The sequence below is a fragment of the Streptomyces sp. NPDC034103 genome (assembly GCF_055575395.1).
In genome coordinates, this window is record NZ_JBVISS010000005.1 from 171,361 (window position 1) to 522,836 (window position 351,476).

The following is a 351,476-nucleotide window of genomic DNA, read 5'->3' on the forward strand; positions in this document are numbered from 1 at the left end:
CCCGGGGGCCTACATCGCGCACCAGGGGAACCTGCGGCAGTCCTTCCAGTCCGGTGTCACGTTCCGCACCTTCATGGGCGAGGGCGGCGGCGAGGCCTTCCAGATCCGCTTCGAGGGGGACGGCCTGGTGTACGTCCAGCCCAGCGAGCGGAACACGATCGCGGGGGATGTGTGACATGGCCTTCCGTGAGCTGAACTCGAAGATGGTCGAGGCGACCGTCGCGCCCGGGCAGCGGCTGTTCAGCCAGCGCGGGGCGATGCTCGCCTACCGGGGCGAGGTGTCCTTCACGCCCAACGTGTCCGGCGGCCAGGGCGGACTGATGTCGATGATCGGACGCCGGGTGGCGAACGAGTCGACCCCGCTGATGACCGTCGAGGGCAACGGCACCGTGCTGTTCGGGCACGGCGGCCACCACGTCCAGGTGATCGCGCTCACCGGTGACACCCTCTACGTCGAGGCGGACCGCCTCCTCGCCTTCGAGGGCACCCTGGAGCAGGGCACCATGTTCCTGGGCTCCCAGGGCGGCGTCATGGGCATGGTCCGTGGCCAGGTCAGCGGTCAGGGGCTGTTCACCACCACCCTCAAGGGACACGGCTCGGTCGCCGTGATGGCGCACGGCGGGGTCATCGAGCTCCCCATCACCCCGCAGCGCCCGGTCCATGTCGACCCCCAGGCCTATGTCGCCCACCACGGCGACGTCCGCAACAAACTGTCCACCGCGCTCGGCTGGCGGGACATGGTGGGCCGCGGTTCCGGCGAGGCCTTCCAGCTGGAGCTGAGCGGTCACGGATCGGTGTTCGTCCAGGCGTCGGAGGAGAAGCTGTGAGCACCTACCCGGGCGCGGGCCCCACCGTCCACGACCCCGCGACCCTGCCGTCCGACGACAACGTGAACAACTACACCTTCTGCGTGGAGCTCAAAGGGAGCCAGTGGTTCCTCCAGAAGGGGAAGATGATCGCCTACTACGGCTCGATCGACTTCAACGGCGTCGGGCATGGGCGACTCGACCGACTTGTCCGTACGTCCTTCCATTCGCCTCTGCACGCGAGCGACTGGGTCGTGGCCGAGGGCTCGGGCAAGATGCTCCTCGCCGACCGGGCCTTCGACGTGAATTCGTATGACTTGGAAGACGGCAACCTGACCATTCGCTCAGGCAACCTGCTCGCTTTTCAGCCAAGTCTCGCCCTCAAACAATCGATCGTGCCGGGTTTTCTGACCCTGATCGGAACCGGAAAGTTCGTGGCGGCATCCAACGGTCCGGTGGTGTTCATGGAACCCCCGATCCGGGTGGACCCGCAGGCGCTGGTCGGCTGGGCCGACTGCCCGTCGCCGTGCCATCACTACGACCACGGTTACCTGGCCGGCCTGATGGGCGGTCTACGTGCGATGACAGGCCTCGGCGGGGCCTCTGGGGAGGAGCACCAGTTCGAGTTCATAGGAGCCGGCACCGTGCTGCTTCAGTCCTCCGAGGCACTCATGGCGGAGCAGGCCACGGGGGCGGTTCCGCAGCAGGCCGGAGTGCCTGGTTCCGGGGTGCCCTCCACAGGCCCTTCACAGCCCGCGGGCACACCGCGCCTTCCCGGACAGCTGGGCGACCTCCAGCGTCGCTTCGGGCTGTGAGCGGTAGTCTGCGGAGTGTGACGTCGAACGTGTGCACGCCGTCACCGGACAACCCTCACTAGTTCGCCTTTCAACTTCTTAGGTAGACTTCATTCATGGAGACCGAGACGGCCACGCGCTGGCTGACCGATGCGGAGCAGTGCGCCTGGCGCACCCACCTGGAGGTCAACAGGCTGTTGACGTACCAGCTGGAGAAGGACCTCCAGCCGTTCGGCCTGACAATGAACGACTACGAGATTCTGGTGAATCTCTCCGAGTCGGAGGACGTGCGGATGCGGATGAGCGACCTCGCGTCCGCCACCCTCCAGTCCAAGAGCCGCCTCTCCCACCAGATCACGCGCATGGAGAACGCGAACCTGGTGCGCCGGGAGAACTGCGAGTCGGACCGCCGCGGCCTGTTCGCGGTCCTCACCGAGCACGGCATGGAGACGATGAAGAAGGTCGCGCCCCACCACGTGGCGTCCGTGCGACGGCACTTCATCGACCTGCTGGACCCCGAGTCCATGGTGGAGCTCGACAAGTCCCTCAAGCCGATCGCGGAGCACCTGCGCGGGCAGCGCGGACGCCCCTGATCACGACGGCCGGGCGAGCGGCAGGCGGAGCGCGAACAGGGCTCCGCCCGCCGGTGCGTCGCCGACGGTGAGCGTGCCGCCGTGGCGGGCGGCGACGTCACGGGCGATGGCGAGCCCGAGACCGGCGCCGCCGTCGTCCCGGCTGCGGGCCTCGTCGAGCCGTACGAACCGCTCGAAGATCCGCTCCCGGTCGGCCTCGGCCACCCCGTCACCGTCGTCGGCGACCTCCACGACCGCCCACGCCCCGTCCGCGCGCACGCTCAGCGCGATCGCCGACCGGGCGTGCCGCTGCGCGTTGTCCAGCAGATTGCCGATCACCCGCTCCAACTGGCTCCGCGAGCCCGCCACCTCCACGGCCGCCGCCTCGACGGTGACCCCGTCGCGTCCCCGCGCCTCCCGCCGCGCCACCTCACCGAGGTCGAGCCGCTTGACCCCGGGCGCCTCCCCCGCGTCCAGGCGGGCGAGCAGCAGCAGATCGGCGGCGAGCCGCTGGAGCCGTACGGTGTCCTCGACCGCACCCGGCACGTCCAGCAACTCCGGGTGGGCGGCGCCCACTTCGAGCTGGGTGCGCAGCGAGGCGATGGGACTGCGCAGTTCGTGCGAGGCGTCGGCGACGAACCGGCGCTGGCGCTCCACGGAGGTCTCCAGCGCGGCCAGCGTCTCGTTGGTGGTGCGGGCGAGCCGGGCCACCTCGTCGTGGGTGTCCGGCTCCGGCACGCGGCGGGCGAGGTCCTCGGAGGCGGTGATCGCGGCCATCTCGCGCCGGATGCCCTCGACGGGGCGCAGCGCGCGCCGGGTGACGAGCCAGGTGACGGCGGCCACGACGGCGAGGAGCAGCGGGAAGCCGATCAGCATGGCGGTGGTCGCGGTGTCCACGGCATCCTGCTCGGCGTCCAGGGAGCCGCCGGCGTAGACGGTCAGGTCACCCCGGTCCTTGGTCTCCACGGGGACGGCGGCGAACCGGTAGTCCTCGCTCTGGCCGTCCAGGGTCGCGGTGCCGTCGGTGAACTCCGCCTCGCCGATCTCGGGGGCTTCCGGGGCCTCGGTGCCGTCGCCCGCCTCGTCCGCGTCGTCGTCGGAGTCGCCGCCGGTGCCGCTCGTGTCGCCCGTACCGGCCGTGTCGCCGCTGCCGCGTCGCGCCGTCACCTCGTCGGTGTCGGTGCCGCTGATCCGCTCCAGGCCGTCGCTCGCCGCGACCAGCGCCCCCTTGGCGTCGACGACCTGGATCGGGAGGTCGTCGCTCAGCTCCAGCCGGGCGTACGGCGTCCCGGCGGCGAGCTCCGAGGCCACGTTCTGCGCCTCGCGCTCGGCCTTGTTGCCGGCCTGGTCGACCAGGTTGGACCGCAGCGACAGCAGCACCGCCGCCCCCGCCGCCACCAGGGCGACCGCGACGACGAGCGTGGCACCGAGGGTCGCCCGGGCGCGGACGGAGCCGAAGAGCCTTCTCATCGGTCCGCCTCCAGCCGGTACCCGGCGCCACGGACGGTCGTGATGAGCCCGGAGCGCAGTTTGCGCCGGAGGGTGCTGATGTAGACCTCGACGATGTTGGGGTCGCCGTCGTAGGCGAAGTCCCAGACGTGGTCCAGGATCTGCGCCTTGGACACGACCTCGCCGGCGCGGGTGACGAGCTGCTCCAGGACCGCGAACTCCTTCGCGGTGAGCGTCGCCTCGGTATCGGCGAGGAAGACCCGGCGGGCCGCGGTGTCGACCCTGAGATCGCCGTACGTCAGCACGGGCGAGGCGCCGCCGCCCTGGCCCCGGCGGCGCAGCAGCGCCTTCACGCGGGCGACGAGGACGACGTAGGAGAAGGGCTTGGTGAGGTAGTCGTCGGCGCCCGTGTCCAGGCCCTCGGCCTCGTCGTACTCGCCGTCCTTGGCGGTGAGCATCAGGATCGGCACGTCGTGGCCGGCGGCGCGCAGGGCGGCGCAGACCCGGTAGCCGTTCAGGCCGGGCAGCATGATGTCGAGGATCACGAGGTCGTACGTCCCCTCGGTGGCCTGGTGCAGGCCCTCCCGGCCGTCGTGGACCACGTCCACGGCGTACCCCTCGGCGGTCAGACCCTTCGCGAGCGACAGGGCCAGCCGCTTCTCGTCCTCCACGATCAACAGGCGCATGCCCCAAGGTTCCCAAAACCAAGCTGAAGATCCCTTCAGGTGACTTCAGGTTCCCCTCAGCGTCGGTCGGCGAGGGTGGTTGACGTCGAAAGCGAGCGAATCGCTGACAATCCAGCGAAAACGATCGAATGGGAAGGAACCCCTCATGAAGCGCAACATCGTCATCGCCACCCTGACCGCCGCGGCCCTGGCCACCGGCGGCACCGTCGCGGCCTTCGCCGCGGGCGACGACGAGACGACGGCGCACCGCCCGACCGGCGCCGCCGCGCAGCCGGCCGCCGACCGCGACGACGCGGACGACGCGGACGACGCGGACGACCGTGCCGACGACGCGAACGACGCCGCCGAGGACCGCCGGGACGACGACCGTGTGGCGGTCGCGAGCGGCGATGTCAGCGCCGCCGACGCGATCGCGGCCGCGCTGAGGAGCGCCCCGGGCACCGCCGTCTCCGCCGAGCTGGACGACCAGGACGACAACGGCAAGGTCGTGTGGGACGTCGACGTGCTGGGCAAGGGCGACACCTGGCACAGCGTCCTGATCGACCCCGCCACCGGCAAGGTCCTCGGCTCCCACACCGAGAGCGAGGACGACACCGCCGAGGTGCGGGCCGCCCTGAAGGGCAGCTCGGTGACGGCCGCCGAGGCCGCGCGGGCCGCCGCCGCCAAGGGCACCGTGACCTCCGTGGACCTCGACGACGACGGCGCCTCGCGGGCCTGGGACGTGGAGACCCGCGCCGCCTCCGGCAAGGCCGACCAGGACTGGCGGGTCGACCTCACCAGCGGCAAGGTCACCGCGGACCGCGCGGACGACGACGAGGCCTGACCCGCCTCACGACAGGCTCGTGTCAGCCGAGGCCGAGGCGGCCGTACGCACCGGCGTACGGCCGCCTCGCCGCGCCTCGGCCAGGGCCGCGACCAGCGCCACCGTCACCGGGGCCGCCCCGGCCGCCGCGAAGCACGCCCCCGGCGGCAGCCGCTCGACGAGCAGTCCCGCCGTCGCCGCGCCCGTCGCGCTCCCGGCGTTCACGGCCGTGTTGACCCAGGCACCGGCCTGGGTGCGGAAGCCCGGCGGGGCGGCCTCGTCGGCGATCAGGTACGCCGTCGTCAGGGCCGGCGCGACGAACATCCCTGCGAGGGCCGCCGCCAGGGCGAGGGTGCCGGTGCCGGGGGCCAGGCCCGCGGCGGCCAGGGTGAGGCCCAGGCCCGCCGAGAGCAGCGTCAGGCGGACCCGGGCGGGCAGCCGCCAGTCGACGGCGCCGTTGAGGAGGCCGCCCACCGCGCTGCCGGCGGACAGGGCCGCGAGGATCCAGGCGACGGTGGTGTCGCCCTGGTGCCGGTCCGCGGCGAAGGCGACGACCAGCAGGTCGACCGCGGCCAGCGACAGCCCCAGGCCGGCCACGACGACCACGGGCTGGACCAGCGCGCCGCTCGGCGGCGAACCGCCCCCGGACGTCCGTGACGCGGGGTGCCCGGCGGGCCGTACCGCCGTGACCGCGGGCGAGCCGACGAAGGCGAGGGTGCCCGCCGCGACGAGGAGGGCGCCGAGCAGGATTCCGACGGCCGGTGAGGCGAGACCGATCACGGCGCCGACCAGCAACGGGCCCATGACGTAGAGGAGTTCCTCCGCGACGCCGTCGAGGCTGTAGGCGCGTTGCACCAGCCGCCGGTCGGCGAGGAGTTCGCCCCACACCGCGCGCATCGCGGGACCGAGCGGGGGCGCACAGGCGCCCGTGACGGCGGCGGCCGCCCCGAGCGCCACCGCGGAGGCGCCCGGCTGCCGGGTCAGCACCGCGAGGGCTCCCAGCAGAGCGGCGTACAGCAGGGCCATGGGGGTCAGGGCCCGCCGGGGGCCGTACCGGTCGACCAGCGCCGCCCGGTAGGGCGACAGCAGCACGACGAAGGCGCCGAACAGCGCCATCACCACACCGGCCACGGCGTACGACCCGGTCGCCCGGGTCACGGCGAGCATCAGGGCGAGGGGGATCATCCCGTACGACAGCCGGCCGGCGAGAGCGGACAGGAACGTCCGGCGGGCATGGGGAACACGGAGCACGGCGGCGTACGAGGGCCGCCGCGAGGGCGCGGGCATGGAGAGGTTCCTCTACGGGAGGCAGGGGCGAGGGACACCGAAGTGCCGCGCCGACGGCCGTCGGGCGGTCGCGGGCACGGGTGCGCTCTATGCCATGAGGAGGAACATGGGGATCAACGTACCAAGGCGGCGCCGGAGTTGACCACGACGGGGGCGAACCGCCGGTCCCGCGGCGACCTCGCCCGGCCTCAGCCCTGCGTCAGACCCGTCACCAGTTCGTCCGCCGCCCGGTAGGGGTCCAGCTCACCGGCGACGATCCGCTCCGCCAGGGCGTCCAGTCGCCGGTCGCCGTGCAGGTCGCCGATGCGTTCGCGCAGGGCGGTGACCGCGATGGTCTCCACCTCGCGGGCGGCGCGGGCCCGGCGGCGTTCGGCGAGGACGCCGCGCTCCTCCATCCAGGCGCGGTGCTTCTCCAGGGCCTCGACGACCTCGTCGATGCCCTCGGAGCGGGCGGCGACCGTCTTCACGATCGGGGGGCGCCAGTCGCCGGGGCCGCGGGACTCGCCGAGGCCGAGCATGTGGTTGAGCTCCCGGGCGGTGGCGTCGGCGCCGTCGCGGTCGGCCTTGTTGACGACGTAGACGTCGCCGATCTCCAGGATGCCGGCCTTGGCGGCCTGGATGCCGTCGCCCATTCCCGGGGCGAGCAGGACCACGCTGGTGTCGGCCTGGGAGGCGATCTCGACCTCGGACTGGCCGACGCCGACGGTCTCCACCAGGATCACGTCGCAGCCCGCCGCGTCCAGGACGCGGATCGCCTGCGGGGCGGACCAGGCGAGGCCGCCGAGGTGGCCGCGGGTGGCCATGGAGCGGATGTAGACGCCGGGGTCGGAGGCGTGGTCCGACATGCGCACCCGGTCGCCCAGCAGGGCGCCGCCGGAGAACGGCGAGGACGGGTCGACGGCCAGGACACCGACCCGCCTGCCCTGCTTGCGGTACGCGGTGACCAGCGCGGAGGTCGAGGTGGACTTGCCGACGCCCGGCGAGCCCGTGAGACCCACGACGTAGGCGTTGCCCGTGAGCGGGGCCAGCGCCGCCATGACCTCCCTCAGCTGCGGGGACGCCCCCTCCACCAGGGAGATCAGCCGGGCCACGGCACGCGGCCTGCCCTCCCTCGCCTGGGCCACCAGAGAGGAGACGTCCTGCATCACAGCTCCGTTCACTTGGAAGAACGTACGGGAACTCAGGCCTTCGGTACCCGCACGATGAGCGCGTCACCCTGACCGCCGCCGCCGCACAGCGCGGCCGCGCCGATCCCGCCGCCGCGGCGCTTCAGCTCCAGCGCCAGGTGCAGCACCAGCCGGGCGCCGGACATGCCGATCGGGTGGCCCAGGGCGATGGCACCACCGTTGACGTTCACCGTTTCGGTGGACACGCCGAGGTCCTTCATTGACTGCACGGCGACCGCGGCGAAGGCCTCGTTGATCTCGATGAGGTCGAGGTCGGAGACGTCCAGGCCCTCCTTCTTCAGGGCGTGCAGGATCGCGTTGGACGGCTGGGACTGCAGCGAGGTGTCCGGTCCCGCCACGTTGCCGTGGGCGCCGATCTCGGCGATCCACTCCAGGCCCAGTTCCAGCGCCTTGGCCTTGCTCATCACGACCACGGCGGCGGCACCGTCGGAGATCTGCGAGGACGTGCCGGCCGTGATGGTGCCGTCGCGGGTGAACGCCGGGCGCAGCTTGCCCAGGGACTCCGCGGTGGTCTCCGCGCGGATGCCCTCGTCCTTGCTGAGGACTACCGGCTCGCCCTTGCGCTGCGGGATCTCGATCGGGGTGATCTCGGCCTCGAAGAGGCCGTTCTTCTGGGCGGCGGCGGCGCGCTGGTGGGACAGGGCGGCGATCTCGTCCTGCTCGGCGCGCTGGATGCCGAGGCGGGTGTTGTGCTTCTCGGTCGACTCGCCCATGGGGATGTTCTCCCACGGGTCGGTCAGACCGTCGTAGGCCATGGCGTCGAGCATCTCGATGGCGCCGTACTTGAAGCCCTCGCGGGACTTCGGGAGCAGGTGGGGCGCGTTGGTCATGGACTCCTGGCCGCCGGCGACGATCACGTCGAACTCGCCCGCGCGGATCAGCTGGTCGGCCAGCGCGATCGCGCCGAGGCCGGACAGACAGACCTTGTTGATGGTGAGCGCGGGCACGCCCATCGGGATGCCGGCCTTGACCGCGGCCTGGCGGGCCGGGATCTGTCCCGCCCCGGCCTGGAGGACCTGGCCCATGATGACGTACTGCACCTGGTCGCCGCCGATCCCCGCACGGTCGAGGGCGGCCTTGATCGCGAAGCCGCCGAGGTCGGCTCCGGAGAAGGACTTCAGGGAGCCGAGCAACCGTCCCATCGGGGTGCGGGCACCCGCGACGATCACGGACGTCGTGCTGTTCGAACCAGACATGAGGTGCGATCCCCTTTCAGCTGCACAGCTGAGGAGTGAACGAGGGTTTACTTCGAATGTACTGAGTGGCACTCCGTGCCGTCACCGGGCCGTCGGTGTGATCGCGCGCACGTTGCGTAACCACCTCCGGAGCGCTGCACTGAATTCCATGCTGACGCGAATCGACCACATCGGGATCGCCTGTTTCGACCTGGACAGGACCGTCGAGTTCTACCGGGCCACCTACGGCTTCGAGGTGTACCACTCCGAGATCAACGAGGAGCAGGGCGTGCGCGAGGCCATGCTCAAGATCAACGAGACGTCCGACGGCGGCGCCACCTACCTCCAGCTCCTGGAGCCCACCCGCGAGGACTCCACCGTCGCGAAGTGGCTGGCCAAGAACGGCGAGGGCGTGCACCACATCGCCTTCGGCACGGCGAACGTCGACGAGGAGGCCGCGGACATCCGCGACAAGGGCGTACGCGTTCTGTACGACGAGCCCCGGCGCGGCTCCATGGGGTCACGGATCACCTTCCTGCACCCCAAGGATTGCCATGGCGTACTGACAGAACTGGTCACTTCGGCCCCTGTTGAGTCACCTGAGCACTGACCCTCGTACATATGGGCCGGTAGGGTTGGGGGCGGTCGCCGCTCCACCCAGGGCGACCGGGTCCTGCCTCTATCGGCAGGACCGCGCCGGGGTCCGGGTTTGCGGGGGACGAGCGTCGGGGCTGAAGCCCATGCTCCGCCGTTGATCTGACACCATTCCCCGGGGGCCCCGTTCGGCGGACGGACGGAGCTCGTTTGGCCAGACATGCGACCAGGGGACGGATGGGACCGCGCAGTGCGGGGCTACGAACGCCAGGAGCGAGAGCCGGCGGCTGACGTCGACCACCTCTCTCGGTTCGAGGCCGAGATGGATCGGCTGAAGACCGAGCGGGAGAAGGCGATCCAGCACGCCGAGGACCTCGGCTACCAGGTCGAGGTGCTGCGCGCCAAGTTGCACGAGGCGCGGCGCACCCTCATGTCCCGACCGTCCTACGACGGCGGCGACATCGGCTATCAGGCCGAACAGTTGCTCCGTAACGCCCAGATCCAGGCCGACCAGCTGCGCCAGGACGCCGAGCGCGAGCTGAGCCAGGCGCGGGCGCAGACCCAGCGCATCCTCCAGGAACACGCCGAGAACGCGGCCCGCCTCCAGGCGGAACTGCACCAGGAGGCGGTCACCCGCCGCCAGCAGCTGGACCAGGAACTCGCCGAGCGCCGCCAGACCGTCGAGTCGCACGTCAACGAGAACGTGGCGTGGGCCGAGCAGCTGCGCGCCCGCACCGAGCAGCAGGCCCGCCGGCTCCTGGAGGAGTCCCGCGCGGAGGCCGAGCAGGCCATGGCCGCCGCCCGTGCCGAGGCCGAGCGGGTCGCCGCCGAGGCCCGGCAGCGGCTCCAGAGCGAGGCCGAGGCGGCCCGCGCGGAGGCCGACCAGCTGCTGCGCCGCGCCCGCGCGGACGCCGAGCGGCTGCTGAACGCCGCGTCCACCCAGGCGCAGGAGGCCACCGAGCACGCCGAGCAGCTGCGCAGCTCCACGGCGACCGAGTCGGACAGCGCCCGCCGCCAGGCGACCGAGCTGAGCCGGGCCGCCGAGCAGCGGATGGCGGAGGCCGAGGAGGCGCTGCGCAAGGCGCAGGCCGAGGCCGAGAAGCTCGTCACCGAGGCCAAGTCCGCCGCCGAGAAGGCCCTGGCCGGCGCCGAGTCGGCGAACGAACAGCGCACGCGGACCGCCAAGGAGCAGGTCGCCCGGCTGGTCAGCGAGGCCACCAAGGAGGCCGAGACCACCAAGGCGGACGCCGAACAGGCCGTCGCGGACGCCCGCGCGGAGGCCGAGCGGATCCTCGAGGAGGCCGCCGAGAAGGCTCGCACGCTCACCGCCGAGGAGAGCGCGACCCAGCTGTCGAAGGCGGCCAAGACCGCCGAGGACGTCCTCAACAAGGCGCAGGAGGACGCGCAGCGGACCACCAAGGCGGCCGCCGAGGAGGCCGAGCGGATCCGCCGCGAGGCGGAGGCCGAGGCCGACCGGCTGCGCGCCGAGGCCCACGACATCGCCGAGGAGCTCAAGGGGTCGGCGAAGGACGACACCAAGGAGTACCGCGCCAAAACGGTCGAGCTGCAGGAGGAGGCGCGCCGGCTGCGTGGCGAGGCCGAGCAGCTGCGGGCCGACGCGGTCGCCGAGGGCGAGAAGATCCGCGCGGAGGCCCGCAAGGAGGCCGTCCAGCAGATCGAGGAGGCGGCCAAGACCGCCGAGGAGCTGCTGGCGAAGGCCAAGGCGGACGCCGACGAGCTGCGCCAGACCGCGACCACCGACAGCGAGAAGGTCCGCACCGAGGCCATCGAGCGCGCCACCTCGCTGCGCCGGCAGGCCGAGGAGACCCTCCAGCGCACCCGTCAGGAGGCCGAGCGGCACCGCGAGGAGGTCGCCGAGCAGGCCGAGGGCATCCGGGCCGACGCCGAGCGGGCCGCCCTGGAGCTGCGCGAGGAGACCGAGCGCGCCATGGAGGCGCGCCGCGCCGAGGCCGCCGAGGAGCTGAACCGGCTGCATCACGAGGCCGAGGAGCGCCTCGCGGCCGCCGAGCAGGCGCTGACGGAGGCCCGTGAGGAGGCCGCGCGGATCCGCCGCGAGGCCGCCGAGGAGACCGACCGGCTGCGCACCGAGGCCGCCGAGCGGATCCGCACCCTCCAGCAGCAGGCCGAGGCCGAGGCCGACCGGCTGCGCACCGAGGCCGCCGCGGACGCCTCCACGTCCCGGGCCGAGGGCGAGGCCGTCGCCGTACGCCTGAGGTCGGACGCCGCGGCCGAGGCGGAGCGGCTGAAGTCGGAGGCGCAGGACACCGCCGACCGGGTCCGGGCGGAGGCGCAGGCCGCCGCCGAGCGGCTGGCGACCGAGGCGTCAGAGACGCTGGCCGCCGCCCAGGAGGAGGCCGCCCGGCGCCGCCGGGAGGCCGAGGAGACCCTCGGTTCGGCCCGCCAGGAGGCCGACCAGGAGCGTGAGCGGGCCCGCGAGCAGAGCGAGGAGCTGCTCGCCTCGGCGCGCAACCGGGTCGAGGAGGCGCAGGCCGAGGCGGTGCGCCTGGTCGAGGAGGCGGACCGGCGCGCCACCGAGATGGTGTTCGCGGCCGAGCAGCACGCCCAGCAGGTCCGCGAGTCCGTCGCCGGGCTGCACGAGCAGGCCCAGGAGGAGATCGCCGGGCTGCGCAGCGCCGCCGAGCACGTCGCGGAGCGCACCCGCCGGGAGGCCGAGGAGGAGGCGGACCGCGTCCGCTCCGACGCCTACGCCGAGCGGGAGCGGGCCGGCGAGGACGCGATCCGGGTGCGCCGGGAGGCCACCGAGGAGTCGGAGGCCGCCAAGGCGCTCGCCGAGCGCACCGTCGGCGATGCCATCGCGGAGGCGGAGCGGCTCAGGTCGGACGCCTCCGAGCACGCCCAGCGGGTGCGCACCGAAGTCGCGGACGCCCTCGCCGAGGCCGACCAGGCCGCGGCCCGGACCCGGGCGGACGCCCGCGAGGACGCCAACCGCATCCGCTCGGACGCCGCCGCGCAGGCCGACACCCTCATCACCGAGGCGCGCAACGAGGCCGAGCGGCTCACCACCGAGACCCTCACCGACACCGACCGGCTGCGCCAGGACACGGTCGCCGAGGCGGAGCGGGTCCGCTCCGAGGCGGTCGCCAAGGCCGAGAAGCTGATCGCGGACGCCGCCGGCGACGCCGAGCGGCTGCGTGCCGAGGCCGCCGACACGGTCGGCTCCGCCCAGCAGCACGCCGATCGGGTCCGTTCCGACTCCGAGCGGGTCAAGGCCGACGCCCTGGCCGAGGCGGAGCGGGTCACCGCGGCCGCGCGCGAGGAGGCCGAGCGCACCCTCGACGAGGCCCGCCAGGAGGCGAACAAGCGCCGCCAGGACGTGGCCGAGCAGGTCGACACGCTCATCACGGAGACCACCGCCGAGGCGGACAAGCTGCTCAGCGAGGCACAGGCGCAGGCGCTCAAGGCCACCGCGGACGCCGAGGCGCAGGCCGACAGCATGGTGGGCGCGGCCCGCAAGGAGGCCGACCGCCTGGTCGCGGAGGCGACGGTCGAGGGCAACACACGCGTGGAGAAGGCCCGTACGGACGCGGACGAGCTGCTCGTCGGTGCCCGCCGGGACGCCACCGCCATAAGGGAGCGCGCCGAGGAGCTGCGCGACCGGATCACGACCGAGATCGAGGAGCTGCACGAGCGGGCCCGCCGCGAGGCCGCCGAGACGATGAAGTCGACCGGTGACCGCTGCGACGCGCTCATCAAGGCCTCCGAGGAGCAGCTGGCGAAGGCGCAGGCGAAGGCCAAGGAGCTGGTGTCGGAGGCCAACTCCGAGGCGGGCAAGGTCCGTATCGCCGCCGTGAAGAAGGCCGAGGGGCTCCTGAAGGAGGCCGAGCAGAAGAAGGCGGCGCTCATCAGGGAGGCCGAGGAGCTCAAGGCGGAGGCGATCCGCGAGGCCCGGCGCACCGTCGAGGAGGGCAAGCGGGAGCTGGAGGTGCTGGTGCGCCGGCGGGAGGACATCAACGTCGAGATCTCCCGTGTCCAGGACGTCCTGGAGGCGTTGGAGTCCTTCGAGGCGCCTGTGGCGGGCAAGGACGGCGGCGTCAAGGCGGGGGTCTCGGTCGGTGCCCCTCGTTCGGGTGGCAAGTCGCCGGACAGTTAGGCGACGGACAGCTGACCGACAGGTCGAATTCCGGTGCCGTCTGCGGCCTTTGACCAACTTTTTGGCAAGCTGTCCGGGGGTTAGCCACTCAAAAGGGGTGTCATTCTCCAGATCAAACCCGTATCCGCTCGATGACACACCGCTTCGGCCCCTAGGATTCCCCCTATCACCTCACCGGTCTCATTTGACAGGAACCCCATGAGCGACACTTCCCCCTACGGCTTCGAGCTTGTGCGGCGTGGGTACGACCGCGCTCAGGTGGACGAACGGATCTCCAAGCTCGTCTCCGACCGTGACAGCGCTCTCTCCCGCATCACCGCTCTGGAAAAGCGCATCGAGGAGCTCCACCTCGAGACGCAGAACGCCCAGGCCCAGGTAAGCGACGCCGAGCCGTCGTACGCCGGTCTCGGCGCGCGTGTCGAGAAGATCCTCCGCCTCGCCGAGGAGGAGGCCAAGGACCTGCGCGAGGAGGCCCGTCGCGCGGCCGAGCAGCACCGCGAGCTCGCCGAGTCGGCGGCCCAGCAGGTGCGCAACGACGCGGAGTCGTTCGCCGCGGAGCGCAAGTCCAAGGCCGAGGACGAAGGCGTCCGGATCGTCGAGAAGGCCAAGAGCGACGCGTCGCAGCTGCGCCAGGAGGCGCAGAAGGACGCGCAGTCCAAGCGTGAGGAGGCGGACGCCCTCTTCGAGGAGACCCGCGCCAAGGCCGCCCAGGCCGCCGCGGACTTCGAGACGAACCTCGCCAAGCGTCGCGAGCAGTCCGAGCGCGACCTCGCGTCCCGTCAGCAGAAGGCCGAGAAGCGTCTCGCGGAGATCGAGCACCGCGCGGAGCAGCTGCGCCTGGAGGCCGAGAAGCTGCGCACCGACGCCGAGCGCCGGGCCCGCCAGACGGTGGAGACCGCTCAGCGCCAGGCCGAGGACATCGTGGCGGACGCCAACGCCAAGGCCGACCGCATCCGTTCGGAATCCGAGCGCGAGCTCGCGGCGCTGACCAACCGCCGCGACTCGATCAACGCCCAGCTGACGAACGTCCGCGAGATGCTGGCGACGCTCACGGGCGCCGCGGTGGCCGCGGCCGGTTCGCCGGCCACGGACGACGAGCCGATCTCCCGTGGAGTGCCGGCCCAGCAGTCCCGGTAAGCGGTAACGCACGTTCCAGAGGCCCGTACCGTCTCCCCCGGGGGTGCGGGCCTCCGGCGTGCCACCACGTCGTCGCCGCGAGCCGGGACCCTGCGGCGGGAGCCCCCGGCGGGACGCGCCTTCCTTCGGCCGACGGCGTTCACCTTCTCCTGCCCGGCTGGCCGGGCACCGTCCGCCCGCACGAGTGGCAGCCGCCAGGAGCCCGTCCTAGCGTGGCCCCATGATCGAGCTCGAGGGCCTGACCAAGCGCTACGGCGAGAAGGTCGCGGTCAACAACCTCACCTTCACCGTCAGGCCCGGCATCGTCACGGGCTTCCTCGGACCCAACGGCGCCGGCAAGTCGACGACGATGCGGATGATGCTCGGCCTCGACCGCCCCACCGCCGGCGACGTCCGCATCGACGGACAGCACTACGACCGGCTGAAGGACCCGCTGAAGTACATCGGCGCCCTGCTCGACGCCAAGGCCATGCACGGCGGCCGCAGCGCCTTCAACCACCTCCTGTGCCTCGCCCAGAGCAATGGGATCCCCCGGAAGAGGGTCGACGAGGTCCTCGACACCGTCGGCCTGACCGCGGTGGCGAGGAAGAAGGCCAAGGGGTTCTCGCTCGGCATGGGACAGCGGCTCGGCATCGCGGGCGCGCTCCTCGGGGACCCGCGGATCCTGATGTTCGACGAGCCGGTCAACGGGCTCGACCCCGAGGGCATCCACTGGATCCGCAACCTCATGAAATCGCTGGCCGCGCAGGGGCGGACCGTGTTCGTGTCGAGCCACCTCATGAGCGAGATGGCGCTGACCGCCGACCACCTCGTCGTCATCGGTCAGGGACGGCTGCTCGCCGACACCTCCATGGCCGACTTCATCGAGCAGAACTCACGGTCGTACGTCCGGATCCGCTCGCCCCAGCGCGAGCGGCTGCTCGACGTGCTGCACGAGGCCGGGATCACGGTCGTGGAGAACGGCGGCGGGACGCTGGAGGTCGACGGCGGCAAACCCGAGCAGATCGGGGAGCTGGCCGCGCAGGCCCAGATCGTGCTGCACGAGCTGAGCCCCCAGCAGGCCTCCCTGGAGGAGGCGTTCATGCAGCTGACCGCCGAGTCGGTCGAGTACCACGCGCACACCGACACGCCCGCCGCACCGCAGCCGCCGCAGGCTCCGTGGGGCGAGGGCTGGAAGGGGAACTGACCATGGCGGCGATCCAGGTCGTCCGATCCGAGTGGACCAAGATCCGGTCGGTGGCGTCCACGGTGTGGACGCTCTCCCTCGCCGTGGTCGTCACGCTCGCGCTCGGCATGCTCATCTCGGCCCTGTCGAAGAACGAGTTCGACGACATGAGCACCAAGGACAAGCTCTCCTTCGACCCCACCTACATCAGCTTCGCCGGGATGAGCCTCGGTCAGCTCGCGATGATCGTGTTCGGGGTGCTCGTCGTCTCCAACGAGTACAGCACCGGCATGATCCGCACCTCGCTGGCCGCCGTACCGCAGCGCGGCACCTTCCTGTTCAGCAAGATCGCGGTGGCGACCGGTCTCGCGCTGGTCGTCGGCATGGCCACCAGCTTCGTCGCCTTCTTCCTCGGCCAGGCCATGCTCGGCTCGCACCGCGCCGGGATCGGTGACCCGGGCGTGCTGCGCGCGGTCATCGGCGGTGGGCTCTACATGACCCTCATCGCGATGTTCTCCATGGGCGTCGCCGCGATGCTGCGCTCGCCGATGCTGTCGCTGGGCATCCTGATGCCGTTCTTCTTCCTGATCTCCAACATCCTCGGTGCCGTCTCCGCGACCAAGAACGTCGGCCGGTACCTGCCGGACCAGGCCGGCAGCAAGATCATGCAGGTGGTCACGCCCGTCGACGACGACACCCCCTACGGCCCCTGGGGCGGGCTCGCGATCATGGTGCTGTGGGTGGTCGCGGCGCTCGCCGGCGGGTACCTCCTGCTGAAGAAGCGGGACGCCTGACCCCGACGAGCGGGGCGGTCGCGGCCCCGGGATCTTTACTCGCTCTTGATGGGAACCGTCAGCGTCCCGATAAGCTCCTAACCCTTACGGGGGCGTGTGCCCTGCTGTCCTGAACCTTTGATGGGTGCGGAGCATGATCGAGGCAGTCGGCCTGACCAAGCGCTACGGCGACAAGACCGCTGTGTACAACCTTTCCTTCCAGGTGCGGCCCGGATCCGTCACCGGCTTCCTGGGCCCCAACGGCTCCGGCAAGTCGACGACGATGCGGATGATCCTCGGCCTGGACAACCCCACCTCGGGGCAGGTGACGATCGGCGGCTACCCGTACCGCAAGCTGCCCAACGCCCCCCGCCAGGTCGGCGCCCTGCTCGACGCCAAGGCCGTGCACGGCGGCCGGCACGCCCGCAACCACCTGCTCTGCCTCGCCCAGCTCTCCGGCATCCCGGCCCGCCGGGTGGACGAGGTGCTCGGCGTGGTCGGCCTCCAGGACGTGGCGCGCAAGCGCTCCAAGGGCTTCTCCCTCGGCATGGGCCAGCGCCTCGGCATCGCCGCCGCGCTGCTCGGCGACCCCCAGGTGCTGCTCTTCGACGAGCCGGTCAACGGCCTCGACCCCGAGGGCATCCTCTGGGTGCGGAACCTGATGAAGTCGCTCGCGGCGGAGGGCCGTACGGTCTTCGTCTCCTCCCACCTCATGAGCGAGATGGCGCTGACCGCCGACCACCTGATCGTGATCGGGCGCGGACAACTGCTGGCCGACATGAGCGTGCAGGACTTCATCGCCGCGAACTCCGCCGGCTTCGCGCGCGTGCGCACGCCCGACACCGAGCCGCAGTTGCGCGAGAAGCTGACCTCCGCGCTGGCCGAGGCGGGCGGTCACGTCATGACCGAGCAGGACGGCGCGCTGCGCATCACCGGCCTGCCGCTCCCCCGGATCAGCGACATCGCCCACGACACGGACGTACGGCTGTGGGAGCTCTCCCCGCACCAGGCGTCCCTGGAGGAGGCGTACATGCGGATGACCCAGGGCGCCGTCGACTACCGCTCGACGACCGACCAGAAGGCCGGTCTCCAGCAGCCGCTGCCGCCCGGCGCCCAGCCGCCGATGCCGGTGCCCGGGCAGGGCCAGCCCGGCTGGTACGCGCCTCCGCCGCCGCAGCAGGGCGGCCAGCCCTTCGCGGCCCCGCAGGGCGCCCCGAGCCCCTACGGCGCGGGACACCCCCCGGCGGGCCCGTACGGCGCCCCCGGCGCGGGCCAGCCCAACCCGTACGCCCAGACGCCTCCCCAGGCCCCCCAGAGCCCGGCCCAGCCCGCCGGTCCCGCGGCCACCCCTGCGGCCTCGCAGCCCGCCCAGGGCACCCAGGCCGCCGCCGCGCAGCCCCCGGCGGCCACCGGACCGGAGCAGTCCGCGCCCGCCGCCACGGCGAGCGCCGCCGCGCCGCCGCCCCCGGCCGCCGCGCCCGCCGCAGGTGCCCCGCAGCCCGCCGACCTGACCAAGCCCGAGGACGCCCGATGAGCACGCCGCAGCCCCCGATGCCGCAGACCGCCGCACCCGAGTGGCACGCGGCGCCCGCCCCTTCGTACGCCACGTACACGTCGCCGATCCCGGTGGTGCGCACGCACCTCGGGCACGCGCTCGCCTCGGAGTGGACCAAGATCCGGTCGGTGCGCTCGACGATGTGGACGCTGGGCGTGTTCGTCCTGCTCGTCATCGGGATCGGGCTGCTCGCCGCCTCGGTGGTGTCCAGCAGCGCCGGCGAGTCCGACCTGGCCGGTGAGAACCCGCTGTCGTTCGGCTTCTTCGGGCTGCTGCTCGGCTCGATGTGCATCATCACGCTCGGCGTGCTGACCACCGCGTCCGAGTACGGCACCGGCATGATCCGCACCACCATGACGGCGTGCCCGAGCCGTGGCCGGGTGCTGGCCGCGAAGGCCATCGTGTTCTTCCTGGTCGCCTTCGTCGTCACGTTCGCGTCGGCGCTGCTGGTCGCCCTCGCCGACGTGGCCCTGCTGGACGGCACCGGCGCCCGGGACCCCTCCGGCGAGGAATGGCTGAAGGGCACCTTCGGCATCTCGTTCTACATCGCGATGCTGGGGCTGCTGTCGCTGATCGTCGGCTCGATCATCCGGCACTCGGCGGGCGCCATCACCATCATGATCGGCCTGGTGCTGGCCCCGCTGGTGATCGCGCTGTTCATGTTCACGGAGACGCTGTCGGGTCTGCGCGAGGCCCTGTTCGAGTACTCGATCCCGAACCAGCTGAGCGTCTTCTACGCCAACTCGCTCACCGAGTCCGGCCCGTCCGGCTGGGACCCGCTGTGGATCATCATCGGCGTGACGGCCGCCGCGTTCGCCGGCGCGCTCGCGCTGCTGAACCAGCGGGACGTCTAGAACCGGGGCGCGTTACGGGACCGCTGCACCCTCGAGGTGCGGCGGTCCTTCGCGTTCCAGCACGCCTTGTGCCAGTGCCGGCGCTCGTCGACACCCGAGTGGTCCGGCCAGGCCACGACGTGCGGGACACCGTCCGGGATCAACTGGTCGCAGCCGGGGCAGCGGTAGGCCTTGCCCTGGGCGCTGGCCCCCGCCACATGCCGGACGTTCCACTCCTCGCCCTGCCAGCTCTCGGTGGACTGGAACCCGCCGTATCGGCCCGAGCGGTCGTCCCCGCCCCACGAAGCGGCTCCTCTGGGTCGGTTGCGACGCGGGGACACAGGACACCTCACGGGGCTATACAGGACACGGGCCGTGTCCAGCCTACGCGGCGGGAGCAGGGGTACGCGTAGGGCGCCAACCCCCACAAGTCCCCCTCGGGGGCGCCCCATTCTGAAGACAATCCGCAAATCTCTTCGCCAGGCCGTGTCCTCGGCACGTGTCAGACGGTTATGCCGAGTGGGGGAGCTCCACGCCGGAGCCAAGGAAGCAGGAAAACCACTATGCGCGTTGGAAGTTTCGTGTTGGCGGCCCAGTTCCCGGGGCAGGGCCAGGGGGAGGCGCTGCACCGCGCGGTCCGCTCGGCCGAGGTGGCCGAGGAGGCGGGTCTGGACTCGGTCTGGCTGGCCGAGCACCACTTCGTCCCGTACGGCACCTGCCCGTCGGCCGTCACCCTGGCCGCGTTGCTGCTCGGCCGTACCCGCCGGCTGCGGGTCGGCACCGCGGTCAGTGTGCTGCCCACCGTCCACCCGGTCGCCCTCGGCGAGCAGGCCGCGCTGCTGCACATCACGTCCGGCGGCCGGTTCTCGCTGGGCGTGGGCCGCGGCGGGCCCTGGGTCGACCTGGAGGTCTTCGGCTCGGGTCTGGAGGCGTACGAGACCGGGTTCCCGGAATCACTCGATCTGCTGGTCCGGTGGCTGCGCGAACCCTCGGTCGGGGCCTCCGGCGGGCGTTTCGACTTCCGGGAGGTGCCCGTCGTACCGCGGCCCTCGGAGTCCCTGTCGGAGGAGCCCGGCCCCGAGGTGATCGTCGCGTGCACGTCCCCGGCGAGTGTGCGGCTGGCGGCCGAGCGCGGGCTGCCGATGCTGCTCGGGATGCATGTCGGGGACGAGGAGAAGGCGGAGATGGTCGCCCTGTGGCGCAGTCACGCGCGCGCCGCGGGGCACTCACCGCCGGCGGTCCTGGAAGCACCCCATGTCTCCGCCGGCGTCTGCCAGATCGCCGACCGGCGTACGGACGCGGTGGAGACCCTGACGAAGGCGATGCCGGGCTGGCTGAAGCTGGGCCTGGAGGCCCATGTGACGGTCGACGGCCGGCAGCGGTCGATGCGCGACCCCGTGGCGTACACCGAACTGCTCTGCGGGCTGCACCCGGTGGGCACCCCCCGGTTGTGCGCCGACCGGCTCGCCGCGACCAGTGAGCGGACCGGCATCTCCCGCTTCGCCCTGCTCGTGGAGGGCTCGGGAGACCTCGCGGCGACCGAGGAGAACGTACGGCGGCTGGGCGCCGAGGTGCTCCCCCACCTCGGCTGAGCGTGTCCGTCCGACGTGCTTGCCGCCCCGGTACTTGATGCACCTCCCGCGTACGGAGCGGCAAGCAGCACAACCACCGGCTCAGCAGTCCCGGAACTCCGGTGACTGGTTGAGCAGCTGACTGCGGACCGAGGTGAAGCGGGCCAGCGTCTCGTCCACCGAGCCGTCCAGCGGGAACACCGCCACACGGTGGCAGTTCTGGAAGGCCAGTCGCACCCCGAAGTGCCTTTGCAGCGCGCCGCGTATCGCGTCACTCGCAAGCGCACGCAGCAGCTGACCGCGTGCCTGCTCGTCCGGCGGAGGCGTCTGGTTGTCGGCGAACGATCCACCGTCGACCTTCAGCTGGGCCACCAGGGAGCTGATCATCTCCCATGCGTAGGGCAGGGAGGTCCGGACGCAGTCGACGAATTCCGCTTCGTCGACCTCGCCTCGCTCGGCCTTCTCGAGTAGGGCCGGTGAGACGTCGAGCGACATGGGTTCTCCTCTCGCACCCCCGAACGGTCGTTCAGGAGTTGCCGGACAGGTAAGGGAGTTCGCGAATCGAACACGCTGCGTGCACACATCGCGACCTCCCGTTTACTACGGTAGGCAACGGGCGGTGACGGCACCAGGAAAACGCGTACATAGAGAGGCCTGGTTAGGGACACAATCGGCCACAAACGAACATCGCGTTTCTGGGGCGAATCGCGTGGACCCTGGCCCGTCGAGTAGCGTTGCCGACCATGCGTCTCGTCATCGCCCGGTGCTCCGTCGACTACGCGGGCCGGCTCACCGCCCACCTCCCGTCCGCCCCCCGTCTCATCCTGGTGAAGGCGGACGGCAGCGTGTCGATCCACGCGGACGACCGGGCCTACAAGCCCCTGAACTGGATGTCGCCGCCCTGCACGCTGAAGGAGGGCTCGGGCGACGAAGAGGGCGTCTGGACCGTCGTCAACAAAGGCGGCGAGAAGCTGATCATCACGATGGAGGAGATCCTCCACGACTCCTCGCACGAACTGGGCGTGGATCCCGGCCTGATCAAGGACGGCGTGGAAGCACACCTTCAGGAGCTGCTCGCCGACCGCATCGAAACCCTCGGCGACGGCTACACGTTGATCCGCCGCGAGTACATGACCGCCATCGGCCCGGTCGACATCCTCTGCCGGGACGCCGAGGGACAGACCGTCGCGGTCGAGATCAAGCGGCGCGGCGAGATCGACGGCGTGGAGCAACTCACCCGCTATCTGGAGCTGTTGAACCGCGACCCCCATCTCGCCCCGGTCCGCGGCATCTTCGCCGCCCAGGAGATCAAGCCGCAGGCCCGCGTCCTGGCCACCGACCGCGGCATCGGCTGCACGGTCCTCGACTACAACGCGCTGCGCGGCATCGAGGACGACAAGCTGCGGCTGTTCTGACAGCCACCGCTTCCTCCGCCACGACGACGAGGGCCGGGTCCGTTCCAGGACCCGGCCCTCTCGCGTGCCGTGGGGCGCCTCAGATCACGGCGCCCGAACCGCTCGGCGAACCCGCGCCGCCGCTCTCCGGGGCACTGGCGGGCGTGCTCGCCGGTGCGCTGGAGGAGGCCGGCCCGCTGGCCGAGTCGGAGGTGGACGGCTCGCCCGTGGGCTCCGGGGTCGGGCTGGTCGAGGGCGACGACGACGGCGAGGTCCCGCTCGGCGTCGGGGTCGGCGTCGTGGGCGTCGACGAGGTCGACGGCTTGGACGTCGGCGTCGGCGGCTTGCTCGTGGGCGTCCTGGTCGGCGAACTCGACGGCCCCTTCGTCCCGCTCGGGTCGTCCGAGGGCTCCGCCGTGTCCGTCGGCGTCGGGTCGTCGGACGTGCCGTAGGTGCCGTCGGGGCCCGGATCGGTCGGCCTGCTGGTGGCGGTGCCGGTGTCGCCGGAGCCGTCGTCGTTCTTCGGCACGTCGGCGCCGAGGCTGCCCTCCTCCAGGCCCTGGGTGGCCGACGGGTTGGGTCCGACCTGGCGGGACGGGGAGTTGGGGTCCTTGTCGGAGGTGGCGCCGAGTGTCACGACCGTACCCAGCACCGCGGCGAGCAGCGCGCCCGCGCCGGCCGCGACGAGGTTGCGGCGGGCCAGACCCCGCAGACCGCCACGGGCCTTGCGGTTGGGGACGGGGGCCGCGGCCGGTACCCGGTTGGTGACCAGCGTCGAGTTGTCGAGCGGTGACACCAGCGGCGGGAAGGCCGCGGGCACTCCCCCGGGCGGCGACTGCGACTCCTCGTGCCGGGCGTCGGGCACCTCCTCGCCCGCGGTCGCCGTCACTGTGCCGAGCGGTATGCCCAGGCGGTCGGAGACCAGGGCGAGGGCCCGCCGGCCCGCGACGGCACCGCGCTTGTCGGCGAGGGCGCCACGCAGCCCGATGGACGTCTCCAGCTCGGAGCGGGCCCGGTCGAGCTCGCCGGAGCAGAGGGCGAGGATGCCCAACTCGTGGTGGAAGTAGGCCTGTTCGCCGACCTCACCGGCGAGCCGGGCGGCCTCGGTGCCGAACCGCAGGGTCCGCTCCCAGGCGCTCCAGTGCAGCCCCGCGGCGAACGCGGGCGCCGCCGTGCGGGCCAGCTGGACGGTGACCGTCTCCTCGTCCTCCGCGGGCGGCAGGGCGGCCGGAACGAGGACGCCGAGGGCGGCGAGGACGGCGTCCGCCTCCGCGCAGACCCGCTCGGGGGTGACCGAGGGGTGGCCGGCCCACCAGGCGTAGTGCCGGGCCGCGGCGAGGGCCTTGGCCTCGATGTCCGCGCCGTATCCGGCGGCCTCCAGCTGGGCCTGGACACCGGCGGCGAGCCGGTAGCGGGAGCCGACCGGGGTGACCAGCGCGCAGCCGAGCAGTTCCCCGAGGGCGGCGTCGGCGTGGGTGTCGCCGACGAGGGCGGGCAGGTGTGCCTGGTGCGGCACCTCGCCGCCGAGCGCCACGGCGAACCGCAGGGCGTCACGCGCCGAGTCGCTGAGCCGGCCCGCGAGCAGGGCCGCGGGGGCGGCGCCCTCGGCGAGCGAGGGCAGGGGCACGTCGTGGCCGTCGCCGGCCTCGAAGGGGGCGTCGACCGGGGCGTCCTGGAAGACCCCGAACTCGTCGAAGGCGTCCGCGCCGGCCCGCAGTTCGTCGCGCTGCCGGAGCAGGGCACCGGCCTGGACGAAGCGCAGCGGCAGGCCCTCGGACTCGAACCAGAGGTCGCCCGCCCAGTTGGCCTCCTCCTCGGTGAGGGTCCGGCCGACGCCGCGCTCCAGGAGCTCGACACCGCCGGCCCGGTCCAGGCCGCTGAGGAGGACCTCCTCCAGGTCCGACCCGGTGGACGGCGCGGGCACCTCGGGTGTCGCGGCGACCAGGAAGGCGCACTCGGGGGTGGCGTCGAGGAGCTCCTCCAGCGCGGCGCCGCCGAACGCGATGTCGTCGACGACGACGACCGCGCCGATCTCCCGGACGTACCCGAGCAGGTCCTCGCGGTCGGGTCGGTGCAGGGGCGCGTCGAAGACGGCGTAGAAGAGGTCGTGGAGCAGGTCGTCGGCGGTGCGGTGGAAGCCGCTGAGCCGGACCACGCCGTCGGGGGCGAGGTCGGAGCAGTCCTCGGCGACGAGGCCGAGCAGGCTGGTGCGGCCGGAGCCGGCGGGGCCGGTGAGGCGTACCGAACGGCCGCGGGCGAGCAGGCGCACCAGGCGTTCGCGTTCGTCCTGGCGGGCCAGCAGGTGCAGGGCGGGCCGGGTGAGTCCGGCGGGGACGGGCGGTCTGGCCGCGCGCTCCGCCTCGGCGCGTTCGGTCGCGCTGAGCTTGCGGGGCCGCGAGGGCCGCTCGCCCGGCGGGCAGGCCTCTATCTCGCTGCCGTCGACGGGGTTGACGGTGAGCAGGTAGTCGCCGGACACCAGCTGCACCGTGCGGGCCAGGACGGGTCCGCTCTGACCGAGGTCGGGTGTGAGGGGGTCCCTGGGCGGGCGCTGGCGCGGCGTTCTGCCGTCACCGTTGTGGCCGTACTCCTCGGGTCCCCGGCTGTTCGGGTCCATAGGTTCAAGCCCCCCAAAAGCGTCTCGTGTGCCGTTTGCGGCCCCCTCCGGCCTGCTGCACACCGCGCTGTCGCTTCTGGTCCGGGCCCGCTCATTCAGGGATGTTCACTCAGCGGGCGACCGAACCCTAAACCTTCGCACAGTATCTACGACAGCCCGGGGTCCCGCGCCGTCCGAGACGTCACAGTCTCGTGAGGATTGCGCGCGACCTGCGTTTCACCACGGGAACACCCGGCGCTCACACCGCGTCCACACATGGGGTCACACCCGGGGCAGTGACTCCACCCCGATACCGCCCTCGATCGCCAGGATCCGGTGCAGGCGGGTGGCCACCAGCAGGCGCTGCATCTGCGGCGGTACGTCGCGCAGCACCAGGCGTCGGCCGCAGCGGCCGGCCCTGCGGTGGGCCCCCATGATCACCCCGAGTCCGGTGGCGTCCCAGGAGTCGAGCTCGGACAGGTCCAGCACCAGGTCGCCGACTCCGTCGTCGAGGGCCGTGTGCAGGACCGTACGGGCGTCCGCCGCGCTGCGGACGTCGAGGCGGCCCCCGACGACCAGCTCGGCGTGGTCGCCCCTGATGAACATATGCGCTCCCGTGGTGCGTCTCGTGCTCCGCGAATGTGATGTCCGGTGATGCACCCTCTGACTGCGTGAGGCGGTCAGAGGTTGCCGTCTGTAAGCGAACCGATACCGAATTCACCCCTGAGGGTGAGACTCCAGGGGCCTGTGCGGTTTCGGTGCCGGTGGTGACGCCTGATGGCGCTGATGCTCAGTGCTTGTAGAAGCCCTGCCCGCTCTTGCGTCCGATGTCACCGGCGTCAACCATCCGGCGCATCAGCTCCGGCGGAGCGAACTTCTCGTCCTGGGTCTCGGTGTAGATGTTGCCGGTGGCGTGCAGCAGGATGTCGACGCCGGTCAGGTCCGCCGTGGCCAGCGGGCCCATGGCGTGGCCGAAGCCGAGCTTGCAGGCGAGGTCGATGTCCTCGGCGCTCGCGACACCGGACTCGTAGAGCTTGGTCGCCTCCACCACGAGGGCGGAGATGAGTCGCGTGGTCACGAAGCCCGCCACGTCCCGGTTGACGACGATGCAGGTCTTGCCGACGGACTCGGCGAACTCCCGCGCGGTGGCGAGGGTTTCGTCACTCGTCTTGTAGCCGCGGACCAGCTCGACGAGCTGCATCATCGGCACCGGTGAGAAGAAGTGCACGCCGACGACCCGCTCGGGGCGCTCGGTGGCCGCCGCGATCTTGGTGATCGGGATGGCGGAGGTGTTGGAGGCGAGCACGGTGTCCTCGCGCACGATCGTGTCGAGCGTGCGGAAGATCTCGTGCTTGACCTCGAGCTTCTCGAAGACGGCCTCGACGACGATGTCGGCGTCCGCGGTGGCGTCCAGGTCGGTGGTCGCGGTGATCCGGCCGAGGGCGGTGTCGGCGTCGTGCGCCTCCATCTTGCCCTTGCTCACGAACTTGTCGTACGAGGCCTTGATGCCGTCGGTGCCACGCTTCAGCGCCTCGTCGGTGACGTCCCGCAGGACGACGTCCCAGCCCGCAGACGCGGAGACCTGGGCGATCCCGGAACCCATCAAGCCGGCGCCGATGACGGCAAGCTTCCTGGCCACTGTGCGACTCCCCTTTGAAACGCCTTGCAACGCTGTCGATATTGCCTCTCCGGCGGACCCTAGCGTTCGTGAGGAGCTGTGTGACCGGTAAGTAATGCGCGTCACGTCTCATCTGACGGACATCACACCGGCAGTCGTCACGCGGCGCCCCGGACGGCGTAGTTGAGCACGTTCTCGCTCAACAGCTCCTCGATGTCGTCGAGAAGCACCAGTACCTCTCGTGACACTTCGTCCGGATTGCGCCCCTTGACCATCTCGCGGCCGATGACGGCCATGACGGTGCTGTGGACCCAGCCGATCTGACCGGCGATCAGGTGCGGCATCGGATCGTCGTCGGCCACGCCGGTCTCCTCGCGCAGGGCCCGCTCCAGGCATGCCTCGACCTCCTGGCCGAGCGCCCACAGCCGGGAGCGCAGGACCGGCGCGTCCTCGATGACCCGCATGAAGGCGGCGTAGCCGGACATCAGCCCGACGCGGGGTGAGACCGCCTCGACCTCGTCGCGCAGCTCACGCAGGACCGCGACGGCGGCCGACTCCCCCTCGCTCCGGCCGCGCACCCACCGGGCGAGCCGGTCGACGACGCCGGCGGAGCGGTCGAAGAAGAGGTCCTCCTTGGCCGGGAAGTAGTTGTAGACGGTGTTGACGGAGACGTTCGCGGCGTCGGCGATCTCGGCGACGGTGACCGCGTCGAAGCCGCGTTCGACGAACAGGGCCGTCGCGATGTCCGAGATGTACTGCCGGGTCTGCCGTTTCTTCCGCTCCCTGAGCCCCTCTGCCATGCCCGGATCCTAACCCCGGTCCTGGGCCCCCTTGATTTTTGGAGTCATTGCAAAATTTCAGGGACTCTGTTTTTCTTGCGCCATGGCAGCAATCATCAGCGCGGCCGGACTGGCCCGTACCTTCCAGACCAAGCACGGCCCCGTGGACGCCGTGCGCGGTATCGACCTGACCGTCCGCGAGGGCGAGATCCTCGGTTTCCTCGGGCCGAACGGCGCGGGGAAGACCACCACCCTGCGGATGCTGACGACCCTGCTGGAACCCACCGGCGGCGTGGCCACCGTCGCCGGCCACGACCTCGCGACCGACGCCGCCGGGGTGCGGAGGGCCTGCGGCTATGTGGCCCAGTCGGGCGGGGTCGACCCGCAGCTCTCCGTGCGGGAGGAGCTGGTCACCCAGGGCCGCCTCTACCGGCTGACGAAGGACCAGGCGGCCGAGCGGGCCGGGGAACTGGCCCGGGACCTGGACCTGACCGAGCTGCTCGACCGCAGGTGCGGGGCGCTGTCGGGCGGTCAGCGCCGGCGCCTGGACATCGCGATGGCCCTCACCCATCGCCCGAAGGTGCTCTTCCTCGACGAGCCCACCACCGGACTCGACCCCGGCAGTCGGGCCGACCTGTGGGACCTGGTCCGGCGGCTGCGCGACGAGCACGGCACGACGGTGTTCCTGACCACCCACTACCTCGACGAGGCCGACGCCCTCGCCGACCGTCTGGTCGTCGTCGACCGGGGCGTGGTCGCCGCCGAGGGCACACCGACCGCGCTGAAGCTGAGGTACGGCGGCTCGATCGACGCCTCGCTCCAGGACACCTTCCTCGCCATCACCGGCCGCAGCGCCCCGCGGGCCGACGCCGCCCCCGTCTCCGTATAGGACGCCCCGACCATGCTTCTCCACGACACCGCGCTGATCTACGGCCGGTACCTCCGTCAGTCGCTGCGCTCCCGTTTCGCGCTGCTGTTCGGTGTGCTGATGCCGCTGCTGTATCTGCTGTTCTTCGGACCGCTGCTCACCGATCTCCCGCTGGGCGGGGAGGGCAGCTCGTGGCAGCTGCTCGTGCCCGGGCTGCTGCTCCAACTCGGCCTGTTCGGCGCCTCGTTCGCGGGGTTCGCGATCATCGTCGAGAAGAGCCAGGGGGTGGTGGAGCGCATGCGGGTGACGCCGGTCAGCCGGCTGGCGCTGCTGCTCGGACGGGTGCTGCGGGACGCCACCGTCTTCGTCTTCCAGGCGGTGCTGCTCGTGCTGGCCGCGCTGGCGATGGGGCTGCGGGCCCCGCCGGCCGGCATCCTGATCGGCTTCGCGTTCGTCGCGCTGCTGACGGTGTCGCTGGCCTCGCTGTCGTACGCGCTGGCCATGAAGCTGCACACCCCGGGAGAGTTCGGCCCGGCGGTCAACGCCCTGACGATGCCGATGATGCTCCTGTCCGGCCTGATGCTCCCGATGACCCTGGGCCCGGCCTGGCTGGACGTCCTCTCGCACTTCGTGCCGTTCCGCTATCTGGTGGACGCGGTCCGGGACGCGTACGTCGGCACCTACGCCTCGGCGCACATGGCGTACGGCGTGCTGGTCGCCCTCGGCCTCGCGGCACTCGCCGTGACAGTGGGCACACGCGTGTTCCGGAGCGCCGGGGCGTAATTACGCTGGCCCCATGGTCAATCTGACGCGCATCTACACCAAGACCGGCGACAAGGGCACCACCAACCTCGGCGACATGAGCCGGGTCGCCAAGACCGACCTGCGGATCGCCGCGTACGCCGACGCCAACGAGGCGAACGCGGTGATCGGCACGGCGATCGCGCTGGGCGGACTGACGGAGGAGGTCGTCAAGGTCCTCACCCGCGTACAGAACGACCTGTTCGACGTCGGCGCCGACCTGTCCACACCGGTCGTCGAGAACCCGCAGTTCCCGCCGCTGCGGGTCGAGCAGTTCTACGTCGACAAGCTGGAGGCGGACTGCGACCGCTTCAACGAGGAGTTGGAGAAGCTCCGCTCCTTCATCCTGCCCGGCGGCACTCCCGGTGCGGCCCTGCTGCACCAGGCGTGCACGGTCGTACGCCGCGCCGAACGCTCCACCTGGGCGGCCCTCGAGGTCCACGGCGACACCATGAACCCCCTCACCGCGACCTACCTCAACCGGCTGTCCGACCTGCTGTTCATCCTCGCGAGGACGGCCAACAAGGAGGTCGGGGACGTGCTGTGGGTACCGGGCGGCGAGCGCTAGGGCCGCCGGTCACCGGGGCGCCGGCGCCCGCTCGTCGGTCGGTGCCGCCGGTGCCTTCTTCGGCCACAGCAGGTAGGACAGCGCGATCAGGCCGTGGATGCCCGCGGCGCGCAGCGCCACCGCCTGGAAGGACCGCAGGGACGAGGTGTCGCCGTCCCCGACGTACCAGATCGCACCCTGGAGGAGTCCGCAGGCCACCGCCGCCGCCAGCAGGGTCCTGAGCCACAGCCGCCCCTCGTGCCGGGCCCTCGCCATGCCGTGGCGCGGGGGCTTCGGCGGGCGGGGGGCTCCGCCGAGGCGGTGGGCGGCATGGCCGTCGAGCCAGCGGATCGTGTAGTGGCCGTACGCCACCGTGTAGCCGAGGTAGAGCGCGGCCAGTCCGTGCTCCCAGCCCGGTTCGGCGCCGTTCCTCAGGTCGACCGCCGTCGCGACGAACAGGACCAGCTCCAGCACCGGCTCGCACAGCAGCAGCACCACACTGGTCCGGCGCCACTTCAGCAGGTACCGGACCGCCAGGCCCAGGGCCAGCAGCACCCAGAAGCCCACTTCACAGGCGATGATCAGCGCGACGATCACGACTCTCTCCTCCCACGGGACGGCGTCACCTCTCCAGGCTCCCGTCGGCCCCGGCCGCTTTCGTCGTCGGCGGTGACGAGGTCCCGGTACATCGAACGATGCAGTGCGCAACCGTTCGTGGGGATCAGGCGGAGGGCGGGACCGCCGTGTTGGATGGAGTCATGGCCGTACGACTCCCCCGCCCGCACCGGTTCGACGTGTACGCCGCGACCGGCGGGCTGCTCGGCGGTCTGCTGCTGGCGCTCCTCGGGCTCGCCACCCGGCGCTCCGACGATCCGATCACCCTCTTCGACGGCCCCTGGCCGGTCCTGGTGCCGCTCACCGTGCTGGCGGGCTGCGAGCTGCTGCGCCGCACGGCACCCCGTGCCGCCCTGCTGACCGGCACGGTCGCGATCTGCGCGGACCTGGTGACCCAGGGCAACCTGGCGTCGGTGCTGATGTTCACCGACCTCGTCTACGCGGCCGTCCTGTACGGCCCCCTCGCCTCGGCCCGCCGCATCCAGTGGATCACGGGTCTGCTCACGGTGGCCGGGACGCTGGTGCCGTTCGCGGTGTGGCGGGTGCCCGAGGCGCTGCTGATCGGTGTGGTCGTCGGTGTCGTGGCGTACGCGCCCGCGGCCACCGGGTGGATCGTCCGCAACCACCGGGACGCGGCCGAGGCGGCCCGGCTGCGGGCCGAACAGACCGCCCTGCTCGCCGAGATGGACCGCGCCCAGGCCGTCGTCGCCGAACGCGCCCGGATGGCACGGGAGTTGCACGACATGGTCGCCAACCACCTCTCGGCGATCGCCATCCACTCCACCGCCGCGCTCTCCCTGGACGACCCGGACACCTCACGCCAGGCCCTCGGTGTGATCCGCGAGAACAGCGTCAAGGGGCTGGAGGAGATGCGCCGGCTGATCGGCATCCTGCGGGACGGCGACGGCGAGCCCAGCGCGGTCCCCACCCTCGACGGCCTCACCGTCCTCGTCGAGGACGCCGGTACCAACGGCCTGGACGTCACCTTGGAGGCCGCGCACGCCGACAGCCTGCCCGCGCCCGTCGAGCTCGCCGCCTACCGCATCGTCCAGGAGTCCCTGACCAACGCCCTCAAGCACGCGAGCCCCGGCCGGGTCACCGTGACCCTGCGGCAGGCGGACGGCACCCTCGCCGTCGCCGTGACCAGCCCGTACGGTGACCGGAACCGACCGGGCGCGCCCGGTTCCGGCGCCGGTCTGGTCGGCATGCGGGAGCGGGCCGCGCTGCTCGGCGGCACCTTCGAGTCCGGTCCCGAGGACTCGGCGAACGGCAAGATCTGGGCCGTACGCGCCACCCTGCCCGTCGCCGACGTCACCGAAGGAGACCTCTCATGATCCGCGTGCTCGTCGCCGAGGACCAGTCCGCCGTACGCGCCGGGCTGGTCCTGATCCTGCGCAGCGCGCCCGACATCGAGGTGGTCGGCGAGGCCGCGGACGGCGAACAGGCGGTGGCGCTGGCCCGCGGGCTGCGGCCCGACGTGGTGCTGATGGACGTCCAGATGCCGCGCCTGGACGGGGTGTCGGCCACCCGGAAGGTCACCGAGGAGGGGCTCGCGGACGTCCTGGTGCTGACCACCTTCGATCTCGACGAGTACGTGTTCGGAGCGTTGCGGGCGGGTGCCGCCGGGTTCTTGCTGAAGAACACGGAGGCCAAGGACCTCGTGGCGGCGATCCGTACGGTGGCGCGCGGCGAGGGCATCGTCGCGCCGGCCGTCACCCGGCGTCTGATCGCGGAGTTCGCCGCGCGGCCCGTACGGCGGCCGGGCACCGATCCGGCGGTCCTCGACGCGCTCACCCGCCGCGAACGCGAGGTGCTGTCCTGTCTGGGCGAGGGGCTGTCCAACGCGGACATCGCGACCCGGCTGGACATGGCGGAGGCGACGGTGAAGACGCACGTCAGCCGACTGCTGGGGAAGCTGGAACTGCGCAGCCGGGTCCAGGCGGCGGTGCTGGCTCAGGAGTTGGGGATCTGAGGGCCGCTGCACGAGAGTGGTCCAGACCTATTGACCCGTGGTCCAGACCTTTCTATTCTCGCCGCACCGTGGCGTGAAGGCTCAGTCACGCCCCCAACACCCCCAAGGAGGCGCGGCATGCGCTTCAGACACAGAGTCGCGGCAGGCATCGCGACGCTGGTGCTCCCGTTCGCCGGCCTCGTCGGCCTCGCGAGCCCCGCCCAGGCCGCGACGTCCGCGACCGCCACCTACGCCAAGACCCAGGACTGGGGCTCCGGCTTCGAGGGCAAGTGGACCGTCAAGAACACCGGTACCACCAACCTCAGTTCCTGGACCGTCGAGTGGGACTTCCCCTCCGGCACCTCGGTCACCTCCGCCTGGGACGCCGACGTCACCTCCTCCGGCACCCACTGGACCGCCAAGAACAAGGCCTGGAACGGCACCCTCGCCCCCGGCGCCTCCGTCTCCTTCGGCTTCAACGGCAGCGGCTCCGGCTCGCCCGCCAACTGCAGGCTCAACGGCGGCAGTTGTGACGGCGGCACCACCACCCCCGGCGACAGCGCGCCGAGCGCCCCCGGCACCCCCACGGCCTCCGACATCACCAACACCTCGGTGCAACTGTCCTGGAGCGCCGCCACCGACGACAAGGGCGTCAAGAACTACGACGTCCTGCGCGACGGCACCAAGGTCGCGACGGTGACGACCACCTCGTACAGCGACTCCGGCCTCACCGCCGGGACCGACTACTCCTACAGCGTCCAGGCCCGCGACACCGCCGACCAGACCGGCCCCGTCAGCGGCGCCCGCGCGGTGCGCACCACCGGCGGCACCACCGAGCCCCCGCCCACCGGCGACAAGGTCAAGCTCGGCTACTTCACCGAGTGGGGCGTCTACGGCCGCAACTACCACGTCAAGAACCTGGTGAGCTCGGGCTCCGCCTCGAAGATCACCCACATCAACTACGCGTTCGGCAACGTCAAGAACGGTCAGTGCACCGTCGACGACACCTACGCCGCCTACGACAAGGCCTACACCGCCGACCAGTCCGTCAGCGGCACCGCCGACACCTGGGACCAGCCGCTGCGCGGCAACTTCAACCAGCTGCGCCAGCTGAAGGCCAAGTACCCGCACATCAAGGTGCTGTACTCCTTCGGCGGCTGGACCTACTCCGGCGGCTTCGCCCAGGCCGCGGCCAACCCGGCCGCGTTCGCCAAGTCCTGCAAGGCGGTCGTGGAGGACCCGCGCTGGGCCGACGTCTTCGACGGCATCGACATCGACTGGGAGTACCCCAACGCCTGCGGTCTGACCTGTGACACCTCGGGCGCCGCGGCCTTCAAGAACCTGATGCAGGCCCTGCGCACCGAGTTCGGCTCCAGCTACCTGGTCACCGCGGCCATCACGGCCGACGGCTCCTCCGGCGGCAAGATCGACGCGGCCGACTACGGCGGCGCCTCGGCCTACGTCGACTGGTACAACGTGATGACCTACGACTACTTCGGTGCCTTCAACGCCAAGGGCCCGACCGCCCCGCACTCGCCGCTGACCTCGTACTCCGGCATCCCGCAGGCGGGCTTCAACTCCGCCGACGCGATCGCCAAGCTGAAGTCGAAGGGCGTGGCGTCCAAGAAGCTGCTGCTCGGCATCGGCTTCTACGGCCGCGGCTGGACCGGCGTCACCCAGGCCGCTCCCGGCGGCACGGCGACCGGAGCGGCCCCCGGCACCTACGAGGCGGGCATCGAGGACTACAAGGTCCTCAAGACGTCCTGCCCGGCCACCGGCACCATCGCGGGCACGGCGTACGCCTACTGCGGCACCAACTGGTGGTCCTACGACACCCCCGCCACCATCGGCACCAAGATGACCTGGGCCAAGAACCAGGGCCTCGGCGGCGCCTTCTTCTGGGAGTTCAGCGGTGACACCGGCAACGGTGAGCTGGTGAGCGCGATCAACAGCGGGCTCAGCTGACGATCCGCGGTATGTGACACGGAGGGCGTGCGGTACCGACCGCACGCCCTCTGGCGTACGGCGCCCGGGGCCGTGCGGATCAGGCCACGTTGACGCGTTGCCCGGGCGGGGCCGCCTCCAGCCAGGCCAGGAAACCGGTCAGCGCGTCCTCGCTCATGGCGAGCTCCAGACGCGTGCCCCGGTGCACGCAGGTGAGGATGACCGCGTCGGAGAGCAGCGCCAGCTCCTCCTCGCCCTGCGGCAGACGGCGGCCGGCCACCTCGATCGCGACGCGCTCCAGGACGCGGCGGGGGCGGTAGGCGTAGGAGAAGACGCGGTACCACTCGATGCGGTCGCCGTTGTAGCGGGCGACGCCGTAGCTCCAGCCCTTGCCGTTGGTGTCCGGTTTCTCGGGTACGTCCCAGCGCAGCGAACAGTCGAAGGTGCCGCCGGAGCGCTGGATGAGCCGGCGCCGGAGGCCGAAGACGAACAGCCCCAGCACCACGAGCGCCACGACGATTCCGCACACAGTCAGAGCGAGGACCATCGACACCGACCTCCTCGTCTACTCGGTAACGGAATGGAAAAAACATCCACATTTGCCTCAGCCGCGACCAGGGCCGGATTTCTCCGGTCCCAGCCGCGGCTGAGTGACGTCATACGGTCTCGCGCAGGCTAGCGCGTCGCCGCCGCACGGATCCGTACGTCCGCTCGACGCTCGGCGGCGGCGTCACCCTCCGCCTTCGCCCGCTCCAGCTCGCGCTCGGCGCGCTGGACGTCGATCTCGTCCGACAGCTCGGCGATCTCGGCCAGCAGCGACAGCTTGTTGTCCGCGAACGAGATGAAACCGCCGTGCACCGCGGCGACGACCGTTCCACCATCACTCGTACGGATGGTCACCGGGCCCGACTCCAGCACACCGAGCAGCGGCTGGTGACCGGGCATGACGCCGATGTCGCCGGACGTGGTGCGCGCGACGACCAGGGTGGCCTCGCCGGACCAGACCTCTCGGTCGGCCGCGACCAGCGCGACGTGCAGCTCAGCAGCCAAGGTGGCTCCTCGGGTCACCACCCGGCGGTTCTGCCGGGTGTTGGTTATAAGTCTAGTGGGCGTGGCAGAGGGGGCGGGACGTACCCCGCCCCCTCAGACATGAGCCGCAGGGCTCACTCGTGAACCACAGGGCTCACGTCGAACTCAGCGAGTTCAGGAGACGCCCAGCTCCTTGGCGTTGGCCTTGAGGTCCTCGATGCCACCGCACATGAAGAACGCCTGCTCCGGGAAGTGGTCGTACTCGCCGTCGCAGATCGCGTTGAAGGCCGCGATCGACTCGTCCAGCGGGACGTCCGACCCGTCGACGCCGGTGAACTGCTTGGCGACGTGGGTGTTCTGGGACAGGAAGCGCTCCACGCGACGGGCACGGTGGACGACGAGCTTGTCCTCCTCGCCGAGCTCGTCGATACCGAGGATCGCGATGATGTCCTGGAGGTCCTTGTACTTCTGCAGGATCGTCTTGACGCGCATGGCGGCGTCGTAGTGCTCCTGCGCGATGTAGCGCGGGTCCAGGATGCGGGACGTGGAGTCCAGCGGGTCCACGGCCGGGTAGATGCCCTTCTCGGAGATCGGACGGGACAGAACCGTCGTCGCGTCGAGGTGGGCGAAGGTGGTGGCCGGGGCCGGGTCGGTCAGGTCGTCCGCGGGGACGTAGATCGCCTGCATCGAGGTGATCGAGTGACCACGGGTCGAGGTGATGCGCTCCTGGAGGAGACCCATCTCGTCGGCCAGGTTCGGCTGGTAACCCACCGCGGAGGGCATACGGCCGAGCAGGGTCGAGACCTCGGAACCGGCCTGCGTGAAGCGGAAGATGTTGTCGATGAAGAACAGCACGTCCTGCTTCTGCACATCGCGGAAGTACTCCGCCATGGTCAGACCCGCGAGGGCCACCCGCAGACGGGTGCCCGGGGGCTCGTCCATCTGGCCGAAGACCAGCGCGGTCTTGTCGATGACGCCCGACTCGGACATCTCCTCGATGAGGTCGTTGCCCTCACGGGTGCGCTCGCCGACACCGGCGAACACGGAGACACCGTCGTGGTTGTTGGCGACGCGGTAGATCATCTCCTGGATGAGCACCGTCTTGCCGACACCGGCACCACCGAACAGACCGATCTTTCCACCCTTGACGTACGGGGTGAGAAGGTCGATGACCTTGACGCCGGTCTCGAACATCTCGGTCTTCGACTCGAGCTCGTCGAAGCGCGGCGCCTTGCGGTGGATGCCCCAGCGCTCGCCCGTGTACTGCTCGTCGACGTTCAGCACCTCACCGAGGGTGTTGAACACCTTGCCCTTGGTGAAGTCGCCGACCGGAACCGAGATGGAGGCGCCGGTGTCGGTGACCGCGGCCTGGCGGACCAGACCGTCGGTGGGCTGCATGGAGATGGTGCGGACCAGGCCGTCACCCAGGTGCTGGGCGACCTCCAGGGTCAGCGTCTTCTTCTCGCCGGCGAGGGCCGGGTCGGCCACCTCGACGTGAAGGGCGTTGTAGATCTCGGGCATAGCGTCGACGGGGAACTCCACGTCGACGACCGGGCCGATGACCCGGGCGACGCGGCCCGTGGCAACGGCCGTCTCAACTGTCGTCGTCATTACCTGTCACTCCCCGCGGTCGCGTCGGCCAGGGCTGCGGAGCCACCGACGATCTCGCTGATTTCCTGGGTGATTTCGGCCTGGCGGGCCGCGTTGGCAAGTCGGGAGAGCGTGGTGATGAGCTCGCCCGCGTTGTCGGTGGCCGACTTCATCGCGCGCCGCGTGGCGGCGTGCTTGGAGGCGGCCGACTGGAGCAGCGCGTTGTAGATACGGCTCTCCACGTAGCGCGGCAGGAGGGCGTCGAGGACGTCCTCCGCCGAGGGCTCGAAGTCGTAGAGCGGGAGGATCTCGCCCTTGGGGGCGGCCTCCTTCGCGACCTCTTCGAGGCTGAGCGGCAGCAGGCGGTCGTCGAGCGCCGTCTGCGTCATCATCGAGACGAACTCGGTGAAGACGATGTGGAGTTCGTCCACACCACCCTCGGCCGTGTCCTTCTCGATGGCCTCGATCAGCGGACCCGCGACCTTCTTCGCGTCCGCGTAGGTGGGCTCGTCGGTGAAGCCCGACCACGACTCCGCGACCTTGCGCTCACGGAAGTTGTAGTGGGCCAGACCGCGCCGGCCGACGATGTACGTGTCGACCTGCTTGCCCTCCGCCTCGAGGCGCTCGGTCAGCTGCTCCGCGGCCTTGATGGCGTTGGAGTTGAAGGCACCGGCGAGACCACGGTCGCTCGTCAGGAGCAGCACCGCGGACCGCGTGACCTTCTCGGCCTGCGTGGTCAGCGGGTGCTTCGTGTTCGAGCCGGTACCGACCGCCGTGACCGCGCGGGTGAGCTCGGTCGCGTACGGCGTTGACGCCGCCACCTTGCGCTGCGCCTTGACGACGCGCGAGGCGGCGATCATCTCCATCGCCTTGGTGATCTTCTTGGTCGCGGTGACGGATCGGATGCGACGCTTGTAGACCCGGAGCTGGGCTCCCATGAGTCAGGTCCCTTCCTTACGTCACTTGGCCGAGGCCGGGGCGTCCTCGCCGAGAAGCTTGCCGTCCGAGGTCTCGAACTGCTTCTTGAAGTCGGCGATCGCGTCGGCAACAGCGGTGAGGGTGTCGTCCGACAGCTTGCCGCCCTCGCGGATGGAGGTCATGAGGCCCTGCTCCTTGCGGTGCAGGTACTCAAGCAGCTCCCTCTCGAAGCGGCGGATGTCGGCCACGGGCACGTCGTCCATCTTGCCGGTGGTGCCGGCCCAGACGGAGACGACCTGGTCCTCGGTGGACATCGGCTGGTACTGAGCCTGCTTGAGCAGCTCGACCATGCGCTGGCCGCGCTCCAGCTGCGCCTTCGACGCGGCGTCCAGGTCGGAACCGAAGGCGGCGAACGCCTCCAGCTCACGGAACTGGGCGAGGTCCACGCGCAGACGACCGGAGACCTGCTTCATCGCCTTGTGCTGCGCGGAACCACCGACTCGGGAGACGGAGATACCGACGTTCAGCGCGGGGCGCTGACCGGCGTTGAAGAGGTCCGACTCCAGGAAGCACTGGCCGTCGGTGATGGAGATGACGTTGGTCGGGATGAACGCCGAGACGTCGTTGGCCTTGGTCTCGACGATCGGCAGACCGGTCATCGAGCCGGCGCCCATCTCGTCGGAGAGCTTCGCGCAGCGCTCCAGCAGACGGGAGTGCAGGTAGAAGACGTCACCCGGGTAGGCCTCACGCCCCGGCGGACGGCGCAGCAGCAGCGACACGGCACGGTAGGCATCCGCCTGCTTCGACAGGTCGTCGAAGATGATGAGGACGTGCTTGCCCTCGTACATCCACTGCTGACCGATGGCCGAACCGGTGTACGGCGCCAGGTACTTGAAGCCGGCCGGGTCGGACGCCGGGGCGGCGACGATGGTCGTGTACTCCAGCGCGCCGTTCTCCTCCAGCGCGCGGCGGACCGACGCGATGGTCGAGCCCTTCTGGCCGATGGCGACGTAGATGCAGCGGACCTGCTTCTTCGGGTCGCCCGAGCGCCAGTTGTCGCGCTGGTTGATGATCGTGTCGACGGCCAGGGCGGTCTTGCCGGTCTGGCGGTCACCGATGATCAGCTGACGCTGACCGCGGCCGATCGGGGTCATCGCGTCGACGGCCTTGTAGCCGGTCTCCATCGGCTCGTGCACCGACTTACGGGCCATGACGCCCGGAGCCTGCAGCTCGAGGGCGCGTCGGCCGCTGGTCTCGATCTCGCCGAGGCCGTCGATCGGGTTGCCGAGCGGGTCGACGACACGGCCGAGGTAGCCCTCGCCCACGGCGACCGACAGGACCTCACCGGTGCGGGTGACCGGCTGGCCCTCCTCGATGCCGCTGAACTCACCGAGGACGACGCAACCGATCTCGCGCTCCTCGAGGTTGAGGGCGAGACCGAGGGTGCCGTCCTCGAACTTCAGCAGTTCGTTGGCCATGGCCGAGGGAAGACCCTCGACCTTCGCGATGCCGTCGCCGGCAAGGGTGACCGTACCGACCTCCTCGCGCGAGGCCGCGTCCGGCTTGTACGACTGGACGAAGTTCTCCAGCGCGTCCCGGATCTCCTCCGGCCGGATCGTGAGCTCCGCCATCTGGGTTCCCTGCTCTCCTTGTTGGGCCCGAAGTTTCAACTTGGGGGTCTGGGGGCGACCCCCAGGAATCCTCTGCACGGCCCAACTGGGCCGTAAGTACGTACTGCTATGAAGTTGCTGCTCAGCCCGCCAGGCGGCGGCCGGCGTCCTCGATACGGTCCGCGAGGGAGCCGTTGATGACCTCGTCGCCGACCTGCACCCGGATACCGCCGAGGACCGCGGGGTCCACGTCGATGTTGAGGTGCATCGTGTGGCCGTAGAGCTTCGCGAGGGCGGCGCCCAGGCGCTGCTTCTGCGTGTCGCTCAGCGGCACCGCCGAGGTGACGATGGCGACCAGCCGGTTGCGGCGCTCGGCGGCGAGCTTGGACAGGGACTCCAGTCCCGACTCCAGGCTACGTCCCCGCGGCGCGGTCACAAGCCGCGTCACCAGACGCTCGGTGGTCGCGTTGGCACGGCCGCCGAGCAGGCTGCGCAGCAGCTCGCCCTTGGCCGACGCCGTCGCGGCGCGGTCGGTCAGCGCGGCCCGCAGCTCGGTGCTCGAGGAGACGATCCGGCCGAAGCGGAACAGTTCGTCCTCGACGTCGTCGAGCGCGCCGGCCTGCTGGGCGGCGGTGAGGTCGGCCAGGTTCGCCAGGTCCTCCAGGGCGTCCGTCAGGTCGCGCGACTGCGACCAGCGCGAGCGCACCATGCCGGACACCAGGTCGGTGGTCTGGCCGCCGACCTGACCACCGAGGAGGCGCTGGGCGAGCTCGGCCTTGGCCTCGCCGGCCTGCGCCGGGTCGGTGAGGACCCGACGCAGCGACACCTCGCGGTCGAGCAGCGCGGTGACGGCGGCCAGCTCGTCGGCGAGCGTGCCGGCGTTCACGGACGTGGAGTCCGTCAGCGCGTCGAGACGCTCACGTGCGGCTGCCAGGGCCTCGCGGCTCGCTCCGTTCATCGAGCCGCCTCAGCCTTCTCCTCGAGCTCGTCGAGGAAGCGGTCGATCACGCGGCTCTGCCGGGCGTGGTCCTCGAGGGACTCACCGACGAGCTTGCCGGCCAGGTCGGTGGCGAGCTTGCCGACGTCCTGACGCAGCGCGGAGGACGCGGCCTTGCGGTCGGCCTCGATCTGCGCGTGACCCGCGGCGACGATCTCCTCGCGCTGCCGCTGGCCTTCCGCGCGCATCTCCGCGATGAGCACGGCACCCTGCTCCTGCGCCTCCTGGCGCAGACGCGCGGCCTCGTGCCGGGCCTCGGCGAGCTGAGCCTTGTACTGCTCAAGGACGCTCTGGGCCTCGACCTGCGCGGCCTCGGCCTTCTCGATTCCGCCTTCGATCGCCTCGCGGCGCTCTTCCAGAACCTTGTTGATGGTCGGAAGCAGCTTCTTCCAGAAGAAGAAGAACACGATGGCGAAGGCGATGGTGCCGACGAGCAGCTCGGGGCCCGGAGGAATGAGCGGGTTCTGCTCTTCCTCGGCCGCCAGCTGTACCAGGTTGGCGATCACATCAGTGCCTTTCGTCGAAACGTGTCAGGTAAGGGGTAATTACTTACCGAACACGAACGGCATGACGATGCCGATGAGGGCGAGCGCCTCACAGAAGGCGAAGCCCAGGATCTGGTTGGCGCGGATCAGGCCGGCGGCCTCGGGCTGACGGGCGAGGGCCTGGGTGCCGTTACCGAAGATGATGCCGACGCCGACGCCGGGGCCGATGGCGGCGAGGCCGTAGCCGATGGAGCCGAGCGAACCGGAGACAGCGGCGAGGGTCTCAGTGGCAGCCATGCTGATTCTTCCTTCTCTTTCTAGGACCGGCGGGGGTTGGCCACCGGACGTTCTGGGGCTTGGGGGTAGGGGCTCAGTGGTGCTCGGCGAGAGCGCCCTGAATGTAGGAGCAGGCCAGCAGTACGAAGACGTACGCCTGGACGGCCTGCACGAAGAGCTCGAAGAGGATCATGACCATGGTCATGACGAAGGAGACACCGGCCGCCGGGATCATCGCGCCGTTCAGCAGGTACCAGGAGGCGACGGTGAACATCACCAGCATCAGGTGGCCGGCGAACATGTTGGCGAAGAGCCGGACCGCGTGCGTGAAGGGTCGGACGAACAGGTTCGAGAGGAACTCGATGATCATCACGAGCGGCAGCACGGCGCCGAGCGACTTGTCGTAGCCCGTCACGTTCTTGAAGAAGCCGACGAAGCCGTGACGCTTGAACGTCAGGCCGACCCAGAGGAACCAGACGAGGGCGGCGAGCACCACCGGGAAGGCGAAGACCGAGGCCACCGGGAACTGGGCCAGCGGGATCACGGACCAGATGTTCATGATCCAGATGAAGAAGAAGAGGGACACCATGAGCGGCACCCACTTCTCACCCTCCTTCTTGCCGAGGGTCTCGTAGACGATGCCGCGGCGCACGAAGTCGTAGCCGGCCTCGCCGATCATCTGGAGCTTGCCCGGTACCACCTTGGCCCTGCCGAAAGCGGCATAGAAGAAGGTGACGACGAGCAGCGTGGTGATGATCGCCAGCAGCATCACCTTGTTGAACTCGAACCCGCCGACCGTGGCGATCGGTTGGAACAGGAACGAATGCAGGCCCGGAGCCGGGAAGCCACACCCGTTGTCGGACATGATCCGACAACTCCAGTCAAAGGCGAGCTGGGTCTGGTCAGCACTCACCACGGGCTCCTTCGGCGTGACGCATGGGTACGGCTACCTCGTTGTGTCGGCGCGGCGCGCAGCCGCGGATCGGCACCGGACTGGTGTTACGGATGTGAGGGCGGCTGGGGGGCATCGAGCCTCGCGATTGAGCAGGCGTCAGCTCAGATGCCCGCGCCCGCGATGCCGCAGTTGGCACCGGACGATAGCAGGAGTTCTCCCCGCCCTTTATCCCGGCCCTACCCCTCACGACGACGACCCTGTCTTCTGCGACTTCCCGCTCTTTTCGGAGTCCGGGTCGACGTAGAAGATCTTGGCCTTCATGTGCGCACGGGCCTGTGCGCCCATCCATACGACGGTCGCGACGACAAGGGAGGCCGCGAACGCCTTCGGGTTGAAGAGGGAGGTGTCCTGGAACAGGGCTACGAAGATCAGGAGCAGCAGGAGTTGGGCGACATAGAGCATCAGCCCCATGGCCTGAAACAATTGCGGGAGCGTTTTTGCCGTCCACTGCAGAACGTAGAGGCCGATTCCCATGAACAGGATGGCCAGTACCGTGCCGACAGCGGCTCCGATAGCCCCCTTGCCGCCCGCGACCACTCCGCTGACGGCAACGGCGACGACGCCGACCACGGCTGTCGGCACAGCGGTCTGCATCAGGTTCCGGGCGTCATTGGACGGCATGGCGGCAACTCCGCTTTCACAGGGGGCAGGGTGTCGTCATGGACGAGCGTAGTCCCGAATGGAGAGCTTGAGCCTCACGCCAATGGACCGTCGCACTACGGTCCTTCGACTCTGTCCGGGGTTCTCGTGAACCGTATCACAAACTATTTGATGAGGTCTTTACCTGCTGGGTGTGCTCGGTGTCACACATGAGAGTGACAGTGCGCGTCTGTGCAAAAACACGGCCGACTTGTCTGGTATTGGGGCGCTTCGCACCCCCAACTCACTCCCACGACTTGGCAATGCTCTAGTCAGATTCTTACCTTGCCGCGTCAGCGCGACGTTCCCGCCTTACGCCGGTCCAGGAACCGCGAACGGCCCCCCAGGGCGGTAGCGCCGTTGACGCCGGAGACACCGACGGCGACCGGAGTGCGTTCGTCCGCGGCCTCCGACTCCTCGTCCTCGGCGGTCTGTTGAGCGGCCGAGGCGGATTCCGCAACGGCCCTGCGGCGGCGGTAGCGCGGCGGCACGAAGGCCTGCGCCCACATCGGGGCACGCGGCGTGAAGCGCGGCAGCAGCAACAGGAGCAGGCCGATCGCGGAGAGGAACACCACACCGAGGACGATCCACATGGACGCCGAGTTAACGGAGTAGGCGAGGGCGCCGAACGCGATCAGGGCGGACCAGAAGTACATGATCAGCACCGCGCGGCTGTGGGAGTGCCCGATCTCCAGGAGCCGGTGGTGCAGATGCCCCCGGTCGGCGGCGAACGGCGACTGACCGCGCCAGGTGCGGCGCACGATCGCGAGGATCAGGTCGGCCGCCGGGATCGCGATGATGGTCAGCGGCAGCAGCAGCGGGATGTAGACCGGCACCGTCTGGTGCACGGCCGCCTTCTCCGAGCCGGCGAACAGCTTCAGGGCGTCCGGGTCGACCTGTCCGGTGATGGAGATCGCGCCGGCGGCCAGCACCAAGCCGATGAGCATCGAGCCGGAGTCGCCCATGAAGATCCGGGCGGGGTGCATGTTGTGCGGCAGGAAGCCCAGGCACATGCCCATCAGGATCGCCGCGAACAGCGTGGCCGGGGCGGCGGCCTCGATCCCGTAGGAGACCCAGACGCGGTAGGCGTAGAGGAAGAACGCCGCCGAGGCGATGCACACCATGCCCGCCGCGAGGCCGTCGAGCCCGTCGACGAAGTTCACCGCGTTGATGGTGATGACGACGAGCGCCACCGTCAGCAGGGTGCCCTGCCACTGGGTCAGCGCGACCGAGCCGAAGCCGGGGATGGGCAGCCACAGGATCGTCAGACCCTGCATGACCATGACGCCCGCGGCGATCATCTGGCCGCCCAGCTTGATCAGGGCGTCGATCTCGAACTTGTCGTCCAGGACCCCGATCAGCCAGATGAGGGCGGCGCCGGACAGCAGCGCGCGCGGCTCGTTGGACTTGTCGAAGACCTCACTGAGGTTGGTCAGGTGGTCGGCGACCAGCAGGCCCGCGCACAGGCCGAAGAACATGGCGATACCACCGAGCCGCGGAGTCGGCTCCCGGTGCACGTCACGTGCCCTGATCTGCGGCATCGCTCCGGCCACGATCGCGAACTTCCGTACCGGCCCTGTGAGCAGGTACGTCACCGCGGCCGTGATGCAGAGCGTCAGCAGGTATTCACGCACGGGCTTCCCCACAGGTCTCGCTGGCCATCACAGCCCCACACCCTAGCGAGGGACGCATATGGATGGAGACTTCCGGGTAGCGACGATGGTTGCACGTGTGGCTGTGCACTCGTGTGTACGCAGGGGCGTCTGCCCCCGCTCACCGCGGATACGGCGGAAATCCCCCGACCAGCTCCCGCACTTCTTCACGAACTTTCTGAGGCTCGCTCTCACCGCGGAGCACCCCCGCGAGCAGCACGGCGATCCGCGCCATCTCCGCCTCGCCCATCCCCTGCGTGGTCACGGCGGCGGTGCCCAGCCGCAGGCCGCGGGCGTCGGCGTGCGGCAGCGCACAGCAGTCGAGCACGATGCCGGCCGCCGCGAGCCGTCCCCGCGCCGTGCGGCCGTCGACGCCGAGCGGGGCCGGGTCGGCGGTGACCAGGTGGGTGTCGGTGCCGCCGGTGGTGACGACGAGCCCCTCGGCGGCCAGGCCCGCGGCGAGAACCCTCGCATTGGCGACCACCTGATGGGCGTACGCCGCGAAGGCCGGTGTTGCCGCCTCGCCGAACGCGACGGCCTTGGCGGCGATGGTGTGCATCTGCGCCCCGCCCTGGGTGAACGGGAAGACGGCCCGGTCGACGCGCTCGGCCAGCTCGGCCCCGCACAGGATCATGCCGCCGCGGGGTCCGCGCAGCACCTTGTGCGTGGTGGCGCAGACGATGTCGGCGTACGGCACCGGACTGGGCGCCGCTCCCCCGGCGACGAGACCGATGGGGTGGGCGGCGTCGGCGATGAGATACGCCCCGACCTCGTCGGCGACCTCACGGAAGAAGGGGTAGTCGAGGTGCCGGGGGTAGGCGATGGAACCGCACACGATCGCCTTGGGCCGGTGGTTGCGGGCGAGGGTGCGTACCTGGTCGTGGTCGATGAGCCCGGTCTCCGCGTCCACCCCGTACGGCACGAAGTCGAACCAGCGGCCGGAGAAGTTGGCGGGCGAGCCGTGCGTGAGGTGACCGCCGTAGGGCAGGCCGAGGGCGAGGACGGTGTCGCCGGGGCGCAGCAGGGCGGCGTACGCGGCGAGCACGGCGGACGACCCGGAGTGGGCCTGGACGTTGGCGTGCTCGGCGCCGAAGAGGGTCGTGGCGCGGTCCACGGCGATGCGCTCGGCGACGTCGACGATCTCGCAGCCGCCGTGGTGCCGGGCGCCGGGGTAGCCCTCGGCGTACTTGTTCGCCAGCGGCGACCCCATCGCGGCCAGCACGGCGGGCGAGCTGAAGTTCTCGGCGGCGATCAGCTGGAGCGACGTCGACTGCCGGTCGAGTTCGCCGAGCAGGATCTCGGCCAGCTCGGGATCCTGCCGCCGCAGGACGTCAGCGGTCTCGGGGGCATGGGTGACCGACATGGTGGGCTCCGGGGCGTCGACGGGGACGTACGTCCAATGTAGGCCCGACACCCCCGCGGTGCTCGGCTGTCACGTCCTCTCGGGCGCCCCTGGGTCACGTCCGCGCGGGCACGCCCGTCAACGCCGTCACCACCGGGTCCAGCGCCTGGTGTATCTCGTCGCCGATCGACCGGAAGAACGGCAGGGGGGCGCCGTACGGGTCATAGACCTCGTCCGCCTCCGCCGTCGGCGCCAGGAGCCACCCGCGCAGCGCCGCCGCCGCACGGACCAGGGCGCGGGCGCGGGCGACCACACCGTCCTCCAGGGGAGGCAGCGTGGTCGGGTCTATGGCGCGGACCAGGCGGGTGAACTCCTTCAGGGTGAAGGTGCGCAGGCCCGCCGAGTGGCCCATGGAGATGACCTGCTGGCGGTGGTCGCGGGTGGCCGTCAGGACCAGGTCGGCCATGATGACGTGCTCGTCGAGGAGTTCGCGGCCGGTGAAGCCGCTGGCGTCCGCGCCGAAGTCGGCCAGGACCGCCTCCGCGTTGGCCTCCATCGGCGCGCCCTCGTGGCCCCAGGTCCCCGCGCTCTCCACGATCAGCCCGCCCCACAGCGGGTCGCCGAGCCGGTCCGCCAGGGCATGCCGGGTCAGCCGCTCGGTGATCGGGGAGCGGCACACGTTGCCGGTGCTGACGTGGAGGATGCGGAAGGTGTCACGCGGAAGCCCTGTGAACGTCCGCGTCTCTTCCGGGTCCCATATGCCACGCCCCGCGTCAGGGGCCGTCAATTCGCCACCTCGAGGTCGGGTACGACCTTCCTGAGCTCGTCCGCGGAGATCGCGCCCGCGCGCAGCAGCAGGGGCACCTCGCGGGTGACGTCGACGATCGAGGAGGGGACGTTGCCGGGGGTCGGGCCGCCGTCGAGGTAGACGGAGACCGAGTCGCCGAGCATCTCCTGAGCGGCGTCGCAGGTCTCCGGCGACGGGTGACCGGTCAGGTTGGCGGAGGAGACGGCCATGGGGCCGACCTCGGTCAGCAGCTCGATGGCGACGGGGTGCAGGGGCATCCGGATGGCCACCGTGCCCCGCGTGTCCCCCAGGTCCCACTGGAGGGACGGCTGGTGCTTGGCGACCAGAGTCAGCGCGCCCGGCCAGAACGCGTCGACGAGCTCCCAGGCCAGCTCGGAGAAGTCGGTGACGAGGCCGTGCAGGGTGTTCGGGGAGCCGATGAGGACGGGGGTGGGCATGTTGCGGCCCCGGCCCTTGGCCTCCAGCAGGTCGTGGACGGCCTCCGAGGAGAACGCGTCGGCGCCGATGCCGTACACCGTGTCGGTCGGCAGGACCACGAGCTCGCCACGGCGGACGGCGGACGCGGCCTCGCGCAGACCGGTCGAGCGGTCGGTCACGTCATTGGTGTCGTATCGCCGTGCCATTTAGCGGGCCTCCTCGTACACGTACTGCTTCGAAGACTGGGGGGTGCGGCTCACGGCATCGCCTTGCGGGCCGTCGCGAACCGCGGGCGGTTGTTGAGGTCGGGGTGGTCGGCCGCGTCGGCCCAGCCCCGTTCCTCGGTGAAGATCCACGGCACCTGGCCGCCCTGGGTGTCGGCGTGCTCGATGACGACGACGCCGCCGGGCCGCAGGAGCCGGTGTGCGGTGCGTTCCAGACCGCGGATGAGGTCGAGGCCGTCCTCGCCGGAGAACAGGGCGAGTTCGGGATCGTAGTCCCGCGCCTCGGGAGCGACGTACTCCCACTCGGTCAGCGGGATGTAGGGCGGGTTGGAGATGACCAGGTCGACCTGGCCGTCGAGGTCGGGGAAGGCGTCGAGGGCGTTGCCCTGGCGCAGGTCGACCCGGGAGCCCTGGGTGTTCTTGCGGGTCCACCGCAGGGCGTCCTCGGAGAGCTCCACGGCGTGCACCCGGGAGCGCGGGACCTCCTGGGCGAGGGCGAGCGCGATGGCGCCGGAGCCGGTGCACAGATCGACGATGCAGGGCTCCACGACGTCCATGGCCCGTACGGCGTCTATCGCCCACCCCACCACGGACTCGGTCTCCGGCCGCGGCACGAACACCCCGGGGCCGACCTGGAGCTCCAGGTACCGGAAGAAGGCCCGCCCGGTGATGTGCTGGAGCGGCTCACGCTGCTCGCGGCGGGCGATGACCTCCCAGTACCGGGCGTCGAAGTCCGCGTCCTTCACGGAGTGCAGCTCGCCCCGCTTCACACCGTGCACGAACGCGGCGAGCTCCTCCGCGTCGTTGCGCGGCGAGGGCACGCCGGCGTCGGCCAGCCGCTGGGTGGCCTGGGCCACCTCTGCGAGCAGCAGGTTCACGCAAGTCCTCCGTGTCGTACTCGGTACTCGGTCGTGCGTAGGTACCTCTTCACGCGGCTTTCCGCGGCGCTGCGGGGCGTTACGCCGCCGCCAGCTTCGCCGCCGAGTCCGCGTCGACGCAGGCCTGGATCACCGCGTCGAGGTCGCCGTCCAGGACCTGGTCCAGGTTGTACGACTTGAAGCCCACGCGGTGGTCCGAGATGCGGTTCTCCGGGAAGTTGTACGTGCGGATCTTCTCGGAGCGGTCGACGGTGCGGACCTGGCTGCGCCGGGCGTCGGCGGCGTTGCGCTCCGCCTCCTCCTGCGCCGCCGCGAGCAGCCTGGAGCGCAGGATACGCAAGGCCTGCTCCTTGTTCTGCAGCTGACTCTTCTCGTTCTGGCAGGAGGCGACCACTCCGGTGGGGATGTGCGTGATGCGTACGGCGGAGTCGGTCGTGTTGACGGACTGGCCACCGGGCCCGGAGGAGCGGTAGACGTCGATGCGGAGGTCGTTGGGGTTGATCTCGACGTCGACCTCCTCCGCCTCGGGCGTGACCAGCACACCGGCCGCGGAGGTGTGGATACGGCCCTGGGACTCGGTCGCCGGGACGCGCTGCACGCGGTGCACGCCGCCCTCGTACTTCAGGCGGGCCCACACGCCCTGGCCGGGCTCGGTGGCACCGTTGCCGCCCTTGGTCTTCACGGCGACCTGGACGTCCTTGTAGCCGCCCAGCTCGGACTCGGTGGCGTCGATGATCTCGGTCTTCCAGCCGACCCGCTCGGCGTAGCGCAGGTACATGCGCAGCAGGTCACCCGCGAACAGCGCGGACTCGTCGCCGCCCGCGCCCGCCTTGATCTCCAGGATGACGTCCTTGTCGTCGCTGGGGTCGCGCGGAACGAGGAGCAGCCGCAGCTTCTCCGTCAGCTCCTCGCGGGCCTTCTCCAGCTCCTTGACCTCGGCGGCGAACTCCGGGTCGTCGGCGCCCAGTTCGCGCGCGGTCTCGATGTCGTCGCCGGTCTGCTTCCAGGAGCGGTACGTGGCGACGATCGGGGTGAGCTCGGCGTAGCGCTTGTTGAGCTTGCGCGCGTTGGCCTGGTCGGCGTGGACCGACGGGTCGGCGATCTGCTTCTCCAGGTCGGCGTGCTCACCGACGAGTTCCTCGACGGCCTCGAACATCTCTGGGCTCCTGTACTGCGGACGAAAGGGGAAGGCGGGCGACCAAAAACGCCGGTCCCGGCGCACTCCGAGGAGTGCGGCGTGGACCGGCGCTGGTGGCTCGCTACTTCTTGGCAGCAGCCTTGCCGAAGCGGGCCTCGAAGCGGGCCACACGGCCACCGGTGTCGAGGATCTTCTGCTTGCCCGTGTAGAACGGGTGGCACTCGGAGCAGACCTCGGCGCGGATGGTGCCGCTGGAGATCGTGCTACGGGTGGTGAACGACGCGCCACAGGTGCAGCTGACCTGCGTCTCGACGTACTCGGGGTGGATGTCGCGCTTCAAGGTGTCTCCTAGTTTCGGGAGGGCTCCGGGTCGCCGTCCGCGGGCTGCGGGGGCGTGAACCGGGGCCGACGTACCAGTCTGCCAGGACTGGCCGCATCCCCCAAAACCGGGGGGCGCGCCGATCTATTCCCAGGGGCCGGGTTCGCGACCGGACCTAGGGGGTCACGACACCCTTGGCCTGGCCGGTGGCGGTGTCCTTGGTGGCGCTCTTCGGGATCGCCCGGTCGTTCCGCAGGGCCTTCCACACCAGCGCGGACTTGTCCTCGTCGATGAGGACCCGGTTGCCGTTCAGCGGGTCGTACTGGACCGGCATGGTCACCATCGTCATGTTCTTCGAGCTGATGCCCTTCAGGCCGTTCGCGAAGGACATCAGCTTGTCGACCGAGTCGAGGTCGGAGTCGGTGGTGACGGCGTTGGTGGCGGTGTTGGCGAGGTTGTAGAGCTTCTTCGGGCTGTCGAAGAGGTCGACCGTCTTGATCTGGTTGATCAGCGCCTTGATGAACGCCTGCTGGAGCTGGATGCGTCCGAGGTCGGAGCCGTCGCCGACGCCGTGCCGGGTGCGGACCAGGCCGAGGGCCTGCTTGCCGGTGAGCGTGTGGGTGCCGGCGTCGAGGTCCAGGTGGCTCTCGGGGTCGCGGATGGCCTTGGTGGTGGTGACCTGGACGCCGCCGAGCTCGTCGATGAGCTTCTGGAACCCGGAGAAGTCGACCTCCAGGTAGTGGTCCATGCGGATGTCGGTGAGCGACTCGACGGTCTTCACGGCGCAGGCGGCGCCGCCGGTGGAGTACGCGGAGTTGAACATCACGCCGTGCGCGGCGTCGTGCTCGGTGCCCTCGGAGTCGGTGCACTCCGGGCGGTCGACGAGGGTGTCGCGCGGGATGGAGACCACGCTGGCCTTCTTGTGGCCCTCGTAGACGTGCACGATCATCGCGGTGTCGGACCGGGCGCTGCCGTCGTCGGCGCCGCCGCCGAGCTTCTTGTTGGAGCCGGAGCGGGTGTCCGAGCCGAGGACGAGGATGTTCTCCGAGCCGTTGTCGACCTTCGTGGGCCGGTCGGTGCCGAGGGCCTGGTCGATGTCGACGCTCTTGATGTTGCCGTTGAGCGTGAAGTACAGATAGCCGGCCCCGGTGCCGCCCACCACGACGATGCCCGCGGCGGTCCAGGCCGCGATCAGCAGGCCCTTGCGCCTGCCGCGGGTCCTGCGGCGACGGCCCTTGGCGCCGCGGCGCGGGCCCGTGGTGCCGGACTCCTCGGTTATGCCGGGTTCCGGCGTGCTCTCGGCAGACATGTGCTCCTCGTTCTCGTCCGCTCGGTTACCCCCTGCTTTCAGGGTCAGACGTGGTCGTTACGACCCGAACCTCACCATGGTCGCTCCGTCCGGTCAGACGGGTAAACCGGAGAAAGGGTTGCACAACGCACTGTGCCCACCCGGTGCACGGGTGGGCACAGTGCGTAGTCGTCGAGCGCGGGCACACCGCGCTCACCTGCTGTTTCAGCCGAAGATGTCGTACTGCTTGAAATCGGTACCGACCGAGATCCGTGTGGCGAAGATCTCGCTGGTGGCCTTGCCGGTGCCCTTGTACAGGTACAGGGTGCCGCCGGGCGTACGGGCCAGGAAGTCGGCCTTGCCGTCGCCGGTGATGTCACCGATGGCGTCGAAGGCGTTGTACGTGGTGTTGCTCCAGGTGCGGACCTTCACGCGGGCGGAGAAGGGGCTGGAGGTTTTGCCCGTGCCCTTGTAGAGGTAGAGGGCGCCGTCGCTCTTGTTGCGCGCGAGCAGGTCGGCCTTGCCGTCACCGGTGAAGTCGCCCTTGCCGCGGACCATGTTGTAGGCGTTCCAGCCGGTGCCCGTGCCGATCTGCACGCGGGCCGAGAAGGTGCCGTTGCCCTTGCCCGGGTAGAGCCACGCCTTGCCGGCGGAGTCCACGGAGACCACGTCGGGCTTGTAGTCGCCGGTCAGGTCGCCGGGGGTGATGATGCGGGTGCGGGTCTTCCAGTTGTCGAAGATCTGCTTGGTCGCCCAGTCCTCGTTGGCCCAGTCGTAGTGCGTCCAGTAGACGTCGCCGTTGTCGCTGCGGCGGTACACCAGGTCCTGGACGCTGTCCCGGTCGAAGTCCGTCTGGGTGACGAGGTTGACGCCGCCCCAGTTGTTCAGGCTCTGCCGGGCGCCGAAGGACGTGCCCTTGGAGTCCTTCTCGTAGCCGGTCTTCGTGGACGCGTTGCGCACGAACAGGTCGGCCTTGGCGTCCGTGTAGCTCATGTTGGCGTCGTCGACCTGCGCGTAGGCGGCACCGAGGTACGTCTTGACCTTGGCGAAGACGCTGTACGCGCCCTTCTTGACGCAGTCCACGACACCCCAGGAGACGACACCGACGATGCGTCCGTTGACCACCAGCGGGCCGCCGGAGTCACCGTTGCACGCGGAGGTCGTGCCGCTGTCGCTGCCGCTGGCGGGATTGCCCGCGCAGACCATGTGGCCCTTGACGAAGTCGGCGCCGTAGTAGGTCGCGCAGGTGCTGTCCGACTGGATCGGCAGCGTCGCCGTCTTCAGGGTGCTGGAGATGTTCTGGCTGGTGGAGCTGGTACGGCCCCAGCCGTAGACCTTCGCGCTGGTGCCGGCGGCGTAGGACGTGGTGTCCGTGGACGTCGTCATGCGGATCGGCGTCGCCTTGACCGGGCTCGTCAGGGTGAGGACGGCGATGTCGTTGTCGAGGGTCCGCGAGCTGTACGAGGGGTGGGTCCACTGGCGCACCGCGCCCGTGATCTCGCCGTTGGTGTTGCCGTTCGCGTCGGGCATCGCGGCGGTGCCGGTCACGATCGTGCCGTACTTGGCCCAGTTGTAGCCCTTGGCGCAGTGCGCGGCGGTGAGGATCTTCGTGGGTGCGACGACGGCGCCACCGCAGAAGAAGTTCGTGTCGGTGGCCGTGTCGTTGTAGAAGAGCTGGGCCATCCAGGGCGCGGAGGAGATCGTCGTGGTGGTGCCACCGATGATCTTCGCGTCGACGGTGCCGCCGCTCGTGCCGGAGCTCAGGGACGACTTGTCGGTCGTCTCCCCCGCGACGTCGTCACCGGCGAGCGCGCCCGCGATGCGCTGCGTCAGCTCGGCCTGCGAGACCGTGCTGAGGGCGGGCTTGGCCGTCGGCTCGGGAAGCGCGGTCGCGGCACCGGCGGAGCTGCTCATCAGCGCGGCGGCGACGGCGGCGGCGACACCGGCGGCACCGACGGGCAGGGCGATCCGCATCCTGCGTCTGTGCCGACCGCTCCCGGACATGGCTGTACCCACTCAAGTCCCCCCTCGGGATCAGAAGTTCACGGGTCGAAAAAGTGACCGAAGAGCGCGATCGTACCCCGGGCACAACAAGCGAAAAGGGCCACCCCCGTCACAGGGGTGGCCCTTCGCTGAAGACGTGACGTCAGTCGCCGTTACCGGGGGTCGGCGTCGTCTTCTGGATCTGCATCAGGAACTCGGCGTTCGACTTCGTCTGCTTCATCTTGTCGAGGAGCAGCTCGACCGCCTGCTGCTGGTCGAGGGCGTGCAGCACCCGGCGCAGCTTCCAGACGATCCCGAGCTCGTCGGGGGCGAGCAGGATCTCTTCCTTACGGGTACCGGACGCGTCCACGTCCACCGCCGGGAAGATCCGCTTGTCGGCGAGCTTGCGGTCGAGCTTGAGCTCGGCGTTGCCGGTGCCCTTGAACTCCTCGAAGATGACCTCGTCCATGCGGGACCCGGTGTCCACCAGCGCGGTGGCGAGGATGGTCAGCGAGCCGCCGTCCTCGATGTTGCGGGCCGCACCGAAGAAGCGCTTCGGCGGGTACAGGGCGGTCGAGTCGACACCACCGGACAGGATGCGGCCGGAGGCGGGCGCGGCGAGGTTGTACGCACGGCCCAGACGCGTGATCGAGTCGAGCAGCACGACGACGTCGTGGCCCAGCTCCACCAGACGCTTGGCGCGCTCGATGGCGAGCTCGGCGACCGTGGTGTGGTCCTCGGCCGGGCGGTCGAAGGTCGAGGAGATGACCTCGCCCTTGACCGACCGCTGCATGTCGGTGACCTCTTCCGGACGCTCGTCGACCAGGACGACCATCAGGTGGCACTCGGGGTTGTTGTGCGTGATCGCGTTGGCGATCGCCTGCATGATCATGGTCTTGCCGGTCTTCGGCGGGGCCACGATCAGACCGCGCTGGCCCTTGCCGATCGGCGCGACGAGGTCGATGATCCGGGTCGTCAGCACACCCGGGTCCGTCTCCAGGCGGAGGCGGTCCTGCGGGTACAGCGGGGTGAGCTTGTTGAACTCCGGGCGGCCACGGCCGTGTTCGGGCGCCATGCCGTTGACGGAGTCCAGCCGCACCAGCGCGTTGAACTTCTCGCGCCGCTCGCCTTCCTTGGGCTGCCGCACGGCACCGGTGATGTGGTCACCCTTGCGCAGGCCGTTCTTGCGGACCTGGGCGAGGGAGACGTACACGTCGTTGGGACCGGGGAGGTAACCCGAGGTACGGATGAAGGCGTAGTTGTCGAGGATGTCCAGGATGCCCGCGACGGGAATCAGGACGTCGTCGTCGGCGAGCTGCGGCTCGGGCGCGCCGATCTCGTCACGGCCACGACGGCCGCGGCGGTCACGGTAGCGACCGCGACGGCCACGGCGGCCGCCCTCGAAGTCGTCGTCGTCCTGCGGGCCGGCGTTGCGGTCCTGACGGCCGCCGCCCTGCTGCTGGTTCTGCTGGCCGCGCTGGCCGCCCTGCTGGTCGTCGCCCTTGCCGCGGCGGTCGCGGTCGCGGCCACCACGCTCACGGTCGCCGCGCTCTCCGCGCTCACCACGGTCGGCACGGTCACCACGGTCGGCACGGTCCCGGCGGTCGCGACGGCCCTGACGGCCCTCGGCGTCACCGGCGTCGCCCTTGGCCTCGCCCTGCGCCTGCGCCGGCGTCTCGGCCTTCGGCTCGTTCTTCGCCTCGGCGGCCACCGTCTCGGGGCTGCCGGCGTCGGCGGTGGCACGGCGGCGACGGCGCTCGACCGGAGCGTCGTCGGAGGCCGGCTGGCCGGGAATCTCGATCTGCTGCTGGGCCACGGCCTTCTCGGCGGGGGCCTCGGCCGGGGCGGCGTCCGCCTTCTTCTCGGCGGCGTCGCCCGTACGAGCCTTGGAGGTGGCGCGGCGCTTGGGCTTGGTCTCGGCGGCGGCCTCGGCCTTCGCCGGGGCGCCCCCACCTGCCTGCGCCTCCTTGATGACCTCGATCAGCTGGCTCTTGCGCATCCGCGCGGTGCCCCTGATACCGAGGCTGGAGGCGACCTGCTGCAGCTCGGCCAGCACCATGCCATCGAGGCCGGTACCGCGGCGCCGCCGGGAGCCGGCACCGCTGGCAGGCGCGGAGGCGTCCGTGGCGGGCGCGGCAGCGGTCTCCTCGACACGTGCGCCCATCAGATCGGTGGTGTCGCTCACGAAGGGTCCTTCCCTGGAGCGGACGTCGGCCTGTCTGGCTCGGCGACCGGTTGTGCTGTCCGACGTCGGTCCCATCTTTGTGGACCGTGCCGGGGCGGTGGTCCGCCTGGGCGGCGGAGGAAATTTCTGGTGATGGCGCTTCCCAGAGCAGCGACACCGACTGTCTGTGTCACGTGGCTCGGTCGCACCGGTTCCGGAGCGTGCCCGGCAAGTCGCTCAGTGCTCGCGTACGAGGTACTGCCCGCGTACGTCGTACGAAACACAGTGCGGCTTGGGAGGCTCCCGGAAGAATGTCTGTCCCGGACGGGGACGTGAAGCACCTCGCCATGGTGGGGTCGGGTGCAGACTTGAGATTAACACTACCGGATCCAACAAACATTCCCCCTCTCCAAATCCGGCAACCGCCGGATTCAGATGTCCGTCGTGGAGCTGAGCGGCAGCACGCTCGCGCCCTGTGTATCGAGGTCGAGCCTGTTCGCGGCCCATCCCTCGCCCGCCAGATGGGCCACCTTGTCCGCGCTGTCCGCGTCGACCAGCGCCAGAACGGTGGGCCCGGCTCCGGAGATCACGGCCGGAACCCCGTCCGCCCTCAAGCGCTCCACGAGCGCGGCGCTCTCCGGCATGGCCGGAGCCCGGTAGTCCTGGTGCAGCCGGTCCTCGGTCGCGGGCAGCAGCAGCTCGGGGCGCCGGGTGAGGGCCTCGACGAGCAGTGCGGCGCGGCCCGCGTTGGCGGCGGCGTCGACGTGCGGCACGGTACGCGGCAGGAGGCCGCGCGCGGTCTCCGTCAGCACCGGCTTCCCCGGTACGAAAACCACCGGAACGATGGAATCGCCGGGCTCCAGCCTGGTCGCCCGCGCGGCGCCGGCCTCCATCCAGGCGATGGTGAAGCCGCCGAGCAGACACGGGGCGACGTTGTCGGGGTGGCCCTCGATCTCGGTCGCGAGCTCCAGCAGCGCCGCGTCGTCGAGCCTGGACTCGCCGCCTATGGTCACGGCGCGCGCGGCGACGATGCCGGCGCAGATGGCGGCGGAGGAGGAACCGAGCCCGCGGCCGTGCGGGATGCGGTTGGCGCACACGATCTCCAGGCCGCGCGGCTGTCCGCCGAGCAGGTCGAAGGCGGTGCGCAGGGACCGTACGAGCAGGTGCTTCTCGTCGCGCGGAAGGGTCTCGCTGCCCTCACCCGCGATGTCGATGTGCAGCCCGGAGTCGGCCACCCGGACGACGACGTCGTCGTAGAGCCCCAGCGACAGGCCGAGGGCGTCGAAGCCCGGGCCGAGGTTGGCGCTGGTGGCGGGGACGCGCACCCGGACGGCGGCGGCGCGGAACGCTGGACCGGCCATCGCTCGATGACTCTCCTTGAGCTGCGTGATTGTCGAATGACATTCGATACGTACGGGGAGACCCTCGGGTCGCGGAGATGACGCGACTCCCGGCCATGCGCGGGGGCATATGCGGCGGGCGGGTTCGGTACAGCCTATCGAAGGAAGGTTCTGTGGCGACATAGGGCGCACAGGAGGCGCACGATGCGTGTCGTAAGCCCCCTGTGCACCCCCTGTAGAGATGCCGCTCCAGGGATGCCGTCCCAGAGATGTCGCTCCAGGTCCGTTGCCCCAGGGATGTCCTTATACGAGGCCGAGGCGCTCGGCGGCCGTGGCCGCGTCGACCGGGACGGTGACCGGCTGCGGGGCACCGGCGACGGCCCAGTCGGGGTCCTTCAGGCCGTTGCCCGTGACGGTGCAGACGATGCGCTGCCCCGGGTCGACCTTGCCCTGCTCAGCGGCCTTCAGCAGACCGGCCACCGACGCGGCGGAGGCGGGCTCCACGAAGACGCCCTCCTGCGCGGCCAACAGCCGGTAGGCGCGCAGGATCTCACGGTCCGTCACCTCGTCGATGAACCCGCCGGACTCGTCCCGCGCCGCGAGGGCGTGGTTCCAGGAGGCCGGGTTGCCGATACGGATGGCGGTGGCGATCGTCGAGGGGTCCTTGACGACCTCGCCGCGCACGATCGGGGCGCTGCCGGACGCCTGGAAGCCCCACATACGGGGGGTCCTCGTGGCGACGCCGTCGGCGGCGTACTCCTTGTAGCCCTTCCAGTACGCGGTGATGTTGCCCGCGTTGCCGACCGGGAGGACATGGATGTCGGGCGCGTCGCCGAGCATGTCGACGATCTCGAACGAGGCCGTCTTCTGGCCCTCGATACGCACCGGGTTGACCGAATTGACCAGTGCCACCGGGTAGTTGTCGCTGAGCGCGCGGGCGAGGGTGAGGCAGTCGTCGAAGTTGCCGTCGACCTGGAGGATCTTCGCGCCGTGCACGAGGGCCTGGCCCATCTTGCCGAGCGCGATCTTGCCCTGGGGCACGAGCACGGCACAGACCATGCCGGCGCGCACCGCGTACGCGGCGGCCGAGGCGGAGGTGTTGCCGGTGGAGGCGCAGATGACCGCCTTGGCACCCTCCTCCTTGGCCCGGGTGATGGCCATGGTCATACCGCGGTCCTTGAAGGACCCGGTCGGGTTCGCGCCCTCCACCTTGAGGTGGACCTCGCAGCCCGTGCGCTCGGAGAGCACCTGCGCGGGCACGAGGGGCGTGCCGCCCTCGCGGAGCGACACGACCGGCGTGGTGTCGGAAACCGGCAGCCGGTCCCGGTACTCCTCGATGATTCCGCGCCACTGGTGGGTCATTGCTGGTTACTCTCCTTCAACCCGCATGATGCTGGCGACACCGCGCACGGTGTCGAGCTTGCGCAGCGCCTCGACGGTCCCGTTCAGGGCGGCGTCGGACGCGCGATGGGTCACGACGACGAGAGAGGCCTCGCCGTCCTTGCCCGTCTGGCGAACCGTATCGATGGACACCCCGTGCTCGGCGAACACGGTGGCCACCTGGGCGAGAACACCCGGTTTGTCCGCCACGTCGAGGCTGATGTGGTACCGCGTATAGACCTCGCCCATGCCCGAGACGGGCAGGGCGGCGTACGCGGACTCGCCGGGACCGGTCGCGCCGTTGAGCCGGTTGCGGCACACGGCGACGAGGTCGCCGAGGACTGCGGAGGCGGTCGGGGCGCCGCCGGCACCGGGACCGTAGAACATCAGCTGGCCGGCCGCGTCGGACTCCACGAACACGGCGTTGTACGCGCCGCGGACGGAGGCCAGCGGGTGGCTCAGCGGGATCATCGCGGGGTGCACGCGCGCGGTGACGGAGCCGCCGTCCTCGGCGCGCTCGCAGATGGCGAGCAGCTTGATGGTGCAGCCCATGTTCTTCGCGGAGGCGAAGTCGGCGGCGGTGACCTCGGTCATGCCCTCGCGGTAGACGTCGTCGAGGCGCACGCGCGTGTGGAAGGCGATACCGGCCAGGATGGCGGCCTTGGCGGCGGCGTCGAAGCCCTCGACGTCGGCGGTCGGGTCGGCCTCGGCGTACCCGAGGGCGGTGGCCTCGTCGAGGGCCTCCTGATAGCCGGCCCCGGTGCTGTCCATCTTGTCGAGGATGAAGTTGGTGGTGCCGTTGACGATCCCGAGCACTCGGTTGACCTTGTCGCCGGCAAGGGACTCGCGCAGCGGGCGGATCAACGGGATGGCACCGGCGACGGCGGCCTCGTAGTAGAGGTCCGCGTCATGGTCCTCCGCGGCCGCGTGCAGGGCGGCGCCGTCCTGGGCGAGGAGCGCCTTGTTGGCGGAGACGACGGAGGCGCCGTGCTCGAAGGCGGTGGTGATGAGGGAGCGGGCGGGCTCGATACCGCCGATGACCTCGACGACGACGTCGATGTCCCCGCGTTTGACGAGGGCGGTCGCGTCGGTGGTGACCAGCTCGGCCGGGATGCCCTCACGCACCTTGGAGGGCCGCCGTACGGCGACACCGGCGAGCTCGACGGGGGCGCCGATCCGGGCGGCGAGGTCGTCGGCGTGCGTCGTCATGATGCGCGCCACCTCTGAGCCGACAACCCCACAGCCCAGCAGCGCCACCTTCAGCGGACGCGTACGCATCATCCGACCTCGTTTCCTCATACCGTCTACGGTGGGACCAGTCTCACTCACCGGACGGGAGTTTCTACCCTTCGTCCGGATCGTGAGACATCTATTTCATTTGTACCGGGGTGGAAGACAGGAGATCTTCCACCCCTCGGTCATGGGGCTCACCCGACGTCGAGGCGCAGGAGGTCCTCCTCCGTCTCCCGCCGGACGATGACACGCGACTCCCCGTCGTGCACGGCGACGACCGGCGGCCGCAGCACGTGGTTGTAGTTGCTGGCCATGGACCGGCAGTACGCACCGGTGGCCGGTACGGCGACGAGGTCGCCCGGCGCGATGTCGGCCGGCAGGAACGCGTCCTTGACCACGATGTCCCCGCTCTCGCAGTGCTTGCCGACGACCCGGGCCAGCATCGGCTCCGCGTCCGAGGTCCGCGACACCAGCGCGACGCTGTACTCGGCGTCGTACAGCGCGGTGCGGATGTTGTCGGACATGCCGCCGTCGACGGAGACGTAGGTGCGCAGACCGTCGAGGCGCTTGGTGGTGCCGACCTCGTAGAGCGTGAAGGCGGTCGGCCCGACGATGGCGCGCCCGGGCTCGACGGAGATACGGGGCGTGCGGAGCTTGGCGGCGTCGCACTCACGGCTGACGATCTCCGTCAGCGCCTTGGCGATCTCGTGCGGCTCGCGGGGGTCGTCGTCGGAGGTGTACGCGATCCCGAGCCCGCCGCCGAGGTCGATCTCGGGCAGCTCGACCCCGTGCTCGTCGCGGATGTCCTTCAGCAGCCCGACCACCCGGTGCGCGGCGACCTCGAACCCGGACATGTCGAAGATCTGCGACCCGATGTGGGAGTGGATCCCGATGAGTTCGAGCGAGTCGAGCTGCAACGCGCGCCGCACGGCCTCCGCCGCCTGCCCGCCGGCCAGCGGGATGCCGAACTTCTGGTCCTCGTGGGCGGTGGCGATGAACTCGTGCGTATGCGCTTCCACGCCGACGGTGACCCGGATCTGGACGCGCTGCCGCGTGCCGAGTTCCTGAGCGATGTGGGCGACGCGCACGATCTCCTGGAAGGAGTCGAGCACGATGCGCCCGACGCCCTCGCCGATGGCCCGCCGGATCTCTTCCTTGGACTTGTTGTTGCCGTGGAAGGCGATGCGGTCGGCGGGCATGCCGGCGGACAGGGCGGTGGCGAGCTCGCCACCGGAGCAGACGTCGAGGTTGAGCCCCTCCTCGTGCAGCCAGCGGACGACGGCACGGGAGAGGAAGGCCTTGCCGGCGTAGAAGACGTCGGCGTCCGCGCCGAAGGCCGACCGCCAGGCCCGCGCCCGGGCCCGGAAGTCGGCCTCGTCGATGACGTAGGCGGGCGTGCCGTACTGCTCGGCGAGGGTCTTCACGTCGATACCGCCGACGGTGACGACACCGTCGTCGTCACGGCCGACCGTCTGGGCCCAGACCTTGGGGTCCAGGGTGTTGAGGTCGGCCGGCGGGGCGGAGTAGTGCCCCTCGGGAAGGACGTCGGCGTGACGGGGCCCGGCGGGGTGTGCGGAACGGCTCATCTTCTTGGCTGACTCTCTGTTCGCTGTCTCAGAGGTGTTCGGGGGCGTCGATGCCGAGCAGGGTCAGGCCACCGGCCAGCACCGTCCCGGCGGCTTCGGCGAGAGCGAGCCGGGCACGGTGGGCGGCCGAGGGTTTCTCGTCACCGCGCGGGAGGACCGTGGGCACGAACGCGAGGGTGGCGTCGGCGACACCGACGAGATGCCGGGCGAGCCGGTCCGGGGCACGGTGCGCGGCGGCCTGCGCGAGGACGCGGGGGTGGTCGGCGAGGACGGTGGTGAGGACGGTGGTGAGGGCGGTGGTGAGGGCGGCGGTGGTGCCCTCGGGGTCGCCTGCGGCTTGTCCCTCATCCGTCAGTACGTCGTCGGCGTGGCTCTGGGGGTCGAATCCCAGGTCGGCGGCGTTGCGGGTGAGCGCCCGGGTGCGGGCGTGGGCGTAGCGGACGCGGAAGAGAGGGTTGCTCTCGCGCTGAACGAGGTGCTCGCCGCTGATGCGGGGCCGGTCGTGGGCGGCGGGGTGCAGAAGCGCCCAGCGAGCGGCGTCGCGACCGAGGGCGGTCGGGTCGGTTGGGGCGGGGGCCGGACGAAGGGTGACGTCGAGGGGGGCGGGGGCGTCGGGGGCCCCGGGGGTGTCGTAGGCGTCGTGGGCGTCGACCTGCGCGCCCAGGACGTCGGTCCACTCCGGTGCGGGGCGGGCCGCGCAGGAGGTGCGGACGAGGGCGCCCTGGGAGCGGAGGATGCGGGCGGTGGCGTCCATCACGACGACGGCGCGGACCTCGTGGGGCGCGTGCAGCCGCACGAGCTGCCCGGTGGGGAGGTCGACCCAGCCGTACCGAGACCCTCGCCGCCGGATCTCCTGGACGAGGGCGGCGGAGGCGTGGCCCGCACCGCGGAGGCTGATGTTGAGGAAGCCGGGGCCGGTGATGGTGACGTCGGCGATACCGGCGGGATGGGGGTCGCGGGTGGGGTCGACAGGGTCCGTGTCGTCCGGGGCGCGGGTGAGGTCGGCGGGGCCGGTCCTGTCGTGGGCGCCGGGGGGGTCGGCCGGGCCGGCGAGTTCGAGCAGGTGGGACCGGAGGATCTCGGCGACCTCTGTAGGGGGCCGTCCGGCGGGCCGGGCGAGCTGGAGGGCGATGTTGGTGGCATAGTCACCGCACCCACCGGGCCCCGGGCGCGTGACGACTGCCCGTCCGGGCACGGTCACCCGCAGCTCCCCACCATCGACAGCGCGACGGACCGCGCGCAGCACGGTACGGGAGAGCTCGACGGGGGTCACGGGACAAGCGTATGGGAGGAGGGGGGTGGGTAGGCGAGTCGGTTACGCGGAAGGTCCGGGATGTGGACTGTGGGGGGCTGAGGATGGGGGTAGGGGGGAGCCGGGGTCGGCCTGCGGCAGCGGGAGGGCGGCCGGGATCGGCCTGCGGCAGCGGGAGGGCGGCCGGGATCGGCTTGCGGCAGCGGGAGGGGCGGCCGGGGTCGGCGGGGTCAGCCGCTGGTGCGACCGGCCGTGCGGCCGGAGGCGGTCTCGCCCTCGCCGACGCCGAGGACGGCCTCGAGGATGTCGCCCCCACCGCCGTCCCCGTCGCAGTCGGGGTCGCCGCTGTCGTCCCGCGCGGACGTCCCGCCATGCTTGCGCTCGAGCAACTGCCGTACCAGCCGGACCAGTTCGGCAGGTTCGAAGGGCTTGGCGAGAAAGGCGTCGACGCCGACGTCGAGTCCGCTCTCCACCTCGTGCTGGGTGCAGGCGCTGACGATGGCAAGAGGAAGGTCACGGGTCCGAGGATCGGAACGCAACCGCGCGGCAGTCCGAAGCCCATCAAGTCGGGGCATAACGACATCGAGGGTGACCACGTCGGGGCGTACCTGATGCACCACATCCAGACACTCGGCACCATCAGCCGCGGTCACGACCTCGATGCCCTCCAGCTCGAGATTGACCCTGATCAGCTGCCGGATGACCTTGTTGTCGTCCACAACAAGCACCCGGCCCGAAGTGCCTGGCACAACTCGAGAGTAGGTCCGGACCGGCCACCGCGTCCGGGTTTTACCGACTTCCGCCCCGCGCGAGCGAACAGCACCGAGATCACCGCCCACCGCGGACACCCCCGCGCCCCGGTAAACCCGTTCATGAACACCCCGGCAGAGCTGGTAGTGTTCTACCCGTCGCGGCGAGCAACCCGCCCGACACGCCCCCGTAGCTCAGGGGATAGAGCAACGGCCTCCGGAGCCGTGTGCGCAGGTTCGAATCCTGCCGGGGGCACCTTGCATGAGGTGCCCAAAGACCCCGTCATCAGCGGAGACGCTGAGCGCGGGGTCTTCGCGTATGTGCAGCCATATGCGAGGCGAAGCGGCTCTAGGTCGAGGTCTGTGGACGAGGCGTGGACGGGCCCTGGGACGTCGTCGCAGGTGGTGACCCTTGGCGGAGCCGAGCAGACCTGCCCCGTTATCGTCCTACTGGCCGAAGCTGAGCTGGCGTTGCCACCAGCCGCCGGCCGGGCAGACGAATGGACGAGTTGGGGGATCTCGTGGATGTGACCACGCTTGCCGTTGCGCTCATCAGCGTGGGAGGAACGCTGGGCGGCACTCTGGGTGGGGCAGTGCTCAGCCAGCGCGCGAGCCGGGAGCAGAACGAGCGTGCCGATCGTCAACGGACGGAAGACCGCGAGGACCAAGCGCAGCAAGCCAGACGGGACCTCTATGCCCGCCTGAACACCACGGCTCGCGCTTACCGGGTCACCGCCCGAGACGCAGTCCGAGCAGCCGAACGCGGCGAGGAGGTGGAGCCGGCAATCCTCGACGCCGCTAAAGAGGCCTGGTCAGAGGAGTATTCTCAGGCACAGATGGCCCTGCCCAAGGATGTGCTCGAAACCGCCTCGACCCTCAACAGGGCGCTTGGAGTCGGGTACTCCGTGGTCAAGCAGTTGCCGGGCAGCCCCGACCTGGACGAGGCATGCAGTCGTGCCGAGGCCTGGTTCAGCGGACCGCTGTCCGACGGCGTGTACTTGCTGCGGGTCACCTTGCGACATGACCTCGGCGTCGAGGTTGGGCCCGACTTCGAACGAACCCGCATCCAGATGCTCGCTGCGCTCGACAGCGAGCGGAGAATCCTTGAACGCCTGCTCTCCTCCGAACAGGCCCAGGCCGCCAGGCCCGCTTGACGTATCACGCAAACCACCTGAAGCGCACAGACAGCGCGACCCCGTTACGGCTGTCCGCTTGCAGAAGCCGAAGGTGTCCAACCAGGTGGAGCCACGCGTCGTTGCCAACCGGGGCAGGCTCGCCACCTCCTGGCTCCCATCTCCTATGCTCCCGCCCGAGGCACCTGGGAATCAGGTGTCCACAGCCCCGTAGGGCTTGGGGGTGGGCGCCTGTGTTCTGGCGTATGCCTCGTGGCGTTCCCTCGCTGCCTTGAGCAGGGCGGCGCGTAGGGATTCGCGGGTGGTGCCTCTGGTCTTGATCGCGTGACAGTTAGGGCAGAGGGCCACCATCTGGCTGGGGTGGTCGCGGCCGCCCAGGGCGAGGTCGAGGATGTGGTCGACTTCGAGGAGGGGAAGGTTGCGGTCGGTGACGTCGGCGGGTTGGCCCGTGCAGCGAGGGTTCTCGCAATTGCCCTCGCTGCGGCGCAGGACGAGGTAGCGGGCCGCCCGGGAGCGGCGGGGGGTGCGGATGGTGCGGTGGGCGCGTTCGTCGGTCGCCGTCTTCGCCTCCCGTTGCTCTATGAGCCGGCAGCCGCGTTCGTATTCTGCGACCGTCGTCAGCCATGGCTCCGGCGACGTCGTGGCCGGGCGGTCCGTCGTCTCCGTTTCCTCTAGGCCTACGTCGGCCAGGAGCGGGGCGGGGTCCAAGCCCTCGAAGTACGTGCTCAGCAAATCGTCCAGCACTGCCAGGCAGGTTGCCGTCGAGCGGCGGAACAGGTCGTACATGGGCTCGACCGGGCCTCCGAGCGGCTGGTTCCTGGTGAACCAGCGGAGCAGTTCCGTGTCACCGTGCGCCGTCGGTGCGGGGTCCTCGTGGTCGTGCAGGGTCCAGAGGCCGGCGCGGTGCAGTGCGGCGACGGGGTAGTCGGGGCGTGGCCGCTCGCCTCTCATGCCGTGTCGTTCCAGGAGGGTTCTGAGGGCCGCCTCGGTCTCGGTCCAGGGGAGCAGGCGCGGCTCACCCCGCAGGGCACGGCTCATGGACCACATCAGGGTGATGGGTTGGTACAGGGCAGGGTGGCCGGAGGAACGGTTTACCTTCAGGTGCGTGACTCGATGGAGCAGATGGTCATGGGCCGTGTCCTCGAGCGGGGCGGGCGCCCTGCGCTCCTCCACCAGGTCGAAACCGAGGCTCCGCAGAAGCCCGGCCGCATGCGCCGCGCCGCCCGAGAAGTCGCTCGCCGCCAGCGGGAGGTGTCCGGGCACATAGCCGTGTGCTGCGCCCACGATCGCTTTCGAGTCGTAGGGCCTCTCGTTGCGCAGCAGCAAGTAACGGCGGGCGGGACGGAAGCCGTACTTCCTGAGGAAGGCGTCGCGGCCCAGTCGGTCGCACTCTTCGATCGCCTTTTCCACCTCGCGGCGGGTGATGTCCGTCAGCGCCATGCCCGAAGCCTAAGGGCGGTTGTCTGGGTGCGTGTGCCGTCGTGGCCTTGCCCACAGGTCGGATTCAGGGGGTGCGGTAACTGGGCTGGGCTGGGCGGTTGCTGATGGGAAGTTAGTGGCGCTTGCCGTTTGCGGAGGGCAAGAGGCTGGGCAGGTTTTGGTTTCAACCATGGCCATTTCGGCTTTCGTCCAGTTCACTCGGGACGGTCTGCCGCAAGGTAGTTCGGGCCACAGGAAGCATGTGCGGGTATGTCCATATCGTCCGAGAATTCTCAAGTGCCGATAAATCCTCACCCTGTTAGCGCCGCCGAGGTCATCCCGGGGGACCTCGTCGCGCTGTCGGCGGTGGATGCCGAACGGGCTCGGTGGTACGTCGTCACGCATACGCTGCCCGAGTCGCCGGAGACGATCCGGGTGACGTTGCGGCCGCCGTTGGGTGGGGTGGACCGTGCCGAGGTGCTCGGGCGGGAGCGGTGGGTGACCGTTGCCTGTCGGCGGGTGGACCTCGCCGGTGTGCCTCTGCTGACCTCGGACCCGCTCGACGACGTCGAGTTCCGGGACGGGGACCGGGTGGTGTCCCTGCGGGCCGTCGACCCGAATGCCGTGGAGGTGACCTTCGTTCGGCGCTGGGGGGTCTGGCATCGCGACCTCGACGTCTGCGACGAGCCGCCCGTGGCCGACTCCGACGTGCGGCGATGGGCCTCCGACGCCGATCGGGACGGGTATGTCGTACGGCATCACCCCCGGCCCGCGCGGGAGACCACTGCCGGCGGGCCGCGGCGGGTCGTCGTCACCGGGCTCGGGGCCGTCACCCCGCTCGGCGTCGGCGTGGCCGAGCTGTGGCGGGGACTGCTCGAAGGGCGGCACGGGATATGGGAGTTGGCGGGCGAGGAGTTCGACGAGCTGCCGGTGCGGGTGGCCGGGACCGTGCCCGTGGACCCCGCCGAGCTGTTGCCCCGGGCCGCCGCCCGACGGATGAACCGGGCCGCCCAGTTCGCCGTCCTCGCCTCCCGGGAGGCCTGGAGCGATGCCGGGTTCGCGGCGAGCGGGACCCTGGCGAGCGGGCTCGATCCGGCTCGGGTCGGGGTGAGCCTCGGGGCGATCCTCGGGGACGCCTCCGTGCTGGTCGGCGGGGACCGCAAGCTGCGGGAGAAGGGGCCCCGCGCGGTCTCGCCGCTCACCACACCGATGACCGTGCCCTCCCAGGCCGCCTCCCAGGTCTCCCTCGACCTGCACATCACCGGCGAGGCACGGACCGTCACCAGCGCCTGTGCCTCCGGGACCGAGGCGATCGGGCAGGCCATCGACCGCATACGGTACGGCCGGGTCGACATCGCCCTCGCCGGTGGCGCGGAGGCTGTCGTCACGCCGGCGATCATGGCCTCGTTCGCCTCCATGCGGGCCCTGTCCCAGGCGGGGGTGGCCCAGGGGTCGCCCTCACGACCGTTCGCCAAGGACCGGGACGGGTTCGTGAACGGGGAGGGAGCGGGGGTGCTCGTACTGGAGGCCGAGGAGCACGCGCTGGCCCGCGGGGCGCGGATCTACTGCGAGGCCGCCGGGTGGGGGCTCTCCGCCGACGCGCATCACATGGCCGCGCCGGACCCCTCCGGCAGCGGGGTCGCGCTCGCGCTGCGGCGGGCGGTGCGGGACGCGGGTGGGCACGTGGTGGACGTCGTACACGTGAACGCCCATGCGACGGCGACCGTGGAGGGCGATCTCGCCGAGGCCGTGGCGCTGCGGGCCGTGCTGGGACGGCGGTCTGTGCCGGTCACCGCGTTGAAGGGGCACCTCGGGCATCTCCAGGGGGCCGCGGGTGGGGTGGAGGCCATCGCGGCCGTGCTGACCCTGCATCACGGAGTGGTGCCGCCGACCGTGGGGTGCGGGGAGGTCGACGACGCGATCGGGCTGGACGTGGTGGTCGACGGGCCTCGGGACCTGCCGGGGGACGGGGACCTGGCCCTGAGCAACTCGTTCGGGTTCGGGGGGCACAACGCGGTGCTGGCGTTGCGTCGGCTGGGGTAGCCGGGCATACGCCGGACGGGCAGGGGCGCGGCTGGGGCAGCAGGGTCGGCAGGGCCGGCAGGGCCGGCAGGGCCGCGGTGAACACACGCGGGGCCGCGACGGCTCGGGCAGCCGGGCAACGGCAGGCCAGCAGGTCACGGCGAATCCACGCCGGACGCGACCGCGACGGCTCGGGCAGCCGGGCAACGGCTGGCCGCCAGGTCACGGTGAACACGCGCAGGACCGCGACCGCGACGGCGCGGGCAGCCGGACATCGCCAGGCCGGGCGCGGGTCGCCGTGGACACACGCGGGACAGCTGCTGGGGCAGCCGAGCATCACCGGGCCGACAGGCTCACGGTGGGCACACGCCGGGCCGCGGCGGCTGGGGCAGCTGGGCCCGCACGTTGCCGTAGACGCGCGCGGGGCCTCGTCGTGTCACGCCGAGCGTTTGCGGGCCGCTGTCTTCTTCGCTGTCGTCTTCTTGGCCGCCGATTTCGCCGCCGCTGACTTGGTCGCCGTCGATTTCGTGGCGGTCGATTTCGTGGCGGTCGACTTCGTCTTCGCCGTCGACTTCGTCGGTGTCTTCTTCGCCGTGGAGCCGGCCGTCGACTTCTTCGTCGAGGCTGTTGTCTTCTTCGCGGGGCTCCGTCCGCTCGCCGTCGTCTTCTTGCCGGCGGACTGCTTGGGTGCCGTCCGGGCGGACTTGCGTTGGGGGAGGTGGGTGACCTGCGCCGGCTCCTCGCCGCGGGACTCCTTCGCGTCGCGCACGCTCTTCTCCAGGGCGGCCATGAGGTCGAGGACCTTGCCGCCCTTGGACGCTTCCGGGGCCTCGGGGGGTGTCTCGCCGGCGGCCTTCGCGGCGACCACCTCCTCCAGGGCCTCGCGGTACTCGTCGTGGAGGTCCTCCAGGTCGATCTCGCCCAGGGTGTCCATCAGGGCGTCCGCGAGGTCGAGCTCCTTGTCGTTCACCGTCACGTTGGTGTCCGGAGCCACGCCCTGGGGCGCTCGGACCTCGTCCGGCCACAGCAGGCCGTGCATGGCGATGGCGTCCTCCACCACCCGCAGCATGCCGAGCCGCTCCTTGCCGCGGAGGGCGAACTTCGCGATCGCGACCTTGTGGCTGCGCTTGAGCGCCTCCCGCAGCAGGGTGTACGGCTTCGCCGCGGGCGCGCCGCCGGCCGCCAGGTAGTACGCCGCGTCCATCTGGAGCGGGTCGATGCGGTCGGCGGGTACGAAGGCGACGATCTCGATGGTCCTGGCGGTGGGGAGGGGGAGGTGGGCCAGGTCCTCGTCGGTGATCGGGATGATCGTGCCGTCGGCGTCCTCGTAGCCCTTGCCGATCTCCGCGCTGCCGACCTCCTTCTCCTCCAGCTCGCAGACCTTGCGGTACCGGATGCGGCCGCCGTCCTCCAGATGGATCTGGCGGAAGGAGATCGAGTGGCTCTCGGTGGCGTTGACCAGCTTGATCGGGATGCTGACCAGGCCGAACGAGATGGCGCCGTTCCATATGGATCGCACGAGCAGCACCCTTCCGCGCATTAAGGACGATATCCACCCATTTCCATGGGATTCTCATCGTATGACGCCGATCACCGAGGTGGACGGGCGCCGGCTCGCGCTCAGCAATCTGGACAAGGTGCTGTATCCGGCGACCGGCTTCACCAAGGGCGAGGTGCTGCACTACTACGCGACCGCCGCCGACGCCCTCCTGCCCCATCTGCGGGACCGTCCCGTGTCCTTCCTGCGTTATCCGGACGGTCCCGACGGTCAGGTGTTCTTCGCCAAGAATGTGCCGCCCGGTACGCCCGACTGGGTCACCACCGCCGAGGTGCCCCGCTCGGAGGGGCCGGCGCGGATGGTGCTGGTGCAGGACCTGGCGAGTCTGATGTGGGCGGCGAACCTGGTGACCGAGTTCCACACGCACCAGTGGGTCGTCCAGGACCCGACCAAGGCGGACCGGCTGGTCCTCGACCTCGACCCCGGTCCGCCCGCCACCGTCGTGCACTGCTGCGAGGTCGCGCTGTGGCTGCGGGACCGGCTCGCCGAGGACGGGATCGCGGCGTACGCGAAGACCTCCGGGTCCAAGGGGCTGCATCTGGTCGCAGCCCTCCGGCCGACCGCTTCCTCCGAACAGGTGAGTGAGTACGCGAAGGAGCTCGCCGTCGCCGCCGAACGGGCCATGCCGGGGCTCGTCGTGCACCGGATGACCAAGAGCCTGCGGCCCGGGAAGGTCTTCGTCGACTGGAGCCAGAACGCCGCCCGGAAGACCACGGCCACCCCCTACACCCTGCGGGCCCAGCGGGAACCCACCGTCTCCGCGCCCGTGACCTGGGAGGAGGTCGAGCAGTGCACCTCACCCCGGCACCTCACCTTCCTCGCACCGGACCTCGTGCCCCGGCTCCAGGACCACGGTGACCTGCTCGCCCCCCTGCTCGACACCGCGGACGCCGCCCAGCTGCCGTAGCTTCGCCCCCTGACCGGCAAGACGGTCGGCGCCGCCCGGCCGCCGCCCCACCGGACCCGGCCGCGGCCCGACGGCTCACCCGCCGTCGAGCCAGGTATGGCGGTCCCGCGCCATCGCGTGCAGCGCCTCCACGTCCGCCGGTTTGAGCACCCCGCCGAGCCGGGCCAGGCTCTCCACATCCGTGTCCTGCAGGACGCGGACCTCACGGGGCGGGGCGGTGATCCGCACCTCCGTCGGGCCGACGAGGGCGAGGACCGGGTGGACCTCCGCGGTCAGGGCGTACGAGGCGCGGCCGGCGTCGGCGCGGACGCGGCGCAGCAGCGGCTCGGGGTCCCGGCGGCCCAGGGTGACCATGGGGTCGGTGACCGTCACCCGCTGCTTGCGGGCGTGGAGCGTGTGGATCGAGAAGAGGCCGCCGGGTCCGATCGCCAGGTGGTGGACGCGGTCGCCGCCGGGGAGCGGGACCGAGTGCAGGGCGTGCCAGCCGGCGCCCTCCAGCCGGTCCAGGGCCTCCCCCACCGTCTGCTCGGCCAGCAGGGCCCTGCGGCGCGGGTCCGGGCGGAGGCGGTGCGGCGGGCCGGGGTCGCGGTCGAGGGCGACCTGGAGGGCCTCGCCGGGGCGGTTGGGCGCCAGGTCGTCGTCGGGGTGGAGGGTGAGCCGGGCGAGTTCCGCCGGGGTCGGCACCGGGGGCGGGCCGACCGCCACGGGGCCCGTCAGGAACGGTCCGAGCGCCCGCAGTACGTCGTCCCTGCGGTCCTCGCTGAGCAGGTTGATCCGGGCCGCCTCACGGTCGTACCAGGCGACGTTCCTCCCGTCCGTCCGGCACACGTAGAGCCGCTCCTGGCCGTGCCGCCAGGTCGGTATGACGCGCAGTCCGTTCATGCACCATCACCCCTTGACCATGGGAACAGGCGCATGCTCCAGGGGCAAGAAGGCGGTTGCCTTTGGGGAGAGTCGGGCGGGGAGGTGGGGAGGCGTTGTTGCGTACCCGCGGCAAGCAGCCCGACGTACTGGCCCCGGGGTCGAGCACCATGTCTGGCCGATACCCGACGGGCCGCTGGACGGGACCCAGCTCACGGGCGTGATACGCCTCGCGCAGGCCGCGGGCGCCGCACGGGACGAGGGCCGCAGGGTCCTCGTCCGCTGCTGCCACGGCTACAACCGCTCGGGGTTGGTGATCGCGCACACGCTGGTCCGCGGCGGGCGTTCCGCGGAGGAGGCGATCCGCACAATCCGGGCCCGCCGCTCGCCGTGGGCGCTGCACAATCCGCTGTTCGTCGACTATCCGCGGGCGGGCCTGCCGACCGCGCGGCTGCTGGAGGAGCTGGCAGAGTAGCGGGGGCCCGGACCCACCGGGAGCGTGCCCCACCCACCCCGCCGCACCCACCGCGCCGAGCCCACCCCCCGATGCGCGGACCCACCGCCCCCACCCCACCGGCGGTGCGCAAAAAGGATTTCCGTACGAATAAGGTGTACGGGCCGGTCGGCATCACCCCACTCGACCCCGCTCGACCCCGCTCGACCCCGAACGGCCCCACCCGGCCCCACCCGGCCCCGTCCGCCTCTGGAGCACAGTGCCACGCCCCGCCCGTACCGCCGCCGCAGCAGCTCTCGTGCTGGCGACCGCCGCGGGCTGCGGTGACGCGGGCGGGTTGCAGGGGGCGGGACCGACCTCGACGGCGACGAGTCCGGCCCGGCTGTGGCCGGATCTGACCCCCGCGTCCAGTCCCGCCTGGAACTACGACGACGGCGAGTCCGAGGTCATGAAGGGCGTCACGGCGGCGGGCGACGACGTCCGCGCGGTGGATCCGGTGGCCGTCGTGAAGGCGGAGATCGCCCAGCACCCGGACGAGTACACGGGCTCCAAGGCGCCGTACTACGAGACCGCCCGCCGGATGGCCGACTGCGGGCAGGAGCCGGCGGGCGGCGGGTGCCCCGTGCTCAAGGCGTACTTCCGTGACCTCACCGGCGACGGCCACGAGGACCTGACGCTGGGCTTCCGGCTGCTGCCGGGCAACCAGACGGCGGTGCGCGTCTACACCTTCGAGCGTGGCCGGCTGGTCCAGGTGATGGCCAACGACGACGCGGTGAGCGGGGTCGAGCTGGCCGGGCGCTCCGTGATCATCCACGCGCCGTCCGACCTGGCCGACTACGAGTACCGGTTCCAGTGGACCTGGGACCCGGACCAGCGGGTCATGCTGCTCACGCGTGACGAGATGCTGCGCGTAGGCAGCGGGCCGTCGGCGCACCCGACCCGCGGCGCGCACCCGACACGCGGCACAGGCACGGACACGGACACGGGCACAGGCACAGGCACAGGCACGGGCACAGGCACAGGCACAGGCACGGGCACGGTCCCGCCGCACACCGAGTCCCCCTCCCGTTCCGCGAGCCCCGCCGCCGCCATGACCCCCTCCCCCGCCGCGAGCCCCCGATGAGACTCGCGCTCCCTCGCTGGGCCGGCACCCTCGCCGTGAAGGCCGCCCTCTTCATCACGGTGATGTGCTGCGCGCTCGCCGCCCTGCTCGGCGTGCTGGTGCATGTCTCGGTGACCAACCAGACCGTCGGCCAGGCCCGCGACCTCGCCCTCCAGCGCCTGGACGACGCGGCCTCGGCGTACGAGGCCGGGGACTCCCTGGGCCCGTATGCGGGGGTCGATCCACCGGGGCTGCCGGCCTCCCTGCGGGCGCTGGCCGTCGCGGGCGAGCGGGGCACGATGGTCGCCGGCCGGGACGACTATCCCACGATGTGGGCGGCCGGCCCCGCCGACGGCGACCGCGCCCTCGCGGTCCGGGTCGACTACCGGCAGCAGGCCCGCACCATCGCCGCCCTCGACCGGTCGATCCTGTGGTCCTCGGCGCTGGCGATCGGGGCGACGCTGCTGGTGGGCTCGTTAGCGGTGACCCGAGTGACACGACGGCTGCACACCACCGCGCGGGTGGCCCGCCGGATCAGCGGGGGCGACCTCGACGCGCGCGTCGACGATCCCCGCACGAAGGATCCGTCGCGGCCGCAGGACGAGGTGGCCGCCGTGGCCGCGGCGCTGGACTCCATGGCGGCCTCGCTCCAGGGCAAGCTGCTGAGCGAGCAGCGGTTCACCGCGGACGTGGCGCACGAGCTGCGGACGCCGTTGACGGGGCTGCACGCGGCGGCGGAACTGCTGCCGCCCGGACGGCCGACGGAGCTGGTGCGGGACCGGGTGGGGGCGCTGCGGACGCTGACCGAGGATCTGCTGGAGATCTCCCGGCTGGACACCGGGCGGGAGCGGCTCGACTTGGACACCGTGCCGCTCGGGGCGCTGGCCGAGAGGGTGGTGCGGGCCTCGGGGACCGACACCGAGGTGGCCCTCGTACGGGATGTGTCGGTGGAGACGGACCGGCGGCGGCTGGAGCGGGTGCTGGGGAACCTGGTGGCGAACGCGCACCGGCACGGACGGGGACCCGTGACGCTGACGGTCGACGGGCGGACCGTGACGGTGCGGGACCACGGGGAGGGGTTTCCGGAGTACCTGGTCGCGCACGGGCCGCAGCGGTTCCGGACGGAGGGGGGTGCGAAGGGGCACGGACTGGGGCTGACCATCGCGCTCGGGCAGGCGGAGGTGCTGGGGGCGCGGCTGGCCTTCGAGAACGCCGCGGAGGGCGGGGCGGTCGCGACGCTGGTGCTGCCCTAGGGCCACTTTCGTGGCAGGCCCCAGGTCCGTTCTTCCGTTCTCCTATGGCCCAGTTGGAAAGGCGGCGCACGGACAGCGCTCCTAATGTGGCGATTAGTCAAGTTCGCCCCCTACGTGGAGGTGCTCCCCATGTCCCTGCGCTCCCGTCTCCCCATAACCCTGGCCACCGGCGCTCTGCTCGCCGCGGCCGCCGCCACTCCCGCCGTCGCGACCGACGACTGGAGCGAGCAGCGCGGCAGCCAGGTTCAGTACCAGCAGCAGACGCCGCGCCTGTACAAGGGTGTGGTCACGGCCAGCAGGCTGAATCTGCGCAGTGCGCCGAACCGCGGGTCGCAGATCATCCGGACCGCCCACAAGGGCGAGATCGTGCGGATCTACTGCAAGACCGGCGGCCAGACCGTCGGGGGCAACCCGCTCTGGTACCTCCTCACGGACGGCACCTGGGCCTGGGGTGCGGCCCGGTACATCGACAACATCGGGGCCGCGCCACGCTGGTGCTGACATCACGGGCAAAAAAGGTAAGACAACCTGCACCATTTGGGTAAGTTCCGGACATGACCAAGGCCGGAACCACCGTGGCTCGAGCGGACACCCCCGCTCCCGCTGTGCGCCTCCCCCGGCGCCGTGGCATCGAACTCGCCCTCATCGTCCTCGCCGTACTGCTCAGCGTGTACGGCTACTGCGACGTCGGCCTCGCCACCCACGGCACCGTCCCGCCCGGCGCCGCCGGTTACGGCGCCGGGCTCGGCGTGCTCGCGCTCGTCGCGCATCTCGCGGTCCGCTACCGGGCGCCGTACGCCGATCCGCTGCTGCTGCCCATCGGCGTCCTGCTCAACGGACTCGGTCTGGTCCTGATCTACCGGCTCGACCTGGAGACGCCCGGCGACCGGGCGGCCCCCACCCAACTGGTGTGGTCCACGGTCGGGGTGGCCCTGTTCATCGTGACCGTGCTGCTGCTGCGCGACTACCGGGTGCTGCACCGCTACGCCTATGTCTGCGTGGCCGCCGCCCTCGTCCTGCTCATCCTCCCGGTTTTCTTCCCTGCCGTGAACGGCGCCCGGATCTGGATCCGGATCGCCGGATTCTCCATCCAGCCGGGCGAGTTCGCGAAGGTGCTCCTCGCGGTGTTCTTCGCGGCCTACCTCGCGGCCAACCGCAACGCGCTCGCCTACGCGGGCCGGCGCGTGTGGCGTCTGCAACTGCCCACCGGACGCGTCCTCGGCCCGATCGTCGCGATCTGGCTGCTGAGCGTCTGCGTCCTGGTGCTGGAACGCGACCTGGGCACCTCGCTGCTGTTCTTCGGCCTCTTCGTGGTCCTGCTCTACGTCGCCACCGGGCGCACCGGCTGGATCGCCGTGGGCCTGCTGCTGGCCTCCCTCGGCGCGGTCGCCGTCGGCTGGCTGGAGCCGCATGTGCACAGCAGGGTGGAGGACTGGCTGCACCCGTTCGCGTCGATCGAGGCCGGACAGGGCCCGAACCAGCTCGCCCAGTCCCTCTTCTCCTTCGCCGCCGGCGGCACGCTCGGCACCGGGCTCGGACTCGGGCACTCCATCCTCATCGGCTTCGCCGCGAAGTCGGACTTCATCCTGGCGACGGCGGGCGAGGAGCTGGGGCTCGCCGGACTGTCGGCGATCTTCCTCCTGTACGCCCTGCTGGTGGAGCGCGGCATCCGGGCGGGACTGTCCCTGCGCGACCCCTTCGGGCGGCTGCTCGCGGTCGGGCTCGCCTCGATCGTGGCGCTCCAGGTGTTCGTCATCGCGGGCGGGGTGACCGGGCTGATCCCGCTGACCGGGATGGCGATGCCGTTCCTGGCGCAGGGCGGCTCGTCGGTCGTCACCAACTGGGCGATCGTGGCACTGCTGATCCGGGTGAGCGACTCGGCCCGCAGCCAGTACGACGGGGAGGTGGCCCCGTGACCCGGTACATCCGGCGCGCCGCCTGCTTCTGCGCCCTGCTGCTCGTGGCCCTGCTCGTCAACGCCACCCGCGTCCAGGTCTTCGAGGCCCGGTCCTACGACGACAACCCGGCCAACCGCCGTTCCTCCATCGCCCGTTACAGCCAGCCGCGCGGGAACATCCTGGTCGGGGACAGGCCGGTCACCGGTTCCCAGGACTCCGACGGGCGGCTGCGCTACGAACGGACGTACCGCAAGGGCCCGTTGTACGCGCCGGTGACCGGCTTCGCCTCGCAGCTGTACGGCACCTCGTTCCTCGAGCACACCGAGGACGGCATCCTCTCGGGGGCCGACCCGATGCTGTCGGCGTTCCCGCTGTGGAACGACTTCACCCGGAGCCGGAGCCCCGGCGGGAACGTGGTGACCACCCTCGACGCGGACGCCCAGGAGGCCGCCTACGCCGGGCTGGCCGGCCGCAAGGGCGCGGTGGCGGCCGTCGAGCCGTCGAGCGGCCGGATCCTGGCCCTGGTGTCGAGTCCGTCGTACGACCCCGGCGTGCTGTCCGGGAACGGCGCGGTCGCGAAGCGGTCCTGGGTGGGGTTGAACGAGGACCCGGACCGGCCGATGCTCAACCGGGCGATCCGGCAGACCTATCCGCCGGGGTCGACCTTCAAGGTGGTCACCGCGGCGGCCGCGCTGGACGCGGGGGTGGTGACGGACGTGGACGAGCCGACCGACTCGCCCGACCCGTACACCCTGCCGGGGACCAGGACCTCGCTGGTGAACGAGGCGACGGGGTGCGAGGACGCCTCGGTGCGGGCGGCCTTCGAGTGGTCCTGCAACACGGTGTTCGCCCGGCTGGGCGTCCGGGTGGGGGTGGCGGACATGGCGGCCACCGCGGCCGGGTTCGGCTTCAACGACCAGGGGCTGGGCATCCCGTTCTCGGTCGCCGAGAGCACCTTCGACGTCTCCGTCGACAAGGCACAGCTCGCGCTGTCGTCGATCGGTCAGTACAACACCCGGGCCACACCGCTTCAGATGGCGATGGTCTCGGCGGCCGTGGCCAACGGCGGGCAGCTGCGGGCGCCGTACCTGGTGGAGCGCACGACCCGGTCGAGCGGGACGACGGTCGCGACGTCCGGCACCCGGCCGGTGCGGCAGGCGATGCACCCCTCGACCGCGGTACGGCTGAAGGAGCTGATGGAGGGCGTGGTACGGGAGGGCACCGGCACCAACGCCGCGATCCCCGGCGCGACCGTCGGCGGCAAGACCGGCACCGCCCAGCACGGGGTCGGCAACTCCGGGACGCCGTACGCCTGGTTCATCTCCTGGGCGCAGGGGGAGCGCGACCTGGAACCGAAGGTGGCCGTCGCCGTGGTGGTGGAGGACGCGGAGGCGGACCGGGGGGAGATCAGCGGCGGCGGGGACGCCGCGCCGATCGCGCGGGCGGTCATGGAGGCGGTTCTCAAGCCCTGAGACGGGCCCTTCGGGCCGCCCTCCGGGGGGCGGCACCGCGAGATGCTGGGTCTGACCGAGCGCCTCAGCCCTCCAGACGCCGGCCCTCCTCGATCGCCTCCGCCACCTCCCCCACCCGTTCCTGCTCCTCCGCCGCGAACCGCTCCGCGTCCAGCTTCTCGGCGATCTCCTCGTCCTGGGCCATCAGCAGGTCCAGGTTGGAGTCGCCCATCTCGAAGACGCCCATGTCGACGTAGGCCTGCTGGAGGCGCTTGCCCCACAGGCCGATGTCCTTGACGCAGGGCACGATCCGGGAGAACAGCAACTGCCGGAACAGGGCGAGGAATTCGGACCGCTCGCTGAACTCCTCGGCCTCCGCGGTGGGGATGCCGAAGTTCTCCAGCACCTCCACCCCCCGCAGCCGGTCCCGCATGAGGTAGCAGCCCTCGATGACGAACTCCTCGCGCTCGCGCAGTTCGGCGTCGCTGAGCTGCTTGTAGTAGTCCCTGAGCGCCATCCGCCCGAAGGCCACGTGCCGGGCCTCGTCCTGCATGACGTAGGCGAGGATCTGCTTCGGCAGGGGCTTGTCGGTGGTGTCGCGGATCATCCCGAAGGCGGCGAGGGCGAGCCCCTCGATGAGGACCTGCATCCCGAGGTACGGCATGTCCCAGCGGCTGTCGCGCAGGGTGTCGCCCAGCAGGGACTGGAGGTTGTCGTTGATCGGGTAGAGCATCCCGATCTTCTCGTGCAGGAACCGGCCGTAGATCTCCGCGTGCCGCGCCTCGTCCATCACCTGCGTCGCGGAGTACAACTTGGCGTCGAGGTCGGGCACGGACTCCACGATCCGCGCCGCGCACACCATCGCGCCCTGCTCGCCGTGCAGGAACTGGCTGAACTGCCAGGAGGCGTAGTGCTTGCGCAGCTCGCCCCGGTCCCGGTCGGTCATCTTGTCCCAGTACCTGGTGCCGTACAGGGACATGGCCTCGTCGGGCGTGCCGAGCGGGTCGTGCGGGTCGACCTCCAGCTCCCAGTCGATGCGCTTCTGCCCGTCCCACTGCTTGTCCTTGCCCTTCTGGTAGAGGGCGAGCAGGCGGTCCCGGCCATCGTCGTACTCCCAGCTGAACCGCGCCGCGCCGGTCGCCGGCACCTGCCAGTGGGGACCGTGCGGATCTGTTGCGTACAGGTCGAAAGTCGGCATGTCCCGCAGGCTCACACGGGGTAGACGCCGGGTCAACAAGTTGCGCGCGAGGGATTGACGGGCTTGCTGACAGGCAGTCTCATAACTCCATGACGACGTTGACGGACGCCGACGCGCTCGCGGGGCTGCGCGATGCGCTCGGCCTGCTCAAGGACCGGGAGCAGGTGGCCGAACGGCTCCTCGACTCCTCCGCGAAGCACTCCTTCGACCCCGACAAGGAACTCGACTGGGACACGCCCTTCGAGGAGGGCAAGTGGTTCTGGCCGCCCGAGCTGGTGTCGCTGTACGGCACCCCGATGTGGAAGCGGATGAGCGAGGAGCAGCGGATCCTCCTCTCGCAGCACGAGGCGGCCGCGCTGGCCTCGCTCGGCATCTGGTTCGAACTCATCCTCATGCAGCTGCTCGTCCGGCACATCTACGACAAGGCGGCGACGAGCGCGCATGTGCGGTACGCCCTGACCGAGATCGAGGACGAGTGCCGGCACTCGAAGATGTTCGCCCGGCTGATCTCCCACGGGGACACCCCCTGGTACCCGGTGAGCCGCGCCCATCAGAATCTCGGACGCCTTTTCAAGACGATCTCGACCACTCCCGGATCGTTCACGGCCACGCTGCTGGGCGAAGAGGTCCTCGACTGGATGCAACGGCTGACGTTCCCGGACGAGCGGGTCCAGCCACTGGTCCGGGGCGTGACACGCATCCACGTGGTCGAGGAGGCCCGGCACGTGCGCTACGCCCGTGAGGAGCTGCGCCGCCAGATGGTGACCGCGCCGCGCTGGTCGCAGGAGTTCACGCGGGTGACGTCCGGGGAGTTCGCCCGGGTGTTCTCGGTGGCCTTCGTGAACCCCGAGGTCTACACGAACGTGGGCCTCGACCGGCGGGAGGCCATGGCCCAGGTGAAGGCGAGCGGGCACCGGCGGGAGGTCATGCAGACGGGCGCGAAGAAGCTCACGGACTTCCTGGACGACATCGGCGTGCTGCGGGGTGTCGGGCGGCGGCTGTGGCGGTCCTCGGGGCTGCTGGCCTGATCGCCGGGCGCCCGCACCCGCCCCGGGGACGCGGCGCGATGCCGGTGTGCGGGCGCGACCAGCCACAACGAACCCGCGCACGGCCGACTACCCTGCGAGGCATGACCCCGCCGGCCGCCTCCCCCGCCTACCGTCGCCTCAGTGTCGAGGAACGCCGCAGCCAGCTCCTCCAGGCCGCGCTGAACCTCTTCGCGCACCGCGTCCCCGAGGACGTGTCCCTCGACGACGTGGCCGAGGAGGCCGGGGTCTCCCGCCCCCTGGTGTACCGGTACTTCCCCGGCGGCAAGCAGCAGCTCTACGAGGCCGCCCTCAGGTCCGCCGCCGACGAGCTGGAGCAGTGCTTCGACGAACCCCGCGAAGGACCGCTGCTCACCCGTCTGTCCCGCGCCCTCGACCGCTACCTCTCCTTCGTCGACCAGCACGACGCCGGCTTCAGCGCGCTGCTCCAGGGCGGCAGCGTGGTGGAGACCTCCCGTACGACGGCGATCGTGGACGGTGTCCGCAGGGCGGCGGCCGAGCACATCCTCAGCCATCTCGGAGCCACCGCGCCCGGCCCACGGCTGCGGATGACCGTACGGATGTGGATCGCGGCGGTGGAGGCGGCCTCCCTCATCTGGCTCGACGAGGACAAGCAGCCCCCGCTGGAGGAGTTGCGGGAGTGGCTCCTGGAGCAGTTCGTCGCCGTGCTGTCGGTGACCGCCCGGCGCGACGCCGAGACGGCCGCGCTGGCGCAGGCCCTCGTGGCGGATGTCTGACACTGGTCCCGTGAAGAGCGAAGACACCCCCTTCGAGGGCGGCCCGATGGACGGCCGCGTCCTCCCGGTCCTCCTGGGCCCCACCGGGCACCCGCCCAAGCAGTACCGCATCCCGGTCCCGGCCCCGGACGGCGGCCCGCCCACCGTGCTGGTCTACAAGCGCGTCCCGCGCGGCCAGAGCAAGCGCCTCGGCCTCCAGCAGGGCTGGAAGTACGCCTACGACCCCGAGGGCCGGCCCAGCCGCCTGCGCTGGCCCTGGTCCAAGCCGGACGCGGGGCCCGACGCCACGCCGGGCGGCAAGCGGGAGGACACCGACGGGTGACGTGATTGCGCCGGACCGCCCACACCCGGCGCGCGCGTCCCGCCGACCCGTCCCATGCTCGCGGTGCGGACAGAGGGGCTGTGCCGCACCGGAGGTGATGACGTGTCAGGAAGGCTGTTGCGTCTGGTGTGTACGGCGGCGGTGGCGGCCGGCGCGGTCCTCGCACCCGCGCCCGCGACCGCGGTGCCCGAACCGGGCGACCGCGAGCGCACCGTCGCCGAGCTGCTGACGGACCTTCAGCGGCTGTACCGGGAGGCCGAGCGGGCCACCGAGACGTACAACGCGACCGAGGAGAAGCTGCGCGAGCAGCAGGCCGAGGTACGACGGCTCGACACCGCGCTCGCCCGCGCCCGGCTCTCCCTCCACGACAGCAGGGGCGCGGCCGGCCGGCTGGCCCGCCAGCAGTACCAGAACAGCACCGACATCTCCCCCTACGTCCGACTGCTGCTCGCCCGCGATCCGCAGCACGCGCTCGACCAGGGCCATGTCATCGGCCAGTTGGCGCGGGAGCGGGCCGAGACGGTGGGCCGGCTGACCGGCAGCGAGAAGAAGGCCGACGCACTGGCACGCCAGGCGCGCAAGGCCCTGGACAAGCGACTCGGCCTCGCGGCCCGGCAGCGGAAGGACCGGGACGGCGTACGCAAGAAACTGCACGCGGTCGAGGAGCTGCTCGCCTCCCTCACGCCGGAACAGCTGGACGCGGTCGAGGAGTTGGAGCGAGCCGGCGTCGCGAAGGCACAGCGGGAGCTGGTCACCTCGGGCGCCCTGAGCAGCCGTGAGGACGAGCCGACCCGGGAGGGCGACCGGGCGGTGCGCTACGCCGTGCAGCAGCTCGGGAAGCCGTACGAGTGGGGCGCCGAGGGGCCCGAGTCGTACGACTGCTCGGGGCTGACGTCACAGGCCTGGGAGCACGCGGGCCTGTCGATCCCCCGCACCAGCCAGGAACAGTGGGACCGGCTGCCGCGCGTCCCGCTGGACGAGCTGCGCCCCGGCGATCTGGTGATCTACTTCCCGGACGCGACCCATGTGGCGATGTACCTGGGCGGCGGAAAGATCGTCCAGGCCCCGAGGACGGGCGAGGAGATCAAGGTGTCCCCTCTCGCCACCCACCCGATCCTCGGAGCCGTACGGCCCGATCTGCGACCTGGTCCAGGGACTGACCCAGGGCCTGATCTACGGCCTGATCTACGGCCTGATCAGGACAGGGACGCCAGGTAGGCCGCCGTCTTGTCCGGCTCGTAGAAGAAGTTCTCGAAGTCGGACGGGTCGTTGAAGGCGTTGGCGAACCGGTCCGCCGCGGGCTGGAGTTGGCCGGCGGCGCCGATGAGGTTCAGAACGTGCTCCGGCGGCGGCGCCAGCATGGCGTTGGTCCACTTGGTGACATGGCGGGCCGTGTCCCAGTAGCGGTCGAAGGTGCCCTGCATCCACTCCTCGTCGAACTCCTTCTCGCCGCGCTCCAGGATCGAGGCGAGGTAGGAAGCGGCGCACTTGGAGGCGGAGTTGGAGCCCTGGCCGGTGATGGGGTCGTTGGCGACGACGACGTCCGCCACACCGAGGACCAGTCCGCCACCGGGGAGACGGCCGATGGGGTTGCGGACGGTGGGCGCGTAGCGGCCGGCCAGCGTGCCGCCCGCGTCCGTGAGTTCGACCCGGGTGGCCCGCGCGTACTCCCAGGGCGTGTACGTCTCCATGAGTTCCAGGGTCAGGGAGAGGTGCTCGCCCGGGTCCTTGACGCCGTTGAAGACGTCGAGCGGGCCGCCGGGTATGCCCTCCCAGAACAGGATGTCGGCGCGCCCGGAGGTGGTGAGCGTCGGCATGACGAACAACTCGCCGACGCCCGGCACCAGGTTGCAGCGCACGGCGTCGTACTCGGGGTGCTCCGGCCGCGGGCCGAGGCCGTGGACGTAGGACACCGCCAGCGCCCGCTGCGGCTCGCTGTACGGCGAACGCGCCGCGTCCCGGCCGAACAGGGAGACCAGCTCGCCCTTGCCGGCCGAGACCAGCACCAGGTCGTACGTCCGGGCGAAGTAGTCGAGGTCGGAGACGGCCGCGCCGTGGATGACGAGCTGGCCGCCGCGCTGAGCGAAGGTCTCCATCCAGCCCGCCATCTTCACGCGCTGGTCCACCGACTGCGCGTACCCGTCGAGCCTGCCCACCCAGTCGATGGCACGGGCCGCGTGGCCCTCGGCCCACGAGCCGGGGGCGGCGACCGAGACGCCGAGTCCTTCGATCTTCGGGGCCTGGGACTCCCAGAAGTTCAGCTGGAGATCACGCTCGTGCTGAAGTGCCGTGTGGAACATGCACTGCGTCGACATGACCCGGCCGGAGCGGATCTCGTCCGCCGTCCGGTTCGACATCAGGGTGACCTCGTACCCGTGCGACTGGAGTCCGAGGGCGAGTTGGAGACCGGACTGGCCGGCTCCGACGACGAGTATCTTCCGCATACGGGGGTGTTCTCCTACTCGGGCTACTCGGGTGTTTCGTCCAGCGCGTGGCCGACCAGCGACAGGAGCGTCTCGATCACCGAGATCCGGCGCCGCGCGTCCATGATCATGACAGGTATGTGCGGGGGGACGGTCAGCGCCTCCCGCACGTCCTCCGGTTCGAACAGCTCGCTGCCGTCGAAGTGGTTGACCGCGACGACGTACGGCAGTCCGCAGCTCTCGAAGTAGTCGAGCGCGGGGAAGCAGTCCTTCAGGCGGCGGGTGTCGGCCAGCACGACCGCGCCGATCGCGCCGCGCACCAGGTCGTCCCACATGAACCAGAACCGCTGCTGCCCCGGCGTGCCGAACAGGTAGAGGACGAGGTCGTCGTCGAGCGTGAGACGGCCGAAGTCCATGGCCACGGTCGTGGTGAGCTTGCCGGGCGTGGCGGTGAGGTCGTCGGTCTCCTCGCTCGCCTCGGTCATCAGCGCCTCGGTCTGCAGGGGCGTGATCTCCGAGACGGCGGAGACGAGCGTGGTCTTGCCGACGCCGAAGCCGCCGGCCACGACTATCTTCGTGGCGATCGGGGCCCGGGTACGGTCCGTCTGCCAGGACTTCAGGTCCTCGTCGGTGTCCTGCACCACGGTGTCCTCAAAGACGACGGAGTCCACTCAGCACCCTTTCGAGCAGAGCGCGGTCCGGGCGGCCGGTGCCATGACCGGTTCCGGTGCCGTACACACGGATCTTTCCCTGGTCCGCGAGGTCGCTCAGGAGGACGCGGACCACGCCGAGCGGCATCTTCAGCAGCGCGGCGATCTCGGCCACCGTGCGCATACGGCGGCAGAGTTCGACGATGGCCCGCAGCTCGGGCATCACCCGGGTGTTGAGGGAACCATTCGCCAGTTCCTTGCGCTCCTCGGGCGCCTCCAGAGCCGCGACGAACGTCTCCACGAGGAGGACGTGCCCGAAGCGGGTCCGGCCGCCGGTGAGCGAATAGGGGCGCACGCGGGCGGGTTTGCGGTCGCCGCCGCGGACGGGGAGGGTCGGCCGGTCGGTCATCGGGTGCTCCCCGTGCTCTCGGACTCCAGTGACTGCCGTAGCTCACTGCGGAGTTCGGGGGTCAGGACATGACCGGCGCGGCCCACGAACAGGGCCATGTGGTACGCCACCACGCTCATGTCGCAGTCCGCGGAGCCGTGCACACCGAGCAGCGAGCCGTCGCTGATCGACATCACGAACAGACTGCCCTCGTCCATCGCGACCATCGTGTGCCTCACCCCGCCGAACTCCATGAGCTTGGCGGCCCCGATGGTGAGGCTGCCGATGCCGGAGACGATGGTGGCGAGGTCGGCGGAGGAGCCGCGGGGCCCCTTGGGGGTGGCGCGGGTCCGGCGGGCCTCGTCGTTCTGGCCGGGGTCGGAGGAGAGCAGGAGCAGGCCGTCGGAGGAGACGACCGCGACCGACTGGATGCCCGGCACCTCCTCGACCAGGTTCGTCAACAACCAGTGCAGGTTGCGGGCTTCACTGCTCAGTCCGAAGGTACTGGGCGCGGTCAACTGCTTGCCTCCTCGGGAGTGCCCCCCGTGGCTTCTGCGGCTGGTGCGGACGTCGGCGTCTGCCCCGTCTGTTCGGCGATCTCTGCTTCCACGTCGCGGTAACCCGCCTCCGCCCCCCGGCGGAAGCCGCCGAGCCGACGGCGCAGGGCCTCGGCATCGACGGATGCGGTGCGCTGACGCGGGGTCTCGGGCTGTGCGGTGATCTTCGGGGTGCGCTTGGGGAGGCCCTTGGCGGTGAGCTGGTCCTCGTCCGGGGTGCGCTCGTGTTCCGTCTCCGCTTCGCCTTCGACGGGTTCGTCCCCGCCTTCGACGGGGTCGGCTGCGCCCGTACCGCTGTCGTCGGGTGCCGGGGGCCCGTGTGGGGGGTCCTCGTCGTCGGCGACCGCGGGGGCGGTGGCGGGGATCGGGGCCAGGAGTTCCATCGTCGTCTCGGCCGGCGACTCCTCCCGCTCCCGCACCGCCTTCTCCGCCAGCGCCACCAGCGCGTCCCCGGCCGTCGTACGGCCTGGCAGGACGTTGGAGTTGGCCTCCGCGTCGGCGCCCGGGAGGGAGAAGGCGGGGGTGGTGGAGGAGTGCGGGGCGGCGGACGGGACCGCCGCGGACGGGGCCGGTGCCGGCAGACCCTTCGGCAGCACGACCACCGCGGCGATGCCGCCCTGCTTCTGCTCGCGCAGCTGGACGCGGACCCCGTGCCGGTGGGCGAGGCGGGCGACGACGTACAGGCCGAGGCCGAGCCCCTCCTCGCCCTCCTGGTCGTAGGGGGACTCGGGGTCGAAGTCGGCGAGGCGGGAGTTGAGGCGGGCCAGCCGCTCCTCGGTCATGCCGATGCCCTCGTCCTGGACGGAGAGCATCACCTCGCCGCTCTCCAGCAGCCAGCCGGAGACCTCGACGGGCAGGTCGGGCGGGGAGAACGAGGTGGCGTTCTCCATCAGCTCGGCCAGCAGGTGGGACAGGTCGTCGGCCGCGAAGCCCGCCACGTGCGCGTGCGGCGGCAGGGCGGCGATGCGGACGCGCTCGTACCGCTCGATCTCGCTGACCGCGGCCCGTACGACGTCCACCAGCGGGACCGGGCCCGCGTGCTGCTGGACGTGCTCGGTGCCGGCGAGGACCAGGAGGTTCTCGCTGTGGCGGCGCATGACGGTGGCGAAGTGGTCCAGCTTGAAGAGGGTGGCCAGGCGCTCGGGGTCCTGCTCGCGCTCCTCCAGGCCCTCGATGACGGCGAGTTGCCGCTCGACCAGGCCGAGGGTGCGCAGCGCGAGGTTGACGAAGGTGCCGCCGATGGCCTCCCGCAGTCGGGTCAACTGAGCGGCGGACTCGGTCAGTTCGGCGCGCAGTTCCTCCCGGGCGTCGGCCATCTTCTGGCGCTGGCCGACCAGGTGCTTGCGGTCGGACTCGAGGGTGGCGACGCGCTCCGAGACGGCGACGGCGTGCGCGTGCAGGGCGTTGACGGAGCGGACGACCTGGGCGAACTCGTCGTTGCGCCCGGTGAACGTGACCGCTTCCTCGGTGCCCGGCTCCGCGGCCTCGGCGAGCCGGGCGGACCCGCGGCGCAGGACGGACAGCGGCCGGGTCAGACTGCGGGCCATGGCGGTGGCGACGCCGACGGCGAGCAGCATGAGGGCGCCGAGGATCGCGACCCGCAGCTCCAGCGCGGTGACGTCGTCGTCGCGGAGCTGGGCGAGGTCCTCGGTGCGCTGGTGGTAGAGCGCGGACTCCACGCCGCGCATCAGGTCCACGCGGGCGGAGAGGGCGGCGTCGGCCTTCTTGGCGCTGGTGCCGAGTTCGTCGTCGGAGAGCGTGGCCTGGTCGGTAAGCCTGGCGAGGTACTTCTCGGCGGAGTTGACCTCGGCGCCGGTGACCGTGGAGTCGTAGCTGTCCTTCGCGGCGTCGGGGGCGGTGTCGCGGAAGTCGGCGAGGGCGGCGTCGGAGCGCAGCCGGGCCTGCTGGGCGGCGGCCGTGAGCACGTCGCGCTGCTTGGCGTCGGCGTCCGAGGAGGCGACGACGGTGGAGGCGATCCCGGTGAGGGGGTCGGTGACCGTCTGGGTGGTCCGCGGCACGTTGAGCGCCGCGAGGAGCAGTCCGCGGGCGGCTGCGGCCTGCTGTACGGCGGAGTCGAGTTCGGCGAGGGCGTGGGCGCCGGAGCCGGCCCGGGGCGGCATCTGTGCGGCGAGGCGCTCGGCGAGGCCGTGCAGCTCGTTGATGGCCGCGGAGTAGGACTGGTGGACCTGGAGGGCGCTGCTCTTGCCGGTGAGCGCCTCGCGCCGCAGGGCGGCGATGCCGTCGAGGTCGGTGCGCAGGTCGGCGGGGGTGTCGGTGTCGGCGCGCAGCTCCTCGACCTGGCGGTCGACGCGGGCACCGCGCTGCTCGGAGGGCGCCTTGGACTTGGCGCGGCCGGCGGCGACGTAGGAGGTGACCTCGTCGCGCTCGTCGGCGAGCGAGTGGGCGAGGGCGAGCGCGTCCTGGGTCTGTTCGGCGAGCGTCACCAGGTCCTGGGAGTCGCTCAGTTGCCCGGAGGCGGTGAGGACCGAGGGGGCGCCTGCCGCGGCGATGGCGGCGGCGACCACGGCGACGGCGACGATGAGCCGGTTGCGTACGTGGGTGGGGCGGCCCTTGCCGACGACAACGCCGTCGGTGGCGGTGGGTTCGGCGGTGGCCGTCTGCTTGCTCGTACGACGAGGCCGCGTCTTCTGCACCGGTGCTCGCATTCCTGACTCGTGTACCCATGGGCCCGGGTGACGCTCCGTCAACTGGAGTCACACACCGGGTACGTTTCCCGACCCTCCCAGTGCCGCTGGGCAGCGGGCGCGCATCACCCGACCCGCCACCCGAAGGAGTGAACCCCGGAGGGGAGTGGCCGGGCAAGTTCCGGTGGCATGGTCAGCAACCGTGCGCCGCGGGCCGGTTGGACGTTGCCGCCGACCGATGGCATTATCCGCCACCACGTCTTCCCCGAGTGCACCATTCACTCCCAAACCAGGCGCCTGACCTGCGCGGGTGCGCCGGTCCGGCAGCCGTTGCCAGCCTTTGGCGAACCTTGTGAAGGGGTCGTGCAGACTGGCTGGATGCGTACGGAACTCATCTCGGAACCCGGTGGCCGCGGCCGCCCCAACGAGGACTTCGCGAGTGTCGCCGTCGCGGCCTCGGGACAGGGCGGGACGCTCGTGGTCCTGGACGGGGTCACGCCACCGGCCGGTGAGACGGGGTGTCTGCATTCCGTTCCCTGGTTCACGGCGCGACTGGGTGGCGCACTGACCGAACTGACTGTTTCGCGCCCCGACGTTCCGCTGGCGGAGGCGTTGTCGCGCGCCCTCACACGTACCTCCGCGTCCCACGCGCACACCTGTGACCTTTCTCACCCGCGAACACCGCAGGCGACGGTGGTCGTCGCCCGGTGGTCGGCGCGGACGGTGGAGTACCTGGTCCTGTCGGACTCCGCCCTGCTGCTGGAGTCGCCGGCCGGCGTGGTGACGGCCGTCCTGGACGACCGCCTGTCCCGCCTCCCGCGCGCGGCCCTGGCGACCGACGCCCTGATCGACTCGACCCTGCGCAACAAGGAGGGCGGCTTCTTCACGGCCGCGGCGGACGCCTCGGTGGCGGCGCGCGCGGTGACCGGGGCACTGCCGCGCTCCTCGGTACGGTCCCTGGCCGCGCTGACGGACGGGGCGAGCCGGTGGGTGGAGACGTTCCGGGAGGGCGACTGGACGGACTGCTTCACGCTCGTGCGCAAGGCGGGGGCGCGGGCCCTGGTGGAGCAGGTGCGGGCCCGGGAGATCGCGGACGCGGAGGAACGGGCGTTCCTGGGCCGGAGCAAGACCCATGACGACGCGACCGTGGTGTTCGCGGAACTGTGAGTCCGGGCGCCGGGCGCGGTGCGGTTACTTCTCCATGCCCAGGTTCAACTGGTGCAGCAGCCGGGCGAGTTCGGAGACCTCCCGGGGGTTCCAGTCCGCGAGGCGGCCCGCGTACCGGGCCCGCCGGGCGTCCCGCACCCGGCCCACTCGCGAGCGTCCCTCCGCCGTCAGTTCGACGAGCCACGCCCGGCCGTCCGCCGGGTCGGGTGCGCGGGTGACGAGCCCGAGGTCCTCCAGGGCCCGCAACTGCCGGGACATGGTGGCCTTGCCGACGCCGATGTACGCGGCGAGTTCCGTGGCGCGCTGGCGGCCGTACTCGTCGAGCCGCACCAACAGGCCGTAGGCCGAGGACTCCAGGTCCGGGTGGACCTCGCGGGCCATCTCGCCCTGGCTGGCCCGGGCGCGCCGCAGCAGCACGGTCAACTCGCGTTCCAACGCCAGGAATTCGGGCTGGTTCACCACACTCCCGGGCAGCGCGGACCCGCTCGCGTGTCCGCCGTCGTTCCCGTCTTCGCGCACGTCAGTCCCTGCCTCGGTTTTCCGGGTCATGAAAGTTTCCGCCACATGCCGTCATCGCCGCAGCTCGGTCAGTATTTCGCAGGTCAAGACCAACGGCAGCCTCCGGACCCCCTTCCCTGCCCTTCGTCTCCGCGCGTAGCTTCCCTACCAGGCACTCGCTGGCATGGCCACGCCAGAAATGCGCGTCGGCACCCCCCACACTCCCCCGCTCCCCCCACCACCGAGCCTTCGGAGGCACGCATGCCCGTGCACAGACCCGGATCGGTACGCCTCTTCCTCGCGGCCCTCGTCGCCCTCGCGGGAACCCTCCTCGCGGCCGCCCCCGCCGCCCCCTCCCCCGCCGCCGACACCCCCGCCCGCGGCTCCGCCCACATGGGCGTCGGCGTCCTCGCCCACGACGGGAAGGACGGCGTCCCGCGCGAGACCCGCGCCGCCCAGACGGAGGGCGTCGACGTCTCCAGCCACCAGGGCAACGTCGCCTGGTCCACCCTGTGGAACAGCGGGGTGAGGTGGGCCTATACGAAGGCGACCGAGGGGACGTACTACACCAACCCCTACTTCGCCCAGCAGTACACCGGCTCGTACAACGTCGGCATGGTCCGCGGCGCCTACCACTTCGCCACCCCCGACACCACCAGCGGCGCGACCCAGGCCAACTACTTCGTCGACCACGGCGGCGGCTGGTCCCGGGACGGCCGGACCCTGCCGGGCGTGCTCGACATCGAGTGGAACCCCTACGGCGCCTCCTGCTACGGCAAGACGCAGAGCGCGATGGTGACGTGGATCCGGGACTTCCTCACCCAGTACCGGGCCCGCACCGGGCGCGACGCCGTCATCTACACCGCCACCAGCTGGTGGACCGAGTGCACGGGGAACTACGGGGGGTTCGCCGCCGCCAACCCGCTGTGGATCGCGCGGTACGCGTCGACCGTCGGGACGCTGCCGGCCGGCTGGGCGTACCACACCATGTGGCAGTACACCTCCTCCGGCCCGACCGTCGGTGACCACGACAAGTTCAACGGGGCCCTCGACCGGGTCGTCGCCCTCGCCAACGGCTGACCCCGGCACGCACGGCGAAGGCCCGGGCCTCCCTCACGAGAACCCGGGCCTTCCTCTCATCCGATGACGTCCGTCACGCCGCCACCGGACGTCACGCGGCGCGCGGACGTCACGCCGCCACCGGCACCTCCGGCGCCGCCTCGCTCGTCGCCGGGGACAGCGCCAGCTCCAGGACCTGGCGGACGTCGGTCACGGCGTGCACGTCGAGCTTGTCCAGCACCTCCGCCGGGACGTCGTCCAGGTCGGGCTCGTTGCGCTTGGGGATGACGACGGTGGTGACGCCCGCCCGGTGCGCGGCCAGCAGCTTCTGCTTGACGCCGCCGATCGGCAGGACCCGGCCGGTCAGCGAGACCTCGCCGGTCATCGCCACGTCGGTCCGCACGAGGCGTCCGCTGAGCAGCGAGGCCAGGGCCGTCGTCATCGTGATGCCCGCGCTCGGGCCGTCCTTGGGTACCGCGCCCGCCGGGAAGTGGATGTGCACGCCCCGGTCCTTCAGGTCGCCCACCGGCAGCTCCAGCTCCGCGCCGTGCGAGCGCAGGAAGCTGAGCGCGATCTGCGCGCTCTCCTTCATCACGTCGCCGAGCTGACCGGTCAGGGTCAGGCCCGCCGCGCCCGTCTCCGGGTCCGCGAGGGACGCCTCGACGAAGAGCACGTCACCGCCGGCCCCCGTGACCGCGAGGCCCGTCGCCACGCCCGGCACCGCCGTACGGCGCTCCGCCGGGTCCTGCGCCGACTCCGGGACGTGGTGCGGCCGCCCGATCAGGCCGCGCAGCTCCTCGTCCGTGACCGTGAACGGCAGCTTGCGCTCGCCCAGTTCGTGCTGGGCCGCGACCTTGCGCAGCAGCCGGGCGATGGACCGCTCCAGGGTGCGCACGCCCGCCTCGCGGGTGTACTCGCCGGCGAGCTTGCGCAGGGCGCTCTCGTCGAGGGTCACCTCGTCCTTGTCCAGGCCCGCCCGCTCCAGCTGGCGCGGGAGCAGGTGGTCGCGGGCGATGACGACCTTCTCGTCCTCGGTGTAGCCGTCGAGGCGGACCAGCTCCATACGGTCGAGCAGGGCCTCCGGGATGGCCTCCAGGACGTTGGCGGTGGCGAGGAAGACCACGTCCGACAGGTCGAGTTCGACCTCCAGGTAGTGGTCGCGGAAGGTGTGGTTCTGCGCCGGGTCCAGGACCTCCAGGAGGGCCGCCGCAGGGTCGCCGCGGAAGTCGGAGCCCACCTTGTCGATCTCGTCCAGCAGCACCACCGGGTTCATGGATCCGGCTTCCTTGATCGCCCGCACGATCCGGCCGGGCAGCGCGCCGACGTACGTGCGCCGGTGGCCGCGGATCTCGGCCTCGTCGCGCACACCGCCGAGGGCGACGCGGACGAACTTGCGCCCCATGGCGTGCGCGACCGACTCGCCCAGCGAGGTCTTGCCGACGCCGGGCGGGCCGACGAGGGCGAGCACGGCACCGCCGCGCCGGCCGCCGACGACCCCGAGCCCCCGGTCGTTGCGCCGCTTGCGCACCGCCAGGTACTCGGTGATCCGCTCCTTCACGTCCTCCAGGCCCGCGTGCTCGGCGTCCAGGACCGCCTTGGCACCCTGGATGTCGTACGCGTCCTCGGTCCGCTCGTTCCACGGCAGTTCGAGCACGGTGTCCAGCCAGGTCCGGATCCACGAGCCCTCGGGCGACTGGTCGCTGGACCGCTCCAGCTTGTCGACCTCCTTGAGCGCGGCCTCGCGGACCTTCTCCGGCAGGTCGGCGGCCTCCACCCGCGCGCGGTAGTCGTCGGACTCCTCCGCCGCGTCCTTGGAGTCGCCGTTGAGCTCCCGCAGTTCCTTGCGCACGGCCTCCAGCTGACGGCGCAGCAGGAACTCGCGCTGCTGCTTGTCGACGCCCTCCTGGACGTCCTTGGCGATGGTCTCGGCGACGTCCTGCTCGGCGAGGTGGTCGCGCAGGTGCTGGGTGGCGAGCTTGAGCCGGGCGACCGGGTCGGCGGTCTCCAGGAGCTCGACCTTCTGGTCGGTGCTCAGGAACGGCGAGTAGCCGGAGTTGTCGGCCAGCGCGGAGACGTCGTCGATGGCCTGGACGCGGTCCACGACCTGCCAGGCGCCGCGCTTGCGCAGCCAGGCGGTGGCGAGGGCCTTGTACTCCTTGACCAGTTCGGTGACATGGCCCGGCAGCGGCTCGGGCACGGTCTCGTCGACACGGACACCCTCGACCCAGAGGGCGGCGCCCGGTCCGGTCGTCCCCGCACCGATCTTCACCCGCCCCCGGCCGCGGATCAGGGCGCCCGGGTCGCCGTCGGCCAGCCGTCCGACCTGTTCGACGGTGCCGAGGACACCGGTGCCCGGGTAGTTGCCGTCGATGCGTGGCACCAGCAGCACCTTGGGCTTCCCCGGTTCCGACCGGGCGGCGGCCTGGGCGGCCTCCACCGCGGCGCGCACGTCGGCGTCGCTCAGGTCGAGCGGGACCACCATGCCGGGCAGCACGACCTCGTCGTCGAGCGGCAGCACAGGCAGAGTGAGCGGTGTGGACGTCGAAGCCATGATCTCCCCTTCGGCATTCAAGTTGAGCTATGCCGACTCAATGCACGTGAGTCGCTGAATGTTCCCCGGGGGGCGTTCGCTGTGAGCGATCACCTCTGCCGAAGGGGTTGGCGGCGCTGCTGTAATAACCACCGACTGCATTCACTTATTACCAGCGAGGGGACCGCGGCATGGACCGGATCGTGCGGGCATGGGTGGACGGGTGGGTCGTCTCGCGCGGGGCGGCCCCGCCGGTCCTCGAACCCTGGGGATGCACGATCGACATGGGCATGGACGGCCATGTCACCCGGCATGTGTTCGGCGCGACCGGCGAGGACGTCGAGGAGGCGACCGTGCGCAAGGTGGCCGAGGCGGTCACGGGCGCCGGGGTGTGGCTGAAGGTGTTCCGGGACCCGGCCGTGGTCCGCGGCTGGCTGGGTGAGGGCTGGTGGATCGACCCCGACCCGGGCTGTCTGATGACGCTCCCCCTCACCGCACCGGCCGCCGAGGCGGCACCCCCGGACGGCTACCGGCAGCGCACCTGGTCCCGGGGTGGTGTCATCCGCACCCTGCTCGCCGCCCCCGACGGCTCCTGGGCGGCCCGCGGCCAGATCACCCCGACCGGCGCGACGGCGGTCGCCGACCAGATCGCCACCTCCCCGGCCCACCGGCGCAAGGGACTCGGCAGTCACGTCATGCGCACACTCCAGCGGGCGGCGGCCGAACAGGGCGCCGAGACATGCGTCCTGGCGGGCACACCGGCCGGCCGCGGCCTGTACGAGTCGCTGGGGTGGACCATGGTGGCCCCACTGACCAGCGCGAAGTTCACCGGCCCCGGGGTGCCGTAGAGAACCCGTACCGCTGGACGGAGCGACGGTAGGGCGGGTCACGACCGGCGCCGCCATGCGCTCACCGCCATGGCGTGCAGGGAACCGCCCGCACCCCGCAGGCTCGTTCACAGCCAGGCGGGGTGAACAACGGCTCGGCGTCCCGGCGTTGACCCGGGCCCGGTGTACGGGGCCTACGCGGCGGCGCGCGTCCTGGCCCAGCGGCGGACCGTCGGCCAGGTGGCGACCCCGACGGACAGCGCGATCAGGTGCCCCCACTCGGTCATCGGGTCGGTGAAGGCGAGGAGGCTCTGGAGGAGCATGCCCCCGAAGAGGGTCAGCAGGGGCAGGCCGAGCCACCGCGGCAGAAGGCCCGCCAGGGCGCCCGTGGCGGCGGCGACACCGAAGCTGATGCCGTAGTCGAGGCGGTGCAGGGAGCTGCCGGGAAGGTGGCCGACCAGCACGGCCAGTCCGACCGGGAGCTCGGTGGCGAGGGTGGCCAGGACATGGCCGAGCAGGAAGACCCCGGCCGCCCGCGGACCGCCGATCCGCCGCTCCAGCGCGGTCATGACCAGCAGGAAGCCCAGCGCGTACGGCGACGTGACACCGCCCGCCATCCACAGCGCGCTGGCGACCAGGACGAGCACGGGCGTGCGCACGAGGTGGGCCACGTCGGTGCTGGAGCCCTGGAGCAGGGAGTGGACGAGGGCGGGGTCGGCGTACGCGGTGACGAGCGAGGTGACGGCCAGGACCGCGGCGTAACCGAAGGTGAACGGCGTCCCGGCGGGAGTGGGGAGCAGCCGCCAGGGTCGGAGCCGGCGACGAGCCTCGGGGACGGACACCGGCTGGACGGGCGCGGACTCGGCGGGCGCGGGGGCCGACTCGGCAGGCCCCGACCCGGCGGGCGCAGGAGCCGGTGCGCGCTGGCTCGGTACCGCGTCCAGGAGTCCCGCGGCGTCGGGGTGACAGGCGTCCGAGGGAGCGTGCGGGGCGTCCGCCGACTGCGCAGGCCGTTCCACCGTGGGCGCTCCTTCCGTCGTTCCCCACCCTTCGCGCTCTCCCGCCCCGCTGTCTGTGACCGGCGCCACGCGCACGCCGATTCACAGCGACTTCTCAACCACCCTTCTCAACCACCTTCGCGGGACCGGAAGGACGGTCCGCCGGAAATCCCGGTGCACCCCGCACCGAAACTGCCAGGATGGGCGGATGCCCGTCTCGTACGACATTCCCGAGGTCCTGGACCGTCGCGAGGGCCCGCACGGCGAGGTCGTGCTGCGCCGGCACGGCGAGTTGCTGCAGATCATCGCCAACGGGTGCTTCCTGATGGACACTTCGGACGGCCGCTCGGAGCGGCTGCTGGTGGACCTGGCGCGCGACGCGCTGGACGGCCGGCCGGAGCCGAGCGTGCTGATCGGCGGCCTCGGGGTCGGGTTCTCGCTCGCACACGCCGCCGGCGATCCGCGCTGGGGCCGGATCGCCGTCGTGGAGCGGGAACCGGCCATCATCGACTGGCATCGCCGCGGCCCGCTGGCCGCTCTCTCCGCCGCCGCGCTCGCCGACCCGCGCACTGCGATTCTGGAAACCGACCTTGTCACTTATGTGAATGAGACATCGGACACGTACGACGCGCTGTGCCTGGACATCGACAACGGACCCGACTGGACCGTCACCGAGGGCAACGACGGGCTGTACTCGCCGGCCGGACTGGCCGGTTGCGCAAGGATGTTGAGACCCGGCGGGGTGCTCGCGGTGTGGTCCGCGCGACCTTCTCCGGAATTTGAAGGAACCCTCCGGAATGCCGGGTTCCAGCAGGTGCGTACCGAAGAGGTGCCGGTTGCCCGGGGCGTTCCGGACGTCGTGCATCTCGGTGTCCGACCTGGATAGCCGTGGCGTGGTGACTCCCCGTACCCTGCTTTCCGGCGCAGATCATTCAAGCGTCAATCGCAAGCATGCGCAGGCACAACCCAGTAAGCGGGATCACCCCACTGATTCCGGAAAGCAACCCTTGGGGCGGGCGATGGAGCAGACACACACCTCCCACAACGGCACGGCCACGGCCACCCCCGGTGCGCAGCGCCGGGTGCTGGTGGTCGAGGACGACCCGACGATCGTGGAGGCCATCGCGACCCGTCTGCGTGCCGAGGGATTCCTCGTGCAGACCGCGGGCGACGGTCCGGCGGCGGTCGACACGGCCGAGGCCTGGCAGCCCGACCTGCTGATCCTCGACATCATGCTGCCCGGCTTCGACGGCCTGGAGGTCTGCCGCCGCGTGCAGGCCGCCCGCCCGGTGCCGGTGCTGATGCTGACCGCGCGCGACGACGAGACCGACATGCTGGTCGGTCTCGGGGTCGGCGCGGACGACTACATGACCAAGCCGTTCTCGATGCGGGAGCTGGCCGCGCGCGTGCACGTGCTGCTGCGCCGGGTGGAGCGGGCCGCGCTGGCCGCCGCGACGCCCAGAAGCGGCATCCTGCGCCTGGGCGAGCTGGAGATCGACCACGCGCAGCGCCGGGTGCGGGTGCACAGTGAGGATGTTCACCTCACCCCCACCGAGTTCGACCTCCTGGTGTGCCTGGCGAACACCCCGCGCGCGGTGCTCTCCCGTGAGCAGCTCCTCGCCGAGGTGTGGGACTGGGCGGACGCCTCCGGCACCCGCACGGTCGACAGCCACATCAAGGCCCTGCGCCGGAAGATCGGCGCCGAGCGGATCCGCACGGTGCACGGCGTGGGCTACGCCCTGGAGACGCCGACGCCATGAGCGGCGGCCCGCCCGGACGGAGAGGCCCCTGGGAGCCCTGGGGCGGCGTGCGCCCGTTCTCGATCAAGACCAAGCTGGGGGCGCTCGTCGTCACCTCGGTCCTGATCACCACGGGTCTGTCGATGATCGCGGTGCGCACCAAGACGGAGCTGCGGTTCATCACGGTCTTCTCGATGATCGCCACGCTGTTGATCACCCAGTTCGTGGCGCACTCGCTCACGGCCCCGCTCGACGAGATGAACGCGGTCGCCCGCTCCATCTCGCACGGCGACTACACCCGCCGGGTGCGGGAGAACCGCCGGGACGAGCTGGGCGACCTCGCCGAGACCATCAACCGGATGGCCGACGACCTGGAGGCCCAGGAACAGCAGCGCAAGGAACTCGTGGCGAATGTCTCCCACGAGCTCAGAACCCCCATCGCGGGGCTCAGGGCGGTGCTGGAGAACATCGTGGACGGGTTCTCGCCCGCGGATCCCGAGACGATGCGTACGGCCCTGAAGCAGACGGAACGGCTGGGGCGGCTGGTCGAGACGCTCCTGGACCTCTCCCGCCTCGACAACGGCGTCGTCCCGCTGAAGGCGCGCCGTTTCGAGGTGTGGCCGTACCTCTCGGGCGTGCTGAAGGAGGCCAACATGGTCGCGTCGGCGCGCGCGGGCATCGCCTCCGGTTCCGGCAGCCACACGCGGACGGACGTGCATCTGCACCTGGACGTGTCCCCGCCGGAGCTGACCGCGCACGCGGACCCGGAGCGGATCCACCAGGTGGTGGCCAACCTGATCGACAACGCGGTCAAGCACAGCCCGCCGCACGGGCGCGTGACGGTCAAGGCCCGGCGCGGGTCCGTGCCGGACTCCCTGGAGCTGGAGGTCCTCGACGAGGGCCCCGGCATCCCGCGCTCCGAGTGGCACCGCGTCTTCGAGCGGTTCAACCGGGGGGCCGTGAACCGGCCGCACGGTCCGGGCAGCGACGGCGGCACCGGGCTCGGCCTGGCGATCGCCCGCTGGGCGGTGGATCTGCACGGCGGCCGGATCGGAGTGGCCGAATCCGAGCGGGGTTGCCGGATCCTTGTCACCCTTCCGGGACTTACATCTCTGCCAAGTTGACGTAAAGTTCGAAGCGGAGCCACAAGATCCACCGCGGTCCGCGCTGACGGACACGTGTGATCACCTGTGATCTGCCACCGGCCCGCGCCATCGGCGTCCGAGGCCTGGCTCCGCCCTTCCCTCCTGAACCGGAACCACGCTTGTTTCCCGCCATTTCTGGCCCCGAAACGCGCTTTCCGATGTGACTTACACGACGATGACCATGCCCGGCCTGACCTTCCCGGCCGGGGAGGCGTAGCCTTTATTCCCGCTGTCCATCACCTTGTGAGAAGCGGAAGAGGGCGGTTACCGCCGTGTCGCCACAGTCCCCCAGTAACTCGAGCATCTCGACCGACGCAGACCAAGCGGGGAAGAACCCCGCTGCGGCGTTCGGTCCCAATGAGTGGCTCGTCGACGAGATCTATCAGCAGTACCTCCAGGACCCGAATTCGGTAGACCGAGCCTGGTGGGACTTCTTCGCCGACTACAAGCCAGGTGCGGCCGCCGCCCCGGCCGCGGCCGCTCCGGCCCCCGCGGCTCCGGCCCAGGCGGCGCCCGCCGCCCCGGCCGCTCCCGCGGCACCCTCGGTGCCCGCGCCGGCCCCCGCGGTCGCTCAGCCCGCTGCCGCCGCGCCCGCCGCGCCGGCGAAGGCCGCCGCCCCGGCCCCGGCCGCCGCTCCGGCCAAGCCCGCCGCGGCCAAGCCGAAGGCCGAGCCCGCCGCCGCCTCCGCGGACGGTCCGGAGCTGGTCACGCTGCGCGGTCCCGCCGCCGCGGTCGCGAAGAACATGAACGCCTCGCTGGAGGTGCCCACGGCCACGTCCGTGCGCGCCGTCCCGGTGAAGCTGCTCTTCGACAACCGCATCGTCATCAACAACCACCTCAAGCGCGCCCGGGGCGGGAAGATCTCCTTCACGCACCTCATCGGGTACGCGATGGTGCAGGCCATCAAGGCCATGCCGTCGATGAACCACTCCTTCGCGGAGAAGGACGGCAAGCCGACCCTGGTCAAGCCGGAGCACATCAACTTCGGCCTCGCCATCGACCTGGTGAAGCCCAACGGCGACCGCCAGCTGGTCGTCGCGGGCATCAAGAAGGCCGAGACGCTGAACTTCTTCGAGTTCTGGCAGGCCTACGAGGACATCGTCCGCCGCGCCCGTGACGGCAAGCTGGGCATGGACGACTTCACCGGTGTGACGGTCTCCCTGACCAACCCCGGCGGCCTCGGCACCGTCCACTCGGTCCCGCGCCTGATGCCCGGTCAGTCGGTCATCATGGGCGTCGGCTCGATGGACTACCCGGCGGAGTTCCAGGGCACCTCCCAGGACACCCTGAACAAGCTCGGCATCTCGAAGGTCATGACGCTCACGTCGACCTACGACCACCGGGTCATCCAGGGCGCGGCCTCCGGCGAGTTCCTGCGGATCGTCGCGAACCTGCTGCTGGGCGAGAACGGCTTCTACGACGACGTCTTCGAGGCGCTGCGCATCCCCTACGAGCCGGTCCGCTGGCTCAAGGACATCGACGCCAGCCACGACGACGACGTCACCAAGGCCGCCCGGGTCTTCGAGCTGATCCACTCCTACCGGGTCCGCGGCCACGTCATGGCCGACACCGACCCGCTGGAGTACCGCCAGCGCAAGCACCCCGACCTCGACATCACCGAGCACGGCCTCACCCTGTGGGACCTGGAGCGCGAGTTCGCGGTCGGCGGCTTCGCCGGCAAGTCCCTGATGAAGCTGCGCGACATCCTCGGCGTGCTGCGCGACTCGTACTGCCGCACCACCGGCGTCGAGTTCATGCACATCCAGGACCCCAAGCAGCGCAAGTGGATCCAGGACCGCATCGAGCGCGCGCACACCAAGCCGGAGCGCGAGGAGCAGCTGCGCATCCTGCGCCGGCTGAACGCCGCCGAGGCGTTCGAGACGTTCCTGCAGACCAAGTACGTCGGCCAGAAGCGCTTCTCCCTGGAGGGCGGCGAGTCCGTCATCCCGCTGCTGGACGCGGTCATCGACTCCGCCGCCGAGTCCCGCCTGGACGAGGTCGTCATCGGCATGGCCCACCGCGGCCGCCTGAACGTCCTGGCGAACATCGTCGGCAAGTCGTACGCCCAGATCTTCCGCGAGTTCGAGGGCAACCTCGACCCGAAGTCGATGCACGGCTCCGGCGACGTGAAGTACCACCTGGGCGCCGAGGGCACCTTCACCGGCCTGGACGGCGAGCAGATCAAGGTCTCCCTGGTCGCGAACCCCTCGCACCTGGAGGCGGTCGACCCGGTCCTGGAGGGCGTCGCGCGCGCCAAGCAGGACATCATCAACAAGGGCGGCACCGACTTCACGGTCCTGCCGGTGGCCCTGCACGGTGACGCGGCCTTCGCGGGCCAGGGCGTGGTGGCCGAGACCCTCAACATGTCGCAGCTGCGGGGTTACCGCACCGGCGGCACGGTCCACATCGTCATCAACAACCAGGTCGGCTTCACGGCGGCGCCGGAGTCCTCCCGCTCGTCGATGTACGCCACCGACGTGGCGCGCATGATCGAGGCGCCGATCTTCCACGTGAACGGCGACGACCCCGAGGCGGTCGTCCGCGTGGCCCGGCTGGCCTTCGAGTTCCGCCAGGCGTTCAACAAGGACGTCGTGATCGACCTCATCTGCTACCGCCGCCGCGGTCACAACGAGTCGGACAACCCGGCCTTCACCCAGCCGCTGATGTACGACCTGATCGACAAGAAGCGCTCGGTGCGCAAGCTCTACACCGAGTCCCTGATCGGTCGCGGCGACATCACCCTGGAAGAGGCCGAGCAGGCGCTCCAGGACTACCAGGGCCAGCTGGAGAAGGTCTTCACGGAGGTCCGCGAGGCCACCTCCCAGCCGGGCCCCGCGGAGTCCTCGGACCCGCAGGCCGAGTTCCCGGTCGCGGTGAACACCGCGATCACCTCGGAGGTCGTCAAGCGGATCGCCGAGTCCCAGGTCAACGTCCCGGACAACATCACCGTCCACCCGCGTCTGCTGCCGCAGCTCCAGCGCCGGGCGGCGATGGTCGAGGACGGCACCATCGACTGGGGCATGGGCGAGACCCTCGCGGTCGGCTCGCTGCTCCTGGAGGGCGTCCCGGTCCGGCTCGCCGGCCAGGACTCCCAGCGCGGTACGTTCGGCCAGCGGCACGCGGTGATCATCGACCGTGAGACGGGCGACGAGTTCACGCCGCTGATGTACCTCTCCGAGGACCAGGCGCGGCTGAACGTCTACAACTCCCTACTCTCCGAGTACGCGGCGATGGGCTTCGAGTACGGCTACTCGCTGGCCCGTCCCGAGTCCCTCGTGATGTGGGAGGCGCAGTTCGGCGACTTCGTCAACGGCGCGCAGACGGTCGTGGACGAGTTCATCTCGTCGGCGGAGCAGAAGTGGGCCCAGACGTCGGGCGTCACCCTGCTCCTCCCGCACGGCTACGAGGGCCAGGGCCCGGACCACTCGTCCGCCCGCCCGGAGCGCTTCCTCCAGATGTGCGCGCAGAACAACATGACGGTCGCGATGCCGACCCTCCCGTCGAACTACTTCCACCTCCTGCGGTGGCAGGTGCACAACCCGCACCACAAGCCGCTGGTGGTCTTCACCCCGAAGTCGATGCTGCGCCTGAAGGCGGCGGCCTCGAAGGCGGAGGAGTTCACGACGGGCCAGTTCCGCCCGGTCATCGGTGACTCCACGGTCGACCCGGCCGCGGTGAAGAAGGTCGTCTTCTGCGCCGGCAAGGTCTACTACGACCTGGAGGGCGAGCGCGTCAAGCGCGGTGTCACGGACACGGCGATCATCCGCATCGAGCGCCTGTACCCGCTCCCGGGTGCCGAGCTCCAGGCGGAGATCGCCAAGTACCCGAACGCCGAGAAGTACCTGTGGGCGCAGGAGGAGCCGGCGAACCAGGGCGCGTGGCCCTTCATCGCCCTCAACCTGATCGACCACCTGGACCTGGCGGTCGGCGCGGACGTGCCGCACGGCGAGCGTCTGCGGCGCATCTCGCGCCCGCACGGCTCGTCGCCGGCGGTGGGTTCGGCCAAGCGCCACCAGGCCGAGCAGGAGCAGCTGGTGCGTGAGGTGTTCGAGGCGTAGGTCTCGGACCGTGCAACTGAAGGGCCCGGTCCCCACACGGTGGGGGCCGGGCCCTTCGGGTTCGGACGGGGAGAAACTCCGTGCGCGGGCGACACCTACGGAACGTGCCGATCGCCGAGCGGAGGGACCGGCTACTCGTCGTCCTCGTCGTCCAGCCGCGCCAGCCAGGTCGCCAGCCGCTCCACCGGCACCTCGAAGTCCGGGTTGAGATCGACGAACGTCCGCAGCTGCTCGGCGAGCCACTCGAAGGTGACCTCCTCCTCGCCGCGCCGCTTCTCCAGTTCTTCGATGCCACGGTCGGTGAAGTACAACTCTCGCTCCTGATACGGACGGGACGAACCCTCGGACCTACTCCCTCAGGGTATGCCGTACGTCAGTCACGCGGTCGTGCGAGGTCGTAGGCCAGTCCCAGCGCCCCGTGGGCCAGCAGCAGGCCGCCCGCGGTGAGCCAGCCGCCGCTGCGGCACCGCAGGCCCCAGGCCGCAAGTGGGAGGCCGGCGGCGATCTGGGCCAGGGCGAGGGCGCGCGCCCTGGGGTCGCCGGACCAGGGGAGCCAGGGGCTCAGCCGGCGGCCCGCGACCGTCTCGAGTTCACCGCGGACCGCCTCGCGCCAGCCCTCCCCCTCGACGACGCGGGCGTCCGGCTGGACCCGGGCGACCTCGCGGAGGCGGTCGGCGGGTTCACCAGGGGCGAGACCGGCGGGGAGGGTCAGGCCCGCGTGGGTGAGGACGGCGAGGAGACCGCGCAGGCGGGCGCGGGCGTCGGCCGCGGTGTCCGGTTCGGTGAGGGCGTTCAGGGACTGCACGTCGAGGACCGGGTCGAGGCCGAGGCGGGCGGCGAAGGTGCGCATCGCCTCGCCCTCGCCGGCCGGGGTGCCGTTGGCGAGCCAGACGTAGCCGACCGGACGGCGGAAGCCGGAGGCGAGGGTGTAACCGCTGCGGTCGGCGTCCCACCACAGGGCGAGGACGGGCCAGGGGGCGCCGACGGCGAGTGCCGTGGCCCAGCCGGTGAGGACGCGGTCGACCGGTTCGTCGCCGTCCCGCCAGGGCTTGCCCTCGGGGACGAGGGCGCTCCACTCGTCGCCCGCGCGCGTGAGCAGCATGCGCTCACGCAGCAGCTGGGCGGCGGGGGCGGCGGACTCGGGTGCCGCACGGCAGAGCAGGAGGGCGCCCGGGGCGGGGCCGGGACGAGGGATTTCCGTCGGCGACATGCTCACACGCTAGGCAGATTCATACGATTTGGTCATTTTGGCAGCCGGTAAACGTCCCCAGAACGGGCGTCTTGACTTTCCGGGTCCGCGATATATCGTGAATACCGGAAGACGCGATATGGCGTGTGTGGTGTCACGGGGAGGTCTGCACCATGTCCGAGTGGTCCGTCACAGAGCCGCGAAAGCTGACGTTCGAGGAGCCGGTGAGCCGTCTCCATGTGCGCGTCGTCAATGGAACGGTGAACGTCGTGGGCACCGACGAAGGTTCCGCCCGCCTGGAGATCTCCGAGCTGGAGGGCCCACCCCTGACGGTGACCCAGGAGGGCGGCACCCTCACGGTGGCCTACGATGACCTGCCCTGGAAGGGCTTCCTGAAGTGGCTGGACCGCAAGGGCTGGCGCCGCAGCGCCGTCGTCTCGCTGGCCGTGCCGGCCGACACCCGGGTCGAGGTGGGTGTGGTGGGCGCCGCCGCCGTGGTCTCGGGCATCGACGGACAGGCGGAGGTGAAGGGCGTCACCGGCGACACGACACTGGTGCGGCTCACCGGCCCGGTCCGCGCGGACACCGTCTCGGGCAACCTGGAGGCCCAGGCCCTGCGCGGTGACCTCCGCTTCAACTCCGTCTCCGGGGACCTGACCGTGGTCGAGGCGGGCTCCTCGGTCAAGGCGGACTCGGTGAGCGGTTCGATGATCGTCGACCTCGATCCGACCAGCCGCCCGACCGACATCAGTCTGACCAGCGTCTCCGGCGAGATCGCCATCCGGCTCCCGCACCCGGCGGACGCGCAGGTGGAGGCGAACACCGCCAGCGGGAGGGTCTCCAACGCCTTCGAGGACCTGCGCGTCGGCGGCCAGTGGGGCGCCAAGCGGATCACCGGCCGGCTCGGCGCGGGCCGCGGCAGCCTCAAGGCGACCACCGTCTCGGGCTCGATCGCCCTGCTGCGCCGCCCACCGACGCATGAGGAGCCATGGGACGTGGACCCGCAGGACGTGGGCCCGCTGCCTGAGGAGGCCGCCGGCACGGCGACCCCCGCGGCCGGTGCGCACGGCGACTCGGGGGACAATTCCGTCTCCGGCCCGGGTGACGGCGCAACCGGTACCCCGGCCGACGGCACGACCGACAAGAAGGTGCTCTGACATGCCTCCCGTCTTCGCCCACGGCCGCCTCCGCCTCTACCTGCTGAAGCTGCTCGACGAGGCGCCCCGCCACGGCTACGAGGTGATCCGACTGCTGGAGGAGCGCTTCCAGGGGCTGTACGCACCGTCGGCCGGCACCGTCTACCCCCGCCTCGCCAAGCTCCAGGCCGAGGGACTGGTCACCCACACCACCGAGGGCGGCCGCAAGGTCTACGCCATCACGGACGCGGGCCGCGCCGAACTGGCCGACCGCAGCGGCGAGCTGGCCGACCTGGAACTGGAGATCCGGGATTCGGTCGCCGAACTCGCCGCCGAGATCCGGGCCGATGTGCGCGGCGCCGCGGGCGACCTGCGGCGCGAGATGCGGGCGGCCGCCTCCGAGGCCCGCCGCGGCGAGACCGGGAACGGCGGTGAACAGGACGGCTTCGCCGGGGACTTCGGGGAGTACGGCGACAAGGAGGCGTGGCGCGCGGCCAAGGAGGAGATGCGGCGCGTCAAGCAGGAGTGGAAGGAACAGGCCAGGCGCGCCAAGGACGAGAGCAGGCGGGCCCGCGAGGAGGCCCAGCGGGCCCGGCGCCAGGCCAAGGAGGCCCAGGAGCGGGCGCGGACCCAGGCGCAGGAGGAGGTCCAGCGCATCGCCCGCCGGGTCCAGGAGCAGGTCCAGGACCACTTCGCGCGGGGCGACTGGCCGACGGGGGTGCGCGAGGGGCTGACCGAACTGGCCAAGGAGTTCGGCGAGTTCGGTCGGGAGCACGGCCGCGAGTTCGGCATGGACTTCGGGTTCGGGCACGGGGGTGCCGAGAAGAACACGGAGAAGTCGTCGCGGGCGCCCGAGTACACGCAGACCCCGCAGGACTTCCCCGCCGACTACGAACCGGCCTGGGCCCACGAGGACGGCACCGGCGACCCGGCCCGCGACCTGGACCGACTCCTCGACCGCTTCCGCGACGACATCCGCGACACGGCCCGGGACCACGGCGTCAGCCCGGACCAGCTCCGCGACACCCGCCGCCACCTGTCGACGGCGGCGGCACACATCGGGGCGCTGCTGCGGGCGCCGAAGGGCTGAGAACCGGCGGCCACCGGTGGCACCGGCGGCCGCCGCTCGGCTCAGCCCGCCTTGGCCTCTCCCCCGCCGTACAGCACGCGGGTCAGGGACTCGTACGTCACGTCGTGGTCGGCGAGTGTCTCGGCCGAGGTGCCGGGGCGCACGGTGAGGGCGAGGAGGAGGTGTTCGTCGCCGATGTGCCGGTCGCGGTGGGCCAGGGCGATGCGCAGGGAGCGTTCCAGGACGCCCTTGGCCTCCCGCCCGAAGGAGGGGCGGCCGGACCACCAGCCTTTGCCCTTGCGGTCGCCGGACATCGCGCCGACGCCGTGCACCTCCTCGACGCGGGCCACGATCTGCGCGACGTCGATGCCGAGCCCGGCGAGGGCCTCGGACTCGGCCTGGGAGATGCCGGCCCGACGGCGTGCCTCGGCGAGGGCCCGCCGTACGGACTCCTTGCGTTCCGCCGTGAGCCCGAGCGCGGCCAGGGCGAAGGAGGCGCGGCTCGCCTCCCGGTCGAGCAGCATGAGCAACAGGTGCTCGGCGTCGACGGTGGCCGCCCCCGTCCGTTCGGCCTCCTGCACCGCCGACTGCACCACCGCGCGGGCGTCCTTCGTGAACCGCTCGAACATCAATGCCTCCCGTACTTCTTGTGCACGGCCTGCCTGCTCACACCGAGTTCCGCGGCGATCTCCTGCCACGACCAGCCCTGGTTGCGCGCACTGCGCACCTGTACCGACTCCAGTTGCTCCAGGAGCCGGCGCAGTGCGGCGACGGCGCGCAGGCCGACCCGTGGGTCACGGTCGCCCGCGCGTTCGGCGAGATCCGTTGCTTCGGTCATGACGTCAACTTACGTTGACATCGCCCGCATGTCAACCAATGTTGACACCTCGGGTGGCCTCAGGCTCCCGCGGGCGATCACGGACGGCCTCGGGGCGGGCCCGGGCACACGAAAGGCGGGCCCGGCATCCGGACCCGCCTGACCCCCCGGCGTCAGGAGTTGGTCAGCACGATCTTGCCGAACTGCTCACCCGACTCCAGCCGTTCGAAGCCCTCCCGGGCCCGGTCCAGCGGCAGCACCTCGTCGATCACCGGGCGGACCCCCGTGGCGGCACAGAAGGAGAGCAGGTCCTCCAGCTCGTCCTTGGTGCCCATGGTCGAGCCGACGACCTTGAGCTCCAGGAAGAAGATCCGGGTGAGTTCGGCGTGCGCGGGCCGGTCACCGCTCGTCGCGCCGGAGATGACGAGCGTGCCGCCGGGCTTCAGCGACTTCACCGAGTGCGACCAGGTCGCGGCACCGACGGTCTCGATGACGGCGTCCACCCGCTGCGGCAACCGCGCTCCCGACTCCAGCGCCTCCACGGCACCCAGTTCGATCGCCCGCTTCCGCTTGGCCTCGTCCCGGCTGGTGGCGAAGACCCGCAGACCCGCGGCCTTGCCGAGCACGATCGCGGCCGTGGCGACCCCGCCGCCGGCGCCCTGCACGAGGACCGAGTCACCGGGACGCACACCGGCGTTGGTGAAGAGCATGCGGTAGGCCGTCAGCCAGGCGGTGGGCAGACAGGCGGCCTCCGCGAAGGAGAGCTCCTTGGGCTTGGGCAGGACGTTCCAGGTCGGCACGGCGACCTGCTCGGCGAAGGTGCCCTGGTAGCGCTCGGTGAGGATCGAGCGGGGCTCCTTGGGCCCGACCCCGTGACCCGACTGACCGATCACGGAGTGCAGGACGACCTCGTTGCCGTCCTCGTCGACACCGGCGGCGTCGCAGCCGAGGATCATCGGCAGCTTGTCCTCGGGCAGGCCGACGCCCTTCAGGGACCAGAGGTCGTGGTGGTTGAGGGAGGCGGCCTTGACGTTGATCACACTCCAGCCGGCCCGGGCCTCGGGAGCCGGACGCTCCCCCAACTCGAGGCCACTGAGCGGCTGGTCACGGTCGATGCGGGCGGCGTAGGCAGCGAACATGAGCCCGACGATAGGGTCCGGCACGGCCCGGGGGGAACCGGGGCCCGCTGTGAGACATGCCCTCTTGCGCGTCCGGCGTGTTCCGGTCCAAGGACGAGGCCCCTGCTTTTCAGCCCGTCCGGCGTTTAAAGACGAGGCCCGTGCTTTTCAGCCCGTCCGGCGTTTGAGGACGAGGCCCCTTCAGGGCCGACGGGGGTCTGGGGGCGGAGCCCCCAGGGCCTGGGCGGGGCCGAGGGGGCGGCAGCCCTGGAGGATGGGACGGGTAGGGGCGGCGGGGGCGAGAAACCACTCGAACAGCCGTCCCGCAGAGTAAAAAGTGGCCCCGCCCGGACACCCACCCGAACGAGGCCACCCCTACACCCACTCACCTCAACGGCGAGCCACACCCTCCGCACGAGCCGCCGCAGCGACCGCGGCCGTGACCGCCGGCGCCACCCGCTCGTCGAACGGCGACGGAATCACGTAGTCCGCAGCGAGGTCCTCACCGACGACCGCCGCCAGCGCCTCCGCCGCCGCGATCTTCATGCTCTCGGTGATCCGGGAGGCCCGGACCTGGAGCGCGCCGGCGAAGATGCCCGGGAACGCGAGGACGTTGTTGATCTGGTTCGGGAAGTCCGACCGGCCGGTCGCCACGACCGCCGCGTACTTGTGCGCGACCTCCGGGTGGACCTCGGGGTTCGGGTTGGCCATGGCGAAGACGAAGGCGCCCTTCGCCATCGAGGCCACCGCCGCCTCCGCCACGGTGCCGCCGGAGACGCCGATGAAGACGTCGGCGCCCGCGAGGGCGTCCTCCAGCGAACCGCTCAGCCCGGCCTTGTTGGTGAAGCCCGCGAGGTCCCGCTTGACCGGGGTCAGGTCGTCCCGGTCGGCCGACACCACGCCCTTGCGGTCGGCGACGGCGACGTCCCCGATCCCGGCGTCGACGAGGATCTTCGCGATGGCGACACCGGCCGCACCGGCGCCCGAGATGACCGCCCGCAGCTCCCCGAGTCCACGCCCGGTCAGCCGCGCGGCGTTGCGCAGGGCCGCCAGCGTCACCACGGCCGTGCCGTGCTGGTCGTCGTGGAAGATCGGGATGTCGAGCGCGTCCTGGAGGCGCTTCTCGATCTCGAAGCACCGCGGGGCCGAGATGTCCTCCAGGTTCACGCCGCCGAAGGACGGGGCGAGCCGGACCACGGTCTCGACGATCTCGTCGACGTCCGTGCAGGCCAGCGCGATGGGCACCGCGTCGACGCCACCGAACTGCTTGAAGAGGATGGCCTTGCCTTCCATCACCGGAAGGGAGGCCTCGGGCCCGATGTCACCGAGTCCGAGCACCGCCGTGCCGTCGGTGACGACGGCGACGACCGAGGACTTCCACGTGTAGTCGTGGACGAGGTCGGGCTGCTCGGCGATGGCGCTGCACACCTTCGCCACGCCGGGCGTGTACGCGAGGGACAGGTCGTCCTTGTCACGGATCGGCACGGTGGCTTGCACTGCCATCTTGCCGCCGCGGTGCAGCGCGAACGCGGGGTCGAAGGAATCGAGGGGCTCCGCCCCGTCCTGACCCGTATCGCTGTCGCTGCGAGGATTGACGATCTCCGCTGCCACTGTGTTCTACCCCTTAGATATTCATGGTTTGAGGGTGGCCACTCCTGGTTGAGAAGTGGGCGGGCACCGCGCACGGCCCAGATTCGGTGATGCGTACGAGCCATGCGCGACGGGCGCGCCGCACACGCGCCCTGAGCCCCGGATGAGGGGTGTAAAGAACCTTCTTACCGGACGGACGGCACCTGCGACGAGTCCAATACGTGCAAGGTCACATGGCGGACCTCGAAGGCCACGGATCGGTGACATGAATCATGGCCAAATATGAGGACCCGTTCTCGATCGCCTCTTGACACAGACTCGAACGACCGACCGAGACGTCAAGGCGTGGCTCGCATCGTGAGATGCGCCGAAGATCCTCCGGCCGGAAGGTCACATTCCCGCAGAAGGTGCGGCCGTGATGTCCGTCCTGATGCGGTTCGGGGGTCACCCGTTATCCGATTTTGACATGACGGGTCCCCTGAATGGCTTAGTCCGAATGGCAAGATGCCGTAATCACACGAGGTCGCGACACTCGAAGACGTGTGTTCTCGTCGACCCACGACACTGTCGATCCCGTCGGCAGCGTCCCGCCCCATCGGCAACTCCACCCATCCGCCGGAGGAACCCACCATGACCGCAAGCTCCACCCGTCGTACGACCGCCGCGCGTTCCAGGACTGCCGCGGTAGGTGCGATCGCGGTCGCTGGCGCCCTGATTCTCACCGGTTGCGGTGACCAGACGGAGGGCGGCAACGACAGCGGCTCCAAGGAGACCGCGTCGTCCAGCAGCGCTCCGCTGTTCGACAAGCTGCCCGCCAAGATCCAGAAGGCGGGTGTCATCAAGGTCGGCACCAACGCCGAGTACGCGCCCATGGAGTACCAGGAGGGCGGCAAGATCGTCGGTGTCGACCCCGACATCGCCGCCGCGCTGGGCAAGCAGCTGGGCGTGGAGTTCACCTTCACCTCGGGCTCCTTCGACGGTCTGATCACCTCGCTGAACTCGGGCCGCTACGACGTCGCCATGTCCTCCATCACGGACACCAAGGCGCGCCAGGAGGGTCTGGACGACAAGGGCAAGAAGCTCGGCCGGGGTGTCGACTTCGTCGACTACTTCACGGCCGGTACCGCCGTGTACGTCCAGAAGGGCAACCCGAAGAAGATCAACTCGATCGCCGACCTCTGCGGCAAGACGGCGGCCGTGCAGCGCGGCACGACGTACGAGCAGGCTCTGAAGGACCAGTCGAAGAAGTGCACGGACGACGGTGACAAGAAGATCACCATCGAGCCGTTCGAGAACGACACCGAGGCCCAGACCCGGGTGAAGTCGGGCGGCGCGGTCGCCGGCGTCAACGACTACCCGGTCGCCGTGGACCTGGCCCGCAAGGCGGACGGCGGCAACGCCTTCGAGGTCGTCGGCGAGCAGGTCGACGCCGGCCCCTTCGGCATCGCGGTGGACAAGAAGAACAAGGAGCTCACCGAGGCTCTCGAGGCCGCCGTCAACGCGATCATCGAGGACGGCACGTACAAGAAGATCCTGGAGAAGTGGGGCGCCGAGAGCGGTGCCATCGACAAGGCCGCCATCAACGGCGGCAAGTGACCGTCCACGCAGCACTGAAGGGCAGTCACGGTGACTGACAAGTTCGACAAGGAGCCGGCCGACGCGAAGCCGTCGGCCGCCGTCTCCAAGGAGGGCGGGGCCATCCCGCCCGAGGCGATCAAGGCCATTCCGGTACGGCACTACGGCCGCTGGGTCAGCGGTGTCATCGTGGTGGCCCTGCTGGCCCTGCTGGTCAACGCGTTCGCCAACGGCAACATCCAGTGGCAGGCGGTCGGCGACAAGCTGTTCGACTCCACGATCGTCGCCGGCGCCGGCCGCACCCTGCTGATCAGCGTCCTGGCGATGCTGCTCGGCGTGGTCCTGGGCGTCGTGCTGGCCGTCATGCGGCTCTCGAAGAACCCGGTGACGAGCTGGGTGGCCTGGCTGTACATCTGGTTCTTCCGCGGCACGCCGGTCTACGTCCAGCTCCTGCTCTGGTTCAACCTGGCGCTGATCTTCCCGACCCTGAACCTCGGTCCGATCTACAAGGACGAGATGACGGACGTCATGACCCCGTTCATGTGCGCCCTGCTCGGACTGGGTCTGAACGAGGCGGCGTACATGGCGGAGATCTGCCGCGCCGGTCTGATGGCGGTGGACGAGGGTCAGACCGAGGCCTCGCAGGCCCTCGGCATGAGCCACGGCAAGACGCTGCGCCGGATCGTCATCCCGCAGGCGATGCGGGTGATCGTGCCGCCGACCGGCAACGAGTTCATCAACATGCTGAAGACCTCGTCGCTGGTGTACGTGGTGACGTATCCGGAGCTGACCCGGTCGGCCACGTCGATCGGTTCGACCTCGTACGCCGTGATGGAGATGCTGTTCGTGGCGTCCCTCTGGTACCTGGTCATGACCAGTGTGTTCAGCGTCTTCCAGTTCTACCTGGAGCGCCGTTACGCCCGCGGCTCGACCCGTAACCTGCCGCCCACACCGTGGCAGAAGGTCAAGGCGAACCTGACGTCGCTCGGCCGCGAAAGGGGTGCGGCATGACCGCGATGGTGAAGTCCGAGGGCGTGCACAAGTCCTTCGGTCCGGTGGAGGTCCTCAAGGGCATCGACCTGGAGGTGAAGCAGGGTGAGGTGTTCTGCCTCATCGGCCCCTCCGGCTCCGGCAAGTCGACCTTCCTGCGGTGCATCAACCACCTGGAGAAGATCAACGCCGGTCGGCTGTACGTCGACGGTGAGCTGGTCGGCTACCGCCAGAAGGGCGACAAGCTGTACGAGCTCAAGGACAGCGAGGTCGCGCTCCAGCGCCGGGACATCGGCATGGTGTTCCAGCGGTTCAACCTGTTCCCGCACATGACGGCCCTCGAGAACGTCATGGAGGCCCCGGTCCAGGTCAAGGGCGTCAGCAAGGCCCAGGCCAGGGAGCGGGCGGGCGAGCTGCTGGAGCGCGTGGGGCTCGCCGACAAGGCGAAGAACTACCCCTCGCAGCTCTCCGGCGGCCAGCAGCAGCGCGTCGCCATCGCCCGGGCCCTGGCGATGGACCCGAAGCTGATGCTGTTCGACGAGCCCACCTCGGCGCTCGACCCGGAGCTGGTCGGTGACGTCCTCGACGTCATGCGCGACCTGGCCGAGTCCGGCATGACCATGGTCGTCGTCACCCACGAGATGGGCTTCGCCCGCGAGGTCGGCGACAGCCTGGTCTTCATGGACGGCGGCGTGGTGGTCGAGTCCGGCAACCCGCGTGACGTCCTGACGAACCCGCAGCACGAGCGGACGCAGGCCTTCCTGTCGAAGGTGCTGTAAGGCGAAGGTGCTGTGACCGGACAGGAAAAAGGGGCGGTACGGGATTCCCGTACCGCCCCTTTCCCATGCCGTCACCTCACCGCGAGCAGCAGCGTGTCCGAGGGCGAGCACCACACCGGCCGCGCCTCCCCGAAGCCCTTCTCGCGCAGTACGCGCGCGTGCCAGGCCGCCGAGGGCATGTCGCCGTCCGCGTGCTCGCCGTAGATCTCGAAGCGGCGGGCGGTGGGTCCCGCGAGGACCGGGTCCTGGGCGGCGACCTCCCACCACTGGGCCCAGTCGAGGGCGCCGTCCGCCTTGGCCTGATCCATGCGGGCGTGGCGCTGGGCGCGCTCGGCCGCGTTGATCCGGGGCGTGGTCTCGTCGATCATGTGGTCCGCGTTCATGAAGACACCGCCGTCGCGGACCAGCCCCGCGACCTGACCGTAGAGGGCCGCGAGGGGTTCGCTGTGCAGCCAGTGCAGGGCCGTGGCGGTCAGGACGGCGTCGTAGGACGTGTACGGCAGCCGCGCCGGCCAGTCGGGGTCCTTGAGGTCGGCCGTCACGAAGGTGACCCGGTCGTCGTCCGCGAAGGTGCCCTCGGCGATGGCGAGGAGCGCCGGGTCGAGGTCTACGCCGGTGCTGACGGCCTCCGGGAACCGGGCGAGCAGCCGGGCCGTGATAGTTCCCGTGCCGCACGCGAGGTCCAGCACACGCGGGCGGGGTCCGACGAGGGCCTCGACCATGTCCAGCATGATCCGGAAGCGTTCCTCGCGGTCGGGCATGTACCACTCCTGCTGCCGGTCCCAGCTCTTCTGCCAGGCCTGCCAGTCGGTTCCGGTACCGGTGGTCATGGAGCCCCCTCATCAGACGCGTACGTAATACCCTGGAAGCACGATCAGCTGTTACCCGACCGCACGACGACCATAGAATGCCTCCGTAAGGACTACAAGTGGAACTGGCCTATTACTCGGATTACGCCGTGCGTCTCGTCAACAGCGAGGACCCGGCCCGGGGCAAGGACTCACTGACCTCGGTCGAGGCCGTTCGCGATCTCTTCGGTGCCGGCCAGGACGCGGGCCGGCGCGCCACGGAGGCCGACGTCAGTCGCTTCCGCTCGGTCCGCGGCCGGCTGCGCGCGGTCTTCGAGGCCGCGGACGGCGGCGACGAGACCCTGTCGGTGAACCTGCTGAACTCCCTGCTGCTGGAGTTCCCGGTCAGCCCCCAGATCTCCGGGCACGACCACCGCGACGACGACGGCCGCCCGCTGTGGCACCTGCACCTGGCGGACCACCCGTCCAACGCCACCGCCGGCTACGCGGCCATCGCCGCGATGGGCCTGGCCTTCCACATGACGGAGTACGGCGTGGACCGCCTCGGCCTGTGCGAGGCCTCGCCCTGCCGCAACGCCTATCTGGACACGTCCACGAACCGCTCCCGGCGCTACTGCTCCGACCGCTGCGCCACCCGCGCCAACGTGGCCGCCTACCGCGCCCGCAAGCGCCTGGAGGCCGACCGGTCGGAGAGGACGGGCCGCGCCGAGGACAGCGCCCAGCGCGCGACGGCGAACGGCGAGCGCTGATCCGGCTTGCGCGGCCGGTAGCGCAGGCGCACCCGGCCCAGCACCAGGTCCTCCGGGACGACGCCGTAGTCGGTGCTGTCGCCGCCCGCGTACGCGTTGTCCCCGAGCACCCACCAGCCGCCCTCACGGCGCTCCGCGGCCCGCTTGACGACCAGCAGGTCCTGTTGGAACGGATGGCGCAGGACCACCACGTCGCCCGGCCGGACCCGGGCCCCGTACTGCACGACGAGGCGGTCGCCGTGGCGCAGCGTGGGCACCATCGACGGCCCGGTCACCTCGGCCAGCCCGAAGGGCAGGAGCGCCCCCCTGTGCTCGGTCTCCTGCGACAGCTCCGGCATCCCCGGCACCTCCCCTGTCCGTTCATCCACCAGTCTGAGTCCGACCCCGGACTTTTGTCCTAAGCCCAAGGGGGCACTCGCGAAAACGCCTCTCCCAGGGAGTAATGTCGCACCTGAGAAGACGATCACGAGGAAGGAATGCTCCATGCTTTCCCGCCTGTTTGCCCCCAAGGTCAAGGTCAGCGCACACTGCGACCTGCCCTGCGGTGTGTACGACCCGGCCCAGGCCCGCATCGAGGCGGAGTCGGTGAAGGCCGTCCAGGAAAAGATGGCCGCCAACGACGACCCTCACTTCCAGGCTCGCGCCACGGTCATCAAGGAGCAGCGCGCCGAGCTCGCCAAGCACCACGTCTCGGTGCTCTGGAGCGACTACTTCAAGCCCCCGCACTTCGAGAAGTACCCGGAGCTGCACCAGCTGGTCAACGACGCCCTGAAGGCCCTCTCGGCCGCCAAGGCGTCGACCGACCCGGCCACCGGCCAGAAGGCGCTGGACTACATCGCCCAGATCGACAAGATCTTCTGGGAGACCAAGAAGGCCTGAGCCTCGCCACGTCTCGTCGTACGGCGGCGCGGTGACACCGGTCACCGCGCCGCCGGCGCGTATGCCGACGGGTCGGTGCTTCAGCCCCAGCCTCAGCGGAACGCCGTACCAGGAACGCCGGCCTCCGTGCGATGCTGGCGAGGTGAACCGTGAGGATCTGGTGAGGCTGCGCAAGGCACGCGACCGCATGGACCGCGAGTACGCCGAGCCCCTGGACGTGACCGCCCTCGCGCGCACCGCCCTGATGTCCCCGGGCCACTTCCAGCGCAGCTTCAAGGAGGCGTACGGCGAGACACCGTACGGCTATCTGATGACCCGCCGCGTCGAGCGGGCGAAGATGCTGCTGCGCCGCGGCGACCTCTCGGTGACCGAGGTCTGCATGGAGGTCGGGTGTACGTCCCTCGGCTCCTTCAGCTCCCGCTTCACCGAACTGGTGGGCGAGACGCCGAGCTCCTACCGGGCCCGCATGCACGAGGAGAGCGCGGAGATCCCGCCCTGCGTGGTGCGGGCGTACACGCGCCCGAGACGGGCATAGGGCCGGTTTTCGCCTTAGGTTGGCCCCATGGACCTGAAACTCCACACCTGCTTCATCGCCGTCGACGACCACGACAAGGCGATCGCCTTCTACTGCGACGTCCTGGGCCTGGAGATCCGCAACGACGTCAAGTACGAGGGCATGCGGTGGACGACCGTCGGCTCGCCGCTCCAGCCGGACGTGTCGATCGTCCTGGAGCCGCCCGCGGCCAATCCCGACCTCTCCCCCGCCGACCGGGAGGCGATGGACCAGCTGCTGGCCAAGGGCGTGCTGCGCGGGGTCAACTTCACCACCGAGGACTGCGACGCCCTCTTCGCCCGGGTCCGGGAGTCCGGGGCCGAGGTGCTCCAGGAGCCCACCGACATGCCGTACGGCGTGCGGGACTGCGCCTTTCGGGACCCGGCCGGGAACATGCTGCGGTTCATGCAGGCCGGCTGACCTACGATCGCCGCCATGAGTATCCGCTGGACGTACGCCTTCGTCGACCGCCCCGCCGAACTCCTCGGCCGGGCCCAGGAGTTCTGGACGGTGGTCACGGACACCCGGTTGTCCGCGCCGCGCGGTCCGAGGGACGAGTTCGTGACCCTGGTGCCGGCCGTCGCCGACCCCTGCGTCAAGATGCAGGGCGTCGAAGCGGGCGTCGGCGGCGCCCATCTCGACCTGTGCGTGGACGACGTGCCGGGATTCGTGAAGGGCGCCCTGGACGCGGGCGCGACCATGGCCGCCGAGCACGAGGGCTGGGCCGTCCTGCGCTCCCCCGCCGGGCAGTTGTTCTGCGCGGTGCCCTGGCTCGGGGAGTCGGTCCGCCCGCCCGTGGTGCACGGCAGCCGTCTCGACCAGGTCTGCCTCGACCTCGCCCCTTCGGTCTACGACGCCGAAGTCGCCTTCTGGAGCGCCCTGTTGGCCGACTGGGACGCCCAACCCAGCGCCCTGCCCGAGTTCCACCGGATCGTGCCCCCACCCGGCTTCCCGGTCCGTGTCCTGCTCCAGCGGCTCGACGAGGAACGCGCCGCCTCCGCCCATCTGGACCTGGCCTGCTCGGACATCGAGACGACCCGGATCCGGCACGAGAAGCTGGGCGCCGAGACGGTCAGCCGCGGCACCCAGTGGACGGTGCTGCGCGACCCGGCGGGCGGCACGTACTGCCTGACGGGCCGGGACCCGGAGACCGGCAGCGTGCCGGCGTCTAACGCGTTCTGACGAAGCAGAGGGCGTCCGCCCCCGGCGTGACGGGCCCGCACTGCTCCTCCCAGCCGTCCGGCAGCGAGGGAGTCGGGTCGGCGTTCTCCCAGCCGTACGGACCGCCGGGCTCCGCCGACTCCTGGAGCCACCAGGTGAGCCCACCGCCGACGACCACCACGACCGCCCAGGCGATCACGGCCCACCGCCGTAACCGCGGCCGGCGCGTCACCGCCACGGCTCCACGGCGACCACGGCGTCCACCGGGAGCGGTCCGTAGATGTGCGGGAACTCCTCGGCGCCCGGCGCCGAGGCCTCGTACCTCAGGGGTACGTCGAGCCGGTCGGGGTCGATGACGAGCACCACGAGATCCTCCACCCCCGCGAAGAAGCGCGCGGCCGTGCCCGGCACCTGGGAGCGCGTCGAGCAGTGGATGAAACCCTCCTCCTGGAGCGTCCTGCCGAGGGTGGAGATCTCGTACGTCCCCTGGGCGCGGGCGGCGTCCCACAGGGGCCGCCGGGTCAGATGCAGGATGTGGTGGTCGGTCATGCGAGCCACGCTACGACCTGAGCCTCAACCGTGCCGCCCGCCCCCGCAGATAGCGTTGCTCGGGCAGGCTCAGGGTCTGCGCCGCCGCCGACTCGTAGGCGGCGCGGGCCGCGTCGTACGCCCCGGCACGCTCCAGCAGATGCCCCCGTACGGCATCCCGCCGGTGCCCCAACTCGCCCTCCAGGCACTCCACTTCGGCGAGACCCGCCTCGGGACCGTGGACCATGGCGAGGGCCACCGCGCGGTTGAGGCGCTCGACGGGGCCGGGGGCGAGGCGGACCAGGACGTCGTAGAGGCCGAGGATCTCCCGCCAGTCGGTGGCCTCGGCGGAGGGCGCCTCGTCGTGGACGGCGGCGACGGCGGCGCGCAGTTGGTACGGGCCCGCCGGGCCACTGCTCAGCGCGTGGGTGATCAGGGCCACGCCCTCCTGGATCGCGGCCTTGTCCCAGCGGTCGCGGTCCTGTTCGTCGAGCGGGACGAGGTCGCCGTGCGCGTCGGTGCGGGCCTCGCGGCGGGCGTCGGTGAGCAGCATCAGGGCCAGCAGACCGGTCACCTCGCCGGTGTCCGGCAGGAGCCGGTGGGCGGCGCGGGTGAGCCGGATCGCCTCGCCGGCGAGGTCGCGGCGCTGGAGCGCCGGGCCGGAGGTCGCCGTGTAGCCCTCGTTGAAGATCAGGTACAGCGTGTGCAGGACGACCGGAAGCCGTTCCACCCAGTTGTCGGGCCGCCCGAAGCGCACGCCCCGCAGCTTTTGTTTGGCGCGGCTGATCCGCTGGGCCACGGTCGCCTCGGGCACCAGATGGGCACGGGCGATCTCGGCCGTCGTCAGGCCGCCGACCGCGCGCAGGGTGAGGGCGATCTGCGCGGGCGGCGGCAGGTCGGGGTGGCAGCACAGGAAGAGCAGGGAGAGGGTGTCGTCCTCCCGCGGCAGCCGCCCGGGGCCCGGCGGCGGACGTTCCGGTACGAGCGGCAGGGCGAGGGCCATCGCCCGCTCCTCACGTGCCCGGCGCGCGTCCTCCGCCCGCAGCGCGTCCGTCAGGCGCCGCGAGGCCACCCTGATCAGCCAGCCGCGCGGGTTCTCGGGCACCCCGGTCCGCGGCCACTGCCGGGCCGCCGCGAGAAGCGCCTCCTGTACGGCGTCCTCGGCGGTGTCGAAGTGGCCGTACCGTCTGACCAGCGCGCCGAGGACCTGCGGCGCGTGCAGGCGCAGCAGGCCCTCGACGTCGGTCGTGCGTCCCACGGCTCTCAGATGTCCCCGGCACCGTCCAGGACGGGGCGGATCACCACGGGGTACTCGGGGGCACCCGCGGGCTGCGGGCAGCGCGCGACCCGCTCGGCGATCTCCGTGACCCGCTCCAGGCTCGCGCAGTCCAGCACCCAGTAACCGGCCAGCAGTTCCTTGGTCTCGCTGTACGGTCCGTCGGTGATCACGGCCTTGCCGTCGGCGTCCAGGCTCACGTGACGGGTCTTCGCGGGCTCGGCGAGGCCCTGCCCGTCGACCAGCTCGCCGGTCTCGGCCAGGTCGTCGTTGATCGCGCTCATGTAGGCGTACATCGCCTGGATCTCCTGCTCGCTCCAGGCCGGGGAGCCCGGTCCGGCCTTCCCGCGCATGGCCTCATAGTCGGTCTGGCTTCCCTCCACCATGACCAGGTACTTCATGGGTTCGCTCCTTCGGCTCCGGCCACCCCTCATGGGCGGCCCTCACCGGGGACGTCGGAGCCGGGCCGGGGTTCTCGACAGGGTCAGGGACTTTTCGCGGCGGGTTTTCCGCCGGTCTTCTCCGCGCGCTCGTCCCCGGCCTCGGCGCCCTCCTCGACGAGGGCCGCGCAGGTGGGGTTCCGGCAGGGTCCGGCCACCCAGAGCGGGACCCACGCGCCCAGCGTCTTGTGACGCTTGACGACCGTCTCGACGGACTGTCCACAGGCGGGACAGGCGTGTTTTTCGCTGTCCATGCCTTCAGGGTAGGGCGGCAGGGGCGTCAGCGCTCCCTGCCGGGAAGGTCGTCGCCTACGGCCTCGGGGCCGGGCTGGGCGGGTTGGGCCGAGCCGGGCGGAGCGGGGTGGGCCGAGCCGGGCGGGGGGGTGGGCTGAGCCGGGCGGGGGGTTGGGCCGGACCGAGCCGGACCGGCTTGGGCCGGGCAGAGCCGAGCCGGCCGGGCAGAGCCGACCGAGCCGGGCCGGGCCGGGCCGAGCCGGACCGGCTTGGGCCGGGCAGAGCCGAGCCGACCGAGCCGGACCGTGCCGGGCCCAGCCGGACCGGGCCGTGCCGCGGCATCCGGCGACCTCGCGCCCCGGGCCGGTCGCGGTGCGGCGGCCGGTTCAGTCGCGCGGGTCGCGCCACATCGGCCACATCTGCGGGCCGTCGGGGAGGGTGAGGGCGGGGCCGGCGGCGTGGAAGCCCAGGCGTTCGTAGAGGGCGCGGCTGCGGGCGCTGCTCGCTTCGAGGTAGGCGGCGCGGCCCTCGCGGTCGCAGCGGTCGAGGACGGCGGCGATGAGGGCGGTGCCCAGGCCCTGGCCCTGGTGTTCCGGTGCCACGCCGATCATCCAGAGGTATTCGTGGGCACGGCCGGCGGGGTGGATGTCCGCCGTCAGCCGGCCTATCAGCTCCACGCGCTCGTTCTCGGGGTCGACGTCGGCGCGCAGTGCGGCGGGGCCGTCGTCGTCCGCCCCGCCCTCGCCCGCGTGCTCCTCCTCCGGCACCGGCAGCCACAGCGCGCAGGCCGTGCCCTCCTCGGTGACGTCGACGCGCCCCTCGGCCAGCACGATGTCGGTGAAGGCGGCCATGAGCCGGGGGTGGGTCGTACGGCGGTGCTCGTCCCCCGGGAACACCCAGCGGCTGACCGGGTCGTCCTGGAACGCCGCGTCCAACAGCCCGACGACCAGCTCCCGGTCCCCCTCGCCCGCCGTCCGGATCGCCACACCCATGTCCCGCCGCCCCTCGCGTCAACCGACCTTGATCGTACGGGCGTTGAGACTATCCGTGCGTAGGGGCCGGTGGGGCGGGTCGGCGCAAGAAGGCGGGGCCCGCACGCCGTGGGGATGTGCGGGACCCGCCTGACCGGAGCCTCTCGGGACCGCGCGGGGTCAGGAACCGCACGCTCCCGGGGGTCCGGGGTCATGGACGCGTACTCGCCCGGCCGTCGGCCGTGGAGCCATACGTCCTCTGTTGTCCGTCACAGCGCTCAACCGCTGCGCCGCGTCACGTACTCCGCCAGTGCCAGCAACCCCTCCGCCTCCTCCGGCTCGGGCAGCGCGTGGGACAGTTCCCGCAGTGCTCGGGCCATCCGGTCGGCCGCCTGGGTCTGCGCCCAGTCGCGTCCGCCGGCCCGTTCGACGGCGCGTGCCGTCCGGTCCAGGTCCTCCTTGGCGTACGGGGCCGCGTAGAGCTCCGCCAGCTCCGCGGCCGCCGGGGTGCCGGAGACCAGCGCGGCGACCACGGGCAGGGACTTCTTGCGGACGGCGAGGTCGGCGCCGACCGCCTTGCCGGTGCGGGACGGGTCGCCCCATATGCCGATCACGTCGTCGATGAGCTGGAAAGCGAGCCCGGCCTCCCGCCCGAACGCGTCCAGCGCCTCGACGTCGTCCTTCGACACCCCCGCGTACAGGGCGCCCAGCGCACAGGCGCACCCGAGCAGCGCGCCCGTCTTGGCCTCGGCCATGGCCAGCACCTCGTCGAGGGTGACCTCGCCGGGGCCCTGCTTCTCCATGGCCGCGTCCGCCTGCTGCCCCTCGCACAGCTCGATGACGCAGGACGCCAGCCGGGCCGCGGCAACCCCGGCCATCGGGTGCGGGTCCTCGGCGAGCAGCCCCAGGGCGAGTGCCTGAAGGGCGTCCCCGGCGAGGATCGCGTCGGCGTCCCCGAACACCGTCCACGCGGTGGGCCGGTGCCGGCGAGTGGTGTCGCGGTCCATCACGTCGTCGTGCAACAGCGTGAAGTTGTGGATCAGTTCCACCGCCGCGGCCGCCCGCACCGCCGCGTCCCGAGCCCGCGCTCCCCCGAGGGCCGCGGCCGCGGTGAGAACGAGCGCGGGCCGTATCGCCTTGCCGGCGTGGCCCGCCGCCGGGGTGCCGTCCGCGTGCTCCCAGCCGAAGTGGTAGAGCGCGATCCGGCGCATGGCCCCGGGCAGCGAGTCGATCGCCGCGCGCAGCACCGGGTCGACCGACGCGCGGGTCCGCTCCAGGATGGCCGTCGCCTCGTGCCCGTCGAGCGGGCCGGTCCCGGTGGCTTGCTGTGCCGCCTCCGTCATGGGCTCGGCCATGGGGTTCTCCTCGGAGCGTCCGCGGACGGTGGCGGTTCCGCTGCGACTGGGCGCGTACGACTGGGGTGTACCCGCCCCTGAGGGCGGGGACACGATCCCCGGCGCGGGGGACGTCACCTCCAGCGACCGATCTCGACGTTCTCCAGGACGCCGAGCGCGTCCGGCACGAGGACGGCGGCCGAGTAGTAGGCCGTCACCAGGTAGTTGATGATCGCCTGTTCGTTGATGCCCATGAACCGCACGGACAGGCTCGGCTCGATCTCGTCCGGGATGCCTGCCTGTTGCAGACCGATCACGCCCTGCTCGGCCTCGCCGGTGCGCATCGCGATGATGGAGGTCGTACGGGCCTCGGTCACCGGGATCTTGTTGCACGGGTAGATGGGCACACCGCGCCAGGTCGGGATGCGGTTGCCCCCGACGTCGATGGTCTCGGGGACCAGTCCGCGCCTGTTGAGCTCACGGCCGATCGCGGAGATCGCGCGCGGGTGGGCGAGCAGCAGCTTGGTGCCGCGCCGCCTGCTGAGGAGTTCGTCCAGGTCGTCGGGGCTGGGCACGCCGTCGTGCGGCTGGAGGCGCTGGTCGTACTCGCAGTTGCTGAGCAGCCCGAACTCGCGGTTGTTCACCAGCTCGTGCTCCTGGCGCTCCTTCAACGCCTCCACGGTGAGCCGGAGTTGCTGCTCGGTCTGGTTCATCGGCTGGTTGTAGAGGTCCGCCACGCGCGAGTGGATGCGCAGCACGGTCTGGGCGACGCTCAGTTCGTACTCGCGGGGCCGGGCCTCGTAGTCGACGAAGGTGTGCGGGATGTCCGGCTCGCCGCTGTGGCCGGCGGCGACGTCGATCGCCTTCTCACCGTATTTGTTGGTGCTCTGCTCCGGGATCGCACGCTGCTGCTGGAGGTGCTCGCGCAGGGACTCGGCGCGCTCCGCGACCTGCTCGACGTCGTTGCGCGGCAGGACGAGGACCGTGCAGGCGGTGACCGCGCGTGCGGTGTACTCCCAGATGGCGTCCGGGTCCAGCAGCGTCTGGTCGCCGAAGTAGGCGCCGTCGGCGAGGACTCCGAGGACCGCGTCGTCGCCGTACGGGCCCGTGCCGATCTGCTCCACCCTGCCGTGCGCCAGCAGGAAGACCTCCTCGGCCTGGCTGCCGAACGAGGCGATCACCTGGCCCGCGGCGAACTCGCGCTGCTGGCAGCGCCGGGAGAGTTCGGTCAGCACCTCCTCGTCCTCGTACGACCGCAGCGCCGGCAGTTCGCACAGCTCCTCCGGGATGACCTCGACCCGGTCCCCCGTCTTGACGAAGGTGACCCGGCCGTCCCCCACGGCGTAGGTCAGCCGCCGGTTCACGCGGTACGTACCACCTTGGACATTCACCCAGGGCAGCATGCGCAGCAACCAGCGGGAGCTGATTCCCTGCATCTGGGGTGCGGACTTGGTGGTGGTGGCCAGGTTCCGCGCGGCGGCCGTGCCGAGACTCTGCTGCGGCCGACCCTGCTCGGTGCGGACCTCTTCGCCTACCGACATATGAGAATTGCCCTCCCGGTCATGCTCCGGCGCCGGTCTGCACCGAGGCATCGATCTGCGGACCACCCTTCCATCACAGAACGTGCTGGTGCTATTACACGAAAGAGTTGGAATGGATCTTCGATAACCGGGGAATACCGAGATCTCGCCCGCCGCCTCGGCCAGGTCCCTTGTCCGAAACGGCTCGCACGCCGTACGAACCAGGTAGTCCCGGCCGCCCCGCTCCGGTACAAGCAGCGTTACCAGGCGATCGCGAGACGCGGTCGTCGCGCACGCGAAGGAGGCGGCATGGCCCCACCCATGTCCGCGAGCAGTTTCCTGGACGCCCTTCAGGACGAGGGCGTCACCGTCGTCCAGGTCGGCGACTGGAGACATCACAACCGCAACCACAAGGGCCCCTGGGGCCCGGTGCACGGCGTGATGATCCACCACACCGTGACCAAGGGCAGTGCCCGCACGGTCGAGCTGTGCCGAGAGGGCTACGCGGACCTCCCCGGCCCGCTCTGCCACGGTGTCATCACCAAGGACGGCCGGGTCCACCTCGTCGGCTACGGCCGCGCCAACCACGCCGGTCTCGGTGACGACGACGTCCTGCGCGCGGTGATCGCCGAGAAGGCCCTCCCCCACGACAACGAGGCGAACACCGACGGCAACCGCCATTTCTACGGCTTCGAGTGCGAGAACCTCGGCGACGGCCAGGACCCGTGGCCGGCGGTCCAGCTGGAGGCGATCGAGAGGGTCGCGGCCGCGATCTGCCGCCGCCACGGCTGGACGGAACGGTCGGTCATCGGCCACCTGGAGTGGCAGCCGGGGAAGGTGGACCCGCGCGGGTTCACGATGGCGTCGATGCGGGAGCGGATCAGGAACCGTCTGAAGTGACGGCGCGGCGGTCCCGGGGGCGACAATGAGGGCGTGACCAGCACCGACCTCGCCGCCCTGCGCCCCCGGCTCCCGTCGCCGCTCCAGGACGTCGAGGACGACCGTTTCACTCGCCGGGGCGTCCGCCTCTCGCTGAAGCGTGACGACCTGATCCACCCGGACCTGGTCGGCAACAAGTGGCGCAAACTCGCGCCGAACCTCACGGCGGCGGCCGGCCGCCCGGTCCTCACCTTCGGCGGCGCGTACTCCAACCATCTGCGCGCGACCGCCGCGGCGGGGCGGTTGCTCGGGTTGCCGACGGTCGGCGTGGTCCGTGGCGACGAACTGTCCGACCGTCCGCTGAATCCTTCCCTCACCCGCTGCGCCTCCGACGGCATGCGCCTGCACTTCGTGGACAGATCGACGTACCGCCGCAAGACCGAGCCGTCGGTCCTCGCGCGGATCCTCGGCGCCGCGAACGCGCGGGACGCGTACGTGGTGCCCGAGGGCGGCAGCAACGCCCTCGCGGTACGCGGATGCCGGGCGCTCGGCGAGGAGTTGCGCGGGCGGGCCGACGTGGTCGCGACGGCGTGCGGGACGGGCGGGACCTTCGCGGGGCTGGCCGCGGGGCTGGGGCCGGGTCAGCGGGCGTTGGGGATACCGGTGCTCAAGGGCGGGTTCCTGGCGGCCGGCATAGAGGGTCTTCAGCGGGAGGCGTTCGGGGGCCGGCGCGGTGCGTGGTCGCTGGACGAGCGGTTCCACTTCGGGGGGTACGCGCGGACGACACCTGGCCTCGACGCCTTCGCGGAGGACTTCGAGCAGCGGCACGGGTTCGGGGTGGAGCGGCTCTATGTCGCCAAGTTGCTGTATGGACTTGTCGCCCTGGTGGAGGAAGGGGCGTTCGCGACGGGGACCACGGTGGTCGCCGTGATCACCGGGGCCCCGTTCAGCGGCTGACCACGGCTTTCGACCGCCGACCACGGCTCAGGTGTCGGCCGCACCACCCCCCGGGTCACCCCGCGCCGATCGCCTCCCGCCCATGACCCCCGCCAGAGGGACGCGGGAGCGGGGAAGCCGTCAGGCCGCCTCCCGGTACGCCGCCGCCTCCTCCAGGTCCAGCCTGCGCAGCAGGGTCCGCAGCATCTCGTCGTCGATGTAGCGCCCGTCCCGCAGCTTCACGAAGACCGCGCGTTCGGCGCTGATCATCTCGCGGGACAGGCGGCGGTAGGTGTCGTCGACCGTCTCGCCGGTGACCGGGTTGACCGAGCCGAGGCGTTCCCAGACGGCGTTGCGGCGGCGTTCCAGGACCGTACGGAGGCGGTCCGCGAGGGGCTGCGGGAGGGTGTTGCGTTCGTCGGACAAGAGGTCGTCCAGACGGCGCTCGGCGGCCCGGGACGCCTGCGCCTGGGCGTTGGCCTCGGCGAGGGTCTCGGCCTGGGTGTCGCGGCCGGGGAGCCTGAGCATGCGGATCAGCGGCGGGAGGGTGACGCCCTGGACCACGAGGGTGCCGATGACGGTGGTGAAGGTCAAGAAGAGGATGAGGTTGCGGCCGGGGAAGGGCTCGCCGCCGTGCAGGGTCTCGGGGATCGAGAAGGCGATGGCCAGCGACACCACGCCCCGCATCCCGGCCCAGGCGATGACGAACGGCCCCTTCCAGGTGGGGTCGTCCTCGCGCTCCCGGATCCGGGCGGAGAGCAGCCGGGGCAGGTACGTCGCCGGATAGACCCAGACGAACCGGGACACCACCACCACGAGGAAGACGGCGACGGCGTACCAGACCGCGCGGCCGCCCTCGTACTGCTCCCCGAGGCCCTTCAGCACGACGCGCAGTTGCAGGCCGATGAGGGCGAAGACCGACGACTCCAGGACGAAGGCGACCATCTTCCACACGGCCTCCTCCTGAAGGCGCGTGGCGAAGTCGACCTCCCACGCGCGGTGTCCCAGGAAGAGCGCGACCACGACCACCGCGAGGACTCCGGAGGCGTGGAACTGCTCGGCGGAGGCGTAGGCGACGAACGGGATCAGCAGCGCGAGGGTGTTCTGGAGCAGCGGCTCCTTGAGGTGGGTGCGCAGCCAGTGGATCGGGACCATCAGCACCAGGCCGACCAGGACTCCGCCCACCGCCGCGAGCAGGAACTCGCCGATGCCGCCCGCCCAGGACGCGCCCTCGCCGACCGCGGCCGCGAGGGCGACCCGGTAGGCGGTGATCGCGGTGGCGTCGTTCACCAGGGACTCGCCCTGGAGGATCGTGGTGATCCGGGACGGCAGCCCCACCCGGCGGGCGACCGCCGTCGCCGCGACCGCGTCCGGCGGCGCGACCACCGCGCCCAGCACCAGCGCCCCGGTCAGCGACAGGCCCGGCACGATCTGGTAGGCGGCCCAGCCGACGACGATCGTCGCGAAGAGCACGTATCCGACGGACAGCAACGCCACGGGCCGCAGTTGCGCCCGCAGGTCGAGGTAGGAGCTGTCCGTGGCCGCCGTGTGCAGCAGCGGGGGCAGGACGAGGGGCAGCACGATGTCCGGGTCGAGGGTGTACTCCGGGACGCCCGGGACGTACGAGAACACCAGCCCCACGGCGACCAGCAGCAGCGGTGCCGGCACCGGGGTGCGCCGGGCCGCAGCCGCGACCGCGGCGCTCCCCGCCACCAGCAGCAGCAGTGGCATCACGTCCATGACCTTCGCCCACCCTCGTTTTTCCGCGCGACCATCCGCACAGCCGTCGTAATCTGGCAATCATGAAACAGTGCACGCACTCCGACGCGCTGCCGCACCCGGAACCCGCGCCGTTGAACGACACCTGCCCGGAGTGTCTGCGCGACGGCCAGCACCCCGTGCAGCTACGGCTCTGCCTCACCTGCGGTCACGTCGGCTGCTGCGACTCCTCGCCGGGGAGGCATGCCACCGAGCACCACAAGGATTCCGGTCACCCGATCATGCGCACGTTCGAGCCCGGTGAGAGCTGGCGCTGGTGTTTCGTCGACCATGTCCTCGTGTGACGGCCGACTCCGCTTCCCGACGGTTCGACGGTCTGACGTCTGGGTACGTCAACCCGGCGCGCCTTCTTCCCAATTGGAGCCGCAGACCCCTAGACACGGAGCGTATCCACAGTTTTACTGTGAGTGACGCCCAGGGGCTGGGGTCCTGGGGACAGGAAAGTTGAGAGCGCGATAGCGTCACCGCTGAACACACGTCGCGTTACCCCGGGGGGCGACCCTCGGCCCCCGAAAAGCTTGTACCACCTTGGAGGTGAGGGTGTCCCAGATCGCAGGCGAGCCCGCGACCCAGGACTTCGTCGAAGTCCGGCTGCCGGCCGCGGGTGCCTACCTGTCGGTGCTGCGTACGGCGACTGCCGGTCTCGCGGCCCGTTTGGACTTCACCCTCGACGAGATCGAGGACCTGCGCATCGCCGTGGACGAGGCCTGCGCGATCCTGCTCCAGCAGGCCGTGCCCGGCTCGGTGCTCAGCTGTGTCTTCCGACTCGTCGACGACTCACTCGAGGTCACCGTCTCGGCGCCGACCACGGACGGTCACGCCCCCTCGCGGGACACCTTCGCCTGGACCGTCCTGTCCGCTCTCGCGGGCAAGGTCTCCTCCGCGGTGGACGAGGACAAAACCGTTTCGATCAGCCTCTACAAACAGCGCGGCGCGGGACCCGGGCCGGCGTGAGGACAGGGGACGGGCCGGTGCGTGACGAAGAGCGCGGCACACGGGAGCTGCCGGCCGAGGGCACAGGCGCATCCCGACGCATGGGGGAGACGGTCAACGGCATCCCCGAACAGGCCCGGCCGCACCCGGAGGACGCCTCGCCGGAGGCCGGCTTCCTGGACGACGGGCAGCGGGATCAGGAAGGTGCCGTGCGGAGCGCGCCTCCGGACGGACGGATCGGGGTCTCCCCTGTCCGAGCGGAGACGAAAGCTCGGGGAAGGGCGACGGGCGGGACGATGAGCGAGCACGAGCGAGACGATCAGCAGGGCGCGCAGAGTGGGCAGGCCACGCAGCACGACCCTCAGGACCGCAGCGGAGCGCGCGCGATGTTCGTCGAGCTGCGCAGGCTGGCGGACGGCAGCCCGGAGTACGCGGACCTGCGCAACAAGCTGGTCCGTATGCACCTGCCGCTCGTCGAGCACCTCGCGCGCCGCTTCCGCAACCGCGGCGAGCCGCTGGACGACCTGACGCAGGTCGCCACCATCGGTCTGATCAAGTCGGTGGACCGCTTCGACCCGGAGCGCGGCGTCGAGTTCTCGACGTACGCGACCCCGACGGTGGTCGGCGAGATCAAGCGGCACTTCCGGGACAAGGGCTGGGCGGTGCGGGTGCCGCGGCGCCTGCAGGAACTGCGCCTCTCGCTCACCACGGCGACGGCGGAGCTGTCCCAGCAGCACGGCCGCTCCCCCACGGTCCACGAGCTCGCCGAGAAGCTGGCGATCTCGGAGGAGGAGGTCCTGGAGGGCCTGGAGTCGGCGAACGCGTACTCCACCCTCTCCCTGGACGTCCCCGACACCGACGACGAGTCGCCGGCGGTGGCGGACACGCTGGGCGCGGAGGACGAGGCGCTGGAAGGCGTCGAGTACCGCGAGTCCCTCAAGCCGCTGCTGGAGGACCTGCCGCCGCGCGAGAAGCGGATCCTGCTGCTGCGGTTCTTCGGGAACATGACGCAGTCGCAGATCGCGCAGGAGGTCGGCATCTCACAGATGCACGTCTCGCGCCTGCTGGCGCGGACACTGGCCCAGCTGCGGGAGAAGCTCCTGGTGGAGGAGTAGGCGCCGACCGGGGCAGAGCGGGGGCGGGGCCTACTTCTCGGCGCCGCCGGCGTTGCCGGGCCCGCGGATCCCGAGGGCCCGGGTCGTCTCGGGGTTGATCAGCAGGACGAGCGCGGTGATCGCGACGACCGCGAGCGCGATGCCCACCGGGATGGCCACACTGTCGGCCTGGAGCAGGTTGTAGGCCACGGGCAGCGCCAGGATCTGCGTGATGACGGCGGGCCCGCGGCTCCAGCTGCGGCGGGCGAGCAGCCCGCGCGCGGCGAGCAGCGGCAGCAGGGCGAGGACGATCACGGTGATACCGCCGGTGACGGCGGTCTGCCGGTGGTCCGCATCGCCCGTGAACCCCTCCACGAGCATCCAGACACCCCCGACCACCAGCGCGAGCCCCTCCAGCCCGGCCAGCGCGGCGGCATACGTCAACCGCCGCGGCCGCGGACCGACGGTCTCCTCGGATACGGGCATCTGCTCACTGGTCACCCTTGAAGGGTATCCGCCGGCCCACCGCCCCAGGTGCCGGGTTCGAGCGCTTCTACGACGGCCCCGGCCCGCCTCTCGACGACCGACCGCACGCCCCCGTACCGCCCCGGCGGAGCCCGGGCGCGCTCTGCGGGATCGAGGGGGGCGCCCGGCGGATTCAGGGGGGCGGTCGTGGTGAGGTTCACGTGGGATCTCTTACTTGATCCCTACCTCGACCTGTGCCGGGTACCACCCAGTAGGTACGCTGCAACTCATGCGTGCACTTCTCGTGGTCAATCCGGCAGCTACCACCACAAGCGCACGTACGCGCGATGTGCTGATCCACGCGCTCGCGAGCGAGATGAAGCTCGATGCGGTCACCACCGAGTACCGTGGCCACGCGCGCGACCTGGGACGGCTGGCGGCGGAGAGCCGGGACGTCGACCTGATCGTCGCCCTCGGCGGCGACGGCACGGTGAACGAGGTCGTCAACGGACTGCTGCACGCCGGCCCCGATCCGGAGCGGCTCCCCCGTCTCGCCGTGGTCCCCGGTGGTTCCACCAACGTCTTCGCCCGTGCCCTGGGCCTGCCCAACGACGCCGTCGAGGCGACCGGCGCCCTGCTGGACGCCCTGCGCGAGGGCAGCGAGCGGACCGTCGGCCTCGGCCTGACGTCCGGGACACCGGGCACCGAGGACGAAGCGGTCCCCTCCCGCTGGTTCACCTTCAACGCCGGACTCGGTTTCGACGCCGGTGTCGTCGGCCGGGTGGAGCAGCATCGCGAGCGGGGCAGGAAATCCACCCACGCGCTCTACGTCCGCCAGGCCCTGCGCCAGTTCTTCGGCGAGACGCACCGCCGCCACGGCACCATCACATTGGAACGCTCGGGTGCGGATCCGGTGACGGATCTGGTGCTCTCCATAGTCTCGAACACTTCGCCGTGGACGTTCCTGGGCAATCACCCGATGTACGCGTCACCTAAGGCCTCGTTCGATAAAGGCCTCGACGTACTCGGTCTCAGCCGTATGACGACGACCGCGGTTGCCCGGTATGGCACCCAGTTGCTCACTTCGTCCCCCGAGCGGGGCCCGCACGGCAAGCACGCCGTCTCCCTGCATGACCTGGACCGGTTCACCTTGCATTCGAAGGTGCCCCTCCCCCTTCAGATGGACGGCGACCACCTCGGGCTGCGTACGAGCGTGACGTTCACAGGCGTACGCCGTGCACTGCGTGTGATTGTGTGAGCAGAAGGGGCTAAAGTCCTTTCACTCGAACGTTTAGGCCAGCATCCACCCCATGGAAGTACGGCTGTGACCTAGTCGACACCGAGGAATCAAAAAAAACTTTCCGGAAGGGGTTGTATCCGCCGCTGAGGTTTGCGAGTCTCTACGTGGCGATCGGGACAGCCCGCAACACCGGCTCCACAGATCACCGGAACCCCTCTACAAAACCAGGACCACGCCAGGGAAACCTGACGTTCGGCCCTTCACTTGTTGAGGGATTCGTGAAAGCGTTCACATTCACAAGCAACTTGCACGTAATACCAAGGAGAGGTAGCAGCCATGGACTGGCGTCACAACGCCGTTTGCCGCGAGGAAGACCCCGAGCTCTTCTTCCCCATCGGCAACACCGGTCCTGCGCTGCTGCAGATCGAGGAAGCCAAGGCCGTCTGCCGCCGCTGCCCCGTCATGGAGCAGTGCTTGCAGTGGGCGCTCGAGTCCGGCCAGGACTCCGGCGTCTGGGGTGGTCTCAGCGAGGACGAGCGTCGCGCGATGAAGCGCCGTGCCGCCCGCAACCGGGCCCGTCAGGCCTCTGCCTGACACACCCACCCCGCCTGAGCTTGGCGGCGCGTACAGCGAGTACGCATCTCCCGCCCCCGAGCCGCAGCGCGCAGTACCCCCGATGCGCAGCACAAGCTGGCAACGAGCATTCGAGCCCCGGACCCCATCAGGTCCGGGGCTTCTTGCTGTGCCCCGGTACTGAACACCGGCCGTTTCAGACCTACTTGTTCGCACTCACCGGGACGTCCAGGATGACCCGGGTCCCCCGCTCGGGCGCCGGGACCATGTCGAACGTCCCGCCCAACTCGCCCTCCACCAGTGTCCGCACGATCTGCAGTCCGAGGTTGCCCCCGGTGTGCGGGTCGAAGCCCTCGGGCAGGCCGACGCCGTCGTCCTGGACGGTGACGAGCAGGCGGGCCTCCTTCGTCGTGCCGCCGCGGACGGCCGAGACCTCGACCGTGCCGGTCTCACCCTCGCGAAAGCCGTGTTCCAGGGCGTTCTGGAGGATCTCGGTCAGCACCATCGACAGCGGTGTGGCGACCTCGGCGTCGAGGATGCCGAAGCGTCCGGTGCGCCGGCCGGTGACCTTGCCCGGCGAGATCTCGGCGACCATCGCGAGCACCCGGTCGGCGATCTCGTCGAACTCCACGCGCTCGTCCAGGTTCTGAGACAGCGTCTCGTGCACGATCGCGATCGATCCGACCCGGCGCACCGCCTCCTCCAGGGCCTCGCGACCGCGGTCGGACTCGATACGGCGGGCCTGGAGGCGCAACAGGGCGGCGACCGTCTGGAGGTTGTTCTTCACCCGGTGGTGGATCTCCCGGATGGTGGCGTCCTTGGTGATCAACTCGCGCTCGCGACGCCGCAGTTCGGTGACGTCCCGGAGCAGCACCAGCGAACCGATGCGGATGCCCTTGGGCTTGAGCGGAATGGCCCTGAACTGGATGACTCCGTCGCCGGACTCGATCTCGAACTCGCGGGGGGCCCAGCCGCTGGCGACCTTGGCGAGCGCCTCGTCCACCGGACCGCGGGTCGGGGCGAGTTCGGCGGTGGTCCGGCCGAGGTGGTGGCCGACCAGGTCGGAGGCGAGGCCGAGGCGGTGGTAGGCGGAGAGCGCGTTCGGGGAGGCGTACTGGACCACGCCGTCGGCGTCGAGGCGGATGAGGCCGTCGCCGACGCGCGGGGCGGCGTCCATGTCCATCTGCTGGTTCGCGAACGGGAAGGATCCTGCCGCGATCATCTGCGCCAGGTCCGACGCGCTCTGGAGATAGGTGAGTTCGAGGCGGCTCGGGGTGCGCACGGTGAGCAGGTTGGTGTTGCGCGCGATGACACCGAGGACCCGGCCCTCTCGTCGTACGGGGATCGACTCGACCCGTACGGGGACCTCCTCGCGCCACTCCGGGTCACCCTCGCGCACGATCCGGCCCTCGTCGAGAGCGGCGTCCAGCAGGGGGCGGCGGCCGCGCGGGACCAGGTGGCCGACCATGTCGTCCTGGTAGGAGGTGGGTCCGGTGTTGGGCCGCATCTGGGCCACGGAGACATAGCGCGCGCCGTCCCGGGTGGGGACCCACAGGACGAGGTCGGCGAAGGAGAGGTCGGAGAGCAGCTGCCACTCCGAGACCAGCAGATGGAGCCACTCGAGGTCGGAGTCGTCGAGCGCGGTGTGCTGGCGGACCAGTTCGTTCATGGAGGGCACGGGTGCGAGCGTACCTGGCGGTACGGACAGGGCCGGAAATCGGCCGCCTGGGGCCAGGCAGGGACTTCGGGGGCCGCACGGGGTTTTCCGGGGCCGCCCGGGGACTTCGGGCCGCAGTGGGACTTCGAGGCCGCACAGGGTCTTCGGGCCGCAGCGGGACTTCGAGGCCGCACAGGGACTTCGGGCCACCCAGGCGCTTCCGGGCCTCCAGGGACATCCAGCCCCTCTGGGTCGCTCGGGCCAGAGGGTCTGAAAACACCCGCGGGCCGCGGCGCCTGAGAGGGACCCTCAACCCTCTCGGCACCGCAGCCCGGAGCAATATCGGCCGCGGGGTGTGCGGTCCCGGTCGGCCGAGGATGAGGAGCCGGGGCAGTCAGGGCAGAGAGCACCGGTTCCTCGGTCCGCCTTCCTGTGCGGGGAAGACGGAGGTCCGTGTTTTTCAGTTCTCTGTACGCATTGTGGACTAGACCACTCGATGTGTCCACGCGTTCGAGGCTGTTTGTTGTTGTCAGTTCTCCGAGGGTCCGCAAACCGCCTCGAGCCCCGCTGGAGAACCGATCGGACGCCCTGGCATCCACCACGCAGCCTAACCCGTGTGGGTTCATGTGCGCGGCCAGATGGCCATGGCAATTTCCGCGAGGGCTTCCAGTTCCCGCCTGCTCGCCCCGTCCCGCGCCTGTTGGGACATGCCCTGGATCATCGCCCCGGTATGCCGGGCGAGCGCCGCGGCATCGGTGTCCGCGGGCAGCTCTCCCGCCGCGATCCCGGCCCTGATACGGGTCTCGACGGCGGCGATGTTGGCGTTGCGCCGGTCCCGCAGGGACGCCTCCACCTCCGGGCTGGTGCAGTTGGTGGCCGCGTGGACGACGAGACAGCCGTGCGGCCGGCCCGGGGCGGTGTACTCGACGGCCGCCTCCCGCAGCATCCGCTCGACGGCGGCCCGGGCGGTGGGTTCCTCGGCGAGCGCGCGGTCACCGAAGGAGCCGTACCGGGTGCCGTACTCCTGGACGACCTCCGCGAACAGTGCCTGCTTGTCACCGAACGCCGCGTACAGGCTCGGGGCGCCGATGCCCATCACGCGGGTGAGGTCGGAGACGGAGGTGGCCTCGTAGCCGTGCTCCCAGAAGGCGAGGATCGCCTTCTCCAATGCGGTGGCGCGATCGAAGGAGCGGGGACGGCCCCGGGGTCTGGGCGGCAGCCCGGTCCGCGCCCCGGAGGGGGTCGCGACCTCGCCGGCCTGCGTTTTCGTCTTCTCGCCGCTCACCATGGAGTGAATTGTAGAGCGGGCGCTAGAGAAAGGACGGGAACGTGTTGTACGTTCTTTCTGTAGCGACCGCTAGGAAATTACGGAGGGGCGCCGACATGGGCGTGGACACGGGCATGCTTGCGGGCAGGACGGCTCTCGTCACGGGGGCGAGCAGGGGCATCGGACGCGGGATCGCCGAGCGGCTGGCGCGCGAGGGGGCGCGGGTCGCGGTGCACTACGGCCGGAACGAGACGGCGGCGAAGGAGACGGTCGCCGCGATCGAGGAGGCGGGCGGCTCGGCGTTCGCGATCGGGGTGGAGCTGGGACTGCCGGGGGACGCCGAGGCCCTGTGGAAGGAGTTCGACCGGCACGCGGACGGACTGGACGTCCTGGTGAACAACGCCGGCATCGGCACGACGTCCCCGCTCCAGGAGATCTCCGAGGAGGAGTACGACAAGGTCTTCTCGGTGAACGTGAAGGCACCGCACTTCATCGTTCAGCACGGCCTCGACCGGCTGCGGGACGGCGGCCGGATCATCAACATATCCTCCGGCCTCGCCCGGACCGCGGCGATGCCGCATCTCATGGCGTACGCGATGACGAAGGGCGCCCTCGACATCTTCAGCCGGGACCTGTCCAAGGTGCTGGGCCGTCGCGGGATCACCGTGAACTCGGTGGCGCCCGGCATCATCGACACCGACAACACCGCGGAGCTCCTCCACGGCACGGAGGACGGCTGGACCCAGGCCGCCTCGCTGTCGGCACTGGGCCGGGTCGGTGAGACCGCGGACGTCGCCGACGTGGTGGCGTTCCTGGCGTCCGACGGGGGACGGTGGGTGACGGGGAGCTGGGTGGACGTGACGGGGGGTTCGCTCACCTGAGGGAACGGGCCGACGGGTGGGCCCCTCGACACCTTGTCCACACCTGGTCCTGGCCCTCCGGTGCGGTCCGCTTCACCTGGGCAGGGAAAGCTGATTCTGTTAAATTGGTCTAAACCACACAGACGCAGCCCGTACCTCATCGCCTCTCAGATCGGCAGGCCCAGCGTGGAAGTTGTCATCGTTCCGGACGCCAAGTCGGGCGGCGAGCTCATCGCCGAGGCCATGGCGCGGCTCCTGCGGCGCAAGCCCGACGCACTGCTGGGGGTGGCCACCGGCTCGACGCCGTTGCCCATCTACCAGGCGCTGACGGCGAAGGTGCGGGCCGGTGCGGTGGACGCCTCACGGGCGCGGATCGCTCAGCTCGACGAGTACGTGGGGCTGCCCGCCGAGCACCCGGAGTCCTACCGGTCGGTGCTGCGCCGGGAGGTGCTGGAGCCGCTGGGCATCGGGATGGACGCCTTCATGGGCCCGGACGGCACGGCCGAGGACGTGCAGGCGGCGTGCGAGGCGTACGACGCGGCGCTGGCGAGTGCCGGGGGCGTGGATCTGCAGTTGCTCGGGATCGGGACCGACGGGCACATCGGGTTCAACGAGCCGTGTTCCTCGCTGGCCTCGCGGACGCGGATCAAGACGCTGACCGAGCAGACCCGGGTGGACAACGCGCGCTTCTTCGACGGGGACATCGCGCAGGTACCGCACCACGTCATCACGCAGGGGATCGGGACGATCCTGGAGGCCCGGCACCTGGTCCTGCTGGCCACGGGTGAGGGCAAGGCGGACGCGGTGGCGGCGACGGTGGAGGGGCCGGTCGCCGCGGTGTGCCCGGCGTCGGCGCTCCAGCTGCATCCGCACGCGACGGTCGTCGTGGACGAGGGGGCCGCGTCCAAGTTGAAGCTGGCCGACTATTTCCGGCACACCTTCGCCAACAAGCCGGAGTGGCAGGGGATCTGAGAGGGAGCGGCGGACCACGCGCCGGCCGCGTCCGGCGCGCGCGGTTCCCCGCGCGCCCTTGAAGAGCAGAACCGGGCGCCGGTCCCCCGCCCGCGGCAGGCACGGTCTGGCACCGAAGCTCCCTGGCGGGGACAGGCGGAGTGGGGCGCCGGTCCCCCAGCCCCTGAAAGCCCAGCCAGGCGCCGGTCCCCTTCGCGGGACCGACGCCCGGCTCGTCGTAGTCGCTCGGCGCTACTCCCCCGCGATGGCCTCCGCCGCGGCTCTTCCGCAGACCCTCGCCGCGCCGTAGGTCGCGATGTGCAGGGCGCCGCGTGGTGGGGACTGGGGGACGCCCATCTCCACCACGATGGTGTCGGGGCGGGAGCGCAGGAGGCTGGTCAGGGCCGCCGCCATCCACGGGTGGCGGTGTTCGTCGCGGACCACGGCGACGATGCGACGGGGTCCGGCCGCCGCCAGGGCCGCCATGCCGGCGCCGTCGCCGACGAAGCTGCCGGTCTCCGTGCCCGGCAGGAGGCGGGAGAGTTCCGCGGCCACGCCCCAGGGGGTCTCGTCGCCCACCGCGAAGTTGACGACCGGGGTGAAGGAGGCGACGAAGGGCGGGGCGGTGAGGGGGGTGAAGCCCTCGGCGCCGGTCAGGGTGAGGGCGCGGCGCGCGGCACGCAGGCCCACCTCCGGGTCGGCCCCGGACTCGGGGCCCGCCGCCGAGGCCGCCGAGGCCGTGGCCGTCCAGCGGGCCAGGGACCGTACCCGTTCCGCCGCGTCCGCGAGGCGGTCCTCGGGGAGCTCGCCCGAGCGGACCGCCGAGATCAACGCGTCGCGCAGACGGCGTACCGTCTCGTCGTCCGCCAGGCCGCCGCCCACGCAGATCGCGTCCGCGCCGGCGGCGATCGCGAGGACGCTGCCGCGCTCGATGCCGTAGGTGCCGGCGATGGCCTGCATCTCCATGCCGTCGGTGACGATCAGGCCGTCGTAGCCGAGTTCGCCGCGCAGGAGGTCGGTGAGCACCTTGCGGGACAGGGTCGCCGGGTGGTCGGGGTCCAGGGCCGGGACGAGGATGTGGGCGCTCATCATCGCGCGGGAGCCGGCGGCGATGGCGGCGCGGAACGGGGCGAGTTCGCGTTCCCGCAGGACCGCGGGGTCGGCGTCGATGCGGGGCAGGGCCTGGTGGGAGTCGACGGCCGTGTCGCCGTGGCCCGGGAAGTGCTTGGTGCAGGCGGCGACTCCGGCCGACTGGAGGCCGGTGACGTAGGCGGCCGTGTGCCGGGCGACGAGGTCGGCGGAGGCGCCGAAGGAGCGGACGCCGATCACGGGGTTCGACGGGTTGGAGTTCACGTCGGCCGACGGGGCCCAGTTGAGGTTGACGCCGCAGGCGGCGAGGCGGCGCCCGAGTTCGGTGGCGACCTCGCGGGTCAGTTCCACGTCGTCCACCGCGCCCAGCGCGTGGTTGCCCGGGAAGGAGGAGCCGTTGCGCACCTCCAGGCGGGTCACGTCACCGCCCTCCTCGTCGATGGCGACCAGGACGTCGTCGCGCTCGGCGCGCAACTGGGCGGTGAGGTTGGCCAGTTGGTCGGGGGTGGCGATGTTGCGGCCGAACAGGCCCACTGAGGCCAGGCCCTCCCCGAGGCGGCGCAGCAGCCAGTCGGGGGCGGTGGTGCCGGTGAAGCCGGGTTGGAGGACGGTCAGGGCGTCGCGGGTGAGCGTGTCCGTACCGCTGGCGAAAGTCGTCATCGGGTGGCGTTATCCCTTCACGGCGCCGGCGGTCAGCCCCGCGGCCATCTTGCGCTGGACGAGCAGGAACAGGACGACGATCGGCACGGCCATCAGGGTGGAGCCGGCCATCATCGGGGCGTACTCGGTGCCGTGCTTGGTGGTGAAGTTGCCCAGCCACACGGTCGCGGTCTGGTTCTCCTGGCTGAGCAGCATGAGGGCGTAGAGGTACTCGTTCCAGGCCTGGATGAAGCCGTAGACCGAGGTGGCGACCATGCCGGGGGCCAGCAGCGGGAAGACCACGCGGATGAAGGCGGTGGTGCGGCTGCAGCCATCGACCATCGCCGCCTCCTCCAGCTCCTTGGGGATGTTGACGATGAAGCCGCGCAGCGTCCACACCGTGAAGGGGAGGATGAAGGTCAGGTAGGTGAGGACCAAGCCGGACAGCCGGTCGTACTGGCCCAGGTCGTTGAGGAGCAGGAAGACCGGGATGATCATCGCGACCAGCGGGACCATCTGGACCGCCAGGATGCCGACGATCACGATCTTGCGGCCGCGGAAGGCGAACCGGGAGATGGCGAGCGCGGCCAGCAGACCGATGACGACGCCGATCGCGACCACCGAGACGGAGACGATCAGGCTGCGCCCGACCGGGCCCCAGAAGTCGGCGATGTGCAGCGCCCGGTCGAAGTTGGAGAAGGTGATGCCGGTCGGCAGCAGGCTCGGGTCCGGGTCGATGGCGTCCTTGGCCGGCTTGAAGGCCGTGTTGAGCATCCAGTAGACGGGGAAGCCCGCGGTGACGAAGACGAGGAGCCCGAGGAGGTTCCAGCCGGCCTTGGACTTCCGGTGCTTGGAGCGGCGCTCGGAGCCGCGCCCCGAACCCTCCGCGACCTTCTCCGAGCCGCGCCCCGCCGTGGCGATCGTGCTCACGCTGGTCATTCGACGTCTCCGATCTTCAGCATCTGGCGCATGTAGACCGCGACCACGCCGAGCAGGAGCAGCACGGTGAGCAGGGCGATCGCCGAGCCCTGGGCGTAGTCGTTGACCACGAAGGCACGGTCGTAGGAGTAGGTGGTGAGGAGCTGGAACTCGGCCTCCGGGTGCCCGTTGCGCATCACGAAGACCTGCGGGAAGACGCCCATGTCCCAGATGACCGAGAGCGTCGTCAGCATCACGATGATCGGCTTGAGGATGGGGAGGGTGACGAAACGGAAGACGCCCCAGGCGCCCGCGCCGTCGAGGCGGGCCGCCTCCTCCAGTTCGGCCGGGACCTGGGTGAGTCCGGCGCTGAGGGTGATGACGACGAAGGGGACCGCTCCCCAGACCACCAGCAGCATGATCACGGCCAGACCCTGCGGTCCGCTCGCGAACCAGTTGTGGCCGACCATCTCGACACCGGGCAACTTGCTGAGCAGCGCGTTGAGGATGCCGTAGTCCGCGTCGAAGAGCCACTTGAAGACCGTGGTGGCGACGATGATCGGCATGCCCCAGCTGGCCACCAGGGCGATGTTGACGAGGGTCTTCACCCAGCCGGAGACCCGCTGGAGCAGCAGCGCGATCAGCATGCCGGCGACCATGGTGAAGATGACGCAGCCGGCCGCGAAGACGATGGTGCGGACGACGACCGCCCAGAACTCGCTGTCGCCCAGCACCTTGGTGAAGTTGTCGAGCCCGACCGACTCGGCCGGCTTGAAGCCCCACAGCTGGGACTGCCCGAACTCCTGGAAGGACAGGGTGACCAGGCGGACCAGCGGATAGCCGAGGACGAGCGCCAGGATCAGCAGGCAGGGGGCGAGCAGCAGCCAGGGGGTGCCGGAGCCGGAGCCCCGGCCTCCGGGTGGCTTCCTCACCGCGGCCGGTGCCGGCGGTGGTGACTGCCGCGTCGGCGGCACTTTGGCAGTGGTCGTGTCTGCGGCACTCATCCGCGCGCTCCTCAGCGGTCCCTCAGGTCGTACGAGAAGCAGGGCCCTGTCGGTCTCGACAGGGCCCCGCCGGTGGTCACTTGGTGTTGATGACCTTGTCGATCGCGGCGTCCGCTTCCTTCGCGGCGTCCTCGACGGACTTCTTGCCGGTGCCGATGGACTGCAGCATCTTCTGCAGGACCTGGGCCTTCTCGACCTGGCCCCAGCCCGGCGCCATGGGCACGAACCAGTTGGACTCGGCCGCGGTGGCCGGGACCGCCGTCGCCGGGTCGTTCTTCAGGGTGGCGAGGTCGGTCTTGTTGTTGGGCAGGTTGCCCTTGGCGATCAGGCCCTTCTGGCCGGTGGAGCCCGTGAGGGCGTTGATCCACTCGGCGGCGACGGCCTGCGCGTCGGACTTCACCGGGACGGCGAGGTCGGAGCCGCCCAGGAAGACGGGGAGGTTCTTGCCGGACGGGCCGGGCATCACGAAGTTCTCGACGTTGCCCTCGAGCTTGCCGGTCTTGTCGTTCTCCTTGGCCGCGGCGGTGGCGCCCTCCCACGCGGGGGCGAAGATCATGCCGGACTTGCCCTGGCCGTAGACGATGTAGCGGTCGGACTCGTCCTTGGTCTTGTCGCCGTGCATGTAGGTGTCGACGACGTTCTGGAACGCCTTCAGGCCCTTGATGGACTCGGGCGAGGACAGGTTGGCCTTCCACTTGCCGCCGGACTCGACGGCGATGGAGCCGCCGGCGTCGTGGACGAAGGACATGGCCGCGTACCAGTCACGGGTGGGCTGGTACCAGGCGCTGAACTTGTCGCCCTGCTTCTTCTGGACCTTGTCCAGGGCGGCGGTGAGCTCGTCGTAGGTCTTCGGCGTGGACTTGACGCCGACCGAGGCGAAGAGGTCCTTGCGCCAGTTGGCGACGCGGCCACCGGCGTAGTAGGGGACGCCGTAGGTCTTGCCCTCGTAGGTCACCGAGGTCTTCAGGCCGTCCAGCCAGGCCCCGGAGTTGTCGAAGTCGGCCGCGTCGACGGGGGCGAAGGCACCCTTGACCATGTAGCCGAGCATCTCGGAGTTGCCCATCTCGACGACGTCGGGGGCCTTGTCGGTGGCGAGGACCGCGTCGAGCTTGGCGTTCTTGTCCGGCCAGCCGTAGTACTCGTGCTTGATCTTGATGCCGGGGTGCTTCTTCGTCACCGCGGCGTCGGCGGCCTTCACCAGTTCGGGCCAGTTGTTCTGCGCGTCCACGGTGAGCCAGACGGTCAGTTCCTTGGCGTCGGCGCCGCTGTTGTCCGAGCTGCCGCCGTCGTCGCCACCGCACGCCGCGATGGAGACCATCATGCCCGCGATACCGATCGCGGCTACGAGCTTGCGCTTCACGCCACCCTCCTCAGGGATGCCCACACCCCCCACCCATGGAGCTGGGTTCTGGACCAATGGTGTAGACCAGTACCGGGAGCTTGGCCCAGACCATGGGGCCTGTCAAGGGTGGTCGAATACGCCCTGACCAGCCGTTATGCGACCTACATATGCAGGAACCTTTAAGTAAGAAGCCAGCGAAAAGGGCGCCGCCGGAGTACTCTCTTCCGCTAGACCACTTACCTCTGTGGACTAGACCAAAAGAGGCGGCGACGGTATACAGAAGGGATCACGAGGTGACCCGCATCCGGAGCCGGGAAGGCAGACCATGAGCACCGACGTCAGCAGTGCTGAGAGCGAGGGCGGGGCGGGCGTCCGCACCGCGCGCGTGCCCAAGTACTACCGTCTGAAGAAGCACCTGCTGGACATGACGGAGACCCAGTCACCCGGCACCCCGGTACCCCCCGAGCGCACGCTCGCCGCCGAGTTCGACACCTCGCGCACCACCGTCCGCCAGGCCCTCCAGGAGCTCGTCGTCGAGGGCCGCCTCGAACGCATCCAGGGCAAGGGCACCTTCGTCGCCAAGCCGAAGGTCTCCCAGGCGCTCCAACTCACCTCGTACACCGAGGACATGCGCGCCCAGGGCCTCGAACCCACCTCGCAGCTGCTGGACATCGGCTACATCACCGCCGACGACCGGCTCGCCGAGCTGCTCGACATCACCGCGGGCGTCCGGGTGCTGCGCATCGAGCGGCTGCGCATGGCCAACGGCGAGCCGATGGCCATCGAGACGACCCACCTCAGCGCCAAGCGCTTCCCGGCCCTGCGCAGGTCCCTGGCCAAGTACACGTCCCTCTACACGGCACTGGCCGAGGTCTACGACGTCCATCTCGCCGAGGCCGAGGAGACCATCGAGACCTCGCTGGCCACCCCGCGCGAGGCCGGCCTGCTCGGCACCGACGTCGGCCTGCCGATGCTGATGCTGTCCCGGCACTCCTTCGACAAGGACGGTGAGCCGGTGGAGTGGGTGCGGTCGGTGTACCGCGGGGACCGGTACAAGTTCGTGGCACGACTCAAGCGACCCACGGACTGAGCCCCTCACGGGGACAGCGGCCCACGGACCGAGACTTCACACCTACAGCGGCCCACGGACCGGCGCCCTCGCGAACGCTGCTCGTGGTGTAGCGCGACCGCGCCTCCCGCTCTACGGTCCTCCCGTCTCCGTATGGACGGGAGGACCGCGCTGTGCGTACCGCGAACGTCCGAACCATCGCCGTCCGGACCTTCACCGAATCGACATACCGATATGCGGACGAGGTCTTCCACTGCTGTCACACCGTGACCTAGATTGCCTGCGCGTTCACGGTGATCAGTGAGGGATCGGAGCCGCCGCATGTCATCAGAATCGCCCGAGGCCAGACCACCGGTGGTGACACCGGTCCGGGTGGTCATAGCCCTCTGCCTGCTCGCGCCCTTCGTGGCGATGCTCTGGGTGGGGTCGTACGCGAAGGTCGACCCGACCTTCGCCGGCATCCCGTTCTTCTACTGGTACCAGATGGCGTGGGTGCTCATCTCCACGGCGCTGACGATGATCGCGTACAAGCTGTGGCAGCGTGACCAGCGCGCCCGCAAGGGGGGTGGCGCGCAGTGAAGAACGACGTCAACGGCGTGGCACTCACCGTCTTCATCCTCTTCTTCCTGGCCGTCACGGTCATGGGCTTCCTCGCCTCGCGCTGGCGCAAGGCCGAGAACGAGCACACCCTGGACGAATGGGGCCTGGGCGGCCGCTCGTTCGGCACCTGGATCACCTGGTTCCTGCTCGGCGGCGACCTCTACACCGCGTACACCTTCGTCGCCGTTCCCGCGGCGATCTACGCGGCGGGCGCGGCCGGGTTCTTCGCGGTGCCGTACACGATCCTCGTCTACCCGCTGATCTTCACCTTCCTGCCCCGCCTGTGGTCGGTCTCGCACAAGCACGGCTATGTGACGACCTCGGACTTCGTGCGCGGCCGGTGGGGTTCGAAGGGTCTGTCGCTCGCGGTCGCCGTCACCGGCATCCTGGCGACGATGCCGTACATCGCCCTCCAACTCGTCGGCATCCAGGCGGTGCTGGACGTGATGGGTGTCGGCGGTGGCGAGGACACCAACTGGTTCGTCAAGGACCTGCCGCTGCTGATCGCCTTCGGTGTGCTGGCGGCGTACACCTACTCCTCGGGGCTGCGCGCCCCGGCGATGATCGCGTTCGTGAAGGACACGCTGATCTACATCGTCATCGCGGTGGCGATCATCTACATCCCGATCAAGCTGGGCGGGTTCGACGAGATCTTCGGCGCGGCGAACGAGAAGTACACGGCCGCCAAGGCGGGCGGGCTGGTGCCGCCCGAGGCGGGCCAGTGGACGTACGCCACGCTGGCGTTGGGTTCCGCGCTCGCGCTCTTCATGTACCCGCACTCGATCACCGCGACGCTCTCCTCCAAGAGCCGTGAGGTGATCCGTCGCAACACCACGATCCTGCCGCTGTACTCCCTGATGCTGGGTCTGCTCGCGCTGCTCGGCTTCATGGCGATCGCGGCGAACGTCGACGTCACCAACCCCCAGTTGGCGATCCCGCAGCTCTTCGAGGACATGTTCCCGGACTGGTTCGCGGGCGTGGCGTTCGCGGCGATCGGCATCGGCGCGCTGGTCCCGGCGGCGATCATGTCGATCGCGGCGGCGAACCTCTTCACCCGCAACATCTACAAGGACTTCATCAAGCCGGACGCGACGCCCCAGCAGGAGACCAAGATCTCCAAGCTGGTCTCGCTGCTGGTGAAGGTGGGCGCCCTGGTCTTCGTCCTCACCATGGACAAGACCGTCGCGATCAACTTCCAGCTGCTGGGCGGCATCTGGATCCTGCAGACCTTCCCGGCCCTGGTCGGCGGCCTGTTCACCCGTTGGTTCCACCGCTGGGCGCTGCTCGCGGGCTGGGCGGTCGGCATGGTCTACGGCACGCTCGCCGCGTACGGGGTCGCCTCCCCGACCCAGAAGCACTTCGGCGGCTCGTCGAAGGAGATCCCGGGCATCGGCGAGATCGGCTACATCGGTCTGACGGCGTTCGTCCTCAACGTGGTGGTTACGGTGGTGCTGACGTTCGTCCTGAGGGCCGCGAAGGCTCCCGAGGGCGTCGACGAGACGAGCCCGGCGGACTACACGGCGGACGCGGGCGACCCGGGCGTCGAGGTGGAGCTGCCGCCGGCGACGGCGGGCACCTCGCACTGAGGCCCAACTCGCCCTGAGGTCTGCGCTGTTCAACGGGTCGTCGGTACATCCGGCGGCCCGTTGTCGTGCCCGTCGTGCACACTCGCTCTCATGGACATCGAGATCCGGGCAGCGGACCCCGGCGAATACGCCACCATCGGCGAGATCACAGCCCAGGCCTATCTTCTGGACGGTCTCCTCATCTTCGGCGGGAGCGACTGGTACCTCGGCGAACTCAGGGATGTCGCCAAGCGTGCCGCCGCGGCGGACGTACTGGTGGCCACCCTGGGCGGCGATCCGGTCGGCACCATCACCTATGTCTCCCCGGCCGGCGGGCCCATGGCCGAACGCGCCCGCCCCGGAGAGGCCGAGATCCGGATGCTCGCCGTAGCCCGCGCGGCCCGCGGCAGAGGCGCCGGAGAGGCCCTCGTACGCGCCTGTGTCGACCGCGCGCGGGCCACCGAGGACTGCACCGGCATGGTCCTGTCGACCCAGCCGGTCATGCACGCCGCCCGCCGCATCTACGAGCGCCTCGGCTTCGTCCGCGCCCCTGAGCGCGACTGGCGCCCGATCGAGGGCGACGACTTCACGCTCGTCACCTATGAGTTGACGTTCTGACACGCTCCGAAGTCGCCGCGACACAACATCTGGGGGTGCCACTCGAACCCGGCACAAGATGTATGCTCATGCTCGCTGTCGCCGCAGGGGAATCCGGTGCGAATCCGGAACTGTCCCGCAACGGTGTACTCATGCGTGCAAACACCCCCATGTTCGCGCACATGAGAGTCAGTCCGAGGACCTGTCGACAGTGCGCCCAGGCCGCCGTGGCCCGGGTGCCATGACGTCCGGGCCTCGTGGAGTGGGCCGGTGGACGCGACGCCGCGTGCGCTCGTGTGCTGCCCCCTGCCCTCCGCAAGGCCCCGTGCCGAGCGAGGGAGTGCCCCCACGTGACCATCGCGCCAGCCGACCCGGCTTCAGCGACCAGCATCGCCGCCGTGGACGAGGACGGTCCCGGTACCGCGCTGCTGCGGACCCTGACCGAGCTGACCGCCGACCTTCCCGACGCCGACCCCGGACGCGTCGCCGCCGCCGCGCTGCGCGGCCGGTCGGCCCGGGCCGACGAGGCGGAGTTGCGCGAGCTGGCCACCGAGGCGGCCGCCGGTCTGATCTCCGAGGACCCCGCCTACTCCCGGCTGGCCGCCAGGCTGCTGACGATCGGCATCGCCGCCGAGGCCGCCTCGCAGGGCGTCACGTCCTTCACCGAGTCGGTCGCGGTCGGCCACCGCGAGGGCCTGATCGCCGACCGCACGGCGGAGTTCGTACGGGTGCACGCGGAGCGTCTGGACGCGCTGATCGACCCGGACGGCGACGACCGCTTCGGCTACTTCGGCCTGCGCACCCTGCACAGCCGCTACCTCCTGCGGCACCCGATCACCCGCCAGGTCATCGAGACGCCCCAGCACTTCATGCTCCGGGTGGCGTCCGGCCTCGCCGAGGACGACACGGCACGGGCCGTGGACGAGGTCGCCGCGCTCTACCGGCTCATGAGCCGCCTCGACTACCTCCCCTCCTCCCCCACCCTGTTCAACTCCGGCACCCGGCACCCCCAGATGTCGTCCTGCTACCTCCTCGACTCCCCGAAGGACGAGCTGGACTCCATCTACGACCGCTACCACCAGGTCGCCCGCCTCTCCAAGCACGCCGGCGGCATCGGACTGTCGTACTCCCGCATCCGCAGCCGCGGTTCGCTGATCCGCGGCACCAACGGGCACTCCAACGGCATCGTCCCGTTCCTGAAGACCCTCGACGCCTCGGTCGCCGCCGTGAACCAGGGCGGCCGGCGCAAGGGTGCCGCCGCGGTCTACCTGGAGACGTGGCACTCCGACATCGAGGAGTTCCTGGAACTCAGGGACAACACCGGCGAGGACGCCCGGCGTACGCACAACCTGAACCTCGCGCACTGGGTCCCGGACGAGTTCATGCGCCGCGTGAACGCCGACGCCGAGTGGTCGCTGTTCTCCCCGGCCGACGTGCCCGAGCTGGTCGACCTGTGGGGCGAGGAGTTCGACGCGGCGTACCGCAAGGCGGAGGCGGACGGACTCGCCAGGAAGACCATCCCGGCGCGTGACCTGTACGGCCGCATGATGCGCACCCTCGCGCAGACCGGCAACGGCTGGATGACCTTCAAGGACGCCGCCAACCGCACCGCCAACCAGACCGCCGAGGCGGGCCATGTCGTCCACTCGTCCAACCTGTGCACGGAGATCCTGGAGGTCACCGACGACGGCGAGACGGCGGTCTGCAACCTGGGGTCCGTCAACCTCGGCGCCTTCGTCGTGGACGACGACATCGACTGGGAGCGGCTGGACGAGACCGTCCGCACCGCCGTGACCTTCCTGGACCGGGTCGTCGACATCAACTTCTACCCGACCGAGCAGGCGGGCCGCTCCAACGCCCGCTGGCGCCCGGTGGGCCTGGGCGCGATGGGCCTCCAGGACGTCTTCTTCAAGCTGCGCCTGCCCTTCGACTCCCCGCAGGCCCGCGCCCTGTCCACCCGTATCGCCGAGCGCGTCATGCTCGCCGCGTACGAGGCCTCCGCCGACCTCGCCGAGCGCAACGGCCCGCTCCCGGCCTGGGAGAAGACCCGCACGGCCCGCGGTGTCCTGCACCCCGACCACTACGGCGTCGAACTGACCTGGCCGGAGCGCTGGGCGGCCCTGCGGGACCGTATCGCCGCGGTCGGCATGCGCAACAGCCTGCTCCTGGCGATCGCCCCGACGGCCACCATCGCCTCCATCGCGGGCGTCTACGAGTGCATCGAGCCGCAGGTGTCCAACCTGTTCAAGCGCGAGACGCTGTCCGGCGAGTTCCTCCAGGTCAACTCCTACCTGGTGACCGAGCTGAAGAGGCTCGGCGTCTGGGACGCGCAGACCCGTGAGGCGCTGCGCGAGTCCAACGGCTCGGTGCAGGGCTTCACCTGGGTCCCGCAGGACGTCCGCGACCTGTACCGCACGGCGTGGGAGATCCCGCAGCGCGGCCTGATCGACATGGCGGCGGCCCGCACGCCGTTCCTGGACCAGTCCCAGTCCCTGAACCTCTTCCTGGAGACGCCGACCATCGGCAAGCTCTCCTCGATGTACGCGTACGCCTGGAAGTCCGGGCTGAAGACGACGTACTACCTGCGCTCGCGCCCGGCGACCAGGATCGCCCGCGCCGCACAGGCGACGGTCCCCGTCCCCCAGGCCACCCCTGAGGACGCGGTCGCCTGCTCCCTGGAAAACCCCGAGTCCTGCGAGGCCTGCCAGTAATGACCACCGAAGCCAAGAACCTGCTCGACCCGGGCTTCGAGCTGACCCTCCGCCCGATGCGCTACCCGGACTTCTACGAGCGCTACCGGGACGCGATCAAGAACACCTGGACCGTCGAGGAGGTCGACCTCCACTCGGACGTCACCGACCTGGCGAAGCTCACCCCGGCCGAGCAGCACCTGATCGGCCGTCTCGTGGCCTTCTTCGCGACCGGCGACTCGATCGTCGCCAACAACCTGGTGCTGACGCTGTACAAGCACATCAACTCCCCGGAGGCGCGGCTGTACCTGAGCCGCCAGCTCTTCGAGGAAGCGGTCCACGTCCAGTTCTATCTGACGCTGCTCGACACCTACCTCCCCGACCCGGAGGACCGCACGGCCGCGTTCGCGGCGGTGGAGAACATCCCCTCCATCCGCGAGAAGGCCGAGTTCTGCTTCAAGTGGATGGACTCGGTCGAGAAGCTGGACCGCCTGGAGTCGAAGGCGGACCGCCGCCGTTTCCTGCTGAACCTGATCTGCTTCGCGGCCTGCATCGAGGGCCTGTTCTTCTACGGTGCCTTCGCGTACGTCTACTGGTTCCGCAGCCGGGGTCTGCTGCACGGCCTCGCCACCGGCACCAACTGGGTGTTCCGTGACGAGACCATGCACATGTCCTTCGCCTTCGAGGTCGTCGACACCGTCCGCAAGGAGGAGCCGGAGCTCTTCGACGACCAGCTCCAGCAGCAGGTCACGGACATGCTGAGGGAGGCCGTCGAGGCGGAGCTGCAGTTCGGGCGCGACCTGTGCGGTGACGGCCTGCCGGGCATGAACACCGAGTCGATGCGCCAGTACCTCGAGTGCGTCGCCGACCAGCGCCTCACCCGCCTCGGCTTCGCCCCGGTCTACGGCTCCGAGAACCCGTTCTCCTTCATGGAGCTCCAGGGCGTCCAGGAGCTGACCAACTTCTTCGAGCGGCGGCCGTCCGCCTACCAGGTCGCCGTGGAGGGCACGGTCGACCTGGACGAGGACTTCTAGGGTCGCGGCACCCGGGGCGCGGCAGAGCCCGCCCCGGGTGCCTGTCGACACGATCCGCCGTACGGCATGGATCCCTCCTCGCCGCTGACACGTCAGAGCGGTGAGGAGGGATACTCATGCGCCGTATCGGGATTCTCGCCGCCGCGGCCCTGCTGCTGGCGGGGTGCGGAACCGGGGCCGGTGGCGACAGCGGTGAAGCGGTGTCGCCGTCGCCGTCCGGCTGTCCGTCCGTGCCGGAGCTGCACGCCGCCGACAGCGGCCGTACGGTCTGCCTGCGGGTGGGCGGCACGGTCCGGGTCGGCCTGGACGGGGAGAAGGACCGTCCCTGGAAGCCGGTCACCGTCGAGGGCGCCGGGCTGGAGGCCGCCAACAGCGGCATCGTCCTGCTGCCCGGCGACGCGAACGCCGCGTTCGAGGCGGTCTCCCGGGGCACGGTCCGGCTCGCTTCGTCCCGGCCCCTGTGCGCCACCGGAACGGGCCGGATCGCGTGCCAGGGACTTCAGGAGTGGTGGGTCACCGTGGCGGTGAGGTAGCCGCGGCGCTCCCGGCGGGCGCGAGGTTCGACGGCCCCCGCGCGGTCCAGCTCCGCCTGCCTGATCTGGCGGTCGATGCGCCGGTCGCGGATGACGCCGGTCACCGCGGGCGCGACGAGCAGGACGAGGATTCCGAGGACGAACAGCATTCCGATCAGCCCCTCTGTCTGTGCGGTAGTCATGACACCACTCTCGCGCCGGATGCTCCTTACAAACAGTGGCAGTACTGCCGTACACCCTCGATTTACTGCCACTGCCGAGGCACACTGGACAGCATGCTGAAGAACGTGGCGGCCGTCCTGCTCAACGGCGTGCACCCCTTCGAACTCGGGGTGATCTGTGAGGTGTTCGGCATCGACCGCAGCGACGAGGGGCTGCCGACGTACGACTTCGCGGTCGCCTCGGCGGAGGGGCCCTCGCTCTCCACCCATGTCGGCGGCCTCACCGTCGGCACGCCCTACGGGCTGGAGCGGCTGGAGGAGGCCGACCTGATCGCCGTGCCGGCGGGGGCGGACTACGTCGTGCGGGACTATCCGCCCGAGCTGCTCGACGCGCTCCGCAGGGCCGTGGACCGCGGCGCCCGGGTGCTCAGCGTCTGCTCCGGCGTCTTCGTGCTCGGCGCCGCCGGGCTGCTCGACGGGCGGCGGTGCAGTGTGCACTGGCGGCAGGCGGACGAACTCGCCGTCCGCAATCCCCGGGCGCTCATCGAACCCGACGTCCTGTACGTCGACGAGGACCCGGTGATCACCTCCGCCGGCACCGCGGCCGGCATCGACGCCTGTCTGCACATCGTGCGCAAGGAACAGGGCCCCGAGATCGCCAACAAGATCGCCCGGCGGATGGTGGTGCCGCCGCACCGGGACGGCGGGCAGGCGCAGTACATCGAGCGGCCGCTGCCCAGCTCCACCTGCGACACCGTCGGCGAGGTGCTGGTGTGGATGGAACAGCACCTCGACGAGGAGGTCACCGTCGAGCAGCTCGCCGCCCGCGCCCACATGTCGCCGCGCACCTTCGCCCGCCGCTTCCAGCAGGAGACCGGCACCACGCCGTACCGCTGGATCCTGCGCCAGCGCGTGCTGCTGGCCCAGCACCTGCTGGAGGCCACGGACGAGACGGTGGACGCGGTCGCGGGCCGAACGGGGTTCGGCACCGCGGCCGCACTGCGCCACCAGTTCGTCCGGGCCCTGGGCACCACCCCGAACTCCTACCGACGGGCGTTCCGGGGCCCCGAGGCGGGAGGGGAGGCGGCCTGAGCCTCACCTCGCGACGGGCCGCAGCAGCAGTTTGTGCGGACGCAGCGTGATGCCCACCCGGGTGCCGTCGTCGGAGCCCTCCACCTGCTCGAAGCGGTACCTGGCCGAGATCGCCGCCGTGATCAGCGTCAGCTGCGCCATGGAGAAGTGGTCGCTCGGGCACTTGCGGTTGCCCACGCTGAACGGGCTCATGGCGTATTTCGGCACCTCCTTGACCCGGTCCGGGAGCCAGCGGTCGGGGTCGAACTCCAGGTTGCCCGGGTAGGACTTCGCGTCGCGCTGGATCGCGTACGGGCTGTACACGATGTCGGCACCGGCCGGAATGCGGTACCCGCCGAGTTCCGTGTCGGCGACCGCCCGGCGCGTCAATATCCATACGGCGGGCCGCAAACGCATGGCCTCGACGACGACATTGTTCGTGTGGGTGAGCGCCCGGACATCCTCGAATGCGACAGGACGCCCGCCTGTTACGGATTGCACCTCCTCGCACACCCTGTCCGCGTGTTCCGGGTGTTCCGCCAGGACTTGGAGCAACCACATGATCGTGGAGGCCACCGTTTCGCTGCCGGGGGTGAGGATGGCGACCACCTGGTCGTGGATCTCCTGTTCCCCGATGGGGTCGCCATTGTCGTCCTTCGCCTCCAGCAATGCCGTCAGCAAATCGTCCGGCTTTTGACCAGACGCACGGCGTTCGGCGACGATCTCGTCGACGAGGAGATGCAAATCGGCCAATGCCGCGTTGAATTTGCGGTTGGGCGGCAGGGGCAGGTTGTAGAGCGGCCCGAGAGGGACCACCATCCGCCGGTACATACCGCGGAAGACGGTGGCGAGGGCGACGCACAGCCGCTCGGCGCGCTCGTCCATGAAGTCCCCGCGCAGCAGACAGCGGGCCGCGATGCGCACGGCCACCCGGAAGGACTCCGAGGTGCAGTCGATGGTCTCGCCGGGCCGCCAGCGCGTGGTGAGCGCGTGCGCCTCCTCCTCCATGATCGGCCCGTACCCCGGGATCGCGTCGAGCCGGAACGCGGGCTGGATGGTGCGCCGCTGGCGGCGGTGCCGCGGGCCGTTGGCGGTGGCCACGCCCTCCTTGCCCAGCAGGGCCTCCAGGGACTGCCACAGCGGCCCGTCGATGACGTAGTCGGGGTTGAGGGCCAGGGCCCCGGTGAGGGCGGGCGTGGTGACGGCGTAGACCGTCTTGGGGCCGAGCTTGAGGCGTACGACGTCACCGTGGTCACGCAGTGCCGACATGAAGGCCAGCGGGTCGCGCAGCAGCCTCAGGCCGTGCCCGAGGAGGGGGACTCCCCCGCCCGCGAACACCGGCTCACGCAGCCCGGACGCCGGGGACAGCGGGGCCTCGGGTTTCACAGACTCGACGGTCATTTCTCACCTGCCGCTTCGTTGTTGACGTACGGGGGCGTGGACCGGTCGTCCCAGCTGTCGACCATGTAGCGGCCGGACTCGTGGTGGAACCAGTAGACGGTGCTGAACCAGTTGCGCATATTGCCGACACAGGCCCGCACGGCGGCGCCGAGCTCTTTTCCGCGCACGGTTCCGTCATCGAGCGAGGCGGCCAGCCGCAGGGCGGACTTCTCGGCCACGAGGAATTCCGTGACGCATTCCTCGACGCGCCGCCGCACTTCCACGACCGCCTGCTCCAGAGTCAGTCCCTCGTGTTTGATGAGACTGATCCCGAGATTGTGCACCTCATCGCCCGCTATTTCCTTCGGCAGCGAGCAGAGGTCGTTGTACCAGGCGGCGAATTCCTGACTCAGCAATGCCGCCCGCCGATATGCCGGGTGTTTCCGTACGCGGTCCGGGAGTTCCTGGCCCGCGCTCGGCTCCAGCAGATCGGTCCAGATCCAGTGCGCGAAGGTGAGGCGGCGCAGGGCGAGGTATTCCTCGACGGTCGGCACCGTGCCCTCGGTGCGATTGTGGAATTCCTGGTCGTACGCCTCGATCACCGCGTGGAAGTGCCGGGCGAACCGCGCGTTCCAGGTGCCGGGCAGGAACGCGTACAGCCGCACCATGCTGTCGGCGAACGCGGCGATCAGCGGGTCCTGGTGGTGCAGGTGCTCCTCGGGGGAGTCGAGTGCCGCGTGCAGCCGGTATCTGAGCCGGCGCCAGGCCGCGGGGCGGCGGTGGACGATGTCGCGGTCGTGCCGGTCGTCCCAGACGAAGAACCACGCGCTGTAGTCCGCTATCGCCTGGAGGACCTCGTCGGGGGCGCCCAGGTAGTAGCCCGCCATCAAGTCCGTGTAGCAAAGACCGTCGGCATATTCCGCCACCTTGTCCGCCGGCATGAGCCGCTTTTCGAGCAGCCAGGTGCGTGTCTTCTCCTGGAGCTGGGGCCAATACGGGTGCAGCTGCCGGGGAAACGCCGCCTCGATCACCGGCAGAGAGAGCGACGGTGGGACCGCGATCACTGCCGGTGTCGATGTGGTGCCGTGTGAGAAAGCATGCACGAACTAACCCCTCTCAGCCGCCAGTTGCGCACACCCCTCCCGCCGTGCCGGGCGTGCGCCGTTGCGTATCCCCGCACTTCCCATTCAGCACCACAACTGACCGTTCTGGGAATGGATTTGCACCATTCACTACCCCACGGTGCCGAGAATCTCCCCTTGCGTGACTGGTTCTGGATCATTAAGGGAGCGCATGCGATCGAACGTGCGACGGACAGGCGAACGGCGCCTGGTCAGGAAGGTGAACCTGAACAGACGCCGTGCGCAAGGGACTTGTGGGGCTCCCGGTCGGTCTCAGTCGTTGGCGACCACGGGGTAGCGGGGCTCGTTCTCGGCCATCTGCCGCAGCGCGTCCTTGCGTTCACGCTTGGAGAGCCGGTCGATGTAGAGGTACCCGTAGAGGTGATCGGTCTCGTGCTGCAAACACCGGGCGAAGTAGCCGGTGCCGCGGACCCGGATCGGGTTGCCCTTCTCGTCCTGCCCGGTCACCTCGGCGTAGTCGGGCCGGGCGAGCGGCGCGTACGCGGTTGGCACGGACAGGCAGCCCTCGTTGCTGTCGTCCAGCCGGCGCTTCTCGGCGGGCAGGTCCACGAGCTTGGGGTTGCAGATCACCCCGACGTGCCGTACGCCCTCGTCGTCAGGGCAGTCGTAGACGAAGACCTTCAGGTCGACGCCGATCTGGTTGGCGGCCAGGCCCACGCCCTCGGCGGTGCGCTGCGAGGCGAACATGTCCGCGATCAGCTGGTCCAGCTCCGCGCCGAACTCGGTGACGTCCTTGCACTCCTTGTGCAGCACCGGGTTGCCGACGACGGTGATGGGCCGCGAGGTGCCCCGCTCCCGCCAGCCGTTCTCCCGCTCCTCGGTCTCCTCGGTGTCGATGACGAAGCCCTCGTCGTCCACGGGGAGCACGCCCGCGTGCTGCTGATCGGTGTCCTGCTGCGCCATGACCGACGATGCCTTCCTAAACAATCAGGGGTGAAGTTGCTGATACAGGGTACGTGGACGCGCCCCTTCAGGGGCGCGGGGAACTGCGCACCCAGCCCCCACCGGCCCGCAGGTGAAAGACGACCTAACAGACCTCTTCCAAATCCCGCCAGTCCCGGGAATCCGGGCTGTCCGCGACCCACCCGTCCAGCAACCCCCGGACCAGCCCAGCCGGCGCGGCCACCCCGCACTCCCGCTCCGGCACCCACAGCTGCCCGTCGGTCCGATGCCCGAGCGGCCCCGGGTGTCCCGGCTCGCTGTGGTCATGCGGATCCAGATGCTCCCCGTCCCCCTCGTCCGAGGGCATCCGGGACTCCGAGCACATCCGGCACAGCAGCCGCACCGACGACGACCAGTCCTCCGCCGCGAACCCGGCGTCGGCCGCGAGCTGCTCCAGCGCGTCCCGGTCCGCCTCGGTGGCCGCCTCCAGGAGGACCACCCACGTCGGCACCGGCGAGGGCGCCCACAGCTCGATCTCGTCGAACACGGGGTAGGAGTGCCCGGCAGCGGTGGTCCGCTCTCCGTGCGGCACCCCGTCGTGGAGCACGACCTCGCCCCAGCGCCGCCCGGAGGACGGCAGGGGAATCGACAGCACCTCCATGCGCGCGGGGTCGAGACGGCGGCCCCAGACCACCTCCGCCTCACCCTCCGGCGACAGCCGTACCGCGGCGCTGCCGAGGTCCATGCCGACCGGCTCGCCGGAGTCCGCGGCGCCGCCCGGCACCCGCAGCCCGTAGGCCTGCCAGGCCCGCCGGGCCAGCGGCCAGTCCTGGAGCGCGGTGGCCGCGATGCCGACGTTCCACCAGTCGGGTGCGCCCGCCTCCCGGTCGAGCAGGGCGACGGCACGCAGGCCGGCCGCGCGGGCCTGCTCCCAGTCGTGCCGGAACTTGTGCAGCAGGGCGAGGTTGAACCAGGACTCCGACAGCCAGGGCTCCAGGTCGGCGGCGCGCGTCAGGAGCGCGCCCGCGTCCTCGTACCGACCGTCGCCGATCAGCGTGAACGCGCGGTCTGTGGCCTGCCGCCAGGAGGCGGAGGGCCGGTGCCGTCCCTTGCCGAAGATCCTCACGATTCCCGCCTGCCAGTTCCGTTCAGTGGGCTGGCCACTGCCCCCGGACACCCTCTTCTTCGCATCCAACCATGCGCGGCTGGAAGGGCGCTCATTACCCATGGGTTACCCAGCCGAGGGGAGGGTCAGACAGTCTCGTGCCAGGACCCGTGCCAGGGCCTCGACGACCTCGGGCGCGTGCTCCCCCGCGGTGGCGAGCCGCAGCTCCTCCAGGGCGGTCAGGGGGCCGCCGGGCCCCGCGTCCCGCGCCTTCTCCTCGTAGGCGTTCACCGTCCGCACGATCCGCGCGGCGACCGGCTGCCCCCGGTAGGGGTCGGCCTGCCGCTCCACGACCACGGCGACCGCCCCGGCCACCCCCGTCTGCCGGACGACCGCCCCGCCGAGCAGCGCGATCCGCCGCTGTTCCTCGGCGGGCAGGTCCGCGGTGGCCCCGTGGGGCACCGGGTCGACCAGGCTGAGCTGCCCGATGTCGTGCATCAGGGCGGCGTACTCCAGGACGGTGAGGTCGGGTCCGGACAGCCCCAGGTCCCGTCCCACGGCCTTGCTGAGCTCGGCGACCCGGTGGGCGTGCCCGGCGGGGGTGTACCCGGCGATCTCGGTGGCCCGGGCGAGCGAGGCGATGGTCTGCCGGTAGGTGGTCCGCACGGCGGCGTACCGCCGGAAGGCCAGCTGGGTGAGGAGCAGCGGCAGCGAGAAGACGGGCAGCGCCCACAGCCCGACGACGGCGACCGCGAGGGCTATCACCGCTCCGGTCGCGCAGACGGCGGACCCGATGCCGAGCAGGGCCCGCAGCTCGTGGCGGAGCAGTGGGGCGAACGGCCAGCGGGTGCGGGAGTGGGCGAGCGCGGCGGCGAGCACGGCGTCGCAGAGGGCGGTCAGCGCGAGGAGCGCCAGCAGCGTCAGCGCGTACGCCGGTCCGCCCCACGTGTCGAAGACGCCCCGGTTGTACAGGGGCTGGAAGCAGACGGCGGCGAAGGCGGTGCTGAGCACGCGCCGCGCGAGGTGGTCGACCATGGGCCCCTGTCCGCGCGCGATGTGCGGCACGCTGCCGAGGAGCGAGGCGGCGAGGACCACGGTGACGACCTGGAGGGCGCCGTGGGACGTGGGCCGTCCGGCGTCGGCCCCGAGCAGCGCGTAGGCCAGTGCCCCGGCGGCGCCGATCGGAGCGGCCTCCCGCACCCGGGCTCCGGTCCAGCGGGCCAGCTCACCGACCGTGATCAGCAGCCCGAAGGCGAGGGCGACCCCGCGCTCCTCCAGGCCGGTCCAGAGGATGACGGCGAGCGAGACCAGGGCGAGGAGACCGGCCGAGCCGTGCACCACGAGACGGGGCCATCTCATCGACGGACCCCGGGCCGGCTGGGGGCCCCGGGCCGGGGACGGGGCAGGTTCTCCTCGTCCGCGGTCACGACGGGATGCCAGCCGTGCCTGCCGAGCGCCCGGACCAGGGCGGTCACCATCCGCGGGTCGAACTGCGTGCCCGCGCACCGCTGAAGCTCCTCCAGCGCGGTGGGGACGGGCCTGGCCCGCCGGTAGGAGCGGGTCGAGGTCATGGCGTCGAAGGCGTCGGCGACCGCCACCACCCGCGCGGACTCCGGGATCTGACCGCCCACCAGCCCGTACGGGTACCCGCTGCCGTCCAGCCGCTCGTGGTGGTGCAGTACGGCGGCCCGCGCCTCGCCGAGGAAGGAGATGCCCCGCACCATCTCGTGCCCGTACTCGGGGTGCAGCTCGATGACGCGCCGCTCCTCGGGTGTCAGGGGGCCGTCCTTGCGCAGCAGCCGGGTCGGTACGCCGAGCTTGCCGACGTCGTGCAGGATCCCGGCGAACCGGAGCACCTCGATGCGGCCCTCGTCCATGCCGAGTTCGCGCGCGATCATCATGGAGGCCTGTCCGACGCGCTCGCTGTGCCCGCGGGTGTACTCGTCCTTGATGTCGACGGCCTGCACGAGCGCGCGGATGGTGGCCTGATGGGCGGCCTGTTCCCGGTGGTACTGCGCGAAGGCCCACCAGGACACGCACATCGGCAGCAGCACGAGCAGCGCGGCGACGGGCCCGTACGGGCTGCGCCACAGCACGGCCATCATCAGCCCGGCGAGTCCGTGCACGGCGATCGGTGCCAGGGAGCGTACGAACAGGCCCCGCCACGCCAGCCGTGCCGGCACCCGTTCGGCGAGCGCCAGGATGCCGCCGTCCAGCGCGGTCAGCACCAGGCAGAAGACGAGCACGGCCGCCCCGGCGGGCACCAGCGCGTACGGGAAGTCGGAGGCGACGACGGCGTCCCGGCCGCCCAGCCCCCAGTGGACGCGGGACGCCGCCCAGACGGTGACGGCGAGCTGCGCGGCCCGCCAGATCCGCCGGAGCGCGCGCGGCCGCCGCTCCACCGGGGACAGCAGCGCCCCCGGCACCGCGACGAGCGCGGCGGCGGGGGGCGGCAGCAGGAAGGCCCCGGCGAGCAGCACGGGATGGAAGGTGCCGGAGAACCGCTCGCCCCCGGCGTACAGGGCGGCGAGCAGGCCCACCACCCACCAGGGGCTGGTCACGGACGGCACCGCGTGCACGCAGTACAGGGCAACGAGGACGACACAGACCACGTACACACGTGCCCGTGCCGTCAACCCGTCCATGACGCCCCTTTGGATCTCCTGAGCCGACTCAGCTCGGAGCCTAGGGGGGCGTCGGCGGGTCCTGCGGGGCGATTACCCGCGGATTAGCACGTTCGAGTGACGACCTTGCGTTCAGGAGTCCTGTGGGGCGGTCGTGATGTCGTGCTCGGGCACGGCCTGCCCGGAGCGGATCAGGTCGAGCCGCCCGAGGACCTTGGCGCGCAGGTCGGTCGGTACGTCGTCCTGTCCGCAGCACCGCTTGACCAGCTTCTTCACGGCCTCTTCCAGGCCGTACTTCTCCAGGCACGGCGAGCACTCCGTGAAGTGCTGCTTGAACTTGTCGCGGTCGACGTCCGGCATCTCGCTGTCGAGGAACTCGTAGAGATGGTCGAGTACCTCACCGCAGTCCGTCTCGTGCGGGTCTCCGCAGCTCATGAGCCCGAACCTTTCACTTCGTCCGACTCTCCGGCGCCGGCCGGGACGAGCCCGCGCTCACGGGCGTAGTCCTCGAGCATGCCGCGCAGTTGGCGACGGCCCCGGTGCAGCCGGGACATCACCGTACCGATGGGTGTCCCCATGATGTCGGCGATCTCCTTGTACGCAAAGCCTTCTACGTCGGCGAGGTAGACCGCGATGCGGAACTCCTCGGGGATCGCCTGGAGGGCTTCCTTCACGTCCGAGTCGGGCAGGTGGTCCAGCGCCTGCGACTCGGCGGAGCGCAGACCGGTCGACATGTGCGACTCGGCACGCGCCAGCTGCCAGTCCTCGATCTCCTCGGCCGCGGAGCGCTGGGGTTCACGCTGCTTCTTGCGGTACGAGTTGATGAACGTGTTGGTGAGGATCCGGTACAGCCAGGCCTTCAGGTTGGTGCCCTCGCGGAACTGGTGGAAGGACGCGTACGCCTTGGCGTAGGTCTCCTGTACCAGGTCCTCGGCGTCGGCCGGGTTGCGTGTCATGCGCAGCGCGGCCGAGTACATCTGGTCGAGGAATTCGAGCGCGTCCCGCTCGAAGCGCGCGCTGCGCTCCGCGGTGCTCTCCGTGCTCGTGCCCTGGCCCTCGGGCTGCTCCGCCTGGCCGTGTTCGGTCCCTGCGTCGGTACCGGGAACCGGACCCACCTCCTCAAGATTGCGGGCAGGACCGAAACCGATCCCACCAGAATCGGAGGATAGAACACGATCCGGTCCGCCCGCCGCCCGAATAGGGGCGGTCTTGGCCGCGTGCAGCACCGTCCAGTCCAGGTCAGCGCGGCTGCTGCGGCTCGAATCAGACTCTGCCGGGCGCAGCCCGGCCACGGGATGGTGGCGGGTGACGGACGGGCAGAAGGTCGAACCCATGCGGCGGACTTCCTCTCTACGACGGTCGGTGCTTGGTCTTCAGCACTTCTGTCCGGCACAACAGAGCTTCGGAGCGCGGCATTCCCGGGGCTTCACCCGAGTGACCCGGTCCACTTCACGACCGCGTCCGTGATGACCGTCACGATCTGTTCCGGTGAGATCCCCGCCTTCTTCGGCACGGCGAACCCATGGTCGCCGTACGGCACCTCGACCAGTTCATGACCACCGGCCGGGAACTCCTCCGGCTTCCCGAAGGGGTCGTTGCCGCCCTGGACGACGAGCGTGGGCACCCCGGCGCCGAGCAGTTCCCCGGCGCGGGACTTCTCGGGCCGGCCCGGCGGGTGCAGCGGGAAGCTGAGCGCGAGGACGGCGGCGGCCCCCAGCTCGACGGCGGTACGGCAGGCCACGCGCGCGCCGGCGCTGCGCCCGCCGGAGATCACGGGCAGCCCCGGCGCGGCCACGGCGGGCCAGATCCCCCGCCATCCCACGTCCAGCGTCTTCGGCGCGGGTGCCACCTTCTTGCCCGCCACCCGCCAGGGCTGCTCGACGAGCGCCACGCTCACGCCGTGGTCCGGGAGAGTCCCCGCGAGGGCCTGCAGATCCCTCGCCTCGATGCCGCCGCCGGCGCCATGGCTGACGGCGAGCACGAGGCGTGCCTTCTTCGCGGGGTGCCAGGTGATGCGGGCGTCGCCGGCATCCGTACCGATGATCTCGGTGGTCACGTTGGTCACATCAGAAGAGTGTGCCCTCCTCGGGCCCCTCCAGCTCGGTCAGCAGCTCCGGTCCGTTGTTGCGGACGTTGCTGACGGCCGTGGAGACCGGGTAGGCGCGCATGAGCCCCTCGGGCGGGGGCGCGAGCAGCGAGCGCAGGTCCTCGACGTCCGTGCGGGAGGGGTCGAGCCAGCTGTCCCAGCGGTCCGGGGTGAGCATGAGGGGCATCCGGGGGTGGATCTCGGAGAGGGAGTGCGGGCCTTCCTCCGGTGCCACGCCGAGGGGGCCGGTCTCGGCCTCGGTGGTGATGACCGAGCAGGTCACCCACCAGGCCTGCGGGTGGTCGTCGGGGAGGGTCTTGTCCCGCCAGAACTCGTACAGCCCGGCCATCGCGAACACCGACCCGTCGGCGGGCAGCACGAAGTAGGGCTGCTTGCGCGGCCGCTTCTTCTTCCCCTCGACCTCCAGCTCCCGCTCGGCCTTGGCGGTGACCCACTCGTAGTAGCCGTCGGCGGGGATGATGCAGCGGCGCGAGGAGAAGGCCCGCTTGTACGAGGGCTTCTCGTGGACGGTCTCGGCGCGGGCGTTGATCATCCGGGCGGCGCCCTCGGGGGTCTTCGACCAGCTCGGCACCAGCCCCCACCGGAGCCTGCGCAGCTGCCGAACCGGCCGGGGGTCGTCGGCGTCCTTCACAGGGCGGTCGAGGACGGCGTAGACCTCCTTGGTCGGGGCCACGTTGTAGTCGGGGGCCAGGGTCTCCTCGGGCTCCCCCTCCCACTTCTCGATCTCAAAGATTCCTGCGAGATCCTCGGGTCCACGACTCGCTGCATACCGTCCGCACATACGTGCCACACTGCCAGACTCCGTACGACGAGAGGGAGCCCCCGCCGAACATGGACACCAGCACAGCGACCTCTCTCTGGGACGAGCTGATCGGCACCCAGCCCGACCCGGACCTGTGGGTGGTCCTGGCCACCCTGGGCGCGGCGCTCGCCATAGTCGTACCGCCCACCCTGTGGCGCGTCTCGCGCAACGCCATCACCATCGCCCACGAGGGCGGCCACGGTCTGGTCGCGCTGCTCACCGGCCGTCAGCTCACCGGCATCCGGCTGCACTCCGACACCAGCGGGCTCACGGTCAGCCGGGGCAAGCCGCACGGCCTCGGCATGATCCTCACGGCCGCGGCCGGGTACATCGCTCCCCCGCTGCTGGGCCTGGGTGGCGCGGCCCTGCTGGCCACCGGCCGCATCACCCTGCTGCTGTGGGTGGCGACGGCCCTGCTGCTGGCGATGCTGGTGATGATCCGCAACGCGTACGGCGCCCTGACGGTGATCGTCACCGGCGGCACGTTCGTGGTGGTGTCGTGGCTCGCGGGCCCCCAGGTGCAGGCGGCGTTCGCGTACGCGGCGGTGTGGTTCCTGCTCGCGGGTGGCGTGCGTCCCGCTTTCGAGTTGCAGGCGAAGCGGGTGCGGGGCGGGGCGGGTGACTCGGACGCGGACCAGTTGTCGCGGCTGACGCATGTGCCGGCGGGCCTGTGGCTGTTCCTGTTCCACGCGGTGTCGCTGTGCTCGCTGATAGGCGGCGGCCGGTGGTTGCTGGAGGTGTGAGGAGGTCCGGGGAGCCGTGCCACAGGGGTGCGGGGCCGCGGCGATCAGCCGCTCCGCGGGGCGCGACCAGCCACAACGGCGGCGCACCCGGAACACGGCCCCCCACTAGAGTGGACGCATGGCTTTGAACCCCTCAGAAACCGCCCTCTGGCCCGCACCCCACGCGAGCGGAGCCGTCGACGCGACGGTCCACGTCCCGGGGTCGAAGTCCGTCACCAACCGCGCCCTGGTCCTCGCGGCCCTCGCCTCGGAACCGGGCTGGCTGCGCCGCCCCCTGCGCTCCCGCGACACCCTCCTCATGGCGGCCGCGCTCCGTGAGATGGGCGTGGGCATCGAGGAGGGCGTGGGCCCCGACGGCACCGGCGAGTCCTGGCGGGTGCTCCCGGCCGGTCTGCGCGGCCCGGCCACGGTCCACGTGGGCAACGCGGGCACGGTCATGCGCTTCCTGCCCCCCGTGGCCGCCCTGGCCGACGGCCCCATCCGCTTCGACGGCGACCCCCGGTCCTACGAGCGCCCCCTGAACGGTGTGATCGACGCCCTGCGCGTCCTCGGCGCCCGGATCGACGACGACGGCCGGGGTGCCCTGCCGCTGACGGTGCACGGCGGGGGCGCGCTGGACGGCGGTCCGGTGGAGATCGACGCGTCCTCGTCGTCGCAGTTCGTGAGCGCGCTGCTGCTGAGCGGCCCGCGGTTCAACCAGGGGGTCGAGGTCCGCCACACCGGCTCCTCGCTGCCCTCCCTGCCGCACATCCGCATGACGGTCGACATGCTGCGCGCGGTCGGCGCCCAGGTCGACACCCCGGAGGCGGGCGGCGAGCCCGATGTCTGGCGGGTCACTCCGGGCGCGCTGCTCGGCCGGGACCTGACGATCGAGCCCGACCTCTCCAACGCCCAGCCCTTCCTCGCGGCGGCCCTGGTCACCGGCGGCAAGGTCGTGATCCCGGACTGGCCGAGCCGCACCACCCAGCCCGGCGACCGGCTGCGGGAGATCTTCACCGAGATGGGCGGTTCCTGCGAACTCACCGACTACGGACTGGTGTTCACCGGCTCGGGTTCGATCCACGGCATCGACGCCGACCTGAGCGAGGTCGGCGAGCTGACCCCGGGCATCGCGGCGGTGGCGGCTCTCGCGGACTCCCCCTCGACCCTGCGCGGCGTGTCCCATCTGCGGTTGCACGAGACGGACCGGCTGGCCGCGCTCACCAAGGAGATCAACGAACTCGGGGGTGACGTGACCGAGACGGCAGACGGTCTGCACATCCGCCCGCGCACCCTGCACGGCGGGACCTTCCACACCTACGAGGACCACCGCATGGCGACCGCCGGCGCGATCATCGGCCTGGCGGTTCAGGGCGTGCGGATCGAGAACGTGGCGACGACGGCGAAGACACTGCCGGACTTCCCCGAGCTGTGGACCGGGATGCTCGGGGCGTAGGAGCCGAGAGATCATGCGCCGCTACAGCAAGCACACCGACGAGGACGACATCCGCTCCCGTCCCAACCGCAAGGGCAACCGGCCGCGGACCAACATCCGCCCCAAGCACGAGGACGCGGCCTGGGGCATGGTCCTCACCGTCGACCGGGGACGGCTGACCGTGCTCGTCGACGACCGGATCGTGATGGCCATGAAGGCCCGCGAACTGGGCCGCAAGGCCGCGATCGTCGGCGACCGGGTGGCCCTGGTCGGCGACCTGACCGGCACGAAGGACACCCTCGCGCGGATCGTCCGCATCGAGGAGCGCACCTCCGTGCTGCGTCGCACGGCGGACGACGACGACCCGTTCGAGCGCGTGGTGGTCGCCAACGCCGACCAGCTCGCCATCGTCACGGCCCTCGCCGACCCCGAGCCCCGCCCCCGCCTGATCGACCGCTGCCTGGTCGCGGCGTACGACGGTGGCCTGGAGCCCCTGCTGGTGATGACCAAGTCGGACCTGGCCCCGCCGGACAAGCTCTTGGAGCTCTACGGCGACCTCGACATCCCCTTTGTCGTCACCAGCCGTGAGGAGTTGGAGAACGGCGACGCGACGGACCGGGTCCGCGAGCAACTCGACGGCAAGATCACGGCGTTCGTCGGCCACTCCGGCGTGGGCAAGACGACCCTGGTCAACGCGCTCGTGCCCGAGGACCGGCGCCGGCTGACGGGCCATGTGAACGCGGTCACCGGACGCGGCCGGCACACCACGACCTCGGCGCTCGCCCTGCCCCTGGCGGGGGAGGGCGGCTGGGTGATCGACACCCCGGGTCTACGGTCGTTCGGACTGCACCACGTCGACGCGTCCCGTGTGATCCACGCGTTCCCGGACCTGGAGCCGGGAACCGAGGGCTGTCCCCGTGCGTGCAGTCATGACGAGCCGGACTGCGCGCTGGACCAATGGGTGGCCGACGGACACGCGGACCCGGCCCGGCTCTACTCGCTGCGCAGGCTGTTGTCGACGAGGGAACGCAGGGAAGGCGACTGACCTCCGCGTTGTTTGTCTGCGTACAGGTCAGGTAAAGGCATACTCGCACCGAGCCGGACACAGGGGAGGACAGCACATGGCGTGGCTGCTGGTGGTGGTGGCCGGGTTGTTGGAGACCGGATTCGCCGTGTGTCTGAAGCTCTCGCACGGGTTCACCCGGCTCTGGCCGACGGTCGCCTTCTGCGTCTTCGCCCTCGGCAGCTTCGGTCTGCTGACCCTGTCGCTCAAGAAGCTCGACGTCGGCCCGGCGTACGCGGTGTGGACCGGCATCGGCGCGGCGGGCACCGCGATCTACGGCATGATCTTCCTCGGCGACCTGGTCTCGACCCTGAAAATCGTCTCGATCAGCCTGGTCATCGTGGGCGTGATCGGCCTCCAGCTGTCGGGCTCGGCGCATTAGGCCCGGTCCCGGCGTCTACACCGGCTGTCGGTGCAGCGCGCTGCGGACCAGCTCGGACACCCCGCCCTCGCCGGGTGGGGCCGCCACGCAGGACAGCGCGATCCGGATGGTCAGCTCGCAGGAGCGGGCGAGGTCCGTGAGGTCCGTCTTGTGCGCGCCGGGTCCGGCGAGCACGGCCACGGCGCGGTCGCGCACCAGCGCCACGAAGTCGCTGGGCGAGGGCAGCGGGCCGTCCGCCCGGCGCTGGGCCGGCACCGCGGAGGCGGACGGGACCGCGGACAGGGTCGGGGCGGGCAGGCGCTCGCTCCAGCAGCCGGTGAGCATGGCCCGCACCAGCGCGTTGTCCCGGGCGGTGGCGGCGGTCCACTCGGCGGTCGCGGTCAGCCGCTCCCGTGCGTCGCTGTGGGTGGTGAGCGCGCGCTCCACGCCGGCGAGGTAGCCGTCGGCCTCCCTTCTGACAAGGGCCCGGGCCAGACCTTCCTTGCTCCCGAACTCGTTGTACAGGGTCTGCCGTGAGACCCCGGCCGCCGCGGCGACATCCACCATCCGCACCGCGGACCACGGCCGACGCGCCAGCGCCGTGTACGCGGCGTCCAGCAGGGATTCCCTCGCTGCGGGCATCATCGCCTCCTAGGGGCGAGCGGCTCTGCCCCAGATTTGACGCGCGTGAGGGCACTGTCAAGGGTTCGCGAGGGCATGGAGGGGCGCCCCCGATCCACCGCACGCCGCCCGCGGCGGCGCCGTCCACACCGTGGTCCCGTGTGGCCCCGCGGTGGCGACGGCGGATAGCGTTCGTCCCATGCCGGACTACCTCGACGACCTCCGCTTCGCCCACGTCCTCGCGGACGCGGCGGACGCGGCGACCATGGACCGCTTCAAGGCGCTGGACCTCAAGGTCGAGACGAAACCGGACATGACCCCGGTGAGCGAGGCGGACAAGGCCGCCGAGGACTTGATCCGCACCCACCTCCAGCGCGCCCGCCCGCGGGACGCGATCCTCGGCGAGGAGTTCGGCGTCCAGGGCACCGGCCCGCGCCGCTGGGTGATCGACCCGATCGACGGCACCAAGAACTACGTCCGCGGGGTGCCCGTCTGGGCCACCCTGATCGCCCTGATGGAGGCGACCGAGGGCGGCTACCAGCCCGTCGTCGGCGTCGTCTCCGCGCCCGCCCTGGGCCGCCGCTGGTGGGCCGCGAAGGGCCACGGCGCCTACACCGGCCGCAGCCTCTCCTCGGCCTCGCGCCTGCGCGTCTCCCAGGTCTCGAAGTTGTCGGACGCCTCCTTCGCGTACTCCTCGCTGAGCGGCTGGGAGGAACAGGGCCGGCTGAACGGCTTCCTGGACCTGACCCGCGAGGTGTGGCGCACGCGCGCGTACGGCGACTTCTGGCCCTACATGATGGTCGCGGAGGGTTGCGTCGACATGTGCGCCGAACCCGAGCTCTCCCTCTGGGACATGGCCGCCAACGCGATCATCGTCACGGAGGCCGGCGGCACCTTCACCGGCCTGGACGGCCGCCCCGGTCCGCACAGCGGCAACGCGGCCGCCTCCAACGGCCCGCTCCATGACGAGCTGCTGGGTTATCTCAACCAGCGTTACTGATCGGCACGGATGAGCGCGTGCGCCCTCAATCGGCCGCACGCGCCCTCTTGTTGACCCACGCTTTACCTGCGACTCTGTGAGCACCCTCATTTGTGAACTTGTGAACCGCTGAACCAATGCGGCGGTTTCCTCTGGAGGTGACTCCGCACCCATGCTCGTCCGTGACGCCATGAGCACAGTGGTCCTCACCATCGGCCCGACCCACACCCTCCGCCAGGCCGCGGCCCTGATGTCCGCCCGCCGCGTCGGCGCCGCCGTGATCCTCGACCCCGATGCCGGCGGGGTCGGCATCCTGACCGAACGGGACGTCCTCAACGCCGTGGGCCTGGGCCAGAGCCCGGACACGGAACGCGTCCACGACCACACCACCACCGACGTCGTCTTCGCGACGCCGTCCTGGACCCTGGAGGAGGCGGCCCGGGCCATGACCCACGGCGGCTTCCGGCACCTCATCGTCCTGGACCACGACGAGCCGGTCGGCATCGTCTCGGTCCGCGACATCATCCGCTGCTGGGCACCGACCCGGCAGCACGCCCCCGCCCCGGCCTGACCACACGGACGGCCGGGCCCCTCTCGCCGGGAGGGGCCCGGCCGTCCGCGCACGCCACCCGGGACACTCCGCCCACTTGGCGCCGAGCGCGGGCGATCCTACAATGGAATATGTCTAACTTCGACAAAGATCTAAAATCACATCTCTTCGGGACCTTCGTCCCCTGCTGTTAAGGTGACCCCTATGAGCGACCTTCTGGATCGACTGCGCGGCCGCGGATGGCGGATGACCGCGCAGCGGCGTGTCGTGGCCGAGGTCCTCGACGGCGATCACGTCCACCTGACGGCCGACGAGGTCCACGCGCGGGCCGTCGCCAAGCTGCCCGAGATCTCCCGGGCGACCGTCTACAACACGCTGGGCGAGCTGGTGTCCCTGGGCGAGGTCCTCGAGGTCGCCACCGACAAGCGCGCCAAGCGGTACGACCCGAACGCACACCGGCCGCACCACCACCTGGTGTGCGCCCAGTGCGGCGCGATCCGCGACGTCCACCCGAGCGGCGACCCGCTGACGGACCTGCCCGACTCGGAGCGCTTCGGCTTCACGGTCTCCGGCGTCGAGGTGACGTACCGCGGCGTCTGCCCGAACTGCGCGGCCGCGTAACCCCGCTTCCGAAGCCCCGGCACCCCCAGGTGCCGGGGCTTCGCGCTGTCCGCGGACTTCCCGGATCGAGCGGGAGGGCCGGGAGAGCCTGGATGTCACCCGCAAGGTGCCGCCGACACCGGACGCGCTCCCCAAGCAGGGGTCCGGAAACGCACCGAGGGCCGGAACCCTTTCGGATTCCGGCCCTCGGCCTTCAGTAGCGGGGACAGGATTTGAACCTGCGACCTCTGGGTTATGAGCCCAGCGAGCTACCGAGCTGCTCCACCCCGCGTCGATGAAATGAACACTACGTCAACGGTGCGGACGGAAGCAAATCGCTTTGTTCGCGCTGGTCGGCGCGGTCACGCCGACAGCTCCTGCCGCAGCGCGTCCCGCAGCCGACCCGCGCGCTCGGACACCTCTCGCGGCCCCAGCGTCACCGCCCGGTCGGCCCAGCGCTGGCCCTCCATCAGCTCGCCACGACGCGCGTAGACCAGGGCCAACCGCAGTGCCGCCCGCCCGTGCCCCGCGTCGGCGGCACGGGTCCACCACACGGCCGCCTCGGGCTCGCTGCCCTCCCGCGCGAGCAGCAGGCCCAGGTTGAAGGCCCCGTTGCGGGATCCGGCCTCCGCGGCCTCCCGGTACCAGCGGGCCGCCTCCACGACGTCACCCCGCGCCGCGGCGAGCATGCCCACCCGGACCTGCGCGCGGCGGTGCCCCTGGGAGGCCGCCCGCTCGTACCACTCCTCGCACTCGGACTTGGCGGAGTACACCGGCTCCCCGAGCTCGTGCGCGGACGCCGGCGGGCGTCGCGCGTCCAGCACGGTGGCCAGCCGGTACGCGGCCTCCGCGTTGCCGCCCCCCGCCGCGCACCGCAGATGCCGCTCGGCCGTCGCCTCGTCCCCGTCCCGCAGCAGCGCGATGCCCACCTGGAGCGCCGCCTCGGTGTGCCCGGCGGCGGCGGCCCGCTCGTACCAGCGCAGCGCCACGGTGTCCTCGCCCCGTCCCGCGAAGAGGATCCCGAGGTTGAAGGCCGCGTCCACGCTTCCGGCCTCGGCGGCCTTGGAGAACCACGGCTCGGCGCCGGTGGCGTCCCCGACCTGGAGCAGCAGGATCGCCAGCGCGTTCGCGGCCTCGCGGTGCCCGGCGTACGCGGCCCGGCGGTACCACTGCTCGGCCTGCGCGGTCCGGCCCTGCTCGGCGCAGAGCAGCCCGAGGTTGTACGCGCCGTTGACGTCACCGGCGTCCATGGCGGCCCGGTACCAGCGCTCGGCGGTCTGGGTCTCGCCGCGCTCGGCGTGCAGCGCTCCGAGGGCGTTCGCCGCGTTGCCGTCCCCGTCCTGCGCGGCCCGCAGCCACCAGACCGCGGCACTGTCGACGTCCCCGGCGTCCCGCAGCAGGAACCCGAGCGCGCAGGCGGCCCGTGCCTCGCCGTCCTTGGCGGAGGTCAGGTACCAGCGTCCGGCCTCCTTCAGCTCGCCGCGCTTCTCCAGGATCGTGCCGAGATGGAGGGCGGCGCGCCGGTGTCCGCGCGCGGCCGCCTGGCGGTACCACTGCTCGGCCTCCGCACAGACACCGTTGTCAGACCCGGCGTCCCCCTCGGCGTCACCCTCGGTGGGCGCCTCGGTGGGCGCCTCGCGATCAAGGGCGCGCGCGAGCCGGTACGCCGCCTCGCGGTGCCCGCGCTCGGCCGCGGCCCGCATCCACTGGCGGGCCGCGGCGTCGCCGCGGTGCTCCAGCAGATCGGCGAGCGCGTACGCGCCGAGGGCGTGGCCCTGCTCGGCGGACTGGCGCAACCAGTACTCGGCGGCGGGCTCGTCGCCCTTCTCCCGGTGGTGGCGCCCGAGCGCGTGCGCGGCCGCGGCGGACCCGGCGACGGCGGCGATCCGCCACCATCCGGCGGCCTCGTCGGCGTAACCGCGCTGGTGCAGCAGGACTCCGAGATTGTTGGCGGCGGCCCGGTCGCCGGCGGCGGTGGCGGCACGCAACTGGGGCTCGGCTCCGTCGAGATCACCGCGGCGCAGCAGCATGGCGCCGAGGACGCTCATGGCCTCGACGTCGCCGGCCTCCGCGGCGAGCCGTCGGCGCAACTCCTCGACGGCGTCGTCGGCGACCTCCGTGGCCTCGGTCTCTCCCGGCCCGGAGGGCTGCACAAATCGCCCTGTCTCGAACAGAGTTGCCTTGTCCCCCATAACGTCCATCGTCGCACCACCTGCAACCTGGGTACACCTGGTATACCGCAGCCAGTGAGGTCACTTCAGCGTTTTGTCGACATGCCCACAGAGAGACAAGTCAAACACAGTTCCCCCCAACTCCCCATGGCGGCGCGGCACTCACCCCTTCCGGCACATGCGTTCGCACATCACGAAGGCCCGGATCCTTGATCAGGATCCGGGCCTTCGTTTTCAGTAGCGGGGACAGGATTTGAACCTGCGACCTCTGGGTTATGAGCCCAGCGAGCTACCGAGCTGCTCCACCCCGCGCCGTTGTGTTGCAACCGTACCACGGCGCGGGACGGAGTATTTGATCAGCCGCTGGGACTGCCGCTCGGGCTCGGACTTCCGCTGGGTTTCGGACTGCCGCTGGGTTTCGGGCTTCCGCTGGGCTTGGGAGTGCTGCCCGGCTTGGGACTGCTGCCGGTCTTGTCCCCGGCCTGCGCGTCCTCGGCCCGCCGCAGGGCGTCCTCCAGGTCCTTCTGCGCCTTGCCGTACGCCTCCCAGTCGCCCTTCTTCAGAGCTTCCTGGCCGGCGTCGAAGGCCTTCTGGGCGTCGTCCAACGCCTCCTGGACCGTGGGGTTGTCGGACGTCGGTGGCGGAGTGGTGGTGTCCCCGCCGTCGTCCTCCGGTGGCGTCGGGGTCTCGCCCTTGGCACCGAACACCTTGTTGAGGGCCTCGTCGAGGGTGTCCTCGAAGGCGGTGTTGCCTCCGTAGGTCACCAACACCTTCCGCAGCAGCGGGTACTTCAGTCCACCACCGCGTACGTAGACCGGCTCCACGTACAGCAGTCCTCCGTCGAGCGGCACCGTCAGCAGGTTGCCGTACTCCACCTTGGAGTCGCCTCTGTTGAGGAGGCTGATGGTCTCGGCGATGTCCTGTTCGGAGTTGAACTGGCTCTGCACCTGTTTGGGCCCGTTGACGGTGGTGTTCGTCGGCAGTTTCAGGACTCTGATCTTGCCGTAGTCACTGGTGCCCGCCTCGGCGTCGACCGACATGAACGCACTGAGGTTGTCCCGGCCGTTGGGCGTGAACGTCGTCGTGAGCGAGAACGCCTGTGCCTTCTGGTCGGGCATCTTCATGCTCAGGTAGTACGGCGGCACCGGTTCGCCCGAGGTGTTGGTCGGGTCGTCCGGCACCTGCCAGACCTCGGAGCCGCTGAGGAACGTCGTCGCGTCCTTCACGTGGTAGCGGCTGAGCAGCTCGCGCTGGACCTTGAACAGGTCCTGCGGGTACCGCAGATGGGCCATGAGGGCGCTGGAGATCTCGGTCTTCGCCTTCACCGTGCCCGGGAACGCCTTCATCCAGGTCTTCAGGACCGGGTCCTGGGTGTCCCACTGGTAGAGCTTGACCTGACCGGTGTACGCGTCGACGGTCGCCTTCACCGAGTTGCGGATGTAGTTGACCTGGTTCTGCTGGGCCACCACCGCGCGCGAGTTGTTCGTCGCGGTCAGCGAGTCCGCCGTGGTGTCACCGAGGGTCGTACGGGACGAGTACGGGTAGCCGTTCGTCGTCGTGTACGCGTCGACGATCCACTGGATCTTGCCGTCCACGACCGCCGGGTAGGCGTCGCCGTCGATGGTCAGCCACGGGGCGACCGCCTCGACGCGCTCCTTGGGCGTGCGGTTGTACAGGATCCGCGAACCCTCCCCGATCGCGCCGGAGTAGAGGATCTGCGGCTCGCTGAACGCCACCGCGTACGCGGCCCGGTTGATCGGGTTGGAGAGGTTGACCCCGCTCCTGCCGGTGTAGCTGAAGGTTTTCTCGCCGTTGTCGTCGGAGTAGTCGATCTCCTTCTGGGGACCGCCGACGATCGAGTACTCGGTGGTCTTCTCGCCGTAGTACACGCGCTGTTGGTACGTCCCGAGGTCGCCCTGCGAGGGCAGGTCGGACTCGGTGAAGACCGGGCGCCCCTCGGAGTCGGCGGTGGTGCCCTTGGCGGCGACCACACCGTAGCCGTGGGTGTAGCGGAAGTGGTCGTTGATCCAGTTGTTCTTCGGAATGCCCGCGAGGTTCAGCTCGCGCAGACCGATGACCGTGTCCTGGTCCTTGCCGTCCTTGCTGTACCGGTCGACGTCCAGGTTGGTCGGGAACGCGTAGTAGTTACGCATCTGCTGGAGCTGCTGGAACGTCGGCGAGACGACGTTGGGGTCCAGCACACGGATGCTGGCCGTGCTGTCGACGTCGTCGCGCAGCTTGGTCTTGTCCGTGGTGGCCGACGCGCCCCCGTACTCGGTGACCTGGGCGTCGTCGATGCCGTACGCCTCACGCGTGGCCTTGAGGTTCTTGGAGACGTAGGGCGCCTCCTTGGCCTGCTCGTTCGGCTGGACCTGGAACTTCTGGACGATCGCCGGGTACAGACCGCCGATGAGGATCGCCGAGAGCACCATCAGGCCGAAGCCGATGACGGGCAGCTGCCAGGTGCGCCGCCACAGGGTGGCGAAGAACAGCAGGGCGCAGATGACGGCGATGCAGAACAGGATCGTCTTGGCGGGCAGATAGGCGTTCGCGTCGACGTACCTGAGGCCGGTCCAGTTGTCGGTGGCCTTGAAGTCGCTGGACTTGACCGCGAGGCCGTACCGGTCGAGCCAGTAGGCCACCGCCTTCAGGGCGACGAAGACGCCCATCAGCACCGACAGATGGCCGGTGGCGGCGGCCGTGGCGCGCGCGCCCGGGCTGGTGATCCTGAGGCCGCCGTACAGGTAGTGGGTCATCGCGGCGGCGATCAGGGAGAGGATCGCGGCGGCGAAGCCGAAGCCGAGCAGGAACCGGTACCAGGGCAGGTCGAAGGTGAAGAAGGAGATGTCGAGCTTGAACTGCGGGTCCTTCTCTCCGAAGGACACGCCGTTGACCCACATCAGCCAGGTCCGCCACTGGCTGGAGGCCGAGGCGCCGGCGATCAGCCCGACCAGGGAGGTGATCCCCAGCAGCAGCCACTTCTTGTAGGGCGCGATGCCCATGCGGTAGCGGTCGAGGTTCTGCTGCTCCATCGACATGGCGCTCAGCGGCGGGCGCAGCCGGTGGGCCAGCCAGATGTTGACGCCGACCGCGAGGGCCATCAGCAGACCGAAGACGAAGAACAGCCCGATCTTCGTCCACAGGGTCGTCGTGAACACGGACGAGTAGTTGACGGACCGGTACCAGAGCCAGTCCGTCCAGAACCCGGCGAACATGGTGAACGCCATGCCGAGCACGGCAAGGACGCCCAGTGTCATGAGCAGGGTCCGGACACGCCGGGACGGGCGGCCCACTCTGATCCGTGGCCCCGTCGGGCCTCCGCCGCGGTCCGGCATCTGGAAAGCCAAGGTGCGCACCTCGAAAGTCGCTGTTGGTCCGTCAGACCCGCGTCCCCGCGGGCCGTCCGTGGGCCACGTGATCGTAGGCCCTCACCTATGCAACTTACTCACGCTTTACTCGGTTCCCGATTCCGGCCATGAACGAGGCAGGATTGTGACCATGTCCAACACACCCATGGCAGCGAGCCCCCTGACCCGGGCCGTACTCGAGATCGACGAGTACGTCTCCGGCCTCGGCTGGGACCAGCCCGCCCGCCTCTTCGCCCTCGTAGACACCGCCCGGCTGCGCGCTCAGGAACCCGGGCTCGCGGCCCAGCTCGGCCTGGAGGACGAGCAGGCGACCACCGCTCTCACCCCGATCGAGCAGGAGGAGATCCCGGCGGGCAGGCCGCTGGACGAGTTCCTCGGCACGATCGCCTGGCCCGACGCCGTGGTCGGCTGCGCGCTGACGGTGGAGCGCCTGATGCTGCCGCCGTCCGCCGAGGCCTCGGTCCCGGAGGGCCTGAACGAGAAGAAGCTCGCCCAGTGGGTCGCCGAGCACCCCGACCGCCAGGAGGTGCGCATGACGGTCGCCGTCCTGCGCGACGGCACCCGCGACTCGGCGTTGCGCCTGCGTGAGAAGGACTCCCCGACGGAGGTCCTCACGGGCGGCGACCTGGTGCCGGGTCTGGCCGAGGCGCTGTCGGCCACGTTCGCGGACTGACGTCGTCCGTCACGCCGACGAGGGCGCCCCCGGCCTGCGGGGGCGCCCTCGTTCACGTACGCGCGCGTGGGCGCCGTATCAGCCCTTGGTCGTGCAGCTGGGCAGGTCGGCGGTGTCGCCGGAGCGGATGTCCTTGAGGGCGCCGAGGGCGTCGTCGATGGTCTTCACCTTGACCAGGGTGAGCCCGCTCGGGGTGTCCTTGGCGGCGGCGGCGCAGTTCTCGGCAGGCGTCAGGAAGTACTGCGCCCCCTTGCCGCGCGCACCGACGGTCTTCATCTCGATGCCGCCGATCGGGCCGACCTTGCCGTCGTCGTCGATGGTGCCGGTGCCGGCCACGAACGCGCCGCCGGTCAGGGCGCCCGGGGTGAGCTTGTCGTAGATGCCGAGCGCGAACATCAGGCCGGCGCTGGGGCCGCCGACGTCGGCGAGCTTGATGTCGATGGTGAACGGGAAGGTGTGGTCGACCCCGGCGGAGATGCCGACGATGGCCCGCTTCTCGCCGTCGTCGTCGGACTCCTTGGTGGTGATCGTGACGTTCTCGGTCCTGGTCGCCGTCCGCTGTTCCTTCTCGGCGGCGGCCTGCTCCTTGGCGGGCACGATGGTGAAGACGACCTTCTCGCCGGCCTTGTGCTCGGTGACCCGCTCGGCGACGTCGGCGGGTTCCTTCACCGCCCTGCCGTCGACGGCCTTGATGACGTCACCGGCGTGCAGCGCGCCCTCGGCCGGGGAGTCCTTCACGACCGTGGAGACGATCACGAAGGACTTCACCGGGACGTCCAGCGCCTCCAGGGCGGCGACCTTGGCGCTCTCCTGGGACTGGCTGAACTCCTCGGCGTTCTCCTGGGTGGACTGCTCCTCGGTCTTGCCGTCGGGGTACAGCGTGTCGTGCGGCACGACCTTGTTGTCGTGCGCGAGCCAGCCGTAGACGGCCTCGACGAGGTTCATCCGGTAGTCGGCGCTGGTGACCCGGACGGTGGTCATGTTCAGGTGCCCACTGGTCGCGTAGGTCTTGCGCCCGGAGATCTGGAGCACCGGCTCGCCGTCGTGCTCGCCCAGGGTGTTCACCGTCGGCCCCGGGGACATCTCCGCGTACGGCACGGGGATGAAGACTCCCGCGCACAGGAGCGCGATCAGCATCAGGGTGGAGGCGAGCATCGTCGCGGTGCGGCGTGGCATGGCACGACAGTACGGGACGCTTCTGTCAGCGACCCGTCAGGGCGACCCTAGGGTTGCTTCCTCATGTCCTCAGGGCTGCTTCCCCTGGCCTCAGGGCTGCTTCTCCATGGCCTCGCGGAACCGGGCGTAGCCGTCGAGCTCGGGACCGTCGCCGCGGATCTTGCGGGTCCGGGTGGCCCAACTCCCCCACAGACCGGCACCGATCGCAGCCAACAGCGGAATCAGCAACCAGGCGAGCGCCGCCATGCAGACCTCCCAACCCCGATGAGCGACCGCAACTGACTGATCAGCAGATTAACCATCCGCACTGACAACGCTCACGCCAGGGGTGCGGTTACGCAACCGGAGAACAGTGAAGGAAGCATTCAGCAGCGATCGGGGCGGGGCGCCGGGCTCAGCAGGCGCCGACCCACTCCTCGGTGCCGTCGGAGAACTTCTGGTGCTTCCAGATGGGCACTTCGTGCTTGAGGTCGTCGATCAGCTTCCGGCAGGCCTCGAAGGCCTCACCGCGGTGCGGGCACGACACGGCGACGACGACGGCGAGATCCCCGACGCCCAGATCCCCGATCCGGTGCACGGCGGCCAGCGCCCGCACCGGGTACGCGGCGACGACCTTCTCGGCGATCCGCCGCATCTCCGCCTCGGCGCTCGGATGGCACGAGTAGCCGAGCGTGTCGACGTCGGCGCCGCCGTCGTGGTTGCGCACGGTTCCCACGAACAGCGCAGTCCCCCCGGCCGCGTCGTCCCCGACGGCTTGGAAGACCTCGTCCAGGGAGAGCGGGGTCTCACGGATGGCGAGGAGCTTGATCGGCTCGTCGGCGGCCTGCTCACCCGGGTGGTCGTTCGTGGTTGCCATGGGCCCATCGTGCCCCACGCCGCGGACCACGCGGAATAGCGTCATCGACCGGCACACGCGCGTGCGCGTTTGGAGCCTCCTACAGGACCGCGGCCCCCGCCTCAGATCCGGCGCCGCGCCTTGCGAGCCCTGCGCACCACCGCCGCCGCGCCCAGCAGCGCCACCGTCGCGCCCGCCGCGCCCGCGGCCGTCGCGTCCTTGCGGCCGAGCCGGCGCCCGGCCACGGTGCGCCGCCCGGAGACCTCCTCCAGCAGCTGCCCGAGCACCTCCTCGTTGGTCCACTGCGGCCGCCACCCCGCGTCGTGCAGCCGGCTCCCGCTCACCACCCAGGGGTACATCGTGTACGCCAGGTCCCCGGCCGGGGACGGCGTGAGCCCGATCCGGTGCAGCCGGGCCGCCGCTCCCAGCGCGACGGCCGACGGCAGCTCCATCCGGCGGATCCCGCTGAGCTCCTCGACCTCCTCCTGCTCCAGCCAGCCGTCGCAGCCGACGGCGAGCTCGCCCTCGACCTTCTCCAGGACGGCGTACTCCAGGGCGCTGCACAGGTCCTCGACGTGGCAGAACTGCCAGGCGGGCCGGGAACCGGCCACGACGAGCAGCCGCGGCGACTCGAAGTACCGGGTCAGCGCGGTGTCGGTGCCTCCGACCAGGATCGCGGGCCGCACCACGGTGACGTTCAGCCCGGGGTGCGCCCGGGGCGCGCGCCGCGCGAGCCGCTCGATCTCCAGCAGGTCCCCGACGCCGGTCGCCTCCGCGGTCGCGCGCAGCTCCGCGTCCTCGGACAGCGGCAGCTCGTTGTCGTCCAGGGCCCCGTAGACCATGGCGGACGTGCACAGCACGACGCGGTGCACACCGGCGGCGGCCGCGGCGGTCAGGACCGTCTGGGTGCCGCGCACGTTGTACGCCGTACGGGCGGCACCGTCCGTCTCCAGATCGAGGTCCAGCGCCAGGTGCACGACGACGTCGGCGCCCCGCAGCTTCTCCGCGATGGCCGGATCCCGCACGTCCAGGATGTGCCACTGCGCCGCCGCGCACTCGCCGCGCCGCTCGTCGATGGCGATGACCTGCTTGATCTCCGCCGAGGCGGCGAGCCGCTCGGTGAGCAGCGCGCCGACACCTTCGGCGGCACCGGTCACGGCGACGACGGGCCCGCGCACACCCGTCGACGCGCCGGCGCGAAGCGGCGTCGTCGAGGGGCGGTGGTCGGGTGACGGGTGGGCGGACTGGTTTCGCGCTGCGCGAACCTGTGGATCGGGGGAACTCACCGGGCGTCTCCAGCGGTTGTCTTCAGTACGGGCGCGAGTGACGCGTACGTACCAGGTGGCATCCATCCTGCCGCAGGCCGCGAGTCGGCGGAGCACCGAGGCCCGATCCGCCCACGGTGTCTACGCTGGGTGGTGTTATCGGGCAGTCGCGCCGTCGGAGAGATACCGGCGGCCTTACCAGCCGAGGAATCCCGTGAGTGACACCCCATTCGGATTCGGCCTTCCGCCGGAGGAGCCGGAAGACGGCGACGAGGGCAAGAAGAAGGACCAGCAGAGCGGTGGTGGTCAGGGCCCGGCCAACCCGTTCGGTTTCGGCGGGCTGCCCGGAGCCGGCGGCTTCGGCGCCCCTGGCGCCGACAACCCGTTCGCCGCAATGTTCGGCTCCCTGAACCCCAACGACCTGGGCGCCGCCTTCCAGCAGCTGGGCCAGATGCTCTCGTACGAGGGCGGACCGGTGAACTGGGACATGGCCAAGCAGATCGCCCGCCAGACGGTCTCCCAGGGCACCGCCGACGGCACCAAGGACGCGAGCGTCGGCCCCGGCGAGCGCACCGCCGTCCAGGAGGCCGTCCGCCTGGCCGACCTGTGGCTCGACGACGCGACGTCCCTGCCGTCCGGCGCGGGCTCCGCCGTGGCCTGGTCCCGCGCGGAGTGGGTCGAGGCGACCCTGCCCGCGTGGAAGGAGCTCGTCGACCCGGTCGCCGAGCGCGTCGGCACCGCCATGGGCGACGTGCTGCCGGAGGAGATGCAGGCCATGGCCGGCCCGCTGATCGGCATGATGCGCTCGATGGGCGGCGCCATGTTCGGCACCCAGATCGGGCAGGCCGTCGGCGTGCTGGCGGGCGAGGTCGTCGGCTCGACCGACATCGGCCTGCCGCTCGGTCCGGCCGGCAAGGCCGCGCTGCTGCCGGTGAACATCGAGGCGTTCGGCAAGGACCTGGGCGTGCCCAAGGACGAGGTGCGGCTGTATCTCGCCCTGCGCGAGGCCGCCCACCAGCGCCTCTTCGCGCATGTGCCCTGGCTGCGCTCGCACCTGTTCGGCGCGGTCGACGGCTACGCGCGCGGGATCAAGGTCGACACCGCCAAGCTGGAGGACGTGGTCGGCCAGTTCGACCCGCAGAATCCCGAGCAGCTCCAGGACGCGCTCCAGCAGGGCATGTTCCAGCCGGAGGACACCCCGGAGCAGAAGGCGGCCCTGGCCCGTCTGGAGACGGCTCTGGCGCTGGTGGAGGGCTGGGTGGACGCGGTGGTCCACGCGGCCGCGAAGCCCCGCCTGTCGTCGGCGGACGCGCTGCGCGAGACCCTGCGCCGCCGGCGCGCCTCGGGCGGCCCGGCCGAGCAGACCTTCGCCACGCTGATCGGCCTGGAGCTGCGTCCGCGCCGGCTGCGGGACGCCTCCCGGCTGTGGGCCTCGCTCACGGACGCGCGCGGTGTCGACGGCCGGGACGGTCTGTGGGCCCACCCGGACATGCTGCCGACCGCCTCCGACCTGGACGACCCGGACGGCTTCGTCCACCGCGAGCAGCTGGACTTCTCCGAGCTGGACAAGATGCTCGGCGAGGCGGCGCAGAAGCCCGACCTGAAGAAGAAGGACACCGACACGGACGACAAGGGCGACGACACCGAGTGAGCCTGTTCGACGACGCGGTCCTCGTACTGAAGGATTACGAGGACCAGGAAGAGCTGCGCCAGGTCTACCTGGACCATCTCGCGGAGCACCCGGACGGCATGTGGAAGGCCTGCCACGCGGGCCACATCACGGCGAGCGCGCTGGTCGTCGACCCGTCGCGCGGGCAGGTGCTGCTCACGCTCCACCGGAAGCTGCGGATGTGGCTCCAGATGGGCGGGCACTGCGAGCCGGGTGACGTCTCGCTGGAGGCGGCGGCCCTGCGTGAGGCCACGGAGGAGTCGGGCATCACCGGGCTGACGCTGCTCCCGGGCGGCCCGGTGCGGCTGGACCGCCATCCGATCCCGGCCCCCTGCCACTGGCACCTCGACGTCCAGTACGCGGTCGTCGCTCCGCCGGGCGCGGTCCACGAGATCAGCGACGAGTCCCTGGACGTGCGCTGGTTCCCCTACGACGAGGTGGCGGACGTCGCCGACGAGTCGGTCGTACGACTGCTGGAAGCGACGCGCGCCCGGCTGTGACCGCCGGACGTGTGTAAGGGGCGACCGCCCATGGTGGTCGCCCCTTACACCTGCCTCTGGGTGCGGCTAACTCCAGGCGTTGCCCTGGTTCTGTCCCCGGGCCCCCTGCTGGCCCATGCCGTACTGCGCGGCGAGGCCGGAGCCGATCTGGGCGTTCTGCGGAGGCATCAGCTCGCTGGGCTGGACGATGGCGTAACCGGTTCCCATGAAGCTGAGCTCCCAGCCCTCACCGGTGTTGCCCCGGCGCCGGAACACTCCGGAGGAGTGCGTCTGGGCCTGCATCTGGACACGCAGCGAGGTCGACCAGGCGACGATCGCGTCGGCATCGCAGTTGACGTACTTGTCGGGCGTCACCTGCATCATCAGCGGCGCGCCGGAGGTCATGAGGGCGACCTTGCCGCGACCGGTGATGTTGAGCTGGTACTTCCCCGAGCCGGAGATGCCGTAGAGGCTGTCGACGGCGATGACCTCGTGGTGCAGCGAGGAGTCCATGGCAAGGACGTAGGAGCTGTCGACGGTCAGGCCGTCCTGCTCCACATCGACCAGGTGGACGTGCTGCTTGAGGTTGGCGAGGTAGACCGTGCCCTGCCCGTGGCAGCGCATGAGGTCCAGGCCCTCGCCGGTCCGCGCACGCGCGCGTCCCTGCTGGTTGCTCTGGTACTCGGCGTCGAACTCCATCAGACCCTGGTAGGCGACCATCGTGCCCTTGCGGGCGAGGATGTCGTCGTGACCCTCCAGGGTGACGCGGAGCATCTGCTTGTTCTGCAGTGCCCAGCGCTCCTGGGTCTGCTGGTCGTTGTAGGCGAAAAGCGGACTCTGCATGACGTTCTGGCTCCCCCTCAGCCCCGGACCCGGAGGCGGTCGGTGCTGTCCTCGCTGGGCTGGACGACGACGATGCCCTGGCCGGAGAAGGCCATCTGGTAGGCCTCACCGCTGCCCCGGCCGATGAGCGACTGCGCCTTGAAGCTGCGCTTGCCCTTGACCTTGAGGTTGGGCGACCAGGCGACGAGCGCGTCGGGGTCGACGTACGTCTCGTCCTCGCCGCCGCCGCAGTCGACGACGATCGGCTTGCCCCGGGAGGTCAGCGCGACCCAGCCCTGCCCGGAGATCTTGGTGTTCCACAGCCCCTGTCCGGCGAACTTGGCCAGGCCCTTGACCCGCTCGACGCCCCAGGTGAGGTGCGCGTCGAAGGCGAGCAGGTTGGTGGCGTTGACGGAGATGCCGTCGCCGTTGAGGTTGATGACGACCACGTTGGCGCCGTAGTCGGCGAGGTAGAGCAGTCCGTCGCCGGAGCACTTCATCAGGGGCGCGCCCTCGCCGGTCATCCAGTCCTTGGCGATCTGGCGCACGGCCGGCGGGTTGGGCTCGTACTGGACGAAGCCCTCGTAGGCGACCATCGAGCCCACGCGCGCGAAGAGGTCGTTCCCGGTCTGCATGGCGATCTTCGCCATGTGGTTGCCGTGGTTCTCCATGCGGGCGGTGACGGGTGCGGGAGCGAAGCCCGCGAGTGGCTGGTTCATGACGGACTCCCTCAGATCTCGTACGGCTGGACGACGATGAAGTTGCCGGGCGCCGCGCGGAACTGGAGGTTCACGCTCTCACCGGTGTCGCCGGGGTAGGCGTTGCGGCGCATCCGCACCTGGCTGGATACGACCACCTGGGCGGCGGAGGACCAGGCGACCACGGCGTTGGCGTCGGCGAACGTCGTGGGCGTGACCGGCAGCACCACGGGCGTGCCGTGCGTCTTGAGGACGATCGTGCCGGTGCCCTGGAACATCATCGTGAACAGCGCGCCGCCGGGGATGCCGTGGCCCTCGATACGGCGGACCTCGTACTGGAGGCCCTCGTCGAAGGCGAGGACGTTCTCGGCGGAGACGCAGATGCCGTCGCCCTGGAGTTCGATCGGGTGCAGCATCGTGGAGTTCTCGGCGAGGAAGACCTGGCCCTGGCCGGTGCAGCGCATCAGCTGCATCTCCTGGCCGGTCGCGTTGCCGACGACCCGGCCGGCGAACCCGGCGCCCTTGTAGCTGAAGTCGACCTTGCCCTGGTAGAGCACCATGCTGCCCTGCCGGGCCAGCACGGCCTGCCCGCCGATGCCGAGGTCGACGCGGACGAGCTTCTTGTTCTGCTGCGTCCAGCGCTGGCCGGTGGGGGTCTCCTTGAACTGGGCGAGGGCGCCCGCGACACCGGCGGCCTGGGGCGCGCCGTGCGGCATGCCCTGGGGCGCGCCGTGCGGCATGCCTTGGGGCGCGCCGTACGGAGCCGGCTGACCCGGTGCCTGGCCGTACGGGGGCTGCTGGCCGTAGCCCGGGGGCGGGGTCGGCTGACCGTAGCCGGGCGGCGGGGCCGGGGCGTGGGGTGCGTGCGGGGCCTGGGGCTGGGCGCCGTAGCCGGGGGGCAGCGGGGCGGTCTGGCCGGGGGCCTGGCCGTACGGGGGCTGCTGCGGCTGACCGTAGGGCGCGGCCGGGGGCGGGACCGGGGCACCGCCGGGCGGGGTCATGGGCGCGACGATGGTGGGCTGGGAGTGCACGTTCGGCGCGGGGGCCGGTGCCGGGGGCGGGGTCGCTCCGGGCGGGGGCGCGAAGCCCTGCGGGGCCGGGGCGGGCGCGGGGGCCGGCGGGGCGCCGAACGAGGGGGGCGCGGTGCCCTGGGCGGGCGGGGCGAAGCCCAGGTTGGCGCCGGCCTGCGGCTGCGGCGGTGCCGCGGGGGCCTCCTCCTCGGCGACCTCGCCGCCGAAGTTCTTCAGCAGCGCCTCGAGGCCGCCGTCGAAGCCCTGGCCGACCGCGGCGAACCGCCAGACGTCCTTCAGGTAGAAGTCGCCCAGCATCACGGCACGTTCGGTGGTGAACTCCGAGCCGGTGAAGGAGTAGCGGGCCACCTCCTCGCCGCCGGCCACGATCCGGAGGTATCCCGGGGCGACCTGGGACATCTGCCCGGCGCCGTCGATCGTCGCGGTGAAGGACAGCTTCTGGATCTGCGCCGGGATCCGGTCGAGGGTGACGCGGAAGGACTCCGTGTCACCCGCCTGGGCGCCCAGGAGCTGGATGGACTCCTCGGGGGACTTCGGCTGGTTGAAGAAGATGAAGTACCGGTCGTCCGAGAGCCGTTCGTCGGCGTCGAGACCGAAGCAGCTGATGTCGAAGCTCAGTCCGGGGCCGGTGATCTGCACGCCTACGTACAGATCGGTGCCCGCGGTGAGGTCACTGACCTTGGCCTTGTGGCCGCGTTGGAATTCCCTGGCCATGCGTAACGACCGTCCCCCATCCAAATGCGAGTGCGTCGCGCCAGGCTAACGGCAAACTCGGACAACGGAGGAAGTCGGTACAGACCCGGTACACAACTCCGCTGACGGGGGGTGCGGGGGGACCGAGCCGATCGGTCTCCGCGCGGGGCGCGGGGCCGCGGGGGCGCGGGCGCGGGGCGCGGGCGCGGGCGCGGGGCGCGGGGTGGATCCTCGGGGGACTCTCCGCGCGGCGCGCTCGTGACCGTGCCGGTCGCGCTCCGCGCGGGGCGTACGTCACACCGCGCGGGTCAGTCTCCGCGCGCGCCCGGCAGATGGGGCAGGCGGTCGGCGGCGACGACGCCCTCGAGGTAACCCCGGGCCCGCTCGGTGCGCGGATACGCCTCCAGCAGCCGCCAGAAACGCGGCCCGTGTCCGGGGACGAGCAGATGGGCGAGCTCGTGGACGAGGACGTAGTCGACGACGTACTCGGGCATGCCCTGGAGCCGGTGCGAGAGCCGGATGCTGCCCTCGGCCGGGGTGCACGACCCCCACCGGGTGTTCTGGTTGGTGACCCAGCGCACCGAACTGGGCCGGGCGCGTCCGTCGAAGTACTGGGCCGACAGCCGCTCGGCGCGCTCGGACAGCTCCGCGTCCCCGAGCACCCTCTTGCTCTCCTGGGCGGCCAGCTTGTCGAGCATGACGCTCACCCAGCGTTGCTCCTCCGCCTCGGACATCCGGGCAGGGATCAGCACGACGGTGCGGTCGCCCTCGCGGTACGCGGAGACCGTCCTGCGTCGGCGGGCGCTCCTGCGCACCTCGATCGCGCTCGCACCCGAGCCGTTCGGCGGCTGGCTCGACGTGCGTCGCTGTGGTGTTCCGGCGCGGTGAAGTGGGTCGGCGGACACGCCCCGACGTTACCCGCTGTACACGGTGGAAGTCCCGACTCCGGGACGGTTCGGTCCGGATCCCCCACCATGCGTTTGATTTGTACGACGAATACCCACCGCCTGTGGACAACTTTCGGCACCGGCCGGCGGGGCCAGGCATGCTGGCATCGCCGTCGGAAACCACGGCCGACCGCCCAACGGTCTTCGGCGGCGGACGGGGCGTTCCATCGCGGCCGTTCCCATCACAGCCGTTCCTTCACGGTGTGTTTCAGCACGGCTGTTCCACACGGTTGTTCCATCACGGTTGTTCCATCACGGCTACGGGGGCCTGTCATGCAGTCTTCACAAGATCCGCCGGTCACGGCGATCCCGCTGGTTCCGCTGGTCAAGCCCGCTCTGCGGCGCGGCTGGCGCGACCTCAACACCGTGCAGTTCGGGATGACCCCGGCGCACGCGATGACGCTGGGTCCGATGGACACGGCGACGGGCAGCTTTCTCGACCTGCTCAACGGCACCCGCGGTCCGGGGCTGCTGCGTGAGGAGGGGCGGCGCATGGATCTGCCCGACGGTCATGTCGACCGGCTCCTGGAGGGGCTGGCGCGCTCCGGGCTGCTCGACGACGCGCGCGGGGGCGGCCCGGCCGGTGACGCCCTGCGCAGGAAGAAGCGGGTTCTCGACCGGCTCCGCCCGGACCTGGCCTCGCTGTCGCTGACGACGTCCGAACCGGGCGAGGCGATGGGACTGCTGGCCACCCGGCGCGCGCTGCGCGTGCAGGTCAGGGGTGCCGGCCGGGTGGGCGCGATGCTGGCCGCGCTGCTGTCCGGCGCCGGGGTCGGCGAGGTCGACGTGCGGGACGTCGGCGAGGTGCAGCCGTGGGACGTGGCGCCGGGCGGGCTGCCCGCCGAGGCAATCGGCGAGCGCCGGGACGAGGCGGCGCGGCGCGCGGTACGCCGATCCGCGCCGGACCGCGCCCCGCGCCGGTCACCCTCCGTGGACGGTGAGCCCGGCTACTCGCTGGTGATCCTCGCCCCGAGGGACGACGTGGCGGTGCACGCCCCGCCGACCGCCGACCTCCTGGTCGACTCCGGTACGCCCCATCTGTACGCCGGCGTCGTGGAGGCGACCGGTGTCGTCGGGCCGCTGGTCCTGCCCGGAGTGACGAGCTGCGCGGGCTGTCTGCACGAGGGGCGCGCCGACCGGGATCCGGTCTGGCCCCGGCTGGTCGCGCAGTGGCGCTCGGGTTCGGGGCGGTCGCGGCACGTGCGCCCGTGCGACCTGGCACTGGCCACCACGGTGGCGGGTCTGGCGGCGGCGCACGCCCTCTCCTTCCTCGACGGCCGGACACCGTCGAGCGCCGGTGCCCGCTGGGAGGTGTCCCTGCCCGCCCTGAACTGGCACGCGCGGCCGGTCTGGGCCCATCCCGCATGCCCGTGCGGGGCCGCTGCGAAAGGTAACGAGGAACACACCGCCACCGAAGGGGAGTCACACGAGACAATGGCGGGGCAAGGGCCGTCGAAGGAGTTGCGCCGCACTGCGGATACGGCACGGCCGGCAGGGACCTGGAGGGCGCATGTCTGATCTTCCCCGAAAGGCGGTCACCCGGACCGCCAAGCTCGCCGCGCTCCCGCTCGGCTTCGCCGGCCGGGCCACGTGGGGGCTCGGCAAGAGAATCGTCGGGGAGTCCGCGGAGATCGTCGGCCGTGAGCTGCAACAGCGCACGGCGGAGCAGTTGTTCAAGGTGCTCGGCGAGCTCAAGGGCGGGGCGATGAAGTTCGGCCAGGCCCTGTCCGTCTTCGAGTCGGCCCTGCCCGAGGAGGTCGCCGGCCCCTACCGCGCCGCGCTGACGAAGCTCCAGGAGGCGGCGCCGCCGATGCCGACGCGCACCGTGCACAAGGTGCTGGCGGAGCGGCTCGGGGAGGACTGGCAGGAGCTGTTCCTGGAGTTCGAGGAAAAGCCCTCGGCCGCGGCGTCGATCGGCCAGGTGCACCACGCCGTGTGGGCCGACGGCCGCGAGGTGGCGGTCAAGGTGCAGTACCCCGGGGCCGGCGAGGCCCTGCTGTCCGACCTGAACCAATTGAGCCGCTTCGCCCGACTGTTGGGCCCGCTCATCCCCGGTATGGACATCAAACCGCTCATCGCGGAACTGAAGGACCGGGTCTCCGAGGAGCTGGACTACGGCCTGGAGGCACAGGCCCAGCAGGTCCACGCCGAGGAGTTCGAGGGCGACCCGGACGTCGTGGTGCCCGCGGTGGTCCACCAGTGCGACCAGATCCTGATCACCGAGTGGATGGACGGCGTCCCCCTGTCGGAGATCATCGCGGACGGCACCCCCGAGCAGCGCGACCGCGCCGGCCAGCTGCTGGCCCGCTTCCTCTTCTCCGGCCCGGCCCGCACCGGCCTGCTCCACGCCGACCCGCACCCCGGCAACTTCCGCCTGCTGCCCGGCGGCCCGGCCGGCGAGGACGACTGGCGCCTGGGCGTCCTGGACTTCGGCACGGTCGACCGGCTCCCGGGCGGCCTGCCGACCCCCATCGGCGAGTCCCTGCGGATGACTCTGGACGGCGAGGCCGAGGCCGTCTACGAACTGCTGTGTCTGGAGGGCTTCGTCAAGGAGTCCATAGAGCTGGACCCCGAGGCCGTCCTCGACTACCTGCTGCCGATCATAGAACCGGCCCTGCTCGACGAGTTCACCTTCACCCGCGGCTGGATGCGCAGCCAGGCGGCCCGCATAGGCGACATCCGCTCCCCCGCCTACCAACTGGGCAAGCAGCTCAACCTGCCCCCGGCCTACCTCCTGATCCACCGGGTCACGCTCAGCACCATCGGCGTCCTGTGCCAGCTGGGCGCGACGGTCCGGCTGCGTGAGGAACTGGAGGAGTGGCTGCCGGGGTTCGTGGCGCGGGAGACGGAGGAGGAGGCAGCGGCCGAGGCGTGAGTTCTCGACGGACCGGGGCCGCGACCAGGTCGAGCCCCGGTGCGCCGTGCGCCTCGGCGGACCGGGCTACCACCAGGCCGGGTCCAGGCGTCCCTCGATCGCCCTGAGGTTCTCCCTGGAGCAGGTGTCGCAGAGGTACTGACGGACGCCGTTGTCCATGGAGCAGGTCCAGGTGGGCCGGGGCCCGTCGGCCGTGGTGCCGCAACGGGCACATTCGAGGGTCCGGGGCTCGGGGGTGAAGCAGCCGTCGTCACTGCCTCCGGAAGGACTCGTCACGCGGCGACGATATCGCCGCAGCCGCCGGATCGCCGGGCACAACGCACCGCGGGGCCGGTCCGTTCGGACGGACCGGCCCCGCGGGGAGCTTTCGCCCTTCCGGCTTCCGGGAGGGCATCGCTTCAGATGATGTCGGCTACTGCATGACCGCGAGGGCCAGCGCACGGCGGGCGCGCATCGAGGCGCGCTCGGCCCGGCGCTGCATCCGGCGCGCGGCGGCCAGGCTGATGGCCCGGCGCTCCCGCTGCGCCTCATGCAGTCGCTCGTGCATATGCGCACGAGCCAGGGCTTCTGGTTGGAGTTGCATCTCTCGGGTCCTGTTCTGGCGCAAGTCGCTCGCGCCGGTGATCGTGAAGTCTGGAATCGCGGAGCCTGCGGGCTCGGTGGTGGACGGCTTCATCGGGGCCTGCTTCTTGGGGTCGTGCGTGAAGGGGTGGTCGATCGTTCCTGCTGTGTTCATGCTGTGACCGGGTTCTTGCGCGGGCGGCCACGCGGCCGCTTCCGGGCGACGACGACACCCTGGACGAACAGCTCCCCACCCCAGACGCCCCAGGGCTCACGCCGCTCCTTCGCGCCAGCGAGGCAGGCCTCCATCAGCGGGCAGGTGCGGCAGAGGGACTTGGCGTACTCGACGTCGGCCGGCGACTCGGCGAAGAAGACCTCCGGGTCGTAGGAACGGCAGGGGACGGGCACGCCGAGGTTCTCGATGGCGTCGTCGAGCGCGGTGAGCGCGGTGAGGGGGCTGAGCGGGGTCAAGGCGGAGTCCTCCGTGAGGCCGGGCGGGGGGATCGTTTCGGAAGGCGGTACGGACGGGGCGTGCGCTTCGAGTTGCACGGTTGGTCTTCCTCGTCTGGTCGGCCCGGCCCTGTTGGACCGGTGGTCGGCTTGGTACCGGGTCTTTTCTTGTCCCGAGGCCCCTTCGGCTCCGTCATCCCCGTTCGGGGACAAACAGAAGGGCCGCGGATCCCGGATGGGGTTCCGCGGCCCTGAAGGCGCCGGCCTGATCGACGATCAGGCTGGATCACTCCAGGGTTCTGGCCCACGGAAGGCCCACATCAGGTGGTGCTGCGTCGTCTGCTTCCGGCTTGCGGCACCGGCCGCCGTAAAGGCATAGGCGTGCGCCTGTCCCTCTACTGCTTCCAGTGCCTTGGTCGGTCGCTCATTGCGCTCACGAACGGGAAGACCCGCGAGAGACACGGAGGACGCGGACTGGGCGGCACGAATGCCGGACAGACCGGTGCCCTGGTTCGAGACGGCGAGCATGCACAGGGAAGCGACGACCGAGCGATCGGTCATTTTCACGGTGAAGCTGGTGTTGATCCTGGTCACTGGTCTCGCCTCCTCTCGGCGTCTCGGGGGACTGGTCGGACCAGTCCTACGGGTATGTAAGTAGAGCATGGGAATAGGGCCTTCGAGAAGGCTTCCGTTCCCGTGGCTAAGAACCTATGGGGATCGCTGGGGCATGCGCAAACTATTTTCTCGACGAGTTCGGATCAGTTCCCAACTTCTTCCGCCCCGGGGTCCTGGCCTGCGCAGATCGCCAGCACATCGGCCCCGTACCGGTTGAACTTGCGGACCCCGACCCCGGAGATCCGCGCCAGCTCCCCCTCGTCGTCGGGGACGGCCTCCGCGATCGCCATCAGCGTCTTGTCGGTGAAGACGCAGAACGCGGGCTGTCCACTGCGCCGAGCCTGCTCCGCCCGCCACTCGCGCAACCGCTCGTAGAGGCCCTCGTCCATGTTCGACGGACAGTCCTCGCACCGCATCAGCTTCATCTCACCGGCGTCGGTCAGAGTGCGGCCGCAGACCCGGCAGCGGGCCGGGGTGCGCTGGGTGCGGCGCGGCCGGGCCTCCGCCCCGCCGTTTCTGAAGCCGCGCTCCACGCCCGGGGACCCGACCGCGGCGCCGCGCCCGGCGGTGCCGGTCGAACCGGGTCGCAGGCCGTCGAGGAAGCGGCTGGGGCGCCGGGTGGGACGCCCGCCGGGCGCGCGGGAGAGCGCCCAGGAGACATGCAGGTGCTCGCGGGCACGGGTGACACCGACATAGAGGAGGCGGCGTTCCTCCTCGATCTGCTCGTCGGTCTTTGCGTAGGTGATCGGCATCATGCCCTCGGCGACCCCGACCAGGAACACGACGTCCCACTCCAGGCCCTTCGCCGAGTGCAGGGAGGCGAGGGTGACGCCCTGGACGGTCGGAGCGTGCTGGGCACCGGCCCGCTCGTCCAGTTCCGCGACGAGGTCGGCGAGCGTGGCGCCGGTTCTGGCGGCGGCGAAGTCCTGCGCCAGGTTCACCAGGGCGGCCAGCGACTCCCAGCGTTCCCGGACCGCGCCGGAGCCCGCCGGGGGCTCGGAGGTCCAGCCCTCGCCGGAGAGCACGGCGCGCACCTGGGAGGGCAGGTCGGGGGCGTCGTCCAGCCGCGAGTCGTTGCCGCCGAAGCGGGCCGCGCCGCGCAGGTTGACGATGGCCCTGCGCACCTCAGGGCGGTCGAAGAACCTCTCCGCGCCACGCAGCTGGTAGGGGACGCCCGCGTCGGCGAGGGCCTGCTCGTAGGTCTCGGACTGGGCGTTCGTACGGAACAGGACGGCGATCTCGGCGGCGGGGACGCCGGCGACCATCAGCTCACGGATGCGCCGGGCGGCGCCCTCGGCCTCGGCGGGCTCGTCGGTGTACTCGGTGTAGACCGGCTCGGGCCCGGGGGCGCGCTGGGAGACCAGTTCCAGGCGGTGATCGGCCGCGCGGCCGCTGGCCTGGGCGAGCAGGCCGTTGGCGAGACGGACGACCTGCGGGGTGGAGCGGTAGTCGCGGACCAGCTTGACGACCGTGGCCCCGGGGTGGCGGGTACGGAAGTCGAGCAGATGGTCGGGGGTTGCGCCCGTGAACGAGTAGATCGTCTGGCTGGCGTCGCCGACCACGCAGAGGCTGTCCCGGTCGCCGAGCCACAGCTCCAGCAGGCGCTGCTGGAGGGGGCTGACGTCCTGGTACTCGTCGACGACGAAGTGCTGGTACTGGGTGCGGACCTGGTCGGCGATGTCGTGCCGGTCCTGGAGGACCGCCACCGTCAGCAGCAGGACGTCCTCGAAGTCGATCACTCCGCGCTCGCGCTTGAGGTCCTCGTAGGCGGCGTAGAGCTGGGCGATCTCACCGGGATTGCGGGGTGCCACGCGGCCCACCTTGGCGGCGGCGGGGGCGTAGTCGGCGGGGACGGTCTGGGTGACCTTGGACCACTCGATCTCGGCGGTGACGTCCCGCAGCTCCCCCCGGTCGAGTCGGATGCGGCAGGCGGCGGCCGCGTCGGCGACCAGCTGGATCTTGCGGTCGACGAGCCGGGGCATGGAGCCGCCGACCGCCTTGGGCCAGAAGTACTGGAGCTGGCGCAGGGCGGCCGAGTGGAAGGTGCGGGCCTGAACCCCAGCGGCGCCGAGCTGGCGGAGCCGGCCGCGCATCTCCCCGGCGGCACGGTTGGTGAAGGTGACGGCCAGCACGCTGGAGGGCTGGAGGATGCCGGCGCGCACTCCGTAGGCGATGCGGTGGGTGATCGCCCGCGTCTTGCCCGTCCCGGCGCCGGCCAGCACACACACCGGGCCGTGCAGGGCGGTGGCCACCTCGCGCTGCTCGGGGTCGAGCCCTTCGAGCACCGCGTCGGCCGAGTCGGGGACCTGCGGGAAGAGCGAGGAGTGCGTTGCTGCTGTCACACCGCCATGCTGCCAGGTCGGCGGAGACGGCTGTGCCGGTTGTCCACAGGTGGGGGCTCGCAGTCGTACTAATGCGGCAGGCATCACCTGCCAGGGCGGAGCGGGCCGGGAATGGCACCCGGGCGGCATGCGTTCTCCCCCTGGACGACCTTCTCCCCCGAGCCAACAGAGGAGCGCGCGAGACATGCAGGGCACTGTGACGATGTACAGCACCACGTGGTGCGGTTACTGCCAGCGGCTGAAGAAGCAGCTGGACCGCGAGGGCATCGCGTACACCGAGATCAACATCGAGCAGGACCCGGCGTCCGCGGCGTTCGTCGAGAAGGCGAACGGCGGCAACCAGACGGTCCCGACCGTCCAGGTGGTTCCCTCCACCGGTGGCGCTGAGGTCGTGATGACGAACCCGAGCCTTGCCCAGGTGAAGCAGGCGCTCGGCGTCTGAGTCACCTGAGGCCCACGACCCCCGACCGGCCTGGCGCCGATCGGGGGTTTTGTGTACCCGGCCTGTGCGGGGCGGCTCGGCGACAGCGCGATCGACCTGGCGAACGACGTGTGCCCGGAGAACGTCGTCACCGCCGCGCTGCTGGACTGACGTGCCGTACGACGCGACAGGGGGCCGCTCCCGGTGGGCAGCGGCCCCGCTCGCGTGTCGTCACACGCTGCGCGTCGGCAGCGGCTTGCCGTACCAGAGCTACACGCTGCGCGTCGGCAGCGGCTTGCCGTACCAGAGCTCGATCAAGCGGGCCGCGATCGAGATGCCGTAGGGCGGCAGGACCTCGCCGGAGTCGAAGGCGGCACCCAGTTCGTCGCGGGAGAACCAGCGGGCCTCGCTGATCTCGTCGCCGTCGACGTTGATCTCGGTGGTGGTGGCGCGGGCCAGGAAGCCGAGCATGAGGCTGGACGGGAACGGCCAGGGCTGGCTGGCGACGTACTCGACAGGGCCTACGGTGACGCCGGCCTCCTCGAAGACCTCGCGGCGCACCGCCTGCTCGATGGACTCCCCGGGCTCGACGAACCCGGCGAGCGTCGAGAAGCGGCCCTCGGGCCAGTGGACCTGGCGGCCGAGCAGGATGCGGTCGTCCTCGTCGGTGACGGCCATGATCACGGCCGGGTCGGTGCGCGGGTAGTGCTCGGCGCCGCAGGCCTGGCAGCGGCGGATGTGGCCGGCGGCGGCGATGACGGTGCGGTCGCCGCAGCGGGAGCAGAAGCGGTGGGTGCGCTGCCAGTTCTCCAGGCCGACCGCGTGCACCATCAGGCCCGCGTCGCGCGGCGACAGCAGCAGTCCGGCCTCGCGCAGGCCCGCCGGGCGCGCCGACTGGTCGATGCGGCCGGGCAGTGTGTCCTTCTGGAGGGCGAAGTAGCGCACGCCGTCCTCGTCGATGCCGAGGAAGTAGCGGTGTGCCTCGGTGAGCGGGGCCTCGAAGGACGGTGTCATGACGAGTTCGGTCCGGCCGTCGGCCGTCTCGTCGATGAGGACCTGACCGCCGGAGACCACGAAGCAGCGCGTCGTGGGGTGGCTCCACGCCGCCGCGAGCCAGGCCTCGTCGAGCCGGTGGTGGGCGGCCCGGTCGATGCCGCTGGCGGCGGTGAGCGAGATGGGTCGGTCGGCGGTGTGGTCGGTCCAGGTGGTCACGGGTGCTTCCAACTCCCCCGGTGGAACGGATTGTTTCGGCGGGACGTGCGACGGGACTCGGGGCGGTCAGGGCGCATGGGACCAGTGCTCCGCCAGGTCTTCCCACAGGTAGGCGGTGGCCTCGACGCCCTTGAGGAGAAGGTCGAGCTCGACCTTCTCGTTCGGCGCGTGCCAGCCGTCGGAGGGGACCGAGATGCCGAGGAAGAGCACCGGGGCGTCCAGCACTTCCTGGAGGTCGGCCGCCGGCCCCGAGCCGCCCTCGCGGGTGAAGCGGACGGGCTTGTCGAAGGCGCGGCCCATGGCGCGGACGACGGACTGGAGGGCCGGGTGGTCCAGCGGGGTCAGACACGGGCGCGTGGCCGCACCGAACGTGATCTCGCAGCGGATGCCGGCGGGCACCTGATCGGCCACCCAGGCGCGGACGGCCTTCTCCACGTGGTCGGGGTCCTGTCCGGCGACCAGCCGGAAGGACAGCTTCACCATCGCGGAGGCCGGGATGATCGTCTTGCTGCCGGGGCCCTGGTAGCCGCCGCCGATGCCGTTGACCTCGGCGGTGGGGCGGGCCCAGACGCGCTCCAGGGTGGTGTGCCCGGCCTCGCCCTGGGTGGCGTACGACGTGGCGGTGCGCAGCCACCGCTGCTCGTCGAAGGGCAGCTCGGCGAAGAGTTCGCGCTCGTGGTCGGTGAGCTCGACGATGCCGTCGTAGAAGCCGGGGACGGCCACGCGTGCGTGCTCGTCGTGCAGGGCAGCGACCAGGCGGGCCACCGCGGTCGCCGGGTTGGGGACGGCGCCGCCGAAGGAGCCGGAGTGGATGTCCTGGTCGGGGCCGTGGAGCCGGATCTCGCACTCGGCGAGGCCGCGCATGCCGGTGCAGACGGTCGGGGTGTCCTCGGCCCACATGCCGGTGTCGGAGACGATCACCGCGTCGGCGGCGAGCCGCTGCGCGCGCTCCTCGACAAGGGCACGGAAGTGCGGGGAGCCGGACTCCTCCTCGCCCTCGATCAGCAGCTTGAGGTGGACTGCGGGGGCGGTACGGCCGGTGGCGGCGAGGTGGGCGCGGACACCCAGTGTGTGGAAGAACACCTGGCCCTTGTCGTCGGCGGCCCCGCGCGCGTAGAGGCGGTTGCCCCGCACGACCGGCTCGAAGGGCTCGCTGTCCCAGCCGTCCTCCAGGGCGGCGGGCTGCACGTCGTGGTGGCCGTAGACGAGGACGGTCGGGGCGCCGGGGTCCTGGGCGGGCCATTCGGCGAAGACAGCGGGGGCGCCCGGGGTCTCCCAGACCTCGACGGTCGGGAAGCCGGTCTCCCGGAGTGTGGCGGCGAGCCAGTCGGCGCTGCGGCGTACATCGGGCGCGTGGTCGGGCTGGGCCGACACGGAGGGAATGCGCAGCCATTCCGCGAGGTCGTCGAGGAAGGCGATGCGGTGCTGCTCGATGTACGTACGGACAGCGCTGACGACACTGTCAACGGGATGGCTCATGGTCACGAGCCTATCGGCCCGCACCGACATCCTCGCTGGGCGGTTCCTCACACTGTGCTTGCGCGGAAGGACCCTCCAGCAGCAGCCGCTCCAGCGCGCGCCGGTCCGCGAGATCGCCCGGTCGCACCACCTCACCGCTGCGGACGTACAGGAACGCGGCCGTCACCGACTCCAGGGGCACCCCCTGCTGCTCGGCCCAGGCGACCCGGTACAGGGCGAGCTGGAGCGGGTCGGCGGAGCGGTCCCGGCTGGTCTTCCAGTCCACGATCTCGTACGTCGCCCGCTCCCCGTCGCCCTCCTTGTAGACGGCGTCGATACGGCCCCGCACCACGCGGCCGGCGATGGCGAGCTGGAAGGGCGCCTCGACGCGGTGGGGCGTGCGGTGGGCGAACTCGGTGCGTTCGAAGGCGTCCTTGAGGGCCTCCAAGTCGCGTTCGTCCGCGATCTCGGCGTCACTGCCGGGCAGCTCCTCGGGCTCCAGCATGGGCAGCGTCAGCGCTTCGAAACGGGCTTCCACCCATGCGTGGAACCGGGTGCCTCGGCGCGCGGCCGGTTGTGGAGGGCGTGGCATGGGGCGCGCGAGTTCCTGCGCGAACCCGTCCGGGTCCGCGGCCAGCCGCAGCAGCTGGGAGGCGGTGAGCGCGGCGGGCAGGGGTACGTCGGTGACGGCCTCCCGCGCGCGCAGGAGCTCGCCGGTGAGGGCGTCCAGGTCGCGGTCCCAGGAGGCGAGGGTGCGGGCCTCCTCCGGGGTCAGGCGGGGGCGGGCGGGCTCAGCGCGCTCCCAGGTGTCGGCGTCCGTGGGATGCGCACGCGCGTGCTCGGTTCCGGCCGGGTCGGGTGCCGTCGCCTGGTGCGGGACGGTCGGGCGGTCGGTCGGCCAGGCGTCCCAGTCGGCGGATTCGTCGGGGAAGGCATCGGAGAAGGGGTCGTCCTCTTCGAAGAGAGGCTCGTCGTCCTCGGGCGGCGGTGGCCAGTCGGGGTCGTCGTAGGTGTCGGGGTCGTGGGCGGCCGCGGGATGGCCGTCCGCGAGACGGTCCAGGTGGGCGAGGACGGTCTCGGCAGCGGCGCGACGGCGGGCCAGGGCCGCGTCGTCCAGGGGCAGGGGCCAGACCTGGTCGGCGTCGGCCCGGTGCAGGGCCGGGTTCTCCGCGCCCTCGGCGGGCTCGTCCGCCCAGGCCTCGATCTCGCCGTGACCCGCTTCGCAGTGCTCGTACAGGGCCCGCAGGAAGTCGGAGGGGCCGCGGGGCTTCTTCTGGGCCGGGCCCCACCAGTGACCGGAGCCGAGGAGGAGGGAGCGGGGGCGGGTGAAGGTGACATAGCCGAGGCGGAGCTCCTCGGTGTGCTGGTGGTCCTTCATGGCCTCCTGGAAGGCCTTCAGGCCGCGTGCGTCCCAGCCCTCGACATCCGGCAGGGTGGGCGCGTCCCCGCGCAGCTCGTGCGGCAGCACCTTGCCCTGCGCGGTCCACTTCTCGCGCCCCTGGGTGCTGGGGAAGGTGCCGGTGACCAGGCCCGGCACGGCGACGACGTCCCACTCCAGGCCCTTGGACTTGTGCGCGGTGAGCACCTTGACGGTGTTCTCGCCGCCGGGCAGCGCGTTGTCGAGGCCCTTCTCGTACTGCGCGGCGGTGCGCAGGAAACCCAGGAAGGCCAGCAAGGTCGCCTCGCCGTCGCCCGCGGCGAAGGAGGCGGCGATGTCCAGGAAGTTGGACAGGGTCTCGCGGCGGCGGGCGGCCAGGGCGTGCGGTGACGCCGACAGCTCCACCTCCAGACCGGTGACGGCGAGGACACGGTGCAGGACGTCCATCAGCGGGTCCGAGAGCGAGCGGCGCAGGTCGCGCAGCTCGGTGGCCAGGCGGGCGAACCGCACGCGCGCGTCCGGCGAGAAGGGGAGTCCGTCGTCCTCGTGCTCGATGTCGAGCGGCAGCTCCAGGAACGTGTCCAGGGCGTCCGCCAGCGATATCACCTCGGACGGGTCGATCCCCTCGACGGCCTCGGCGAGCCGCCGGTCCCGGTCGTCGCCCGCGTCCACGCGCGCGTGGGCCACGAGCAGCCGGGCCCGGCGCCCGAGCAGGGCGAGGTCGCGCGGGCCGATGCGCCAGCGGGGCCCGGTCAGCAACCGGACCAGGGAGGCGTTGGCACCGGGGTCCTGGAGGACCTCGCAGACGGCGACCAGGTCGGCGACCTCGGGCAGGTGCAGCAGTCCGGACAGGCCGACCACCTCGACCGGGATGTCCCGGGCCACCAGCGCGCCCTGGATCTCGGCGAAGTCGGTCGCCGTGCGGCACAGGACGGCGATCTCGCCGGGTGCCTTGCCGGTCCGTACGAGATGGGCGATCGAGTCCGCGATCCACTCCATCTCCTCGGCGTGGGTGGTCAGCAGGGCGCAGCGCACCACACCGTCGCGCTCGGCGCCGGGGGCCGGGCGGAGGGCCTCCACGCCCGCGTGCATGGCGCGCAGCGGCTCGGCGAGGCTGTTGGCGAGGTCGAGGAGGCGACCGCCGCTGCGGCGGTTCTCGCTGAGCGCCTGGCGGGTCGCGGGCCGGCCGTCGGCGTGCGCGAAGTGCTGGGGGAAGTCGTCGAGGTTGGCGACCGAGGCGCCGCGCCAGCCGTAGATCGCCTGGCAGGGGTCGCCGACCGCGGTCACCGGATGTCCGGTGCCGCCGCCGAACAGGCCCGCCAACAGGATGCGCTGGGCGACCGAGGTGTCCTGGTACTCGTCGAGGAGGACCACGCGGAACTCGTCGCGCAGGATGCGGCCCACCTCGGGGTTCTGGGCGAGTTCGGCGGACAGGGCGATCTGGTCGCCGAAGTCGAGCAGGTCGCGCTCGCGCTTGGCCGCGCGGTAGCGGCCCACCAGTTCGGCGAGTTCACGGCGGGCGGCGGCCGCCTCGGGGACCTTGCGCAGGTCGGCGTTGGTGAGTTTCGCGCCTTGGAGGCCGAGCAGCAGCTCCGCGTCGTACGCGCGCAGGGCCTCCGGCCGTACGAGGTGTTCGGAGAGTTCGGCGTCGAGGGCGAGGAGGTCGCCGACGAGGTCGGGGAAGGAGCGGGTCAGCGACGGGTAGGGCCCGGGGGCCTCGCGCAGCACCCGCGCGGCGAGCTGGTAGCGGGTGGCGTCGGCGAGGAGGCGGGAGGTCGGCTCCAGGCCGATGCGCAGGCCGTGGTCGGTCAGCAGGCGGCCGGCGAAGGCGTGGTAGGTGGAGATCACCGGCTCCCCGGGCGGGTTGTCCGGGTCGATGACGTCGGGGTCGGTGATGCCCGCCCTGACGAGCGCCTTGCGGACGCGCTCGGCGAGTTCGCCGGCGGCCTTGTTGGTGAAGGTGAGGCCGAGAACCTGCTCGGGGGCGACCTGGCCGGTGCCGACCAGCCACAGCACACGCGCCGCCATCACCGTCGTCTTGCCCGAGCCGGCACCGGCGACGATCACCTGCGGGGCGGGCGGCGCGACGATGCAGGCCATCTGCTCCGGGGTGAACGGGATGCCGAGGAGCTCCTTGAGCTGATCGGGATCGGTGAGACGGGCGGGCATGTGGCAGAGGCTAGCGGCGCCCACTGACAGTCGAGGACGAATCACCCTCCGGACCGCCTCAGGGTCGCAAGAGGCGCAGGTCAGCACGCGTGGTGCAACCGGTCACACCGGTGCGCTCACTCGACCACGTGACGTCCTTCGGACCGCGCGCTGCACGACGCACGGAACGCGCAGTGCGTGCAGTGCTGCCCGGCGCTCGGGGTGAACCGCTCGTCGAGGACCTTGCCGGCCGCCGTGGCGAGCAGGTCACCGACCCACTCCCCCGCCGCGCCTTCGAGGCTTTCCTGGGCCTGCACCTTGGGCAGCGTCTCGCCGCCGTCCCGCTTGGCCGCGCCCTGGCGCAGCTGGACGAGTTCGGCGCCGCCCGGCCGCGGTCGTTCGCCGTCGAAGGCCTCGTCGACCGCGCCCTCGCGGACGGCCAGCTGGTAGACCGCGAGCTGCGGGTGGTGCTCGACCTCGCGCGCGGTGGGGGCCTGTTTGCCGGTCTTGAAGTCGACGACGTAGGCGCGGCCCTCGGCATCCGTCTCGACCCGGTCCATCTGGCCACGGATGCGCACCTCGTAGTCGCCCGCCTCCAGGGTCACGTCGAAGTCGTGCTCGCTGGCGACCGGGGTGCGGCCGGCGCGGTCCATCACGTGCCACTTCAGGAAGCGTTCGAGCGCCACGCGCGCGTTCTCCTTCTCCTGCGCCGACTTCCAGGGCGCGTCGAAGGCGAGCGCGTTCCACACGGAGTCGAGGCGCTCCATGAGAACGGCGAGGTCGGCCGGGGTGTGGCCGGAGGCGACCTCGTCGGCGAGGACGTGGACGACGTTGCCGAAGCCCTGGGCGACGGTGGCGGGCGCGTCGGCCTTCACCTCGCGACCCAGGAACCACTGGAGGGCGCAGGTGTTGGCGAGCTGGTCGAGGGCGCTGCCGGACAGCACGACGGGCTGGTCGCGGTTGCGCAGCGGCACCTTGCTCTCGGTCGGCTCGTACATGCCCCACCAGCGGTAGGGGTGGGCGGACGGGACGAGTGGACGGCCGTCCTCGTCGGCGAGCGCGGCGAGCCGGGCCAGCCGGCGGGCCGCGGCCTCCCTGAGGGTGTCGGAGACGCGCGGGTCGACGGTCGTGGCCCGCAGTTCGGCGACGAGCGCGGCGACGGACAGCGGGCGGCGGGGGCGGCCCGTGACGTCCTTGGGCTCGACGCCGAGTTCGGTGAGGAAGCGGGAGGGCTGGTCGCCGTCGTCGGCGGGCGCCTTGACCGCCGTGACGACGAGTCGCTCACGCGCGCGTGTGGCGGCCACGTAGAACAGGCGACGCTCCTCGACGAGGAGGGCTCCCGGGGTCAGCGGTTCGGCGAGTCCGTCGCGGCCGATGCGGTCGGCCTCCAGAAGGGAGCCGCGGCGGCGCAGGTCCGGCCAGAGGCCCTCCTGGACGCCCGCGACGACGACCAGGCGCCACTCCAGCCCCTTGGAGCGGTGCGCCGTCATCAGGCGGACGGCGTCGGGGCGTACGGCACGCCGGGTGAGGGTGTCGGCGGCGATGTCCTCGGCGTCGATCTCCGCCAGGAAGTTCAGGGCACCCCGGCCGCCGGTGCGTTCCTCCGCGCGCGCGGCGGTCGCGAACAGCGCGCACACGGCGTCCAGGTCACGGTCGGCGTTACGGCCCGCCGCGCCGCCCCGCCGCGCGGACCGCTCCAGACGGGTGGGCCACGGTGTGCCCTCCCACAGGTCCCAGAGCGCCTCCTCGGCGCTGCCGCCGCCCGCGAGACGCTCCCGGGCCTTGCGCAGCAGCGCGCCGAGACGTTGGGCGCCGCGCGCGTACACGGGGTCGTGCACGGCCAGCCGCTCCGGCTCGGCCAGCGCCCGCGCGAGCAGTTCGTCCGAGGGCGGCGGCAGCGGGTTGCCGGCGGCCCGTTCCTCGTCACGCAGGGCACGGCCCAACCGGCGCAGGTCGGCGGCGTCCATGCTGGCGAGGGGGGATGCGAGAAGGGTGAGGGCGGTCTCGGCGTCGAGCCAGCAGGGGTCGGGGGCCGGGGCGCCCCTCTCGGAGCCGTGCTCCGGCTCCTGGGCGGCGGGCTCCACGGAGCCGTGCACCTCGGCGGCGGGCTCCCCGCGACCGTGCTCCAGCCCCTCGGCGGCAGACTCCACGGAGCTGGGCACCGGATCCTCGGCGCCGGACTCCCCGCGGCTGTGTTCCAGACCACCGGCGGCAGACTCCCCGCGACCGTGCTCCAGCCCCTCGGCGGCAGACTCCACGGAGCTGTGCTCCAGATCCTCGGCGAGGGCCTCCTCCGGACGCGTCGAGGTCTCCGCGGTCGCCACCGCGCGCAGCGCTGTCAGCAGGGGCGCCACCGCCGGTTCATGGCGCAGCGGCAGGTCGTCGCCGTCGATGTCGAGGGGCACCCCGGCCGCGGTGAGGGCTCTGCGGACCGTCGGGATCGTGCGCGAGCCGGCGCGCACCAGGACGGCCATCTCGCCCCAGGGGACGCCGTCCTCCAGATGCGCCCGGCGCAGGATGTCGGCGATGTTGTCCAGTTCCGTCCCGGGCGTCGGGTACGTGAAGACCTCGACTCGGCCGCCCTCAAGGACCGGGGCGAGTTCGCGGTGGGCGCGGACCTTCTCGGCCGGGAGCCGGGTCAGCGGCATGCGCTGGGTCAACAGGCGGGTCGCGGCGAGAAGGGTGGCGCCGGAGCGGCGGGAGGTGCGCAGGACCTCGACGGGCGCCGGGCGGCCGTCCGCGCGCGGGAAGGCGTGCGGGAAGTCGAGGATGCCGTTCACGTCGGCGCCCCGGAAGGCGTAGATGGACTGGTCGGGGTCGCCGAAGGCGACGAGGGTGCGGCCGCCGCCGGCCAGCGCGTGCAGCAGCCGTACCTGGGCCGCGTCGGTGTCCTGGTACTCGTCCACGAAGACGGCGTCGTACTGCGCGGCGAGCCGCTCGGCGACCTCGTCGCGCTGGGCGAGCAGCACCGCGCGGTGGACCAGTTCGGCGTAGTCCAGGACGCCCTGCAGGTCGAGGACGTCCAGGTATTCGGCGAGGAAGGCGGCCGCGGCCCGCCAGTCGGGGCGGCCGATACGGCGGGCGAAGGCGTCCAGCGCGCCGGGACCGAGGCCCAGTTCGCGGCTGCGGGCGAGGACAGCGCGGACCTCGTCGGCGAACCCGCGCGTGGTCAGGCAGGCGCGCAGTTCGTCCGGCCAGCGCACATGCGCGAGGCCGAGCCGTTCCAGGTCGGGCTGGCCGGCGAGCAGCTCGCGGACGGCGACGTCCTGCTCGGGGCCTGACAGCAGCCTGAGCGGCTCCACGAACAGGTCGCTGTCCTGGTGGGCGCGGACCAGGGCGTAGCAGAACGAGTGGAACGTGGTCGCCTGGGGAGCGCGCGCGGCTCCTATGCGCAGGGCCATGCGGTCGCGCAGCTCGACGGCCGCCTTGCGGCTGAACGTCAGCACCAGCACGCGCGCGGGGTCGCCGCCGCGGGCGATCCTGGCGGCCACCGACTCCACGAGGGTGGTGGTCTTCCCGGTGCCCGGGCCCGCGAGGACGAGCAGCGGACCGGCCCGGTGCTCAACCACGGAGCGCTGTGCGGCGTCCAGTCGAGGGGGGTCCACGCGGGCCGGCGGGGTACGCACCAGTCGGTAAGCGCCACGGCTCCCCTGTCGCACCTGGGGGTGCGACAGGCGCCTGGTGGAGGAAGAGGAGCTCACGTGGTTCGCCGGTCCTGGTGGGTGTGCTGGTCGAATGGCCACCGCGTGTGGGGGGCGGTGGGCGCGGGGTGAGGGGGACGTGTGCAGCCGACGCTACGCCGACGGACAGATCGGAAGCAGGGCTTCCGCTTCTTCCCTCGCGACCCTCGCGGCGCTCACGACTCCTGTGTCCCTCGCCCCACGAACGTACGCCATGCCACCGACGTGCCCGCTTTCGCCCGTTTCCCTCGGACGGATCACTTCTCGCCCCTGGACCCGTCCGATGGCGGAAGCTGTCAGATGTGACCCTCCGCGCGTTCGCCGCCGTCCCATCGCGCCCGTCTCATGTCGAGACGCGGCAGATGGCCCTCGGCGGTCCTGCTCGCCGTCCTCAGCGGCGTGCCCTCGGCCCGGTAGTGGTCGAGGGCCCGCAGTTCGTGGCCGGGGAGCAGCACGCCGTCCGAGCGGACCACCCGCCACCACGGCGCCGCTCCCCCGTACAGGGCCATCACCCGGCCGACCTGGCGCGGGCCGCCCTCCTCCAGCCACTCGGCCACGTCGCCGTACGTCATGACGCGCCCGGGTGGGATGAGTTCGGCCACGTCCAGGACCCGCTCGGCGTACTCCGGCAGGGCGTCGCGCGGGAGGCTCTCGTCGCTCATCCGCCCCATCCTGCCCCACCCCACCGACAATGTGACGCGCTGGCGGCCGCGGGGGTCCCTCGCCTCGGAGCGGCGCTTCCGGCAGACTGTGCGCCCCGCGTTTGCACCCTGATGCCCCCGTGTGTCGGTGGAGCATGCCACCATCGTGCGGGCGGTGACCGGTGATACGAGATCAAGAAGAGTCGATGAAGCAGCAGGGCGTGCACCCGGAGGACGCGGAAAGCACCTCTGACGCTTCGTCGCGCCCGGGCACCGGCGACAAGGACGAGGCATCGGTGTCGGACACCGGCGGCAGGGACGAGACGCCGACCACGGCGGCGGACTTCGACGACGAGACTCACAGCGACGCGGTCGAGGGCGACGAACCCCTCCTCCCCGCGCGCGTGCACCGCCCGTCGGACCTGATGCGGCTGCTGGTCGGGGTGCTGGCGGTGGTGATCCTGCTGGCGATCGCCGCGTTCGCGCACGGCACCACCTCGGGCCTGGAACAGGACATCAACAAGGGCACCGGACAGGCGCCCGACCTGCTCATCAAGATCGCCGGGCTGGCCTCCAGCATCGCCATCCTGCTGGTGCCGGTCGCCTTCGCGATCGAGCGGCTGATCAAGCGGGACGGACTACGCATCGCCGACGGCGTGCTCGCGGCGGTCCTCGCGCACGGCGTGACCCTCGCCACCGACCTCTGGGTCGCCAAGGGCGCCCCCGACTCCATCCAGGAAGCGCTCACCCAGCCCTCCCCCGGCGACATCCATGCCCTGACGGACCCGGTGCACGGCTATCTCGCGCCGGTCATCGCGTACATGACCGCGGTCGGCATGTCCCGGCGACCACGCTGGCGCGCGGTGCTGTGGATCGTGCTGATGCTCGACGCCTTCTCGATGCTCGTCACCGGATACACGACACCGTTCTCGATCATCCTGACCGTGCTGATCGGCTGGACCGTCGCCTACGGCACGCTCTACGCGGTCGGCTCGCCCAACGTCCAGCCCACCGGGCGGACGCTGATGGCGGGCCTTCGGCACGTCGGGTTCCACCCGGTGAGCGCGGCCCGTGAGGAGGTCCCGGAGACGCCGGAGACCGGCGACCGCGGCCGACGCTACTTCGTCACCCTGGAGGACGGCCCGCCGCTGGACGTGACCGTGGTCGACCGGGAGCAGCAGGCGCAGGGGTTCTTCTACCGCGCGTGGCGCAATCTGACCCTGCGCGGCTTCGCCACCCGCAGCAGCCTTCCCTCGCTGCGCCAGGCACTGGAGCAGGAGGCCCTGCTCGCCTACGCGGCCATCGCGGCCGGCGCCAACGCCCCCAAGCTCATCGCGACCTCCGAGCTCGGCCCCGACGCGGTGATACTCGTCTACGAGCACACTGGCGGCCGCACCCTCGACTCGCTGCCCGACGAGGACATCACCGACGACCTCCTGCGCGACACCTGGCACCAGGTGCGGGCACTTCAGTCCCGGCGGATCGCACACCGCAGGCTGGTCGGGGACGCCATCCTGGTGGATCGTTCCGGCACGGTGATCCTCACCGACCTGCGGGTCGGCGAGATCGCGGCCGGCGACCTGCTGCTGCGCATGGACATCTCCCAGCTGCTGGTGACCCTCGGGCTGCGCGTGGGCGCCGAACGCGCGGTGGCCGCGGCGGTGAGCGTGCTCGGTCCCGACGCCGTGGCCGACTGTCTGCCGATGCTCCAGCCCATCGCGCTCAGCCGCTCCACGCGCGCGACGCTGCGCGCACTGGCCCGGGAACGCGCCCAGCGCGAGCGCGACGCGATCCTCGAAGCCTCCCGTCAGGCCAAGCAGGCCAGGCTCGAAGAGGCCCACGACAACGCTCGACCCGTACTCGAGAAACCCGACAAAAAAGCCGTACGCGCGGAGGCGCGGGCCGAGAAGCGGGCCATCGACGAGGCACTGGAGGAGGCACGCGAGGAGGACCTGCTCACCCAGATCCGCCACGAGGTGCTGCTGATCAGGCCGCAGGCCCCCGTCGAGCCGGCCCGTCTGGAACGGGTGCGGCCGCGGACGCTGATCAGTTTCATCGCCGGGGCCATCGGCGCGTACTTCCTGCTGACCCAGCTCACCCACATCGAGTTCGGCCCGCTCATCAAGAACGCCGAGTGGGGCTGGGTCGCCGCGGCCGTGCTGTTCTCGGCGGCCAGTTACTTCGCGGCGGCGATGTCGCTGCTGGGGTTCGTGCCCGAGCGGGTGCCGTTCGTACGGACCGTGGGGGCGCAGGTCGCCGGGTCGTTCGTGAAGATCGTCGCGCCGGCCGCGGTGGGCGGTGTCGCGCTCAACACGCGCTTCCTCCAGCGCCAGGGGGTGCGGCCCGGGCTCGCGGTGGCCAGTGTCGGCGCCTCGCAACTGTTCGGGCTCGGCTGCCACATCCTGATGCTGCTGTCCTTCGGCTATCTGACCGGTACCGAGAAGACGCCGTCGCTGTCACCGTCCCGGACGGTCATCGCGGGCCTGCTGACGGTCGCGGTGCTCGTGCTCGTCGTCACCTCGGTGCCGTTCCTGCGCAAGTTCGTCGTCACGCGCGTGCGCTCGCTCTTCGCGGGTGTCGTGCCGCGCATGCTCGACGTGCTCCAGCGGCCGCAGAAACTCCTCACCGGCATCGGCGGCATGCTCCTGCTGACCGCCTGCTTCGTGATGTGCCTGGACGCCTCGATCCGCGCGTTCGGCACCGAGGGCTCCTCGATCAGCATCGCCAGCGTCGCCGTCGTCTTCCTCGCCGGCAACGCGCTCGGCTCGGCGGCCCCGACCCCGGGAGGCGTGGGCGCGGTCGAGGCGACCCTGACGGTCGGTCTGATCGCCGTAGGACTGCCCAGCGAGGTCGCCGCACCGGCCGTACTGCTGTTCCGGCTGCTGACCCTGTGGATCCCGGTGCTGCCGGGCTGGCTCGCCTTCAACCACCTCACCCGCAAGGGCGCGCTGTAGGAGACCACGCGCGCGTGGCGCTCACGCGTACCTCATACGGCACGTGCACGCGCACCTCGCACCGCCCGTGCACGCGTACCTCGTACGGCCCGTGCCCCGAGCGGCCCGGCATGCCCGACCGCAGGATGGGAGCATGCCGAACCCTTTCCGCCTGCGCGCCGCTGCCCTGAGCGTCTCCGCCGTCCTGCTGGCCGCCCTCCTCGCGGGCTGCGGCGACGACTCCGAGCACCAGGACGTGACAGCCCAGAAGCTGAGCTGGAAGGACTGTCCGGCACCGTCCGCGGCGGAGGGCGGCGGTGACGCCCCGTCACCCCTGCCGAACGGCGACACATGGCAGTGCGCCACCCTGAAGGCGCCCCTCGACTGGGCCAGACCCAAGGGCGACACGATCGAGCTCGCGCTGATCCGCGCCAAGGCCAGCGGCGACGAGAGCAGGCGTATCGGCTCGCTCGTCTTCAACTTCGGCGGCCCCGGAGGCTCGGGCGTCACCACGCTGCCCGCGTTCGGCGAGGACTACGCGAAACTGCGCACCCGCTACGACCTGGTGAGCTTCGACCCGCGCGGAGTGGGCCGCAGCGCGCCCGTGGAGTGCCTCAACGAGCTCCAGCTGGACGCGTACTTCCAGCAGGACGCCACCCCCGACGACGCGGCCGAGCGTGCCAAGCTGCTGGCCGACACCAAGGAGTTCAACGCCGCCTGCGAGGACAACTCCAAGAAGGTGCTCCCCCATGTGGGCACCACCGACGCGGCCCGCGACATGGACCTGATGCGCCAGGTCCTGGGCGACGAACGACTGCACTACTTCGGCGTCTCCTACGGCACCGAGCTCGGCGGCGTCTACGCCCACCTGTTCCCCAAGAAGGTGGGCCGTGCCGTCTTCGACGCGGTCGTCGACCCGACCGAGGACGCCGAGCAGGGCTCGCTCGGGCAGGCCAAGGGCTTCCAGCTCGCACTCGACAACTTCGCCGAGGACTGTGTCTCGCAGACCGAGGAATGCCCGATCGGCGACAGCGCGCAGAGCGTCAAGGACCGCATCGCCAAGCTGCTGAAGGATCTCGACAGCGCGCCGCTCCCCGGCATCGGCCTGCGCAAGCTGACCCAGACCGCCGCGACCAGCGGCATCGCCCAGTCGCTGTACTCGAAGGACTTCTGGGAGTACCTCACCGAGGGCCTGGAGCAGGCGTACGACGGGGACGGGCGGGGGCTGATGGTGCTCGCCGACTCCATGAACGGCCGCAACGAGGACGGTCAGTACAGCAACCTCGCCGCGGCCAACATCGCCATCAACTGCGCCGACGACAAGCCCCGTTACACCGAGGACCACGTGACGCGGAAACTGCCCGCGTTCCGGTCCGCCTCGCCGGTCTTCGGGGACTACCTGGCCTGGTCCATGGTCAGCTGCACCGACTGGCCGGTCGCGGGCGCCGCCGAGCACCCCGACGTCAGCGCACCCGGCGCCGCCCCGATCCTCGTCATCGGCAACACCGGCGACCCGGCCACGCCGTACGCGGGGGCACGCAAGATGGTGGACGCCCTCGGCAAGGGCGTCGGCGTGGAACTGACGTACAAGGGGCAGGGGCATGGCGCCTACGACAGCAAGAACAGGTGCGTACAGAGCGCGGTGAACGGCTATCTGCTGAACGGGAAGGTGCCGGCGGCGGGGACGGTCTGCTCCTGAACCCCGGGCCGGCCTGCTCCCGAGAGCCGAGCGCCGACCTCCGACCGACCGCCGGACGCCTGGCCCCCTCCACACGACCCGCCATGGGCCACGCACCACCCGCCATGGACCACCCACATCACAGAAACCAGCAGGTCAGAGCGTTATCCACAGCCCTGCGCAGCGGTGTTGCGAGCCGCCTACCATGGCAGAACCGCCATCCGCTGCACGGTGCGGGCGGCCTGCGAGGGGGGAATGCGATGACGCGTTTCGTACGGTGGACGGCTCTGGCCGCCGCCGCGGCACTGCTGGTGGGGGGCTGTAGCGGCGGCTCGTCCGACGACGGCAAGGGTGATGAGGGGACGCAGGCGGCCGACCCGTCGTCGGGTTCCTCCGGGACGGAGAAGGCCGACGCGCTGCCGTCCTCGCTGACCTCGCAGAAGCTTGACTGGGCGGGCTGCAAAAGCACGGCGGACTCCCCCGCGCCGAGCAGCGACTGGCGGTGCGCGACGCTCAAGGTGCCGCTGGACTGGTCGAAGCCGAAGGGCAGGACGATCGGACTGGCGCTGATCCGTTCCAAGGCGCGCGGCGACAAGAGCGAGCGCATCGGCTCCCTGCTGTTCAACTTCGGCGGCCCGGGCGGCTCGGGGGTCTCCATGATGCCGATGTACGGCTCGACGGTCTCCTCGTTGCGCGAGCGGTACGACCTGGTGAGCTGGGACCCGCGCGGTGTCGCCGCCAGTGAGGGCATCCGCTGCCGCAACGACAGGGAGATCCAGTCCGCCGAGAGCCTGGACGCCACGCCGGACACCACGGCCGAGGAGGCCGCGTACTTCAAGGACGCCGCCGACTTCGGCAAGGGCTGCGAGAAGTCCGCCGGCGCCCTCATGGCGCATGTGTCGACCACCGACACCGCCCGCGACATGGACCTCATGCGCCAGGTGCTCGGCGACGCGAAGATGCACTACTTCGGCATCTCCTACGGCACCGAGCTCGGCGGTGTCTACGCCCACCTGTTCCCGAAGAACGTGGGGCGGCTGATCCTCGACGCGGTCGTCGACCCGAGCGCCGACACCGTGGGGCACGCCGAGAACCAGACCCGCGGCTTCCAGCGGGCCCTCGACGACTACCTGAAGTCGACCGGCCAGGACCCCGAGCAGGGCACGCGGAAGATCGCCGACCTGCTGAAGGACCTCGACGCCAACCCCCTGCCGACAGGCTCCGACCGCAAGCTCACCCAGACCCTCGCCGTCACCGGCATCGTGCTGCCGCTGTACAGCAAGGCCAGCTGGCCGACGCTGACGAGCGCGCTGGAGGCGGCGGAACAGGGCGACGGCTCGGAGCTGCTGACGCTCGCCGACGGCTACAACGAGCGGGACACCTCGGGGCACTACGGCACGACGACCCACTCGCAGCGGGTCATATCGTGCCTGGACGACAAGCAGCGGCCGACCGCGGCGGAGACGAAGAAGCTGCTGCCGACGTTCGAGAAGCTCTCGCCGGTCTTCGGGGCCTTCCTCGGCTGGGACACGGCCGGCTGGTGCCACGACTGGCCGGTGACCGGGCAGTGGGACACCCCGGAGGTGAGCGCACCCGGCGCCCCGCCGATCCTCGTGGTCGGCAACACCGGCGACCCGGCGACCCCGTACGAGGGTGCCCGGAAGATGGCGGACGAGCTGGGCAAGGACGTCGGTGTGATGCTCACCTGGAAGGGCGAGGGCCACGGCGCCTACGGCAGCGGGAGCGACTGCGTGGACTCCACGGTGAACGCGTATCTGCTCAAGGGCACGGTGCCGAAGGACGGCAAGGTCTGCTCATGACGACGGCGGGGGCCGCTCCGCAGTGGAGCAGCCCCCGCCGTTCGCAGCGGGTGCGGTCAGTAGACCGGCTTGTCCGGCTCGATCTGGTTGACCCAGCCGATCACGCCGCCGCCCACATGCACGGCGTCGGAGAAGCCCGCGGACTTCAGGACGGCGAGGACTTCCGCACTGCGGACACCCGTCTTGCAGTGCAAGACGATCTTCTTGTCCTGCGGGAGGCTCTCCAGGGCGGTGCCCATGAGGAACTCGTTCTTCGGGATCAGCTTGGCGCCCGGGATGGAGACGATCTCGTACTCGTTGATCTCCCGGACGTCGATGATCTCGATGTTCTCGCCGTCGTCGATCCACTCCTTGAGCTGCTTGGGAGTGATCGTCGAGCCGGCGGCCGCCTCCTGGGCCTCCTCGGACACGACACCGCAGAAGGCCTCGTAGTCGATGAGCTCGGTGACGGTCGGGTTCTCGCCGCAGACCGCGCAGTTCGGGTCCTTGCGGACCTTGACCTGGCGGTACTGCATCTCCAGGGCGTCGTAGATCATCAGGCGGCCGACCAGGGGCTCACCGATGCCGGTGAGGACCTTGATGGCCTCGGTGACCTGGATGGAGCCGATGGACGCGCACAGCACGCCGAGGACGCCGCCCTCGGCGCAGGAGGGGACCATGCCCGGCGGCGGGGGCTCCGGGTAGAGGCAGCGGTAGCAGGGGCCGTGCTCGGACCAGAAGACGGAGGCCTGGCCGTCGAAGCGGTAGATCGAGCCCCACACGTACGGCTTGTTGAGCAGCACGCACGCGTCGTTGACCAGGTAGCGGGTCGCGAAGTTGTCGGTGCCGTCGACGATCAGGTCGTACTGGCTGAAGATGTCCATCACGTTGTCGGCCTCGAGCCGCTCCTCGTGAAGGATCACGTTCACGTACGGGTTGATACCGAGGACGGAATCGCGCGCGGACGCGGCCTTGGAGCGGCCGATGTCGGCCTGGCTGTGGATGATCTGGCGCTGGAGGTTCGACTCGTCGACCTCGTCGAACTCCACGATGCCGAGCGTGCCGACGCCCGCCGCGGCCAGGTACATCAGCGCCGGCGAGCCCAGGCCGCCGGCGCCCACACACAGCACCTTGGCGTTCTTCAGCCGCTTCTGCCCGTCCATCCCGACGTCGGGGATGATCAGGTGGCGGGAGTACCTGCGGACCTCGTCTACGGTGAGCTCAGATGCGGGCTCGACCAGGGGTGGCAGCGACACGGGGACTCCGTTGGTCGGTCAATCACTACAGTTGTTCTCCCCGTAACACTGCCACGGCCTTCTTCATTCCGAGACACCTGTTCCGATCCGCGAGACGATGTCGTCCCAGTAGCCGGGCATGGTCTCCCAGGGGTCAGTGCGGCCCCCGTGATCCGTGCGGTCGGTGAACCAGATCGTGGCGGCGCCCTGCCAGCGGGCGATGCGCAGCGCCTCGTCGAGGTGACCGCGGGGCACGCCGTGGACGAAGTGGCAGAACCGCTCGGGCGGATAGTCGGCGGTCCACTCCGCCACCTGCGACCAGCGGTAGTCGCTCCAGGGGCCGGAGAAGGTGACCAGCTGGTCGGCGTTCTCGGCGTAGCCGGGGTACGGATGGGTGCCGTGGCCGAGGACGACGTGGGCGTCGTCGTGGATCGCGCGCAGCGTGGTGACCGTGCGGCGGATCTCGGGGAGCGCGGTGCGCTCGGTGGGACAGCGGTCCAGATAGAAACCGTCGGTCTTGTACCAGTCGATGTAGCGGTGTGCCTCGGAGATCATCTCGCCGAAGGCACGGGCCCCGTATGTGGCGTCGATGTGGCCGAGGACCCGGACGCCCGCGTTGCGCAGCCGGCCGGCCGCCTCCAGGCAGTGCGGGTCGGGGCGGCTGCCGGGGCCGTCGGCGACATTGAGGACGACCCAGTGCACGGGGGCGCCGGGGCGGGTGAGTTCGGCCCATTCGGCGGGGGCGACGAGGGGGTGCGCGAGGCCGGGGATGCCGAATCCGGGGTGGATGCCGGTGTCGGGTGCAACGGTTTTGGTGCTGGTCAGATGCGGCATGCCGCCTCCATCCAGATGTCTGCCAGGGACTCTTCGAGGTTGATCCGGGGCCGCCAGCCGAGCCGGTCGCGCGCGGTGCGCACATCGGCCTGCTGCCAGCTGCCGCACCCGTCGGGGTACGGATACGCGACCGGGGCCGCGTGGTCCGGTTCGGAGCGCGGGTGCCCGATGGCGGGGCGCAGGGGGCCGGGAGGCCCGTCGAGTTCGTGGAGGGCGCCGCCGTATCCGGCCACGCGCGCGAGGACGGCGGCGGCGTCCCGCAGGCGGACGGCACGGCCCGAGCCGATGTTGATCACGCCCTGTGCGGCGGAAAGGCTGGCCGCGTGGACGGCACGGGCGACGTCACGGACGTCGACGAAGTCGCGCTGGGCGCCGAGCCCGCCGAGCTTGAGCTCGCCGTCACCGGACTGCATGGCGCGCCGCATGGCCTCGGCGAGCCGGCCGAGGGGGGAACCGGCGGGGGTGCCGGGGCCCGCGGGCGAGAAGACGCGCAGGACGACGGCGTCGAGGCCTGAGCCGAGGACGAGTTCGGTGGCCGCCAGTTTGCTGACGCCGTACGGGCCGCCGGGGCGTGGCACGGCGTCCTCCGCCGTCGAGGAGCCGGGCTGGCTCGGGCCGTACTCGGCGCCGCAGCCGATCTGGACGAGTCGTGCCCCGCAGCCGCTGCGGCGCAGCGCCTCGCAGACGGTGGCCACGGCGACCGTGTTGTGGCGGGTGAGTTCGCGGGCGCCGCCGCGGGTTGCTCCGGCGCAGTTGACGACCACGCCGGGGTGGACCGCGTCGAGGAAGCGGGTGAGTGCGCCGGGGCTGCCGGACGCGAGGTCGAAGCGGACGTCGGCGTCGTCGCCGCGGCCGAGGGCGGTGAGCTGCACGGCCGGGTCGGCGAGCAGGCGGTCGGCCACGAAGCGGCCCAGGTAACCGTTGGCTCCGATCAACAGGACCCTCATCGTGCGGCTCCCGTCGCCAGGTCGTCGGGTCGGGAGGTGATCATTGATGCTCTCCTTCAGAGGGGGTTGCCTCCGGCCGCCGACGGTGGGGTGGGATGCGTGCGGCGACCTGTCTGGTGTGGGTGGGGGTGCGCGGAGTGCCTACTCGGGGGTGGTGGGGCGGGGCCGCGCCGGGGGACGGCCCGCCTCGACCGGATGGGGCCGGCTCACGGGCGGTGCCGCGGGGCGTCACCACTGCCGGTCCATGGGCGCGTGGGCCGAGGCCCGTGTCAGCCTGCGCGTCGCGTGGAACAGCAGGGCCGCGGCTCCCGCCGCGCAGGCCAGGGCCGGGACGCTGCCGGGACCCCATGCCCCGACCAGAGTCTCGACCGGGGCGCCCAGGAAGCCGCAGCCGGGGAGACGGGCCGCGAAGACCGCGGCGACGGCCGCCGGCTCGGTCGCGGCCGTGGCCGTGAGGACGAGCGCCGGGGCGTGGGTGAAGCCGTGGGTGGTGAGGAGGCGGGACAGGAAGAGAAGGGCGCCGAGGGCGAGGGTCCCGGCGTACGGGACCGGCTCGGAGAGAACCGTGCCGCTCACCGCCAGCAGGGCCGTCAGGGCGCACAGGTACAAGGCGAACACGGCGAACAGCAGCGGCAGTACGGAGGCGGTGAAGTCCTCCAAGCCCCGGCTGAGGGCCAGCTTGCGGCGGGCCCGGGTGGCGAAGAGGTGCGCGGTCCAGGCCGCGGGGGCGCAGGACAGGGCGAGGGCCAGGACAGGGGCCGCCACCAGCGGCCAGGGACCGTCGGGGGCGCCGGTGGGCAGGGCGTCGGGGCCCCCGGTCACCGCTGCTCGCAGGAGACCGTCGCCCAGAAGGGCGTAGAGGACCAGCCAGCACGTCAGGGCGCGGGTGCGGGTCTCGGTGGGGTGCGGGGTGCCCAGGGGGCCGCGTGCCAGTGCCGCGCGCAGGCCGAGCGCTACGGCGAGTGCGCCCACGGCCGCCGCGATCAGGCGCGGCCGGCCGTCGGTCAGGTGGAGGGCTGCCACGGTCGCCGCACACAGGGCGCCCGGGAGAAGGGTGCGGAGCAGCCAGGCGGCGCTCGCGCGGGGGGCCTCGGAGGGCGGTGGGGCGGCTGACGGGGATTCGGCGCCTCTCGGTACGCGCGCGTACATCTCCTCCGCCAGGGAGAAGACGTCCCGGTGGCGGAAGCGGCTCGCGGTGCGGTCGGTGACGCCGTGCGCCTCCAGGCCGGCGGCGATCTCCAGCGGGTCGACCGCCCGTTCGCACAGGTCGCGGTGACGGTGCATCAAGGCCTTCACGGGGTCCACGGCGGAGGCGCGACGCGGGGCGGGGGGCTGTCTGCGGGCCGGGGGTGCGTCGGACGTTCGGCGCACAGATCCGGCGGTGCCACCGTCGCCCTCGACGGCCACCACGGGCTCGGCGCCACCGTTCACCACCGCGGCACCGTCACCTTCGGCGGCCCCGGCACCACCGACCACGACCGCATCACCGTCACGCTCGACGGCCACAACGGGCTCGGCGCCACCGTTCACCGCCGCCCCACCGTCACCTTCGGCGGCCCCGGCACCACCGACCACGACCGCGCCACCGTCGCCCTCGACGGCCACTCCGGCCCGGGCCCCGCCGGTCACGCTCGCAGCGTCGTCATCGCCCGCGCTCCCCTGGCCGCCCTCACCCCCCTCGCCCGCGTCTCCGTTCCCCGCGAGCCACTCCCCCGACCGTGTGTCCCAGGGGCCGGGGCTCGCCGGTGTTCCGGGGCGGTCCAGTTCGCCGAGGTCGCTCATCGGGCTCCCTCCGTGGCGGGCAGCGGGGTGTTGGCGCGTACCGGAGGCCCTGCCGCCCAGCCGGGGCCGCCGCGGGCCACGACCCGGGCGCCGAGGTCCGTCCAGCAGCCGGGCACATGGGCCTCGGCCGGGACGGCGAACGGGAGCGGTTCCCCGGTGCTGTCGTCGACGACGACCCGGCGGAGCGGATGGCGCGAGACGATCTCCAGGTAAATGCCGTGAAATGCCGTGATGTTCTGTTCGACGGTGAACAGCTCGAGCGCACGCGCGCGTGCCGCGGCGCCCAGCCGGGCACGGCGCTCGGGGTCGCGCAACAGCGCCACGCACGCCTCCGCGAGCGCCCGCGGATTGCGCGGCGGTACGACGAGCCCGGTGCCGCCGACGACCTCCACCACGGCGCCGACGTCGGTGGACACGGTCGCGCGGCCGCAGAACATGGCCTCCACCAGGCTGATGGGGAAGCCCTCGACGACGCTGGACAGGACGGTCACGGCGCCCGAGGCGTACGCGTCGGCGGGGGTCGGGACCTCCGGGCCGCCGATCTCCTCGAAGGAGACGGGATTGTCGCCGACGGCGTGCAGCCCGTCCGCCTCGTCGGGGAAGAGCTGCGCGGCCAGCGCCTTGCAGTGACCGAGGTAGGCCGCGCCCTCGGAGCCCACCGGCACGCCGATGATCCGGAGCCGGGTCTTGGGTTCCTCCTTGCGGATCTCCGCGAAGGCGTGCAGGAGGGAGATGAGGTCCTTGACCGGTTCGACGCGGCCGACCCAGAGGAGCGTGTCGGGGTCCGCGCGCTCCGGGGACTCACCGACCTCCGCGAAGTGCGTGGCGTCCATGCCCGGGTAGACGGTGCGGATCTTGTCGCGGTCGGCGCCGCAGCGCTCCTGCCAGCGGCGGGCGTGGGTGTTGCCGGGCGTGACGAGCGCGGCCCGGCCGTAGATCTCGGCGGCGAGCCTGCCGTGGAAGGCGGCGACCAGGGACCGCACCGAGGGCGAGGCGTCCGGCGCGGACAGGTAGTGCGTCCGCAGTTGCACGCCGTACTCGGTCACCAGCAGGGGTACGTCGGAGAAATGCCCGGCGAGCAGTCCGGGGAGGGCCGCCGGGCCGCCGGAGGCCGCGTGGCACAGGTCGACCGAGCCGAGCCCGTCGTCCCCGTACCAGTCGAGGGACAGGGGGCGCAGCGCGCGCTCCAGGTGTGCGGCGACGGCGAGCAGATCGGGGACGCGGGCCTCGCGGGCCGTGCGGGCGGCGCCCGGCGCACGACAGGCGCGTTCGAGGGCGCGTACGGCGGTCTCGGAGCGGAGCGCCCCGACCAGTCCGCCCTCGTCGCGGGCGAGTTCGGCGAGTCCGTACAGCGCGTTGCGGAAACGGTCCGCCTCAGCGGCCGACGGGTCCTCCGCCGGGCCCGCGCAGAGGACGGCCGCCAACTCGCCGTAGCTCTCGGCGAACCGCCGGCGCGCGCGGCGCCCGTACACCGCCCCGTCGTCCTCGGCCGACCACAGCGGCGCCGTGTGCACCCGGCTGACCTGCGGCGGAAGCGGGACCCAGCCCTCGTCCTCCTGGCGTTCGCTGCGGCTGAGCGCGTAGATGTCGAACTCGTGCTGCCCGAGCCCGCGCACGAGCCGGTCGCACCAGAGCCTGGCGTCACCGCTCACATACGGATAGCCACCCTCCGTAAGCAGTCCGATGCGCACGAGCGCACCCCCGATCTCCCGTATGGGGAGCCGCCGTTGGTCCGGCGGCTCGCAGCGGGACGAACGTATGCGGACAAGGCGGTGGCGCGACGGACGGTTGTCCGTCGCGCCACCAGAAGGGGTGAACGGTCGTAACTTTCCCGTGCGGGTCGCGTTCGATCGCGCTAAGAGATCAAACAGTTACGTTACGTCAGGCAACGGCCAGTTCCCGACGTGCGGCCCTGCGCCTCGCGGCCACCTCGGGATCGAGCGCCGGTACCGCCGCCAGGAGTTGCTTGGTGTACGGGTCCCGGGGGTTGTCGTACACCTCGTCGGCGGGTCCCGACTCGACGATCCGGCCGCGGCGCATCACCGCGACCCGGTCGCTGACCTGCCGTACCACGGCGAGGTCGTGGGCGACGAAGACGAGCGCGAGTCCGAGTTCGCGCTGGAGCTCGCCGAGCAGGGCGACCACCTGGGCCTGGGTCGTCACGTCGAGCGCGGAGACCGGCTCGTCGCAGACGATGACGCGCGGGTCGGCCGCGAGCGCCCGCGCGATGCCCACGCGCTGGCGCTGACCGCCGCTGAACTCGTGCGGGTAGCGGTCGTAGTGCGCCCCCTCGAGCCCCACGCGCTCCAGCAGTTCGGTCACGCGCCCCCGGACGCGTCCCTCGTCCTTCTCGCCGCGCGCGCGGAGCGGGTCGGCGATGGACTCGCCCACGCTGCGCCGGGGGTTGAGGGAGGACACGGGATCCTGGAACACCATCTGGACGGCGGCGTTCACGCCCACGCGCGCGTGCCCCTCGTCCCGCACCTCTCCCGCCGTCGGCTCCAGGAGCCCGACGAGCATGCGTCCGAGCGTCGTCTTGCCGCTGCCGCTCTCGCCGACGACGCCGAGGGTCTCCCCTCGCCGGATGGTCAGCGACACGTCGTCCACGGCCGTGAAGGCTCGCTTGCCACGCCCGAACTCCCGGCGCAGACCACGCGCTTCGAGAACGACCCCGGCCGCCTCGGAGGACCCCGCGTCCGGGGGCGCCACCACGCCCTTTTCCGCGCCCGGCGTGACGACCACGCCCTGCCTCGCGTCCGGGGTCGTCCCCACGGCCCGCCGCCCCGCGTCCGGGCTGACGGCCACGCCGTGCCCCGCGTCCGCAGTGGTCGCCCCACCCCGCCCCGCGTCCCGCGTCGCCGCCACGGCCCGCCGCGTGTCCACCCGCGGCACCGCCCCCAGCAACTCCCGCGTGTACGTCTGCGAGGGCGCCCCCAGTACGTCCCCGACCGGTCCGTGCTCGACCACGCGCCCGTGCCGCATGACCAGCACGTCGTCGACGCTCTCGGCCGCCACGCCCACGTCGTGGGTGACGAGCAGCAGGCCCATGCCGGTCTCCTCGCGGAGCGTGTGCAGCAGGTCGAGGATCTGGGCCTGGACGGTGACGTCGAGGGCGGTGGTCGGCTCGTCGGCGATCAGCAGGTCCGGCTCGCAGGCCAGCGCCATCGCGATGAGGGCACGCTGGCGCATGCCCCCGCTGAACTCGTGCGGCCGGGACCGGGAGCGGCGCCGTGCGTCCGGAATTCCCACCCTCTCCAGCACCTCCACCGCACGCGCGCGTGCCGCTCGTCGCGACGCACGCGCGTGCACGCGGTACACCTCGGCGATCTGGTCGCCGATCGCGTAGTACGGGTCGAGGGACGACAGCGGGTCCTGGAAGACCATGGCCGCCTTGCCGCCCCGCAGCCGCCGCAGTTCGGCGTCCGAGGCCGCGCCCACGTCGACGCCGGCGACCTGGATCGAGCCGCCCACCTTCGCGCCCGTGCCGCGGTGCAGCCCCAGCAGGGCGGAGGCGACCGTGGACTTGCCGGAACCGGACTCGCCGACCAGGGCGAGGGCGGCGCCCTGCCCCAGCCGGAAGGAGAGCCCGTCGACGGCGCGCAGCTCGCCGAACTCGACCGTCAGGCCGCTGACTTCCACCAGGCTCATGCGAGCACCACCCGTCGGTCGGCCACCGCGTACAGCACGTCCGCGACGGCGTTGGCGACGACCACGAAGAATCCGATGACCAGGACCATGCCCACCACGACCGGCAGGTCGATCACATTGACGGCATGGACGAGTTCCTGTCCGATGCCGGGCAGCCCGAAGAGCGTCTCGGTGAGCACCGCGCCGCCGACCGCACCGCCGAAGTTGTTGGCGTTGAGCGCGATGACCGGTGCGAGCGCCCCGCGCAACGCGTGCCGCCCGATGACCGACCGCTCCGCCACGCCGTACGCGCGGAAGGTGCGGATGTGGTCCTCGGCGAGCGTCTCCAGCATCGCCGCGCGCGTGAGGCGGGCGAAGGCGGCCGCCTCGATGAGCGCGAGCGACAGCCAGGGCAGCAGGAGGTTCCACGCCCACTGTTCGGGGTCGTCGGTGAACTTCACGTACTGCGGGAACGGCAGCAGTCGCAGCTGTCCGCAGACGACGATCATCAGAACGAGCCCGATGACGAAGACCGGGGTGGCCACACCGGCGAGCGTGATGCCGGTCAGGACGCGCTCAGTGAGCCGGCCGCGCCGCCAGGCCGACAGGACGCCCGTGCCGACGCCGAGGACCAGCCACAGCACCATCGCACCGAACACCAGCGACAGGCTCACCGGCAGCTTGGCCAGGATCAGCTGGGTGACCTGCTGGTCGCTCTGGTACGACAGCCCGAGGCAGGGCGCGGAGCAGTGCTCCACGGAGGTGCCCGTCGAGTAGTCCTGGCCCGCAACGAGCCCTTGGAGGAAGTGCCAGTACCGCGTGTACAGCGGGTCGTCGAGGTGCAGTTGTTCGGCGACCTGGTGCACCTGGGCCGGTGAGCAGCGCGGGCCGCAGGTGATCTGGGCGACGTTGCCCGGGGTGACGTAGAAGACGACGTAGACGATCACCGAGACGGCGAACAGGGTGACGACGGCGCCGAGGAGACGGCGCAGGACGAAGCCGGTGAAGCCGTTCATGCCTTGGCCTCCCTCTTGCGGCTCATGCCTTGGCCTCTCTCTTACGGCTCATCCCTTGGCCTCTCTCTTGCGGCCCGTGCCGACGCGCAGCCGGGACGCCGCGCGCGGGTCCAGCGCCGTGCGGATGCCGTCGCCGAGGACGGTGAGGGCCAGCACGGTCACGAAGAGCGCGCCGGCGGGCAGCAGCAGGTACTGCGGGGCCGCCTGGTACCAGACGTCGGCGGCAGTGAGCATCTGTCCCCAGGAGGGCGTCGGGGGCTTCACGCCGACGCCGAGGAAGGACAGGGCGGCCTCGACGGTGATGTTGATCGGGACGAGGAGCGCGGCGTACGTGATGACCGGCGCGGCGAGTCCGGGCAGCAGCTCCCGGCGGGCGATCCGCCAGGTGCTCCAGCCACTGAGCCGGGCGGCGGCGACGTAGTCGAGCCGCTTGAGGGTGAGGGTCTGCGCGCGGGTGATCTTCGCGATGTTGCCCCAGGCGATGAGCCCGATGACGAGGGCGACCAGGACGGGCCGGGGGAAGTCCGACGGCACGATCGCGAGCAGCGCCAACGCCATGATCATGAGCGGCAGGGCGACGATGATGTCGGTGAGCCGGCTCAACAGTTGATCAACCCATTGACTGCCGAGTGCGGACGTCACGCCCACCACGACACCGATCAACACCTGGACGACGGTGGCGGCCAGTGCCACGCCCAGCGACACGCGCGCCCCGTAGACGAGCCGCGCGAACAGATCGCGCCCGGTCTGCGGTTCGACACCGAGCCAGTGGTCGCCGCCGGCACCCCCGAAGGAGCCGATGGGCACGCCACCGCGCGCGGAGTCCACGAGCGAGGGGTGGTAGGTGGTCGGGTCCTGGCCCTCCAGCGCGGTCAGCAGCGGTGCCGCGAGCGCGACCAGGACGAGCAGGGCGACGACGGCCGCCGCGACGAGGGCGGCGCGCTGCGTCCGCAGCCGCCGCCAGAACTGACGGGCCCCCGAGGCCCCCGGGACGACGGACGCCCCGGGAGCCTGGGTGGCGACAAGTGCCTCGCTCACGGCCTACTTCACCGCGGCCTGCGAGATGTCCAGCACGCCGGTCCAGTCGCTGATCACGACGTTCTTGATGTCCTTGCCCACCAGGCGCTTGTAGACGGGGTGGAACAGCGGCACGGTCAGCGCCTGCTCGCCGATCTTCTTGTCCAGCGCGCCCCACCTCTTGGCGGCAGCGTCAAGATCGGTCAACTTGTTGATCGCGTCAATCTCGGCATTGACCGACTTGTCGTTCAACAGGCCCGTGTTGAAGTTCGCGCCGTCCTTCACGATCTGCCGGCCATCGAAGATCGGGGCGAGGAAGGGCCCGCCGGACGGCCAGTCAGCGCCCCAGTGGGCGAGGAAGAAGCCGGGCTCGGTCTTCACGTCGTGGACCTTGTCGGAGTAGTCGTTCTCCTCGAGACCCTGGAGTTTGACCGTGACGCCGGCCTTCTTCAGCGCGTCCTGGATCGCGGTCGCGATCTCGGGGCTGGTCTCGAAGTCCTTGGCGTTGGAGTGGGTCAGCGTGACGGTCAGCCCGTTCGCGTACCCGGCCTCCTTCAGCAGTTCCTTCGCCTTGGCCGCGTTGCCGGAGTCACCCGCCGGGAACAGGTCGTAGGGCTCGTGGCCGAAGGACTTCTGGTTCGGCAGGAAGGTGGTCGCGGCCTCGGCGAGCGACGACCCGCCGGCGGCGTTCACGACCGACGACCGGTCGATGGCGTACGAGATCGCCTGCCGCACCTTGACGTTGTCGAACGGCTTGACCTTCGGGTTGAACGCGATGTAGTTCGTGTAGCCGAAGTGCCCGGTGCCGACACGCGCGGCGAGTTCCTTGTCACCCGTCACCTTGGCGAGCTCGGCCGGTCCGAGGTTGGTGTCCGTGGTGACCGCGGTCGCGTCCGCCCCTTGGGACGCGGACAACCGCTGGTTGATCACGGAGGAGTCGAGCCCGGACCGTACGTCGATCCTGTCCGGATAGGCCTTGCGCTCGGCGTCCGTCGCGGCGGACCAGTGCGTGTTGCGCTCCAGGACGAGGTGCTCACCGTCGTTCTCGTTGGTGACGACCTTGTACGGGCCGGACGAGACCGGGTGCTCCTCGTACTTCGTCCCGGTGTCCTTGGCCTTCGGCACCGGCGTGAACTGCGTCTGCGTGGCGAGGTACGGGAACTCGCCCTCGGGCTTGTTCAGATGGAAGACGATGGTCCGGTCGTCCGGCGTCTCGATCGCGTCCAGCCCGCCCTTGTCCTGGTACGGCCCCTGGTAGTCCGCGGCACCGACCAGCCAGTCCCGCAGGTAGGGCGCACCGCCCGACAGCTCGGGCGCGAAGGACCGCTCGATGCCGTACTTGATGTCGGCGGACGTGATGGCGGTGCCGTCCTCGTACGCGAGCCCCTTCTTCAAGGTGTACGTCCACACCGTCGCGTCCTTGTTGGGCCGCCCGGTGTCGGTCGCGAGGTCCGGGACGACCTCGGCGCCGGCCTCGCCGTTCTCGCGGTTGCGCGTGGTGAGCGTACGGAAGACCAGGGAGGGGACGTTGCCGCCGCCGGAGGTGTAGAGGCGGGCCGGGTCGAAGTCCTGCTGCGGGTTGGAGTTCAGGACTGTCAGGGTGCCGCCCTTGTGGGGCGTGGAGTCACCACCGGAGCCCTTGGCATCGTTGTCCTCAGGGCCGCAGGCGGCGGCGCCCGCGGCCAGAACCAGGCTTACGGATGCCGCGGCCACGCGGCGCGCTATGACGGACGGGTGACGCATCGGAGACGACCTCTCGAATGGTGAGACAAGTAGACAAGGGGTGAGACGAACGTGAACAGACGTCTGCCCGGGCGTCAGGTCGCCGGAAAACCGCGACCGAGGGTCACGGGAGAAAAAGAGAGATCGCGACGCGAGCGCCTGAGGGCGAACGTCAGCGACAGTGGATGTCGGCCACGCACAGAGCGGTCACACCGATGAGCGTCAGCTCTATGGCTGCGCGTGCGGAGGCGTGACGGGTCGACATGCGCAGAAATATGTACGACTTTTCTGCGCATGTCAACGTGACGTCCGAGGCGTCCGTCAACTCCCGGGATAGGCCCAGGGGTTGGGCTTGCAGGTGACCCCGCCGTAGGACAGGAACTTTGTCTGCTGCTGCATGACCGGGGCGAGTTCGCCGCTCTTGTCGCAGGTCACGTGGTGGTAGCCGAGCCGGTGGCCGACCTCGTGGTTGATCAGCATCTGCCGGTAGGCGTGAATTCGATCACCGTAGGTCCGGGACCCCTGGGCCCATCGGTACGCATTGATCATCACGCGCTCGGTGGCGGCCGAATCGCAGGACACGTTGTCCACGGTCGTGTCCAGACCGGACTTCGCGCACCACTTCGCGGTCGTCCCCGGACTGGCGAGCGTGATCACGAAGTCGGGCTTGCCGGAGTGGATCCGCTCGAAGGTGCGGGCACCGTTGTGCGCCCAGCTGCGGTCGTCGTTGAGCGTCTTCTGCACGGCCTCGGCGAACAGTTCGCCGTCGAGCCCGAGCCCCTGCTCCACGTCCACCCGGTAGGTGAACTTCTGCCCGGTCCCGGGCGCCTTGGCGATGCCCTCGACCGCGTCGAACGTCCCCGACCCGGCCAGCTTCGCGCTGAGCGCGTACTTCTGCCCCATCTTCTGCTCGTACGTCAGCGTCACTCTCGGCGACGTGGACGGCGTCGGCCGCCCGTCCGACCGCGAGGCCGAGTCCCGGGCGTCCCGCGCCTGATCGGTGGCGGCCTGCGACCGTACGTCGCCGCCGTCCCGCGCGTCCGTGACCTGCCCGGCGACGACGACGGCCAGCACGGTGGTGACGGCGGCGGCCGCGATACCGGTGAAGGTCCGGCCCTTGCCGCCCTTCCGCCGCACGGGCTCACCGCTGGGCGGCGCGTCGTCGTCCACGTCGGTACGCGTCGGCGGGGCCGCCGGCCAGTCGGTGACGGCGGCGTACGGATCGGCCGGGCGCCGAGGACCGCGAGGACCCCGGGCCGCGAAGAGGTCTACGCCCTCCCCGAAGGCGTCGAGGTAGTCCTGCCGAGGACCGCCCCGCCGGGCCCCGTCCGGGGGCGCCTGCCGCTGCCTCGGAAATGCGACACCGGGCGCGGCAACCGTCCTGTGCGCCCCCGTGTCACCCCAACCGCCCCTGGCTTCCCGCTGCTCGGGATGCCCACCACGAACCCCGGGCACGCCGCGCGCGGGAGTGCCGTCAGGTACCCGCGGCGTCCCGTGGGCGGGCGTCCCCTCCGGGAACCGGGGCACCCCGCGCGCGGGAGTGCCGTCAGGAACCCGCGGCACGCCGCGCGCGGACGTTCCCTCCGGGGCCCGTCGACCCCCGGGTGCGACCCGGTAGACCGGGTCCCCGTAGGCCGCGGGGCCGGCCGCGGGCATCCCCTGCTGCGGCGGTGCGCCCTGCTGCCGTGCGGGAGCGGGGCCCTGCCGGGGGAAGGTTCCTGTGGGCGGCTGAGGGCTCTCGGTCCCCCGGCCGCCGGGTCTTGCGGTGATGTCTGCGGAGTCACCCTTGGGAGCGGGCCCGCGACGGCTGTGCCGTCCCACGTCGCTTTTCAGCTCCCCGCGCTCGAAGACTCGACGGCGCCGGACGCCCCGGCCGTCCCGGACGCCCCAGCCGCGCCGGACGCCCTCGGCGCGCCCGAGAAGCCTGCCGCATCCGAGGACCGGGCCTCGCCCGACGCTCCACCCGGGCCGGACGACCCCGGCTCACCCGAAGAACCTGGCGGTTCCGCGGACCCGGCCGCTTCCGAAGATCCGGCCCCGTTCAAGGACCCGGCCCCGTCCCCACCCCCGGAGCCCCCCTTGTCCGCCACGAACTCCCGGAACGCCCGGGACACCGTCTGCGGGTACTCCATCATCGCCACGTGCCCCGCCTCCGGCAGGCTCAGCAGCCGGGAGTCCCGGAAGGTGCGGGCCGCCTTCTGGGCCATGCGATGGCCGATGAGCTGGTCGCGGGCGCCGTAGACGAGCAGGGTGGGTGCGAGGACCCGCTCGGCCTGGCGCCACAGCGCGTGCTGGCCGCCGAGCGTGTAGGCGTTGACCAGCCCGCGCGCGGACCGGGTCATCGCGTCCCAGAAGTACGGCAGTTGCTGTCGGCGCTCCATCTCCTCGACGGCGTGCCGGAACCCCTCCGCCGTCACCCGCGCGGGATCGCCGTAGCAGAGCGCCGTGACCCCGCGGACCCGCTGCTCGGCCGTCCAGTCGCGGCTGAGGCGCGTGAACAGCGCGGCCACGCCCGGCACCGCCAGCAGCGCGGTCGGTACGGCGCTGCGTTGGATGCGGATCTCGGGGAGCGCCGGCGACACGAGCGTGAGCGTCCGGACGAGGTCGGGGCGGACCGCGGCCACGCGCGTGGCGACCGTGCCGCCGAGGGAGTTGCCGAAGAGGTGCACGGGCCCGCGGCCGGAGGCGTCCAGTAAACGAATCACCGCACGCGCGTGTGCGGTGATGGAGTAGTCGCCGTCGTCCGGCGGCGGAGAGTCCCCGAAGCCCGGCAGGTCGACGGCCTCGCCGTCGAGGTCGCCGTCGAGCTCCTGCATCAGCGCCGACCAGTTCTGCGAGGAACCGCCGAGGCCGTGCACGAAGAGCGCGGGCGGCAGGCCCTCGCGCGCGGGCGGTCTCGACCGCACCGTCAGAGTGACCCCCCGCAGCCCCACCGACCTGAGCCGCTCGCCCTCCGCCACCCTGACGGGTGCCACCCTCGGGAGCACATTGGCGGCCGGTACGGGCGGCGACTCGGTCGAAGACATGCGGCAATGTTACGAGACGATCACGCACTGGTTCATGTGTTCGCCGTCACAAAGACCGCGCACATCGCATGGCGTCCAGATCGCGTGTCTCCTAGGCTCGTACGCAGGGCACCCGTACGTGGCCCCCTGTGTGAGTCAGGGACGTTCTAGGAAGGGAGCCCGTGATGACGTATGACCCCAGTGACCCCGACACCTTCGAGGACAGCGGCGGTGACGTCGAGCTCGACGTGGAGGCCCCCGAGGGGGACGCCGCCGAACAGCAGAAGGACGTCGCCCCGGACCGCGACGACCCGCTGACCGGCGTCGATCCCGGCGTGGCGAACGAGGCCGACCTCGTCGAACAGGCCCGGGTCGTCCAGATCGACGAGGACGACTATCGGTGACGCCCCCGAGCAGCTGTTCCGGCGGTTGCGCGGGAGTCGCTGCCCGCTACATACCCCTTTGAAACCTTCGTGCGGCTATCGCCACCGTCCGGTACGTGAAATTCTGCGCTCTCACCGCGCACAGTACGGTTACCGAAAAGTACGATGGCGGCGCGGCGCTCACCGCACGTGGACGACTTTTGGGAGGCGGCGTGACAGCCATCGAGCAGACAGAGGCGGCACGCCCGCGAGGTACGCGCCTGCCGCGCCGTGCCCGCCGGAACCAGCTGCTGGGCGCCGCACAGGAAGTGTTCGTGGCACAGGGTTACCACGCGGCCGCGATGGACGACATCGCCGAACGCGCGGGGGTCAGCAAGCCGGTGCTCTACCAGCACTTCCCGGGCAAGCTCGACCTCTACCTCGCCCTGCTGGACCAGCACTGCGAGTCGCTGATCCAGTCCGTACGGCACGCGCTGGCGTCGACGACCGACAACAAGCAGCGGGTCCGGGCGACCATGGACGCCTACTTCGCGTACGTGGAGGACGACGGCGGCGCCTTCCGCCTGGTGTTCGAGTCGGACCTGACGAACGAGCCCGCGGTGCGCGAGCGCGTCGACAAGGTCACGAACGAGTGCGCCGAGGCGATCTGCGACGTCATCGCCGAGGACACCGGCCTCTCACGCGCGGAGTCCATGCTGCTGGCCTCCGGCCTGGGCGGACTCGCGCAGGTCGTGGCACGGTCCTGGCTGCACAGCGACCGCAGTGTCCCGCGGGACCAGGCGGTCCAGCTGCTGGCGTCCCTGGCGTGGCGCGGCATCGCCGGGTTCCCGCTGCACGGCATCGACCACCACTGATTCATTCCCGGCCGTTGTTCGCTCATGGCGTTCTTGCGCGGAGCGTGCACGTCCCCTCACCGGGCTAATGTGTGCGGGGTACGGCGCGGAAGGTCGCGCACTTCACTGACCGTCGGAGGGACATAGCCGTGGAGGTCAAGATCGGCGTGCAGCACGCGCCCCGCGAGATCGTTCTGGAGAGCGGTCAGAGCGCCGAGGAGGTCGAGCGCGTGGTGGCCGACGCACTTGCCGGAAAGTCGCAGCTGCTGAGCCTCACGGACGATCACGGCCGCAAGGTCCTGGTCCCGGCGGACCGCCTGGCCTACGTGGAGCTCGGTGAGCCGGCCCCGCGCAAGGTGGGCTTCGGCGCGCTGTAGGCGGACGTATGACGAGAGGGGCCCGGCGACTTCAGGTCGCCGGGCCCCTCTCGTCATGCCCGCTCGCAGGCACCCTGCGTAGGCACCCTGCGGCGTACGTGGAGAGCCCCGCGCGGTTGTTTTATCCCCTGCTTTATCCCCGTATGGAGCACACTGCGAGCACGGAGGAGGATTGCATTCCGCAGGTCACGGGTATGACGGGCTACGACCGTGATACGCAGCGTGGCCATGTGGGAGGGACCCTCGATGATGTTGCTGGAAGCGCTCGGCTCCGCTCTGCTCGGTCTCGCGCTGGCCGCCCTGGCGGCCCACAGACTGGGGCACCGCCTGCCCGCCCGCTCCCTGGTGCTGGCGACGGGCGTCGCCGGAGCCCTGTTCGGCGCCTTCGTGACCCACACTTCCCTGGGCCCGGGCAGCATCCCGCTGAACCTGATCGGCGCGATCGTCTTCTCGGCGGCGTCCCTGTCGCTCCTGCTCCGCCCGGCGCGCAGATTCCGCCGCAGGTCGGCACCGGCGTAAAGGCCTAGGAACCCAGAGGCAAGCGGGAACCGCGCGACCCGCCACGACGAACCCAGGGGCGAGCGGGGACCCGCGCGACCAGCCACGACGATCCCGCGGCCGGCCGCGGACCTCGCTCCCCCGCGAAGCCCGCTCCCCCGCCGACCTCGCCCCCGCTCCTACACGCTGCGTTACGCCGCCAGCCCCAGCGCGGCCATCCGCTTCGTGTGCGCCTCCGTGATCCGCGAGAACATCCGCCCGACCTCGGCGAGATCGAACCCGTCGGCGACGCCGCCGACCAGCATGGTCGACAGCGCGTCCCGGTCGGCGACCACCCGCTGCGACTGCGACAGCGCCTCGCCCATGAGGCGCCGGGCCCACAGCGCGAGTCGCCCGCCCACGCGCGGTTCGGCGTCGATGGCCGCCCGCACCTTCTCCACGGCGAACTCGGCGTGCCCGGTGTCGTCGAGGACGGCGAGCACCAGTTCACGCGTGTCCGAGTCCAGCCGCGCCGCGACCTCCCGGTAGAAGTCACTGGCGATGGAGTCGCCGACGTACGCCTTGACGAGCCCCTCCAGCCAGTCCGAGGGGGCCGTCTGCCGGTGGAAGCCGTCCAGGGCGGCGACGAACGGCTCCATCGCCTCGGTCGGCTCGGCACCGATCTCGGTCAGCCGGTCCCGCAGCTTCTCGTAGTGGTGGAACTCCGCCGACGCCATCTTGGCCAGCTCCGCCTTGTCCGCCAGGGTCGGCGCCAGCTTGGCGTCCTCGGCGAGGCGCTCGAACGCCGCCAGCTCCCCGTACGCGAGCGCGCCGAGCAGGTCGACGACCGCGGCCCGGTACTGCGGTTCGGCGGAGGCCGTCGCCCAGTCCTGGGCGGCGACTCCGGTGGGTGCGGGAGCAGCGTCAGAGGTGTTGTCAGGCGTCGTCATGAAGCGCACAATAGCCCGCTCCCAGCGCCGGGGAAGTCCCTGGTGAACCAGTGTGACAACGGCTACGTGACCGAATCGGCCATCGCATGTGCGCGTTTCCGGGGTATGGTGGTAATGCGCCTGCTGAATACGTGCGTCTCCAGAAGACACCGTAGACCGCGTATCTCGACGGGCCGCACGTATGAGGATGCCCGGTCGGTGGCCCGATCGGCTCCGACCTGACAGCTCTCCTTGGCCGTACGGCACTGTGCGTACGGCATCCGGAGGGACCCTCAGCGGTTCGAGCGCTAGAGCGTCGGCAGAGGTCCCGTGCCATTACGGCCCGCCCGTAAGGCAGTCGACGTCCCCAGCACGGTCTTTCAGAGACCCCCGCGCTCGCCTCGCACCGCGCACACAGAAGAGGCAGCACCCTGACTACGACCTTCCGCGATCTCGGAATTCTGAACGAGACGGCCGAGGCTCTCGAAGCCGTCGGCATCATCACCCCCTTCCCCATCCAGGAGATGACGCTCCCGGTCGCCCTCTCGGGCTCCGACGTCATCGGCCAGGCCAAGACCGGCACCGGCAAGACGCTGGGCTTCGGCCTCCCGCTCCTCGAGCGCGTGACCGTCCCCGCCGACGTCGAGGCCGGCCGCGCCAAGCCCGAGGCCCTGACCGACGCCCCGCAGGCGCTCGTCGTCGTCCCCACGCGCGAGCTGTGCACGCAGGTCACCAACGACCTGCAGACCGCGGGCAAGGTACGCAACGTCCGCGTTCTCGCCATCTACGGCGGCCGCGCCTACGAGCCCCAGGTGGAGGCGCTCAAGAAGGGCGTCGACGTCGTCGTCGGCACCCCGGGCCGGCTCCTGGACCTCGCGGGCCAGAAGAAGCTCAACCTCGGCCACATCAAGGCGCTCGTCCTCGACGAGGCCGACGAGATGCTCGACCTGGGCTTCCTGCCCGACGTCGAGAAGATCATCAACATGCTGCCGGCCCGCCGCCAGACCATGCTGTTCTCGGCGACCATGCCGGGCGCGGTCATCAGTCTCGCCCGCCGCTACATGTCGCAGCCCACGCACATCAACGCCACCTCGCCCGACGACGCGGGCCGGACGGTCGCGAACACCAAGCAGCACGTGTACCGCGCGCACAACATGGACAAGCCCGAGATGGTCGCGCGCATCCTCCAGGCCGAGGGCCGCGGACTCGTCATGGTCTTCTGCCGTACGAAGCGCACCGCCGCCGACCTGGCCGACCAGCTCCAGCAGCGCGGCTTCGCCGCCGGCGCGGTCCACGGCGACCTCGGCCAGGGCGCCCGCGAGCAGGCGCTGCGCGCCTTCCGCAACGGCAAGGTGGACGTGCTCGTCTGCACCGACGTCGCCGCCCGCGGCATCGACGTCGAGGGCGTCACGCACGTCATCAACTACCAGTGCCCCGAAGAGGAGAAGACGTACCTGCACCGCATCGGCCGTACCGGCCGCGCGGGCGCCAAGGGCATCGCGATCACCCTCGTCGACTGGGACGACATCCCGCGCTGGAACCTGATCAACAAGGCGCTGGAGCTCAAGTTCAACGACCCGCCGGAGACGTACTCCACCTCCCCGCACTTCTACGAGGAGCTGAACATCCCCGCGGGCACCAAGGGTGTCCTGCCGCGGGGCGAGCGCACCCGCGCGGGGCTCGCCGCGGAGGAGCTCGAGGACCTCGGCGAGACCGGTGGCCGCGGTGGCCGCGGTCGCGGTGACCGCAACGGCGGTGACCGGGGAGGCCGTGGCGGCCGGGACGAGTCCCGTTCCGCCGACCGCGAGCGCCCGGCCCGTACGCCGCGCCGTCGCCGCCGTACGCGCGGCGGGACGGAGCTGGACGGAACCGCCGCTCCGGCGGGCACCGTCGCGCCCGAAGAGACCGCGGCCGCGGTGACCGAGGACGCCCCGGCGTCCCGCACCCCGCGTCGCCGTCGCCGCACCCGCAACGGCGCCGCCCCGGCGGAGTCGGTGCCGGCCACGGTCACGACGTCCTCGGACGTCGTGGAGGCCGCCGAGAGCGCGGTCGACACGGCCGAGGCCGTGGAGACCAAGCCGCGCCGCCGCCGCACCCGCAGGTCCGCGGAGACGGCCGCCGTCGAGGTCGCGGAGCGCGCCCAGGAGGTCGTCGCGGAGGTCAAGGAGCCCGAGGCCCCTGCCGCCGAGGTCACCGCCGCCGAGGTCACCGAGACGAAGCCGCGCCGCCGGACGCGCAAGGCCGCGGAGCCGGTCGTCGCCGAGGCGCCGGCCGCCGTCGAGGTCGCGGAGGCCGAGGCCCCCGCCGCGCCGCGCCGCCGTACGCGCAAGACGGCCGCCGCCGCGGAGACCGCGGTGGACACCGCCGAGGGCACGGAGACCAAGCCGCGCCGGACCCGCAAGGCAACCGTCACCGCCGAAGCCCCCGCCGAGGCCCCTGAGGTCACGGAGGCCAAGCCGCGCCGCACGCGCAAGACGGCCGCCGCCGCCGAGACCGCGGTCGACACGGCCGAGGCCGTCGAGGCCAAGCCCCGCACCCGCCGCACCCGCAAGGTCGCCGAGGCACCCGAGGCCGCCGCCCCGGTCGCCGAGATCCCGGCCCAGGCCGCGGAGGAGCCGGTGGCCGCCAAGCCGCGCCGCACCCGCAAGACGGCCGCCGCCGCCGCCGCGGAGACCGCGGTGGACACTGCCGAGGGCACGGAGGCCAAGCCGCGCCGCACGCGCAAGGCAACCGTCACCGCCGAAGCCCCCGCCGAGGTCGTGGAAGCCGCGCCGCGTCGCCGTACCCGCAAGGCGGCCGACGCCGAGCCGGCGCCGGAGACCGCCGAGGCCAAGCCCCGTCGTACGCGCAAGACGGCCGCAGCCGCCGAGGCCGCGGTCGACACGGCCGAGGCCGCCGAGGCCAAGCCGCGCACCCGCCGCACCCGCAAGGTCGCCGAGGCACCCGAGGCCGTGACGGCGTCGGAGACCACCGAGGCCAAGCCGCGCCGTGCGCGCAAGACGGCCGCCGCCACGGAGACCGGTGCGGAGACCGCCGCCGCCAAGCCGGCGCGTGCGCGGAAGACCGCCGCGGCCGCCGCCATCCCGGCCCAGGCCGCCGAGGAGCCGGAGGCCAAGCCGCGTCGCCGTGCCCGCAAGGCCACGGCCGCCGCGGAGTCCGCGGAGAGCTGACCGCTCACCCGACGGCCCGGTCCTCACGTCATGTGAGGGCCGGGCCGTCGGCGTTCCCCGGCCGACTGAGCCACATGGCCCACCTCACATGGCCGCCCCGGCCCCCGGACCGCCCCGCCGGATAGCCTCGTGCCATGAGCAGGCCCCCCACCTTCACCCCGCCCCCCGGCGCCCGCGCCCACTCCCTGCGCACCGCGCGGGGTGAGTTCGCGGTCGTCGACGCGCCCGTGGCGGACGGCGTCGCGGCGCGGGGGACCGTGCTGCTGCTGCCCGGGTTCACCGGCAGCAAGGAGGACTTCAACCCGCTGCACGTGCCGCTCGCGGCGCGCGGGTACCGGACGGTCGCCGTGGACGGGCGGGGGCAGTTCGAGACGGACGGCCCGGCGGACGACGAATCGGCGTACGCGCAGGACGAGTTGGCGAAGGACGTGCTCGCGCAGGCCGCGGCTCTCGGCGGACCCGTGCATCTCGTCGGGCACTCCCTGGGCGGGCTGATCGCGCGGGCCGCCGTCCTCCTGGACCCCGGGCCCTTCCTCTCCCTCACCCTCATGTCCTCGGGCCCCGCCCAGATCTCCGGCTCCCAGCAGCAGCGCGTGAAGCTGCTCCGGGACGCGCTGGCCGTGATGAGCATGGCGGAGGTGTGGGACGCGATCCAGGCCATGGAGCCGCCCGAGGAGACCGACACCGGGGGCGAGTTGGACTCGGGGCTCGACGACCGCGAGGATCTGCGCCGCCGCTGGCTGTGCACCCAGCCCGCGCAACTCATCGCCACCGGGCGGCAGTTGTGCGCCGAACCGGACCGGGTGGCCGAACTGGCCGCCGTACCGCTGCCGTTCCACGTGCTGTCCGGCTCGCACGACGACACCTGGCCGATCCCGCTGCTCGACCGGATGTCCGTCCGGCTGCACGCCCACCGGACCGTCGTCCCGGGCGCCGACCACTCCCCCAACACCGACCGCCCCCTGGAAACGGCCCACGCCCTCGCCGACTTCTGGGACGGCACCGGTCAGCCCTGACGGCCCAAAGGACGGCGGCGCCGGGCAACCCTGCCGCCCCAGGGGACGGCACCGGGCAACCCGACAGCGCCGGAAGCCCTGACGCCCCAAGGGCCGGCAACACCGGGCAGCCCTGGCACCCCAGGGGCACCCGGCACACCCCAACCCGCCCCTAGAACTGCCCCCGCACGTGCTCCCAGAACCCGTCCCGGAGGGCCCGCCGCAGATCCGCCTGGCCCCGCAGGGAGTACTGGAGCAGCCCCTCCGCCTCGACCAGCAGATCCTGGTCCACGGACCCGGGCAGATACGGATGGCCCGGCAGCAGCTCCCCCACGGACTCCCGCCCCCGCGCGGCCAGCCACTTCGCCGCGACCTGGGCGCCGACGAAACGGACGTCCTCGCGGGTGGGCCGGTTCACCGAGGCGTCATAGCCGGCGGCCGTGCGCCGTGACACGTACGGCTTGAAGAAGTCGAGGTCGAGGACGCGCTGGCTGTCGACCTCCCAGAGCAGCGGCTCGGCCTGGTTGCGGCCCTCCGGCGCCTCGATGCCCCACAGATGGACGCGGGCGCCGTACCCCTGGGCCGCCTCGACCGCCGACACCAGGTCCTCGTCGCCGCCGCGCAGGGCCGCGTCGCTGATCGCGCGGTGCCGGGCGAGGGATTCCAGGTCGCTCCTGATCAGCGAGTCGACGCCCTTCTGCTGGTTGTTGGCGTTGAGGTTGCCGAGCCGCACCTTTACGTCCGGAAGCTCGGCGATGGTCTGCTGCTCGGCGGTGTGGATGCGGCGCCGGGCGCCGTCGTACCAGTAGACCCTCAGCAGCCTGCTGTCCGCGAAGATGGTGCGGGCCCGGTCGATGAGCGCCTCGATCAGCCCCTCGGCGTCCAGGTCGAAGGCCCGGCGGTCCTCGGTCCCGGCGACGAGACGGCCCGCGGCCGCGTAGAGGTATCCCGCGTCGACGAAGATCGCGTGGGTCGAGGGCGTCTTCGCCACCTCGGCGAGCATGCGCGTCAGCAGCCCGTTGGTGTGGTCGATGCGGGCGGCGAGGGCCGCCAGGTCGTCGTTCATCAGCACCATTGTCCCGGCGGTCACGCTGCGAACACAACCGGTCCCGATCAGTCCCGGAGGGGTCGCTTACCCGTCAGTAGTTAGTTGTTCGAAAAATTTCTTTAGCGTAGGGAATGTTTGTAACACGCACCCCGTTGACTACCTGTGTACGCAGTAATTCTCCGCAGGAGGATGACCAGACGAAGGGAGAAGCCCATGCGCTTCGAAATCATGCGACTCGACGACGTCGACGGCACGCCCGTGGACAGCACCGTTGTGGACGCCGCCTCCGTCAATCGGATCGTTCAGCAGGCCGCCGCAATCGGCCAGCGACTCTGGATCCGCCCGACCGAGGCCGCGGCCTCGTAACACACACGCTTCGGAGCCCCGTACGACATTCGATGTCGTACGGGGCTCCGTGCATGTCGGCCGAGCGTCTCGGCTGCTCTGGATCAGCCGCTCCGGAGCAGCCGCTCCGGATCAGCTGCTCTGGATCACCTGGGTGACGCCGTTGATGATCTGCTGCACGGCGATCGCGGAGAGCATCATGCCCGCGAGCCGGGTCACCAGGACCACTCCGCCGTCCTTGATGACCCGGATGATCAGCAGCGAGTACCGCATCACCAGCCACAGCACGACATGGATGGCGAGGATCGCCGTCCACACCGAGGCCTGCGTCGCGACGCTGTCCGCCTTCTGCACGGCGAGGATGACCGACACGATCGCACCCGGCCCGGCCAGCAGCGGCATGCCCAGTGGCACGAGCGCCACGTTGACGTCCTTGGTCTGCTTGGGCTCGTCCGTCTTGCCGGTGAGCAGGTCCAGGGCGATCAGCAGAAGCAGCAGCCCGCCCGCGATCATCAGCGCGGGGACGGAGACGTGCAGATAGTCGAGGATCTGGTGCCCCAGCAGTCCGAAGACGGCGATGACACCGCCGGCGACACAGACGGCCTGGAAGGCCATCCGCTTCTGCACCTTGGCGGGCCGGCCGGAGGTCAGCGCCAGGAAGATCGGGGTGATCCCGGGGGGATCCATGATGACGAACAGGGTCAGGAACAGGGAGCCGAAAACGGCGGCGTCGAACACAGCGGAGCCTTGCGAGGAGAAGGACGTACGGGTGGGCGCGGGGAACGGCCCTCAAGCCGAGGAGGCGTGCGGACCGGTCTCAGGCTCCGCCGGTCCCCGGCACCGGGAAGGCGCCGGTGGCGCGCCGGGTGATCTCGCCGTAGACCTCGGGATCGGTGCGGTACTCGCCGAGCGTGACGGTCTTGCGGCTGCCGTGGTAGTCCGAGGAGCCCGTGACGAGCAGTCCCAGATCGGCGGCGAGCCCGCGCAGCGCGGTGCGGGTGGCGTCGTCGTGGTCCATGTGGTCGACCTCGATGCCGTCGAGCCCGGCCGCTGCCATCTCGGCGATCGTGGACTCCGGCACGGTGTGCCCGCGCTTGCTCGCCCCCGGGTGCGCGAAGACGGTGACCCCGCCCGCGGCCTTGACCAGCCGGATCGCCTCGAAGGGGTCGGTCTCGTGCTTCTCCACGTGGGCCCGGCCGCCGTCGGCGAGCCAGTCCTCGGTGAAGGCGTCGCTCACGGTCGGTACGACCCCGAGTTCCACGAGCGCGGTCGCCACGTGCGGCCGTCCCACGGACCCGTCCCCGGCGATCCGCATGACCTGCTCCCAGGTGACGGGCACGCCCAGCTCGTTGAGCTTGCCGACCATGCCCCGCGCCCGAGGCACCCGGTCGTCCCGCACGAGTTCCCGCTCGGCGAGCAGTTCCGGCTCCTCGGGGTCGAAGAGGTAGGCCAGCAGGTGCAGGGACACCCCGTCGACACGGCAGGACAGCTCGGCCCCGGTCACCAGCGTGAGCCCGGCCGGCAGCGCGGCGATCGCCTCGGCGTACCCACGGGTGGTGTCGTGATCGGTGAGGGCTACGACGTCCAGCCCGGCAGCGGCGGCGTTGCGCACCAGCTCAGCGGGCGTGTCCGTCCCGTCGGAAGCCGTGGAGTGGGTGTGCAGATCGATACGCACGACACGAACTCCAGACACTGACGGGACGCAAGGGGACGCTCAAGGATAGCCGCACTTCCAGCCCTTCCTGTCACACCCCAAACCCGTGAGCACCCTTTACACACACCGCCCCAGGGGCGCGGGGAACCGCGCGATCAGCCACGACGAAGCCGCAGCCGCCCGACAACGCAGGGCACCCCACCCCTCAGCCGCCACGGCTCGGCAAGCGCAGCGCTACGGCTCCAGCAAGCGCGGCGACAGCGCCCCGCAGGGGACCAGCTCCACCTCGGCCCCCGCGTCCCGCAGATCCGTCAGCACCAGCTCGTCGTACATCAGCAACCCGGACTGCTCGGGCCATACGACCGCCCACAGCCACAGTCCGAGCGCCTCGCCCGCGAACACCGCGCGGTCGTCCGGGACCCCGGCGACATGCCACAGCGGAGTGGGTCGGCCGGCGGCCAGCACCTTGGCCTGAGGAGGCTTCTCGACGTTCATGTACGGCCCCGGGTCCGGTGCGTCGATGCCCGCGTACCGCGCACCGAGCCCGACCCCGAGTTCCTCGGCGACCAGGATCAGCTCCCCTATGCCGCCGAGCGGCCCGGGTCCCGAGCAGGCCACGGCCGTGGCGCGCCCTCCGCTGCGGTCGTCGCCCGCGCAGGTCACGCCCGTGAACAGCCAGCCGACCGGCAGGGGCCACGGCATCCAGACCGGTACCTGCGTGCGGTGCACCACGACGCCGAGAGCCTCGACGCTGGGCGGGATCACCGGCTGGAGCGGATGCACCGTCCCGTGCACATCGCACTGCCAGGTGTCGGCGAAGAGTCCGGGAGCCCTGACCCGGCCACCACACTTCGGGCAACTGGGTTCGCCCCTCATAGAGCCCCACGGTCCTACCCCTGCCGCCTCCCGTCAAGGACGATCACCCGTCCGGGCGGAAACGTCCGCACGGGAAACTAGATGTAGTTTGCATTATTTAGCTGCCCTAACTTACTATGTGTATATAGCAACCATCCTCTCGCCGGAATTGGAGAAACCATGGACGCCTTCGACGCGGGGGCAGGCAGCCTCCTGCGACAGCCCAAGGCGGTCTGGGCCACGGCCGGCGCCTCCGTCGTCGCCTTCATGGGCATCGGCCTGGTCGACCCGATCCTGCCGTCCATCGCTCAGGGCCTCGACGCCACGGCCAGCCAGGTCTCCCTGCTCTTCACCTCGTACTTCCTGATCACCGCGATCGCGATGCTGGTCACCGGCTTCGTCTCCAGCCGCATCGGCGGCCGCAAGACCCTGCTGCTCGGCCTCGCGCTCGTGGTCGTCTTCGCGGGCCTCGCCGGCACCTCGGGCTCGGTCGCCGAACTGGTGGGCTTCCGCGCGGGCTGGGGCCTGGGCAACGCCCTCTTCGTCTCGACGGCCCTCGCCGTCATCGTCGGCTCGGCGGCCGGCGGCAGCGCCGCGGCGATCCTGCTCTACGAGTCCGCGCTCGGCCTCGGCATGGCGTGCGGGCCGCTGCTGGGTGCCCTGCTCGGCGACGCCAGCTGGCGCTACCCGTTCTTCGGCACGGCCTTCCTGATGGCGGTCGGCTTCCTGTGCATCACGGCGTTCCTCAAGGAACAGCCGACGCCCGCCAGGAAGACCTCGCTCCTCGACCCGCTCAAGGCCCTCGGCCACGGCGGTCTGGCCTCCGCCGCCGTCTCGTCGTTCTTCTACAACTACACGTTCTTCACCGTGCTGGCCTTCACCCCGTTCGTCCTGGACATGACCCCCTACAAGTCGGGGGCCGTGTTCTTCGCCTGGGGTGTGCTGCTCGCCGTGTTCTCGGTGCTCGTGGCGCCGCGCCTCCAGGAGCGGTTCGGCTCGCTGAAGGTGCTCGGCGGCTCGCTGGTCCTGCTCGCCGTCGACGTCCTCGTGCTCGGCTACGGCGACCACACCACGGCGATCGTCTGCACGATCCTGTCCGGCGCGTTCATCGGCGTGAACAACACGGTCTACACGGAACTGGCGCTCGGCGTGTCGGACGCGCCACGCCCGGTGGCGAGCGCGGGCTACAACTTCGTGCGCTGGTTCGCGGCCGCCGCCGCGCCCTTCTTCGCGCCGAAGATCGAGGAGTGGACCGACATCCACATCCCGTTCGTGGTGGCCGCGGTCACCGCGCTCCTCGGCGCGCTCGTGGTGGTCGTGCGACGCAAGGCACTCACTCACGAGGCGGCGGAGCTGGAGTCGAGGCACGCCACCGAGGACAGCGTGGCCGTCTTCGCCAACTGACGGCCTTCAGGCACTACTTGGTGACCTTGCTCACCCCAGCGGGACGGACGTGCGGGACGGATCCCGCAGGTCCGTCCCATGCGTCAACCAGCGCTCCTGGAGGGCCTGGGCGCCATGGACGCGCTTCCAGGCGGCCTCGTTCGGGGTCATGGGCAGCAGCGGCAGGAAGTGCACCGGATCCATGGGGTCGTCGAGCTCCAGGTCCTCGACCAGGCCGCCGGGCTCGGCCACCAGCACCGAGGTGAACGGGGCGCCGGGCCACAGGGGTTCGCCCACGTCGAGGGAGGCGCCGGGGGCCACGACCACCCCCTCGACCTGCGGGGACGCGGCCAGCACGGCGAGCGGGCGGAGCACCTTGTCGGTATCCGCCAGACCGCCCCTGACGGAGAGGACCAGCTCGGCACGGGGACCCTTGACCGGGTCGGCGAGCATCGCGGTGGGGTCGCCCATCGGCTGCGCGGACATGCCGAGGGTGGCGTAGCGGACGACGTCCCCGTCGCTGAAGCGGAGCACCTCGATACGGTCCGTGCCCAGGAAGGTCACCGCCGCGCGCGCGTCCGGTTCGCCCAGCGCGTTGCGCAACCGGGCCTCGACCAGAGGAAGAACATCTGCCATGCCGCGAGCATAGAACTCGTCAGTACCGGGCAAAGCAGCGCCTTGACACTTCAGCCGGCTGGTACTCTGGCCCGGTCGTTCGGGGCAGCACGCAGAAGCGTCGCGATCGAGTCCCGACGCCAGTGAGACTCCCTTGCGGGAATGGATCGTCCCTTACGAGGGACCGGCCGGAGGAGGTGGGGCTGTCATGGATCGAAGTCACCCGTGCAGTACCACTCGCTCTTCCGCCCAGTGAAGTGAAGTAGCTGATCCAGCTCCGGCTGACCGCCGCCTCTCACCTTCGCGCCTTCGTCATCGGAAGAGCACTTCGTCTCGTTTTGCCTGATCTGTTTGATCTGTATCAGCAGCGAAACCCGCCACCGCAATGGTGCGGTGCTCCCCGCTTTGTGGACGTGCCAAACATCCTTCCCCTGTTTTCGAGGGCGGGAGATCCTCCTCGTCAGGACGTCCCCATTCCGGGCAGTTCCACCCGTTGAAGCGGCTTTTCGTTGCCTGTCGCGAAGGAGCCCGCCATGTCGATGATCCGCGACCTGCGTGCCGTGGTCCGTCCCTCCCGTGTCTCGCTGCGCAAGAGCAGCAGCGCCGACTACGACACCACCCGCGACCCCGGCACCCCCTCGGCCGTCGTCGACTGCGCCGTCTACCGCGACGGGGCCCGCGTCCAGACCCCCACGCCGCTGGCGCCGCACGAGGCGATGCGCCAGGTCCGCCGGGACGGCGGTTTCGTGTGGATCGGGCTGCACGAGCCGACCGAGGCCGAGTTCTCCGGTATCGCAAGCGAGTTCGGGCTGCACCCGCTGGCGGTGGAGGACGCGGTCCAGGCCCACCAGCGGCCCAAGCTGGAGCGCTACGACGACTCCCTGTTCACCGTCTTCAAGACCATCCACTACGTCGAGCACGACGAACTCACCGCCAACAGCGAGATCGTCGAGACCGGCGAGGTCATGTGCTTCACCGGACGGGACTTCTTCATCACCGTCCGGCACGGCGGGCAGGGCTCGCTGCGGGCCCTGCGCCATCGGCTCCAGGACGACCCCGAGCTGCTCGCCAAGGGCCCTTCGGCGGTGCTGCACGCCATCGCCGACCACGTCGTCGACGGGTACATCGCGGTCGCCGACGCGGTGCAGGACGACATCGACGAGGTGGAGACCGAGGTCTTCTCCCCGGGCCGCAAGGGCACGCCGCGCGGCACCGACGCCGGCCGGATCTACCAACTCAAGCGTGAGGTACTGGAGTTCAAGCGGGCCGTCTCACCGCTGCTGCGTCCCATGCAGCTGCTGAGCGAGCGGCCGATGCGACTGATCGACCCCGACATCCAGAAGTACTTCCGCGATGTCGCCGACCACCTCGCCCGGGTCCAGGAGCAGGTCATCGGCTTCGACGAACTCCTCAACTCCATCCTCCAGGCCAACCTCGCGCAGGCGTCCGTCGCACAGAACGAGGACATGCGGAAGATCACCTCGTGGGCGGCCATCATCGCCGTACCGACGATGGTGTGCGGGGTGTACGGCATGAACTTCGAGCACATGCCCGAACTGCACTGGCGGTACGGCTACCCGGCGATCATGAGCGTCACGGTCTGCATCTGCCTCGGCATCCACCGCACCCTCAAGCGCAACGGCTGGCTGTGAGGCCGCCTCGCTAGGCTGGGCGCATGACAAGCGAGCTGCTCGAGAAGGCCCTCGTCGAGGAGGCCACCAAGAAGTCCGGCCTCATCTGGGTCCGGGGCCCCGAGGGTCCGGCCCGGGCGCTGTGGCACGTGTGGCACGAGGGCGCCGCGTGTCTGGTGGGCGACGGGCCGGGCGAGCAGCCGCTGCCGGGACTGGCCGACGGCGCCGGGGCCGAGGTGACGGTCCGCAGCAAGGACAAGGGCGGTCGGCTCGTCACCTGGGCGGCGAGGGTCGTTCAGCTGACCGCCGGTTCGCCGGCCTGGGAGGCGGCGGTCGCCGAGCTCAAGGGGAAGCGGCTCAACGCGCCCGACGGCGAGGCGATGACGGAGCGTTGGGCGCGGGAGTGCCGGGTGCTGCGGCTGGAGCCGACGGGGTCCACGTCACCGTTGCCCGACGACTCGCTGGCCGAGGCGCCCCTCCCCACGGCGGCCACGACCCGGCAGCCGATCCCCGCCGGGCTTCCCCGGCTGCTGCTGAGGAAGCGCCGGCGCGGGTAGTCAGGACGTCGGCAGCTGCTTGCCGTAGTCGACCGTCTCGTCCTTGTCCGGCTCCTTCAGCGTGAAGGGCCTGCCCCAGGCCGAGAAGGTCAGCGTGCCCGCGCCGCCCGCCCGTTGCAGGCGCAGCGGGTACGGCTCGCCCTCCAGGGAGACGTCGAGCCGGCCGCCGGAGCCGTCGTCGCCGGTGATGCGGATGGTGCGGGTGCCGGACTGCTCGTGGTGGCCGTCGGTGGACAGCTCGCCGTGCAGGGTGAGCAGACCCGCCAGCAGGACGTCCTTGTCGGTGAAGCCGCTGAACTTCTTGTACGAGGGGTCCGCCTGCGGCACCTTCACGAACTTGCCGTCGAGCTTCTCCGCGGCGGCCGTGTCCGTGGTGCCGTCGTCGTCCTCGCCGTCCTCGTGGCTCCAGAACTCCGCGTCGGCCTTCAGGTAGAGCTGCTCGCCGATGCGCAGGAGGCCGAAGGTGGCCCCTTCGGAGGTGACCGATCCGCTGGCGCCGTCGGACTTCAGACGCATGTCGAGTTTGTAAGTGCGCCCGCTGGTGACCACGTTCCCGGAGAGACGCACCGCGTCGGCGGACCGGGCGGCCGCCTTGGTCTTCGTCTGGATCTGGTCGGCCGGCAGCTTGCCGACGCCGTTGGTACCCGCGTCGGGGTCGTCACCGCACCCCGTCAGGCCCGTTCCCGTCACGACCAGGGCGCACATCGCACCCACGAGTCCGATCCGGCGGTTGCGGCCCTGGGGAATCGCAGTCACAGGTGGGCTGCCTTTCTGGCGAGGGTCCATCGGCGGCGTACCGCAGAGTACCGGTGCCCCGGTGGCCGGACGGAGCCAGTCCGTCCGGACCCCCCACCAGGGCGTGCCGCATCGGGACGGGCTAGCCTGAAGCCCACCCGAGCGGGCAATTCAGCGCGAACAGGAGGCGCAGGGATGGCAGGGGGTGTCCCCAGGATCTTCGTCTCGCACCTCTCCGGTGTCGCCGTCTTCGACCCCAACGGCGACCAGGTGGGCCGGGTGCGGGACCTGGTCGTGATGCTGCGCGTGGGCCGCAGGCCGCCGCGCGTGCTCGGGCTGGTCGTCGAACTCTCCACCCGGCGCCGTATCTTCCTGCCCATGACCCGGGTGACCAGCATCGAGTCCGGCCAGGTCATCACCACCGGTGTGCTCAACGTCCGCCGCTTCGAGCAGCGGCCCACCGAGCGCCTGGTCTTCGGCGAGCTCCTGGACCGGCGGGTGACACTCGCCGAGGCCGGTACGGAGGTGACCGTCCTGGACCTGTCCGTGCAGCAGCTGCCGGCCCGCCGGGACTGGGAGATCGACCGGGTCTTCGTCCGCAAGGGCGGCAAGGGCGGCGCGTTCCGGCGCAAGGGCGAGGCGCTGACCGTGGAGTGGTCCGCGGTGACCGGCTTCTCCCTGGAGGAGCACGGCCAGGGCGCCGAGAACCTCCTCGCCACCTTCGAGCAGCTGCGCCCCGCCGACCTGGCCAACGTCCTGCACCACCTCTCCCCCAAGCGGCGCGCGGAGGTGGCCGCCGCCCTCGACGACGACCGCCTCGCCGACGTACTCGAGGAGCTCCCGGAGGACGACCAGATCGAGATCCTCGGCAAGCTCAAGGAGGAGCGGGCCGCGGACGTCCTGGAGGCCATGGACCCGGACGACGCGGCCGACCTGCTCTCCGAGCTCCCCGAGGATGACCAGGAGCGGCTGCTGAGCCTCATGGAGCCCGCCGACGCGGCCGACATGCGGCGCCTGATGTCGTACGAGGAGCACACGGCCGGCGGTCTGATGACGACCGAGCCGATCGTGCTGCGGCCCGACGCCACCGTCGCCGACGCCCTCGCCCGGGTCCGCAACGCCGACCTCTCCCCCGCCCTCGCCGCCCAGGTCTACGTCTGCCGTCCGCCCGACGAGACGCCGACCGGCAAGTACCTCGGCACGGTCCACTTCCAGCGCCTCCTGCGGGACCCGCCGTACACCCTGGTCAGCGCGATCATCGACGACGACCTCCAGCCGCTGGACCCGGACGCCGAGCTGCCGGTCGTCGCCGGGTTCTTCGCCACGTACGACATGGTCGCGGCGCCCGTCGTGGACGACTCCGGGTCGCTGCTGGGCGCGGTGACGGTCGACGACGTGCTGGACCACATGCTCCCGGAGGACTGGCGGGAGACGGAGTTCCACCTCGACGGGAGCGAGGTGAGCCCGCATGACGCCTGAGCGGCGTACCACGTCCAAGCGGCGCGCGACCCCCGCGCGACGTACCCCTGCCGAACGCCGGCACGCCGCCGAGCGGCGCGCGGCCGCCGAGCGGGAGGCGGCCCGTGAGCGCACCCCCGCGGGCGCCACGGCCACCACCCGCCCGCGCGCCCGCCTGGACCAGCCCCGGTCGCCCCGGCGGCGGCTGCTGCCCGAGTGGGACCCGGAGGCGTTCGGCAGGCTGTCGGAGCGCATCGCGCGGTTCCTCGGCACGGGACGGTTCATCGTCTGGATGACGGTCGTCATCATCGTCTGGGTGCTGTGGAACATCTTCGCGCCGGGCGATCTGCGCTTCGACCACTACCCGTTCATCTTCCTGACCCTGATGCTGTCCCTCCAGGCCTCCTACGCGGCCCCGCTCATCCTGCTCGCGCAGAACCGGCAGGACGACCGGGACCGGGTCAACCTCGAACAGGACCGCAAGCAGAACGAGCGGTCGATCGCCGACACCGAGTACCTGACCCGGGAGATCGCCGCCCTGCGAATCGGACTCGGCGAGGTCGCGACCCGGGACTGGATCCGCTCCGAACTTCAGGACCTGATGAAGGAACTCGAGGAGCGACAGAACGGGCACGGGCCCGGGCACGGCGTATTCCCGGCAGAACGGTCGCCGGGACGTGACGTAGAAGACCGCTGACCGGCATCCCGGGGGTGCCTCGGGGCGCCGTACCATCGTGCCTATGGCTACGGAAGACGCGGTGCGCGAGGCACTGGCGACGGTGAACGACCCCGAGATCAACCGCCCCATCACGGAGCTCGGAATGGTCAAGTCGGTCGACATCGGCGCGGACGGGGCCGTCGCGGTCACCGTGTACCTGACGGTCTCCGGCTGTCCGATGCGCGAGACGATCACGCAGCGCGTGACCGACGCGGTCTCGGCGGTCGAGGGCGTCAGCCGCGTCGACGTCACGCTCGACGTCATGAGCGACGAGCAGCGCAAGGAGCTGGCGACGGCCCTGCGCGGCGGCCAGACCGAGCGCGAGGTCCCCTTCGCCAAGCCCGGCTCGCTCACGCGCGTGTACGCGGTCGCCTCCGGCAAGGGCGGCGTCGGCAAGTCCTCGGTGACGGTGAACCTGGCGGCGGCGCTCGCCGCGGACGGTCTGAAGGTGGGCGTCGTCGACGCCGACATCTACGGCCACTCCGTGCCGCGCATGCTGGGTGTCGACGGACGGCCCACCCAGGTCGAGAACATGATCATGCCGCCGTCCGCCCACGGCGTGAAGGTCATCTCCATCGGCATGTTCACCCCGGGCAACGCACCCGTGGTGTGGCGCGGCCCGATGCTCCACCGCGCGCTCCAGCAGTTCCTGGCGGACGTGTACTGGGGCGACCTCGACGTCCTCCTCCTGGACCTGCCGCCGGGCACGGGCGACATCGCCATCTCCGTCGCCCAGCTGGTCCCGAACGCCGAGATCCTGGTCGTCACGACCCCGCAGCAGGCGGCCGCCGAGGTCGCCGAGCGGGCCGGCGCCATCGCCGTGCAGACCCACCAGAAGATCGTCGGCGTGGTCGAGAACATGTCGGGCCTGCCCTGCCCGCACTGCGACGAGATGGTCGACGTCTTCGGCACGGGCGGCGGCCAGACGGTCGCCGACGGGCTGACGAGGACCACGGGCGCCACCGTCCCGGTCCTCGGCTCCATCCCCATCGACGTCCGCCTGCGCGAGGGCGGCGACGACGGCAAGCCGGTCGTCCTGAGCGACCCGGACTCCCCGGCGGGCGCGGCCCTGCGGGCCATCGCGGGCAAGCTGGGCGGCCGTCAGCGCGGCCTCGCGGGCCTGTCCCTGGGAATCACCCCGAGGAACAAGTTCTAGCTCTTCCCGTACGACGAGGGGGCGCCGTCCGGCTCGGACGGCGCCCCCCTCGTCGTACCCGCGCGCTACGCGTAGGCGCTGATGTCCTTGATCATGGCGAAGCCGAGCCCGTACGCACTCATGCCTCTCCCGTACGCCCCCACGTGCACGCCCTCCGGCGTGGACCCGGCGAGGACCCACCCGAACTCGGACTCGCGGTAGTGGAAGGGCGTCGGTACCCCGTCCACGGGCAGGGACAGCGTCGACCAGTCCGAGCCGTCGAGGTCGTCGGCCAGGGCCCACGCGGTCTCGGTCTGCTGGTCCAGCCAGTCATCGCGCAGCGAGTGGTCCATCTGGCCGGGCCAGGTGAAGGACAGCAGCCCCACACCCGCGAGCCACGCCGCCGAGGAGACCGAGGTGGCCTCCAGCAGGCCCGTGCCGTCGGCGCTCCGCCGGGACGGGTTCGCCGCGACGGTCACCACCACCGCGAACTTCTCCTTGTCCTCCGACGCCTCGTTCCGTACGGAGGGCTCGTCGCCGTGCCCGATCGAACCGTGCTCGACGGCACCGTCGGCCGCCGTACCGACCTGCATCAGCCAGCGCGGCCCCGTGAAGGCCTCGTCGAGGCCGTACCACGGGAAGGGCGCCCGCAGGTAGCCGTCGACCGTGCGCCGGGCGGAGGGAACCTGCTGTCCGCCCTCCGCGGCCGACGCCTGCGCGACCGCCTGACTCGTCGTCTCCATGTGCCCGGACGCCTCCTTGTTCCTCGTCGGTCCGGAACGGCCCGCCCCCCATTCGGGCGACTCGTCCGGTCCGCACAACAACTCGGCAGCATAGCCACCCCACTGGGACCAGCAGGGAAAGCGCCCGGCGCGCGGGGCGTCCGGGGCATCGGGTTCAGGCCCCGCGAGGGGGGTCCGGCGTATGAGACGCGTCACGTACGACGGAGCCGCACGTCACTGACGTGCGGCTCCGGTGCGGCTGTGCGGCTGCGGGGGTACGGCGCTCAGGTGGCGTCCGCGTCGAAGACCGGGCGGTCGTCCTTGCCGTCGCCGTCGGGCTTCTTGGTCATGTCGATCCGGCCGTCGGAGGACGCGGCCGAGGACGACGAGTCCGTGTCGCGGCTGTGGACGGCATCGGTGACCTCGGCCATCTCCTTCTTCAGGTCGAAGCCGTTGCGGATCTCCTTGAGCCCCAGCTCGTCGTTGTCCAGCTGCTTGCGGATGAACGTCTTGGGGTTCAGGTCCTCGAACTCGAAGTCCTTGAACTCGGGGCCGAGTTCCGAGCGGATGTCCTGCTTGGCGCTCTCCGAGAACTCGCGGATCTTGCGCACGGTCCGCATGACGTCCTGGATGACCTTCGGGAGCTTGTCCGGACCGAAGACGAGCACGGCGAGGACAACGAGCGTGATCAGCTCGAGCGGTCCTATGTCATTGAACACCTGAAGCTCCTTGCCATGTCCGGGCCGGGTCCACGGTACCCGGCGATCCGGTACGACCGGTACTGTCCCGGGCCCCCCGAGTGGGCGCACCTGAGCGGTTTTGAGGGTTTTTTGCCTTGTGGGACGGGGTGAGCGGGCGCGCCTGTGAGCTTTGTGTCAATCGCCGGGCCCTCAGTCGCCGCCTGAGGAGCCGAGCACCAGGGAGATCGTCAGCTCCTTGCCGCCGCGCTCCACGGTGAGCTCCAGGCGGTCGCCGGGGCGGTGGGCGCGGGTCTTGACGATCAGCTCCTCGCCGGAGTGGACGCGCTGTCCGTCGACCTCGGTGATGACGTCGCCCGCCTTGATCCCGGCCGTGTCACCGGGGCCGCCCGTGTTGACCGCGGGGCCGCCGTCGTTGCCCTGGGTGCCGACCCGGGCGCCGTCGCCGGAGTACTCCATGTCGAGGGTGACGCCGATGACCGGGTGGGTCGCCTTGCCGGTGTTGATCAGCTCCTCGGCGACGCGCTTGGCCTGGTTGACGGGGATGGCGAACCCGAGCCCTATGGACCCGGCTTGGCCACCGCCCTCCTCGGAGCCGCTGTCGGCGGAGCGGATCGCGGAGTTGATGCCGATGACGCGGGCCTCGGAGTCGAGCAGCGGCCCGCCGGAGTTGCCGGGGTTGATGGGCGCGTCGGTCTGGAGGGCGTCCACGTACGACACGTCACTGCCGTCACCGCTCTCGCCGCCGGCGGTGATGGGCCGCTCCTTGGCGCTGATGATCCCGGAGGTGACGGTGCCCTCCAGGTCGTAGGGGGCGCCGATGGCGACGACCGGGTCGCCGACCTGGACGCTGTCGGAGTTGCCGAGGGCCATGGGCTCGAGCCCGCTGACACCGGTGACCTTCACGACGGCGAGGTCGTAGCCGCTGTCCCGGCCGACGACGGTGGCCTCGGCGGTGTCCCCGCTGTGGAAGGTGACGGATATGTCGCCGTCGGCCCCGGCGGGCTCGACGACGTGGTTGTTGGTGAGGATGTGACCCCGGTCGTCGAGCACGAAGCCGGTGCCGGTGCCCTGCTCCTCGGCGCCGCTCACATGCAGGGTGACGACACTGGGCAGCGCCCGCGCGGCGATCCCCGCCACGCTGTCCGGTGCCCGTCCCGCGGGCTCGGCGTCGGCCTGCGGCAGCTCCACGTCCGCCATCGCGCCGTTGCGCTCCAGATACGCGCCCACGGCCCCGCCGACGGCCCCCGAGACCAGCGCGAGCACCACGGCACCCACGACGAGCAGCTTCCGACCACGCCCACGCCGCCCGCCCGGGACGGGGGCACCGGTGCCGGTCTGCTGGAGGGGGACGGGAGTGGGGATGGGGACGGGGGCCCAGGGGTCGTAGTTCCGCCAGGGGTTGAGGGGAGGCGGGGGGTCGCCGTGCGGGGCGGGGGCGGCCGCGGCTGGGGTGGGGGCGGTGTGCGCCGGGGTCGGGATCGGCGTCGTCGGCAGGGCGGCGCCGTGCGGGGGCGCCGTCACAGGGTGCAGGACCGGCGGCGCCGGGGCCCAGGGACCGGGTTCGCCGTACGGCGGGGTGCTGTAGGGGTCGGGGTCGTGCAGGGGCTTGGGGCGCTCGCCGGGGGTGGGGGTGGCGGTGGCGGTGGCGGTGGCGGTGGCGGTGGCGGTGGCGGTGGCGGGAGCCTTGTCGGGGACCTCGGGTGCCTCGTGGGTGCCGGTCGCGGGGGCCTCGTCCGGGACTCCGGCGGCATCGGCGTCGGGACGGGACGGCGAGGGCCCGTCTGGGACCCCGGCGGCATTGGCATCGGGACGGGACGACGAGGGCCCGTCTGGGACCCCGGACGCATCGGCGTCGGCAGCCTTGTCGGGGATCTCGGGCGCCTCGTGGGTGCCGGTCGCGGGGGCCTCGTCCGGGACCCCGCCCGCGTCAGCGTCGGCACGGGACAGCGAGGGCCCGTCCGGCGCCGGGGAGGGCGGGGACGTGGGCAGGTCCAGCTCGAAGTCGCCGGATCGCGGACCGGCGGCATCCTCCGGTGCCCGCAGCTCGAAGTCGCCTCCGGAACGCGTCGCGGCGGAGCGCCCGACGGCGATGTCGGTATCGGGATCGACGGCGGTGTCGGTCACCGCCTGGGGCGGCCTCGTGTCGTAGGCGGCGTCGCTATCGGTGGCCGCGTCGGTCACCGCCTGGCGCGGCGTCGTGTCGGCCGGCTCGCCGCCGACCGTGTCCTCGGGCCGCCGCAGCTCGTAGTCCCCGTCGGCGGTCACGCCCCGCGCCGGTCCCTCCGGGCGCGGTCGGCTCCACCACTTCGCCCTCGTGGGCTTCCCCTCGTTCATGCTCTCCCCACAGCCAGGGCCTGGCCGGCACGTCGGCCCCGTTCACCTGTGCCGGTCAGGCACGTCGCCACGGCCACGGCACCTGGTCTGCCGGACAGGCACGGGCACGGCTCTCCCTGGATTCAACCAGGTTCGGGGAACGATGCGCAGAGACCGGGTCAGCGGGTGGTGCCGGAGGGGGAGGAGGTCGCGAGGGGGACGGGTGCGGCGAGCAGGTTCGGCGGGGCGAGGCCCGGGGCCGTGGACAAGGAGGTCAGCGTGACCGGCGGAGTCGCGCTGAGCGGACGTATCAGGGGGGACATGGCGGCCGCTCCGGCCACCACCGGGGTGGTCACCGCGGCCTCGTGTGCCCGCGTGCCCGGCACCAGTGGCGCGGACACCTCGGTCGAGGCGACCGAGGCGTCGAACCGGGACTGGTCCTGGGCGAACAGGGGGCCCAGCGCACGGCGCCGCTGGGTGTCGGACGTCGCCGTGCCGGTGCCGCCCTGGGTCCGCGCCGGGGTCACATTGCTGCCGCCCGGGCCTCGGGCGTCGGCGTCGGTGGGCGTTCCGGTGGTGACGCCGCCCAGCGCGATCGCGGCCAGCGACACCGCCCCGCCGACGACGAACGCGAACCGCATGCCGCGTGACGCCGAGCGCTCGGCCTCGTGCCGGCCGACGTCGTGGAGGTGGAAGGCGTCGCGAGGCGAGGAGCCGAGGGCGGGGGCGTGCGCCGCCGGGACGTAGTCGAACGTGAAGCGCTCGGGGCGCTTCACACCGAAGACCCCACTGGTGCCGGGCCGTCCGGAGAAGCCGTCGCGGAATCCTCCCCCGAACGGCGAGCCCCCGTCCGTGTCACCTCCCCCGGGCAGCCCTTGGAGGCGGGCCAGGAAGCTTTCGGAGGGAGGCGGGGGTGCGGCCTCCGCGAAGACGTTCTTCAGTCGACGCTGGGCGTCGGCCTCGGCCTTGCACTTGGCGCAGGTGGCCAGGTGGGCGAGGACCCGCTCGCGCGTCTCATGACCGAGCTCGCCGTCGACCAGCGCGGCAAGTCGGTCTCCCAGGTGCTGTTCCGCAAATCGCCCTTCGGCGGGATTGGGCCGTGATCCACTCACGCGGTCGCGCCCCCTCCCCCCAGTGCGGGAACGCGCGGCACGAAGGAGCGGCGCTCCTTGCGGGCCTCGGGCGAACGGTGGGCGAGGGCCTTGCGCAGCTGGGAGCGGCCGCGGTGGATCCGGGACCGGACCGTGCCGAGCTTGACGCCCAGGGTCGCGGCGATCTCCTCGTACGACAGCCCTTCGATGTCGCACAGGACGACCGCGGCGCGGAACTCGGGTGCGAGGGTGTCGAGGGCCTGCTGGACGTCGGCGTCGAAGTGCGCGTCGTTGAAGACCTGCTGGGGGGAGGGCTCGCGGCTGGGCAGGCGCTCGGCCGCGTCCTCGCCGAGGGCGTCGAAGCGGATGCGCTGCTTTCGCCGGACCATGTCCAGGAACAGGTTGGTGGTGATGCGGTGCAGCCAGCCCTCGAAGGTGCCGGGCGTATAAGTCGACAAGGAGCGGAAGACGCGGACGAAGACCTCCTGTGTGAGGTCCTCGGCGTCGTGCTGGTTGCCCGTCAGGCGGTACGCGAGCCGGTAGACACGGCCGCTGTGCGTGCTGACGATCTCCTCCCACGTCGGGGGAGTCCACGCCTGCCCGTCCGCGTCGGTGGTGAAGGTCGCGGTGGCGTAGTCGTCGTGGCTGTGGTCAGCAGCAGTGTCGTTCACAGATGTCGGCCTACCCGCCGATCCGAGGAAGCGCCGCAGCACTCCGCCCCGATCCCCAGGCGCAGCCGCACCTCCCCTATCGGCTCTGGTGGTGTCCAGTGGAGCCCCTACCATAGCCACCTCGCCCGTTAGCTCCGGATAAGCGGTTTTACGCGAATTTGATCTGGGCTGACACGGCTCATACGGCTGCGTCACCGCCCGCTCGAGCCCCTGCTCGTCATCGTGATCCAACTGTGTCCCCCCGGGTGCGTCTCCACCCCTCTAAACGTCCGGTCCCATCTGCGGGTTCCCGGGCCCAACGGATACAGTCACGCCCAGGCAACCACGGGGACAGGAGAGGGTCATTACCGCCAACCGGCAGACGAGCTGGGCGTTCGCCGACGCCTATGTCGCCGAGGACGAAGCACTGCGCTGGGCCCGTGACCGGGCCCGCGAGGCAGGGCTGCGCTCGGTGTCGCCCGGCGCGGGTGCGGCACTGCGGTTGCTGGCGGCCTCCGTCGACGCGAAGGCGGTCGCCGAGATCGGCACCGGCACCGGCGTCTCCGGCATCCATCTGCTGCACGGCATGCGCCCGGACGGTGTGCTGACCACGGTCGACCCCGAGCCGGAGCACCAGCAGTTCGCCCGGCAGGCCTTCCGTGCCTCGGGCTTCGCCAGCAACCGGGCCCGCTTCATCCCCGGGCGCGCCCTCGACGTGCTGCCCCGTCTCGCCGACGCCGGCTACGACCTCGTCTTCTGCGACGGCGACCGGCAGGAGGTCATGGACTACCTCGCTGAATCGTTGCGTCTGCTGCGCCCGGGGGGCCTGGTGGTCTTCGAGGGCGTCTTCGCGCACGGCCGGACGGTGGACTCCGGTCCGCAGCCGACCGAGGTGCTGCGGCTGCGGGAGCTGCTGCGGTCGGTGCGCGAGAGCCAGGAGATGGTGCCGTCGCTGCTGCCGGTGGGCGACGGCCTGCTGTGCGCGGTCAAGCGCTGACCTCAGGTCGGCGGACCCGCTTCCACCTGGGCAGACAACTGCCCCGGCACCGATGACGATGCCGGGGCAGCTGAAAGGGGTATGGTCGCTTCCGCGTCAGCCGACGACCTTCTTGAGGGCGTCACCGAGCGCGTCGGCCTCGTCCGGGGTCAGCTCGACGACGAGCCGACCGCCGCCTTCGAGCGGAACGCGCATGACAATGCCCCGCCCCTCCTTGGTCACCTCGAGCGGGCCATCGCCCGTCCGCGGCTTCATGGCCGCCATGCTCGTTCCCCTTCCTGAAACCAGCTCATCGTCAAAGCCGACGGCCCTGGGAGGGCACGCGTGTCGTGCGTGAAGCACGCGACACCGGCATCGAACACATTGCTTCCAAGCCATTATCCCGCATCTCAGGACCCGATGACCAACATCAGTCGGCATCGCTTGGGCAACGCGCGCGAGCAAAACCACTCATTTCGGCGATGTGACTGCGATACTGCGCGCCCGCACACGTTTCCGCCGACCGATCTCGGCCGCGCATTCTTTGACGCAGGTCACACGTCGGTTCCGGTCCGTGAGCGGTGATCTCCGCCATGCTGTCCTTCGGACCGGCGAAGACGCAGGAGGGGATGGACCATGGCAGACACCGTGCTCTACGAGGTGAGCGACGGGCTCGCGACGATCACGCTCAACCGCCCCGAGGCGATGAACGCGCTGAACATCGCGACGAAGGTCGCCCTGCGGGAGGCGGTGGAATCCGCGGCGGCCGACACGGCCGTACGGGCGGTGCTGCTGACGGCCGCCGGGGACCGGGCGTTCTGTGTGGGCCAGGACCTCAAGGAGCACATCGGTCTGCTCGCCGAGGGCTCGACGAAGGTCATGAGCACGGTCGCGGAGCACTACAACCCGATCCTGCGGGCGCTGACGCAGATGCCGAAGCCGGTCGTGGCCGGGGTGAACGGGGTCGCGGCCGGCGCCGGGTTCGGTCTGGCGCTGGCCGCGGACTATCGGGTGGTGGCGGACACGGCGGGCTTCAACACCTCGTTCGCGGGAGTCGCGCTGACCGCCGACTCCGGGGTCTCGTGGACCCTGCCGCGGGTGGTGGGTCCGGGGCGCGCCGCCGACCTACTGCTCTTCCCCCGGACGGTCAAGGCGCAGGAGGCGTACGAACTGGGGATCGTGAACCGTCTCGTCGCCTCCGCCGAGCTGGCGGGCGAGGCCGAGAAGGTCGCCCGGGCGCTGGCCGAGGGCCCGACGGTGGCCTATGCGGCGATCAAGGAGGCCGTGGCGTACGGCTCCTCCCACTCGCTGGCGGAGACGCTGGAGAAGGAGGACGAGCTCCAGACACGGGCGGGCTCGTCCGAGGACCACGCGATCGCGGTGCGGGCCTTCGTGAACAAGGAAGCGCCCAAGTACCTGGGGCGCTGAGTCGTCGGCGAGGGCGGGTGCGTGGGGGCTGCTCGCGTGAGTTCCCCGCGCCCCGGGCCGACAGGGCCCTAAGGGGCGCTCCTGGCGGCGCATGTCTCCAGGTGGTCGTTCACCAGGCCGCACGCCTGCATCAGTGCGTACGCCGTGGTCGGACCCACAAAACGCAGGCCGCGTTTCTTTAGCGCCTTCGACAGGGCCGTCGACTCCGGGGTGATCGCCGGAACGTCCCCCAAGGCCTTCGGGGCCGGGCCCGGTGTCTGCGGGGCATGGGACCAGATCAGCTCGTCCAGCTCACCCGGCGCCCAGTCGGCCAGTACGCGCGCGTTGGCGAGCGTCGCGTCGATCTTGGCGCGGTTGCGGATGATGCCCTCGTCCAGCAGGAGGCGGTCCCGGTCGGCGTCCGTGAACATGGCCACCTTGGCGATCTCGAAGCCGGCGAACGCGGCCCGGAAGCCCTCGCGGCGGCGCAGGATCGTGATCCAGGAGAGCCCGGACTGGAAGGCCTCCAGGCTCAGGCGCTCGTACAGGGCGTCGTCGCCGTGGACCGGGCGGCCCCACTCCTCGTCGTGGTACGCGACGTAGTCCTCGGTGGACAGGGCCCAGGGGCAGCGCGGCGCGCCGTCCGGACCCGCGAGGGCGGTCCCGGCGCTCACTGCTGCTCCCCCGCGCCCTGCTCGGGCTTCTCCATGGACACGTGGGAGCCGTGGGAGACGGTCGCGGCGGCCTGGGCGCCGGCCAGCGCGGACTCCAGGTCGGCGATCCGGGCGTCCCGCTCGGCGAGTTCGGCGCCGAGGCGGCTGAGGGCGTCGTCCACGTCGGCCATGCGGTAGCCGCGGGCGGCGAGCGGGAAGCGCAGGGCCTCGACGTCGGCGCGGTTGACCGGACGCTCCAGCGGCAGCGGGTCCTGGAGCCGCTCGGGGGCGACGTCGGGCAGCGGGCCCGTCTCGCCGCCGCCCACCACGGCGAGCGTCACCGCGGCGACCACGACGGCGAGCGCGACGACCAGGAACAAGAACATAACCATCGCTGAGGGCCCCCACGCTCGGTGAATGTGTCCGGAGTCGAATGTGTCAGAGTCCGATCGTGCCATGCGAGTCTGACAGTTAGGGTCGCAGGCGGCCGAGGAAGCGGCCGCTCCCAGGTCGTACTACGAGAGGTCACAGCGGATGCTCAGGCTGGGCAGTCGGGAATTCGGGCCGCACGAGCCGGTGATCATGGCGATCGTGAACCGGACCCCGGACTCCTTCTACGACCAGGGGGCGACATTCCGTGACGAGCCGGCCCTCGCGCGCGTGGAGCAGGCGGTGGCCGAGGGCGCGGCGATCATCGACATCGGCGGGGTCAAGGCCGGCCCGGGCGAGGAGGTCTCCGCCGAGGAGGAGGCGCGGCGGACCGTCGGGTTCGTGGCGGAGGTGCGGCGGCGGTTCCCGGACGTGGTCATCAGCGTCGACACCTGGCGGGCGTCGGTCGGTGCGGCGGTGTGCGAGGCGGGCGCGGATCTGCTCAACGACGCGTGGGGCGGGGTCGATCCCGGGCTCGCGGAGGTCGCCGCGCGGTACGGGGTGGGGCTGGTGTGCACGCACGCGGGGGGCGCGGAGCCTCGTACGCGGCCGCATCGGGTCTCCTACGACGACGTCATGGCCGACATCCTGCGGGTGACCGTGGGGCTGGCCGAGCGGGCGGTCGCGCTGGGGGTGCCTCGGGAGTCGGTGCTGATCGACCCGGGGCACGACTTCGGCAAGAACACGCGGCACAGCCTTGAGGCGACGCGCCGGCTGGGCGAGATGGTCGGGACCGGGTGGCCGGTGCTGGTGTCGCTGTCCAACAAGGACTTCGTCGGGGAGACGTTGGACAAGCCGGTGAAGGAGCGGGTGGTGGGCACGCTGGCGACGACGGCGGTGTCGGCGTGGCTGGGGGCCCAGGTGTACCGGGTGCACGAGGTCGCGGAGACGCGGCAGGTGCTGGACATGGTGGCGTCGATCGCGGGCCACCGACCGCCGGCTGTCGCCCGGCGGGGGCTGGCGTAGGGCCTTCCTCGCCCCCGCCGCCCCTCCTGCCGTGCGGTCCGGGGCTGCCCCGGACCCCCGCTTCGGCCCTGGACGGGCCTCGGCCTACCGGCCCGCCTCCTTCGACACCAGGGCCACCGCCTCGTCCACGTCGTCCGTCACGTGGAACAGGAGCAGGTCCTTCTCCGACGCCTTGCCCTGGGCCACCAGCGTGTTGGTGAGCCAGTCGACGAGACCGCCCCAGTACTCGCTGCCGAAGAGGACGATGGGGAAGCGCGTGACCTTCTGGGTCTGGACGAGGGTCAGTGCCTCGAACAGCTCGTCCAGGGTGCCGAGACCGCCGGGCAGCACCACGAACCCCTGCGCGTACTTCACGAACATCATCTTGCGGACGAAGAAGTACCGGAAGTTGAGGCCGATGTCGACGTAGGGGTTGAGGCCCTGCTCGAAGGGGAGCTCGATGCCGAGTCCGACGGACGTGCCCTTCGCCTCGCACGCGCCCTTGTTCGCCGCTTCCATGGCGCCCGGGCCGCCGCCGGTGATGACCGCGAAGCCGGCCTCCACCAGACCCCGGCCCAGCCGGACCCCCGCCTCGTACTCCGGGGAGTCAGGCCGCGTCCGGGCCGAGCCGAACACACTGATGGCGGGCGGGAGTTCGGCGAGCGTGCCGAAGCCCTCGATGAACTCCGACTGGATGCGCAGGACCCGCCAGGGGTCGGTGTGGACCCAGTCCGACGGGCCGCCCGCGTCCAGGAGGCGCTGGTCGGTGGTGCTCGCCGTGACCTGGTCCCGCCTTCGGAGGACCGGTCCCAGGCGCTGCTCCGACGGTGGCTGCTTCTTACCCTCGGGGTTGCCGGTAGCCATGTGCGCTCCCTCCACTTGCGGGTGTTTCCACCTCAGGGTAGATCTACGCGGGTTACGGAGGGGGGACATGCGCATGTCCGACGCGAGGTGCCCCCGAGCGGGCCGTCGGATCAGGCCGTCAGCCAGGCGCGCAGGCGCTCCTCGGCCTCGGGGATCAGCGACACCTGCACCCGCTCGTCCACCTTGTGCGCCAACAGCGGGTTGCCGGGGCTGTAGTTCACCGCGGGCACGCCGAGCGCGCTGAAGCGGGCCACGTCGGTCCAGCCGAACTTGGGGAACACCTCGCCGCCGACGGCCTCCACGAAGGCCGCCGCGGACGGGTGGTTCAGGCCGGGACGCGCACCGCCGGTGTGGTCGTCCACGACGAACTCGTCGACGCCGCAGTCGGCGAAGTACTCGCGGACGAAGGCCTCCGCCTCCTCCTCGCTGCGGTCGGGCGCGTAGCGGAAGTTGACCGTGACCGTGCAGGCGTCGGGGATGACGTTGGTGGCGACGCCGCCCTCGATGCGGACCGCGTTGAGGCCCTCGTGGTACTCGAGGCCGTCCACCACCGGCTTGCGCGGCTCGTACGCGGCGAGCTTCGCCAGCGCGGGCGCGGCGGCGTGGATCGCGTTGGAGCCCATCCACGCGCGCGCGGAGTGCGCCCGCTCCCCCGTGAACTTCAGCAGCATCCGCAGCGTGCCCTGGCAGCCGCCCTCCACCTGGCCGTTCGTCGGCTCCAGGAGGACCGCGAAGTCGCCCGCGAGCCAGTCCGGGTGGGCCTCGGCGACATGACCGAGCCCGTTGAACTCGGCGGCGATCTCCTCGTTGTCGTAGAAGACGAAGGTGAGGTCGTGCTTGGGGGACGGGACCGTCGCCGCGATGCGGAGCTGGACCGCGACCCCGGACTTCATGTCGCAGGTGCCGCAGCCCCAGAGGTAGCCGTCCTCGTCCAGGCGCGAGGGGACGTTGTCGGCGATCGGGACCGTGTCGATGTGCCCGGCGAGGATCACCCGCTCCGCGCGGCCGAGGCTGGTGCGGGCCACCACGTTGTTGCCGTACCGGTCGACCGTCAGGTGCGGGAGCGCGCGCAGCGCGGTCTCGATGGCGTCCGCGAGCGGCTTCTCGGTGCCGCTGACGGAGGGGAAGTCGACGAGCCGCGCGGTGAGCTGCGCGGCGTCCAGCGTGAGGTCAAGCGCGGTATCGGCCATGGCGTCGACCCTAACGCGCCGGGTCTCCACCGCTCTGTCCACACCGCGCTCGGAGGCCACAGGGGCCTCCGCTACCTTGGACGGATGCCAGAGCTGTCCCACCCTCAACAGCGTCGTCGAGGCCGTTTCGTCCGTGGTCTCGCGGCCTTCGTGGTCCTGTGTGCCGTCGCCGGCTACCTGGTGGTGCAGTACATCACCGCGGGCACCGGAGAACCGGGCTGCGAGGTCGTCTCGGGCAAGGACGACGGGGTGGCGTACGAGTTCACGCCGGAGCAGGCGGTCAACGCGGCGACGATCACGGCCGTCGGCACCGGACGCGGGCTGCCCGAGCGGGCGGTGACCATCGCGTTGGCGACCGCGCTGCAGGAGTCGGGCCTGCGCAACATCGCCCACGGCGACCGGGACTCGCTCGGCCTCTTCCAGCAGCGGCCCTCGCAGGGCTGGGGCACCGAGAAGCAGGTCATGGACCCGACGTACGCGGCGGGCGAGTTCTACGAGCACCTGGTCAAGGTCTCCGACTACACCGAGCTGCCGCTCACCGTGGCGGCGCAGCGGGTGCAGCGCAGCGGCTATCCGGAGGCGTACGCCAAGCACGAGCCGGACGCCACCGTGCTGGCCGCCGCTCTCACCGGCACCTCCGCGGCCACGCTGACCTGCGAGGGCCGCCCGGAGGCGAACCTCGCGGCAGGCCCGCAGGGGGTGCGTGAGGCGCTCGTGCGGGACTTCGGCGGGGACGCGCTCGACACCACCGCCGACGAGGTGCGGGGCGCCGAGGCGAGCCCCGCGCCCGAGCCCACGGTGTCCGGGCGGACCGTGACGGTGCCGGTGCGGGGCGCGGTCAAGGGGCGCAGCGTCCGGGAGCGCGGCTGGCAGCTGGCGCACTGGGCGGTGGCCAACGCCTCGGCACTGCACATCCAGCGGGTGACGTACGCGGGGCGGGAGTGGACCGCCGGGAACACCCAGAGCGAGTGGCGGGAGACGTCCTCCGAGGGGACCGGCGGGGCGGAGCGCGGCACGGGATCGGTGCGGATCCTGACTGCGCAGTAGTACGAACGATCACCCGCAGGGGTTACGCACGGCCGCCGCGTCCCGTGAGGTGCGCAGGTTTTCGCGCGGTCACCCCCGCATTCGCGAAATCCCTTGAGAACAAAGGGCTGCAAGGATTCGGCACACTTTCCGACCAGGCACCCTTTGCCCGTTTTTATCCGCAGCCGATAATGCGACGCATTGCCAACTCTTTACGTTGGCCCGCCGCAACCTTCGCGGGCTTCGAGCGGTAGTCACTGCGTCCGAGCCCGGTGATCAACTGCCGGGCACGGACGGCAACTTCCATGTTCTCTCCCGTCAAAGGAGCATCATGTCCCTCCCCCTGACCCGCAGGATCGCCCGTGCCGCGCTGCTCGTCGCTGCGGGAGCGGCAGCCGGGGTCGGTGCGGCCGGCTCCGCCAGTGCGGCCCCCGCCGAGCTGCCCACCTCGAACCTGAGCGGGCTGACCGCGCTGGACGGGGCGAGCGTCGGCAACACCGTCGACGGTGCCGCGCAGAAGGCCACGGGCCTCGCGGGCAACACTGGCGGCAACGCGGTGAAGAAGGCGGTCCCGACGGCGGGCAAGACCAGCGGCAAGGTCGCGAAGAAGGCGGCCCCGGCCGCGCAGCAGACCGCGGGTGACGCGGCGGGTTCCGCCGGGGACATCCTGGGCGACACCGCGTCCACCGCGACGAAGGGCGGGCTGCCGACGGAGTCCCTGACCAAGGGCGGGCTGCCCACGGAGTCCCTTCCGGTGAAGAGCCTCCCGCTCGGCTGAGGTCCGGCCGGCATGACGACGGGGCCCGGGGTGCGCGCACCCCGGGCCCCGTCGTCATGTCCGCGGGCGTTACGCGAGCCGCTCCACGGCGGCCCGCACCCGCTCGTCGGTCGCCGTGAACGCCACGCGGACGAACCGCTCGCCCGCCTCGCCGTAGAAGTCGCCCGGCGCGACCAGGATGCCCAGGTCGGCCAGGTGGGCGACGGTGTCCCAGCAGGACTCGCCGCGGGTGGCCCAGAGATAGAGGCTGGCCTCGCTGTGCTCGATCCGGAAGCCGTGGGCCTCCAGCGCCTCGCGCAGCGCCTTGCGACGGGCGGCGTACCGCTCGCGCTGCTCGTGCACGTGGGCGTCGTCGCCGAGGGCGGCCACCACCGCCGCCTGCGTCGGGGCGGAGGTCATCATGCCGCCGTGCTTGCGGATCTCCAGCAACGGGCCGAGGACGGCGGGGTCGCCGGCCAGGAACGCGGCGCGGTAGCCGGCCAGGTTCGAGCGCTTGGAGAGGGAGTGAACCGATACGACCCCTTCGTACGATCCACCATTGACGGCCGGGTGCAGGACCGAGACCGGGTCCGCCTCCCAGCCCAGTTCCAGGTAGCACTCGTCGGAGAAGAGGAGCACGTCATGGTCGCGAGCCCAGGCCACGATCCGGGTCAGCTCGTCCTGCGACAGGACCTTGCCCGTCGGATTCGACGGGGAGTTCAGCCAGAGCAGCTTCAGGCCCTCGGGGTCCAGCTCCGTCGGGTCGTCGTAGACCTCGTACTCGGCGCGGGCCAGGCGGGCGCCGACCTCGTACGTCGGGTAGGCCAGGCGTGGGTACGCGACCCGATCGCCGGGGCCGAGGCCCAGCTGGGTGGGGAGCCAGGCGACCAGTTCCTTGGAGCCGACGATCGGCAGCACATGGCGGTGCGTGACCCCGCGGGCGCCCAACCGGCGCTCCACCCAGCCCGTGATCGCGTCGCGCAGTGCCGGAGTGCCCCAGACCGTCGGATAGCCCGGGGAGTCCGCCGCGTCGACGAGCGCCTTCTGGATCAGGTCCGGAACCGGGTCCACGGGGGTGCCGACGGACAGGTCGACGATGCCACCGGGGTGCGCGGCGGCCGTCTTCTTGTACGGCTCCAGCTTGTCCCAGGGAAAGGCGGGGAGACGGTCGGAGACTGCGGACACGGTGTCTGGCTCACTTTCTCGACGGCACGCGTGCGGCACGCGTACGGGCGCTGGTACGGCGCTGTACGGCAAACGCCTCGGCCCCGTACGGCGATCAGGGCGATCGAGCCGTACGGGACCGAGGCGGCGCTGGCGTGGGCCGCTTCTACTGGTTCTGCGGCGGCAGCGCGGCGACGAACGGGTGGTCGCGCTCGATCAGGCCCAGCTTGCTGGCACCACCGGGAGAGCCGAGCTCGTCGAAGAACTCGACGTTCGCCTTGTAGTAGTCCTTCCACTCCTCGGGAGTGTCGTCCTCGTAGAAGATCGCCTCGACCGGGCAGACCGGCTCACAGGCACCACAGTCGACGCATTCGTCCGGGTGGATGTACAAGGACCGGGAGCCCTCGTAGATGCAGTCGACCGGGCACTCCTCGATGCACGCCTTGTCCTTGACGTCGACACAAGGCTGCGCGATGACGTAGGTCACGCTGTCGTTCCTCCTCGATAGGGCGCTGGCGGGCCTCCGTAGGCTCCGCCGCCTGGCGCGCGGGAGCGCGGCGTCGTCGATGCCCGCCCCTAGTATCTCCGTTCTTGGGCATGATCCGAACAGGAGGGGTGAACTGACCTGTGGAAATCTCTGCGACGGGGCGCCTTGAGGTCCGTATCACCACTGCTGACGTGGGTAAACGAGTGTCGGTACGCCGCTTGAACGATCCTGCCGTTTCGGGTGAGAAGTTCACCGACACGGTGGGTGTTCTCGCATCATGGGACGACGGTGTGCTGCTGATCACACGCAAGAGTGGCGAGACCGTCCACATCGCGGAATCCTCGCTGGTCGCGGGCAAGGTGGTGCCCAGCGCCCCGGCCCGCCGCCGGGGCCCCTCCGCCTCCTACGAGGAACTGTCCCGGATCGCCACCCGCGCGTGGCGGCCGGTGGAGAGCGAGCGGCTCGGCGACTGGGAGCTGCGGGCCGCCTCGGGCTTCACCCGCCGGGCCAACTCGGTGCTCCCGATCGGCGACCCGGGCCTCCCCCTGGACGGGGCTCTGGAGGCCGTACGGGGCTGGTACGGCGCCCGCGGGCTGCCCGCCTACGTCCAGACCGCCACCGGCGCCGAGGGCACGCAGGAGCTGCTGTGCGCGCAGCTGGAGGAGCGGGGGTGGGTGCGTGAGGTGACCGCCGAGCTGTGGATCGGCGCGCTGGCCCCGGTCGCCGACCGGACCGGGGGCGAGGGGGTCGCGCTGTCCCGGGCGGCGGACGAGGCATGGCTCGCGCGGTACCAGCGCAAGGGGGTGAGCGAGGTGGCCCTGAAGGTGCTGGGGAGCGGCCCCTCGGTGTGGTTCGCGACGGTGCCGGGTGACTCCGCGGGGGCCGCGCCGGCCGCCATCGGGCGGTGTGTCGTGGACGGCCGGTGGGCCGGGTTCGCCGCGGTCGAGGTGGACCCCGCACAGCGGCGGCGGGGCCTGGCCACCACGGTGATGGCCGCGCTGGCCCGGCGGGCGCTCGACGAGGGCGCGTCGGCCGCGTGGCTCCAGGTCGAGGACGACAACGCGGGCGCGCGGGCGCTGTACGCCGGGATGGGGTTCGCGGCGCACCACGCGTACCACCACTACCGACAACCGACCGGCCTCGACGGCGAGCGGTACCGATCGTCGTGACCGGGCACGACCCAGCTATGCACCCCCTCCACCCCCCGCCCCCGGAACGCTCCGCGGAACTGCGCCGCCGGTTCGCCGAGGAGGTCCGGTCCGAGCGGCCCGACCTGTCCCTGCTCTGCCTCCTCGTGGGCGCGCAGGCGGACGGCACACTGGACGAGGCGGGCATGGACGCGGCACAGATCGAACTGGACGACCTGGCCGGACAGCTGCCGTTCCGACCGGGCGGACCGCGCTCCTGGGCGGCGGCCCTGCGCGAGCTGCTCGGCGAGCGGTGCGGGTACCGCGGCTCGGCGGCGGACTATCAGCGGCTCGAGTCGTCGTTGCTGCACTCGGTGCTCCGGCGGCGGCGGGGCCTGCCGATCCTGCTGTCCGTGGTGTGGATGGAGGTGGCTCGACGAGCCGGGGCCCATGTGTACGGGGTCGCGCTGCCGGGGCACTTCGTCGTCGGGTTCGGGGCGGAGGCGGAGCAGGTGCTCGCCGATCCGTTCGACGGGGGGCGGGTGTTGACCGGCTCGGACGCGGAGCTGCTGGTGGCGGGGGCGACGGGGGCCTCGCTGGACCCGTCGATGCTGACGCCCGCGGATCCCTTGGACGTGGTGCTGCGGATCCTGAACAACGTGCGGGCGTGGGCGACGGCCAGGCCGGAGCGGTCGGACGTGGCGTTGTGGGCGGTGGAGTTGTCGCTGCTGCTGCCCTCGCATCCCGCGCGGTTGCGGTACGAGCGGGCGCAGTTGCTGGTGCAGCGGGGCGATTTCCTGGGCGGGGCGCGAGAGTTGGACGCGTACGCGGAGGTGGTGAGAGCCGTGGACGAGTCCGCCGCGGCACGGGTCCGAGGACAGGCTCATGCGGCGCGGGCGATGTTGAACTGAGGGGGGCGGGACGGGGGTGGGTGCGCGACCAGGGGTGGGGGCCTGCTTGTGCATGGCCGCCGGGTGCGCGGCCCCCGGGCCCTGCCAGGCGCGCGGTTCCCCTGCCCCCTGCAAGGCGCGTTACAGCCAGCCCTTCTCTCTCGCCAGGCGGGCTGCCTCCGCTCTGTTTCGTGCCGCCAGCTTCTGGATGGCCGTCGAGAGGTAGTTGCGGACCGTGCCCTGGGACAGGTGGAGCTTGGTCGCCAGCTCCGCGTTCGTGGAGCCGTCCTCCGCCGCGCGCAGCACCTCGCGCTCCCGGTCGGTCAGCGGGTTCGCGCCCTCCGCCAGGGCCGCCGCAGCCAGCGTGGGGTCGATGACCCGCTCCCCCGCGAGCACCTTGCGTACCGCTTGGGCCAGTTGGGCCGCCGGGGCGTCCTTGACCAGGAAGGCGTCGGCGCCGGCCTCCATCGCGCTGCGGAGGTAGCCGGGGCGGCCGAAGGTGGTCAGGACGACCAGCTTGACCGCCGGAAGTTCCTTGTGGACCTGGGCCGCCGCCTCGATGCCGGTGGCGCCCGGCATCTCGATGTCCAGGAGCGCCACGTCGACGTCGTGGGCACGCGCGGCGGCGAGGACCTCGTCGCCGCGGGCCACCTGGGCGACGACCTCGATGTCGTCCTCCAGGCCGAGGAGGGCGGCCAGGGCCTCGCGGACCATCGACTGGTCCTCGGCGAGGAGGACCTTGATCGTAGGGCTCATGCGCCGGATCCTACGGGCGCCGACGTGGCGGCGGGGACCCGGGCGACCAGCCGGAACCCGTGCCGGGTACGGCCCGCCTCCAGGGTGCCGCCCGCCTTGTCCAGGCGTTCGGTCAGGCCCGTCAGACCGTTGCCGGGGCCCGCGCCGGAGCCGCCCGAGCCGTTGTCCTCCACGGAGAGCTCCCACACCGGGCCGTCGAGGGTCTGCCGCCGCAGCACCTCGATCGTGCAGCGACTGGCGCCGCTGTGCCGTACGACGTTGGTGACCGCCTCGCGCAGCGCCCAGGCGAGCGCGCTCTCGCCCTCCTCGGGGAGGCCGTCGAGGTCGGGTTCGGCGGGCACCTCGGCGGTGACGTCGGCGGCGTTCAACGCGACCTGTGCGCCGGCCAGTTCGTCGGAGAGCCGGGTGCGGCGGTAGCCGGAGACGGCCGCGCGGACGTCGACGAGGGCCTGGCGGCTGACCTGTTCGATGTCGGCGACCTGCCGGGCCGCCTTGTCGGGGTGGTCGGGGAGCATCCGGCCGGCGAGTTCGCTTTTGAGGGTGATGAGCGACAGCGAGTGGCCCAGGAGGTCGTGCAGGTCCCTGGCCAGGCGCAACCGTTCCTCGTTGGCGGCCAGTTGGGCGACCGTCGCGCGCGCCTTGCGCAACTCCACGGTCGTCCGCACCAGTTGCTTGACGCCCATCATCGCGAACCCCAGGAGCAGCACCACCAGGACCAGGCTCCAGTCGTCCAGGCCGACGTCCACGCCGACGAGGACCATCGCCAGGGTGTTCAGCCCGACCGCCCAGTAGGCGGCCCGTTGCGGCAGCGTGGCGCCGCAGGTGACGGAGACGTACACGAACAGGCCGATCCACGCACCGCCGAGGGTGAGGCACAGGGTCACGGCGAGGGCGCCGAGCACGAAGACGAGGGCACCCACGATCGGCTCGGAGAACGGCCGGCCCATGTTCCGGAAGACCAGGGTCAGATAGAGGCCGGTGAAGGTGGCGAGGGCCACCCAGCCGGCCACGGTCGCAGCCGTGCCGTGGTCGCCGGAGCTCAGGTCCTGCACCGGTGAACCGAGGAAGATCAGCCAGGGCAGTATCCACACGAGCTTGCGCGTCGCCTCGGCACCGTTGCGGGGCGGCCGGCCCACGCGGATCGCGTGCTCCGGCCGGGCGTCCGGGGGCAGCTGGTCGTCGGTCATCGCGCTCACGCCTTCAGCGTGTCCTTTCGGTACAGCCAGGCCGCGCCGCCGGTGAACAGGGCGAAGTAGACGGCGAGGACGGCGATGTCCTTGGCATGGGGGGCCTGGCTCTGCTCGATCGCCTGCCCGAGGGCAGCGTACGCGTGCGTGGGCACCCACTCGGCGATGTCCTGGAGCCAGGTGGGGAAGCTCGTCGTCGGCATCCACAGGCCGCCGAGGATGGACAGCCCGAAGTAGGTGATCATCGTGATCGGACGGACCGCGTCCCCGGTCGCGAGGTACCCGAGGGCCACGCCGAGCGCGGCGAAGACGAGGCTGCCGGCCCAGATCGCGCCGGTCAGGGCGAGCCACTGCCAGGCGTCCAGTCGTACATCCTTCACGACCGCGGCGACCGCGAACACCACGACGATGGACGGCAGGCTGACGACCGCGGCGCTCGCGGTCTTCGCGAGGACATAGCCCCGGCCCGGCAGCGGGGTCAGCCGCAGCTGCCGCACCCAGCCGCCCTCCCGCTCCTTGGCGATGCGCTCGCTGTTGCCCATCAGGACGGCGGTCAGGGCGCCGAAGGAGGCCATGGAGACCATCATGTAGGTCGGCAGGGTCAGGCCCGTCCCGTCGACCTTCGACGTGCTGTCGGCGCTGCCGCCGATGAGCAGGAACAGGATCGAGGGGTAGATCACCGAGAAGAACAGGAACTTGCGGTTGCGCAGGGCGCGGGCCAGCTCCAGCCTGATCAGACTGTTCATGACGTACGGGCCTCCTCGGCCTCGGTGATGGCGACGAACGCCTGCTCCAGGCCGAGCCCGGCGACCTCGACGTTGCGGGGGTAGACGCCCAGGCCGTAGAGGGCGTGGACGGTGGCGTCGGCGTCGGTGGACTGGATGCGGACGGTGGGGCCCGAGACGGTGAGGGTGGTCAGGAACGGGAGGCCGCGCAGGGCGGTCTCGTCGACCGGGGCCTCCAGGTCGAAGGAGATCCGCCGGACGCCCGCCTTCGCCTTGATCTCGGCCGCGGTGCCGTCCGCGAGGAGCCGGCCGCGGTGCAGGACCAGCACCCGGTCGGCGATCGCGTCGGCCTCCTCCAGGTAGTGGGTGGCGAACAGGACGGTCCGCCCCTGGTCGGCCTGCTCGCGCATGGTGGCCCAGAAGCCCTGGCGGGTGGTGACGTCCATGCCGGTGGTGGGCTCGTCGAGGACGATCAGGTCGCTGTCGCCGGCGGTCGCGAGGGCGAAGCGGGCGCGCTGGGCCTGCCCGCCGGAGAGCTTGTTGACCTTGCGGTCGGCGAGCTGGGAGATCCCGGCGCGGGCGAGCACGTCGTTCGGCCGGTACGGCCTCGGGTGCAGATCGCAGGCCAGCCGCACCAGCTCGGCGACCGTCACCTCGTCCATCAGCCCGCCGCTCTGCAGCATCGCGCCGACCCGCCCGGCGACGATCGCCTCCCGCGGTCCGCCACCGAAGAGCCGCACGCTGCCGCTGTCGGGGTTCTTGAGCCCGAGCAGCAGATCGAGCGTGGTCGACTTCCCGGCACCGTTGGGCCCGAGAAGGGCCACGGTTTCCCCGGCGTGCAGTTCCAGGCTCAGCCCGTCCACGGCCCGGACCTCGCCGTACCCCTTGCTCACCCGGTCGAACGCGACCGCTGTCGTTGTCATGTGTCCACAGTGGCGCCCGGGAGCGGCCGCTCGGCAGTGTCTGCGGTCCTGACTGCCGGATGACAGATGTCATACGACGTCTACGACGAAAGGGGCACCCGGCGCGTGCCGGGTGCCCCTTTCGTCGGTGCGAGGGCCGCTAGCTGGGGTTGGTGTCGATCGCCCCGGTGCGCTCCGCCGTCGTCTTGCCGAGCAGCACCTTGCGCAGCACGGCGACGACGTCCTGCGGCAGGACGTCCCGCTCCCCGGTCGCCGTCTTGACCTTCACGCCGTCGAAGACGGTGCCGTAGGCCTCCTTCAGCGCCTCCAGGTCGTACGTCTCGACGAGCTTGCCGTCGACAGCCTTGACCCCGAGGATCTTCGGCAGGGACACCGCGCCGAACTGGATCGGCGTCGAACCACCCGTGATGGTGACGACCTCGGACATCGCGGGCTCCGCGAACTGCTTCATCATGCGGTCGACCTCGGCGTTCGTGATCGACGGCTGCTGAGTGGTCGTCGCGACCGCCACCGCGCCGACGCTGCCGGTCTCCACCTGGGTGCGGTACGCCTCCTCCACCGCGGTGGTCGACCTGGCGACGTCGATGCCCTTGCCCGCCTTGCCGTACACGGCGACCGCCTTGCCGGCGGAGGTGAACTTGATCGTGCCCTCGGTCACCGAGCCGGCGCCGCCGGCCGCGTCCTTCAGGGCCGCGGTCAGCTTCTCCTCGTCGACCGGCATCTCCGGCTCCACGACCCGGTGGTTGCCGAAGAGGGAGCCGATGACGGAGACCGGGTTGTAGTCGCTCGTGGCGGCCGCGGCGACCGTGGCCTGCTCGTCGAACTGGAGTCCCGCCTGGTCCGGCTTGAGCGCGACGGTCTTGCCGCCGACGGAGAGCTTCAGCGGCTTGCTCACGCTGTCACCGAAGGCCTCGTCGAGCTTCTTGACGGCGTCGTCACGGGTGCCGCCGCCGATGTCGACGCCGAGCACCGTGGTGCCCTTCGGCACGTCGGAGTGGTTCATCAGCAGGCCGGCGCCGTAGGCACCCGCCACGATGACGAAGAGTCCGCTGCCGACCAGGGCGAGCTTGTTGCGGCCCTTCTTCTTGGGCTTCTTGGAGGAGGCCGGCACGTTCGGCGCGACCGGCTCGGGGAGTTTGGGCGCGGTGTGCTGCATCGGCCCGTCGGACGGGCCGCCCGACCCGAACGGGGCGTTCTGCCCCGAGGACGGCACGACCGGGATACCGCTGGTGACGGTGTGCCCGGAGACGTTCTCCGGCGGGGCGCCGGGGATGCCGTAGCCGGGGGTGCCCGGCTCGGGGGCCGGTTTCTGCGGGGTGAGGATCGCGGTGTCGTCGCTCAGACCGCCGCCGGGGCGCCCGGGGGCGCCGGGGACGCCCTGGGGTCCGGCGCCAGGTACGCCCTGGGGTCCGGCACCGGGGCCGCCGGGGAGGCCGGTCATCCCGGGGGCGGAGGCGTGGGGGCCTGCGGGGCCGCCCTGCGCGCCGGGTCCGCCCGGGGCGCCGTAACCGCCCGGGCCGCTCGGAGCACCAGGACCGCCGGGACCACCCGGACCAGCGGGACCGCCGAAGGTGTTCGGGCCCCCCGGACCACCGGGAGCACCCGTGATACCGGGTCCGCCAGGTCCGCGGTGACCCCCGGGGGGCCCGGCCTGGCCGCCGCCGAGCGGTGGGATCGCCGGGCCGTCGCCGGTGACCGGGCCGCCGGTCGGACCCGCGGGGCCCTGGGGGCCGGGGCCGCCGGGACCGGTCGGGCCGCCGAAGTCGTTCGGCCCGCTGAAGTCGTGGGAGGCGTCGAAGCGGTGCGAGCCCGTCGAGTTGTTGAAGTCGTTCAGGTCGTCGAGGCGGTGCGAGCCTGTCGAGCCGTTGAAGTCGTTCGAGGCGTCGTAGGCGTTCGAGGCGTCGTAGGCGCCCGCACCACCGTAACCACCCTGCCCGGCCTGCCCGTTCTGACCGCCAGGACCGGGCTGACCGTTCTGACCGCCAGGACCGGGCTGACCGCCGGGCCCGGGCTGCGCGTGCTGACCGGTCGGCGCCCCGCCGTTCTCCGCGAAGTACGGCAGTTCGTCGCGTCGCGGCTCACCGCCGGGGCGGGTGCCGTTGCCCAGCGCCTCGGTCACGTCGAAGGAGCCCGTGCCGCCGCCGTGTCCGGGTGCCACCGGACCGCCGGTCGCGCCGGGAAGGCCCGCGCCGTTGCCGCCGGGGCGCGAGGAGCCGCCCGGCACGCCCATGGAACCGACCACACCGCCGGGACGCCCCGCGCCGGAGCCCGGAGCAGGGGCGGCACCGGGACGCGGACCGCCGGGAGCCGCACCCGAAGCCCCGGGGATCCCGGCCCCGTTGGACGCGCCGGCGCCCGATCCGCCCTTGGCCGGGCCGGACTTGCGCGGCGCGAACCAGTTGCTCGCCTTCTCCTCGCCGGCCGGAGCGGGCTCGGCGGGAGTCTCGGCGGTGCCGACGGAGGCGGCCGCACCCGGCGCCGGCGTCTCGGCCTCGGGGTCGCCGGCGCCGTCGGTGTCCCCGACGGGCGTGCGCACGACGACCGGCGGGATGGGCCGCGACCCGGGGATGTTGATCCGGATCCGGGTCGTCAGCGTGGTCTCGGTCTTGCGGTCCTCGGACTGCGCGCCCGAACGGCCCGCGTCCGTACCGTCGCCGGGAGCCATGGGGGTCCCGTAGGGCGGCGTGCCCGAGGGGTAGGCGGCTCCACCGCGCCCGTTGGGCCCGGAGGACGGACTGTCAGTTTCACGACTCAAGGCAGGTTCTCCCGGTTGGCTCCACCGCCCGTGTCGACCTCAACTGCGCGGGCGGCTCGGCGGCGCGCACCACCATACTGGCCACTTCTGGCGCGTATCCCACGACCGCTGGGGAAACCCACACCGGACTCGCACGTCCCCATCGCGGCGAAGTAGTACGTCACTTGCCAAGTCGGACGGCGTCGCCGCCCGGTTGCCGTCCCTGCCCAAGCGTGGCGCAGATCACAGCCGTAGCCATGCCTCCGAGCAGGAAGAGATAGGAGCCGGTTCCCGCGCCGAAGAGGAAGTCGCCTTCCGGGCGGCTGGTGGTGAGGAGGATGACGGCGAGCATCCAGCCGGCGGCGGGTGCGACGGCCCCGCTGCGGGCGCCGACGGCACGGGCGCCGCCCAGACAGAGCCCGGCCTCGGCGGCCAGCGCGAGCAGCAGGCCGCCGGGGAACAAGCCGCCCTGCACCAGGGCCCCGGCCGCGCCGACGACCGCCCCGAGCACGAAGAGAGCGACGAAGATCAGCGCCCGCCCGGCGGACGGGGCCCGCAGGGGCTGGGCGAGCATCGGGCCGCGCTCGTTCACGACGTCTCCCCCACACCGGCGAACAGGTCGGTCTCCCTGCCCGGCGCACCCCGCTCGCCGCGCACCAACTCGTAGTACTCGTTGGCGAAGAGGGGCTGCGCGAGTTCGTTGGACAGCGCGAAGAAGGGCTCGGCGACCGTGATCTGGGTGGCGTGCGCGCGCATCGCGGCGGCTTTGGCACCGGCGTACGCGGTGCCGTCGATCTCGGTGGTGATCCGCTCGTCGGCCACGACCCCGGGGACGTCGTCGAGGACGCCCGTCTTGTCGAAGGGCAGGCCCGGCAGGGCACCGGCCAGCCGCTCGAAGGCCTGTTCGCCGACCGTGCGCGGGACGCGGTTCCAGTAGATCTTGGGGATCGTCCAGCCCGCATCGGCGGCCAGGTCGGCGGCGCGCATGGCGACGCGGTGGGCCTGGATGTGGTCGGGGTGGCCGTAGCCGCCGTTGTCGTCGTAGGTGACGAGGACGTGCGGGCGTACCTCGGTGATGACCTCGACGAGATGGGCGGCGGCCTCGTCGACGTCCGCCTGCCAGAAGCAGGCGGGGTCGTCGTTGTCGGCCAGCCCCATCATCCCGGAGTCCTGGTAGCGGCCCGCGCCGCCCAGCAGACGGAAGTCCTCGACGCCGAGCGCGCGCATGGCGGCGGTGAGCTCACTGCGCCGGTACACGCCGAGGGCGGCGCCGGTCAGGTGCTGGAGCTCGGCCGGGATGACCTCGCCGCGCTCGCCGAGCGTGCAGGTGACCAGAGTCACCCGGGCACCCTCGGCCGCATAGCGAGCCATGGTCGCGCCGTTGTTGATCGACTCGTCGTCCGGGTGCGCGTGCACCAGCAGCAGACGCCGGGCGGGTGGTTCCGTCATGGGGACCACCCTAAAGGCGTCAGAACTTGATGCTGCCGATCATCCCCGCGATGTTCGTCGTGAGCTCGCTGATCGTCGGAGCCATGGTGGACGAGGCCAGGTAGAACCCGAGCAGCATGCAGACGATCGCGTGACCCGCCTTCAACCCTGACTTCTTGATCAGCAGGAAGACGATGATCGCCAGCAGCACCACCGCCGAAATCGAGAGTGCCACGGCGGTTCACCTCCAAAGATCCCAAGAGCGCGGGGTCGGACCAAGGGGCAGATAAATCCATACGGGTGCCAGCAGGTTCATACCCACTATGCGCTAGTGATCATAACTATCCGTGCGCGCGCATCGGTCGGCGCACGGCCGCACAAGGGGGCGCATGGCCAAACTAAGGTCGGACCATGACGACGACGTCCGACTCCTTCCCCCGCCGGCACGCCCGGACCCAGCGGTTCACGCTCGGCGCGCCGCGTGCGTTCACGGTGGCCCCCGACGGTTCCCGTGTCGTGTTCCTGCGCTCGTCCTCCGGTACGGACCGGGCCAGTTCGCTGTGGGTGCTCGATCCCGCGGACGGCGGGGAGCGCGTGGCGGCCGACCCGCGCGCCCTGCTGGGCGGTGCCTCGGAGGACCTCTCCCCCGAGGAGCGGGCGCGGCGCGAGCGCAGCCGCGAGGGCGGCGCGGGCATCGTCGGCTACGCCACCGACACGGCGGTGGAGTTGGCCTCTTTCGCCTTGTCAGGGCGGCTTTTCGCGGCGGAGCTGCGGGCCGGGACGGCACGTGAACTCCGGGTCCCCGGACCGGTGATCGACCCGCGCCCCTCCCCCGACGGCCGGTTCGTCGCCTACGTCGCCCATGGCGCCCTGCGGGTCACGGGCGCCGAGGGCGGGGACGACCGGGCGCTGGCCGAGCCGGAGCCCGCGGCGGGGGCGGGCCGGGTCACCTACGGGCTGGCGGAGTTCATCGCGGCCGAGGAGATGGGGCGGTCGCGGGGGTTCTGGTGGTCGCCGGAGTCGGACCGGCTGCTGGTCGCGCGCGTGGACGACACGCCGGTGCACCGCTGGTGGATCTCCGACCCTGCCCGGCCCGAACGTGATCCACAGCACGTCGCGTACCCGGCCGCGGGCACGCCGAACGCGGAGGTGCGGCTGTTCGTGATCGGGCTGGACGGGACGCGCACCGAGGTCTCGTGGGACCGCTCGCGTTACCCGTATCTGGCGCATGTGCACTGGTCAGCCGCGGGCGCCCCGCTGCTGCTGGTGCAGGCCCGGGACCAGCGCAGCCAGCTGTACCTGGCCGTGGACCCGGCGTCCGGGGTGACCCGGATGGTGCACGCCGACGAAGATCCAACTTGGCTTGATCTTTTCCCGGGAGTGCCCTGCTGGAGCCCTTCCGGGCGGCTCGTCCGGATCGCGGACGAGGGGGGCGCGCGGGTGCTGGCCGTGGGTGAACGCCCTTTGACAGGACCGCAGTTGCACGTCCGTGCCGTGCTGGACGTCTCCGACGACAGCGTGCTGATCTCGGCGTCGGCCGGGGAGCGCGCGGCGGCGCCGGAGACCGGCGAGGTGCATGTGTACCGGGTGAACGAGCTCGGCTTGGAGCGCCTCTCGCAGGAACCGGGCGTGCACTCGGCGGTGCGCGCCGGGGCTGTCACGGTTCTGGTGTCGGCGACGCCGGACCGGCCCGGGAGCCGGGTGCGGGTGCTGCGGGACGGGAAGCAGACGGCGACTGTCACCTCGTACGCCGAAGATCCCGGTATGTCCCCGCGCGTGACGCTCACCGAGGGGGGCGCACGGCGGATCCCGTGCGCCGTGCTGTTGCCTCGGAACCACCAAGGGGATGAGCCACTTCCGGTTTTGCTCGACCCCTACGGCGGTCCGCACGGCCCGCGCGTCCTGGCCGCCCACAACGCGCACCTCACCTCGCAGTGGTTCGCCGACCAGGGCTTCGCGGTGGTCGTCGCCGACGGACGCGGCACGCCTGGCCGCTCGCCGGCCTGGGAGAAGGCGATCCACCAGGACCTGACGGTGTCCCTGGACGACCAGGTCGAGGCGCTCCAGGACCTGGCGAAGGCCCACCCCCTGGACCTCTCCCGGGTGGCCATCCGGGGCTGGTCGTACGGCGGCTGGCTGGCGGGGCTCGCCGTGCTGCGGCGCCCGGACGTCTTCCACGCGGGGATCGCGGGGGCGCCGGTGACGGACTGGCGGCTGTACGACACGCACTACACGGAGCGGTACCTGGGCGATCCGGCGGCCTCACCGGAGGCGTACGCCAAGAGCTCGCTGCTCACCGACGAGGGGCTCTCCTCGCCCGCCGAGCCGCACCGGCCCCTGATGATCGTCCACGGCCTCGCGGACGACAACGTGGTCGTCGCCCACGCCCTGCGGCTGTCCTCGGCCCTGCTCTCCGCCGGCCGCCCGCACGAGGTGCTGCCGCTGTCGGGCGTGACCCACATGACCCCGCAGGAACAGGTCGCCGAGAACCTGCTCCTCCTCCAGGTCGACTTCCTCAAACGCGCGCTGGGCCTGTAGGAACGGCAACGGACCGGGGTGACATGGCGCACCCCGGTCCGCTTACGGCACCCGCACGGCCGTACGCTGACCAGCCTGACGCGTCCGTATATCGGGACCGGGTCAGTCAAGTTGCCTGTGTGTTAACGCGGTTGGTGGGCGTTTGCGGCATTGATGACCGGCGACCGGACCCCGGGCGTCAGCTCCCCGCCCCCGCCCCTTCACCATCCGCCTCCACCGGCACCACCCGCTTCTCCTCCGCGAAGTGGCAGGCCGAGTCGTGGGCCGCCGGGGTCGGGAGGTGGCGGAACTCGGCAGGTACGGCCAGGGCGGGTACCTCCAGGGCGCAGCGTTCCTGGGCCTTCCAGCAGCGGGTGCGGAAGCGGCAGCCGGAGGGGATGTTGGTCGGCGAGGGGACGTCCCCGGACAGGATGATCCGCTCGCGGTGTTCGCGGGCCTCCGGGTCGGGGACGGGGACCGCGGAGAGCAGCGCCTGGGTGTAGGGGTGGGTGGGATGGTCGTAGATCTCCGCGTCCCTGCCGATCTCGACGATGCGGCCCAGGTACATGACGCCCACCCGGTCCGAGATGTGGCGGACGATCGACAGGTCGTGGGCGATGAAGACGTACGAGAGGTCGAACTCGTTCTGCAGCCGGTCCATCAGGTTGATCACCTGGGCCTGGACGGAGACGTCGAGCGCCGAGACCGGTTCGTCGGCGACGATCACCTCGGGGCGCAGCGCCAACCCCCGTGCGATGCCGATGCGTTGGCGCTGGCCGCCGGAGAACTGGTGGGGGTAGCGGTTGATGTACTCCGGGTTCAGGCCGACCACGTCCAGGAGGTCCTGGACCTTCTTCCTGCGGTCGCCCTTCGGGGCCACCTCGGGGTGGATCTCGTACGGCTCCCCGATGATGTCGCCCACCGTCATACGGGGGTTGAGGGAGGTGTACGGGTCCTGGAAGACCATCTGGATGTTGCGTCGGACCGATTTGAGGGCCTTGCCGGAGAGCGTGGTGATGTCCTCGCCCTTGTACTTGATCGAACCGGCGGTCGGCTGTTCGAGGTTGACGAGCATCTTCGCCACCGTCGACTTGCCGCAGCCGGACTCCCCGACGATGCCGAGGGTCTCGCCCCTGTCGAGGGTGAAGTCCACACCGTCCACGGCCTTGACGGCACCGACCTGTTTCCTGAACACGATGCCCCGCGTCAACGGGTAGTGCTTGACCAGTCCGCTCACTTCCAGGATCGGCTCAACCATGGAGGCACTCCGTCCAGAAGTGACAGGCGCTGGTCCGTGTGTCGTCGACGTCGTACAGAGGGGGTACGTCGGTGCGGCAGACGTCCCGGGCCATCGGGCAGCGGGGGTTGAACGCGCAGCCCGGCGGGATGTTCAGCAGGTTGGGCGGCAACCCCTTGATCGCGTACAGCTCCTGGCCCTTCTGGTCCAGGCGCGGGATCGAGTCCAGCAGGCCCTTGGTGTAGGGGTGCGCCGGGGCCTTGTAGATGTCGTGGACGGGGGCCGACTCGACGATCCGGCCCGCGTACATCACCGCGATCCGGTCCGCGACGTCCGCGACGACGCCGAGGTCGTGGGTGATGAGGATGAGCCCCATGTGGTACTCGCGCTGCAACTCCGCGAGCAGCTCCATGACCTGGGCCTGGACGGTGACGTCGAGCGCGGTCGTCGGTTCGTCGGCAATGATCAGGGCCGGTTCCAGGGCCATCGCCATCGCGATCATGATGCGTTGGCGCATACCGCCGGAGAACTGGTGGGGGTACTGCCTGACGCGCTCCTTGGCGCCGGGGATGCGGACCCGGTCCATCAGCTCGACGGCCTTGGCGCGGGCGTCCTTCTTGGACATCCCCCGGTGGACGACGAACATCTCGCCGAGCTGGTCGCCCACGGAGAGCACCGGGTTCAGCGACGACAGCGCGTCCTGGAAGATCATCGCCATCTCGGCGCCGCGGACCTTGCGCCGCTCCTCCTCCTTGAGCTGGAGCAGGTCCCGTCCCTGGAAGAGGATCTCGCCGCCCGCGATCCGTCCGGGCGGCGTGTCGAGGATCCCCATCACCGCCTGGGCCGTCACGGACTTGCCGGACCCGGACTCCCCGAGCACCGCCAGGGTCTCCCCCGCGTCCACCGAGTAGGTGACCCCGTTGACCGCCTTGGCGACCCCGTCCCGGGTCCGGAACTCCACGTGCAGATCACGCACTTCGAGCAGCATGACGCCGACTCACCTCGGCTTCCGGTCGAGGGCGCCGCGCACGCGCCGCCGGGCGGGAGAAACCTGAACACGGGCGCCCTCGACCGGACGCCCGCACACGCCACGCACACGCCGCCCGGCGGAAGGAACCTGAACACCGGCGCCCTCGGCCGGACGCCCGCACCGGACCACGCCCGCGCCCGCGCTCGCGGCCGCACTCGCTTCCCGCACCCTCACGCCGTCACCTCAGCTTCGGGTCGAGGGCGTCGCGGACCGCGTCGCCGAGCATGATGAACGCGAGGACGGTGAGGGCGAGGGCGCCGGCCGGCCAGAGGAGCATGTGGGGGGCCTGGCGGATGTAGGCGGAGGCCGAGGAGATGTCGATGCCCCAGCTGACCGTGGGCGGCTTCAGGCCCACGCCGAGGTAGGACAGGGTCGCCTCCAGCGCGATGTACGTGCCGAGGGCGATCGTCGCCACGACGATCACCGGGGCCACCGCGTTCGGCGTGATGTGCCGCAGCAGCTGGCGGGAGTTCGAGGCGCCCAGGGCCTTCGCCGCCTGCACGTAGTCGTTCTGTTTCGCCGTGATCACCGAGCCTCGCGCGATCCGGGAGATCTGCGGCCAGCCCAGCAGCACCATGAAGCCGATCACCGGCCAGACCGTGTTGCTGGTGACCACCGACAGCAGCACCAGGCCGCCCAGGACCACCGGGATCGCGAAGAAGACGTCGGTGACGCGGGAGAGGATCGAGTCCCAGAACCCGCCGAAGAAGCCGGCCAGTCCGCCGAGGACCGAGCCCAGGACCGCGACCCCCAGCGTGGCGCAGACGCCGACCGTCACCGACGTCCGGGCCCCGTAGACCGTGCGCGTGTAGACGTCGCAGCCCTGGCCGTCGTAGCCGAAGGGGTGTCCGGGCTGGGAGCCCTCCTGCGCCTTGGCGAGGTCGCACTTGAGGGGGTTGCCGGAGGCGATCAGGGACGGCCAGAGGGAGATCACGACCAGGAAGAGGATGACCAGGCCGGAGATGATGAAGACGGGGTTGCGGCGCAGGTCGCGCCAGGCGTCGGACCACAGCGAGCGGGGCCGGTCAAAGGGGCCGGGGCCGCCGGGTCCCTTCTCCAGCGTCGTCGCCTCGCTCACGGCCAGGTCCATGGCGCCGCCCATTCCCGTCCCGGCGATCGCGCCCTCGGGCTCCTGTGGTTCAGGCATAGCGGATCCTCGGGTCGAGTACGGCGTACAGGAGGTCGACGACGAGGTTGGCCACCAGGAAGACCAGTACGAGGACCGTGACGAAGCCGACGACGGTCTGGGTGTTCTGGCGGAGGATGCCCTGGTAGAGCTGGTAGCCGACGCCGTGGATGTTGAAGATGCGCTCGGTGACGATCGCGCCGCCCATCAGGGCGCCGATGTCGGTGCCGATGAAGGTGACGACGGGGATCAGGGAGTTGCGCAGGAGGTGCCGGGTGATGACCCGCCGCCTCGGCAGGCCCTTGGCCACCGCCGTACGGACGTAGTCGCTGCGGCGGTTCTCCGCGATGGAGGTGCGGGTCAGCCGGGTGACGTACGCCAGGGACACCGACGCCAGCACCAGCCCCGGCACGATCAGCTCGCCGAACGTGGCGTCCGTCGACACCGACGGTTTGATCCAGCCCCACTCGACGCCGAGCAGGAGCTGGAGCAGCAGACCGGTGACGAAGGTGGGCACGGAGATCACCACGAGCGTGAACATCAGGACCGAGGTGTCCACGGGCCGCCCGCGCCGCAGGCCCGTGACGACACCCAGGGTGATGCCGATGACGACCTCGAAGAGGATCGCGACGACCGTCAGGCGGATCGTCACGGGGAACGCCGTCGACATCAGCTCGGTGACCTTCTGCCCGTTGAACGCGGTGCCGAAGTCGCCGGTGAAGACGTTCCCCATGTAGGTCAGGTACTGCTGCCAGACCGGCTTGTCGAGGCCGAACTCCTTCTTCAGCTGGGCGGCGGTGGCGGGATCGCACTCCCGGTCGCCGCACAGGCCCGCGACGGGGTCGCCCATCACGTTGACCATGAGGAAGATCAGGAGGGTGGCGCCGATGAACACCGGGACCATCTGGAGCAGACGCCGGACGACGTAGCGTCCCATGGCCGGTCAGCTGACCTTGATCTCGTTGTAGACGGGGACGCTGAAGGGGTTGAGCTTCACGTCGGACAGCCGATCCGAGTAGCCCGCGCTGCCGTTCTGGTACCAGAGCGGGATGGCGGCCATGTTGTCCCGGACGACCTCCTCGGCCTGCTGGAACTTCCCGATCGCCTTGCCGGTGTCGGTCTCGGCGTTGGCCTCGTCGACGAGCTGGTCGAACTCCGTGTTGGTCCACTTGCCGTCGTTGGAGGAGGCGTTGGTGTAGTAGAGCGGCTGGAGGAAGTTCTGGATGAGCGGGTAGTCCATCTGCCAGCCCGCCCGGAACGGCCCGCGCATCTTCTTGTCGGTGATCTGGGTGCGGAAGTCGGCGAAGGTGCCGATCGGGTTGCCGACGCAGGCCTTGTCGTTGTCGAGCGCGTTGTTGATGGAGTTGCAGACCGCGTCGACCCACGTCTTGTGCGAGCCGGTGTCCGCGTTGTACGTGATCTTGATGCTGCCGCCGGGAAGACCGCCGCCCTCCTTGACGAGCTTCTTGGCCTCCGCCGGGTCGTAGTCGCAGGCGTCGCCGCACAGCCCGTCCTTGAAGCCGCCGTCGTCGCCGAGGACCGGGGAGGTCCAGTCGGTGGCGGGGGTGCGGGTCTTCTGGAAGATCGTCTTGGTGATCTGGTCGCGGTTGATCGCCCGGGACAGGCCGGTGCGGACCTTCTCCATCCCGTCCTTGCTCCAGTTCTTGTCGTAGAACGGGAAGGCGAGGGTCTGGATGATGCCGGCCGGGGTGTTGATGTAGCGGTCGCCGAGGTCGCTCTGGACGTTCTTGAGCTGGGCGGCCGGGACGTCGTCGACCAGGTCGAGGTTGCCGGCCATCAGGTCGGTGTAGGCGGTGTTGTTGTCGGTGTAGACCTTCAGGGTCACACCGCCGTTCTGCGCCTTGTCATCGCCGGGGTAGCCGTCCCACTTCTTCAGGGCCATCTGCGAACCCTTGGTGTACGACTCGATCGTGTAGGGGCCGTTGCCGACGGGCTTCTTCACCCAGGCCGCGTGGTCGGTGAAGAAGGCCCGCGGGAGCGGGGCGTAGGCCGGGTAGCCGAGGGTGTCGGGGAACGTCGAGAACTTCTGGCTGAGCTTGACGGTGAAGGTCCGGTCGCCGGTGACCTTCAGTCCGGAGAGCGTCTGGGCGCTCTGCTTGCCGCCGCCCTCGGGGTGGACCTTGTCGTAGCCGTCGATGTAGCCGAAGAAGTAGGCGTTCTTCTGGTTGTTCTTCAGGCTCGCCCCGTAGTTCCAGGCGTCGACGAAGGACTTGGCGGTCACCTTCTCGCCGTTGCTGAAGGTCCAGCCGTCCTTGACGGTGATGGTGAAGTTCTGGGAGTCGCTCGTCTCGATCTTCTCGGCGAGCATGTCCTCGGCCTTGCCGGTCTCCGGGTTGTACCTCTTGAGGCTCCGGAAGATCATGTCGAGGACCTTGCCGCCCTGCACCTCATTGGTGTTGGCGGGCTCCAGCGGGTTCTGCGGGTCTCCCCAGGAGGAGCTGAGCGTCGCGCTGCCGTCGCCACTGCCACCGCCGCTGTCGCCGTCCCCACCCCCGCAGGCCGTGGCGGCGAGGGCTACCGCCGCCGCGCATGCGGCCCATTTGGCGTGCGTGGCTCCGCGCATGGAGTGCCTCCTGTGTGACAGCGCTATTCCGTTACCGGCCAATATCGACGCAAAACAGTCATACCGCACATGCACTGACCCTTTAGGGGAGCGACCCGGAAAGCTCCGACCACACCTCCACGGGCTCCCGCGGAGCGTGCAATGGATCTTCACCATCCGATGCAGAACCGTTGGATTGGGACCCACCTATGTACGGATTTCGACAGGTCGCCGTCCGTATATCGAACCCATTGCCCGATTCGGCCAGTTGGTCCGATGTAGGACACAAGGTGATCACGGCACGCTACACGCGTAGCTACAGCTTGGTCAAAGACTGGTAAAGAAAGTAAAGACAAACCCAAGCCGACCGAGAATTTATTGACCTTGAATGAATTGCGTTGAAAAAGTCCGGCGTAGCCCGTAGGGAGCGCCCTGCGGAGTCCTTGATCCACAGGGCACGGAGCAACATGACCCCCCCAACCCCTTCCCCGGTCACTTCACTCGAGGTGTCCGATGAAGACAGCGCGGCACCGGTGAAGTCCTCGGCTCTCAAGGGCAACGAGAGCCGCTCGCCGGGACGGCTCGCCTGGAGCCGTTTCAAACGGGACCGCGCGGGCGTCATATCCGGATATGTGGTCCTCTTCTTCTTCGTCGTCTCGCTCGGCGCCCCGCTGATCGCCAAGCTCTACGGCAAGAACCCGTACACGACGTACGGCATCAACACGCCGGGGCTGCTGAACGAGTTCGGTTTCCCGATCAAGCCCAACGGCGGCATCAGCAGTGACTTCTGGTTCGGCGTCGAGCCCCAGCTCGGCCGTGACGTGCTGACCTTCCTGCTGTACGGCATGCGCAACTCGCTGCTCATCGCCACCGCGGCCACGCTCCTGACCGTCATGCTCGGTGTCGTCATCGGCATCACCGCCGGCTACCTCGGCGGCCGCACCGACTACTTCGTCGGCCGGGTCATCGACATTCTGCTGGCCTTCCCGCAGACGCTGTTCTTCATCGCCTTCTGGCCGGTCGTGCTGGCGATCTTCGTGTCGCCCGAGGAGAACACCCCGATCTGGCTGACGGTCACCAGCCTCATCACGGTCATGACCGCCTTCGGCTGGGCCTCCATTGCCCGTCTGCTGCGCGGCGAGGTCCTCGCCCTGCGCGAGCGGGAGTTCGTGGAGGCCGCCAAGGTCACCGGCGCCTCGCCGGGCCGGATCATCTTCAAGGAACTGCTGCCCAACCTGTGGACGCCGATCCTGATCCAGTCGACGCTCCTGCTGCCCGCCTACGTGACGGCGGAGGCGGGCCTCGCCTTCCTCGGCGTCGGTCTCACCGACCCCACGCCCGACTGGGGCGTCATGCTCCAGTTCGGCGCCAAGTACTACCAGGACGACATCACCTTCATGCTCTTCCCCGGTCTGTCCATGGTGATCTTCGTCGTCGCCTTCAACCTCCTCGGTGACTCCGTGCGCGACGCGCTGGACCCCAAGACGAAGCGCTGAGCTCTCCCCCTCCGCACGGGCGACGGGGCCCGGCCGGAGACTCCCCGCACCATCCCAATCCACAGAAATCGGGTCAGCCATGTCTCTCTCCCGCAGAAACTTCGTCATAGCCACCTCCGTCGCGGCCGCGGGCTCGACACTGCTGTCCGCGTGCAGCAGCGGCGACGCGGGGGGTGGCGGCGGCAGCGCGACCGAGGGCGCCAAGACCTACTCCAAGGTCACCATCGGCACCGCCGCGGACTCGACCGGCCCCGCGCCGGAGATCACCGGCGCGAAGAAGGGCGGGACGATCTACGGCCTGGCCCCCGACGACTTCTCGCACCTCGACCCGGGGCGCATCTACTACGCCTACAACTCGACCGCCGCGCTGCTCCTGCACCGCTGCCTGACCGGCTACAAGGTCGCCGAGGACGGCTCGCAGAAGCTCGTCGGCGACCTGGCCACGGACACCGGCACGATGTCCGACGCGGGCAAGACCTGGACCTTCACGCTGAAGGAGGGTTTGAAGTGGGAGGACGGCAGCGAGCTGACCGTCGAGGACGTCCGCCACGGCATCGAGCGCCTGTGGGCCCCGTACATCATCGAGTCCGCCAGCTATGTGCAGATCGCGCTGACCGGCAAGGGCGGCAAGTGGCGTGACGCCTACGAGGGTCCCTACAAGGGCAAGCACCTCGACTCCATCGTGACGGACAAGGCCAAGCGGACCATCACCTTCAAGCTGGCCGAGGCCCGCCCCGACTTCAACTTCACGATGGCGATGCACTCGTACGCCGCGGTGTCCCCGAAGCTGGACACCAAGGAGAAGTACGACAAGAAGCCGGCCGCCTGTGGTCCGTACAAGATCAAGAACCACACGACCGACAAGTCGATGACGCTGGTCCGCAACAAGCACTGGGACCCGGCGACCGACTCGATCCGCAACGCCTACCCGGACGGCTTCGAGTTCACCTTCGGCATCGAGACGCTGGACTCCACGGACCGTCTCATCGCCTCCCAGGGCACCGACGCCTACGCGGTCTCCATCTACAAGGGCGTGCCCGCCGAGCGCATCCAGAAGGTCCTCACCGACCCGGAGCTGAAGAAGCGCACCTTCAACGGCCTGCTCACCGGCACGTACTACTACGCGATCAACACCAAGCGCGTCACCGACCTGAAGGTCCGCCAGGCCCTCAACATGGCCTGGCCGCTCCAGCAGATCCGCCAGATCTACGGCGGCCCGTCCTCCGGCGAGTTCGCCACCACGATCCTCAGCCCCGACATCCTCGGCCGCGAGAAGTTCGACGTCTACGGCAAGCTGAAGAAGCCGCAGGGCGACCCGGCCGCCGCGAAGAAGCTGCTGAAGGAGGCCGGCAAGGAGGGCGTGAAGATCGTCTACGCCTTCCCGCAGGACCCGACCTACAACAAGACCAAGGTCGTCATCGAGAACGCGCTGAAGGAGGCCGGCTTCACCCCGGTCATCAAGCCGGTCGACTCGACGACGTACTACGACCAGATCGCCAAGGTCGACAACAACTTCGACGTGATGTGGTACGGCTGGTCCCCGGACTGGCCGACCGCCTACACGATGATGCAGCCGCTGTTCGACAGCGCCAGCGTCGGCGACGGTCTCTACAACGTGTCGCAGACGAAGGTCTCCTGGATCGACGAGACCATCCAGAAGAACGTGGTCATCACCGACCAGAAGAAGGCCGGTGAGGCCTGGGCCGCGCTCGACAAGCGGATCATGGAAGAAGTCGCGCCGATCATCCCCGAGATGTACCAGCGCCGTTACTACGTCTACGGCAACAAGGTCGGCGGGGCGATGTTCGACCCGAACTTCTCCGCGACCCTGCTCTACAAGACGTTCGTGAAGGCCTGACGACCGGCCCTCGTGGCGGGGCGGCCCTCGGCCGCCCCGCCTCCTTCCCCCCTTCGGCATCCGTCAGGAAATCCCAACTGCCATGCTCCGCTTCCTTGTCCGACGAATTCTCGGCGCCGCGGTGATCCTGCTGATCATCAGCGCGATCGTGTTCGTCCTGTTCTACGCCGCCCCGCGCGACCCCGCCCGCATCGCCTGCGGCAAGGCCTGCACCCCCGAGACCCTGGAGCTGGTGCGGAAGAACCTGGGGATCGCCGATCCACTGCCCGTGCAGTACTGGGACTGGCTCAAGGGCCTCTTCGTCGGCCGCGACTACACGTCGTTCGGCAACTGCAACGCGCCCTGCCTCGGCTACTCGTTCCAGAACCGCGAGCCGGTCCTCGGCACCATCATGGACCGCTTCCCGACCACCCTGTCGCTCTCGCTCGGCAGCTCGGTCATCTACCTGATCTTCGGCATCGGCACGGGCATGCTGGCCGCCGTGAAGCAGGGCAAGGCCGTGGACAAGATCGCGAGCTCCGCCTCGCTCGTCGCCTCCTCGATGCAGATCTACGTCGTCGGCGTCCTCGCCACCTATCTGCTGGTCGACCAGTGGCAGGTGCTGGACCGGGCCAGCTACACGCCCTTCACCGACGACCCGGCGGCCTGGGCCAAGGGCCTGCTGGTGCCGTGGATCGTGCTGTCGCTGATCTGGACGGCCAACTACACCCGCATGACGCGCTCCCAGATGGTGGAGGCGCTCAGCGAGGACTACGTCCGTACCGCCCGCGCCAAGGGCCTGTCCCGCCGTACGGTCTTCTTCCGCTTCGCCTGGCGCGGCGCGATGGGGCCGATCGTCACCATCTTCGGCCTCGACCTCGGCGTCCTGCTCGGCGGTGCGATCATCACCGAGTCGACGTTCAGCCTCCAGGGCCTCGGCATGCTCTCGGTGAAGGCGGTCAGCACCAACGACCTGCCGATGCTGCTCGGTGTCGTCCTGGTCGCGGCCGGCGCGATCGTCGTGTTCAACATCGTCGTCGACGCCCTGTACGCCCTCATCGACCCGCGCGTGCGCCTCGCTTAAGGAGAGACCATGAGCACTCCCTTCCTCTCCGTCCGCGACCTCAAAGTCCACTTCTCCACCGAGGACGGTGTCGTCAAGGCCGTCGACGGGCTCTCCTTCGACGTCGAGAAGGGCCAGACCCTCGGCATCGTCGGCGAGTCGGGCTCCGGCAAGTCCGTCACCAACATGGCGGTCCTGGGCCTGCACGACCCGCGCAACACCAGGCTCGACGGCGAGATCCTGCTCGACGGCAAGGAGCTGATCACCGCCTCCGAGCGGCAGCTGGAGAAGCTGCGCGGCAACAAGATGTCCATGATCTTCCAGGACGCGCTGGCCTCCCTGTCGCCGTACCACACCATCGGCGCCCAGATCGGCGAGACGTACCGCAAGCACACCGGCGCCTCCCGCGGCGAGGCCCGGGCGCGGTCGGTCGAGATGCTGCGCCGGGTGGGCATCCCGCAGCCGGACATGCGGGTGGACGACTACCCGCACCAGTTCTCCGGCGGTATGCGCCAGCGCGCGATGATCGCCATGGCGCTGGTCTGCGACCCCGAGCTGCTGATCGCCGACGAGCCGACGACCGCCCTCGACGTCACGGTCCAGGCCCAGATCATGGACCTGCTCAAGGACCTCCAGCAGGAGTTCGGCACCGCGATCATCTTCATCACCCACGACCTCGGTGTCATCGCCGACATCGCGGACGACGTGCTGGTGATGTACGGCGGCCGTTGTGTGGAGCGGGGCACCAAGGCGGAGGTGCTGCGCACCCCGGACCATCCCTACACGCTGGGGCTGCTGGGTTCGATGCCGAGCCTGACCGGGCCGGTCGACGTGCCGCTCTCCCCCATCCCCGGCTCGCCCCCCTCGCTGCTCAACCCGCCCTCGGGCTGCCGCTTCCACCCCCGGTGCGCCTTCGCCGAGAAGGTCGCGGGCAACCTCTGCTCCACTGAGCGGCCGGCGCTGGAGGTCGTGGACGGGCGGGGTTCGGCGTGCCATCTGACGGCCGAGCAGAAGCGCGAGCTCTTCACCGAGCACCTCGCCGCCCGGACCCACTGACGTAACAGAGACGGGACTTCACCACCATGAGCAACACCACCCCCCTCCTGGACGTCTCCGGCCTGACCAAGCACTTCCCGGTCAAGGGCGGCTTCCCGATCCGTCGCACGGTCGGCGCGGTGCAGGCCGTCGACGGGCTGGACTTCCAGGTCGCCGAGGGCGAGAGCCTGGGCCTGGTCGGCGAGTCGGGTTGCGGCAAGTCGACCACCGGCCGGCTGGTCACGCGGCTGCTGGAGCCGACGGGCGGCAGCATCTCGTACCGCGGGCAGGACATCACGCACGCGTCCCGCAAGGCGCTGGCGCCGATCCGCTCCGAGATCCAGATGATCTTCCAGGACCCCTACGCGTCGCTCAACCCGCGCCAGACGGTCGGCAAGATCGTCTCGGGCCCGATGGAGATCAACGGCATCAACCCGGCGGGGGGCCGCGAGAAGCGGGTCCGTGAGCTGCTGGAGATCGTCGGTCTGAACCCGGAGCACTACAACCGCTTCCCGCACGAGTTCTCCGGCGGTCAGCGGCAACGTATCGGCGTGGCACGGGCGTTGGCCCTGGAGCCTAAGCTGATCGTCGCCGACGAGCCGGTCTCGGCGCTGGACGTCTCCATCCAGGCGCAGGTGGTCAACCTGCTCCAGAAGGTGCAGCAGGAACTGGGCATCGCGTTCCTGTTCATCGCCCACGACCTGGCCGTCGTACGGCACTTCTCGCAGCGCGTCGCGGTCATGTACCTCGGCAAGATCGTCGAGATCGCGGACCGCGAGGACCTGTACGGCAACCCGCGCCACCCGTACACACGGGCCCTGCTGTCCGCCGTGCCGGAGGCAACGGTGGACGATACACCGACCCGCGAGCGCATCCGCCTCACGGGCGATGTACCGTCTCCTCTGAACCCGCCCTCGGGCTGCCGTTTCCGGACCCGTTGCTGGAAGGCGACGGAGAAGTGCGCGACCGAGGCACCCCCGCTGGTCCAGGTCGAGGGCAACAAGCCCGGCCACCTGACCGCATGCCACTACCCCGAGACGGAGGGAACCGTGCCGGCCCCTCGTCTCTCCAAGAACCCCGAGGCAGCGGTCTGACAACACCCCTTTTCCGTCAGCCGCCGCCCTTGTGGAACGGACTTTCTCGGCCCATTGACCCGAGCCCATGAACGTCCGGTTCCAGGGGAAAGAAGGCCCGCGCCTCCCCGGGCGCGGGCCTTCGCCCTGGGCGGATCCCGTCGTACGGCCCCCACACCTGTGGAAGACTGCCGCGATGGTCGATCGCTCGTTCGCGGATCTCTCACTCGCCGCGCTGTACGACTCCCTCAACCCGTGGGGACAGGGTGACGACTTCTACGCCGGCCGCGTGATGTCCGCGCCCACCGTCCTGGACGTCGGCTGCGGCACCGGACGACTGCTCGCCCGCTGCCGGGAGATGGGCCACCCGGGACGGCTGACGGGACTCGACCCGGCCGCCGCCATGCTCGTCCAGGCCAGGCGACGGGAACCGCGCGTGGAGTGGGTCCTCGGGGATCTGGGCTCGGTGGCCTGGCGCGGGGAGTTCGACCTGGTCACGATGACCGGGCACGCCTTCCAGGAACTCCTCGGCGACGACGAGCTGCGCACCGCGCTGCGGGCGGTGCGCGCCGCCCTGGCCGACGGCGGGCGCTTCGTCTTCGACACCCGCAACCCGGCCGCACGCGCCTGGGAGTCCTGGACCCCGGACCACATATACGAGGCCGCCGACCCGGAGGGCGCGGTGGCGTGGATGTGGCACGAGGTCGTCCAGCCGGTGCGGGGCGACCGCGTGACCTTCACGTCGACCTTCCAGGGTGTCCGCTGGGAACGCCCTCAGGTCACCACCACGACACTGCGCTTCCTAGACACGTGGGGCCTGGAGAGCTTCCTGGCGGAGGCGGGCCTGGTGGTGGAGGAGCAGTACGGCGACTGGGGCAGGGGCCCGGTGACGCCGGGAAGCCCGGAACTGGTCACGGTGGCGCGCAGCGCCCCGTGACCAGGGGCGCGCGATCACCGCCTCCCCGCCCTCGCCCGGCGCCCGGGACCCGACGGAACTACCCGTCGTGCAGGTTCTCCTCCAGTGCCGCCAGCGCGGGATCCAGCACGATGTCCTCGTCCCGCCCCTCGATCGTCGGCTCCTCCGGGAAGTGGCACGCTGTCAGATGCCCCGGCCGGTTCCCGGCGATCTGGACCAACGGCGGTTCCTCCGACGCGCACCTGTCCTGCGCCTTCCAGCACCGCGTACGGAACCGGCACCCGGACGGCGGCGAGATGGGCGACGGCACGTCACCGGCCAGCCGGATCCGCTCCCGGGCGGGCGCGCCCTCGTCCGAGAGGTTCACCTCGGGCACCGCGGACAGCAGGGCGTGGGTGTACGGGTGCCGGGGGCGGGTGTAGATGGAGTCGCGGTCGCCGACCTCGATCACCTTGCCGAGGTACATGACCGCGACACGCTGCGAGAAGTGCCGTACGACGGCCAGGTCGTGGGCGATGAACAGGAACGCGATGCCGAGTTCCTGCTGGACCTTCTGGAGCAGGTTGACGACCTGCGCCTGGATGGACACGTCCAGCGCGGAGACCGGCTCGTCGGCGACGATCAGCTTCGGCTCCAGGGCCAACGCCCGCGCCACACCGATACGTTGCCGCTGGCCACCGGAGAACTCGTGCGGGAAGCGGTTGTAGTGCTCGGGGTTCAGACCGACGATCTCCAGCAGCTCACGGACCCGCTTCTCGCGGCCCCCCGCCGGGTTGATGCCGTTGATCTCCATCGGACCGGAGATGATCTTGCCGACCGTCTGCCTCGGGTTCAGGGAGGAGTACGGGTCCTGGAAGATCATCTGGATCTCGGCGCGGATCGGCGCCAGTTCGCGGCGGCTGGCATGCGTGATGTCCTTGCCGCGGTACGAGATCGTGCCCGCCGTCGGCTCCATGAGCCGCGTGATCAGCCGACCCGTGGTCGACTTGCCGCAGCCGGACTCGCCGACCAGGCCGAAGCTCTCGCCGGCGCGCACGGTCAGGTCGATGCCGTCGACGGCCTGCACCGCGCCGACCGTACGGCGGATCGGGAAGCCGCCCTTGACCGGGAAGTGCTTGGTGAGCCCCTCGACCACCAGCAACGGCTCCCCGCCGTCCTCGGTGCCCGCCTCACGCGGGGCGGGCAGGACCAGGTCCTCTTTCATGACGCGTCCTCCTTGGACCTGTCCGGCGGATGATGCCGGGTTCGCGCGCTCGACTTGGTTGACATGCTCTGTTCTCCTGCGGCCGGACCGACCCGCCGGCCAGGGGCCGGACCGACCTCCCGGCCAGGCCCTTAGCCCAGGCTGGGCTTGATCTCCTCGATGAAGATGGTCCGCTTCTGCTCCGCCGTGAGATGGCAGGCGGAGGCGCGGTCCGGGGCCAGCAGGGGGCGCTCGTCGACGCAGCGGGTGCCCTCGACCCGGCCCTGGAAGGTGCAGCGCGGGTGGAAGCGGCAGCCGGAGGGCGGGGTGAGCAGCGAGGGCGGGGTGCCCGGGATCGGCGCGAGCGGGGCGCCGAGGTCCGAGTCGATGCGGGGCATCGAGTTCAGCAGGCCCCAGGTGTACGGGTGTTGCGGGGCGCGCAGCACCTCTCTGGTGGTGCCGCGCTCGATCGCGCCGCCCGCGTACATCACCATGATGTCGTCGGCCATGTCGGCGATGACCCCGAGATCGTGCGTGATGAAGATGATCGCCGAGCCGAACTCCCGCTGGAGGTCCTTGAGCAGGTCCAGGATCTGCGCCTGGACCGTCACGTCCAGCGCGGTCGTCGGCTCGTCGGCGATCAGCAGGTCCGGGTCGCAGACCAGCGCCATCGCGATCATCGCGCGCTGGCGCATACCGCCGGAGAACTGGTGCGGGTAGTCCTTCGCCCGCTCCTTGGGGTTGGGGATGCCGACCTTGCCGAGCATCTCCACCGCCCGCGCCCAGGCCGCCTTCTTGGAGGCGCCGGTGTGCTTCATGTACGGCTCGGCGATCTGCCGGCCCACCGTGTAGTACGGCGACAGGGCGGTCAGCGGGTCCTGGAAGATCATGGCGACCTTGTTGCCGCGCAGCTTCTCCAGCTCGGACTCGCGGGCGGTGGTCAACTCCTGCCCCTCCAGCAGGATCTCGCCCTCGACGGTGGTGAACTTGGGGCTGTGCAGGCCCAGGATGGTCAGGTTGGTCACCGACTTGCCGGAGCCCGACTCGCCGACGATGCCCAGCGTCCTGCCGCGCTCCAGGTCGAAGGAGAGTCCGTCGACGGCCCGGACGATGCCGTCCTCGGTCCGGAAGCTGACGTGCAGGTCCCGCACCGAGAGGAAGGCGCCCGCGTCGGACGGGGCGGGCGCCCCGGCCTCCTTGGTCAGAGTGGTCACGACAGAACTCCTAGGACAGCCGCACGCGCGGGTCGATGAGGGCGTAGCAGGCGTCGACGACGATGTTGCACAGCAGGATCACGCCGGCCGCGAACAGCATCACCCCGAGCAGCAGCGGCAGATCGCTGAACTGCACCGAGTCCACCGCGAGCCGGCCGAGTCCGGGCAGTCCGAAGGTGTACTCGGTGATGATCGCGCCGCCGAGCAGCGAGCTGAGGTCGATGCCGAGGATGGTGATGATGGGGATGAGGGAGCCGCGCCAGGCGTACCGGAAGAAGACATAGCGGCCGCTCATGCCCTTGGCCTTGGCCGTGCGGACGTGCTCTTCCTGGAGCTGCTCGATCATCGCGGAGCGCGCCATACGGGTGTACTGCGCGGCGAAGATCGTCGACAGGACGACCCAGGGGATCATCAGTCCGGTGAACCAGGCGGCGGGATTGTCGGTGAGGGGCGTGTACTTGGGCTCGTCGAAGGCGTGCGTCTGGTACACGAGGATGGCGAGGGCGAGCGGGCCCAGGAAGTAGATCTGCATCGAGCTGAGCGCCATGGAGCCCGCGGTGAACGTCTTGTCGACGAGGGTGCCGCGCTTCCAGGCGGCGAGCAGTCCGGTGCCGAGCCCGACGAACAGGAACACGATCGTGGCGCCGAACGCCAGCGACAGAGTGAGCGGCAGCCGGTCCATCAGGGTCGTCCAGACGGCCTCGTTGGTGTGGTACGAGTATCCGAAGCACGGGGCGGGGCAGGGGCCTTGGGCGAAGTCGTCCCGACCGGCCACCAGCCCGGACAGGAAGATCCAGAACTGCTCCGGGATCGACTTGTCGAGTCCGAGCGTGTGGTGGATGTTCTCCAGGGCGCCGGGCGTGCATGTCTTGCCGCACATCAGCAGCGCCGGGTCGCGGGGCATGCCGAAGAAGAGCAGGAAGGCGACCACGGTCAGCAGGACCAGGATCACGAGTGAGCCGAGGATCCGGCGGAGGAGGAAGCGCAGCATCTCAGTGGCAGCTTTCGGGCTTCAGGCCTGGCGGCGCCGGTCGCGTCCCGTCACGGGAGGGGGCGCGACCGGCGCCGCTTGGACGGGTTACTTCACGTACAGCCTGCGCGGATCGACGCCACCGATGACGTCGTCGTACACCAGTCCGCCGATCTTGGACCCGGCGATCTGGGTCTGCTTGTAGTACGCCGTCGGGATGTTGGAGACGACGTCCTTCACGATGTACTCGTTGATCTTGTTCCAGGCCTCGGCCGCCTTGACCGGGTCGGTGAGGGCACTGGCCGCGTCGATGTCGGCGTTGACCTTGGGGTCGTCGATGTGCGAGTAGTTCGCGGCACCGTCCTGGATCTGGCGGCCGTCGTACAGCGGCGGGATCACGGTCGAGGCGCTCGGCCAGTCGGCACCCCACGCGGTGTGGTAGATGTCGTAGTTGTTCTTGACCTTGCCGACCTGGTCGTAGTAGGTCTCGGCCGGGATCTCCTGGCGCTGCACGTCGAAGCCGGCCTTCTCCAGGCCCGCCGCCATGGCGGTGGAGTACTGCTGGCCCTCGGGGGTGTTGATGTAGCCGAAGGTCAGCTTCAGACCGGTCTTGCCGGCCTTCTCCAGCAGGGCCTTGGCCTTGGCCGGGTCACCGGCGGGCTTGGCCTTCTTGCCGAAGGGGTCGAACTTGGGGTCGTAGCCGGAGACGGTCGGGCTGATCAGACCGCCGGCGACCTCCATGGCGTCGGTGCCGCCGAAGGCACGCACGAACGGCGTGATCGGCAGGGCGTAGGCGATGGCCTCGCGGACTTCCTTGGACTGCATCTCCGGCTGGGACAGGTTGATGTTCATCTGCCCCACGTACGGCTGGTAGCCGGAGACCGTACGGGACTTCAGCGCGCCGTCGTTGAGCACCTTGGTCAGGTTGCCCGCGTCGACCTGGTTGGTGAAGCTGAGGGCGGTCGAGTTCGCGCCCGAGTCGTCGAGGATCGCCTTGGTGGAGTCCTCGAACTGCTTGTTGAACTCGAAGTTGAACTGGTCGACGTACTGGTGGCGGACCGCGTCGGTCTTCGGGTCCCAGTTGGTGTTCTTGACCAGCGTCATCGACTTGCCGGACTTGAACTCGGAGATCTTGTACGGGCCCGCGGTCATCGGGGCCTTGTCGTACTTCTCCTTGGTGTCCTTCTTCTGCGACACGATGGAGTAGCCCGACATGGCGAGCGCGTACGGCAGGTCGGGACGGGCCTTCGCGAACTTGAAGACGATCGTCTTGTCGTCCGGCGTCTGGAGGACGGTGTCCGGCAGGTGCTTGCCCTTGTAGGGACCGTCCGGGAGCAGCTTGCGGTACTCCGTGCCCGGGGTGTCGGCCATCCACTGCTGGATGTAGGTCGGGCCGTTGGAGACGAACGGCGCGAAGAGCCGCTCGAAGGTGTGGCGCACGTCCTTGGCGGTGATCGTGGCGCCGTCGGCCCACTTGATCCCGTCCTTGAGCGTGAACTTCCAGGTCTTGCCACCGTCGGTGGTCGTGCCGCTGTCGGTGGCCAGGTCGCCGACGACCTCGTGCTTCTGACCGTCCTCGCTGGTCGGCTTGTAGCTGGTCAGACCGCGGTGGATCAGCTGGGACAGGGCCATCTCGTCCGAGACGTAGATCTGTCCGGGGTCGAGGTGCGCGAAGCTGTCCCGCTGGAGCACGGTGACCGAGCCGCCCGCCTTGGCGCCGGCTATCTCGGCGGCCGGGCCGGTCGAGGCCTTGGCGTCGCCGAAGGTGATGCCGGACTGCTGCCGCTCGGCGTTCTCCTTGTCCTGCTTTTCGTTGTCGTTGCCCTTGCTGCCACCCTCGCTGCAACCGGTGAGCACGAGAGCCCCCGCCGCCAGCAGTGAGAGCGCGGCGTACGCGCGGCGTCCACCCTTACCCATCACTCAGATTCCACCCATCTTGTGTCACCGGTGCGACTGTCACCGGTGCGAATTGAAGTGCGGACCGGCATAAGACGTGCCATCCGGTCTGTGTCGGGCGAGGATGCCCACAACTGCGCGGTCAGCGCGCCGTCTTGGGATCGAAGGCGTCCCTGACCGAGTCCCCGAGCAGGTTGAACGCCACGATGAAGATGATCATCGAGATGCCCGGGAAGAACATGTAGGTGATGTCGTTCTGCATCACGAGTTCGGTCGACGCCTTGGAGAACATCTGCCCCCAGTCCGGCGTCGGTTCGACGATTCCGACACCGAGGAAGGACAGACCGGCCTCGGCGGTCACGAAGTTGGGGAGCATGTACGTCGACTGCACCAGGATCGGCGTGACCACGTTGGGCAGGATCTCCTTGCGGATGATGCGCGTCGGAGACGCCCCGCTGACCTTGGCGGCCTCGATGAACTCCCGTTCTCGCAGGGCGAGTGTGGTGCCGCGCAGGATGCGCGCGAGGCTCATCCAGCCCAGGAACCACTGCACCGCGATGAGGGCCACCACCCGGACGTACACCGGTGTCTCGTCGCGGGGGCTCACGAAGAGCGAGACCACGACGGGCATGCTCGCGATGAAGAACAGCTGGGCCGGGAAGGCGAGGAGGAAGTCGATGACCCGGCTGATCAGGTTGTCCGCCCGGCCGCCGAGGTAGCCGGCCGCGACACCGAGGATGATGCCGGTCAGCACGGTCGCGACGGTGACCGCCAGCGAGATCATCAGGGAGTTGCGGATGCCGTAGATCAGCTTGGTGAAGACGTCGTAGCCGTTGCCGGGCTCCAGGCCGAACCAGAACTCGCCGCTGATCCCGCCGTTGGGCTGGATCGGCACACCGGCGCTGTCGAAGAGTTCGGGGCGCTCGTCCGCGAACACCGTGTACGGGTCCTTGCCGTACAGCTTGGCTATCAGCGGGGCCGCGAGGCCGACCACGAAGAAGAAGATCACGACGTACGCCGAGATCACTCCGGTGCGGTCGCGCTTGAAGCGGATCCACATCAACTGGCCGGGAGAGCGGCCCTGCAGCTGCTTGGCCTCCTCCGGTTTCGCCTTCGGCGTTTGCTCGCCGTCGACGACGACCGACGTACCGCCGCCCTCGATGTCGGTAGGACTTGTCACAGTTCGCCCATTTCACAGGTGTGGGTGTGCCGAACCGGCGACCGGCGCGAGGTGTGCGCGATCGCGTTTCGGATCATGAAGAAGCGTCAGCGGCGCCACTCGGCCAACGGGAGAACCCGCAGCCGGACGCGCGTAGGGGGAAGGGCGTGGCCCTTCAGAGCCAATCGCCGTGCGCCGAGGCGCGGTTGCCGGCACTTGCGGACGCTGTGACCCACCTGGTGCTTGTGACACCGCGCATGGGACTCCTCCTCATGACTCCACGTGTTCACCAACAGGAGGGGGTACATGCCTTTCCTCCGACACCCCTGACGGAGGGTCAGGCACCCCCTGGTGCTCGTGAGTCGGCGCCGTCCCCACGGCGCGAGACCCATTGACCCGAGCGCTACGCGGCTAACTATCTGCCATGAGCCAACTGGCGACCACTGTCTTTAAATCTCGATTCAGTCACAGCTGGCGCGTACATCTTCCGAAATTTGGACAAACCGTCTGGCGGGAGAAGGCCGCGAAACGGACGTGTTACATGTGTATCGGGCGCGGATCTCCGCATTACGGACATCGCTCACCGCGAGAGCGCGATGATCCGACTGAAAACCAGTTGCAAAAAGCCCGGGCGCCCCCAAGATGGGGGCACCCGGGCTTCAGGCGACGGATTCTCAGCCGTGCTTGGCGCGGCTCGCGGCGCGGGCCCGCTCGCGGGCGTCCAGGTTCACCTTGCGGATGCGAACGGCCTCCGGGGTGACCTCCACGCACTCGTCGTCGCGGCAGAACTCCAGCGACTGCTCCAGGGAGAGCTTGCGCGGCGGGACGATCGCCTCGAACGAGTCGGCCGAGGACGACCGCATGTTCGTGAGCTTCTTCTCCTTGGTGATGTTCACGTCCATGTCGTCGGAGCGCGAGTTCTCGCCGACGATCATGCCCTCGTAGACCTCGGTGCCCGGGTCCACGAACAGCACGCCGCGCTCCTGGAGGTTCGTCATCGCGAACGCGGTGACGGCGCCGGCGCGGTCGGCGACCAGCGAGCCGTTGTTACGGGTCTGCAGGGTGCCGAACCAGGGCTCGAAGCCCTCGTGGATGGAGTGCCCGATGCCGGTGCCGCGGGTCTGGGTCAGGAACTCGGTCCGGAACCCGATCAGGCCGCGGGAGGGCACCACGAACTCCATGCGCACCCAGCCGGAGCCGTGGTTCGACATGTTGTCCATCCGGCCCTTGCGGACACCCATGAGCTGCGTGACCGCGCCCATGTGCTCCTCGGGGACGTCGATGGTCATGCGCTCGACGGGCTCGTAGACCTTGCCGTCGACGTCCTTGGTGACCACCTGCGGCTTGCCGATGGTCAGCTCGAAGCCCTCCCGGCGCATGGTCTCGACCAGGATGGCGAGCGCGAGCTCACCACGGCCCTGGACCTCCCAGGCGTCGGGGCGCTCGGTGTCCAGCACGCGCAGCGAGACGTTACCGATCAGCTCGCGGTCCAGGCGGTCCTTGACCTGGCGGGCGGTGACCTTGCGGTCCTTGACGGCCGCCTTCGCGTCGGCGCCCTTGCCGGTGCCGCCGCGGCCGACCAGCGGCGAGGTGTTGGTGCCGATGGTCATGGAGATCGCGGGCTCGTCGACCGTGATCAGGGGCAGCGGGATCGGGTTCTCGGGGTCGGCGAGGGTCTCGCCGATCATGATGTCCGGGATACCGGCGACCGCGCAGATGTCACCCGGGCCGGCCTTCTCGGCGGGCTTGCGGGTGAGCGCCTCGGTCATCATCAGCTCGCTGATGCGGACGTTGCTGATCGAGCCGTCGCGCTTGATCCAGGCGACCGTCTGGCCCTTGCGCAGCTCGCCCTGCTCGACGCGGAGCAGCGCGATCCGGCCGAGGAAGTTGTCGGCGTCCAGGTTGGTGACGTGGGCCTGGAGGGGCGCTTCCTCGTCGTACGTGGGGGCCGGGATGTGCTGGAGGATCGTCGAGAAGAACGGCTCCAGGCTGTCGGAGTCGGCCGGGACCGTGCCGTTCTCCGGCTTGGTCAGCGAGGCGATGCCGTCACGGCCGCAGGCGTAGACGATCGGGAACTCGATCTGCTCCTCGTCCGCGTCCAGGTCGAGGAAGAGGTCGTAGGTCTCGTTGACGACCTCGTCGATCCGGGAGTCCGGCCGGTCCGTCTTGTTGATGCACAGGATGACGGGCAGCCGCTGCTGGAGCGCCTTGCGCAGCACGAAGCGGGTCTGCGGGAGCGGACCCTCGGAGGCGTCCACGAGCAGCACGACGCCGTCCACCATGGACAGGCCGCGCTCCACCTCGCCACCGAAGTCGGCGTGGCCGGGGGTGTCGATGATGTTGATGGTGATGACGTCCCCCCCGTCCTTCGGGTGGTACTTCACCGCCGTGTTCTTGGCGAGGATCGTGATGCCCTTCTCACGCTCCAGGTCGTTCGAGTCCATCATGCGGTCGTCGACGCCTTCGAGCTGGTGGGCGGCGAAGGCACCGGCCTGCTTCAGCATCCCGTCGACGATGGTGGTCTTTCCGTGGTCGACGTGGGCGACGATGGCGACATTGCGGATGTCGTGACGCGTTGAGGTCACAGCCATGGTGTGGCGTACTCCCGGAGTGTGAGGAAGGGGCCGACGCGTACATCTGTGTTACGCGGACCCTGCCGGGCTGTACATGCCACGGCCTCACCCCATGGTACGTGTCATTGACAGGGGTAGCCTCCGCAGCCCCCTCAGACCGCGTCGGCGGCCCGTGAACCGGTGGGACAGCTGCGTACGGCGGCCTCGTGGGCGGCGGCTCCGGTCCGGGGTGCGTCGGCGCAGGACAGGAAGCCGGTCTCGCTCCCCTCCCAGGTCCGGACGTGCCCCTTGACCGGCCCGCCGCTCGCACAGGTGTACGTGAAGTCGGCGTCCACCAGTTTCAGGGCGTTCCAGGCGTAGTACGCCCCCTGTAGATCCCTGTTCTTCACCTCGTAGTAGGTGTCCAGCCTGGGGTTCACCCGGTCACTCGCGCCGCCCAGCGGTTCCTTGGCCTTCAGGTGCCTGCCGAGCGCCGCCAGCACGCCGGAGGTGCCGGCGCCGGGCGGCTTGGGGCTCACGGTGGTGTAATACGTCACGATGTCGGCGGACCTGAGCCGGACCTTGTAGGAGTCCGTCCTCTTCTTGATCACGACGGGGTCGGCGAGCCGGGTCAGCTTCTCCGTGTGCCGTACGCCCGACCAGGTGTACGTCCCGTCGGTGCAGGCCCCCGCCCGCTCGTCCGAGCCGCCGCAGCCCGTCAGCCCCGCCGCCAGGGCCACCGTCGCCGCCCCCGCCACCCAAGCACGCATGATCCCCGTCACTCCTGTTCCCCACGTCGTACGACGTGGGGAATGATCCCCTACTTCCCTGTGGGACCGGCGGCCGGGCCCCGGCCCTTCTTCAGGAAGCCCATGTCCTCGTAGACGGGCGTCTGGAAGCCGAAGGCGCCGGCGTTGGCCACGGTCTTGCGCGCGGCCGTCAGCTGGGGTCGCTGGTACAGCGGGATCGACCCGGCCGCCGCCCAGATACGGGCGTCGGCCTTGCGGATCAGCTCCCGGCTCTCCTTCTCGTCCAGCGTCGCGAGAGCCTGGTCGAAGAGCTGGTCGACCTGGTCGGTGCCGACCCGGGTGTAGTTCTGCTCGACGTTCAGGGAGCCGTCGGCCGCCGGGACCGGCTTGGCGTAGATCGGGCGGGCGTCGGTGGCCGGGAAGGCGGAGGCGGGCCAGGAGTAGAGCGCGAGGTCGTACTGGCCGGAGGCGATGTGGTCCTTGAAGTAGCTCTCGTCCTCGACCTTGGAGATCTGGGTGCGGATGCCGACCTTGCCGAGCATGGCCGAGATCCGGTCCGCCACCGTGCGCAGCGCCTGCGAGCCCGGTCCGGACGGCAGGACGAACCGCAGGGTCAGCGCCTTGCCGTCCTTGGCGAGCACACCGGCCGCGGTGCTCGCGGGAGCCGCGGTGCCCCGCGGGGCGTAGGCGCCCGGCGCCCCGCCCCGGCGCAGCTTGTTGGTGTACTGCTTGCCGTCCTGGGCGAGGTGCTTGGAGCTCTCCCCGCTGCGGCGCTCCCCCTGGGGGTGCTTCTTCTCCCGGTCGGCGTCGCGCCGCGCCTTGTCGTCCTCGCCGACGATGTACGTCCCGTCGTCGCCGCCCTTGGAGGCCCGCTCGCCCTCGGCGCCGGCCGCCTTCTCGCCCTTCTTCTTCTCCTTCTTCACCGGACCGCCCCGCACCCACCCGGCGTCCGAGAGGAGGGCCCGCGCCTCCTTGGCGTCCTGGCCGCCGAGGGCGCCGCTGTTGTCGGCGTACGCGGCCTGGCCCGCGAGGGCGAGGTGGCTGCCGACCGGTTCGGCGGGCAGACCGAGCGGGGTGAGGACGGCCGAGGCGAGGGCCTCCCGGTCCAGGGCGCGGGCCACCGCACGGCGGACCCGCTCGTCGGCGAGGGGGCCCTCGGCGCCGTTGAGGGCGAGCTGGGTGTAGGCGGGCTCCAGAGAGCGGCGGACCTCGAAGCCGCGCAGCGCCTGCTGCTGCCGGGCGTACCCGGTGACCGCCTTTTGCTGCTTCCTGCGGGCGGTCGTCTCCTCGTCCGCGGCCTCCTCGTCGGAGCCGTTGGCCACGGCCCAGGAGCGCAGCGAGTCGGCGGCGCTGAGGTCATTGCCGGGACCCATCAGCGGGGTGCTGCCCGTCCGGCTCCGCGACCGGGCCGCGAGGGTGATCCGCTTGACCGACTCGGGGTCGATCTCGGCCAGGTCGAGGGTGTCCGCGGCCAGTGCGGCGGCCCGCTTCTCGCGCGGTACGGCGCGCAGCACGATCTCGTCGAGCTTGGCGGGGTGGCCCCACCAGCGCGGGTTGCGGTCGAGGGTGACCTCGTCGTCCTTGCGGTCGACCTCCTTGAGCCGGTACGGCCCGGCGGTGACCTTGAGCTTCTTGCGGGCCCCGTCGTTGAAGGAGTCCGGGGTGCCCATGACGTCCTTCGGGTACAGCGGCGAGAACAGCGACTTCCAGTCGGTGTACGGCCGTCCGAAGGTGACCTTGACCTCCAGGTCGTTGGCGCCCCGTTCGATCCTCTCGATGCGCTCGTAGCCGGCGTTGCGGGCCGTCCAGTACGCGGTGTCCTTGCCGGACAGGGCGCGCCACTGGGCGGCGAAGTCCGCGGCGCCGATCTCCCGGCCGTCGCTCCACACCGCCTGCTGGTTCAGCTTGTACAGCACGACCTGCTTCGGCTCGGTCTCGACGACCTCGGCCTTCTCCAGGTAGTCGGGGTTGGCCTGCGGACGCCCGTCGGCGTCGAGCCGGTACAGGGCGGGCAGGACGGCCTGGGCGACCCGGGTGGTGGTGCCGTCGGCGTCCGCCTGGAAGGTGTTGAGGGTCTCCGGCACCGAGTCCACGGCCCAGCGCAGGGTGCCGCCGTCGGCCACCAGGGCGCGGGCCGCGGGGGCGATGTCCTGGTCGGCGAGTGGTGTGCCGGTCGGGTCCTCGGAGCTGCATCCGGCGAGCGCGGGCACGGTCAGCGCCCCCGCCGTGAGGAAGGCGACCGAGCGCATGACCGTGCCACGCGAAGGCCTGGGTCCGACGCCGTCGTGGGACATGCCGCATACCTCCGGGGGTGGGCCGCCGGTTTGGATCACGTTTGGCGGTATATGGAGCTGATCAGATGTATGCGGCCACTGAAGAGGAAAGGGTTCGGCGGAGGACGGCGACACGACGAGGGGCGCGGCGAAGCCCACCCGTGCGGCGCAATCCAGGCGCACGGGGGGCGCACACCCGGGCTCACGATCCGCCAATCCGTGCAGACGCCTTCACATTCGCGGGTGTGACGCGCAACACTCGCAGGCGCACATGAACGTTCCCGCCCCTAAGCGAGGTCACGTCATGGCCCTGCACGACGAACTGGCATCAGCCCAGCGCTGTCTCGACGAACTGCTCCGGTATGTCAAACGCCTGGAACAGCAGTTGGGCAGCGGCGGACTGGAGATGCGCCGCGTCCGGATCGACGCCGACCGCCTGCGCGAGAGCCTCGCGCTGCTGAGGGAGGCCGATCCCGCGCTCGCCAAGGCCCAGCGCCCCGATCTGGTCTCCATCCCCGACACCCCGTACGACAACACCCTCTGGACGGACTCGGACGACGAGGGACTCGGCGCCCGCGACCGCCACGCCCCCTGAACCCGACCGGAGTCATGAGTTGGCCACTGGTACGGAACCCCAACCGAGAAGCGGCGGCGTACGCACGGGTACGCGCGCCGCGATCGACGCCCCGCATCTGCGGACGGACCGCTGGTGGCTGGCGCCGGCCGCCACCGCCGCCGGGCTGCTCGCCTTCGTCGTGTGGTCGACGTGGCGGGCGTTCGTCGACGCCGACTACTACGCGGCGCCCTATGTCTCGCCGCTCTACTCACCCTGTCTGGCGGAACGCTGCGAACCCATGCGCGGCGGGCCCAACTGGGAGATCTTCGGCAGCTGGTGGGCCCTGTCGCCCGCGATCCTCATCCTGGTCTTCCCGCTCGGCTTCCGGCTGACCTGCTACTACTACCGCAAGGCCTACTACCGGGGCTTCTGGGCCTCCCCGCCGGCCTGCGCGGTGGCCGAGCCGCACAAGAAGTACTCCGGCGAGACCCGCTTCCCGCTGATCCTGCAGAACACCCACCGCTACTTCTTCTACGCCGCGGTGCTGGTGGCGGGCGTCCTCACGTACGACACCGTGCTCGCCTTCCGCGACGAGCACTACGAGTGGGGCCACATGGGGCTCGGCACCCTCGTGTTCCTGGTCAACATCGTGCTGATCTGGGCGTACACCATCTCCTGCCACTCCTGCCGGCACATCGTCGGCGGCCAGCTCAAGCACTTCTCCAGGCATCGGGTGCGCTACCGGCTGTGGCGGTGGGTCGGCCGGCTGAACGCCCATCACATGCTGCTGGCCTGGACGTCGTTGACGAGCGTCACCCTCGCCGACGTCTACGTCTATCTCGTCGCCTCCGGTGCCTTCGACGACCCGCGCTTCTTCTGAAGGGGATGCCTGCTGATGTCCGTGGTCGACCACCAGGAGTGGGACGTCGTAGTCGTCGGCGCGGGAGGAGCCGGCCTCCGCGCCGCCATCGAGGCGCGTGAACGGGGCGCGCGCACGGCCGTCATCTGCAAGTCGCTGTTCGGCAAGGCCCACACCGTCATGGCCGAGGGCGGCATCGCGGCGGCGATGGCCAACGCCAACGAGCACGACAACTGGCAGGTGCACTTCCGCGACACCATGCGCGGCGGCAAGTTCCTCAACCAGTGGCGGATGGCCGAACTGCACGCGCGGGAGGCCCCGGACCGGGTCTGGGAGCTGGAGACCTGGGGCGCGCTGTTCGACCGCACCAAGGACGGCCGGATCTCCCAGCGCAACTTCGGCGGCCACGAGTACCCGCGCCTGGCCCATGTCGGCGACCGCACGGGCCTGGAGCTCATCCGCACCCTCCAGCAGAAGATCGTCTCGTTGCAGCAGCAGGACAAGAAGGAGACCGGCGACTACGAGTCCCGTCTGAAAATCTTCCAGGAGTGCACGGTCACCCGCGTCCTGAAGGACGGCTCCCGGGTCAGCGGCGTCTTCGCCTACGAGCGCGAGTCCGGCCGCTTCTTCGTCCTGGAGGCCCCGGCCGTGGTCATCGCGACGGGCGGCATCGGCAAGTCCTTCAAGGTGACGTCGAACTCGTGGGAGTACACCGGCGACGGCCACGCGCTGGCCCTGCTCGCCGGGGCGCCCCTGCTGAACATGGAGTTCGTGCAGTTCCACCCCACGGGCATGGTCTGGCCGCCGTCGGTGAAGGGCATCCTCGTCACCGAGTCGGTCCGCGGCGACGGCGGGGTGCTGCGCAACTCCGCGGGCAAGCGGTTCATGTTCGACTACGTCCCGGACGTCTTCAAGGAGAAGTACGCCGAGTCGGAGGAGGAGGGCGACCGCTGGTACGAGGACCCGGACCACAACCGGCGTCCCCCCGAACTCCTGCCCCGCGACGAGGTGGCCCGCGCCATCAACGCCGAGGTCAAGGCGGGCCGCGGCTCCCCGCACGGCGGTGTCTTCCTCGACGTCTCCACCCGGATGCCGGCCGAGGTCATCAAACGCCGACTGCCGTCGATGTACCACCAGTTCAAGGAGCTGGCGGACGTCGACATCACCGCGGAGGCGATGGAGGTCGGACCCACCTGCCACTACGTCATGGGCGGTGTCGCGGTCGACTCCGACACCGCCGCCGCCCGGAACGTGCCGGGGCTGTACGCGGCCGGCGAGGTCGCGGGCGGCATGCACGGCTCGAACCGGCTCGGCGGCAACTCCCTGTCCGACCTGCTGGTGTTCGGCCGCCGGGCGGGACTGCACGCGGCCGAGTACGCGGCGGGCCTGGCCTTCGAGCGCCCCCGGGTGGACGAGGGCCAGGTCGACGCGGCCGCCGCGGAGGCGCTGCGCCCCTTCTCCGCGGAGGGCCCCTGGCCCGGGGAACCGCAGGACGCGGCCGGGCGCCCGCCGGAGAACCCCTACACCCTCCACCAGGAGCTCCAGCAGGCCATGAACGACCTCGTCGGCATCATCCGCCGCGAGCCGGAGATGAAGCAGGCCCTGGAGAGGCTGGCCGAGTTGCGGGTACGGGCGCGGCGGGCCGGCGTCGAGGGCCACCGCCAGTTCAACCCGGGCTGGCACCTCGCCCTGGACCTCAGGAACATGCTGCTGGTCAGCGAGTGCGTGGCCCGGGCCGCGCTGGAGCGCACCGAGTCGCGCGGCGGCCACACCCGCGAGGACCATCCGACGATGGACCGCAAGTGGCGCCGGATCAACCTGCTGTGCCGGCTGACCGATCCCACCGGCGGGTTGGCGGCCACCGACCCGGTGCGCGGCCAGATCGACCTCGGCCGGGAGACCACCGACCCCATCCGCCCGGACCTGCTCGCCCTCTTCGACAAGGAGGAGCTGGTCAAGTACCTCGCCGAAGAGGAGCTGTACGAGTGAGCAGCTACAAGGCCCGCTTCAAGGTGTGGCGGGGCGACGTGGACGGCGGCGGCCTGGAGGACTTCGCGGTCGAGGTGAACGACGGCGAGGTGGTCCTGGACATCATCCACCGCCTCCAGGCCACCCAGGCCCCCGACCTCGCCGTCCGCTGGAACTGCAAGGCAGGCAAGTGCGGTTCGTGCTCGGCGGAGATCAACGGGCGGCCCCGGCTGCTGTGCATGACCCGGATGTCGGTCTTCACGAGGCAGGAGACGATCACCGTCACCCCCCTGCGGGCCTTCCCGGTGATCCGCGACCTCGTCACGGACGTCGGCTTCAACTACGACAAGGCGCGCGAGGTCCCGGCGTTCGTGCCGCCGTCGGACGTGGGTCCCGGCGAGTACCGGATGATGCAGGAGGACGTGGACCGCTCGCAGGAGTTCCGCAAGTGCATCGAGTGCTTCCTGTGCCAGGACACCTGCCATGTGGTGCGTGACCACGAGGAGAACAAGCCGGCGTTCGCCGGACCCCGCTTCCTGATGCGGGTCGCCGAACTGGACATGCACCCGCTGGACGCGGCCGCCGACACCGGCCTCGACCGCAAGGCGGCCGCGCAGGACGAACACGGCCTCGGCTACTGCAACATCACCAAGTGCTGCACGGAGGTCTGCCCCGAGGGCATCAAGATCACGGACAACGCGCTGATCCCCCTGAAGGAACGCGCGGTCGACCGCAAGTACGACCCACTGGTGTGGCTGGGCTCGAAGATCAGAAGGAGGCCTTCGTAGCCCCGGCCACCGTCGGCGGGTCGCTTCCCGGCGCTGATCGCCGTGTCCCCGCTGTGTCTCCGGCGCCCCACCCCTGACGCACCCCGGTCGCGCTGGCGCATTCCTGCTCATACGCTCCGAAATGTGACGTCATCCTTGTTCCGGGGCCGGCCGCGGCGCGCGACCTCGCACATATCCGTGCGGGTGGCGCACACCGTGGTGGGCGGGCTGGCCGGGGTGTTGTGGCTGGTGCTGCCGGGGATGGCGTCCGGTGACGGTGCCGTGGTCGCGGCGCCCCCGGCGCGGGCCGCCGCCCGGGAGGAGGCGCCGCCGGAGGAGTCCTCGGCCGCCGACCTCGTCCTCCCCCTCGGTGCGGTGGGCGCCGCGGGTGTCGTGGCGGGCTACGCGTATCTCCGGCGGACCCGGCCCCGGACCACTCCCGGCGGCGCCCCTGTCCGGCCGGCCGCCCCACCCCTCGGCGAACTCGACGAACGGGCCCGCGCCTCGCTGGTCGCCGCCGACGACAGCGTCCGCACCAGCCGTACCGAACTCGGCTATGCCGAGGCACGGTTCGGGGAGACCGCCGTCACCCCCTTCGCGGCGGCGGTCCGGGACGCGGAGGGCGAGCTGGCGGCCGCGTTCCGGATGCGGCAGCAGTACGACGACGGCATACCGCGGGAGCCCGCGGCCCGGCGGCACACGCTCGCCGGGATCGTCGGGCGGTGCGAGGAGGCCGGGCGGCGGCTGGACGGGGAGGCGGCCGGGCTCGACCGGCTGCGGGCACTGGAGCGGGGGGTCGGCGAGGCCCTGGAGATCGCCGAGGACCGCTTCCGGACGCTGACCGGCCGGACCCGTGCGGTGGAGAGCCTCCTGGCCGAACTGCGCCGACGCCACGCGCCCTCCGCCACCGCCCAGGTCACCGGCCACCCCGAACAGGCCAAGGACCGCCTGGTGTTCGCCACCCTCCGCCTCAACGAGTCCCGCCAGTGCGCCGACCGCGAGGAACCCGACACCGCCGCCGCCCCTCTGCGTGCCGCCGAGGGCGCCATCGCCCAGGCCGCCGTCTTCCTGGACGCCGTCGAGAGGCTCGGCGCGGACCTGGCGGCCGCCGAGGCCCTGGTCCCGGCCGCGCTGACCGGCGCGGAGGCACAGCTCGCGGGCGTACGGGAGGACAGCGCCGAGGCGCCCGCCGGCGAGCTGCGCGCCCGGATCCACCACGCCGACGGCGTCCTCGGCGCCGTACGGGGAGAGCTGACCGCCGGGCCGTACGACCCCCTGGACGCCCTGCGCCGGATCGTGCGGGCGACGGCGCCCCTCGGCGCGGCACCGGCCACCGGGGTCCTGGGACATGCCGCGCTGCTCGTCGCCCGGTCCGGCGCGAGGGCCGCGGACGAGTTCATCGGCACGCACCGGGCGGCGGTGGGGGCAGCGGCCCGCACCCGTCTGGCGGAGGCACGGCGGCTCCTCGGCACGGACCCCACCGCCGCCGACACCTGCGCCCGGGAGGCCCGTGGCCTGGCCGAGCAGGACGTACGGGTGCACGGGAACCCGGCGGAGGAACATGAGAGCGGGGTGGCGGGGGCGGTGCTGGGCGGAGTCCTGTTGGACGCCCACACCCCCGCGGCCTTCGGAGGCCCACGCACCCGCGACCGCCGCACGGGCGCGAACGCGGCCTAGGTCGTTTCTGATGGCTCTTGGACGGTGTCACGGAGCCAGATGACGATGGCGGTGACGGTTAGGGTGCCGTTGAAGATGTAGTCGCGCTTGTCATACCGGGTGGCCACCGCGCGGAACTGCTTCCACTTGTTCACGCACCGCTCGACTGCGTTGCGACGGCGGTACTGGGCCTTGTCGAAGGCCGGGGGCCGGCCCCCGGCTCGTCCTCGGCGCTTGCGGTGGAGCTGCTGGTCATCGGGCTGGGCGATGGTGGCCTTGATCCCGCGCCGCCGCAGATAGCCGCGGTTGTCCCGGCTGGAATACGCCTTGTCGCCGCGTACCCGGTCCGGTCGGCTGCGCGGGCGGCCTGGTCCGCGGCGCCGGATGCGTAAGCCGTCCAGCACCGGGGCGAACATCGGGCTGTCACCGCGCTGACCGGGCGAGGTCAGCCAGTGCAGCGGGCGCGCCCGGTCGTCGGAGAGCAGATGGACCTTGCTGGTCAGCCCGCCCCGTGAGCGCCCCAACGCCTCGCGCCCATCTGCCTCCTCACGCGCCCCGCCCCCTTTTGCGGGTGGTCGGCCGGAGGCTTTCGGGGCGCCCCGGCCGCGTGCTGATGCGCACGGCAAGACGTGGAGTCGATGTTCACGGCCCACTCCTGCCGGTCCGCCTGGCGGGCAAGCGCCCCGTCCGGGTCGCCGGCATCCGCCTCGATCTGCAGCTCCTCAAGGACGGCCTTCCAGGTGCCGTCGGCCGACCAGCGGCGATGACGCTCGTAGACGGTCTGCCAGGGCCCGTACCGTTCCGGCAGGTCGGGCCAGGGCACCCCGGTCCTGGCCCGGAACAGCACTCCGTTGATCACCCTGCGGTGATCCGCCCACTGTCCACCCGGCCTGCCGTTGCCGGGCAGGAGGGGTTCGATCTTCCGCCACTGCGCGTCCGTGAGTTCGTGTCGCCGCACCATACCGGCGTCCTGCCCGGCCAACCATGAGATCCAACCAGCCCACCAAGAGCCATCAGAAACGACCTAGGGGCGGCGCGAAAACCCGCGCGGCACGCAGGACCGGCCCGCGGTTCACACGGGGGCGGCCTCAGAACAGGCTGAGCAACGCCTCCGCGGGGTCCGTGAGCCCGGTCTCCCCGTCCGGCAGCGGCAGTTCGAACCACACGGTCTTCCCCCGCGGCGTGCGGCGCGAGCCCCACGCGGCGCTCAGCAGCCCCACGAGCTGCAACCCGCGGCCGCCCTCGTCCGTGTCCCGCGCCCGGCGGCGGCGAGGCTGGACCAACCCCGAGTCCCACACCTCGCACACCAGCGTCCGGTCCAGCAGCAACCGCAGCCTGATCTCGCCCTCGCCGTACCGCAGCGCGTTCGTCACCAGCTCGCTGACCAGCAACTCCGTCGTGTCGACCAGCGCCTCCAGGCCCCACGACTGCAGCTGCCCGCGCGCGTGCTCCCGGGCCCGGCCCACACTGCGCGGCTCCCGCGGCAGCGTCCAGTCGCCCACGGAGTTCGCGGGCAGCCCCTGGACGCGGGCCATCAGCAGGGCGATGTCGTCCTCGCCGTGGTGGCTGTCGAGGGTGTTGAGGACGTGGTCGCAGACGTCCTCCAGGGGCGCTGAGGGGTCGGTGAGCGCTCCGACGAAGGCCTGGAGCCCCTCGTCCAGGGGATGATCGCGGCTTTCGACCAGTCCATCCGTGTAGAGCGCGAGCAGGGCGCCTTCGGGTAGTTCGACCTCCACCTCCTCGAAGGGCTCGCCCCCGACACCGAGCGGCATGCCCGGCGGCACGTCGAGCATGAGCGCCGCCTCGCCGGGTTCGACCAGCGCCGGCGGCAGATGGCCCGCGTTGGCGAAGGTGCACCTTCTGGTCACGGAGTCGTAGACGGCGTAGACGCAGGTCGCGAGGTACACCTCGGACAGGTCCGCCTCGCGGGGCCGGCGGGCCGCACGGGTGGCCTGCTGGACACCGCCGGGGGCGCCGAGGCCGCGCGCGATCTCGTCCAACGCGCTCAGCACCTCGGCGGGTTCGAGATCCAGCAACGCCAGCGTCCGTACGGCGGAGCGCAGTTCGCCCATCGCCACCGCCGCGCGCAGTCCGCGGCCCATCACGTCGCCGACGACCAACGCCGTGCGGTGACCGGGCAGTTCGATGACGTCGAACCAGTCGCCGCCGACCTCGCTGGGCCGGTCGGAGGAGGAGTTGCCCGGCAGATAGCGGCAGGCGATGTCGAGGCCGGAGGCGACCGGGTCGCCCGGGGGCAGCAGGGACCGCTGGAGCATCAACGCCCGCTCGTGCTCACGCCGGTACAGCCGGGCGTTGTCGATACAGACCGCCGCCCGCGCCGCCAGCTCCACCGCCAGATCCCGGTCCCGGTCCCCGAACGGCTCGCTGCCCTTGGTCCGGGCGAACTGCGCGAGTCCTACGACGGTGTCGTGGGCGACCATCGGCACGGCCAGCGTGGACTGCACCAGGCCGCCCTCCTCGGCCGGGATGAGCTGCGGGCGTGCGGTGCGCAGGGCGTCCGCGCAGGGCGAGTTGAAGGGGTAGTGGTGGACGGCGCCGACCGAGACGGGCGGGCCCGAGCCGATGAAGGGGGCGTCGGAGACGGCGCTGGCGAAGGCGACCCGGCGCAGTTCCGCACTGCCGTCGGCGAGGCCGGGCGGGGTCTCGTCGCCGGCCAGGAGGCCCTGGTAGAGGTCGACGGTGGCCAGGTCGCAGAAGCCGGGGACGACCACGTCGAGGAGTTCGCGGGCCGTGGTCTCCAGGTCGAGGGAGTTGCCTATGCGGGCGCCGGCCTCGTTGAGGAGGGCGAGATTGCGCCGGGCGGCGGCGGCCTCGCGGGCGGCGGCGCGGCGGGCGGTGATGTCGGTGCCCAGCCAGGCGATGCCGATGGGCCGGCCCGACCCGCTGCGCACCCGGTAGAGGTTGATGGACCAGTGGCGGCGCTCGTCGGAGCCCGGCAGGAAGCCGGTGACGTGCATGTCCGTGATGGAGTCGCCGGTCTCCAGGACCCGGCGCAGGGTCGCGGTGACCCGCTCGGCCTCGGCGCGCGGCAGATAGTCGTGGACGCCCTTGCCCCGGTGGTCGTCCGGGCTGCCCCCGAAGAGCGAGGCGAATCGGTAGTTGACGCGACGGACCCGCAGGTCGGGGTCGATCAGCACGAATCCGAAGGGAGATTGACCGAAAATCGCCTGCGAGGCGGCGAGGTCGGTCTCGATGCTCCGCAGCGTGCGCACATCGACGACGATGCAGACCGCGGCCTTCTCCCCCTCCTCGGTCCGCGTCGGCATGACGTAGACCTCGGCGAGGCCCTCGCGACCGCACTCGCCCTCGTGCGGCGCCTTCGGCGCGGGCACCCGGAAGGGGACCACCCCGGTCCACTCGCGGCCGTCCAGGATCTCGGCCATCTTGCGCTGGCCCTGCGCCCGCAGGTCCGGGTCGATGAACGCCTCGATGGGGTCCATGCCGACGGCGTGCTCGGCGGGGATCCCGAAGAGCTGCTCGGCGCGCAGACTCCACTGGTCGACGAGCCCGTCCGGGCCGATGGAGAAGGACGCGACCTTGATGTAGTCGTAGATCGAGCCGGGCGGACTGCTCTGCCATATCGCGTCGCCCGGCGGCGGCCCGTCCGGGATCCCGGGGGAGGCCAGGCGTGTCCCACCCGTGGCGTCAGGCGTCGCGGCCGCCGCGGCATCACCCGCGGCCTCCGTCCTCGCGCCGCCCGACGGGTCCTCGGACTCCGTGGCCTTCGCTGGTATCTCGCTCACGCGAACCGTCCCCTCCAGCTCACCGCGTCCGGCACCGGTCACCGGCAGCGGCTGCCCGCAGTATCCAGCACTACGGCGCCGCACAACACGGTGTTCACGATCACAGCACGGTCCCAGCGTTTTTTGGACCGCACCGCGACAACACTTCCAGTCTTCTAACCAGCCAACACGCTGTCGAACCCCGTCCTCCGGCAACCGCCAGTGGCCTGAACCAGCCCGTGGACAGCGCGGCTCGGGCCGTACACCTCGTACGACCCCGGCTCATCGCGGCACCGTGAGCTCGAACCACACCGTCTTGCCCGCCTCGCCGGGTCGGGTGCCCCAGCGGCGCGAGGAGTGGGCGAGGAGTAGCAGGCCCCGGCCGCTCTCGTCCTCGGGGCGGGCCACCCGTTCGCGGGGCGGGTCCGGGAGCGGGTCGGAGACCTCGACCAGCAGCGCGTCACCGAGGCGGGTGGGACGTACCAGGCGTACGCCGATGGGGCCGGTGGCATGCCGCAGCGCGTTGGTCACCAGCTCGCTGACCAGCAGGGCGGTGATGTCGGCCACGCTGTCCAGGCCCCAGGCGCGCAGCCGGCCGCGAACGGCCGCGCGCGCGGCACGTACGGCGCCGGGGTCCGCGGGAAAGGTCCACTCGGCGCAGCCGCCTTCGGTGTCGATCACGCCGATCACTTCCCCGGCCACACCCATGTCCGGTTTCATGGGGTTAATGGGCACATACCCGATATCAAGGGCCTGGTACCGCGCATGAAGGCGCGTTGTGGTGCGAACGGCGTATCGCGGGGCGCCCCGGGGGTCGGGGATACGGATCGCGTGCGGGGGCGGGCCGCGGGGGGCGGCGATACGGTCCCCGCATCCCTGGGTCAGCTAGAGGCGAGCGGCGACACTCCGGACCGCCGGCACGTCCTGGTCCAGCCAGTCCACGCTCCAGAGCTGCTCCCCGGTCAGCCAGCGGAGGTCGTCGTGGTCCTGGAGGGGCTTGGGGTCAGGTGAGCCGGGAAGCAGGCGCGCCGTCCAGACCTGTAGGACGTACGGGGGTCTCAGCGGCCACTCCCCCGGGACGCGCTCCTCCACCTCGGTCTCGACGCCCAGTTCCTCCAGCAGCTCCCGCACCAGGGCCGCCTGGGGCGTCTCGCCCGGTTCCACCTTGCCGCCCGGCAGCTCCCAGCGGCCGGCCAGTTCGGGGGGCGCGCTGCGGCGGGCGGCGAGGAGGCGGCCGGCGTCAAGGAGGGCGGCTCCCACCACCACGATCCGTTCGGTCATGGACCGGAGCCTACTGGTGGGTCAGTTCGCGGTGGCGCTGCCGCCGTTCTGCCCGATGCGCTCGACCCAGTACAGCTGCCTGTGTCCGCGGTCGTCGAGACTGTCCGCGATCTTCTGGGCCTCGGCCCGGGTGGCGTACCGGCCCACGCGGTAGCGGTTGCCGTTGTCGTCCTGCCGTATGACCAGCCAGGGGAGAGTGATCGTGCCGTCGTTCATCGCGCCTCACCGCCCCTTCCCGCCCGGGCCCGCCCGAGTCCCTCCCCCAGCCTTCGGCCGGGGGGACCCCCATCTCGCTTCGCTCGCGGGTCTCGCCGCGCCCCGCCCGCTAAGGAAACCGCATTCCGCATATGCCCGAGCCTACGCCTAACCTTCACGCAGCGGATACGGATTCTCACAAAGAGGTACGCAACCAGCCAGAACGCAGGGGGCGCACGTCGTCGAACGCGCCGTGCGGAGCAGGGAACGCATCGGGTCAGGGCGGTCTACGCGCGCCCGGGACGACCTGCGAGAACGGCCAGATTCCAACGCCGGTCCCCTGACCACCGGTTGGGTGGGGACGGGGGCAACTGCCGTAGCGGCGTGCGCTACTTCACCGGGAGGTGGTAGGCGACCCGGTAGCGGTCCGCCGGGATCACCACGTCGGCCGTCTCCACGGGGCGGCCGGAGGCGTAGAAGGTGCGGTGGACGACCACCACGACATGACCGGGGACGCCACCGAGTGCGAGCAGCTCCTCGGCGAGCCCGGGGCGGGCGCCGACCTCCTCGGTGACGTTGTCCACGATCACGTCGATGGCCGCCATCCGCTCGACGACGCCCATCCCGCCGAGCGGGCCCTCCTCGGGCAGCATCACGGGGGTGCGGCCGGTGAGAGCGAGGGGCTCCCAGGAGGTGGAGAGCATCATCGGCTCGCCGTTGTCCCGGTAGACGTACTTGGTGCACATCACGCGGTCGCCGGGCCGGATGGCGAGGCGGTCGGCGACGGCGACGCTCGCCTCGGTCTGGGCGCTGCTGGACGACCAGGTGCCGCGCGCCTCGACGTCGGCCTGCTCCTGCCGGAAGGGTGTGGCCCCGCCGTCCGGACGGAAGCCGGAGCGGGCGATCCGGCGGGGCACGGGACGCTCGCGCACATAGGTCCCGGAGCCGGAGCGGCCCTCGACCAGCCCCTCGGCCATCAGCACCTTGCGCGCCTCCAGGGCGACGGTGTCCGAGACTCCGTACTCCTCGCGGATTCTGGCCTGGGAGGGCAGCCGGGTGTGCGGTGGCAGCGAGCCGTTGGCGATCTTCTGGCGGAGATCACCCGCGACACGCAGATACGCCGGCTGCTCACCGAATGTCACTGGCCGCTCCCATCAGGTTGTACAGACAGCAACAGCGTGGCAACCGTGGGTTCCGAGACGCAAGCAAAGGCCAGAGAATCACTCGATGTAGTGACATGTGCCCGCGTCAGGCTTTACGCAGGCACTTTCTCCCCGGTATAGCGGTGATCACACATCGAGTTCTCCGGCACCCCCGCCGCCACCGCCGCCGTCGCCCTCCTCGTCGTACGACGGCACGGTCGTGGCCAGGCCCAGAGCTTCGCGGGCGGTGACGGTCGTCTTGCCGTCCACGAACTCGTAGCCGGCGTCGTAGTGCTCGTAGTACGTGTCGGCGTCCCCGGCGTCCGCCGCCTTCGCCCACTCCTCGCGGGCGTCCTCCATGTCCTTCACCAGAGCGGCGACGGGCCGCTCGGCCGCGGCGGACCAGGAGCGGCCCCGCAGTGCCTCGGCCTGCTCACCGAGCACGGTGTCGACCTCGGCCGCCCAGTGCGTGTTCGCCCGCAGGTCGTCCTCGGCGTAGTCCTCGGGCTCGTCGAACAGGATCGTGTCGAGGGCGTTGGATGCCGTCAGGAAGGCCTGCTGGTCGGCGTCGAGGGTGGTGGCGTCGTTGCGCAGCGAGCCGGTCAGGCTCTTGTCCTCGTCGGTGTTGCCGAACAGGCAGGTGATCTCGCGGTCGCCGAAGGACCAGCTGTCCTCGGACGGCACCAGGTAGTAGACGTCCACGTCCTCCGGCACGGCCCAGGCGTCCATGGCATAGGTCTCCTGGAGCGCGTAGCACCGGTCGTCGGCGGTGTCCTCGATCGCGCTGTCGCCGGGGAAGGCGCCGCCGGGGAGCTTGACGACGGCGAAGACCTCGCCGTGGTGCGCCTTCGCGCAGGGCACCTCGTCGACGTCGTAGGTCTCGCCCGTCAGGGATCCGGTGCCGGAGTCGAAGCAGTCGCCCTTCTTGAGCGAGTAGGCGCTGCCCTCGCCCTTCGCGGCGTCCTTGAAGCCGTCCCAGAAGTCGGTGGCGGCGCCGGTCGTGAGCGACAGGGCCCACAGGACCAGGCCGACCGAGGACAGCACGGCGCCAGCGACCGCCATGCCCTTGCCGCGCTCGCCCCTCTTCCTGATCTGGCTGAGCGCGATCAGGCCCAGGACCAGGCCGACGGCGGGCAGGAAGCACAGGACGCCGAGGACCAGGGCGGCGATGGCGAGGCCGTTGACGGGCACGGGTTGCGCGTAGCCGCCGTAGCCGTAGCCCCAGGGGCCGGGCGGGGTGTAGGGGCCCGGCGGGTACGGCCCTTGGGGCTGGTGGGGGCCGGGGGGCGGGGGTATGGACACGGGTACCGTGCTCCTGGCTCGGACTGGCGTGAAGAACTCACGTGCGACTGGGCGCATCGTAAGCGCGGCGTGAGCGGGGGCGGAACGGCGGTCACGAATGCGACGATCCGGGCGGTGAACGGCCTGACCGGCCGCTGGGCGCCGCATGTCGCGGACGCGACCAGGCGACCCTGGACAGGTGGGCCGCCGAGCGAACCGGCGGGGCGAGCGAGCGGCTGCCGGTGAGGCTGCGTCCGGACTCTCGCTGGTGCCGGTGAGTACGGACCGGGAGCCGTCCTTCACGGGCGCTCTCGTGCCGTGGCGGGGCCGGGACCGGGCCGGGCTCAGCCGTACCGACCCGGGCCTGGGCAGCGTGGCGGTGGTGCGGACGGCGGTGGGGGGCGGTAACCGAGCCCCGGGGTGCGACGAGGAGTTGACGCCCGGGCAGGTTCTCGTGACCGGGGTGGACATCCTGTCGGGTGCGGTGCGCTGGGGTTCCGGGCGGCGGCGACCTCGTACGCCATGGACTGGCTCGGCTGGGAACCGGAGCCGGAGCACGGGTCGAAGCGGCGGGCCGCGGTCGCCTTCGAGCGCCCCTTCGGCTTCCTCGTCGTGCGCCGCGGGACACGGCTCGTCCTCGCGGCGGGCCGGGTCACCGACCCGACGCCCGTCCGCGAGGACGACCTGCCGTGAGAGGGGCTAGAACTGAAGGGCCCAGGCGTCGATCCGCCCGGTGTCCTGCGCCGCGTTGTCGCTGACCCTCAGCCGCCACGTCCCGGCCGCGACCTCCGAGGAGGCGTTCACCGAGTACGTGGTGTCGATGTTGTCCGCGCTGCCGCCGGTGCCGTACGCCTTGAGGGTGTACGCCGTGCCGTCGGGGGCGATCAGCTGGACCTGGAGGTCACCGATGTAGGTGTGCACGATGTGCACCTCGACGGCCAGGGCGGCGGGCGCGTTGCCCGCGACGCCGGAGACCGTCACCGGGGACTCGGCGGTGGAGTTGTCGGCGATGGCGTAGTCCGCGGTGTTCTCGAAGCGCGGGCCGGGCGGGGTGACCGTGCCGCCGGGCACGTTCAGCAGCCTGTTGGGCGAGCCCGTGCCGGGGCTGGTGACGACGCCGGTGGAGGCGAGGCCCACCAGCGCGGAGGAGACCTGCGCGGGCGTCGAGGACGGGTTGGCCGCCAGGTACAGCGCCGCCGCGCCCGCCACGTGCGGGGTCGCCATCGACGTACCGGAGATGGTGTTCGTGGCGGAGTCGCTGGTGTTCCACGTCGAGGTGATGGACGAGCCCGGTGCGAACAGGTCCAGGGCCGAACCGTAGTTGGAGTAGCTCGCCCTGGCGTCGGTCGACGTGGTGGCGCCCACCGTGATGGCCTCGGTCACGCGGGCGGGCGACCGGGTGGAGGCGTTGGTCGACTCGTTGCCGGCCGCGACGGCGAAGGTGACGCCGGAGGCGATGGCGTTGCGGACGGCCGTGTCGAGGGCGGTGTCGGCGGTGCCGCCGAGGGACATGTTGGCCACGGCCGGCTTGACCGCGTTCGCCGCGACCCAGTCGATACCGGCGACGACCTGGGCGGTCGTGCCGGAACCGGAGTTGTTCAGCACCCGCACGCCGACGATGTTCGCCTTCTTCGCGACGCCGTAGGAGGTGCCGGCGACCGTGCCGGCGACGTGGGTGCCGTGACCGTGGCCGTCCTGGGCGGTGTTGTCGTTGTCGATGGCGTCGTAGCCGTAGCGGGCCCGGCCACCGAAGTCGCTGTGGGTGATGCGGACGCCCGTGTCGATGATGTACGCCGTGACACCCGTGCCGGCCGAGTCCGGGTAGGTGTACGAGTTGTTCAGCGGGAGCGTCTTCTGGTCGATGCGGTCCAGGCCCCAGGAGGGCGGGCTGGGCTGGGTCGCCGCGATGGAGAAGGTGCGGTTCTGCACGACGGAGGCGACGGCCGGGTCGGCGGCGAGACGTTTCGCCTCGGACGCGGAGGCCTCGATCGCGTAGCCGTTGAGGGCCTTGGTGTAGGTGCGCTCGATGTCGGCGCCGTACGCCTTGGCCAGGGCCCGGCCCTTCGCCGAGCCGGCCTTGATGTCCGCCTCGAGGGTCACGACATAGCTGTCGGCGACCGCGTTCACGGCACCCTCGTACTGGATACGGCCTTCGGGTGCGGCCTCGGCGGGGAGGGCGGAGACGAGGCTCGCGGCGAGCGCGGCGGTCACGGCCGCGCCGAGCACCGCATATCTTCGCTGACGCATCACTGCCATCTGAGGGATCCTCCTCATGGATGGTGCATTGGATGTGAGCATGTCAACTTGCTGTGGGGATGCTGTGCACCCGCCGAAAGATTGAGGCCTCCACAGGAATTGCACAAGGGCCCTGCACCGACGTGACGAACGCGCCGCACACCGTTCATGACACACCGTCACCACTACCCTGCGTCCATGACCCCCCTGCCGGACTGTTACTGCCCCTTGGACGGCACCCGCGTCCCCGGCGGCTCGCTCACCTGGTGTTGCCCCGCCTGCCGCGGCCCCCTCGACCTCGACTTCCACCCGACCCCGGCGCCCCTGAAGTCCCTTGCCGGGCGCGCCAATTCGCTGTGGCGGTACGCCGAGACCCTCCCCCTCGGCGCCCCCACGGTCTCCCTCGGCGAGGGCCGCACCCCGCTGGTCCCGCTCGACCACGGCGTCTCGGCCAAGCTGGACTTCCTGATGCCGACGCTGTCCTTCAAGGACCGGGGCGCGGTACTGCTCGCCGAACTGGCCCTGCGGCTGGAGCCGCGCCGGGTGGTCGCGGACAGCAGCGGCAACGCGGGGACGGCCGTCGCCGCGTACTGCGCACGGGCGCGGCTGCCCTGCACGGTGTACGTCCCCGAGGGCACGTCGGCGAAGAAGCTGGAGCAGATCGGGGCGCACGGGGCGCGGCCGGAAGTCGTCGCCGGGGACCGTGAGGCGGCCGCCGAGGCGGCCCGTGCGGCGGCGGACTCCCCGGGCACGTTCTACGCCTCGCACGTCTTCAACCCGTACTTCCTGCACGGCACCAAGACCTATGTCCACGAACTCTGGGAGGACCTCGGCGGCCGCCTCCCGGACATCCTCGTCCTCCCCGTCGGCAACGGCACGCTCCTGCTGGGCGCGGCCCTCGCCGTCGCCGAGCTGCACGGCGCCGGACTCATCGACCGACGGCCCGCCCTGTACGCGGTCCAGTCCGCGGCTGTGGCCCCGCTGGCCCGCGCCTGGGAGGAGGGCGCGGAGGATCTCGTCGGCGCGACCCCGTCCGCGCCGACCCTCGCCGAGGGCATCGCCGTCCCGCGCCCGCCGCGCGCCCGCCAGATCCTGCGGGCGGTACGGGAGTCGGGTGGCCGGTTCACGACGGTGACGGAGGACCAGATCCGGCACGCCCAGCGGGACCTGGCGTCACGGGGACTGTTCGTGGAGTCGACCGGGGTGGCCTGTTGGGCGGCGGTGCGGGCGGGGGTGCTCGGGGAGCGGGGTGGGGTGGTGCCGTTGTGCGGGGCGGGGGTGAAGTCGGGGTTGGCGGGGGCGTGACTCGGGTGCGGGTGGGGTCGGCCGGGGGTGACCGGCGGTGGCGGGGGCTTCGGTAGGTGCGGTGGGCCGTCGACGTCGGTCCGGTCCGTCCTGGTCGGTGGGGTCAGCCGTCGGCCTCGGCTCTCGTGCCCGTGGCCAGTCTCGCCTGCTCCTCCTCCACGATCCGCCGGGCCAGGCCGCCGTCCGTGACGTCGACCGCGTCGGGGGTCGCGTCGGCGGTGTCGCTGCGGCGGGCGTACGCGTCGAAGAGGCGGTCCTTGTTCTCCAGGATGTGCAGGAGGCGCTCGTCGACACTGTCCGTGGCGAGCAGCCGGTGCACCTGGACCGTGCGGACCTGGCCCATGCGGTGGGCGCGGGCCACGGCCTGGTGTTCCAGGGTCGGCTTGACCTGCGGTTCGCACAGGATGACCACGGACGCGGCCTGGAGGTTCAGACCGACGCCGCCCGCCTGGATCTGGCTGAGCAGCACCGCGTGTCCGTCGGCCGCCGTGAACTCGTCCACCAGCCGCTGCCGGCGGGCGGCGGGCACGTCGCCGGAGATCGGCCCGAACACGCCCTCGCCCAGAGCCTCCCGCACCGCGGCCAGCACATCCCGGAAGTACGAGAACACGACGACCTTCAGGCCGTTCGCCGCCGCCTCCGCCACCAGTTCACGCAGCCGCAGGAGCTTCGCGGACTTCTCGGGGTCGGCGTACGCGGCCCGGCGCATCGCCATGAAGTTCCCCTCGGCGACCGCCGCGCGGTAGGCGTCCGCGTCCGTGGCCGTGAACTCCTCCCATTCGTCGACCTGGAGGAGCGCGGGCAGTTCGGTGAGCACGTCCTGCTGGTTGCGGCGCAGATACGCGGGCGCGACGGATCTGCGGAAGACGTGCGGGCCGGCGACCGCGTCGCTGTCGCGGATCGCGGGAACCAGCTCCGGCCGGAGATGGCGGACCAGGGTGCGGAACTCCTCGACGCGGTTCTCCATCGGCGTGCCCGTCAGGAACAGCACGCGGTCACAGCGGCCGGTCCATGCCGCGACCGATCGGGCGCGGCGGGTGTCGGGGTTCTTGATGTAGTGCGCCTCGTCGACGACGAGCATGCCCGGCTCGACGCCGTCCGGCCCCGGCAGGGTGTGCAGCACGTCGAAGGTGGTCAGGGCGACGCCACCCCGCTCGCGCCACTCGGCGTAGGCCTCCTGCCGGTCCGGTCCGTGCACCGGCAGGGCGCGCAGGGTGCTGCGGGCGCGGATCTCCCGGGTCCAGTTGATCAGGACGCTCGCCGGGCACACCACCAGGAAGTGACTCCGCCCGCCCGCCGCGAGGTGCGCGAGCGCCGCGATGGCCTGGACCGTCTTGCCGAGGCCCATCTCGTCGCCGAGCACGACCCTGCGCTGGGCGAGCGCGAAGCGGGCGCCGAAGGACTGGTAGCCGCGCAACGACACCCGCAGGTGGGTGTCGTCGAGGGGCTGGGCGTGCACCCGCTCGGCCACCTCCGACGGTACGAAGCCCTCGGCGGCGGCCACGTCCGCGCGGTGCTCGGCGATCTCGGCGATCCGGCTGTAGTACTCGGCGGAGCGCAGCTCGAAGTCGACCCACGCCTCGATCTCGGAGGCCGGTTCGCGCAGCAGGTCGGTGGCGGCCTGGGTGAGCCGCAGCCGTACATCCTGCTCGGCCGCCTCGGCCGTCAGCGCGCGCAGTTCCGTGACCGCCGCGAGGGCGTCCTCCCGGCGGCGCCGGCCGGTGACCGCCAGCCGCAGCCGGCCGGTCGCCGGGCGGGCCGCGGGCAGCAGCTCGCCGAGTCTGCGATCGAGCTCCCCGGCCGTCTCCACCGCCCGGCGCAGCTCGGGGCCGGCCTCGACGAGCCGGTACAGCGCGACGACCAGGGCCGCGGTACGGGGTTCGGGGTGGTCGACGTCGATCCGTACGGAGACGGTCTCCTCGACCGCCCGCGCGATCTGCCGGGCGGCGGCCAGCGCCTGGTCGGCGGTCTGGGCGCCGACACCCGGGATCTGCCGCAGCTCGTACCGGCTCGCCCGGTACACCGCGCGCACCGAGGCGAGCCCCGCCGCCTCGACCGCCGCCAGCCGCAGCCGGCCCTCGGTGGCGTCCTTGAGCCGGGAGACCGGGATGGCCTCCAGCTCCTTGTCCACCAGGTCGTCCCGGAGCGGCCCCAGGGCCGAGCGCACCGCGTCGAGGGCGCGGGGTGTGATCGGCGAGCAGCTCACGGGCGACGGTGTGCAACCGGGCGGCCCGCGCGTACAGGTCACGGGCCCTGCGGCCCACGGGCGCGCCGACGTCGTACGGCTCCCGCACGCGGGCCGTCCGCCCGGCGCCCGCCTCTTCGCCCGCCACCATGACCCCCCTCGCCCGCCGTGCCCTCCCCGACGCCTGCCATGGTCGCACCCGGGACTGACAACGCGGCCGGGGTTCGGACGCCGCCGGTACTGATCAGTCGTCGAAGGCCGTCGCGCGTGTGCTCTTCTCCCATGCCACGACGTCCTCGCGGACCTGGTCCAGGTGGCCGAGGACCGCCGTCACGCCGTCGTCGCCGAGCGGGAGGCGGAGCGGGGTGCGGTCGGACCGGAGAGCGGACAGGATGACCGCGGCGGCCTTGGCCGGGTCACCGGGCTGGGAGCCGTCGCCGCCCGCGACGACACCGCGGGTGCCGCTGACCTTGGCGTAGACGCCGCTGTCCGTGCTCGCCCCCGCCCGGTCCGCCTCGAACAGCGAGGTCCTGAAGGCGCCCGGCTCCACGATCAGCACCTTGATGCCGTACTCCTCGACCTCGTCCGCGAGCGCCTCGGACATGCCCTCCAGGGCGAACTTCGTACCGCTGTAGGCGCCGAAGCCCGCGAAGGACATCTGCCCGCCCATGCTGCTCATCTGCACGATCGCCCCGGAGCGCCGCTCCCGCATCGACGGCAGCACGGCACGCACCAGCGCCGCCGGGCCGAAGACGTGCACGTCGAACAGGGCCCGCAGCTCCTCGTCCCCGGTCTCCTCGAAGGCGCCGACGTGGGTGCGGCCGGCGTTGTTGACGAGGACGTCGATCCGCCCGTGCCGCGCCACCACGTCCCGTACCGCCGCCTCGGCGGCCGCCGTGTCGGCGACGTCCAGGCGCAGCGCCTCCACCTGGTCGGGGTGGGCGGCGACCAGGTCGTCCAGTGCCTCGGGCCGGCGGGCGGCGCCCACGACGATGTCGCCGTCGGCCAGCGCCGCCTTTGCGATCTCCCGCCCGAAGCCGCTGCTCGCGCCCGTGATCAGCCAGACCTTGTTCATGTCGATCCCCTTGTCGATCGGTTCACGAACCAGCCTGCTGTGAAAGGCGGTTGCCCGTCCAAGACCCACGGTGATAACCGATGGCTATGACAACGGACGTACACCTACGGGATCTGCGCTACTTCCTGGCGGTGGCCGAGGAACTGCACTTCACGCGCGCGGCCGAGCGGCTGTACGTGTCCCAGCCCGCCCTGAGCAAGCAGATACGGGCGCTGGAGCGGCAGTTGAGCGTGGAGCTGTTCCGGCGCGACCGGCACGGGGTCGCGCTCACGGAGGCGGGTGAGGCGTTGCTGCCGCACGCGCGGCGGGTGCTGGCGGACTGGGCGGCGGGCGCGGCGGCGGTGGAGACGGCCCGGTCGGCGCAGCGCAGCACGCTGGTCGTGGGGATGAGCACCAGCCCGGGCCGCGGCGGACTGCTGCCCGCCATACGGTCCCGTTTCACCGCCGCGCACCCGGAGGCGGTGCTGCGGGTGCGCCAGGTGAGCTGGGAGGACCCCACGGCGGGTCTGGCGGACGGGGACGTGGACGTGGCGTTCGTCTGGCTGCCGCTGCCGGACGCGGGACGTTACGCCTGGACGGTCGTCGCCGAGGAGCCCCGTCTGGTCGCCCTGCCGGACACCCACCCCCTCGCGGCCCGCCCCGAGTTGACCTTCGCCGACCTGTCCGAGGAGCCCTTTCTCGCCCTCCCCGAGAGCGCGGGCCCGCTGCGCGACCACTGGCTCGCCCTCGACGAACGCGCCGGTCGCCCGGTCCGCGTCGGCGCGGAGATCGCCGGCACGGAGGAGACGTACGAGGCCCTGGTCGCCGGCCTCGGCATCTGCCTGGTCGCCGAGGGCAACGCCCCGCTGATCACCCTGGGCGGCGTGGTGACCCGCCCGGTGCACGGCCTCACCCCGACCCGCTACGCCCTGGCCTGGCGCATCGAGGACGGCCGACGACCACTGGTACGGGGGTACGCGGAGGCCTGCCGGGCGGTGGCGGGCGGCTGAGGGGCGTCCGCGCGGCGGAGGCGAGGGGCTGACGGGGCGTCCGCCGGGGGCGCCAAGGGGCCGTCCGCGCGGGGTTGTCTACGATCGCCCCATGAGCGGGTGGACGCGGTCCCTGGACGCCGCGGGGATTCGGGAGCCGGGGCTGCGGAGTGACTACGGGGTCCAGCGGCGGCTGGTGGCGCGGTGTCGGCGTAGTTCGTATCTGGCGGCGCGGGTGCTGTTGCCGCGGCCGATGCTGCCGCACGCGGTCGCGGCGACGGCGGTGATGCACCAGGGGGACGACCTGCTGGACACCGGCCCGAAGGCGCGGCGGGTCACGGCGTGGGCGTCCTGGGAGCAGCGGGTGCGCGAGGTGGTGGCGACGGGGGTGGGCGACGATCCGCTGACCCGCGCGCTGGCCCACACCGTTACCGCGTGTCCCCGGCTCGGGAGGACGGTGGAGGAGTATCTGGCCACCGCCGAGGCCGAGTTGGAGTTCGCCGGCTTCGCCACCGAGGCCGACTTCCAGGCCTACCTGGACGCCTACTCGCTGCCCGCCTTCATGCTGGTCGGCGTGTTGCTGGCGCCGGAGGGCGACGACGGGCGGTACCGGGCGCTGTGCCGGACACTCATCGAGGGCAGCCAGCGGCTGGACTTCGTCAACGACCTCGCGGAGGACCTCCCGCAGGGGCGGCTCGGCATCCCGTCCGAGACGCTGGAGCGCTTCTCCGTCACGGAGGAGGACCTGAGGGCGGGTCATACGCCCCCGGGTCTGGGCGCGTTGGTGGACCACGAGGTCCGCGCGGCCCGGACCGCCCTGGAGGAGGCACGCGAACTGCCCGCCGTCGCCGCACCCGAGGGTCGCGCCCTGCTCAGCGCGGTGATCGACATCGAGCTCCTGACCGCGGACGCGGCGGCGGCGCGCGGACCGGGGCTGCTGCGCGGCTCGGCCGGCCCGTCACCGGTGGGCGTGCTGCGGGTACTGCAGAACGCCCGACGTCAGCGCGCCCGCTGAAACCCCGCCGCCGACAACACCCCGACGCACGCCCACCTCGCGGACCGGACCACCCACGGATGCGCTGCGCCCGCCCCGCGAGCCACAACAGACCCCACCGGGCTCACCCCGGCCCACGAGCCGAAGTGAGCGGCCGGTCGGGCGGTCGGGCTCAGACGTTGAAGCGGAACTCCACCACGTCCCCGTCCTGCATGACGTAGTCCTTGCCCTCCATCCGCGCCTTCCCCTTCGCGCGGGCCTCGGCGACCGAGCCGGTCTCGACCAGGTCGTCGAAGGAGATGACCTCGGCCTTGATGAAGCCCTTCTGGAAGTCGGTGTGGATCACACCGGCGGCCTCGGGGGCGGTGGCGCCCTTCTTGATGGTCCAGGCGCGGGACTCCTTGGGGCCTGCCGTGAGGTAGGTCTGGAGGCCGAGGGTGTTGAAGCCGACGCGGGCCAGTGTCGTCAGGCCCGGCTCCTCGGCGCCCACCGACTCCAGCAGCTCCATGGCATCGGCCTCGTCGAGCTCGGCGAGGTCCGCCTCCAGCTTGGCGTTGAGGAAGATCGCCTCGGCGGGGGCGACCAGGGCGCGCTGCTCGTCCTTGAAGGTCTCGTCGACCAGCTCGTCCTCGTCGACGTTGAAGACGTAGAGGAAGGGCTTGGTGGTCAGCAGGTGCAGGTCGTGCAGGAGCTCCTCGTTGCCGGAGCCCTGGACGATGCCCGCGGAGAACAGGGTGTCGCCCTTCTCCAGGATCTCCTTGGCCGCCTCGACCGCCGCGACCTTCGCCACGACGTCCTTCTTGATCCGCGACTCCTTCTGGAGGCGGGGCAGGACCTTCTCGATGGTCTGGAGGTCGGCGAGGATCAGCTCGGTGTTGATCGTCTCGATGTCGTCCTTGGGCGAGACCTTGCCGTCGACGTGGACGACGTTCTCGTCCTTGAAGGCACGGATGACCTGGCAGATCGCGTCGGACTCACGGATGTTCGCGAGGAACTTGTTGCCCAGGCCCTCGCCCTCGGAGGCGCCCTTCACGATGCCCGCGATGTCCACGAAGTCGACGGTCGCCGGGAGGATCTTCTGGGAGGAGAAGATCTCGGCCAGTTTCGCCAGGCGCGGGTCCGGGACGCCGACCACGCCGACGTTGGGCTCGATCGTGGCGAACGGGTAGTTGGCCGCGAGCACGTCGTTCTTGGTCAGGGCGTTGAACAGGGTCGACTTGCCGACATTCGGCAGACCGACGATTCCGATCGTGAGCGACACGTTGCGACTTCCCGTACGTGAGAGGAGAGGACTGAGGGAGCAGGGCCCGCCCGGTGACACAGGCTCTGCGGGGCCGATCCACCAGTCTACGGCTTGGCCGGACCCGCCCCCGCGATCCGTCGAACACATGGCCAAGCTCCGCCCCTCGGCGTGTCTGAGAGACGATTCTGCATATAAACCGTCCTAAGTTGGTCCAGTGGAGCAACACAGGACGCGACCCCCGCACATCCGAGCACGCCGCGAGACGCCTTCCCTGCCCCCGCAGGCGGCCCGCGGCGGGCGCCGTCCGACGGCGGCCGTACGGCGGCCCGCTCCCCCGGTCGTGCAGGCGGTGCGCCGCTTTCCCAACCCCCGGCTCACCGGCCTCGGCGGCGGGCTGTTCTGCGGCGCCGCGATGTTCCTGCTCGGCTCGCTCGACGCGCTGCTGTTCGGATCGTCGCCGACGGTCTACGGGGTGCTGTTCCTGCCGGTCTGCGCGCTGACCGCGGTCTGGATACGGCGAGGCGACCTGGCGACGGCACCGGTGGTGGTGCCGATCGCCTTCGCCGTGGGCGTGCTGCCGGTGGCCGACGGCGACGGGTTCGGCAGCCGGCTGATGGGGCTGGTGACGGCCCTCGCCACCCAGGCCGGCTGGCTGTACGGCGGGACGCTGATCGCCGGTCTCATCGTGACCGTACGCAGGATCCGGCTGCTGAACCGCAGGCGCCGGGCGAACGGCCGGGCCTAGGCCGGCCTAGTCCTTGGCCGCCTGCATCGCCGCGCCCACGATCCCCGCGTTGTTCTGGAGCTGCGCCGGGACGATCTCGGCCTTGATGCCCTCGATGTAGTGCAGGAACTTCTGGGACTTGCGGCTGACGCCGCCGCCGATGATGAACAGCTCGGGCGAGAAGAGCATCTCGACGTGGGCGAGGTACTTCTGGACGCGGTGCGCCCAGTGCTCCCACGACAGGTCGCCGTCCTCCTTGGCCTTGCTGGAGGCGCGCTTCTCCGCGTCGTGTCCGTGCAGCTCCAGGTGGCCCAGCTCGGTGTTGGGGACCAGGACGCCGTCGACGAACAGGGCGCTGCCGATACCGGTGCCGAAGGTCAGCAGGAACACCGTGCCCCTGCGGCCGTGCCCGGCGCCGAACTCCATCTCGGCGACGCCCGCCGCGTCCGCGTCGTTGACCACCGTCACCGGCAGACCACCGAGCCGCTCGCTGAACAACGCGCGCGCGTCCTTGTCGATCCAGTCCTTGTCGACGTTGGCCGCCGTACGGATCGTCGCCCCGCCCGTGACCACACCCGGAAACGTGAGCCCGACCGGCCCCGTCCAACCGAAGTGGTCGACGACCTCCTTCACGCCGTCCGCCACCGCGTCCGGGGTCGCCGGGTGCGGGGTGAGCACCTTGCAGCGCTCCTGAGCCAGGTCGCCCTTGGCCAGGTCCACAGGGGCACCCTTGATCCCGGACCCGCCGATGTCCACACCGAAGATCTGCATGGCTCTACGTTACGTCGGACGACCGACAGTCACTCGACTGCGGTGCCCTTACGCTCCGCGACCAGCGCCGCAGCCTCCTCGCGCAGGTCCCGGCGGAGCTCCTTGGGCAGCGAGAAGGTGATGGACTCCTCGGCCGCCTTGACGAGTTCCACGTCGCCGTAGCCGCGCTGGGCGAGGTACTCGAGGACCTCCTCGACGAGGATCTCCGGCACCGAGGCGCCGGAGGTGACGCCGACCGTGGTCACGCCCTCCAGCCAGGCCTCGTCGATCTCGCTGGCGAAGTCCACCAGGTAGGCCTCGCGGGAGCCGGCCAGCTTGGCGACCTCCACCAGCCGCTTGGAGTTGGAGGAGTTGCGGGAGCCGACCACGATGACCAGCTCGGCCTCGGCGCCCATCTGCTTCACCGCGAGCTGACGGTTCTGCGTGGCGTAGCAGATGTCGTCGCTCGGCGGGGAGATGAGCTGCGGGAACTTCTCCTTCAGGGCGTCGACGGTCTCCATCGTCTCGTCCACGCTCAGCGTGGTCTGGGACAGCCACACGACCTTCGACTCGTCGCGGACCTCGACCTTGGCGACGTCGTCGGGGCCGTCGACCAGGGTGATGTGGTCGGGGGCCTCGCCGGAGGTGCCGATGACCTCCTCGTGGCCCTCGTGCCCGATCAGGAGGATGTCGTAGTCCTCGTTGGCGAAGCGGACGGCTTCCTTGTGGACCTTGGTGACCAGCGGGCAGGTCGCGTCGATGGTGGCGAGCTTTCCGCGCGCGGCCTCCTCGTGGACGACGGGGGCGACGCCGTGCGCCGAGAACATCACGATGTTCCCCTCGGGGACCTCCTCGGTCCGCTCGACGAAGATCGCGCCCTTCTTCTCCAGGGTCTGCACGACGTACTTGTTGTGGACGATCTCGTGCCGGACGTACACCGGAGCGCCGTACTGCTCCAGGGCTTTCTCGACGGCGATCACGGCGCGGTCCACGCCCGCGCAGTAGCCCCGGGGGGCGGCGAGCAGGACACGGCGGCCAGGCGAAGCAGTCATGCGTCCCATCGTAAGGCCGCGCTCGACGCGTCAAAGATCGCGTGGCGGGTGAGACTGGCCGGGAAGTGTGAAGGGCGGGGAGCCCGCGACGGCAGACGACGGACGATGCACCGGCGGAGGCACCGATGTCCGAGACGGCGACGACGGCGAGGACCGCCGAACCCGGTGACGGCCTGCGGCGCAGCCTCGGCTTTCGGGATCTGGTGGTCTACGGGCTGCTTTTCATCGCTCCCATGGCGCCCGTCGGCGTGTTCGGCACGCTCGACGCCCGGTCGCACGGGGCGGTCGCGCTGGTCTATGTCGTGGCCACGGTCGCGATGGCGTTCACCGCTTTCAGTTACGCGCAGATGGTGCGGGTCGTCCCGCGCGCGGGCTCGGTGTACGCCTACGCGCGCGTGGCGCTCGGCAAGGAGGTGGGGTTCGTCGCGGGCTGGATGGCGATGCTGGACTACCTCCTCATCCCGGCGGTCGCCTACCTCTTCTCCGGTATCGCGATGAACGCGCTGGTCCCGGAGGTGTCGCGGTGGGTGTGGACGGCGGTCGCGGTGGTCGTCACGACCCTGCTGAACCTGTGGGGCGTACAGGTCGCGGCCCGGGTCGGCTTCCTGGTGCTGGCGATGGAGATCGTGGTCCTGCTGGTGTTCGTGGTCAGCGCGGTCGTCGTCCTCGCGCGCGACGGTGCCGAACGCGGGTGGCTGTCGCCGCTGTCCGGCGACGGCACACAAGGGGCGTTCGCGCTGTCCGCGGTGATCGGGGCGGTGTCGATCGCGGTGCTGTCGTATCTCGGCTTCGACGCGATCGCGTCCTTCGCGGAGGAGGTCACCGGCGGGTCGGCGAAGGTGGCGCGGGCGGTGCTGTTCTGTCTGGCGCTGGCCGGTGTGCTGTTCGTGGGGCAGGCCTATCTGGTGGCGCTGCTGGAGCCGGTGTCCTCGGCGCAGCTCGCGGCCCGGCCGGAGCAGCAGGGGTCCGCCTTCTACGACGCCGTGGACGCGTCGGTGGGGACGTGGTTGCACGACCTGGTGGCCGTCAGCAAGGCGATCGGCGCGGCGTTCGCGGCGCTGGCGGGACAGGCGGCGGCCGGGCGGCTGCTGTTCGCCATGGGGCGGGACCGGCGGCTGCCGCGCGCGCTGTCGAGGACGGACTCGGGCGTGCCGCGCGTGGCGCTGCTGTGCGCGGCGCTCGTCACGCTGGTCGCGGCGGTGTGGGCGGCCCGCCGGGGCGACGGGATGGACCACCTGGTGTCGGTGGTCGACGTCGGTGCGCTCACGGCGTTCACGCTGCTGCACGCGAGCGTGGTGGGGTGGTTCGCGGTGCGGCGGCGGGGCGGGGCGGTGAGCTGGTGGCGGCATGTGCTGGTGCCGGTCCTCGGGGCGGCGATCACGGTGGCCGTGATCGTGGAGGCGTCGGGGGCGGCTCAGGTGGTGGGGGCGGTGTGGTTCGTGCTCGGACTCGGGGTCCTGTGGGGGCAGCGGGGGCGGCGCGGTCCCTCCGAGGCCTGACCGGTGTTGTCGGTGGGGGCCGTTACGCTCGCGGCATGGCTCTCAACACGTCCGCCGAAACACCGTTGCCCGTCGGTGAGGTCTCCCGGCTGATCGGGGGGTGGATCGACCGGCTCGGCGCGGTCTGGGTGGAGGGCCAGATCACCCAGCTGTCCCGCCGCCCCGGCGCCGGGGTCGTGTTCCTGACGCTGCGCGACCCGTCGTACGACATCTCCGTGAGCGTCACCTGCTACCGGCAGGTGTTCGACGCCGTCGCGGACGTGGTGAGCGAGGGGGCGCGGGTCGTCGTGCTCGCGAAGCCGGAGTGGTACGCGCCGCGCGGGCAGTTGTCGTTGCGGGCCGCCGAGATAAGGCCGGTCGGGGTGGGGGAACTGCTCGCCCGTCTCGAGCAGTTGAAGAAGGCGCTCGCCGCCGAGGGGCTGTTCGCGCCCGAGCGCAAGAAACCGTTGCCGTTCCTGCCGCAGCTCGTGGGGCTGGTGTGCGGGCGGGCCTCGGCCGCCGAGCGGGACGTGCTGGAGAACGCCCGGCACCGCTGGCCCGCCGTCCGCTTCGAGGTGCGCAATGTGGCGGTGCAGGGCGTGCACGCGGTGCCGCAGGTCGTGCAGGCCGTCAAGGAGCTCGACGAGAACGACGACGTCGACGTGATCATCGTGGCCCGGGGCGGGGGCAGCGTCGAGGATCTGCTGCCCTTCTCCGACGAGCAGCTCGTACGGACCGTCGCCGCCTGCCGTACCCCCGTCGTCTCCGCCATCGGGCACGAGCCGGACAACCCGCTGCTGGACCACGTCGCCGATCTGCGCGCCTCCACCCCGACCGACGCGGCCAAGAAGGTCGTGCCGGACGTGGGCGAGGAGTACGAGCGGGTGCGGATGCTGCGGGACCGGGCCCGGCGGTGCGTCGAGGCCATCGTCGAGCGGGAGGAGCGCGGGCTCGCCCACGCGCTCGCCCGGCCGTCGATACAGGATCCGCACCGGATGATCGACGAGCGGGCCGACCAGGTCTCCTCGCTGGTGGAGCGGTCGCGCCGCACCCTCGGCCATCTCCTGGACCGCGCCGACTCCGAGCTGACGCACACACGCGCGCGCGTGGTCGCCCTCTCCCCCGCCGCGACCCTGAAGCGCGGGTACGCCGTGCTCCAGAAGGCCGACGGGCATGTCGTGCGGGACCCGGAGGAGGTCGACGACGACGAGGTGCTGCGGGCGCGGGTCGCCGAGGGTGAGTTCCGCGTGAAGGTCGATGTCCGAGCCGATGCTTAGGGTGGGCGCATGACCAGCACAGTGGATGAGGCGCTCGGGTACGAGCAGGCGCGGGACGAACTGATCGACGTCGTACGGCGGCTGGAGGCCGGTGGCACGACGCTGGAGGAGTCCCTCGCGCTGTGGGAGCGGGGCGAGGAGCTGGCCAAGGTCTGCCGGCGCTGGCTGGACGGGGCGCGGGCACGGCTGGACGCGGCCCTCGCGGAGGAGAGCGAGGACGGGGCCGGGGAGGACGGGCCGGACGCCGGGTGACGGGCCTCCGGCACGCCGCCGAGAGCCCCACGCAGGCCGGGTTCCTCACGCACACCAAGGGCCCCCACGCAGGCCGGGTTCCTCACACACGCCAAGGGCCCCGCGCGCGCCGGGTGACGAGCCTCCAGCACGCCGAAGGCCCCACGCACGCCGGATAGCGGGCCGGTCGAGCTGTGAAGCGGGTCACCACACCCCGGCTTTAGTTGAACCTTAAACATGTTCCGCGTACAGTCATCCGTGTCAGCCGATCCGCGCGCCGGATCCGACGTACGTCCTCAAGAAGGTTCACGCCATGTCTCTCGTCCTTGACCCCGCCGCCCAGGACCTGCTCTTCCGCGAGGCCCGCACCGCCAACGCCTTCACCGACGAGCCGGTGACCGACGAGCAGCTCCAGGCGATCTACGACCTGGTCAAGTTCGGCCCGACCGCCTTCAACCAGACCCCCCTGCGCATCACGCTGGTCCGCTCCCCCGAGGCCCGTGAGCGCCTGGTGCGGCACATGGCCGAGGGCAACCAGCCCAAGACGGCCGCCGCCCCGGTCGTGGCGATCCTCTCCGCGGACAACGAGTTCCACGAGGAACTGCCCAAGCTGCTCCCGCACTTCCCGCAGGCCAAGGACGTCTTCTTCAGCGAGCGCCCGGTCCGCGAGAGCGCGGCCACGCTGAACGCCGCCCTGCAGGCCGCGTACTTCATCATCGGTGTCCGCGCCGCCGGGCTCGCCGCCGGCCCGATGACCGGCGTCGACTTCGAGGGCGTCCGCAAGGAGTTCCTCGACGACGACCACACCCCGCTCATGGTCGTCAACATCGGCAGGCCGGCCGAGGACGCGTCCCACCCGCGCGCCCCGCGCCTCGCCTACGACGAGGTCGTCACGACCGTCTGAGTCGGCCGTACGACAGGAACAGCACGACGACAGTAAGAGCAGGAACAGCAGGAACGGCACGAAGAAGGCCCCCGGTTTCCCCGCCGGGGGCCTTCTTCGTGATGCGGGCGGTCACTTCGCCCTGAGTGCCTTGACCATCTGCGTCAGCTGTTCGAAGGAGCCGGTGCCCGCCACCACGGTCGTGGCGCCGTCGGCCTGGTGGACCAGGGAGTCGTAGCGGCCGCCGGTGTAGCGCGTCCAGGTGCGGTCGCCGATCTTCTCGGTGCTGTCCGTCTTCTCGCCGCCCTGGCTGGCCTCGTCTATGAAGTCCACGGCCGGCTTCCGGGTCGACTGCTCGATCTGGACGTAGTCGTCGCCGGGGGTGTGGAAGCCCAGGTGCCAGGAGTCGGACTCCGCGGCGTCGAACCGGACGGAGGTGGCCTTCCAGGTCTTCGGCAGCCCTTCGGGAGCCAGCACGGGGTAGGCCGCGGCGCGTCGGGCCGTGAGCAGCTCGACGCGGTAGTCGACCCGCTTGATCTCCTGAGGGGAGTCGTCGTGCGGGATGAAGAGGTAGATGACCCCCGCCATGAGACTGATCACGCCCAGGGAGATCACCATGTCCCGGACCGTCTTCTGCTTGCCGCTCGAACCTGCCACACCCCCATCGTCGCAGGTGCCCTGGTCCGCTCATCCGTGGGGTCCCCTGCTCATTTTGTCTGCCTAACGATAGAGTCGGGGCCATACCCTCATCCGGCCGTCGTCGTATCAGAAAGGTGCGCCTCGATGACCGAGCAACACCACTTGCCCTCCGAACTCGAAGTTCCCAGCGAAGCCCCCGACCGTAACCTCGCCCTCGAACTCGTTCGGGTCACCGAAGCGGCCGCCATGGCCGCGGGACGCTGGGTCGGGCGAGGTGAGAAGAACGGCGCCGACGGTGCCGCGGTGCGCGCCATGCGGACCCTCGTCTCCACCGTGTCGATGAACGGCGTGGTCGTCATCGGCGAGGGTGAGAAGGACGAGGCCCCGATGCTCTTCAACGGGGAGCGTGTCGGCGACGGCACCGGGCCCGAGTGCGACATCGCCGTCGACCCGATCGACGGCACCACCCTGACCGCCAAGGGCATGCCGAACGCGATCGCCGTGCTGGCCGCCGCGGACCGCGGGTCGATGTTCGACCCGTCCGCCGTTTTCTACATGGACAAGCTGGTCACCGGACCCGAGGCCGCCGACTTCGTCGACATCAACGCGCCGGTGTCCGTGAACATCCGGCGGGTCGCGAAGGCGAAGCGCTCCACACCGGAGGACGTGACCGTCGTCATCCTCGACCGGCCACGGCACGAGGGGATCATCCAGGAGATCCGGGAGGCGGGTGCGCGCATCAAGCTGATCTCCGACGGTGACGTGGCGGGGTCCATCTACGCGCTGCGCGAGGGCACCGGCGTGGACATGCTGCTGGGCATCGGCGGCACCCCGGAGGGGATCATCTCCGCCTGCGCCGTGAAGTGCCTCGGCGGCACGATCCAGGGCAAGCTGTGGCCCAAGGACGCGGAGGAGCGGCAGCGGGCGATCGACGCCGGCCACGATCTCGACCGGGTGCTGACCACGGACGACCTGGTGTCGGGGGACAACGTGTTCTTCGTCGCCACCGGGATCACCGACGGTGAGCTGCTGCGAGGTGTGCGGTACCGGTCGGAGACCGCGACGACCGACTCGATCGTGATGCGGTCGAAGTCGGGGACGGTGCGCAGGATCGAGTCCGAGCATCGGCTGAGGAAGCTGCGGGCCTACAGCGCGATCGACTTCGACCGCGCCAAGTAGCGCCAGGTAGCGTCAAGTAGCGCGGAGGGGCCGGGGGTTCGGGGGACGCGGGGTTCGGTGGGTGGCAGGTCGGTGCCCACACCCCCGGGGCGGTGCCCACCCCCCGGAGCGCTGCCCGCGCACCTCGATCAGAACCCGGCCCACGGAAAAGGGCGCCCCCGGTGCGGTGGGGGCGCCCTTTTTCGTCGGTCTGCGGAGTCAGCCGGCCTGGAGTCAGCCGGTCTGCGGAGTCAGCCGGCCTCGGGAGTCAGCCGGCCTGGGGTATGCGGGCCGCCCTCGCCGCCTTCTGGAGTTCCATGTCGCGGCGCCTGCGGCGGGCCAGGACCACGCGGCGTTCCGCGGCGGTGAGGCCTCCCCAGACGCCGTAGGGCTCGGGTTGCAGGAGCGCGTGTTCGCGGCACTCGACCATGACCGGACAGCGGGCACACACGCGCTTGGCGGCCTCCTCGCGGGAGAGCCGGGCCGCGGTGGGCTCCTTGGAAGGGGCGAAGAACAGTCCGGCCTCGTCGCGCCGGCACACCGCCTCGGTGTGCCACGGCGCGTCTTGGTCCCTGTCTCGCACTGGCACCCGCTGAGCCGGTACAGCAGCTACTTGCAGGGACGAATGCGGCGGTTGCAGCACGGTCTACTCCTGACGACGGCTTCGCGAGCGAGAGACGATGCAGCAAGGCCTACCCGCTGTGCGCGTGCCTATGCACTGAGTTCCGTACCGCTGGATTACGGGTGGTCCGGTGCTGGGGTCCGAGTGGAACGGATCGCTTCACATCCGGCCCGGTTCACAACCGTCAACGATCCAGATGCTTGCGCAAACTCCTGTCGACCTTGTGCTGGACGCGGTCCAGGATGTCCGCCACGAGCTTGCCGCGCTTGGGCCGGCCCTCGATGTTGCCGAGAACGGCCCAGCCGTCGACGTAGACGACCGGAGCCTCGGGGTCGTCCGAATCCAGCGTGTGCACCTCGAAGTTGCCCAGGACGCCGCCGCCCGTGCCGCGCAGCGAGATGTTCTCCGGGACGCGGACCTCGACGTTGCCGAAGACCGAGATCGCCTTGATCACGACCTGCTGGTACGCGAAGAGGGCCTCGCTGAGGTCTATCTCGACGCTGCCGAAGATCGCGTACGCGTGGATACGGCGGCCCGCGCGCCAGCGGCCCTTGCGGACGGCGCTGCTGAACACCGCCACCACGTTCTCGTCGGGGTCGATCGGGACGGCGCCGACGGTGGGGCGGCTGGGGGCGGTGGGGACCCGGCGGGGCTGATGGGCGGCGGGCAGGTCCCGTATGAAGGCGTCCAGCTCGCCGACCGTCTTGGCGGCCAGCACGCCCTCGATCCGCTCGGCGTGCTCGTCGGCGGTGAGGCGGCCCTCGGCCAGGGCCTCGCGCAGGATGTCGGCGATCCGGTCGCGGTCGGCGTCCGAGGCGCGCAGATCGGTGGTGGCAGCGGGCGGGGTCTGCTTCTCAAGGTCCACGACAGCAGCGTACCCAAACGCGATAGATCGCGACTAGGCCCTGTGGACGACCGAACTGCGGACTGGGCGGCCTGTGGACAACCCACTGAGCCTTACCTCACAAACTTCCGGGCTCCGGCAGGTTCTACGCTGGTGAGGCCTGCCAACGGAGGCCGGCCGCCGTCTGTCGAGTGAGGAATGGGCTGAGATGCCTGAGTTCGCGTACACCGATCTGCTCCCCATGGGAGAGGACACCACCCCGTACCGGCTGGTGACCTCCGAGGGTGTCTCCACCTTCGAGGCCGACGGGCGGACCTTCCTCAAGGTGGAGCCGGAGGCGCTGCGCAAGCTCGCCGAAGAGGCCATCCACGACATCCAGCACTACCTGCGGCCCGCGCACCTGGCCCAGCTGCGGCGGATCATCGACGACCCCGAGGCGTCGAGCAACGACAAGTTCGTTGCCCTGGACCTGCTGAAGAACGCGAACATCGCGGCGGCGGGCGTGCTTCCGATGTGCCAGGACACCGGCACCGCGATCGTCATGGGCAAGCGCGGGCAGAACGTCCTCACCCAGGGCGGCGACGAGGAGGCCCTGTCGAAGGGCATCTACGACGCGTACCTGAACCTCAACCTGCGCTACTCGCAGATGGCCCCGCTGACCATGTGGGACGAGAAGAACACCGGTTCCAACCTCCCGGCGCAGATCGAGCTGTACGCGACCGACGGCGGCGCCTACAAGTTCCTCTTCATGGCCAAGGGCGGCGGCTCGGCCAACAAGTCCTTCCTGTACCAGGAGACGAAGGCCGTCCTCAACGAGGCCTCCATGATGAAGTTCCTGGAGGAGAAGATCCGTTCGCTGGGTACGGCCGCCTGTCCGCCGTACCACCTGGCGATCGTGGTCGGCGGTACCTCGGCCGAGTACGCCCTGAAGACGGCGAAGTACGCCTCCGCCCACTACCTGGACGAGATCCCGGCCGAGGGCTCGGAGCTGGGTCACGGCTTCCGGGACAAGGAGCTGGAGGAGAAGGTCTTCGAGCTGACGCAGAAGATCGGGATCGGGGCGCAGTTCGGGGGCAAGTACTTCTGCCACGACGTCCGTGTGGTGCGGCTGCCGCGGCACGGCGCGTCCTGCCCGGTCGCGATCGCCGTCTCCTGCTCGGCGGACCGTCAGGCGGTCGCGAAGATCACCGCCGAGGGCGTCTTCCTGGAGCAGCTGGAGACGGACCCCGCGCGGTTCCTGCCGGACACCACGGACGAGCACCTGGACGAGTCCGGTGACGTCGTGAAGATCGACCTCAACCAGCCGATGGACACGATCCTCGCCGAGCTGACGAAGTACCCGGTGAAGACCCGGCTGTCCCTCACCGGCCCGCTGGTCGTGGCCCGTGACATCGCGCACGCCAAGATCAAGGAACGCCTGGACGCGGGCGAGGAGATGCCGCAGTACCTGAAGGACCACCCGGTGTACTACGCGGGCCCGGCGAAGACGCCCGAGGGCTACGCGTCCGGTTCCTTCGGTCCCACCACGGCCGGCCGTATGGACTCCTACGTCGAGCAGTTCCAGGCGGCGGGCGGCTCGAAGGTGATGCTGGCCAAGGGCAACCGGAGCAAGCAGGTCACGGACGCGTGCGCCACGCACGGCGGCTTCTACCTGGGCTCCATCGGCGGCCCGGCCGCGCGTCTGGCCCAGGACTGCATCAAGAAGGTCGAGGTCGTCGAGTACGAGGAGCTCGGCATGGAGGCGGTCTGGAAGATCGAGGTCGAGGACTTCCCGGCGTTCGTCGTCGTCGACGACAAGGGCAACGACTTCTTCCAGGACCCGGCGCCCGCGCCGACGTTCACGTCGATCCCGGTACGGGGGCCTGGGCTGGCGTAGGACCTCGGGTGCGGCGGGAGCCGGATCTCGCCCCCGCCGCCCCTACCCGTCCCATCCCCAGGGGCTGCCGCCCCCTTCGACGCCGCCCAGGGGGCTTTCGCCCCCTGGCCCCGGTCGGCCCCAAGGGCCTCGTCCTCAAACGCCGGACAGGCTGAGAAGATGCGGTGACGAGTCGCCGTTCGGCGCAGTTCCCGGAACATCGCGGCGTCCCCGTTCGCTGTACCCGGTATGAGCGACTACCGCATCGAGCACGACTCCATGGGCGAGGTACGCGTCCCCGCCGACGCCAAGTGGCGGGCGCAGACCCAGCGTGCCGTCGAGAACTTTCCCGTGTCCGGGCAGCGGATCGAGCGCGCGCACATCGAGGCGCTCGCGCGGATCAAGGGGGCCGCCGCGAAGGTCAACGCGCGGTTGGGGGTGCTCGACAAGGACATCGCCGAGGCCGTTCAGGAGGCGGCGGCCGAGGTCGCGGACGGAGCGTGGGACGCGCACTTCCCGGTCGACGTGTTCCAGACCGGGTCCGGGACCTCCTCCAACATGAACACCAACGAGGTCATCGCCACCCTGGCCAGTGAGCGGCTGGGCCGGCCCGTGCATCCCAACGACCACGTCAACGCCTCGCAGTCGTCCAACGACGTGTTCCCCTCCTCCATCCACATCGCCGCCACCGCCGCCGTCACCCGTGATCTCGTCCCCGCGCTCCAGCACCTCGCCGACTCCCTCACGCGCAAGTCCGAGGAGTTCGCCGACGTGGTGAAGTCCGGGCGGACCCATCTCATGGACGCCACCCCGGTGACCCTGGGGCAGGAGTTCGGGGGGTACGCCGCGCAGGTGCGGTACGGCATCGAGCGGCTGGAGGCCTCCCTCCCCCGGCTCGCCGAGCTGCCGCTGGGCGGCACCGCCGTCGGGACCGGGATCAACACCCCGCCCGGGTTCCCCGCGGCCGTCATCGAGGAGGTGGCCCGCGTCACCGGGCTGCCGCTGACCGAGGCCCGCGACCACTTCGAGGCGCAGGGGGCCCGGGACGGGATCGTGGAGACCAGTGGGCAGCTGCGGACCATCGCGGTCGGGCTGACCAAGATCGCCAATGATCTGCGGTGGATGGCCTCCGGGCCGCGGACCGGGCTCGCCGAGATCTCCCTGCCCGACCTCCAGCCCGGTTCGTCGATCATGCCGGGCAAGGTCAACCCGGTCATCCCGGAGGCCGTGCTCATGGTCTGCGCCCAGGTCATCGGCAACGACGCGACCGTCGCCACGGCCGGAGCCGCCGGCAACTTCGAGCTCAACGTCATGCTGCCGGTGATCGCCAAGAACGTCCTGGAGTCGATCCGGCTGCTCGCCAACGTCTCCCGGCTGCTGGCCGACCGGACCGTCGACGGGATCGTCGCGCACCGGGAACGCGCGCGTGAGTACGCCGAGTCGTCGCCTTCCGTGGTCACTCCGCTGAACAAGTACATCGGGTACGAGGAGGCCGCCAAGGTCGCCAAGAAGTCCCTCGCGGAGCGCCGGACCATTCGTGAGGTCGTGCTGGAGGGCGGGTACATCGAGCGCGGCGACCTGACCGCCCAACAGCTCGACGAAGCGCTGGATGTCCTGCGGATGACACGGCCGTAACCATTGTCGTCCCGGACGCGAACCGTGACGCGTGCCGCAGCGTCGTATGCCCAGGGCACCTAATATCTGTTCATGGCAGACGGTGGAGCGGTGAGAGCGGTGAACGCGGGTACGTCGACGTCCTTCTGGGAGCCGGGGAGTCAGATCCTGTGGCGGTACCGGGAGAACGCCGGCCCGCGCTTCCACATCGCACGCCCTGTCACCGTCGTCCGGGACGACCATGAGGTGCTGGCCGTGTGGATGGCTCCCGGCACCGAGTGTGTGAGGCCTGTCCTCACCGACGGCACCGCGGTGCACGCGGAGCCGCTGGAGACCCGGTACACCAAGCCGCGCACCGTGCAGCGCGACCGCTGGTTCGGCACCGGGGTGCTGAAGCTGGCGCGGCCCGGTGAGCCGTGGTCGGTGTGGCTGTTCTGGGATCCGGGCTGGCGGTTCAAGAACTGGTACGTGAACCTGGAGGAGCCGCTGGCCCGTTGGGAGGGCGGTGTCGACTCCGAGGACCACTTCCTCGACATCTCCGTGCACCCGGACCGCAGTTGGCACTGGCGCGACGAGGACGAGTTCGCGCAGGCCCAGCGGGACGGGCTGATGAGCCGGGCGCGGGCCGAACAGGTGCGCCAGGCGGGGCGGGATGCGGTGGAGGTGATCCGCGCCTGGGGCCCGCCGTTCTCGGACGGTTGGCAGCACTGGCGCCCGGATCCGGCCTGGTCGGTACCGTTGCTGCCGGAAGACTGGGACCGCACGCCCGCGCACGTGTCCTCATGAGACCCTTGATGCGCCCCCGGGCAACAAACGTAGGATCGTCCTCCGCAAGAGCGCGCGGCGGCAACTGGCGGAGCGTGCATCGAGCTTGACCATTCGTCACCGAGGGGCGGGCAGGACGTGAGCGAGGGGTACGAGGGCAACACCGGCGACACAGGCCCTGTGCGGGCCGGTCGCTCCGCCGGTGGCACAGGAACAGCCTCTGATCACGCGGGAATTCCGTTCCTGGGGCACGAGTACCGGGTATCGGCATTTCGGCGGGACGAACTGAGCGCGCGGCGCGCAGCCACCGACGGACGGATTCGACACGCGTGACGGAGCAGCCCACCTCCTTCGAGCGCCCCCAGCCGGGCGCCGCCCCCGCGGACCCTCGCGGGGCGCTCCTGCGTGCCTCCACGCCCCCGCAGGGCGCCTTACCGGCACAGGCCCGGGCCGGTGAGACACCGCCGTCCGGGGCCGACGTCACCTCGCCGTCGACGCCGTCGCCGGGCGGCGACCCCGAGCACTCCCAGCCCACGGCAGCCGCCGAGCCGGACACCCATCGGCCGCGGCCGGTGTCCGAGGGCATCCCCGTCCAGCCGGAGGCCGCGTCCGACGGCCCCGAGCGGCGCACCGGGCAGGGTGTGACGCCGGGTCGGCCGACGCCCATGCGGCGGGACGGCGACCGGCTGCGCTTCGTCGGTGCGGCGACCCGGCGGATCGCCCGCGGTATCGACCTCGACGAGATCGTGATGGGGCTGTGCCGGGCGACCGTACCGACGTTCTCGGACGCGATCCTGGTCTATCTGCGTGACCCGCTGCCGGTCGGTGACGAACGCCCCACCGGGCCGCTGGTGCTGCGGCTGCGCCGCACCGACCGGATACCGGAGGAGCGGGACACCGAGGGCGGTTTCGCGACGCCCGCGCTCCAGCCGGAGCCGACCGAGCTGACCGAACTGGCCGCCGTCACCGCCGAACTGTGCGAGGTACGCACCGGCGGCGCGCTCGCCGAGGTGCTGCGCGGGGTCCGCCCGGTCTTCACGGATTCTCCGGCGGCCCGCGCGGCGCTGCCGGAACTCCTCGGTGAAGGCGGCGAGTTGGTGGTCCCCGGCGGGCGGCGCGCCATCCTCGCTCCCCTGCGGGGCCGGCGCCGGGTCATCGGCGCCGCACTGTTCCTGCGCCGCCCCGAGCGGATGGCCTTCGAGTCGGACGACCTCCTGGTCGCCGCGCAGCTCGCCACGCACAGTGCGCTGGGCATCGACAAGGCGGTCCTGTACGGCCGTGAGGCGTACATCGCCGACGAGCTCCAGCGCACCATGCTCCCCGAGACGCTCCCGCGTCCGACGGGGGTCCGGCTGGCCTCGCGCTATCTGCCGGCCGCGGAGACCGCGCGGGTGGGCGGCGACTGGTACGACGCGATCCCGCTGCCGGGCAGCCGGGTCGCCCTGGTCGTCGGTGACGTCATGGGCCACTCCATGACCTCGGCCGCGATCATGGGCCAGTTGCGGACCACCGCCCAGACCCTCGCCGGCCTCGACCTGCCGCCGCAGGAGGTGCTGCACCACCTGGACGAGCAGGCCCAGCGGCTCGGCACCGACCGCATGGCGACCTGCCTCTACGCCGTCTACGACCCGGTGTCGCACCGGATCACGATCGCCAACGCCGGCCATCCGCCGCCCGTCCTGCTCCACCTGGGCGGCCGGGCGGAGGTCCTCCGGGTGCCGCCGGGCGCCCCGATCGGCGTCGGCGGTGTGGACTTCGAGGCCGTGGAGCTGGACGCGCCCGCCGGGGCGACCCTGTTGCTCTACACCGACGGGCTCGTCGAGTCGCGCCTGCGGGACGTGTGGACCGGCATAGAGCAGCTGCGCGAGAAGCTCGCCGCTACCGCACAGCTGACCGGGCCGGACCATCCGCCGCCGCTGGAGGCGCTGTGCGACGAGGTGCTGGACATGCTCGGACCCGGCGACCGGGACGACGACATCGCGCTGCTCGCCGCCCGCTTCGAGGGGATCGCGCCCAGTGACGTCGCGTACTGGTTCCTGGAGCCCGAGGACGCGGCACCGGGGCGGGCCCGGCGGCTGGCCCGGCGTGCCCTGTCCCGCTGGGGGCTGGAGGAACTGAGCGACTCCGTCGAGCTGTTGGTGAGCGAGGTCGTGACCAACGCCGTACGGTACGCGTCGCGGCCGGTGACCCTGCGCTTGCTGCGGACCGACGTACTGCGCTGCGAAGTCGGTGACGACGTACCGCAGTTGCCGCGGCTGCGGCAGGCGCGGGCCACCGACGAGGGCGGACGCGGGCTGTACCTGGTCAACAAGATGGCCCGGCGCTGGGGGGCGACCCGGCTCAGCACCGGGAAGGTCGTCTGGTTCGAGCTGAACCGGAACTGAGGGACGAAAAAGAGGGGGCGCCCGGCATCTGCCGGGCGCCCCCTTCCTCTTGCTTCCTATGGCTCGTCCACCGGATCCACCGGATCCTCCGGGATGCCGTCCGTCGGCGGCCTCGTCGTCGGCGTCTGCGAGGGCGTCGGCGTCGGCGTCGGGCTCGGCGTCTGCGAGGGCGTCTGCGTCGGGGTCTGGCTCGGCGTCTGGGTGGGCGTCTTCGTGGGAGTCGGGGTCGGCGTGGGGGTGGGCGTCGGGGTCGGGGTCGGGGTCGGCGTCCACGGCGGCTCGACCGCGGCGCCCTGGTCGGTGTCCAGGTCGAACTCGGCGGAGGTGGAGGTCACGCCGAACATGTACGCCGCCCAGACCCCGGCCGGGAAGCCGCCGCCGTTGACGCGGGGCTCGCCGCCGGCGCCGTACATCTTCGCCTGCGCCTTGGTCTTGTGATCCTCGCCGAACAGGCCCACCGAGGTGACCAGGTCGGGGGTGTAGCCGGTGAACCAGGCCGAGAGGTTGTCGTCGGAGGTACCGGTCTTGCCCGCGACCTCCTGGCCGTCGCGCTCGGTGTTATCGGCGACGGACCGCTTGGCCGTACCGTCGTCGACCACGCCGGTCAGCACCGAGGTCACCGTGTCGGCGGTCTCGCGGCTGATGACCTGCTCGCCGACGGCGTCGGGCATCTCGACCTCGCTGCCGTTGCGCTCGGCCGACTTGATGACGGTCGGGGTGACCTTCTTGCCGTGGTTGTCGAGGGTGGCGTAGACCCCTGCCATCTGGATCGGGCTCGCGCCCATGGTGCCCAGGGTGTAGGCGGGCAGCGCCTTGAGGTCGGCGGTGTCCATGCCGAGGTCGGCGGCCGTCTTGAGGACCTTGTCCATGCCGACGTCGACGCCCATCTGCGCGAAGACGGAGTTGATGGACTTGTTCATCGCCGTCTGGACGGTGACGTCGCCGTAGTCCTGGTCGTCCTCGTTCTCCGGGGCGAAGGCGATGTCGCCGCCCTTGACGGGGCGCTTGCTGGTGCCGTCGTAGACCGTGCTCGCGCCGATCTTCTTGCCGTCCTGCGTCTCGGCGCCGTTCTCCAGGGCGGCGGCCAGGATGACCGGCTTGAACGTGGACGCGGGCTGGTAGTCGGTGCGGTTGGCGTTGCTGAAGTAGTGCTTGGTGTAGTCCGCGCCGCCGTACAGGGCGACGATCTTGCCGGTCTTGGGGTCGACGGAGGCCGCACCGGCCTGGATGTTCTTGTCGACCTTGCGCTTGTCCGGGTCCAGCTTGTCGGTCAGCTGGGCCTTGACGGCCTTCTCCAGCTGCGCCTGCTTCTTCTTGTCGATGTTCAGGGTGATGGTCCAGCCACCCCGGTCGACCTGGGCCTCCGCCTCGTCCTTGGAGAGACCGTCCTGGTCCGTCAGCTGCTGCACGAGCTGCTGCTTGGCGAGCTTGACGAAGTAGCCCTTCTGGCCCTTGAGCCCGGACTCGGCCTGGGGCTCCTTGGGCTTGGGGAACGTCATGCCGGCGCGCTCGGAGGCCTTCAGCCAGCCTTCCTCGACCATGTTGTCCAGGACGTAGTTCCAGCGCGCCTCCACCAGCTTCTTGCTGGTGTCCGAGGCGACCGCCCAGTCGTACTGGCTCGGGGCCTGGAGCACGGCGGCGAGGTAGGCGCCCTGCGCGACGGAGAGCTCCTCGGCGTCGACGCGGTAGTAGGCCTGGGCGGCGGCCTGGATGCCGTAGGCGGTACGGCCGTAGTAGCTGGTGTTGATGTAGCCCGCGAGGATGTCGTCCTTGGACATCTGGCGGTCCACCTTCAGGGAGATCACCAGCTCCCTGAGCTTGCGGGTGACCGTCTGGTCCTGCGTGAGGTAGTAGTTCTTGACGTACTGCTGGGTGATGGTCGAGCCACCCTGCTTGCCCTTGCCGGAGAGCGTGTTGAGCAGACCTCGGGCGGTGCCTTTCAGGTCGACGCCGGCGTCCTGGTAGAAGGACTTGTTCTCGGCGGCGACGAAGGTGAGCTGGACCTTCTTGGGGACCTTGGCCAGGTCGACGACGTCACGGTTGATCTTGCCGTTGGTGACCATGACCGAGCCGTCGCTGTACTTGTACGTGTTGGTCTGGAGCTGGGCCTTGGCGTTGCCCTCGGGTACCTGCACCATCATGTACAGCACGATGAAGCCGCCGATGCCGAGCAGGCAGGCGCCGAGGAAGGTGCCGAGGATCCTCTTCCAGGTGAAGAGGCGGCGTATGAGGCTCTTGTCGCCCCCACCGGTCGCCGCCCCCGACGAACGGCGCTTGGGCGCGGCGCGGTGACCGCCGCGCTGTCGCGCTCGTCTCTCTTCCGCTCGTCCCATGGGCCCGTTCCGCTCCGCTTCGTTCATGTGTGCGCGTCTGTCACACAGGTTCGCCGCTCAGGTCAGCTCAGAAAGCTAACACCGGGAGATGTGACAAAGGGCTGCCGATCCGGCCTTTTACGGACGTGACAATCAGCACCCACCCCTATGGAACCGACGTATGAGGGGTGCGCAAGGTTGCCTTGACGCGCTAATGTGATATCACTTAGCTAGATCAAAGCTAAACAGAGACAGAGGCAGAGCCGCGCAGCCGTGCGGCAGGAGAACGGGGGACCCCATGACCACACACGACGACGCCGTCGTCGACGTGCCCGAGATGCCCGCCCCGCGCGTGCGGGAGTTCGCGGCGCACAGCATCGGCGGCGGGCTCGCGCTGCTGCTCGGGCTGCTGGGGCTGTTCGCCGGGGCCGGAATGATCGTGGCCGCCACGGCGGTGGCGGCGACCGGCGGCAAGGCCGCGCTGATCGTCGGCGGGATCGTGGTCGCGCTCGCCGCGTTCCTCGCCATGTGCGGGCTGAACACGGTGGCCCCGGGCGAGGCCCGGGTGGTGCAGCTCTTCGGGCGCTACCGGGGGACGATCCGGCAGGACGGGTTGCGCTGGGTGAACCCGTTCACCTCGCGCACCAAGATCTCGACGCGGGTGCGCAACCACGAGACGGCCGTCCTGAAGGTCAACGACGCCTACGGCAACCCGATCGAGCTCGCCGCGGTCGTGGTGTGGCGGATCGAGGACACCGCGCAGGCCACCTTCGAGGTGGACGACTACCTCGAGTTCGTCTCCACCCAGACCGAGGCCGCCGTCCGGCACATCGCCATCGAGTACCCCTACGACGCCCATGACGAGGGCGGCCTGTCACTGCGCGGCAACGCCGAGGAAATCACCGAGAAGCTGGCGCTGGAGCTGCACGCGCGTGTGGAGGCGGCCGGCGTCGAGATCATCGAGTCCCGCTTCACACACCTCGCCTACGCCCCGGAGATCGCCTCCGCGATGCTCCAGCGTCAGCAGGCCGGCGCGATCGTGGCCGCGCGGCGGCAGATCGTGGACGGGGCGGTCGGGATGGTCGAGGCGGCACTGGCCCGGATCAGCGAGCAGAACATCGTGGCACTCGACGACGAGCGCAAGGCGGCGATGGTGTCGAACCTGATGGTGGTGCTGTGCGGGGACCGCGCCGCCCAGCCCGTGCTCAACACGGGGACGCTCTACCAGTGACGGATCCCGCGGAGGAACCCGTGGAGCCCGCCCCCAAGCGGCGGCCGCAGCAGCGCAAGCAGGTGCTGCTGCGGCTGGACCCGTCGGTGTACGAGGCGCTGGCGCGGTGGGCCGGGGACGAGCTGCGGTCGGCGAACGCGCAGATCGAGTTCCTGCTGCGCAAGGCGCTGGCGGACGCGGGGCGACTGCCCGGCGAGGCCCGGCCGATCCCGCGCCGGGGGCGACCGCCGGTCGATCCGGAAGGCCGGGATCCCGTGTAGCAGAACCGTGACAATCGGCCCCCACCTGCGGTTCGTCACGCACCTCCCCCTGCTACACACTCCGCGTATACATGCGGGGTATACACGGCGTGTACAGTCCTTCCCATGTCCATCGGTCACACCCTTTTGGGACTCCTGGAGTCCGGGCCCCGCCACGGTTACGACCTGAAGCGGGCCTTCGACGAGAAGTTCGGTCACGACCGGCCCCTGCACTACGGCCAGGTCTACTCGACGATGTCCCGCCTGCTGAAGAACGGTCTCGTCGAGGTCGACGGCATCGAGGCCGGCGGCGGTCCGGAACGCAAGCGGTACGCGATCACCGAAGCCGGCATCACCGACGTACAGCGGTGGCTGGCCACGCCGGAGAAGCCCGAGCCGTATCTGCAGTCCACGCTGTACACGAAGGTCGTCCTCGCGCTGCTCACCCATCGGGACGCGGCCGACATCCTCGACACCCAGCGCTCCGAGCACCTGCGGATGATGCGGATCCTCACCGACCGCAAGCGCAACGGCGACCTCGCCGACCAGCTCATCTGCGACCACGCCCTGTTCCATCTCGAGGCCGATCTGCGCTGGCTGGAACTGACCGCCGCGCGCCTCGACAAACTCGCCCAGGTGGTGGCCCCATGACTCCCGCAGGCTCTCTCCTCGTCGCCCACGAGCTGCGCAAGGCGTACGGTCCGACCCTCGCGCTCGACGGCGCCCAGTTCTCGATCCACCCCGGTGAGGTCGTGGCCGTGATGGGCCCCTCCGGGTCCGGCAAGTCGACGCTGCTGCACTGTCTCGCCGGGATCGTGACGCCCGACTCGGGCTCGATCACGTACAACGGGCAGGAGATGGCGACGATGAACGACGCCCAGCGCAGCGCGCTGCGGCGCTCGGAGTTCGGGTTCGTCTTCCAGTTCGGCCAGCTCGTCCCCGAGTTGACCTGCGTCGAGAACGTCGCCCTGCCGCTGCGGCTGAACGGCACCTCCCGCAAGGAGGCCGAGAAGACCGCCCTCGGGTGGATGGAACGGCTCGAGGTCGACGACCTGCGCAAGAAGCGGCCCGGCGAGGTCTCCGGCGGGCAGGGCCAACGCGTCGCCGTGGCGCGGGCGTTGGTGACCAGCCCGCGCATGGTGTTCGCCGACGAGCCGACCGGCGCGCTCGACTCGCTCAACGGCGAGCGCGTGATGGAACTGCTCACCGACGCCGCCCGGTCGACCAACGCGGCCGTCGTGCTGGTCACGCACGAGGCGCGGGTGGCGGCCTACTCCGACCGCGAGATCGTCGTACGGGACGGCAAGTCGCGGGACATGGAGCGGGTCGTATGAGGCAGTGGGCGCGGGACCTGGGGATGGGCGTCAGATTCGCGTTCGCGGGGGGACGCGAGGGCTGGATGCGGGTCCTGCTGACGGCCGTCGGGGTGGGGCTCGGGGTGGCGCTGCTGCTGCTGACGACCGCGATCCCGAACGCGATGGCGACGCGCGACAGGCGGGAAGAGGCGCGCACCGACATGTCGTTCAGCGCGACGCGGCTGAAGAAGGCCGACGACACGCTGATCGTCGGGAACGTCACCACGACCTACCACGACAAGAGCGTGCGCGGCCGGGAGGTGGAGCCCGAGGGCACCAGGTCGCCGCTGCCGCCCGGGGTCTCCGCCTTCCCCGAGCCGGGCGAGATGGTGGTCTCCCCCGCGCTGAGGAAACTCCTGGACTCCCCCGACGGGAAGGCGCTGCGGGAGCGGCTGCCGGACCGGGTCGTCGGAACCATCGGGGAGAGCGGGCTGATCGGCTCGGCCGAACTCGCCTTCTACCGCGGCGCCGAGGGCCTCGCGCCCAAGGTCAACGGCGGAACCGTGGACCGCATCGAGCGGTTCGGGGCGCCGAGCCAGCAGGAGCCGCTGGATCCCATTCTGCTCCTGCTGATCCTGGTCGTCTTCGCTGTGCTGCTGACGCCGGTCGCCGTCTTCATCGCGGCCGCCGTACGGTTCGGCGGGGAGCGGCGTGACCGACGGCTCGCGGCGCTCCGGCTGGTCGGCTCCGACGCCCGGATGACCCGGCGGGTCGCGGCGGGCGAGGCGATGGCCGGGGCCCTGGTGGGACTGGTCCTGGGCGCCGGGTTCTTCATGATCGGGCGGCAGGTCGCGGGGACCGTCGAGCTCTTCGACTACAGCTTCTTCCCGAGCTATCTCAACCCCTCGCCCCTGCTGGCCCTGCTGGTCGCCGTCGCGGTGCCCGCGGCCGCCGTGCTGGTCACCCAGCTGGCCCTGCGCGGGGTCGTGATCGAGCCGCTCGGTGTGGTGCGCACGGCGAAGCCGTCCCGGCGCCGGCTGTGGTGGCGGCTGCTGCTGCCGCTGGGCGGGCTCGCGATGCTCTACCCGATGATCGGCCAGGGCCGGGGCAGCGGGAACTTCAACGAGTACCTCACCGTCGGCGGCGTCATGCTGCTCCTGGTCGGGGTGACCGCGCTGCTGCCCTGGGTCGTCGAGGCGGTCGTCTCCCGGCTCGGCGCCGGCCCGGTCGCCTGGCAACTGGCGGTGCGCAGGCTCCAGTTGAGCAGCGGCACGGCGGCTCGCATGGTCAACGGCATCGCGGTGGCGGTGGCCGGCGCGATCGCCCTGCAGATGCTGTTCGCCGGCGTCGACAGCCAGTACACGGAACACAAGGGCGATACCACCACCGGGGCGCAGATGGCCGTGCGCCTGACCTCGGGCAGCCCGGTCGCCGCGGCCAAGGAGAAGTTCACGGCGACCCGGGGCGTCGACGGCCTCTACGACATGGCCGACGGGTACCTCTCCGACTCCCGTACCCAGCCCGAGAACTTCGCCCCGGTGTCCGCCGGTACCTGCGCGTCCCTGCGCAAGGTCGCGAAGCTCTCCTCCTGCCGGGACGGCGACGTCTTCGTCCTGAAGGAGCATGACTACGGCTACGACACGGGCAAGGTGGCCAGGAGCGGCAAAAAGCTCTGGTTCGAGGACTCCGACGACGACGCGACGACGAAGTCGGTCGCCTGGACCGTCCCCAAGGGCCTCAAGGTCGTCACGGGCACCGAGGACTCGGACCGGATGGGTCGCGAGGGGCTGCTGATGACGCCGGGGGCGCTGCCCCCGGGAGCGGCCCGGCTGCTCACCACGGAACTGTTCCTGAGGCTCGACGGGTCGGTGCCGGAGGCACTGGAGTACGTGCGCAACACGGCGGCGGTCATCGACCCCTATGAGGAGCCGGTCAGGTTCACGTCCACCGTGCGCGACGAGAACTACGCCTCCATCCGCGGCGGTCTGTTCGTCGGCGCCACCTGCGTCCTGATGCTGATCGGCGCGAGCCTGCTGGTGTCGCAGCTGGAGCAGCTGCGCGAACGCAAGAAGCTGCTGTCCTCGCTGATCGCCTTCGGCACCCGGCGCTCCACGCTGAGCCTCTCGGTGCTGTGGCAGACGGCGCTCCCGGTCGGTCTGGGGCTGGTGCTGGCGTCGGCGGTGGGGCTGACGCTCGGCACGGTCCTGCTGAAGATGACGGACACCCCGGTGTCCGTGGACTGGGCGAGCGTGCTGTCGATGACGGGCGCGGGCGCCGCGGTCGTCATCGTGGTGACGCTGCTCAGCCTGCCGCCGCTGCTGCGGCTGATGCGGCCGGACGGACTGCGGACGGAGTAGCGCGGACGGCACCACCGGGGCCCCTCCTGTACGGGAGGGGCCCTTTCGGTGCGCCTACGAGCTGGGATCCGTGAGAAGCGCTGGGCCCGTTCAACTCGCCTTGCGCGGCGTCCAGGTGAACGATTCTCAGGCGAGCGTCCTGGACGTGGCGAGGACCCGGACGGGCAACGGCCGCAGCGCTTGCCGCAGTGCGTCGGCCAGTTCGCCGTACTCCGCGCCGCGGGCCGCCCCGGTGCGCATGGCGAGGGCGATCCGGCGGGCGGGGGCGGGCTCGGCGAAGTACCCGGTGAGGAGCTGGTTGCTGCGGGAGGTCTCGACCTTCACGGCGGTGCGCGGCAGCAGTGTCACGCCCAGTCCCCCGGCGACGAGTTGGACGAGCGTGGACAGTCCGGCGGCCGTGGTGGTGACCGGGGCGTCGGCCCGTCCGGCCTCCCGGCAGATGTCGAGTGCCTGGTCCCGCAGACAGTGCCCCTCGTCGAGGAGGAGCAGATTGAGCTCCTTGAGCGCCTCGCGGGCGATGCCCTCACGGCCGCCGAGCGGGTGCCCGAGAGGGGTGACGAGCACGAAGTCCTCGTCGAAGAGCGGGAGTTCGACGACCCCGGGCACGCCGAGCGGGACGGCGAGCAGCAGCAGGTCGAGACGGCCGCTGGTGAGGCCGTCGATGAGGTTCGCGGTCTGCTCCTCGTGCACCTGGAGGTCGAGGTCCGGGTAGCGGTCGTGGACCAGCTTCAGGACGGTGGGCAGGAGGTACGGCGCGACGGTCGGGATGACGCCGAGCCGCAGGACGCCGGTGAAGGGCGCCCGTACGGCCTCGGCCTCCTCCATGAGCGCCCCGACCTCGTCGAGCACCGCCCTGGCCCGTACGGCGAGCCGCTCCCCGGCCGGCGAGAGCAGCACCTTGCGCGTGGTGCGCTCCAGCAGCGTCACGCCGAGGGTCTCCTCCAGGGCGGCGACGGCCCCTGACAGCGCGGGCTGGCTCATACCGATCGCGGCCGCCGCGTCCCGGAAGTGCAGGTGCTCCGCGACGGCCGCGAAGGCGCGCAGTTGGGCGAGACTCGGCTGGCGCCTCTTGGCCCCGACACTACTGACGGTCACTGATAGATCCTTTCGATCAACACGACCGAGTATAGCGATTTCCGCAATCAATGCACCATGTGCCACCATCACTGACGTCCAACCCCAGAGGGGGACCCTTCACAAGAGGGTGCTCTCTCGCGCTGCAAGGAGAGTTTGTGCTCACTGTCGGTGACAAGTTCCCCGAGTTCGAACTGACCGCCTGTGTCTCGCTGGAGAAGGGCCGGGAGTTCGAGACGATCAACCACAAGACCTACGAGGGCAAGTGGAAGGTCGTCTTCGCGTGGCCCAAGGACTTCACCTTCGTGTGCCCCACCGAGATCGCGGCCTTCGGCAAGCTGAACGAGGAGTTCGCCGACCGCGACGCCCAGGTGCTCGGCTTCTCCGGTGACTCCGAGTTCGTTCACCACGCCTGGCGCAAGGACCACGACGACCTGCGCGACCTGCCGTTCCCGATGATGGCCGACTCCAAGCACGAGCTGATGCGCGACCTCGGCATCGAGGGCGAGGACGGCTTCGCCAAGCGTGCGGTGTTCATCGTGGACCAGAACAACGAGATCCAGTTCTCCATGGTGACCGCGGGCTCGGTCGGCCGTAACCCCAAGGAGGTCCTGCGGGTCCTCGACGCCCTCCAGACGGACGAGCTGTGCCCGTGCAACTGGAGCAAGGGCGACGAGACCCTGGACCCGGTCAAGCTGCTCTCGGGAGAGTGACCTGAGATGTCACTGGACGCACTGAAGTCCGCCATACCGGACTACGCCAAGGACCTCCGCCTGAACCTCGGTTCGGTGATCGGCAACTCCGACCTGCCGGCGCAGCAGCTGTGGGGCACGGTCCTGGCGACGGCGATCGCCTCCCGCTCCCCGATCGTGCTGCGCGAACTGGCGCCGGAGGCCAAGGCGAACCTCTCGCCGGAGGCGTACACGGCCGCCAAGTCCGCGGCCGCGGTGATGGCGATGAACAACGTCTTCTACCGCACCCGCCACCTGCTTTCGGACCACGAGTACGGCACCCTGCGCGCGGGCCTGCGGATGAACGTCATCGCCAACCCGGGCGTCGACAAGGTCGACTTCGAGCTCTGGTCCTTCGCAGTGTCCGCCATCAACGGCTGCGGCATGTGCCTCGACTCCCACGAGCAGGTGCTCCGCAAGGCGGGCGTGGAGCGCGAGGTCATCCAGGAGGCCTTCAAGATCGCCTCGGTCGTCCAGGCGATCGGGGCGACCCTGGACGCGGAAGCGGTGCTCGCCGACTAGACCGACGTGTGCCGCCGGCCCCGCTCACTCCTGGTGGGCGGGGCCTTCGTCGTCGTCCGCCGGGGGCCGGGCCGCGGACACGTCCACCGCGGTGGCACCTCGCGGCCGCGGCGACTGCTTCAACGCCTGCTCCCGGGAGTACGAACGCAGGTACCCCACCACCGTGTTCGTCACCGCGACGAGGGGCACCGCCACCACCGCGCCGCCGATGCCCGCGACCATGCCGCCCGCGGCGACCGACAGGACCACGGCGAGCGGGTGCACCCGGACCGCGCGGCCCAGGATGAACGGCTGGAGGATGTGGCCCTCGATCTGCTGCACGGCCAGGACCACGGCCAGGGACATCACGGCCGTGAACACGCCCTGGGTCACCAGCGCGACCACCACCGCCAGCGCGCCCGAGACCACCGCGCCCACGAGCGGGACGAAGGCGAACAGGAAGATGAAGACCGCCAGCGGGACGGCCATCGGGACGCCCAGGAAGTAGATGCCCAGGCCGATGAAGATGGCGTCGATCATGGCCACGATCACCGTGCCGCGCACATACGCCGTCAGCGTCCGCCACGCCCGCGGACCGGCCCCGGCGACCCCCGGCCGCGCCGCGGCCGGCACCAGCTTCAGCGACCACTCCCAGATCCGCTTGCCGTCGTAGAGCAGGAACAGCGTCGAGAAGGCGGCGAGCAGGATGCCGGTCAGCGCCTCGACGACGACCGTGACGCCTTCCAGACCCGCGGACGTGATCTGGTCGGTGTTCGCGCCGATCGCCTCCCGCAGGTTCTCGGCGATGTCGTTGATCTGCTTGTCGGTGACGTGGAAGGGGCTGTTGAGGAGCCAGTTCCGCAACTCGTCGATGCCGTCCTGGACCTGGTCGGAGACGTTGTCGATGTTCTCCATGACCTGCCAGGTCACGAACCAGCCGATCAGCCCCATCACCACGAACCCCAGGATCGCGGTGAGCGCGGTCGCCAGGCCCCGCGGAACGCCGTGGCGCCGCAGCCGGGCCACCGTCGGCTGGAGCAGCGCGGTGATCAGCAGGGCGGCCACGAAGGCGAGGACGACGAGCTGGACGGCGCTGATGATCCGCATGAGGACCCAGACCGTGCCCGCCAGCACCAGCAGCCGCCAGCCGGCCTCGGCGGCGACCCGCATGCCCCACGGCACGGCCTGCGCGGGGTCGGGGCGGGGAACCGGGTCGGGGGCCACGCCCTCGGCGATGGGCGGAGGCAGCTCCTCGGGCGGTTCGGTCTCCTCGCGCTCCGCCTGCGCGCGGCGCTCGTCCAGACGCTCTCCCATTTCGGTCAGACCGTGGCCGAGGCGGCCGAGCCAGTCAGGCACTCGCGACATGATCCATATCCGTCCCTTTCCCCCGTCTCTCCCCACCACTCCCCCCTGGAGTCCGTGAGCCGTCCGTCAGACCGTACAACAGGGCGAAAGCCCCCCACCGTAGGACGGTGAAGGGCTGCGCGAGGTTGAGCGGCGGCCGGGGGCCGGGAGCTCTAGTACCAGTGGTTGGCCTGCCAGAAGGACCAGGCCTCGCACGGGCTGCCGTAGCGGCTGTCCATGTAGTTGAGGCCCCACTTGATCTGGGTGGCCGGGTTGGTCTGCCAGTCGGCGCCCACGGAGGACATCTTGGAGCCGGGCAGTGCCTGGAAGAGGCCGTAGGCACCGGAGGAGGCGTTGACCGCCTGGTAGTTCCAGCTGGACTCGTGGTCCACGATGTTGCTGAAGCAGGTCCACTGACCGCTCGGCACCATCTGGCGCGCCATCGCCTGGATCTGGTCGACGGTGTACGAGCTCTGCACGGGGAAGCTGGAGGAGCTGCGGGAGGCGGCGACCGTCTTGACCTCGGCGCGTTCCTTGGCTTCCTTCACCGCCTTCTCGGCGGCCGCCTTCTTGTCGATCGCCGACTTGGCCGCGGCCTTGCGAGCCGATTCCTCGGCGTCCTTCTTGGCGCTCGCGTCAGCGGCGATGGCCTGGACATTGGCCTGCTGCGTCAGGGACGCGGTCTGCACCTGGGCCTGCTGGCCCGCGGGTATGTCCGCGAGGAGCGTCGAATCGGCGACTGCCGCCTCTGCGTCGTTGTTCTGCGCGGTGCTGCCCGAGGCAACGCCGACGACGCTTCCGACAGCGGTGACCGCGGTGGCAGAGGCCACTGCGAATCCCCGGACCGAAATCGGACTCACACGGTTTCCTTCCAGCATCGCCCGCTTCGGTGACCGTGGCGGACGCAATCGTGCCCCTTGGCGCTGGCCTCCCAACTGCGGGTCACGGGAGGCACGGGCCCGGTGGGCAACTCCCATGAGGGAGGCGCCGCGTACAGCTCGGGCGGCATACGACGTCGACTATGGAGTTGGAGCCAGTGCTGCTGTGGTGCCGTACGGCTGGGGGTACAGGTGTGTCGTATGCGGGGCCTGACAGGAGTGAGACTCTGCCGTAACCCGACGCCGGGTGGCAATTCTGAGTTGCGTGTGAAAGCTCACATCTCGTTTGCCCCCAGGGAATTCGAGAAACCACCACACGCGAAGGCGCCGCCCGGCTAGGCTCTTGGCCTTTCCGGACGGCGCCAACCAGCGGCTATGACCTCAGATTTGGACGTCCTCCAGCATTTCGGTCACAAGGGCCGCGATCTGGGACCTCTCGGACCGCGTCAGTGTGACGTGGGCGAAGAGAGGGTGCCCCTTCAGCCTCTCCACGACGGCGACGACACCGTCGTAGCGGCCGACCCGGAGATTGTCCCGCTGGGCCACGTCATGGGTGAGAACCACGCGTGAATTGGCGCCGATTCGGGACAGAACGGTGAGAAGCACATTCCGTTCCAGCGACTGCGCCTCGTCCACGATCACGAACGCGTCGTGCAGCGAGCGTCCGCGGATGTGGGTGAGGGGCAGGACCTCGAGCATCCCGCGCGCGGAGATCTCCTCGATGACCTCGCGGCTGGTGACCGCGGACAGCGTGTCGAAGACCGCCTGCGCCCAGGGGCTCATCTTCTCGGCCTCGGAGCCCGGCAGATAGCCCAGCTCCTGCCCGCCCACCGCGTACAGCGGACGGAAGACCATCACCTTCTGGTGCTGGCGGCGCTCCAGGACCGCCTCCAGGCCCGCGCACAGGGCGAGCGCCGACTTGCCGGTGCCGGCCCGGCCGCCCATGGACACGATCCCGATGTCGGGGTCGAGCAGCAGATCGAGGGCGATGCGCTGCTCGGCGCTGCGGCCCTTGATGCCGAACACCTCCCGGTCGCCGCGCACCAGGCGGATGGTGCCGTCGGGGCTGACCCGGCCCAGCGCCTTGCCGCGCTCGGACTGGATCATCAGCCCCGTGTGCACGGGCAGGTCGGCCGCCTCGGGGACGTGGACATGGCCTTCCTCGAAGAGGATGTCCACCTGTTCGCCCGGCAGGGTCAGTTCGGACATGCCGGTCCAGCCGGAGGAGTCCGTGATGGCGAGTTCGGCGCGGTACTCCTCGGCGAGGAGACCGACCGAGGACGCCTTGATCCTGAGCGGGAGGTCCTTGGACACGACGGTGACGTCGAACCCCTCGGCCTGCAGGTTGCGGGCGACCGCGAGGATGCGGGAGTCGTTGTCCCCCAGGCGGTAGCCGCTGGGCAACACGCTGGGGTCCGAGTGGTTGAGCTCGACACGGACGGTGCCGCCGAGATCCCCCATCGGGATGGGGGCGTCGAGGCGACCGTGCCGCACCCGGAACTCGTCCAGCAGCCGCAGGGCCTGCCGGGCGAAGTAGCCGAGCTCGGGATGGTGCCGCTTGGCCTCCAGCTCCGTGACCACGACGATGGGGAGCACGACCTCGTGCTCGTCGAAGCGGCTCAGGGCGTTCGGGTCGGCCAGCAGAACGCTGGTGTCGAGAACATAAGTGCGCCGGTCTGGCTTGTGGCGCTTTGCGCTGGTCACCACGGAAGGACGTACCCCCTCGGATGAGGTCGGGGAGCGACGGAGTGGAGCTGGACCGGTCGACGGCCACGATGCACGGGCCGGAAACCGGCCCTCCACTGCTTCTCCCGTGCCGAGACCGCACGGTCGAACTGGTGCAAAGGGCCTCCCGGGCGGACGGCTTCCGGCGCCGTCCGCTGAGGATCCGACACCCGTGGTTCGGGTGTCGACCTGCTTGCCTTATGCCCTCGAACACGCGCCGCCATGCCGACGCACAGGGCGGCGCGCTGGTGAACTCCTAGTTACTTGTGCCCCAAACGGGGTACACGGGTGGTTTTCCGGGGGTCGGCACTGGGGTCGACCAGCCGTGTGCCTCCGCGTTCGTCCGCGTTCCTCCGCGCGTCAGCCGCCGAAGCGGCGGTGGCGTGCCGCGTAGTCGCGCAGGGCGCGCAGGAAGTCGACCTTGCGGAAGGCCGGCCAGAACACGTCACAGAAGTAGTACTCGGAGTGGGCCGTCTGCCACAGCATGAACCCGGACAGCCGCTGCTCGCCGCTGGTGCGGATCACGAGGTCCGGGTGGGGCTGGTCGCCGGTGTAGAGGTGCCGGCCGATCGCGTCGATGGTGACGGACTCGGCGAGTTCCTCCAGCGAGGTGCCCTTGTCGGCGGCGTCGAGCATCATCGACCGCATCGCGTCGACGATCTCCTGGCGACCGCCGTAGCCGATGGCGAGGTTGACGAGTATTCCGTCGATGTGCGCGGTGGCCTCGGCGGCCTCCTTGAGTGCCAGCTGCATCTGGGAGGGCAGCAGGTCGGGCGTGCCGACGTGGTGCACCCGCCAGCGGCCGTCCGCGGCGAGGGTGCGGACGACGTCCTCGATGATGCCGAGCAGCGGGCCGAGTTCTTCCTGGGGCCGGTCGAAGTTGTCCGTCGACAGCAGCCAGAGGGTGACGACCTCGACATCGGTCTCGGTGCACCAGCCGAGGAATTCCTCGATCTTCTCGGCACCCGCGCGGTGACCGTGCACGGTGGTGGCCTTCGCGGCCTTCGCCCAGCGGCGGTTGCCGTCCATGATGACGCCGATGTGCTTGGGCACCTGAGCGTGGTCCAGGTGGCCTTCCACCCGGCGTGCGTACAACCTGACCAGCAGGCCGCGCAGCTTGTCGCGCAGGTTCACGTTCTTGTCAGCCCCTCCGTACGGTGCGGTCCCCGCGGGCCGAAGCCTACCGGGCTGGTGGAGGGGGACTTGAGCGCGGGTCGAGGGGGTTGTGTTGTGGCTGGTGGAGGGATTGCGGGGCTGGGGACGCCCGCCAGGGGCGCGGATTCCAGGGGGTACGCCTTCGCGGGGTACCGGGGAGGCGGATCGGGTGTACGCCCCCTCCCGAGCCCGCCGTGGGCACAAAAAACGGGCCGGTCCGTGGGGGGGAGACGGACCGGCCCGAGGGGGGGTTTCCACCATAACCCTTCGTAAGTGGTGCTGCGTGCATCGGCGTGCCACAACTACTCTCCGGAGTCGAGCGACAACGGGCCGATGGAGCGGAGCCACGGCTTCCAGGAGGGCCGGCGCGGCCCGAACACGGCGTATTTCCAGGGCAGTCGGGCGAAATCCGCGAGCACCCGGAGGGTTCGCGACGACTTGCGGGCCGCTCGGCGACTTTTTCTCGGGTGTCCCCCGCGCGGGTGACGCGGGCCGCGAAACCCTCCTTGACGCCGAAGCGCGGCGGTCCGCGGTGAGGCGGGAAGGCGGGGCACCGCGCAGCCCCCTCCACTGCGCGGTGCCGCCCGCGCAGCTTTGCTCACGCGAATTACCTTGGTTCGAAGTTACGTGAGACGAAGGTAAGAAGCGAGCTGGCGCCGGTAACGATGCGGAAAACTCGTGAAGCCCGTGGATGTGAAGGGGGAATGCGGGCTTGATACGTAGATTGCCCGATTTGCTTGATTTCGAAGGGTGACCGAGAACTCCGCCAGCGTGACCCACAGAGGACAGCATCTGACCTATATGACCCCTAGCGTCGAGCCATGACGGTGAGAGTCACATGGACCGAGGCGAGCGCACGCAGGCTCGACCGGCAGTTCCTTGCCACATCCGCGAAGCCGGGCACACCGGTCGCCGAGGTGGTCTCCGCGATGCTCGGAGCGCACGCGCAGGTGCTCTCCGCGGCCGAGGTGTCGGTGGGGGTGCGGACCACGGGGACGACACGGGCGGACGTACGCGAGGCGCTGTGGGAGGACCGGACGCTGGTGAAGACCCACGGCCCGCGGGGGACCGTGCATCTGCTCCCGGCGGACGAACTTCCCCTGTGGTGCGCCGCGTTGCCGGCCGTGCCCCACGGGTTGGTGTCGGCGCCGGACGTGCGGGTGACCGAGGAGCAGGCCGGACAGATCGTGGCCGCGATCGGGGAGGCCCTGGACGGGGTGTGCCTGACCGTGGACGAGCTGGGCGAGGAGGTCGTGGCACGCACCGGGCCATGGGCGGGGGACCTGGTGATGCCCGCGTTCCAGACCCTGTGGCCGCGCTGGCGGCAGGTCCTGCACCGGGCGGGCTGGTCCGGGGCGCTGTGCTTCGGCCCGAACCGGGGCCGCAAGGTGACGTACACCCGCCCGCCCCACTTCGACCCCCTGCCCGCGGAGGAGGCCGTACGGGCGCTCGTACGCCGCTATCTGCGCGCCTACGGTCCGGCGACCCCGGCGTGGTTCGCCAAGTGGCTCGCGGCGCCCGGTGGTTGGTCATCGGCACTGTTCGCCCGGATGGCGGAGGCCGGGGACATCGAGGAGGTCGACTTCGAGGGCACGGCCGCCTGGGTGGCCGGGGGCGACACGGAGTTCCCTCGCGACCGGGTGCGGGGCGTCCGCTTGCTCCCGTACTTCGACGCGTACGGCATCGCCACCCAGCCGCGTGAGGTGCTGTTCCCCGGCGCCGCCTACCAACGGGCCCTGGCGGGCGGCCAGGCCGGCAACTTCCCGCTGCTCCTCGTCGACGGCGTGGTGGCCGGGGTCTGGCACCAGCGACGCCGGGGACGCCGTACGACGGTCACGGTGGAGCCGCTCGGAGGGCTGACGACCCGGCAGGAAAGGGAGTTGGGCGAGCGGGTGGCGCGGGTGGGTGAAGTGCTGGAGGCGGAGGCCGAGTTGATGGTCGGGAAGGTGACCGTCGGCCCGCACGCCTGAGTCACCGTCCGGGCTTGCGGGCGTCGAAGAGGTGGCGGGCGCTGTGGGCGACGAACGGCCCCTCGGACTCGATCCGCTCGTGCAGGGAACGGAGTTGGGCGTCGTACGCCTCGACGGTGAAGTCCGGGACCATCCAGACCACCTTGCGCAGGAAGTGGACGACGGCCGCGATGTCGTGGAACTCGATCCGCAGCCGCTCCGAGCGCAGGTCGACGACCTCCAGCCCGGCGGCCTCGGCTGCGGCCCGCTCGCGTTCGGGGTGCCGGGTGGAGCCCTGCTCTTCCGGCAGCGGGCCGAGGAAGTGCTCGACGAGTTCGAAGACACTGCGCGGCCCGACGTGCTGCGCGAAGTACGTACCGCCCGGCTGGAGCACACGGGCGATCTCCGCCCAGTTCGGGGCGACCGGGTGGCGGCTGGTGACGAGGTCGAAGGCCGCGTCGGCGAAGGGCAGCGGCGCGTCCTCGGGCGCGGCGACGACGGCGACACCGCGGGGGCGGAGCAGCGCGCTCGCCTTGGCCACGTTGGGCGGCCACCCCTCGGTCGCCACCACGAGACGGGGCGCCCGTGCCTCCGCCTGCCCGAGCGCGAAGTCCAGCACCTCCCCTCCCCCGGTCTGGACATCGAGAGCCGCGGTGGCTCGCGCGAGACGCTCCGCCTTGGAGACGGCGTACCCCCAGGAGGGCCGCGCCTCCGTGGCCCGCCCCTCGAACCAGGAGAAGTCCCAGCCTTCGGTGGGCACGGAGAGGCCTTCGGCGACGAGGGTGTCGTAGGTGGGGGTGGGGTGGTGGGGGGCCATGGGGTGATCGTGCCAGGGGGCGTCGGCGGGCGCCGCTGATTTACGGGCCGGCGGGGCCGGAAGCCCTACGGCAGCCCCCTGCTGACGCGGCGGGTCGACGAACGGCGGGACTCCCGCGTCGTCGGCCCGCCGCGCGCATCCGCACGACGGGCCGCGCTCCGCGCGGCGAGCCGGTTCGCTGCCGCCCCCGCTCAGCGGTTGATGGCCTGGATCTCCTGTACGACGACGTCCTGCGTCGCGCCGAAGCTGCCGTCGGGCAGGTCGCCGCCGCCGTCGGGGCTGGTCCAGTGGACATTCCAGGTGACTGTGGCCCGGAGCGGGTACGAACCGTCTCCCGACGAGCGCAGGTACTTCACTCCACAGGGAGGTGTCTCGTCGGCCTTGCCCTTGGCGTACGGCTCTCCGATACGGCCATCGTTGATCTCGCAGACACCGGAGGCCGGATAGGTCACAGCGTCCGAGGTGCCAGGTTCGATCTTGAGGGAGACCGGCTCCGCGGTCGCCGTCGCCTCCATTCCCAGGATCGGGACGGAGGCGGTGACGGAGACCGGTTTGAATGCGGCGCCGTCCAGCCAGGACCAGGTCGGGAGGTTGACCTTGGTGGCGTTCGCGGGGGCCAGGGTCACCTCGGTGCCGGGGACGCGGATCTCGTTGTAGGCGAGTTCCGCGAGCATCTCGGGAGTGATGGCGTTCTCGTACTGGGGCGGCGGGGCGTCGCCCGTGTCCACCCAGAACGGGCCGTCGTCACAGGCGTCCCAGCCCGGGGGGTAGCTGTCGTTGACGTACGAGTCCCACCAGTAGCCCTTGCCGGTCTTGTCCTTGTTGAACCCCTTCTTCTCGTCGTCGGCGTTGTACTTCTTCCGTTGCTCGGCGTCCCACTCATAGCCCGTCGAGCCGGCCTCCCAGATCGGCTCCAGGTACTTCTGCAGCTGCTCCGGGGTGTACTTCGGGGCGTACCAGCACGCGGGCGGCGTCCAGGACGTGGTCGAGGTCAGGGCACCCGTGGACTTGCCGCTGCCGTTCTTGGAACGGTCGTAGACGACGCCTCCGGCGGTCACGGACAGGGTGTCGCCGTTGAGGTTCGCGCCGGAGGGCTTGTCCGCCTCATTCGCGTTGCCGTTGCCACCACGCTCGGCGAAGGCTGCGGGGGAAGTGGAGAGCGTTGCACACGCGAGGGCGAGGACGGTGAAAATCCGCAGCGAGTACCTTACGGCTGGCACGCCTTGTTCCCCCTGTTCGACACAATGTCGGTGGTCTGCCAGACACCATCGGCGTTCTTGGTGAGGCTGGTGTTGTACAGGACATACGCGTTTGCCGTTGCCGGCGACTTGTCGACCTTCCCGGTTTTCCGGTCCTTGATGTACGACTTGCTCTCGTCCGAGCAATAGGTGACGTAGGCCTTGCTCTTTCCGGAGAGTGTCACCTTGTAGTTGAAGTACCGGGTCTCGCCGATCCACGTCTCGTCGTCACCGATGTACTTCTGCACGTACGTGATGTACGCGCTCAAAGCCTTGTCCGAGTTGTAGAACCCGAGCGCCTTCGTGTCCGTGCTCTTCTCGAAGATCGCCTCGTCCACGGAGTTGGTGCTCAGTGTGCTGTCGGCGAGGGCCGCGTCCTTCGCGGCGTTGCCGGTCTTCTCGTACTCGAAGACGTTCTTGGCGTCAGACGGGAAAGTGATCTCCGGACGGCCGGCTTCCGACGCGCTCGGGCTCGGAGACGAAGATGTTTTGCCGGTGTCGGCTCCCGCGATCTTGTCCTTGTCCTTGCCCTTGGTGCTGTCGTCGCCTCCGCACGCGGACAGCGTCAGGGCCGCGGTGGCGGTCAGGGCGAGCGCTGCGAGCAGCGTGGGGCGGCGGTTCACGGTCGGCTCCTGGTGAGGCGAGGCTTCTCTTGAGCGAACCAACGCTATCCAGGGGGCAGCGGGGACACCAGGGCGAAGGTTGTCGGTCGGTGGGGTGTATGGGCCCAAATCGACCGTGTGGGGGCAGGGTTGGGCCGTAACGGTTGGGTAACGCGGGCGTCCGGGCGGGTGAGCCCGTGGTTCCAGTTATGAACAAGCAAAGGAGGGGTGCCGTGATGGGGCGGTTCCGGGACGGGCGTGGGACGTTGGTCGTGCGGGGGGAACGGGGTGAGGTCCGCGTTCCGCTGGAGATCGCCGCCTCCTACCGGGCCCGTACGCGTGGGCTGTTGGGACGGGACTCCGTCGACGGGGCGCTCCTGCTGTCCCCCGCCGGCGGTGTGCACACCTTCCGGATGCGGATGCCCATCGATGTCGCCTATCTCGACGCGCATCTCGTCGTCATCGCCGTACGGACCATGCGGCCGGGACGGCTCGGGTTGCCCCGGATCCGGTCCAGGCACGTCCTGGAAGCCGAGGCCGGGGCGATGGCGGGGTGGGGGGTCGAGGCGGGGGTGCGGGTGGAGGTCGTCGGGGACGTGGAGGCGGCGGCGAGCGAGGGGGCGTGAGTCGAGCGACCGCCGGTCGGTCGGCCGTGACCCTGCTCGTGCGGGCTGCCGCGCTCGGTCGGGAGACGCACGTCACATTCGAGGCTGTCACATCTGGGGGTGGCCGTTCCGTCAAAGAGGCGTAGGCACGACACCAACGCCACAGGAGCACACCATGGAAGCCCGCCTCAACCTCTT

At 71.0% G+C, this 351,476-nt stretch carries 319 protein-coding genes, 3 tRNA genes, 2 pseudogenes and 1 riboswitch (1 of these 325 running past the window's edge); of the genes and pseudogenes, 139 read left to right on the plus strand and 185 right to left on the minus strand.

From position 1 onward, the window contains the following. From ACZ56U_RS12515 to ACZ56U_RS12530, 4 genes are all read left to right on the plus strand, one after another. Window positions 1-175, plus strand: the 3' end of a protein-coding gene (locus ACZ56U_RS12515; RefSeq protein ID WP_469084277.1) for an AIM24 family protein. 458 nt of this gene lie to the left of the window's left edge; 175 of the gene's 633 nt are visible here — the last part of the coding sequence; its start codon lies off the left edge, out of view; its stop codon occupies window positions 173-175. 1 nt (window position 176) lies between these two features. Next, window positions 177-827 carry an AIM24 family protein gene (locus tag ACZ56U_RS12520; RefSeq protein WP_469084011.1) on the plus strand — a complete coding sequence of 217 codons (651 nt, stop codon included), beginning with the start codon at window positions 177-179 and terminating at the stop codon, window positions 825-827. Then, window positions 824-1,621, plus strand: coding sequence for an AIM24 family protein (locus ACZ56U_RS12525; protein WP_469084012.1), 798 nt, complete (start codon window positions 824-826; stop codon window positions 1,619-1,621). Before ACZ56U_RS12520 ends, ACZ56U_RS12525 begins: the two co-directional genes overlap by 4 nt. A 95-nt stretch (window positions 1,622-1,716) precedes the next feature. Next, on the plus strand, window positions 1,717-2,193 hold the full coding sequence (locus ACZ56U_RS12530; RefSeq protein WP_469084013.1) for a MarR family winged helix-turn-helix transcriptional regulator: 477 nt from the start codon (window positions 1,717-1,719) through the stop codon (window positions 2,191-2,193). Here ACZ56U_RS12530 and ACZ56U_RS12535 read toward each other — a convergent pair whose 3' ends face one another. Continuing rightward, window positions 2,194-3,642: a sensor histidine kinase gene (locus ACZ56U_RS12535; RefSeq protein ID WP_469084014.1), complete on the minus strand. Its 1,449-nt coding sequence runs from the start codon at window positions 3,640-3,642 to the stop codon at window positions 2,194-2,196. Next, window positions 3,639-4,307 (minus strand): response regulator transcription factor, encoded by a 669-nt coding sequence (locus ACZ56U_RS12540; protein WP_469084015.1) that lies wholly within the window; start codon window positions 4,305-4,307, stop codon window positions 3,639-3,641. Before ACZ56U_RS12540 ends, ACZ56U_RS12535 begins: the two co-directional genes overlap by 4 nt. Window positions 4,308-4,452: 145 nt before the next feature. On the opposite strand from ACZ56U_RS12540, the gene ACZ56U_RS12545 reads away from it, so the two are divergent. Then, window positions 4,453-5,130: a PepSY domain-containing protein gene (locus ACZ56U_RS12545; RefSeq protein WP_469084016.1), complete on the plus strand. Its 678-nt coding sequence runs from the start codon at window positions 4,453-4,455 to the stop codon at window positions 5,128-5,130. A 6-nt stretch (window positions 5,131-5,136) separates the two neighbouring features. Here the strand turns inward: ACZ56U_RS12545 and ACZ56U_RS12550 are convergent, their stop codons facing one another. The 3 genes from ACZ56U_RS12550 to ACZ56U_RS12560 form a co-directional block, all read right to left on the minus strand. Then, window positions 5,137-6,396, minus strand: coding sequence for an MFS transporter (locus ACZ56U_RS12550; protein ID WP_469084017.1), 1,260 nt, complete (start codon window positions 6,394-6,396; stop codon window positions 5,137-5,139). 188 nt (window positions 6,397-6,584) lie between these two features. Beyond that, complete coding sequence (meaB, locus tag ACZ56U_RS12555; RefSeq protein ID WP_469084278.1) at window positions 6,585-7,541, minus strand: methylmalonyl Co-A mutase-associated GTPase MeaB; 957 nt, start codon at window positions 7,539-7,541, stop codon at window positions 6,585-6,587. A 35-nt stretch (window positions 7,542-7,576) separates the two neighbouring features. After that, window positions 7,577-8,779, minus strand: coding sequence for an acetyl-CoA C-acetyltransferase (locus tag ACZ56U_RS12560; protein WP_469084018.1), 1,203 nt, complete (start codon window positions 8,777-8,779; stop codon window positions 7,577-7,579). 148 nt (window positions 8,780-8,927) lie between these two features. Here ACZ56U_RS12560 and mce point away from each other — a divergent pair, with 148 nt between their 5' ends. From mce to ACZ56U_RS12595, 7 genes are all read left to right on the plus strand, one after another. Next, entirely contained in the window at window positions 8,928-9,368 is a 441-nt protein-coding gene (gene mce, locus ACZ56U_RS12565; protein ID WP_469084019.1) for a methylmalonyl-CoA epimerase, read from the plus strand. 234 nt (window positions 9,369-9,602) lie between these two features. Then, window positions 9,603-13,484 carry a polarized growth protein Scy gene (scy, locus tag ACZ56U_RS12570; RefSeq protein WP_469084020.1) on the plus strand — a complete coding sequence of 1,294 codons (3,882 nt, stop codon included), beginning with the start codon at window positions 9,603-9,605 and terminating at the stop codon, window positions 13,482-13,484. A 198-nt stretch (window positions 13,485-13,682) separates the two neighbouring features. Continuing rightward, on the plus strand, window positions 13,683-14,621 hold the full coding sequence (locus ACZ56U_RS12575; protein WP_391232731.1) for a coiled-coil domain-containing protein: 939 nt from the start codon (window positions 13,683-13,685) through the stop codon (window positions 14,619-14,621). 220 nt (window positions 14,622-14,841) lie between these two features. Beyond that, window positions 14,842-15,807: an ABC transporter ATP-binding protein gene (locus ACZ56U_RS12580; protein WP_469084021.1), complete on the plus strand. Its 966-nt coding sequence runs from the start codon at window positions 14,842-14,844 to the stop codon at window positions 15,805-15,807. 2 nt (window positions 15,808-15,809) lie between these two features. After that, complete coding sequence (locus ACZ56U_RS12585; RefSeq protein WP_469084022.1) at window positions 15,810-16,580, plus strand: ABC transporter permease; 771 nt, start codon at window positions 15,810-15,812, stop codon at window positions 16,578-16,580. A 133-nt stretch (window positions 16,581-16,713) separates the two neighbouring features. Then, window positions 16,714-18,093, plus strand: a complete 1,380-nt coding sequence (locus ACZ56U_RS12590) for an ABC transporter ATP-binding protein (protein WP_469084023.1) — start codon at window positions 16,714-16,716, stop codon at window positions 18,091-18,093. Next, the gene (locus tag ACZ56U_RS12595) at window positions 18,090-18,968 is read left to right on the plus strand and encodes an ABC transporter permease (RefSeq protein ID WP_469084024.1); all 879 of its coding nucleotides are present in this window, start codon (window positions 18,090-18,092) and stop codon (window positions 18,966-18,968) included. The genes ACZ56U_RS12590 and ACZ56U_RS12595 overlap by 4 nt, the downstream gene beginning before the upstream one ends. Here ACZ56U_RS12595 and ACZ56U_RS12600 read toward each other — a convergent pair. After that, window positions 18,965-19,288 carry an ATP/GTP-binding protein gene (locus ACZ56U_RS12600; RefSeq protein ID WP_469084025.1) on the minus strand — a complete coding sequence of 108 codons (324 nt, stop codon included), beginning with the start codon at window positions 19,286-19,288 and terminating at the stop codon, window positions 18,965-18,967. The two genes, ACZ56U_RS12595 and ACZ56U_RS12600, sit on opposite strands and share 4 nt — an antisense overlap. A gap of 222 nt (window positions 19,289-19,510) precedes the next feature. Here ACZ56U_RS12600 and ACZ56U_RS12605 point away from each other — a divergent pair, with 222 nt between their 5' ends. Beyond that, on the plus strand, window positions 19,511-20,539 hold the full coding sequence (locus ACZ56U_RS12605) for an LLM class flavin-dependent oxidoreductase (RefSeq protein ID WP_469084026.1): 1,029 nt from the start codon (window positions 19,511-19,513) through the stop codon (window positions 20,537-20,539). Between the two features lie 81 nt (window positions 20,540-20,620). On the opposite strand, the gene ACZ56U_RS12610 is transcribed toward ACZ56U_RS12605, so the two are convergent. Continuing rightward, window positions 20,621-21,013: an SCO5389 family protein gene (locus tag ACZ56U_RS12610; protein ID WP_391232739.1), complete on the minus strand. Its 393-nt coding sequence runs from the start codon at window positions 21,011-21,013 to the stop codon at window positions 20,621-20,623. Between the two features lie 248 nt (window positions 21,014-21,261). On the opposite strand from ACZ56U_RS12610, the gene nucS reads away from it, so the two are divergent. Then, complete coding sequence (nucS, locus tag ACZ56U_RS12615; protein WP_391232740.1) at window positions 21,262-21,933, plus strand: endonuclease NucS; 672 nt, start codon at window positions 21,262-21,264, stop codon at window positions 21,931-21,933. Between the two features lie 79 nt (window positions 21,934-22,012). Here the strand turns inward: nucS and ACZ56U_RS12620 are convergent, their stop codons facing one another. The 4 genes from ACZ56U_RS12620 to ACZ56U_RS12635 all read right to left on the minus strand — a co-directional run bounded on the left by ACZ56U_RS12620 (window position 22,013) and on the right by ACZ56U_RS12635 (window position 26,923). Next, on the minus strand, window positions 22,013-24,526 hold the full coding sequence (locus ACZ56U_RS12620) for an ATP-binding protein (protein ID WP_469084027.1): 2,514 nt from the start codon (window positions 24,524-24,526) through the stop codon (window positions 22,013-22,015). 261 nt (window positions 24,527-24,787) lie between these two features. Continuing rightward, on the minus strand, window positions 24,788-25,111 hold the full coding sequence (locus ACZ56U_RS12625) for an STAS domain-containing protein (RefSeq protein WP_469084028.1): 324 nt from the start codon (window positions 25,109-25,111) through the stop codon (window positions 24,788-24,790). A 184-nt stretch (window positions 25,112-25,295) separates the two neighbouring features. Continuing rightward, window positions 25,296-26,144 (minus strand): 3-hydroxyacyl-CoA dehydrogenase family protein, encoded by an 849-nt coding sequence (locus ACZ56U_RS12630; RefSeq protein WP_469084029.1) that lies wholly within the window; start codon window positions 26,142-26,144, stop codon window positions 25,296-25,298. 137 nt (window positions 26,145-26,281) lie between these two features. Further along, window positions 26,282-26,923: a TetR/AcrR family transcriptional regulator gene (locus ACZ56U_RS12635; RefSeq protein ID WP_469084030.1), complete on the minus strand. Its 642-nt coding sequence runs from the start codon at window positions 26,921-26,923 to the stop codon at window positions 26,282-26,284. 82 nt (window positions 26,924-27,005) lie between these two features. Between ACZ56U_RS12635 and ACZ56U_RS12640 the strand changes: the two genes are divergently transcribed. Genes ACZ56U_RS12640 through ACZ56U_RS12650 form a run of 3 tightly spaced genes read left to right on the plus strand, consistent with a single transcriptional unit; the run spans window position 27,006 to window position 29,139 of the window. Then, window positions 27,006-27,791, plus strand: coding sequence for an ABC transporter ATP-binding protein (locus tag ACZ56U_RS12640; RefSeq protein WP_469084031.1), 786 nt, complete (start codon window positions 27,006-27,008; stop codon window positions 27,789-27,791). Between the two features lie 12 nt (window positions 27,792-27,803). After that, a complete protein-coding gene (locus tag ACZ56U_RS12645) occupies window positions 27,804-28,553 on the plus strand; it encodes an ABC transporter permease (RefSeq protein WP_469084032.1) in 750 nt (249 codons plus the stop codon). Window positions 28,554-28,566: 13 nt separating this feature from the next. Further along, window positions 28,567-29,139 carry a cob(I)yrinic acid a,c-diamide adenosyltransferase gene (locus ACZ56U_RS12650; protein WP_469084033.1) on the plus strand — a complete coding sequence of 191 codons (573 nt, stop codon included), beginning with the start codon at window positions 28,567-28,569 and terminating at the stop codon, window positions 29,137-29,139. A 9-nt stretch (window positions 29,140-29,148) separates the two neighbouring features. Here ACZ56U_RS12650 and ACZ56U_RS12655 read toward each other — a convergent pair whose 3' ends face one another. Further along, window positions 29,149-29,715, minus strand: a complete 567-nt coding sequence (locus ACZ56U_RS12655) for a hypothetical protein (protein WP_469084034.1) — start codon at window positions 29,713-29,715, stop codon at window positions 29,149-29,151. A 161-nt stretch (window positions 29,716-29,876) separates the two neighbouring features. Here ACZ56U_RS12655 and ACZ56U_RS12660 point away from each other — a divergent pair, with 161 nt between their 5' ends. The 3 genes from ACZ56U_RS12660 to ACZ56U_RS12670 all read left to right on the plus strand — a co-directional run bounded on the left by ACZ56U_RS12660 (window position 29,877) and on the right by ACZ56U_RS12670 (window position 33,649). Next, the gene (locus ACZ56U_RS12660; protein WP_469084035.1) at window positions 29,877-31,067 is read left to right on the plus strand and encodes a sensor histidine kinase; all 1,191 of its coding nucleotides are present in this window, start codon (window positions 29,877-29,879) and stop codon (window positions 31,065-31,067) included. Then, entirely contained in the window at window positions 31,064-31,705 is a 642-nt protein-coding gene (locus ACZ56U_RS12665) for a response regulator (RefSeq protein ID WP_469084036.1), read from the plus strand. The genes ACZ56U_RS12660 and ACZ56U_RS12665 overlap by 4 nt, the downstream gene beginning before the upstream one ends. Window positions 31,706-31,822: 117 nt before the next feature. After that, entirely contained in the window at window positions 31,823-33,649 is a 1,827-nt protein-coding gene (locus ACZ56U_RS12670; RefSeq protein ID WP_469084037.1) for a glycosyl hydrolase family 18 protein, read from the plus strand. Between the two features lie 79 nt (window positions 33,650-33,728). On the opposite strand, the gene ACZ56U_RS12675 is transcribed toward ACZ56U_RS12670, so the two are convergent. The 26 genes from ACZ56U_RS12675 to ACZ56U_RS12800 form a co-directional block, all read right to left on the minus strand. Continuing rightward, a complete protein-coding gene (locus ACZ56U_RS12675) occupies window positions 33,729-34,175 on the minus strand; it encodes a DUF2550 domain-containing protein (protein WP_469084038.1) in 447 nt (148 codons plus the stop codon). Window positions 34,176-34,303: 128 nt separating this feature from the next. Continuing rightward, window positions 34,304-34,678 carry a F0F1 ATP synthase subunit epsilon gene (locus tag ACZ56U_RS12680; RefSeq protein ID WP_046262507.1) on the minus strand — a complete coding sequence of 125 codons (375 nt, stop codon included), beginning with the start codon at window positions 34,676-34,678 and terminating at the stop codon, window positions 34,304-34,306. A gap of 153 nt (window positions 34,679-34,831) precedes the next feature. Next, a complete protein-coding gene (atpD, locus tag ACZ56U_RS12685) occupies window positions 34,832-36,268 on the minus strand; it encodes a F0F1 ATP synthase subunit beta (RefSeq protein ID WP_469084039.1) in 1,437 nt (478 codons plus the stop codon). After that, window positions 36,268-37,185, minus strand: coding sequence for a F0F1 ATP synthase subunit gamma (locus ACZ56U_RS12690; protein ID WP_391232761.1), 918 nt, complete (start codon window positions 37,183-37,185; stop codon window positions 36,268-36,270). The genes atpD and ACZ56U_RS12690 overlap by 1 nt, the downstream gene beginning before the upstream one ends. A 21-nt stretch (window positions 37,186-37,206) precedes the next feature. Next, on the minus strand, window positions 37,207-38,796 hold the full coding sequence (atpA, locus tag ACZ56U_RS12695; RefSeq protein ID WP_469084040.1) for a F0F1 ATP synthase subunit alpha: 1,590 nt from the start codon (window positions 38,794-38,796) through the stop codon (window positions 37,207-37,209). Between the two features lie 121 nt (window positions 38,797-38,917). Beyond that, window positions 38,918-39,733 carry a F0F1 ATP synthase subunit delta gene (locus ACZ56U_RS12700; protein WP_469084041.1) on the minus strand — a complete coding sequence of 272 codons (816 nt, stop codon included), beginning with the start codon at window positions 39,731-39,733 and terminating at the stop codon, window positions 38,918-38,920. After that, window positions 39,730-40,278, minus strand: coding sequence for a F0F1 ATP synthase subunit B (locus ACZ56U_RS12705; RefSeq protein ID WP_391232764.1), 549 nt, complete (start codon window positions 40,276-40,278; stop codon window positions 39,730-39,732). Before ACZ56U_RS12705 ends, ACZ56U_RS12700 begins: the two co-directional genes overlap by 4 nt. A gap of 39 nt (window positions 40,279-40,317) precedes the next feature. After that, window positions 40,318-40,554, minus strand: coding sequence for an ATP synthase subunit c family protein (locus ACZ56U_RS12710; RefSeq protein ID WP_015657805.1), 237 nt, complete (start codon window positions 40,552-40,554; stop codon window positions 40,318-40,320). A 73-nt stretch (window positions 40,555-40,627) separates the two neighbouring features. Further along, complete coding sequence (gene atpB / locus ACZ56U_RS12715) at window positions 40,628-41,398, minus strand: F0F1 ATP synthase subunit A (protein WP_469084279.1); 771 nt, start codon at window positions 41,396-41,398, stop codon at window positions 40,628-40,630. A gap of 273 nt (window positions 41,399-41,671) precedes the next feature. Further along, the gene (locus tag ACZ56U_RS12720; RefSeq protein ID WP_469084042.1) at window positions 41,672-42,109 is read right to left on the minus strand and encodes a hypothetical protein; all 438 of its coding nucleotides are present in this window, start codon (window positions 42,107-42,109) and stop codon (window positions 41,672-41,674) included. A gap of 311 nt (window positions 42,110-42,420) precedes the next feature. After that, window positions 42,421-43,761, minus strand: a complete 1,341-nt coding sequence (locus ACZ56U_RS12725; protein ID WP_469084043.1) for an MraY family glycosyltransferase — start codon at window positions 43,759-43,761, stop codon at window positions 42,421-42,423. Window positions 43,762-43,900: 139 nt separating this feature from the next. Continuing rightward, window positions 43,901-45,142: a serine hydroxymethyltransferase gene (locus ACZ56U_RS12730; protein ID WP_469084044.1), complete on the minus strand. Its 1,242-nt coding sequence runs from the start codon at window positions 45,140-45,142 to the stop codon at window positions 43,901-43,903. A gap of 94 nt (window positions 45,143-45,236) precedes the next feature. Then, entirely contained in the window at window positions 45,237-45,908 is a 672-nt protein-coding gene (locus ACZ56U_RS12735; RefSeq protein ID WP_391232768.1) for an arsenate reductase/protein-tyrosine-phosphatase family protein, read from the minus strand. Continuing rightward, window positions 45,905-46,552: an L-threonylcarbamoyladenylate synthase gene (locus ACZ56U_RS12740; RefSeq protein WP_469084045.1), complete on the minus strand. Its 648-nt coding sequence runs from the start codon at window positions 46,550-46,552 to the stop codon at window positions 45,905-45,907. The genes ACZ56U_RS12735 and ACZ56U_RS12740 overlap by 4 nt, the downstream gene beginning before the upstream one ends. Before the next feature lie 50 nt (window positions 46,553-46,602). Continuing rightward, window positions 46,603-47,448, minus strand: a complete 846-nt coding sequence (prmC, locus tag ACZ56U_RS12745) for a peptide chain release factor N(5)-glutamine methyltransferase (RefSeq protein WP_391232770.1) — start codon at window positions 47,446-47,448, stop codon at window positions 46,603-46,605. A 79-nt stretch (window positions 47,449-47,527) separates the two neighbouring features. Next, on the minus strand, window positions 47,528-48,604 hold the full coding sequence (gene prfA / locus ACZ56U_RS12750) for a peptide chain release factor 1 (protein WP_391232771.1): 1,077 nt from the start codon (window positions 48,602-48,604) through the stop codon (window positions 47,528-47,530). 103 nt (window positions 48,605-48,707) lie between these two features. After that, window positions 48,708-48,926 (minus strand): 50S ribosomal protein L31, encoded by a 219-nt coding sequence (gene rpmE / locus ACZ56U_RS12755; protein ID WP_007384712.1) that lies wholly within the window; start codon window positions 48,924-48,926, stop codon window positions 48,708-48,710. A 154-nt stretch (window positions 48,927-49,080) separates the two neighbouring features. After that, entirely contained in the window at window positions 49,081-50,214 is a 1,134-nt protein-coding gene (locus ACZ56U_RS12760; RefSeq protein WP_469084046.1) for an LCP family protein, read from the minus strand. A gap of 204 nt (window positions 50,215-50,418) precedes the next feature. After that, entirely contained in the window at window positions 50,419-52,167 is a 1,749-nt protein-coding gene (locus ACZ56U_RS12765; protein ID WP_469084047.1) for a trypsin-like serine protease, read from the minus strand. Between the two features lie 172 nt (window positions 52,168-52,339). After that, complete coding sequence (gene rho / locus ACZ56U_RS12770) at window positions 52,340-54,361, minus strand: transcription termination factor Rho (protein WP_469084048.1); 2,022 nt, start codon at window positions 54,359-54,361, stop codon at window positions 52,340-52,342. Between the two features lie 410 nt (window positions 54,362-54,771). Further along, window positions 54,772-55,701 (minus strand): homoserine kinase, encoded by a 930-nt coding sequence (thrB, locus tag ACZ56U_RS12775; protein ID WP_469084049.1) that lies wholly within the window; start codon window positions 55,699-55,701, stop codon window positions 54,772-54,774. Window positions 55,702-55,983: 282 nt separating this feature from the next. After that, entirely contained in the window at window positions 55,984-57,042 is a 1,059-nt protein-coding gene (gene thrC, locus ACZ56U_RS12780) for a threonine synthase (RefSeq protein WP_469084050.1), read from the minus strand. Between the two features lie 6 nt (window positions 57,043-57,048). Continuing rightward, a complete protein-coding gene (locus ACZ56U_RS12785) occupies window positions 57,049-58,341 on the minus strand; it encodes a homoserine dehydrogenase (RefSeq protein ID WP_469084280.1) in 1,293 nt (430 codons plus the stop codon). Between the two features lie 146 nt (window positions 58,342-58,487). After that, window positions 58,488-59,879, minus strand: a complete 1,392-nt coding sequence (gene lysA, locus ACZ56U_RS12790; protein WP_469084051.1) for a diaminopimelate decarboxylase — start codon at window positions 59,877-59,879, stop codon at window positions 58,488-58,490. A 28-nt stretch (window positions 59,880-59,907) separates the two neighbouring features. Further along, window positions 59,908-61,152: an ArgS-related anticodon-binding protein NrtL gene (gene nrtL / locus ACZ56U_RS12795; RefSeq protein WP_469084052.1), complete on the minus strand. Its 1,245-nt coding sequence runs from the start codon at window positions 61,150-61,152 to the stop codon at window positions 59,908-59,910. A 209-nt stretch (window positions 61,153-61,361) separates the two neighbouring features. Continuing rightward, complete coding sequence (locus ACZ56U_RS12800; RefSeq protein ID WP_469084053.1) at window positions 61,362-61,850, minus strand: response regulator; 489 nt, start codon at window positions 61,848-61,850, stop codon at window positions 61,362-61,364. A 214-nt stretch (window positions 61,851-62,064) separates the two neighbouring features. Between ACZ56U_RS12800 and ACZ56U_RS12805 the strand changes: the two genes are divergently transcribed. After that, window positions 62,065-62,136 (plus strand) — tRNA-Arg (locus tag ACZ56U_RS12805). Window positions 62,137-62,401: 265 nt separating this feature from the next. Then, window positions 62,402-63,034 (plus strand): hypothetical protein, encoded by a 633-nt coding sequence (locus tag ACZ56U_RS12810; RefSeq protein ID WP_469084054.1) that lies wholly within the window; start codon window positions 62,402-62,404, stop codon window positions 63,032-63,034. A 171-nt stretch (window positions 63,035-63,205) separates the two neighbouring features. Here ACZ56U_RS12810 and ACZ56U_RS12815 read toward each other — a convergent pair whose 3' ends face one another. Next, on the minus strand, window positions 63,206-64,453 hold the full coding sequence (locus ACZ56U_RS12815) for an HNH endonuclease (RefSeq protein WP_469084055.1): 1,248 nt from the start codon (window positions 64,451-64,453) through the stop codon (window positions 63,206-63,208). Between the two features lie 249 nt (window positions 64,454-64,702). On the opposite strand from ACZ56U_RS12815, the gene ACZ56U_RS12820 reads away from it, so the two are divergent. Beyond that, the gene (locus ACZ56U_RS12820) at window positions 64,703-66,475 is read left to right on the plus strand and encodes a beta-ketoacyl-[acyl-carrier-protein] synthase family protein (RefSeq protein ID WP_469084056.1); all 1,773 of its coding nucleotides are present in this window, start codon (window positions 64,703-64,705) and stop codon (window positions 66,473-66,475) included. 415 nt (window positions 66,476-66,890) lie between these two features. On the opposite strand, the gene ku is transcribed toward ACZ56U_RS12820, so the two are convergent. Next, window positions 66,891-67,973 (minus strand): non-homologous end joining protein Ku, encoded by a 1,083-nt coding sequence (gene ku, locus ACZ56U_RS12825; protein ID WP_469084057.1) that lies wholly within the window; start codon window positions 67,971-67,973, stop codon window positions 66,891-66,893. Window positions 67,974-68,034: 61 nt separating this feature from the next. Between ku and ligD the strand changes: the two genes are divergently transcribed. Continuing rightward, window positions 68,035-68,919 (plus strand): non-homologous end-joining DNA ligase, encoded by an 885-nt coding sequence (gene ligD, locus ACZ56U_RS12830; protein ID WP_469084058.1) that lies wholly within the window; start codon window positions 68,035-68,037, stop codon window positions 68,917-68,919. A gap of 75 nt (window positions 68,920-68,994) precedes the next feature. On the opposite strand, the gene ACZ56U_RS12835 is transcribed toward ligD, so the two are convergent. Further along, window positions 68,995-69,801: a nuclease-related domain-containing protein gene (locus tag ACZ56U_RS12835; RefSeq protein WP_469084059.1), complete on the minus strand. Its 807-nt coding sequence runs from the start codon at window positions 69,799-69,801 to the stop codon at window positions 68,995-68,997. A gap of 133 nt (window positions 69,802-69,934) precedes the next feature. Between ACZ56U_RS12835 and ACZ56U_RS12840 the strand changes: the two are divergent. The 6 genes and pseudogenes from ACZ56U_RS12840 to ACZ56U_RS12865 all read left to right on the plus strand — a co-directional run. After that, window positions 69,935-70,255: pseudogene (locus tag ACZ56U_RS12840) on the plus strand (protein-tyrosine phosphatase family protein); the annotation flags it as partial. Between the two features lie 238 nt (window positions 70,256-70,493). Beyond that, window positions 70,494-71,357, plus strand: a complete 864-nt coding sequence (locus tag ACZ56U_RS12845; RefSeq protein WP_469084060.1) for a hypothetical protein — start codon at window positions 70,494-70,496, stop codon at window positions 71,355-71,357. After that, entirely contained in the window at window positions 71,354-72,589 is a 1,236-nt protein-coding gene (locus ACZ56U_RS12850) for an ATP-binding protein (protein ID WP_469084061.1), read from the plus strand. The genes ACZ56U_RS12845 and ACZ56U_RS12850 overlap by 4 nt, the downstream gene beginning before the upstream one ends. 129 nt (window positions 72,590-72,718) lie before the next feature. Beyond that, on the plus strand, window positions 72,719-73,090 hold the full coding sequence (locus ACZ56U_RS12855) for an SH3 domain-containing protein (protein ID WP_469084062.1): 372 nt from the start codon (window positions 72,719-72,721) through the stop codon (window positions 73,088-73,090). A 53-nt stretch (window positions 73,091-73,143) separates the two neighbouring features. Further along, on the plus strand, window positions 73,144-74,505 hold the full coding sequence (locus ACZ56U_RS12860) for an FtsW/RodA/SpoVE family cell cycle protein (RefSeq protein WP_469084063.1): 1,362 nt from the start codon (window positions 73,144-73,146) through the stop codon (window positions 74,503-74,505). Continuing rightward, entirely contained in the window at window positions 74,502-75,959 is a 1,458-nt protein-coding gene (locus ACZ56U_RS12865) for a penicillin-binding transpeptidase domain-containing protein (protein WP_469084064.1), read from the plus strand. The genes ACZ56U_RS12860 and ACZ56U_RS12865 overlap by 4 nt, the downstream gene beginning before the upstream one ends. Window positions 75,960-76,023: 64 nt before the next feature. Here the strand turns inward: ACZ56U_RS12865 and ACZ56U_RS12870 are convergent, their stop codons facing one another. Next, window positions 76,024-77,136 (minus strand): ferritin-like domain-containing protein, encoded by a 1,113-nt coding sequence (locus ACZ56U_RS12870; RefSeq protein ID WP_469084065.1) that lies wholly within the window; start codon window positions 77,134-77,136, stop codon window positions 76,024-76,026. An 89-nt stretch (window positions 77,137-77,225) separates the two neighbouring features. Between ACZ56U_RS12870 and ACZ56U_RS12875 the strand changes: the two genes are divergently transcribed. The 4 genes from ACZ56U_RS12875 to ACZ56U_RS12890 all read left to right on the plus strand — a co-directional run bounded on the left by ACZ56U_RS12875 (window position 77,226) and on the right by ACZ56U_RS12890 (window position 80,459). After that, window positions 77,226-78,164 carry an AurF N-oxygenase family protein gene (locus ACZ56U_RS12875; protein WP_469084066.1) on the plus strand — a complete coding sequence of 313 codons (939 nt, stop codon included), beginning with the start codon at window positions 77,226-77,228 and terminating at the stop codon, window positions 78,162-78,164. Window positions 78,165-78,265: 101 nt separating this feature from the next. Next, the gene (locus ACZ56U_RS12880) at window positions 78,266-78,919 is read left to right on the plus strand and encodes a TetR/AcrR family transcriptional regulator (RefSeq protein ID WP_469084067.1); all 654 of its coding nucleotides are present in this window, start codon (window positions 78,266-78,268) and stop codon (window positions 78,917-78,919) included. Between the two features lie 10 nt (window positions 78,920-78,929). Next, entirely contained in the window at window positions 78,930-79,241 is a 312-nt protein-coding gene (locus ACZ56U_RS12885; protein ID WP_469084068.1) for a hypothetical protein, read from the plus strand. A gap of 102 nt (window positions 79,242-79,343) precedes the next feature. Continuing rightward, complete coding sequence (locus ACZ56U_RS12890; protein WP_469084069.1) at window positions 79,344-80,459, plus strand: C40 family peptidase; 1,116 nt, start codon at window positions 79,344-79,346, stop codon at window positions 80,457-80,459. On the opposite strand, the gene ACZ56U_RS12895 is transcribed toward ACZ56U_RS12890, so the two are convergent. The 5 genes from ACZ56U_RS12895 to ACZ56U_RS12915 are packed head-to-tail and all read right to left on the minus strand — an operon-like array spanning window position 80,438 to window position 85,913. Further along, window positions 80,438-81,685, minus strand: coding sequence for a styrene monooxygenase/indole monooxygenase family protein (locus ACZ56U_RS12895; protein WP_469084070.1), 1,248 nt, complete (start codon window positions 81,683-81,685; stop codon window positions 80,438-80,440). The two genes, ACZ56U_RS12890 and ACZ56U_RS12895, sit on opposite strands and share 22 nt — an antisense overlap. 23 nt (window positions 81,686-81,708) lie before the next feature. Continuing rightward, window positions 81,709-82,335: a GTP-binding protein gene (locus tag ACZ56U_RS12900; RefSeq protein ID WP_469084071.1), complete on the minus strand. Its 627-nt coding sequence runs from the start codon at window positions 82,333-82,335 to the stop codon at window positions 81,709-81,711. Beyond that, entirely contained in the window at window positions 82,316-82,723 is a 408-nt protein-coding gene (locus ACZ56U_RS12905; protein ID WP_391232833.1) for a DUF742 domain-containing protein, read from the minus strand. The genes ACZ56U_RS12900 and ACZ56U_RS12905 overlap by 20 nt, the downstream gene beginning before the upstream one ends. Then, complete coding sequence (locus tag ACZ56U_RS12910) at window positions 82,720-83,220, minus strand: roadblock/LC7 domain-containing protein (protein ID WP_469084072.1); 501 nt, start codon at window positions 83,218-83,220, stop codon at window positions 82,720-82,722. Before ACZ56U_RS12910 ends, ACZ56U_RS12905 begins: the two co-directional genes overlap by 4 nt. Then, the gene (locus tag ACZ56U_RS12915) at window positions 83,217-85,913 is read right to left on the minus strand and encodes a sensor histidine kinase (RefSeq protein WP_469084073.1); all 2,697 of its coding nucleotides are present in this window, start codon (window positions 85,911-85,913) and stop codon (window positions 83,217-83,219) included. Before ACZ56U_RS12915 ends, ACZ56U_RS12910 begins: the two co-directional genes overlap by 4 nt. 369 nt (window positions 85,914-86,282) lie before the next feature. On the opposite strand from ACZ56U_RS12915, the gene ACZ56U_RS12920 reads away from it, so the two are divergent. Then, window positions 86,283-87,071, plus strand: coding sequence for a protein phosphatase 2C domain-containing protein (locus ACZ56U_RS12920; RefSeq protein ID WP_469084074.1), 789 nt, complete (start codon window positions 86,283-86,285; stop codon window positions 87,069-87,071). 24 nt (window positions 87,072-87,095) lie between these two features. On the opposite strand, the gene ACZ56U_RS12925 is transcribed toward ACZ56U_RS12920, so the two are convergent. Then, complete coding sequence (locus ACZ56U_RS12925; RefSeq protein ID WP_469084075.1) at window positions 87,096-87,590, minus strand: MarR family winged helix-turn-helix transcriptional regulator; 495 nt, start codon at window positions 87,588-87,590, stop codon at window positions 87,096-87,098. Between the two features lie 240 nt (window positions 87,591-87,830). Between ACZ56U_RS12925 and ACZ56U_RS12930 the strand changes: the two genes are divergently transcribed. Then, window positions 87,831-88,649: a lysozyme gene (locus tag ACZ56U_RS12930; protein WP_469084076.1), complete on the plus strand. Its 819-nt coding sequence runs from the start codon at window positions 87,831-87,833 to the stop codon at window positions 88,647-88,649. Window positions 88,650-88,758: 109 nt separating this feature from the next. Here ACZ56U_RS12930 and lon read toward each other — a convergent pair whose 3' ends face one another. Continuing rightward, complete coding sequence (gene lon / locus ACZ56U_RS12935) at window positions 88,759-91,179, minus strand: endopeptidase La (RefSeq protein WP_469084077.1); 2,421 nt, start codon at window positions 91,177-91,179, stop codon at window positions 88,759-88,761. A gap of 170 nt (window positions 91,180-91,349) precedes the next feature. On the opposite strand from lon, the gene ACZ56U_RS12940 reads away from it, so the two are divergent. Further along, window positions 91,350-92,006: a GNAT family N-acetyltransferase gene (locus ACZ56U_RS12940; protein WP_469084078.1), complete on the plus strand. Its 657-nt coding sequence runs from the start codon at window positions 91,350-91,352 to the stop codon at window positions 92,004-92,006. A 173-nt stretch (window positions 92,007-92,179) separates the two neighbouring features. Here ACZ56U_RS12940 and ACZ56U_RS12945 read toward each other — a convergent pair whose 3' ends face one another. Next, window positions 92,180-93,004, minus strand: a complete 825-nt coding sequence (locus ACZ56U_RS12945) for a rhomboid-like protein (protein WP_469084079.1) — start codon at window positions 93,002-93,004, stop codon at window positions 92,180-92,182. 187 nt (window positions 93,005-93,191) lie between these two features. Here ACZ56U_RS12945 and ACZ56U_RS12950 point away from each other — a divergent pair, with 187 nt between their 5' ends. From ACZ56U_RS12950 to ACZ56U_RS12965, 4 genes are all read left to right on the plus strand, one after another. Further along, the gene (locus ACZ56U_RS12950) at window positions 93,192-93,869 is read left to right on the plus strand and encodes a spermidine synthase family protein (protein ID WP_469084080.1); all 678 of its coding nucleotides are present in this window, start codon (window positions 93,192-93,194) and stop codon (window positions 93,867-93,869) included. Window positions 93,870-94,002: 133 nt separating this feature from the next. Continuing rightward, the gene (locus ACZ56U_RS12955) at window positions 94,003-94,743 is read left to right on the plus strand and encodes a response regulator transcription factor (protein WP_391232848.1); all 741 of its coding nucleotides are present in this window, start codon (window positions 94,003-94,005) and stop codon (window positions 94,741-94,743) included. Next, the gene (locus ACZ56U_RS12960) at window positions 94,740-95,846 is read left to right on the plus strand and encodes a HAMP domain-containing sensor histidine kinase (protein ID WP_391232849.1); all 1,107 of its coding nucleotides are present in this window, start codon (window positions 94,740-94,742) and stop codon (window positions 95,844-95,846) included. The genes ACZ56U_RS12955 and ACZ56U_RS12960 overlap by 4 nt, the downstream gene beginning before the upstream one ends. Window positions 95,847-96,139: 293 nt before the next feature. Continuing rightward, complete coding sequence (locus ACZ56U_RS12965) at window positions 96,140-99,925, plus strand: multifunctional oxoglutarate decarboxylase/oxoglutarate dehydrogenase thiamine pyrophosphate-binding subunit/dihydrolipoyllysine-residue succinyltransferase subunit (protein WP_469084081.1); 3,786 nt, start codon at window positions 96,140-96,142, stop codon at window positions 99,923-99,925. A gap of 131 nt (window positions 99,926-100,056) precedes the next feature. Here the strand turns inward: ACZ56U_RS12965 and ACZ56U_RS12970 are convergent, their stop codons facing one another. Both ACZ56U_RS12970 and ACZ56U_RS12975 read right to left on the minus strand, forming a co-directional pair. Next, window positions 100,057-100,236: a DUF6104 family protein gene (locus tag ACZ56U_RS12970; RefSeq protein WP_003992906.1), complete on the minus strand. Its 180-nt coding sequence runs from the start codon at window positions 100,234-100,236 to the stop codon at window positions 100,057-100,059. 62 nt (window positions 100,237-100,298) lie between these two features. Then, window positions 100,299-101,135, minus strand: coding sequence for a hypothetical protein (locus tag ACZ56U_RS12975; protein ID WP_469084082.1), 837 nt, complete (start codon window positions 101,133-101,135; stop codon window positions 100,299-100,301). A 152-nt stretch (window positions 101,136-101,287) separates the two neighbouring features. Between ACZ56U_RS12975 and ACZ56U_RS12980 the strand changes: the two genes are divergently transcribed. Continuing rightward, window positions 101,288-102,271 carry a DUF4097 family beta strand repeat-containing protein gene (locus ACZ56U_RS12980; RefSeq protein ID WP_469084083.1) on the plus strand — a complete coding sequence of 328 codons (984 nt, stop codon included), beginning with the start codon at window positions 101,288-101,290 and terminating at the stop codon, window positions 102,269-102,271. 1 nt (window position 102,272) lies between these two features. After that, window positions 102,273-103,340: a PadR family transcriptional regulator gene (locus ACZ56U_RS12985; RefSeq protein WP_469084084.1), complete on the plus strand. Its 1,068-nt coding sequence runs from the start codon at window positions 102,273-102,275 to the stop codon at window positions 103,338-103,340. 41 nt (window positions 103,341-103,381) lie between these two features. On the opposite strand, the gene ACZ56U_RS12990 is transcribed toward ACZ56U_RS12985, so the two are convergent. The 4 genes from ACZ56U_RS12990 to ACZ56U_RS13005 form a co-directional block, all read right to left on the minus strand. Next, entirely contained in the window at window positions 103,382-103,948 is a 567-nt protein-coding gene (locus ACZ56U_RS12990) for a Clp protease N-terminal domain-containing protein (protein ID WP_469084085.1), read from the minus strand. Further along, window positions 103,948-104,157 carry a helix-turn-helix domain-containing protein gene (locus ACZ56U_RS12995; RefSeq protein WP_007384656.1) on the minus strand — a complete coding sequence of 70 codons (210 nt, stop codon included), beginning with the start codon at window positions 104,155-104,157 and terminating at the stop codon, window positions 103,948-103,950. Before ACZ56U_RS12995 ends, ACZ56U_RS12990 begins: the two co-directional genes overlap by 1 nt. Window positions 104,158-104,309: 152 nt before the next feature. Continuing rightward, on the minus strand, window positions 104,310-105,275 hold the full coding sequence (locus ACZ56U_RS13000) for a zinc-binding dehydrogenase (RefSeq protein ID WP_391232857.1): 966 nt from the start codon (window positions 105,273-105,275) through the stop codon (window positions 104,310-104,312). A 369-nt stretch (window positions 105,276-105,644) separates the two neighbouring features. Next, a complete protein-coding gene (locus tag ACZ56U_RS13005; protein ID WP_469084086.1) occupies window positions 105,645-106,865 on the minus strand; it encodes an NAD(P)-dependent malic enzyme in 1,221 nt (406 codons plus the stop codon). 609 nt (window positions 106,866-107,474) lie between these two features. Between ACZ56U_RS13005 and ACZ56U_RS13010 the strand changes: the two genes are divergently transcribed. Genes ACZ56U_RS13010 through ACZ56U_RS13020 form a run of 3 tightly spaced genes read left to right on the plus strand, consistent with a single transcriptional unit; the run spans window position 107,475 to window position 110,188 of the window. Then, window positions 107,475-108,440 carry an ABC transporter substrate-binding protein gene (locus ACZ56U_RS13010; RefSeq protein ID WP_469084087.1) on the plus strand — a complete coding sequence of 322 codons (966 nt, stop codon included), beginning with the start codon at window positions 107,475-107,477 and terminating at the stop codon, window positions 108,438-108,440. A 30-nt stretch (window positions 108,441-108,470) separates the two neighbouring features. Further along, window positions 108,471-109,430 carry an amino acid ABC transporter permease gene (locus ACZ56U_RS13015; protein ID WP_469084088.1) on the plus strand — a complete coding sequence of 320 codons (960 nt, stop codon included), beginning with the start codon at window positions 108,471-108,473 and terminating at the stop codon, window positions 109,428-109,430. Next, complete coding sequence (locus tag ACZ56U_RS13020) at window positions 109,427-110,188, plus strand: amino acid ABC transporter ATP-binding protein (RefSeq protein WP_469084089.1); 762 nt, start codon at window positions 109,427-109,429, stop codon at window positions 110,186-110,188. Before ACZ56U_RS13015 ends, ACZ56U_RS13020 begins: the two co-directional genes overlap by 4 nt. Window positions 110,189-110,259: 71 nt before the next feature. Here the strand turns inward: ACZ56U_RS13020 and ACZ56U_RS13025 are convergent, their stop codons facing one another. After that, window positions 110,260-111,018: a class I SAM-dependent methyltransferase gene (locus ACZ56U_RS13025; RefSeq protein WP_469084090.1), complete on the minus strand. Its 759-nt coding sequence runs from the start codon at window positions 111,016-111,018 to the stop codon at window positions 110,260-110,262. A 98-nt stretch (window positions 111,019-111,116) separates the two neighbouring features. On the opposite strand from ACZ56U_RS13025, the gene ACZ56U_RS13030 reads away from it, so the two are divergent. Continuing rightward, complete coding sequence (locus ACZ56U_RS13030) at window positions 111,117-111,746, plus strand: CGNR zinc finger domain-containing protein (RefSeq protein ID WP_469084091.1); 630 nt, start codon at window positions 111,117-111,119, stop codon at window positions 111,744-111,746. On the opposite strand, the gene sodX is transcribed toward ACZ56U_RS13030, so the two are convergent. Beyond that, window positions 111,650-112,084: a nickel-type superoxide dismutase maturation protease gene (gene sodX, locus ACZ56U_RS13035; protein ID WP_469084092.1), complete on the minus strand. Its 435-nt coding sequence runs from the start codon at window positions 112,082-112,084 to the stop codon at window positions 111,650-111,652. The genes ACZ56U_RS13030 and sodX overlap by 97 nt on opposite strands. Window positions 112,085-112,229: 145 nt before the next feature. On the opposite strand from sodX, the gene sodN reads away from it, so the two are divergent. The 4 genes from sodN (at window position 112,230) to ACZ56U_RS13055 (ending at window position 114,360) form a co-directional block, all read left to right on the plus strand. After that, the gene (sodN, locus tag ACZ56U_RS13040; RefSeq protein ID WP_020123534.1) at window positions 112,230-112,625 is read left to right on the plus strand and encodes a superoxide dismutase, Ni; all 396 of its coding nucleotides are present in this window, start codon (window positions 112,230-112,232) and stop codon (window positions 112,623-112,625) included. 142 nt (window positions 112,626-112,767) lie between these two features. Further along, on the plus strand, window positions 112,768-113,160 hold the full coding sequence (locus tag ACZ56U_RS13045; RefSeq protein ID WP_469084093.1) for a helix-turn-helix transcriptional regulator: 393 nt from the start codon (window positions 112,768-112,770) through the stop codon (window positions 113,158-113,160). A gap of 27 nt (window positions 113,161-113,187) precedes the next feature. After that, window positions 113,188-113,598 (plus strand): VOC family protein, encoded by a 411-nt coding sequence (locus tag ACZ56U_RS13050; RefSeq protein ID WP_353690312.1) that lies wholly within the window; start codon window positions 113,188-113,190, stop codon window positions 113,596-113,598. Window positions 113,599-113,613: 15 nt separating this feature from the next. After that, window positions 113,614-114,360 carry a VOC family protein gene (locus ACZ56U_RS13055; protein WP_469084094.1) on the plus strand — a complete coding sequence of 249 codons (747 nt, stop codon included), beginning with the start codon at window positions 113,614-113,616 and terminating at the stop codon, window positions 114,358-114,360. On the opposite strand, the gene ACZ56U_RS13060 is transcribed toward ACZ56U_RS13055, so the two are convergent. From ACZ56U_RS13060 to ACZ56U_RS13095, 8 genes are all read right to left on the minus strand, one after another. After that, the gene (locus ACZ56U_RS13060) at window positions 114,347-114,571 is read right to left on the minus strand and encodes a hypothetical protein (protein ID WP_469084095.1); all 225 of its coding nucleotides are present in this window, start codon (window positions 114,569-114,571) and stop codon (window positions 114,347-114,349) included. The two genes, ACZ56U_RS13055 and ACZ56U_RS13060, sit on opposite strands and share 14 nt — an antisense overlap. Then, the gene (locus ACZ56U_RS13065) at window positions 114,568-114,888 is read right to left on the minus strand and encodes a DUF952 domain-containing protein (RefSeq protein ID WP_469084096.1); all 321 of its coding nucleotides are present in this window, start codon (window positions 114,886-114,888) and stop codon (window positions 114,568-114,570) included. The genes ACZ56U_RS13060 and ACZ56U_RS13065 overlap by 4 nt, the downstream gene beginning before the upstream one ends. A 10-nt stretch (window positions 114,889-114,898) precedes the next feature. Continuing rightward, entirely contained in the window at window positions 114,899-116,125 is a 1,227-nt protein-coding gene (locus tag ACZ56U_RS13070; protein WP_469084097.1) for an RNA polymerase sigma factor, read from the minus strand. 5 nt (window positions 116,126-116,130) lie between these two features. Further along, window positions 116,131-116,544 carry a YciI family protein gene (locus ACZ56U_RS13075; RefSeq protein ID WP_469084098.1) on the minus strand — a complete coding sequence of 138 codons (414 nt, stop codon included), beginning with the start codon at window positions 116,542-116,544 and terminating at the stop codon, window positions 116,131-116,133. A gap of 83 nt (window positions 116,545-116,627) precedes the next feature. Beyond that, the gene (locus ACZ56U_RS13080; protein ID WP_469084099.1) at window positions 116,628-116,837 is read right to left on the minus strand and encodes a hypothetical protein; all 210 of its coding nucleotides are present in this window, start codon (window positions 116,835-116,837) and stop codon (window positions 116,628-116,630) included. 366 nt (window positions 116,838-117,203) lie between these two features. After that, complete coding sequence (locus ACZ56U_RS13085) at window positions 117,204-117,809, minus strand: GNAT family N-acetyltransferase (protein WP_469084100.1); 606 nt, start codon at window positions 117,807-117,809, stop codon at window positions 117,204-117,206. 257 nt (window positions 117,810-118,066) lie between these two features. Further along, complete coding sequence (locus ACZ56U_RS13090) at window positions 118,067-119,143, minus strand: family 2 encapsulin nanocompartment cargo protein polyprenyl transferase (RefSeq protein ID WP_469084101.1); 1,077 nt, start codon at window positions 119,141-119,143, stop codon at window positions 118,067-118,069. A 113-nt stretch (window positions 119,144-119,256) separates the two neighbouring features. After that, on the minus strand, window positions 119,257-120,663 hold the full coding sequence (locus tag ACZ56U_RS13095) for a family 2B encapsulin nanocompartment shell protein (RefSeq protein ID WP_469084102.1): 1,407 nt from the start codon (window positions 120,661-120,663) through the stop codon (window positions 119,257-119,259). Between the two features lie 288 nt (window positions 120,664-120,951). Between ACZ56U_RS13095 and ACZ56U_RS13100 the strand changes: the two genes are divergently transcribed. Together ACZ56U_RS13100 and ACZ56U_RS13105 are read left to right on the plus strand one after the other, a co-directional pair. After that, window positions 120,952-121,542 (plus strand): N-acetylmuramoyl-L-alanine amidase, encoded by a 591-nt coding sequence (locus ACZ56U_RS13100; protein WP_469084103.1) that lies wholly within the window; start codon window positions 120,952-120,954, stop codon window positions 121,540-121,542. Window positions 121,543-121,575: 33 nt separating this feature from the next. Further along, window positions 121,576-122,478 carry a 1-aminocyclopropane-1-carboxylate deaminase/D-cysteine desulfhydrase gene (locus ACZ56U_RS13105; protein WP_469084104.1) on the plus strand — a complete coding sequence of 301 codons (903 nt, stop codon included), beginning with the start codon at window positions 121,576-121,578 and terminating at the stop codon, window positions 122,476-122,478. Between the two features lie 120 nt (window positions 122,479-122,598). Here ACZ56U_RS13105 and ACZ56U_RS13110 read toward each other — a convergent pair whose 3' ends face one another. After that, complete coding sequence (locus tag ACZ56U_RS13110) at window positions 122,599-124,197, minus strand: Na+/H+ antiporter (protein ID WP_469084105.1); 1,599 nt, start codon at window positions 124,195-124,197, stop codon at window positions 122,599-122,601. Window positions 124,198-124,259: 62 nt separating this feature from the next. Between ACZ56U_RS13110 and ACZ56U_RS13115 the strand changes: the two genes are divergently transcribed. The 3 genes from ACZ56U_RS13115 (at window position 124,260) to ACZ56U_RS13125 (ending at window position 126,284) form a co-directional block, all read left to right on the plus strand. Beyond that, window positions 124,260-124,520 carry a UBP-type zinc finger domain-containing protein gene (locus ACZ56U_RS13115; protein ID WP_391232883.1) on the plus strand — a complete coding sequence of 87 codons (261 nt, stop codon included), beginning with the start codon at window positions 124,260-124,262 and terminating at the stop codon, window positions 124,518-124,520. Between the two features lie 256 nt (window positions 124,521-124,776). Next, complete coding sequence (locus ACZ56U_RS13120) at window positions 124,777-125,190, plus strand: ATP-binding protein (protein WP_004925829.1); 414 nt, start codon at window positions 124,777-124,779, stop codon at window positions 125,188-125,190. 17 nt (window positions 125,191-125,207) lie between these two features. Further along, window positions 125,208-126,284, plus strand: coding sequence for an RNA polymerase sigma factor SigF (locus ACZ56U_RS13125; protein ID WP_469084106.1), 1,077 nt, complete (start codon window positions 125,208-125,210; stop codon window positions 126,282-126,284). A gap of 30 nt (window positions 126,285-126,314) precedes the next feature. On the opposite strand, the gene ACZ56U_RS13130 is transcribed toward ACZ56U_RS13125, so the two are convergent. Then, window positions 126,315-126,764 (minus strand): hypothetical protein, encoded by a 450-nt coding sequence (locus ACZ56U_RS13130; RefSeq protein ID WP_469084107.1) that lies wholly within the window; start codon window positions 126,762-126,764, stop codon window positions 126,315-126,317. Between the two features lie 253 nt (window positions 126,765-127,017). Between ACZ56U_RS13130 and ACZ56U_RS13135 the strand changes: the two genes are divergently transcribed. Beyond that, a complete protein-coding gene (locus ACZ56U_RS13135) occupies window positions 127,018-127,986 on the plus strand; it encodes a diacylglycerol/lipid kinase family protein (protein ID WP_469084108.1) in 969 nt (322 codons plus the stop codon). Window positions 127,987-128,304: 318 nt separating this feature from the next. After that, on the plus strand, window positions 128,305-128,562 hold the full coding sequence (locus tag ACZ56U_RS13140) for a WhiB family transcriptional regulator (RefSeq protein WP_016639615.1): 258 nt from the start codon (window positions 128,305-128,307) through the stop codon (window positions 128,560-128,562). Window positions 128,563-128,743: 181 nt separating this feature from the next. On the opposite strand, the gene ACZ56U_RS13145 is transcribed toward ACZ56U_RS13140, so the two are convergent. Both ACZ56U_RS13145 and ACZ56U_RS13150 read right to left on the minus strand, forming a co-directional pair. Next, on the minus strand, window positions 128,744-130,210 hold the full coding sequence (locus tag ACZ56U_RS13145) for a sensor histidine kinase (RefSeq protein ID WP_391233020.1): 1,467 nt from the start codon (window positions 130,208-130,210) through the stop codon (window positions 128,744-128,746). Window positions 130,211-130,820: 610 nt separating this feature from the next. Next, window positions 130,821-131,486: a TetR/AcrR family transcriptional regulator gene (locus ACZ56U_RS13150; protein WP_469084109.1), complete on the minus strand. Its 666-nt coding sequence runs from the start codon at window positions 131,484-131,486 to the stop codon at window positions 130,821-130,823. 95 nt (window positions 131,487-131,581) lie between these two features. Between ACZ56U_RS13150 and ACZ56U_RS13155 the strand changes: the two genes are divergently transcribed. Both ACZ56U_RS13155 and nagB read left to right on the plus strand, forming a co-directional pair. Beyond that, window positions 131,582-132,346, plus strand: coding sequence for an SDR family oxidoreductase (locus tag ACZ56U_RS13155; protein WP_469084110.1), 765 nt, complete (start codon window positions 131,582-131,584; stop codon window positions 132,344-132,346). Between the two features lie 165 nt (window positions 132,347-132,511). Then, window positions 132,512-133,297 carry a glucosamine-6-phosphate deaminase gene (gene nagB / locus ACZ56U_RS13160; protein WP_391232893.1) on the plus strand — a complete coding sequence of 262 codons (786 nt, stop codon included), beginning with the start codon at window positions 132,512-132,514 and terminating at the stop codon, window positions 133,295-133,297. Window positions 133,298-133,528: 231 nt separating this feature from the next. Here the strand turns inward: nagB and ACZ56U_RS13165 are convergent, their stop codons facing one another. The 4 genes from ACZ56U_RS13165 to ACZ56U_RS13180 all read right to left on the minus strand — a co-directional run bounded on the left by ACZ56U_RS13165 (window position 133,529) and on the right by ACZ56U_RS13180 (window position 138,286). Next, on the minus strand, window positions 133,529-135,025 hold the full coding sequence (locus tag ACZ56U_RS13165; protein WP_469084111.1) for a glycoside hydrolase family 3 protein: 1,497 nt from the start codon (window positions 135,023-135,025) through the stop codon (window positions 133,529-133,531). Between the two features lie 9 nt (window positions 135,026-135,034). Beyond that, complete coding sequence (locus ACZ56U_RS13170; RefSeq protein WP_469084112.1) at window positions 135,035-135,934, minus strand: carbohydrate ABC transporter permease; 900 nt, start codon at window positions 135,932-135,934, stop codon at window positions 135,035-135,037. Between the two features lie 5 nt (window positions 135,935-135,939). Further along, the gene (locus ACZ56U_RS13175) at window positions 135,940-136,926 is read right to left on the minus strand and encodes a carbohydrate ABC transporter permease (protein WP_469084113.1); all 987 of its coding nucleotides are present in this window, start codon (window positions 136,924-136,926) and stop codon (window positions 135,940-135,942) included. Window positions 136,927-137,002: 76 nt separating this feature from the next. After that, window positions 137,003-138,286 carry an extracellular solute-binding protein gene (locus ACZ56U_RS13180; protein WP_469084114.1) on the minus strand — a complete coding sequence of 428 codons (1,284 nt, stop codon included), beginning with the start codon at window positions 138,284-138,286 and terminating at the stop codon, window positions 137,003-137,005. Window positions 138,287-138,593: 307 nt separating this feature from the next. Between ACZ56U_RS13180 and ACZ56U_RS13185 the strand changes: the two genes are divergently transcribed. The 7 genes from ACZ56U_RS13185 to ACZ56U_RS13215 all read left to right on the plus strand — a co-directional run bounded on the left by ACZ56U_RS13185 (window position 138,594) and on the right by ACZ56U_RS13215 (window position 146,356). Continuing rightward, window positions 138,594-139,358 (plus strand): GntR family transcriptional regulator, encoded by a 765-nt coding sequence (locus ACZ56U_RS13185; protein WP_391232901.1) that lies wholly within the window; start codon window positions 138,594-138,596, stop codon window positions 139,356-139,358. 300 nt (window positions 139,359-139,658) lie between these two features. Beyond that, a complete protein-coding gene (locus ACZ56U_RS13190; protein WP_469084115.1) occupies window positions 139,659-139,916 on the plus strand; it encodes a DUF3311 domain-containing protein in 258 nt (85 codons plus the stop codon). Next, on the plus strand, window positions 139,913-141,523 hold the full coding sequence (mctP, locus tag ACZ56U_RS13195; protein WP_469084116.1) for a monocarboxylate uptake permease MctP: 1,611 nt from the start codon (window positions 139,913-139,915) through the stop codon (window positions 141,521-141,523). The genes ACZ56U_RS13190 and mctP overlap by 4 nt, the downstream gene beginning before the upstream one ends. A 90-nt stretch (window positions 141,524-141,613) precedes the next feature. Beyond that, complete coding sequence (locus tag ACZ56U_RS13200) at window positions 141,614-142,120, plus strand: GNAT family N-acetyltransferase (protein WP_469084117.1); 507 nt, start codon at window positions 141,614-141,616, stop codon at window positions 142,118-142,120. A gap of 62 nt (window positions 142,121-142,182) precedes the next feature. Continuing rightward, window positions 142,183-142,323, plus strand: a riboswitch (cobalamin riboswitch). 126 nt (window positions 142,324-142,449) lie between these two features. Continuing rightward, the gene (locus ACZ56U_RS13205; RefSeq protein WP_469084118.1) at window positions 142,450-144,810 is read left to right on the plus strand and encodes a ribonucleoside-diphosphate reductase subunit alpha; all 2,361 of its coding nucleotides are present in this window, start codon (window positions 142,450-142,452) and stop codon (window positions 144,808-144,810) included. Then, window positions 144,810-145,823: a ribonucleotide-diphosphate reductase subunit beta gene (locus ACZ56U_RS13210; RefSeq protein ID WP_391232914.1), complete on the plus strand. Its 1,014-nt coding sequence runs from the start codon at window positions 144,810-144,812 to the stop codon at window positions 145,821-145,823. The genes ACZ56U_RS13205 and ACZ56U_RS13210 overlap by 1 nt, the downstream gene beginning before the upstream one ends. A gap of 116 nt (window positions 145,824-145,939) precedes the next feature. After that, the gene (locus tag ACZ56U_RS13215; protein WP_469084119.1) at window positions 145,940-146,356 is read left to right on the plus strand and encodes a hypothetical protein; all 417 of its coding nucleotides are present in this window, start codon (window positions 145,940-145,942) and stop codon (window positions 146,354-146,356) included. Here ACZ56U_RS13215 and ACZ56U_RS13220 read toward each other — a convergent pair. Further along, window positions 146,323-146,538, minus strand: a complete 216-nt coding sequence (locus ACZ56U_RS13220; protein WP_469084120.1) for a hypothetical protein — start codon at window positions 146,536-146,538, stop codon at window positions 146,323-146,325. The genes ACZ56U_RS13215 and ACZ56U_RS13220 overlap by 34 nt on opposite strands. Before the next feature lie 93 nt (window positions 146,539-146,631). Here ACZ56U_RS13220 and ACZ56U_RS13225 point away from each other — a divergent pair, with 93 nt between their 5' ends. Further along, window positions 146,632-147,609 carry a helix-turn-helix domain-containing protein gene (locus ACZ56U_RS13225; protein ID WP_469084121.1) on the plus strand — a complete coding sequence of 326 codons (978 nt, stop codon included), beginning with the start codon at window positions 146,632-146,634 and terminating at the stop codon, window positions 147,607-147,609. 3 nt (window positions 147,610-147,612) lie between these two features. Here ACZ56U_RS13225 and ACZ56U_RS13230 read toward each other — a convergent pair whose 3' ends face one another. The 10 genes from ACZ56U_RS13230 to ACZ56U_RS13275 form a co-directional block, all read right to left on the minus strand. Next, window positions 147,613-148,989 (minus strand): bifunctional albaflavenone monooxygenase/terpene synthase, encoded by a 1,377-nt coding sequence (locus ACZ56U_RS13230; protein ID WP_469084122.1) that lies wholly within the window; start codon window positions 148,987-148,989, stop codon window positions 147,613-147,615. Continuing rightward, window positions 148,986-150,071: an epi-isozizaene synthase gene (gene cyc1 / locus ACZ56U_RS13235; RefSeq protein ID WP_469084123.1), complete on the minus strand. Its 1,086-nt coding sequence runs from the start codon at window positions 150,069-150,071 to the stop codon at window positions 148,986-148,988. The genes ACZ56U_RS13230 and cyc1 overlap by 4 nt, the downstream gene beginning before the upstream one ends. Window positions 150,072-150,362: 291 nt before the next feature. Then, on the minus strand, window positions 150,363-151,013 hold the full coding sequence (gene def, locus ACZ56U_RS13240) for a peptide deformylase (protein WP_469084124.1): 651 nt from the start codon (window positions 151,011-151,013) through the stop codon (window positions 150,363-150,365). Between the two features lie 124 nt (window positions 151,014-151,137). Continuing rightward, window positions 151,138-152,118, minus strand: a complete 981-nt coding sequence (locus ACZ56U_RS13245) for a tetratricopeptide repeat protein (protein WP_391232931.1) — start codon at window positions 152,116-152,118, stop codon at window positions 151,138-151,140. Between the two features lie 105 nt (window positions 152,119-152,223). Then, window positions 152,224-153,456 carry an HD-GYP domain-containing protein gene (locus ACZ56U_RS13250; protein ID WP_469084125.1) on the minus strand — a complete coding sequence of 411 codons (1,233 nt, stop codon included), beginning with the start codon at window positions 153,454-153,456 and terminating at the stop codon, window positions 152,224-152,226. Continuing rightward, complete coding sequence (locus tag ACZ56U_RS13255; RefSeq protein ID WP_469084126.1) at window positions 153,453-154,742, minus strand: HD-GYP domain-containing protein; 1,290 nt, start codon at window positions 154,740-154,742, stop codon at window positions 153,453-153,455. Before ACZ56U_RS13255 ends, ACZ56U_RS13250 begins: the two co-directional genes overlap by 4 nt. Before the next feature lie 111 nt (window positions 154,743-154,853). Next, window positions 154,854-155,156: a mycothiol system anti-sigma-R factor gene (gene rsrA / locus ACZ56U_RS13260; protein ID WP_469084127.1), complete on the minus strand. Its 303-nt coding sequence runs from the start codon at window positions 155,154-155,156 to the stop codon at window positions 154,854-154,856. Continuing rightward, the gene (sigR, locus tag ACZ56U_RS13265) at window positions 155,153-155,836 is read right to left on the minus strand and encodes an RNA polymerase sigma factor SigR (RefSeq protein ID WP_391232937.1); all 684 of its coding nucleotides are present in this window, start codon (window positions 155,834-155,836) and stop codon (window positions 155,153-155,155) included. Before sigR ends, rsrA begins: the two co-directional genes overlap by 4 nt. Before the next feature lie 311 nt (window positions 155,837-156,147). Then, window positions 156,148-156,777 (minus strand): alpha/beta hydrolase family protein, encoded by a 630-nt coding sequence (locus tag ACZ56U_RS13270; protein ID WP_469084281.1) that lies wholly within the window; start codon window positions 156,775-156,777, stop codon window positions 156,148-156,150. Window positions 156,778-156,787: 10 nt separating this feature from the next. Beyond that, window positions 156,788-157,609, minus strand: a complete 822-nt coding sequence (locus tag ACZ56U_RS13275; protein ID WP_469084128.1) for an SOS response-associated peptidase — start codon at window positions 157,607-157,609, stop codon at window positions 156,788-156,790. A gap of 50 nt (window positions 157,610-157,659) precedes the next feature. Between ACZ56U_RS13275 and ACZ56U_RS13280 the strand changes: the two genes are divergently transcribed. The 4 genes from ACZ56U_RS13280 to ACZ56U_RS13295 all read left to right on the plus strand — a co-directional run bounded on the left by ACZ56U_RS13280 (window position 157,660) and on the right by ACZ56U_RS13295 (window position 161,232). Then, window positions 157,660-158,373: a M50 family metallopeptidase gene (locus tag ACZ56U_RS13280; protein WP_469084129.1), complete on the plus strand. Its 714-nt coding sequence runs from the start codon at window positions 157,660-157,662 to the stop codon at window positions 158,371-158,373. A 118-nt stretch (window positions 158,374-158,491) separates the two neighbouring features. Then, window positions 158,492-159,808 carry a 3-phosphoshikimate 1-carboxyvinyltransferase gene (gene aroA / locus ACZ56U_RS13285; RefSeq protein ID WP_469084130.1) on the plus strand — a complete coding sequence of 439 codons (1,317 nt, stop codon included), beginning with the start codon at window positions 158,492-158,494 and terminating at the stop codon, window positions 159,806-159,808. Window positions 159,809-159,821: 13 nt separating this feature from the next. After that, window positions 159,822-160,832, plus strand: a complete 1,011-nt coding sequence (gene rsgA / locus ACZ56U_RS13290) for a ribosome small subunit-dependent GTPase A (RefSeq protein WP_469084131.1) — start codon at window positions 159,822-159,824, stop codon at window positions 160,830-160,832. A 76-nt stretch (window positions 160,833-160,908) separates the two neighbouring features. Next, complete coding sequence (locus tag ACZ56U_RS13295; protein ID WP_391232943.1) at window positions 160,909-161,232, plus strand: DMT family transporter; 324 nt, start codon at window positions 160,909-160,911, stop codon at window positions 161,230-161,232. Between the two features lie 15 nt (window positions 161,233-161,247). Here the strand turns inward: ACZ56U_RS13295 and ACZ56U_RS13300 are convergent, their stop codons facing one another. Then, the gene (locus ACZ56U_RS13300; protein ID WP_469084132.1) at window positions 161,248-161,856 is read right to left on the minus strand and encodes a TetR/AcrR family transcriptional regulator; all 609 of its coding nucleotides are present in this window, start codon (window positions 161,854-161,856) and stop codon (window positions 161,248-161,250) included. Between the two features lie 175 nt (window positions 161,857-162,031). Between ACZ56U_RS13300 and hisN the strand changes: the two genes are divergently transcribed. The 3 genes from hisN to ACZ56U_RS13315 all read left to right on the plus strand — a co-directional run bounded on the left by hisN (window position 162,032) and on the right by ACZ56U_RS13315 (window position 163,982). After that, entirely contained in the window at window positions 162,032-162,832 is an 801-nt protein-coding gene (hisN, locus tag ACZ56U_RS13305; protein ID WP_469084133.1) for a histidinol-phosphatase, read from the plus strand. Between the two features lie 151 nt (window positions 162,833-162,983). Further along, on the plus strand, window positions 162,984-163,382 hold the full coding sequence (locus ACZ56U_RS13310; RefSeq protein WP_469084134.1) for a CBS domain-containing protein: 399 nt from the start codon (window positions 162,984-162,986) through the stop codon (window positions 163,380-163,382). Between the two features lie 183 nt (window positions 163,383-163,565). Then, window positions 163,566-163,982, plus strand: a complete 417-nt coding sequence (locus ACZ56U_RS13315) for a Fur family transcriptional regulator (RefSeq protein ID WP_469084135.1) — start codon at window positions 163,566-163,568, stop codon at window positions 163,980-163,982. Between the two features lie 197 nt (window positions 163,983-164,179). Here ACZ56U_RS13315 and ACZ56U_RS13320 read toward each other — a convergent pair. The 4 genes from ACZ56U_RS13320 to ACZ56U_RS13335 form a co-directional block, all read right to left on the minus strand. Beyond that, window positions 164,180-164,253, minus strand: a tRNA-Met gene (locus ACZ56U_RS13320). A gap of 70 nt (window positions 164,254-164,323) precedes the next feature. Beyond that, window positions 164,324-166,162 carry a tetratricopeptide repeat protein gene (locus tag ACZ56U_RS13325; RefSeq protein ID WP_469084136.1) on the minus strand — a complete coding sequence of 613 codons (1,839 nt, stop codon included), beginning with the start codon at window positions 166,160-166,162 and terminating at the stop codon, window positions 164,324-164,326. A gap of 208 nt (window positions 166,163-166,370) precedes the next feature. Beyond that, a tRNA-Met gene (locus tag ACZ56U_RS13330) sits at window positions 166,371-166,444 on the minus strand. 44 nt (window positions 166,445-166,488) lie between these two features. Then, on the minus strand, window positions 166,489-169,467 hold the full coding sequence (locus tag ACZ56U_RS13335) for a UPF0182 family membrane protein (RefSeq protein WP_469084282.1): 2,979 nt from the start codon (window positions 169,465-169,467) through the stop codon (window positions 166,489-166,491). 163 nt (window positions 169,468-169,630) lie between these two features. Between ACZ56U_RS13335 and ACZ56U_RS13340 the strand changes: the two genes are divergently transcribed. Then, complete coding sequence (locus tag ACZ56U_RS13340; RefSeq protein ID WP_469084137.1) at window positions 169,631-170,173, plus strand: PPA1309 family protein; 543 nt, start codon at window positions 169,631-169,633, stop codon at window positions 170,171-170,173. A 78-nt stretch (window positions 170,174-170,251) separates the two neighbouring features. Here ACZ56U_RS13340 and ACZ56U_RS13345 read toward each other — a convergent pair whose 3' ends face one another. The 4 genes from ACZ56U_RS13345 to ACZ56U_RS13360 all read right to left on the minus strand — a co-directional run bounded on the left by ACZ56U_RS13345 (window position 170,252) and on the right by ACZ56U_RS13360 (window position 173,470). Then, complete coding sequence (locus tag ACZ56U_RS13345) at window positions 170,252-171,349, minus strand: YlbL family protein (RefSeq protein WP_469084138.1); 1,098 nt, start codon at window positions 171,347-171,349, stop codon at window positions 170,252-170,254. Window positions 171,350-171,439: 90 nt separating this feature from the next. Next, window positions 171,440-171,595 (minus strand): hypothetical protein, encoded by a 156-nt coding sequence (locus ACZ56U_RS13350; RefSeq protein WP_469084139.1) that lies wholly within the window; start codon window positions 171,593-171,595, stop codon window positions 171,440-171,442. A gap of 148 nt (window positions 171,596-171,743) precedes the next feature. Beyond that, the gene (locus ACZ56U_RS13355; protein ID WP_469084140.1) at window positions 171,744-172,205 is read right to left on the minus strand and encodes a molybdenum cofactor biosynthesis protein MoaE; all 462 of its coding nucleotides are present in this window, start codon (window positions 172,203-172,205) and stop codon (window positions 171,744-171,746) included. Between the two features lie 101 nt (window positions 172,206-172,306). Beyond that, window positions 172,307-173,470 (minus strand): SDR family oxidoreductase, encoded by a 1,164-nt coding sequence (locus ACZ56U_RS13360; protein ID WP_469084141.1) that lies wholly within the window; start codon window positions 173,468-173,470, stop codon window positions 172,307-172,309. Window positions 173,471-173,663: 193 nt separating this feature from the next. Between ACZ56U_RS13360 and ACZ56U_RS13365 the strand changes: the two genes are divergently transcribed. Together ACZ56U_RS13365 and ACZ56U_RS13370 are read left to right on the plus strand one after the other, a co-directional pair. Next, window positions 173,664-175,100, plus strand: a complete 1,437-nt coding sequence (locus ACZ56U_RS13365; protein ID WP_469084142.1) for a zinc-dependent metalloprotease — start codon at window positions 173,664-173,666, stop codon at window positions 175,098-175,100. Further along, on the plus strand, window positions 175,097-175,618 hold the full coding sequence (locus tag ACZ56U_RS13370) for an NUDIX hydrolase (RefSeq protein ID WP_469084143.1): 522 nt from the start codon (window positions 175,097-175,099) through the stop codon (window positions 175,616-175,618). Before ACZ56U_RS13365 ends, ACZ56U_RS13370 begins: the two co-directional genes overlap by 4 nt. 66 nt (window positions 175,619-175,684) lie before the next feature. On the opposite strand, the gene ACZ56U_RS13375 is transcribed toward ACZ56U_RS13370, so the two are convergent. The 4 genes from ACZ56U_RS13375 to ACZ56U_RS13390 form a co-directional block, all read right to left on the minus strand. Continuing rightward, complete coding sequence (locus tag ACZ56U_RS13375; RefSeq protein ID WP_469084144.1) at window positions 175,685-176,440, minus strand: AIM24 family protein; 756 nt, start codon at window positions 176,438-176,440, stop codon at window positions 175,685-175,687. Window positions 176,441-176,457: 17 nt separating this feature from the next. Continuing rightward, a complete protein-coding gene (locus ACZ56U_RS13380; RefSeq protein ID WP_171141547.1) occupies window positions 176,458-177,138 on the minus strand; it encodes an AIM24 family protein in 681 nt (226 codons plus the stop codon). Window positions 177,139-177,149: 11 nt separating this feature from the next. Then, window positions 177,150-178,862 carry a TerD family protein gene (locus ACZ56U_RS13385; protein ID WP_469084145.1) on the minus strand — a complete coding sequence of 571 codons (1,713 nt, stop codon included), beginning with the start codon at window positions 178,860-178,862 and terminating at the stop codon, window positions 177,150-177,152. 287 nt (window positions 178,863-179,149) lie between these two features. Continuing rightward, window positions 179,150-179,746 carry a M48 metallopeptidase family protein gene (locus ACZ56U_RS13390; RefSeq protein WP_469084146.1) on the minus strand — a complete coding sequence of 199 codons (597 nt, stop codon included), beginning with the start codon at window positions 179,744-179,746 and terminating at the stop codon, window positions 179,150-179,152. Between the two features lie 354 nt (window positions 179,747-180,100). On the opposite strand from ACZ56U_RS13390, the gene ACZ56U_RS13395 reads away from it, so the two are divergent. Together ACZ56U_RS13395 and ACZ56U_RS13400 are read left to right on the plus strand one after the other, a co-directional pair. Beyond that, complete coding sequence (locus ACZ56U_RS13395; RefSeq protein ID WP_469084283.1) at window positions 180,101-181,306, plus strand: TOMM precursor leader peptide-binding protein; 1,206 nt, start codon at window positions 180,101-180,103, stop codon at window positions 181,304-181,306. Then, a complete protein-coding gene (locus ACZ56U_RS13400; protein ID WP_469084147.1) occupies window positions 181,299-182,663 on the plus strand; it encodes an ABC1 kinase family protein in 1,365 nt (454 codons plus the stop codon). The genes ACZ56U_RS13395 and ACZ56U_RS13400 overlap by 8 nt, the downstream gene beginning before the upstream one ends. 66 nt (window positions 182,664-182,729) lie before the next feature. On the opposite strand, the gene ACZ56U_RS13405 is transcribed toward ACZ56U_RS13400, so the two are convergent. From ACZ56U_RS13405 to ACZ56U_RS13425, 5 genes are all read right to left on the minus strand, one after another. Beyond that, on the minus strand, window positions 182,730-182,939 hold the full coding sequence (locus ACZ56U_RS13405) for a hypothetical protein (protein WP_469084148.1): 210 nt from the start codon (window positions 182,937-182,939) through the stop codon (window positions 182,730-182,732). A gap of 136 nt (window positions 182,940-183,075) precedes the next feature. Further along, a complete protein-coding gene (locus ACZ56U_RS13410; protein WP_469084149.1) occupies window positions 183,076-183,399 on the minus strand; it encodes a hypothetical protein in 324 nt (107 codons plus the stop codon). After that, the gene (locus ACZ56U_RS13415) at window positions 183,396-183,773 is read right to left on the minus strand and encodes a WhiB family transcriptional regulator (RefSeq protein ID WP_391232972.1); all 378 of its coding nucleotides are present in this window, start codon (window positions 183,771-183,773) and stop codon (window positions 183,396-183,398) included. Before ACZ56U_RS13415 ends, ACZ56U_RS13410 begins: the two co-directional genes overlap by 4 nt. Before the next feature lie 177 nt (window positions 183,774-183,950). After that, a complete protein-coding gene (locus tag ACZ56U_RS13420; RefSeq protein ID WP_469084150.1) occupies window positions 183,951-184,268 on the minus strand; it encodes a hypothetical protein in 318 nt (105 codons plus the stop codon). 164 nt (window positions 184,269-184,432) lie between these two features. Further along, window positions 184,433-186,760, minus strand: a complete 2,328-nt coding sequence (locus tag ACZ56U_RS13425) for an ATP-dependent DNA helicase UvrD2 (protein ID WP_469084151.1) — start codon at window positions 186,758-186,760, stop codon at window positions 184,433-184,435. Window positions 186,761-186,815: 55 nt separating this feature from the next. On the opposite strand from ACZ56U_RS13425, the gene ACZ56U_RS13430 reads away from it, so the two are divergent. Further along, window positions 186,816-187,073, plus strand: coding sequence for a mycoredoxin (locus ACZ56U_RS13430; protein ID WP_391232974.1), 258 nt, complete (start codon window positions 186,816-186,818; stop codon window positions 187,071-187,073). Window positions 187,074-187,322: 249 nt separating this feature from the next. On the opposite strand, the gene nudC is transcribed toward ACZ56U_RS13430, so the two are convergent. The 5 genes from nudC to ACZ56U_RS13455 all read right to left on the minus strand — a co-directional run bounded on the left by nudC (window position 187,323) and on the right by ACZ56U_RS13455 (window position 197,590). After that, window positions 187,323-188,264 carry an NAD(+) diphosphatase gene (gene nudC / locus ACZ56U_RS13435; RefSeq protein ID WP_469084152.1) on the minus strand — a complete coding sequence of 314 codons (942 nt, stop codon included), beginning with the start codon at window positions 188,262-188,264 and terminating at the stop codon, window positions 187,323-187,325. A 66-nt stretch (window positions 188,265-188,330) separates the two neighbouring features. Further along, window positions 188,331-189,743: a dipeptidase gene (locus tag ACZ56U_RS13440; protein WP_469084153.1), complete on the minus strand. Its 1,413-nt coding sequence runs from the start codon at window positions 189,741-189,743 to the stop codon at window positions 188,331-188,333. A 10-nt stretch (window positions 189,744-189,753) separates the two neighbouring features. Next, a complete protein-coding gene (locus ACZ56U_RS13445) occupies window positions 189,754-193,269 on the minus strand; it encodes a UvrD-helicase domain-containing protein (protein WP_469084154.1) in 3,516 nt (1,171 codons plus the stop codon). A gap of 116 nt (window positions 193,270-193,385) precedes the next feature. Further along, entirely contained in the window at window positions 193,386-196,949 is a 3,564-nt protein-coding gene (locus tag ACZ56U_RS13450) for an ATP-dependent helicase (protein WP_469084155.1), read from the minus strand. Between the two features lie 275 nt (window positions 196,950-197,224). Then, on the minus strand, window positions 197,225-197,590 hold the full coding sequence (locus ACZ56U_RS13455; RefSeq protein ID WP_469084156.1) for an MGMT family protein: 366 nt from the start codon (window positions 197,588-197,590) through the stop codon (window positions 197,225-197,227). A gap of 185 nt (window positions 197,591-197,775) precedes the next feature. On the opposite strand from ACZ56U_RS13455, the gene ACZ56U_RS13460 reads away from it, so the two are divergent. From ACZ56U_RS13460 to ACZ56U_RS13470, 3 genes are all read left to right on the plus strand, one after another. After that, complete coding sequence (locus ACZ56U_RS13460) at window positions 197,776-200,523, plus strand: lysylphosphatidylglycerol synthase domain-containing protein (RefSeq protein ID WP_469084157.1); 2,748 nt, start codon at window positions 197,776-197,778, stop codon at window positions 200,521-200,523. A gap of 133 nt (window positions 200,524-200,656) precedes the next feature. Next, complete coding sequence (locus ACZ56U_RS13465; protein ID WP_469084158.1) at window positions 200,657-202,201, plus strand: alpha/beta hydrolase; 1,545 nt, start codon at window positions 200,657-200,659, stop codon at window positions 202,199-202,201. Window positions 202,202-202,440: 239 nt separating this feature from the next. After that, the gene (locus ACZ56U_RS13470; protein WP_469084159.1) at window positions 202,441-204,000 is read left to right on the plus strand and encodes an alpha/beta hydrolase; all 1,560 of its coding nucleotides are present in this window, start codon (window positions 202,441-202,443) and stop codon (window positions 203,998-204,000) included. A gap of 56 nt (window positions 204,001-204,056) precedes the next feature. Here the strand turns inward: ACZ56U_RS13470 and moeZ are convergent, their stop codons facing one another. The 12 genes from moeZ to ACZ56U_RS13530 all read right to left on the minus strand — a co-directional run bounded on the left by moeZ (window position 204,057) and on the right by ACZ56U_RS13530 (window position 219,185). Further along, entirely contained in the window at window positions 204,057-205,235 is a 1,179-nt protein-coding gene (moeZ, locus tag ACZ56U_RS13475) for an adenylyltransferase/sulfurtransferase MoeZ (protein WP_469084160.1), read from the minus strand. A 63-nt stretch (window positions 205,236-205,298) separates the two neighbouring features. Continuing rightward, a complete protein-coding gene (locus ACZ56U_RS13480; RefSeq protein WP_469084161.1) occupies window positions 205,299-206,048 on the minus strand; it encodes a spherulation-specific family 4 protein in 750 nt (249 codons plus the stop codon). Further along, window positions 206,036-206,995, minus strand: a complete 960-nt coding sequence (locus tag ACZ56U_RS13485; RefSeq protein ID WP_469084162.1) for an NAD-dependent epimerase/dehydratase family protein — start codon at window positions 206,993-206,995, stop codon at window positions 206,036-206,038. The genes ACZ56U_RS13480 and ACZ56U_RS13485 overlap by 13 nt, the downstream gene beginning before the upstream one ends. Window positions 206,996-207,223: 228 nt before the next feature. Next, window positions 207,224-208,777, minus strand: coding sequence for a hypothetical protein (locus ACZ56U_RS13490; protein WP_469084163.1), 1,554 nt, complete (start codon window positions 208,775-208,777; stop codon window positions 207,224-207,226). Further along, on the minus strand, window positions 208,774-210,468 hold the full coding sequence (locus tag ACZ56U_RS13495; protein ID WP_469084164.1) for a DUF3492 domain-containing protein: 1,695 nt from the start codon (window positions 210,466-210,468) through the stop codon (window positions 208,774-208,776). The genes ACZ56U_RS13490 and ACZ56U_RS13495 overlap by 4 nt, the downstream gene beginning before the upstream one ends. 190 nt (window positions 210,469-210,658) lie before the next feature. Further along, on the minus strand, window positions 210,659-212,425 hold the full coding sequence (locus ACZ56U_RS13500; RefSeq protein ID WP_469084165.1) for a dipeptide ABC transporter ATP-binding protein: 1,767 nt from the start codon (window positions 212,423-212,425) through the stop codon (window positions 210,659-210,661). Continuing rightward, the gene (locus ACZ56U_RS13505) at window positions 212,422-213,420 is read right to left on the minus strand and encodes an ABC transporter permease (protein WP_469084166.1); all 999 of its coding nucleotides are present in this window, start codon (window positions 213,418-213,420) and stop codon (window positions 212,422-212,424) included. Before ACZ56U_RS13505 ends, ACZ56U_RS13500 begins: the two co-directional genes overlap by 4 nt. 48 nt (window positions 213,421-213,468) lie before the next feature. Further along, on the minus strand, window positions 213,469-214,458 hold the full coding sequence (locus ACZ56U_RS13510; protein ID WP_469084167.1) for an ABC transporter permease: 990 nt from the start codon (window positions 214,456-214,458) through the stop codon (window positions 213,469-213,471). A 3-nt stretch (window positions 214,459-214,461) separates the two neighbouring features. After that, complete coding sequence (locus tag ACZ56U_RS13515) at window positions 214,462-216,180, minus strand: ABC transporter substrate-binding protein (RefSeq protein WP_469084168.1); 1,719 nt, start codon at window positions 216,178-216,180, stop codon at window positions 214,462-214,464. A 151-nt stretch (window positions 216,181-216,331) separates the two neighbouring features. Beyond that, window positions 216,332-216,424 carry an Ms4533A family Cys-rich leader peptide gene (locus ACZ56U_RS13520; RefSeq protein WP_353690199.1) on the minus strand — a complete coding sequence of 31 codons (93 nt, stop codon included), beginning with the start codon at window positions 216,422-216,424 and terminating at the stop codon, window positions 216,332-216,334. Between the two features lie 56 nt (window positions 216,425-216,480). Continuing rightward, on the minus strand, window positions 216,481-217,980 hold the full coding sequence (locus tag ACZ56U_RS13525) for a DUF3152 domain-containing protein (RefSeq protein ID WP_469084169.1): 1,500 nt from the start codon (window positions 217,978-217,980) through the stop codon (window positions 216,481-216,483). Between the two features lie 8 nt (window positions 217,981-217,988). Next, window positions 217,989-219,185 carry an alpha/beta fold hydrolase gene (locus tag ACZ56U_RS13530; RefSeq protein WP_469084170.1) on the minus strand — a complete coding sequence of 399 codons (1,197 nt, stop codon included), beginning with the start codon at window positions 219,183-219,185 and terminating at the stop codon, window positions 217,989-217,991. Window positions 219,186-219,349: 164 nt separating this feature from the next. Here ACZ56U_RS13530 and ACZ56U_RS13535 point away from each other — a divergent pair, with 164 nt between their 5' ends. The 4 genes from ACZ56U_RS13535 to ACZ56U_RS13550 all read left to right on the plus strand — a co-directional run bounded on the left by ACZ56U_RS13535 (window position 219,350) and on the right by ACZ56U_RS13550 (window position 221,276). Then, on the plus strand, window positions 219,350-219,568 hold the full coding sequence (locus tag ACZ56U_RS13535; RefSeq protein ID WP_469084171.1) for a hypothetical protein: 219 nt from the start codon (window positions 219,350-219,352) through the stop codon (window positions 219,566-219,568). Window positions 219,569-219,759: 191 nt separating this feature from the next. After that, entirely contained in the window at window positions 219,760-220,401 is a 642-nt protein-coding gene (locus tag ACZ56U_RS13540) for a TetR/AcrR family transcriptional regulator (protein WP_469084172.1), read from the plus strand. 128 nt (window positions 220,402-220,529) lie between these two features. After that, window positions 220,530-220,757, plus strand: a complete 228-nt coding sequence (locus ACZ56U_RS13545) for a DUF3107 domain-containing protein (RefSeq protein WP_391244759.1) — start codon at window positions 220,530-220,532, stop codon at window positions 220,755-220,757. Between the two features lie 249 nt (window positions 220,758-221,006). Then, the gene (locus ACZ56U_RS13550; RefSeq protein WP_469084284.1) at window positions 221,007-221,276 is read left to right on the plus strand and encodes a hypothetical protein; all 270 of its coding nucleotides are present in this window, start codon (window positions 221,007-221,009) and stop codon (window positions 221,274-221,276) included. A 170-nt stretch (window positions 221,277-221,446) separates the two neighbouring features. On the opposite strand, the gene ACZ56U_RS13555 is transcribed toward ACZ56U_RS13550, so the two are convergent. Continuing rightward, window positions 221,447-222,184 (minus strand): ferritin-like fold-containing protein, encoded by a 738-nt coding sequence (locus ACZ56U_RS13555; protein WP_469084173.1) that lies wholly within the window; start codon window positions 222,182-222,184, stop codon window positions 221,447-221,449. A 503-nt stretch (window positions 222,185-222,687) separates the two neighbouring features. On the opposite strand from ACZ56U_RS13555, the gene ACZ56U_RS13560 reads away from it, so the two are divergent. Both ACZ56U_RS13560 and ACZ56U_RS13565 read left to right on the plus strand, forming a co-directional pair. After that, entirely contained in the window at window positions 222,688-225,333 is a 2,646-nt protein-coding gene (locus ACZ56U_RS13560) for a DEAD/DEAH box helicase (RefSeq protein WP_469084174.1), read from the plus strand. A 134-nt stretch (window positions 225,334-225,467) separates the two neighbouring features. After that, window positions 225,468-226,349, plus strand: a complete 882-nt coding sequence (locus tag ACZ56U_RS13565) for an alpha/beta fold hydrolase (RefSeq protein ID WP_469084175.1) — start codon at window positions 225,468-225,470, stop codon at window positions 226,347-226,349. 151 nt (window positions 226,350-226,500) lie between these two features. On the opposite strand, the gene ACZ56U_RS13570 is transcribed toward ACZ56U_RS13565, so the two are convergent. Beyond that, the gene (locus tag ACZ56U_RS13570; protein ID WP_469084176.1) at window positions 226,501-227,394 is read right to left on the minus strand and encodes an NYN domain-containing protein; all 894 of its coding nucleotides are present in this window, start codon (window positions 227,392-227,394) and stop codon (window positions 226,501-226,503) included. A 195-nt stretch (window positions 227,395-227,589) separates the two neighbouring features. Between ACZ56U_RS13570 and ACZ56U_RS13575 the strand changes: the two genes are divergently transcribed. After that, window positions 227,590-227,742: a hypothetical protein gene (locus ACZ56U_RS13575; protein WP_391244772.1), complete on the plus strand. Its 153-nt coding sequence runs from the start codon at window positions 227,590-227,592 to the stop codon at window positions 227,740-227,742. Between the two features lie 111 nt (window positions 227,743-227,853). Here ACZ56U_RS13575 and ACZ56U_RS13580 read toward each other — a convergent pair whose 3' ends face one another. The 3 genes from ACZ56U_RS13580 to ACZ56U_RS13590 all read right to left on the minus strand — a co-directional run bounded on the left by ACZ56U_RS13580 (window position 227,854) and on the right by ACZ56U_RS13590 (window position 230,251). Continuing rightward, window positions 227,854-228,459: a MarC family protein gene (locus tag ACZ56U_RS13580; RefSeq protein WP_469084177.1), complete on the minus strand. Its 606-nt coding sequence runs from the start codon at window positions 228,457-228,459 to the stop codon at window positions 227,854-227,856. 79 nt (window positions 228,460-228,538) lie between these two features. Further along, window positions 228,539-229,396 (minus strand): PHP domain-containing protein, encoded by an 858-nt coding sequence (locus ACZ56U_RS13585; RefSeq protein ID WP_469084178.1) that lies wholly within the window; start codon window positions 229,394-229,396, stop codon window positions 228,539-228,541. Between the two features lie 213 nt (window positions 229,397-229,609). Then, a complete protein-coding gene (locus ACZ56U_RS13590; RefSeq protein ID WP_469084179.1) occupies window positions 229,610-230,251 on the minus strand; it encodes a DUF6758 family protein in 642 nt (213 codons plus the stop codon). Between the two features lie 159 nt (window positions 230,252-230,410). Here ACZ56U_RS13590 and ACZ56U_RS13595 point away from each other — a divergent pair, with 159 nt between their 5' ends. Continuing rightward, window positions 230,411-231,634 (plus strand): MFS transporter, encoded by a 1,224-nt coding sequence (locus ACZ56U_RS13595; RefSeq protein ID WP_469084180.1) that lies wholly within the window; start codon window positions 230,411-230,413, stop codon window positions 231,632-231,634. A 30-nt stretch (window positions 231,635-231,664) separates the two neighbouring features. On the opposite strand, the gene ACZ56U_RS13600 is transcribed toward ACZ56U_RS13595, so the two are convergent. After that, window positions 231,665-232,249 (minus strand): suppressor of fused domain protein, encoded by a 585-nt coding sequence (locus tag ACZ56U_RS13600; RefSeq protein WP_469084181.1) that lies wholly within the window; start codon window positions 232,247-232,249, stop codon window positions 231,665-231,667. Window positions 232,250-232,761: 512 nt separating this feature from the next. On the opposite strand from ACZ56U_RS13600, the gene ACZ56U_RS13605 reads away from it, so the two are divergent. Continuing rightward, complete coding sequence (locus ACZ56U_RS13605; protein WP_469084182.1) at window positions 232,762-233,880, plus strand: magnesium and cobalt transport protein CorA; 1,119 nt, start codon at window positions 232,762-232,764, stop codon at window positions 233,878-233,880. A 23-nt stretch (window positions 233,881-233,903) separates the two neighbouring features. Next, window positions 233,904-234,416: a hypothetical protein gene (locus ACZ56U_RS13610; protein WP_469084183.1), complete on the plus strand. Its 513-nt coding sequence runs from the start codon at window positions 233,904-233,906 to the stop codon at window positions 234,414-234,416. On the opposite strand, the gene ACZ56U_RS13615 is transcribed toward ACZ56U_RS13610, so the two are convergent. Beyond that, window positions 234,417-235,172, minus strand: coding sequence for a hypothetical protein (locus tag ACZ56U_RS13615; RefSeq protein ID WP_469084184.1), 756 nt, complete (start codon window positions 235,170-235,172; stop codon window positions 234,417-234,419). It abuts the gene before it with no gap. A gap of 174 nt (window positions 235,173-235,346) precedes the next feature. Between ACZ56U_RS13615 and ACZ56U_RS13620 the strand changes: the two genes are divergently transcribed. The 3 genes from ACZ56U_RS13620 to ACZ56U_RS13630 are packed head-to-tail and all read left to right on the plus strand — an operon-like array spanning window position 235,347 to window position 238,483. After that, window positions 235,347-236,630 (plus strand): magnesium transporter MgtE N-terminal domain-containing protein, encoded by a 1,284-nt coding sequence (locus ACZ56U_RS13620; protein ID WP_469084185.1) that lies wholly within the window; start codon window positions 235,347-235,349, stop codon window positions 236,628-236,630. Beyond that, on the plus strand, window positions 236,620-237,306 hold the full coding sequence (locus tag ACZ56U_RS13625; RefSeq protein WP_469084186.1) for a DUF1003 domain-containing protein: 687 nt from the start codon (window positions 236,620-236,622) through the stop codon (window positions 237,304-237,306). Before ACZ56U_RS13620 ends, ACZ56U_RS13625 begins: the two co-directional genes overlap by 11 nt. Window positions 237,307-237,349: 43 nt before the next feature. Continuing rightward, on the plus strand, window positions 237,350-238,483 hold the full coding sequence (locus tag ACZ56U_RS13630; protein WP_469084187.1) for an Mrp/NBP35 family ATP-binding protein: 1,134 nt from the start codon (window positions 237,350-237,352) through the stop codon (window positions 238,481-238,483). A 65-nt stretch (window positions 238,484-238,548) separates the two neighbouring features. On the opposite strand, the gene ACZ56U_RS13635 is transcribed toward ACZ56U_RS13630, so the two are convergent. The 5 genes from ACZ56U_RS13635 to sigE form a co-directional block, all read right to left on the minus strand. After that, complete coding sequence (locus tag ACZ56U_RS13635) at window positions 238,549-239,205, minus strand: hypothetical protein (RefSeq protein WP_469084188.1); 657 nt, start codon at window positions 239,203-239,205, stop codon at window positions 238,549-238,551. Between the two features lie 263 nt (window positions 239,206-239,468). After that, on the minus strand, window positions 239,469-239,903 hold the full coding sequence (locus tag ACZ56U_RS13640; RefSeq protein ID WP_469084189.1) for a sec-independent translocase: 435 nt from the start codon (window positions 239,901-239,903) through the stop codon (window positions 239,469-239,471). Window positions 239,904-240,074: 171 nt separating this feature from the next. After that, a complete protein-coding gene (locus ACZ56U_RS13645; protein ID WP_469084190.1) occupies window positions 240,075-242,219 on the minus strand; it encodes a S1C family serine protease in 2,145 nt (714 codons plus the stop codon). Window positions 242,220-242,377: 158 nt separating this feature from the next. After that, window positions 242,378-243,310, minus strand: a complete 933-nt coding sequence (locus ACZ56U_RS13650; protein WP_469084191.1) for an anti-sigma factor family protein — start codon at window positions 243,308-243,310, stop codon at window positions 242,378-242,380. Continuing rightward, complete coding sequence (gene sigE, locus ACZ56U_RS13655; protein ID WP_469084192.1) at window positions 243,307-244,002, minus strand: RNA polymerase sigma factor SigE; 696 nt, start codon at window positions 244,000-244,002, stop codon at window positions 243,307-243,309. The genes ACZ56U_RS13650 and sigE overlap by 4 nt, the downstream gene beginning before the upstream one ends. Before the next feature lie 235 nt (window positions 244,003-244,237). Here sigE and ACZ56U_RS13660 point away from each other — a divergent pair, with 235 nt between their 5' ends. Continuing rightward, window positions 244,238-244,936 carry an O-methyltransferase gene (locus ACZ56U_RS13660; RefSeq protein ID WP_391244841.1) on the plus strand — a complete coding sequence of 233 codons (699 nt, stop codon included), beginning with the start codon at window positions 244,238-244,240 and terminating at the stop codon, window positions 244,934-244,936. Between the two features lie 96 nt (window positions 244,937-245,032). Here the strand turns inward: ACZ56U_RS13660 and ACZ56U_RS13665 are convergent, their stop codons facing one another. Further along, complete coding sequence (locus tag ACZ56U_RS13665) at window positions 245,033-245,200, minus strand: DUF3117 domain-containing protein (protein ID WP_003966491.1); 168 nt, start codon at window positions 245,198-245,200, stop codon at window positions 245,033-245,035. A 351-nt stretch (window positions 245,201-245,551) separates the two neighbouring features. On the opposite strand from ACZ56U_RS13665, the gene chcB reads away from it, so the two are divergent. Beyond that, on the plus strand, window positions 245,552-246,343 hold the full coding sequence (gene chcB, locus ACZ56U_RS13670) for a 2-cyclohexenylcarbonyl CoA isomerase (protein WP_469084193.1): 792 nt from the start codon (window positions 245,552-245,554) through the stop codon (window positions 246,341-246,343). Between the two features lie 68 nt (window positions 246,344-246,411). On the opposite strand, the gene ACZ56U_RS13675 is transcribed toward chcB, so the two are convergent. Together ACZ56U_RS13675 and ACZ56U_RS13680 are read right to left on the minus strand one after the other, a co-directional pair. Then, window positions 246,412-246,996, minus strand: coding sequence for a DNA-3-methyladenine glycosylase I (locus ACZ56U_RS13675; protein ID WP_469084194.1), 585 nt, complete (start codon window positions 246,994-246,996; stop codon window positions 246,412-246,414). Next, window positions 246,993-247,367, minus strand: coding sequence for a DivIVA domain-containing protein (locus ACZ56U_RS13680; RefSeq protein WP_469084195.1), 375 nt, complete (start codon window positions 247,365-247,367; stop codon window positions 246,993-246,995). The genes ACZ56U_RS13675 and ACZ56U_RS13680 overlap by 4 nt, the downstream gene beginning before the upstream one ends. Window positions 247,368-247,509: 142 nt before the next feature. On the opposite strand from ACZ56U_RS13680, the gene folP reads away from it, so the two are divergent. Further along, window positions 247,510-248,370, plus strand: coding sequence for a dihydropteroate synthase (folP, locus tag ACZ56U_RS13685; RefSeq protein ID WP_391244824.1), 861 nt, complete (start codon window positions 247,510-247,512; stop codon window positions 248,368-248,370). 84 nt (window positions 248,371-248,454) lie between these two features. Here folP and ACZ56U_RS13690 read toward each other — a convergent pair whose 3' ends face one another. Both ACZ56U_RS13690 and dapE read right to left on the minus strand, forming a co-directional pair. After that, window positions 248,455-249,213 (minus strand): LOG family protein, encoded by a 759-nt coding sequence (locus tag ACZ56U_RS13690; RefSeq protein WP_469084196.1) that lies wholly within the window; start codon window positions 249,211-249,213, stop codon window positions 248,455-248,457. Between the two features lie 110 nt (window positions 249,214-249,323). Further along, on the minus strand, window positions 249,324-250,403 hold the full coding sequence (dapE, locus tag ACZ56U_RS13695) for a succinyl-diaminopimelate desuccinylase (RefSeq protein WP_469084197.1): 1,080 nt from the start codon (window positions 250,401-250,403) through the stop codon (window positions 249,324-249,326). Between the two features lie 84 nt (window positions 250,404-250,487). On the opposite strand from dapE, the gene ACZ56U_RS13700 reads away from it, so the two are divergent. After that, window positions 250,488-251,450, plus strand: a complete 963-nt coding sequence (locus ACZ56U_RS13700) for a VldE C-terminal domain-containing protein (protein ID WP_469084198.1) — start codon at window positions 250,488-250,490, stop codon at window positions 251,448-251,450. 310 nt (window positions 251,451-251,760) lie between these two features. Next, window positions 251,761-252,207, plus strand: coding sequence for an ATP-binding protein (locus tag ACZ56U_RS13705; RefSeq protein WP_469084199.1), 447 nt, complete (start codon window positions 251,761-251,763; stop codon window positions 252,205-252,207). A gap of 69 nt (window positions 252,208-252,276) precedes the next feature. Here ACZ56U_RS13705 and ACZ56U_RS13710 read toward each other — a convergent pair whose 3' ends face one another. Continuing rightward, window positions 252,277-253,371, minus strand: coding sequence for a bifunctional succinyldiaminopimelate transaminase/glutamate-prephenate aminotransferase (locus tag ACZ56U_RS13710; protein WP_469084200.1), 1,095 nt, complete (start codon window positions 253,369-253,371; stop codon window positions 252,277-252,279). Window positions 253,372-253,516: 145 nt separating this feature from the next. Beyond that, entirely contained in the window at window positions 253,517-253,837 is a 321-nt protein-coding gene (gene fdxA, locus ACZ56U_RS13715; RefSeq protein WP_019058397.1) for a ferredoxin, read from the minus strand. A gap of 140 nt (window positions 253,838-253,977) precedes the next feature. Between fdxA and ACZ56U_RS13720 the strand changes: the two genes are divergently transcribed. Further along, the gene (locus tag ACZ56U_RS13720; RefSeq protein ID WP_469084201.1) at window positions 253,978-255,006 is read left to right on the plus strand and encodes a GNAT family N-acetyltransferase; all 1,029 of its coding nucleotides are present in this window, start codon (window positions 253,978-253,980) and stop codon (window positions 255,004-255,006) included. A 17-nt stretch (window positions 255,007-255,023) separates the two neighbouring features. After that, a complete protein-coding gene (locus tag ACZ56U_RS13725) occupies window positions 255,024-255,875 on the plus strand; it encodes a transglutaminase family protein (protein WP_469084202.1) in 852 nt (283 codons plus the stop codon). Window positions 255,876-255,995: 120 nt separating this feature from the next. Here the strand turns inward: ACZ56U_RS13725 and ACZ56U_RS13730 are convergent, their stop codons facing one another. The 8 genes from ACZ56U_RS13730 to ACZ56U_RS13765 form a co-directional block, all read right to left on the minus strand. Beyond that, window positions 255,996-256,610, minus strand: coding sequence for a response regulator transcription factor (locus ACZ56U_RS13730; protein WP_391243738.1), 615 nt, complete (start codon window positions 256,608-256,610; stop codon window positions 255,996-255,998). Next, window positions 256,607-257,797: a sensor histidine kinase gene (locus ACZ56U_RS13735; protein ID WP_469084285.1), complete on the minus strand. Its 1,191-nt coding sequence runs from the start codon at window positions 257,795-257,797 to the stop codon at window positions 256,607-256,609. Before ACZ56U_RS13735 ends, ACZ56U_RS13730 begins: the two co-directional genes overlap by 4 nt. Before the next feature lie 5 nt (window positions 257,798-257,802). Then, a complete protein-coding gene (locus ACZ56U_RS13740) occupies window positions 257,803-258,543 on the minus strand; it encodes an ABC transporter permease (RefSeq protein WP_469084203.1) in 741 nt (246 codons plus the stop codon). Further along, window positions 258,540-259,445 carry an ABC transporter ATP-binding protein gene (locus ACZ56U_RS13745; RefSeq protein ID WP_469084204.1) on the minus strand — a complete coding sequence of 302 codons (906 nt, stop codon included), beginning with the start codon at window positions 259,443-259,445 and terminating at the stop codon, window positions 258,540-258,542. Before ACZ56U_RS13745 ends, ACZ56U_RS13740 begins: the two co-directional genes overlap by 4 nt. Window positions 259,446-259,584: 139 nt before the next feature. After that, window positions 259,585-262,200, minus strand: coding sequence for a hypothetical protein (locus tag ACZ56U_RS13750; protein WP_469084205.1), 2,616 nt, complete (start codon window positions 262,198-262,200; stop codon window positions 259,585-259,587). A 160-nt stretch (window positions 262,201-262,360) separates the two neighbouring features. Next, window positions 262,361-262,753, minus strand: coding sequence for a DUF6113 family protein (locus tag ACZ56U_RS13755; RefSeq protein ID WP_469084286.1), 393 nt, complete (start codon window positions 262,751-262,753; stop codon window positions 262,361-262,363). Window positions 262,754-262,767: 14 nt separating this feature from the next. Beyond that, the gene (gene mshB, locus ACZ56U_RS13760; RefSeq protein WP_469084206.1) at window positions 262,768-263,628 is read right to left on the minus strand and encodes an N-acetyl-1-D-myo-inositol-2-amino-2-deoxy-alpha-D-glucopyranoside deacetylase; all 861 of its coding nucleotides are present in this window, start codon (window positions 263,626-263,628) and stop codon (window positions 262,768-262,770) included. Window positions 263,629-263,647: 19 nt separating this feature from the next. Next, on the minus strand, window positions 263,648-263,842 hold the full coding sequence (locus ACZ56U_RS13765) for a hypothetical protein (protein ID WP_109496262.1): 195 nt from the start codon (window positions 263,840-263,842) through the stop codon (window positions 263,648-263,650). Between the two features lie 176 nt (window positions 263,843-264,018). On the opposite strand from ACZ56U_RS13765, the gene ACZ56U_RS13770 reads away from it, so the two are divergent. Next, entirely contained in the window at window positions 264,019-266,145 is a 2,127-nt protein-coding gene (locus tag ACZ56U_RS13770; RefSeq protein ID WP_469084207.1) for a S9 family peptidase, read from the plus strand. Window positions 266,146-266,323: 178 nt separating this feature from the next. On the opposite strand, the gene ACZ56U_RS13775 is transcribed toward ACZ56U_RS13770, so the two are convergent. The 5 genes from ACZ56U_RS13775 to ACZ56U_RS13795 all read right to left on the minus strand — a co-directional run bounded on the left by ACZ56U_RS13775 (window position 266,324) and on the right by ACZ56U_RS13795 (window position 272,101). Further along, a complete protein-coding gene (locus ACZ56U_RS13775; protein ID WP_469084208.1) occupies window positions 266,324-267,382 on the minus strand; it encodes an ABC transporter ATP-binding protein in 1,059 nt (352 codons plus the stop codon). After that, entirely contained in the window at window positions 267,375-268,349 is a 975-nt protein-coding gene (locus ACZ56U_RS13780) for an ABC transporter ATP-binding protein (protein WP_469084209.1), read from the minus strand. Before ACZ56U_RS13780 ends, ACZ56U_RS13775 begins: the two co-directional genes overlap by 8 nt. A gap of 220 nt (window positions 268,350-268,569) precedes the next feature. Next, entirely contained in the window at window positions 268,570-269,538 is a 969-nt protein-coding gene (locus ACZ56U_RS13785) for an ABC transporter permease (protein WP_469084210.1), read from the minus strand. Next, a complete protein-coding gene (locus tag ACZ56U_RS13790; RefSeq protein WP_469084211.1) occupies window positions 269,531-270,454 on the minus strand; it encodes an ABC transporter permease in 924 nt (307 codons plus the stop codon). The genes ACZ56U_RS13785 and ACZ56U_RS13790 overlap by 8 nt, the downstream gene beginning before the upstream one ends. 6 nt (window positions 270,455-270,460) lie before the next feature. Continuing rightward, on the minus strand, window positions 270,461-272,101 hold the full coding sequence (locus tag ACZ56U_RS13795) for a peptide ABC transporter substrate-binding protein (protein ID WP_469084212.1): 1,641 nt from the start codon (window positions 272,099-272,101) through the stop codon (window positions 270,461-270,463). 446 nt (window positions 272,102-272,547) lie between these two features. On the opposite strand from ACZ56U_RS13795, the gene ACZ56U_RS13800 reads away from it, so the two are divergent. From ACZ56U_RS13800 to ACZ56U_RS13825, 6 genes are all read left to right on the plus strand, one after another. Beyond that, window positions 272,548-273,576 (plus strand): ABC transporter permease, encoded by a 1,029-nt coding sequence (locus tag ACZ56U_RS13800; protein WP_469084213.1) that lies wholly within the window; start codon window positions 272,548-272,550, stop codon window positions 273,574-273,576. Between the two features lie 79 nt (window positions 273,577-273,655). Continuing rightward, window positions 273,656-275,434 (plus strand): ABC transporter substrate-binding protein, encoded by a 1,779-nt coding sequence (locus ACZ56U_RS13805; protein ID WP_469084214.1) that lies wholly within the window; start codon window positions 273,656-273,658, stop codon window positions 275,432-275,434. Between the two features lie 82 nt (window positions 275,435-275,516). After that, window positions 275,517-276,497 carry an ABC transporter permease gene (locus tag ACZ56U_RS13810; protein ID WP_469084215.1) on the plus strand — a complete coding sequence of 327 codons (981 nt, stop codon included), beginning with the start codon at window positions 275,517-275,519 and terminating at the stop codon, window positions 276,495-276,497. Between the two features lie 9 nt (window positions 276,498-276,506). Next, the gene (locus ACZ56U_RS13815) at window positions 276,507-277,532 is read left to right on the plus strand and encodes an ABC transporter ATP-binding protein (protein WP_469084216.1); all 1,026 of its coding nucleotides are present in this window, start codon (window positions 276,507-276,509) and stop codon (window positions 277,530-277,532) included. Between the two features lie 26 nt (window positions 277,533-277,558). Next, the gene (locus tag ACZ56U_RS13820; protein WP_469084217.1) at window positions 277,559-278,605 is read left to right on the plus strand and encodes an ABC transporter ATP-binding protein; all 1,047 of its coding nucleotides are present in this window, start codon (window positions 277,559-277,561) and stop codon (window positions 278,603-278,605) included. A gap of 175 nt (window positions 278,606-278,780) precedes the next feature. Further along, entirely contained in the window at window positions 278,781-279,521 is a 741-nt protein-coding gene (locus tag ACZ56U_RS13825) for a class I SAM-dependent methyltransferase (protein WP_469084218.1), read from the plus strand. Between the two features lie 58 nt (window positions 279,522-279,579). Here ACZ56U_RS13825 and ACZ56U_RS13830 read toward each other — a convergent pair whose 3' ends face one another. The 8 genes from ACZ56U_RS13830 to ACZ56U_RS13865 form a co-directional block, all read right to left on the minus strand. Continuing rightward, on the minus strand, window positions 279,580-280,704 hold the full coding sequence (locus ACZ56U_RS13830) for an ABC transporter ATP-binding protein (protein WP_469084219.1): 1,125 nt from the start codon (window positions 280,702-280,704) through the stop codon (window positions 279,580-279,582). Between the two features lie 131 nt (window positions 280,705-280,835). After that, window positions 280,836-281,897, minus strand: a complete 1,062-nt coding sequence (locus ACZ56U_RS13835) for an ABC transporter ATP-binding protein (protein ID WP_469084220.1) — start codon at window positions 281,895-281,897, stop codon at window positions 280,836-280,838. Window positions 281,898-281,907: 10 nt separating this feature from the next. After that, window positions 281,908-282,888 (minus strand): ABC transporter permease, encoded by a 981-nt coding sequence (locus tag ACZ56U_RS13840; protein ID WP_391243682.1) that lies wholly within the window; start codon window positions 282,886-282,888, stop codon window positions 281,908-281,910. Window positions 282,889-282,975: 87 nt separating this feature from the next. Then, window positions 282,976-284,784 carry an ABC transporter substrate-binding protein gene (locus ACZ56U_RS13845; RefSeq protein ID WP_469084221.1) on the minus strand — a complete coding sequence of 603 codons (1,809 nt, stop codon included), beginning with the start codon at window positions 284,782-284,784 and terminating at the stop codon, window positions 282,976-282,978. Window positions 284,785-284,905: 121 nt separating this feature from the next. Beyond that, complete coding sequence (locus ACZ56U_RS13850; RefSeq protein ID WP_469084222.1) at window positions 284,906-285,943, minus strand: ABC transporter permease; 1,038 nt, start codon at window positions 285,941-285,943, stop codon at window positions 284,906-284,908. A 653-nt stretch (window positions 285,944-286,596) separates the two neighbouring features. Next, a complete protein-coding gene (gene typA / locus ACZ56U_RS13855) occupies window positions 286,597-288,513 on the minus strand; it encodes a translational GTPase TypA (protein ID WP_469084223.1) in 1,917 nt (638 codons plus the stop codon). Window positions 288,514-288,647: 134 nt separating this feature from the next. Then, complete coding sequence (locus tag ACZ56U_RS13860; protein WP_469084224.1) at window positions 288,648-289,244, minus strand: hypothetical protein; 597 nt, start codon at window positions 289,242-289,244, stop codon at window positions 288,648-288,650. A 50-nt stretch (window positions 289,245-289,294) separates the two neighbouring features. Beyond that, window positions 289,295-291,517, minus strand: coding sequence for an ABC transporter family substrate-binding protein (locus ACZ56U_RS13865; RefSeq protein ID WP_469084225.1), 2,223 nt, complete (start codon window positions 291,515-291,517; stop codon window positions 289,295-289,297). A gap of 283 nt (window positions 291,518-291,800) precedes the next feature. On the opposite strand from ACZ56U_RS13865, the gene ACZ56U_RS13870 reads away from it, so the two are divergent. From ACZ56U_RS13870 to ACZ56U_RS13890, 5 genes are all read left to right on the plus strand, one after another. Continuing rightward, window positions 291,801-292,091, plus strand: a complete 291-nt coding sequence (locus ACZ56U_RS13870) for a hypothetical protein (RefSeq protein WP_391243663.1) — start codon at window positions 291,801-291,803, stop codon at window positions 292,089-292,091. Window positions 292,092-292,110: 19 nt separating this feature from the next. Beyond that, window positions 292,111-292,932, plus strand: coding sequence for a hypothetical protein (locus ACZ56U_RS13875; RefSeq protein WP_469084226.1), 822 nt, complete (start codon window positions 292,111-292,113; stop codon window positions 292,930-292,932). Between the two features lie 15 nt (window positions 292,933-292,947). Beyond that, a complete protein-coding gene (locus tag ACZ56U_RS13880; protein ID WP_469084227.1) occupies window positions 292,948-294,900 on the plus strand; it encodes a fumarate reductase/succinate dehydrogenase flavoprotein subunit in 1,953 nt (650 codons plus the stop codon). Further along, window positions 294,897-295,667: a succinate dehydrogenase/fumarate reductase iron-sulfur subunit gene (locus tag ACZ56U_RS13885; RefSeq protein ID WP_469084228.1), complete on the plus strand. Its 771-nt coding sequence runs from the start codon at window positions 294,897-294,899 to the stop codon at window positions 295,665-295,667. Before ACZ56U_RS13880 ends, ACZ56U_RS13885 begins: the two co-directional genes overlap by 4 nt. A 123-nt stretch (window positions 295,668-295,790) precedes the next feature. Next, entirely contained in the window at window positions 295,791-297,323 is a 1,533-nt protein-coding gene (locus ACZ56U_RS13890) for a hypothetical protein (protein ID WP_469084229.1), read from the plus strand. Here the strand turns inward: ACZ56U_RS13890 and ACZ56U_RS13895 are convergent. From ACZ56U_RS13895 to ACZ56U_RS13925, 7 genes are all read right to left on the minus strand, one after another. Further along, a protein-coding gene (locus ACZ56U_RS13895; protein ID WP_469084230.1) for an IS5 family transposase occupies window positions 297,320-298,263 on the minus strand; the annotation gives its coding sequence in 2 pieces (ribosomal slippage) (window positions 297,320-297,832 and window positions 297,835-298,263; 942 coding nt in all). The genes ACZ56U_RS13890 and ACZ56U_RS13895 overlap by 4 nt on opposite strands. Before the next feature lie 127 nt (window positions 298,264-298,390). After that, entirely contained in the window at window positions 298,391-301,066 is a 2,676-nt protein-coding gene (locus ACZ56U_RS13900) for a SpoIIE family protein phosphatase (RefSeq protein WP_469084231.1), read from the minus strand. A 261-nt stretch (window positions 301,067-301,327) separates the two neighbouring features. Beyond that, window positions 301,328-301,765 (minus strand): ATP-binding protein, encoded by a 438-nt coding sequence (locus ACZ56U_RS13905; RefSeq protein WP_469084232.1) that lies wholly within the window; start codon window positions 301,763-301,765, stop codon window positions 301,328-301,330. A gap of 165 nt (window positions 301,766-301,930) precedes the next feature. Next, window positions 301,931-302,326 (minus strand): (deoxy)nucleoside triphosphate pyrophosphohydrolase, encoded by a 396-nt coding sequence (locus ACZ56U_RS13910; protein ID WP_469084233.1) that lies wholly within the window; start codon window positions 302,324-302,326, stop codon window positions 301,931-301,933. 21 nt (window positions 302,327-302,347) lie between these two features. Then, window positions 302,348-302,542: an SPOR domain-containing protein gene (locus tag ACZ56U_RS13915; protein WP_391243638.1), complete on the minus strand. Its 195-nt coding sequence runs from the start codon at window positions 302,540-302,542 to the stop codon at window positions 302,348-302,350. Between the two features lie 368 nt (window positions 302,543-302,910). Further along, entirely contained in the window at window positions 302,911-303,663 is a 753-nt protein-coding gene (locus ACZ56U_RS13920; protein ID WP_469084234.1) for a GntR family transcriptional regulator, read from the minus strand. 147 nt (window positions 303,664-303,810) lie between these two features. After that, window positions 303,811-304,965 (minus strand): DUF4190 domain-containing protein, encoded by a 1,155-nt coding sequence (locus ACZ56U_RS13925; RefSeq protein ID WP_469084235.1) that lies wholly within the window; start codon window positions 304,963-304,965, stop codon window positions 303,811-303,813. Between the two features lie 501 nt (window positions 304,966-305,466). Here ACZ56U_RS13925 and ACZ56U_RS13930 point away from each other — a divergent pair. Next, a complete protein-coding gene (locus tag ACZ56U_RS13930; RefSeq protein ID WP_469084236.1) occupies window positions 305,467-305,637 on the plus strand; it encodes a hypothetical protein in 171 nt (56 codons plus the stop codon). A gap of 6 nt (window positions 305,638-305,643) precedes the next feature. Here ACZ56U_RS13930 and ACZ56U_RS13935 read toward each other — a convergent pair whose 3' ends face one another. Continuing rightward, a complete protein-coding gene (locus ACZ56U_RS13935) occupies window positions 305,644-307,200 on the minus strand; it encodes a S8 family peptidase (protein WP_469084237.1) in 1,557 nt (518 codons plus the stop codon). Between the two features lie 177 nt (window positions 307,201-307,377). Here ACZ56U_RS13935 and ACZ56U_RS13940 point away from each other — a divergent pair, with 177 nt between their 5' ends. Further along, the gene (locus tag ACZ56U_RS13940; protein ID WP_469084238.1) at window positions 307,378-308,484 is read left to right on the plus strand and encodes a threonine synthase; all 1,107 of its coding nucleotides are present in this window, start codon (window positions 307,378-307,380) and stop codon (window positions 308,482-308,484) included. Between the two features lie 103 nt (window positions 308,485-308,587). On the opposite strand, the pseudogene ACZ56U_RS13945 reads toward ACZ56U_RS13940, so the two are convergent. Then, window positions 308,588-310,727, minus strand: a pseudogene (locus tag ACZ56U_RS13945) (DEAD/DEAH box helicase). 186 nt (window positions 310,728-310,913) lie between these two features. Beyond that, entirely contained in the window at window positions 310,914-311,744 is an 831-nt protein-coding gene (locus ACZ56U_RS13950) for an oxidoreductase (protein WP_469084239.1), read from the minus strand. An 80-nt stretch (window positions 311,745-311,824) separates the two neighbouring features. On the opposite strand from ACZ56U_RS13950, the gene ACZ56U_RS13955 reads away from it, so the two are divergent. After that, window positions 311,825-312,733 (plus strand): LysR family transcriptional regulator, encoded by a 909-nt coding sequence (locus tag ACZ56U_RS13955; protein WP_469084240.1) that lies wholly within the window; start codon window positions 311,825-311,827, stop codon window positions 312,731-312,733. Window positions 312,734-312,824: 91 nt separating this feature from the next. Continuing rightward, window positions 312,825-313,727 carry a squalene/phytoene synthase family protein gene (locus ACZ56U_RS13960; RefSeq protein ID WP_469084241.1) on the plus strand — a complete coding sequence of 301 codons (903 nt, stop codon included), beginning with the start codon at window positions 312,825-312,827 and terminating at the stop codon, window positions 313,725-313,727. Between the two features lie 151 nt (window positions 313,728-313,878). Here ACZ56U_RS13960 and ychF read toward each other — a convergent pair whose 3' ends face one another. Next, window positions 313,879-314,967, minus strand: a complete 1,089-nt coding sequence (gene ychF / locus ACZ56U_RS13965) for a redox-regulated ATPase YchF (protein ID WP_469084242.1) — start codon at window positions 314,965-314,967, stop codon at window positions 313,879-313,881. A gap of 196 nt (window positions 314,968-315,163) precedes the next feature. Here ychF and ACZ56U_RS13970 point away from each other — a divergent pair, with 196 nt between their 5' ends. Continuing rightward, the gene (locus tag ACZ56U_RS13970) at window positions 315,164-315,694 is read left to right on the plus strand and encodes a DUF6542 domain-containing protein (protein ID WP_469084243.1); all 531 of its coding nucleotides are present in this window, start codon (window positions 315,164-315,166) and stop codon (window positions 315,692-315,694) included. A gap of 6 nt (window positions 315,695-315,700) precedes the next feature. On the opposite strand, the gene ppgK is transcribed toward ACZ56U_RS13970, so the two are convergent. Together ppgK and ACZ56U_RS13980 are read right to left on the minus strand one after the other, a co-directional pair. Beyond that, window positions 315,701-316,444 carry a polyphosphate--glucose phosphotransferase gene (gene ppgK / locus ACZ56U_RS13975; protein WP_469084244.1) on the minus strand — a complete coding sequence of 248 codons (744 nt, stop codon included), beginning with the start codon at window positions 316,442-316,444 and terminating at the stop codon, window positions 315,701-315,703. Between the two features lie 29 nt (window positions 316,445-316,473). Then, complete coding sequence (locus tag ACZ56U_RS13980; RefSeq protein ID WP_469084245.1) at window positions 316,474-317,484, minus strand: 4-hydroxy-3-methylbut-2-enyl diphosphate reductase; 1,011 nt, start codon at window positions 317,482-317,484, stop codon at window positions 316,474-316,476. Between the two features lie 116 nt (window positions 317,485-317,600). On the opposite strand from ACZ56U_RS13980, the gene ACZ56U_RS13985 reads away from it, so the two are divergent. From ACZ56U_RS13985 to ACZ56U_RS14000, 4 genes are all read left to right on the plus strand, one after another. Beyond that, entirely contained in the window at window positions 317,601-318,974 is a 1,374-nt protein-coding gene (locus tag ACZ56U_RS13985; RefSeq protein WP_469084246.1) for an APC family permease, read from the plus strand. A gap of 35 nt (window positions 318,975-319,009) precedes the next feature. Further along, the gene (gene xseA / locus ACZ56U_RS13990; protein WP_469084247.1) at window positions 319,010-320,230 is read left to right on the plus strand and encodes an exodeoxyribonuclease VII large subunit; all 1,221 of its coding nucleotides are present in this window, start codon (window positions 319,010-319,012) and stop codon (window positions 320,228-320,230) included. A 9-nt stretch (window positions 320,231-320,239) separates the two neighbouring features. Then, window positions 320,240-320,482, plus strand: coding sequence for an exodeoxyribonuclease VII small subunit (locus tag ACZ56U_RS13995; RefSeq protein WP_469084248.1), 243 nt, complete (start codon window positions 320,240-320,242; stop codon window positions 320,480-320,482). Window positions 320,483-320,774: 292 nt separating this feature from the next. Further along, window positions 320,775-321,365 carry a malonic semialdehyde reductase gene (locus tag ACZ56U_RS14000; RefSeq protein WP_469084249.1) on the plus strand — a complete coding sequence of 197 codons (591 nt, stop codon included), beginning with the start codon at window positions 320,775-320,777 and terminating at the stop codon, window positions 321,363-321,365. Window positions 321,366-321,476: 111 nt separating this feature from the next. Here ACZ56U_RS14000 and ACZ56U_RS14005 read toward each other — a convergent pair whose 3' ends face one another. Beyond that, window positions 321,477-322,001: a DUF4245 domain-containing protein gene (locus tag ACZ56U_RS14005; RefSeq protein ID WP_469084250.1), complete on the minus strand. Its 525-nt coding sequence runs from the start codon at window positions 321,999-322,001 to the stop codon at window positions 321,477-321,479. 126 nt (window positions 322,002-322,127) lie between these two features. Here ACZ56U_RS14005 and glpX point away from each other — a divergent pair, with 126 nt between their 5' ends. After that, window positions 322,128-323,162: a class II fructose-bisphosphatase gene (gene glpX, locus ACZ56U_RS14010; protein ID WP_469084251.1), complete on the plus strand. Its 1,035-nt coding sequence runs from the start codon at window positions 322,128-322,130 to the stop codon at window positions 323,160-323,162. A gap of 247 nt (window positions 323,163-323,409) precedes the next feature. Here glpX and ACZ56U_RS14015 read toward each other — a convergent pair whose 3' ends face one another. Both ACZ56U_RS14015 and ACZ56U_RS14020 read right to left on the minus strand, forming a co-directional pair. Beyond that, window positions 323,410-323,784, minus strand: a complete 375-nt coding sequence (locus ACZ56U_RS14015; RefSeq protein ID WP_391243585.1) for a WhiB family transcriptional regulator — start codon at window positions 323,782-323,784, stop codon at window positions 323,410-323,412. A 163-nt stretch (window positions 323,785-323,947) separates the two neighbouring features. Then, window positions 323,948-324,628, minus strand: coding sequence for a DUF1707 SHOCT-like domain-containing protein (locus ACZ56U_RS14020; RefSeq protein ID WP_469084252.1), 681 nt, complete (start codon window positions 324,626-324,628; stop codon window positions 323,948-323,950). A gap of 187 nt (window positions 324,629-324,815) precedes the next feature. Here ACZ56U_RS14020 and ACZ56U_RS14025 point away from each other — a divergent pair, with 187 nt between their 5' ends. From ACZ56U_RS14025 to ACZ56U_RS14040, 4 genes are all read left to right on the plus strand, one after another. Then, the gene (locus tag ACZ56U_RS14025; protein WP_469084253.1) at window positions 324,816-326,483 is read left to right on the plus strand and encodes a fumarate hydratase; all 1,668 of its coding nucleotides are present in this window, start codon (window positions 324,816-324,818) and stop codon (window positions 326,481-326,483) included. 228 nt (window positions 326,484-326,711) lie between these two features. After that, window positions 326,712-328,097 (plus strand): class II fumarate hydratase, encoded by a 1,386-nt coding sequence (locus ACZ56U_RS14030; protein WP_469084254.1) that lies wholly within the window; start codon window positions 326,712-326,714, stop codon window positions 328,095-328,097. Between the two features lie 72 nt (window positions 328,098-328,169). After that, window positions 328,170-328,862, plus strand: coding sequence for a cytidylyl-2-hydroxypropylphosphonate hydrolase (gene fomD, locus ACZ56U_RS14035; protein WP_469084255.1), 693 nt, complete (start codon window positions 328,170-328,172; stop codon window positions 328,860-328,862). Between the two features lie 308 nt (window positions 328,863-329,170). Then, window positions 329,171-331,225: a SpoIIE family protein phosphatase gene (locus ACZ56U_RS14040; RefSeq protein WP_469084256.1), complete on the plus strand. Its 2,055-nt coding sequence runs from the start codon at window positions 329,171-329,173 to the stop codon at window positions 331,223-331,225. Between the two features lie 56 nt (window positions 331,226-331,281). On the opposite strand, the gene ACZ56U_RS14045 is transcribed toward ACZ56U_RS14040, so the two are convergent. After that, the gene (locus ACZ56U_RS14045; RefSeq protein ID WP_469084257.1) at window positions 331,282-333,558 is read right to left on the minus strand and encodes a transglycosylase domain-containing protein; all 2,277 of its coding nucleotides are present in this window, start codon (window positions 333,556-333,558) and stop codon (window positions 331,282-331,284) included. Between the two features lie 277 nt (window positions 333,559-333,835). Between ACZ56U_RS14045 and ACZ56U_RS14050 the strand changes: the two genes are divergently transcribed. The 5 genes from ACZ56U_RS14050 (at window position 333,836) to ACZ56U_RS14070 (ending at window position 338,659) form a co-directional block, all read left to right on the plus strand. After that, the gene (locus tag ACZ56U_RS14050) at window positions 333,836-334,768 is read left to right on the plus strand and encodes an SPFH domain-containing protein (RefSeq protein WP_469084258.1); all 933 of its coding nucleotides are present in this window, start codon (window positions 333,836-333,838) and stop codon (window positions 334,766-334,768) included. Further along, window positions 334,765-335,028: a hypothetical protein gene (locus ACZ56U_RS14055; protein WP_398839419.1), complete on the plus strand. Its 264-nt coding sequence runs from the start codon at window positions 334,765-334,767 to the stop codon at window positions 335,026-335,028. The genes ACZ56U_RS14050 and ACZ56U_RS14055 overlap by 4 nt, the downstream gene beginning before the upstream one ends. A gap of 105 nt (window positions 335,029-335,133) precedes the next feature. Then, the gene (locus ACZ56U_RS14060; protein ID WP_469084259.1) at window positions 335,134-335,658 is read left to right on the plus strand and encodes a PadR family transcriptional regulator; all 525 of its coding nucleotides are present in this window, start codon (window positions 335,134-335,136) and stop codon (window positions 335,656-335,658) included. Further along, a complete protein-coding gene (locus tag ACZ56U_RS14065; RefSeq protein ID WP_469084260.1) occupies window positions 335,655-336,341 on the plus strand; it encodes an ABC transporter ATP-binding protein in 687 nt (228 codons plus the stop codon). Before ACZ56U_RS14060 ends, ACZ56U_RS14065 begins: the two co-directional genes overlap by 4 nt. Then, entirely contained in the window at window positions 336,338-338,659 is a 2,322-nt protein-coding gene (locus ACZ56U_RS14070; RefSeq protein WP_469084261.1) for an ABC transporter permease, read from the plus strand. The genes ACZ56U_RS14065 and ACZ56U_RS14070 overlap by 4 nt, the downstream gene beginning before the upstream one ends. Window positions 338,660-338,785: 126 nt before the next feature. Here ACZ56U_RS14070 and ACZ56U_RS14075 read toward each other — a convergent pair whose 3' ends face one another. Beyond that, window positions 338,786-339,754, minus strand: coding sequence for a LysR substrate-binding domain-containing protein (locus tag ACZ56U_RS14075; RefSeq protein ID WP_469084262.1), 969 nt, complete (start codon window positions 339,752-339,754; stop codon window positions 338,786-338,788). A gap of 137 nt (window positions 339,755-339,891) precedes the next feature. On the opposite strand from ACZ56U_RS14075, the gene ACZ56U_RS14080 reads away from it, so the two are divergent. Together ACZ56U_RS14080 and ACZ56U_RS14085 are read left to right on the plus strand one after the other, a co-directional pair. Beyond that, window positions 339,892-340,446 carry a peroxiredoxin gene (locus tag ACZ56U_RS14080; RefSeq protein WP_469084263.1) on the plus strand — a complete coding sequence of 185 codons (555 nt, stop codon included), beginning with the start codon at window positions 339,892-339,894 and terminating at the stop codon, window positions 340,444-340,446. A gap of 6 nt (window positions 340,447-340,452) precedes the next feature. Further along, on the plus strand, window positions 340,453-340,986 hold the full coding sequence (locus ACZ56U_RS14085) for an alkyl hydroperoxide reductase (RefSeq protein ID WP_391245199.1): 534 nt from the start codon (window positions 340,453-340,455) through the stop codon (window positions 340,984-340,986). 24 nt (window positions 340,987-341,010) lie between these two features. Here the strand turns inward: ACZ56U_RS14085 and ACZ56U_RS14090 are convergent, their stop codons facing one another. The 4 genes from ACZ56U_RS14090 to ACZ56U_RS14105 form a co-directional block, all read right to left on the minus strand. After that, entirely contained in the window at window positions 341,011-342,330 is a 1,320-nt protein-coding gene (locus ACZ56U_RS14090) for an AI-2E family transporter (protein ID WP_469084264.1), read from the minus strand. Window positions 342,331-342,482: 152 nt separating this feature from the next. After that, complete coding sequence (locus tag ACZ56U_RS14095) at window positions 342,483-343,187, minus strand: aggregation-promoting factor C-terminal-like domain-containing protein (protein ID WP_469084265.1); 705 nt, start codon at window positions 343,185-343,187, stop codon at window positions 342,483-342,485. 381 nt (window positions 343,188-343,568) lie between these two features. Then, window positions 343,569-344,894, minus strand: a complete 1,326-nt coding sequence (locus ACZ56U_RS14100) for a PhoH family protein (RefSeq protein ID WP_469084266.1) — start codon at window positions 344,892-344,894, stop codon at window positions 343,569-343,571. A gap of 378 nt (window positions 344,895-345,272) precedes the next feature. Beyond that, the gene (locus ACZ56U_RS14105) at window positions 345,273-346,046 is read right to left on the minus strand and encodes an isoprenyl transferase (protein WP_469084267.1); all 774 of its coding nucleotides are present in this window, start codon (window positions 346,044-346,046) and stop codon (window positions 345,273-345,275) included. An 842-nt stretch (window positions 346,047-346,888) separates the two neighbouring features. Here ACZ56U_RS14105 and ACZ56U_RS14110 point away from each other — a divergent pair. Next, window positions 346,889-348,037, plus strand: a complete 1,149-nt coding sequence (locus ACZ56U_RS14110; RefSeq protein ID WP_469084268.1) for a winged helix DNA-binding domain-containing protein — start codon at window positions 346,889-346,891, stop codon at window positions 348,035-348,037. A 1-nt stretch (window position 348,038) separates the two neighbouring features. Here the strand turns inward: ACZ56U_RS14110 and ACZ56U_RS14115 are convergent, their stop codons facing one another. The 3 genes from ACZ56U_RS14115 to ACZ56U_RS14125 form a co-directional block, all read right to left on the minus strand. Further along, a complete protein-coding gene (locus tag ACZ56U_RS14115; RefSeq protein WP_469084269.1) occupies window positions 348,039-348,833 on the minus strand; it encodes a class I SAM-dependent methyltransferase in 795 nt (264 codons plus the stop codon). 191 nt (window positions 348,834-349,024) lie between these two features. Further along, window positions 349,025-350,053, minus strand: a complete 1,029-nt coding sequence (locus tag ACZ56U_RS14120; RefSeq protein ID WP_469084270.1) for a hypothetical protein — start codon at window positions 350,051-350,053, stop codon at window positions 349,025-349,027. After that, a complete protein-coding gene (locus ACZ56U_RS14125) occupies window positions 350,041-350,694 on the minus strand; it encodes a hypothetical protein (RefSeq protein WP_469084271.1) in 654 nt (217 codons plus the stop codon). Before ACZ56U_RS14125 ends, ACZ56U_RS14120 begins: the two co-directional genes overlap by 13 nt. Before the next feature lie 215 nt (window positions 350,695-350,909). On the opposite strand from ACZ56U_RS14125, the gene ACZ56U_RS14130 reads away from it, so the two are divergent. After that, window positions 350,910-351,299: a DUF192 domain-containing protein gene (locus tag ACZ56U_RS14130; RefSeq protein ID WP_469084272.1), complete on the plus strand. Its 390-nt coding sequence runs from the start codon at window positions 350,910-350,912 to the stop codon at window positions 351,297-351,299. The last annotated feature ends 177 nt before the right edge of the window (window positions 351,300-351,476 follow it).

Excerpts from the sequence above, each read along its gene's own strand:
- ACZ56U_RS12520 (WP_469084011.1), top strand. The coding sequence starts at position 177 with ATGGCCTTCCGTGAGCTGAACTCGAAGATGGTCGAGGCGACCGTCGCG.
- ACZ56U_RS12530 (WP_469084013.1), top strand. The coding sequence starts at position 1,717 with ATGGAGACCGAGACGGCCACGCGCTGGCTGACCGATGCGGAGCAGTGC.
- ACZ56U_RS12535 (WP_469084014.1), bottom strand. The coding sequence starts at position 3,642 with ATGAGAAGGCTCTTCGGCTCCGTCCGCGCCCGGGCGACCCTCGGTGCC.
- ACZ56U_RS12540 (WP_469084015.1), bottom strand. The coding sequence starts at position 4,307 with ATGCGCCTGTTGATCGTGGAGGACGAGAAGCGGCTGGCCCTGTCGCTC.
- ACZ56U_RS12545 (WP_469084016.1), top strand. The coding sequence starts at position 4,453 with ATGAAGCGCAACATCGTCATCGCCACCCTGACCGCCGCGGCCCTGGCC.
- ACZ56U_RS12550 (WP_469084017.1), bottom strand. The coding sequence starts at position 6,396 with ATGCCCGCGCCCTCGCGGCGGCCCTCGTACGCCGCCGTGCTCCGTGTT.
- meaB (WP_469084278.1), bottom strand. The coding sequence starts at position 7,541 with ATGCAGGACGTCTCCTCTCTGGTGGCCCAGGCGAGGGAGGGCAGGCCG.
- ACZ56U_RS12560 (WP_469084018.1), bottom strand. The coding sequence starts at position 8,779 with ATGTCTGGTTCGAACAGCACGACGTCCGTGATCGTCGCGGGTGCCCGC.
- mce (WP_469084019.1), top strand. The coding sequence starts at position 8,928 with ATGCTGACGCGAATCGACCACATCGGGATCGCCTGTTTCGACCTGGAC.
- ACZ56U_RS12575 (WP_391232731.1), top strand. The coding sequence starts at position 13,683 with ATGAGCGACACTTCCCCCTACGGCTTCGAGCTTGTGCGGCGTGGGTAC.
- ACZ56U_RS12580 (WP_469084021.1), top strand. The coding sequence starts at position 14,842 with ATGATCGAGCTCGAGGGCCTGACCAAGCGCTACGGCGAGAAGGTCGCG.
- ACZ56U_RS12585 (WP_469084022.1), top strand. The coding sequence starts at position 15,810 with ATGGCGGCGATCCAGGTCGTCCGATCCGAGTGGACCAAGATCCGGTCG.
- ACZ56U_RS12590 (WP_469084023.1), top strand. The coding sequence starts at position 16,714 with ATGATCGAGGCAGTCGGCCTGACCAAGCGCTACGGCGACAAGACCGCT.
- ACZ56U_RS12595 (WP_469084024.1), top strand. The coding sequence starts at position 18,090 with ATGAGCACGCCGCAGCCCCCGATGCCGCAGACCGCCGCACCCGAGTGG.
- ACZ56U_RS12605 (WP_469084026.1), top strand. The coding sequence starts at position 19,511 with ATGCGCGTTGGAAGTTTCGTGTTGGCGGCCCAGTTCCCGGGGCAGGGC.
- ACZ56U_RS12610 (WP_391232739.1), bottom strand. The coding sequence starts at position 21,013 with ATGTCGCTCGACGTCTCACCGGCCCTACTCGAGAAGGCCGAGCGAGGC.
- nucS (WP_391232740.1), top strand. The coding sequence starts at position 21,262 with ATGCGTCTCGTCATCGCCCGGTGCTCCGTCGACTACGCGGGCCGGCTC.
- ACZ56U_RS12620 (WP_469084027.1), bottom strand. The coding sequence starts at position 24,526 with ATGGACCCGAACAGCCGGGGACCCGAGGAGTACGGCCACAACGGTGAC.
- ACZ56U_RS12625 (WP_469084028.1), bottom strand. The coding sequence starts at position 25,111 with ATGTTCATCAGGGGCGACCACGCCGAGCTGGTCGTCGGGGGCCGCCTC.
- ACZ56U_RS12635 (WP_469084030.1), bottom strand. The coding sequence starts at position 26,923 with ATGGCAGAGGGGCTCAGGGAGCGGAAGAAACGGCAGACCCGGCAGTAC.
- ACZ56U_RS12640 (WP_469084031.1), top strand. The coding sequence starts at position 27,006 with ATGGCAGCAATCATCAGCGCGGCCGGACTGGCCCGTACCTTCCAGACC.
- ACZ56U_RS12645 (WP_469084032.1), top strand. The coding sequence starts at position 27,804 with ATGCTTCTCCACGACACCGCGCTGATCTACGGCCGGTACCTCCGTCAG.
- ACZ56U_RS12650 (WP_469084033.1), top strand. The coding sequence starts at position 28,567 with ATGGTCAATCTGACGCGCATCTACACCAAGACCGGCGACAAGGGCACC.
- ACZ56U_RS12660 (WP_469084035.1), top strand. The coding sequence starts at position 29,877 with ATGGCCGTACGACTCCCCCGCCCGCACCGGTTCGACGTGTACGCCGCG.
- ACZ56U_RS12665 (WP_469084036.1), top strand. The coding sequence starts at position 31,064 with ATGATCCGCGTGCTCGTCGCCGAGGACCAGTCCGCCGTACGCGCCGGG.
- ACZ56U_RS12670 (WP_469084037.1), top strand. The coding sequence starts at position 31,823 with ATGCGCTTCAGACACAGAGTCGCGGCAGGCATCGCGACGCTGGTGCTC.
- ACZ56U_RS12675 (WP_469084038.1), bottom strand. The coding sequence starts at position 34,175 with ATGGTCCTCGCTCTGACTGTGTGCGGAATCGTCGTGGCGCTCGTGGTG.
- atpD (WP_469084039.1), bottom strand. The coding sequence starts at position 36,268 with ATGACGACGACAGTTGAGACGGCCGTTGCCACGGGCCGCGTCGCCCGG.
- ACZ56U_RS12690 (WP_391232761.1), bottom strand. The coding sequence starts at position 37,185 with ATGGGAGCCCAGCTCCGGGTCTACAAGCGTCGCATCCGATCCGTCACC.
- atpA (WP_469084040.1), bottom strand. The coding sequence starts at position 38,796 with ATGGCGGAGCTCACGATCCGGCCGGAGGAGATCCGGGACGCGCTGGAG.
- ACZ56U_RS12700 (WP_469084041.1), bottom strand. The coding sequence starts at position 39,733 with ATGAACGGAGCGAGCCGCGAGGCCCTGGCAGCCGCACGTGAGCGTCTC.
- ACZ56U_RS12710 (WP_015657805.1), bottom strand. The coding sequence starts at position 40,554 with ATGGCTGCCACTGAGACCCTCGCCGCTGTCTCCGGTTCGCTCGGCTCC.
- atpB (WP_469084279.1), bottom strand. The coding sequence starts at position 41,398 with ATGTCCGACAACGGGTGTGGCTTCCCGGCTCCGGGCCTGCATTCGTTC.
- ACZ56U_RS12720 (WP_469084042.1), bottom strand. The coding sequence starts at position 42,109 with ATGCCGTCCAATGACGCCCGGAACCTGATGCAGACCGCTGTGCCGACA.
- ACZ56U_RS12730 (WP_469084044.1), bottom strand. The coding sequence starts at position 45,142 with ATGTCGGTCACCCATGCCCCCGAGACCGCTGACGTCCTGCGGCGGCAG.
- ACZ56U_RS12740 (WP_469084045.1), bottom strand. The coding sequence starts at position 46,552 with ATGGCACGGCGATACGACACCAATGACGTGACCGACCGCTCGACCGGT.
- prfA (WP_391232771.1), bottom strand. The coding sequence starts at position 48,604 with ATGTTCGAGGCCGTCGAGGAACTCGTCGGTGAGCACGCCGACCTGGAG.
- ACZ56U_RS12760 (WP_469084046.1), bottom strand. The coding sequence starts at position 50,214 with ATGTCTGCCGAGAGCACGCCGGAACCCGGCATAACCGAGGAGTCCGGC.
- ACZ56U_RS12765 (WP_469084047.1), bottom strand. The coding sequence starts at position 52,167 with ATGCGGATCGCCCTGCCCGTCGGTGCCGCCGGTGTCGCCGCCGCCGTC.
- thrB (WP_469084049.1), bottom strand. The coding sequence starts at position 55,701 with ATGGCCGGTCCAGCGTTCCGCGCCGCCGCCGTCCGGGTGCGCGTCCCC.
- thrC (WP_469084050.1), bottom strand. The coding sequence starts at position 57,042 with ATGACCCACCAGTGGCGCGGAATCATCGAGGAGTACCGGGACCGGCTG.
- ACZ56U_RS12785 (WP_469084280.1), bottom strand. The coding sequence starts at position 58,341 with ATGATGCGTACGCGTCCGCTGAAGGTGGCGCTGCTGGGCTGTGGGGTT.
- lysA (WP_469084051.1), bottom strand. The coding sequence starts at position 59,879 with ATGAGCCGTTCCGCACACCCCGCCGGGCCCCGTCACGCCGACGTCCTT.
- ACZ56U_RS12815 (WP_469084055.1), bottom strand. The coding sequence starts at position 64,453 with ATGGCGCTGACGGACATCACCCGCCGCGAGGTGGAAAAGGCGATCGAA.
- ACZ56U_RS12820 (WP_469084056.1), top strand. The coding sequence starts at position 64,703 with ATGTCCATATCGTCCGAGAATTCTCAAGTGCCGATAAATCCTCACCCT.
- ligD (WP_469084058.1), top strand. The coding sequence starts at position 68,035 with ATGACGCCGATCACCGAGGTGGACGGGCGCCGGCTCGCGCTCAGCAAT.
- ACZ56U_RS12835 (WP_469084059.1), bottom strand. The coding sequence starts at position 69,801 with ATGAACGGACTGCGCGTCATACCGACCTGGCGGCACGGCCAGGAGCGG.
- ACZ56U_RS12850 (WP_469084061.1), top strand. The coding sequence starts at position 71,354 with ATGAGACTCGCGCTCCCTCGCTGGGCCGGCACCCTCGCCGTGAAGGCC.
- ACZ56U_RS12855 (WP_469084062.1), top strand. The coding sequence starts at position 72,719 with ATGTCCCTGCGCTCCCGTCTCCCCATAACCCTGGCCACCGGCGCTCTG.
- ACZ56U_RS12860 (WP_469084063.1), top strand. The coding sequence starts at position 73,144 with ATGACCAAGGCCGGAACCACCGTGGCTCGAGCGGACACCCCCGCTCCC.
- ACZ56U_RS12870 (WP_469084065.1), bottom strand. The coding sequence starts at position 77,136 with ATGCCGACTTTCGACCTGTACGCAACAGATCCGCACGGTCCCCACTGG.
- ACZ56U_RS12875 (WP_469084066.1), top strand. The coding sequence starts at position 77,226 with ATGACGACGTTGACGGACGCCGACGCGCTCGCGGGGCTGCGCGATGCG.
- ACZ56U_RS12880 (WP_469084067.1), top strand. The coding sequence starts at position 78,266 with ATGACCCCGCCGGCCGCCTCCCCCGCCTACCGTCGCCTCAGTGTCGAG.
- ACZ56U_RS12895 (WP_469084070.1), bottom strand. The coding sequence starts at position 81,685 with ATGCGGAAGATACTCGTCGTCGGAGCCGGCCAGTCCGGTCTCCAACTC.
- ACZ56U_RS12905 (WP_391232833.1), bottom strand. The coding sequence starts at position 82,723 with ATGACCGACCGGCCGACCCTCCCCGTCCGCGGCGGCGACCGCAAACCC.
- ACZ56U_RS12920 (WP_469084074.1), top strand. The coding sequence starts at position 86,283 with ATGCGTACGGAACTCATCTCGGAACCCGGTGGCCGCGGCCGCCCCAAC.
- ACZ56U_RS12930 (WP_469084076.1), top strand. The coding sequence starts at position 87,831 with ATGCCCGTGCACAGACCCGGATCGGTACGCCTCTTCCTCGCGGCCCTC.
- lon (WP_469084077.1), bottom strand. The coding sequence starts at position 91,179 with ATGGCTTCGACGTCCACACCGCTCACTCTGCCTGTGCTGCCGCTCGAC.
- ACZ56U_RS12940 (WP_469084078.1), top strand. The coding sequence starts at position 91,350 with ATGGACCGGATCGTGCGGGCATGGGTGGACGGGTGGGTCGTCTCGCGC.
- ACZ56U_RS12950 (WP_469084080.1), top strand. The coding sequence starts at position 93,192 with ATGCCCGTCTCGTACGACATTCCCGAGGTCCTGGACCGTCGCGAGGGC.
- ACZ56U_RS12955 (WP_391232848.1), top strand. The coding sequence starts at position 94,003 with ATGGAGCAGACACACACCTCCCACAACGGCACGGCCACGGCCACCCCC.
- ACZ56U_RS12960 (WP_391232849.1), top strand. The coding sequence starts at position 94,740 with ATGAGCGGCGGCCCGCCCGGACGGAGAGGCCCCTGGGAGCCCTGGGGC.
- ACZ56U_RS12975 (WP_469084082.1), bottom strand. The coding sequence starts at position 101,135 with ATGTCGCCGACGGAAATCCCTCGTCCCGGCCCCGCCCCGGGCGCCCTC.
- ACZ56U_RS12980 (WP_469084083.1), top strand. The coding sequence starts at position 101,288 with ATGTCCGAGTGGTCCGTCACAGAGCCGCGAAAGCTGACGTTCGAGGAG.
- ACZ56U_RS12985 (WP_469084084.1), top strand. The coding sequence starts at position 102,273 with ATGCCTCCCGTCTTCGCCCACGGCCGCCTCCGCCTCTACCTGCTGAAG.
- ACZ56U_RS12990 (WP_469084085.1), bottom strand. The coding sequence starts at position 103,948 with ATGTTCGAGCGGTTCACGAAGGACGCCCGCGCGGTGGTGCAGTCGGCG.
- ACZ56U_RS12995 (WP_007384656.1), bottom strand. The coding sequence starts at position 104,157 with ATGACCGAAGCAACGGATCTCGCCGAACGCGCGGGCGACCGTGACCCA.
- ACZ56U_RS13000 (WP_391232857.1), bottom strand. The coding sequence starts at position 105,275 with ATGTTCGCTGCCTACGCCGCCCGCATCGACCGTGACCAGCCGCTCAGT.
- ACZ56U_RS13010 (WP_469084087.1), top strand. The coding sequence starts at position 107,475 with ATGACCGCAAGCTCCACCCGTCGTACGACCGCCGCGCGTTCCAGGACT.
- ACZ56U_RS13020 (WP_469084089.1), top strand. The coding sequence starts at position 109,427 with ATGACCGCGATGGTGAAGTCCGAGGGCGTGCACAAGTCCTTCGGTCCG.
- ACZ56U_RS13025 (WP_469084090.1), bottom strand. The coding sequence starts at position 111,018 with ATGACCACCGGTACCGGAACCGACTGGCAGGCCTGGCAGAAGAGCTGG.
- sodX (WP_469084092.1), bottom strand. The coding sequence starts at position 112,084 with ATGCCGGAGCTGTCGCAGGAGACCGAGCACAGGGGGGCGCTCCTGCCC.
- sodN (WP_020123534.1), top strand. The coding sequence starts at position 112,230 with ATGCTTTCCCGCCTGTTTGCCCCCAAGGTCAAGGTCAGCGCACACTGC.
- ACZ56U_RS13050 (WP_353690312.1), top strand. The coding sequence starts at position 113,188 with ATGGACCTGAAACTCCACACCTGCTTCATCGCCGTCGACGACCACGAC.
- ACZ56U_RS13055 (WP_469084094.1), top strand. The coding sequence starts at position 113,614 with ATGAGTATCCGCTGGACGTACGCCTTCGTCGACCGCCCCGCCGAACTC.
- ACZ56U_RS13065 (WP_469084096.1), bottom strand. The coding sequence starts at position 114,888 with ATGACCGACCACCACATCCTGCATCTGACCCGGCGGCCCCTGTGGGAC.
- ACZ56U_RS13075 (WP_469084098.1), bottom strand. The coding sequence starts at position 116,544 with ATGAAGTACCTGGTCATGGTGGAGGGAAGCCAGACCGACTATGAGGCC.
- ACZ56U_RS13080 (WP_469084099.1), bottom strand. The coding sequence starts at position 116,837 with ATGGACAGCGAAAAACACGCCTGTCCCGCCTGTGGACAGTCCGTCGAG.
- ACZ56U_RS13085 (WP_469084100.1), bottom strand. The coding sequence starts at position 117,809 with ATGGGTGTGGCGATCCGGACGGCGGGCGAGGGGGACCGGGAGCTGGTC.
- ACZ56U_RS13090 (WP_469084101.1), bottom strand. The coding sequence starts at position 119,143 with ATGGCCGAGCCCATGACGGAGGCGGCACAGCAAGCCACCGGGACCGGC.
- ACZ56U_RS13095 (WP_469084102.1), bottom strand. The coding sequence starts at position 120,663 with ATGTCGGTAGGCGAAGAGGTCCGCACCGAGCAGGGTCGGCCGCAGCAG.
- ACZ56U_RS13100 (WP_469084103.1), top strand. The coding sequence starts at position 120,952 with ATGGCCCCACCCATGTCCGCGAGCAGTTTCCTGGACGCCCTTCAGGAC.
- ACZ56U_RS13110 (WP_469084105.1), bottom strand. The coding sequence starts at position 124,197 with ATGGACGTGATGCCACTGCTGCTGCTGGTGGCGGGGAGCGCCGCGGTC.
- ACZ56U_RS13115 (WP_391232883.1), top strand. The coding sequence starts at position 124,260 with ATGAAACAGTGCACGCACTCCGACGCGCTGCCGCACCCGGAACCCGCG.
- ACZ56U_RS13135 (WP_469084108.1), top strand. The coding sequence starts at position 127,018 with ATGCGTGCACTTCTCGTGGTCAATCCGGCAGCTACCACCACAAGCGCA.
- ACZ56U_RS13140 (WP_016639615.1), top strand. The coding sequence starts at position 128,305 with ATGGACTGGCGTCACAACGCCGTTTGCCGCGAGGAAGACCCCGAGCTC.
- ACZ56U_RS13145 (WP_391233020.1), bottom strand. The coding sequence starts at position 130,210 with ATGAACGAACTGGTCCGCCAGCACACCGCGCTCGACGACTCCGACCTC.
- ACZ56U_RS13150 (WP_469084109.1), bottom strand. The coding sequence starts at position 131,486 with ATGGTGAGCGGCGAGAAGACGAAAACGCAGGCCGGCGAGGTCGCGACC.
- ACZ56U_RS13155 (WP_469084110.1), top strand. The coding sequence starts at position 131,582 with ATGGGCGTGGACACGGGCATGCTTGCGGGCAGGACGGCTCTCGTCACG.
- ACZ56U_RS13165 (WP_469084111.1), bottom strand. The coding sequence starts at position 135,025 with ATGACGACTTTCGCCAGCGGTACGGACACGCTCACCCGCGACGCCCTG.
- ACZ56U_RS13175 (WP_469084113.1), bottom strand. The coding sequence starts at position 136,926 with ATGAGTGCCGCAGACACGACCACTGCCAAAGTGCCGCCGACGCGGCAG.
- ACZ56U_RS13185 (WP_391232901.1), top strand. The coding sequence starts at position 138,594 with ATGAGCACCGACGTCAGCAGTGCTGAGAGCGAGGGCGGGGCGGGCGTC.
- ACZ56U_RS13190 (WP_469084115.1), top strand. The coding sequence starts at position 139,659 with ATGTCATCAGAATCGCCCGAGGCCAGACCACCGGTGGTGACACCGGTC.
- ACZ56U_RS13200 (WP_469084117.1), top strand. The coding sequence starts at position 141,614 with ATGGACATCGAGATCCGGGCAGCGGACCCCGGCGAATACGCCACCATC.
- ACZ56U_RS13210 (WP_391232914.1), top strand. The coding sequence starts at position 144,810 with ATGACCACCGAAGCCAAGAACCTGCTCGACCCGGGCTTCGAGCTGACC.
- ACZ56U_RS13215 (WP_469084119.1), top strand. The coding sequence starts at position 145,940 with ATGCGCCGTATCGGGATTCTCGCCGCCGCGGCCCTGCTGCTGGCGGGG.
- ACZ56U_RS13220 (WP_469084120.1), bottom strand. The coding sequence starts at position 146,538 with ATGACTACCGCACAGACAGAGGGGCTGATCGGAATGCTGTTCGTCCTC.
- ACZ56U_RS13225 (WP_469084121.1), top strand. The coding sequence starts at position 146,632 with ATGCTGAAGAACGTGGCGGCCGTCCTGCTCAACGGCGTGCACCCCTTC.
- ACZ56U_RS13230 (WP_469084122.1), bottom strand. The coding sequence starts at position 148,989 with ATGACCGTCGAGTCTGTGAAACCCGAGGCCCCGCTGTCCCCGGCGTCC.
- def (WP_469084124.1), bottom strand. The coding sequence starts at position 151,013 with ATGGCGCAGCAGGACACCGATCAGCAGCACGCGGGCGTGCTCCCCGTG.
- ACZ56U_RS13250 (WP_469084125.1), bottom strand. The coding sequence starts at position 153,456 with ATGAGATGGCCCCGTCTCGTGGTGCACGGCTCGGCCGGTCTCCTCGCC.
- ACZ56U_RS13255 (WP_469084126.1), bottom strand. The coding sequence starts at position 154,742 with ATGGACGGGTTGACGGCACGGGCACGTGTGTACGTGGTCTGTGTCGTC.
- rsrA (WP_469084127.1), bottom strand. The coding sequence starts at position 155,156 with ATGAGCTGCGGAGACCCGCACGAGACGGACTGCGGTGAGGTACTCGAC.
- ACZ56U_RS13275 (WP_469084128.1), bottom strand. The coding sequence starts at position 157,609 with ATGTGCGGACGGTATGCAGCGAGTCGTGGACCCGAGGATCTCGCAGGA.
- ACZ56U_RS13280 (WP_469084129.1), top strand. The coding sequence starts at position 157,660 with ATGGACACCAGCACAGCGACCTCTCTCTGGGACGAGCTGATCGGCACC.
- aroA (WP_469084130.1), top strand. The coding sequence starts at position 158,492 with ATGGCTTTGAACCCCTCAGAAACCGCCCTCTGGCCCGCACCCCACGCG.
- rsgA (WP_469084131.1), top strand. The coding sequence starts at position 159,822 with ATGCGCCGCTACAGCAAGCACACCGACGAGGACGACATCCGCTCCCGT.
- ACZ56U_RS13295 (WP_391232943.1), top strand. The coding sequence starts at position 160,909 with ATGGCGTGGCTGCTGGTGGTGGTGGCCGGGTTGTTGGAGACCGGATTC.
- ACZ56U_RS13300 (WP_469084132.1), bottom strand. The coding sequence starts at position 161,856 with ATGATGCCCGCAGCGAGGGAATCCCTGCTGGACGCCGCGTACACGGCG.
- hisN (WP_469084133.1), top strand. The coding sequence starts at position 162,032 with ATGCCGGACTACCTCGACGACCTCCGCTTCGCCCACGTCCTCGCGGAC.
- ACZ56U_RS13310 (WP_469084134.1), top strand. The coding sequence starts at position 162,984 with ATGCTCGTCCGTGACGCCATGAGCACAGTGGTCCTCACCATCGGCCCG.
- ACZ56U_RS13315 (WP_469084135.1), top strand. The coding sequence starts at position 163,566 with ATGAGCGACCTTCTGGATCGACTGCGCGGCCGCGGATGGCGGATGACC.
- ACZ56U_RS13325 (WP_469084136.1), bottom strand. The coding sequence starts at position 166,162 with ATGGACGTTATGGGGGACAAGGCAACTCTGTTCGAGACAGGGCGATTT.
- ACZ56U_RS13335 (WP_469084282.1), bottom strand. The coding sequence starts at position 169,467 with ATGCCGGACCGCGGCGGAGGCCCGACGGGGCCACGGATCAGAGTGGGC.
- ACZ56U_RS13340 (WP_469084137.1), top strand. The coding sequence starts at position 169,631 with ATGTCCAACACACCCATGGCAGCGAGCCCCCTGACCCGGGCCGTACTC.
- ACZ56U_RS13345 (WP_469084138.1), bottom strand. The coding sequence starts at position 171,349 with ATGCCACGCCGCACCGCGACGATGCTCGCCTCCACCCTGATGCTGATC.
- ACZ56U_RS13350 (WP_469084139.1), bottom strand. The coding sequence starts at position 171,595 with ATGGCGGCGCTCGCCTGGTTGCTGATTCCGCTGTTGGCTGCGATCGGT.
- ACZ56U_RS13355 (WP_469084140.1), bottom strand. The coding sequence starts at position 172,205 with ATGGCAACCACGAACGACCACCCGGGTGAGCAGGCCGCCGACGAGCCG.
- ACZ56U_RS13375 (WP_469084144.1), bottom strand. The coding sequence starts at position 176,440 with ATGCAGAGTCCGCTTTTCGCCTACAACGACCAGCAGACCCAGGAGCGC.
- ACZ56U_RS13380 (WP_171141547.1), bottom strand. The coding sequence starts at position 177,138 with ATGAACCAGCCACTCGCGGGCTTCGCTCCCGCACCCGTCACCGCCCGC.
- ACZ56U_RS13385 (WP_469084145.1), bottom strand. The coding sequence starts at position 178,862 with ATGGCCAGGGAATTCCAACGCGGCCACAAGGCCAAGGTCAGTGACCTC.
- ACZ56U_RS13400 (WP_469084147.1), top strand. The coding sequence starts at position 181,299 with ATGTCTGATCTTCCCCGAAAGGCGGTCACCCGGACCGCCAAGCTCGCC.
- ACZ56U_RS13410 (WP_469084149.1), bottom strand. The coding sequence starts at position 183,399 with ATGAACACAGCAGGAACGATCGACCACCCCTTCACGCACGACCCCAAG.
- ACZ56U_RS13425 (WP_469084151.1), bottom strand. The coding sequence starts at position 186,760 with ATGCCGCCCGGGTGCCATTCCCGGCCCGCTCCGCCCTGGCAGGTGATG.
- ACZ56U_RS13430 (WP_391232974.1), top strand. The coding sequence starts at position 186,816 with ATGCAGGGCACTGTGACGATGTACAGCACCACGTGGTGCGGTTACTGC.
- ACZ56U_RS13440 (WP_469084153.1), bottom strand. The coding sequence starts at position 189,743 with ATGAGCCATCCCGTTGACAGTGTCGTCAGCGCTGTCCGTACGTACATC.
- ACZ56U_RS13445 (WP_469084154.1), bottom strand. The coding sequence starts at position 193,269 with ATGCCCGCCCGTCTCACCGATCCCGATCAGCTCAAGGAGCTCCTCGGC.
- ACZ56U_RS13455 (WP_469084156.1), bottom strand. The coding sequence starts at position 197,590 with ATGAGCGACGAGAGCCTCCCGCGCGACGCCCTGCCGGAGTACGCCGAG.
- ACZ56U_RS13460 (WP_469084157.1), top strand. The coding sequence starts at position 197,776 with ATGAAGCAGCAGGGCGTGCACCCGGAGGACGCGGAAAGCACCTCTGAC.
- ACZ56U_RS13465 (WP_469084158.1), top strand. The coding sequence starts at position 200,657 with ATGCCGAACCCTTTCCGCCTGCGCGCCGCTGCCCTGAGCGTCTCCGCC.
- ACZ56U_RS13470 (WP_469084159.1), top strand. The coding sequence starts at position 202,441 with ATGACGCGTTTCGTACGGTGGACGGCTCTGGCCGCCGCCGCGGCACTG.
- ACZ56U_RS13480 (WP_469084161.1), bottom strand. The coding sequence starts at position 206,048 with ATGCCGCATCTGACCAGCACCAAAACCGTTGCACCCGACACCGGCATC.
- ACZ56U_RS13485 (WP_469084162.1), bottom strand. The coding sequence starts at position 206,995 with ATGAGGGTCCTGTTGATCGGAGCCAACGGTTACCTGGGCCGCTTCGTG.
- ACZ56U_RS13490 (WP_469084163.1), bottom strand. The coding sequence starts at position 208,777 with ATGAGCGACCTCGGCGAACTGGACCGCCCCGGAACACCGGCGAGCCCC.
- ACZ56U_RS13500 (WP_469084165.1), bottom strand. The coding sequence starts at position 212,425 with ATGAGCCTGGTGGAAGTCAGCGGCCTGACGGTCGAGTTCGGCGAGCTG.
- ACZ56U_RS13505 (WP_469084166.1), bottom strand. The coding sequence starts at position 213,420 with ATGAACGGCTTCACCGGCTTCGTCCTGCGCCGTCTCCTCGGCGCCGTC.
- ACZ56U_RS13515 (WP_469084168.1), bottom strand. The coding sequence starts at position 216,180 with ATGCGTCACCCGTCCGTCATAGCGCGCCGCGTGGCCGCGGCATCCGTA.
- ACZ56U_RS13520 (WP_353690199.1), bottom strand. The coding sequence starts at position 216,424 with ATGTCGACCCGTCACGCCTCCGCACGCGCAGCCATAGAGCTGACGCTC.
- ACZ56U_RS13530 (WP_469084170.1), bottom strand. The coding sequence starts at position 219,185 with ATGTCTTCGACCGAGTCGCCGCCCGTACCGGCCGCCAATGTGCTCCCG.
- ACZ56U_RS13535 (WP_469084171.1), top strand. The coding sequence starts at position 219,350 with ATGACGTATGACCCCAGTGACCCCGACACCTTCGAGGACAGCGGCGGT.
- ACZ56U_RS13550 (WP_469084284.1), top strand. The coding sequence starts at position 221,007 with ATGTTGCTGGAAGCGCTCGGCTCCGCTCTGCTCGGTCTCGCGCTGGCC.
- ACZ56U_RS13555 (WP_469084173.1), bottom strand. The coding sequence starts at position 222,184 with ATGACGACGCCTGACAACACCTCTGACGCTGCTCCCGCACCCACCGGA.
- ACZ56U_RS13560 (WP_469084174.1), top strand. The coding sequence starts at position 222,688 with ATGACGCTCCCGGTCGCCCTCTCGGGCTCCGACGTCATCGGCCAGGCC.
- ACZ56U_RS13565 (WP_469084175.1), top strand. The coding sequence starts at position 225,468 with ATGAGCAGGCCCCCCACCTTCACCCCGCCCCCCGGCGCCCGCGCCCAC.
- ACZ56U_RS13570 (WP_469084176.1), bottom strand. The coding sequence starts at position 227,394 with ATGAACGACGACCTGGCGGCCCTCGCCGCCCGCATCGACCACACCAAC.
- ACZ56U_RS13575 (WP_391244772.1), top strand. The coding sequence starts at position 227,590 with ATGCGCTTCGAAATCATGCGACTCGACGACGTCGACGGCACGCCCGTG.
- ACZ56U_RS13590 (WP_469084179.1), bottom strand. The coding sequence starts at position 230,251 with ATGAGGGGCGAACCCAGTTGCCCGAAGTGTGGTGGCCGGGTCAGGGCT.
- ACZ56U_RS13595 (WP_469084180.1), top strand. The coding sequence starts at position 230,411 with ATGGACGCCTTCGACGCGGGGGCAGGCAGCCTCCTGCGACAGCCCAAG.
- ACZ56U_RS13600 (WP_469084181.1), bottom strand. The coding sequence starts at position 232,249 with ATGGCAGATGTTCTTCCTCTGGTCGAGGCCCGGTTGCGCAACGCGCTG.
- ACZ56U_RS13605 (WP_469084182.1), top strand. The coding sequence starts at position 232,762 with ATGTCGATGATCCGCGACCTGCGTGCCGTGGTCCGTCCCTCCCGTGTC.
- ACZ56U_RS13610 (WP_469084183.1), top strand. The coding sequence starts at position 233,904 with ATGACAAGCGAGCTGCTCGAGAAGGCCCTCGTCGAGGAGGCCACCAAG.
- ACZ56U_RS13620 (WP_469084185.1), top strand. The coding sequence starts at position 235,347 with ATGGCAGGGGGTGTCCCCAGGATCTTCGTCTCGCACCTCTCCGGTGTC.
- ACZ56U_RS13625 (WP_469084186.1), top strand. The coding sequence starts at position 236,620 with ATGACGCCTGAGCGGCGTACCACGTCCAAGCGGCGCGCGACCCCCGCG.
- ACZ56U_RS13630 (WP_469084187.1), top strand. The coding sequence starts at position 237,350 with ATGGCTACGGAAGACGCGGTGCGCGAGGCACTGGCGACGGTGAACGAC.
- ACZ56U_RS13635 (WP_469084188.1), bottom strand. The coding sequence starts at position 239,205 with ATGGAGACGACGAGTCAGGCGGTCGCGCAGGCGTCGGCCGCGGAGGGC.
- ACZ56U_RS13645 (WP_469084190.1), bottom strand. The coding sequence starts at position 242,219 with ATGAACGAGGGGAAGCCCACGAGGGCGAAGTGGTGGAGCCGACCGCGC.
- ACZ56U_RS13665 (WP_003966491.1), bottom strand. The coding sequence starts at position 245,200 with ATGGCGGCCATGAAGCCGCGGACGGGCGATGGCCCGCTCGAGGTGACC.
- chcB (WP_469084193.1), top strand. The coding sequence starts at position 245,552 with ATGGCAGACACCGTGCTCTACGAGGTGAGCGACGGGCTCGCGACGATC.
- ACZ56U_RS13680 (WP_469084195.1), bottom strand. The coding sequence starts at position 247,367 with ATGGTTATGTTCTTGTTCCTGGTCGTCGCGCTCGCCGTCGTGGTCGCC.
- folP (WP_391244824.1), top strand. The coding sequence starts at position 247,510 with ATGCTCAGGCTGGGCAGTCGGGAATTCGGGCCGCACGAGCCGGTGATC.
- ACZ56U_RS13690 (WP_469084196.1), bottom strand. The coding sequence starts at position 249,213 with ATGGCTACCGGCAACCCCGAGGGTAAGAAGCAGCCACCGTCGGAGCAG.
- dapE (WP_469084197.1), bottom strand. The coding sequence starts at position 250,403 with ATGGCCGATACCGCGCTTGACCTCACGCTGGACGCCGCGCAGCTCACC.
- ACZ56U_RS13700 (WP_469084198.1), top strand. The coding sequence starts at position 250,488 with ATGCCAGAGCTGTCCCACCCTCAACAGCGTCGTCGAGGCCGTTTCGTC.
- ACZ56U_RS13705 (WP_469084199.1), top strand. The coding sequence starts at position 251,761 with ATGTCCCTCCCCCTGACCCGCAGGATCGCCCGTGCCGCGCTGCTCGTC.
- ACZ56U_RS13725 (WP_469084202.1), top strand. The coding sequence starts at position 255,024 with ATGCACCCCCTCCACCCCCCGCCCCCGGAACGCTCCGCGGAACTGCGC.
- ACZ56U_RS13730 (WP_391243738.1), bottom strand. The coding sequence starts at position 256,610 with ATGAGCCCTACGATCAAGGTCCTCCTCGCCGAGGACCAGTCGATGGTC.
- ACZ56U_RS13735 (WP_469084285.1), bottom strand. The coding sequence starts at position 257,797 with ATGACCGACGACCAGCTGCCCCCGGACGCCCGGCCGGAGCACGCGATC.
- ACZ56U_RS13740 (WP_469084203.1), bottom strand. The coding sequence starts at position 258,543 with ATGAACAGTCTGATCAGGCTGGAGCTGGCCCGCGCCCTGCGCAACCGC.
- ACZ56U_RS13745 (WP_469084204.1), bottom strand. The coding sequence starts at position 259,445 with ATGACAACGACAGCGGTCGCGTTCGACCGGGTGAGCAAGGGGTACGGC.
- ACZ56U_RS13755 (WP_469084286.1), bottom strand. The coding sequence starts at position 262,753 with ATGCTCGCCCAGCCCCTGCGGGCCCCGTCCGCCGGGCGGGCGCTGATC.
- mshB (WP_469084206.1), bottom strand. The coding sequence starts at position 263,628 with ATGACGGAACCACCCGCCCGGCGTCTGCTGCTGGTGCACGCGCACCCG.
- ACZ56U_RS13770 (WP_469084207.1), top strand. The coding sequence starts at position 264,019 with ATGACGACGACGTCCGACTCCTTCCCCCGCCGGCACGCCCGGACCCAG.
- ACZ56U_RS13775 (WP_469084208.1), bottom strand. The coding sequence starts at position 267,382 with ATGGTTGAGCCGATCCTGGAAGTGAGCGGACTGGTCAAGCACTACCCG.
- ACZ56U_RS13780 (WP_469084209.1), bottom strand. The coding sequence starts at position 268,349 with ATGCTGCTCGAAGTGCGTGATCTGCACGTGGAGTTCCGGACCCGGGAC.
- ACZ56U_RS13785 (WP_469084210.1), bottom strand. The coding sequence starts at position 269,538 with ATGCCTGAACCACAGGAGCCCGAGGGCGCGATCGCCGGGACGGGAATG.
- ACZ56U_RS13790 (WP_469084211.1), bottom strand. The coding sequence starts at position 270,454 with ATGGGACGCTACGTCGTCCGGCGTCTGCTCCAGATGGTCCCGGTGTTC.
- ACZ56U_RS13795 (WP_469084212.1), bottom strand. The coding sequence starts at position 272,101 with ATGCGCGGAGCCACGCACGCCAAATGGGCCGCATGCGCGGCGGCGGTA.
- ACZ56U_RS13800 (WP_469084213.1), top strand. The coding sequence starts at position 272,548 with ATGACCCCCCCAACCCCTTCCCCGGTCACTTCACTCGAGGTGTCCGAT.
- ACZ56U_RS13805 (WP_469084214.1), top strand. The coding sequence starts at position 273,656 with ATGTCTCTCTCCCGCAGAAACTTCGTCATAGCCACCTCCGTCGCGGCC.
- ACZ56U_RS13810 (WP_469084215.1), top strand. The coding sequence starts at position 275,517 with ATGCTCCGCTTCCTTGTCCGACGAATTCTCGGCGCCGCGGTGATCCTG.
- ACZ56U_RS13815 (WP_469084216.1), top strand. The coding sequence starts at position 276,507 with ATGAGCACTCCCTTCCTCTCCGTCCGCGACCTCAAAGTCCACTTCTCC.
- ACZ56U_RS13820 (WP_469084217.1), top strand. The coding sequence starts at position 277,559 with ATGAGCAACACCACCCCCCTCCTGGACGTCTCCGGCCTGACCAAGCAC.
- ACZ56U_RS13825 (WP_469084218.1), top strand. The coding sequence starts at position 278,781 with ATGGTCGATCGCTCGTTCGCGGATCTCTCACTCGCCGCGCTGTACGAC.
- ACZ56U_RS13830 (WP_469084219.1), bottom strand. The coding sequence starts at position 280,704 with ATGAAAGAGGACCTGGTCCTGCCCGCCCCGCGTGAGGCGGGCACCGAG.
- ACZ56U_RS13840 (WP_391243682.1), bottom strand. The coding sequence starts at position 282,888 with ATGCTGCGCTTCCTCCTCCGCCGGATCCTCGGCTCACTCGTGATCCTG.
- ACZ56U_RS13845 (WP_469084221.1), bottom strand. The coding sequence starts at position 284,784 with ATGGGTAAGGGTGGACGCCGCGCGTACGCCGCGCTCTCACTGCTGGCG.
- typA (WP_469084223.1), bottom strand. The coding sequence starts at position 288,513 with ATGGCTGTGACCTCAACGCGTCACGACATCCGCAATGTCGCCATCGTC.
- ACZ56U_RS13860 (WP_469084224.1), bottom strand. The coding sequence starts at position 289,244 with ATGCGTGCTTGGGTGGCGGGGGCGGCGACGGTGGCCCTGGCGGCGGGG.
- ACZ56U_RS13865 (WP_469084225.1), bottom strand. The coding sequence starts at position 291,517 with ATGTCCCACGACGGCGTCGGACCCAGGCCTTCGCGTGGCACGGTCATG.
- ACZ56U_RS13870 (WP_391243663.1), top strand. The coding sequence starts at position 291,801 with ATGGCCCTGCACGACGAACTGGCATCAGCCCAGCGCTGTCTCGACGAA.
- ACZ56U_RS13880 (WP_469084227.1), top strand. The coding sequence starts at position 292,948 with ATGTCCGTGGTCGACCACCAGGAGTGGGACGTCGTAGTCGTCGGCGCG.
- ACZ56U_RS13905 (WP_469084232.1), bottom strand. The coding sequence starts at position 301,765 with ATGAAACCGGACATGGGTGTGGCCGGGGAAGTGATCGGCGTGATCGAC.
- ACZ56U_RS13910 (WP_469084233.1), bottom strand. The coding sequence starts at position 302,326 with ATGACCGAACGGATCGTGGTGGTGGGAGCCGCCCTCCTTGACGCCGGC.
- ACZ56U_RS13915 (WP_391243638.1), bottom strand. The coding sequence starts at position 302,542 with ATGAACGACGGCACGATCACTCTCCCCTGGCTGGTCATACGGCAGGAC.
- ACZ56U_RS13930 (WP_469084236.1), top strand. The coding sequence starts at position 305,467 with ATGGACTGGCTCGGCTGGGAACCGGAGCCGGAGCACGGGTCGAAGCGG.
- ACZ56U_RS13935 (WP_469084237.1), bottom strand. The coding sequence starts at position 307,200 with ATGGCAGTGATGCGTCAGCGAAGATATGCGGTGCTCGGCGCGGCCGTG.
- ACZ56U_RS13940 (WP_469084238.1), top strand. The coding sequence starts at position 307,378 with ATGACCCCCCTGCCGGACTGTTACTGCCCCTTGGACGGCACCCGCGTC.
- ACZ56U_RS13950 (WP_469084239.1), bottom strand. The coding sequence starts at position 311,744 with ATGAACAAGGTCTGGCTGATCACGGGCGCGAGCAGCGGCTTCGGGCGG.
- ACZ56U_RS13955 (WP_469084240.1), top strand. The coding sequence starts at position 311,825 with ATGGCTATGACAACGGACGTACACCTACGGGATCTGCGCTACTTCCTG.
- ACZ56U_RS13960 (WP_469084241.1), top strand. The coding sequence starts at position 312,825 with ATGAGCGGGTGGACGCGGTCCCTGGACGCCGCGGGGATTCGGGAGCCG.
- ppgK (WP_469084244.1), bottom strand. The coding sequence starts at position 316,444 with ATGCAGATCTTCGGTGTGGACATCGGCGGGTCCGGGATCAAGGGTGCC.
- ACZ56U_RS13980 (WP_469084245.1), bottom strand. The coding sequence starts at position 317,484 with ATGGGACGCATGACTGCTTCGCCTGGCCGCCGTGTCCTGCTCGCCGCC.
- ACZ56U_RS13985 (WP_469084246.1), top strand. The coding sequence starts at position 317,601 with ATGTCCGAGACGGCGACGACGGCGAGGACCGCCGAACCCGGTGACGGC.
- xseA (WP_469084247.1), top strand. The coding sequence starts at position 319,010 with ATGGCTCTCAACACGTCCGCCGAAACACCGTTGCCCGTCGGTGAGGTC.
- ACZ56U_RS13995 (WP_469084248.1), top strand. The coding sequence starts at position 320,240 with ATGACCAGCACAGTGGATGAGGCGCTCGGGTACGAGCAGGCGCGGGAC.
- ACZ56U_RS14000 (WP_469084249.1), top strand. The coding sequence starts at position 320,775 with ATGTCTCTCGTCCTTGACCCCGCCGCCCAGGACCTGCTCTTCCGCGAG.
- glpX (WP_469084251.1), top strand. The coding sequence starts at position 322,128 with ATGACCGAGCAACACCACTTGCCCTCCGAACTCGAAGTTCCCAGCGAA.
- ACZ56U_RS14025 (WP_469084253.1), top strand. The coding sequence starts at position 324,816 with ATGCCTGAGTTCGCGTACACCGATCTGCTCCCCATGGGAGAGGACACC.
- ACZ56U_RS14030 (WP_469084254.1), top strand. The coding sequence starts at position 326,712 with ATGAGCGACTACCGCATCGAGCACGACTCCATGGGCGAGGTACGCGTC.
- fomD (WP_469084255.1), top strand. The coding sequence starts at position 328,170 with ATGGCAGACGGTGGAGCGGTGAGAGCGGTGAACGCGGGTACGTCGACG.
- ACZ56U_RS14045 (WP_469084257.1), bottom strand. The coding sequence starts at position 333,558 with ATGGGACGAGCGGAAGAGAGACGAGCGCGACAGCGCGGCGGTCACCGC.
- ACZ56U_RS14050 (WP_469084258.1), top strand. The coding sequence starts at position 333,836 with ATGACCACACACGACGACGCCGTCGTCGACGTGCCCGAGATGCCCGCC.
- ACZ56U_RS14060 (WP_469084259.1), top strand. The coding sequence starts at position 335,134 with ATGTCCATCGGTCACACCCTTTTGGGACTCCTGGAGTCCGGGCCCCGC.
- ACZ56U_RS14065 (WP_469084260.1), top strand. The coding sequence starts at position 335,655 with ATGACTCCCGCAGGCTCTCTCCTCGTCGCCCACGAGCTGCGCAAGGCG.
- ACZ56U_RS14070 (WP_469084261.1), top strand. The coding sequence starts at position 336,338 with ATGAGGCAGTGGGCGCGGGACCTGGGGATGGGCGTCAGATTCGCGTTC.
- ACZ56U_RS14085 (WP_391245199.1), top strand. The coding sequence starts at position 340,453 with ATGTCACTGGACGCACTGAAGTCCGCCATACCGGACTACGCCAAGGAC.
- ACZ56U_RS14090 (WP_469084264.1), bottom strand. The coding sequence starts at position 342,330 with ATGTCGCGAGTGCCTGACTGGCTCGGCCGCCTCGGCCACGGTCTGACC.
- ACZ56U_RS14095 (WP_469084265.1), bottom strand. The coding sequence starts at position 343,187 with ATGCTGGAAGGAAACCGTGTGAGTCCGATTTCGGTCCGGGGATTCGCA.
- ACZ56U_RS14110 (WP_469084268.1), top strand. The coding sequence starts at position 346,889 with ATGACGGTGAGAGTCACATGGACCGAGGCGAGCGCACGCAGGCTCGAC.
- ACZ56U_RS14115 (WP_469084269.1), bottom strand. The coding sequence starts at position 348,833 with ATGGCCCCCCACCACCCCACCCCCACCTACGACACCCTCGTCGCCGAA.
- ACZ56U_RS14130 (WP_469084272.1), top strand. The coding sequence starts at position 350,910 with ATGGGGCGGTTCCGGGACGGGCGTGGGACGTTGGTCGTGCGGGGGGAA.